Genomic DNA, 446,985 nt, shown 5'->3' with positions numbered 1-446,985 from the left:
GCCGGGTCGGTGCGCGGGTAGTGCTCGGCGCCGCAGCCGGGGCAGCGGCGGATGTGCCCGGCGGCCGCGACCACCGTGCGCTCGCCGCAGCGGGAGCAGAAGCGGTGCATGCGCTGCCAGTTCTCCAGCGCGACCGCGTGCACCATCAGCCCGGCGTCGCGCGGGGACAGCAGCAGGCCGGCCTCGCGGAGCCCGGCGGGGCGGGCCGACTGGTCCATGCGGCCCGGCAGCGAGTCCTTCTGCAGGGCGAAGTACCGTACGCCGTCCTCGTCGGTGCCCAGGAAGTAGCGGTGGGTCTCGGTGGCCGGGGCCTCGAAGGCCGCGGTCATCACGATGCCGGTGCCGCCGTCGGGGGTGTCGTCGATCAGCACCTGGCCGCCGGAGACGACGAAGACGCGGGTCGTCGGGTGGCTCCAGGCGGCGGCGAGCCAGGCCTCGTCGAGGCGGTGGTGCGCGGCGCGGTCTATGTCGCTGGGCGCGGTGAGCGACAGTGGGCGCTCGGTGTGCGTGCTCACGGGTACTTCCAACTCCCCCGGTGGATGGGACAAGGCAGGCGTACGGACGCGGGTGCGTGCGGTCAGGGCGTGCGGTCAGGCGGTGGCGGCCCCCGCCGCGACGGGCGCGGGCGGGGCCCAGTTCTCGGCGAGGTCGCCCCACAGGTGGGCGGCGGTCTCGACGCCCTTGAGGAGCAGGTCCAGCTCGACCTTCTCGTTCGGGGAGTGCCATCCGTCGGAGGGGACGGAGATCCCGAGGAAGAGGACGGGCGCCCCCAGGACGTCCTGGAGGTCGGCCGCCGGTCCCGAGCCGCCCTCACGGGTGAAGCGGACCGGCTGCCCGAAGGCGCGGCCCATGGCGCGCACGACGGACTGGAGCGCGGGGTGGTCCAGCGGGGTGAGGCAGGGGCGGGTGGGCGCGCCGAAGGTGATCGAGTGCCGGATGCCGGCGGGCACGCGGGCCGCGACCCACTCCCGTACGGCGGCCTCGACCTCGTACGGGTCCTGCCCCGAGACCAGGCGGAACGAAAGCTTCAGGTGGGCGGAGGCGGGGACGATGGTCTTGCCGCCGGGGCCCTGGTAGCCGCCGCCGATGCCGTTGACCTCGGCGGTGGGGCGGGCCCAGACGCGCTCCAGGGTGGAGTAGCCGGCCTCGCCGGCGGCGGCGTGGGACTTGGCCGTGCGCAGCCACTCGGCCTCGTCGAAGGGCAGCTCGGAGATCAGCCGGCGCTCGGCGTCGGTGAGCTCGGTGATGCCGTCGTAGAAGCCGGGGACCGTGACCCGCTCGTCCTCGTCGTGCAGGGCGGCGACGAGGCGGGCGGCGACGGTGGCCGGGTTGGGCACGGCTCCGCCGAAGGCGCCCGAGTGGATGTCCTGGTCGGGGCCGTGGAAGTCGATCTCGCAGTCGGCGACGCCGCGCATGCCGGTGCAGACGGTGGGGGTGGTCTCGGACCACATGCCGGTGTCGGAGACGATCACGACGTCGGCGGCGAGCTCGGCGGCGCGGGCCTCGACGAGCGCGCGGAAGTTCGGGGAGCCGGACTCCTCCTCGCCCTCGATGAGGAGCTTGAGGTGCACGGCGGGGGCCCCGGCGCCGGTGGCGGCGAGGTGGGCGCGGACGCCGAGGGTGTGGAAGAAGACCTGTCCCTTGTCGTCGGCCGCGCCGCGCCCGTACATCCGGCCGTCCTTGACGACGGGCTCGAAGGGCTCGGTGTGCCAGCCGTCGGCGAGGGCGGCGGGCTGGACGTCGTGGTGGCCGTAGACGAGGACGGTGGGGGCGGCCGGGTCGGCGGCCGGCCAGTGGGCGAAGACGGCGGGGGCGCCGGCCGTCTCCCAGACGTCGGCGACCGGGAAGCCGGTCTCCTTCAGCTTCGCGGCGAGCCATTCGGCGCTGCGGCGTACGTCGCCCGCGTGTTCGGGCTGCGCCGACACGGACGGGATGCGCAGCCACTCGGCCAGGTCGTCGAGGAAGGCCGTGCGGTGCGTGTCGATGTACGTGCGGACGACGTTGTCCGGGGTTTCGCTCATGGCCACGAGCCTAGCCGTCCGCCTGGTGGGCACCGTCCGTGCCCGATGTGCCTTGGAGGATCCGCTCAAGACGCTCCCGGCCGGGGAGGTCGCGGGGGCGGATGACACGGCCGCTGCGGACGTGGAGGAAGGCGGCGGCGACCCGGTCGAGGGGGGTGCCGGTGGCTTCCGCCCAGGCGAGGCGGTAGACGGCGAGCTGGAGGGGGTCGGCCTGGGTGGTGCGGCCGGTCTTCCAGTCGACGACCTCGTACGAGCCGTCGGGGTTGCGGTAGACGGCGTCGATCCGGCCGCGGATCACCCGGCCGGCGAGGGTGAGCTGGACGGGGGCCTCCATCCGGTACGGGGTGCGCTCGGCGTACTCGCTGCGCTCGAAGGCGGCCTTGAGGGCCTCGAGGTCGGCGGCGTCGGCGATCTCCTGGTCGGCGCCGGGGAGGTCGGCGGCGGGGTCGAGGACGTCGAGGTGGGGCAGGGGCAGCGCGTCGAAGCGGGACTCGACCCAGGCGTGGAAGCGGGTGCCCTGGCGGGCCGCGGGCTGCGGGGGCTTGGGCATGGGGCGGGCCAGGTCGCGGACGAACGCCTGCTCGTCGGCGGCGAGGCGCAGGAGCTGGCTGGCGGAGAGGGCGGCGGGCAGCTCCACGTCGCGCACGGCGGCGCGGGCGCGCAGCAGCTCGCCCTCCAGGGCGTCGAGGTCCCGGTCCCAGGAGGCCACGGCCCGCGCCTCCTCGGCGGTCAGCCCGGCGCCCTGCGGCGCGGGGGCGTGCGGGTGCTCCGGCGCGCGGCCGTCCGGGCCGTCGGGCCCCGCCCCGTCCCCGGGCAGCACGGCCTCACCGGCCCACAGGTCGTCGTCGGGACCACCGCCGGGCGCGCCCGGGCCGGTCTCCGCCGGGACCGGGCCCGCGGGCGGCGCCTCGCCCGCCCAGAGGTCGTCGGCGGCCGCGGGTTCGGGCCGGAGGCCGGATTCCCCCACCCCGCCCCTTCCCGAAACCGGGGCTCCGCCCCGGACCCCGGCCCCGGCCGCCCGCGGGGCGGGCACGGCCTCACCGGCCCACAGGTCGTCGTCCGGACCACCGCCGGGCGCGCCCGGGCCGGTCTCGGCCGGGGGCGGCCCCGCGGGCACGGCTTCGCCGGGCCGCGGGTCGTCCGGGGCCCCGGGCAGGGAGGGAACGCCGTGCGGCGGGGTCGGGCCTTCGTCCCACGGGTCCGCGGGCATGGCTTCGTCTGCCCAGAGGTCGTCGGGGGGTTCGTTCCCGTAGGACGGGTCCTCGCAGTCGGGGGGCCAGAGGTAGGGGGCTTCCGCGGGGGCCGGTGCCGGGGCGGCCAGGTGGGATTCGACCAGGGTGGCGGCCCGGCGGCGGAGGGCGAGGGAGTCGGGGTCCAGGGGGAGCGGCCAGGAGTGGTCCGCGGCGGCGTCCTCGGCCAGGGCCGGGTTCTCGGCGTCGGGGTCGGGGGCGTCCGCCCAGGCCTCGATCTCGCCGTGGCCCCGGGCGCAGTGGTCGTGGAGGGCCTGGAGGAAGGCCGACGGGCCCCGGCGGCGCTTCTGGGTGGGGCCCCACCAGTGGCCCGAGGCCAGCAGGAGGGAGCGGGGGCGGGTGAAGGTGACGTAGCCCAGGCGGAGCTCCTCCGTCTCCTTGTGGGACTTCAGGGCCGCCTTGAAGGACTTCAGGCCCGCCGAGGTCCACGCCGGGTCGGCCGGGAGGGTGTCGGCGTCGCCGCGCAGGGCGTACGGGAGCACCTTCGGGTACGCCGTCCAGGCCTCCGGGGCCTTCTCCTTCGGGAAGGAGCCCGCGCACAGGTCGGGGACGACCACCACGTCCCACTCCAGGCCCTTGGACTTGTGGGCCGTGAGGACCTTCACCGTGTTCTCGCCGCCGGGCAGGGCGTGGTCCAGGCCCTTCTCGTACTGGGCGGCCGTGCGCAGGAAGCCCAGGAAGGCCAGCAGGGTGGCCTCGCCGTCCAGCGCCGCGAAGCCGGCCGCGACGTCCAGGAAGTTCGAGAGGGTCTCGCGCCGGCGGGCCGCCAGCGCGTGGGGGGAGGCCGCGAGTTCCACGTCCAGGCCGGTGGTGGTCAGGACCCGGTGCAGGACGTCCATCAGCGGGTCGGAGAGGGAGCGGCGCAGGTCGCGGAGTTCCTGCGCGAGGTGCGCGAAGCGGACCCGGGCGGCCGCGGAGAAGGGGAGGTCCTGGGCGGCCGAGCCGTCCAGGAAGGTCTCCAGGGCGTCGGCGAGGGAGACGACCTCGGCCGGGTCGACGCCCTCGACCGCCGCCGCCAGGCGGCCGTCGGGGCCGGCGGAGGCGTCGGGGCGGGCCACCAGCTGCCGGGCCAGGCGGCCGAGCAGCGCCAGGTCGCGGGCGCCGATGCGCCAGCGCGGGCCGATGAGGAGGCGGACCAGGGCGGCGTTGGCGCCGGGGTCCTGGAGCACCTCGCAGACCGAGACCAGGTCGGCCACCTCGGGCAGGTGCAGGAGGCCGGACAGGCCGACGACCTCCACCGGGACGTCGCGGGCGACCAGTACCGCCTGGATGCGGGCGAAGTCGGCGGCCGAGCGGCACAGGACGGCGATCTCGCCCGGTTCCGTGCCCGTCCACACCAGGTGCGCGACGGAGTCGCCGACCCACTCCAGCTCCTCGGCGTGGGTGGGCAGCAGCGCGCAGCGGACCAGGCCGTCGTGTTCGGCCCCCGGGGCGGGGCGCAGCGCCTCGACGCCCTCGTGCAGGGCGCGCAGCGGGGCGGCCAGCCCGTTGGCGAGGTCCAGCAGGCGGCCGCCGCTGCGGCGGTTCTCGCTGAGCGAGAGCCGGGTCGCGGGGCTGCCGTCGGCGTGCGGGAAGTGCTCGGGGAAGTCGTCGAGGTTGGCGACGGACGCGCCGCGCCAGCCGTAGATGGCCTGGCAGGGGTCGCCGACGGCGGTGACGGCGTGTCCCGTGCCCCCGCCGAAGAGGCCGGACAGCAGCAGCCGCTGGGCGACGGAGGTGTCCTGGTACTCGTCGAGGAGGACGACGCGGAACTCCTCCCGCAGCAGGGAGCCGACCTCGGGGCGGGTGGTGGCGAGCCGCGCGGAAAGGGCTATCTGGTCGCCGAAGTCGAACAGGTCGCGGGAGCGCCTGGCCTCGCGGTAGCGGACGACGAGCTCCAGCAGCTCCAGGCGGCCGCGGACGGCCGCGGGGGCCTTGCGCAGGTCCTCGTTGGTGAGCCGGGTGTCCGCGAGGACGCCGAGGAGCTCCGTGTCGTACGCGCGCAGCTCCGCCGGCTCGACCAGGTGCTCGGAGAGCTCCGCGTCGAGCGCGAGGAGGTCGCCGACCAGGTCGGGGAGGGACTTGGTGAGGGCGGGGTAGGGGCCGGGGGCCTCGCGGAGCACCTTGGCGGCGAGCTGGAAGCGGGTGGCGTCGGCGAGGAGGCGGGCGCTGGGTTCGAGGCCGATGCGCAGGCCGTGGTCCTTGAGGAGCTGGCCGGCGAAGGCGTGGTAGGTGGAGATGCGGGGCTCGCCGCCGGCCGCGTCGGGGTCGGCCGGGGAGGGTTCCGGGTCGGTGATGCCGGCCCGTGCGAGGGCTTTGCGTACGCGTTCGGCGAGTTCGCCGGCGGCCTTGTTGGTGAAGGTGAGGCCGAGGACCTGTTCGGGGGCGACCGCGCCGGTGCCGACGAGCCAGACGACGCGGGCGGCCATGACCGTGGTCTTGCCGGAGCCGGCTCCGGCGACGATGACCTGGGGGGCGGGCGGGGCGGTGACGCAGGCCAGCTGTTCGGGCGTGAAGGGGATCCCGAGGAGCTCCTTGAGCTGCTCGGGATCGTCGAGGACGGGGGCGCGCCCGGAGTCGTACGCGGTCACCTCAAAAGGCTAGCCGCCCGCGCCGACACTCCCGGCCGCCGTCTCACTCCACGGTCTGGCGGCCCTCGGGGAGGGCGCTGCAGGAGCTGCGGAAGGAGCAGCGCTTGCAGTGTTCGCCGGTGGCGGGTGCGAAGCGTTCGTCCAGGACCCGGCCCGCGGCGGTGGCCAGCAGGTCGCCGACCCACTCGCCGGAACTGCCCGCGGACAGCCCCTCCTGCGCCTGGATCTTCGGGACCCCGTCGCCGCCGTCGCGCTGCGCGGCGCCCTGGCGCAGCTGGACGAGCTCGGCGCCGCCGGGTTCGGGGCGCCGGCCGTCGAAGACCTCGTCGACGGCCCCCTCGCGGACGGCGAGCTGGTAGACGGCGAGCTGGGGGTGGCGGGCGACCTCGTCGCGGGTGGGGGCGCGCTTGCCGGTCTTGAAGTCGACGACGTAGGCGCGGCCCTGCGGGTCGGCCTCGACGCGGTCCATGGAGCCGCGGATGCGGACGGCGTACTCGCCGGCGTCGAGGGTGACGTCGAAGTCGTGCTCGGTGGCCACGGCGGTGCGGCCGCCGCGGTCGGTGGTGTGCCAGCGCAGGAAGCGTTCCAGGGCGGCGCGGGCGTTGTCCTTCTCCTGGCGGGACTTCCAGGGGGCGTCGAAGGCGAGGGCGTCCCAGACGGAGTCCAGGCGCTCCATGAGGACGGCGAGGTCGGCGGGGGTGCGGCCGGAGGCGACCTCGTCGGCGAGGACGTGGACGACGTTGCCGAAGCCCTGGGCCGCGGTGGAGGGGGCGTCGGCCTTGACCTCGCGGCCCAGGAACCACTGGAGGGAGCAGGTGCCGGCGAGCTGCTCCAGGGAGCTGGGCGAGAGGTTCAGCGCCCGGTCGCGGTCGCGGAGGGGGGCGGGGGCCCGGGTGGGCTCGTACAGGCCCCACCAGCGCTGCGGGTGCGCGGCGGGGACCAGGGGGCGGTCCTCGTCGTCGGTGAGCGCGGCGAGCCGGGCGAGGCGCCGGGCCGCGGCGTCGCGCAGGGCGGGCGAGGCGTCGGGGTCGACGGTGGTGGCGCGCAGCTCGGCGACGAGGGCGGCGACGGCCAGGGGGCGGCGGGGGCGGCCGGTGACGTCCTTGGGGGTGACGCCGAGCTCGGTGAGGAAGCGGGAGGGCTGGTCGCCGTCCTCGGCGGGGGCCTTGACGGCGGTGACGACGAGGCGGTGGCGGGCGCGGGTGGCGGCGACGTAGAAGAGCCGCCGTTCCTCGGCGAGGAGGGCGCCGGGGGTGAGGGGCTCGGCGAGGCCGTCGCGTCCGATGCGGTCGGCCTCCAGGAGGGAGCCGCGGCGGCGCAGGTCGGGCCAGAGCCCTTCCTGGACCCCGGCGACGACGACGAGGCCCCACTCCAGGCCCTTGGAGCGGTGGGCGGTCATCAGGCGCACGGCGTCGGAGCGCACGGCGCGGGTGGTGAGGGTGTCGGCGGCGATGTCCTCGGCCTCGAGCTGCTCCAGGAAGTTGAGCGCGCCGCGGCCGCCGGTGCGCTCCTCGGCGCGGGCGGCGTTGTCGAAGAGGGCGCAGACGGCGTCGAGGTCGCGGTCGGCGTTGCGGCCGGCGGGCCCGCCGCGGCGGGCCTGGCGTTCGAGGCGCTGCGGCCAGGGGGTGCCGTCCCAGAGGGTCCACAGGGCCTCTTCGGCGGTGCCGCCGCCCTGGAGGAGCTCGCGGGTCTTGCGCAGGAGCAGGCCGAGGCGCTGCGCGCCGCGGGCGTACGCGGGGTCGTGCGCGGTGAGGCGCTCGGGCTCGGCGAGGGCTCGGGCGAGCAGGACGTCGGAGGGCGCGGGCACGGCGGCCCCGGCGGCCCGCTCCTCGTCCCGCAGGGCCCGCCCGAGCCGGCGCAGGTCGGCGGCGTCCATCCCGCCGAGCGGCGACCCGAGCAGCTCGACGGCGTCCTCGACCCCGACCCACCCGTCGCCTCCGGCGGTCACGGGGGCACCCCCGGGCTCCACGGCGGGGACGGGACCGACCGGCGCCGCGGCGGCTGCGGGCGCGGCGCCCGGCACGGAACCGTCCGGGTCCGCATCCGGCCCGGCGGTGGGCGCGGGGGCGGCCGACCCGTCGGCCGGCGCGGCGCCCGGCGCCGAACCGTCCCGGTCCGCATCCGGCCCGGCGGTGGGCGCGGGGGCGGCCGACCCGTCGGCCGGCGCGGCGCCCGGCGCCGAACCGTCCGGGTCCGCATCCGGCCCGGCGGTGGCCGACGCGGTGGTGGCTGCGGGCGGGGCGCCCGGCACGGAACCGTCCGGCACGGAAGCGTCCAGCCCGGTGGCGGCCGACGCGGAAGCGTCCAACCCGGTGGCGTCCAGCCCGGTGGCGGCCGACTCGGAAGCGTCCAACCCGGTGGCGTCCAGCCCGGTGGCGGCCGACGCGGAAGCGGCCGGGCCGGTGGCGGTCGGGGCTGCGGCCGGGCCGGCGGCGGGTGGTGGTGTGGTGGCTGCGGCCGTGGCGGTGAGGCGGAGAGCCGTCAGGAGGGGGGACAGGGCCGGTTCGTGGCGTAGGGGGGTGGTGGTGGCGTCCGTCTCCGCCGGGACGCCCGCCGCGATCAGGGCGCGGCGCATCGCCGGGAGGGTGCGGCCGCCCGAGCGGACCAGGACGGCCATGTCCTGCCAGGGCACCCCGTCCTCCAGGTGGGCCCGGCGGAGGATGTCGGCGATGTTGTCCAGCTCGGCCCCGGCCGTCGGGTACGTGTACACCTCCGCGCTGCCGCCCTCGCGGGCGGGCGCGAGGTCGCGGTGCGCCCGTACGGCGGCGGCGGGCAGGCGCGGGACCGGCATCCGGGCGGTGAGCAGGCGGGTGGCGGCCAGGAGGTTCGCGCCCGAGCGGCGGCCCACGGTCAGGGCCCGGACCTCCGCGCCCGGGAAGGAGGACCCGAAGTCGAGGACGTTGTTGATGTCGGCGCCCCGGAAGGCGTAGATCGACTGGTCCGGGTCGCCGAAGGCGACCAGCGTCCCGGCCGGGCCGTTCAGCGCGCGCAGCAGCCTCAGCTGGGAGGCGTCCGTGTCCTGGTACTCGTCCACGTAGATCACGTCGTACGCGGAGGAGACCGACGGGGTCTCCTCGGCGAGGAGGACGGCGCGGTGGACCAGTTCGGCGTAGTCGAGGGAGCCCTGGAGGTCCAGGACGTCGAGGTACTCGGAGAGGAAGGCGGCCGCCGCCTTCCAGTCGGGGCGGCCGATGCGGTCGGCGAAGCCGGCGAGGGCGCGCGGGCCCAGGCCCAGCTCGCGGGCGCGGGCCAGGACGGCGCGCACCTCGTCCGCGAAGCCGCGGGTGGTCAGCGCGGCCCGCAGGTCCTCGGGCCAGCGGATGGAGCGCAGCCGGCGCTGGCCCTCCAGCAGGGTGCGGACCATCACGTCCTGCTCGGGTCCGGACAGCAGCCGCAGCGGGTCGGCGAAGAGCTCGTGGTCCTGGTGGGCACGGACCAGGCCGTAGCAGAAGGAGTGGAAGGTGGTGGCCTGCGGTGCGCGGGCGCCGCCGAGCCGCAGGGCGGCGCGGTCGCGCAGCTCGACGGCCGCCTTGCGGCCGAAGGTGAGGACGAGGATGCGGGCCGGGTCGGTCCCGGCCTCGACGCGGGCGGCGGCCGCCTCCACGAGGGTGGTGGTCTTGCCGGTGCCCGGGCCGGCCAGGACGAGCAGCGGTCCGCCGGTGTGATCAACCACCGCCCGCTGGGCCGCGTCCAGAACAGGGGGGGCCACCTGCCGCGGGCCGGTGCGCACCAGCCGGTACGCGTCGGGCGTACGCGTACGCCGCTCCGAGCGGCCGGGAGAAGAGGTGATCACGTGGGGTGCCGGTCCTGGTGGGTCTGCGGGTGCTGTCAGCCGGGCGGCCGGCGCGGGCGCCGGAGCCGAAGAGGCAACGCTACGGCAACCGGGAGGGGCGCCGCAGTCCCTCCCGGCGGGCCCGGGCGTCGCCACGGCGGGCCCGCGGGCCGTCCCCCGTACGGGCCCCCGGGTGCCCGTCCGGATTCCGGATGGCCGCAGCCGTCAGGTGTGAGTCTCGTCGCCTCCGGCGGAGGTCCCGCTCCCGTCCCAGCGTGCCCGCCGCATCGCCAGGCGCGGCTCGCCGGAGGGGGTCTCGCGCAGCGGGGTGCCCTCGGTGCGGTAGTGCTCCAGGGCGCGCCGCTCGTGTCCGGGCAGGGGGACGCCGTCCGCGCGCACCACCCGCCACCAGGGCACGGCTCCTCCGTACAGGGCCATGACGCGCCCGACTTGGCGGGGTCCGCCCTCGCCGAGCCACTCGGCGACGTCGCCGTAGGTCATCACCCGGCCGGGCGGAATCCGCTCGGCCACCTCCAGTACCCGCTCCGCGTACGCGGGCAGCTCTCCGCTCATTCGGCCCATGGTGCCGGATGCCGGGGGCGCCTCGGCGGAAGCTTCGGTTCCATACCGGCGCGCACCCTGATGCCCCGCGAGGGTGCCGGTCCGTGCCACCATCTTCCGGGCGGTGACTGGTGATACGTGATCAAGAAGAGACGGAAGTGACGGCGAAGGAGCGGGGTGTGAGCCCTCCGGACGGCGCGGGATCGGGCGGGGACGCCCGCCCGCACGACGACGCGCCCGACGGGGCCGGCGCACGCCCCGTCGAGCCCGCGGCGGACGCCCGCGGGGGGGCCGCCGGGGACTCCGGCGCGGACGGGAACGCCCGGCCGGCGCCGCACGACCCGCACCCCGACGACCCGCCCGGCCACACCCCGACGGCGGCGGACCGCGTCGAGGTGGACGAGCCGCTGCTCGCCGCCCGCGTGCACCGCCCCTCCGACCTGGTGCGCCTGCTCGTCGGCGTCCTCGGGATCGCCGTCGTGCTCGGCATCGCCGCCTTCGCCCACGGCACGACCGTGGGCCTGGAGGCCGACATCAGCAAGGGCACCGGCCAGGCGCCGGACGTGCTGATCAAGGTCGCGGGCCTGGTGTCCAGCATCGCGGTGCTGCTCGTGCCGGTCGCCTTCGCCATCGAGCGGCTGATCAAACGCGACGGGCTGCGCATCGCCGACGGCGTCCTGGCCGCCGTCCTCGCGCACGGGGTCACCCTCGCCACCGACCTGTGGGTCTCCCAGGCCGCCCCGGAGACCATCCAGGACGCCCTGACCCGCTCCGCCGGCGGCGGGGCGCTCACCGACCCGGTGCACGGGTACCTCGCGCCCGTGATCGCGTACATGACCGCCGTCGGGATGACGCGGCGGCCGCGCTGGCGGGTGGCCCTGTGGGTGGTGCTGCTGCTGGACGCCTTCGCGATGCTGGTCAGCGGGTACACCACGCCCTTCTCGATCATCCTGACGGTGCTCATCGGCTGGAGCGTCGCGTACGGGACCCTGTACGCGGTCGGCTCGCCGAACGTCCGCCCCACCGGGCAGCACCTCCTCGCCGGACTGCGCCGCGTCGGCTTCCAGCCGGTCAGCGCGATGCGTGCGGAGGCGTCCGACGGGGACACCGCCGAGACCGGAGACCGGGGCCGGCGCTACCACGTCACCCTGGAGGACGGCCCGCCGCTGGACGTCACCGTCGTGGACCGCGAGCAGCAGGCGCAGGGGTTCTTCTACCGGGTGTGGCGGCGGATGACCCTGCGCGGGATCACCACCCGGCGCAGCATCCAGTCGCTGCGCCAGGCCCTGGAGCAGGAGGCCCTCCTCGCGTACGCGGCGATCGCGGCCGGGGCGAACGCGCAGAGGCTGATCGCCACCTCCGAACTGGGCCCGGACGCCGTGATGCTGGTCTACGAGCACCTCGGCGGCCGCACCCTCGACGCCCTCCCCGACGAGGAGATCACCGACGAGCTGATCCGCAACGCGTGGGAGCAGGTACGGGCCCTCCAGTCGCGCCGGATCGCCCACCGCCGCCTCACCGGGGACGCGTTGGTGGTGGATCGTTCCGGCAAGGTCGTCCTCACCGACCTGCGGGGCGGCGAGATCGCCGCCGGCGACCTCGTCCTGCGGATGGACGTCGCACAGCTGCTGACCACCCTCGGCCTGCGGGTCGGCGCGGAGCGGTCGGTGGCCTCGGCGGTGTCGGTACTGGGCCCGGACACGGTCGCGGACTGCCTGCCGCTGCTCCAGCCGATCGCGCTGAGCCGCTCCACGCGGGCGACGCTGCGCCGACTGGCCCGGGAGCGGGCCGACCGGCAGCGGGAGGCCGTGCTGGAGTCCTCCCGCCAGGCGAAGGCGGCCCGGGAGGCGGCGTCGGGGACGTCCGGGACCTCGGCGGCCGCGGAGCGCAAGGCGGAGAAGAGGGCGCTGGACGACGCGCTGGAAGGGGCGCGGGAGGAGGACCTGCTGAGCCAGATCCGCAAGCAGGTGCTGCTGATCCGCCCGCAGGCCCCGGTGGAGCCGGCCCGGCTGGAGCGGATCCGGCCGCGGACGCTGGTGTCGTTCATCGCGGGCGCCTTCGGCGCGTACTTCCTGCTCACCCAGCTGGCCCACGTCGACTTCGCGACCATCGTCGGCGAGGCGCAGTGGGGCTGGGTGGGGGCCGCGCTGGCCTTCTCGGCGCTCACGTACGTGGCGGCGGCGATGAGCCTGCTGGGGTTCGTACCCGAGCGGGTGTCGTTCCTGCGGTCGGTGGTCACGCAGGTGGCGGGGTCCTTCGTGAAGCTGGTGGCCCCGGCCGCGGTCGGCGGGTACGCGCTGAACACCCGGTTCCTCCAGCGGGCGGGGGTGCGGCCGGGGCTGGCGGTGGCGAGCGTCGGCGCCTCGCAGCTGTTCTCGCTGGCCTGCCACATCCTGCTGCTGCTGTCCTTCGGCTACCTGACGGGGACGGAGAAGACCCCGGAGATGACCCCGTCGAGGACGGTCATCGCGGGTCTGCTGACGGTGGCGGTGCTGGTGCTGGTCGTCACGGCGGTGCCGTTCCTGCGGAAGTTCGTGGTGACGCGGGTGCGGGCGCTGTTCGCGGGCGTCGTGCCGCGCATGCTGGACGTGCTCCAGCGGCCGCAGAAGCTGATGACGGGCATCGGCGGCACGCTGCTGCTGACCGGCTGCTTCGTGATGTGCCTGGACGCGTCCATCCGCGCCTTCGGGGGCGGGAACACCCTGAGCTACGCGAGCATCGCGGTGGTCTTCCTCGCGGGCAACGCGCTCGGCTCGGCGGCGCCCACGCCCGGTGGCATCGGCGCGGTGGAGACCACGCTGACGCTGGGGCTGATCGCGGCCGGGCTGGAGAAGGAGGTGGCGATCTCCGCGGTGCTGCTGTTCCGGTTGATGACGTTCTGGCTGCCGGTGCTGCCGGGGTGGGTGTCGTTCAACTACCTGACGCGGAAGGAAGCCATCTAGCTCCGCGGGATCCCGGGGTACCACCGCTCCGCGGGGGCTCCGCCCCCGGCCTCCCGCCCGCGTCGCCACGGCCGGGCGGCGGCCGACCGCGTCCGGGCCCGGACGTACGGCCGGACGGGCGGGTCACCCGGCTGGACCGTCAGCGGGCGGAGCGCGGGGCGGACGCCCACGATGGGGGTATGCCGACGATCGCCCTCCGGACCGCCGCAGCCGCCGCCGTCGCCGCCGCGCTGCTCACCACCTGCGCCTGTTCGGGTGGGGAAGCCGGGCTGCGCAAGGCCCCGTCGGGGGGCGCCATGGACACGCCGCCCCTGAAGTGGGGGGAGTGCGAGGCACCGGACGCCGCCCAGGGCGGCGGACAGGCGCCGCCCGCGGACTGGCAGTGCGCCACCCTCCAGGTTCCGCTCGACTACTCCAAGCCGGAGGGGGAGACCATCCCCATCGCCCTGATCCGGGCGAAGGCCAGGAAGCCCAAGGAGCGGCTCGGGTCGCTCGTCTTCAACTTCGGCGGGCCCGGCGGCTCCGGGATCACCACCCTGCCCGGCGCCGCCAAGGACTACGCCGCCCTGCGCGACCGGTACGACCTGGTGAGCTTCGACCCGCGCGGGGTCGGCCGCAGCGCCCCGGTGCTCTGCGAGGACGACAAGCAGCTGGACGCGTACTACGGACAGGACTCCTCCCCCGCCACCCCGGCGCAGGAGAAGGCCTTCACCGACGGGCTCGGCAAGTACCAGGAGGCCTGCAAGACCCGCTCCGGCAAGGTGCTCCCGTACGTCGGCACCGAGAACGCGGCCCGCGACCTCGACCGCATCCGCCAGGCCCTCGGCGACGAGAAGCTGAACTACTTCGGCATCTCCTACGGCACCGAGCTGGGCGGGGTCTACGCCCACCTCTTCCCCAAGAACGTCGGCCGGGCCGTCTTCGACGCGGTCGTGGACCCGACCAAGGACTCCGCCCAGGGCGCCCTCGGCCAGGCGAAGGGCTTCCAGCTGGCCCTCGACAACTGGGCCCAGGACTGCGTGGACCGGGGCGAGCAGTGCCGGATCCAGGGCACCACCGCCAAGGAGATCGAGGCGAACATCGTCAAGCTGCAGAAGGCCCTGGCGGCCAAGCCCATCCCCGGCATCGGCGACCGGATGCTCACCGAGACGATGGCCACGAACGGCATCGCGCAGGCCCTGTACTCGAAGGAGCTGTGGCCGCTGCTGGAACAGGGCCTGGACGAGGCCGAAGGCGGGCAGGGGCAGCTGCTGATGGCCCTGTCCGACGCCCTCAACGGGCGGGACCAGCAGGGCCGTTACAGCAACATCGGCGCCGCCAACACCGCCATCAGCTGCGCGGACTCCAAGGACCGCTACAGCCTGGAGGAGACCAAGGCGAAGCTGCCGGAGTTCCGCAAGGCCTCCGCGGTCTTCGGGGACTTCCTGGGCTGGGCGCTGCTGAGCTGCACGGGCTGGCCGGTGCCCGGGGTCTGGCAGACCCCGGACGTCTCCGCCCCCGGGTCCGCCCCGATCCTGGTCGTCGGCAACACCGGCGACCCCGCCACCCCGTACGAGGGCGCGCGCAACATGGTGGAGCGGCTGGGCAAGGGCGTGGGCGTGGAGCTGACGTACAAGGGCCAGGGGCACGGTGCGTACAACAGCGGCGACCCGTGCGTGCAGCAGGCGGTGAACTCCTACCTGCTGGACGGGAAGGTGCCGGGCGCGAACGCCGTGTGCACCCCCGGGACGGCGAACGACGAAGGGGTCGTACCGTCGAGCGGTACGACCCCTCCGGGACAGGTCTAGTAGACCGGCTTCTCGGGCTCGATCTGGTGGACCCAGCCGATCACGCCGCCGCCGACGTGGACGGCGTCCGCGAAGCCCGCGCTCTTGAGGACCGCGAGGACTTCCGCACTGCGGACACCCGTCTTGCAGTGCAAGACGATCCGCTTGTCCTGCGGGAGGTCCTGGAGGGCGGTGCCCATCAGGAACTCGCCCTTGGGGATCAGCTTCGCGCCGGGGATCGAGACGATCTCGTACTCGTTCTTCTCGCGGACGTCGATGATCTCGATCGCCTCGCCCTCGTCGATCCACTCCTTGAGCTGCTTGGGAGTGATCGTCGAGCCGGCGGCGGCCTCCTGGGCCTCCTCCGAGACGACGCCGCAGAAGGCCTCGTAGTCGATGAGCTCGGTGACGGTCGCGTTCGGACCGCAGACCGCGCAGTCGGGGTCCTTGCGGACCTTGACCTGGCGGTACTGCATCTCCAGGGCGTCGTAGATCATCAGGCGGCCGACGAGCGGGTCGCCGACGCCGGTGAGGACCTTGATGGCCTCGGTGACCTGGATGGAGCCGATGGACGCGCAGAGCACGCCGAGGACGCCGCCCTCGGCGCAGCTCGGGACCATGCCCGGCGGCGGGGGCTCCGGGTAGAGGCAGCGGTAGCAGGGGCCGTGCTCGGACCAGAACACGGAGGCCTGGCCGTCGAAGCGGTAGATCGAGCCCCACACGTACGGCTTGTTCAGCAGCACGCAGGCGTCGTTGACCAGGTAGCGCGTGGCGAAGTTGTCCGTGCCGTCGACGATGAGGTCGTACTGGCTGAAGATCTCCATCACGTTCTCGGCCTCGAGCCGCTCTTCGTGAAGGACCACGTTCACGTACGGGTTGATGCCCAGCACACTGTCGCGGGCGGACTCGGCCTTGGAGCGGCCGATGTCCGACTGGCTGTGGATGATCTGGCGCTGCAGGTTCGACTCGTCGACCTCGTCGAACTCCACGATGCCCAGCGTGCCGACGCCGGCCGCGGCGAGGTACATGAGGGCGGGCGAGCCGAGGCCGCCCGCGCCCACGGCCAGCACCTTGGCGTTCTTCAGGCGCTTCTGGCCGTCCATCCCGACGTCCGGGATGATCAGGTGGCGGGAGTACCGACGGACCTCGTCAACGGTGAGCTCAGCAGCTGGCTCGACCAGGGGTGGCAGCGACACGGGGACTCCGTAGATGGGTATGTCTGAACGGTGGTTCTTCCCGTAACACTGCCACGCCCTTCTTCATTCCGAGACACCCGGTCCGATGCGTGAGACGAATTCGTCCCAGTACGCGGGCATCGACTCCCACGGGTCCCGGTCGGGGGTCGCGCGCCGGTCGGTGAACCAGATGGTTCCGGCTCCCTGCCAGCGGGCGATGCGGACCGCCTCCTCCAGATGGGTGCGCGGCACCCCGTGGACGAGGTGGCAGAACCGCTCCGGCGCGTGGTCGGCGGTCCACTCCGCCACCTGCGACCAGCGGTAGTCGGCCCAGGACCCGGAGAAGGTCACCAGCTGGTCGGCGGCCTCCAGGTAGCCCTCGCACGGGTGCGTGCCGTGCCCGAGCACGATCCGCAGGTCCTCCCCGAGCCCCCGCAGGGCGTCGGTGAGCCGGTGGGTCCCGGCGAGCTCCGGCCGGTCCGAGGGGGCTTCGGCCAGGTAGAAGCCGCCGACGCCGTACCAGTCCCGGAAGCGGTGGGCGTCGGAGACCAGCTCCCCGAAGGGCCGGGTGCCGCCGCGCAGGGCGAGGTGGCCCAGGACGGTGCCGCCCGCGCACCGGAGCTTCGCGGCCGCCTCGGTGCAGTGCGGGTCGGGGCGGCCGCCGGGGCCGTCGGCGACGTTGAGCACGGCCCAGTGCAGCGGGGTGCCGGGGCGGGTCAGCTCGGCCCATTCCACGGGGGCGAGCAGCGGGTGCGCGTAGCCGGGGATGCCCAGGCCGAGCCGGCCGGACTCGGTGGCGGCCGTCGCCGTGGCCCCGGGCGGGGTGGTCAGATACGGCACGCCGCCTCCATCCAGATGTCGGCGAGGGACTCCTCGAGGTTGATCCGGGGCCGCCAGCCGAGCCGGTCCCGGGCGGTGCGGACGTCGGCCTGCTGCCAGGCGCCGCAGCCGTCGGGGTACGGGTAGGGCTGCGGGGCCGCGGTGGCGAGCTGCTCGGCGGTGGCCTCGGAGCGGGGCGAACCGATGCCGGGCAGGCCCTGCGGGCGGCCGGGGTGGCCGTGCGGGGCGTTGTGCGGTCCGCCGTGCGGGACGTCCAGCTCGTTGAGGGCGCCGCCGTAGCCGGCGACCCGGGCGAGGACGGCCGCCGCGTCGCGCAGCCGGACCGCGCGCCCGGTGCCGATGTTGACCACGCCCTGGGCGGCGGACAGGGAGGCGGCGTGCACGGCCCGGGCCACGTCCCGTACGTCGACGAAGTCGCGCTGCACGCCGAGCCCGCTGAGCTTGAGCTCCCCGTCGCCGGACTGCATGGCGCGCCGCATGGCCTCGGCGAGCCGGCCGAGCGGGGACCCGGCCGGGGTGCCGGGGCCGACGGGCGAGAAGACCCGCAGGACGACGGCGTCCAGTCCGGAGCCGAGCACCAGCTCGGTGGCGGCGAGCTTGCTGACCCCGTACGGTCCGCCGGGTCTCGGGACGGCGTCCTCGGCCGTGGACGAGCCGGGCTGGCTGGGCCCGTACTCGGCGGCGCAGCCGAGCTGGACGAGGCGGGCCCCGCAGCCGCTGCGGCGCAGGGACTCGCAGATGGTGGCGACGGCGACGGTGTTGTGCCGGGTGAGTTCGCGGGCTCCGCCGCGGGTGGCGCCCGCGCAGTTGATGACGACGCCGGGGTGGACGGCGTCCAGGAAGCGGGTGAGGGCGCCGGGACTGCCGGTGGCGAGGTCGAAGCGGACGTCGGCGTCGTCGCCGCGGCCGAGCGCGGTGAGCTGGACGGCGGGGTCGGCGAGCAGCCGGTCCGCGACGTAGCGGCCGAGGTAACCGTTGGCTCCGATCAGCAGCACCCTCATCGCGCGGCCCCTCGGTTGGTTGGCTGGCCGGTCATCCTGTTTCTCCTTGGGTGGGTGGGTCGGTGGTGGGGGTACGGCGCTCAGGGACGCGCGTGTGCGGAGGCACGGGAGAGCGCGGTGAGGGCGTGTACGAGGAGTCCCGCGACGGCCGCGTACACCGCGACCGGGCCGGGGACCAGGGCGAGCGCCAGGGCCGCGGCCACCGGTGCGCGGTGGGCGCCGTGGCCGAGGAGGAGCCGGACCAGGAACAGCAGCACCGCGAGCGGTACGGCCGTCGCCGGGGCGGCTCCGGCGAGCGCGGCGGCCCCCGTGGCGGCCGCGGTGAACAGCAGGAGCGCTCCGGCCGCCAGGGGCCGGACCCCGGCGGCGAACTCGTCCAGGGCCCGGCTCCCGGCGAGCCGGCGCCGGACCCGGGCGGAGTAGAGGACGGCGGTGAGGTGGCCGGGGGCCACGGCCAGCGCGAGGGCCGGGCCGAGGGCGGGGCCGTGCCGGTGGACGGCGGCGCCGGCGGCGGCCGCCGCGAGCAGGTGGGCGGTCCAGGGAAAGCGGCCCCCGGCGGGCCGCCCGGGCCACACCAGCGCGGCGGCGGCGAGCAGCCCCGCGAGGAGCCCCGCCCACGGCAGCCCGGCGGCGGCCGCCGCGCACCCGAGGGCGCCGGGCAGCAGGGCGCACCCGAAGCGGCGCATCCCCGCCCGGGCCCCGGCCGGGGCGGGGGCGGGCCGGTCCGCGGGCTCCTCGCCGCGCGGGGTCCGCGCGTACAGCTCCTCGGCGAGCGAGAAGACGTCCCGGTGCCGGAACCGCGCGGCGGTCCGGTCGGTGATCCCGCGCGCCTCCAGCCCGGCGGCGATCTCCAACGGGTCGACGGCCCGCGCGCAGAGCTCCCGGTGCCGGTGCAGCAGCGCCTTGACGGGATCCCCGCCCCGCCGCCCGGGGTGCGCCGCACCCCCCTCCCGGCCGCGCGCCGCCGCGCCGGCGCCGGCGGTGGCCGGTCCGGCCTCCGCGGCGTTCGCGGCGCCGGGCGCACCCCCCGCGGTGGCCGGGGGAAGGCCCGGCGGCGGCGCGTCCGCGATGTCCGACGTCGTCATACCGCCGCCCCCTCGACCCCGGCGGGCTCGACCGGCCCGTCCGGCCCGGCGGCGATCCAGGTCGGGGTCGTCCAGTGCCCCGGGAGCCGCGCCTCCGCCGGCAGGCCGAACGGGACCTCCCCCTCCCCCCGCGAGGAGCCCTTGGCCAGGAGCCTCAGGTAGCTCTCGCGGAAGGCCTCCACGTTCTGTTCGACGGTGAACAGCTCCAGCGCCCGGGCCCGGGCCGCCGCGCCGAGCCGCTGGGCCCGTTCGGTGTCGCCGAGCAGGGCGAGGCAGGCGTCGGCCAGGGCGCGGGGGTTGCGCGGGGGGACGACGAGCCCGGTGCCGCCGATGACCTCGCAGACGGCCCCGACGTCCGTGGACACGGTGGCCCGGCCGCACAGCATCGCCTCGGCCAGGGTGAGGGGGAAGCCCTCGATCACCGAGGAGAGCAGCACGATCCGGCCGGCCGCGTAGGCGTCGGCGGCCGAGGGCGCCTCGGGTCCGCCGACCTCCTCGAAGGCGACGGGGTTCTCCCCGACCGTCCGCGCGTCGGCGGCCTCGTCCGGGAAGAGCTGTGCGGCCAGCGAGCGGCAGTCGGCCAGGTATCCCGGCGCGGCGGCCGTGGCGAAGATCCGCAGCCGGGTCCGCGGCGCGGCCCGGCGGATCTCCGCGAAGGCGTGCAGCAGGGCGATCAGGTCCTTGGCCGGCTCCACCCGCCCGACCCACACCAGGGTGTCCGGGTCCCCGCAGCCGGGGTCCTCGCCGACGGCGGCGAATCGGTCCGCCTCCATCCCCGGGTACACGGTCCGCACCCGTTCCCGGGGCGCGCCGCAGCGCTCCTGCCAGCGGCGGGCGTGGGCGTTGCCGGGAGTCAGCAGGTCGGCGCGGGCGTAGATCTCCCCGGCCAGCCGGACGTGGAAGGCGGCGAGCAGGGCGCGGACGGCCGGCCTGGCGCCCCCGCCGGTCCCGGACGGCCCGTCGGAGCCCTGGTCCAGGTAGTGGGCGCGCAGCTGGACCCCGTACTCGGTGACCAGCAGCGGGACCCCGCAGAAGCGTTTGGCCAGGAGTCCGGGGAGGGCGGCCACCCCGCCGGCGGCGGCATGGCAGACGTCGACGGCTCCGAGTCCGGGGTCCCCGTACCAGTCGAGGGACAGCGGCCGCAGCAGGCGCTCCAGTCCGTCGGCGAACTCCAGCAGGTCGGGGACGCGTGCCGCCCGTACGGCCCGGCCCGCGCCGGGGGCCCGGCAGCCGGCCTCCAGGGCCCGTACGGCGGTCTCCGAGCGCAGGGCCGCGTACATCCCGCCGTGCGCGCGGGCGAGGTCGGCGAGCCCGTAGAGCCCGGCCGCGAAGGCCTCTGCGGACTCGGGGCCGGCGGTGGCGGCGCCCCCGCCGCAGATGCCGCGCACCAGCTCCCGGAAGCCGTCGGCGAAGTGCCGCCGCTCGCGGCGCGCGTGGGTCCGGCCGTCGTCGGCGGGGGCCCACAGGGGGGCGGTGCGCACGCGGGTGACGTGCCGTGGGAGCGGTACCCGGCCGCGCTCCTCCTGTTCGGCACTGCGGCTCAGCGCGTAGAGCTCGAACTCGTGCTGCGGAAGTCCGCGCACGAGCCGGTCGCACCAGAGCCCCGCCTCCGCGGCCGCATACGGATAACCACCTTCGATGAGCAGTCCGATCCGCACGCGTGGCACCCCCGTTCTCCCGATTCCTGGCGGTCGCCGCAGGTCCGGTGACCCGCCGCGGGAGAACTCAAGCGGATGCGCCGGTGGCACGGCGGACGGTTGTCCGTCGCGCCACCGGAAGGGGTGAAGAGTCGTAACTTTCCCGTACGGTTCGCGTTCGAGCGCGCTAGGAAAGACGCGTTCGGGGCGTTACGCGTACACCTCCTGCCGGGCCGCGCGGCGGCGGGCGGCGAGCTCCGGGTCCAGTGCGGGCACGGCGTCGAGGAGCTGCCGGGTGTAGGGGTGGGAGGGCCGCCCGTAGACCTCGTCCACCGGCCCCTCCTCGACGACCCGGCCGGCGCGCATGACGGCGACGCGGTCGCTGACCTGCCGGACCACCGCCAGGTCGTGGGCGATGAAGACGAGGGCGATGCCCAGTTCCCGCTGGAGTTGGGCCAGTAGGGCCGTGACCTGGGCCTGGGTGGTGACGTCGAGGGCGGAGACGGGCTCGTCGCAGACGATCAGCCGGGGCCGGGGGGCCAGGGCGCGGGCGATGCCGACGCGCTGGCGCTGGCCGCCGCTGAACTCGTGCGGGTAGCGGTCGTAGTGGCCGGGCTCCAGGCCGACCCGGGTGAGCAGCTCCCCGACCCGTTCGCGGAGGGCGGCCGCGTCGCGTTCCCCGGCCGCGCGCAGCGGGTCGGCGATGGACTCGCCGATGCTGCGGCGGGGGTTGAGGGAGGAGACGGGGTCCTGGAAGACCATCTGGGCGCCGGGGGCGATGCCGGTCGTGGGGGTGCCGGCGTGGCGGAGCTCGCCGCCGGTGGGGGGCAGGAGGCCGACGAGCATGCGGCCGAGGGTGCTCTTGCCGCTGCCGCTCTCGCCGACGATGCCGAGGGTCTCGCCGGGGCGCAGGGAGAGCGTGACCCCGTCCACGGCCGTGACCTTGCGCTCGCCGCGGCCGAACTCCTTGCGGAGGGCGGTGGCTTCGACGGCCGGGGGTGCGCCGCCGCCCTGCGGGGCCGGTCCCCCGCCCGCCCTTCCTCCGCTCCCCGGGGCCGCGCCCCGGACCCCCGCGGGGGCTCCGCCCCCGGACCCCCGCGCCTCGAACGGCGCCGGGGCCGGGATGCGCGGCACCGCCGCCAGCAGGGCGCGGGTGTACGGGGCCGTCGGGGAGGCGAGGACCCGGCCGACCGGGCCGTGCTCCACCGCGCGGCCGCCCCGCATGACCAGGAGTTCGTCCACGGTCTCCGCCGCCACGCCCACGTCGTGGGTGACGAGGAGCAGGCCGAGGCCGCGTTCCTCGCGCAGGCCCTGCAGGAGGTCCAGGATCTGGGCCTGGACCGTGACGTCGAGGGCGGTGGTCGGCTCGTCGGCGATCAGGAGGCGGGGTTCGCAGGCCAGGGCCATCGCGATGAGGGCGCGCTGGCGCATGCCGCCGCTGAACTCGTGCGGCCGGGCGCGGGAGCGGCGGGCCGCGTCGGGGATGCCGACGCGGTCGAGGACCTCCACGGCCCGGGCGCGGGCGGCCCGGCGGGTGGCGGCGGTGTGGACGCGGTACACCTCGGCGATCTGGTCGCCGACGGCGTGGTAGGGGTCGAGGGAGCTCAGCGGGTCCTGGAAGACCATGGCGGCGGTCGCGCCCCGCAGGGCGCGCAGTTCGGCCGGGGAGGCGGCGGCCACGTCGGTGCCGCCGACCCGGACGGTGCCGGCGAGCCGGGCGCCGGTGCCCCGGTGCAGTCCGAGGAGGGCGGCCGCCACGGTGGACTTGCCGCTGCCGGACTCCCCGACGATGCCGAGGGCCCGGCCGGGCTCCAGGGTGAAGGAGATCCCGTCGACGGCGCGGACGTGGGAGCCGGGGGCTCCGACGGGGAAGTCGACCGCGAGGCCGGTCACGTCCACCAGGTGCTCGGTCATGTGAGGGCCACCCTTCGGTCGGCGAGGGCGTAGAGGAGGTCGGCGACGACGCCGGCGAGGACGACGGCCGTGCCCATGGCGAGGACGACGCCGACGACGACGGGCAGGTCCACGACCCGGACCCCGTCGATGAGGGTCTTGCCGAGGCCGGGGATGCCGAAGAGGGACTCGGTGAGCACCGCGCCGCCGATCATCGTGCCGAAGTCCACGGCGCTGAGGGCGATCACGGGGGCCACGGCCCCGCGCACCGCGTGCCGGGTGACGATCCTGCGCTCCCCCACCCCGTAGGCGCGGAAGGTGCGGATGTGGTCCTCGGCGAGGGTCTCCAGGGTGGCGCTGCGGGTCAGCCGGGCGTATTTGGCGCTTTCGAAGAAGCCGAGGGTCACCCAGGGCAGCAGCAGGTTCCAGGCCCACTGCTCGGGGTCCTCGCCGAAGGGCACGTACGTCGGGAAGGGCAGCCACCGCAGCTGGGCGCAGACGGCCATGAGCAGCAGCAGCCCGAGGATGAAGACGGGCGTGCCGGTGGCGGCGAGGGTCAGGACGGTCAGCACCCGCTCGGTGGCCCGGCCCCGGCGGACCGCCGAGAGGAGTCCGGTGCCGACGCCGACGACGAGCCAGATGACGAGGGCGCCCAGCGCCAGGGAGAAGGTGGCGGGCAGCCGCTCCAGGAGGAGTCCGGTGACCTGCCGGTCGTTCTGGTACGAGAAGCCGAGGCAGGGCGCGTCGCAGTGCAGCACCCGTCCGGCGCCGCCGGAGTAGTCACGTCCGGCCACCAGCCCCTGGAGGAAGTGCAGGTACTGGGAGACGGTGGGGTCGTTCAGCCCGAGCTGCTCGCGGACCTGGGCGATCTGCTGCGGGTCGCAGCGTTCCCCGCAGGCCAGGCGGGCGGGGTCGCCGGGGGCGACGTAGAAGAGGGCGTAGACGAGGGCGGAGAGGGCGAGCAGGACCACCAGGGCCCCGCCGAGGCGGGTGAGGAGGAAGCGGGTCACGCCGTGCGCTCCTTTCCGGTGCCGACCCGCAGGCGCGAGCCCTCGCGCGGGTCGAGGGCCGTGCGGACGGCGTCGCCGAGGACGGTGAAGGCCAGCACGGTGACGAAGAGCAGCCCGGCGGGGAGCAGCACGTAGGCGGGGTCGGCGCGGAACCAGGTCTGCGCGCTGGAGAGCATCTGCCCCCAGGACGGGGTGGGCGGCTTCACGCCGACCCCGAGGAAGGACAGCGAGGCCTCGATCACCATGTTGGTCGGGACCTTGAGGGCGGCGAGGGTGATGACGGGGGCGGCCAGCGAGGGCAGCAGTTCGCGGCGGGCGATCCGCAGGGGGCCGTTGCCCGCCAGCCGGGCGGCCTCCACGAAGTCCAGGCCGCGCAGGGAAAGGGTCTGGGCGCGTACCAGGCGGGCGGTGCCGCCCCAGTCGAGGACGCCGATGACGAGGACCAGCAGCAGCGGGCGCGGGAAGTCGGGCGGGACGACGGCGGTCAGCGCGATGGCCAGGACCAGCATGGGCAGGGCGATCATCACGTCGGTGACCCCGCCGATGAGCCGGCCCAGGTGGCGGTTGCCGAGGGCCGCGGCGAGTCCGGCGGCGACGCCGATGGACACCTGGACGACGGTGGCGCCGAGGGAGACCAGGAGGGAGATCCGCGCCCCGTGGAGGAGTCGGGTGAACAGGTCGCGGCCGGTGCCGGGTTCGACGCCGAGCCAGTGGTCGGCGGAGATCCCGCCGAAGGGGCCGAGGGGGACGCCGCCGCGGGCCGAGTCCACGAGGTCGTCGTGGTAGGCGTTCGGGTCCTGTCCGGTGAGGTGGGCGACCAGGGGTGCGGCGAGGGCGAGGAGGACGAGGAGGGCCAGGACGGCGGCGGCCGCGAGGGCGGACGGACGCCCGCGCAGCCACCGCCGGACCCGGCGGCCGGCGCCCGCGGCCGGGGCGGGGGCCCCGTTCGCCGGCGCCGGCCGGTCGAGGAAGGTGCTCACTTGACGGCGACCTGCGAGATGTCGAGGACGCCGGTCCAGTCGCTGATGACGACGTTCTTGACGTTCTTGCCGACGAGGCGCTTGTAGACCGGGTGGAAGAGCGGCACGGCGAGGGCCTGCTCGCCGATCCTCTTGTCGAGGGCGCCCCAGCGCTTGCCGGCGGCCGCGAGGTCGGTGAGCTTGGCGATCTCGTCGATCTCGGTGTTCACGGCAGGGTCGTTCAGCTGGGCGTGGTTGTAGTTGGAGCCGTTGGTGACGATCTGCCGGCCGTCGAAGATCGGGGCGAGGAAGGGGCCGCCGGAGGGCCAGTCGGCGCCCCAGCGGGAGAGGAAGAGGCCGGGGGTGTTCTTCGCGTCCCAGCGGCGTTCGTTGAAGGCGTTGTTCTCCAGGCCTTCGAGCTTGACGGTGATGCCGGCGGCGGCGAGGGCCTGCTGGACGGCGGTGGCGATCTCGGGGCCGGTCTGGCGGTTCTGGGCGTTGGAGTGGGTGAGGGTGACGGTCAGGCCGTCGGGGTGGCCGGCCTCCTTCAGCAGTTCCCTGGCCTTGGCCGGGTTGCCGGTCTTGCCCGCCGGGAAGTGGTCGTACGCCGTGTACCCGAAGGCCTCGCGTTCGGGGAGGAAGGTGGTCGCGGGCTCGGCGAGGGCGGAGCCGCCGGCGGCGTTGACCACGCTGGTGCGGTTGATCGCGTAGGCGACGGCCTGGCGGACCCTGGGGTCGTCGAAGGGGGCGACCTTCGGGTTGAAGGCCAGGTAGTTGACGTAGCCGAAGTGGCCGGTGCCGACGCGGGAGGCCAGCTCCTTGTCGTCGCCGATCTGGGCGAGTTCGGCGGGGCCGAGGTTGGTGTCGGTGGTGATGGCGGCGGCGTCGGGGCCGGAGCCGGTGGTCAGCCGCTGGTTGATGACGGCCGCGTCCAGGCCGGAGCGGACCTCGATCCGGTCGGGGTAGGCCTTGCGCTCCCCGTCCGTCTTCGGGTCCCAGTGGTCGTTGCGCTCCAGCAGCAGGGTCTCGCCGTCGCCGGTGTTCTTGACGACCTTGTACGGGCCGGAGGAGACGGGGTGCTCCTCGTAGGTGACTCCGGTGTCCTTGGCCCTGGGGACGGGGGCGAACTGGGTCTGGGTGGCCAGGAAGGGGAACTCGCCCTCGGGCTTGCGGAGTTTGAAGACGATGGTCTTGGCGTCGGGGACCGTGATGGAGTCGAGGCCCTTGCCTCCGTCCTTGTAGGGGCCCTCGTAGGTCTCCCCGCCGACGAGCCAGTCGCGCAGGTAGGGGGCGCCGCCGGAGAGTTCGGCGGCGAAGGAGCGCTCGATGCCGTACTTGATGTCGGCGGTGGTGATCGGGCTGCCGTCCTCGTAGGCGAGGCCGTCCTTGAGGGTGTACGTCCACTCGGTGGCGTCGGCGTTGGGCCGGCCGAGGTCGGTGGCCAGGTCGGGGACGACCTTGGCCCCGGCCGGGCCGTCCTCGCGGTTGCGGGTGGTCAGCGTGCGGAAGACCAGCGAGGGGACGTTCCCGCCGCCCGAGGTGTAGAGGCGGGCCGGGTCGAAGTCGTTCTGGGGTTCGGCGTTGAGGACGGTCAGGGTGCCGCCCTTCTGCGGGGCGCCCGCGGCGCCGGGCTTGCCGGAGGACTCGCCGCCGGAGCCGCCCGCCGCGTCCTCGGGCCCGCACGCGGCGGCGCCCCCGGCCAGTACGAGGCTGACGGCGAGCGCGGCGACGCGGCGCGATGTGTGGGACTGACGGGACATGGCGAAAGGGACCTCTCGGCGTGAAGGGGGTACGGGAGGGCCACGCGAGGGGCGACGTCGGGCATCACCGGCGGTCAGGGCCGGGAAAGGGGAAGCCGCGCCTGCGGGCGAAGGGAATGCCCGGGCGCGGCGGAGCCAGGAGGAGAAAAGAGGGGGGTCGCGCGCTCAGGCCGGGGGGACCTCCCGGGCCGCTGGGCCCAGGGGGAGCGTCAGCGACAGAAGATGTCGGCCACGCTGTGCGCGGCCACACCGAGGAGCGCCAGCTCGATGGCGGCGCTCGCGGCGGAGGTGTGGCGGTGCGACATGCGGAGAACAATTACCGATCACCGAACGCCCTGTCAACGGACGAACCGGCCACTCCCCCGCCCCGTCCGGTCAATTCCCGGGAAATACCCAGGGGTTGGGAAGGCAGTGAATATCGTCGATGTCGAGGGATTTCGTCTGCTGCTGCATGATCGGCGCGAGTGAGCCCGGTTTCCGGCAGCTCTCGTGCCCGTGTCCGAGCCGGTGGCCGACCTCGTGGTTGATGAGCATCTGCCGGTAGGCGAGCATCTGGTCGGCGCCGTAGGTCTGCGATCCCTGTCCCCAGCGGAAGGCGTTGATCATCACGCGTTCGGTGCTGGCCGAGTCGCAGGAGACGTTGTCGATGGTGGTGTCCAGGTCGGACTTCGCGCACCACGCGCCGGTGGTGCCGGGACTGGCCAGGGTGATGACGAAGTCGGCCTTGCCGTCCGGCACCCGCTCGAAGGTCATCGCACCGTCGTGGCCCCAGCTGCGCGGGTCGTTGAGGGTGCGCTGGACGGCCTCCGCGAAGAGCTGCGGGTCCATCCCGAGGCCCTGCTCCACGTCCACGCGGTAGCGCACGACCTTGCCCTTGCCGGGGGCCTTGGCGATGCCGGGGACGGTGTCGAAGGCCCCCGTGCCGGTGAGTTTCGCGTCGATGGGCAGCTGCCGCGCCATCTGCTGCTCGTACGTCAGCGGCTGCGCGGGCGGCGGGGAGGCGGGGGTGGGGCGGCCGTCGGAGCGGGAGGCGGCCTTGTCGCCGGGGGGCCGCTGGGGTGCGTCGTCCCCGGCGGCGCGCGCGCCGGAGGCGGCCGTGTCGCCCTCGGTGGCGACCTGGCCCGCGACGACGACGGCGAGCACGGCGGTGACGGCCAGCGCGGCGATCCCGGTGTAGGTGCGGACCCTGGTGGCGCGGCCGTTCGCGGGCCGGTCGGCGCCGGGGGCCTCGGGCGTGCGGGGGCCGGGTACGCGGCGGTGGGAGCCGGTGGAGATGAGGGGGTCGGGCGCGGCCCCGGGCGCGGGGGCCTGGGGCTGTCCGGTGATCCGGGGGAAGCCGGCCGCCGGGGTGCCGAAGGCGGGGGTGCCGGTGTCCCGGGCGGGCGGTGCGGCGGGCGCGGCGGCGCGGGGGGCGCCGCGCCGGTCGTCGTACGGGGAGGCGGGGGCCGCCGCGCCCCAGGCACCGCCCTCCTCGCGCTGTTCGGGGTGGCCGCCGGGGCGGGCCGGGGACGGGGCGAGGCCCTGGTGCACGGCGGCGGGCTCGGGGGACCGGCGGCGTCCGCCCGGCCCCCCGTGCCGGGCGGGGGCCTGCGGAGCGGGCTCGTGCGGCCGCGCCTGCGGTCGCGCCTGCGGCGGGTAGGGGTCGGCCGCGTAGGCCTCGGTTGCGTAGGCCTCGGTTGCGTACGGTCCGTCCGGCCCGGGCCCGTGCGGCGACGGCGCGGGCGCCGGCTGCGGACGGGCGGGGGCGGAGGCCTTGCGACTATGTCGTCCCACGTCCTCAGCCCTTGCCGTCTGCGGTGTCCCGGTCGGTGTCCCGGGCGCCGGTGTCGCGCTGCAGCTCCCGGAAGGCGGCGGCCACCACCTCCGGGTACTCCATCATCGCCACGTGTCCGGCCTCGGGCAGGCTCAGCAGCCGCGAACCCCGGAAGGCCGCGGCGGCCTTGCGCGCCATACGGTACGAGACCAGCTGGTCCCGGCCACCGTAGACCAGCAGCGTCGGCGCGAGCACGCGCTGCGCCTGGCGCCACAGCCCGTGTTGCCCGCCGAGCGTGTAGGCGTCGACGATTCCGCGCGAGGAACGGCTCATCGCCTCCCAGAAGTACGGGAGGGCCATGCGCCGTTCCATCTCCTCGACGGCGCCGCGGAGGCCTTCCGGTGTCACCCGTGAGGGGTCTCCGTAACAGAGGGCCGTCACTCCCAGGGTGCGCTGTTCGGCCGTCAGGTGCCGGGCGAGGCGACCGAGCAGGGCGGGCGCGCCGGGCAGGGCCAGCAGGGCGGTGGGCACGGCCGAGCTCTGCACCCGCAGCTCGGGCAGCGCGGGCGAGACCAGCGTCAGCGTGCGCACGAGGTCGGGGCGGACCGCCGCGACGCGGGTGGAGACGGCGCCGCCGAGGGAGTTGCCGAACAGGTGGACCGGGCCGCGCCCTGCGGCGTCGAGGTGACGGATGACGGCGCGGGCCATCGCCGTGATCGAGTAGTCGCGGTCGGCGGGCGGCGCGGACCAGCCGAAGCCGGGCAGGTCGAGCGCCTCGCCGTCGACGGCGTCGGCCAGCTGCTCCATGAGCGCCGACCAGTTCTGGGAGGAACCGCCGAGTCCGTGCACGAACAGCGCGGGCGGCAGACCCTCCCGCTGCGGTGGCCGGAAACGTACGTTCATCTCCAGGCCCGGCAGCGCGACGGTGCGCAGCCCCTCTCCCTCGCCCACCCGGACGGCTCCCACCTGGGAGGTCGGCTCGGCGGTGGACCGTACGCCCGGCAGCTCGGTCGAAGACATGCGCCAATGTTACGAGACGATCACGCTCGCCCCCTTGAGATCCCTTGTGTCCGCGGTCACAGGACCGCCTGGCGTCGGGCTCCTCATCCTCCTAGGCTCGTAAGTGAACGAGCGAAGGCGAGGGGAGTGGAATGACTGTCGACCCTGCGGAACCGGACACCTTCCGGGACCGGTTCGCGGACCCGCTCGACGCCGAGGCTCCGGAGGCGGACGCCGCCGAACAGCTCGCCGACATCCAGCAGCAGGAGGACGACCCGCTCACCGGAGCGGACCGGGGGGAGGCCCCCGAGGCGGACGCCGCCGAGCAGGCCCGGGTGGTACCCCTGGACGAGGAGGACTACCGCTGACAGCATCTGACAGGCGCTGACCAGCGTGTCCGGGGTGTGTCCAGGCCGTCCGCACAGCGAGAAAACTAGGCTTGAACCCACCAGATTCGGTTACCGAAAAGTACGATGGCGGCGCGGCGCAGAGCGCACTGTGTTCTTAGAGAAAGTGGGAGGCGGCGTGACAGCCATCGAGCAGACCGAGGCAGCGCGTCCGCGGGGTACGCGACTGCCGCGCCGTGCCCGGCGCAACCAGCTGCTGGGCGCTGCCCAGGAGGTGTTCGTCGCGCAGGGCTACCACGCTGCGGCCATGGACGACATCGCGGAGCGGGCGGGCGTCAGCAAGCCGGTGCTCTACCAGCACTTCCCCGGCAAGCTCGACCTGTACCTGGCGCTGCTGGACCAGCACTGCGAGAACCTCCTGCAGGCGGTGCGCGGGGCGCTGGAGTCCACCAGCGACAACAAGCTGCGCGTGGCGGCGACGATGGACGCCTACTTCGCCTACGTCGAGGACGAGGGCGGCGCGTTCCGGCTGGTGTTCGAGTCGGACCTGACCAACGAGCCGGCGGTGCGCGAACGCGTCGACCGCGTCTCGCTCCAGTGCGCGGAGGCGATCTCCGACGTGATCGCCGAGGACACCGGACTGTCCAAGGACGAGTCGATGCTCCTTGCCGTGGGCCTGGGCGGGGTCTCGCAGGTCGTGGCCCGGTACTGGCTGTCGAGCGAGAGCCCGGTCGCCCGCGACACGGCGGTGGGCCTGCTGACCTCCCTCGCCTGGCGCGGCATCGCGGGCTTCCCGCTGCACGGCACGGAGGCCGCGGAGGCCTGACCGGCCGCTGTTCGCTGCGAGCGTGTCCGCCGCGAGCCGATCGTGTCCCCTCTCCGGGCTAATGTGGACCGGGTACGGCGCGGCTGATCGCGCGAAACGGACCGTCGGAGGGACAAAGCCGTGGAGGTCAAGATCGGCGTGCAGCACGCACCCCGGGAGATCGTGCTGGAGAGCGGCCTGAGCGCCGAGGAGCTGGAGAGCATCGTCGCCGACGCGCTGACCGGCACCGCGCCGCTGCTGAGCCTGACCGACACCAAGGGCCGCAAGGTCCTGGTGCCGTCCGACCGTCTGGCGTACGTCGACCTGGGCGAGCCGGCGCAGCGCAAGGTCGGTTTCGGAGCGCTCTGAGGCACCGGAGTACGACTGGAGCGGCCCGGCGGATGGATCCGCCGGGCCGTTTCCGTTTCTTCCGCTTCGGGTAGGACCGCAGTGACCCGGTTTGCCCTGACGTAGGGGAGTGACCAGATGATGCTGATGGAGGCCGTCGGCTCCGGTCTGCTGGGCCTCGCCCTCGCGGGCGTGGCCGTGCGAGTGCTCTCGAAGCGACTTCCCTCCACCAGAACGGTGCTGGTCAGCGGGGTGACGGGCGCCCTTTTCGGGGCCTATCTGACGCACATGTCGCTGGGGCCGGGACACAACACCCTGTTCGCGACCCTGCTGGGCGGACTCGGGGTGTCGGCCGTCGTGCTGTCCCTGCTGCTGCGCCCGGCCGCCGGGGGCGGCCGGGGTCCGCGCCGCCCTCCGTTTTCGCTCCCGTCGCGGAGCTGAGGGCGGGCGCGGACGACCGTGACCGGGGGAACCCTAGGCGGCGAGGCCGAGGGCGGCCATGCGCTTGGTGTGGGCCTTGGTGATCCGGGTGAACATCTCGCCGACGGCCGCCAGGTCGAAGCCGGCCGCCATCCCGTCCACGCCGCCGACCAGCATGGTGGACAGCGCGTCGCGCTCGGCCACCACGCGCTGGGCCTGCGAGAGGGCCTCGCCCATCAGGCGGCGCGCCCACAGCGCGAGCCGGCCGCCGACGCGCGGGTCCGCCTCGATGGCGGCGCGCACCTTCTCGACGGCGAAGCCGCCGTGGCCCGTGTCGTCGAGGACGCCGACGACCAGGGCGCGGGTGTCGGTGTCGAGGTGGGTGGCGACCTCGCGGTAGAAGTCGCTGGCGATCGAGTCGCCGACATAGGCCTTGACCAGGCCCTCCAGCCAGTCGGAGGGGGCGGTCTGGCGGTGGAAGTCGTCCACGCCCTTCGCGAAGGGCTCCATCGCGGCGGTGGGCTCGGCGTCGATCGCCGCGAGCCGGTCGCGCAGCCGCTCGAAGTGGTGGAATTCGGCGGAGGCCATCTTCGCCAGCTCGGCCTTGTCGGCCAGGGTGGGCGCGAGCTTCGCGTCCTCCGCCAGGCGCTCGAAGGCCGCGAGCTCTCCGTACGCCAGCGCGCCGAGGAGGTCCACGACGGCGGCCCGGTACTGCGGGGAGGCGGAAGCGGTCGCCCAGTCCTGTGCGGCGATGCCCTGCGCCCCGCCCTGGGCGTCGTCGTCGGCGGGAGATGCGTTTTCAACGGTCGACATGCTCCGCACAATAGCCCGCCGAAAGGCGGGACCAGGCACCACTCCTCCGTGCTCTCGGTCCGTGTAAACCCGCCTACCTGGTGAATTCACCCGACACACCTGCGCGATTCCGGGGTACAGTGGTAATGCGCCTGCCGAATACTCGGCGGGCCATCCGAATGAGGATGCCCGGTCGGTGGCCCGATCGGCTCCACCCGACCGCCCTCGTAGCGGGGAGTACGCCCATGCGTACCGCCTCCACGAGGGGCCCCCTCAGCGGCACGAGCGCCTGAGCGATGGCAGTGGTCCCGCGCAGCTTCGTACGACCCGCCCCACCCCGGGCGGGCGCAGTACCGCAAGCCCGGCACGGTAGGACCCCCCTCGCCGCCTCGCGCCGCGTCTCACAGAAGAGGCAGCACCCTGACTACGTTCCGAGAACTCGGGATCTTCCCCGAGACGGCCGAGGCCCTGGAAGCCGTCGGCATCGTGTCCCCCTTCCCGATCCAGGAGATGACCCTCCCCGTCGCCCTCTCCGGCACGGACGTCATCGGCCAGGCGAAGACCGGCACCGGCAAGACGCTCGGTTTCGGCCTCCCCCTGCTGGAGCGGGTCGTCGTCCCCGCGGACGTCGAGGCCGGCCGGGCCACGCCCGCGCAGCTCACCGACTCCCCGCAGGCCCTCGTGGTGGTTCCGACCCGCGAGCTGTGCACCCAGGTCACCAACGACCTGCTCACCGCGGGCAAGGTCCGCAACGTCCGCGTCCTCGCCATATACGGCGGCCGCGCGTACGAGCCCCAGGTCGAGGCGCTCCAGAAGGGCGTCGACGTGATCGTCGGCACCCCGGGCCGCCTGCTGGACCTGGCCGGGCAGAAGAAGCTCGACCTGTCCCGCGTCAAGGCCCTCGTCCTCGACGAGGCCGACGAGATGCTCGACCTGGGCTTCCTGCCCGACGTCGAGAAGATCATGAACCTGCTGCCGGCCAAGCGGCAGACGATGCTGTTCTCGGCGACCATGCCGGGCGCGGTCATCGGTCTGGCCCGCCGCTACATGTCGCAGCCGACGCACATCCGCGCCGTCTCCGAAGACGGCGAGGGCGCGACCGTCGCCAACATCAAGCAGCACGTCTTCCGCGCGCACAACATGGACAAGCCGGAGCTCGTCTCCCGCATCCTCCAGGCCGACGGCCGCGGGCTCGCGATGATCTTCTGCCGTACCAAGCGCACGGCCGCCGACATCGCCGAGCAGCTGGAGCGGCGCGGCTTCGCCTCCGGCGCCGTCCACGGCGACCTGGGCCAGGGCGCCCGCGAGCAGGCGCTGCGCGCGTTCCGCAACGGCAAGGTCGACGTGCTGGTGTGCACCGACGTCGCCGCGCGCGGCATCGACGTCGAGGGCGTGACCCACGTCATCAACTACCAGACGCCGGAGGACGAGAAGACCTTCCTGCACCGCGTGGGCCGCACCGGCCGAGCGGGCGCGAAGGGCACCGCCGTCACCCTGGTCGACTGGGACGACATCCCGCGCTGGCAGCTGATCAACAAGGCGCTGGAGCTGGACTTCCACGACCCGGTCGAGACGTACTCCACCTCCCCGCACCTGTACGAGGAGCTGGGCATCCCGGCCGGCACCAAGGGCATCCTGCCGCGCGCCGAGCGCACGCGGGCCGGCCTGAAGGCCGAGGAGCTGGAGGACCTGGGCGAGACCGGCGGGCGCGGTGGCCGTGGCGGCCGCGGCGCCGCCGCTCCGGCCGAGGAGCGTCCCGCCCGGACCCGTACGCCGCGCCAGCGCCGCCGCACCCGCGGCGGTTCGGAGGTCGGCGCCGAGGTCGAGGCCGCGGCCACCGAGGTGACCCCGGCCGTCGAGGCCCCCGCCGACGACGAGCCGCGCCGCCCGCGACGCCGCCGCACCCGGCTGACGGCCGCGGCCGTGGCCGCGGTCGACGGGGCCGAGGCTCCCGTCGCCGAGGCGCCGGCGGTCGAGGCCCCGGCTCCGGCCGTGGTCGCGGTCGAGGAGGCGGCGGTGGTCAAGCCGCGCCGCGCCCGGACCCGCAAGACGGCCGTCGCGGCCGTGGAGGCCCCGGTCGCCGAGGCCCCCGTGGTCGAGGCCCCGGTGGTCGAGGCCCCGGTGGTGGCCGAGGAGGCTCCGGCGAAGCCGAAGCGCACCCGGACCCGCAAGGCCGCCGTGGCCGAGGCGTCGGTGGCCGAGGCCCCCGTGGCCGCCGCCCCGGTCGCCGAGGCGTCGGCTCCGGTCCGGCCGCGCCGGGTCCCGACCCGCAAGGCCGTGGCCACCCCGATCCCGGCCGTGGTCATCGACGAGGCGCCCGTGGCGCCCCGCCGCCGGACCCGCAAGGCGGCCGCCGCGGACTCCGAGCCGCAGTTCCAGATCGCCCCGCCGAGCGAGCCGGTCCGCACGACCCGCCGCTTCCGGTAGGCACGGGCGCACGACGGTACGGCCCCGGTTCCCTTTCGAGGGGGCCGGGGCCGTCCTCGTACCCGGGGCCTACGGGCCGGTAACCTCGGGCCATGAGCAAGCCGCCGCGCCTCACCCTGCCCCCCGCCGCCCGCGCGTACCGCCTGGCCACCTCCCGCGGCGAGTTCGCCGTGCACGAGGCGGGCCGGCCGGTGCGCGGCACCGCCCTGCTGGTCCCCGGGTTCACGGGCAGCAAGGAGGACTTCATCGCCCTGCTGGAACCGCTCGCCGCCGCCGGGTACCGGGTGGTCGCCGTCGACGGGCGCGGGCAGCACGAGAGCCCCGGTCCGCGCGAGGAGTCCGCCTACGAGCTCCACGAGCTGGCCCTCGACGTCCTGGCCCAGGCCGGCGCCCTGGGGGGCGCGGGGCCGCTGCACCTGGTCGGCCACTCCCTGGGCGGGCTGGTCTCGCGCGCCGCGGTCCTGCGCGACCCCTCCCCCTTCGCCTCCCTCACCCTGATGAGCAGCGGCCCCGCCGCGATCGCGGAGGAGCAGCAGGCCCGGACGAAGCTGCTGGTCGCGGCGTTGGAGGCGATGCGGGAGGACATGCCGGCCGTCTGGGAGGCCATGCGGGCCCACGACCCCGCCGACGCGGTCCCGGACGCGCCGGAACTGGCCGCGTTCCTGCGCGGGCGCTGGCTGGCCACCGTCCCGGAGCAACTGATCACCACCGGCCGGATCCTGGTCTCGGAGCCGGACCGGGTGGAGGAGCTGGCGGCGGTGGCGCTGCCGAAGCTGGTGCTGTCGGGGGTGGTCGACTACGCCTGGCCGGTGCCGCTGATGGACGAGATGGCCGTCCGCCTGGACGCTTCCCGGGTGGTGGTCGAGGGCGCCGAACACTCCCCGAACGCGGAGAACCCGCAGGTCACGGCTGGTTCTCTAGTGAGCTTCTGGCAGTCCTTGAGCACCCGGTAGTTAGCTAAGGAAAAAATTTCCTTAGCGTAGGGAATGTTTCTGAGGGGCGTCTGGTTGAACCCTGTGCAAGGAGAACACCGACGAAGGGAGAAGCCGTGCGCTTCGAGATTCTGCGCCTGGACGACGTCGACGGAACCGCCGTGGACAGCACCGTCGTGGACGCGGCCTCCGTCAACCGGATCGTGCAGCAGGCGGCCGCGATCGGCCAGCGCATCCTGATCCGACCGGCCGAGAGTGCGTCCTCCTGATGCTTCCCGAAACGCCCCCGTACCGATCCGGTACGGGGGCGTTCGCCTGCGCGGGGCGGGGCGGGGTCAGGCGCCGTGGACGACCTGGAGCACGCCGTTGATGATCTGCTGGACGGCGATGGCCGACAGCATCATGCCCGCGAGGCGGGTGACCAGGACGACGCCGCCGTCCTTGATGATCCGGATGATCACCAGCGAGTAGCGCATGGTCAGCCAGAGGACCACGTGCATCGCGGCGATGGCGGTCCAGACCGAGAGCTGCCCGCCGAACCCGTCGGCCTTCTGCACGGCCAGGATGACGGAGACGATCGCACCGGGGCCGGCCAGCAGCGGCATGCCCAGCGGGACGAGGGCGACGTTGACGTCCTTGGTCTGCTTGGGCTCGTCGGTCTTGCCGGTGAGCAGGTCGAGCGCGATCAGCAGGAGCAGCAGACCGCCGGCGATCATCAGCGCCGGGACGGAGACGTGCAGGTAGTCCAGGATCTGCTGGCCGCAGATGCCGAAGGTCGCGATCACGCCGAAGGCGACGCAGACGGCCTGCCAGGCCATGCGGCGCTGGACCTTGGCGGGGCGGCCCGAAGTCAGGGCGAGGAAGATCGGCGTGATGCCCGGCGGGTCCATAATCACAAAAAGCGTGAGAAAAAGGGATCCGAAGACGGCGAAGTCGAACACAGTGATGCCTTGCATAGAGGGGTGTTACGAAAAAGGGCGGGGGGGAAGGGCGCGCGTGAGCCCGGTGACCGCGTCACAGCGGCCGGCGGCGCTCAGGCGCGGGCGTCTCCGCCGGCGCCCGGAACGGGGAAGGCCCCCGTCGCACGGCGCGTGATCTCGCCGTAGATCTCGGGGTCGGTGGTGTACTCCCCGAGACGGCAGGTCTTGCGGCTGCCGTGGTAGTCGCTGGAACCGGTCGTCAGCAGACCGAGGTCCCCGGCCAGTCCGCGCAGGCGCGCGCGGGTGTCGGCGTCGTGGTCCATGTGGTCCACCTCGATGCCGTCCAGGCCCGCGGCCGCGAGGGCGCCGATCGCGTCCTCGGGCACGCACGCGCCGCGCTTGACGGCGGCGGGGTGCGCGAAGACGGTGACCCCGCCGGCCGCCTTGACCAGGCGGATGGCGTCGAAGGGGTCGAGCTCGTGCTTCTCGGCGTAGGCGCGGCCGCCGTCGGCGAGCCAGTCCGCGGTGAACGCGTCGGAGACCGTGGGAACGACCCCCAGCTCGACCATGGCGGTCGCGATGTGCGGGCGTCCGACGGAGCCGTCCCCCGCGATCCGGGCGACCTGCTCCCAGGTCACGCCGACTCCGAGGTCCTGCAGCTTGCCGATCATGGCCTGGGCGCGCGGGGTGCGGTCGTCGCGGACGAGCTCCCGCTCGCGGGCGAGCTCGGGCTCCTGCGGGTCGAAGAGGTAGGCGAGCATGTGCAGCCCCACCCCGTCGAGCCGGCAGGACAGCTCGGCCCCGGTCACCAGCGTGAGGCCCCGCGGCACGGCCGCGATCGCCTCGGCGTATCCCCCGACGGTGTCGTGGTCGGTCAGCGCGACCACGTCCAGTCCCGCCGCGGCGGCGTTGCGCACCAGCTCGGCGGGGGTGTCGGTGCCGTCGGAAGCCGTGGAGTGGGCGTGCAGGTCGATGCGCACAGCCGGGCTCCAGGGTTCGGGCGGACGAGGGGGACACTCCAGGGTACCCGTGCCCCGAAGCGCCGCAGGCCCCGGGCGGCGGGGCGGGGGTGCGGAGCCCGTGGCGGGGGCGCGCCCCCGCCGCCGCCACCGCCCCTCAGGGCCCCAGGATCCGGGGGCTCAGCGCTCCGCACGGCACCAGTTCGACCTCCGCGCCCGCGTCGCGCAGGTCGGCCAGGACGAGTTCGTCGTACATCAGGAGGCCCGACTGCTCCGGCCAGACGATGGCCCACAGCCACAGGCCGCGGGCCTCGCCCGCGAACACGGCCCGGTCCTCCGGGGCCCCCTTCACGTGCCACAGCGGGGTCGGGCGGCCGTCGGTGACGACCTTGGCGTGGGGCGGGCCCGAGACGTCGAGGCCCGGGCCGGGGTCGGGGCCGTCGATGCCCGCGAAGCGGGCGCCGAGGCCCACCCCCAGCTCCTCGGCGACCAGCAGCATCTCGCCCAGACCGCCCAGCGGGCCGGGGCCGGTGCAGGCCACGACCGTGGCCCGGCCGCCGGTCCGGTCGTCACCGGCGGACGCCACGCCGGTGAACAGCCATCCCACCGGCAGCGGCCACGGCATCCACACCGGCACCTTGGACCGGTTCGCCACCACGCCGAGGCCCTCCACGCTGGGCGGGAGGACCGGCTGCAGCGGATGGACGGGGCCGTGCACGGCGCACTGCCAGGAGTCGGAGAAAAGACCGGGCGCGCGGACCCGGCCACCACACTTCGGGCAACTCGGTTCGCCCCTCATAGGAAGCACGCTCCTCCCCGCCCGGCGCCCCGTCAAGACACGATCACCCGTCCGGATGGCGTCCGTACCCGCGGACCCCGCGCTCAGTCCAGTGCGACGGCCGTACGCAGAGGGTCCCGCAGATCCGTGCCGCGCGCGAGCCAGCGCTCCTGGAGGGCGGCCGCACCGTGCACCCGCTTCCAGGCGGCCTCGTTCGCCGTCATCGGCAGCAGGGGGAGGAAGCGGACGGGGTCCATCGGCTCGTCCAGTTCGAGGTCCTCGACCAGTCCGCCCGGCTCGGCGACCAGGACCGAGGTGAACGGCGCCCCCTCCCACAGCGGTTCGCCCACGTCCAGGGAGGCGCCGGGGGCCACGACGAGCCCCTCGACCACCGGGGAGGCGGCCAGCACCGCGAGCGGCCGCAGCACCCCGTCGGTGGGTGCGAGCCCCGCCCGTACGGACAGCACGAGCTCGGCGCGCGGGCCGCGCACCGGGTCGGCGACCACGGCGGTCGGGTCGGTCATGGGATGCGCGGACATGCCGAGGGTCGCGTACCGGACGAGGTCGCCCTCGGCGAAGCGGAGGACCTCGATGCGGTCGGTGCCCAGGAAGGTGACGGCGGCGCGGGCGTCGGGCTCGCCGAACGCGCTGCGGAGCCGGGCTTCGACGAGGGCCGGAATTTCTGCCATGGAGCGAGCATAGAACTCCTATCCGCCGGGTAAAGACAGGGCTTTGACCATCCGTCGGCTGATAGTGTTGACAGCTGGTCGGGGCCGCTGCGCAGAAGCGTTGTTTCCAGGCTCCGGCGACAGGACGTCCCCCACGGGGGACCGGCCGGAGGAGGTGGGGCTGCGATGGACCGAAGTCGATCGTGCAGTACCAATCGCTCTTCGGCGACCTTCCAGGGCGGCTCCAGCCCCCTTTGATCTTCTGATCAGCAGAAGAGCGACGGCAGAACTTTGTCCTCCCGTCCTGTTTCCCTCCATCCGCACGGGCCTGCCCGCCCACTGCCGGAGGGCCTCCCACCCGTGCGGTCCGCAGCCGCGCGCGAGAAGGAGCCTGCCATGTCGATGCTGCCCTACCTCCGTGCCGCCGTCCGTCCGGCACTGCGCAAGTCCACCCCCGTCCAGCCCGGTTACGACACCACCCGCGACCCCTCCGCGAGCAGCGCGGTGGTCGACTGCGCCGTCTACCGCGACGGCCGCCGCGCGCAGGGCGACTGCCTGACGCCCCGTGAGGCGCTGCGCCGGGTCCGGGAGGACGGCGGGTTCGCCTGGATCGGGCTGCACGAGCCCACCGAGGCCGAGTTCGCCGGGATCGCCGCCACGTTCGGCCTGCACCCGCTCGCCGTGGAGGACGCGGTGCACGCGCACCAGCGGCCGAAGCTGGAACGCTACGACGAGACCCTCTTCACCGTCTTCAAGACGATCCACTACGTGGAGCACGCCGAACTCACCGCCACCAGCGAGGTCGTGGAGACGGGCGAGGTGATGTGCTTCACCGGCCCCGACTTCGTCATCACCGTCCGGCACGGCGGCCAGGGCTCCCTGCGGACGCTGCGCCACCGCCTCCAGGACGACCCGGAGCTCCTGGTGCGGGGCCCCTCGGCGGTGCTGCACTCGATCGCCGACCACGTGGTGGACGGCTACATCGCGGTGGCGGCGGCCGTGCAGGACGACATCGACGAGGTGGAGAGCGCGGTCTTCGCCGCGCCCGCCAAGGGCGTCGCCCGGGGCGGCGACGCGGGCCGCATCTACCAGCTGAAGCGGGAGGTGCTGGAGTTCAAGCGGGCGGTCTCGCCGCTGCTGCGGCCGATGGAGCTGCTGAGCGAGCGGCCCATGAGGCTGGTGGACCCTGACATCCAGAAGTACTTCCGCGACGTCGCGGACCACCTCGCCCGGGTGCACGAGCAGGTGATCGGCTTCGACGAGCTGCTGAACTCCATCCTCCAGGCGAACCTGGCCCAGGCCTCCGTCGCCCAGAACGAGGACATGCGCAAGATCACCTCCTGGGCGGCGATCGTCGCCGTCCCCACGATGATCTGCGGCGTGTACGGGATGAACTTCGACCACATGCCGGAGCTGCACTGGCGCTACGGCTATCCGATGGTGATGGCCGCGATCGTGGGCAGCTGTTTCGCCATCCACCGGACGCTGCGGCGCAACGGCTGGCTGTAGCGGGCGGGAGCCCAGCGCCTACGCTGTGCGCATGACTCTCAGCGCACTCGACCTGGCCCTCGTCGAGGAGGCCTCCAAGAAGTCCGGCCTGATCTGGGTCCGCGGTGCGGGCGCCGACCGGGCCCTGTGGCACGCCTGGGTGGACGGCGCCGCGCACGTGCTCGGCGACGGTCCCGGCGAGCAGCCCTTCCCCGGGCTCGCCGACGGCGCGGCCGCCGAGGTGACCGTACGCAGCAAGGACAAGGGCGGCCGGCTCGTGGCCTGGACCGCGGCGGTACGGGAGCTCGCGCCGCGCACCGGGCCGTGGGAGGCCGCCGTCGCCGAGCTCAAGGGCAAGCGGCTGAACGCGCCCGACTCGGAGGCGATGACGGAGCGCTGGGCCCGCGAGTGCCGGCTGCTGCGCCTGGAGCCGGTGTCGGTGGCCGACCGGATGCCCGAGGGCTCGCTGGCCGCGGCGCCGCTGGGCTCCCCGGCGACGACCCGCAGGCCGATCCCGGCGGGGCTGCCGAAGCTGCTGCTGAAGCGGAAGCGGAAGTAGCGGCCGGGCGCTCAGCCGCCGGTCGGGTCGGAGCCCTGGCCGGAGGAGCCGGCACCCGTGCCGCCCGTCCCGCCCGTCCCGCCCGTGCTTCCCGAGCCCCCCGTGCCTCCCGTGGTGGCGCCCTTCGACGGGGCCGGGGAGGCCTTTCCGGTACCCGTACCCGTACCCGTGCCCGTACCCGTGCCGTCCTTGGTGGTCGGCAGCTGGGAGCCGTAGTCCACGGTCTGGTCCTGCGCCGGGGCCTCCAGAGGGAAGGTTTTGCCCCACTCGGACAGCTCCACCCGGCCCGCGCCGCCCGCCCGCTCCATCAGCAGCGGGTACGGGGTCCCCTCCAGGGACACCGTCAGCTTGCCGCCCTTGCCCGCGTCGGCCGAGACCGGCACCGCCTTGGTGTGGCCGACGCTGGTGTAGCCGCCCTTGGTGAGCTTGCCCTGGAGGCCGAGGAGCCCGTCGAGCAGCACGTGCATGTCGGTGAACCCGCGGAACTGCTTGTAGGTGGGGTCGCTCTCGGGGACCTTCACGTACTTGTCGCCGAGCTTGCCGGCCGAGTCCGACTTCCCCCAGAAGGCCGCGCTCGCCTTCAGGTACAGCTGCTCGCCGACCCGCAGCACCTGGAAGGTGTCCGCCTGCGACTTCACCTGGCCGGAGCCGCCGTCCGCCTTGAGCCGCAGGTCGAGGGTGAAGGTCTTGCCCCCGCTGACCAGGGTGCCGGAGAGGCGGACCGAGCCGGCGGCGGTGGCCGCGGCCTTCGCCTGGCTCTCGATCTTCTCCGGGGTCTGCTTGCCGACCCCGTTCGTCCCCTTGTCGGGGTCCGTCTTCTCCGCGCAGCCCGTCCCGGTGACGGCGATGCCCGCGCACAGGGCACCGATGAGGGCGGCCCGGCGCAGCCGTACGGCGGAGGGGTAGGCGGTCACGTCGGTTGCCTCTCGTCGTTGGTCGGCCGGGACACCTCCCGTGAGGGCCGGGGGAGCAGCAGGCAGCGTACCCGCCTGCGGAACCGGGCCCGCCGGACCCCCGGCCGGACTGCCCCACCAGGACGCTTTCCCCCGGCAGGGGCTAGCCTGAGGCACGGCATGACTGGTGATCGACGCTCTAGGAGGCGCTCGGATGGGTGCAGGCGCCCCGCGGATCTTCGTCTCGCATCTGTCGGGTGTGCCCGTCTTCGACCCCAACGGCGACCAGGTCGGCCGGGTCCGCGACCTCGTCGCGATGCTGCGCGTCGGCGGGCGCCCGCCCCGGCTGCTGGGCCTGGTGGTCGAGGTGGTCAGCCGGCGGCGGATCTTCCTGCCGATGACCCGGGTGACGGGCGTGGAGTCCGGTCAGGTCATCACCACCGGCGTCGTCAACATGCGGCGCTTCGAGCAGCGCCCGACCGAGCGGCTGATCATCGGCGAGCTGCTGGACCGCCGGGTCACGCTGGTGGCCAGCGGCGAGGAGGTCACCGTCCTGGACGTGGCCATCCAGCAGCTGCCGGCCCGCCGTGACTGGGAGATCGACCGGATCTTCGTCCGCAAGGGCAAGGGGGGCGCGCTGCGCCGCCGCGGCGAGACGCTGACCGTGGAGTGGTCGGCGGTGACCGGCTTCTCCCTGGAGGAGGAGGGCCAGGGCGCCGAGAACCTGGTCGCCACCTTCGAGCAGATGCGCCCGGCCGACGTGGCGAACGTCCTGCACCACCTGACGCCGAAGCGGCGCGCCGAGGTGGCCAACGCCCTGGACGACGACCGGCTGGCGGACGTCCTGGAGGAGCTGCCCGAGGACGAGCAGGTGGAGATCCTCGGCAAGCTGAAGGAGGAGCGCGCCGCCGACGTCCTGGAGGCGATGGACCCGGACGACGCGGCGGACCTGCTCTCGGAGCTGCCCGAGGACGACAAGGAGCGGCTGCTGACGCTGATGCAGCCGGACGACGCGGCCGACGTGCGCCGCCTGCTGTCCTACGAGGAGAACACCGCGGGCGGTCTGATGACCACGGAGCCGATCGTGCTGCGGCCCGACGCGACCGTCGCCGACGCGCTGGCCCGCGTGCGCCAGTCGGACCTGTCGCCGGCGCTGGCGGCGCAGGTGTACGTGTGCCGGCCGCCGGACGAGACGCCGACCGGCAAGTACCTGGGGACGGTGCACTTCCAGCGGCTGCTGCGGGACCCTCCGTTCACGCTCGTGAGCTCGATCGTGGACACGGACCTGCCGCCGCTGCCCCCGGACGCCTCGCTGCCCGTCGTGACGAGCTACCTGGCCGCGTACAACATGGTCGCGGCGCCCGTCGTCGACGAGAGCGGCTCGCTGCTGGGCGCGGTGACGGTCGACGACGTCCTGGACCACCTGCTGCCCGACGACTGGCGGGAGACGGACTTCCATTCCGAGGAGGCCGTCGGTGGCCACTGAACGCGGACGCGGCGAGGCGGCGCGCGAGCGTCGGCGGGAGCGGCGCGAGCAGGCCCGCGAGGGACTGTCGGAGCGGCTGGAGGAGGCGGCGCGGCTGCGCGGCGAGCGGGCGGCGGAACGTTCCTCCGAGCGGGCGCGCGGCGGCGCGCCCTCGGGGGCCAGCGCGCTGACGCGGTCCCGGGTGCGGCTGGACCAGCCGCGCCAGGACCGGCGCAAGCTGCTGCCCGAGTACGACCCGGAGGCCTTCGGGCGGCTGTCGGAGCGGGTCGCGCGGTTCCTCGGCACGGGCCGGTTCATCGTCTGGATGACCCTGGTCATCGTGCTGTGGGTGCTGTGGAACGTCTTCGCGCCGGACCACCTGCGCTTCGACCAGTACCCGTTCATCTTCCTGACGCTGATGCTGTCCCTCCAGGCCTCGTACGCGGCCCCGCTGATCCTGCTCGCGCAGAACCGGCAGGACGACCGGGACCGGGTCACGCACGAGCAGGACCGCAAGCAGAACGAGCGGTCGATCGCGGACACCGAGTACCTGACGCGGGAGATCGCGGCACTGCGGATGGGCCTGGGCGAGGTCGCCACGCGCGACTGGATCCGCTCGGAGTTCCAGGACCTGATCAAGGAGATGGACGAGCGGCGGCTGTTCACCGGCGAAAGTGACGAAGGCGACCGCTGATCGGCTTACCGGAGCCCTGCTACCGAGCCGTACCATCGGGGGCATGGCTACCGAGACACCCTCCGCCGCCGTGCCGGAGCAGGACGCGATCCTGGACGCGCTGGCGACGGTCAACGACCCCGAGATCCACCGGCCGATCACCGAGCTCGGCATGGTCAAATCGGTGGAGATCGGCGACGGCGGCGCGGTCGCCGTCACGGTCTACCTGACGGTGTCGGGCTGCCCCATGCGGGAGACCATCACCAAGAACGTCACCGACGCGGTCGCGAAGGTCGCCGGCGTGACCTCCGTGTCCGTCTCCCTGGACGTGATGAGCGACGCGCAGCGCAAGGAGCTCGCGGCCACCCTGCGCGGCGGCACCGCCGAGCGCGAGGTGCCCTTCGCCAAGCCGGGCTCGCTGACCCGCGTGTACGCGGTCGCCTCCGGCAAGGGCGGTGTCGGCAAGTCGTCCGTCACCGTCAACCTGGCGGCGGCGATGGCGGCCGACGGCCTGAAGGTCGGCGTGGTCGACGCGGACATCTACGGCCACAGCGTGCCGCGGATGCTGGGTGTGGAGGGCAAGCCCACCCAGGTCGAGAACATGATCATGCCGCCCTCGGCGAACGGCGTGAAGGTCATCTCCATCGGCATGTTCACCCCGGGCAACGCGCCCGTGGTGTGGCGCGGTCCGATGCTGCACCGGGCGCTCCAGCAGTTCCTCGCCGACGTGTTCTGGGGCGACCTGGACGTGCTGCTGCTGGACCTCCCGCCGGGCACGGGCGACATCGCCATCTCGGTGGCCCAGCTGGTCCCGAACGCCGAGATCCTGGTCGTCACCACCCCGCAGCAGGCCGCGGCCGAGGTCGCGGAGCGGGCCGGCTCGATCGCCGTGCAGACCCACCAGAAGATCGTGGGCGTCGTCGAGAACATGTCGGGCCTGCCGTGCCCGCACTGCGACGAGATGGTGGACGTCTTCGGCACCGGCGGCGGCCAGCTCGTCGCGGACGGCCTGACGAAGACCACGGGCGCCACGGTCCCGGTGCTGGGCCAGATCCCGATCGACGTGCGCCTGCGCGAGGGCGGCGACAACGGCAAGCCGGTCGTCCTGGCGGACCCGGACTCCCCGGCGGGCGCGGCCCTGCGCACGATCGCCGGCAAGCTGGGCGGGCGCGCCCGCGGCCTCTCGGGCATGTCCCTGGGCATCACGCCGCGCAACAAGTTCTGACGCGATAGGTGTGGGCGCTCGTGCCGCAGGGCGGCACGGGTGGGCACACCGGCACCGCGGGCCGCCCGCACGGGCCGCGCAGCGTGAAGGGCACCGCCGTCCGGCGGTGCCCTTTCCCGTACCCCCTACTCGTACGACCCCAGGTCGACGATGGCCGAGAACCCCAGCCCGTACGCGCTCATCCCCCGCCCGTACGCGCCCAGGTGCACCCCGCTCCCGGTGGACCCGGCGAGGACCCACCCGAACTCCGACTCGCGGTAGTGGAACGTCGTCGGCTCCCCGTCCACGGGCAGCGACAGCGTCGACCAGTCCGGCCCCTCCAGGTCGTCGGCGAGTTCCCAGGCCGCCTCCGTCTGCTGGTCCAGCCAGTCGTCGCGCAGGGTGTGGTCCATCTGGGGCGGCCAGCTGTAGGCCAGCAGGCCCGAGCCGGCCAGCCAGGCGGCCGAGGAGACCGAGGTGGCCTCCAGCACGCCGGTGCCGTCCCCGCTGCGGCGCAGGGGGTTGCTGGCGACGGTGACCACCACCGCGAACCGCTCCTTCTCGCCGGTGGCGATCTCCCCCCGGACCGAGGGCTCGTCGCCGTGGCCGGTGGAGCCGTGCTCCACGGTGCCGTCGGCGCCGGTGCCGACCTGCATGAGCCAGCGGGGGCCGGTGAAGGCCCCGTCCAGCCCGTACCAGGGGAACTCGGCCCTCAGGTACCCCTCGGCCGTCCTGCGGGCCGCAGGGACGGGCGCGGTGGCATCAGCGGGCGGCGCCGCCTGCTCGGCCGGCTCGGGCTGCGGGGCCGTCGCGCCGGGGGCTTCGGCGGGCTGTACGCCCACCCGGCTGCTGCTCGTGCTCGTCGTCTCCATGGGCGGCCTCTCGTTCCGTGGGATCCGGAACGGCCCTCCCCCTCGCTTCGCTGGGGGGGACCCCCACCCTCGGGCGTCCAGGCTCCGGACAGATGGAGGATAGCCAGCCCGCCCGGGATCGAGGGGCAGGCTGCGGCTCAGGTGGCGTCGGCGTCGAAGGGCGTACGCGGCTCCTGGGCGGGTGCGGCGGGCTTCTTCAGCAGATCGGGACCGGTGCCGGCGGCGGGCGTGGCGGACGCCGGGGAGGCGGCGGGCGCCGAGCCCGTCTCGCGGCTGTTGACCGCGTCGGTGACCTCGTTCAGCTCCTTGCGGAGGTCGAAGCTGCTGCGCAGCTCCTGGAGGTCCTCGTTCTCGGTGAGCTGCTTGCGGATGAAGGTCTTCGGGTTCAGGTCCTCGAACTCGAAGTCCTTGAACTCGGGTCCCAGTTCGGAGCGGATGTCCTGCTTGGCGCTGTCCGAGAACGCGCGGATCTTGCGGATGAAGCCCGAGACGTCCTGGATCACCTTCGGGAGCTTGTCCGGCCCGAAGATGAGGATGGCGAGCACCACGATGGTGACCAGCTCGAGTGCGCCTATGTCGTTGAACACCTTGCCGCTCCTCGGCTCTCTCCACGTCCGGCCCGGTCAACGGTACCCGGCGTTCCCGGCCCGGCCCTACGCCGGTGCGGGCCCTTCGCCGGATTCACCCGGCCGTCGGGCCGCCCTGTCCCTGCGGCCGCCCGGCCTCAGGAGCCGCTCGCCGAGCCGAGGACGACGTCGAGCGTGGTGTCGCGGCCGTCGCGCAGCACGGTCAGGGAGAGGTGGTCGCCGGGCCGGTGGGCCCGGATCTTGATGATCAGCTCGTCGCCTCCGTGGACGCGGACCCCGTCCACCTTGGTGATCACGTCGCCGGGGCGGATCCCGGCGCGGGCACCGGGGCCGCCGGCGACCACGGCGGGCTTGCCGTCCCCGCCCTTGGCGTCGACCCGGGCTCCGTCGCCCTTGTACTCCATGTCCAAGGTGACCCCGATGACGGGGTGGGTGGCGTGGCCGGTGCGGATGAGCTCCTCCGCGACGCGCTTGCCCTGGTTGACGGGGATGGCGAAGCCGAGGCCGATGCTGCCGCTCTGGCGGGTGCGGTCGGCGTCGTCGTCGCCCTTGTCGGCGCCCCGGATGGCGCTGTTGATGCCGATGACGTGGGCGCGGGAGTCGAGGAGCGGGCCGCCGGAGTTGCCGGGGTTGATGGGGGCGTCGGTCTGGAGGGCGTCGACGTAGCTGATGTCGCTGCCGTTGCCCTTGTCGCCGCCCGCCGTGATGGGCCGGCCGGTGGCGCTGATGATGCCGGCGGTGACGGTGTTGGAGAGGTTGAAGGGCGCGCCGATGGCCACGACGGGGTCGCCGACGCGGACGTTCTCGGAGTTCCCGAGGGCCAGCGGGCGCAGGCCCCGGACGCCGGCGACCTTCACGACGGCCAGGTCGTAGCCGCTGTCGCGGCCGACCAGCTCGGCGGTGACGCTGTCGCCGGTGCTGAAGGTGACCGTTATGTCCTTGGCGTCGGCCACGACGTGGTTGTTGGTCAGGATGTGGCCCTGCTCGTCCAGGACGAAGCCGGTTCCGGTGCCGCTGCCCTCGCCCCCGCTGACGTGCAGGGTGACGACGCCGGGCAGGGCGGTGGCGGCGATGCCGGCCACGCTGTCCGGGGCCCGGCCCTTGTGGTCGGCGGCGGCCTGCGGGAGCTCCAGCCGGGTGCCGGTGCGGCGCTCGGCGAGGATGCCCAGCCAGCCGCCGACGCCGCCGGCGAGGAGGGCGATCACCAGGGCGAAGACCGCCAGCTGCCACACCGACGGCGCGGCCCGCCGCGGCGCGCCCTCGGCGTCCGCCAACTGGAGCGGCCGCGCGGCCCAGGGGTCGTACTGCGGCGCGGGGGCGGGGTCGGTCTCGCCACCGGCCCCGACGGCGTCCGGGGCGGCATCCGCGGTGGCGGCCCCGTCGGCGGCCGAGGCGGCCCCGGCGGCATCCGGGGCGGCGTCCCTGGCGACGTCCGAGGCGGCATCCCCTGCGACGTCCCCGGCGGCGGCCGAGGCGGCATCCCCTGCGACGTCCCCGGCGGCGGCCGAGGCGGCATCCCCGGTGGCATCCGGGGTGGCGTACCCGGCGGCGGGGGACGCCGGCTCCGCCGGGTCGTCCGCGGGCTGCCCCTGCGGTACGGCCGCAGCGGCTCCGCTCGGGGCGGGGGCGTCGGCGGGGGCCTCCGGGTGCGGGCGTGCCGGGTCGGCGGGCCGGCTCCACCAGGACGGGGCCGGGTCGCTCTTGGGACTGTCGGACATGTGCGCTCCCCCGCGGGCCTGGCGCGCCGCGGGGCGGCACGTGTGCCGCAGATTCAACCAGGTGCCGCACGCCCGCGCTGGCCCGGGGCGGACCCGTCGGCCCGGCCGCGGGCCGGGGCCGTCAGCGGGTGAGGGAGGCCGGCTGGGCCGATGTCGGAGGTGACGGGGAGACCGTCGGCAGCGGGGCGGACGGGCTCGGGGTGCGCACCCCGTCGCGCAGGGGCAGGCGGTCGCGGACGGCGGCGTCGGTCAGCGGCACCGAGGGTCCGGGCCGGGAGGCGGGCGCCTCGCCGCGGGCGTTCGGCTCGATCGCGTCCAGCGGGAGCGCCCCGCCCAGCGCGATCGCGGCCAGCGACACGGCCCCGGCCGCGACGAAGGCGAACCGGCGTCTGGGCCGCCCCACCTCATGGATGCGGAACCCCTCGCGCGGGGCGGCCGGCGCGGCGTACCCGAACGTGGCGAAGGGGTCGGCGCCGGGCGCGGCGGGGGTGCGCGCCGCTCCGGGACCGCCCGGGCCGCCCGGCGGCCCGGCGGGGCCCTCGGGACCGGCGCCCGGCAGCCCCTGCAGCCGGGCCAGGAGGCCGGCGGACAGCGGCGGCGGAGCGCTCTCCACGAACAGGGTCTTGAGCCGGCGCTGCGCGTCGGCCTCGGCCTTGCACTTGGCGCAGGTCGCCAGGTGCGCCAGTACCCGCTCGCGGGCGTCGTGCTTCAGCTCCCCGTCCACCAGGGCGGCGAGGCGGTCGCCCAGGTGCTGTTCGGCGGGAGACGGAACGGCTCCGCTCACTCGGTTCCGCCCTCTCCCCCGGCGCCCGGGACACCCACCGCCACACCCGCCAGGGCGCGCTGCTCCGCGCGGGCCTCGGGCGAGCGGTGCTTGAGCGCCTTGCGCAGGTGCGATCGGCCGCGGTGGATGCGGCTGCGGACGGTGCCGAGCTTCACGCCAAGGGTCGCGGCGATCTCCTCGTAGGACAGGCCCTCGATGTCGCAGAGGACCACGGCGGCGCGGAACTCGGGCGCGAGGGTGTCCAGCGCCTGCTGCACGTCGGCGTCGAAGTGGGTGTCGTGGAGCACCTGCTGGGGGGAGGGCTCACGGCTCGGCAGCCGCTCGGCGGCGTCGTCGGCGAGCGCGTCGAAGCGGATGCGCTGCTTGCGGCGGACCATGTCCAGGAACAGGTTCGTGGTGATGCGGTGCAGCCAGCCCTCGAAGGTGCCGGGCGTGTACGTGGACAGCGAGCGGAAGACGCGGACGAAGACCTCCTGCGTGAGGTCCTCGGCGTCGTGCTGGTTGCCCGTCAGGCGGTAGGCGAGGCGGTAGACCCGCGCGCTGTGCGTGCTGACGATCTCCTCCCATGAGGGAGGGGTCCACGCCTGGGAGCCCGCATCGGCGGCAAAGGTCGCGGTGGTCGCGGTGTGGGCGGAGTGGAAACGGTCAGCGGTGTAGGTCACGGATTTCGGCTCACCCGCCGACCAGAAGAGGCGTCTGAGTACGCCTCCACGATCCACAGGCGCAGCCGCACCTCCCCTGTCGGCTCTGGTGGTGTCCAGTGGAGCCCCTACCATAGCCACCCCTCCCGTCAGCTCCGGATAAGCATTTTTGCAGTAACTTTGCCCGGGACTCGGGTTCCGCGCCGCCGATCTGCCCGCCGGCGTCCCCTCTATCCCGCCTCTCACCCTCCCAACGCCCGGTCCCATCTGCGGGTTCCCGACGTCAGCGGATACAGTCACCGTTGCGCCAACTATGGGGACAGGAGAGGGTCATTACCGGCAACCGGCAGACGAGCTGGGCGTTCGCCGACGCGTTTGTCGCCGAGGACGACGCTCTGCGATGGGCCCGCGACCGGTCCAGGGAAGCGGGCCTGCGCTCCGTCTCCCCCGGCACCGGGGCCGCGCTGCGTCTGCTCGCCGCCACCGCGGACGCGAAGGCCGTCGCCGAGATCGGCACGGGCACCGGGGTCTCGGGCATCCACCTGCTGCACGGGATGCGTCCCGACGGCGTGCTGACCACGGTGGACCCGGAACCGGACCGGCAGGCCTTCGCCCGGCAGGCGTTCCGCGCGGCGGGCTTCGCGGGCAACCGGGCGCGGTTCATCCCCGGGCGGGCCCTGGACGTCCTGCCGCGGCTCGCCGACGGCGGCTACGACCTCGTGTTCTGCGACGGGGACCCGACCGAGTCCCTCGACTACCTCGCGGAATCGTTGCGCCTGCTGCGGCCCGGCGGGCTGGTGTGCTTCGAGGGGGTATTCGCCGACGGGCGCACCGTAGACTCCGCCGCGCAGCCGGTGGAGGTGCTGCGGGTGCGGGAGCTGCTGCGCAGCGTGCGGGAGAGCCCGGCACTGGAGTCCGCACTGCTGCCCGTGGGCGACGGCCTGCTCTGCGCCGTCCGGCGGTAGGCCCGGCCCGGCGGCGCCGGCAGCGGGTCCGGCCCGGCGGCGCCGGGGGGCCGCCGGGCAAACAACACCGCCCCCGCCGCAGGTGCGGCAGGGGCGGTGCAGAGATCAGTGGCCGAGGCTCAGCCGACGACCTTCTTCAGGGCGTCACCCAGGGCGTCCGCCTCGTCCGGCGTCAGCTCGACGACAAGCCGACCGCCGCCTTCGAGCGGTACGCGCATGACGATGCCTCGCCCCTCCTTGGTGACCTCGAGCGGGCCGTCGCCCGTCCGCGGCTTCATGGCCGCCATGCTCGTTCCCCTTCCTGAAACCAGCTCATCGTCAGCCGACGGCCCCGTTCAGGCGCCTAATACCCGGCATCGAACACATTGCTTCCCAGCCATTATCCCGCATGTCAGGACCCGATGACCAACATCGGCAGGGAACGCTTGCGCAACGCGCTCTCTCAAAACCACTCATTTCGGGGATCCGCCTGCGATACTTCGCCGCCGCTCCCCGGGGATGGCCTCCGCCGCGTTTGACGCACATCACATGCCCGGCGGTGGTCGCGTCCGCCATGCTGACCCTTGGACCGGCCGGTACCGGCCGGTAGCCACACCCGCGACGAAGGGGGACCCCCACCATGGCCGACAGCGTGCTCTACGAAGTGACCGACGGACTCGCGAAGGTCACGATCAACCGGCCCGACGCGATGAACGCCATGAACACGGAGGCCAAGGTCGCCCTGCGCGACGCGGTGCGGGCGGCGGCCGGGGACCCGGCCGTGCGGGCGGTCCTGCTGACCGCCTCCGGCACCCGGGCCTTCTGCGTGGGCCAGGACCTCAAGGAGCACATCGGGAACCTGGCGGCCGACCGCGAGACCGGCTCGAAGCTCACCATGAACACCGTCTCCGAGCACTACAACCCGATCGTGCGGGCCCTCACGGAGATGCCCAAGCCCGTGGTGGCCGGGGTCAACGGCGTCGCGGCCGGGGCGGGCTTCGGCTTCGCGCTGGCGGCGGACTTCCGCGTGGTCTCCGAGACCGCCTCGTTCAACACCTCGTTCGCCGGGGTGGCGCTGACCGCCGACTCCGGCGTCTCCTGGACGCTCCCCCGCCTGATCGGCGCCTCGCGCGCCTCCGACCTGCTGCTGTTCCCCCGCTCCATCACGGCGCAGGAGGCCCGTGACCTGGGCATCGTGAACCGCCTGGTGCCGGCGGAGGAGCTGCACGCCGAGGCCGAGGCGGTGGCCCGGACCCTCGCCGCCGGTCCGACGGTGGCCTACGCCGCGATCAAGGAGTCCCTGGCGTACGGGGCCTCCCGCTCCCTCTCCGAGGCCCTGGAGCGCGAGGACGTCCTCCAGACCCGGGCCGGCGCCTCGGAGGACCACTCCATCGCCGTCCAGGCCTTCCTCGCCAAGCAGCCGCCGAAGTACCTGGGCCGCTGAACGTTCACGGAAGGTTCACGTCCCGCGGGACACGCAGCCCGCGAGGTGGTCGTCAACCAGGCCGCACGCCTGCATCAGGGCGTAGGCCGTGGTGGGCCCGACGAAGCGGATGTCCCGCTTCTTGAGGGCCTTGGCCAGGGCCGTGGACTCGGGGGTGACCGCCGGCACGTCGCCGGTGCTCCTCGGGGCCCGGCCCTTGCGCTTCGGGGCGTGGGACCAGATCAGGGCGTCCAGCTCCCCGGGCTCCCACCCGGCCAGCACCTTCGCGTTGGCCAGGGTGGCCTCGATCTTGGCCCGGTTGCGGATGATCCCCTCGTCCGCGAGGAGCCGCTCGGCGTCGGCCGGGCCGAACTCCGCGACCGACGCGATCCTGAAGCCGGAGAAGGCCTTCCGGAACCCCTCGCGCCGGCGCAGGATCGTCAGCCAGGACAGCCCCGACTGGAAGGCCTCCAGGCACAGCCGCTCGTACAGCGCGTCGTCGCCGTGGACCGGCTTGCCCCATTCGGTGTCGTGGTAGGCGACGTAGTCCTCGGTGGCCAGCCCCCACGGACAGCGCAGGGCGCCGTCCGGTCCGGCCAGCGGCCCGCCGCCGCTCACCGCTCGTCCTTCGTGAGGTCGACGGCGGGGGCGGGCCGGTCGGCCGGAGCCCCGGACCGGCCCTCGGAGCGGTCCCGGGGCTGCGCCGGCCCGGCGGCCGGGGCCGCCGCGGCGGCGTGCGCCGCCGTCAGCTCCGCGATCCGCGCGTCCCGCTCGGCGAGCTCCGCCGCGAGCCGGTCCAGTACGTCGTCCACCTCGGCCATCCGGTAGCCGCGCGGTCCGACCGGCAGCCGCAGCGCCTCGACGTCCTCCCGTACCACCGGACGGGTCTCGGGCAGGGCGTCGGCCACCCGGTCGGGCTCGGCCTCGGGCAGGACGGCCTCCGCGCCTCCGCCGACCACCGCGAGGGTGACCGCGGCCACGACCACGACCAGCGCGATCAGCAAGAACCAGAACACGATCAACTCCCCTGAGAGACTCCGGCCACCAGGTTAAGGTCGCAGGCGAGGCGCGAGGGTCGCCGAAGGAGGAAAGAGCGGGATGCTGCGACTGGGCAGGCGCGAGTTCGACACCCACGAGCCGGTGATCATGGCCATCGTGAACCGGACCCCTGACTCCTTCTACGACCAGGGCGCCACCTTCCGCGACCAGCCCGCGCTGGACCGGGTGGAGCGGGCCGTGGCCGAGGGCGCGGCGATCATCGACATCGGCGGGGTGAAGGCGGGGCCCGGCGAGCACGTGGACGCTGCGGAGGAGGCCCGGCGGACGGTCGGCTTCGTGGCGGAGGTGCGCCGCCGCCACCCGGACGTCGTGATCAGCGTGGACACCTGGCGGCACGAGGTCGGCGAGGCCGTCTGCGAGGCCGGGGCGGACCTGCTGAACGACGCCTGGGGCGGGGTGGACCCGAAGCTGGCGGAGGTCGCGGCCCGCTACGGGGCGGGCATCGTCTGCACCCACGCGGGCGGGGTCGAGCCGCGGACCCGGCCGCACCGGACCGCGTACGAGGACGTGATGGAGGACATCCTGCGCGTCACGGTCGGGCTCGCGGAGCGGGCGGAGGCCCTGGGCGTGCCGCGGGAGTCGATCATGATCGACCCGGGCCACGACTTCGGGAAGAACACCCGGCACTCACTGGAAGCCACCCGCCGCCTGGCGGAGATGACCGGAACCGGTTGGCCGGTACTGGTCTCGCTGTCCAACAAGGACTTCGTCGGCGAGACCCTCGACAAGCCGGTCAAGGAGCGGCTGCTCGGCACCCTGGCGACCACCGCCGTCTCGGCCTGGCTCGGCGCGCAGGTCTACCGGGTCCACGAGGTCGCGGAGACCAGGCAGGTCCTGGACATGGTCCGCTCGATCCAGGGCCACCGCCCGCCGGCCGTCGCCCGCCGCGGCCTGGCCTGAGCCGCCGCCCCCGCGCCGGGGGCGGGCCACCCCGTCCCCGGCGGTCGGCCGCCGGGCGGCGGTGTGGTCCCTGCGCGCCGGGGCGCCTACCCCGCGGCTACTTGCCGACTTCCTTCGTCACCAGGGCGATCGCCTCGTCCACGTCGTCCGTGAGGTGGAAGAGGTAGAGGTCCTTCTCCGAGGCCTTGCCCTGGGCGATGACCGTGTTGCGCAGCCAGTCGACGAGCCCGCCCCAGTACTCCGTGCCGAAGAGCACGATGGGGAACCGGGTGATCTTCTGCGTCTGCACCAGGGTCAGCGCCTCGAACATCTCGTCCAGGGTGCCGAACCCGCCCGGCAGCACCACGAACCCCTGGCTGTACTTCACGAACATCGTCTTGCGGACGAAGAAGTACCGGAAGTTCAGCCCGAGGTCCACGTGCTGGTTGAGCCCCTGTTCGAAGGGGAGCTCGATGCCGAGGCCGACCGAGACGCCGTTCGCCTCGCGGGCGCCCTTGTTGGCCGCCTCCATCGCACCCGGTCCGCCGCCGGTGATGACGGCGAAGCCGGCCTCGACGAGCGCGCTGCCGATCCGTACGCCGGCCTCGTACTCCGGCGAGTCCACCGCGGTGCGCGCCGAGCCGAACACGCTGATCGCCGGCGGCAGCTCGGCGAGCGTGCCGAAGCCCTCGATGAACTCCGACTGGATGCGCAGGACCCGCCAGGGGTCGGTGTGCACCCACTCGGAGGGGCCGGCCGAGTCCAGCAGCCGCTGGTCCGTCGTGCTGCCCGCCTGCACCTGGCCCCGCCTGCGCAGCACCGGCCCGAGCTGCTGCTCCTCGGGGCGCCGCCGTCCGTTTCCTTCGGAGTTGCCCATGATGTGCTCCCTCCTGCTGATCGTTGGATCAGGTTAGGCGCACAAAAGTGACGGGAGGGGGAATTTACGAGGTCAGCCAGGCGCGGAGTCGCTCCTCGCAGTGCAGGATCGCCTTGGTCTCGACCCGCTCGTCGACCTTGTGCGCGAGCAGCGCGTCGCCCGGACCGTAGTTGACGGCCGGGACGCCGAGCGCGCTGAAGCGGGAGACGTCCGTCCAGCCGAACTTGGGCATGGCCTGGCCGCCGACCGCTTCCATGAACGCCGCGGCCGCCGGGTGGGACAGGCCGGGGAGGGCGCCGGGCGAGGAGTCGTCGACCACGAACTCGTCGACGCCGCAGTCGGCGAAGACCTCCCGGACGTGGGCGAGCGCGTCGGCCTCGCTGCGGTCGGGGGCGTAGCGGAAGTTGACCGTGACCGTGCAGGCGTCCGGGATCACGTTGTTGGCGACGCCGCCCTCGACGCGGACGGCGTTGAGGCCCTCGTGGTACTCCAGGCCGTCGATGACCGGCTTGCGGGGCTCGTAGGCCGCCAGCTTCGCGAGGATCGGGCTCGCGGCGTGGATGGCGTTGGAGCCCATCCAGCTGCGGGCCGAGTGGGCGCGCTCGCCTCGGGTGCGCAGCAGGACGCGCAGGGTGCCCTGGCAGCCGCCCTCGACCTCGGCGTTGGAGGGCTCCAGCAGCACGGCGAAGTCGCCGGCCAGCCAGTCGGGGTGGGCCGCGGCGACCTTGCCGAGTCCGTTCAGGTCGGCGGCGACCTCCTCCTGGTCGTAGAAGACGAAGGTGAGGTCGCGGTTCGGCTCGGGCACGGTCGCGGCGATCCGCAGCTGTACGGCGACCCCGGACTTCATGTCCGTCGTGCCGCAGCCCCACAGGACGTCGTTCTCGTCCAGGCGGGACGGGACGTTGTCGGCGATCGGCACGGTGTCGAGGTGGCCGGCGAGTACGACGCGCTCGGCGCGGCCGAGGTCCGTACGGGCGACGACGTTGTTGCCGTGGCGGTCGACGGTGAGGTGCGGAAGGCGGCGCAGGGCGTCTTCCACGAGGTCGGCGAGCACCTTCTCGTCGCCGCTCTCGGAGGGGATGTCGACGAGGCGGGCGGTCAGCCCGGCAGCGTCGAGGGTGAGGTCGAGCTCGGATTCGGACATGAACCGACCCTAACGCCCCGGGATGGGCGGGTACCGGGAGCGTCCGGTCGGTGGACGCGTTATCGGCCTCAAGTACGGTGGGCCGCGTGTCCGAGACCGATCGCCCCCGTCCCCGCCGCCGCGGGCCGCTCCGCGCGGCCGTGGGTCTGGCCGTCCTGCTCGCGGTGATCGGGTACGTCTTGGTGCACCACTATTCCAACGGCGGGGCCGGCGCCCCGCACTGCACGGTCACGGCGAAGGGCGCGGGCGGCGGCTCCGGAGGGGCCGTGCAGACGTACGAGATGAGCCCCGAGCAGGCGTCGAACGCCGCGACCATAGCCGCCGTCGGCATCTCCAAGGGCCTCCCGGACCGGGCCCTGACGATCGCTCTGGCGACGGCGATGCAGGAGTCGGGGCTGCGCAACCTCGACCACGGCGACCGGGATTCGCTGGGCCTGTTCCAGCAGCGGCCCTCGCAGGGCTGGGGCACCCCGGAGCAGATCATGGACCCGGTGTACTCGGCGGGGATCTTCTACGACCGGCTCGTCGAGGTGAAGGGCTACACCCGGCTGCCGCTGACGGTGGCCGCGCAGCGGGTGCAGCTCAGCGGGTTCCCGCAGGCGTACGCCAAGCACGAGCCGGACGCGACGGTGGTGACGGCCGCCTTCGGCGAGGGCGAGACCCAGGCCACCCTGGCCTGCGTGGGACCGGCGCCGCTGAAGGGCGACCCGGAGAAGGTGCGCACGGAGCTGGGGCGGGCGTTCGGCAAGGAGGCCCTGTCCACCGGCCGGCCGGCGGTGCACGCCGTCCCGAAGGCCGGCGGGAAGACCGGCTCGGGGGCCGCGCCGAGCGCCGGCCCCGCGCCGAGCGCCGCGGCCGCCCCGGCGGCGAGCCCCGCCGCGGACGCCCCGGCCGCCGTCCCGGAGGCCGAGGTGGACCTGTGGCTGAAGGACGGCGGCGGCGGTCCGGGCGAGGCCCGGCGCGGCCGGGCGATGGCCCACTGGGCGGTGGCCCGCTCGAAGGAGCTGGGCATCTCCCGGGTCTCGTACGACGGTTCCGCCTGGGTGGCGGGCCAGAACCGGGGCGAGTGGAAGCGCGGGGCGGCCGGCGGCACGAAGGGCGGCTCGGCCCCCGACCCGTACGACGCCCCCCCGGGCCAGCTGCGGATCTTCCTGGCCCGCAGCGCCCGCTGAGCCGTCCCCGCGGGCCCCACCGCCCCGGCGAGGGGGCGCGCGGGTGTGCCGGGCGCCGTCCCGCCGACGGGACGGGGACCGCTCGCGCGTGCGGACCGTCACCCGGGAGGGGATGGCCCGGCGTCCGGGCGGGCGGGGCCCGGGAGGACAGAAGCCCTGGTGGGCACCGGTCCGATGGGCTTGTCACGGAAGCCGATTAAACGATGCGTTACCGATCCTTTACCCGGCGGGTCCGCAACTCGGCGCACCCCGGGAGCGGTTGTACACGGCGTACTCAGCCGCTACCGCTTAGGAGCATCATGTCCCTCCCCCTGACCCGCCGGATCGCCCGCGCCGCGCTTCTCCTCGCAGCCGGTACCGCTCCCGTGGTCGGTGCGGCCGGCGCGGCCAGCGCCGCGGGCCTGGAGTCCGTGCCGCAGCTGGGCACGCTCGCCGCCCCGGACAGTGCCGACGCCACCGCCGCCACCGGGGCCGCCACCGGCGCGGCCGCCGACGTCGCGGGCACCGCCACCAAGGCCGTCCCGGCCGCCGCCCCCGCCGCCGACGTGGCCGGCGGCGCGGGCCGGATGCTGGGCGGCCTGCCGGTGTCGCAGCTGCCGGTGGGCCACGACCTGCCGGTCGGCGCGCTGCCGCTGGGCTCCCTGCCGCTGCAGGGCTGAGCCCGCCGCGGACGCAGCGCCGAGGGGCCGGGAGCGCACAGCTCCCGGCCCCTCGGGGCGTTCACCGGCCGGGCGGCCCCCCGGACCGCTCAGCCCAGGCGCTTGACCGCGGCCGCGACCCGCTCGTCGGTGGCGGTGAAGGCGACGCGGACGAACGTCGCGCCGGCCTCGCCGTAGAAGTCGCCCGGCGCGACCAGGATGCCGAGGGAGGCGAGGTGGGCGACGGTGTCCCAGCAGGGCTCGTCGCGGGTCACCCACAGGTAGAGGCTGGCCTCGCTGTGCTCGACGCGGAAGCCGTGCGCCTCCAGGGCCGTGCGCAGCGCCTCGCGGCGGGCGGCGTAGCGGTCGCGCTGCTCGGCGACGTGCGCGTCGTCACCGAGGGCGGCGACGACGGCGGCCTGGACGGGGGCCGGGGTCATCATGCCGCCGTGCTTGCGGATCTCCAGCAGCTCCGCGAGGACGGCCTCGTCGCCGGCGATGAAGGCGGCGCGGTAGCCGGCGAGGTTGGAGCGCTTGGAGAGGGAGTGGACGGCGACCAGGCCCTCGTAGGAGCCGCCGCAGACGTCGTCGTGCAGGACGGAGACCGGCTCGGCCTCCCAGCCGAGCTCCAGGTAGCACTCGTCGCTGAAGACGAGGATCCCGTGCTCGCGCGCCCAGGCGACGATCCGGACCAGCTCCTCCTTGCCGAGCACCTTTCCGGTGGGGTTCGACGGGGAGTTGAGCCACAGCAGCTTCAGGCCGGCCGGGTCGAGCTCGGTAGGGTCGTCGTAGACGACGGCCTCGGCGCCGCACAGGCGCGCGCCGACCTCGTAGGTCGGGTAGGCGAGGCGGGGGTAGGCGACCTTGTCGCCGGCGCCCAGGCCGAGCTGGGTCGGCAGCCAGGCGACGAGCTCCTTGGAGCCGACCACGGGCAGCACGTTGCGGTGTCCGGCGGCGCTCGCGCCGAGGCGGCCGCGCAGCCAGCCGGTGATCGCGTCGCGCAGCGCGGGCGTGCCCCACACCGTCGGGTAGCCCGGGGAGTCGGCGGCGGCGATCAGGGCGTCCTGGATCAGCCGGGGCACCGGGTCGACGGGCGTGCCGACGGACAGGTCGACGATGCCGTCCTCGTGGGCCGCCGCCGTCTTCTTGTACGGCTCCAGCTTGTCCCAGGGGAACGTGGGAAGACGGTCGGAAACTGCGGCCACGGTGCTCTGCTCTCTCTCAGGGACGGAAAGGTGCGGGAAAACGGCTCGGTCCCGCGCGGCAGGAGTGCCGTACGGGACCGAGAGGCGCGTCTGCCGTGAACGGTCAGTGCTCGCCGTTGATGCCGGCGGGCAGCGCGGCGATGAAGGGGTGGTCGCGCTCGATCAGACCGAGCTTGGAGGCACCACCGGGCGAGCCGAGCTCGTCGAAGAACTCGACGTTCGCCTTGTAGTAGTCCTTCCACTCCTCCGGGGTGTCATCCTCGTAGAAGATGGCCTCGACCGGGCACACCGGCTCACACGCGCCGCAGTCGACGCACTCGTCCGGGTGGATGTACAAGGACCGCTGGCCCTCGTAGATGCAGTCGACGGGGCACTCTTCGATGCATGCCTTGTCCTTGACGTCGACACAAGGCTCCGCGATGACGTAGGTCACGCTCTCGTTCCTCCTCGGTAGGGCTGTCCATTCGCGCGGGAGCGCGGCGTCGTCGATGCCCGCACCTAGTATCTCCGTTCCCGGGCACGATCCGAACAGGAGGGGCGGACAGAGCTGTGGAAATCACTGCCGGTGGACTGCTGGAAATCCGTATTACCCCGGCTGACGTGGGTAAACGAGTCTCTGTGCGACGGGTGCAGGACCCGGTGGGCGGCTCCCCCGCCTTCACCGACGCGGTCGGCGTTCTCACATCATGGACCGGTGGTGTGCTGACGATCACACGCAAGGACGGGGTGTCCGTCCACATCCCGGAATCCGCGCTGGTGGCGGGCAAGGTGGTGCCGGCCGCGCCGGCCCGCCGCAGGGGTCCCGCGGCCTCCTTCGAGGAGCTGGCCCGGGTCACCGCGCGGGCCTGGCAGCCGCTGGAGAGCGAAGCGCTGGGCGGGTGGACGCTGCGGGCGGCCGCGGGGTTCACCCGGCGGGCCAACTCGGTGCTGCCGCTCGGCGATCCCGGGATACCCCTGGACGAAGCACTCGCGCGGGTGACGGCCTGGTACGCGCGCCGGGACCTGCCGGCCTACGTGCAGGCCGCGACCGGCGCCGCCGGCACCCAGGAGCTGCTCTGCGCGGAGCTGGAGCGGCGCGGCTGGGTCAACGAGGTCTCGGCGGAGGTCCGGACCGGGGGTCTGGCCCCCTTGGCCGACCAGGACGCGGACGTGTCGGGGGTCCGGCTGACCCGCGAGCCGGACGCGGAGTGGCTCGGCCGCTACGGCAAGGTCCGGGATCCCGGGCTGGCGCGGCGGATGCTGGTGGAGGGCCCGTCGGTGTGGTTCGCCTCGCTGGACGGCGGCCGGGCGATCGGGCGGTGCGTGGCCGACGGCCGCTGGGCCGGCTTCGGTGCGGTGGCGGTCGACCCGGAGCACCGGCGGCGGGGGCTCGCGACGGCGGTGATGACGGCGCTGGCCCGGCGGGCGCTGGAGGAGGGCGCGTCGGCGGCCTGGCTCCAGGTGGAGACGGACAATCCGGCCGCGCGCGCCCTGTACGACGGCATGGGCTTCGCCACGCACCACGCCTACCACCACTTCCGTGCCGGAGCCGGGGCGTGAGCGCGGCCTCGCGGGAGCTGTTCGCGGCGGAGGCCCGCGCCGAGCGGCCGGACCTGGCGCAGCTGTGCCTGCTGCTGGCGGCGGAGGCGGACCCGGAGCTCGACGAACGGGTCATGGACTGGGCACAGATCGAGCTGGACCGGCTGGCGGGGATGCTGCCGTACGGGCTGCGCGGGGCGAAGGCCTGGGCGGCGGCGGTGACGGACCTGCTGGGCGGCCGGCTGGGCTTCCACGGCACCCCGAAGGACTACGACCGGCTGGAGTCCTCGCTCCTGCACGAGGTGCTGCGGCGCCGGCGCGGGCTGCCGATCCTGCTGTCGGTGGTCTGGCTGGAGGTCGCGCGGCGGGCCGGGGCGCCGGTGTACGGGCTGGGGCTGCCGGGGCACTTCACGGTGGGCTTCGGGGACCCGGAGGAGGGGGTGGTGGTCGACCCGTTCGCGGGCGGCGCCTCGCTGGGCGCGGGCCCGGCGGAGCTCGCGCGGGGTCCGCGGACGCCCGCGCGCACCCTGGACATCGTCCTGCGCGTCCTGGGCAACATCCGGGCCTGGGCGTCGGCCCGGCCGGAGCACTCGGCGGTCGCCCTGTGGTCGCTGGACCTGTCCCTGCTGCTGCCGTCGCACCCGGCGGCGCTGCGCTACGAGCGGGCGCGGCTGCTGGTGGAGCGGGGCTCCTTCCAGGAGGGCGCGGCGGAGATGGACGCGTACGCGGTGGTCATGGACGCGGTCGACCCGGAGGCGGCGGTCCGCATCCGCACGGAGGCCTCCTCGGCCCGCGCCCTGCTCAACTGACGGGGGCCGCGTCGGCGGGTGCGGCGGCGGCCTCCGCCCGCCGGCGCACCTCGGCCAGGCGCGCGTTGTTCAGGACGGGCAGCACCAGGAGGGCGGCGAGGGCGATGGCCGCCCCGCCGGCGTAGAAGGAGGCAGGGACGCCGAACGCGGCGGCCACCGCGCCGCCCGCGATGCCCCCGAGGGCGAAGGAGCCCACCGCGACGACCCGGTAGACGGAGGTGACCCGGCCCATCAGGTCGCCCGGAACGATCTGCTGGCGCAGGGTGACCATGTGGACGGAGAGCACCAGGACCGCGAACCCGTCCAGGGCCATGAGGGCGACGGTCACCGCCGGGCTGACGGCCAGGCCCAGCCCCGCCGTGGCGGCGGCCGAGACCAGGCTGGCCAGCAGGATCAGGGTGCCGGGGGCGAACCACCGTCCGACCCGCCCGGCCGCCGTGCCGCCGAGGACCGCGCCGATCGCGCCGGCGGCGAGCAGCACGCCGTACCCCTGGTCGGAGACCCCGAGCTCGTCCTGTGCGAGCAGGACGAGCAGGCCGTAGCTCGCCGCCGTGGCCGCGTTGCCGACGGCGGCGACCAGGCTCAGGGCGCGCAGCACGGGCGAGGACCAGTACCAGCGCGCGCCGACGGCGATGTCCTGGCCGACGCTCCTCGCGGTGAGCCGCCCGGGGGCCGGCCCGTCCTGGCGCCGCGGCACCGGGGGGACGAGGGCCAGCAGGCCCACGGCGGCGAGGTATCCGGCCGTTCCCACGGCGAACGGCGCGGCGGCCGCCGCCGCGAAGAGGAAGCCTCCGATCGGCGGGCCGGCGAACTCGTTGCAGACCACGTAGGTCGTCTGCAGGCGGCTGTTGGCCCGGGTCAGGTCCTCGGGGCCGACCAGCATCGGGACCCATGCGGCGCAGACGCTGTCGTAGAGGGTCTCCGCGGTGCCGATCGCGAAGAAGACCGCGTACAGCAGGGGCATGGACAGGGTGTCGGTGAGGACGGCCGCCGCCAGGGTGGCGAAGGCCGCCGCCCGGATCCAGTTCGCGCTCTGGGCCACCTTCCGGCGGTCGAGGCGGTCGGCCAGCGCGCCGGAGACGAAGGCCAGCACCAGCCAGGGGGCGCGCTGGGCCACGCTGATGCCGGCGATCAGGGCCGGGTCGCGGGTGATCGTGGCCGCCAGCAGGGGCGCCGCGGCGAGGCTCACGCCGTCGGACAGGTTGGACGCGGCGGTCGCGGCCCACAGTTTTCTGAACATCGGAGCAGTCTCGTGAACCGCGCGCCGTCAGAGCCAGCCCTTTTCGCGGGCCACGCGGACGGCTTCCGCGCGGTTGCGGGCCGCGAGTTTCTGGATCGCCGTCGAGAGGTAGTTGCGGACCGTGCCCTGGGAGAGGGACAGGGCGGCCGCGAGTTCGGCGTTGGTCGCGCCGTGCTCCGCGGCGCGCAGGACCTCGCGCTCCCGCTCCGTGAGCGGGTTCGCGCCCTCCGCCAGGGCGGCCGCCGCGAGGGTGGGGTCGATGACGCGCTCGCCCGCGAGGACCTTGCGCACGGCCTGCGCGAGCTGCGCGGCCGGAGCGTCCTTGACCAGGAAGGCCGAGGCGCCCGCCTCCATCGCCCCGCGGAGGTAGCCGGGGCGGCCGAACGTGGTCAGGACGACGATCTTGAGGTCGGGAAGGGCGCGGCGCAGGGCCGCCGCCGCCTCGATGCCCGTCATGCCCGGCATCTCGATGTCCAGGAGGGCCACGTCCACGTCGTGGGCCAGGGCCGCCGCCACGACCTCGTCGCCGCGCGCCACCTGGACCGGCACCTCGATGTCCGGCTCCAGTCCCAGGAGGGCCGCGAGGGCCTCCCTGACCATGGACTGGTCCTCCGCCAGGAGGATGCGGATGGGGGGCCGGGCGGTGTCGGTGGCTTCCGTCATGACGCGGATCCTAGGGGGACCCTCGCCAACAAGCGGAAGCCGGCCTTCCCTGCCGGGCCCGCCCACAGGGTGCCGCCGACGGCCTCCAGACGTTCCGTCAGTCCCGTCAGGCCGTTGCCGGGGACCGCGGTGCCCCCCGTGCCGTCGTCGGTCACCGAGAGCTCCAGCACCGGTCCGGCGAGGGTCTGGCGGGGCGTCAGGGTGACCGTGCAGCGCTTGGCGCCGCTGTGCCGGACCACGTTGGTCACCGCCTCGCGCAGCGACCAGGCCAGCGCGCACTCCGGCTCCTCGGGGACCGGGTCGGTGAAGTCCGGGGGGAGGTCGGCCTTGACCCCCGCGGCCGCCAGTGCCGTACGGGCACCGGCGAGCTCGCCGGGCAGGGTGGGCCGCCGGTAGCCGCTGACGGCCTCACGCACGTCGACGAGCGCCTGGCGGCAGACCTTCTCGATGTCCGCCACCTGCTGGGCGGCCCGGTCGGGGTGGTCGGGCAGCATCCGGCCGGCGAGCTCGCTCTTGAGCGTGATCAGCGACAGCGAGTGGCCCAGCAGGTCGTGCAGGTCGCGGGCCATCCTCAGGCGCTCCTCGTTGGCCGCGAGCTGGGCCACCGTGGCCCGGGCCTGCCGCAGCTGCACGGTCGTGCGGATCATCTCGCGGACCCCGACCATCGCGAACCCGCCCATCAGGGACGGGATCAGCAGGCCGAACAGGTAGTCCCCGCCGTCCGGCACCGTGAGGGCCAGCGCCGCCAGCAGCGCCGTCGCGCCGGGCACCGTCAGGCGGGACACCCGGGCCGGCAGGGCGGCGCCGGAGGAGATGGAGACGTAGACGAACAGCACCAGCCACTCGCGGCCCAGGGACAGCGACAGCACCGCGGCCTCGGTGCTGAGCAGCGCCAACGACAGCAGGACCGACCGCACCGGCCGCGGCCGGTCGGGCCGGAACACCAGCCTGAGGTACCAGCAGACGAAGGCCAGCAGGCCCAGCCCGCCGAGCACCCGGGCCCCGGCGCTGTGCCCGCCCCGCACCAGGTCGGTGACCGGGGCGCTGAGGTAGAAGAGCCAGATGCCGTTCCAGAGGGTCTTGACGACCCGGTGCACGGCGGTGTCGGATGCCGGGCCCAGCGGGCTCGCGTCCGCGTCCTCCTGCGTCAGCGCCACGGTCCTACGCCTTCAGTGAGTCCTTGCGGTACAGCCAGGCGGCCGCACCGGTGAACAGTACGAAGTACCCGGCGAGGATCGCCACGTCCTTGACGTGCGGGGCCCCGCCCAGCTCGATGGCCTGGCCCAGGCCCGCGTAGGCGTGGGTCGGCAGCCACTCGCAGATGTCCTGGAGCCACTGCGGGAAGGCGGCGGTGGGCATCCACAGGCCGCCGAGGATCGACAGGCCGAAGTAGAAGAGCATGCTCAGGGGCCGGACGTTGTCCGCGCTGGCCAGGTAGCCGATGGCCACGCCCAGGGCGGCGAAGACGAGGCTGCCGGCCCAGATGGAGCCGGTCAGGGCGAGCCACTGCCAGGCCTCGAAGCGGACGCCCTTGGCCAGGGCGGCGACCGCGAAGACCACCAGGATCGCCGGCAGCGAGAGCACGCCCGCGCTGGCGGTCTTGCCGAGCACGTAGCCGTGGCCGGGCAGGGCCGTCAGGCGCAGCTGGCGCACCCAGCCGCTCTCGCGCTCCTTGGCGATGCGCTCGGCGTTGCCGACCAGGACCGCGGTCAGGGCGCCGAAGGAGGCCATGGCGACCATGTAGAAGGCGGGCATGGTCAGTTGGGTGCCCATGACCTTGGTGGTGCCGTCCAGGGTGCCGCCGAGCATCAGGAAGAGGGCGGCCGGGTAGAGCAGCGTGAAGAAGATGTACTTCTTGTTCCGCAGGGCGCGGGAGATCTCCAGCTTGACCAGGTTCAGCGTTCCGGTGTTCACGATGCGTCGGCCTCCTCGGCCTCGGTGAGGGCGATGAAGGCCTGCTCCAGGCCGAGGCCCGCGACCTCCAGGTTGCGGGGGTAGAGGCCGAGCGCGTACACGGCGTGGACGGTGGCGTCGGCGTCGCGCGACTGGAGCCGCACGGTGGAGCCGTTGACCTCGAAGGAGGTCAGGCCGGGCAGGGCGCGCAGGGCCTGGCGGTCGATCTCGCCGTCGAGGTCGAAGGCGACCTTCCGGGCGCCGGCCTTGGCCTTGATCTCGGCGGCGGTGCCGTCGGCGAGCAGCCGGCCCTTGTTCAGGACCAGTACCCGGTCGGCGATCGCGTCCGCCTCCTCCAGGTAGTGGGTGGCGAACAGGACCGTGCGGCCCTGGGCGGCCTGCTCCCGCATGGTGGCCCAGAAGGCCTGGCGGGCGGTGACGTCCATGCCGGTGGTCGGCTCGTCCAGGATGATCAGGTCGTTGTGGCCGGCGGTGGCGAGCGCGAAGCGCACGCGCTGCTCCTGGCCGCCGGAGAGCTTGTTGACCATCCGTCCGGCGATCTCCTCGATGCCGGCGCGGGAGAGCACCTCCTCGACCGGGTACGGGCGGGGGTGCAGGGCGCAGCCGAGGGTGACGAGCTCGCGCACGGTCACCTCCTCCATCAGGCCGCCGCTCTGGAGCATGGCGCCGACCCGGCCGGCCGTGACGGCCTCGCGGGGGGTGGTGCCGAAGAGGCGGACGGTGCCGGAGTCGGCGGGGCGCAGGCCCAGGAGGAGGTCGAGGGTGGAGGACTTGCCGGCGCCGTTGGGGCCCAGCAGCGCCACGGTCTCGCCCGGGTGCAGTTCGAGGGACAGCCCGTCGACGGCCCGGACCTGTCCGTAGCTCTTGGTCACGTTCTGGAAGCTCACCACGGTGCCGCTGCCGGCACCGCGTGCGGGTCCGGGGGCTCCGGACTGCGTCGCGGTCGTCGTCGTCATGTACCGAGCTTCTCCCGGACCGGGGTGGGGGCGGCAGTGTCGTCAGTCGTGACAGCTGCATGACAGATGTCATACGGCCGGGGTGACACGCACGGTCGGGGCGGGTGCGGGAAACGCGGGAGCCCCTTCCCGGGATCCGGGAAGGGGCTCCTCGCGGCGGCTGCCGGGACCTCAGTTGGCGTTCGTGTCGATGGACACGACGCGCTCGGCCGCGGTCTTGCCGACGAGGCCCCTGCCGAGGGCGCCCGCGACGTCCTGCGGGGTGACGGGGGTCTTCTGGCCCGTGCCCCGGGTGATCAGGACCCCGTCGAAGGCGTTGCCGTAGGTGGCCTTGAGGGCCTCCAGGTCGTACTTCTCGACGAGCTTGCCCTGCACCGGCTGCATGCTGAGGATCTTGGGCAGGGACTTGGCGCCGAAGGCCAGCGACTTGGTGCCCGCCTTGACGGTCACGGGGGCGGACATGGCGGGCTCGGCGAACTCCTTCATGGCCCGGTTCAGTTCCGCCTGGCTGACGGTCGGTTCCTTGGTGGCGGTGGGGAGTTCGACGGGGGCCGCCTTGCCGTTCGCGACGAGCTCGCGGAAGGCCTTGGTGACCCGGTCCACGGAGCTGTCGACGTCCAGGCTGGTGCCGGCCTTGCCGGGGACGGCGACGGCCTTGCCGGTGTCGAAGGTGATGGTGCCCTCGGACGCGGTGCCGGCGGTGCCGGCGAGCTCCTGGAGGGAGTCCTTCAGCTTCTCCTCGTCGACCGGCATGACGGCGGACGCCGTGCGCTCGACGCCGAACAGCGAGCCGATGACCGTGATCGGGTTGTAGTCGCTGCCGGTGGCGTTGCGGACGGTGGTCTGGCTGTCGAGGGTCAGGCCGGCCTTCTCGGGCTTCAGCTCGACGGTCTTGCCGCCGACGCTGAGCTGGAGCGGGGTGGAGGACCGCTTGCCGAAGGCCGTCTGGAGCTTGGCGACGGCGTCGTCGCGGCTGCCGCTGATGTCCACGCCGAGGACGGTGGTGCCCTTGGGGATGTCGGAGTGGTTCATGAGCAGCCCGGCGCCGTAGGCCACGCCGACGAGGGCGACGAGGCCCCCGCCGAGCAGGACCAGTTTGGAGCGGCCCTTCTTCTTGGCGGGCTTGCCGGCCGGGGCCGCCTTGCCGGGCTTGCCGGACTTCCCGGCGGGGGCCGGGGCGGGCATCGGCAGGGGCGGCTGCGGGCCGGGGGGCGGGACGGCCGGGCCGGTCCGGGGGCCGGGGGCGGGGGTGTCCAGGGCCTCGGGGCCGGGCCAGCGCGGGGTCTCCTCGGCGCCCACGGGCACGGTGCCCAGGGCGGGCCCGCCGGTCGGCCCGGCGGGCTCGGTGAAGGCGGGGAAGGCCTCGGTGGAGGGGCCGTTGTCGTACGCCGCGTACCCCTGGGCCGAGCCCGCGCCGGGGCCGCCGATGCCGGGGCCGGGGGCGGGGGCGAACCCGGCGCCGGAGCCGGTGCCGGGGGCCGGAGCGGGCGGCTGCGGGCGGCCGGGGGCCGCCGGGGGCGCGAAGCCCGCCCCGGTGCCGGGGCCGTCGAACGGGGCGGCACCCGGGCCGGTGCCGGAGCCGGCGCGCGGGGCGGCGTCGAAGCCGTTGCCGGAGCCGCCGCGCGGGCCGCCGCCCGGGGCGGCGTCGAAGCCGCTGCCGGGGCCGGTGGCGGGACCGCCGCCGGGGGCGTTGCCGGGGCCGGGCGCGGAGGAGCCGTAGCTCGCGGCGGGCGCCGGGGCGGCGGGGGCCGCGGGCGGGGGCGGCGCCGCCTTGCGCGGGGCGAACCAGCCGCCGTCCGACGCCGGCTCGGCGGGGGCCTTGGCGGCCGGGGCCGGCGCGGGCGTCTGGGCGGTGGGCCGCGCCGGCAGGGCGGCGCGCACGGGGGGCTGGGCCTGGCCGCGCGGGGCGGGAGCCTGGCCGCGGGGGGCCTGGGCCTGGCCGCGGGGGGCCGGAGCCTGGCCGCGGGGGGACTGCTCGGGCTCCGCGGAGCCGGGCGCCGCCTCCGCGGAGGCGTCCTTCACGGGCTTGCGGACGACCACGGGCGGGATGGGCCGCGAACCCGGGATGTTGATCCGGATCCGGGTCGTCAGGGTGGTCTCGGTCTTCGGCCCGTCGGTGTCGGGCGTGGACGGGTTCGAAGTCACAGGATTCTCCTCCGGGGCGGTCGCCGCGCCAGGCCGAGGCGGCGGGGACGTGGGCGCGGACTGGCCGGTTCCATACGGCGGCGTACCCGAGGGGTAGGCGGCCCCGCCGAGCCCTTGGGGCCCGGGGGACGAACTGTCAGTTTCACGACTCAAGGCAGGTTCTCCCGGTTGGCTCCGCCGCCCGCGTGCCGTGCGCGGGCAGCTCGGCGGCCCGTCCACCATACTGGCCGCCGCCCGCACGCAACTGTCCCAGGGGAATGAAAGGTTCCTCTTACCCCTCCCGGAACCCCTCTCCGAGGGTCCGTCAAACCCCCGCAAGCCGTCCCCGATCAGGGGGAGCGGGAGTTCGGCGGCCGGTCAGCCGCCCGATTTCGAGGCCGAAACCGGCGGTTCCACGGGCCCGCGCATCGTGGCGCAGATCACAGCGACCGCACTTCCCCCCAAAAGGTATGCGTACATGCCCATTCCGGAGGAACCGAGCAGGAAGTCCCCTTCGGCGCGCGGGACACCGAGCAGGACGTACGAGAGGAACCAGCCGGCCGCCGCGACGCCCACGCCGAGCCCCCCGCCGAGGGCGATCCGGGCCCCGAGGAACAGCCCGAGCAGGGCCAGCACGGCGAGCAGCAGCCCGGCCGGGAACCACAGGTCCACCACGAGCCAGCCTGCCAGGCCGGTGGCCGTCCCGGCGACCAGCAGGCCCAGCAGGGCGGCGATCCGCCCCGCGGTCATCGCCGTGGTCACTCCCCCACCCCCGCGAAGAGGTCCCGCTCGCGCTCGCCGTCCGGGGCCCCGGACTCGCCCACGGCCAACTCGTAGTACTCGCGCGCGAACAGCGGCTGGGCCAGGTCGTTCGAGAGGGCGAAGAACGGGCCGTCGACGGCGATCTGGGTGGCGTGGGCCCGCATGGCGGCCGCCTTGGCCTCCACCAGCCCCCGCTCGCCCTCGGCGTCGCCGATCTCGGCGGTGATCCGCCCGTCGGGGACCACGCCCGGCACGTCGGCCGGGGTCGCGAGGCCGGGGAAGGGCAGTGCGGCGCCCCGTGCGCGCAGCCGCGCGAAGCCCTCCTCGACGGCGGAGAGCGGGACCCGGTTCCAGTAGACCTTCGCGATGGCGTGCGGGGCGCCCAGTTCGGGGCGGTACGCCGGGTCGGCGGCCAGCTCCGCGCCCCGCATGGCGACGCGGTGGGCCTGGATGTGGTCGGGGTGGCCGTAGCCGCCGTCCGGGTCGTAGGTGACGAGGACCTGCGGGCGCAGCTCGCGGATGACCTCGACGAGGTGGCCGGCGGCCTCGTCCACGCCGGTGGACCAGAAGGCGCCGGGGCGGGCGTTCTGCGGGGCGCCCATCATCCCGGAGTCCCGGAAGCGGCCGGTGCCGCCGAGGAAGCGGTGGTCGGCGACCCCCAGCTCCTTCATGGCGGCGGCGAGCTCGCCGACCCGGAACGGGCCCAGGGTGTCGTCGCGGTCCGGCGCGAGGTGGGCCAGCTCGGGCGGGATGACCTCGCCCTCCTCGCCGAGGGTGCAGGTCACCAGCGCGACATGGGCGCCCTCGGCCGCGTACTTGGCCATGGTGACGCCGTTGTTGATCGACTCGTCGTCCGGGTGCGCGTGCACGAGGAGCAGACGACGGGCGGGAAGACCGTTCATGGGGCCAGCCTACGAGCAGGACCTACAGCTTGAGGCCACTGATCATGTTCGCCACGTTCGACGTGAGCTGGCTGAGGGTGGGAGCCACGGTCGAACTCGCCAGGTAGAACCCGAGCAGTACGCAGACGAACGCGTGCCCCGCCTTCAGTCCCGACCTCCGGACCAGAAGGAAGACGACGATCGCCAGCAGCACCACGGCCGAGATCGATAGCGCCACGGCGTTTCACCTCCACGTCGAGCGGACATCGGTACGCGTACTCGTGCTCGGCGATTCATACCCACCGTGCGCTACGGATCATAACTATCCGTACCAGTGCATCGGTCGAATTCCGGCAGCACGAGGGGCGCATACCGCGCACGCCCGGGGGCGCGCGGGAGCGGGACCGGAGGCCCTCGCGCCCGCCCGCCGGGCCGCCCGCGCCCGTGCGGCCGTATCCCGCCCGGTCGGGCGGGGCCGGAACTCGGGGCAGAATCGGTCAAGTCGCCCTCACGGCCCCCCGGTTGGGCCGGAAACGGAGCGACGCGGACCGGCTACCCGGCGTGGCTGGAAATGATCGGTCCAGGGGGCCCGGTCCCCCGTCCTGAAACGTTCGAACGGCCCCGGGTACGGGCCCCTCACCGGCGCGCCCCGCACCCTACTCCCCCTCCGGCGGGGCATCCGGCGGCCCGGGTTCACCGGGGGCGGGGACCACCTGCCGCTCCGCCGCGAAGTGGCAGGCCGACGGGTGCGCCGCCGGACCCGGGGGGAAGGCCGGCGGGACGGCCAGCGGCGGCACCTCCGTGGCGCAGCGGGATTCGGCCTTCCAGCAGCGGGTGCGGAAGCGGCAGCCCGAGGGCGGGTTGGCCGGGGACGGTACGTCGCCGGAGAGCAGGATCCGGTCCCGGTGGGCGCGGGCCCGGGGGTCGGGCACCGGCACCGCGGAGAGCAGCGCCTGGGTGTACGGGTGGGTGGGGTGGTCGTAGATCTGGGCGTCGGTGCCGGTCTCGGCGAGCCGGCCCAGGTACATGACCCCGACCCGGTCGGAGATGTGCCGGACGATCGACAGGTCGTGCGCGATGAAGACGTAGGACAGGCCGAGGTCCGCCTGGAGCCGTTCGAGGAGGTTGACGACCTGGGCCTGGACGGAGACGTCGAGGGCGGAGACGGGCTCGTCCGCGACGATGATCTCGGGCCGGAGCGCGAGCCCGCGGGCGATGCCGATGCGCTGGCGCTGGCCGCCGGAGAACTGGTGCGGGTACCGGTTGATGTACTCCGGGTTCAGGCCCACCACGTCCAGCAGTTCCCGGACCCGGCGCCGCCGGTCGCCCTTCGGGGCCACCTCGGGGTGGATCTCGTACGGCTCGCCGATGATGTCGCCGACCGTCATGCGCGGGTTCAGCGAGGTGTACGGGTCCTGGAACACCATCTGGATGTTGCGGCGCACGGCCTTGAGGGCCTTGCCCGACAGCTTCGTGACGTCCTCGCCCTTGTACGAGATCACCCCGGCGGTCGGGCGCTCCAGGTGGACCAGCATCCTGGCGACGGTGGACTTACCGCAGCCGGACTCGCCGACGATGCCGAGGGTCTCGCCGGCCGCGAGGTCGAAGGAGACCCCGTCGACGGCCTTGACCGCGCCGATCTGCTTCTTGAAGAGGATGCCCTGGGTGAGGGGGTAGTGCTTGACGAGGTCGCGCACCTCCAGGATGGGCTCAGGCACCGAGGCACTCCTTCCAGAAGAAGCAGGCGCTGGCCCGGTCGGGGGCGACCGCGGCGAGCGGCGGGACCTCGGCCCGGCAGGCGGCGCGGGCCATCGGGCAGCGCGGGTTGAAGGCGCAGCCGGGCGGGATGGCCAGCAGGTTCGGGGGCAGGCCCTTGATGGCGTAGAGCTCCTGGCCCTTCTGGTCCAGGCGCGGGATCGAGTCGAGCAGGCCCCGGGTGTACGGGTGGGCGGGCGCCCGGTAGACGGCGTCGACGGGGGCGGTCTCGACGATCCGGCCCGCGTACATGACGGCGATCCTGTCGGCCACGTCGGCGACGACGCCGAGGTCGTGCGTGATCAGGATCAGCCCCATGTTGAGTTCGCGCCGCAGGTCCGCCAGCAGGTCCATGACCTGGGCCTGGACGGTGACGTCGAGGGCGGTGGTGGGTTCGTCGGCGATGATCAGGGAGGGTTCCAGGGCCAGCGCCATGGCGATCATGATGCGCTGGCGCATCCCGCCGGAGAACTGGTGCGGGTAGTCCCCCACGCGCTGCCGGGCCGCCGGGATCTTCACCCGGTCCATCAGCTCGACGGCCCGGGCGCGGGAGTCCTTGCGGGACATCCCGCGGTGGACCTCGAACATCTCGCCGAGCTGGGCGCCGACGGTGAGCACGGGGTTGAGGGAGGAGAGGGCGTCCTGGAAGATCATCGCCATCTCGGCGCCGCGGATCCTCCTGCGCTCCTCCTCCTTCATCTTCAGCAGGTCCCTGCCCTTGAAGAGGATCTGGCCGCCCGCGATCCGGCCGGGCGGTGTTTCGAGGATCCCCATCACGGCCTGCGCCGTCACCGACTTGCCCGAGCCGGACTCGCCGAGCACGGCGAGGGTCTCGCCCTCGTCCACCGCGTAGTCGACCCCGTTGACGGCCTTGGCGACCCCGTCGCGGGTGGTGAACTCCACGTGCAGGTCGCGGACTTCGAGCAGCATCTGGCGGCTCACTCCTCAGCGCAGCTTGGGGTCGAGGGCGTCGCGCACCGCGTCGCCGAGCATGATGAAGGCGAGCACGGTCAGGCTCAGGGCCAGGGCGGGCCAGAGCAGCATGTGCGGGGCGTTGCGGATCTGGGAGGCGGCGTTGGAGATGTCGATGCCCCAGGAGACGGTGGGCGGGCGCAGGCCCACGCCGAGGAAGGACAGGGTGGCCTCCAGGGCGATGTAGGTGCCCAGCGCGATGGTGGCGACGACGATGACCGGGGCGACGGCGTTGGGCGCGACGTGCCGCAGCAGGATGCGGGCGTTGCCGGCGCCGAGGGCCCGGGCGGCCTGGACGTAGTCGTTCTGTTTGGCGGTGATCACCGAGCCGCGGGCGATGCGGGCCAGCTGCGGCCAGCCGAGGAGCACGATGAAGCCGACGACGGGCCAGACGGTGGTGCTGGTGACCACGGACAGGAAGACGAGCCCGCCGAGGATGACGGGGATCCCGAAGAAGATGTCCGCCACCCGGGAGAGCAGGGAGTCGCCCCAGCCGCCGAAGAACCCGGCGAGCCCGCCGAGGGCGGAGCCCAGCAGGGCGGCGCCGAGGGTGGCGCAGATGCCGACGGTGATGGAGGCGCGGGCCCCGTACACGGTGCGGGTGTAGACGTCGCAGCCCTGGGTGTCGTAGCCGAAGGGGTGTCCGGGCGAGGAGCCCTGCTGGGACTTGGACAGCTCGCAGTGGAGCGGGTCGCCGCTCGCGATGAGCTGGGGCCAGAGGGAGATGACCACCAGGAAGAGGATGAAGAGGGAGGAGACGATGAAGACGGGGTTGCGGCGCAGCTGGTGCCAGGCGTCGGACCACAGGGAGCGGGCCCGCTCCCGGGGTGCGGAGGGGTCGGGGTCGAGGGGCTTCTCCAGGCTCTCGGCCTCGTCCAGCGCGAGGTCCATGACACCTCCCTGCCCGGTCGGGGCGACGGCCTCGTTCTCGCCCGGTCCCACCGGGTCGTAGGGCTGTGGTTCGGGTTCAGGCATAGCGGATCCTCGGGTCCAGGACCGCGTAGAGCAGGTCGACGAGCAGGTTCGCCACGAGGAAGACGATGACGAGGATGGTCACGAAGCCCACCACGGTGGGCGAGTTGCCGCGCAGGATGCCCTGGTAGAGCTGGTAGCCGACGCCGTGGATGTTGAAGATCCGCTCGGTGACGATGGCCCCGCCCATGAGGGCGCCGATGTCGGTGCCGATGAAGGTGACCACCGGGATGAGGGAGTTGCGCAGCAGGTGGCGGCCGACGACCCGGCGGCGCGGCAGTCCCTTGGCGACGGCGGTGCGGACGTAGTCGGCCTTGGCGTTCTCGGCGATGGAGGTCCGCGAGAGCCGGGTGACGTAGGCGAGGGAGACCAGGGCGAGGACGATGCCGGGCAGGATCAGCTCGCCGAAGGGGGCGTCCGGGGAGACGGTGGGGCGCACCCAGCCCCATTTGACGCCGAAGAGGTACTGGAGCAGGTAGCCGGTGACGAAGGTGGGCACCGAGATGACGACGAGGGTGGCCACCAGCAGCGTGGTGTCGATCGTCTTGCCCCGGCGCAGTCCGCTGACCACGCCGAGGGTGATGCCGACGACGATCTCGATGAGGATCGCGACGCAGGTCAGGCGGAGGGTGACGGGGAAGGCGGTGGCCATCAGGTCGGTCACCGACTGCCCGTTGAAGGCCGTGCCGAAGTCGCCCTTGAAGATCTGCCCCATGTAGTGGACGTACTGCTGCCACAGGGGGCGGTCGAGGTAGAGGTCCTTGCGGATGCGCGCGGCGGTGGCGGGGTCGGGGGCCTTGTCGCCGAAGAGGGCGGCCACGGGGTCGCCGAGGGCGTAGACCATGAAGAAGATCAGGAAGGTGCTGCCGATGAACACGGGGATCATCTGGAGCAGCCGCCGGATCACGTAACGTCCCATGGATGCTCCAGGGTGTCGGTGTGCCGGCGGGGGTCAGCTGACCTTGATCTCGTTGTAGACGGGGACGCTGAACTGGTTCAGGGCGACGTCGGTGATCCGCTCGGAGTGCCCGGCACTGCCGTTCTGGTACCAGAGGGGGATGGCCGGCATCTGCTCGGCGAGGATCTTCTCGGCGTCCTGGAACTTCGCGACGGCCTTGGCGGTGTCGCTCTCCTGGTTGGCCTCGTCGACGAGCTTGTCGAAGTCGGGGCTGCTGAACTTGCCGTAGTTGGAGGAGGCGCCGGTGTAGTACAGCGGCTGGAGGAAGTTCTGGATCAGCGGGTAGTCGGCCTGCCAGCCGGAGCGGAAGGGGCCGGTCAGCTTGTAGGCGCTCTGCTGGTTGCGGAAGTCCGCGAAGGTGCCGACGGGGTTGACCGTGCAGACGGGGCCCTCGCCCAGGGCGTTGTTGACGCTGTTGCAGACGGCCTCCATCCAGTCCCGGTGCGAGCCGGTGTCCACGTTCGAGGTGAGGGTCATCTTGCCGCCGGGCAGGCCGCCGCCCTCCTGGATGAGCTTCTTGGCCTCGGCCGGGTTGAACTTGCAGGCGTCGCCGCAGAGCGTGGCGTTGAAGCCGCCCTTGGCGCCGAGGGCGGGCGAGGTCCAGTCCTTGGCCGGGGTGCGGGTCTCGCGGAAGATCTGCTCCGTGATCTCGTCCCGGTTGATCGCCATGGAGATGCCGCGGCGGACCTTGTCCGACCCCTCCTTGCTCCACTGCGGGTCGTACAGGGGGAAGGTGAGGGTCTGGATGATGAGGGCCGGCTGGTTGATGTACCGGTCGCCGAGGTCGTTCTTGACGTTCTTCAGCTGCTGGGCCGGGATGTCGTCGACGAGGTCGAGGTTGCCCGAGATCAGGTCGGTGTAGGCGGTGTTGTTGTCGGTGTAGACCTTGAGGTCCACGCCGCCGTTCTGCGCCGGGTCGGGGCCGGTGTAGCCGTCCCACTTGCGCAGCTTCATGCCGGTGCCCTTGGTGTACGAGTCCACCGTGTAGGGGCCGTTGCCGACCGGCTTGTCGAGCCAGCCCGAGTGGTCGGTGAAGAAGGCCTTGGGCAGCGGGGAGAAGGCCTGGTAGCCGAGGGTCTCGGGCCAGGTGGAGAACTTCGACTTCAGGGCGACGGTGAAGGTCTTGGGGTCCTTGACCACCAGCCCGGACATGGTCTTGGCCTTGGGTTCCCCGGAGGCGGGGTGGAGGTCGGCGTAGCCCACGATGTCGGCGAAGAAGGGTGCGTTGTTCTGCTTGTTGCGCACGTCGGCGGCGTAGTTCCAGGCGTCGACGAAGGACTGCGCGGTGACCGGTTCGTCGTTGCTGAACTTCCAGCCGTCCTTCAGGGTGATGGTGAAGTTCTGGCTGTCGGTGGTCTCGATCTTCTCGGCGACCATGTTGTGGGCCTCGCCGGTCTTGGCGTCGTAGCGCTTGAGCCCGCGGAAGAGCATGTCGAGGACCTTGCCGCCCTGCACCTCGTTGGTGTTGGCGGGCTCCAGGGGGTTCTGCGGGTCACCCCAGGAGGAGCTGACGATCCCTGCCGCACCGCCACCGCCGCTGTCGCTCCCGCCGCCGCAGGCCGTCGCCGCGAGGGCGACGGCCACCGCACATGCGGCCCACTGGGCGTGGGTGGCTCCGCGCATGGACTGCCTCCTAGGGGTCCCAAGACTCACTTAGGGGCAATGTCACCCCATACGGGACTCCTTTCGGTGGTGGTTGGCCCGATTGCACCCTCGCGTCCCCCGCCTGTCACCCCTGGGGGTGCAAAGGCAGGTCCCAGGTGTCGACGGCGTAGTGGAGGGCCATGCCGTGCGCCTCGTAGAGGGCCAGCGCGCCGGTCGCGTTGAGGGTGTCCACGCCCAGGCCCACGGTGGTCCGGCCGCGGGCGGCGTAGGCGGCGAAGGCGTGGCGCAGCAGGAAGCCGCCGACGCCGCGGCCGCGCAGGTCCTCGCGCACGCCGATGTGGCTGAGCCAGGCCATGCTGGTGCGGTCGTCGCGGGAGACGAGGACGGCCACGTCGCCCTGCCCGGGCAGGCTCGCGATCCACACCAGCGACCAGTCGAGGCGGCGGCCGTCGACGTGGTCGAGCCAGGCCTCGTAGCCGCGGCCGGCGTGTCCGAAGTGGGCGGAGAAGGTCTCCTCGACCAGGGCGTGGGCGCGGCGGCGGTCCGCCTCGTCGGCGGCGCAGTCGCGCAGGACGAGCCCGGCGGGCGGCTCGGGGGGCAGATCGGATGCCGGGTGCAGGGTGCGGGTCATCACCTGGTGGCGGCGCACGCTGCGGTAGCCGCGCCCGGTGAGGAGGGAGAGGTCGAGGGTGGGCCTGGTGTGGAGCTGGATCCGCAGCCGGGCGGCGGGCGCCGCGCCGGCCATGGCGCGGGCGCGGGCCTCCATCCGTTCCAGCAGCCGCAGGGCAGCCGGGTTCCGGCCGGGCAGGACGTAGTGGTCGCCGTCGACCAGGCCCGGTCCGGAGTCGGCCCACACCAGGGCGTAGCCGACGAGTGCGCCGCCCTGGAAGGCGAGCCAGGAGTCGGCGGCCAGGTCCACGTCGGGGTGGTTGAGGTCGGCCTCGACGGCGCCGAGGTCGGTCTCGGGTCTGCCGATCTCCAGGACGTCGACGGCGTTGAGCAGTGCGCAGATGTCCGGGGCGTCTCCGGGACCGGCGGGGCGGACGGTCAGCGTGTCGGTGGCCATCCGGCCACTCTCGGCCCCCGCCGCGCGCGGCCGCAACCGGGTTTGCCCGCCCCCGCGGCCGCGGGGACGGGCGGGGGCTCAGCTGAGCTGGACGTTCGCGAGGTCCATGCGGCCCTGGGCGTCGACCTCGACGTGGGTGACGCTCTTGGCGTAGGCGGCGGCGGACATGTACGTGAAGACCGGGATGTACGGGAGGTCCCGGATGACGATGTCGTCGGCCTTCTGGTAGAGCTTGAGGCTGTCGGCCGGGTCGGTGGACCGGTCGGCCGCGGCGAGGGCCGCCTCGAACTCCTCGCTCTTGTAGTGCCCGAAGTTGGAGCCGTTGGCGATGGCCTCCTTGGAGAACACGGGGCGCAGGTAGTCCTCCGCCGCCGGGTAGTCCATGGCCCAGCCCGTGCGGAAGGCGCCCTCGAAGTTCTGGGCCTTCAGCTCGTTGAGCATGTCGCCGATCTTCGGGAAGGGCTTGGGGGTGACCTCCAGGCCGAGGTTCGTCTTCAGCTGGGCGGCGACGGCCTCGATCCACTCCTTGTTGTCGCTGTCGGCGTCGTAGCCCAGTTCCATCCTGTTGCCGGGGATGCCGCCGGCCCGCTGGAACAGCTCCCTGGCCTTGACCGGGTTGAACAGCCCGGCCTCGCCCAGGGCGCCCTTGCGGTAGCCGGGCACGATCGGGCTGATGAAGTCGTCGGCCGGCTTGCGGGTGCCGTTGAAGATGCTCTTGGCGATGGCGTCCCGGTCGATCGCCATCGAGATCGCCCTGCGGACGTCGGCCTTGCCGAAGGACTCGCGGTTGGCCTCCAGCGGGAGGCCGATGTAGCCGACGGACGCCTCCGGCTTGTAGATGTAGCGCTCGCCGAACTCCTGGGAGACGGTGGGCAGCGCGGTGACCGGCAGCTTGTCCACGATCTGGAGCTTGCCCGCCTGGAGGTCGCTGTAGGCGGCGTCGAGGTTGTCGTAGATCTTGAACGTGACGCCGTCGAGCTTCGCCCGGCCGTCGACCGGGTACTTGTCGTACTTCTTGACCTTGATCTGCTTGTTGTGCTCCCACCGGCCGTCCATCTGGAACGGGCCGTTGCCGATCGGCGCCTCGCCGAACTTCTGCGGGTCCGCCTCGAAGGCCTTGGGCAGCGGGTAGAAGGCGTTGTAGCCCAGCATGGTCTTGAACTGGGAGAACGGCGCCTTCAGCGTCACGACGAAGGTCTTGCTGTCGACGATCTTGAGGCCCTTGAGCTCCTTGGCCGTGGGGGTCTTCCCCTTGCCCGGGGCCAGCTCGTCGGAGCCCTCGATCTTCGAGAAGAAGCCCATCGCCTCCGCGTTGTTCTCCTGGTTGGCCCCCCAGTTCCAGGCGCGTACGAAGGACTGCGCGTCGACCTTCTCGCCGTTGTGGAAGGTGTACCCGTCCTTGAGCTTGACCGTCCAGGTCCTGGAGTCGGTCGTCTCGATGGACTCGGCGACCGCGAGCTTCGGCTCGCTGGTCTTGTTGTCGTACGCGACCAGGCCCGTGAAGAGCGCGTGGAGCACCTCGGACCCCTCGGACTCGCCGGTGTTCTGCCCCACCAGGCCGTGCTGCGGCTCGCTCAGCCGCACGCTGATGTGTCCGCCGGTCTTCACGCCGGCGGTGGGGTCCTCCGCACTGCTGCCGCAGGCCGTCGCCGCCATCGCCAGCACCACGGTGCCGGCGGCCCATTTGGCGCGCGTTGCTCCACGCATGGGAAATTGCCTCCTCAGGAGTCACTGTCGATGTGCTCGTGAGCCGACGCTCCCCACAGCGCTTGACCCGAGACGCGAGCTCGATGGGGCCATCCTCGAGGACGCCCGGACCACTAGAACATACCTGAGCGGTCACGTTACCGAGCCGGTACGGGTACACCTGCGGAACCCCCGACTCCGGTCGGGCGGGGCCGGGCGGGGCCGCAAACGCCGACCGGGCACGGCCGCTGAGCGGCCGTGCCCGGTGGGGTGCGCGGAGGGGATCAGACGGCCAGGACCGTCTTCTCCTCGGCGAAGTGGCACGCGGACTCGTGCGCGGCCGGGGTGTCCTCACCCTGGAAGCGCTCCGGGACGGCCAGCAGCGGCACCTCGGTGGAGCAGATGTCCTGCGCCTTCCAGCAGCGGGTGCGGAAGCGGCAGCCCGACGGCGGGTTGGCCGGCGACGGGACGTCACCGGTCAGGATGATCCGCTCGCGGCCCTCGCGGGCCGCCGGGTCCGGCACCGGCACCGCGGAGAGCAGCGCCTGGGTGTACGGGTGGGTGGGGTGGTCGTAGATCTGGGCGTCGGTGCCGATCTCGGCCATCTTGCCCAGGTACATGACGCCCACGCGGTCCGAGATGTGCCGGACGATCGAGAGGTCGTGCGCGATGAAGATGTAGGACAGGTTGAACTCGTCCTGCAGCTTCGCCATCAGGTTGATGACCTGCGCCTGCACCGACACGTCGAGCGCGGAGACCGGCTCGTCGCAGATGATGATCTCGGGCTGGAGCGCGAGGCCGCGGGCGATGCCGATGCGCTGGCGCTGGCCGCCGGAGAACTGGTGCGGGTACCGGTTGATGTACTCCGGGTTCAGGCCCACCACGTCCAGGAGCTCCTGGACCCGGCGCCGCCGGTCGCCCTTGGGAGCCACCTCGGGGTGGATCTCGAAGGGCTCGCCGATGATGTCGCCGACCGTCATGCGCGGGTTCAGCGAGGTGTACGGGTCCTGGAACACCATCTGGATGTTGCGGCGCACGGCCTTGAGGGCCTTGCCCGACAGCTTCGTGATGTCCTGGCCCTTGTAGAAGACCTCGCCGGACGTGGCCGTCTCCAGCAGCATCAGCAGCTTGGCGACGGTGGACTTGCCACAGCCGGACTCGCCGACGATGCCGAGGGTCTCGCCCTGGTGCAGGTCGAAGGAGATCCCGTCGACCGCGCGGACGGCGCCGATCTGCTTCTTGAACAGGATGCCCTGGGTCAGCGGGAAGTGCTTGACCAGGTTGCGCACCTGCAGGATCGGCTCACCGCGCTCGACGGGCGCCTCGATGGCGGCCACGGCCGCCGTCTCGGTCGCCGCCTCGACGACCTCGACCTCGCTGATACCGGGGGTGGCGTCCACGGCGTCGTCCTTCTTGTCGGTCTCAGCCATGGAGCTGCTCCTCGCGGAAGTGGCAGGCGCTGGCACGGCCGGCCAGCTCGGTGCCGTCCTGCTCGGTCACCTGCAGCAGGGGCGGCATCTCGGTGCGGCAGATGTCCTGCGCCTTGGGGCAGCGCGGGTTGAAGGCGCAGCCCGAGGGGGCCTTCAGCAGGTTGGGCGGCAGACCCTTGATCGCGTAGAGCTCCTGGCCCTTCTGGTCCAGGCGCGGGATCGAGTCCAGCAGACCACGGGTGTACGGGTGCGCGGGGCGCGAGTACAGCTCGTGGACCGGGGCCTGCTCGACGATGCGGCCCGCGTACATCACGGCGATCTTGTCCGCGACGTCGGCGACGACGCCGAGGTCGTGGGTGATCAGGATCAGACCCATGTTGTACTCGCGCTGCAGGTCCGCCAGCAGGTCCATGACCTGGGCCTGGACCGTCACGTCGAGCGCCGTGGTGGGCTCGTCCGCGATGATCAGGTCCGGCTCCAGGGCGAGCGCCATCGCGATCATGATGCGCTGGCGCATACCGCCCGAGAACTGGTGCGGGTAGTCGTCGACCCTGCTCTTGGCCGCGGGGATCTTCACCCGGTCCATGAGCTCGATGGCCTTGACCTTGGCGTCCTTCTTCGACATGCCCTGGTGGACGCGGAACATCTCGCCCAGCTGGTTGCCGACGGAGAACACCGGGTTCAGCGCGGACAGCGCGTCCTGGAAGATCATCGCCATCTTCGGACCGCGCAGCTTGCGCCGCTCGTTCTCCGGAAGCTTGAGGATGTCCTCGCCGCGGAAGAGGATCTCTCCCTTGGCGACCCGCCCGGGGGGCGAGTCGAGGATGCCCATGATCGCCTGCGCGGTCACGGACTTGCCGGAGCCGGACTCGCCGAGCACGGCCAGGGTCTCGCCGGACGAGACGCTGTAGTTCACGCCGTTGACGGCCTTGACGACACCTTCGCGGGTCGCGAACTCGACGTGCAGGTCGCGCACTTCGAGAACGGGCACCTCGGAGTCGCCGCCCCTCTGGCGGGGCACGTCTGCGGTGATGCTTGAAGCAGTCATTTCGGTGGTGCCGCCCTTCTAGCGCAGCTTCGGGTCGAGGGCGTCGCGGAGCCCGTCACCGACGAATACGAAGCCAAGGACCGTCAGCACGATCGCGATGCTGGGGTAGGTCCACAGGAAGTCCTTGACCCCCATGAAGTCCTTGGCGGCGGCGAGCATGTTGCCCCACTCCGGGACCTCCGGGCTGACGCCCACGCCCAGGAAGGACAGCGAGGCCTCGGCCACGATGGCGCCGCCGACGCTGAACGCGGCGTAGGCCATCACGGCGGCGATGGAGTTGGGGATGATGTGCCGCAGGATGATCCGGCGGGTGTCCGCGCCCAGGGCGCGGGCGGCCAGCACGTAGTCGGCCTCGCGGACCGACAGGATCGAGCTGCGCAGCAGACGGGAGACCGTCGGCCAGGAGAAGACGGCCAGCGAGATGATCACCGGCATCACGCCACGGCCCATCGCGATGATGATGACGATGGCGCCGATCAGCAGCGGGAAGGCGAAGAAGACGTCGGCGATGCGCATCAGCACCGAGTCGGTGGCGCGGCCGAAGTAGCCGGCCAGCGCGCCGATGACGATGCCGATGAGGCACGCCAGGAAGATCGACGCGAGGCCGATCTCCACGGCGATGCGGGTGCCGTAGATGATGCGGGAGAACTGGTCGCGGCCGAGCGCGTCGGTGCCCAGCAGGTGGCCGTTGCCCGGCTCCTGCAGGGTGTTGTTCAGGTCCTGCGCCAGCGGGTCCTGCGGGGCGATCAGCGGGGCGAAGATCGCGGTCAGGAACAGCAGCAGGACGAGGCCGAGGCCGACCACGGCCAGCTTGTTCGCGAGGAAGCGGGAACGGATCTCGCCCCACTGGGTCACGCGGGCGACGGCCGGTTCGGCCTCCGCGTTCGCGGCCTGCGCCGGTGCGGTCGCGTCCCCCGCCACCGATGTGCTCTTGGTGAGCTCGGTCATGGGTAACTCCTAGAACGGGCTGCCTGGATCAGGCGAGGCGGATGCGCGGGTCGAGGACCGCGTACAAGAGGTCGACGAGGAGGTTCAGCAGAACGAACACGGCGACGCCGAAGCTCACCACGCCGATGATGATCGGGTTGTTCTGCTGCTGGACCGCCTGCACCAGGGCGAGCCCGATGCCGTCCCAGTTGAAGATCGCCTCGGTGATCAGGGCGCCACCGAGCAGCGAGCCGAAGGAGATACCCAGGTACGTGACGACCGGGATGATCGAGTTGCGCATGACGTGCTTGACGAGCACGGTCCGCCGGGGCAGACCCTTGGCGACGGCCGTCTTGACGTAGTCGGCCCGCAGCACCTCCAGCATGGTGCCGCGCATGAGCCGCGCCACGAGGGCGGCGTCGAGGATCGCCAGCGTGAAGGCGGGCAGGATCAGCGACGTCATGGTGCCGTCGGAGATCAGCGGGAACCACTTGAACTGGACCACGAAGACCTTCTGGAGCACCATGCCGATCACGAAGGACGGGAAGCCGACGGCCATGGTGGTCAAGAGCGTGATCAGCACGTCCCAGAACGAGTATCTGAACAGCGCGGCGATCAGACCCGCCAGCAGGCCGATCAGGATGTCCAGGACGATGGCCGCCAGGGCGAGCTCAGCGGTGTTCACGAGCTTCGGCCCGAGGACCTCCGTCACCGGCCGGCGCTGGGTGTAGTCCTCACCGAGGTCACCCTGCGCGAGGTTCTTGACGAAGTTCCCGTACTGCACGGGCAGCGGGTCGTTGAGGCCGTAGCGCTCGCGGAGCGCCTCGACCACGGCCGGGTCACGGGCCTTGTCACCACCGAGCGAACCCACAGGGTCGCCGGGGAGCACGAAAAGACAGCAGAAGAGGATAACCGTCGCACCGAAGAGAACGACAACCATCTGTCCGAGCCGCCGGATCACATATCTTCCCACGATGCCTCCTTCACATACCGGGCGTGGGGGTTGGCGGCATCATCCGATCGGGAGATTGGCCGCATCCGGGCGCGGATCGACGAGACAGAGGGGTGCGCCCGGGACTGGGCGAAGGCCGTGGGGGCCGGAGACGTGACTCCGGACTCCCCACGACCTTCGCCTACCTGTTGATGAGGAGGCTCTTACTTGGCCGAGATCTCAGCGAGGTTCGGGTCCTCGAAGAAGTCGAGCTGGACGTTGTTGAACTTGTCCGTGGCCGCGAGGCGGAACTGGGTGCGCTTCCACAGCGGGATGAGACCCTGCTCCTCGTCGACCGCGAGCTTCTCGGCCTCCTTGTAGACCGCGGCGCGGGCCGCCGGGTCCTTGGTGCCGCGGGCCTTGGTGATCAGCTCGTCGAACTTCGGGTTGTTGTAACGGCCGCGGTTGTCACCGGCCGCCTTGCCCGTCGCCGGGTCCTCGTTGATCGAACCGGAGTCGAGCAGCGGGTACAGGAAGTTGTCCGGGGTCGGGTAGTCCGCGCCCCACGCCGAGCGCCACAGACCGCCGGTGCCCTTGTCCTGCTGCTGGGCCAGGGCCTCCTTGAACGGCTTGCCGTTCAGCTTGACGTCGAGGCCGAGGACGTCCTTCAGCTGCTGCGCGACGGCCTGGACCCACTCTTCGTGGCCGGCGCCGGTGTTGTAGCCGAAGTCGAGGACGGTGCCCGGCTTCAGGCCGCCCTTCTCCGCGAACTGCTTGGCCTTCTCCTTGTCCTGCTTGACGCAGGAGGAGCAGACGCCGTCCTGGTAGGTGTCGGCGAAGGACGGCGGCAGGACCGAGGTGGCCGGCTTCTGCATGCCCTGGAAGACACCCTTGGCGATGGCCTCGCGGTCGATCGCGTAGGAGATCGCCTTGCGCGCGTCGGGGTTGTTCAGCGGCGCGACCTGGTTGAAGGCGACGAGGTAGTTGACACCGCTGGTGTCGGCCTCGATCCACTGCTTCTTCGGCGCGTACTTGGCCTTCGCGACCGGCTGCTGCGGCGTGGGCATACGGGCCCAGTCGAACTGGCCCGACTGGAAGCCCTGGTACTCCAGGGTGGAGCCGTTGGCCGCGTTCAGGATCGAGATCTCGACCTTGCCGAGCTTGGCCTTCTCGAAGCCGTAGTCGTCGTTACGGACGAGCGTGATCGACTTGTTGTGCTGCCACGAACCCTCCATCTTGAAGGGGCCGTTGCCGATCGGCGCGTCGTTGAACGCCTTGTTGCTGGCGGCGCCGGCGACCTTCGGGACCGGGCTGAAGGCCTGGTGCACGGTCTTCTTGTCGAACTCGAAGTCGGCCTCGGAGAGCTCGACCTTCAGGGTGCCGGCGTCCGGGGCCGTCACACCCGCGAAGGTGGTGGCGCCGCCGGTGTTGAGCTCCTTGTAGCCGTTGATGCCCGCGAACGGGTAGGCCACGTCGGAGGCGGAGTCCTTGGCGACCACACGGGTCCAGCCGCGGACGAAGGACTCGGCGTCGACGGGCTCGCCGTTCGAGAACTTCGTGCCCTGCTTGATCTTGAAGGTCCAGGTCTTGCCGTCGTCGCTGGTCTGGACCGACTCGGCGAGTTCGGGCTTCAGCTTGCCGTCGACCGTGGCGCTGTAGAGGCCCGTGAAGAGGTTGTGCGTGATGAGCGCACCCTCGGACTCCTGGGAGTTGAACGGGTCGATCGCGGTGGGCTCGGTGATACCGAGGCGGAACGTGCCGCCCTTGGGACCCGCGCCGCTGCTGTCCTTGTCGCCACCGCTGCATGCCGTGGCAGCCATCGCCACGATGACGGCACCCACGACCCACTTGGCGCTCGTTGCTCCGCGCATGGGTAATAGCCTCCTCAGGAGTCACTGTCGATGATGAGGGCCCGTCATCCGCTGACACCCCTGACAGCGAAATCCGGTCCCGTCGTGTGTGCTCGTGAGTCGACGCTCCCCACAGCGTGTGACCCATTGACCCGAGCTCAATGGAGCCATCCTCAGGGACGCCCAGACCGTAAACCACACTTAAGTGGTCTCGTTTTCACAACATCACCGTATGGCGAAAACCCGAAATCCGGACAAACGGATAGGAGACAGACACGTGCGAAACGGACGGTTAGTTCATCTTCCGGAGTGTCACGGTCGGTATGCGGACACTTGAGCGACACAATCCGTTTGACAAATGACAGCGGCCCCTCCCCGCACCGAACCGGTGCAGGGAGGGGCCGCCGCCGAAGGTATGCGTTTCGGCCAGAAGCCTACTCGCGTACTACTTGGCCGACTTGGCGCGGGAAGCGGTGCGCGAACGCTCCTTCTGGTCCAGGACGACCTTGCGGATGCGCACGGCCTCCGGGGTGACCTCGACGCACTCGTCGTCGCGGCAGAACTCCAGGGACTGCTCCAGGGAGAGCTTGCGCGGCGGGACGATCGCCTCGAAGGAGTCGGCGGAGGAGGAGCGCATGTTCGTGAGCTTCTTCTCCTTGGTGATGTTCACGTCCATGTCGTCGGCGCGCGAGTTCTCGCCGACGATCATGCCCTCGTACACCTCGGTGCCGGGGTCGGTGAACAGGACGCCGCGCTCCTGGAGGTTGGTCATGGCGAACGCGGTGACCGCGCCGGCGCGGTCGGCGACCAGCGAACCGTTGTTGCGGGTCTGCAGGTTGCCGAACCACGGCTCGTGGCCCTCGTGGATCGAGTGGCCGATGCCGGTGCCGCGGGTCTGGGTCAGGAACTCGGTACGGAAGCCGATCAGACCGCGCGACGGGACGACGAACTCCATGCGGACCCAGCCGGAGCCGTGGTTCGACATGTTGTCCATGCGGCCCTTGCGGACGCCCATGAGCTGGGTGACGGCGCCCATGTGCTCCTCGGGCACGTCGATCGTCATGCGCTCGACGGGCTCGTGGACCTTGCCGTCGATCTCGCGGGTGACGACCTGCGGCTTGCCGATGGTGAGCTCGAAGCCCTCGCGGCGCATCTGCTCGACCAGGATGGCGAGCGCGAGCTCACCGCGGCCCTGGACCTCCCAGGCGTCCGGGCGCTCGGTGTCGAGGACGCGGAGCGAGACGTTGCCGATCAGCTCGCGGTCCAGACGGTCCTTGACCTGGCGGGCGGTGACCTTGCGGTCCTTGACCGCGGACTTGGCGTCCGCGCCCTTGCCCGTGCCGCCGCGGCCGACCAGCGGGGAGGTGTTGGTGCCGATGACCATGGAGATGGCCGGCTCGTCCACCGTGATCAGCGGCAGCGCGATCGGGTTCTCCGGGTCGGCCAGGGTCTCGCCGATCATGATGTCGGGGATACCGGCGACGGCGCAGATGTCACCGGGGCCGGCGACCTCGGCCGGCTTGCGGGTGAGCGCCTCGGTCATCATCAGCTCGGTGATGCGGACGTTCGAGACCGTGCCGTCACGCTTGATCCACGCAACCGTCTGGCCCTTGCGCAGCTCGCCCTGCTCGACGCGGAGCAGCGCGATGCGGCCGAGGAAGTTGTCGGCGTCCAGGTTGGTGACGTGGGCCTGGAGGGGGGCCTCCTCGTCGTACACCGGGGCCGGGACGTGCTCCAGGATGGCGGAGAAGAACGGCTCCAGGTTGTCGCTGTCCGCCGGGACGGTGCCGTCCTCCGGCTTGGTCAGCGAGGCGACGCCGTCACGGCCGCAGGCGTAGACGATCGGGAACTCGATCTGGTCCTCGTCGGCGTCCAGGTCCAGGAACAGGTCGTAGGTCTCGTTGACGACCTCGTCGATCCGGGAGTCCGGGCGGTCCGTCTTGTTGATGCAGAGGATGACCGGCTTGCGCTGCTGGAGGGCCTTGCGGAGCACGAAGCGGGTCTGGGGCAGCGGACCCTCGGAGGCGTCCACCAGGAGGACGACGGCGTCCACCATCGACAGACCGCGCTCGACCTCGCCACCGAAGTCGGCGTGGCCGGGGGTGTCGATGATGTTGATCGTGATCGGGGCCCCGCCGTCCTTGGGGTGGTACTTCACCGCCGTGTTCTTGGCGAGGATCGTGATGCCCTTCTCACGCTCCAGGTCGTTCGAGTCCATCATGCGGTCGTCGAGCTGCTGGTGGGCGGCGAAGGCACCGGCCTGCTTGAGCATGGCATCGACGATGGTCGTCTTGCCATGGTCGACGTGGGCGACGATGGCGACGTTACGGATGTCGTGGCGCGTGGGCACTTCGGCGCTTCTCCCGGGATCGTGGATGGCGTCGCGTACGGCCTGGCACGCGCGCCTCGACCGGGCGGAAAACCTGCCACGGCCTTACACCATCGTACGTCGATCGGCGGGAACCGCCTGCCGGGGGGTCTGTCAAGGGGCCGGACGACTGAGGACGGCCGGGTCGTGGGTGGGGGTTCCCGGCTGTCCGTACGGCCCGTGTTTCTGCGGGTCAACGGGTACGGACGACCTTGCCCGCCGGGAATCCGGCGGGCAAGGAACTTGAGTCACTTCTGAGCTTGCTACCCGCCGGTCAACCCGACAGGCCCCGTTTTTTCACCACTTCTTCGCCGCGTCGCCTTCCGGCCACCGGGGCCCGCGGCCGGCGGCCTCCGGCCGCTCCTACTTCTTCTTCGCGTCCTTGGCGGCGGTCGGCTTCTTCCAGCCGATGTCCTGGAAGCGGGGCGCCCCGAGGCCGAAGGCGCCGGCGTTGGCCAGGCCCGGCTTGGCCGCGACCAGCTCCGGGCGCTGGTAGAGCGGGATGGAGCCGGCCGCCGCCCAGATCCGGGCGTCCGCCTTGCGCATCAGGTCGCGGGCCTTGGCCTCGTCCAGCTCGCCGGCCGCCTGGTCGAAGAGCTGGTCGATGTGGTCGGTGCCGACCCGCGTGTAGTTCTGCTCGACGAGCAGCGAGCCGTCGGCGGCCGGTTCCGGCTTGGCGAAGATGGGCCGGTCGTCGGTGGCCGGGAAGGCCGTCGCGGGCCAGGAGTAGAGGGCCAGGTCGTACTGGCCCGAGGCGACGTGGTCCTTGAAGAAGCTCTCGTCCGGGACCTTGGTGATCCGGGTGCTGATGCCGATCTTCCGGAGCGTCTGGGAGATCCGCTCGCCGACCGCGCGCAGGGCCTCCGAGCCGGGGCCGGCCGGCAGGACGAAGCGCAGGTCGAGCTGCTTGCCGTCCTTGGCGAGCATGGCGCCCGAGGTGCGGGGGGCGACCTGCTTGGCCGGGGCCGGGGCCGGGGTGGCCTTCGCGGGCTCCTTGGCGTCCTCCCCGTCGGCCTCGGCCTCCGCCTTCGCCTTCGCGGCCGCCGCGGCGGCCGCGCGCTTGCCGTCCTCGATGGCGCCCGCCTGGGCCAGCAGCGCCTCCCCCTGCTGGGCGGCCAGGGAGGACGGGGCCAGCACGGGCGAGGGGCGTCCGTGCAGGGATCCCGGGACGAAGGCCATCCCCTCGTCGACGAGGTCCCCCTCGAAGGCCGCGGGTCCCTCCTGGAGGATCCGCGGGCCGGAGGCCGGGGCGCTCGGCCGTCCCGGCCGGCCCTGGCGGTCCGGGCGGTCCCGGCGCGCGGCGCCGTTGCGGCCGTCGTCCTGGCCCACGATGTAGAGGCCGTCGTTGCCGGTGCCGTCGCCCGGTCCCGGCTTGGCGCCCGACGGGGTCTTCGAGTCGTCCGTCGCCCCCTCGCCCTCCGGGCCCGCCTTCGCCTCGGGCGGCTCGGTCAGCTTGCCGTCCTTGCGCCAGCCCGCGTCCGCGAGGAGGGCCTGGGCGGCATGGGTGTCCTGGCCGCCGAGGGCGTCGCTGTTGTCGGCGTACGCCTGCTGCCCGGCCAGCGCCAGGTGGCTGCCCAGGGGCTTCGCCGGCAGGCCGAGCGGCTTGAGGACGATCTCCGCGAGCTCCTTGCGGTCCAGGGCCCGGGCGATCGCCCGGCGGACCCGCTCGTCGGAGAGCGGGCCGGAGGCCCCGTTCATGGCCAGCTGGGTGTAGGAGGGCTCCAGCGACCTGCGGACCTCGAAGCCGCGCAGGGCCGACTGCTCGTCCGCGTACTTCTGCACCGCCTCGGCGTTCTTCTGCCGGTTCTCCTGCTCCTCCTTGGCCTTGGCCTCGTCGGCGCCGTGGGCCAGCGCCCAGGAGAGGGTCGCCTGCGCGGGGGTGAGGGAGGCGCCGGGGCCGTGCGTGCCGTCCACGCGGCCGGCGTCGCGGTGGGCGAGGGCGATGCGGTCGGCGCCCGCCCGGTCGATCTCCGCCAGGTCCACCTTCCCGGCGGCCAGCGCGGCCGGCCGGCCCGCCCGCGGGACGGCCGTCAGGACGAGGGTGTCCAGCTTGGCGCCCCGGCCCCACCAGCGGGGGTTGCGGGTCAGGGCCGCGGTGCCGGTCTTCTTGTCGATCGCCCCGAGGTTGAAGGGTCCGGCAGTGACCTTGAGGGCGCCCCGGGCCCCCTCGTTGAAGGCCTCCGGGGTGCCCATGACCTGCTTCGGGTAGAGCGGGCTGAACAGGGAGCGCCAGTCCGCGTACGGGCGCACGAAGGTGACCTTGACCTCCAGGTCGGACTTGCCCCGCTCGATCTTCTCGATCCGCTCGTAGCCGGAGTTGCGGGCCGTCCAGTAGGCCGAGTCCTTGCCGTTCAGGGCCCGCCACTGGGCCACGAAGTCGGCGGCACCGATCTCGCGCCCGTCGCTCCACACCGCCTTCTGGTTCAGCTTGTACAGCACGACCTGCTTGGGCTCGCGCTCGACGACCTCGGCCTTCTCCAGGTAGTCGGGATTGGCCACCGGCCGCCCCTTGGCGTCCAGCGTGAACAGCTGCGGCAGGACCGCCCCCGCGATCCGGTTGGTGGTGGCGTCCGCGTCGGCCTGGAAGGCGTTCAGGGTCTCGGGCAGGGAGTCCACCGCCCAGCGCAGGACCCCGCCGTCGGCGACCTGCTCGCGGGCCGTCAGCCCGATGTCCGGACCGGCGGCGGCCGGCCCGCCGTCGTCCTCGCCCGCCCCGCAGCCCGCGAGGAGCGGCAGTGCAAGGACTCCCGAGGTGAGGAGCGCCAAGGACCTGCGCCTTCTCTGGGTCATGGGTGGTACCTCCGGGACGGGGCGTGGAGCCGTGAAAGAGGGGGTTCTTGATCACGTTCGGCGGTATATGGAGCTGATCACACTGGTGTCGAAACCCACTGAAATAGACAGCCCGCCGGGTCCTCCGGAGCGGACCCGCGCCACGCCGCGAACCCCACCCGTGCGGACCAATCCCGGTTGCGGCCCGGACGGGCGGTCCCTCGTTCGAGGGATGAAAATGGGGGCAGGGAGGGGCGCACGGTTTGCGCCTGCGCGCCCGGAATCGCTGCACGTCCCTTCACAACCGGGGACGGGAGGCGCGACACTCGCAGGCGCCCGTGAGCGTTGCCACCGCACCCCCGCGGAAGTGAGGTCACGTCATGTCCCTGCAAGACGATCTGACGGCCGTACGACGCAACCTGAACGAGCTGGTCCGCTCGGTGGAACGGCTGGAGCAGGACGTCGCCCGGCAGTCGCCGGCCGCCGCCCCCAGACCAGCCGCCCCGACGGGGATGGTCCCCGTCCCGGACACCCCGTACGACCAGTCCAAGTGGACGGACACCGACGACGAGGGCCTCGGCGTCCGCGACCGCCGCGCCCCCTGACGTCCGCCACGGCCGTCCCGAGCAACCCGCACCCCCATCTGGCCCGGCCGCCCGCGCGGCCGGGCCTCCTGGGCCACCCCTCATCGCACTCCACCCGGAGTTCTCCTTGGCCACAGGCACGGAACCACACCGGCAACGGCCCGGCGGGGTCCACTCCCCCTCCCGGGCCGCGATCGCGTCCGGGCACCTGCGCACCGACCGGTGGTGGCTGGCCCCCGCCGGCACCGCGGCCGGGCTGCTCGCCTTCGTCGTCTACTCGACCTGGCGGGCGTTCGCTAACGCCCACTACTACGCCGCCCCGTACGTCTCCCCGTTCTACTCCCCCTGTCTGGCGGAGAACTGCGAGACGATGCGCGGCGGCCCCAACCTCGACCTGTTCGGCAGCTGGTGGGGCCTGTCCCCCGCCCTGCTGATCCTGGTCTTCCCCCTCGGCTTCCGGCTGACCTGCTACTACTACCGCAAGGCCTACTACCGGGGCTTCTGGGCCTCGCCGCCCGCCTGCGCGGTCCCCGAACCGCACGCCGGCTACACGGGCGAGACCCGCTTCCCGCTGGTCCTCCAGAACGCGCACCGGTACTTCTTCTACCTGGCGGTCCCGGTCGCCGGGATCCTGACGTACGACACCGTGCTGACCTTCCGCGACCGGCACTACGCATGGGGGCACATGGGCCTGGGCACCCTGCTGTTCCTCCTCAACATCGTGCTGATCTGGGCCTACACCCTGTCCTGCCACTCCTGCCGGCACGTCATGGGCGGCCGCCTGAAGCACTTCTCGGCACACCCGGTGCGCTACCGCCTGTGGAGCTGGGTCGGCCGGCTCAACACCCGCCACATGCAGCTCGCCTGGGCCTCCCTGATCAGCGTGGCCCTGTGCGACTTCTACGTGTACCTGCTGGCCACCGGCACCTTCACCGACCCGAGGATCTTTTGATGACCCAAGTCGACCGGCAGCAGTGGGACGTGGTCGTGGTCGGCGCGGGCGGCGCCGGGCTGCGGGCCGCGATCGAGGCCCGGGAGCGGGGCGCCCGTACGGCCGTGATCTGCAAGTCCCTCTTCGGCAAGGCCCACACGGTCATGGCGGAGGGCGGGATCGCCGCCTCCATGGGCAACGCCAACGAGCACGACAACTGGCGGGTCCACTTCCGCGACACCATGCGCGGCGGGAAGTTCCTCAACCAGTGGCGGATGGCGGAGCTGCACGCCAAGGAGGCCCCGGACCGGGTGTGGGAGCTGGAGACCTGGGGCGCGCTCTTCGACCGCACGCCCGACGGCAGGATCTCGCAGCGCAACTTCGGCGGCCACGAGTACCCGCGGCTGGCGCACGTCGGCGACCGGACGGGCCTGGAGCTGATCCGCACCCTCCAGCAGAAGGTCGTCCAGCTCCAGCAGGAGGACTTCCGGGAGCACGGGGACCACGAGGCCCGGCTCAAGGTCTTCCAGGAGTGCACGGTGACCCGCGTCCTGAAGGACGGGGACCGGGTCTCGGGCACGTTCTGCTACGAGCGCGAGTCCGGCCGCTTCTTCGTCCTGGAGGCCCCGGCGGTGGTGCTCGCCACGGGCGGGATCGGCAAGTCCTTCAAGACCACCTCCAACTCCTGGGAGTACACGGGCGACGGCCACGCGCTGGCCCTGCTCGCGGGGGCCCCGCTCCTCAACATGGAGTTCGTGCAGTTCCACCCCACGGGCATGGTCTGGCCCCCTTCCGTGAAGGGCATCCTCGTCACGGAATCGGTCCGCGGCGACGGCGGGGTGCTGCGCAACTCCGAGGGCAGGCGGTTCATGTTCGACTACGTCCCGGACGTCTTCAAGGAGAAGTACGCCGAGACGGAGGAGGAGGGCGACCGCTGGTACGAGGACCCCGACGGCAACCGGCGCCCGCCCGAGCTGCTGCCCCGCGACGAAGTCGCCCGGGCCATCAACTCCGAGGTGAAGGCGGGCCGCGGCTCCCCGCACGGCGGGGTGTTCCTGGACGTGTCCACCCGGATGCCGGCCGAGAAGATCAAACGGCGGCTCCCGTCCATGTACCACCAGTTCAAGGAGCTGGCGGACGTGGACATCACCGCCGAGCCGATGGAGGTCGGGCCGACCTGCCACTACGTGATGGGCGGCATCGCGGTCGACTCCGACACCGCCGCCACCGCCGGGGTGCCGGGGCTGTTCGCGGCCGGCGAGGTCGCGGGCGGGATGCACGGCTCGAACCGGCTCGGCGGCAACTCCCTCTCCGACCTGCTGGTCTTCGGCCGGCGGGCCGGTCTGCACGCGGCGGAGCACGCGGCGGGCGGCGGGGAGCGGCCGGCGGTCTCCCAGGAGCAGATCGACGCCGCGGCCGCCGAGGCGCTGGCCCCCTTCCACGCCGACGAGGGCGCGGAGAACCCGTACACCCTCCACCAGGAGCTCCAGACGACCATGAACGACCTCGTCGGCATCATCCGCCGCGAGGCGGAGATGGCGGAGGCCCTGGAGCGGCTGGCGTCCCTGCGCGTACGGGCCGCCCGCGCCGGGGTCGAGGGGCACCGGCAGTTCAACCCGGGCTGGCACCTGGCCCTGGACCTGCGCAACATGCTGCTGGTCAGCGAGTGCGTGGCCCGCGCGGCACTGGAGCGCACCGAGAGCCGGGGCGGCCACACCCGCGAGGACCGTCCGGCGATGGAGCGGGAGTGGCGGCCGGTGAACCTGCTGTGCCGTCCCGTGGTCCCGGCCCCCGCCGATCCGGCGGCCGACCGGATCGTCCTCGAACGCACCCGGACCGATCCCATCCGCCCCGACCTGCTCGCCCTGTTCGAGAAGGACGAGCTGGCCAAGTACCTCGCCGAAGAGGAGCTCACCGGATGACCACCTACGACGCCCGCTTCCGGGTCTGGCGGGGCGACGCGGAGGGCGGCGGCCTGCGGGACTTCACCGTCGAGGTGCACGACGGGGAGGTGGTCCTGGACATCGTCCACCGGCTCCAGGCGACGCAGGCCCCGGACCTGGCGGTGCGCTGGAACTGCAAGGCGGGCAAGTGCGGCTCGTGCAGCGCCGAGGTCAACGGGCGTCCGCGGCTGATGTGCATGACCCGCATGTCCGTCTTCGAGCGGGACGAGACGGTCACGATCACTCCGCTGCGGGCCTTCCCGGTGGTCCGGGACCTGGTGACGGACGTGTCCTTCAACTACGAGAAGGCGCGCTCGGTCCCGGCGTTCGTGCCGCCGGCCGGGCTGGCGCCGGGCGAGTACCGGATGCAGCAGGTGGACGTGGAACGCTCGCAGGAGTTCCGCAAGTGCATCGAGTGCTTCCTGTGCCAGGACACCTGCCATGTGGTGCGCGACCACGAGGAGAACAAGGGCGCCTTCGCCGGCCCCCGCTTCCTGATGCGGGTCGCCGAGCTGGACATGCACCCGCTGGACGCCGCCGAGGAGGCGGGCCTGGACCGCAAGCGCACGGCCCAGGAGGAGCACGGGCTGGGCTACTGCAACATCACCAAATGCTGCACGGAGGTCTGCCCGGAGGGGATCAGGATCACCGACAACGCCCTGATCCCGCTGAAGGAGCGGGCCGTGGACCGCAAGTACGACCCCCTGGTGTGGCTGGGCAGCCGGATCCGCCGCCGTTCTCCGTCCGACCCCCGGTAGTTCACTTCGCGATGGACAATGCCCCCTGGACGACCGTCGGATGACGTGGTGTCAGGGGGCTGCGCGGTGCGGGTGGGGGAACTGCTGGCGGACCGGTACCGGCTGGAGCGCCGGCTCGGCGCGGGCGGCATGGGCGAGGTGTGGGCGGGCCACGACCTGGCCCTGGACCGGCCGGTGGCGGTCAAGGTGCTGCTGGAGGCGGCGACCGACGAGGAGCTGATCGCCCGCTTCCGGCGGGAGGCGACGATCGGGGCGCGGCTCCAGCACCCGGGGATCACCGTCGTGCACGACGTGGGGCAGCACGAGGGACGGCTCTTCATCGTCATGGAGCTGCTGTCCGGCGAGGACCTGGGGGCGGTGCTCGCCCGGGAGCGGGGCGGGCTGCCGCCCGCGGAGGCGGTGGAGCTGGCCGCGCAGGCGGCGGAGGCGCTGGCCGCCGCGCACGAACGGGCGGTGGTCCACCGGGACCTCAAGCCCCAGAACCTCTTCCTGCTGCCCGGCGGGCGGCTGAAGATCTGCGACTTCGGCATCGCGCACTCGGCGGACGCGACGGCGGGCTGGACGGTCACGGGCCGCATGTTCGGCACCCCGCCGTACATGGCGCCGGAGCAGTGGCGGGGCGAGCACGTGGACGCCCGGTGCGACCTGTACGCGCTGGGGTGCGTGCTGTACGCCCTCCTGACCGGGGAGCCGCCGTTCGGGCAGGGCGAGGGCCCGTACGTCCTGATGCTCCGCCACATCGAGGAGCCGCCGCGTCCGCTGCGGGAGGCCGGGGCGGCGGTGTCCGCGGAGCTGGAGGCCCTGGTGGGCGCCCTGCTGGCGAAGGCCCCGGCGGACCGGCCGGAGTCGGCGCAGTCGGTGGGCCGATCACTGCGGGACCTGCCGGCGGGCGGGGGCCCGCGCGGGGTGCCTCCGGCCGGGGCGGGCGGTTCGGAGACGGGAGCCCCTGCCGGGACGCCCGATTCAGGCACGGACACCCCTGCCGGGGCGGCCACCGGCGGCGGGGGCGGGGAGCCTGACGGGGGTCGGGCTGCGGACGGCGGCCGGAAGCCGAGCGGGGACCGGGCTGCGGACCGGAACCCGGGCAGGGGCCAGGACCCGGAGCGCAACGCGGGCGACGGCCCGGGCTCACGCAGCGGCCCGGGCCCGGACGACAGCCAGGAGCCGGACGGCGGCCGGGGCCCGGGCGGCGGCCCGAACCCGGTCGGCGGCCAGGAGCGGGTCGGCGGCCCGGAGACGGGCGGCGGGCGGGGCCCGGTCGGTGGCCTGGAAACGGACGGCGGCCCGGAGCGGGGCGGCGGCCCGGAGACGGGCGGCGGCCTGGAGACGGACGGCGGCCCGGAGACGGACGGCGGCCCGGAGACGGGCGGCGGGCGGGGCCCGGTCGGTGGTCTGGAGACGGGTGGTCCGGATGGTGTGGGGCGGCTCGGCGGTGAGGCTGTGGTGGGGTTCGTGCGGGAGTTGCTGGCGGAGGCCGAGGAGGCGCTGGGCGGGCTGCCCGTCGGGGCCGGGGACGTGCGGGTCGAGGGGCTGGCGCTGGCGGCCGAGGCGGCGGCGCGGTTCGACGCGGGGCTGGCGGGTCGGCTGCTGGCGGACGCCGAGCGGTGGGCGTGGGCCGACGGCGCCGGGGACGGCGCCCGGGTCGCCGGGCTGCTGACCGGGCTGGCCCGGCGGATCTCGCGGGACGCCCCCGCGCGCACCGAGCGGATCCTGACCGACGCGCAGCAGGCCCTGTTCCCGGTGTTCGGGCCGCGCCGCGCGAGCCGGCTGCGGAAGGTCGCGGAGGAGCTCGCGGCGGTGGCGCCCGAGCGCGGGGTGCGGCTGGCCGGGCGGCACTTCCCCGGCAGCGCGGCGGAGGAGGCGGTGCTGGCCCGGGCGGTCCTGGCCGGCGCCCCCACCGACCCGGCGCGGGCCGAGCGCTGGCTGGCCCGGATCCCGAGCGCGGCGGTCCGTGCGGCCACCGAGTCCAAGGCCGTCACCGCCGTCGCCCGGCAGGACCTGCCCGCCGCCCTGCGGCTGGCCGCGCGGATCCCCGTCGGCGGGGCGAGGGTGCGGGCGCTGTGCCGGGTGGCGGGCGAGCGCGCGGCCGTCGGGGACGGGCCCGGCGCGGACGAGGCCCTCGAACGGGCCGAGGAGGCCCTGGCCGAGCTGGTGGCGGCGGCCGGGACGCGGGAGGAGGAGGCGGACGCGGCCCGCGCCGCCCTCAAGGCCGCCCGGGAGCTGGGCGCCGAGGGCCGGCGCTCCGTACTGGAGCCGGCCACCGCGCGGGAGCGGGCGGCCGCGGCGCGGGAGCTCGCCGAGCCGGCCGAGCGGGGCCGCGAGCTGGCCTGGATCGCCCGGGACTGCACCGCGGGCGCGCCCTGGCTGGAGCGGGCCGCGGCCGATCCCGGCACCCGCCCGCCGCGTTCCGTCACCTCGGCTCCGGGCCGGGAGGGCGGCTTCCCGGCCGGGCCGGGTCCCTCGCGCGCGGAACGCTGGCGGACCGGTACGTCCCGGCCGGACGCCCTGTACGCGGCCGGGCGGCGGGTGGTGTGGACGGCGGACTCCGAGGTGGGCTGCCTGGACGCCGATTCGGGGACCACGCGGTGGACGGCGTACGCCGACGAGGGGGTGCGGGCGCGACCGCTGCCCGAGCCGGAGCGGGTGTGGTGCGCGGCCGACGCGGACACCCTGTGCGTGGTGGTGGAGTCCGACGGCGGGCCGGTCGGGCGGCTGGTGGTCCGGGAGCCGGGGGACGGGCGGGTGCGGTGGTGGCGGGAGCTGCCGAAGGCGGCTTCGCTGACGCCCGCGCCGGGTCTGCTGCTCGTGGCGGTGGAGGGCGGGCTCACCGCCCTGCGCAAGGACACCGGCGAGCCGGTCTGGCGGCAGCCGGTGCCGGAGGCGGCCCTGCGGACGGTGACGGTGTCGGACGGGTGCCTGGTCCTCGGCGACGGCCGGCGGCTGCGGGCGCTGCACCTGCCGACGGGTGCGCCGCTGTGGTCGTGGCCGCGCGGGTACGGCGGCGGGGCGCGGGAGGTCCCGGACCTGCCGGCGGGGACGGTGCACGTGCTGGACGGGGGCGTCGTGCGCGCCCTGGACCGGCGCCGGGGCTACGAGTTGTGGCGCTTCGAGCCGGGTGTGGCGGCGGAGCGGCTGCTGGTCGAGGACGGCGTGGTGTACGTGGCCGCGTACCGGCCGGAGCAGGGCTGGGACACCGTGTTCGCCCTGGACGGGGGCAGCGGTGCGGTGCGCTGGCAGCAGCCGGTGACGCGGCGCGAGGGCACGGAGTGCGTACTCGAACTGCTGGGCGTCAGGCGGGGGGTGCTGTACGTCCGGTCGGCCCACGGGGGCCGGCGCGGGCTGCTGGGCCGGGGGGCGCCGCCGTTCGTGACGGGTCTGGAGGTGGCCTCGGGCCGCGCCCGGCGCCTGTGGGAGCAGGAGCCGCCGAACGGCCCGGCCCCCGCCCTGGCGGGCGACACCCTGGTGACGGCCGACCCGACCCTGACGGGCGTGGCCCTCCCGGGGTGAGGGCGCGGCGGGGCGTCGCGGTACGGTGCCCGCCCCCGCCTCCGCAGCGGCTCCGGGTGCGGCGCGCCATGGCCACCCATACCCTCCCAAATGTGCACCCGCCGAGATGCTGGACGCGACGACGCGCGGCGCTGCGCCTCGCCGCCGTGCTGCTGGCGCTCGCCGGATGGTGGGGGGTGGCGGCGGCGCCGGAGGCGCGGGCGGAGGATCCCGTCACCCTCGACCGGGGGCAGATCACCGACCGCGTGGGCGCCCTCGGCAGCCGTCGGCCGGAGGTCACCGCCGCCCTGGAGCGGCTGTACTCGAACCGGCGGATCCAGCTCTTCGTCACCTACGTCCACGACTTCTCCGGCCGCTCCCCCCAGAGCTGGGCCGACGCCACCGCCCAGAAGAACGGCTTCGGCCAGGACGACCTGCTGCTCGCGGTGGCCACCGGCACCCGCCAGTACGCCTATTCGGCCGATGTGGAGTCCGGATTCACCGAGGCGCAGCTCGCGGACGTCGCCCGGACCGCCATCGAGCCGGCCCTGCGGCAGAACGACTGGGCGGGCGCCGCGATCGGCGCGGCGAACGGCTACGACGCGGTGCTCGGCGGCAAGCCCGTCCCCACGCCCTCCATCACCCCGGGCCCGGCCGACCCCGGCGGTGGGGCGGCGGGCGGGCGGGGCGGGATCGGGGACTACGTGCTGCCGGTGGCCGTCGTCGGCGGGGCCGGGGCGCTCGGGGTGTACGCGTACCGCCGCCGCGGGCGCGGGGCGACCGGGGGCGGCGGCCGCGGGACGGCGACCCGCCACCCGGGCTGGGACGGCCGGCGGGCGGAGCCCGCCCCGCTCCCCGAGCTCGATGCCCGGGTCAGGACCCTCCTGGTGGAGACCGACGACGCGGTCCGCACCAGCAGTGAGGAACTCGGCTTCGCCACCGCCCAGTTCGGCGAGGAGGCCGTCGCCGCCTTCACCGCGGCGGTGGCGTACGCCCAAGGTGAGCTGACGCAGGCCTTCCGGCTGCGCCAGCGGCTGGACGACGCCCACCCCGAGGACGACGCCACCCGCCGCCGGATGCTCGACGAGGTCCTGGCCCGCTGCGGGGAGGCCAACCGGCGGCTGGACGCCGAATCGGCGGCCTTCGACCGGCTGCGGGACCTGGAGCGGAACGCCCCGGCGGCACTGGCCGCCGTGGAGGCCCGCTTCCGGGAGCTGAGCGGCCGGACGACGACGGCCGGGGCCACGCTGACGGCCCTGGCCGGCCGGTACGCGGACTCCGCGTCCGCCCCGGTCGCCTCCAACGCCGGGCAGGCCGAGGACCGGCTGCTGTTCGCGACGACCAGCCTCGGCGAGGCGCGGGCGGCGCTCGACGGCGGGGACAGCGGCCGGGCCGCCGTGCACGTCCGGGCCGCCGAGGGGGCGGTGGACCAGGCGGCGACCCTGGTGGACGCGGTCGAACGGCGGGCGCAGGAGCTGGCGGAGGCCGCCGGGAAGCTGCCGGGCGCCCTCACCGAGACGGACGCCGACCTCGCCGACGCGCACGGACTGCTCACCGGGACCGCCGCGGGCTCCTCCACGGCGGACCTGCGGGGCCGGATCGCCCGGGCGGAGGCCGTACGGGACGAGGTGCGGCGGGAGCAGGCGGCCGGCCGGTACGACCCGATCGACGCGCTGCGCCGGGTGGAGGAGGCCGACGCGGCCCTGGACCAGGCCCTGGCGGGGGCGCGCGAGCAGGAGTCGGGGCGGCGGCGGGCGGCGGCGCTGCTGGACCAGGCCCAGTTGTCGGCCCGCAGTGCGATCGGCGCGGCGGCGGACTACGTCACCACCAGCCGGGGCGCCGTGGGCAGCGAGGCCCGCACCCGGCTGGCGGAGGCGCAGCGGCGCCTGGAGCGGTCGGTGTCCCTGGCGGGGCCGGATCCGGCGGAAGCGCTGGCGCAGGCGCAGCGGGCGGACTCGCTGGCCCGGCAGGCGCAGCGGCTGGCGGAGCAGGACGTACGGGAGTTCCGCAACCCGTACGCCGGGCAGCAGGCGGGCGGCGGCCGGGGCGGGGCCGTGCTCGGCGGGATCATCCTCGGCGAACTCCTGCGCGGCGGCGGCCGCGGCGGCTTCGGCGGCGGGGGCCGGGGCGGCGGCGGTTTCGGCGGCGGGGGCGGCCCGGGCTCCTTCGGCGGTGAGGGCACCCGGGGCCGCATGGGCGGCGGCGGCCGCTTCTGAGACGCCCCCGGCCCCGGGCCCCTCCCCCCACCCCGCTCGACCCCACCCCGCTCCACCCGACCGCGGCGACCCCCAGGAGAGGCCCACCATGAGCAAGCAGACCGTCCTCGGCCGCGTCACCCAGCTGGCGAAGGCGAACATCAACGCGCTGCTGGACCAGGCGGAGGATCCGCAGAAGATGCTCGACCAGCTGATCCGCGACTACTCGAACAACATCTCGGAGGCCGAGCAGGCGGTGGCCACCACCATCGGCAACCTGAGGCTGCTGGAGGCCGACCACCAGGAGGACGTGGACGCGGCCGCCGAGTGGGGCGTCAAGGCCCTCGCCGCGAGCCGGAAGGCGGACGGGCTGCGGGCGTCGGGCGCGGCGGCGGACGCGGACCGGTTCGACAACCTGGCGAAGGTGGCCCTGGGCCGGCAGATGCAGTCGGAGAAGGAGGCGGCGGTGGCGGAGCCGGTGATCGCCGCCCAGACGGAGGTGGTGGGGAAGCTGAAGGCGGGTCTGGCCTCCATGAAGGAGAAGCTGACGGGGCTCCAGGCCAAGCGGGACGAACTGGTGGCCCGCGCGCGGACCGCGCAGGCGCAGAACACGATGCTGGACGCGGTCGAGAGCATCGACGTCCTGGACCCGGCCAGTGACCTGAACCGCTTCGAGGAGAAGGTCCGGCGCGAGGAGGCGCTGGCCCAGGGACGGCAGGAGCTGGCCGCCTCCTCGCTGGACGCGCAGTTCGAGTCGCTGGAGGAGCTGGGCAGGGCCTCGGAGATCGAGGCCCGCCTGGCCGCCCTCAAGGCCGGGGCGGCCTGAGGCGGGCGCCCCGTGCCGGGGGCGTCCGCCCCTCCTCACCCGTACATGCTCAGCAGCTGCTCCGCGGAGAGTTCGGCGGCCGCCTCGCCCGGGGTGCCGCCGGGCATCGGGAGCGGGAGTTCGAACCAGACGGTCTTGCCGCGGTGGGTGCGCCGGGTGCCCCAGCCGGCCGAGAGCAGGCCGACCAGCTGGAGGCCGCGGCCGCCCTCGTCGGTGTCCCGGGCGCGGCGGCGGCGCGGCTGGGCGAGGTTGGCGTCCCAGACCTCGCAGACCAGGGTCCGATCCAGCAGCAGCCTCAGCCGGATCTCGCCCTCCCCGTACCGCAGGGCGTTGGTGACGAGTTCGCTGACGAGGAGTTCGGTGGTGTCGAGGAGTCCCTCCAGGCCCCACGCGGGCAGCTTGGCCCGGGCGAGTTCGCGGGCCCGGCCCACCGAGCGGGCCTCGCGGGGCAGTTGCCAGTCGCCGACGGCGTCCACGGACAGCCCCTGGACCCGGGCCATCAGCAGGGCGATGTCGTCCTCGCCGTGGCGGGTGTGCAGGGTGTTCAGGACCTGGTCGCAGACCTCCTCCAGCGGGCGGGCCGGGTCCGCGACCGCGCGGCGCAGGCCGCGCAGGCCCTCCTCCAGGGGGTGGTCGCGGGATTCGACGAGTCCGTCGGTGTAGAGGGCGAGCAGGGCGCCTTCGGGGAGTTCCACCTCGACCTCCTCGAAGGGTTCGCCGCCGACCCCGAGGGGCATCCCGGTCGGGATCTCCAGCAGCAGGCCGGGGCGCGGGTCGGCGCCGTCCTCGGTGGGTTCGACGAGGACGGGCGGCATGTGGCCGGCGTTGGCGATGGTGCAGCGCCGGGTCACCGGGTCGTAGACGGCGTAGACGCAGGTGGCGAGGTAGACCTCCGAGCGGTCGGCGTCGCGGGAGTGCAGGGCCGAGCGGGAGGCCTGTTGGGCGCCGCCGGGGGCGCCGAGGCCGCGGGCGACCTCGTCGAGGGCGGTGAGCACTTCGGCGGGTTCCAGGTCCAGGAGTGCGAGGGTGCGCACGGCGGTCCGCAGCTCGCCCATGGCGACGGCGGCGCGCAGTCCGCGTCCCATGACGTCGCCGACGACCAGGGCGGTGCGGTGGCCGGGCAGTTCGATGACGTCGAACCAGTCGCCGCCGACCTCGGTGGCGGCGTTGCCCGGCAGGTAGCGGCAGGCGATGTCCAGGCCGGCCGCCTCCGGGTCGCCGGGCGGCAGCAGGCTGCGCTGGAGGATCAGGGCCCGCTCGTGTTCGCGCCGGTAGAGGCGGGCGTTGTCGATGCAGACGGCGGCGCGGGCGGCCAGTTCGACGGCGACGGCCCGGTCGCGCTCGCCGAAGGGCTCGCTTCCCTTCGTGCGGGAGAACTGGGCGACGCCGACGACCGTGTCGTGGGCGACCATCGGCACGATCAGCGTGGACTGGACGAGGTCGTCGGTTCCGCCGCCCTCGATGAGCCGGGTCCGCGCGGTGCGCAGGGCGACGGCCCCGGGGGAGGCGGCCGGGTAGCGGTGGGTCTCCCCGACGGAGACCAGGGCGCCCGGTCCCGACAGCGGGGCGTCCGAGACGGCGGAGGCGAAGGCCACGCGGCGCAGCGGTGCCGAGGGGGCGCGGCGGGCGCCCTGTCCGGGGAGGGAGGGGAGTCCGGGGCCCTGGGGGCGGGCGGGGCGGTCGTCGTCGCCGAGCAGGAGCCCCTCGTAGAGGTCGACGGCGGCCAGGTCGCAGAAGCCGGGGACGGTGACGTCGAGGAGTTCGCGGGCGGTGGTCTCCAGGTCGAGGGAGTTGCCGATGCGGTGCCCGGCCTCGTTGAGGAGGGCGAGGTTGCGGCGCACTCCGGCGGCCTCGCGGGCGGCCAGGTGGCGCCGGGTGACGTCGGTGCCGAGGCCGGCGATGCCGATGGGGCGGCCGGTGCCGTCGTGCACCCGGTAGAGGTTGATGGACCAGTGCCGGTCGTCGCGGCTGCCGGGAGCCGCTCCGGTGATCCGCAGGTCGGTGACGGACTCGCCGGTCTCCAGGACCCGGCGCAGGGCCGCCGCCATCCGGTCGGCCTCGTGCGCGGGCAGGTAGTCGTGCACGGTGCGGCCGCGGTGCTCCTCGACGGCGCCGCCGAACACGGTCGCGAAACGCCGGTTGGCGCGCTGAACGGTGAGGTCCGTGCCGAAGAGCAGGAAGCCGAAGGGAGATTGGCCGAATATGGCCTGCGAGGCGGCCAGGTCGGATTCGATGCGGCGCAGTGCCCGGACGTCGACCACGACGCAGAGCGCGGCCCGCTCGCCCGTCTCGGTCTGGGTGGGCATCACGTAGATCTCGGCCACGCCGTGCGCCCCGTCGCCGCCCGGGATGCGGAACGGGATCAGGCCGGTCCATTCCTTGCCGTCGAGGATCTCGGCGACCTTGCGGTGCCCGCCGTCGCGCAGCTCGGGCGGCATGAAGGCGTCGACCGGGTCGCGCCCGACGGCCTGGGCTGCGGGAAGTCCGAACAGTTCCTCGGCGCGCAGGCTCCACTGGTCGACGAGCCCGTCCGGGCCGATCGAGAACGACGCGACCTTTATGTAGTCATATATCGAGCCAGGCGGACTGCTGTGCCACAAGGAGTCGTGCCACGACTCCCCGGGCACGCTGGTCTGATGTGCCTGCGCAGGTATCTCGCTCACGCGACCGTCCCCTCCAGCTCACCGCAACCGGACCGGCCATGACCGAAGTATTCAGCACCACGGCCCCGTACGGCACGGCGTTCACGATCACAAAAGGGTCCCGTTGTTTTCCGGCCACGTCCGGTGGTCATCCCTGACGCGCTCCGGGAGACCCCCTGCCGCCCTTCTCCTTGTTACTCACCAGGAAGAGCCAACTCGAACCACACGGTTTTCCCCGACTTCCCGTGCCGGGTGCCCCAGCGGCGCGCGGAGACGGCGACGAGGTGCAGTCCGCGCCCTCCCTCGTCGTCGGCGTCGGCGACCCGCTCGCGGGGCGGATCCGGAAGCGGATCGGAGACTTCCACGAGCAGCGCCGGGCCGTCGGAGAGGCCCGGCGCGGCGGGATTGCGACGTTCCAGCCGGACGCCGATGGGGCCGGAGGCGTAGCGCAGGGAGTTGGTGACCAGTTCGCTGACCAGCAGGACGGTCACGTCACCGACGGCGTCCAGGCCCCAGGAGCGGAGGGCGCCGCGCACGGCGTGGCGGGCGGTGCGGACGGCACCGGGCTCGGCGGGGAAGGCCCACTCGGCGCATTCACCGTCTGTGTCGATCACGCCGATCACTTCCCGGGCCACCAGCGACCCCAGTCAGGTTCGTCGGGACGAATGGGGGACGAGATTGGGACTAATAGCGACATACCCGATATTCGGGGCGTCGTACCACCCGATCCCCCGCCCACCGGCGCACTGTGGCGCGGACGGCCTAGAACGGCGGGGTCATGCGCCCCGGTGCGCCCCGCCTGCTCCCTGGCCGGCGAGCCTGCGGCCCGCTTCGGCGACGAAGGGCCGGTCCTGGTCGAGCCAGTCGACGGAGTCCAGTTCGTGGGGGGCGAGCCAGCGCAGCTCGTCGTGGTCCTCCAGTGGCGCGGGCTCGCCGGAGAGCAGCCGCGCGGTCCACACGTGCAGCACGAGGCCGGGCTTCAGCGGCCACTCCCCCGGGATCCGCTCCAGCGCCTCGGTCTCGACGCCGAGCTCCTCGCGCAGCTCGCGCACCAGCGCCTCGGGCACGGTCTCGCCCGGCTCGGCCTTGCCTCCGGGGAGCTCCCAGCGGCCGGCGAGCTCCGGGGGCGCGCTGCGACGGGCCGCCAGCAGGCGCCCGTCACGACAGAGGGCTCCGCCCACGACCACGCGTACAGTCATGGACGGAGCCTATGCCAGGCCCTCCGCGGGCCTTCAATTCCTGCTCGTGGCGGCCGGGCTGCTGTCCGCCTGCTCGATCCGCTCGACCCAGTAGAGCTGCTCGTGCCCCCGGTCCTCGAGGCTGTCGACGACCTTCTGTGCCTCGGCCCGGGTGGGGTACCGGCCCACCCGGTAGCGGTTGCCGTTGTCGTCCTGACGTATGACCAGCCATGGAAGCAGGGCACCGCTGTCGTTCATCGCGCTCCACCCTCCGCCGATGTTCCTGCCCAGGAAACCGCATTGCGCATATGCCCGAGCTTACGCCCGACCTTCACTGAGCGGATACGGGTTTTCACCAAGAGGTACCTGGGGGGCGTACGCATCCGGCCAGGCGTGCGAAAGCGCCGCCGGGGCTCGTTCGAGACCCCGTCGGCGCTCCGGGCGCGGAGCCCGCGGCTAACGGACCGGCAGGTGGTACGACAGCCGGTACCGGTCCGCCGGGACGACCACGTCCGCCGTCTCCACCGCCCGCCCGGACGCGTAGTACGTCCGCGTCACCACCAGCACCACGTGCCCCGGCACCCCGCCGAGGACCGTGTTCTCCTCCGCCAGGCCCGGCCGGGCCCCGACCTCCTCGACCACGTTGTCCACGACCACGTCGATCGCGGCCATCCGGTCGACCACCCCCGAGCCCCCCAGCGGCCCCTCCTCCGGCAGCATCACCGGGGTCCGGCCGGTCAACGACAGCGGCTCCCAGGACGTGGACAGCATCATCGCCTCGCCCCCGTCGCGGAAGACGTACCGGGTGCGCATGACCCGGTCCCCGGGCTCGATGCCCAGCCGCTTCGCGATGTCCGCCGGCGCCGCCGCCTGCTCGCTGTTCGACTCCCACGTGCCGTGCGCGCCCGACTCCGCCTGCTCCTGGCGGAACGGCGTCGACGCCCCGCCCGTGCGGTAGCCGGAGCGCGCGACCCGGCGCGGGACCGGCTGCTCGCGCACGTACGTACCGGACCCCGAACGGCCCTCGACCAGGCCCTCCGCCATGAGGACCTTGCGCGCCTCCAGCGCGACGGTGTCCGAGACGCCGTACTCCTCGCGGATCCGGGCCTGCGAAGGGAGCCGGGTGTGCGGGGGCAGGGACCCGTCGACGATCTTCCGCCGCAGATCCCCGGCGACGCGAAGATAGGCCGGCTGCTCACCGAAAGTCACGGGCCACTCCCATCAGGTTGACAGACAGCTACACCCTGGCAACCGACGGTTGAGCTGTGCAAGTGCGGGCCAGAGTTTCACCCGATGTGATGAAGCCTGGTCACTCAAACCCGTTACCGCGCGTTACCTCCAGCGCCCTCAAGCCGCGCCGGACGAGGGCCCGCCCCCCGCTCCCGCCCGGTCCTCCTCGCGCCACTCCGGAACCCGCGTCGCCAGTCCGTACGCGCCCCGCAGCGCCTTCTCGCAGCCGACCGTCAGCGCGCCCTCCGCCGCGTCCCACGCCTGCCGGAAGTCCGCCGGCCGGACCGCCCGCGCCGCCCGCTGCCACTCCGCGCGCGCCGCCGCCAGCTCCTTCAGCCGGGCCCCCGCCTCCGGGTGCGCGGAGACGGCGTCCCGCAGCACGCGCTCCTGCGCGGCCAGCGCCTCGTCGACCTCCCGCGCCCAGGACCGGTACTCCGGCAGCGCCTCGTCGAGCTCCCGCTCGGGGGCGCCCCCCAGCGCCCCGTCCGCCGCGTTGAGGGCGGTCAGCAGCGAGACCTGTTCGGGCGTCAGCATCCCCGCGTCGTTGCGCAGGCTCCCCGTGTGGTCGTGCCCCGCCGTGCCGATCACGCACAACAGCCGCCGGTCGCCCGCGCGCCAGGAGTCCCGCGTGGGGGCGAAGTAGTACATCTCCGCATAGTCGGGCAGCGCCCACGCGTCCATCGCGTACGCGTCCTGCGCCTTCCAGCACGCCTCCGTGGCGGTGTCCTTGAGCTTCGAGGCGCCCGGGAAGCCGCCGGGGCCGAGCGCGGTCGCGGACGTCACCTCGGCGTCGTGCACCCGGGCGCAGTCGATCCGGTAGGTGAAGGGGGTCTCGTCGAGGAGGTCCCCGCCGGGGACGTTGAAGCAGTCGCCCGCCCGCAGCCGGTCCATGCCGGTCAGCTGGCCCTCGACCGCCTCCGGGGCCGGGCGCGTGCCCAGCCGCTCCAGGAAGGGCCGGGCGTAGCTCGTGAGCCCGTACAGCAGCACCGACGTCGTCGCCAGGGAGACCGCCAGGCCGGCGACCGCCAGCACCCTGCCCCGCTCCCGCCTGCGCCGGATCTGCACCAGCGCCACCAGGCCGAAGACCACCCCGAGCGGCGGGAAGCAGAGCAGCCCGACCAGCAGGGAGGCGAGGGCGAAGCCGTTGAGCGCGGGCGGTCCCGCCGGGCCGGGCGGCGGCCCCCACCCCGGCTGCGGCGACGGCGGCGGCCAGGAGTGGCCGGGGCCGGCGGGGCGGGGCGGTTGCGGGGTGCTCACAGCGTGAGGTGCTCCATCACAGGGGGGCTCGAAACGGCTGCGCGCGCACGACCTGACGCGAACGGCTGCCCGAAATAGTACGCAGCGGGGGCGGCCCGGTGATCGGTCGCCCCCGCCTTCACCGGGCCCTGCCGCCCGGTGTCGCGCCCCTTCGGTCCGGGCGGGTCAGAACTGCAGCGCCCAGGAGTCGATCTTGCCGGTGTCGGCTGCCGCGTTGTCGCTCACGCGCAGCTTCCAGACCCCGTTGGCCACCTCGGAGGAGGCGTTGACCGTCACCGTCCTGGTGATGTCGTCCGCGCTGCCGCCGGTGCGGTCGTGCAGGTTGTAGAGGGTGCCGTCGGGGGCGACGAGGTCGACCTTCAGGTCGCCGATGTAGGTGTGCTTGATGTCCACGGAGACGCCCAGCGCGGCCGGCGCGTTGCCGGAGACCCCGCTGACGGTGATCGGGGACTCGACCGTGGCGTTGTCGCCCACCGCGTAGTCGGCGGTGTTCTCGAAGCGCGGTCCGGTGGGCGGGGTGGTGCCGGCGCCCACGTTCAGCAGGCGGTTGGGGGATCCGGTGCCGGGGCCCGTCACCACGTTCGGGGTGGCCGCCGCGACCAGGCCGTCACGGACCTGCGCCGGGGTGCTCGACGGGTTCTGCGCGAGGTAGAGGGCGGCCGCGCCGACGACGTGCGGGGTGGCCATCGACGTGCCCGAGATGGTGTTCGTCGCCGTGTCGCCGGTGCCCCACGAGGAGGTGATGGAGGAGCCCGGCGCGAAGAGGTCCAGGATCGAGCCGTAGTTGGAGTAGCTGGCCTTCGCGTCGGTGCTGGTGGTCGCACCGACGGTGATGGCCTCGGCCACGCGCGCCGGGGACTTGGTGGAGGCGTCGGTGGACTCGTTGCCGGCCGCCACGCCGTAGGTGATGCCGGACGCGATGGAGTTGCGCACCGCGGTGTCGAGCGCGGAGTCGGCCCCGCCGCCGAGCGACATGTTGGCCACGGCGGGCTTGACGGCGTTGCGGGTCACCCAGTCGATGCCCGCGACCACCTGGGCCGTCGTGCCGGAGCCGTTGTTGTCGAGCACGCGGACGCCGACGATCTTCGCCTTCTTGGCGACGCCGTAGGTGCTGCCCGCGACGGTGCCGGCGACGTGGGTGCCGTGGCCGTGGCCGTCCTGGGCGGTGTTGTCGTTGTCGATGGCGTCGTAGCCGTAGGATGCGCGGCCGGCCAGGTCCTGGTGGGTGATGCGGACGCCGGTGTCGATGATGTACGCGGTGACGCCCTCGCCGGCCTTGTCCGGGTAGGTGTAGCTCTGGTCGAGGGGGAGCGCCCGCTGGTCGATGCGGTCCAGGCCCCAGGACGGCGGACCGGGCTGGGTGGCGTCGACGGTGAAGGTGCGGTTCTGCACGACCGACGCGACGGCCGGGTCGGCCGCGAGCTTCCTCGCCTGCGCCTCGGAGACCTCGACGGAGTAGCCGTTGAGGGCGGCGCTGTAGGTCCGGTCGATCCTCGCGCCGTACCGCCGGGCGACGGCCCTGCCGCTGTCGGCGGTGGAGCGGGCCGCGGAGTCCTTCAGGGTGACGATGTAGCTGCCGGGGACGGACCCGGCGGCTCCCGCGTTCTCGATGACTCCCTGCGCGCCGCCGGCGGACGCGGCCGAGGCGGGTAACGCGGCGGCCGCGCCGAGCGCGAGGGCCACGACGGCGGTCGCGCTGGCGCCGGCGATCTTCCGGCGGGTGTGACGCATCACGGACATGTGAGGGGTCCTCCTCGTAGGCGGTGCGCTGCGTGGGGGTACGGGCCGGCGGCGGAGGGCGCACGGAATCACGGATTTGCCATGCCCATGTCAATCGAGAACGCCCAACGGGCCGTCGCCGCAAAAAGGTTGGCCCACCCGTGCGCCATCCCACAAGAGCCCCACGGACGCGTAACATCCGTGCCATACGACGGCCATGAACGAGCAAAGGTGCTCCGCACATGACGCACGCACTTCCTGGATATGTCTGCCCCGAGGACGGCACGCGCGCGGACGTGCGGACCGCCCCCTGGTGCTGTCCGGTCTGCGGCGGCCCGTGGGACCTCGACTTCACCCCGGATCCGGCCATCGCCCTGGAGCCGGCGGCCGGCCCGCCCTCCCTGTGGCGGTACGCGCCGGCGCTGCCGCTGCCGGGGGCGTTCTCGGTGACCCTGTCCGAGGGGCACACGCCGATGCTGCCGCTCGGGGACCGGATTCACGCCAAGCTCGACTTCCTGATGCCGACGCTGTCGTTCAAGGACCGGGGCGCGGTGATGCTCGCGGAGCTGGCCCGGCGGCTGGGTCCGGAGCGGGTCGTCGCGGACAGCAGCGGGAACGCGGGGACCTCCGTGGCGGCGTACTGCGCGCGGGCCGGGCTGGGTTGTGAAGTTTTCGTGCCCGAGGGCACCTCGGAGAAGAAGACCGGTCAGATGCGGGCGCACGGGGCGGCCGTACGGGTCGTGCCGGGCGGCCGCGAGGCCGCCGCGAAGGCCGCGCGGGCGGCGGCGGACGAGCCGGGCGCCTTCTACGCGAGCCACGTCTTCAACCCCTACTTCCTGCACGGCACGAAGACGTACGTGTACGAGGTCTGGGAGGCCCTCGACGGGCGGCTCCCCGAGGTGCTCGTCGTTCCCGTCGGCAACGGCACCCTGCTGCTGGGGGCGGCGCTGGCCGTGGCGGAGCTGGGCCGGCGCGGGGTACGGGCACCGGCGCTGGTCGGGGTGCAGGCGGAGGCGGTGGCGCCGCTGGCCGCCGCGTTCGCGGAGGGCGCGGAGGAGGCCGGGCCGGTGGAGCAGCGGCCCACCCTCGCGGAGGGCATCGCGATCCCGGCGCCGCCGCGGGGCCGCCAGATCCTGTCGGCGGTGCGGAAGTCGGGCGGCACGATCCTGACGGTGCCCGACGCCCGGATCCGCGAGGCCCAGCGGGACCTGGCCCGCCGCGGGCTGTTCGTGGAGCCGACGGCCGCGGCCTGCTGGGCGGCGGTGCGGCCCGGGGCGCCCTCCGACCCCCTGGAGGGCCGCACGGCGGTCATCCCCCTGTGCGGTGCGGGCGCCAAGTCCGGCCTGGCCCCCTGAGACCGGCGCACCAGCCCCGGCCGGGGCCGCGTCCACGTCGGAAATCCGCCAGCCGGAACCGCCGGGTTCTGCTGGACTACCCCCATGACCTCCGCACGTGAGAAGGCCGCCGCCTTCACCGCCCTGCACACCCCCGCCGCGCCCCTCGCCCTCGCCAACGCCTGGGACGTGGCCGGCGCCCGCATCGTCGAGGCGGCCGGCGCCCCGGCCGTGGCCACCACCAGCGCCGGCGTCGCCTGGTCCCTCGGGGCGCCCGACGGCGACGCCCTCGCGCGGGACCGGGCCCTGGACCTCATCGCCCGCGTCGCCGGCGCCGTCTGCGTCCCCGTCACCGCCGACATCGAGGGGGGCTTCGCCGCCGACGCCGCCGGGGTCGGGGAGACCGTCGCCGGCGTCCTGGCCGCCGGCGCGGTCGGCATCAACATCGAGGACGGCACCCGCGCCCCCGCCGAGCACGCGGAGCGCGTGGCCGCCGCCCGGGCCGCCGCCGACGCGGCCGGGATCCCGCTGTACATCAACGCCCGCGTGGACACCTACCTCTTCGGCCTCGGCGAGGACGCGACCCGCCTGGACGAGACCCTCGCGCGCGCCTCCGCCTACCTCGCCGCCGGCGCCACCGGCGTCTTCGTGCCCGGCGTCACCGACCCCGCCGTCGTCGCGGAGCTCGCCCGGGGCATCGACGCGCCGCTCAACGTCCTCGTCGGCCCCGGCGCCCCCTCCGTCGCCGAACTCGGCGCCCTCGGCGTGGCCCGCGTCAGCCTGGGCTCGTGGGTGGCGGAGGCCGCGTACGCCGCCGTCCGCCGCGCCACCGAGGAGCTGCTCGCCGACGGCACCTACGGCTCGCTCGCCGGAGCGCTCCCGTACGGCGAGCTGAACGCCCTGCTCAAGGGCTGAGATACCGGGAAGCGTGCATGCGCCACCGACCGTAGGATCCGGCCATGAGCACCTCGATACCGGCTCGTCCGCAGACAACGGGGCGGGACGCCTCCCCGCGCGGGACCGGCGGCGCCGTCTGGGCGGCCCTCGGCACCGTGTACGTCGTCTGGGGCTCGACCTACCTCGGCATCCGGATCGTCGTCCAGACCATGCCGCCGTTCCTCTCCGCCGGCGCCCGCTTCATCACGGCGGGCCTGGTGCTGGCCGGCGTCGTCGCCTGGCGGTTCGGCCCGTCCGCGCTCCGCGTCACCCGCGCGCAGCTCGGCTCGACGCTGCTGGTCGGCCTGCTGCTGGTGCTCGGCGGCAACGGCCTGGTCGTGCTGGCCGAGACCTCGGTGCCGTCCGGGCTGGCCGCGCTGCTGGTGGCGGCGGTGCCGATGTGGGTGGTGGTGCTGCGGGCCGCCACCGGGGACCGGCCGCCCGCGCGCACCCTGGCCGGGGTGCTGGTGGGGCTCGCGGGGCTGGCGGTGCTGACCAGTCCCGGGCTCAGCGGGGCGGTCCGGCTGTCGGGGGTGCTGCTCGTCCTGTCGGGCTCGATCGCCTGGTCCCTGGGCTCCTTCTCCGCGGGGCGGCTGCCGCTGCCGGGCAACCCGTTCACCGGGAGCGCGTACCAGATGGTGTGGGGCGGGCTCGGCGGGGTGCTCGTCGGGCTGGCGCGCGGCGAGCAGCGCGGTCTGGACCCGGCTTCCTTCTCCACCGCCTCGTGGCTGGCCCTGGGCTACCTGGTGCTGATCGGTTCGGTCGTCGGGTTCACCGCGTACGCGTGGCTGCTCCAGTCGGCCCCGCTGTCGCTGACGGCCACGTACGCGTACGTCAACCCGGTGGTGGCCGTCGCGCTCGGCGCGCTGGTCCTGGACGAGCCGCTGACCCTTCCGATCGTGCTCGGCGGCGCGATCGTGGTGGCGGCGGTGGGCGTGATCGTCAGCACCGAGCGCCGGAAGTAGGCCGCGGGACGAGGACGGGGGCCGCCTCGGCCCCGGTCCGCCTCAGCCCCGGGCCGCCGCCTCGTAGAGGGCCTTGGCCTTCCCGTCGTACAGCGCCGCCGTGGAGTCCACGTCGGTGTCCCCGCCGCTGAGCACCCCGATGAGCCGGCCCGGCTGGCCCGTGCCGCCGCGGTCGGCGATCCAGGGGCTGCCGCTGGTGCCCGTCCAGAAGCCCGCGCAGCTGATGTACAGCATGTCGGGGTCGTCGGTGTCGTGGCGGGTCTGGGTGGTGCAGGAGACCGGCTTGTTCTGCGGGTTGTGGTCGGACTCCGGGTAGCCGATGACGGTGACCTCGCGCTCGTAGCCGGAGGTCCAGTCCGGCTTGGGCGCCTCGCCCCGGCCGACCCGCTGCTGGAGGCTGCGCCCGTCCCCGTCCGGCTCGATGGTGAGGAAGGCGAAGTCGGCGGTCTCGTCGCCCCACTTCGTCCAGCGCTCGTCCACGTGGACCGAGCGGACCTTCCACACCCCGAGGGGCTGGGTGCCCGAGCCCTCGCCGGAGAAGGCGGGGGCGAAGGAGAGCTCGCCGATGGCGAGCCCGTCGTGCGCCACCTCGCCCGGACGGCCGTCCTCCCCGGCGGGGGCCACGCAGTGCGCGGCGGTCGCGACGACGTTGCCCCGGGGGCTGTCGACCACGCTCGCCGTGCACCAGTGCTCCCCGTTCGCCATGAGCACGCCGACGGTGGGGAAGGGGTGGACCGGCTGCTCGCCGGACGCCCCGAGGAGGACGACGGCGGCTGCCGCCACGATCCCCGCGGCGGCGGCCGCGGCCGTCGCCCCCTTCACCACCGGGCTCATCGCACGCCGGGGTCGGGTGTCGGTGCCTGCATCACCTTGCTGATCCACTCCAGGGAGCCCTCCCTCATACCACGTACGTACGATTTTCCGTTGTGCTCACCATCCTGGATCACCTGGAGCCGGGTGTGCACGGGTCCCTTCCCGTACTCCCTCATGAACTTCTCGGCCAGGTCCCGGCCGCTCTCCTTGGTGCCGATCTGGAAGCTGATGTAGACGTCGGGTCCACCCTCCCTGATCAGCTTCTCGGCGAGCTTCTCGGGGTTGTTCTCGTCCATCGCCTCCCGGTTCCCCCGCCACAGGGGGGAGTCGGGGACGAAGTCGACGCCGCTCGCGATGACCGCCTTGAAGCGGTCGGGGTACTTCAGGACGTCCTTGAAGGCGCCGAACCCGCCCGAGGAGGAGCCCATGAAGGCCCAGCCGTCGCGGGAGGTGAAGGTCCGGAAATTGGCCTTCGTGAAATCCGGGACGTCATCGGCCATCCAGGTGCCCATCTTGGGCTCTCCGGGGATGTCGGACCCGTCGTAGTGGTGCTTGGTGTCGGCGTTGATCACGGGCATGACCAGGATGAACGGGAGGCTGGTGCCCTTCTTGGCCCCGTCGATCACGGCCTGCTGGAGGCCGAGGCCCGGGCCCGTGCCCCAGTAGTTCTTGGGGTAGCCGCGGCCGCCGGGCAGGGAGATCAGGACCGGGAAGCCGCTCTTGGCGTACCTCGGGTCGTCGTACTCCTTGGGGACCCACACCCACACGTCGCCCGTGAATCCGGACTTCCTGCCGGTCAGGGTGGTCATCGCGATCTGCGTGCCGTCCGGCAGCCGGCTGGTGCGCACGAAGGAGGACTTGGGGCCGGTGGGCATCAGCACCCCCGGAGTGCCGATGTCCTCGGCGGCCGCCGACTCCTGGATCTTCCCGAAGGAGACGGGGTCCCCCATGTCGGAGAAGAGGCCGAACGCGTACGCCGCGCCGCCCCCGGCGGCGAGGGCGAGGGCGAGGACGGCGCCGATCAGGATCCGGCGCTTCCGCGGGCGGCGCCCGGGGCGGGGGCCGCCCCCGGTCGCGGGGTCGCCGTCGCCGCCTTGGTGGTCATACTGCACGGATTTGTTCCCGTTCCCTCTCCGGCGCCCCGGTTGGGCGCGGGTCGGACCGATAGGTCCCCCTTATCGCTTCTACAGAGGTGTCAACGACCGTAGGGGTTGCCTGGGACCGGGGCGACGTGGCGAGGGCCACGTGGCGGACGCCTGTACGGGCGCCCCGCGCCTCGACGCCCGGGGCGCGGGAACGGGGGCGGGGCCGGGGGCGGGGCGGAGCGGGGGCGGGGCGGCGACGGGGGCCGGGGCGGGGCGGGGGCGGCTCAGCCGGCCTCGGGCTTCGGGCCCTTCAGCACCTTGCTGACCCACTCCAGGGAGCCCTCCTTCATGCCGCGCACGTAGTGCCAGCCGTTGTGCTCGCCGTTCTGGATGTCGCGGATGGTCGTCTTGACGGGACCCTTGCCGTACTGCTGGACGAACTTCACCATCCGGTCCTTGCCGGACTCCTTGGTGCCGACCTGGAAGTTGATGTAGACGTCCGGGCCGCCGCTCGCGATCAGCTTCTCGGCGAGCTTCTCGGGGTTGTTCGCGTCCATCTCCGCCTGGTGGCCCTTCCAGAGCGGGGAGTCCGGGACGATCTCGCCGCCGCTGGCGATCACGGCCTTGAAGCGGTCCGGGTACTGCAGGAGCGTCTTCATGCCGACGAAGGCGCCCGAGGACGAGCCCATGAAGGCCCAGCCGTCGCGGGACTTGTAGGTGCGGAAGTTGGCGCGGACGAAGTCCGGGACGTCCTCGGCGATCCAGGTGCCCATCCTGGGCTGGCCGGGTATGTCGGCACCGTCGTAGTAGTACTTGTTGTCCGGGTTGAGCACCGGCATGATCACGACGAAGGGCAGGCTGGTCCCGGCCTGGACGCCCTCGCTGACGGCCTTCTGGAGGCCCAGGCTGCGGTCGGCCCAGTAGTTCGTCGGGAAGCCGTTGCCGCCCGGCAGGGCGATGAGGACCGGGAAGGCGCTCTTGGCGTACTTCGGGTCGTCGTACTCCTTGGGGGCCCAGACCCAGACGTCCCCCTCGAAGCCGGACTTGGCGCCGGCGAGGCGGGTCTTGGCGATGACCGTGCCGTCGTCGAGCTTGGTGGTCTGCTTGAAGTCCGACTTCGGGCCGGCGGGCAGCTGCACGTCGGGGTCGCCGGTGGGCGTGGGCGAGGCGGAGGGGCTCGCACCCTTCTTCGCCGGGCCGCCGTCCGTACCGGCGGCGGCGGGCTGGTGGTTCTTGCCGAAGCTGACGGCCTGGCCGTTCCCGTCGAACCACTCGTTCTTGTACGCGGCGAAACCCCCGCCGCCCAGGACCAGCGCGCCGACGACGCCGGCGCTGATCCATATCGTCCGCCGCGACTTCCTGCGGCCCCCCGCCCCCTCGGGCTCGCGGCCGGACGACTGCTGAGGGTACTGATCCACGAACTTCGCTCCGAACGGTCTCGGCTGCCCCTGCGACGGGGCAGCACACGGACATCCCCTTGACTGGTCTTGATGAGCGAATTCTGCGGATAGTTCCAAATCTCTGCAAAAACCTGCCGGGAACTTCAGGTGGCGACCCGCTCACTTCAGCGCGTCGAGCACCTCCGCGCACCGCCCCAGCAGGGCGATGAGCTGGTCGCGTTCCTGCGGGGTCAGGGCCGCGGCGAGCGTCCGCTCCACGCGCACGGCCCCCGCGTCCGCGACCTCCATCGCGGCGCGCCCCTCCGGCGTGAGCCGGGTCTCCAGCACGTTGCGGTGCCACTCGTGCGGGGTCCGCTCGACGAGGCCGCGCTCGTGGAGGTTCTTCAGCACGGTGTTCATCGTCGGCGCGGTGACCCCGCAGAGGCGGGCGAGGGCCGCGGCGGAGATCCCCGGCTTCTCGGCGAGCCAGAGCAGGGCCGCGTACTGCGGCACCGTCACCGCGGCCGGCTTGCAGGCGGTGGTCTTCGCCGCGACGAGCGCCTGCTCGGCGCGCTTGATGTGCGAGCCGATGCGCTCCTCGGCGGGCATGGAGGTCATGACGGCATCTTATGACCCTTGCCAAGCATTAGAACTCTAACTACTCTTCGAACTCACTCGCTCAGAAGGATGCACCCATGCGCAAGCTGTCATACGTCCTGCCCGTCACCGCCGCCCTGGCCCTCACCACGGCGCTCACCACCGGCGCCGCCCCCGGCCCGGCCCGCGTGTCGACCGCGTTCACCCTGCCCGGCGCGAAGGCCTACCCCGAGGGCATCGCCGCCGACGCCCGCACCGGCGCGGTCTACGTCGGCTCGTACGCCGACGGCACCGTCTACCGCGCCCGCCCCGGCGCCCGTGCGGCCGAGGTGTTCCTGCCCTCCGGCACGGACGGCCGGCACACGGCCAACGGCCTGCGCGTCGACGCCCGCGGCCGGCTGTGGGTCACCGACTCCACCGCCGGCGTCACGGTGTACGACACGGCGACCGGCGCCCGCCTGGCCCGCTTCGACGTCGACGCCGCCACCCCGCACTTCATCAACGACCTGACCATCACCCCGGACGGCACCGCCTACCTGACGGACAGCGTCCGCGCGGTGATCTACCGCGTCACCCCGGCCCAGCTGCGCGCCGGCTCGGGCGCCCTGACGGCGGCCTACGACCTGAGCCGGCAGGTCACCCCGCCGCCGCCGGGCAAGTTCACCCTGAACGGCATCACCTCCGACGCGGCGGGCCGCTACCTGCTGGCGGTGGACATGACCGCCGGAGAGCTCCACCGGGTCGACCTGGCCACCGGCGCCCTCAGCCGGGTCGCGCTCACGGGCGGGGACCTGAAGGCCGCGGACGGCCTCGACCTCTCCCCCGGCGGCACCCTGCGGGCGGCCCACAACATCACCAACACCCTGACCCGCTGGCAGCTCACGCCGGACGGCACCCGCGCCCGCCTGGTGCACAGCGTCACGGACCCGGCCCTCCAGATCCCCACCACCCTGGCCCACACCCCGACGCGCACCCTGGTGGTCCGCTCCCAGTTCGACAAGGGCGGCCCGATGACCCCGTCGACGGGCACCCCGACCACCTTCTCGGTCGCCTCGGTCCGGGGGCTGTAGCCGCCCCCTCCACCCCTCCACCGACCGGCGCGGCGACCCGCGGCGACCTAAAATGGCATCAAGAGTCAGCAAGGCACGTCCGGCGGCTCCACGGCGCCCCCGCGGGCCGCCCGGCCGGCCCGGGAGGCGTGATGACCGTATCCCCCGACGCGTCACCGCAGTACGCGCACACCGACCCCGAGGACACCCTCAAGGTGCTCGGGGGCTCATGGCACTGGGCGCTGGGCCTCGCCCTCGCGACCCTGATCCCAGGCATCCTGATCCTCGTCTGGCCCGACGAGACCCTGCACGTCCTGGCCGTGATCCTGGGACTGCAGCTCCTGGTGGTGGGAGGCTTCCGCTTCGTGACGGCCTTCTCGCACGGCAAGGAGTCGGGCGGCAGCAGACTGGCGGGCGTCCTGATCGCCCTGCTGGCCCTGCTGGCGGGCGTCCTGGTGCTGCGGCACCCGATGCAGACGGTCGGCCTGCTGGCCCTGGTCGTCGGGGTCTCCTGGCTGCTGACGGGAGTCCTCGCGGCCTACGTCGCGATCGCCGACCGCACCCTCGCCCACCGCGGCCTGCGCTTCGGCCTGGGCGCCCTCGGCGCCGTCGCCGGAATCGTCGTCCTCTGCTTCCCGGTGGACTCCGCCGTCGCCCTGACCCGTCTGCTCGGCCTCTGGCTGGTCCTGATCGGCGCGTTCGAACTGGTCATGGCCTTCGCCCTCCGCTCCACCACCCGCAGACTCACGACCCCGCCGCCCGGCTGACCGGTCCCCTCGTCGGAGGGGACCGGAAGGGCGGGGGGAATCCGCAACCATGCCACCCAGGAGGTGCGGCGATGGCTCACGACGACCAATTCACGGCGACCGGGCCCTCCTTCACCGGCGCCGGGTTCCCCCGCGCCGGGTTCTCCACGAAGTCGACGGACACCGTCCACGGAGTCAACGTCGTCGGAACCTCGTGCGGCGTGTACGGGGAGAGCCTGGCGGCCGGCCAGGAGTCGGACCGACAGCCCGAAGTGGACCGGACCGGGGTGTTCGGCGACGGCGACGCCTACGGCGTGCACGGCATCGGCCGGAGCTTCGCCGGAGTGCTCGGCTTCGTACGGCGTCCCGAGAACTCGGGAGGCGTCTTCGGCGTCGGGCTGCGCGGTGCGCCCGGGGTCGTGGGCCAGAGCCGCATCGAGTTCCTGCCGACCCTCCCCACGGGAGACCTGGCGCAACACGGCGGGGACGGCACCGGAGTCCTGGGCGAGAGCGGACACGGGGCCGGGGTGTCGGGGACCAGCGGTGACGGACGCGGCGGGGAGTTCTCGTCGGCCGGCGCCGCGCAGGTCCGGCTGGTCCCGTCACTGGACGCCCCGCCGGCGACCGGCCGCCCCGGCGACCTGCTCGCCGTCCGGCGGGGCGGGTTCGCCACCCTCTGGTTCTGCGTCCTCGCCGAGGCGGCGGACCGCCCGGCGGTCTGGGGCCGCGTGCAGCTGGGCCAGGCGTCCGTCCCGAACCCGACGCTCGAACAGGGCGCCCAGGGCCAGGACGTCAAGAACGCCCAGGGCCTGCTGCTGGCCCACGGCGACGACCCCGGCCCCGTCGACGGCGTCTTCGGACCGCTGACGCTGGCCGCCACCCGGGCCTTCCAGCAGGAGGCCCGCATCGTCGCCGACGGCCAGATCGGCCCACAGACGTGGGGCGCCCTGCTGAACCACTTCCCCACCGCGTAACGAAAGGCCGCCCGCCCCGCTCCACCGAAGAAGCGGGAGGCGTTGGCGCGCGGTGAGTGAGTACCGGACCGTCTTCCGACCCGAGGCACAGGCCGAGCTTCGGAAGATCCCCCGCGACATGGCACTGCGCATCCTCGCCAAGCTGACCGAGCTGGAGAGCGACCCCCCTCGGCTTCAACACGACCGCGCTCGTATCGCAGCCGGAACGCCGTCGACTGCGAGTCGGGGACTACCGGGTCGTCTACACGATCGACGACAACGGGGAGCTCGTGGTCTGGGTGGTACACGTCGTGCATCGCTCCACCGCCTGCGACACCTGACGCCGGCTGATCCGTCCGACGGCTGAATATCCGGCACCCATCCAGCACGGTGACGACGAAGGGGTCGACTCCCGCAGGAGTCGACCCCTTCTGGCCTGCCCGCTCGACGGATTACCCAGCGTGCGGCAACAGGTGGATCAGACGTTGAAGCGGAACTCGACCACGTCGCCGTCCTGCATGACGTAGTCCTTGCCCTCCATGCGGGCCTTGCCCTTCGCGCGGGCTTCGGCGACCGAGCCGCAGTCGACCAGGTCCGCGAAGGAGATGACCTCGGCCTTGATGAAGCCGCGCTGGAAGTCGGTGTGGATGACGCCGGCCGCCTCGGGGGCCGTGGCGCCCTGCTTGATCGTCCAGGCGCGGGTTTCCTTCGGGCCGGCCGTCAGGTACGTCTGGAGGCCCAGGGTGGCGAAGCCGACGCGGCCGAGGGTGGCCAGGCCCGGCTCGTCCTGGCCGACCGACTGGAGGAGCTCCAGGGCTTCCTCGTCGTCCAGCTCGGCGAGGTCCGCCTCCAGCTTGGCGTTGAGGAAGATGGCCTCCGCCGGGGCGACCAGCGCGGACTGCGCGGCCTTGAAGGCGTCGTCCGTCAGCTCGTCCTCGTCGACGTTGAAGACGTAGAGGAACGGCTTGGTGGTGAGCAGGTGCAGCTCGTGCAGGAGGTCGCCCTGCTCGGTGCCCTTGGTGATGCCCTGGGAGAAGAGGGTGTCTCCGTTCTCCAGGATCTTCTGGGCCTTCTCGGTCGCCGCCAGGACCGCGACCTTGTCCTTCTGGAGGCGCGACTCCTTCGTCAGGCGGGGGATCGCCTTCTCGATGGACTGGAGGTCGGCGAGGATCAGCTCGGTGTTGATCGTCTCGATGTCGTCCTTGGGCGAGACCTTGCCGTCGACGTGGACGACGTTCTCGTCCTTGAAGGCGCGGATGACCTGGCAGATCGCGTCCGACTCGCGGATGTTCGCGAGGAACTTGTTGCCCAGGCCCTCGCCCTCCGAGGCGCCGCGCACGATGCCGGCGATGTCGACGAAGTCGACCGTGGCCGGGAGGACGCGCTGCGAGCCGAAGATCCCGGCCAGGACGGCGAGGCGCTGGTCCGGGACGCCGACGACGCCGATGTTCGGCTCGATGGTGGCGAACGGGTAGTTGGCCGCCAGTACGTCGTTCTTGGTCAGGGCGTTGAACAGGGTCGACTTGCCGACATTCGGCAGGCCGACGATTCCGATCGTGAGCGACACGTTGGCGACTTCCCGTAGCTGAGTGGGGGCGGCGGCCCGGAGTGGGCCGTCGGACAGTTTACTTTCCTATGAGCGCGCACGTGGTTGTACGCGTGTCCGGGCGGGCTGGGCGCGGGGTCGCGCCTAGGTTGGTGGGGTGGAGCGATACAGGACGCGTTCGGTACGTCACCCCCAGGTGCCCGCACAGGCGGCGCGGCGCCCCCGGCCCCCCGTCCCGGCCCCCGCCCGGCGGATGCCGCGGCCGCGGCTGACCGGGCTCGGCGGCGGGCTGTTCGCCTGCGTGGCGATGCTGCTGGTCGCCGGGATCGCCTGGCTGCTGTTCGACTCCTCGCTGTTCGTGTACGGGCTGCTGTTCCTGCCCGTGGCCGCCGCGACCGCCCTGTGGGTGCGCCCGGCTGACCTGATCACCGCGCCGGTGTGCGTGCCGATCGCCTTCGCCGCCGGAGTGTGGCCCGTGTCGGGCGGCTCCGGCGGCTTCGGCGGGGAGCTCATGGGGGTGGTGTCGGCGTTGTCCCTGCACGCCGGGTGGCTGTACGCGGGGACGCTGGTCGCGGGCCTGATCGCGCTGGCGCGCCGCGCCGCGCTGAGCGGGCGGCGCCGGGCCGCCGCGGCCCGGCGCGGGAGCAGCAGCGCCGCCTGCTGACCCCGACCGGTACCCCCTACCGCGTGAGCCCGTCCCGCGCCGCCATCGCCGCTCCCACGATGCCGGCGTTGTTCTGGAGCTTCGCGGGGACGATCTCGGCGCGGACGTTCTCGATGAGGGGGAGGAACTTCTCCGGTTTGCGGCTGACGCCGCCGCCGAGGATGAACAGGTCCGGGGAGAAGAGCATCTCCAGGTGCGCCAGGTACTTCTCCAGCCGGCGGGCCCAGCGCTCCCAGCTGAGGTCCCCGTCCTCCTTGGCCTTGACCGAGGCCCGGGTCTCGGCGTCGTGGCCCTTGAGCTCCAGGTGGCCCAGCTCGGTGTTGGGCACGAGCCGGCCGTCGCGGAAGAGGGCGCTGCCGATGCCCGTGCCCAGGGTGAGGAGGAGGACCGTGCCCGCCGCCCCGCGCCCGGCCCCGTACGTCATCTCCGCGACGCCCGCCGCGTCGGCGTCGTTGAGGACGGTGACCGGGCGGCCGCCGAGCCGTTCGGAGAGCAGGGACGCCGCGTCCAGGCCGATCCAGGCCTTGTCGACGTTGGCGGCCGTCCGGGTCACGCCGTGGGTGACCACTCCGGGGAAGGTGACGCCGACCGGCCCGTCCCAGGAGAAGTTCCGGACGACCTCGACGACGCCTCCGGCCACCCCCTCGGGGGTGGCCGGATGTGGTGTCAGTACCTTGTGGCGCTCCTGCGCCGGCTCGCCGCGGTCCAGGTCCACGGGAGCGCCCTTGATCCCCGTACCGCCGATGTCCACTCCGAAGATCTGCATGGACTCACGGTACGAACGCGCCGCCGCGCGGGCTACTCGTCGGAGCCCGCGGCCATCAGTTCGGCCGCCTCGGTGCGCAGGTCGCGGCGCAGTTCCTTGGGCAGCGAGAAGGTGATCGACTCCTCGGCGGTCTTGACGATCTCCACGTCGGCGAAGCCGCGCTCCGCCAGCCACTCCAGGACCTCCTCGACCAGGACCTCCGGCACCGAGGCGCCCGAGGTCAGGCCGACCGTGGTGACGCCCTCCAGCCAGGCCTCGTCGATCTCGGCGGCGAAGTCGACCAGGTGCGCGGCGCGGGCGCCGGCGTCGAGGGCGACCTCGACGAGGCGGATGGAGTTCGAGGAGTTCTTCGAGCCGACGACGACGACCAGGTCGGCCGCGGAGCCCATCGCCTTGACGGCGGCCTGGCGGTTCGAGGTGGCGTAGCAGATGTCGTCGCTGGGCGGGGAGACGAGCAGCGGGAACTTCGTCTTCAGCGCGTCGACCGTCTCCATCGTCTCGTCGACGGAGAGGGTGGTCTGGGAGAGCCAGACGACCTTGGACTCGTCGCGGACCTCGACCTTGGCCACGTCGTCGGGGCCGTCGACGATCGTGATGTGGTCCGGGGCCTCGCCGGAGGTGCCGATGACCTCCTCGTGGCCCTCGTGGCCGATGAGGAGGATGTCGAAGTCCTCGTTGGCGTACCGGATCGCTTCCTTGTGGACCTTGGTGACCAGCGGGCAGGTCGCGTCGATCGTCGCGAGCCGGCCGCGCGCCGCCTCCTCGTGCACCACGGGCGCCACGCCGTGCGCGGAGAACATCACGATGTTGCCCGGCGGGACCTCCTCCGTCTTCTCGACGAAGATGGCGCCCTTCTTCTGCAGCGTCTGGACGACGTACTTGTTGTGCACGATCTCGTGCCGGACGTAGACCGGGGCGCCGTACTGCTCGAGGGCCTTCTCGACGGCGATCACGGCGCGGTCCACGCCCGCGCAGTAGCCGCGCGGGGCGGCGAGCAGGACGCGGCGGGAAGCGGGTGCGGGGGCAGTCATACGCTCCATCGTACGGGGGGCTCCAGGAGGCCGGACGTCCCCCGTCCGGCAGAGACTGGGTCGAACGTCCGTCCCCACGGCCCCCCGGAGGAACGATGGCAGCCGCTGTGGATCCCGGTACGGCCGCGCCCCCGGCGCTGCGCCGGAGCCTGGGCTTCCGCGACCTGGTGGTGTACGGGCTGCTCTTCATCGCGCCCATGGCCCCGGTCGGGGTGTTCGGCACCCTGGACGCGAAGTCGCACGGGGCCGTCGCGCTCGTCTACCTCGCCGCGACCGTCGCGATGGGCCTGACGGCGTTCTCGTACGCGCAGATGGTGCGGGTGGCCCCGCAGGCGGGGTCGGTCTTCACCTACGCCCGCAAGGGGCTGGGCGAGGGGGCGGGGATGGTCGCGGGGTGGATGGCGCTGCTCGACTACCTGCTGATCCCGGCGGTGGCGTACCTGTTCTCGGGGATCGCGATGAACGCGCTGGTGCCGCAGGTCTCGCGGTGGGCGTGGACGGCGCTGGCGGTGGCCGTGACGACCCTGCTGAACCTGTGGGGGGTGCGGGCGGCGGCGCGGGTGGGCTTCGCGGTGCTGGCGATGGAGCTCGTGGTGCTGCTGGTCTTCCTGGTGTCGGCGGTGGCGGTACTGGTGCGGGACGGGGCGCGGCGCGGCTGGCTCTCGCCGCTGGCCGGCGACGGCTCGCTGGACTTCTCGGCGGCGGCCGTGGTGGGGGCGGTGTCGGTGGCGGTGCTGTCGTACCTGGGCTTCGACGCCATCGTCTCGTTCGCGGAGGAGGTGACGGGGGGCGGTGCGCGGGTGGCCCGGGCGGTGCTGTTCTGCCTGGCGCTGACCGGGGTGCTGTTCGTCGCGCAGACCTATCTGGCGGCGCTGCTGGCCCCGTTCTCGGCGGCGGAGCTGGCGGCGGACCCGGCGTTGCAGGGGCCGGCCTTCTACACGGCGGTGGAGGCCTCGGTCGGGGGCTGGCTGCACGACCTGGTGGCGGTGAGCAAGGCGGTGGGGGCGGCGTTCGCGGCGCTGGCCGGGCAGGCGGCGGCCGGGCGGCTGCTGTTCGCGATGGCCCGGGAGCGGCGGCTGCCGGGGGTGCTCGCCCGCACCTGGGGGGGTACGCCGAGGGCGGCGCTGCTGGTGGCGGCGGGAGTGACGCTGGTGGCGGCGGTGTGGGCGGCGCGGCGCGACGACGGGCTCGACCACCTGGTCTCCGTGGTGGACGTCGGGGCGCTGGTGGCGTTCACCCTGCTGCACGCCTCGGTGGTGGGCTGGTTCGTGGTGCGGCGGGCGGAGGGTGCGCCGCGCTGGGGCAGGCACCTGGTGGTTCCGGTGCTGGGCGCGGCCGTGACGGTGGCGGTGATCGTGGAGGCCTCTCCGGCGGCGCAGGCCGTGGGGGCGGTGTGGCTGGCGGTGGGGCTGGGGGTGCTGTTCTTCCAGCGGGGGCGCGCGGGCTCCGACACCCTGCCCGGCGCCTGAGACGCTGTCAGCGTCGGCGGTTAGCCTGCCTGCATGGGTCTGAATACGTCGGCGGAGGCGCCGCTGCCGGTCGGTCAGGTGTCCCGGCTCATCGGGGGCTGGATCGACCGGCTGGGCCAGGTGTGGGTGGAGGGGCAGATCACGCAGCTGTCCCGGCGGCCGGGGGCGGGGGTGGTGTTCCTGACGCTGCGCGACCCGTCGCACGACATCTCGGTCGGCGTCACCTGCTTCCGGCAGGTCTTCGACGAGGTCGCGGACGTGGTCGCGGAGGGTGCGCGGGTCGTCGTCCTGGCGAAGCCGGAGTGGTACGCCCCGCGCGGCCAGCTGTCGCTGCGGGTCACGGAGATCCGGCCCGTCGGCATCGGGGAGCTGCTGGCGCGCCTGGAGCGGCTCAAGCGGTCGCTGGCCTCGGAGGGGCTGTTCGCGCTGGAGCGCAAGAAGCCGCTGCCGTTCCTGCCGCAGCTGATCGGCCTGGTGGTGGGGCGGGCCTCGGCGGCCGAGCGGGACGTGCTGGAGAACGCCCGGCGGCGCTGGCCGGCGGTGCGCTTCGAGGTGCGCAACGTGGCCGTGCAGGGGGTGCACGCGGTGCCCCAGGTGGTGCGGGCGGTCAAGGAGCTGGACGCCCTGGACGAGGTCGACGTGATCATCGTGGCGCGGGGCGGGGGCAGCGTGGAGGACCTGCTGCCGTTCTCCGACGAGGAGGTCGTGCGGACGGTCGCGGCGGCCCGTACGCCGGTGGTCTCGGCGATCGGGCACGAGCCGGACTCCCCGCTGCTGGACCTGGTGGCGGACCTGCGGGCCTCGACGCCGACGGACGCGGCGAAGAAGGTCGTCCCGGACGTCGGCGAGGAACTGGAGCGGGTGCGCCAGCTCCAGGGGCGGGGGCTGCGGGCGCTGCGGGGGCTGCTGGAGCGGGAGGAGCGGGGGCTGGCGCACGCGCTCGCGCGTCCGGTGTTCGTGCATCCGCAGCGGATGGTGGAGACCCGGGAGGACGAGCTGGAGGCCCTGCTGGCCCGCAGCCGGCGCACGCTGGGGCACCTGCTGGACCGGGCGGAGTCGGAGCTGGAGCACACGCGCGCCCGGGTGGTGGCGCTGTCGCCGGCGGCCACGATGGAGCGCGGGTACGCGGTGCTCCAGAGGTCGGACGGGCACGTGGTGCGGGCTCCGGGGGAGGTCGCGCCGGGCGAGGAGCTGCGCGCGCGGGTGGCGGAGGGCGAGTTCGCGGTGACCGTGCTGGAGGCCCGCTCGGGAACCGGTGCAGAGCGTACGGACTGACACGTTCCGGCAACGAAATCGCTGTAACACACATCTACGATGGGACACGGGAATGTCTGAGACCGATACCGCGCTGGGCTACGAGCAGGCCCGCGACGAACTCGTCGAGGTGGTGCGCAGGCTGGAGGCCGGCGGCACCTCGCTGGAGGAGTCGCTCGCGCTCTGGGAGCGCGGCGAGGAGCTGGCCCGGGTCTGCCGCCACTGGCTGGAGGGCGCCCGCGCCCGGCTGGACTCGGCGCTGGCCGCCCGGGAGGCGGCGGACGCGGCCGGCGGGGACGGCCGCGAGGAGTGATCCGGATCACCGCCACGGGCAAGTAGTTGAAATTTCATCTACTTCTGTCCTAAGGTCGGGGTACCGCTTCACCTCCGTACAGAAGAAGGCTTACCGATGTCTCTCGTGCTCGACGCCGCTGCTCAGGACCTGCTGTTCCGCGAGGCCCGCACCGCCAACTCGTTCTCCGACGAGCCGGTGACCGACGAGCAGGTCCAGGCCATCTACGACCTGGTGAAGTACGGCCCGACCGCCTTCAACGCGACCCCGCTGCGCGTGACCCTGGTCCGCTCGGCCGAGGCCCGCGAGCGCCTGGTGAACCTGATGTCGGACGGCAACAAGGCCAAGACCGCCGCCGCCCCGCTGGTCGCGATCCTCTCCGCGGACAACGAGTTCCACGAGGAGTTCGACACCCTCCTGCCGCACTACCCGCAGGTCAAGGGCTTCTTCACCGAGCGTCCGAACCGCGAGCGCTTCGCCGGCATGAACGCCGCGCTGCAGGCCGCGTACTTCATCGTGGGCGTGCGCGCCGCCGGCCTGGCCGCCGGCCCGATGACCGGTGCCGACTTCGAGGGCATCAACAAGGAGTTCCTCGACGGCGACCACTCCGCCCTGATGGTCGTCAACATCGGCAAGCCGGGCGAGGACGCCTTCCACCCCCGCTCGCCGCGCCTGTCCTACGACGAGGTCATCACCACCGTCTGAGCCCCGGCCCGACGGAAACGCGCAGAAGGCCGCCCTCCCCGGTTCCCCCGGGGAGGGCGGCCTTCTCGCGTCGTCCGCCGCGGCAGGCGCGCGGGGGCCTCCCGGCCCCGTCGCGGCCCTGGCGGCCCTGCCGCACGCAGGACCCAGCGGGCCCCTGCCGGCCTACTGGCCCTGCTTGAACTCCAGCGCCGCCGCCATCGCGCCCAGCCGCTCGAAGGAGGCCGTCCCGGTGACCACCGTGACGTAGCCCTGCTCCTGGCGCACCAGCGCGTCGTACTTCTCGCCGTCCCAGCGCTCCCACGCCCGGTCGCCGACCTGCTGGGTCTGCCCGGTGGGCGCGGCCTTCTGGGTGAGCCGGTCCAGGTTCTTCTTCGAGGCGTCCGTGGACTGCTCGACCGCCACGTACTGCTGCTCCGGGTCCAGGAAGCCCAGGTGCCAGGCGTTGGCGTTCTTGCGCTCGAACGTCACCGACGTGGCCCGCCACTGCTCCGGGAGGCCCACGGGGGCCGCCACCGGGTACGGGGCCGCGCGCCGGGCCGTGAGGGTCTCCACCCGGTAGTCGACCGTGCGCGTCGGGTCGGCTTTGTCGTCGTGCGGGATGAAGATGTAGATCCCCGCCACCACGACACCGATCACCGCCAGCGACCGGACCATGTCCCAGACCGTCTGCTTGCCTTTCATACCTGCCACCCCACCATCGTCCCGCATGGCCGACGGCGATCACCGCCGGGGTGGGCGTGGCGGCCCGGGCGGGCGGCCGGCGAGGGGCGCGGCGCGTCCGCTCAGCCGGACGGGATGACCGATAATCCGCTCATACGTGACCCGCTCTGCTCAATATGTCGACGAACCGATAGAGTTTCAGCACCCTCACACTCCCGGCCGTCGTCGTACAGAAAGGTGCGCTCCGATGACCGAGCACAACCTGCCGCCCCAGCTCGAAGTAGCCCCCGACTCGCCCGACCGCAACCTCGCCCTGGAACTCGTACGGGTCACCGAGGCTGCGGCACTCGCCGCGGGCCGGTGGGTCGGCCGTGGCGACAAGATCGGCGCCGACGGCGCCGCGGTCAACGCGATGCGGACCCTGATCTCCACCGTCTCGATGAACGGCGTCGTCGTCATCGGCGAGGGGGAGAAGGACGAAGCCCCGATGCTCTTCAACGGCGAGCACGTCGGTGACGGCACCGGCGCCGAGGTCGACATCGCCGTGGACCCGATCGACGGGACCACCCTGAACGCCAAGGGCATGCCGAACGCCATCGCCGTCCTGGCCGCCGCCGACCGCGGCACGATGTTCGACCCGTCCGCCGTGTTCTACATGGACAAGCTCGTCACCGGTCCCGAGGCCGCCGACTTCGTCGACATCAACGCCCCGGTCTCGGTCAACATCCGCCGGGTCGCCAAGGCCAAGAGCATCGCCCCCGAGGACGTCACGGTCGTCATCCTGGACCGCCCCCGCCACGAGGGCATCGTCAAGGAGATCCGCGAGACCGGCGCCCGGATCAAGTTCATCTCCGACGGCGATGTCGCCGGCTCGGTCATGGCGGTGCGCGAGGGCACCGGCGTGGACCTGCTCATGGGCATCGGCGGCACCCCCGAGGGCATCATCTCGGCCTGCGCCATAAAGTGCCTCGGCGGCACCATCCAGGGCAAGCTCTGGCCGAAGGACGAGGCCGAGCGCCAGAAGGCCATCGACGCGGGCCACGACCTCGACCGCGTCCTGACCACCAACGACCTGGTCTCCGGCGAGAACGTCTTCTTCGTCGCGACCGGCATCACGGACGGCGAGCTGCTGCGCGGCGTCCACTACCGCTCGGAGACCGCGACCACGTCCTCGCTGGTCATGCGCTCCAAGTCGGGCACGATCCGGCAGATCGACTCCACGCACCGCCTGTCGAAGCTGCGCGCCTACAGCGGCATCTCCCTGGGCCGCGCCCAGTAGCGGGACCCGCTGCCGGCGACGGCACGCCCGAGGGGCGGCCCCTGTGCGGGGGGCCGCCCCTCAGTCGTCTCCGGTACGGGCCGGCCCGGTGCGGGTCAGCCCGCCGCGGCGACCGGCCCGGGCGCGCCGGGCAGCAGCTCGGCGGCGCGGCGCCTCCTGCGACCCAGCACCACCCGCCGCTCGGCGGCGGTCAGACCGCCCCAGACGCCGTACGGCTCGGGCTGGAGCAGGGCGTGCTCCCGGCAGGCGACCATCACGGGACAGCGGGCGCAGACCCGCTTGGCGGCCTCCTCGCGGGCCAGCCGGGCCGCGGTCGGCTCCTTGGACGGCGCGAAGAAGAGCCCCGCCTCGTCCCTGCGGCACACCGCCTCCGTGTGCCAGGGCCCGTCCTCCTCTTCCCTCGCCGGCACCCGCGGCCTCGGCACGGCGACCGGGCGCGTCTGAAGACTCTGGAGGGCTGCCTGCAGGGACTGATGCGGCGGATGCGGCACGGTCTACTCCTGACGACGTGTACGCGAGCGAGAGACGATGCACCTGTCCCTACCCGCTGCGCGTGCCCGTATGCACCGGGCGCGGCGTGCCCGCCGAGGATCGTCCGAAACCCAACCACCCGCGGGCGGGCCCGGCGGACGGCTCAGCCGAGCCGCTTGCGCATCTTCTCCGCGAGGTCGACCAGGCGGGCTCCGAGCTTGGCGCGCGCCTCGATGTTGCCGAGCAGGGCGAAGCCGCGGACGATCACGATCGGTGCCCGGGGGTCGGCGGTCGCGCCCTCGCCGTGCACCTCGAAGTTGCCGAGGACCCCGCTGCCGTAGCCGCGCAGGGTGACGTTCTCCGGGACCAGGACCTCGACGTTGCCGAGGACCGAGACCACGTTGAACTCGGTGACCTGCTGCTCGAAGACGGCCTCGGTGAGGTCGATGGTGATGTCGCCCATGACGGAGACGGCGCGGGTGTGCGCGCCGGGACGCCAGCGGCCCTTGCGGGCGGAGCTGCTGCACACGGCCACCACCGACTCGACCGGGCCGACGCCCGGCGCGGAGGGGACCGGAGCGGCGGACCGGTGCGCGGCGGCAGCGGCGGCGGCTCCGGCCGGCAGGTCCTGTACGAGCACCTCCAGCTCCCCCACCGTCTTGACCGCGTAGAGGGTGTCCAGGCGCTCGGAGTGCTCCTCGGCGGTCAGCCGGCCCTCCGCGAGGGCGTCGGAGAGGATCTGCGCGGTCCGGTCACGGTCGGCGTCGGAGGCGCGCAGCCCGCCGGCGGCCGGGGCGGCGGGCGCCCCTGGAGCGGGCGCGGGGGCAGGGGCGGCGGGGTGCTTTTCCAGGTCCACGACGGCCAGCATAGCGAGACACGATAGATCGCGATACTGGTCGGTGAGCCTTACCTCACAGACGAGGCCGCGCCGGGAGGTTCTACGCTGGATAGCCGCGCTGCCAAATCGGGCGTCAGCGCTGTCTGCCGAGTGAGGATTGGCCACCATGCCGGAGTTCGCGTACACCGACCTGCTGCCCTTGGGCGAGGACACCACCCCCTACCGGCTGGTGACCTCCGAGGGCGTCTCGACCTTCGAGGCCGACGGGCGTACGTTCCTCAAGGTCGAGCCGGAGGCGCTGCGCAAGCTCGCCGAGGAGGCCGTCCACGACATCCAGCACTTCCTGCGCCCCGCGCACCTGGCCCAGCTGCGCCGCATCATCGACGACCCGGAGGCGAGCGCGAACGACAAGTTCGTCGCCCTCGACCTGCTCAAGAACGCCAACATCGCGGCGGCCGGCGTGCTGCCGATGTGCCAGGACACGGGCACGGCGATCGTCATGGGCAAGCGCGGCCAGAACGTCCTCACCGAGGGCGGCGACGAGGCGGCCCTCTCCCGCGGCATCTACGACGCCTACACCCGGCTGAACCTGCGCTACTCGCAGATGGCCCCGCTGACCATGTGGGAGGAGAAGAACACCGGATCGAACCTGCCCGCGCAGATCGAGCTCTACGCGACCGACGGCGGCGCGTACAAGTTCCTCTTCATGGCCAAGGGCGGCGGCTCGGCCAACAAGTCCTTCCTCTACCAGGAGACCAAGGCGGTCCTCAACGAGGCCTCCATGATGAAGTTCCTGGAGGAGAAGATCCGCTCGCTCGGCACGGCCGCCTGCCCGCCGTACCACCTGGCGATCGTCGTCGGCGGCACCTCCGCCGAGCACGCGCTCAAGACCGCCAAGTACGCCTCCGCCCACTACCTGGACGAGCTCCCCCGCGAGGGCTCCGCGCTCGGCCACGGCTTCCGCGACGAGGCCCTGGAGCAGCAGGTCTTCGAGCTGACCCAGAAGATCGGCATCGGCGCCCAGTTCGGCGGCAAGTACTTCTGCCACGACGTCCGCGTCGTCCGCCTCCCGCGCCACGGCGCCTCCCTCCCGGTCGCCATCGCGGTGTCCTGCTCCGCCGACCGCCAGGCCGTCGCGAAGATCACCGCCGAGGGCGTCTTCCTGGAGCAGCTGGAGACCGACCCGGCGCGCTTCCTGCCGGAGACCACGGACGAGCACCTGGACGAGACGGCCGACGTGGTCCGCATCGACCTGAACCAGCCGATGGACGACATCCTGGCGACGCTCACCGAGCACCCGGTCAAGACCCGCCTGAGCCTGACCGGACCCCTGGTCGTGGCCCGCGACATCGCGCACGCCAAGATCAAGGAGCGGCTGGACGCGGGCGAGGGCATGCCGCAGTACCTCAAGGACCACCCGGTGTACTACGCCGGCCCGGCCAAGACCCCCGAGGGCTACGCCTCCGGCTCCTTCGGCCCGACCACGGCCGGCCGCATGGACTCCTACGTCGAGCAGTTCCAGGCGGCGGGCGGCTCCAAGGTCATGCTGGCCAAGGGCAACCGCTCGCAGCAGGTGACCGACGCGTGCGGCGCGCACGGCGGCTTCTACCTGGGCTCCATCGGCGGCCCGGCGGCCCGCCTGGCGCAGGACTGCATCAAGAAGGTCGAGGTCCTGGAGTACGAGGAGCTCGGCATGGAGGCGGTCTGGAAGATCGAGGTCGAGGACTTCCCGGCGTTCATCGTCGTGGACGACAAGGGCAACGACTTCTTCCAGAACCCGGCCCCGGAGCCCACGTTCACCCACATCCCGGTCCGCGGCCCGGGCCTGTAGCAACGAGAAGGGCCCGCACCGGGCGGTGCGGGCCCTTCGCCGTCACGTGCCGTAGACCGGTGTGCCGAGGCCCCCTCCCCCGTGTGGGGGAGGGGGCCTCTCGGATGTCGGTCCGGCGGTAGACGTCCTGGCCAGGGGGTTCCGGCGAGGCTGTTCGCGTCAGCGGGACAGCCTCTTCGAAACGGGAGTCCACCATGAAGAACCGTACGCGCGCCCTCGCCCTGGCCGGCTCCGCCGCCCTCGTCGCGACGCTGGTCGCCGCCGCTCCGGCGCCCGCGAACCCCACCGCGCACAAGCCCGCCTCGGTGCACGGAGGCGGGAAGGTCGCCTTCCCGTACGTGCCCGAGGAGCACGACATCCGCTTCACGGTCGACGCGGAACAGGTCCCCTGGAGCCGGCCTTTCCAGGGCGAGGGCGGGGAGCAGGGCATGCCGGTGGACGCGCGCGGCAAGGTGACGGTCTACCACGCCATGCCCGACCGGAACTTCACCGGCGTCGCCGAGGCGGAAGTGGACTGCCTGGTCACCGCCGGGAAGACGGCGACGATCACCGCGGTGGTGACCTCCTCGAACGTCGGCTGGGAGGGCAAGCGGATCGGCATCAGCGTCCAGGACGGCGAGCACGGCGCCCCGGACCGCGTCGGCTTCTCGTGGGGCATCGCCAACGTGGACGTGAAGCCCGACGGCTCGGCGTCCGAACCGCGCGTGGGCACCTGCATGGCCCCGGCCCCCTTCACGGAGGTGGTCGAGGGCGGCTTCAAGGTCACCCCGGCGCCCCTGGCCCCGCGCCCCGCGAAGCCGTGACGGCGTGCCGGGCGTGACCGGGCGTGACCGGGCCCGCGCCGGGTTAACGTCGGGGTCACAGGCCCGCACCTGGCCGTTCATCCCGGTTCGCAAGGATTCCCGCATGGCACCGACGACGTCGTCCCCCCGTACCACCCGCACCGCCCGCGCCGTCCGCGTGGTCGCGCACCGGGGGGCCTCACACGAGCACCCGGAGCACACCATCGAGGCCTACCGGCAGGCCATCGCCGACGGGGCCGACGCCCTGGAGTGCGACGTACGGCTCAGCGCCGACGGGCGGCTGGTGTGCGTGCACGACCGGACGGTGGAGCGGACCTCCGACGGGCGCGGGGTGGTCTCGGAGCTGACGTACGAGGAGCTGGCCGCGTTCGACTTCGGCGGCTGGAAGGGCGAGGCGCACCGGGGTGCGCGGGTGCTGCTCTTCGAGGACCTGCTCAAGGAGGCCCTGGCGGCGGACCGGCCGGTCGGGCTGGCCGTGGAGACCAAGCACCCCACCCGGGCCGGGGGCCGCCTGGAGGCCGAGCTCGTGCGGGTGCTGAGGGAGCACGGGCTCGTGGACGGGTCCGACGGCCGGGTCGAGGTGATGAGCTTCTCCCGCACGGCGCTGGCCCGGCTGCACCGGCTGGCGCCCGGGCTGCCCGCCGTCCACCTGATCGAGCGGCGGCTGCGCGCCCCGCGGCCGCCCTTCGCGGGGCACGCCGGTCCGGGGATCGACCTGGTGCGCAAGGACCCGGGGCTGGTGGGGCGGCTGAAGGCCAAGGGGCTGCGGGTGCGGGTGTGGACCGTGGACGAGCCCGCGGACGTGGAGCTGTGCGTCCGGCTCGGGGTGGAGACGATCATCACCAACCGGCCCCGCGAGGTGCGCGAGCAGCTCGCGGCGCTCTGAGCGGGGCCGCGGACCACCGGGGGCGACCACCGGGGCCGCGGACGTGCGTTCGGTACCTGCCGTTGCGGACAGGGAACACCCGGCCGGGAAGGTCCGGCCGGGTGTGGGGGGTCCGGTGGCGGTGAGGGGTCGGGGCCGGGGCTACGCGAAGCGCTGGCTCGCCGATCCGTTGCAGGGCTGCAGGCGCAGCTGCTCGTGGGCGGCGGCGACGGTCAGGCACATGCCGGGGGCGGCGGCGGGGCGCAGGGTGGCTCCGTCGCGGACGAACTGCTGGTTGGCGCCGCCGTGGCAGTTCCAGAGGATCAGGCCGGTGCCGGCCCGGTAGTCGGCGCCGGTGACGTCGAGGCAGCGGTCCTGGCTGAGTTCGACGTGGACGGACTTGTTCGCGGCGTCGTACCACCAGCCCTGGTTGCGTCCGCCGTGGCAGTCCCAGCCGACCACCTTGGTGTCGTTCGCGCTGGAGCCGCCGAAGGAGTCGAGGCAGTTGCCGGTGGCCTCGTTCTTGAGGGGCTTGTAGAGGTCGTCCCAGGCTCCGGCCTGGAGGACCGGGGTGCCGGTGCCGGCGGGGTCGGCGCAGGAGGCCTCGCGCAGCCCGGAGGCGTAGAGCTGGGTGAGGCAGGACGCGAAGGCGCCGTGGCCGCGGTAGTTGGGGTGGAAGGACTGGCGGGCGGTGTTCTCGTCCCAGGGGAAGTGGTCCCCGAGGTCGAGGTAGAGGCCGCGGGCCCAGGTGTCCTCCATGCAGACCTCGTGGCCGTGGAAGAGCCGCGAGTTGTCCAGGTAGGTGGCGCCGGCGGCGAGGGCGGCGGCGCGCATGCCCTTCTCGAAGGCGGGGACGGCGTAGTTGCGGCCCCAGGCGGCGTCGGAGTCGTAGCCGGCGCAGCCTCCGGGGAGCTTGCCGGGGAAGTTCGGGTTGTCGTTGAAGTCGGGGCCGATGGGGCTCGGGTAGCCCATCACGACGAGCTTGTAGTCGGAGTCGGCGTAGCCGGCGTCGCGCATGACGGTCTTGAGGTCGCCGATGGTGGCCTCGACCTTGGGGCGCAGCCCGTCGACGCGGGCCTGCCAGCCGGGCCCGTACTTGGGTTCGCAGGTGCCCTGGCTGAGCACCCAGCGGGTGACGCAGTCGGTCATGACGGGACCGAACTGGAGGTCGTCGTTGGCGCCGGCGACCAGCAGCACCATCTTGATCTTCGTGTTGCGGGCCTTGACGGCCAGGTTGTCGCTCTGCACCAGCTCGTCGGCGTACTGCTTGCTGCCGCCGATGCGGATGTTTCCGGTGTAGCCGCCGGAGCAGGCGACGTTGAAGGTCAGGTCGGCCGGGATGCCGGTGCGGTGGATCGCGGAGTCCGGCGAGCGGTGGCACTGGTTGGCGGGGGTGTTGGTGGCGGGGTCGTAGTTGCCGACGCCCTCGCCGGAGATCTCGCTGTCGCCGAGGGAGATGAGCCCGGTCTTGCGCTCGGCGACGGGGCGGATCGCCGGGTCCCCGTAGATCTTGGTGGCCTCGGCGGCGCGGATGGCTTCGAGTTCCGGTGGGAGGGGCGTGATCGAGCCGGATGCGGCGGGTGCCGCTTCGGCCACGGGGGTGACGGCGGAGACGCCCCCGAGGGCGGCCGCGATCGCCGCGACCGCGGCGAATGTACATCTGAGCCTGGGTTTCGCTTGAGAACGAGCCATGTACTGCCTCCCCGATAGCGGTGTTACCCCCGGTATTTACTGGCCGGTAGGGGAGATGGGAACAGTCTGAACAAGACAATTGCTCAACTTTCTGAGGAGGATGTGGAGATGACCGACGATCAGCAGTCAGCGGAGTTCCGGACCGAGCACGACTCCATGGGCGAGGTACGGGTGCCCGCGCACGCCAGATGGCGCGCCCAGACCCAGCGCGCCGTGGAGAACTTCCCGCTCTCCGGGCAGCGCCTCGAACGCGCCCACATCGAGGCCCTGGCCCGGATCAAGGCGGCCGCCGCCCTGGTCAACGCGGAGCTCGGGGTGCTGGACGAGGAGACCTCGGACGCCATCCGGTCCGCCGCGGCCGAGGTCGCCGAGGGCCGCTGGGACGAGCACTTCCCGGTCGACGTCTTCCAGACCGGCTCCGGGACCTCGTCCAACATGAACGCCAACGAGGTGATCGCCACCCTGGCCACCGAGCGGCTCGGGCGCGAGGTCCACCCCAACGACCACGTCAACGCCTCGCAGAGCTCCAACGACGTCTTCCCCTCGTCCATCCACATCGCCGCCACCGCCGCCGTCTCCCACGACCTGGTCCCGGCCCTGCGCCACCTGGAGCTGGCCCTGGAGCGCAAGGCCGCCGAGTTCGCCGAGGTGGTCAAGTCCGGGCGCACGCACCTGATGGACGCCACCCCGGTCACCCTGGGCCAGGAGTTCGGCGGGTACGCCGCCCAGGTCCGCTACGGCATCGAGCGCCTGCACGCCGCCCTGCCGAGGCTGGCCGAGCTGCCGCTGGGCGGTACCGCCGTCGGCACCGGGATCAACACCCCGCCCGGGTTCTCGGCGGCCGTGATCGCCGAGGTGGCGCGGGCCACCGGGCTGCCGCTGACCGAGGCCCGCGACCACTTCGAGGCCCAGGGCGCGCGGGACGCGCTGGTGGAGACCTCGGGGATGCTGCGCACGATCGCCGTCTCGCTCACCAAGATCTGCAACGACCTGCGCTGGATGGCCTCCGGGCCGCGCACCGGATTGGCCGAAATCAATCTGCCGGATCTCCAGCCGGGGTCCTCGATCATGCCCGGGAAGGTCAATCCGGTCGTCCCCGAGGCCCTCCTGATGATCGCCGCGCAGGTGACGGGCAACGACACGGCGGTCGCCGTGGCGGGCGCGGCCGGCAACTTCGAGCTCAACGTGATGCTCCCGGTCATGGCCCGCAACCTCCTGGAGTCGATCCGCCTGCTGGCCAACGGGAGCCGCCTGCTGGCCGACCGCACCGTGGACGGGATCACCGCCAACGCCGAGCGGGCCAGGGAGTACGCCGAGTCCTCGCCCTCCGTGGTGACCCCGCTGAACCGCTACATCGGCTACGAGGAGGCCGCCAAGGTCGCCAAGCGCTCGCTCGCCGAGCGCAAGACCATCCGGGAGGTCGTCCTGGAGTCCGGCTACGTCGACCGGGGCGCGCTGACGCTCCGGCAGCTGGACGAGGCGCTGGACGTCCTGCGCATGACCCGCCCCTGACCCGCCCCTGACCCGCGCCGGACCCGCGCCCGGCCTTCCCGGCAGGGGCCGGATCCGGTCGTTCGCATCCCCCGGGCCCCTCCGTGACCTGCACCGCAGCGTCCCGGAGGGGTGCCGCCCTAAGATCTGCGCATGACAGGTGATTTCAGGCCCGGGAGCGACGCGGCGCACCCCGCGGCGGCGGGCGCGGCGGACGGCGTGCGCTGGGCGCCCGGCGACCGGATCCTCTGGCGCTACCTCGGCCAGGAGCCCGGACTGGAGGGCCGGGTGCACATCGCCCGCCCGGTGACCGTGGTCCAGGACACCGACGAGCTGCTCGCGGCCTGGATGGCGCCGGGCACCGAATGCGTCAAGCCGGTGCTCGCCGACGGCACCTCCGTGCACGAGGAGCCCCTCGCCACCCGCTACACCGCCGTGCGCACCACCCAGCGGGCACGCTGGTTCGGCACCGGGGTGCTCAAGCTGGTCCGGCCCGGGGAGCCCTGGTCCGTATGGCTGTTCTGGGACCACGGCTGGGTGTTCAGGAACTGGTACGTGAACCTGGAGGAGCCGCAGACCCGCTGGGCGGGCGGGGTGGACTCGGTGGACCACTTCCTGGACATCGCCGTCCACCCGGACCGCGGCTGGAAGTGGCTGGACGAGGACGAGTTCGCACAGGCGCGGCGGATCGGGCTGGTCGGCCCGGAACGGGCGCGGCGCGTGGAGGAGGCGGGCCGTGCGGCACTGGAGGTCGTCAAGGCCTGGGGGCCTCCGTTCTGCGACGGCTGGGAGGACTGGAGGCCCGATCCGGCCTGGGAAGTTCCGGTTCTGCCCGAGGACTGGGACCGCACCCCGGCGCATATGACGTCATGAGACCCTTGATGCGCCCCCGGGGTTCAAACGTAGGATCGTCCTCCGCCGGTCGTACGCGGGGGGCCATCCCGGTCCCGCTCCCGTAAATGACCTGCGGCGACCGGGACTTGACCGGAGGTCGACGCGGCGGAAAGGTAACGAGCGGGACGCGGAACCCGGGGGTGGTGGTGCCCCCGCCGCTGAGCGGGTATACCGCGACTGACCGAGTTGAGTGCAGCGCACATCGAGCGCAAACGGACGGAATTCCACGCGTGACGGAGTACCCCACCTCCCAGGAGGGCCCGCAGCCCACCGTCGCCCCCGGCGGAGGTACGGACGAGCTCGGCCACGGCAAGGCCCCCATCGCGGCCGCCGAGGCCGTACGCACGCATGCCGACTTCCCGCGCCCGCGCGGCACCGCCGGCGAGGGCTCCTCCGGCCACGGCCCCGCGGACTCGGACCCCGAGGGCGCGCGGTCGCGGGACGGCGGGGCCGCCCGCAACGCGGGCCGGGCCGACGAGGCCGCCGCCGCGGCCGGGACGCAGGCGCCGCCGGGACCGGGCGCGGGCGGCCCGGGCCACGGCCCCGCCGAGGCGGGCGCGGCCCGGCGCGAGGGCGACCGGCTGCGGTTCGTCGGCGCGGCCACGCGCCGGATCGCCCGCGGCATCGACCTCGACGAGATCGTGCTCGGCCTGTGCCGGGCGACCGTTCCCACCTTCTCCGACGCGATCCTCGTCTACCTGCGCGACCCGCTGCCCGTCGGCGACGAGCGGCCCGTCGGCCCGGTCGTTTTAAGGCTGCGCCGCACCGACCGGCTCCGCCCGATCGACGATCTGGGCCTGGCCGACGGCGGCGAGGCCGCCGGAGCCGCGGGGGGCGCCGGCGAACTCGACTTCAGCCAGCTGCCGCTGGTGGGCCCGCAGGGCGACCTGCCCGCGGCGGAGCTGTGCGAGATCCGGCCCGGAGGGGCCCTCGCCGAGGTGCTGCGCGGCGTACGGCCCGTGTTCGGGTCGGCCCGCGGCGCCCGCGACGCGCTGCCCGAGCTGCTGGGCGCCGAGCATCCGGTGCCGCGCGGCCAGCGGGCCATCCTCGCCCCGCTGAGGGGCCGCCGGCGCGTGATCGGCGCGGCGGTGTTCCTGCGCACCCCGGACCGGGACGCCTTCGAACAGAACGACCTGCTCGTCGCCGCCCAGCTGGCCACGCACACCGCGCTCGGGATCGACAAGGCCGTCCTCTACGGCCGCGAGGCCTACATCGCCGACGAGCTCCAGCGCACGATGCTGCCCGACGGCCTGCCCCAGCCCACCGGCGTGCGGCTGGCCTCGCGCTACCTGCCCGCCGCCGAGACGGCCCGGGTGGGCGGCGACTGGTACGACGCCATACCGCTGCCCGGCAGCCGGGTCGCGCTGGTCGTCGGCGACGTCATGGGCCACTCCATGACCTCCGCCGCGATCATGGGCCAGCTGCGCACCACCGCGCAGACCCTGGCCCAGCTGGACCTGCCCCCGGCCGAGGTGCTGCACCACCTGGACGAGCAGGCCCAGCGGCTCGGCTCCGACCGGATGGCCACCTGCCTGTACGCGGTCTACGACCCGGTCTCGCACCGGATCACCATCGCCAACGCCGGCCACCCGCCGCCGGTCCTGCTGCACCTGGGCGGCCGCGCCGAGGTGCTGCGCGTCCCGCCGGGCGCCCCCATCGGGGTCGGCGGGGTGGACTTCGAGGCCGTGGAGCTGGACGCCCCGGCCGGGGCCACGCTGCTGCTGTACACCGACGGGCTGGTGGAGTCCCGGCTGCGGGACGTGTGGACGGGCATCGACCAGCTGCGCGAACGGCTCGCCACCACCGCGCAGCTGACCGGGCTGGACCACTCGCCGCCGCTGGAGGCCCTCTGCGACGACGTGCTGGACATGCTCGGCCCGGGCGACCGGGACGACGACATCGCCCTGCTCGCGGCCCGCTTCGAGGGGATCGCGCCCAGCGACGTGGCGTACTGGTTCCTGGACCCGGAGGAGACCGCTCCGGGCCGGGCCCGCCGGTTCGCCCGGCGCGCCCTGGCCCGCTGGGGGCTGGAGGAGCTGAGCGACTCGCTGGAGCTGCTGGTCAGCGAGGTGGTCACGAACGCCGTCCGGTACGCCGAACGGCCCGTGACCCTGCGTCTGCTGCGTACGGACGTGCTGCGCTGCGAGGTCGGCGACGACTCCCCGCAGCTGCCGCGCCAGCGCCGGGCGCGGGAGACCGACGAGGGCGGGCGCGGCCTGTTCCTGGTCAACCGCATGGCGCGGCGCTGGGGCGCGACCCGGCTGAGCAGCGGCAAGGTGGTCTGGTTCGAGCTGTCCCTGCCGGGGGCGCACGACCGGCGCTGAGCCCGAGGGCGTACAGAACACCGCCGCCCCGCAGCGTTCTCGCTGCGGGGCGGCGGTGTTCTCGTGCCTACTGCAACAGGTCCGGGCCGGGCGCCGGCGGCGACGGCTTCTTCGTCGGCGGCTGCGGGTCGCCCGTCGGCGGCGTCGGGCCCTTCGTCGGCGGCGTCGGGTTCTTCGACGACGAGGACGGGTCCGGCTTGCCGGTGCCACTGCCCGAGGGGTCCGGGGTGCCCGTCGGGCGGGTGCCGGAGCTGGACGGCGTCGGGCTGACGGAGCCGGAGGGGCCGCTGGAGGGGACGGCGGTGCGGGTCGGGCCGACCGGGGTGCCCATCTTCGCGTCCGACAGGTCGAACTCGCCCGTGTTGACGCCCTTGAGCACGGCCGTGGTGTACGCCTGCCAGATCTGCGCGGGGAAGCTGGAACCGCCCGCACGGCCCTTGCCGGCCGTACCGGTCAGGGTGACCTGGCCGTGCGAGTTCGGGTCCTCGCCGAACATCGCGACGACGGTGACGAGCTCCGGGGTGTAGCCGGTGAACCAGGCGGCCACGTTGGACTCGGTGGTACCGGTCTTGCCCGCGGCCTGGTAGGCGTCGCTGCGGACGGCCTTGCCGGAGCCGTCCTGGACCACGCCGGTCAGGACCTTGGTGACGGTGTCGGCGGTCTCGCGCTTGAGGACCTGGGCACCGATGGGGCTGACCGGCTTGTACTGGGCGTCGACGTGGTCGGCGCTCTTGACGATGGTCGGGGTGACCCTCTTGCCGTGGTTGCCGAAGGTGGCGTAGACGCCGGCCATCTCGACGGTGTTGGCGCTCATGGTGCCGAGCGACATGGCGGGCTTGTCGGCCGGCCAGCCCTCGCGGTCGCGCATGCCGAGGGAGATGGCGGTCTTCTTCACCTCCTGCGGCTTGGCGTCCACGATCATCTGCGCGTACACCGAGTTCACGGAGGAGTTGGTGGCCTCCTGGACCGTGAGCATCGGGTCGCCGTAGTTGATGTCGTCCTGGTTCTGCGGGGCGAAGGGCGTGTCACTGCCGACCACGGGGCGCTTGCTGGTGCCGTCGTAGAGGGCGTTCGGGGTGATCGGACGGCCGTCCTGGGTCTTCGCCCCGGTCTCCAGGGCGGTGGCCAGCACGATCGGCTTGAAGGTGGAGCCCGGCTGGTAGTCGGTGCGCAGGGCGTTGCTCTCGGCCTTCTCGGTCAGGCCCACGCCTCCGTACATGGCGACGATGTTGCCCGTCTTGGCGTCCACGGAGGTGGCACCGGCCTGGACGCTCTGGTCCTGGGGGCGGTCCTTGACGTTCTTGCGGTCGAGCTTGGACTCCAGCTCCTCGTCGACGGCCTTCTCCAGCGCGGCCTGCTTCTTCTTGTCGATGTTGAGGGTGATCGTCCAGCCGCCGGCCGCGATGTCGGCCTCCTTGATGCCCTGGCGGCTCATCTCCGCCCTGGCGGCCTGCATCAGGTAGCCCTTCTGGCCGTCCATGCCGGGCTGCGGCTTGGGCTTGATGGGCTCCTGGAACTTCAGGGTGTCGCGCTTGGCCTTGTCGAGCTTGCCCATCTCGACCATGTTGTCGAGGACGGCGTTGAAGCGGATCAGGGCCAGCTTCTTGCCGTTGGGGCCCGCGGTGGCCCAGTCGTACTGGCTGGGCGCCTGGATGACGGCGGCCAGGTAGGCGCCCTGCTCCAGGGTGAGCTTGTTGGAGTCCACGCCGTAGTAGGCCTGGGCTGCGGCCTGGATGCCGTAGGCGTTGCGTCCGTAGAAGTTGGTGTTCAGGTAGCCGGCGAGGATGTCGTCCTTCTCCATGCGCTGGTCGACCTTGAGCGAGATCACCATTTCGCGGAGCTTGCGGGTCGCCGACTGGTCCTGGGTCAGGTAGTAGTTCTTGACGTACTGCTGGGTGATCGTCGAACCGCCGGCCGTGCCCTTGCCGCGGAGGGTGTTGAAGACACCGCGGGCCACACCCACGAAGTCGACGCCCCGGTCCTTGTAGAAGGTCTTGTTCTCGATCGCGATGAAGGCCGTCCGGACGTCCTCCGGGATCTTGTCGATCGAGACGATCTCGCGGTTCATCTTGCCCGTACGGGCCATGACCGAGCCGTCGGCCCACTTGTAGGTGTTGCTCTGGAGGACCGCCGTCTTGTTCGGGTCGGTCGGCTCGTCCACGGAGAAGTAGAGGGCGACCGCGCCGGCTATGAGGAGCAGGATCCCGCCGAGGAAGGTCCCGAGGATCGTCTTCCAGGTGAAGAAGCGACGTATGCCGCTGCGCTTCTTCCCGGTCGGCTTGCCCGCGCGCCCGGCGGCACGCCCGGTCGGCGCCTTCCGCCCACCGCGCTGCTGCTGCGCCCGTCGCGCATCTGCTCGGCCCATCGCTCCCGCTCCGCTCGATTACCCCCCCGACGTCAGCTCAGAAAACTAACACCGCAGGCTGTGACAAAGGTTGACTAACCCTGATCAATACCGGTCAATTCGGACGTGAGAATCAGCACCCACTCCAATGGAACCGACGCCCACGATGCCGGAAGGGTTGCGGTCACCGCAAAAAGTGATATCACTTTGCTAGACGTTCCGGCCGACCACGACCGGACGCGACGGACCAAACGGGGGTAATCCATGACAGCCGCGGTGACGGACGAACGACCGGTCGGTGTACGGGAGTTCGCGGCGAACAGCGTCGGCGGCGGGCTCGCGCTGCTGTCGGGGCTGGTGGGTGCGGTGGTCGGCGCCGGCGTGATCGCCCTCGGCGCTTCGGCGGCCGCGACGGCGACGAAGGCGGCCCTGATCCCGCTCGGCATCCTGCTCGTGCTGGCCGCCGTGATGGCCATGAGCGGGCTGAACACGGTGGCCCCGGGCGAGGCCCGCGTGGTCCAGCTGTTCGGCCGCTACCGGGGCACCATCCGCACGGACGGACTGCGCTGGGTCAACCCCCTGACCTCGCGCGAGAAGATCTCCACCCGCGTCCGCAACCACGAGACGGCGGTCCTGAAGGTCAACGACGCCTACGGCAACCCGATCGAGCTGGCGGCCGTCGTGGTGTGGCGGGTCGCCGACACCGCGCGGGCGGTCTTCGAGGTCGAGGACTTCACGGAGTTCGTCGAGACGCAGACCGAGGCCGCCGTCCGGCACATCGCGATCGAGTACCCCTACGACGCCCACGACGAAGGCGGCCTGTCGCTGCGCGGCAACGCCGAGGAGATCACCGAGAAGCTCGCGGCCGAGCTGGCCCTCCGGGTCGAGGCGGCGGGCGTGGAGATCATAGAGTCGCGGTTCACCCACCTCGCGTACGCTCCGGAGATCGCCTCCGCGATGCTCCAGCGCCAGCAGGCCGGTGCGGTCGTGGCGGCCCGCAAGCAGATCGTCGAGGGCGCGGTGGGCATGGTGGAGCTCGCCCTGACCCGGCTGGCCGAGGAGGAGATCGTGGACCTGGACCCGGAGCGCAAGGCCGCCATGGTCTCCAACCTGATGGTGGTCCTCTGCGGCGACCGCGCGGCCCAGCCGGTCGTCAACACGGGCACCCTCTACCAGTGACCCCCGTCGGCGGCCCCCGGCCCGAGGACGCGGACCCGGCGGACGAGCCCAGGCCCGCCCGCGCCGGGCGGCAGGCGCGCAAGCAGGTGCTGCTGCGGCTCGACCCGCAGGTGTACGACGCCCTCGCGCGCTGGGCCGGGGAGGAGCTGCGCAGCGCGAACGCGCAGATCGAGTTCCTGCTCCGCCGGGCCCTGTCCGAGTCGGGCCGCCTCCCGGGCGGCGCCGCCCCGATCCCGCCCCGCGGCCGCCCCCGCACCAACCGGGACGCCTGACCGCACCACCCCGGCCCAGGGCCCGGGCGCGACCCCGCGCCCGGGCCCCTTTGCGTCCGCCCCCGCCCCCACCTGCGAAAACAAATCGACAGCGGATCTATACACCATGCGTATACACCCCGTGTATAGTCGCGGTCATGTCCATCGGCCACACCCTGCTCGGCCTCCTGGAGGCCGGCCCGCGCCACGGCTACGACCTCAAGCGCGCCTTCGACGAAACCTTCGGCCACGACCGGCCCCTCGCCTACGGGCAGGTCTACTCGACCATGTCCCGCCTCCTGAAGAACGGCCTCGTGGAGGTCGACGGGATCGAGAGCGGCGGCGGTCCCGACCGCAAGCGGTACGCCATCACCGACGCCGGGATCACCGACGTCGAGCACTGGCTCGCCGAACCCGAGAAGCCCGAGCCCTACCTCCAGTCCACCCTCTACACGAAGGTGGTCCTCGCCCTGCTCACCGGCCGCAGCGCGAGCGGCCTGCTGGACACCCAGCGCGCCGAACACCTGCGCCTGATGCGCATCCTGACGCAGCGCAAGCGCAAGGGCGACCTCGCCGACCAGCTGGTCTGCGACCACGCCCTGTTCCACCTGGAGGCCGACCTGCGCTGGCTCGAACTCACCTCCGCCCGCCTGGACCAGCTCGCCCGGGAGGTGCGCCGATGACCCCGGCGGGATCCCTCCTGATAGGCGCCGGCCTGCGCAAGGCGTACGGCACCGCCAAGGCCCTCGACGGCGCCGACTTCTCCATCCACCCGGGCGAGGTGGTCGCCGTCATGGGCCCCTCCGGCTCCGGCAAGTCCACGCTCCTGCACTGCCTCGCAGGGATCGTCGCGCCCGATTCCGGCACCGTCACCTACGACGGCCGCGACCTCACCGCCATGGGCGACGCCGAGCGCAGCGCCCTGCGCCGCAGCCAGTTCGGCTTCGTCTTCCAGTTCGGGCAGCTCGTCCCGGAACTGACCTGCGTGGAGAACGTCGCCCTGCCCCTGCGCCTGGCCGGCGTCCGGCGCAGGGAGGCCGAGGCGACCGCCCTGGGCTGGATGGAGCGGCTCCAGGTCGAGGACATCGGCGCCCAGCGACCCGGCGAGGTCAGCGGCGGCCAGGGCCAGCGCGTGGCCGTGGCCCGCGCCCTGGTCACCCGGCCCCGGGTGGTGTTCGCGGACGAGCCCACCGGCGCCCTGGACTCCCTCAACGGCGAACTGGTCATGCAGCTGCTCACCGAGGCCGCCCGGGCCGCGAGCGCAGCCGTCGTCCTGGTCACCCACGAGACCCGGGTGGCCGCCTACTCCGACCGGGAGATCGTCGTGCGCGACGGACGGTCGCGGGACATGGAGCACGCCCTGTGAGCGCCCTCCGGACCTGGGCCCGGGACCTCGCGCTCGGGGCCCGCTTCGCCTTCGGCGGCGGACGCCGGGGCTGGACCCGCACCCTGCTCACCGGCGTGGGCGTGGGCCTCGGCGTCGCGCTGCTGCTGATCGGCACCGCGGTGCCGGGGGCGCTGACCGCCCGCCAGGAACGCGAGGACGCCCGCTCCCTCCTGGGCGCCGCCACGGCCGACGCCCCCGGCCGGGACACCCTGCTCGTCGCCCGCGTCGACCAGACGTACCGCCACCAGGACATCGGCGGCAGGGTGCTGCGTGCGGAGGGCCCGGACGCGCCCGTCCCGCCGGGGCTGCAGTCCCTCCCGAAGGCCGGCGAGATGGCGGTCTCCCCCGCCCTGAAACGGCTGCTGGCCTCCCCCGAGGGGGCGGAGCTGCGCGAGCGCCTCGGCGCCCGGATCACCGCGACCGTCGCCGACCGGGGCCTGACCGGTCCGGCCGAACTCCTCTTCTACCTGGGCAGCGACACCCTCCAGAGGGGTGGGCCGGGCGAACACCGGATCCAGCGGATCACCGCCTTCGCGGGGGACCCGGAGCCCCGGGACCTCGACCCGGTGCTGATGCTGCTGGTCGTCCTGGCCTTCGTGGCGCTGCTGGCGCCCGTCGCCGTCTTCATCGCCACCGCCGTCCGCTTCGGCGGGGAGCGGCGTGACCAGCGGCTCGCCGCACTGCGCCTGGTGGGCGCCGACGGCCGCACGGTACGCCGGATCGCGGCCGGCGAGGCCCTGTCCGGGGCGCTGGTCGGGCTGGTGCTCGGCGCGGGCTTCTTCCTGGCCGGCCGCAGCCTCGTCGGAGCCCTCTCCTTCCGGCAGCGCAGCGTCTTCCCGCAGGACCTGGACCCCTCCGCGTGGCTCCTCCTGCTCGTGGTGCTGGCGGTCCCGGTGGCCGCCGTGGCCGTCACCGTCCCCGCCCTGCGGCGGGTCGTCATCGAGCCGCTGGGCGTCGCGCGGACGGCGGTGCCGCGCCGGCGCCGCGTCTGGTGGCGCCTGCTGCTGCCCGCCGCCGGGCTGGCCCTGCTCGTCCCGCTGGCCAGGAGGAGCGAGGCGCACCGCGGCTTCGACCGGTGGCAGGCCGGCGGCGGCGTACTGCTGCTGCTGGTCGCCGTCACCGTCCTGCTGCCGTGGCTGCTGGAACGGGTCGTCGGGCGGCTCTCCGGCGGACCGGTCTCCTGGCAGCTGGCCGTCCGCCGGCTCCAGGTCGACAGCGGCGGCGCCGCGCGCATGGCCAACGGGATCGCGGTGGCGGTGGCCGGGGCCATCGCCCTCCAGATGGTCTTCACGGGCGTCGAGGAGGACTACGAGCGGCCCACCGGCCAGGACCCCGCCCGCGCGGCCGTGTCCGTCGTGATGCACATGGGCACCGAATCCCGCCTCGAAGCCCTCGCCGGGGAGCTCGCCTCGGCGCCGGGCGTCGTCCGCGCCGTCCCGCTGACCGACTTCCAGGCGGCGCGCGGCACACCGGCCGACGGCGAGACCGTCCGCGGGACCATCGGCACCTGCGACGCGCTGCGGGAGGTCGCCGACATCGGGGCCTGCGCCGACGGCGACGCCTTCGTCCTGTCGGGCGGCGGCCTGTCCCCCACCGGTGAACCGCTGGCCCCCGTACCCGGTGAGCGCCTCTACGCGGGCAACATCACCTCGTACGGCGCCCGGGAGCTGCCCGCGCAGAAGCCCGTCGAGTGGACCGTCCCCGCGGGCGCCCGCACGGTGCGGCCCGTCCCGGACCCGGCGGGCAACCTCCGGGAGGGAGTGCTCGTCACCCCCTCGGCCGCCCCCCGGAACATGGGCAGCTGGCCGACCGCCCAGGTCTACCTCCAGACCGACGGGTCCCGGCCCGACGCCCTCGACCGGATCCGCACGGTGGTGTTCAGGGCGGAACCCCTCGCGACGGCCACCACCCTCAGCGCGAGTGCCGAGGACACCTCGTACGGGGCGATCCGGACCGGGCTCTCCTTCGGCGCCGCGGGCCTGCTGGTGCTCATCGGCACGAGCCTGCTGGTGGCTCAGCTGGAGCAGCTGCGCGAACGGCGGCGCCTGCTGGCCGCGCTGGCGGCCTTCGGCACCCCGCGCGGCACGCTGGGGCTGTCCGTGCTGTGGCAGACGGCCCTGCCGGTCGTCCTCGGGCTGGCGCTGGCGACCGGCACGGGACTCGCCCTCGGATCGGCCCTGCTGTGGGTCACGGGCCGGCCGGTGCAGGTCGACTGGGTCTCCGTCCTGTCCCTGGCGGGGGCCGGCGCGGGCGTGGTCGCCCTCGTCACCCTGCTGGGCCTGCCGCCCCTGCTGCGCCTGATGCGCCCGGACGGCCTGCGCACGGAATGACCCCCGCGCCCGTACGGAGGCAGCCGCGCCCGCTCCCCCCGGGGCCCGCCGCTCAGTCGGTGGGCCACACCGGGAGCGGGCGCACCGCCTCGCGCAGGGCGCCCGCGATGGCCCGGAACTCCTCCTGGCGGGCGGTCCCGGTCCGCATGGCCAGGGCGATCCGCCGCGAGGGGGCCGGCTCGGCGAAGTAGCCGGTGGCCAAGGCCTCGTTGCGGGCCGTCTCCAGCCGCAGCGCGGTGCGCGGCAGCAGGGTCACCCCGAGGCCGCCGGCGACCAGCTGGACCAGTGTCGAGAGCCCGGCGGCGGTGGTGGTGACGTCCGCACCGGCGGTGCGCCCGGCCTCCCGGCAGATGTCCAGGGCCTGATCGCGCAGGCAGTGGCCCTCGTCCAGCAACAGCAGCTGGAGCCCCCGCAGTTCCTCGCGCGGGATGTCCCTGCGGCCGGCCAGCGGGTGCTCGCGGGGGGCCAGCAGTACGAAGTCCTCGTCGAAGAGCGGCAGTTCGCTCACACCGGGGACGCCCAGCGGCACCGCGAGCAGCAGCAGGTCCAGGCGTCCGGCGGCCAGCCCCTCCAGCAGGGAGGCCGTCTGCTCCTCGTGGACCTGGAGGTCCATGCGCGGGAAGCGGCGGTGGAAGAGCCCGAGCACGGTCGGCAGCAGGTACGGGGCCACGGTCGGGATGACCCCGAGGCGCAGCACGCCGGTGAAGGGGGCCCGGACCGCCTCGGCCTCCTCCAGCAGTCCGCCCAGCGCGTCGAGCACGCCCCGCGCCCGGACCGCGATCCGCTCGCCCGCCGGGGAGAGCAGCACCTTGCGGGTGGTGCGCTCCAGCAGCTGCACCCCGAGGGCCTCCTCCAGCGCGGAGACGGCCCCGGAGAGCGCGGGCTGGCTCATCCCGATCGCCGCGGCGGCGTCCCGGAAGTGCAGGTGTTCCGCGACCGCCGCGAAGGCGCGCAGCTGCGCCAGCGTCGGCTGCTTCTGTCCTCTACTACTCACAGCCACTGATAGGTACCTCCGATCACCCACCACAAGACTAGCTATTTCCCTAATCAATGCAGCTGTGCCAGCATGTGAGATCAGTCCAACCCCCTCGGAAAGCCCCCAAAAGGGTCACTTTCCATTCCGCAAGGAGAGTTCGTGCTCACTGTCGGTGACAAGTTCCCCAGCTACGACCTGACCGCCTGCGTCTCGCTCGAAGCCGGCAAGGAGTTCGCGCAGATCGACCAGAAGACCTACGAGGGCAAGTGGCGCGTCGTCTTCTTCTGGCCCGCTGACTTCACCTTCGTGTGCCCCACCGAGATCGCCGCGTTCGGCAAGCTGAACGACGAGTTCCTCGACCGCGACGCCCAGATCCTCGGCGTCTCCGGCGACTCCGAGTACGTCCACCACGCCTGGCGCAAGGACCACGCCGACCTGCGCGACCTGCCTTTCCCGATGCTGGCCGACTCCAAGCACGAGCTGATGCAGGCCTGCGGCATCCAGGGCGAGGACGGCTTCGCGCAGCGCGCCGTGTTCATCGTGGACCCGAACAACGAGATCCAGTTCTCGATGGTGACCGCCGGTTCCGTGGGCCGTAACCCCAAGGAGGTCCTGCGGGTCCTCGACGCCCTGCAGACCGACGAGCTGTGCCCCTGCAACTGGAACAAGGGCGAGGACACCCTGAACGCCGGCGCCCTGCTGGCCGGTGAGTGACGGATGTCCCTCGACACCCTCAAGTCCGCCATACCGGACTTCGCCAAGGACCTGAAGCTGAACCTCGGCTCGGTCATCGGCAACCAGGACACCCTCACCCAGCAGCAGCTGTGGGGCACCGTCCTGTCCTGCGCGATCGCCGCCCGCTCCCCGCGCGTCCTGCGTGAGCTGGAGCCCGAGGCGAAGGCCGCGCTGTCCCCGGAGGCGTACAACGCCGCCAAGTCCGCGGCCGCGGTCATGGCGATGAACAACGTCTTCTACCGGACCCGGCACCTGCTCTCCGACCCGGAGTACGGCACGCTGCGCGCGGGCCTGCGGATGAACGTCATCGGCAACCCGGGCGTGGAGAAGGTGGACTTCGAGCTCTGGTCGCTCGCGGTCTCCGCCATCAACGGCTGCGGCCAGTGCCTGGACTCGCACGAGCAGGTCCTGCGCAAGGCGGGCGTGGACCGCGAGACGGTCCAGGAGGCCTTCAAGATCGCCTCGGTGATCCAGGCCGTCGCCGTCACCCTCGACGCCGAAGCGGCCCTGGCCGCCGAGTAGTCGCCCGTACGGGTGGACCCGTACGCCCCTCCGCGCCCCCGCGGCCCTCCCGGCCGCGGGGGCGCGGTGCGTGCGGGGGCTACGTGCGGAGCCGGGCCATCAGGGCCCGCGCGTCCTCGACCATCGCCGCCTTGACGGCGTCCCCGTCGACGTCGCTGCCGCCGTCCTTCCGGTCCCACCAGCGGACGGTGACGGTGAAGACCGCGCCGCCGTCGAGCACCTGGAGCCGGGGCGCATGCAGCGCGCCCGAGAACAGCGCCCGCTCGCCCAGCCCGGACACCTCTTCGACCCGGGTGGACAGCGGGCTCCCGAACGGGTCCGGCAACGGGTCCGTGCCGAACTCCGGCGCCGGATCGGCCTTCTTGTGCAGCTCGACCAGTACCGCGGCCTGATGGCTGAACTCCTGCTCGTCGCGGGACCCGGCGGCGAAGCAGTACGACCAGTCCAGCGCGGGCCCCTCCCCATGGCTGGGCATGCCCACGCCCAGGTTGCCCAGGGCGGCGCCGACCGCCTTCAGCGGGGTCTCCGTGCACAGCTGCTCGCTGTGCCGGTGGCGGATCGGGGGCCCGGCCGCGGCGTAACGTTCCTGCGCGACCAGGACGCCGGCGAACACCGCGCAGGCCGCGACCGCCCCGCCCAGCGCCCAGCGCCAGGGCGCCGCCCGTAAGGACCCACCGGGCCCACCCGGCTCGGCGGTGTCGGGGGTGCCGGCGGGCGCGCCCGGGGCCCACTCCCCTTCGAGCTCGGGCTCGCCGATCACTCCCCGCTCTCCCACGGGGACGACAGCGCCGCGGTGGAACCGTGCGGTCCGGGACCGGCCGAGCCGGGGGCGAGGCGGCGTTCGCGGGAGTACGCGCGCAGGTAGACGACCACGGTGTTGGTGACGGCGACCAGCGGCACGGCGACCACCGCGCCCCCGATGCCGGCGATCATCCCGCCGGCCGCGACCGACAGCACGACGGCGAGCGGGTGGACCCGTACCGCCCGGCCCAGGATGAAGGGCTGGAGCACGTGCCCCTCGATCTGCTGCACGGCCAGGACCACGAGCAGCACCATCAGCGCGGTGAAGGGTCCCTGGGTCACCAGGGCCACGACCACCGCGAGGGCGCCGGAGACCACCGCGCCCACGAGCGGGATGAAGGCGAACAGGAAGATGAACACGGCGAGCGGAACCGCCATCGGCACCTTGAGGAAGTACAGGCCGAGGCCGATGAAGACGGCGTCGATCAGCGCGACGAGGACCGTGCCGCGCACGTACGCGGTCAGCGTGCGCCAGGCGCGCGGACCGGCTCCGGCGACGCCGGGACGGGCGGGGGACGGGACCAGGCCGAGCACCCAGTTCCAGATCTTCTGGCCGTCGTAGAGCAGGAACAGCGTCGAGAACATCGCGAGGAGCATGCCCGTGAGCACCTCGACGAGCACCGTCACGCCCTGGAGGCCGGCGGAGGTGATCTCCTCGGTGTTGGTGCCGATGGTCTCGCTGAGGTTCTTCGCGATGTCGTTGATCTGCTTCTCGGTCACGTGGAACGGACTGTCCAGTGCCCAGCTCTTGAGCTCGTTGATGCCCTCGCGCAGCCGGTTGGAGAGGTCGTCGAGGTTCTCCATGACCTGCCAGACCACGAACCAGCCGACGAGCCCGATCACGACGAAGCCGAGGATCGCGGTGACGGCCGTGGCCAGCCCGCGCGGCAGCCCGATCCGGCGCAGCCGGACCACGAACGGCTGGAGCAGGGCGGTGACGAGCAGGGCGGCGGCGAAGGCGAGGACGACCAGCCGGACCTCGCTGATCACCTTCATCAGCACCCAGACCATCCCGGCGAGCAGGAGCAGCCGCCAGCTGGCCTCGGCGGCGACGCGCACCCCCCACGGGATGACGGCCGCGGGGTCGGGCCGCACGGGCGGCGGGAGCTCCTCGAAGGCGGCCGCGGCGGGGGCCTGCGCCTCGGAGGCCGGGTCCGCCGGCGGCTCCACGTCGACCGAGGCCTCCGCCTCGACCTCCGCCCGCCGCTCGTCCAGGCGCGCCTCCATCCGGCTCAGCCCTCTGCCGAGCCGGCCGAGCCAGCCCGTCCTCTTCACCATGTCGTTCCCTTCCCCCCGCCCTGCGGTCTGACCTCGCACGACCGTACACGCGCGGAACCCCACACCGTAGGACGGTGTGGGGTTCCCCGAGGTTGTGCGCGGGCGTCGTCCGCCCGGCCTCTAGTACCAGCCGTTGGCCTGGTGGAAGCTCCAGGCGCTGCAGGGGCTGCCGTAGCGCTCGTTCATGTAGCCCAGGCCCCACTTGATCTGCGTGGCCGGGTTGGTGCGCCAGTCCGAGCCGGCCGAGGCCATCTTCGAACCGGGGAGCGCCTGGACCAGGCCGTAGGCGCCCGAAGAGGAGTTCACGGCCTGGTAGTTCCAGGTCGATTCCTCGTTGATGATGTTGGAGAAGCACTGGAACTGGCCCGAGGGGACCAGCTGCCGGGCGATGTCCTTGACCTGGGCGATCGTGTAGGAGCCCTGGACCGGGAAGTCGCCGGCGTCACGCGTGGCCGAGCGGCTGGCGATGCCCTCCGCGGCGTCGCGCTCGTCCTTGAGCTTCTTGGCGTCCGCGTCCTTCTTTTCCTGCTCCGCCTTCTCGGCGTCGGCCTTCTTGGACTTGGCGTCCTCGGCGGCCTGGATGCGGGCGGCCTCCTCCGCCGAGCGCTTGGCGTCGGCGTCGGCGGCGTGGGCGATGGCGTCGGCCTGCTGGGTCAGGGACCCGCTCTGGACCTGCGCCTGCTCGCCGACCGGAATGTCCTGGAGGAGCGTCGCTCCGGACGCGGTCGTCTCGAGGTCGTTCGAGGTGGCGGCATCGCCAGTGGCGACGCCGACGACTGCGCCGACGGTGGTGACCGCGGTGGCCGAAGCCACTGCGAACCCCCGGACCGAGATCCGGCTCACACGGTGTCCTTCCAGCAGCGTCCGCAGTGACCGCGCGGGCGCAAGAGTGCCCCTTCGACACTGGACTCCGTGGTGTTCTGGTCACTGGAGACACGGGCCCGTGGACAACTCCCTTGCGGGGGCTGCCGCGTGAAACCGGGCGGCATACGGTCAACGGCTGTGGAGTTGTGGTGCTGCGCGTATCCCCAACTGGAGATACAGATGTGCCGTATGCGGGGCCTGACGGAAAACAGACTCTGCCGGACCTCGACGCCGCAAGGCAATTCCACGTTGCGTGGGAAACGTCACACCAGGCATGACCCAACTGATTTCGACAAAGACCTGTGCGGAAGGGCGCCGTCCGGCTAGGCTCCTGCGCCTTTGCCGGACGGCGCCAACTCACCGTCCCGTTCTGGGGGATTTGACCCTTACGGGCCCTCCTCGCACTCCCTGGGCGATCAGAGCGATTCGAGCATCTCCGTGACGAGCGCGGCGATCGGGGAGCGCTCGGAGCGGGTGAGCGTGACGTGGGCGAAGAGCGGATGCCCCTTCAGCTTCTCAACGACGGCGACCACTCCGTCGTACCGGCCGACCCGGAGATTGTCCCGCTGGGCCACGTCATGGGTCAGGACGACCCGCGAATTGGCCCCGATGCGGGACAGGACGGTCAACAGGACGTTGCGCTCCAGCGACTGCGCCTCGTCCACGATGACGAAGGCGTCGTGGAGGGAGCGGCCGCGGATGTGCGTGAGCGGCAGGACCTCCAGCATCCCGCGGTTCAGCACCTCCTCGATGACCTCGCGCCCGGCCACCGAGGAGAGGGTGTCGAACACCGCCTGCGCCCAGGGGCTCATCTTCTCGGAGGCGTCCCCGGGCAGGTAGCCGAGGTCCTGGCCGCCCACCGCGTACAGCGGCCGGAAGACCATCACCTTCTGGTGCTGGCGGCGTTCCAGGACCGCCTCCAGGCCCGCGCACAGCGCCAGCGCCGACTTGCCGGTGCCGGCCCGGCCGCCCATCGAGATGATGCCGATCTCCGGGTCGAGCAGGAGGTCCAGGGCGATGCGCTGTTCGGCGCTGCGGCCGTGCAGCCCGAAGGCGTCCCGGTCGCCCCGTACGAGCCTGACGTTGCCGTCGGCGGTGACCCGGCCCAGGGCCTTGCCGCGCTCGGACTGGAGGATCAGCCCGGTGTGCACCGGCAGTTCGGCCGCCTCCGGCACGTGGAGGCGCTCCTCGGAGTAGAGGAGGTCCACCTGCTCCCCGGAGAGGGCCAGCTCGCTCATGCCGGTCCAGCCGGCGTCGGTGATGGCGAGCTCCGCCCGGTACTCCTCGGCGAGCAGACCCACGGACGAGGCCTTGATGCGCAGCGGGAGGTCCTTGGAGACGACCGTGACGTCGTAGCCCTCGGCCTGGAGGTTGCGGGCGACCGCCAGGATGCGGGAGTCGTTGTCCCCCTGCCTGAATCCCGCCGGCAGGACGCCGGGGTCGGAGTGGTTGAGCTCGACGCGCAGGGTTCCGCCCAGATCGCCCAGCGGGATGGGGGCGTCGAGGCGGCCGTGGCGAACCCGGAAGTCGTCGAGCAGGCGCAGGGCCTGGCGGGCGAAGTAGCCGAGCTCGGGATGGTGCCTCTTCGCCTCCAGCTCGGTGATCACCACGATCGGGAGCACGACCTCGTGCTCGTCGAAGCGGGAGATCGCGTTGGGGTCTGCCAGCAGGACGCTGGTGTCGAGGACGTAGGTCCGCCTGTCGGACAGGCGGCGCTTTGTGCTGGTCACCACGGAAGGACGTACCCCCTCGGAAGAGGTCGGGCCATGAAGACCGGACCGGTCAACGGCGCCTGTGCCAGGGCCGCTTTCCGGCCCTCCATTCCGTCCGTGCGAACCGCACGCTCGTCCTGGTGCAAAGGGCCTCCCGGGCGGACGGCCCTGTGCCGTCCGCTGAGACTCGACACCCGTGGATCGGGCGTCGACCTGCAAGGCTTATGCCCTTGAACGGGGGCGCCCATGCCATGGCATATGACGGACGCTCGGTGAACCCCAGGTGAAGGCCTGACGAGGGGGAGAGGTGGGACCGGAGGGGTTCCGAGGGGGTTTCGGCCGCCGGGGTCAGGTGCCGTAGCGGCGGTGCCGGGCCGCGTAGTCGCGCAGGGCGCGCAGGAAGTCGACCTTGCGGAAGGCCGGCCAGAACACCTCGCAGAAGTAGTACTCCGAGTGCGCGCTCTGCCAGAGCATGAACCCGGACAGCCGCTGCTCGCCGCTGGTGCGGATCACCAGGTCCGGGTCGGGCTGGCCGCGCGTGTAGAGGTGCTCGGCGATGTGGTCGATGTCCAGGACCTCGGCGAGCTCCTCGAAGGAGGTGCCCTTCTCGGCGTGCTCCAGCAGCAGCGAGCGGACCGCGTCGGCGATCTCCTGGCGGCCGCCGTAGCCCACGGCGACGTTGACCAGTATCCCGCCGATGTCGTGCGTGGCCTGCTCGGCCTCCTTCAGCACGGTCTGCGTCCGGGACGGCAGGATGTCCAGGTTGCCGACGTGGTGGACGCGCCAGCGGCCGTCCGCGGCCAGGCCCCGGACGGTGTTCTCGATGATGTTGAGCAGCGGGCGGAGCTCGGCCTCGGGCCGGTCCAGGTTGTCCGTGGAGAGCATCCACAGCGTGACGACCTCGACGTCCGTCTCGGTGCACCAGCCCAGCAGCTCGGAGATCTTGTCGGCGCCGGCCTGGTGGCCCTGCTCCGTCGTACCTCCGGACGCCTTGGCCCAGCGCCTGTTCCCGTCCAGGATGACGCCGATGTGCTTGGGCGACGCGTCATGGTCGAGGCGACCTTCCACCCGGCGTGCGTAGAGCTTGTACACCAGGTCGCGCAGCTTCACGATCTTCCAGCCCCTCCGTGCAATGCCCCCGTACGAATTGCGGTCTCCCCCGAGTCCCCGCCACATTACTGCGCGGCGGGATCGGGTACCCAACTCGGTAGGTCACAAGTCCGTGATAGCAAGGACAACGTGACTGATACCAATCCCTATCGGGCAGACCACTCCCGCTACGACTCCATGCCCTACCGGCGCACGGGCCGCAGCGGCCTCAAGCTCCCCGCCATCTCCCTCGGCCTCTGGCACAACTTCGGTGACGACAAGTCCCTGGAGTCCCAGCGGTCGATCCTGCGCCGCGCCTTCGACCTCGGCGTGACCCACTTCGACCTGGCCAACAACTACGGCCCGCCGCCCGGCTCCGCCGAGCTGAACTTCGGCAAGATCTTCGCCCAGGACTTCGCGCCGTACCGCGAGGAGCTGGTCCTCTCCACCAAGGCCGGCTACCTGATGCACCCCGGCCCGTACGGCGAGTGGGGCAGCCGCAAGTACCTCCTCGGGTCGCTGGACGCCTCGCTGAAGCGGATGGGCGTCGACTACGTCGACATCTTCTACTCGCACCGCTTCGACCCGGAGACCCCGCTGGAGGAGACCATGGGCGCCCTGGCGTCCGCGGTCCAGCAGGGCAAGGCGCTGTACGTCGGCGTCTCCTCGTACACGGCGGAGCAGACCGCCGAGGCCGTCCGGATCCTGCGCGACATGGGCGTCCGCCCGCTGATCCACCAGCCCTCGTACTCCATGATCAACCGCTGGACGGAGGAGGACGGGCTGCTGGACACCCTGGAGGAGGCCGGCATGGGCTGCATCGCCTTCGCGCCGCTCGCGCAGGGCCTGCTGACCGGCAAGTACCTCCAGGGCATCCCGGAGGACTCCCGGGCCGCCGCCGGCAAGTCGCTGAACCCGGCGCTGCTCTCGCAGGACGTGGTGCGCCGCCTCGGCGGACTCAACGACATCGCGGCCGGTCGCGGCCAGTCGCTGGCCCAGCTCGCGCTGAACTGGGTGCTGCGGGACGAGCGCATGACCTCGGCCCTGATCGGCGCGTCGAGCGTCCGGCAGCTGGAGGAGAACGTGGCCGCGCTGACCGGGGCGCCCCTGTCGGAGCAGGAGCTGAAGGACATCGACTCCTTCGCCGTCTCCACCCCCGGCACCAACATCTGGGCCCAGCGCGGCTGACCTGCGCTTTTGTCCGTGAGGGAGGGGAAAAGAAAAACGGGCCGGTCCGTGGGGGGGATACGGACCGGCCCGAGGGGGGGGTTCCACCATAACCCTTCGTAAAGCGTCCTGCGTGCATTGGCGCAGAATGATTACGCTCCGAATCCGCCCAGGAGCACTCCGCTGAGGGTTCCGGCGGCCATGAAGGGCCCGAAGGCGAAGCCGGTCTTGCGGGTCGCGCGGCTGGTCAGCAGCGCGCCGAGACCATACACGGCCCCGTAGAGCAGCCCGAGGAACGCCCCGGCGGCCCATACCCCCCACCCGTACCACCCAAGAGCGACCCCGAGGGGAAGCGCGAGCTTGACGTCGCCGAGGCCCATGCCGGCGGGGTTGATCAGGAACAGCACGAGGTACGCCGCCCCGAGCGCGGCCCCGCCGAGCAGGGCCCCCCGCCAGCTGCCCGCGGCGCAGGGCAGCAGGGCGGCCACGCCGAGCAGGGCGGCGGTGGCTCCGGCCAGCGGCAGGGTGAGCACGTCGGGCAGCCGGTGCACGGCGAGGTCGACCATCCCGAGCAGCACGCACACGGGCGCCGCCCCGACGAACACCGCCGTCTCGGGCCGCACCCCGCCCGCGGCCCCGAGGACCCCGCACACGGCCGCGCAGACGGCGGCGGGGGGCCACCGGGAGCCGCCGTACGCCGCCGGCCGCCCGCCGGGGCCCTCCCGGCCCCCGCAGCGGGCGGCTCCGAACCAGCCGGCGACCGGGTGACCGGCGGGACAGAGCCCCCGCCAGGGCTCGCCCGGCTCCACCGAGAGGCGGTAGGCGGCGCGCGGCAGCCCGGACCCGACGGCCGCGCCGTACACGGCGGCGAGGATGATCACGACTGCGCCCATCCGCCGACGGTAGCCCGCGCGCCGCCCGCCGGCACGGGCCCGTGGACCCCCTGTGGACACGGCCCGGCGGAGCCTAGGGTGGGCCCATGGCCTACCAGGACGGCACCGGGATCCTCCGCATCGGGCACGGCACCGCCGTCCCCCTGGAGGTCGCCGCCTCCTACCGCGCCCGCACCCGCGGCCTCCTCGGGCGGGACGGGATCGAGGGGGCGCTGCTCCTCACCCCCGCGGCGAGCGTGCACACGTTCCGCATGCGCTTCCCCATCGACGTCGCCTACCTCGACCGCCGCCTGCGCGTCGTCGCCGTCACCACCATGCCCCCGAACCGCCTGGGCCTTCCCCGACCCCGCGCCCGGCACGTCCTGGAGGCCCGGGCCGGGGCGATGGCGGGCTGGGGACTGCGCCCCGGCGCCACAGTCGCGCTGGAGCGTCTCGACGGGCCCTAGGTCACGGCGCGCCCGGGCGGTAGGTTGGGGCGGTTGACGTGGGGTGTCAGGGGAGCGGCGGGCATGACGGAGAACGCGCGGATCAAGGCGCTGGAGCAGATCATGCCGGCGACGCACGGCGCCGACGAGGACGTCGACTGGCAGACGGCCGAGGCCGTCTGGGGCACCCGTTTCCCCTCGGACTTCGTCGCCTTCATGGGCCGTTTCGGCGCCGGCTCGATCAACGGCGAGGCCGGCATCCTGCTGCCCCTGCCCAAGCCCGGGCTCCAGTGGGACCCGGCCGAGATGGCCGAGGAGACCGCCAACGCCCGGCAGGCCTGGGAGGCGGAGGGCGGCCGGGCCGCCTTCGACGTGGACCCGGAGTCGATCATCGCCTGGGGGGTCACCGGCGGGTCCGACATCCTGTGCTGGCTCACCGCCGACCCCGACCCGGACCGCTGGCCGGTCCTCGTCGTCGGGCGGCACACGGCCGAGGCCTTCGCGGTGTACCCGTACGGCATGGCCGAGTTCCTGCTGCGGATGTGCTCCGACGAGTTCGACGTGAGCCCCGTCGGCATCACGTTCTGGGACGCCGGCCACCTCAGCTTCGTGCACTGGCGCAAGGCCCAGCGCCGCTGGCAGGAGGGCCGCAACCCCGAGACGGGCGAGCCCGACCCGTACGCCGGCGAGTTCGCCGACTAGCCCGGCCGACGCCCCCGCCCCCTCAGCCCGTTTTCCGGAAGGAAACGGGCTTTTCGGTATGTCTACGCGCGTCCCATTAGGGAGGCACATATTCGAAAACACAAACAGGGAAAAGTGTTTTTGGAGCATTGGACACAAGTGCCGACCCAATGGAAACAACTCCGCCGCCCTCGGGAGAGAATTCCGGCCATGACGGGCCGCGGCGGGACACCCCAGCCCGGAGCAACTCATAAGTAATAACGGGACTCGAAAGAAAATCAGGGGTATCCACCCGTGCGACGAAAAATGTTCGGCGCGGCCGCCACGGCGACCGTGTTCGGCCTGCTCATAGCGCTGTCCGGCTGCGGTTCTTCCGACAGCAGTGCAGGTGACAGCGGTACGCTGCGCCTGGTGGCCGCCGAATACGGCGATACCGCGGCCAACAGCTCCAAGGCTTTCTGGGACAAGGTGACGAAGGATTTCACCGCCACCAACCCCGGAATCAAGGTCCAGGTGCAGCTCCTGCCCTGGGCCGACATCGACCGCGAGGTCTCCCGTATGGTCAAGGCCGGCAATGCGCCGGACATGGCCCTCATGGGCTCCTACTCGGACTTCGCGGCACAGGGAAAGCTGTATTCCGCGGAAGAGCTGCTCTCGATCAGCGCCGAGGCGAACTTCCTCCAGCCGCTCGCCGAGGCCGGCTCCGTCGGCAACACCCTCTACGGCCTGCCGTTCGTGGCCTCCAGCCGCCTGCTCTTCTACAACGACACCCTGTTCCGGCAGGCGGGCATCACCTCCGCGCCGAAGACCTGGTCCGACCTGAAGGCCGACGCCAAGGCGCTCAAGGACAAGGGCGTGAAGTACCCGGTCGCCCTGCCGCTGGGACCCGAGGAGGCGCATGCCGAGGCGATGATCTGGGAGCTCAGCAACGGCGGCGGGTACGCCGACAGCAGCGGCAACTACAGCCTGGCCTCCGACCAGAACATCGCGACCTTCCGCTGGCTCAAGGACTCTCTGGTCACCCCGGGCCTCACCGGTCCGACCCCGCCGTCGCAGTTCAACCGCGCCGACGCCTTCGCGGCGTTCCTGCGCGGTGAGGTCGGCATGGTCAACGGCTACCCCTCGCTGCTGCACGAGGCCCGCGCCAAGGGCATCACCGTCAACGCGGTCCCCATGCCCATCTCGGACAGCATCGGCTCGGGCGAGACCCCGCCCACCGTCGGCGTGGCCGACTGGATGATGGCGTTCAAGCAGAACGGGAAGGGCGAGGAGATCGGCAAGTTCCTGGACTTCGTCTACCAGGACAAGAACCTCTCGGACTTCGCCGGCCGCTACCACCTGTTGCCCTCGACGGTCTCGGCCTCCCGCACCCCCTCGGGCGGCGGCCTCGACCGCAACGACGAGCAGTTCCTGACCGCCCTGCGCGGCGCGCAGCTCTACCCGGTCAACGACCCGTCCTGGGTGACCGTCAGCGACACCATCAAGCGCAGCATCGGCCACGCCGTCGACCCGAACGGCGACGCCAAGGCCGTGCTGGAGGGCATCGCCGCGAAGGCGGGCGAGGCCGGCCGGAAGAACGGCTGACATTCGGCCGAGACGGGACCTCCGCTTCCCGTCCCGCCCCTTTCCGTACGGCAGAATGGCTTACGGCACTTGATCCAGGAGCCGTGGCCCGGTCGCCCGACGAGCGCCCACAAGGTGCGCAGGGCGGCAAGGCCTTCTCCCCCCCCTTCCCCGCGGCTACTTGCCGCCGTTCTCCGCGGAGAACGCCTTCCGGTACTGCTCGCAGCCGGAGTCCCAGCGCAGCGTGCCGCCGACCTTCGCGTATCCGGGACGCTCCAGCGTCCACTCCACCGTGTACTCCCCGGTGTCGCACGCGATCCGCTTGTCCCCCGCGACCTTCTGACTGCCCGTCGCGGCCTGCCCGGACAGCTTCTTGTCCACCTCCCCGACCACGGTGCGGCGCGCGTCGCGCAGCACGGCGTGCAGGCTGAGGGCGTGCTTGCCGTTCTTCGTGGTCAGGCCCTTGTTCACCAGGACGTCGGAGACCGTCCAGGCGAACTCGTACGAGGGCATCCAGGCCAGCGTGTCCGGGTCCCCGACCTTGCGCTCCCACTCCGGGGCGGCCTCGGGGCCGGGGCGGGTGACGGTCTTGTACTGCACGCCCGGGTGGAAGCGGACCTGTCCTTCCACCTTGTGCTTCTGGTCCTTGCTCCACGCCTTCCCGCTCCCGACCGGGTCCTGCGGGAGGTTCCCCTTGCCGTCGGCGGCGGTGGCGGCCGCCTGGCCGAGGGCGGGGGTGAGGGCCGCGAAGGCGGCGGCGGCGGTGAGAGCGGCGGTACGGGTGCGCTTCATGCGCGGTCCAACGGGCCCTTGCGGCGCGCTGGAACGTCGTCGCGCGCGCGTTCACCCGTACGTGGGCGGGGCGCGCGGCCACAGGTGACAGATTCCGGCCACGGCGGGCATATGAGCCGACCGGCTCTGGTTGTCTGAGCGCGAACGACGAAATGATCTACGCATGGTTACGGGGGATGTCATGACAGTGACGGTGAACGGCACGGTGGAAGCGGGCTGGGAGCCGGTCCGGGAGGAGTTCGAGGCCTTCGTGGCCGCGGAGCCCCACTCCCCGGAGGCGCAGCTGGCGGTCCGTCACCACGGCCGGACCGTGGTGGACCTGTGGGGCGGCGAGGAGACCGACGGGGACACTCTGAGCGGGGTCTTCTCGATCACCAAGGGAGCCGCCCACCTGGTGGTGGCCCTGCTGGCGCAGGAGGGCGTACTGGACCTGGACGCGCCGGTGGTGGAGTACTGGCCGGAATTCACGGGCGACGGCAAGGAGCGGCTGACGGTGCGGCAGCTGGTCGCGCACGGCTCCGGGCTGATCGCCGTGGACACGTTCTCGTACGAGCTGATCGCGGACGACGCGCTGGTGGCGGCCGCGCTGGCCGGGCAGAAGCCGCGCTGGGAGCCGGGGACGGCGTACGGCTACCACGCCTTCGTGATCGGCGCGCTGACCGGTGAGGTGGTGCGCCGGGTGACGGGCCGCTCGATCCAGGAGCTGTACGAGGAGCGGGTGCGGGCGCCGTACGGGGTGGACCTGTACATGGGGCTGCCGGACGCTCTGGAGGGCCGCTGGAAGCCGGTCCTGGAGATGCTGCCGACGCCGGCGCAGCTGGAGCTGCTGACCTCGGGCGGGCCGATGCCGGAGCTGATGCGGGTGGCCTTCAACATGCACCACGAACCGCCGATGGACGCGGTCGCGTACGCCAACCACCCGAAGGTGAAGGCGCTCGGGCCGGCCTCGGCGGGCGGCATCGGCACGGCGCGCGGTGTGGCGGCCCTGTACGCGGCCGCGATCAGCGGGCTGGAAGGGCTGCCCGCGCTGCTGAAGCCGGAGACGGCGGCCGAGGTGGCGCGGCTGCACACGCCGGGCCAGGACGCGGTCGTCGCGGAGGCGGACCACTTCGGGCTGGGCTTCGAGAAGCAGCCCGCGGTGGGCCAGGAGGCGTTCGGGCACTGCGGTGCGGCGGGCGCCAACGGCTTCGCCGACCCGGTGACGGGGATCGCGTACGGGTACACGCGCCGCCGCTTCGGCTTCCCGGGCGGGCTGGCCCCGGAGAACGGGCCCCTGACGGCGGCGGTGCTGAAGGTGGCGCGGGGGCTGTAGGGCTCCCGCCGCGCCTGACGGTCCCGACCGGCGGTCCCGGGCCTGGCGGCGGGCAGGCCGGGCTGGAAGTCAGGCCTGGCGGAAGTCGGGCCTGAGCCGTCAGGCCTGGCGGCGGGCAGGCCGGGCCGGGGGGCGGGGCCGGGGCGCCGGCCTTCACCCGTTCGCCGTGCGGCGGCGTGTCAGGGGGCGGTGCGGACCGGGAAGCCGGTCGGCCGCCCCTGCTCCCCCAGCCAGGCCAGGACCTGGTCGAGGGCGGCGACGGTCTGGCGGCGGTCGCCGCCCCCGTCGTGGAAGAGGACCGTGGGGCCGTTGCCGATCTCGCGCTTGACGTTGGCGACGATGGCGGCGGTGCCGGGCCTGCCGAAGTCCTTGGTGTCGACGTTCCAGCCGAGCGGGCGCATCCCGGCGGCCGCGGCGATGCGCCGGCTGTCGGGCGTGAAGGCCCCGCCGGGGGCGCGGTAGTACTCGACCTTCGCGCCGCCGCCCGCGGCCTCCTCGATCAGCCTCTTCGCGTCGAGGATCTGTGCCTCCTGGTAGGCGACGGACTTCCCGGCCATGGTCGTGTCGTGGTCCATGGTGTGGTCGCAGAGCCGGTGGCCGGCGGCGACGACCTTCCTGACGAGGTCGGGGTGGGCCCTGGCCTGCGGTCCGATCATGCAGAAGACGGCCTTCACGTCGTACTTGGCCAGGACGTCGAGGACCTGCGGGGTCCAGCGGGGGTCGGGGCCGTCGTCGATGGTGATGTCGACGGCGTTCCCGCCGGCCTCCGAGGCGTGGGCGATGCCGTCGGGCACGGCGGTGGAGGGCGCCCCGCCCGGGCCGCCCGGCTTCCCGTCGGCCGGTGCGGAGCCGTGGTCCGACGCGTTCTCGTGGCGGGGGGCGTGGTGGTCCTCGCCCGTGGGGAGCAGGGTCGTGACCCCCCAGACGGTGGCGGCGACGGCAGCGGCGGAGGCCGCGACGGCTGTCCGGGCTCGGAGGCTGTGCTTCTGCGTGCGCGTCATGTGGATCAGGACGCCTTCGAACCTGAGAAGGTTCCCCGCAATTGCCCTATAAATTCCAGGTAATGAGGACTTTAGTCCTTTATGGCCACGGTCGGCACGGCCACCCCTCCAGCCCCCGCAGACACGCGGAGAGGCGGGTGGGGCCCGGGAAAACCCGGGCCCCACCCGCCTCTTGGGCCGTGCGCGGTCAGTGGGCGAACGAATCCGCCGGGGAGGCCGCGGCCTTGGCGTTGCCGCCGCCGGCCTGGGCCGGGCCCGCGCCCCGCAACGGGACCTCCTTGACGAACCAGGCGAGCGCGAAGCCCAGGACGGCGATCGCCGCGCCGAGCAGGAACGCCGAGTGCGTACCGGCGGCCACCGCGTGCTGGTAGGCGTCGCGGACGGCCTCGGGCAGCTTGGCCAGGCTGGCCGCGTCGAGCTGGGCGGAGCCGGAGGCCTTGGCGGCCTGCGGACCGAGGCGCTCGGACATGGTGTCCGTGACCCGGGTGGTGAACAGGGAGCCCATCAGGGCCACGCCGAAGGAGCCGCCGAGGGTGCGGAAGAGCGTGGCGGAGGAGGAGGCGACGCCCATGTCCTTCATCTCCACGCTGTTCTGGGCGACCAGCATGGTGATCTGCATCAGGAAGCCGAGGCCGGCGCCGAGGACGGCCATGTAGAGGCCGGAGACCAGGCGGGTGGTGCCGGTGTCCATGGTCGCGAGCAGGAACAGGCCGACGACCATGAGGGCGCCGCCGACGATCGGGAACACCTTGTACTTGCCGCTGCTGGTGGTGATGCGGCCGACGACGAGCGAGACGACCATCATCGAGAGCAGCATCGGCAGGAGCAGCAGGCCCGAGTTGGTGGCCGAGGCACCCTGGACCGCCTGCTGGAAGAGCGGGAGGTAGAGCACGCCGCCGAACATGGCGAAGCCGACGAGGAAGCCGATGACGGACATCAGGGTGAAGTTGCGGCTGCGGAAGATGTGCAGCGGCATGACCGGCTCGGCGGCCTTGGTCTCGGCGTAGACGAAGGCGGCGATCGCCAGGACGCCGGCCACGATCAGGCCGATGATCTCCCCGGAGCCCCAGGCGTACTCGGTGCCGCCCCAGGTCGTCACGAGGACGGTCGAGGTGATGGCCACGGTCAGCAGGGCGGCGCCCAGGTAGTCGATCTTCCCCTTGGCCTTCTTCTTGGGCAGGTGCAGGACCGCGCTGACCATCGCGAGGGCGACGGCGCCGAGGGGGAGGTTGATGTAGAAGGACCAGCGCCAGCCCATGTGGTCGGTGATGGTGCCGCCGACCAGCGGGCCGCCGATCATGGCGAGGGCCATCACGCCGGCCATCATGCCCTGGTACTTGCCGCGCTCACGGGGCGGGATCAGGTCGCCGATGATCGCCATGACGCCGACCATCAGACCGCCGGCGCCCAGGCCCTGGATGGCGCGGAAGCCGATGAGCTGGCCCATGTCCTGGGCCATGCCGCTGAGGGCGGAGCCGATGAGGAAGATGACGATCGACGTGAGGAAGGAGCCCTTGCGCCCGTACATGTCGCCGACCTTGCCCCAGATCGGGGTGGAGGCGGCGGTGGCCAGGGTGTAGGCGGTGACCACCCAGGAGAGGTGTTCGAGGCCGCCGAGCTCGCCGACGATGGTCGGCATCGCGGTGCCGATGATCATGTTGTCGAGCATCGCGAGCAGCATCGCGATCATGAGGGCCATCAGGACGACCCGTACGCTGCGCGGCTTCACCTCCTCCGCCTGTCCGGCCTGCTTCACTGCGTCGCCCATGTCCACTCCCCGTGACACCGATTCTTCTCTGCCCTGCGCGGACACTTACTTGCCGCCCGGCTAGTTCATTACACTGGGGAAGGTAGACCCGTCACTAGCCGGGCGTCAAGTAAGTTCGTGGGGAGACACATGTCCAGCAGCTCCAGCGGCACGGGACCGCAGGCCAAGCGCGGGAACACGCGCCAGCGCATCCAGGAGGTCGCGCTGGAGCTGTTCGCCGAGCAGGGGTACGAGAAGACCTCGCTGCGCGAGATCGCGGAGCGGCTGGAGGTCACGAAGGCGGCCCTCTACTACCACTTCAAGACCAAGGAAGACATCATCATCAGCGTCTTCGAGGACCGCACGCGGCCCGTCGACGAGCTGATCGAGTGGGCGCAGGAACAGCCGAGGACGCTGGAGACCAAGCGCGAGATGCTGCGCCGCTACAGCGAGGCGATGGTCGCGGGCACGCAGCTGTACCGGTTCATGCACGAGAACCAGGCGACGATGCGCGAGCTGAGCATCGGGGAGACCGTCAAGAAGCGCATCTTCACCCTGGTCGAGCTGCTGCGCACGGAGGACGGCCCGCTGGCGGACCAGGTGCGCTGCGTGAGCGCCCTGTTCACCCTGCACGCGGGGATGATGTTCCTCCAGCACGTGGACGAGGCCGACCCGGAGGCGACCCGGCTGGCGGCCCTGGAGGTCGCGACGGACCTCATCACCCGCGCCCACGGCGGGGAGTAGCCCCGGGCCCTCCGCACTCCATGGAGACCACCCTCAGGGGTGGTTTACCCCCAGATCCACTACTCTCCGTAATCAAACGCGCTACGTTACGTCATATCCGCCGGTCGAGAGGGTCGCCCGGCGCCTGACCGAAGGACGTAGCCGTGAACGCCACCCCGCGGATCGCACTCGCCGCCGCCACCGCCCTCGCCGCGGCGGCCGCGGCGCTCGCCCCGGCCTCGGCCGCCCCCGCGGCGGCCGCCCCGGCCCGCACGCTGAACTACGTGGCGCTCGGGGACTCCTACAGCGCGGGCGCCTTCGTCCGACCCTGGGCCGAGGACGACGGCTGCGGCCGCTCGGCGCTGAACTACCCCCGACAGGCGGCCGGCCGGCTGAGGGTGCGCCTCACCGACGTCACCTGCTCGGCCGCCGAGGTCAGAGCCGGCGCGCTGGAGCCGCAGAGCGAGCTGGCGGGTCCGCCGTCCGTCCCGCCCAAGGGCGGCTGGGCGCCCCGGCCGGCCCAGGTCCGGGCCGTGTCCGCCGCCACCGACCTCGTCACCGTCGGCCTCGGGGGCAACTCCGTGGGCTTCGCCGAGATCGTCCGGAAGTGCGTCGAGCGCGGGCTCGCCTCCCTCGGTCTGGGCCACCCCTGCTCCTCCGCCTACTCCGGCGGCGCGGCCGCCACCGCCCTGGAGGGGCGGTTCACCGCGCTGCGGGCCGACTTCGCCACCCTGCTGGGGGAGATCCGCAGGCGCGCCCCGCACGCCAAGGTGGCGGTGGTCGGCTACCCGGCCGTCGTCGACGAGGCGGCCGGCTGCCGCTGGGGCAGTTGGCCCCAGCTGGGCACGGTCGCCAAGGGCGACATGCCCTGGCTGGACTCCCTGGAGCGGCGGGTCAACACCCTTCTGCGCGAACAGGCCGAACGGGCCGGCGCCCTCTACGTGGACACGTACACCGGCAGCACCGGGCACGGGGTGTGCGCCGCCGGCGGACGGCGCTGGATGTACGGGATCAAGGACGACCTGACCGGCGAGGGCCGCCAGAAGGACACCCCCTCCGACCTGTGCCGGCTGATCCCCGCCCGGGGCGAGGCCTGCACGGTCCTGCACCCGAACCTCGCCGGGGTCGGCCACCAGGCCACCCGGGTCACCCGCGCCCTGACGGCGATGGGGGCGACCATGCGGTGACCCGCGCCGACCCCGTCGCCCTCAGTCCCGCAGGCGGCGTTCGGACTCCTCGATCGGGACGTCGTTGATGCTGGCCTCGCGGCGACGCATCAGGCCGTCGTCGTCGAACTCCCACTGCTCGTTGCCGTGGCTGCGCCACCACTGGCCGTCGGCGTCGTGCCACTCGTACTCGAAGCGGACGGAGATGCGGTTGCCGGTGTAGGCCCAGAGTTCCTTGCGGAGGCGGTAGTCGAGCTCGCGCTGCCACTTCTCGGTGAGGAAGGCGCGGATCTCGGCGCGGCCGGTGAGGAAGCGGTCGCGGTTGCGCCAGACGGAGGCCTCGCTGTAGGCGAGCGCGATCCGCTCGGGGTCGCGGGTGTTCCAGGCGTCCTCGGCGGCCTGCACCTTGGCGCGGGCGGTCTCTTCGGTGAACGGCGGGACCAGCATGGGAGGTTCCTCTCGCGTCGACGATTCGGAGAACGATCGTTCTCAAAGTAGAGAACGAGCGTTCTCAAAGCAAGCGGATCTGGACTACCCTTCACGCCATGGACGACGACGAAGCCCGCACCCGCCTCCTCGACGCGGCCGAGGCACTGTTCTACGCCGAGGGCGTCCAGGCCGTCGGCATGGACCGCATCCGTGCGGAGTCGGGCGTGCCGCTCAAGCGGCTCTACCGGCTCTTCCCCGCGAAGGACGCCCTGGTCGCCGCCTACCTGGAGCGCCGGGACCGCCGCTGGATCGGCGGCCTGCGGGAGGCGGTGGCCGCCGCACCCGAACCCGTGCCGGCGGTGTTCGACTGGCTGGCGGCCTGGTTCTCCGAGCCGGACTTCCGCGGCTGCGCCTTCCTGAACGCGTACGGGGAGCTGGGCACGGGCCCCGCCGCCGTCCTGGACGTCGTACGCCGCCACAAGGCGGAGCTGCACGCCCTGCTGGCGGACCTCACCCCCACGCCGGAGCTCGCGGAACAGCTCCTCATCCTGGTCGAGGGCGCGACCGTGGTGGCCGCCCTCGACCCCGGCCCGGCCCCGGCCCTGCACGCCCGCGCGGCGGCGGAACAACTCCTGGGGGCCGCCGCGAACCCGGCCGGGTGAGCGTCCGCGCGGCCGGCGGCCCGCTCGGGCCCGAGGGTCCGGCTCGGGCCAGGGGGTCCGGCTCAGGCCAGGGGGGCCGCCGTCAGCTCCAGGACCCGGGCCGGGCCCGCGCGGAAGGCGGGGGTGGCGGCGTCGGCCTCGATCATGTGCGGGGTGGCGTCGTGGGCGGCCAGCGCGGACTGCGAGGCCCACTCCTCGATCAGGACGAAGCGGTCCGGGTCGCCCGCCACGCCGTGGAGGTCGTACCGCAGGCACCCCTCCTCCGCTCGGACCAGCGGCGCGAGGCGCGCGTACGCGGCCTCCTGCTCCCGGCCGCGACCGGGGAGGGCGGTGATCAGGACGACCAGCTTCACGGACGGCTGCGGCTGGTGCGGCTGCTGCGACATGCGGTGCAGCCTAGACGTCCAAGATCGGCCGCGGCAGGCGGATTTCGCCCTGTGAGATGGTGGACGGCGTGAACCTGGAGGACCTCGTCCGGCTGCGCCGGGCCCGTGACGCGATGGACCGCGACTACGCGCAGCCGCTGGACGTCCCCGCCCTGGCGCGCATCGCGCTGATGTCGGTGGGCCACTTCCAGCGCAGCTTCCGCGCCGCCTACGGCGAGACCCCGTACGGCTACCTCATGACCCGCCGCATCGAACGGGCCAAGGCCCTGCTGCGGCGCGGCGACCTGTCGGTGACGGAGGTCTGCTTCGAGGTCGGCTGTACCTCGCTCGGGTCGTTCAGCTCCCGCTTCACCGAGCTGGTCGGCGAGACGCCGAGCGCCTACCGGGCCCGCGACCACGGCGACAGCGCCGCCATCCCCGCCTGCATCGTCAAGATCCACACGCGACCGGTCAGGAACGGAGAAGCCAAACCCGACGCCCCCGCGTAGCGTCGGAGCCATGGGAATCAAGCTTTCGCAGTGCTTCATCGCCGTCGACGACCACGACAAGGCCATCCCCTTCTACCGGGACGTCCTGGGCCTGGAGGTCCGCAACGACGTCGGGTACGAGAACATGCGCTGGGTGACCGTCGGCTCGCCCGCGCAGCCGGACGTGGAGATCGTCCTGGAGCCCCCGCTCGCCGACCCGAACGCCACCCCCGCCGACCGCCAGGCCGTCGCGGAGCTGATGGCCAAGGGGATGCTGCGCGGGGTCATCTTCACCACGGACGACGTCGACGCCACTTTCGAACGGATCCGCGCGGCCGGCGCCGACGTGCTCCAGGAGCCGATGGACCAGCCGTACGGGGTCCGGGACTGCGCCTTCCGCGACCCGGCCGGCAACATGCTCCGCTTCAACCAGCCCCGCAAGGCCTGACGCCCCCGTACCGCCCTGAACCTCAGGGCCGGCAGAGCCGGCCCTCCAGGGCGGCGGGCAGCGGGTAGACCCGTTCAGCGGGCAGCAGCCGCCGCGCCCTGGCGGCCTGCCCGCCCTGGATGAGCGCGGCGGCCTTGCGGACCTGCGGGGTGAGGTCCGTGATGCCGGTGGTCCACTCGTCGGCGAAGGTCCGGGCGAGCCGGCGGCCGACGCCGACCTGGATGCTGTAGTGGTTCAGCGCGGCCCCGCGCGCGGAGCGCTCGGGGTCCCACTGGACGTGCACCGCCGCGTCGGCGAGCGCGGCCGGGCCGGAGGTGGTGAGCACGGCCCGGGACAGGGCCTCCTCCCACCCGGCCCGGCTGATCCGCACGGCCAGCACCCGTTCCTGGCCGGGCTTGCGGGCCCAGTTGCTGCGGTGCATCAGCCAGAGGAAGGACGGCTTGATCCACGTCATCCGCCCGAACGAGAACGGCGCGACGAACCGGCCCGCGCGGAGGGCGGCGTCCGCGATGGCGGGGGCGTAGGCCTGGTAGACGACGATGCCGTGGGCGTCGTAGTCGGCCCGGATCTCGTACTGCGGTGCCATGCACCGCACCCTGTCAGCCTCCCGGCCGGCGGCGCGAGCGGGTTTCGCCCCGGCTGCGCCGATCCGGGGCGGCCGATCCGCGAGGCCACGTGTGGGCGACCCCCTCGGCTGGTCGGGCGCGGCCCGTTCGAGGGGAGCGCGCCGGGCGACGCGTGTCGGGCGGCTCGCCCCCGCTCCCTCCCACTGTGATGGCTCCGACCGGTTCGACCCCGCTGGAAGTGGAGCATCCGCATGCCCCAGTCCGTTTCGTCCCGCCGCCCCCGCCCCCTGCGCACGCGCCTGCTGGCGGCCGCGCTGACCCTCGGCACCGTCGGCGCCCTCGCCGCCGCCGCGCCACCCCTGCCGGGTGATCCGCACCCCGGGAAGGACCACGGCTTCCGGGAGGTCGACCTCGTGTCCGACATCCCGGGAAGGGCGCAGGCGACCGATCCGCGTCTCTCCAACCCGTGGGGCCTGGTGACCAACCGCGCCGGACAACTCCTGGTCTCGGACAACCACAGCGACTCGGCCACGACCTACTCGGGCGCCGTGAAGGGACGGCCCGTCGAGATCCTGCCCCGCGTGGTGTCCTTCCCCGCGGACGGCGCCCCCACCGGAGTCGTGCGCAACGACGGGGACGACTTCGAGTTCGGCGACTCCGGGAGGTCCGGTCCCGCCCGCTTCCTCTTCGCCGGGGAGCACGGCGACCTGTTCGCGTACAACCCCGCGGTGAACCGGACACAGGCGGTCCGAGTCGCCCACGAGGACAGCGGCGGCGAAACCGCCATCTTCAAGGGGCTGGAGCTGGTCCGCGGGAAGGAGGACGACCACGGCCGCGAGCACGGGGAGCCGAGGCTGCTCGTCGCCAACTTCCGCGACGCGCGCGTCGACGTGTTCGACGAGGACTTCCGCCTCCTGCCGCCCGGCGGGGCGTTCCGGGATCCCTCCCTTCCGGCCGGCTACGCGCCGTTCAACATCAAGGAGATCGGCTCCAGGGTGTTCGTCACCTACGCCTTGCAGGACGACGAGAAGGAGGACGACGTCCCCGGCGCGGGCCACGGCTTCATCGACGTGTACAGCAAGAAGGGGAAGCTGCTGGAGCGCTTCGCGAGCCGGGGCGTCCTCAACTCGCCCTGGGGCCTGGAAGTGGCGCCCAAGGGCTTCGGGAAGTTCTCCGGCGACCTCCTCGTCGGCAACTTCGGAGACGGCCGCATCAACGCCTTCGACCTGCGCACCGGCGAGTTCGAGGGGACCATCGAGGACCGGAAGGGACGCCCGATCTCGATCCCCGGCCTGTGGGGGCTCAAGCGCGGCACCGACAAGTCCGGCGGCCGTGAGGCCGTCTGGTTCGCCGCGGGGATCAACGACGAGGAGAACGGCCTCCTCGGAGTCCTGCGCGCCGAACACTGACCCGTCCCCGCCGCCCTGACCACGGCCCCGCCTCCCCGGCGGGGCCTTCCGGCGTCCGCTACAGGGGCAGGGTGGCCCAGGTACGGGTGCCACCGCCGGGTTCGCGGGAGGGCCCGACCCCCCATTCCCCGCCGTGGTCGCGGACGAGGGCGGCGAAGACCCGCAGCGTGGCCCGGCGGCGCGCCTCGCAGAGGGCGGCGAGCCGGGGGTGGGTGTGGGCGGGGTGGCCGTCGTACACGATGAGGCGGAGGGCGTCGTCGCGGTGGCGGAGGGAGAGGTACAGCTCCCCGTTCGGGTCCATCCGCCAGGCGGAGCCCATGAGTTCGGAGGCGGCCTGGACGGCGGTGGGTTCGAGGGGGTCGAGCGCGTAGGCGTGCAGGGCGGCCCGCACGGCCTGCCGGGCGATCGCCGCCGAGCGGGCGGAGGCGGGCAGGGTCATGCTGCACGACAGCCCGTCCGGCGGGGCCGGCCGCGCGGGGTGGTCGGGCGCGACGGGGCAGGCGGAGGGGGCGCCGTAGAAGGGCGCGCTGAAGGGGGTGAGCGGGGTGAGCATCTTCGGCTCCCAAGTCGTCTGGTTGGACGTCGGTTCGGCGAGGGAAGCTCGACGCGCACGGATGGCTCACGCAGGGCGGGGAGGTGGCTCGTCACCGAGGCCGAGGCGTGCTGCGGCGATGCACTTCGACTCCCCTGGGTGAGCGGTGCGCTACCTAAAGTAGCGTGCAGAGTGGGCTATTGGCCACCTGATCGCCGGGATCCGGCGACAGGATGGATCCGACGTGCCGTCACACGGCACACTGCACACATGCCGCCACGCACCTCGCCGACAGAACGGCAGAAGCGACTGGGCGCCGAGCTGCGCAGGATGAGGGTGGCGGCCGACGTGTCGGCGGAATCCGCCGCCGGGTTGCTCGGGCTCGACCGGTCCAAGGTCTCCGCGATCGAGCAGGGAATCCGCGCCATCAGCGAGGCACGGCTCCGTGCGCTGGCCTGCCACTGCGACTGCGCGGACGAGGAGTACATCAGCGCCCTCGTCGCGATGGCGCAGACCCGCAAGCGCGGGTGGTGGGAGCGCTACCGGGGCTCCCTGTCGGCCGGGATACTGGACATCGCCGAGCTGGAATCCCACGCGACGCGCATGCGCTGCGCGCATTCGGTCCACATCCCCGGCCTGTTGCAGACCAGCGAGCACGCCATGGCCCTCTTCCGGTTCGCCGTGCCCGCACTCCCGGAAGAGCAGGTGGCCGTGCGGCTCGCGCACCGACTGGAGCGCCAACGGGTGCTCGAAGGCGACTCGGCGCCCCAGTACGTCGCGGTCGTGCACGAAGCCGCGCTGCGCATGCGGTTCGGCGGGCGCAAAGCCGCGCGGGCGCAGCTGGAGTACCTGGGGCACATGTCCGAGCGGGAGAACATCGTCCTGCGCGTGCTCACCTTCGACGCAGGCGGCTTCCCCGGCGCGGGCCAAACGGTCAACTACCTTGAAGGGACGGTCCCGCAGCTCGACACCGTGCAGGTCGACAGCACGCACGGCCCGGACTTCCTGCACACCGAGGCCCAACTGTCCAAGTACCGCTGCCAACTGGACTGGATGGAGCGGCTCAGCCTGTCACCGGCCGCATCACGGGACTTCATCCACGACCTGGCCCGCCAACTCTGAGAGGACCTGATGGCCGACATCGCCTGGGAAGACGCCTACTGCGCCGAGGGAGCCAGCTGCTACCGGATCGGCGTGGACGCGGACGGGAACAGCTACATCGCCGTTGCCGGGCGGGAAGACGCCCCCCTCAGCGACAGCCGCGAGGCGCTGTCCGCCCTCATCCGGGACATCAAGGCCGGCAAGGCCGACCACCTGCTGGACGGTGTGTAGCAGGGCCGGTCGGGAGGCGGCTCACGCGGGCGTCGGCGGCGTCGGGCCGAGCGCGGGTGGGCGGGTCGCGTCGGCGGCGGCCGAGCCGCGCAGGAGTTCGGCCAGGTCGTGGGGCTGGGACGGCTCGCCGGTCGGGGTCGCCTCCGTGATCCGGTCCAGGCGGAAGCCGCGGCCGGCCCGTCGCGTACGGCACCAGCCGATCAGGTACCAGCGCCCCTCGGCGGTGAGCAGACCGGCCGGTTCCACGACGCGGTCGCTCGCCCGGCCCGCCGCGTCGACGTACGCGAGCCGCAGCACGGTGCCGTCGGTCAGGGCCCGCTCCACCGCGTCGCGGACCGTCCGCCCGGTCCGGGACGGCAGCGCGACGATCCGGGCGGCCAGCCCCTCGGCCACCGCCGCGGCGGGGCCGGTCATCGACGCCACCAGCTTCTGGTAGGCCGTGCGGGCCGCGCCCGCGAAGGGGGTCTCGGCGGCGGCGAGGGCGGCGGCCAGGGCCGCGGCCTCGTCGGCGGTGAAGTGGACCGGGGGCAGGGTCATGGCCGGGTCCACGGTCCAGCCCCCGCCCCGCCCGAGGGCGGCGCGGACGGGGACGCCGGAGTCCATCAGCGCCTGGAGGTCGCGCTGCACCGTCCGCGTGCTGACCTCGAACCGCTCGGCGAGCGCCGCGACCGGGCGCGGCCGCGGCGCCGCGGCGCGCAGTTCCTCCACGAGGGCGTAGAGCCTGGTCGTACGGTCCATGGGCCCGACGCTACCGGCCCGCGGCGGCCAGGAACTCCCGCTCCCGCGCGTGCGTACGCTCGGTGACGGTGAGGGGGAAGAGGGTGAACCCGTGCATCGCGCCGGCGACGACCCCGAGTTCCGCGGGCGCGCCCGCCGCCCGCCAGCGCTGCGCGAGGAAGAGCGAGTCGTCCAGCAGCGGGTCCTCCGTGCCGACGACGATCCGGGCGGGCGGCAGGCCGGTCAGGTCGGCGTAGAGCGGCGAGAGCTCCGGGGAGCGCCGCTCCTCCGGTCCGGTGCCGGGCGAGAAGGACTCGTAACTGCCCAGCAGCGCATCGGTGTTGCTGAGCAGCGGGCGGGAGCCGAACGCGCGCTGGCTCGGGGTCATGGACAGGTCGTACGGGCCGAAGAGGAGGTGGGCCCCCTGGAACGCCCCGCCGATGCCGTGGCGGTCGCGCAGGCGCAGCAGGGTGAGGACGCTGAGGTGGGCGCCCGCCGATTCGCCGCCGATCAGCAGCCGGTCGGTGCCGAACTCGGCCGCTGCGTGCTCGACGAGCCACCGGGCGGCGGCCGCGCAGTCGTCGGGGCCGGCGGGGAAGGGGTGTTCCGGCGCGAGGCGGTAGTCCACGCTCACGACGGCCAGCCGCACCTCCTCGGCGATCCGCCACAGCCGCTCGTCCTGGCCGTCGGCGGAGCCGAACGACCAGCCGCCGCCGTGGATGTGCAGGTACACCCCGTCGACCGGGCCCGCCGGGACGAAGGTCCGCACCCGCACCCCGCCGGCGACGACCCGGTCCCGGCCCTGCGGCAGCCGCACGGGCGGCGCGTCCCCGGCGAGCCGGTTGCGCCGCAGCCGCGCGACGAGGTCCGCGTCCAGGGCGCGTCCGCGGGCGGGGCGGCTCGCGGCGGCGGCCTCGAACTGCCGGTTGAAGGCGAGGGTCTCGGCGAGGCAGTCCTGGTCGGTGAGCGGCATCGGGGCCACCGGGGTCTTCGGGGTCTTCGTCGTCGTCATGGGAAGAGGTTCGCAACGGCTCGCGACAACCCCGTGTCACCCTTTTCCGGTGACCCGCGTCACATCCGCGCCGACCGGGGGACGCCGGTCACCGGGTCGAGCCGCGGCCGGGTGCGGGCGGCGATGGTCCGGGCGCAGGCCAGGGATTCGGTGCGGGTCGTGTCGACCTCCAGGTCGTAGTCGACGCCCCGGTGGACCGTCTCGGCCTGGGCTGCGGCCATCCCCCGCGGGCGGTCGCCCCGGGCGATCTCGCGGGCCGCGGCGACCTCGCCGTCGCACCGGACGCCGACCCAGAGCACGCTCAGCCCGTGCAGGGCCTTCCGCCACCGCTGCTGGGACTCCGGGCCGCCGAGGAACACGTCGTCGACGACGATCCGGGCCCCGGCGCGGGCCATGGCGGCGATCCCCTCGGCCCAGGCGACGTCGAGGGTGCGGAAGGCCTCGCCGACCACGACCTCGCCGCCGGGCTCGAACCCGATCCCGGTGTCGGAGGCCCGCAGGGAGGGCGGCATGGCGTCGACCAGCACGTCCACCCCGAACGCCAGCCAGGGCTCCGGCAGGACGGCCTGCAGACACCGCACGATCCCGGACTTCCCGGAACTGGAACCACCGTTGAGGACGATCACCTGGGTCTCGGACACCACATCGGACCCCGCGACCGTCTGGCGGCGGTCCGCGTCGCGGGGAGGTGTCGTGAGGAAGCGCAGTTCGGGGCGCTCCCAGGTCACCTTCGGCGGTACAGGGGGGACCGTGCCCACGCGCACGGCGCCCAGGCGCCGGTAGAACGGCTCGGCCGGCGGGTGCGACACGACCCGCACCTGGGCCAGGCCCGCTTGCCGGGCCCGGTCGAGCATGTCCTCCACGAGGCGTCGGCCGACCCCCGCCCCCTGCGTCGCGTCCGACACGAAGGCCAGGTCGAGTTCGGCCTGTTCCAGCAGGAGGGAGTAGAACCCCAGGATCCTGCCGTCGGTGTCGTCGACGGCGGTGAAGACCTGGTGCCGGTCGATGTAGTCGGCCGTCACGCGGTAGCCGGCGATGATCGTGGCGTACGGCCCTGAGTAGGCGCCCGATCCCTGCACCAGCGCGGTGAGGGCGTCGGCGTCGGCTGCGGTGGCCCGTCTGATCGCTATGGACTGCATAACGCCGGAGTATAGGAGTCCTCCCCCATTGCGGCCATTACTCGACGGGGGTGCCGTCTGATGCGCGCGCTAGCTGCGGCGGGGCTCGGTGAGGAGGTCCGCCAGGCGGTCGAGGAAGGCGGTCAGCCAGTCCAGCCGGGGGCCGCCGCGGGCCGTGCGGAAGCCGTGGCGGCGGCCCCACAGGGCCGCCTGGACGGCATGGAACTGGGCCCAGCGCCGCACGCGTTCGCGGTCGAGTTCGGCGGTCTCGGCGAACACGTCCAGGACACGGCGGGCCGCCCGGCTCGGGTCGTCCGCCTCGATGAGCGTCAGCCCGCGGGACTTCAGCAGCGTGCCGCCGTCGTACGCGGGGTCCCCCGCGTAGCCCTTGGGGTCGACGGCCAGCCAGGGCTCGCGGGCGGCGCGCAGGATGTTCCGGGCGTGGAGGTCGCCGTGGACGAGGGTGTCGGGCTGGCTGGGGCCCAGCTCCCGGGCGGTCGCCACGGCGGCGTCCACGGCCCGGCGCGACAGGCCGTGCGGCAGCTCGGCGGCGTCCTTGCGCAGCTCCTCCTCCCAGGCGCCGGCCCGCTCGCTCAGCCGGGGCAGGCCGGGCGGCGCGGGGACGGCCAGGCGGCGGTTGAGCCGGCCGGCGACGGCGACGACCTCGTCGCCGTCCTCGACCTCGGCGAGGGTCGACGGCTCGACCCGTTCCAGCAGCATCGCGAACCGCTCGTCGTCGCGCTCCAGCAGGAGGACGGCGCCGCGGCCGCGCCAGGCGGTGAACGCGTCGGGCTCGTGGACGTTGCCGGGGTGCGGGAACGACACCTTCAGGACCGCGGGCTGCTGCCTGCCCCGCACGGGGACGACGAGGCCGACGCCGCCGTGCAGGACGTCGCCGTCGGGGACGCAGCCCCAGCGCCCGAGCAGCTCCTCCACGATCCCGGGCAGCTCGCCGAGCCACCGCGCCCCGGGCTCCCCCTCGCGCTCGACGGTGCTCCGTACGAATGCCTCCGGCGTCACGATCATCCCGGCACTGTACGCGCGCCGACGCCGGCGGAGTCTGGTGGCGGGCGGGGGCGGTGGCGGACGCGCTCGGGACGGCCCGGGTCAGACCACGCTGGTGATGAGGCCCCAGGCGGGGCTGAGCTGCCCTTCGGCCAGTTCGGTGAAGATGCCGTTGGTGTCGATCCGGGCGGTGGCGATCACACCGGTGTCGGAACGGTAGAACTGGAGCTCACGGCCCAGGGCGTTGATGTGGGTCCACTCGGGACTCAGCTGCCCCTCGGCGAGCTCCGTGAAGATCCCGTTCGTGTCGATCCGACCCGTGGCGATCACACCGGTGTCCGACCGGTAGAACAGCAGCTCACGCCCCAGACTGGTGATGCGGGTCCAGCCGTCGCTGAGCCGGCCTTCGGCGAGGCCGGTGAAGATGCCGTTGGTGTCGATCCGGCCGGTGGCAATGTCGCCCTGGTCCGAACGGTAGAACTGGAGCTCACGGCCGAGCGCGTTGATGTGGGTCCAGCCGGGACTCAGCTGCCCTTCGGCGAGCTCCGTGAAGATCCCGTTCGTATCGATCCGACCCGTGGCGATCACACCGGTGTCCGACCGGTAGAACAGCAGCTCACGCCCCAGGCTCGTGATGTGGGTCCAGCTGTCGCTGAGCTTTCCCTCGGCGAGGCCGGTGAAGATGCCGTTGGTGTCGATCCGGCCGGTGGCGATCACGCCGCTGTCGGAACGGTAGAAGAGCAGCTCACGGCCGAGGGCGTTGGTGTGGGTCCACTCGGGACTCAGCTGCCCTTCGGCGAGCTCCGTGAAGATGCCGTTGGTGTCGATCCGGGCGGTGGCGATCACGCCGTCGTCCGCTCGGTAGAAGAGGAGTTCCCCGGACACTGTGACTCCTTGGTCGTCGGGAAGGTGTCACTCTCCCGCACCCCCGGGATCCGCAGGTTCCTGCGTGGCCACGGGAGAAGGAGGCGCGTCGGCCTCATCTACGACGGTACTCTCCGGTGCCTGCGGCAGCATGGCGGAACCCCTCTGTTCACCTGCGGCGGAAGGAAGTTGAGCCGTCAAAGGGAGACGCTTCAACCGCGGCGACCGCCCGGCCCTAGCCGGCCGCTCCGCGGGGGAAGGTGATCTCGACGCGGCGGTTCTTCTTGCGGCCCTCCTCGGTGCCGTTGTCGGCAATCGGGTAGTCCTCGCTGTAGCCGCGGACGTCGTAGGTGACGCCGGGGTTGGTGACGGTCTTGGCGAGTTCCGCCTGGACGGCGTCGGCGCGCTGCTTGGAGAGTTCCTTGCCGTGTTCGTAGCTGCCCTGGTCGTCGGTGAAGCCGAAGACGCGGATGCGGGTGGCCTTCTGGGTGTTGATCTCCTGCGCGATGGCCTGGATGCGGGCGGCGGCCTGGGCGTTGAAGACGGCACTGTTCTCGGGGAAGAGGACCTCGGACTGGAGGGCCATCATGACGTTCTGGTTGGTCTCCTGACGGCGCTGCTCACCGCCGAGGTCTTCGACGACCTCGGCGATGTCGAGGACCTTGACGGGGGCGAGGGTGCCGCCCTGGGGGATCTTGAGGCCGGGGGCGTTGGAGTCGATGGGCACGGGTGCGGCGGGGGCGGGCTCGGTGCCGGGGGGCACGGAGGGCTTGGGCTCGTCGGCGTGGGCGCTCGTCGCGCCGAGGAGATGAACCCCGGCGATGACGAGACCGGCGACGGCTGTCGCGGCGGCGGCGCGGTGGCGTTTGGTCATGGGGTCACCCGGAGATCTTGACGGTGGCCGTGGCGAAGGTGGGGAGGCTCATCTCGACCTCCGTTGCGGATGTTGGCGGCGCCGGGAACTGCGCGAAGAAGGGCACCGACTGTCCGGCTTCGATGATGGCGAGCCCTGTGGTGCACAGGCACCTCCCGTCGGTGTCACGAAGGACGTAGTAGCGCTTCTTCCCTGCCTTGTCGACCAAAGTGACGCCGGCAACGGACACACCGCTGGCGTTGAGCTCGTTCCCTCTCCATGGCGCCGTGTTGACATAGGGGGCGGTGCCCGTGTTCTTCAGCTGGCCTTCCACGGTGAGGAATCCGCCTGCATCGCGAGCCGCCCGGTTGATCGTCAGCGTCATGCCCGCCTCACCATTGACGGTGGCGAGCACCTCCGTGGGGGTGGGCTTGGGTGTGCCACTCGGGGCCTGCGACTTGGATGCATCCCCTTGGGACTTCGCCGACGACGCATCCTGGGCCGCTTTGGGCTTGTCGTCGCCCCCCGTGCCGCAACCCGCCACCGTGATCGCCAGAACGGCCGCAGCAACGGCAGCCACTCCCCCGCGAACCTTCGCCGCGTGCCGAGTGCTCATCTATGCAGCTTCCTTAATCTCTCGTGCTTGTCAGTCGACCAGTCGAACCGTGAAGAGCGCCTTCGCCAGCTTGCGCAGCGGTCCCGGCTTCCCCAGATCCAGAGTCAGCGGGTCACCGTCACAGACGAACGTGACGCTTCCCGGCCCCGGTGTGGGGCTCGGGGTTGGAGTCGACGTCGGGCCGGGCGTCTGGGCGGACGCGGTGGGGACCGGACTCGGGGCCGAGCGCAAAGAACACCTGGGCTTGATGGCCGCCTTGGCCGTGGCCTTGCCATGGACGCCCTCAGTTCCCGGCACGACCGACTCCCCGACCGTCCTGTTGGTGGTCACCGTGACGGTTACCTCCGGGATGACCGCCTCGCATTCCGCAGTGGCATCGTTCAGCACGGCGAACTCAGCGGCCTTCGCGCACGCTCCTCGTCCGCTCAGAAGGTCGCCGTCGACGAGCTTCTCCCAGTCGGCGGGTTTGAGGCTCAGCAAGTCGAGCCCCAGAAGGGTGTTGTCCCTGGCTTCACCGGCCGCCGCGAGGGCCGCCGCGTCAGCGGCGCCCTGCGCGTTGCTGCGTGTTACGCCCGCCTGGCCGATGACAAAGAACGCCAGAGCGGCGAAGAGCAGTCCGACCACCATGACGATGTAGATCGGAAAGGCCTGCCCCCGGTCGTCACCCAGTCCCCGCCGCCTCACTTCCCTGCGGTGATGCTGGTGACGGCGGTTGTGATCTTGGTGGTGATGGCCTGCCCGATGCCCGTGCCCACGATCGCTCCGATGATCACCACGACCACCAGGATGATCCCCAGGTACTCGAACGCCGTCTGGCCGCGGTCGCGGCCGGGTCGGGTCGCGTAGCGCTTCCGCAGCCGAGCCAGGGTGCTCTGCTTCATCAGGGGTACCTCCGCGTCCGGTGCCGCTGTCGATTTGCGGACCGTACGGGGAGTGAGCTCTCGTCACCAAGGGTCCCGGGGCCCAATTACGGACCCACTGCGCACCGCGTCTATCCATGTCCACTCACCCCCGGGCGGGCGGTTCCCAGCCAGTGGGCTATCGCTTCGCTTCGGGTCGTGCTCTGGAGTTTGGCGAAGATGCGGTTGATGTGGTTCTTCACCGTCTTCTCGCTGATGAAGCACGCCGCCGCGATCCGCTGGTTGCTCATCCCGGACGCGATCAGGTCCATGATCTCCACCTCCCTCGAACTCAGCCCGAAGAGCACGGAGTTGTGCAGCCGCTCCGGTGAGCTTGCCACAGTTCGTTGCGGTTGCGAAGAGGTGCGCAGTTCCGCGAGGAGGGTGCCGGCCGCGGTCGGCGTGAAGTGGGGGCGGCCCTCGCGGACGTCGTGGACCGCTCTCACCAGGTCGTCCGGCGTGAACTCGCCGTGGACCAGGTAGCCGCCCGCGCCCAGCAGGAGCGATTCCCGGACGATTTCCGACTCCCGGCTGTACGTGAGCATCAGGACCGGCGCCAGGCGGACGAGGTGCGGGAGGGCCGAGATGCCGTCCACGCCCGGCATGCGGACGTCCAGCAGGACCACGTCCGGGGTGTGCCGGCGGGTCAGGCCGAGGGCCTCGCGGCCGTCGGAGGCCTGGGCGGTCACCGTGATGTCGCCCGCCGCCTCCAGCAGGGCGGCCAGGCCGGCCCGTACGACCGGGTTGTCGTCGGCGATCAGGACGCGGAGGCCGGGCATCAGGGGCTCCCTTCCAGGGGGAGGGTCAGGTGGATCCGGGTGCCCGGGTGGCCGTCCGGGTGGGGGCCCATGCGCAGGAGGGCCCCGAGCGTCGTGGCGCGTTCCCGCATGCCGAGCAGGCCGTAGCGGCCCGGGGAGGAGGCGGCCCCGGGCGGCAGGCCCCGGCCGTCGTCGGTGACCTCCAGGGACAGGTGCGTGGGGGTGGCCGTCGCCGTGAGGGTCACCCGGGTCGCGGACGCGTGCCGGCGGGCGTTCTCCAGGGCTTCCGAGGCGATGGAGAGGACGTGGTGGGCCGCCTCGTACGGGAGTGCGGGGAGCGGGCCCGGGGCGTGGACGGTCGTGCCGGGGCCGGCCAGGCGGTGCAGGGCCGGCAGGAGGGGGACGTCCGAGGGGGGTTCGCGCAGGTCGGTGAGCAGGGCCCGGGACTCCTCCACCGCGCGGCGGGCCGCCACCGCCAGGAGGGCGGAGCGGGTGCGGATCGCCGCAGGGTCGTCGGTGAGGGCCAGGGCGTCCGCCGTCAGGGCCAGGCCGTGCAGGGTCTTGGAAACCGAATCGTGCATCTCCCGCGCCAGGCGGTCGCGTTCGGCGCGGACCGCCTCCGCCACCGCCAGCTGCGCGCGGGCCTCGGTCAGCCGGACCAGGAAGTCGCGGACGGAGGAGCCGGCCGCGCCCGACAGCACGCAGAGCAGGGACAGCACCAGGCCGCCGCCCAGCGCCGCCACCACCGCGGTCTGCACCGCCGCGTACACCGCCGAGCCGCGCCAGCCGTGGACGAGACCCGCCAGCAGCGGGGTGCCGAGGGCCACCAGGCCCAGCGGGGAGGACGGGGTGGCGGTGATCAGCAGCAGGGTGCCCAGGGCCATGTCGGCGGCCAGCAGCCAGGGGTGGCGCAGGAGCAGCGGGCCGAAGCGCTCCCAGTCGCGGAAGAGGCCGTACGAGAGCATGAAGGTGACGAGGACCGCCCCCGCCACCAGGTACGTCGGGCCGCCGGGCGCCGTGCGGGAGAGGGCCGGCGGGGCGCCCAGGGGGATCATCACCAGGCGCAGGGCGAAGACCTGGCGGCAGAGGGACTGGAGGGCGTTCGCCCGCAGGCGCAGCGGCGAGCCGCCGGCGGGCACCGGTGCGGGGAGGGGCGGGGCGGCCATCGTCAGTCACCGCCCAGCAGGGCGCCGAAGTCCACGTTCGCGCCGTAGACGAAGCCGCAGACCAGCAGGATCAGGGTCCCGGGCAGCATGAACATGGTCACCGCGAAGGTGGCCTTGGGGACGGCGCGGGCGGCGCGGCGCCGGGCGTTCTGGGCGTCCGTGCGGCGCATGTCCTCGGCGATGGCGATCAGGGTGTCGACGATGGGCGATCCGAGTTCCTCGCCCTGCTGGAGGGCCGTGACGAACTGGGCGACCTGTTCGCTGTCGTTGCGGCGGCGCAGTTCGTCGAAGGCCTGGCGGCGGCTGACGCCCATGTCCATCTGCTGGAGGGTGATGCGGACCTCGTCCGCCCAGGGGCCCTCGTACTTGGCCGCCACCCGTTCCAGCGCCTGCCGGAAGCCGAGTCCCGCGCTGACGACGACCGCGAGGACGTCGAGGAAGTCGGGGAGGGTGCGCTCGATGTCGTCGCGGCGGACCCGGATCGCCGACCACAGGCCCGCCTCGATCCAGAACAGCCCGAACGCGACCATGAGGAGGGCGACGACCAGCTGACCGTTGAGGAGCATCGCGAAGGCGCCGAGCCCGCCGAGGAAGCCGTAGACCGCGCGCCGGGCCGCGTACCGGTCGATGGTCAGGCCGGCCGGGTTGCCGGCGCGGTCGATCTGGGCGCGTTTGCGCGCCACCCGCCGGGGGCCCATCAGCCGCAGCACCAGCGGCGCCCAGCGGATGCCGAGCCGGTCGACGAGCGAGCCGACGGCCGTCGTGCGGGAGGAGCCGACCTCCAGGGCGAGGGCGAGGTCGGTCGGGAGGGCCGCGTCGGCGCGGTAGAGGCGGATGCCGTGGAGGATGCCGAAGACCGAGAGGGCCGTCACGGCGGCCAGCAGGATCGGGAGGTAGGGGCTCATGGGTCTCGTCGTCCTCCCGTCAGACGTCGATCTTCGACAGGCGGCGGATGAGGACGAAGCCGAGCGTGAACAGGCCCAGGGCGATCAGGACCGCCGTCTGGCCGATCAGGGCGCCGGTCATCCGGTCCAGCGCGCCCGGCATCATCGTGTCGACCAGCAGCAGCGAGCCGAGCCCGATCGCCGGGACCAGGTAGGCGGTGACGGTGACCTGCGAGAGCTGCGTACGGATCTCCCGGCGCGTCTCCTTGCGCTGCTCCAGGGTGACGACGAGGTTGCGCAGGCTCCCGACGATGGCGCCGCCCGCCCGCGCCGACAGCACGAGGGTGGAGACGAGGACGACCAGCTCCCGCGACGGCAGCCGGTCCACGATCTCCCCGAGCGACTCCTCGACGGAGTGCCCCACCGCGAGCCGGTCCGCGACCCGGGCCAGCTCCTCCCCCGCCGGGGCCTCCAGTTCCTCGGCCGCGATCCCGATGGCCGTGCGCAGGGCGAGTCCGGCCTGGGTGGCGTTCGCGAGGATCCGGGCCAGCTCCGGCAGCTGGTTGACGAAGCGCTCGGTGCGCCGGGCCCGCTGCCAGGCGAGGAAGGCGTTCGCGGCCCACAGGCCGATCAGGCCGGCGACCGGGCCGAAGAAGGGCGCGAGGAGGGCGGCCGAGAGCAGCCAGACCCCGGCGACCGCCATCAGCACGTAGACGAGGAACTCGCCCGGGGTGAGGTCCAGGCCGGTGGTCGCCAGCTTCAGCTCGATGCGCCGGCCGAGCCGCGTCCTGCGCAGGCGCCGGTCGACACCGGGGAAGCGGCGCCGGCGGCCGGCGGGTTCCGGGGCGCCCTCGGCGGCGAGGCGTTCGACGAGGGCGGCGCGCTGGGCGAGGCCGGCGGAGTAGGCGTGCACCCCGAGGGAGACGAACAGGCCGGCCAGCAGGGTGGCGCCGAGGGTGAGGAGGACGAGGTGGGTCACAGGACGGTCCGTGAGGTCAGCGGGTCGAGGTGGTCCTCGGGCGGGGCGACCCCGAAGGCCTGGGGGATCGGCTGGTTGTTCATGTAGAGGCGCTCCGCGGTCCGGCGCGGCAGGGGGGCGTAGGCGAAGTAGCCGTGGACGCGTCCGTCGGCGGCCATGGGCTGGGCGACGTAGCGGCAGACGGTGGTGATCCGGAACGGCTCGCGGCCGTGCGAGTCGAGGACGGAGATCTCGGTGACGCGGCGCGAGCCGTCCCCGAAGCGGGTGAGCTGCACGATGACGTTGACGGCGCTGTTGATCTGGTCCTGGAGCGCCTCGAAGGGGATCTCGACCTCCGACATGGAGGCGAGGGTCTGGAGGCGCATCAGCGCGTCCTGGGAGCTGTTGGCGTGGACGGTGGCGAGGGAGCCGTCGTGGCCGGTGGACATCGCCTGGAGCATGTCGAGGGTCTCGCCGCCGCGCACCTCGCCGACGATGATGCGGTCGGGGCGCATGCGCAGGGAGTTGCGCACGAGGTCGCGGATGGTGATCTGGCCCTTGCCCTCGACGTTGGGCGGGCGGGATTCGAGCCGGATGACGTGCGCCTGCTGGAGCTGGAGCTCGGCGGAGTCCTCGATGGTGATGACGCGCTCGCCCTCCGGGATCAGGCCGGAGAGGGCGTTGAGGAGGGTGGTCTTCCCGGTGCCGGTGGCGCCGGAGACGATCACGTTCATGCGCGCCTGGACCATCCCCGAGAGCAGGAGCAGCATCTGCTCGTCGAGCGACCCGAGGGCGATCATCTCGTGCAGGGTGAAGGCGCGCGGGAAGCGGCGGATGGTGAGGGTCGCGCCGGTGAGGGACAGCGGCGGGATGATGACGTTGACGCGCTCGCCGCTGGGCAGGCGCGCGTCGACCATCGGATTGGACTCGTCCACGCGGCGGTTGACGGTGGAGACGATGCGCTCGATGGTCTGCATCAGCTGCTCGTGCGAGGCGAAGCGCAGGGGCAGCTGTTCGACCCGGCCGGCGCGCTCGACGAAGATCTGGTCGGGGCCGTTGACCATGATCTCGGAGATGGAGGCGTCCTCCAGGAGCGGTTCGAGCACGCCGAGGCCGAGGGCCTCGTCCACGACGCGGCGGATCAGCTGGGCGCGTTCGGCGGTGGAGAGGACGGGGCCCTCGCGGCTGATGATGTGGCCGAGCACCCGCTCCAGGCGGGCCCGGCGCTCGGCGGGCGCGAGCGCGGACATCTCGGCGAGGTCGATCTCCTCCAGCAGCTTGGCGCGGTAGGAGGGGACGAGCCGGCCGTCCTCGCGGGGACCGTGGCGGTCGTCCGGGGTGTTGACCCGGGAACGCAGGCTCATGGGCGGGCTCCGGTCGGATCGTCGTTGGGCATCACGGCGGTGGCCTTCGCCGGGTCCACGGAGAGGCCGGGGACGATCGAGGCGATGGGGATGGTCACGGTGGCGGTGACCGCGTCGGCGGTCTTGGTCAGGCTCACGTCGGCGGTGAGGCCGCCCCGGACGGCGGCCTGTCCGGCCGCCGCCCCGCCCGATCCCTTGCGGGCCTCGACGCGGGCGGCGGTGCGGGCGGCGGTGCCCGCCTGTTCGTGGACGTACGCGATCCAGCCCAGCTGGATCCCGCAGAGGGCGACGAAGAGGAGGATCGGGACGAAGCCGATGTACTCCAGGGCCACCTGGCCCCGGTCCCGGTCCCCTGACCGCGTCCGCGGCCGGGGCCCGGTGCCGGGGCGGGTGTGTCGCGTACGACCCATGTCACTCCGCCTCCTTCTCCATCGCCGCGCCCCCGGTTCCGGTGATCTCGCCGAAGTTCAGGCCGGGGTAGAGGACGGGGACCCTGAGCCTGACCGTGGCCTTGTAGACGTCGCCGGACCCGCCGCAGTCCGCCGTCATGCCCCACGCGCCCCCGATGTGCTCGGCGGCAGCCGCCTGGCAGGCCCCGTCGCCGTGCACGGCGCCCGCCCGCGCCCCCTCGTCGGCGGCGTTCCCGGCCAGGGAGAACGCGTACCCGATCAGTACGCACTCCCACACGGCCGCCACGAGCAGCAGGATCAGCGGCACCATGCCCACGAACTCCAGGGCCGCCTGCCCCCGGTCACGGTCCCGCTCCCCCGGCCACCGGCGCATCCGTCAGCCCTCCCGGCCGCACCGCAACCGCGCCACCGGCCCGACGGCCCGGACCGCCAGGGCCGAACCCGCGGGGGCCTGCCCCGCAGCCGCCGGCCCCGGCTGCGGGGCCGACAGCAGCCCCAGCTCCCCCGCCAGGGCCCACAGGGCCTGCTTGACCGTCGAGCGGTTGTCGAGGTCCTGCACCCGGCCCGCGTCCACCACCCCCTGGAGCTCCTTGAAGGCGGCGGGGACCGGCGTGCGGGTCGGACGGGTCTTGGTGATCTTCTCGATCAGCGAGGGCTGGATCTCGGTGTGCCTGCTCCAGCGGTTGACCACCAGCGCGGTGTCCTCCGCCTTGCGCACCTGGAGCCGCTCCCACATCCGGACCATCCGCTTCGCCGCCCGTACCGCGACCACGTCGGGGGTGGTGACCAGGACCGCCACGTCCGCCTGTTCGACGGCGGTGGCGTTGGCGCCCGTCACCTGGGTGCCGCAGTCGACCACGACCAGTTCGTAGCGGGCGCGCAGGGCGCTGAGCACCTGCCGGGTGGCGCGTTCGTCGAGGTCCTCGCCGCGCTCCCCGTCCGCCGGCGCCAGCAGCAGGGCGAGGCCGCTGCGGTCCTCGTAGACGGCGTCCTGGAGGACCCGGGGCGAGATGTCCTGGATGCCGGCGAGGTCGGCGATCGAGCGGCGGAACTGGACGTCGAGGTACGAGCCGACGTCGCCGGCCTGGAGGTCGAGGTCCACGAGGGCCGTGCGCCGTCCCGAGGCGGCCGCGGCCAGGGCGAACTGGACGGCGGTGAAGGTGGTGCCCACGCCCCCCTTGGCCCCGCTGACGGTGACCACCCGGCCGCCCGGGCCGGAGGCGGCCTCCGCACCCCGGCCCAGGTGGCGGCGCACGCCCGCGGACCACTGCGCGGCCGCGCCGACGCGGGCGGCGAGCTCCTCGTAGTGCAGGGGCAGGCCGACCAGGCCGCGCGCGCCGGAGTCCATGGCGGCGGAGAACACCCCGGGCCCGGTGTCCGAGGAGAGCAGGACCACGCCGACGGCCGGGAAGCGCAGGGCGACCTCGCGGACGAGCTCCAGCGCGGGGACGGGCCCGATCCGCTCGTGGACGAGGACGACCTCGGGGAGTTCGTCGACGGAGTCGGCGGCGAGGCGGCCCAGGGCGTCGAGGAGGGAGGTGGAGTCGGGGACGGGCGGCGCGGGCTCGGCGTCCGGGAGCTGGCTGAGCAGGGCGACGACGGAGCGGGCGGCGTCGGGGTCGCCGGCCGCGGGGAGGATCCGAGTGGTCATCCGCGCCTCACCTGTCCCCGTCGAGGGTGTACGTGCGGTCGGTCGGGCCGGGCGTGGAGTCGGTGCCGGGGGCGACGAGGGCCAGGCGGACGTGCTCCGCGAAGGATTCGGCGTAGGCGACGCGCTGGGTGTCCTTGGTGTTCAGGGCGAAGGTGATCGGGACGGCCTCGGCCGGTCCCTTCTTGTCGCTGTCCTTGTCGAGGGCGGTGAGCTTGCCGACGCCCAGGACCCGGGCGTTGGCGACGATGATCACCGAGCGGGAGGGCTCGGACTCCTTGGCGCCCTTGAAGGTGGCGATGATGTTGACCTTGGCGCCGGAGGTGATCTTGCCGGCCACGCCGGTGGCCGCGTCGATCATGATGGCGATCTCCTGCTCTCCGGGCTGGAGCTGGGGTTTGTCGACGAACATGTCGCTCTGCAGCAGGGATCCCTTCTTCAGGGTGGTGAGCGCGATCTTGCCCTGGAGGCTCCCGAGGTCGCTGACGGCGGTGTCGGACAGCCACCGCTTGGGGACCTTGACCTCCTCGAACTGACCCGCGGACAGGGCGCTGTACGGCGCGATGTCGCCCTTGACGCGGTACGCGACGACCTCGGCGCCGACCTTGGAGTTGACGTCGCCGATGACCACGAGCACCCCGGCGAACGCCGCGAGGGCGCACAGGGCCGACAGGAGCAGCAGGATGACGCCGCGGCGCTGGCGTGAGTTCATGAGCCGACTTACCTCGCCGTTCTTCGTTCGTTCGGGCGGTCAGGATCCGGATCTGGTGCGGGTGGCGGAGCGGGCGGCGGGGACCTCGGGCGGTGGTGCGGCGAGCGGGGCGGAGCAGAAGCCGCAGCGGTCGCCGATGAGCTCGAAGCCGCACCAGCGGCACTGCTCGCGGCGGACCGAGGCGACGAGCTGGTAGAGGACGGAGACGTCCGGGATGGCGGCGGCGAACTCGACCAGCTTGGGGGTGGCCCACCAGCGGGGCGAGTCGGCCGGGAGCGGGTTCTCCATCACGCCCTGCACCTTCCAGGCGGGGGCCAGTTCGGCCGCGACCCAGTCGGAGGAGAGCTGTCCGCGGGCGAAGGTGAGGTGGGTGGCGAAGGCGGGGCCGGGGGGCAGCACCCCCGAGTGGGCCGCCGCCGCGGAGCCGCCGAGCCTGGCCAGGTGCGGCTGCGGGTGGGCCAGTACGGCGAACTGGGCGCTCGGCGACCAGGAGCGGGCGTGGGCCTTGAGCCCGACGGGGACCCGGTCCAGTTTGGCGACGCTGCCCAGCAGGGCGCCCGCGTAGACGTAGTGGGACAGCAGCCGGGCGGCGGAGGCGAGCACGCCGGGGCTGAAGTCGCTGACGGTGAGCTGGCGCAGCTGACGGGCCAGCACGGCCGTGCCCAGCGGCGGGAGGTCGACGTCGAGCAGGGCGATCCGGTCGGTCTCCAGGATGGCCCGGACGGTGTGCAGCCGGCGGACGGTGGCCGGGGGCAGCCAGGGCGGCACGAGGGCCACGAGGTGGCCGTGCCGCTCCAGCAGGGCGGTGGTCTCGGCGAGCGCGGTCTCCAGGTCGGCCTCACCGGGCGGACTCAGGACGGCGGCTCCGGGGGTGTGCCGGTCGGGGGCCGGCAGCACCAGATCGGCACTGGTGACAGCGATGGCGGTCGGCACGCGAATCCCCCCGTTCACCCGGTGCGCGACGGCCGTTCCCCGGGCCGTCACGCACGCGCACGCGCACGCGGCCGCGCGCATGACCCTGCGCGACCGCAAACGTCCGACGCGCCTTCCCCCTTGCCCCAGCACCATATCCGCGTCACCCCTGGCTGGTCAGGGGCTTGGGAATTCCCGTACCGGAAGCACCGCTCGCAGGTGACGAAAAACCCGGACAACAGGGATCCGGATCCCATTCATTTCAAGCCACTTCGCAAACACCCTTGACACCAGGATTGGTCTGGACCAACTTGGCTGCGCCGGCACTTCCCCACGGGGGACCCCACTCCCCCGCCCCTTCGATCCCCACGCGAACCCCCTTCCGCCCCACCCCTCCACTCCCCCCACGGAGTCCACGTGAACCGCATGCGCTCCCTCGCCCTGCTGGGCGCCGCCACCCTTGCCGCGGGCGGGCTCTCCGCCCTCGCGACGGGCACCGCCCAGGCCGCCGACGTCGACGTCGCCCGCAACGGGGGCTTCGAGTCCGGCCTCACCGGCTGGTCCTGCTCCGGCGGCTCGGGCGCCGTCGTCGCCTCGCCCGTCTACGCCGGCTCGGGCGCCCTGCGCGCCGCCCCGGCGGGGCAGGACAACGCCCAGTGCAGCCAGACCGTCACGGTCAAGCCGAATTCCACGTACACCCTCAGCACCCAGGTGCAGGGCTCGTACGTCTACCTGGGCGCGACCGGCACCGGCACCCAGGACGTCTCCACCTGGACCCCCGGCTCGGGCGGCGGCTGGCAGAAGCTGTCGACCACCTTCACCACCGGCCCGAACACCACCCGGGTCACCGTCTGGACCCACGGCTGGTACGGCCAGCCGGCCTACCTCGTGGACGAGTTCAGCGTCTTCGGCCCCGACGGGGGCGGCGGCACCGACCCCGGCCCGAGCCTCCCGGGCGCCCCCGCCGCGCCCTCGGTCTCCGGCCAGGGCGACACGTCGCTCACCCTCGCGTGGAACGCGGTCGGCGGGGCGGGGGGCTACCACGTCTACCAGGACGGCGTCCGCGTCCGGTCGGTGACCGGCACCTCGGCGCAGATCACCGGGCTCACCGCCGCCACCTCGTACTCCTTCCAGGTGAGCGCCTACAACGCGGCCGGCGAGGGGCCGAAGTCCGCTCCGGTGACGGGCACCACGACCGGCGGCGGGGGCAACCCGAACCCCAACCCGTCGGTTCCCCGGCACGCCCTGACGGGCTACTGGCAGAACTTCGACAACGGGGCGACGGTCCAGAGGCTCTCCGACGTCTCGGCCCAGTACGACATCATCGCCGTCTCCTTCGCCGACGCCACGGCGACGCCCGGGGGCATCTCCTTCACCCTCGACTCGGCCGGCCTCGGCGGCTACACCGTCGCGCAGTTCAAGGCGGACGTCGCGGCGAAGAAGGCGGCCGGCAAGTCCGTCGTGCTCTCCATCGGCGGCGAGAAGGGCACGATCTCGGTCAATGACTCCGCCTCCGCGACGAACCTGGCGAACTCGGCCTGGGCGCTGATGCAGGAGTACGGCTTCAGCGGGATCGACATCGACCTGGAGAACGGCCTCGACCCGACGTACATGACCCAGGCGCTGCGCGCCCTGTCGGCGAAGGCGGGCCCCTCGCTGGTCCTGACGATGGCCCCGCAGACCATCGACATGCAGTCCGCGCAGGGCGGGTACTTCAAGACCGCGCTGGCCGTGAAGGACATCCTCACCGTCGTGAACATGCAGTACTACAACAGCGGCGCGATGAACGGCTGCGACGGCAAGGTGTACTCCCAGGGCTCGGTGGACTTCCTGACCGCCCTGGCCTGCATCCAGCTGGAGGGCGGGCTCGACCCCTCCCAGGTGGGCATCGGCGTCCCGGCCTCCCCGAGCGGCGCCGGCAGCGGGTACGTGTCGCCGACGGTCGTGAACAACGCCCTGGACTGCCTGGCGCGGGGGACGAACTGCGGGTCCTTCAAGCCGTCGAAGACCTGGCCGGGACTGCGCGGGGCGATGACCTGGTCGACCAACTGGGACGCCAAGGCGGGTAGTACCTGGTCGAACGCGGTGGGTCCGAAGGTGCACGGGCTGCCGTAGGCGGTAGGTGTGTGGGGGTGGCTGATTCGGTCCGGTGCGCAGCACCGGGTACGCCTGAGGCTATTGACCGGGACATGCCACAAGAGCACGCTGTGCGCGTCCGCACGGCTACCCCCACACTCCACCCAGGAGAACGCATGCGGCTCCACACCCGCCGGAGGGCCGCCGTCACGGCCGCCCTGCTGGCGCTCGCGCTCGGCGCACCCGCCTACGGCATGAGCGCGACGGCAGCCCCGCCGCCCACCCCCTCGACGGCCACCCAGGACGAGGCGGTCGTCCAGTACGAGGTCAAGGGCCCGTCCACGGCCGCCGAGCGCACCGCCCTGCTGAGCAGCGGCGTCTCCATCGACGAGGTCGACGCCCGCTCGGTCGTGGTCAGCGCCGACCCGGCACAGGCCAAGGCCCTGCGCGCCCGCGGCTACCAGCTGACCGCCCTGGCCGGCCCGCCGGACCGCTCCGAGCGCGGCGTCGCGACCCGCCCGATGGACTTCCCCTCGGCGGACTCCAAGTACCACAACTACGCCGAGGCGAGCGCGGAGATCGACCAGCGCATCGCCCAGTACCCCGGGATCATGAGCAAGCGGGTCATCGGGAAGTCGTACCAGGGCCGGGACATCGTCGCGATCAAGATCAGCGACAACGTGGGCACGGACGAGGACGAGCCCGAGGTGCTCTTCACCGCCCACCAGCACGCCCGCGAGCACCTGACCGTCGAGATGGCCCTGTACCTGCTCCAGGAGTTCGGCTCCAAGTACGGCAGCGACTCCCGGATCACCAACATGGTGAACAGCCGCGAGATCTGGGTCGTCCCGGACCTCAACCCGGACGGCGGCGAGTACGACATCGCCACCGGCTCGTACCGCTCCTGGCGCAAGAACCGGCAGCCCAACTCCGGCTCCTCGGCCGTGGGCACCGACCTCAACCGCAACTGGGACTACAAGTGGGGCTGCTGCGGCGGCTCCAGCAGCAGCAAGAGCTCCGAGACCTACCGCGGACCGGCCGCCGCGTCGGCGCCCGAGGTGAAGGTGGTCTCCGACTTCGTGCGCAGCCGCATCGTCGGGGGCAAGCAGCAGATCAAGGCCGCCATCGACTTCCACACCTACAGCGAACTCGTGCTGTGGCCCTTCGGGTGGACGTACAACGACACCGCGCCGGGGCTGACCGCGGACGACCTCGCGGTCTACAAGAAGATCGGCACCAGCATGGCCGCCAGCAACGGCTACACGCCGGAGCAGTCCAGCGACCTGTACATCACCGACGGCACGATCGACGACTGGCTGTGGGGCGACCAGAAGGTCTTCGCCTACACCTTCGAGATGTACCCGTCCGACACCGGCGGTGGCGGCGGCTTCTACCCGCCCGACGAGGTCATCGACCGCGAGACGGCGCGCAACAAGGACGCGGTGCTCCAGCTGCTGGAGAACGCGGACTGCATGTACCGCTCGATCGGCAAGGAAGCCCAGTACTGCGCCTAGCCGCAGCCGGGGCCGAAGGTCCGGGGCGCCCCGCCGCCAGGGGGGCGCCCCTCCCCCGTGCTCAGCCGAGGACGGCGAGGGCGTCGATCTCGATCAGCAGACCGGCGGGCAGGCCGACGTACACCGTGGTGCGGGCGGCGGGGACCTTGACGCCCTGCTCCTCGAAGTAGGCGTCGTAGATCTCGTTCATCTCGGCGAAGTGGGCCGTGTCGGTCAGGTAGACGCGGATCATCACCGCGTCGTCCCAGCCCGCGTCGCCCGCCTCCAGGACGGAGCGGACGTTCTCCAGCGTCTGCAGGGTCTGCTCGCGCAGGGTCGGGCCGGCGACGGCCGGCGGCCGGCCGTCGGCGGCGGGCAGGTAGCCGACCTGGCCGGCTACCTGGAGGATGTTGCCCTTGCGCACGCCGTGCGAGAACTTCGCGGGGGCTGCGGGGTGGGACTCGGGGGTGACGGCGGTCTTCTCGCTCACGGGATCCTCCGGCGGGTTCGTGGTGTCCGGTGCGGAGCGGTGCTCCGCACCGATGGTGTCAGCGGCACGGGGTGCGGGTGGCCGCGGTTCGAGCAGTTCGCTAGGGCGGGCGCCCTCCGCCCCGCCCCGCCGCCGGAACCGCACGGCATTGACCCCTCGTCGTCACCGGTGTTACACCACAGGCACCACCCGCACCACCAGGAGGCCCCATGCCCAGCGACGCCGTCCGACGCCTCGCCGCCGAACCCGTCGACCACCGCTTCAAGGGCCTCCCCCCGGACGCCGAGGCCGCCGGCCTCACCGTCGGCGAGCTGGCCGCGCAGGCCAGGGACCTCCACACCGGCGGGTTCACCACCCCCGTGCTGACCCTGGACGCCGACGCGCTCGACCACAACCTCACCGTCCTCGGCGCGTACGCGCAACGCCACCACCTCGCCTTCGCCCCGCACGGCAAGACCTGCATGGCCCCGCAGCTCTTCGAACGCCAGCTGGAGCACGGCGCCTGGGGCATCACCGCCGCCGTACCCCACCAGGCCCGCGTCTACCGGGCCTTCGGGATCCAGCGGATCTTCCTCGCCAACGAGCTCGTCGACCCGGCCGCCCTGCGCTGGGTCGCCGCCGAACTCGCGGCCGACCCCGGCTTCCGGTTCGTCTGCTACGTCGACTCCGTGCGCGGGGTCGAGCTCATGGACGGCGCCCTGCGGGGGCAGCCCGCCCGGGTCGACGTCGTCGTCGAACTCGGCGCCGGCGAAGGGGCCCGCACCGGGGCCCGCAGCGACGAGGACTGCCGGGCCGTCGCCGACGCCGTCGCCGCGGCCCCCTCCCTGCGCCTCGTCGGCATCGCCGGGTACGAGGCCGAGGTCCCCGACGCGGACCCGGAGAAGGTGCACGCCTGGCTGCGCCGGCTCACCGCCCTCGCCGTCGAGTTCGACAAGGCCGGGCGGTTCGCGGCCGACGTCGAGGAGATCGTCGTCAGCGCCGGCGGCTCCGCCTGGTTCGACGCCGTCGCCGACGTGTTCGGGGAACTGCCCGAGCTGTCCCGGCCCGTGCTCAAGCTGCTGCGCTCCGGCGCCTACGTCTCCCACGACCACGGGTGGTACACCCGCCTGACCCCCTTCAACCGGGTCCCGCAGGAGGGCGGGCTGCGCCCGGCGTTCCGGCTCTGGACGCAGGTCGTCTCGCGCCCGTCCCCGACCCAAGCCTTCGTCAACGCCGGCAAGCGCGACATCGCCTACGACCTCGGGCTGCCCGAGGCCGAGCTCGTCCGGGACGCGCTCACCGGCGAGGAGCGGGCCGCCGCGGGCGTGCGCGTCGTCAAGCTGTCCGACCAGCACGCCTGGCTGGAGACCGACGCCGCCGACGCCGTGCAGGTCGGCGACTGGGTGGCGCTCGGGATGTCGCACCCCTGCACCATCTTCGAGAAGTGGCCGCTCATCCCGGTCGTCGGCGCGGACGGCGCCGTCCGCGAGTACGTGCGGACCTTCTTCTAGGAGACGGGCCTCCAGGAGGTGGACCTCGTCATCCGGGGAGCCCGGGTCGCCGACGGGACCGGCGGGGCGTCCTACCCCGCCGACGTCGGCGTCCACGAGGGGCGGATCGCCGCCATCGGACGGCTCCCCGGCGGCGGGCGGCGGACCGTCGACGCGCACGGGCTCGTCCTCGCGCCCGGGTTCGTCGACATGCACGCCCACAGCGACCTCGCGCTGCTCCGCGACCCGGACCACAGCGCGAAGGCCGCCCAGGGCGTGACCCTGGAGGTCCTCGGCCAGGACGGGCTGTCGTACGCCCCCGTGGACGAGCCGACCCTGGCGCAGGTGCGGACCGCGATCGCCGGGTGGAACGGGAGCGGGGACGACGTCGACTTCGACTGGAGGACCGTCGGCGGGTACCTCGACCGGCTGGACCGGGCCCACGGCGGACGGGGCAGCGCCGTGAACGCCGCCTACCTCGTGCCCCAGGGGACCGTCCGGGCCTGCGTCCTCGGCTGGGAGGACCGGCCGGCCACCCGCGCCGAGACGGACCGGATGCGGCGGCTGGTCGCCGAGGGGATGGAGGACGGCGCCGTCGGGATGTCCTCCGGGCTCACCTACACCCCCGGCATGTACGCCTCGGGAGCCGAACTCGCCGAGCTGTGCGCGGTCGTGGCCCGCTACGGCGGCTACTACTGCCCGCACCACCGCTCGTACGGGCGCGGCGCCCTCGCCGCCTACGCCGAGATGCTCGGCCTGGCCCGGGAGACCGGATGCGCCCTGCACCTCGCGCACGCCACCATGAACTTCGCGGAGAACGAGGGCCGCGCCCCCGAGCTGCTGGCCCTGCTGGACGGGGCGCTCGCCGACGGGGCCGACGTCACCCTCGACAGCTACCCGTACACCCCCGGCTGCACCACCCTCGCCGCCCTGCTGCCGAGCTGGGCGCACGAGGGCGGGCCCGAGGCCCTGCTGGCCCGGCTGGCCGACGGCGCCACCGCCGCGCGGATCCGGTACGCGCTGGAGGTCGAGGGTGCCGACGGCTGCCACGGCGTGCCGGTGGACTGGGCGACGGTCGAGGTGGCCGGGACCGGGGACCCCGCCCACGCCCACCACGTCGGCACCCGCCTGCGCGGCTGGGAGCAGGCGCGCCGGCTCCTGCTGGACGACCGGCTGGGGACGACCGTCCTCCAGCACGTCGGGCACGAGGGGAACGTCCGGGCGATCATGCGCCACCGCGTCCACACCGGCGGCTCGGACGGCATCCTGCACGGCGCGAAGCCGCACCCGCGGGCGTACGGCACCTTCCCGCACTACCTCGGCCGCTACGTGCGCGAGCTGGGCGTGCTCTCGCTGGAGGAGTGCGTCGCCCACCTGTCGGGCCGGCCGGCGGCGCGGCTGCGGCTGCCGGACCGGGGGCTGGTGCGCGAGGGGTACCGGGCGGACCTGGTGCTCTTCGATCCGCGGACGGTCGCGGCCGGCTCCACGTACGAGAACCCGCGCGCACTGCCGACCGGCATCCCGCACGTGCTGATCGACGGACGGTTCGTCATGCGGGACGGGCGCCGGACCGACGTCCTGGCCGGACGGTCCGTCCGCAGAACGGCCGTTGGGGCGTAGGACCCCCTGCGCCGGCCCGGGCGTTCGCCCCCGCCGGCACCGGTCGGGCGGCACATACGATGAACGCCATGGCCGCCTTCGTCCTCCCCGCCCTCCTCTTCCTCGCCCTGTGCGTCAGCGCGTTCAAGGACCGCCGCCGCTTCCGCAACGCGGTGCTGTTCGGGCTGACCCTCATCACGTTCTCGGCCGCCCTGCTCTTCCAGGTGACGGCGCTGCCGGGGTGGGCGGCCCTGACGATCATCGCGCTCGCCTTCGCCGCGCCCACGCTCGGCACGATGGCGATCGGCGCCTTCCTGATAGCCAACGGCGTGACGATGATCCGCAAGGAGGGACGCCGTCCGGCCAACCTGCTGTCGATGCTCGCGGGGCTCGGGATCTTCGGGATGATCGCGCTGCTGATCGTCGTCCCGATGTTCCGCTCCACCCTCCTCAACGGCATGGCGGCGACCCTCACCCTGGTCGTCGCCTATGTCGCGTTCCTCTTCCTCTGCTTCCTCGGCTACGCCTTCCTCTACGGCCGGATCAGGGTGCGCGGCGACGTCGACCACGTGGTGATGCTGGGCTCCGGGCTGGTCGGCGGGGACCGCGTGCCGCCGCTGCTGGCCTCGCGGCTGCGCAAGGGCAAGCAGGTCTACGAGGCCCAGCTGGCCCGCGGCTCGCGCCCGCCGGTGCTGCTGACCTCGGGCGGCAAGGGGTCGGACGAGCGGGTCGCGGAGGCCCGGGCGATGGCGGACTGGCTGATCGCCGAGGGGGTTCCGGCGGAGCACGTCACGCTGGAGGACCGGTCCCGGACGACCGAGGAGAACATGCTGTTCTCGAAGGAGATCATGCTGGCGCACGACCCGGGCTACCGGTGCGTGGTGGTCACCAACAACTTCCACGCCTTCCGGGCCGCGATGCTGGCCCGCAAGACCGGGGTCAACGGGCAGGTCGTGGGCTCGCCGACCGCCCGCTACTTCCTGCCGAGCGCCATGCTGCGCGAGTTCGTCGCGGTGTTCTGGGAGCACCGGAAGGTCAACCTGTCGATCTGCGGGCTGCTGATCGCGGTCGGCGCGGCCGCGACCCTCGCCGCCGTCTGAGCCGGGCGGCGCGCCGGGTCGCGCGGCGGCCCGCGGTTCCCGAGGTGCGTTCTTGGTGCCGGGGCCGGAGGATGGGGGCCTGGGGCACCGTAGGAGGTATCCGATGGACAGTGAAACCAACGAGCAGCCCACCCGGTCGGACCGGCTCTTCACCGGCGGTGAGCGGCCGTACGACCCCGAGGACCTGGTGATGGCGACCGGCCACGACCCGACTCCGGAGCGGGTCGAGAAGGCCCGGAAGCTGATCGAGGAGAAGGGCCCGTCCGTCATCGAGCGCTACCTGCCGTAGCCGGCGGCCGGCCGGACGCACTGCCGTGGCCACGGCCCGGGGTCGCACCCCGGGCCGTGGCCCGTCCGTGACCCTCTGCGAAGCTGAGGCGCACGTTTCAGCACCGGAAGGGACCGGACCGACATGCCCCAGGTGAAGCTGACCACCAGCCTCGGCGCCATCGTCATCGACCTCGACGCGGAGCGGGCGCCGGCGACGGTGGCCAATTTCCTCGCGTACGTGGAGAGCGGCCACTACGACGGGACGGTCTTCCACCGGGTGGTCCCCGGGTTCATGAACCAGGGCGGCGGGTTCACCGCGGACATGCGGCAGAAGCCGGTGCGGGAGCCGGTGCGCAACGAGGCGGACAACGGGCTGAAGAACACCCGGTTCGCGGTGGCGATGGCCCGGACCAGCGTCCCGCACTCGGCGACCTCCCAGTTCTTCATCAACACCGCCGACAATCCGGCGCTGGACCACAGCGCGCCCACCGCGACCGGCTACGGCTACGCGGTCTTCGGCGTGGTCGGCGAGGGCCGGGACGTCGTGGACTCCATCGCCGCCGTCCGCACGGGCCGGGCGGGCGGGCACGGGCACGTGCCGCTCGTACCGGTGGTGATCGAGCGCGCGGCCCTGCTGGACTGAGCGCCGGGGGTGCGCCGCGGGCGCGCCGCATCCAGAATCGGTGAAGACTCGTTAGCCGTAGGGGGGACGCCCTACGGAGGTCAGATGAACAGCGTCGCCGTCGCCGTCGACTGGGAGCACCCCACGGACCCGCGTCCGGGGCCGCGCCTCGCACACGTGCGGACGTACGTGTCGAGCGGGGGCACCGACGGGCACCTGTGGCACGGGGTCCCCACCCTGCTGCTGACCACCCTCGACCGGGCCTCCGGCCGGGCGGTGCGCACCCCGCTGATCTACGGGCGGGACGCGGGCCGGCTGCTGGTGGTGGCCGCCGGCACGGGCGGCCCGCACCATCCCTCCTGGTACGGCAACCTCGCCGCGCATCCGGAGGTCCGCGTCCAGGTGGGCACGGCGGTCTTCCCGGCCTGGGCGCGGACGGCGGACCCGCAGGAGCGGGAGACCTACTGGGAGGCGATGACGGCGCTGTGGCCGCTCTTCGACGACCACCAGGCGGCGGCGCGGCCCCGGGAGCTCCCGCTGGTGATCATCGAGGGCTGACCGGGCCGGGGGCCGCCTGCGCCCCGGCGGGGGCGGCCACCGCGTGGTAGGTGCGGCCGGAGACCGTGTACGTGCCGAGCGGGGTCATGCCGAAGGCGTCGACGTGCACCCGCCAGGAGGGGGCGTTGCCCTCCTCGATGAAGGCCACCAGGGCCTCGGCGCGGCCCGCCGACGCCTCGACGGCCCGCGTGAACAGGCCCCGGGCCACGCCGCGCCCCCGGAAGCCGGCGTCGACCACCACCGGCCCGTACAGCAGCCACGGCACCTCGCCCAGCGGGCGGCCCCGCCATACGAGGTCGGCCTGGGCCCGCAGCAGCCCGGTCACCGCCGCCGGCGGGCCGGCCATGTCCGCGGCGACCGACAGCGCGAGCAGCCCGGCGATCCGGCCCTCCCCGTCGTCGGCCACCAGCAGCTCCCCGGCCGCGGCCATGTCCCGCAGGGCGGCGGCGTCGAAGGAGCCCTGGACGAAGCCCTGCGCGGCGCGCTGCTCCTCGGTCAGGGCGTCGTGGTGGTTGGCGGCGAACATCCGGGCCAGGGCGGGCGCGTCGGCCTCGGTGGCGTATCGGTAGCGCATGGCGCCGATGCTGCCACGGCCCCCCGGCCGGGGGCCCGCGCCGGGGGCCCGGGATGTCACCTCGCCGTCAGCCGTTGGTGTTGAGGAAGCCGATGACGACCGCGCCCCACCAGCAGGCCTGGGAGACCAGGGCGGTCACGCCGCCCCAGAGCAGCAGCCCGCGCCCGGCCTCGCCCTCGACGGATCCGAGGCGCCGGCCCAGCAGGCCCGCCTGGAGGCCGTTCACGGTGAGGGCGGCGACCAGGCCCAGCTTGGTGAGGGTCAGCGGGGAGTGGACGTCGGGGTGCAGCATCAGCCCGCTGACCACGAGCCCGCCGAGGCCGGCCCAGATCGGCACGTGCAGGCGGGCGGTCGCGGCGACCACCTCGTCCAGGGTGCAGCGGCCGGTGGCCCACAGGACGCCGTAGTAGTCGGCGGAGAGCACCGCGCCGAAGCCGAGGACCAGCGAGGCCAGGTGCGCGAAGAGCGCGGCGGAGTGCATGGCCGCGTCGGCCTGCAGGTGGAGGGAGCACCACAGCCCCGCCGCCAGGACGACCAGCGCGCACAGCGCGCCCGCCGCCACGGTCCACCAGGAGTCGTACAGGCGGACGGGGCGGGGCGAGGGTCTGGCTGCGGAGGAGGACATGGCGGTGGGCTCCGGGGGGAAACGAGCGGGCGGACGGGCGGGCACGGCGCCGTACGCCGCGCCAAAGCAAGGTAAGGCTCACCTAAACAAACCCGCCCGTCAATCCTGGTCCAGGGGACGGGACCGCGGGTCCGCGACCCGTCCGCCGGCCCCGGCGGAGGGCCGGGCGCCGGGGGCCCGGGAGTTGGGGCCCACCCGTTCGGCCCAGAAGGGCGCACCGGTGGCCCGACGGGGGTGACGAGCGCAACACTGGAGTGAGCGCCGCCCTCATTCCCCCATCCGATCCGCAGGCCGGAGCGGTCGGACGGCCGCCGTTTCAAAGGGTGGACGGGGAAGCCACCCGCCCATCAGTTGAAACGGGACATTTCACTCCCTGGTGTCCGGCCGGAATGCCCCAGCGGACGAACGGAGAGGCCCGTAAGCTCCCGTCATGCAGGTGATCCAGTCAACGAAACTCGCCAATGTCTGCTACGAGATCCGCGGACCCGTCCTCGAAGAGGCGATGCGGCTCGAAGCGGCAGGTCATCGCATCCTCAAGCTCAACACCGGCAACCCCGCGGCCTTCGGTTTCGAGTGCCCGCCGGAGATCCTCGAGGACATGCTCCGCAACCTGGGCAACGCCCACGGCTACGGGGACGCGAAGGGCCTGCTGTCGGCCCGGCGCGCGGTCATGCAGCACTACCAGACCAAGGGCATCGACCTGGACGTCGAGGACATCTACCTCGGCAACGGCGTCTCCGAGCTGATCCAGATGTCGATGCAGGCGCTGCTCGACGACGGCGACGAGGTGCTGGTCCCCGCCCCCGACTACCCGCTGTGGACGGCTTCCGTCAGCCTGGCGGGCGGCACGGCGGTGCACTACCGGTGCGACGAGCAGTCCGACTGGATGCCCGACCTGGCGGACATCGAGCGCAAGATCACCGACCGCACCAAGGCGCTCGTGATCATCAACCCGAACAACCCGACCGGCGCCGTCTACGACGACGAGATGCTGCGGGGCCTGACGGACATCGCGCGCCGCCACAACCTGATCGTCTGCTCGGACGAGATCTACGACCGGATCCTCTACGACGGCGCCACGCACACGAACACCGCCGCCATCGCCCCGGACCTGATGGTCCTCACCTTCAACGGCCTCTCCAAGAACTACCGCGTCGCCGGCTACCGGGCCGGCTGGATGGCGGTCTGCGGCCCCAAGAAGCACGCCTCCTCGTACATCGAGGGCCTGACGATCCTCGCGAACATGCGCCTGTGCGCGAACATGCCCTCGCAGCACGCGGTGGCCACCGCGCTCGGCGGCCGGCAGTCGATCGTGGACCTGGTGCTCCCCGGCGGGCGGCTGCTGGAACAGCGCGACACGGCGTACGACCTGCTCACGCAGATCCCGGGCGTGACGTGCGTGAAGCCGAAGGGCGCGCTGTACCTGTTCCCGAAGCTGGACCCGGCGGTCTACAAGATCAAGGACGACCGGCAGATGGTCCTGGACCTGCTGCGGGCCGAAAAGATCATGGTCGTGCACGGCACGGGCTTCAACTGGCCCGAACCCGACCACTTCCGCATCGTGACGCTGCCCAACGCCACGGACCTCGCGGACGCCGTGACCCGCATCGGCCGCTTCCTGGACGGCTACGGCCAGCACTGACGGTCGGGACGCGGGGGTACCGTCCCAGACTCCGGATGCAGCTCAACTTTAGAACGGATCCAAGGTAGGATGGTCTCCTGACCCCGCAGGAGGCCTCCTCATGTACGAGCCGATCCGCTCCAAGTCGGCCGTCCACGTCGTGGACGGCAACCGCAGCGAACCCCAGTACCCGCACAGCAGCCGGGGCGAAGCCCTCGACATCCAGCTCGCCGGGCACCTCGCGGCCCTGCTGGCCGTCACCGACGAACTCGGCCTGGAGGACGGCGGCGCCGCCCGCATCGCGGAGCAGGTGGCCCGCCTGCGCGGGTCCCAGCCGGCCCGGGTCTCCCACCCGGCCCCGCCCGACGGCGCCGACACCGCCGCCCTGCACCGCCGCGCCCACGACCTCGCCGCCCGCGCCCTCCTCGTCGCCGCCTCCCGCGCCGACACCGCCGTGGCCATCCTCGCCGCCCAGCGCATGGACACCCACGCCGCCGCCGCCAACCTGGCCGGCGCCCACTGACGGCCCCGGTCCGGCGCCGCGGAGGCCCCGGACCGGGCGCCACACACCCGCGGCCACGGCCCCCATCCCCGCGTCCGGCGGCCGCCCGGGGCTGGCATGGACCGTCGGTTGCTGGTCCGCTCGACCTGCTGAACTCACCGCCGGCGCACCATCTCGGCGATCCAGACCGGTGCGTACGGGGACGTGCAGCCCGGGGACGCGGGGTAGTCCTTCAGGACTCCCAGCCGCTCCCCGATCGCGATCGCCCGCGCCCGGTACCCGGCGTGCTCGATTCCGATCTGGGCCAGGCAGTGGTTCATCGCCCACTGCAGGCGCTCCGGGGCGTCCTGCATCCGCGACTCGATGGCGTCGAGGAGCCCCGGGAGGTCGAGGCCTTCCGGCTTCTTCGCCACCCGCTCGACGGTCAGCGCCCAGCCCGCACTCGCCACCACCGGGTCCGGGTCGGCGAACCAGGCCACCCTCAGCTCCTCGGCGTGCGGGCTCTTCTTCACGACGTAGTCGACGAGCCAGTCCTGCACCTTGGGCGTCCGCGCCCCGCGCAGCATCCCGTCCAGCTCGTCGCGTCCGAAGGCCTTCGGACGGCAGACGAGGAGGGAGAGCAGTCTCGCTGCCGAGTCCTGCGTTTCCCATAGCTGCCGCGCCAGCTCCTGTTGGGTTTTCAGGCGCTTCGCGATCGCGCGCAGTCTGCCGAGGTTCACCCCGTGGTCATCACCGTGCCGCTCGTTCACCGCCCGCGTCTTCGCGTCCTCCAGCCCGGCCAGCTCGGCCATCACCCCGGCCACCGTCGTCTCGCCCACCGCCGCCTCCCGTCCCTCGCCCGGACAACCCAACGTACGACGGCCGGTCGCGTGAGCGTGGGAAGCAGCCGTCGTGCGGGAGACGCACGACGGCGGTGTGAAGGCCATCGGAGCCCTTGAGGTCCTGGCCGCGGTGGGCCTGGTCCTGCCCGCCGCACTCGGCGTCGCCCCGGTAGTCCTTCATCGGGTGACGGGGCGGCCGGCAGCGCGGACGCGGCGCGTGGTGAGCCGGTCGCCCCTCACCCGACCGCCACCCCCGCCACCCCGCACCACGGGACCGTCGACGGGGGCCAGACCGGGCCGACGGCCTCCGTGCGGGCCGGTGGGGTGTCCGGGGTGAGGCCCGGGAGGCGGACCAGGGCGCGGGACGTGCGGGCGTCCGGGAGGGACGGCCGGCGGTCGCGGAACTCGACCGTGACCACGTACGAGCCCTGTCCGCCCCGGGCCTCCACCACCGCCAGGACGCGCCGGCTCGCCGGGTCGACGCGGCAGTCGGCGACCCGGACCTCCGGGGGCAGGGCGGACGCGGCCGGCGGGCCGGCCGGGCTGCTGGCCCACACGTACAGGCCCAGCGGGGCGAACACCAGGAGACCGGCCAGGCCCACGAGGCCCACGACCCACCCCTGCCATTTCAGTGCCATGCCACGATCCTCCCGGCACGCCCGCCGCCCCGCCAGCAGCCACCCGCCCACACAGCATTTCGAAGCGGGACCGCCTGGACACCGGCCGTTCACCCGACGCCTCGCGGAATGTGGGTTTCCGTGAGCAGGCTGCACCCGTGAGACGCATCCTAGGAATCGCTCTGGCGGTCCTCCTGATAGGCGGCGTGATCGCCGTCGTCGTTCTCGGGGGGAACGGAACAGAGGGCACGGCAACGAAGACCGTGCGCGGCGTCATCGGATCGGAGAAGTCCGAGTTCTTCCGTGACCCCGACGTCGTCAAGGCCCTTGCAGCCAAGGGCTACACCGTGAAGACGGAGACCTCGGGCTCCTGGGCCATGGACCAACTGGCCCTCAAGGAGTTCGACTTCGCCTTCCCCAGCAGCAGTGAGCCCGCGCAGGAGATCGAGGCCGCCGCCGGGGTGAAGGGGGCGCAGACCGCCAAGCCGTTCTTCTCCCCCCTCGTCGTCATCGCCCGCGCCAACGCGGCCAAGGTCCTCGCGGACAACGGCCTGGTCAGGATGGTCGGCAAGAACTCGGGCAGCCTCCTCATGGAGCCCTACCTCAAGGCGGCCTCCGAGGACCGGAACTGGCAGCAGCTCACGGGCTCCGCCGGCTACCCGGAGCTGGCCGGGCGGGTCTTCGTCAAGACCACCGACCCCGCCACCTCCAACTCCGGCGCCCTGTTCATCGCCGCCACCTCCAACGTGGCCAATGGCGGCACGGTCGTCTCCGACGACGCCGGGATCGCGCGCACCGCGCCGCTCCTGCGCAAGCTGATCCAGGTCCAGGGCGCCCTGGAGCCCTCCACCGACGACCCGTTCCGCGCCTTCATCAGCGGCAGCGGCGAGCCCCTGATCCTGGCCTACGAGTCCCAGGTGGCATCCCTGCTCATGCAGAAGCAGACGAACGCCGAGGTGGGCAGCATGGTCGTGCTCTACCCGGACACCACCGTCAACTCCCCGCACACCTTCGTCCCCCTCAACGAGAAGACGAAGGAGCTCGGCGCCCTCCTCGCCACCGACCCGGAGCTCCGCCGGCTCGCCCTGCGCCACGGGTTCCGCCCCCAGGAGGGCGTCGCCGAGTTCACCGCCGCCACCGCGCCCCACGCCGGGTACCTCAACCCGGGTCTGACCGGGATCCGGCAGGTGGGCGCTCCGACCGTCAAGGTGCTGATGGCGCTGGCCGCCCGCGCCAAGGGCCAGGGGGACAACTGATGACCGCCGATCCGCTGACGCCGCCCGGGGACGGGGCCGAGAGCCCGCTCGTGCTCACCGCGCCCGAGCCCGTGCCAGCCGTGAAGCGGGAGCAGGCCTCCGGCCTCGTCCCGCTGGACGAGGGCGTGCACGACGAGATGTCCCGCCGGGCGGGCGAGTACGTCGGCCGGCTCGCCGGGATCGACACGCGCTCCCCCGAGTTCGCCACCCACATCCACGACATCACCGCGCTCGGCTCCTCCGACATGCGCACGGCCGCCGACCAGTCCAACCGGATGCTGGAGCGGGCCGTGCGCTCGATCGGCGCGGACGGCGGCGGTGACGCCCAGGCCCGGGTCGCCGGGTCGCTCGTCGAGCTGCGCCGGACCGTCGAGGACCTGGACCCGCAGGCCGCGGCCCCCGCCAAGGGGGCCCGCAGGCTGCTGGCGAAGCTGCCCGGCGGCAACCGGCTGCGGGACCACGTCGCCCGGTACGCCTCCTCCCAGGAGACCCTGAACCGGATCGTCCAGGCCCTGCGCGGCGGCCAGGACGAGCTGCGCCGCGACAACGCGGCCCTGCACACCGAGCGGGCCCGGCTGTGGGAGACCATGGGCAAGCTCCAGGAGTACGCGGTCCTCACCGAGGCCCTGGACGCGGCCGTCGGGGAGCGGATCGCCGAGGCCGGCCGCACCGACCCGGCCCGGGCCGACGCGCTCCGTTCCGACGTGCTGTTCCCGGTGCGCCAGAAGCACCAGGACCTGCTGACCCAGCTGGCCGTCTGCGCCCAGGGCTACCTGGCGATGGACGTGGTCCGGCGCAACAACGACGAGCTGATCAAGGGCGTCGACCGGGCCGCGACCACCACGGTCTCGGCACTGCGCATCGCCGTGATGCTGGCGTCGGCCCTCGACAGCCAGCGCAAGGTGGTCGAGCAGGTCAACGCCCTGCGCGGGACCACCGAGGAGCTGATCCGGGGGAACGCCGAGATGCTGGCCACCCAGAGCGGGGAGATCCAGCGGATCGCCGCCGACCCCGCCGTCGGGGCGGAGACCCTGCGCGAGGCCTTCGGCCGGATCTACCAGACCCTCGACGCGATCGACGGCTTCAAGGCCCAGGCCACGGAGAACATGGCGGCGACGGTCGAGTCCCTGACGGGCGAGCTGCGGGCGGCCTCGGCGTACCTGGCCCGCACCCGCACGCCGAACGCCCTGGAAGGCGGTGAGCGGTGAAACGGTACGGACCCGTGCGCGGGCGCCTGCGCAGGCGTCTCGCGGCGGCCGTGGCCCTGACGGCGACCCTGCTCGGGGCCTCGGCCTGCACGGACGGGAAGCCGGACGGCGGAAACTCCGCCGGCTCGCGGAAGCCGGCGGCGGAGTACAAGGAGGGCAGGCTGCGCGTCCTGGCCTCCAGCGAGCTCGCCGACATGGAGCCGATCCTCAGGGACGCGAAGGCCGCCACCGGCGTCTCCGTCGACTTCACCTGGTCGGGAACGCTCGACGCGGCCGAGCAGGTGTCCTCGGGCAAGGCGGACGGGAAGTACGACGCGATCTGGCTCTCCTCCGACGACTACCTCCGCCTGCGCCCCGAGGCGGCCGCCAAGCTCGCGAACGAGACCCCGGTGATGTCCTCGCCGGTCGCCCTCGGCGTCCGCCCGGAGGCGCTGGCCCGGCTCGGCTGGAAGCCGCAGGAGGTGACCTGGGCGGCGGTCGAGGAGGCCGTGGCGGCCGGGAGGCTGACGTACGGGATGACGGACCCGGTGCGCTCCAACTCCGGCTTCTCGGCGCTGGTCTCGGTGGCGTCGGGGCTGTCGGGGGCGCAGGCGGCCCTCACCGACGAGGACGTGCAGAAGGCCCGGCCCCGCCTGAAGGCCTTCTTCAACGGGCAGAAGCTGACCTCCGGCTCCTCCGGCTGGCTCGCGACGGCCTACGCCCAGCGCGGCGACGTCGACGCCCTGGTGAACTACGAGTCGGTGCTGCTCTCGATGAACAAGGACGCCAAGGCGCCGCTGACGGTCATCCGCCCCAAGGACGGGGTGGTCACCGCCCACTACCCGCTGGCCCTGCTGACCTCCTCCCCCGCCGGGGCCCGCGAGTCGGGCCGGCGGCTGACGGAGTACCTGCGGGGCGACGCGGCGCAGAAGGCGATCACCGAGAAGACCTTCCGCCGTCCCGTGGCGGCCGGAGTGGCCCCGGCCGCCGGTCTGGACGCCGAGAAGCGGCGCGAACTGCCGTTCCCCGGCTCGCGCTCCGTCGCCGACGGGCTGCTGGCCTCGTACGAGAACGAGCTGCGCCGGCCCTCCCGCACGGTGTACGTGCTCGACACCTCCGGTTCGATGGCCGGCGACAACCGCATCGGGCGGCTGCGCGACGCGCTCACGGATCTGACCGGGACGGGGAGTTCGGGTCCCGGGCAGCGGTTCAGGGACCGCGAGGAGGTGACCCTGCTGCCCTTCGGCGACGAGGTGAAGAAGGTGCTGACGCACGTCGTGGAGCCCGGGAACCCGGGTCCGGCCCTGGACGCGATCCGCGGGGACGTGGAGTCCCTGCGGCCCGAGGGGGGCACGGCGGTGTACGGCAGCCTGAAGGCCGCCTACCGGCACCTGGGGCAGGGGAAGGCCGACGCGTTCACGTCGATCGTCCTGATGACGGACGGGGAGAGCGGGGACAGGGTGCAGGACTTCGACTCCTTCTACGCCGGACTGCCCGAGGGGCAGAAGCACACTCCGGTCTTCGCCGTCCTGTTCGGGGACTCGGACCGCAAGGAGCTCGGCCACATCACCGAGCTGACGGGTGGCCGGCTCTTCGACGCCACCAACGGGAACGGGTCGCTGGACGGGGCCTTCGAGGAGATCCGTGGCTACCAATAGGCCCCTGGCGCGGGCGCTGGGATATCTGGAGTCGAAGAAGAACCTGGCCGGCAGCGCCTGCGGTCTCGCCGGCCTGGCCCTGACCCTGGCCGGGGCGGCGGGGGCGTACTGGCCGGTGGTGATCGCGGGCCTGTACGGGGCGGGGGCGCTGATCGCCCCGCCGGAGCGGGCCCCGGTACCGCTGTTCCCGGGCAGCGCCGAGCGGTTGGGGGCCGTACGGGAGGACCTGGGCCGGCTGCGGGACTACGTGGCGGAGGTCGAGCTCCCGCCGGCCGCCGACGGGAAGCTGGGCGAGCTGCTGGACCTGTACGCGGCGCTGCTGGAGCCGGGCTGGGTCACGGAGGCCCTCGCGGCCGATCCGGACGCGGTGCACGCGCTGTCCCGGGCGGTCCGGCTGGACGTGCCGGAATGCGTGGACACGTACAACCGGACCCGCTGGTGGACCCGGCTGACGCCGGGCGGGGAGTCGCCGGAGCGGCACCTGGAGCGGCAGCTGTCGGTGCTGTTCGACGAGGCGGAACGCCTGACGGCGGGCCTCCAGGACAGGGAGGCCCGCCGTCAGCAGACGCACACGACCTACCTCGAGGAGCGCGGGCGCTCCTGAGGGGCGGGACCGACGGCGGCCGGGACAGTGGCTTCCGTCGGCCGGTCAGGCGTGTGCTGCGATGGGAAAGCCTTGGTCGGGGATTCCCACAGCGGTGGGAGAACCTTGGTCGGGGACTCCCACGTTCATGTGGCCTGCGGCACCGGGCAGGCGGTCCGGGCTCAGCCCAGGCGCTCGACCAGCGCGTGGTACTGCTCCCACAGCTCCTTCGGCGTGTGGTCGCCGTAGGTGTTGAGGTGCTCGGGGACCAGGGCGGCCTCCTCGCGCCACACGTCCTTGTCGACGGTGAGGAGGAAGTCGAGGTCCTCGTCGGAGATGTCGAGGCCGTCGAGGTCCAGGGCGGCCTTGGTGGGCAGGACGCCGATCGCGGTCTCGACGCCCTCGGCGTTGCCGTCGAGGCGGCCGACGATCCACTTCAGGACGCGGCTGTTCTCGCCGAAGCCGGGCCACACGAACTTGCCCGCGTCGTTCTTGCGGAACCAGTTCACGTAGTAGATCTTCGGGAGCTTGGTCTGGTCCTTGTCGGCCGCGACCTTGACCCAGTGGGCCATGTAGTCGCCCATGTTGTAGCCGCAGAACGGCAGCATGGCGAACGGGTCGCGGCGCAGCTCGCCGACCTTGCCCTCGGCGGCGGCGGTCTTCTCGGAGGCGATGTTCGAGCCGATGAAGACGCCGTGGTTCCAGTCGAAGGACTCGGTGACCAGCGGCACGGCGGAGGCGCGGCGGCCGCCGAAGAGGATCGCGGAGATCGGGACGCCCTTGGGGTCCTCCCACTCGGGGGCGATCGTCGGGCACTGCGACGCCGGAACGGCGAAGCGGGCGTTGGGGTGGGCGGCCGGGCTGTACCCATTGGCGGTCTGGGCGGACTCCGGGGTCCACGGGTTGCCGCGCCAGTCGATCAGCTCGGCCGGGGGCTCCTCGGTCATGCCCTCCCACCACACGTCGCCACCGTCGGGGGTGAGCGCGACGTTGGTGAAGACGGTGTTGGCGTACATCGTCTTCATGGCGTTGGCGTTGGTGTGCTCGCCGGTGCCCGGGGCGACGCCGAAGAAGCCGGCCTCGGGGTTGATCGCGTAGAGGCGGCCGTCCTCCCCGAAGCGCATCCAGGCGATGTCGTCGCCGATGGTCTCGACCGTCCAGCCGGGGATGGTCGGCTCCAGCATGGCGAGGTTGGTCTTGCCACAGGCGGAGGGGAAGGCGGCGGCCACGTACTTGGTCTCGCCCTCGCCGGCCGGCGGGGTGAGCTTGAGGATCAGCATGTGCTCGGCGAGCCAGCCCTCGTCGCGCGCCATGACGGAGGCGATGCGCAGCGCGTAGCACTTCTTGCCGAGCAGGGCGTTGCCGCCGTAGCCGGAGCCGAAGGACCAGATCTCGCGGGTCTCGGGGAAGTGCGAGATGTACTTGGTGGTGTTGCAGGGCCAGGCGACATCGGCCTCGCCCTCGGCGAGCGGGGCGCCGAGGGTGTGGACGGCCTTGACGAAGAAGCCGTCGGTGCCGAGCTCGTCGAGGACGGCCTTGCCCATGCGGGTCATGGTGCGCATGGCGACCGCGACGTAGGCGGAGTCGGTGATCTCGACGCCGATCGCGGAGAGCTCGGAGCCGAGGGGGCCCATGCAGAAGGGCACGACGTACATCGTGCGGCCCTTCATGGAGCCGCGGAAGATGCCTTCCTGCCCCGCGAAGAGCTCCTTCATCTCGGAAGGGGCCTTCCAGTGGTTGGTCGGGCCCGCGTCCTCCTCCTTCTCGGAGCAGATGAAGGTCCGGTCCTCGACGCGCGCGACGTCGGAGGGGTCGGAGGCGGCGTAGTACGAGTTCGGGCGCTTGGTCTCGTCGAGCTTCTTGAACGTGCCCTTGGCGACGAGCTCCTCGCACAGGCGCTCGTACTCGGCTTCGGAGCCGTCGCACCAGACGACGCGGTCCGGCTGCGTGAGGGCCGCGATCTCGTCGACCCAGGAGATCAGCTCCTGGTGCGTCGTCGGGAGGGAAGGGGTGGGAGCCGCGTTGTCGCGCGCCACGATTGCTCCTTGTTGAGGGGTTTGTTTGGTGTATGCCCCGTGGGGGCCGCGACCCGGACGCTTCGCGCTCCGCTCATCCGGTGTCGACCGCACTCATCTGATCATCCGGTGGATGTGCGCATATGTCCAGGGGGCCTCTCACGTGAGCATCGCCACGTCAGTCAATCTTCCGTAAAGAGGACTAACGGAAACCTACGCACCCGTAGGTAGCATGATGACCATGACTTCTGACGCCGCTGCCGTACCGGCCGCCCCGGCCGAACGCGCAGCTCCGGAGGCCAAGCCGCTCATGCGCGGCTGGCTGCACACCGGAATGTTCCCGGCCGTGGTGGTCGCCGGCCTGGTGCTGATGGCCTTCACCGACTCGACGCGGGCGCGGGTCGCGTGCGGGGTGTACATCCTCACCGCCTGCCTGCTCTTCGGTGTCAGCGCCGTCTACCACCGCGGGACCTGGGGCCCGCGCGGCGAGGCCGTCCTGCGCCGGCTCGACCACGCCAACATCTTCCTGATCATCGCGGGCACCTACACCCCGCTCACCGTCCTGCTGCTGCCGGACTCCACCGGGCGCACCCTGCTGTGGGCGGTGTGGCTCGCCGCGGCGGCCGGCATCGCCTTCCGCGTCTTCTGGGTCGGCGCCCCCCGCTGGCTCTACACCCCCTGCTACATAGCGATGGGCTGGGCCGCGGTCTTCTTCCTGCCGGACTTCCTGCGCACCGGCGGCATCGCGGTCCTGGTACTGGTGGTCGTCGGCGGCCTCCTCTACAGCGCGGGCGGGGTCATCTACGGGATCAAGCGCCCCAACCCCTCACCCCGCGTCTTCGGCTTCCACGAGGTCTTCCACTCCCTGACGCTGGCGGCCTTCGTCGCCCACTACGTCGGCATCTCGCTGGCCGCCTACTCGCACTGAGCGCACCGGCCCGCGCTGAGCACACCGGCCCGCACGGGCCCGGCCGTCCGCCGGGCCCGTCGGGCGGCGCTCCCGCCCGACGGCCCGGCCCGTCAGCCCGGCAGGCTCCGGGCGAGGGCCGCGAGCACGGCCCGGGTCTTGGTCTCGCCCGTCGACGGCGGGACCAGGCCCCGCTCCTTGAGCCCGGCCGCGAGCAGGTCCTGGGCCGCGGCCGCCCCGCCGAGGTCGGCGCGCACCGACACCTCCAGGAACCGCAGCCCGCCGTCGGTGGTCCACTCCTCGATCGCGACGGACCCGGGCAGCCCGTCCCAGTCCTGCTTCCACTTGACGGCGTGCACCGGGCCCAGCGCCGTCAGCGCCCCGAGGTCCTCGTCGTCCGCGCCGGCCGCCTCCAGGAGTTCGCGCTGCGCCTTGGCCAGCAGGTCCTCCAGGTCACCGCCCTCGGCGTCGAGGGCGTCCCCGAACTTCCGCTCGGCCTCCAGCGAGGCGGACAGGACCGGGGTGAACGCGGGCCCCGCGCGGTCCTCCTCGACCCTGAACTCCCAGTGCTCCTCCTCCCGGTCCTCCTGCCACTCCCCGGGCAGCGGCGGGCACGGGCGCAGTTTCACGGTCAGGTCCGCCTTCCGCTTGGAGTCCGGACCCTCGTCCGCGTCCCGGCGCAGGCGCAGGATCAGCCCCCGGTCCAGCAGGGGCAGGGCGACCTCTCCGCCGGCGGGGCGGACCGGCCGGTCCCAGAAGTGGATGACCCGGGGCCGCCCCTCCTCCCGGCGCAGTCCCAGGGCTTCGGACGCGGTCCCGGCCTCCGCCCCGGCGAAGCTGATCTTGAGTTCCGCGGCCGCTGCCGCGGGGGTCTCCTTCATGCTGCCGTTATCGCACGGCGGGCCGGGGCCCGCATTCCGGGCGCGTCCCGCGGGAGGGGCCCCGCCGCGGGTGTGCGGCGGGGCCCCGGCCCGTGCGCGGGCGGAATGCGGGCGGCGGTCAGCAGGTGTGGCCGTCCCCGTCGGGGTCCAGTTGCTGCGGGTCGCTGCCGTTGACCTTCATCCGCTTCGGGAACCGATGCGCGGCCAGCCAGTCGCAGCGGGCCGCGGTGGTCTGCGCCACCTCCGCCGGGAAGGCCGTCGGGACGCACACGTTGACCGTCCCGTAGTGCCGGTCGCAGCCGGCCACGGTGGGCGCGACCGGGACGGAGGCCCGCTGCCGCGGGTTCTCCTTCGGCGCGGCCAGGGCGTCCGCGAAGGTGTGCTCGTGCGGGGCGGGCCCCTGCCGCGCGGCCGCCGTCGAGGGCGCCCCGCCCAGGTGGACCCAGGTCGCGACCGAGGGGACGCCGGCCGCGTCGACGCCGAAGAGCATGTACCAGCCGGGCGGCGCCAGGTTGGGGTTGCCGGTGACGTTGAGGTCGATGGTGGTGGTGTTGACCACGGTCATCGGCAGGTCGACGAACCGCTGGTTGGGGTCGGAGGAGTGGGTGACCGCCGCCGGGCGGATCAGTTCCGCCTTGGCGATGGGCCGGTCGACGGTGATCCGCTGGGTGTCCCCGTACACCCACTCGGTGTCGACCACCGAAGTGAGCTGCGGGCGCGGCCCCTTGAACAGGTAGGGCGGCGCGTAGACCGACACCGCGTGGTTGTAGGTGCCGTTGCCCGGGTTGTCGCCGACCGACATGACCCGGCCGTCGGGCAGCAGGAACGCGCCCGAGTGGTAGGTGCGCGGGATCGGGTCGGCGGCCAGGCCCGCCTGGTAGGTGTCGGTCCCGGGGTCGAAGAGGGAGGCCTCGAAGACCGGGTCGGCCCGGTCGTGCAGGCCGCCGCCCGTCTCCAGCACCCTGCCGTCGGGCAGCAGTACGGCGGAGACGTACATCTTGCCCTCGGCCCCGGTCTGCGGGCGCTTGCCCGCCCCGGTGTCGACGAGTCCCTGGGGCAGGTCGGGGCCGGCGGTGTAGGCGGGGCTCGGCTTCTTCAGGTCGATGACGTCGGTGGTCCGGTGGGCGGCCGGGTTGGTCTCGTTGTTGCCGCCGCCGATGGTCAGGACCCGCTGGTCCTGGGCCGGGGGCAGCAGGACGCTCGCGGACTCGTCGCGCTCGTCCTTCCTGCGCAGCCCGGGCACGTCGGTGATCGTGTTGGCGTCGTAGTCGTAGACGGAGGAGCCCGAGCCGGCGGTGCCGTTGCCGAAGGTGTGGCTGCCGGAGTAGAAGAGCCGGCCGTCCTGCATGAGGATCATCGAGGGGTACAGGCCCCAGTACGACCAGGTCTGGTTGACCTGGCTCAACGGCAGCCACCTGTGCTGCGCCGCCGAGAACCGCTCCGCGGTGACGTTGCCGGTGGAGTCCTCCTTCAGTCCGCCGAAGGAGATCACGTCACCGTTGCCGAGGAGGGTCGCGGACGGGTACCAGTGCCCGCCGTTCATGTCGTTCGTCCTCGTGTACGTCTCGGTGGCCGGGTCGAACACGTACGAGTCCTTCAGCCCCTGGTAGCCGATCCTGCCGTCGGCGGACGGGTAGCCCTTGTTGCCGCTCATCACCAGCACCCGGCCGTCGGCCAGCTGCACGTGCCCGGAGCAGAACATGTCCACCGGCGTCGGAACGGTCCTGACGGTGCCGGCGACGGGGTCGTAGACGGCGGAGGTGAAGGTCCCGGCGTTGAACTGGGAGATGTCGTTGCCGGATCCGGCGATCAGCAGCACCTTGCCGTTCCTGAGGACCACGGCGTGCATCGAGCGCACCGGGTTCTGCGTCGCCATCACCTCCCACCTGCCCTTGGCGCACTCCTCGGCGGTGCCCGTGCACCCGGGCCGGGGCGGGACGGCGCCCACCTCCTCCAGCGCGTAGTCGTCGGTGGTGAGGGTGCCCACCCCGTAGACGGACAGCCCCCAGGCGATCTTGTCGGTGTTCGGGGGGACGGCGGGCGTACGGACCCGGGTCTGCGACCAGGCGGCGCTGACCGGCGGGTTCTGCAGGTCGGTCCAGTACTGCCAGCCGGCGGCGGTGTCGTGGCGGAAGACGGTGACCGCCACGTCCGGGGTGTTCGACTTGTACCAGGCGGACAGGTCGTACTGCCGGCCCGGGACGACGGTGGGGGCGCAGGTGGTGTTCTCGGTGACCAGGGCCTTGCGGTCGCCGCTGACCCTGCGGGTGAGCGAGACCTTCACGGCCAGGGTGCCGCTGTGGGCGTCGGGGACGGTGGCGAAGGTGAAGTCGTTGTCGCCCCAGCCCGACTTGGACCAGCACGACGGCATGTCGGAGCCGGGCGCGCCGGCGGTCTCGAAGCCGGGATTGGTGAGCAGGTTGGGCGCTCCGGCCGTGGCCTGCTGCGGGGCGGTGAGCAGCAGGCCTGCGGTCATCGCCCCGACGGCGGCCAGCGCGGCCCTGCGGCCCGCCCTCCGTCGGATCGTCCTTCGCATGAAGTGGTCCTTTCGGTGCGGCTCAACTCCTGGTCGTGGGACGGGTGCGGCCCGCCGCGCGCGGCCCGCGCGGCAGGTAGACGAGGGCTTCGGTGGCGGCGAAGCGCAGGACGAAGGTGGTGACCAGCGCCAGGGCCGTCGCGGGCAGGACGTCGAGGCCGAGCCGGGCGACGAACAGCGCGATCAGCGGGATGCGCAGCAGCAGGTCGGCGTTGGCGAGGAGGGCGAAGCGCCCGACGCGGTCCGCCCAGTGGCGGTGGCGGCGGCGGTCGCGGAAGAGGAGGGTCTCGATGAGGAGGAAGTTCCACAGCACCCCGGCCTGGTTGGCCAGCACCTCGGCGGCCAGGTACTGCATCCCGGCGTGCGTGAGCAGCCACAGCGCGAGGAGGTTGGGGACGAAGCCGGAGAGCCCGACGAGGCCGAAGCCGATCATCCGGGCGAGCGGGCTCGCCGAGCGGAGGGCGGCCAGGTGGGTCAGGAAGCGCAGCCCTTCGCGGGCGGTGCACTTGGACTCGCCCGCGAACCGGTCCTGGAAGACGAAGGGCACCTCGGCGGTCTTCTTCGGCCGGCAGCGGACGGCCAGCTCCAGCAGGATCTTGTAGCCGAGGGGTTTGAGCGCCTCGGCGGTGACGGCCCGTCGGCGCACGGCGAAGAAGCCGCTCATGGGGTCGCTGATGCCGCGCAGGGCGCGCGGGAAGAGCCCCTTGGCCAGCCAGGTCGCGCCGCGCGAGACGGCGACGCGGTAGCCGCCGGCGAGTCCGGCGCGGCTGCCGTCGGGCAGGTAGCGGGAGGCGACGACGAGGTCGGCCCCGGTGCGGTCGCCCTCGCCGACCAGCTCGGGGACCAGGTGCGGCGGGTGCTGGAGGTCGGCGTCCATGACGACGATCCAGTCGGAGTCGGCCCGGGCGATGCCCTCGGCGACGGCTCCGCCCAGCCCGCCCGAGGGGTTCTCGCGGTGCAGGACGGCCACCGGGAACGGGCAGTCGGCCGCGGCCTTCTCGATGACGGCCGGGGTGTCGTCGGTGGAGTCGTCGACGAAGAGGACCCCGCAGGGCGGGCCGGCGGGCAGGGCGGAGCGGAGCTGCCGGAGCAGCTCGGCGACGTTGGCGGACTCGTTGAAGGTCGGGATGATCAGGGTGACGCCGCCGGACCCGGAGGACGCCGGCGCAGTGTCGACCTCCGGATCATCCAGGGCGTGCGGGGGCCACAGGTCCTCGCTCATGCTGGTTCAGCTCCCACTCTCGCGGTCGGTGCGGCGGATCTCGATACGGTCCTCGCCCGTACCGAAGACGGCGACCGCGGTCGAATGCTCCAGAGCAGCCTTCACGGTGGGCAGGTCCACCGCGTCGCGACGCACGGTGGGCGAGGAGACTACGTAGTCGATGTCCCGCCAGCCGCGCGGCAGGGTCTGGGAGACGGCCGGGTCGAGGTCCGCCTTGTAGAACCAGATGGCGCCCGGTCCGGGTGCAAATCCGTGGTGAACAGCATCGAGCCAGAGCGCGTCGTCGACGAGGACCCGGGTGTTCGCCGGGTCGGACACCTCGCGGCCCAGCCAGGCGGCGGCCTGCCGGTAGGGGGCGTTGGCGTCGGCGGTCAGGGCGGTGCGGTCGCCCTCGTACCAGCGGGGCAGCACGTACGCGGCCGCCGCGAGGGCGAGGACGCCGACCAGCGCCCGGCGCGCGTACACCAGGGGCCTTTGCTCGCCGGGGCCGCGGCGCCGGCGCAGGACGGCGTGGGTGACGCTGGCCGCGGCGGCGGCGAGGACCAGGGCGAGGAAGGGCAGGGCCTGGATCACGTACATCGCCGGGAGGTAGCCGGAGGGCCGCATCGCGACCGCGGCCAGGATCACGGCGGCCAGCGCCGGGCCCGCGAGCGCCCGGGCGGTGACCGACCACCGGTGGGTGGCCAGCAGCAGGACGGCGCCGGCGAGGCCGCCCAGCGGCAGCACGGTGTCGTAGTACAGCCAGGACCGCAGGACGCCGTGGGAGCCGGAGCCGGGGTCGAGGAGGAAGCCGGAGCCGGGGCGGCTCATCTGGTAGGTGATGCCGTCGATGAGCGAGACGTGCCCGGCGCCCGGCAGCAGCTCGTTGTTGAGCAGGGCGTAGAGCGGGTACGAGAGGCCGATCAGCGTGCAGGCGGTGATGGCACCGGTGACGGCGAACTTGCGGGTGTCGCGGTGGCTGTGGCGCCACATCGTCACCAGCAGCGCCGGGAGCACCACCAGCATCGTCTCCTTGGTCAGGACGGCGGTGGCGGCCGCCAGCCCCGAGCCGAAGTGGTGCCACAGGTGCCGGCTGGGGGACGCGGCGAGGCAGAAGGCCAGCAGCATCCACACGACGGCGAGGTTGTCGAGGAAGATCTCCCGCTGGAGCACCACGGAGAGCGGGGACAGCCCGAACAGCCCCATCGCCAGCCCGGCCGCCCAGCGCGGCAGCAACAGCCGGCGCGCCAGCACGTAGATCAGTACGGAACCGGCCGCCGAGACGGCGAGCATCGAGAACCGCATCGGCGCGACCGTCATCCCGTCGGGCACGAGGAGGGACGGCAGCCAGGTCAGGCCGGCGACCTGTATCCAGCCGAGCGGCGGATGGTCGTACCAGTACGTGTAGTGCGCCAGGCCGTCGCCCTGCTGGACCGCCCACGCCTGGGCGAGGTAGGTGCCCTCGTCGTCGCTCAGGGTCGGGAAGTTCGTGATGTTCCAGCCCTGGACGAGGACGATCGCCAGCAGCAGGACCCCGCAGAGGACCAGGTCGGGGCGCGAGGAGCGGAAGCGGACCAGCGGGCGGGCGGGGGCGGCCGGACGGCTGCCGGGGCCGCCGCCGGTGCGGCCGCCGCTGCCGCTGCCGCCGTCGGGCCCGTCCGGCCCTGCGGGACCGCGGGAGCCGGGGAGCCGGCGTACGGGCAGGAGCTGGGCGTCGGCGTTCGCGGCGGCCGGGTCCGCGGGCTGGGGATCAGTGGCCGTGGGCACGGTGGCGGTCACCGGTGGGCGTCCTCTCGGATCGGGGCGGAGGAGTGCGCGGCGCCGGCGGAGGCGGCGTTCTCCAGGTGGGCGCCCGTGTGGCTGGTCAACTCCCACTCGTTGCGGCCGCGCTGCTCGCGCCAGACCGCCCGGATCGCGGCGCCCGCCAGCATCACCTGGTAGAAGGGCCCGCCGACGATCAGCTTGAGGTAGTGCACGAAGCGCACGCGCAGCCCGTACTGGCGGCCGAAGTCGTGCAGGCCGACGATCTCGAAGACGAAGGTCACCATCGCCGTGATCAGGGGCAGGAAGGTGATGATCGCGACCCCGACGGGCACGTCGAGGAAGAGGGCCACGGCGAAGTTGACCGGGATGATCACCCCGGAGGCCGCCTGCATGAACGGGGTCATCAGCGTGTAGCGGGCGAGCCAGCGCTGCCCCCGGCCCGGCAGCTGCCGCCAGTCCTTCTTCCGGTAGACCTGGAGGAAGCCCTGGTTCCAGCGGGTGCGCTGCTTGAGCAGGCTCATCAGCGAGCCCGGGGTCTCCTCACGGGTGACCATGTCGGAGTCGTACGCGACGACCACCTTCTTGCCGACCGAGGAGAGCCGTACGCCCAGGTCGCAGTCCTCGGCCAGGCAGTTCTGGTCCCAACCGCCGGCCTCGCGCAGCACCCCGGTGCGGACGAAGACGGTGTTCCCGCCGAGCGGGATGAACCCCTTCTCGGCGTGCAGGTGGAGGCGGGAGCGGAACCAGAAGAAGTACTCCAGGCAGTTGCGCAGGCTGTACCAGCTGGAGTGGAAGTTGATGAGCTGGACGCCGCCCTGGACCACGTCGGCGCCGGTGGCGCGGAAGGCGTGGTCGACGTGGGAGAGCAGCTCGGGGTGGACCTGGTCCTCGGCGTCGAAGACCCCGACGATGTCGCCCCGGCAGTGCGGGAGGGCGGTGTTGAGGGCCTTCGGCTTGTTCTTGGTCGCGTTGTGGTCGACCACGACCCGCACCCGCTCGGGCGCGCGGGCCGCCGCCCGGTCGGCGACGGCGGCGGTCTCCGGGTCGTCGTGGCCGACGATCACGATGATCTCGTAGGCGGTGTGGCTCGACTCCAGGAGCCGGTCGATGGTGTGCTCCAGCACCGCCTGCTCGTGGCGGGCCGGCAGCAGGAGCGAGAAGGCCAGCCGGTCCCCGCCGTCGGGGCGGTCGAAGCGCGTCGAGGCCAGCGTCTCCGGTGTGCGCCAGGCGTGCATCTGCCACCACAAGGTGAAGGCGGCCATCCAGAAGAGCGCGAAAGAAATGGTGGAAATGACAACAGAGGCGAACAAACCGTCCCCCCACAGACATGCCGCAACCCCAGGCGGCGACCGGCAAACCCCCCGGAGACCCGAGGCGGGCCCCCCGGCCCGCCGTCTCCGCGTTCCCCCCTCGTGCGCACCCCCCAGCGCGCGTCTCGGTGACTCCCGATGACACGAGACTAGGCAGCGCATGTGAAGCCGAGGCACCGTCTGGTTAAAAACCACATTTCCGAGTTGTCATGCACCAAGTGGAATTGACGCTACTCCACCCGTTTCAGGGATGAACCGCACCCAGCTGATCAGCCAACTCGACCAGTTCGGTCGTAGGCCGCGCGCAGACGAAGTGCCGGCACACGTACGCCGTCGGACGGTCGCGCACCAGCGCGCGCTCGGCCAGGAGGGGGAACTCCCCTCCGCTCCCGTCCACCGCGCGCGGCAGCCCGACCGCCACGACCGCCCCGGGGGCCGTACCCAGCAGCGCCGTGCGGTGCAGGGCCGCCGTCGCCGGGTCGTCGGGGTGCCCGACCACTGCCACCTCGCGGGGCCCGTCGACGAGCGCCTCCGCCACCGCCAGCCCGTGCCCGATGAACCGCGGCGCCCGCGGCCCGAGGGCCTGCACCACGGCGAGCGCCCGCTCGGCCGCCTCGCGGTGCGGCTGCGAGCCGGTGTGCGCGGCGTACGAGAGCAGCGCGCCGGCCGCGGCCGTCCAGCCGGACGGGGCGGCGGTGTCGGTGGGGTCCTGGGGACGGCGGATCAGCTGCTCGGCGTCGTGCGCGGTGTCGTACAGCGAGCCGTCCTCGGCGGTGAAGCGGGCCAGCACGAGGTCGACCAGGAACCCGGCGAACTCCAGCCAGACCCCCTCCCCGGTGACGGAGGCCAGGGTCAGGAACCCCTCGGCGACGTCGCCGTAGTCCTCCAGCACCCCCGCGTTCGCCCCGACCCGCCCGTCCTTGCTGGTCCGCGCCAGCCGGGCCGTCCCGTCCATGTGCACCCGCACCAGCAGGTCGGCCGCCTCGACGGCCCGCTCGACCAGGTCCGGCCGCTCGAAGAAGGCCCCGCACTCGGCGAGGGCCGCGATGGCCAGGCCGTTCCAGGCGGCGACCACCTTGTCGTCCCGCCCGGGCGCGGGCCGCAGCCCGCGCGCCGCGAGCAGCCGCTCCCTGATGGACGCCAGCCGGCCGGCCTCCACCACGGGCCCGTCCTGCGGGAGTTGCAGCACCGACTTGCCGTGCTCGAAGGTCCCCTCCCCGGTGACCCCGAAGTACGCGGCGGCCAGCTCCCCGTCGGCCTCCCCGAGCACCTGCGCCAACTCCTGCGGCGTCCAGGCGTAGTACGCCCCCTCGACGTGGCGCCCGCTCCCCGCCTCCTCGCTGTCGGCGTCGAGCGCGGAGGCGAACCCGCCCTCCCGCGTCCGCAGTTCGCGCACCATGAAGTCGGCGGTCTCCAGCGCGACCCGCCGCGCGAGGTCCGACCCGGTGGCCCGCCACAGGTGCGCGTAGACCCGGCAGAGCAGCGCGTTGTCGTAGAGCATCTTCTCGAAGTGGGGCACGACCCACTCCCGGTCCACGGAGTACCGCGCGAACCCGCCGCCGAGCTGGTCGTAGATCCCGCCCCGGGCCATGGCCTCACAGGTGTCGGCGGCCATCTGCAGGGCCCCCTCGGACCCGGTCCGGGCGTGGTGGCGCAGCAGGAACTCCAGCGCCATGGACGGCGGGAACTTCGGCGCCCCGCCGAACCCCCCGCGCACGGCGTCGTACTCGCGCGTCAGCCCGAGCAGCGCCCGCCCCAGCTCCTCGGGCCCGGGCGCCCCGGCCTTCCCGTAGTCCAGCTGCCGCCCGGCGAGGTCCCGCACGATCCGCTGCGCGACCTCGGCCACCTCCTCGGGCCGCCCCACCCAGGCACCCCGAACGCCTTCGAGCACCTGCGTGAAGGAGGGCATGCCGTGGCGGGGCTCGGGCGGGAAGTAGGTCCCGAAGTAGAAGGGCTCGGCCCCGGGCGTGAGGAACACGGTCATGGGCCACCCGCCCTGCCCGGTCGCCGCCTGCACGGCCTCCATGTACACGGCGTCGATGTCGGGCCGCTCCTCGCGGTCGACCTTGATGTTGACGAAGTGCTCGTTCATGTAGGCGGCGGTCAGTTCGTCTTCGAACGACTCGTGCGCCATGACGTGGCACCAGTGGCACGCCGAGTAGCCGACCGACAACAGAACGGGAACGTTACGCCGCCGCGCCTCCTCGAAGGCCTCCGGCTCCCAGGGCCACCAGTCCACCGGATTCTCAGCATGCTGCAGCAGATAAGGCGAGGTCACACCAGCCAGCCGGTTCATGGAGCCAGCCTCTCACAGCGCCCGTCCCCACCGCCGAAACGCACGGGCGGCCCCTCACCCGCCCGGACCGTGCCGAAACGAAGATCACCCCTTCCCGAAGGCGAGCACCTCGACGGCGCCGGGCAGTAGGCTGAGGCCAGCAGCGCCGGACCCGTGGAAGCTCCTCGAAGGAGGCACACCATGACCGCCGAGATGGTGGCACCCGAGTGGATGCACTCCCAGATCAGCGCGGAGCAGTACGACTCCTGGACCGAGGAGCAGTGCGCCGGCATCGAGATCGTGGACGGGATGGTCGTCGTGAGCCCGAGCGCCTCGAAGCGGCACAACCGGCTGGCGCGAATCCTGGCCAACGCCCTGGACGCTGCCGCGGGCCCCGACTGGAACGCGGACACGGACTTCGACGTCCGCCTTCAGGACGTCCCGCTCACCAACCGCCGTCCGGACGTCACCGTCTACCGGGCGGAGACCATCGACCTCACGCCCACTCGCCCCGAACACGTGCTCCTGGTCGTCGAGGTCGTGTCGCCCGGCTCGGAGACCACGGACCGGATCGCGAAGGTGGACCAGTACGCCAAGGCCGGCATCCCCTTCTACTGGCGGGTCGAACAGGCCGCAACCGGTGTCCCGATCGTCTACACCTACGTCCTCGACCCCGCCACCAAGGCTTACAGGGACGGCGAAATGTTCACCGGCACGGTGAAGGCCACCGCGCCTTTCTCCGCCACGGTCGATCTCGGGGTCCTGTAAGGGCGGAGAAGCCGCGCCGCGGGATCGGCGACACGCACTGGGTGCATCCACCGTTTGGCGCGGCAGGTCGCGGTAGGCACCAACAGCCGCCCGTCACCTGGTACGGGCGATTAGTGCGTGACGTGCTTGGCGAACTCCTCGAACGTCTCCTTGTTGTGCCTACGTGCCGCGTTCACCTGAGCCCGGAAGTTGCTCACGGCCTTGTCGACCGCACCGCGGTTCCGCAGAGGACTGGACGTGACCAAGGGCTCGCGCAGTTGGTCCGGCGCGAAGGCCAACAGCGACTCGACTACTGGCTGCCACGCCTCGGAGGCCCTAAGGGCTGTCCTGCAATGAATGACGTGTTGCTCGCCAGGCCCCCCGGACCATGCCGTGCGCTCATCGGCCTGCGCCGCGGTGCCGGAGCCCGCCGGCTGGGTGTAGGCGCGACCGGGGGTGCGCCGGACGCCGTCGCACGAGGCAGGCCAGGCGCCCAGTTGGTCTTCGCCCAGGCGTCCGCACCTCACCCATTCTTCATCGCACGCGTCCGAGCCGACACGCTCCGGACACGCCCCGGGTCAAAACCGCCTGGTTGAGTTCACTGGCACCAGGGGTAGCTCGAACAGCCGACGCTGAGCAGCACGGGTACGCCTCGTTCCCGCGCCTCCGCAAAGGCCTCGGGGGGCCAGGGCCCCAGTCGACCGGGTAGTCCGCGTGCTGGAACAGGTACGGCGAGGTCCGCGCGGGCGGGGGCCTGCGGGGCGGCACCGGGTTCCCGCGCCCCGGGCTCGGCATGCATATATGCGCGGCGTTGGCCGTTCTGGGGTCAACTCCCTCTGATCTAGCTCAGATTGCCTCGCGCCGCAGGGCTTCCCGCAGGACACTTGGCGGACGTTTGCGGGGCTCTGCGAGGAGGATGCCGATGCGGGACAGCCATCGTGTCGAGGCCGAGCGCGTGCTGGACCGGGCCGTCGGGGAGGAGGTCCGGCGGGCGGGGGGCGGGGTGGATGCGGAGGTGCTGCTCGCACGGGGGCGGGAGGCGCTCGACGGGCTGGCCGGGGTGGCGCAGGAGGAGTACGCCGCGTACGTGGCCGCCCTGGACGAGGCCGCCGCCGGGGAGCAGTCGCTCGGGGAGGCCTTCCGGCGGACCGGCAGCGGGACCGCCCTGCTGGTGACGGCCGTCGCCGCGGCGGCCGCCGCCGGGGCGGACATGGCCTTCGGGGTGGACGCCGGTACGGCGCTCAGCGCGGGCATCGTCGTGGGCGCGGCGGGGGCCGCGACGGCGGTGGCCCGGGCGGCGGCGGTGCACGTGCCGGCCGCGAACCGGCGGGCCGGGGCCGCGGGGCGTCCGGGCGGGCCTGAGCAGTTGAGGCTGAAGTGGCTGACGGCGCTGGAGGTGCGCGGGATCCGGCCCTTCCTGGAGCAGGAACGGGCCGTGGCGGCGGCGACCGCCGCGAGCGCCGCCACCGCCGCCGTGGTGCGGGGTCCCGTGCGCGGCGAGGGCCAGCCGGCCGTGCCGCCGCAGCTGCGCGGGACGGACCGGAGCGCGGAGGCGCGGCAACGGCGCGTGCTGGAGCAGTCGTTCGGGCAGCTGCCGGACGCCGACGCCCTGTTCACCGGGCGGCGGGCGGAGCTGGAGCGGATCGCGCAGTGGGTGCGGACGGCGCGGGCCAGTACCGAGACCCGGCCGGTGGTGGTCGTGCTGCACGGCGAGCCGGGAGTGGGGCGCACGGCGCTGGCGCTGCGGGCGGCGCACGGTCTGCGGGACCAGTTCCGGGGGGCGTGCGTGGTGGACCTGCGGGGCGGGGCCCCGGCGGCGGGCGAGGCGCCGCTGTCGACGCGGGAGGCGCTGCTGCACCTGCTGAACCGGCTCGGGGCCCCGCGCGAGCAGCTGCTGTTCCGGGAGGGGGCCTCGGCCGAGCAGCAGGTGCGCCGGCTCGGGGAGCTGTACCACCAGCACCTCCAGGGCCTTCCGGTGACGGTGGTGCTGGACGACGCGGTGGATCCGGAGCAGGTGCGGGCGCTGGTGCCGGAGCGCTCCGAGAGCCTGGTGCTGGTCACGGCGCGGGAGCCGCTGGAGCTGCCCGCGGACCTGGGGGCGTGGGTGCACCAGCTGCCGGTGGTGCGGCTGGCGGAGCCGGAGGCGGCCGAGGTGCTGCGGGCCGGGGCGCGGGCGGCGGGCGAGGCGGTGCCGGGGCCGGCGGCGGAGGCGGGGCTGCTGGAGCTGGCGGCGGGGCTGCCGCTGGCGCTGCGGGTGCTGGCGCCGCTGGGGTCGGCGCGGGCCTCGGACGGGGGCGGGGGCGGCGCGCTGGAGCAGGCGCTGGAGCTGGCCTACGTACGCCTGCCCGAGGAGCGGCGGCGGCTGCTGCGCCGGCTGACGCTGGCCGGGCGGGCCTCGCTGGGCGCGGCCGCGGCCGCGGCGCTGGCGGACGCGGAGCGGGTGGAGGCCGGGCGGCTGCTGGGCGAGCTGGCGCGGGCGGGTCTGCTGGACCTCGTCCGCGGGGAGCGGTACCGGATGCACGACGCGGTGCGCGCGTACGCGGCGGCGCGGCTGGCGGCGGACGAGGACCGGGTGGAGGCGGCGGCCGCGCACGAGCGGCTGATCCGGGACTACGCGCGGCTGGCGGACTCGGTGATCCGGATGGTCGACGGGAAGATGTCGACCCGGGCGAACCGGTTCGGGGGGCACGGGTTCGCCTCGCTGGACGCGGCGCTGCGCTGGCTGGACGAGGAGTCGAGCTTCATCACGGCGGCGCTGCGGCAGTCCGAGGGGGTGGACCAGCAGGCGGTGCTGGACCTGCTGGGGGCGCTGTGCGACTTCTGCCTGCTGCGCGGGGACCTGTACCGGCTGGGTGAGATCAACGAGCTGGCGCGGGCGGTGGACCAGGGGCGGCTGAACCGTTCGGTGCAGTGGCGTACGGGCATCGCGGCGCGCCAGCTGGGCGAGCTGGACAAGTCGCGCACGACGCTGACCTCGCTGGTGGACCAGTACAAGGAGGCCCGGCAGGAGGAGGGCGCGGCGATGGCGCTGCTGTCGCTGGGCATCACCCTGCACCACCAGGGCAATCTGCCGGAGGCGGCGGCGCGGATCCGGGAGGCGCTGGTGCTCCAGGAGCCGGAGGAGCTGGCCGGCGACCGGGCGTGGTCGCTGCACGCGCTGGGGGCGGTCGAGCGGGACCGGGGGCACCTGGCGGAGGCGGTGGCGCTCCTGGAGCGGTCGCTGGCGCTGCACCGGGAGAGCGAGAGCGTGCACGGGGAGGCCTGGGCGCACTTCCAGCTGGGGCAGGTGCACCTGCGGGTGGGTGACGTGGGGCGGGCGGAGGAGGAGCTGCTGCTGGCGCTCGGCCTGTACGGGCGGACGCGCGACGACCGGGGCGAGGCGTGGGCGCTGACCCAGCTGGGCCGGGCGCGGGTGATCGCCGGGGATCCGGGGGCGGCGCTGGAGCGGCTGCGGGACGCGCTGGCCCGGCACCGGCTGGCGGAGGACGCGCGGGGCGAGGCGTGGACGCTGTACTACCTGGGGCAGGCGCTGGAGGAGGACGGCGGGCTGGACCGGGCGGTGCGGGAGCTGGAGCGGGCCCGGACGATGTTCTCGCGGATGCGGGACGTGTACGGGCTGGCGCACGCCCGCTACCACTCGGGGCGGGTGACGCGCGACCTGCGGGCGGCGCAGACGGGCAACCTGCGCAACTCCGGGTTCGCCCGGCAGCTGCTGGTGGACGCGCGGGCCGACTTCCGGCGGATCGGGCTGGCCCACGGGGAGGGCTGGACCTGCCTGGAGCTGGCGGTGGTGGACGCGGGGAACGGGCGGGTGCCGCAGGCGCTGGCCCTGTGCGAGGAGGCGGCGGGGCTGTTCGGCTCGTACGGGGACCGGCGCGGGGAGGACTGGGCGCGCTTCCTGCGCTGCACGCTGCTGCCGTACGCGGGGCCGGGTGCGGGTGCGGGTGCGGAGGGGGCCCGGGCGGAGCTGGCCCGGCTGGCGCAGGGCGGGCAGGGGCTGCGGGGGGAGCGGCTGGAGGAGTGCGTGGAGGCGTACGGGGCGGTCCTGGCGCGGGGCGTGGACCCGGCGGAGGGCTGGCAGGCCTGGCGTCTGGGCCTGGTCCCGGACCTGCGCACGCGGGAGGTCATGGGAGTGGCGCTGCCGACGCCGACGGCCTGATCCCCGGTCCCCGCGGTCGCGCCGCCCGCCGGACAGCCGACCGTGAGCACCGCTCGCCGGGACGAATGCCGCTCGCCGACGCCAGCAACGCTCACCGGGACGAACGCCGCTTGCCGGCCACCCCGCCCCGCCGGTGGTCCGGCGGGGCGGGGTGGCCGCACGGCGTGCGGGGTCAGGCCTTGGAGCCCTCGGCGCCGGGGGTCGCGGCGGCGGGCTCCGGGGCCTCCTCGAAGTCCACCCGGTTCATGTGCTTGCTCATCGACTTCATCAGGCCCCACACCCCGAGGGCGAGGGCGGCGAACACGATGAACCCGAGGAGGCCCGGGGTCACCTTGTTCTTGTCGAAGGTGTCGGCGGCCAGCGGAACGAGCTGGGTGACTGCTGCCTGCATAGCGCTCATAGCTAGGCATTCTCCCGGATGCCCGCGAAGAGGTCGGACTCGGGGAGGGAAGTGTCGACGTGCGACTTCGCCAGCTCGTACTCCTCCGTGGGCCAGACCTCCTTCTGGATCTCCATCGGGACACGGAACCAGCCGCCGTCCGGGTCGATCTGCGTGGCGTGCGCGATGAGGGCCTTGTCACGGATCTCGAAGAAGTCCGAGCAGGGGACGTGCGTGGTCAGGGTCCGCTCCTTGCGCTCGAACTCCTTCCACCGCTCCAGCCACTCGCCGTAGGGGGACTCCAGGCCGCGCGCGAGGAGCGCCTCGTGCAGGGCGATGGTGCGCGGCTTGTTGAAGCCCTGGTTGTAGTAGAGCTTCTGCGGCTGGTACGGGGCGCCGTACTCGGCCTCGGGGAACTTGTCGGTGTCGGCCGCGCCGTCGAAGGCCACCATCGTGATCTTGTGGGTCATGATGTGGTCGGGGTGCGGGTAGCCGCCGTTCTCGTCGTACGTGGTGATGACCTGCGGCTTGAACGCGCGGATCTTCTTCACCAGCTCGCCGGCGGCCTCCTCCACGTCCGCGAGGGCGAAGCAGCCCTCGGGCAGCGGGGGCAGCGGGTCGCCCTCGGGCAGGCCGGAGTCCACGTAGCCGAGCCACTCCTGCGCGACGCCGAGGATCTCGCGCGCCTCGTCCATCTCCTTGGCGCGGACCTCGTGGATGTTCTCCTCGATGTACTTGTCCCCCTGGAGCTTGGGGTTCAGTACGGAGCCGCGCTCACCGCCGGTGCAGGTCACCACCAGTACGGGCACGCCTTCGGATACGTACTTGGCCATCGTGGCCGCGCCCTTGCTCGACTCGTCGTCGGGGTGGGCGTGCACGGCCATCAGTCGAAGCTGCTCGGTCAAGACAGGATCCTCTGTGATTCGGCGCGACGGTCAACCTCTATATTGACCGAATCGGGGGACGGAAAATTCCTGGGTGCCTCACCCTCCCCAGCGAGAGGAATCGATCATGAGCACGGTGCGCGAAGGGCTCCCGGAAGGCCGTTACGGCCGGTCCGCGGACGAGCGTGCGGACCGGAAGCTCAAGATCGTCGGATCGGTGCTCGGGGTCGGCCTGCTGGCCCTCGTCGGGTGGATCGGCTGGGACTACGTCGGCGGGCAGAGCGTCAGCGCCGAGGTCATCAAGTTCCAGATCGTCTCCGACACCGAGGTGAAGGTGCACCTGGAGGTCCGCAAGGACGCCTCCGTCACCGGCGTCTGCACCCTCGACTCCCAGGACGCGGACCACAGCGAGGTCGGCCGCGCGGACTTCACCTTCCCGCAGAAGGAGAAGCGCATCGACGAGGTGGTCACCCTGAAGACCACGGCCCGCGCCACCATGGTCGAGCTGGTCGGCTGCCAGGCCGCGGGCACCGCCCGCTGAGGCCCGCCGCGGCGCCCGCCGGGCGGTGCTCCGCCCGAGGGGGCCCGACACGCCGCAGCGGACTCCGACTCCCCGCGACGGTCCGGACACGCGGAGCGACGGTCCGGGGGTGCGATGACACACTTCATACACATCGTGTCCTCCCCCTTTTCTTCCCGAATTGTTAGGCTCGTGGTTTCGCCCGCCGCTGGCGGCTTTGTAGTCCCCTGTACCGACGAGGAGCACCCGTGACCCAGACGAGCGAGAGCGTCACCTGGCTGACCCAGGCGGCGTACGACCAGCTGAAGGCCGAGCTGGACTACCTCTCTGGTCCCGCACGCACGGAGATCGCCATGAAGATCGCGGCTGCCCGCGAGGAGGGCGACCTGCGTGAGAACGGCGGCTACCACGCGGCCAAGGAGGAGCAGGGCAAGCAGGAGCTCCGCGTCCGCCAGCTCACCCAGCTCCTGGAGAACGCGAAGGTCGGCACCGCCCCCACCAGCGCCGAGGGCGAGGTGGCCCCGGGCATGCTCGTGACCATCGCGTTCGACGGCGACGAGGACGACACGCTGGAGTTCCTGCTGGCCTCCCGTGAGTACGCCTCCGACGACTTCGAGACCTACTCCCCCCAGTCCCCGCTGGGCGCGGGCGTGCTGGGCAAGCAGGTCGGCGAGGACGCCCAGTACGAGCTGCCGAACGGCAAGAAGGCCACGGTCAAGGTCATGGCGGTCAAGCCCTTCAACGGCTGACCGGCCCCTTCACCAGGACGTACCGCGGGACCCCGCCGGACCTGATCCGGCGGGGTCCCGCGCGTTCGGCCCTCACGTCCCCGCGCGTTCGGCCCTCACGTCCCCGCGCGTTCAGCCCATCACCCGGTAGCCCGCGGCGTGCAGGGTGCGGGCGACCTCCTTGCAGTGCTCGGGCCCCTTCGTCTCCAGGTGCAGCTCCACCTCCACCTCGGTGAGCCCGAGGCGCGGGTCGGTCCGCACGTGGCTGACGTCCAGCACGTTGGCGTCCACCGTCGACAGCACCCCCAGCAGCCCCGCCAGGGCCCCCGGGGCGTCCGCCACCCGCAGGCGCAGCGACAGGTAGCGGCCCGCCGCCGCCATCCCGTGCCGCAGGATCCGCTGGAGCAGCAGCGGGTCGACGTTGCCGCCGGACAACACGGCCACCACCGGCCCGCCCCCGTACAGCCCGGGCTCGCTCAGCAGCGCCGCCACCGGGGCGCAGCCGGCCGGCTCGACGACCAGCTTGGCCCGCTCCAGGCACAGCAGCAGGGCGCTGGACAGGGCGTCCTCGGACACGGTCCGCACGTCGTCCAGCAGTTCCCCGATGATCGCGAAGGGGACGTCGCCGGGGCGGCCGACCTTGATGCCGTCGGCCATGGTGGCCGGGCGGTCGACGGACACGGGGTGGCCGACCTTCAGGGAGGGCGGGTAGGCGGCCGCGCCGGCCGCCTGCACGCCGATCACCTGTACGTCCGGGCGCAGCGCCTTGATCGCCACCGCGATGCCCGCGGCGAGCCCACCGCCGCCGACCCCGACGAGGATCGTGCGCACCTCCGGGCACTGCTCCAGGACCTCCAGGCCGACGGTGCCCTGGCCGGCGATGATGTCGCGGTGGTCGAAGGGGTGGATGAACACCGCTCCGGTGCGGTCCGCGTGCTCCTGGGCGGCGGCCAGGGTCTCGTCGACGACCTGCCCCTCCAGGCGGACCTCGGCCCCGTACTCCCGGGTGGCGGCCACCTTGGGCAGCGGGGCGCCGACCGGCATGAACACGGTGGAGCGGACCCCGAGCAGGGAGGAGGCCAGGGCCACGCCCTGGGCGTGGTTGCCGGCGCTGGCGGCGACGACCCCGGCGGCGCGCTGTTCGGGGCGCAGGCCCGCGATGCGCACGTACGCGCCGCGCAGCTTGAAGGAGCCGGTGCGCTGGAGGTTCTCGCACTTGAGGTGGACGGGGGCGCCCACGAGGGCCGAGAGGTGCCGGCTGCCCTCCATCGGGGTCACCCGGGACACCCCGGACAGCATCTTCTGCGCCCCCCGGACGTCGTCGAGGATGACCTGGGGGACGGGCTGCACGCGGTAGTTCATGCGGCCAGTCTCGCAGCCCGCGGGGGCCCCGGCTCAGGGATGGACGGGGCGTCCGGGGGGTCTTGAGGGGGTCGTCGGGCGGGCCCGGGGCGGGGGGCGAAATCCCGCCACGCGCGCGGGGCGGGAGGCGGTCGCGCGGACGGCGCGTATCAGTTGTCAAACGCGGCGTACGAGCCGCCGCAGGGCCGCGTACTCTGTCCCCCATCCTTGTCGGCCCCACGCGAAGAGAGCCACGGCCATGCCCTCCATCCCGGCCAGTTCCGACCTGCCCACGGCGGCCGAAGCGCCCGCCGGATCCGGACTCCTGGACGCGCTCCAGCACCAGGTGGCCGTCTTCGCGCGCCGGGCCGAGCAGACCCGCCTCGGCGGGGTCGGCCAGGCCCGCAATTCCATGGACCGCGCCGCGTACCTGCTGCTGAACCGGCTCGACCTCGAAGGCCCGATGGGCGTCAAGGCGCTCGCGGGCGGTATGGGGATCGACTCCTCGACCGTGACCCGGCAGGTGGCGCCGCTGGTCGACGGCGGGCTGGTCAAGCGCACCTCGCACCCCGAGGACGGCCGGGCGGTGGTCCTCGCGCTGTCCCCGCGCGGGCTGGCGCGGCTGGAGGAGGTCCGCTCCTCGCGGCGCGAGCTGATGGCCCGGGTGACCGAGGGCTGGGCGGAGGAGGAGCGCGAGGTGTTCACGACGCTGCTGACCCGCTTCAACGGCTCGCTGTCGGAGCTGATGTCCGCCGCCTCCGAGGGCGGCCCCGCCTCCTGACGCGGCGCGCACCGGACGCCGGGATCCGGCCGCGTCCCACCCCTTGACCGGGGTGGTGCCGCAGGCCCCACCATGGGTGCTGTGGACCGGCGTTCGGGGCGCGACCCGGAATTCGAGGCCTTCGTCGCGGGCGCGGCGGGGCGGCTGCTGCACGTGGCGGTGCTGCTGACGGCCGAGCCCCCGGCCCGGGCGTTCGCCGCGCACCGCATCCTCGCCGGCGCGCTGGCCCGTACGTACGCGCACTGGGAGCGGCTGCGCGGGGACGACCCGTACGACCACACCCGCCAGGAGGTCTGCGCGGCGTACGCGCGCACCGCGCGGCGGCTGCCGGCCGGGAGCGGGGTCCTCGCGCCGCTGAGCCCGCCGCAGCGGCTGGTGCTGGTGATGCGGGTCTACGAGGGCGTCGCCGAGGAGGTCACGGCCGCGCAGCTGGGGCTGGCGCCGGAGCGGGTCGAGGCCCTGCGCAACCGGGCGGTGGCCGTCCTGCGCGAGGCGGCGCGGCCCGCGGCGGAGCCGGGGGCGGCATGAGCGCCTTCGACCGTAAGGAAGCGCAGGTCAGGCAACTGCTGGAGGGACCGCACCCGGTGGTGCCGGCCGGTCTGGCGGCGGCCGCCGCCACACGGGGCAGGCGGCTGCTGCGGCGGCGCCGCGCCCTGCGCCGGTTCGGCTGGGCGGTCCTGTGGGCGGCGGCGGTCGCCTTCGCGGTGTGGGCGGCGCTGGCGCACCCGTGGGTGACGCCGCCCAGCCACGTCTCGCCGCCCCTGGAGGGCTGGTAGGCCTTCCGGGGCGGCGGCGTGCGGACTAGCCCAGGGCCTGGGTGAGGTCCGCGATGAGGTCGTCGGCGTTCTCGATGCCGACGGACAGGCGGATCAGGTCCGCGGGGACCTCCAGGGCCGAGCCGGCCACCGAGGCGTGGGTCATGCGGCCCGGGTGCTCGATGAGGGACTCGACGCCGCCGAGGGACTCGGCGAGGGTGAAGATCCGGGTGCGGCCGCAGATCGCGACGGCCTCCTCCTCGCCGCCGGCGACCTGGAAGGAGACCATGCCGCCGAAGTTGCGCATCTGCTTGGCGGCGACCTCGTGGCCCGGGTGCTCGGGCAGGCCCGGGTAGAGGACCTTGGTGACCTTCGGGTGGCGCTGGAGCACCTCCACGATCTTCGCGGCGTTCTCGGCGTGCCGGTCCATGCGCACGGCCAGGGTCTTGATGCCGCGCAGCACCACCCAGGAGTCGAACGGCCCGGCGACCGCGCCCATGGCGTTCTGGTGGTAGGCGAGCTCCTCGCCGAGCGCCTCGTCCGCGGTGACCAGGGCGCCGCCGACGACGTCGGAGTGGCCGCCCATGTACTTGGTCAGCGAGTGCACGACGACGTCGGCGCCGAGCGCGAGGGGCTGCTGGAGGTAGGGGGAGGCGAAGGTGTTGTCGACGACGAGCTTGGCGCCGGCCGTGCGGGCGATGTCCGCGACCACGGCGATGTCGGTGATGCCCAGCAGCGGGTTCGAGGGGGTCTCGACCCAGATGACCTTCGTCTTCGGGGTGATGGCCGCGCGCACGGACTCGGCGTCGGAGGTGTCGGCGACCGACCACTCCACGCCCCAGCGGGAGACGACCTTGGCGAAGAGGCGGAAGGTGCCGCCGTAGGCGTCGTTGGGGATGACCACGTGGTCGCCCGGGGACAGCAGCGTGCGCAGCAGGCAGTCCTCGGCGGCGAGCCCGGACGCGAAGGCGAGGCCGCGCCGGCCGCCCTCGAGCGCGGCGAGGTTCTCCTCCAGCGCGGTGCGGGTGGGGTTGCCGCTGCGGCTGTACTCGTAGCCGCCGCGCAGACCGCCCACGCCGTCCTGCTTGTAGGTGGACACCTGGTAGATCGGGGGGACGACCGCACCGGTCTGCGGGTCCGCCGTGTTGCCCGCGTGGATCGCGCGGGTCTCGAAGCTCTGGTGCTCGTGGCTGTCGTCGCTCATGGGGCAGATGCTATGCCCCGCGCGCGCATCGGTCCTCTCCTGGCCTGACGCCGCCGTGACACACCGCTGACCTGGCCGGGGAGTCGGCGGGGGGCCGGGGACATTCGCGTTTGCCCGGCCGAGTCTGGTTCGCTTGGCGGCATGCAGATTATCTGGGTCCTGATGGGACTGGCCCTGGCCGGCGTCATGGTCTTCTCGTTCGTACGGGCCAGGCGCGGGGGCGGCCTCCGCCTGGTCGCGCCGGGCAGCCCCGACGCCGCCGACCCCGCGGACTACGGGTTCGCCCGCCAGGAGGAGCTGGACGTCCGGGTGCCCGGGCCCGACCAGGACCTGATGGACGCTCTGGGGAACGTCCAGCGCGGCGGCGGGTGGCAGGCGGCCTCCGCCCTCCTCGCCGGGACCCCGAAGGACGGCGAGCAGCGCTGGCAGCGGGTGCAGGCCTTCGGCGGGGCGGCGGCGCTGGAGCTCGTGGAGCGGCCCGGGGCCGGTGCGCCGTGGCTGAAGGCGTGGCGGCTGGAGGCGGAGAAGGACGCGGGCGGCGCCCAGGTGCACGCGGAGCTGCTGGTGCAGCAGGCGTGGCGGTCCTCGGGCGGCGTGGGCTCGCAGGACCACCGGATCATGCTGGAGGAGGCCCGGGAGGCCTGCCGCAAGGCGTCGCTGCTGGCGCCGGGCGACCCGGTGCCGTTCATCACGGAACTGGCCGTCGCGCGGGGGCTCGGCTACACGGAGGCCGAGTTCGACGCGCTGTGGGCGAAGGTGATCGACGTGGCGCCCGCGCACATGGGGGCCCACCTGGCGGCCCTGCACTACTGGTGCGAGAAGTGGCACGGCTCGCGGGAGAAGGCCGCCGCCTTCGCGGAGGCGGCCGCGGCCCGTGCCCCGCAGGGCTCGCTGCTGGCGGCGCTGCCGCTGTTCTCGGTGTACGAGAACCTGCCCGACCAGGTCCTGGTGAGCGACTTCGGGCGCACCGCGGTCGTCTCGCGGGCTGTGGAGGGCGCCCTGTACGCGGTGCACCAGGCGCGGGCGGACGACCCGATGCTGGCGCACGTGCGGCACCTGCTGCTCTGGTTCCTGGTGCGGATGGAGCGCTGGGCGGAGGCGATGGAGCAGGTGCGGCACGTGGACGGCTGCGTCGGCGCGCTGCCGTGGTCGGCCTGCGAGGATCCGGCGCACGCGTACGCGGTGGTCCGGGCGCTGGCGGTCGCGGGGTACGAGGCGAACGGCGGCTCCCCGGCGACGCTGCCGCACTGATCCGCGGGCGGGCGTAAGGGAGTTGGTGCGCGGGGCGGCGGACGGCGGGCCGGAGGGTCTGCCCGCCCCCGCCGGGCGGCCCGTACCCACCGGTACCCCCTGCTGCCGGCCGCCCGCCCCGGGACGTAAGGTGCGCGTAAACATCGCACCAAGCGCGCGTCAAAGACCGCGCCATCCCGTGGGGGGATCCCGTCCATATGGGCGCTTCGCTGCGCGCTCTGCGCGCCCTCGTCCTGCTCGCAGGCTTCTACCTGCTGAGCTTCGTCCTGCTCGCCGTCCTCGGACTCGCCGACTGGGCGGCCTTCGCCTGGCTGCACGGCCCGGTCGCCGGCAAGGTCGTCATCGCCACCGTCGTCCTCGCCGTCCCGATCGTGCGCGGCATGTTCATGCTCCGCACCCCCAAGGCCGAACCCCTCCCCGGCGTCCCCGTCACCGAGGCGCAGGAGCCCGCCCTGTGGCGTGCCGTCCGCGAGGTCGCCGACCAGGTCGGCACCCGCGCCCCCGACGAGATCCTGCTGGTCGACGAGGTCAACGCCGCCGTCTCCGAGGACGCCTCGTTCCTCGGCCTGCGCTCCGGCACCCGCCGCCTCTACCTCGGCCTGCCCCTGATGACCGGCCTGGACGAGATGCAGCTGCGCGCCGTCCTCGCCCACGAGATGGGCCACTACGCCAACTTCGACACCCGCCTCACCCCGCTCATCGCCCGCGGCCGCGCCCAGCTGGTGCGCACCATCGGCCACTTCCACGACCGCGCGGACACCACCGAGGCCAAGGAGCGCGCCCGGCAGGAGAAGCGCGCCGAGAAGCGGATCGCCAAGGGCAAGAAGGCCAAGGAGATCGACACCGACGGCGCCGGCATCTCGTACCGCGCCATGGCGAAGATCTACACCGGGTACGCCCGCTTCTACATGCGCGCGACCCTGTCCTCCTCGCGCCGCCAGGAACTCGCCGCCGACCTCGCCTCGGTCCGCGTCGCCGGCCGCGACTCCGCCGCCTCCGCGCTGCGCGAGCTGAACGCCCTCGACTCGGCGCACGGCTTCTACATGCGCTCGTACGCCACCCTCGGCGTCGGCGCCGGCCTGCTCCCGAGCCCCGGCCAGGTCTTCGGCGGGCTGCGCCACCTCCTCGACGCCCGCTCCGCCGAGCTGGAGGACATGCGCCGCGACCTGTCCACCGAGCCCGCGTCCCCCTACGACTCGCACCCCGCGCTCGCCGAGCGCGTGGCCCGCATCGAGGCCCTGCCCGACGACGGCCGCACCGGCCAGGCCGCCCGCCCCGCCCTGGAGCTGCTCTCCTCCCCGCAGGAGGCCCTCGCCGCGCTGGAGCAGGTCGTCCTCACCCCCGAGGCCCTCGCCCTCACCCGCGTGGACTGGGACGAGCTCGTCCACCGGTCCATGACCACCTACGCCGGGCGGGGCGCCGAGGAGATCCGCGAGGCCCTCGCCGCCGAGGGCGCCGGCCCCGGCCTCGGCGCCCTGCTGGACGCCGTCGACGCCGATCCGGCGGTGCGCTGGCGCATCGCCGACCGCTTCCCGAAGTCCGAGGAGGCGCGGGCCGCGACCGGCCGCACCGCCCGCGAGTTCGCCCGCCCGGTCGTCCGGCGCGCCCTCGACCGGCTGGTCACCGTCGAACTGCTCGCCCGCGGCGCCGCCCGCTGGGAGCTGTCCTGGTCGGACCCGGCCACCCTGTCCTACCCCGTTCCCGGTTTCGAGGACGAGCTCGGCCCCGCCCTGGACGCCGCCGTCGCCGACCAGCCCGACACCGGACTCCTGCGGAAGCTGGTGCTCGCCCCGTGACCGTCGTCCTCGCCGTCCTCGGCGTCCTGCTGCTCGCCGTCGCCTGCTGGGTGCTGCGCGGGGTGTACTTCATCCGCAAGGCCAAGCGGCTCGAAGCCGAGATCGGGGCCCTGGACGCGCGGACCGACGCCGCCCGCGCCGACGAAGGGGCCCGCAAGGCGGCCGCGGCCGTCGCGCTGGGCTTCGTCGCGGAGGCCGACCTCGACACCGACCACCCCGCGCCGGTCCCGGCCGAGCGCCGCACCGTCCTGGAGGCCGCCCGCTCGGGCGACTGGGAGGCCGCCGCCGCGTACGTCGAGGCCGCCGGGCAGGACTGGCAGGAGCGGCTGGAGCGGGTGCGCCCGCTGGCCGAGGCCGCCGCGGAGGACGACGCCTGGCTGCTGGCCTGGCGCGCCGCCCGGCCCGCGGACCCCACCGCGGCGCTGGTCAACGCCGACACCAGCGTGATGGTGGCCTGGAACGTGCGCGGCAGCCAGTCCGGCAGCCGCACCACCCAGGAGCAGTTCCGCCTCTTCCACCAGCTGCTCACCAAGGCGCGGGCCGACGCGCACGAGGCGCAGGAGCTCGCCGACCCCGCGGACCCCTCCCCGTACGTCGTCGAGCAGGCCGTCGCCATGGGCCTGGGCTACTCGCACGAGGACTACCGGCAGCTGTGGGAGCGGATCACCGCACGCGCCCCGCGCGTGCTGTGGTCGCACGTCGCGGGCCTGCAGTACTGGTGCGCGAAGTGGCAGGGCTCGCACGAGCTGGCCCGGGAGTACGCCCGCGCGTCGGCGGCCGCCGGGAAGCCGGGCGACCTGCTGACCCTGCTCCCGCTCATGGCGTACTTCGAGCAGGAGGAGTGGGAGGACGACCTCCTGCCGGAGACCTACTACAAGGAGCCGGAGATCGTCGCCGCGGTGGACGCGGCGCTCGCGGACCTGGCCGCGGCCGGCAACGCGCACCCCGGCGCCCCCCGGATGCGGCACTTCCTGGCCTACCTGCTGTTCTGGCAGGACCGCGACGCGGAGGCGGTCGAGCAGTTCCGCCACGTCGACGGGTACATCGGCGCCGCGCCGTGGACCTACGCCGGGGAGCCGAAGCGGCGCTACCTCTACGCCCGCGACTGGGCGGTCGACGTGACGGCGCCGGACGCCTGACGGACGGGGGCCGGGCGGGCGGGGATTCCCGCCGCGGGTATCCCCACCGCGGGAATCCCCGCCCGCCCCAGCCCGTTGTCCCTCCCACAAGGAGGAAATCCATGTTCTCGTACCGCCGCACCCCCGAACTGCCCACCCGCGAGGAGGCCCTCAAGGGCCGCGCCGAAGCGCAGTTCTCCCTGCCCGAGCGCCACACGGTCCTCGGCAACCCCCTGGCCGGCCCCTACCCCGCCCACCTGGAGGTCGCCGACTTCGGCCTGGGCTGCTTCTGGGGCGCGGAGCGCAAGTTCTGGCAGACCCCCGGGGTGTGGACCACCCTGGCCGGCTACCAGGGCGGCTACACGGAGAACCCGTCGTACGAGGAGGTCTGCTCGGGACAGACGGGCCACACGGAGGTCGTCCGCGTGGTCTTCGACCCGGCCGTGGTCTCCTACGAGACCCTCCTGAAGCTCTTCTGGGAGTCCCACGACCCCACCCAGGGCTTCCGCCAGGGCAACGACGTCGGCACCCAGTACCGCTCGGCGGTCTACACCCACTCCCCCGCCCACCAGAAGACCGCCGAGGCCTCCCGCGACGCCTACCAGCGGGTCCTCACGTCCTCGGGCTACGGCACGATCACCACGGCCGTCCTCCCGGCGGACCCCCGCCCCTTCTGGCCGGCGGAGCCGTACCACCAGCAGTACCTGGAGAAGAACCCCGGCGGCTACTGCGGCATCGGCGGCACGGGCGTCAGCTGCCCGATCGGCGTGGCCCCGGCCCCGGCCCCGGCCCCGGCCCCCGAGGCATAGGGCAACCCGCGCCCCGCCGCCGGTCGGGAGCGGGGGGGACGTCCTTTCGGGCGGGACGGCCCCCGCCCCCTGGGACCTCCGTCGCCGCGGGCCGGGGTTGACCTTGTCGTTGGTGGCAGGGTTGTTCCCTCGGGGCATGGACATCGACAAGCAGAGCAGCGGTCGGCGCGTCGTCCTCGTCACGGGGGCCGGGACCGGGATCGGGCGGGCCGTCGCGCGGGCCTTCGCCGCCGGCGGGGACCTGGTGGTGGGCGTCGGGCGGCGGACGGGGCCGCTGGAGGAGACGGCCGGGGGACATCCCGGGATACGGGTGCTGGCCGGGGACGTCGGCGGGGCCGGTGAGCCGGAGCGGATCGTCGCCGAGGTGCTCGGGGCGTACGGGCGGCTGGACGTGCTCGTCAACAACGCCGGGATCGTGCGCGCCGGGGCCCTCGGCTCGGTGGACGCCGGCGAGGTCGCGGAGCAGGTCGGGGTCAACCTCGTGGCGCCGGTGCTGCTGACGCAGGCCGCGCTGCCCGCGCTGGAGGCGTCCGGGGCGGGGGTCGTCGTGAACGTGAGCACCGCCGTGGGGCTGCGGGGGTGGGCCGGGGCTTCCGTCTACGCCGCCACCAAGGCGGCCCTCGACACCCTCACCCGCAGCTGGGCGGTGGAGCTCGCCCCGCGGGGCGTCCGGGTCGCCGCGGTGGCGCCCGGCGCCGTGGACACGCCGATCGGGGTGCACCAGGGGCTGGGTCCCGAGCGGGCCGCCGAGGTGCGGGCGTGGCAGGTGGCGCGCACCCCGGCGGGGCGGGTCGGCAGGCCCGAGGAGATCGCCTGGGCGGTGTGCCGGCTCGCGGACCCGGCGGCGTCGTTCCTGACCGGGGTCGTGCTCCCGGTCGACGGGGGCGCGTCGGTGGCCTGACAGGATGGCCGGATGCTGATCGGGGAACTGGCCGGGGCGACCGCGACGAGCGCCCGCGCGCTGCGCCACTACGAGGGGGCGGGGCTGATCTCCTCCGAGCGGGCGCCGAACGGCTACCGGGTCTACGACGAGCGGGCCGTCGTCCGGGTCCGCAACATCCGGACCCTGCTCGACGCGGGGCTCACCCTGGACGACGTACGGGTGTTCCTGCCCTGCCTGGACGGGGACGTCGCCGCCGGGCCGCCCTCCCCGGAGGGGCTGGCGGTGGCCCGGCGGCGGCTGGCCGTCCTGGAGGCCCGGATCGCCGTGCAGGCGGCCGCGCGCGACCGGCTGCGGGAGGTCCTCGACGGAGCCGGGCCGGAGCCCGGCCGGGACGGTCAGATGGTCGAGGCGTCGATCACGAAGCGGTAGCGGACGTCGCTCGACAGGACGCGCTCGTACGCCTCGTTGATCCGGTCGGCGCCGATCACCTCGACCTCCGAGCCCAGCCCGTGCTCCGCGCAGAAGTCGAGCATCTCCTGGGTCTCGGCGATGCCGCCGATCATGGAGCCGGCCAGGGTCTTGTTGCCGCCGATCACCGAGAACAGGTTCAGCTCCACCGGCTCCTCCGGGGCGCCGACGTTCACCAGCGCGCCGCCGACCCGCAGCAGGGCCAGGTAGCGGTCGAGGCCGAGCGGCGCCGAGACGGTGGACAGGATCAGGTCGAAGCGGCCCCGCAGCTCCGTGAAGGTGGCCTCGTCGCCGGTCGCGTAGTAGTGGTCGGCGCCCAGCCGCAGGCCGTCCTCGCGCTTGCGCAGGGTCTGCGACAGGACGGTCACCTCGGCGCCCAGCGCGTGCGCGATCTTCACGCCCATGTGGCCGAGGCCGCCCAGGCCGATGACCGCGACCTTCTTGCCCGGGCCCGCCCCCCAGTGCTTCAGCGGCGAGTACAGGGTGATGCCGGCGCACAGCAGCGGCGCGGCGACGTCGAGGGCGAGGCCCTCGGGGATGCGGACGGCGTAGTTCTCGTCGACGACCAGGTGCGTGGAGTAGCCGCCGTAGGTGGGCTCGCCGTTGCCGTCGAGGGCGTTGTACGTGCCGGTCATCCCCTTGGCGCAGTGCTGCTCCTGCCCGGCGAGGCAGTACTCGCACTCCCGGCAGGAGTCGACCATGCAGCCGACGCCCACGTGGTCGCCGACCGCGAACTTCGTGACGCCCGCGCCGGCTTCGGTGACGACACCGGCGATCTCGTGGCCGGGGACCATGGGGAAGATGCCCTCGCCCCAGCCGTCGCGGGCCTGGTGGATGTCGGAGTGGCAGATGCCGGCGTACTTGATCTCCATGAGGACGTCGTGCTCGCCGACCGGGCGGCGCGGAACGGTGGTGCGCTCCAGCGGGGCCTTGGGGGCGGGGGCGGCGTAGGCGGCTACCTGGGTGACGGGCATGGGGTGTTCTCCTCGGACGAGGACGCCGGCCCGCCGGTCTTCTGCCGGCCGGGGCGTCCGTGCTGCGATGACCCCACCTTGCCCCGGCGCGGCCCGCCCACCCAGCCCCCTGCGGAGCCTAGGACTGCCGGACCTACCCCTGGCGGGGTCAGGCTGAGCCCCGCGCCGGGCCGCGTCGCCACGGATACTTGCGCCATGGACCACCACCTGGACCAACGAGCCGAACTGGGGGACTTCCTCCGCTCCTGCCGCGCCCGGCTGCGCCCCGAGGACGTGGGCCTGCCCGACCACGGGCGGCGCCGCCGGGTGCCGGGGCTGCGCCGGGAGGAGCTGGCGCAGCTGGCCGGGGTGTCGGTGGCGTACTACACGCGCCTCGAACAGGGCCACGGGCACAACGTGTCGGCGGAGGTCCTGGACGCCGTCGCGCGGGCGCTGCGCCTGAGCGGCACGGAGACGGCGCACCTGAACCACCTGGCGAGCCCGCGCACCCGCAGGCGCGGCCGCACCCGGCGCCCGCAGCAGGTCCGCCCGGAGCTGCGCACGCTGCTGGACGCGATGGAGGGCGTGCCGGCGTACCTGGTGGGGCGGCGCCAGGACGTGATCGGCTGGAACCGGCTGGCGGCGGCCGTCTTCGGGGACTTCGGGGCGCACCCGGCGGCGGAGCGGAACCTGGTGCGGCTGGTGTTCCTGGACCCGGCGACGGCGGAGCTGTACGCGGACTGGGAGTGCCGGGCCTGCGAGGTGGTCAGCAACCTGCGGCTGTACGCCGGCCAGCATCCGGACGACGAGCAGCTGACGGCGCTGGTCGGGGAGCTGTCGGTGAAGAACGAGGAGTTCCGCCGGCTGTGGGCGGCGCACACGGTGGCCGACAAGACGCACGGGGTGAAGCGGCTGCGGCACCCGCTGGTGGGAGAGCTGGACCTGGCCTTCGAGACGCTGACCCTGCCGGACGACCCGGCGCAGTTCCTGGTCACCTTCCACGCCGAGCCGGGCTCGCCGTCGGCGGACGCCCTGCGGCTGCTGTCGTCGTGGACCGCCCCCACGGCCCCGCCGACGGCCCCCGCCCCCACTTCCGCCCCGGGGCCGGCCGCCGCCCCGTAGGCCCGGCCGCACACCGCCGCCGGGCCGGCCGGGAGATTCCGGCCCGGCCCGGCGGCGGCGTGCGCGCGTGCATGCCTCAGGGGTTCTCGGTGACCTTCACCCGCCCGCGCTCGATCGTCGCGAGCCGCGGGGCCCGCTTGGCGAGGGCGCTGTCGTGGGTGACCATCACGAAGGTCAGCCCGTGGTCCTTCCAGAGGCCTTCGAGCAGGTCCATGACCTCGTCGCGGGTGGACTCGTCGAGGTTGCCGGTCGGTTCGTCGGCGAGGAGCACCTTCGGCTTCTTCACCAGGGCGCGGGCGATGGCGACGCGCTGCTGCTGGCCGCCGGACATCTCGGCGGGCAGGTGGCCCATGCGCTCGCCGAGTCCGACCGACTCCAGCGCCTCGGCGGCCCGGGTGCGCCGGTCGGCCGCCTTGAGGCCGAGGGGGACGAGGGCCGTCTCGACGTTCTCCTGGGCGGTGAGCGTGGGGATCAGGTTGAAGGACTGGAAGACGAATCCGATGCTCTCGGCGCGGACCTTGGTGAGCCGGGCCTCGGAGATCGTGGCCAGGTCGACCCCGTCGAGGACGACCTGGCCCGTGGTCGGCCGGTCGAGTCCGCCCAGCATCTGGAGCAGGGTGGACTTGCCGCCGCCGGTGGGGCCCTGGATGACGAGCCGGCCGCCGTCCTCGATGGTCAGGTCGACGCCGGCGAGCGCGTCGACGGTCTGCTTGCCGCGCTGGTAGCGCTTGGTGACTCCGGTGAGCTGGTACATCTTCTTCCCTCGGGTGGTGGTGTGTGCGTACGGGCGGACGTGCGCGGGCTACTCGACGCGGCGCAGGGCGTCCGCCGGCCGCAGCCGGGAGGCGCGCCAGCCGCCGAAGCCGCCCGCGACGAGGCCGCCCGCGACGGCCAGGGCCACGGCGAGGCCGATGGTGGAGAGGGAGACGGGCGCGGTGAGGGCGACGTACACGGCCTTGGCGGCCGCGTGGCGGGCGCCCTGCCCGAACATCCGGCCCCCGCCGCCGCCCGCGCCCCGGCCCCCGCCCCCGCCGCCGAGGTGCGCGGTGAGGCTGGGGCTGGCGGCGGTGATGGCGTACGCGGCGGCGAGTCCGAGCCCGATCCCGAGGGCGCCGCCGATCAGGCCGTTGACCAGGGCTTCTCCGGCGACCTGGCGGGTCACGCGGCTGCTCTTCCAGCCGAGGGCCTTGAGGGTGCCGAACTCGCGGACGCGGCGGGAGACGGCGGAGGAGGTGAGGAGGCCCGCGACGAGGAAGGCGGCGGCGAGGACGGTGTAGGAGAGCCAGGTGCCGACGGTGGAGGCGAGGGAGGAGGCCGTGGACAGCGATCCGGAGACGGTGTCGGCGAGGTCGGCGGAGGTGGTGACGGTGGTGTCGGGGACGTTCTTCTGGATGGCCTGCTTGACGGAGCCGATCGCCTGGGAGTCCTTCGCCTGGACGTAGACCGTGGTGATCTTGTCGGGGGTGCCGGCGAGGGCCTGGGCCTGCTTGAGGGGGACGTACAGGTTGGCGGCGGCGTCGCCGCTGTCGGCGGTGGCGATGCCGACGACCTTGAACTCGGTGTTCTTGACGGTGACTTCGGCGCCCACGTCGAGCTTGCTCTTCTGGGCGTAGGCGCTGTCGAGGACGGCGACGGCGGTGTCGGCCTCGCCGGTCTGGAAGCCGCGGCCCGAGGTGATCTTCGAGGTGGTCAGCGGGCCCATGGCGGGCTGGGCGACGTCCGTCCCGTACACGGAGAAGGAGTTGACGTCGAAGTCGGCTCCGCCGCCCTGCACGGTGTCGCCCCGGCCCCCGCCGGCTCCGCCGGAGCGGCCGCCGCCCTGGCCCTGGCCCTGGCCGCCTTCGGCGCGCCGGAGTTCGCCGCGCTTGAACTGGCCGTTGACCTTGACGACCTGGAGGCTGAGCCCGCCGACGGCCTTGGCCACCCCGTCCTGCCCGTCGACCTCGGCGACGGTGGCGGCGTCGAGGGTCTCGAAGCCCTGGGGGATGACCATGTCGCTGCTCTGCTGGCCGTCACCGCCCTCGCCCTCGCCCTTGGCGTCGAAGCGGAACCGCGGGCGGTTGCCGTTCGAGCCCTCCTCCGGGGGCTTCTGGGCCTTGGTGACGGTCATGTCCGTGCCCAGGCCGTAGAGCGATTGGAGGACCTTGTCCTGCGCCGCGCCCATACCGGCGGAGACGGAGGTGACGACGATGACGAGGGCGATGCCGAGGGCGAGCCCCGAGGCGACGACGAGCGCGGCCTTCCGGCGTCGGCGCAGCTCGCGCCGGAGGTACGTGAAGAACATGCGGGCGAAGCTAGGAACGACCCGTGATGGACGGATAAGCCTCGGGTGAGAGAAGCATAAGAAGACGCCGCAGCGGGCGGATCCACAGCTCGCGCACAGCTCCCACAGCGTGCGCACAGGATGCGCCGCCGCGGCAGGGCGCGGGGGAAAAACGGAACGGCGGGGAGTCCCAGGGACTCCCCGCCGTCGCCGTTCGGCGGTCCGGTGTCACATCACGCGGACGGACCGGCCTTCCACTCCGCCCAGTTCATGTTCCAGCCGTTGAGGCCGTTGTCCGGCTTGATGGTCTTGTCCGGGGAGTTCACCACGGTGACCACGTCGCCGATGAGCGAGTTCTCGAAGAACCACGCACCCGCGGTGTCCGGGTCGTTGGCACCCTTGGCGTCGTTCAGGCCGACACAGCCGTGGCTGGTGTTCACGCTGCCGAAGATCGAGTCGGCACCCCAGTAGTTGCCGTGGATGAACGTGCCCGACGTGGACAGCCGCATCGCGTGCGGGACGTCCTTGATGTCGTACTCGCCCTTGCCCTCGCTGTTCTTGAAGCCGACGGTGGAGCCGTCCATCCGGGTCTCCTTGAACTTCTCGGAGATCACCATCTGACCGTTGTAGGTCGGGTTGTCCGGGGAGCCCGCCGAGATCGGGATGGTCTTGAGGACCTGCCCGTCACGGGTGACCGTCATCTTCTTGGTCTTCGTGTCGACCGTGGAGACCTGGCTCCGGCCGATCTTGAAGGTGACGGTCTTGTTCTGCACGCCCTGGATGCCGGGGCCGCCCTGCACGCCCTGGAGCGCCAGCTTCAGGGTGACGGTGGAGTTGGCCTGCCAGTACTGCTCCGGACGGAAGTCCAGGCGCTGGTTGCCGAACCAGTGGCCGACGACCTCCTGGCCGCTGCTGGAGGAGACCGTGATGGCCGCCTGGACGGCCTTCATGTCCTTGATCGGCTTGTTGAAGTTGATCGAGACCGGCATGCCCACGCCGACCGTCTGACCCTCTTCCGGCGTGTAGTCGCCGATGAAGCTGTTCTCGGGCGAGAGCGTCGTGAAGGAGGCGTTCTCGTGCGCCTCGCGCCCGGCCTCGTCCTTCGCGGTCGCCGCCAGAGCGTACTTCGTGGAGCGCTTCAGAGCGGCGTCCGGCTTCCAGCTCTTGCCGTCGGCGGCGATCTTGCCCGCGACGGCCGCGCCGTCCGAGCTCTTCAGCTCGACCTTGGTGAGCGTTCCGTCACTGACCGCGACGCTCGCTCCGTCGGTCGTGGCTATGTTGGTGGCGCCGTCCTTGGGCGTGATCACTATCTTCGCCTTGGAGGCGTCCTTCGCCGCCGCCGCGTCGACATCGGCCTGCGACTTGGCCGCGTCCCCGCCCTGAGACTTGTCGGAACCCCCGTCATTGCAGGCCGAAAGCATCAGTACGCCACCGAGCACGGCGGACACGGCCACCAGGGACCTTCGCCGCCGCTTGCTGTACGTCCTCACACGTCACTCCATCGTTGCCGGAAACCCCGAGGCTGCATTCCCGGGATCGGGCCGGGCAGGGGGGATCACCCCCTGCACGTCCTGACAACGCGTTGACGATGCGATTCGGTTCCACACTCCGTTCGAATGTGTGCAACCCCACGGTCAGGCGTTGTCGGCCTCTTCTTCGAAGACCCCATCTTCCTCGCCCAGGTCCCACTCCAGGGACTCGGGGTCGTATTCGACGGGTTCGCTGCTCCAGGAGGCCTGGGCCAGCTCCACGCCGGCGAGCTCGACGACCAGGTCGGTCGGGTCGACGAGGTAGGCCAGGGCCTCCGACTCGTCTTCCCTCACGGCGGACTCGGCGTGGCCGCGTTCCTCGTCCGGCATGAACTCGTCGGCCTTGATGTGGTCGAGGGCGGCGCCGATGAGGGCATCGGAATCCGTCACCTCCAGCACCAAATCCACCCGAAGCCGTACGTATCGTGATGTCTCAGAAGGGTTCATACGACGGAGAGTAAGCCCCCGACAGCCTCGACTTTCCCGCGACCCGCCCCTTTCACTAGCATCTGCGCACACGGCCAATTCGCTGCTTCCGCAAGGGGGATCGCACCGTGTCCGCACCTCGACCGCTGCTCACCGCTCTCGGAGCGACCACCCTCCTCGCCGCCCTCTGGTTCGTCCCGTCGGCGAACGCCACCGCTCCGCAACCCGAGACCTCCTCCGGAGCCCCCGCCGCCGCCAACACCGGCACCGTCACGGGCGAGGGCACGGGCGACGGCACCATCGCCCCGGAGGCGCGCCCCGCGACGGTCACGGTCCTCTCCCTGGCCGACACGGGCAGCGTCGACACCACCCCGTACGTCATGGGCGGCACCCTCTGCCTGGGCCTGGGAGCGGGCTTCGTCGCCTTCTCCGTCCGCCGCTCCCGCGCGGAGTAGGCCGCCGCCGCTCGGGCGGGGGCGTCCGCCGGCCGGACGTCCACCCCGCCCCTCCCCTCCCCTCCCCGCAACAGCACGGAGGCCGCGCCCCCGGGGTTCCGGGGGCGCGGCCTCTGCCGTCGGGGCGGGTTACGCCAGCGGGCCCGTCACCGGCTCCACCGCCGCCACCAGGCCGCCCGCGCGGACGAAGGCGTCGGCCGCCGCGAGGTCCGGGGCCAGGAAGCGGTCCGGGCCGGGGCCCTCGACACCCGCCGCGCGGACCGCCGCGAGGGCGGCCTGGCTGGCCGGGGCCGGGGTGAGGCCGTGGCGCAGCTCCAGCGCGCGGGTGGCCGCGTACAGCTCGATCGCGATGATGCGGGTCAGGTTGTCGACCGCGGTGCGCAGCTTGCGCGCCGCCGACCAGCCCATGGAGACGTGGTCCTCCTGCATGGCGGAGGACGGGATGGAGTCGGCCGAGGCCGGCACCGCGAGCCGCTTCATCTCGCTGACCAGGGCGGCCTGCGTGTACTGGGCGATCATCAGGCCGGAGTCGACGCCGGCGTCGTCCGCGAGGAACGGCGGCAGGCCGTGCGAGCGGTTCTTGTCGAGGAGCCGGTCGGTGCGCCGTTCGGCGATGGAGCCCAGGTCCGCGGCGGCGATGGCCAGGAAGTCCAGGACGTAGGCGACGGGCGCGCCGTGGAAGTTGCCGTTGGACTCCACGCGGCCGTCGGGCAGGACCACCGGGTTGTCGACGGCGGAGGCCAGCTCGCGGGAGGCGACCAGGGCGGCGTGCGCCATGGTGTCGCGGCCGGCGCCGGCGACCTGGGGGGCGCAGCGCACGGAGTAGGCGTCCTGGACGCGCGGCGCGGACTCCTCCTGGAAGTGGCCGGTGAGCCCGGAGCCCTTGAGGACGGCGGCCATGTTGGCGGCGGCGGCGCCCTGGCCGGGGTGGGGGCGGATGGCGTGCAGTTCGGGCGCGAGGACCTTCTCGCTGCCGAGCAGCGCCTCGAGGGTGAGGGCGGCGGTGATGTCGGCGGAGGTGTAGAGGGTGCGCAGGTCGGCGAGGGCCATGACGAGCATGCCGAGCATGCCGTCGGTGCCGTTGAGGAGGGCGAGGCCCTCCTTCTCGCGGAGCTCCACGGGCTCGATGCCGTGCTCGGCGAGGAGTTCGCCGGCCGGGCGGACGGCGCCGTCGGGGCCCTCGGCGTCGCCTTCACCCATGAGGGCGAGGGCGCAGTGGGAGAGCGGCGCGAGGTCGCCGGAGCAGCCGAGGGAGCCGTACTCGTGGACGACGGGGGTGATGCCGGCGTTGAGCAGGTCGGCCATGGTCTGGGCGACGGAGGGCCGGACGCCGGTGTGCCCGGAGGCCACCGTCTTCAGGCGCAGGAACATCAGGGCGCGGACGACTTCGCGCTCGACGCGCGGACCCATGCCGGCGGCGTGCGAGCGGACGATGTTGCGCTGGAGCTGTGCGCGCAGCTCGGGGCTGATGTGCCGGGAGGCGAGGGCGCCGAAGCCGGTCGAGACGCCGTAGACGGGCTCGGGCTTGGCGGCGAGCGCGTCGACGATCTCGCGGGCGCGGCCGAGGGCTTCGAGCGCCTCGCCGGACAGCTCGACCCGCGCGTTGCCTCGGGCGACGGCGATGACGTCCTCGGCGGTGGTCCCGGAGGTCCCCACCACGACAGTGTGCATATCCATATTCAGCACCCTACGGACTGAATCCCTTCATGTCACTAGCCAAAAATGTCACGATCGGGTCCGCCGGTTACCCCTTACGGATCAACCCCACCGGCAGCGCCCGCCCCACCTGCCCCTACAGCTCCTGCTGCCGCCCCCGGAACCGCCGGCGCTCGCCCGGGGCCTCCCGCGCCGCTGCGTCCGCCAGCCGGACCACCGCCGTGTCCCGCCCCGCGACCACCGGACCCGCCGACCGGGCGGCCTTCGCCTTGTACTGCGCGGCGTCGGCCAGCCGGAACAGCCGCCGGGAGGACTTCACCGGCCCGATCGGGTCCCCGGTGGAGGCGACCCCGCAGGCCACGCCCTCCCCGAGCTCCAGCGAGGCGGCCCGCGCGCACACCTCCTCGGTGACCCGCACCACCTCGTCCGCCGACGGGCCCACGCTGACCAGGCAGAACTCGTCCCCGCCCAGCCGCGCGACCAGCGCGCCGGCGAGCATGGCCCCGCACAGGCTGAGCACCGAGCCGAAACGTTCCAGCAGCCGGTCGCCCGTCGCGTGCCCGAGGGTGTCGTTGACCTTCTTCAGGCCGTTCAGATCGCAGACGACCAGGCTCACCACCGCCCCCGTGCGCCGATGCTCCTCCAGGGCCCCGTCGAGCCGCATGTCCACGGCCCGCCGGTTGGCCAGGCCGGTCAGCGGGTCGGTGAAGGCCAGCCGCCGGGCCTCCTCCAGGCGCTCGTTCTGCGCGAGCCCGGCCGCCACGACGGCCGCCAGGACGGTCGCGAACTCCGCGTCGGTGTCGTCGAAGCCGGGCAGCCCGTCGTTCCGTGCGACGTACAGCTCACCCCAGGCGCGCCCGCTGAGCACGATCGGCGCCACCACGCACGTCCCGCGCCCGCGCGCCCTCAGGGCCGCGCTCCGGCGCCCCGGTCGGCCGCCGTCGGCGCTGTCGACCCAGGCGTGCGGGCCGCCGCCGCCGACCCAGCGCTCGTGGAGGAACTCGGTGATCTCCGGGAAGTCGTGCACCGGGTAGGACTCGTCCTCGGGGAACTCCTCCTCCCCGGCCCGCAGCTCCCCCTCGTTGACCAGGACCCGCAGCCGGCCCCGCTCCCGCTCCCAGGCCGAGATGGCGGCGAAGGACCCGTCCATCGCCAGCCGGGCCCCCCGGGCGGCGGCCCGGACACTGTCCCGCGGCGCGCAGGCCGCCGCCATGGCCTGCGCGAGGCCCACGACGGCCCGAAGCCGCCCGTCAACTCCCATCACCCCAGACTAGGGAGCTTTATCCGATTTAGTGATGAAAACCGCGACTTTGGGTGATCTCGAAACCCCACCGCACGGCCACCGCCGCGCCACGCGGCCCCCGCCGCACGACCGCCACCGCGCGGTCACCGCCGCCCGGGCCGCCCACCGCCGCCCGGGCCGCCCACCGCCGCCGGGGCCGCCCACCGGCGCCCGGCCGGCCCTACTGCCCGGGCCACTCCGGCTTGCGCTTCTCGTTGAACGCCGCCACGCCCTCCGCCCGGTCGCCCGAGAAGGCCACCGTCCGCCAGGCCGCGTCCTCGATCTCCAGCCCGGCCGCCAGGTCCATCCCGTGCCCCAGCCGCAGCGCCCGCTTGGCCGCGCGCAGCCCGACCGGGGAGTTCGCCGCCATCACCGCGGCCAGCTCCAGGGCCCGCGCACGGTCCCCGCCGGCCGGGGCCACCTCGTCGACCAGCCCCAGGGACAGCGCCTCGGCCGCCTCCACCCGGCGGGCCGTGAAGATCAGCTCGGCGGCCCGCGCCGCCCCGACCCGGCGCGGCAGCAGCTGCGTACCGCCGCCGCCCGGGATCACGCCCACCGACACCTCCGGCAGGCCCACGACCGCCGTCGCGTCGGCCACGATCACGTCGCAGGCCAGCGCCAGCTCGAAGCCGCCGCCCAGCGCGAAGCCGTGCACCGCCGCGACCGTCGGCATCGGCAGCTCCAGCACGCCCCCGTACGCACCCCGGGTGGTCGGCCGCTGGCGCACCAGCTCGGCGTCCGACAGCGCGTTGCGCTCCTTGAGGTCCGCGCCCACGCAGAAGGCCCGCTCGTGGGTCGAGGCCAGAACGACGACCCGCACGCCGGGATCGGCCGCGAGCGCGTCACAGGCGGCGGAGATCGAGCGCGCCATCTCCGTCGAGACGGCGTTCATCGCCTTGGGCCGGTCCAGCACCAGCTCGGCGACCACGTCGCCGTCACCGTGCCGCCGCACCGCCACGAACTCCCCGAACCGGACTTCGCTCCCGCCCACGGCACACTCTCCCCGGAAAAGTTAACGAACGTTACCCGGGGATCTTAGGCGTCCGCCGCGTCAACGACCAGGGCTCCACGACACCGAGTCCGCGCACCGGCCGCTGCCACATCGGCTGGAGCGCGAAGCGGTACGAGCCGCCGCCCTCCTCCTTCTCCGCCGACTTCTCCGACACCGGCGCCGCGCCCACCCGGCCCAGCTCCTCCGCCATCGCGCCGTCCACCAGCACCGCGTCCTTCGGCGCTATCGACGTCAGCCGGCTGGCCAGGTTCACCGTCGTCCCGAAGACGTCGCCCATGCGGGTCGTCACCGTCCCGAACGCGATGCCCACCCGCAGCTCCGGCATCTGCGCGTCCGCCTCCATCGTCTCGATCAGCCGCAGCGCGATCTCCGCCGCCGTCGCCGCGTCGTCGGCGGCGTACAGCACCTCGTCGCCGAGGGTCTTGATCAGCCGGCCGCCGTGCGCGGCGACCAGGTCCGCCGCCGTCGTCTCGAAGGACTCGACCAGCTCGCCGAGCTCCTCCTCCTCCAGCCGCCGGGTCAGCCGGGTGAAGCCCACCAGGTCGGCGAAGCCCACCGCGAGCCGCCGGTCGACCATCTCCTCGTCGTCCGCGACCTGCACCACCCGGCCCGTGGCCGCCGCCAGCTGGCGCCGCCACACGTAGACGAGGAACTCCTCCAGCTCCGGCAGCAGCAGCTCGACCAGCGGGTACGTGACCTCCGTACGGGTCATCCCGGGCTCCGGCGGCTCCGTGAGCCCCTCCAGGAAGGAGTCGATCTGCCATTCCGCCAGGCGGGCGGTGGTCTGCCCGGTGGAACGCGCCACCTGCACCGCCATCGGCTCGCTCAGCAGCCCCGCCTCCACCAGGCCGGCGAGGCGCCGCAGCGCCAGCACGTCGGCCTCCGTCAGCGCCTTGGCCTGCCCGATGTCCGCGAAGCCCATGGCCCGCCAGAAGCGGGAGGCCAGCTCCATCGAGACGCCGGCGCTGCGGGCCGCCTGGAAGGGCGTGTAGCGGCGCTCGGCGCCCAGGATGAGCTGCTCCAGCCGGATGGCGAGCGGGTCGGCCGTGGGCTGGGCCGCGTGGTCCACCTCGTGGAAGGGGGTGTGCCGGTCGCGCCCGATCGGGGTGCCCGGACCGCCCGCGGAGCCGGACGAGGACGCGCTGGACGTAGAGTCGTCGACGGTCAAGGGCCGCCTCCTGTCCATTCCGTGCGCACAGCCGAACCGGTTGATCACCGCGAGGACCGGGATCGCCTAAACCATACGGCAGGTGTGCCGTAGCTCACTCCCCCTCTTGTGGGAGGGCCTCCGCCTCCGCGGCGCCGGAGCCCGGCCCACGGGTCCGCGCGTGCTCGAAAACCGCTCGTTCCCCGCGGTTTCCTCCGCGCCCGGACCCGTTCCGCGGGCGCGACCCTCCGGTTCAGGGACTCGTGCCCGCTTCGGCCGGACAGGGCATCCGGTCGGCCACCCGGGGCCCCGCTACCGGACCGCCCTCAGGTGGACCACGTCGCCGGCCCCCACCGCCACCCGCTCGTCCTCGGCCGTCCGGATGACCAGGTGCCCGTCGGTGTCCAGGGCCTCGGCCGTACCGGTGAGCGTCCGGCCGCCCGGCAGGTCGGCCCGGACGTGCCGGCCGAGCGTGGCGCAGCCGGCCGCGTACGTCTCCTGGAGCCCGCTGTCCCCCGGGTCCCCGGCGGCGTCGCGCCAGCGCCCGTACCACTCCTCCAGCGACCGCAGCACGGCCTTCAGCAGAGGCTCCCGGTCCGTGACCGTCGCCTTCGCCAGGGCCAGGGAGCCCGCCCCGGGCACGGGGAGCTCGTCCTCGGTGAGGGTCACGTTCAGGCCGATCCCGATGACCACCCCGTCGCCCACCCGCTCGGCGAGGATCCCGGCGGCCTTGCGCTCCTCGCCGTCCACGGTCACCAGCAGGTCGTTGGGCCACTTGAGCAGGGTGTCCACGCCCGCCGCGCGCGAGAGCCCGGTCGCCGCGGCCACCCCGGCGAGCAGGGTCAGCCACGCCCACCGCTCCTCGGGCACGCCCGGGCCGGGCTTGAGCAGGACGGAGAAGAACAGCCCGGACCGGGCCGGCGCGACCCAGCTGCGGTCGAGCCGCCCCCGACCGGCGGTCTGTTCCTCGGCGACCAGCACGGCCCCCTCGGGCAGCCCGGCGGCCCGCGCCGCGAGATCGGTGTTGGTGGACCCGGTGGAGGCGACGACCTCCAGCGAGGTCCACAGGCCGTCGGGGGTGACGAGCGCCTTGGCCAGCGCGGAGGCGTTCAGTGGCGGGCGGTCCAGGCTCGACCAGCGGCCCGCGCCCGCTCCGGCTGAAGCATCTTGTGGAGTCATGCAAGCCAATGTAGGTGTGTCAAACGCCGCACTGCCGAGCGCCATGCCCGCCGATACGCTACGCACCAGTAGCCAGCAGCAGTCAATCAATTGACCAGGCAGTTGACACCACACAGGGAGCCGCGACCCCGATGTCCCAACCCTCAGAGCCGATCGACATGCACACGACCGCGGGCAAGCTCGCGGACCTGCGGCGCCGAGTCGAGGAAGCCACGCACGCCGGTTCCGGGCGTGCCGTCGAGAAGCAGCACGCCAAGGGCAAGCTGACGGCGCGTGAGCGGGTCGCGTTGCTGCTGGACGAGGGGTCGTTCGTCGAGCTGGACGAGTTCGCCCGGCACCGGTCGACCAACTTCGGGCTGGAGAAGACCCGCCCCTACGGCGACGGCGTCGTCACCGGCTACGGCACGGTGGACGGCCGTCCGGTGGCCGTGTTCTCGCAGGACTTCACCGTCTTCGGCGGGGCCCTCGGCGAGGTCTACGGCCAGAAGATCATCAAGGTGATGGACTTCGCCCTGAAGACCGGCTGCCCGGTCATCGGCATCAACGACTCCGGCGGCGCCCGCATCCAGGAGGGCGTCAGCGCACTGGGCATGTACGGCGAGATCTTCCGCCGCAACGTCCACGCCTCCGGCGTGATCCCGCAGATCAGCCTGGTCGTCGGCCCCTGCGCGGGCGGCGCGGTGTACTCCCCGGCCATCACCGACTTCACGGTCATGGTGGACCAGACCTCGCACATGTTCATCACCGGCCCGGACGTCATCAAGACGGTCACCGGCGAGGACGTCGGCTTCGAGGAGCTGGGCGGTGCGCGCACCCACAACTCCACCTCGGGCGTGGCGCACCACATGGCGGGCGACGAGAAGGACGCCATCGAGTACGTGAAGTCGCTGCTCGCGTACCTGCCGTCGAACAACCTGTCGGAGCCGCCGGCGTTCCCGGAGGAGGCGGACACCGAGGTCTCCGACGCCGACCTCGAACTCGACGTGCTGATCCCGGACAGCGCGAACCAGCCGTACGACATGCACACCGTGATCGAGCACGTGCTCGACGACGGGGAGTTCCTGGAGACCCAGTCCCTGTTCGCCCCGAACATCCTCACCGGCTTCGGCCGGGTCGAGGGGCACCCGGTGGGCGTGGTCGCCAACCAGCCGATGCAGTTCGCCGGCTGCCTGGACATCAACGCCTCGGAGAAGGCCGCGCGCTTCGTGCGGACCTGCGACGCCTTCAACATCCCGGTGCTGACCTTCGTCGACGTGCCGGGCTTCCTCCCGGGCACCGACCAGGAGTACAACGGAATCATCCGGCGCGGGGCGAAGCTCATCTACGCCTACGCCGAGGCCACCGTCCCCCTCATCACCGTCATCACCCGCAAGGCCTTCGGCGGCGCCTACGACGTCATGGGCTCCAAGCACCTCGGCGCGGACCTGAACCTGGCCTGGCCGACCGCCCAGATCGCCGTCATGGGCGCGCAGGGCGCGGTGAACATCCTGCACCGGCGCACGATCGCGGAAGCCGCACCGGAGGAGGTGGAGGAGACCCGGGCCCGGCTCATCACCGAGTACGAGGACACCCTGCTCAACCCGTACACGGCCGCCGAGCGCGGTTACATCGACGCGGTGGCCATGCCGTCCGAGACCCGCGCCCACGTGGTGAAGGGCCTGCGGCAGCTGCGCACCAAGCGGGAGTCCCTGCCCCCGAAGAAGCACGGCAACATCCCCCTCTAGGTTCCCGAGGAGCTCACAGTGATGATCAAGGTCGTCAAGGGCAACCCGACCCCCGAGGAGCTGGCCGCCGCACTGGCGGTGGTCCGACTGCGCGCGGCGGCGCTGGCCTCGGCCCCGTCGGGCGCGCCCCGGGTCCCGGACGAGTGGGCCGCGCCGGGCCGGGTGGCCCGCCGGCACGCGCTGCGGCCGGGGCCGCGGGCGTGGGGCCGTACGTACTGGCCCGGCCAGGGCTGAGCCGTCCCCCCGCCGGGGGAAAGATGGCGCGAACGGACGGTGGCGCCTGAGTACCCGTACTCAGGCGCCACCGTCGTGCCGGGGCAAGGATCGGAGCATGCTCTGGTCAGACCCGAAGGACGAGCCGCCGAAGGACATGCGCGACGCCCAGGCGATGCTGCGGCGGATGCTGGTGGTGCTGCTGCTGGCGGTGCTGGTCGGCGTGTACGTCCTCGGCGTGGCCCCGTTCTAGGTCCGCCCCGGGATGCGGTCCCCGGGCCGCCCTACGATGGCCCCCATGACCGTACGCACGCTCGTCCTCGCCTCCGCCTCCCCCGCCCGGCTGAACCTGCTGCGGCAGGCCGGCCTGGCCCCGCACGTGATCGTCAGCGGCTTCGACGAGGACACGCTGAACCACGACAACCCGGCCGACCTGGCGCTGGCCCTGGCGGAGGCCAAGGCGGGCGTGGTGGCGGAGCTCGCCGAGGCCGCCGGCGCGCTGGTGATCGGCTGCGACTCGGTGCTGGAGCTGGACGGCGAGGCGCTGGGCAAGCCGGCGGACGCGGCGGAGGCCACCGCCCGCTGGAAGTCGATGCGCGGGCGGGCCGGCGTGCTGCGCACGGGGCACTGCGTGATCGACACGGCGACGGGCCGCCAGGTATCGGCGACGGCCTCGACGACGGTCCGCTTCGGCGAGCCGACGGACGCGGAGGTGGCGGCGTACGTGGAGAGCGGCGAGCCGCTGCACGTGGCCGGTGCGTTCACCCTGGACGGGCTGTCGTCGGCGTTCATCGACGGCATCGACGGGGACCCCGGCAACGTCATCGGCCTGTCGATGCCGCTGCTGCGCTCCCTGCTGGGAGAACTGGACGTCTCCATCACGGAATTGTGGGTCTGAGCCCCTTCCCGGGTGCCGTCGGCGCCGCCCGGTCGGCGTAGAGGGTCAGGGTCAGCACGATCAGGCAGAAGACCGCCATCGTCGCCGTGAAGGCGCCCCAGCCGACGAGTCCGACGGCGAGGGCGCCGAGCACCCCGTGGGTGACGGCGGCGGCCACCAGGACGGGCCGGGCGACACGGCCGGGCGGGTGGTCGCGCAGGGCGGCCGCGGCGAGGAGCGCGGCGGCCAGCAGGAGGAACGCCCCGATGGCCGCGCCCAGGCCGTAGGTGGCCTTGGACATGACGTCCGGATCGCTGCCCGCGACCGACATCGACTGGTCGGCGGTCGTCCGGCCGAGCACCAGATGGACGAGCACGAGCACCGCCGCCTCCGCGGCGAGCGCGAGCGCGCCCAGCCCCGCCACGAGTCTGCGCAGCACGACGCCCCCATCCCTCCCACGCCACAAGCGTGTTCGACGCCACGGAGGCTACTAACGAGTAAACCTGTGGACAAGGGGTCGCGGCGGCTTCGTTACCGGAGGGGGGCCGTGACGGCTCTCACGCAAAGAATGCATAGGCCGTTCGTAGGGACTCCACAAAGAATCAGCAGGGGCCGCTGACCCGCCGAACAGAGACCTCAGGCGCGCCACGGGGTTACTGTGCAGTCGGGGATCTCCCTGACCTGGGGCGACACAAGGGTTTTCACACTCAAGGGGCACTCGCATCACGCTCTGTGTGGGCAAGCTCACCACCGGGGAAGGGTCGAAAGGCCGTGTCGGCAGTCCCTAAACTCAGCTTGTTTCAAGGAGGGAGCCATCGTGCGCAAGGTGCTCATCGCCAACCGTGGCGAAATCGCTGTCCGCGTTGCTCGGGCCTGCCGGGACGCCGGGATCGCGAGCGTAGCCGTCTACGCCGATCCGGACCGGGACGCTCTGCACGTCCGCGCGGCAGACGAAGCTTTCGCGTTGGGCGGTGACACCCCGGCGACCAGCTACCTCGACATCGGCAAGGTCCTGCAGGCCGCCGCAGACTCGGGTGCGGACGCCGTCCACCCCGGATACGGCTTCCTGTCCGAGAACGCCGAGTTCGCCCAGGCCGTCATCGACGCGGGCCTGACCTGGATCGGCCCGCCGCCGCACGCCATCCGCGACCTCGGCGACAAGGTGGCCGCCCGCCACATCGCCCAGCGCGCCGGCGCCCCGCTCGTCGCGGGTACCCCCGACCCCGTCTCCGGGGCCGACGAGGTCGTCGCCTTCGCCGAGCAGCACGGGCTGCCCATCGCCATCAAGGCCGCCTTCGGCGGCGGCGGCCGCGGCCTGAAGGTCGCCCGCACGCTCGAAGAGGTCCCCGAGCTGTACGAGTCCGCCGTGCGCGAGGCCGTGGCCGCCTTCGGCCGCGGCGAGTGCTTCGTCGAGCGCTACCTCGACAAGCCGCGCCACGTCGAGACCCAGTGCCTGGCCGACTCCCACGGCAACGTGGTGGTCGTCTCCACCCGCGACTGCTCGCTCCAGCGCCGCCACCAGAAGCTCGTGGAGGAGGCCCCGGCCCCCTTCCTGTCCGAGGCCCAGAACGCCGAGCTCTACGCCGCGTCCAAGGCCATCCTCAAGGAGGCCGGCTACGTCGGCGCGGGCACCGTCGAGTTCCTGGTCGGCACCGACGGCACCATCTCCTTCCTGGAGGTCAACACGCGCCTCCAGGTCGAGCACCCGGTGACCGAGGAGGTCGCCGGCATCGACCTGGTCCGCGAGATGTTCCGCATCGCCGACGGCGAGGAGCTCGGCTACGGGGACCCGGTCCTGCGCGGCCACTCCTTCGAGTTCCGCATCAACGGCGAGGACCCGGGCCGGGGCTTCCTGCCCGCCCCCGGCACCGTCACCAGGTTCGACGCCCCGACCGGCCCGGGCGTCCGCCTGGACGCCGGCGTGGAGTCCGGCTCGGTCATCGGCCCCGCCTGGGACTCGCTGCTCGCCAAGCTGATCGTCACCGGCGCCACCCGCGAGCAGGCCCTCCAGCGCGCCGCGCGCGCCCTGGCGGAGTTCAACGTGGAGGGCATGGCCACCGCCATCCCGTTCCACCGCGCGGTCGTCGCCGACCCGGCGTTCGCCCCGGCCGGCGGCAACCCGTTCACGGTCCACACCCGCTGGATCGAGACCGAGTTCGTCAACGAGATCAAGCCCTTCGCGGCCCCGGCCGCCGAGGACACCGAGGACGAGCCCGGCCGCGAGACGGTCGTCGTCGAGGTGGGCGGCAAGCGCCTGGAGGTCTCCCTCCCGTCCTCGCTGGGCATGACCCTGGCCCGTACGGCCGCCGCGGGCGGTGCCAAGCCGAAGCGCCGCGCCGCCAAGAAGTCCGGCCCGGCCGCCTCCGGCGACACCCTCGCGTCCCCGATGCAGGGCACGATCGTCAAGGTCGCGGTGGAGGAGGGCCAGCAGGTCAACGAGGGCGACCTGATCGTCGTCCTGGAGGCGATGAAGATGGAGCAGCCGCTCAACGCGCACCGCTCCGGCACCGTCGTCGGCCTGACCGCCGAGGTCGGCGCGTCCCTCACCTCGGGCGCCACGATCTGCGAGATCAAGGACTGACGCCCCCGCGCCCCACGAAGGCCCCCGCCCGGTCAACCCGGACGGGGGCCTTCGCACACACCGGGTCCCTGCGGGGCGGAGCCCCCTCATGAACAGCCCGCGCGACGTGTGAGCACGACGGGGTTCGAGCGCAACGGGGTCCGGGGCGCAGCCCCGGGGAACGGTGGAAGGGCGGGTAGGGGACCAGCCCCGCAGGGCAGGCACCCCGCAACGCCGCCGGCCGGTGTCCGACGGGCCGCCCTGGCGGGGACGGCCCGGCGGACACCGGCCGGGGGGAAGCGCGGCTAGCGGCGCCGCATGTCCGCGACCCGCGCCCGCTCCCCCGCCTGCTGCTCCAGCATCGACGCGGGAGCGCTCCGCAGCTGGGCGGTGGGCCCGCCGCGCCGCTGGACCGGCAGCGGTGACTCCCGGCGCTGCCTGCGCCCCGCCATGCCGTCCCCGGCGCCGCCGTGCCCGCCGGCGGCCGGGGCGGAGCCGGCCACGGTGATCTGCACGCCCTGGTCGGCCAGCGCCTGGAGCTCGGTGGCGGCCCGGTCGTCGTGCGGCGGGGGCTCGTCCGTCACGAGCCGGGTCATCACGTCCGTCGGCACCGTCTGGAACATCGTGTCGGTGCCGAGCTTCGTGTGGTCGGCGAGGACCACGACCTCCGCCGCCGCCTGTACCAGCGCCCGGTCCACGCTCGCGGAGAGCATGTTGGACGTGGACAGCCCGCGCTCGGCGGTCAGGCCGCTGCCGGACAGGAAGGCCCGCGAGACGCGCAGCCCCTGGAGGGACTGCTCGGCGCCGCTGCCGACGAGGGCGTAGTTCGACCCGCGCAGCGTGCCGCCGGTCATCACCACCTCCACCCGGTTGGCGTGCGCCAGCGCCTGGGCGACGAGCAGCGAGTTGGTGACGACGGTGAGTCCGGGCACCCGGGCGAGCCGGCGGGCCAGCTCCTGGGTCGTGGTGCCCGCGCCGACGACGACGGCCTCGCCTTCTTCGACGAGGCCGGCCGCCACATCGGCGATGGCGGTCTTCTCCGCCGTCGCGAGATGGGACTTTTGCGGAAAGCCGGACTCCCGCGTGAAACCACCCGGCAAGACCGCACCGCCGTGTCGGCGGTCAAGGAGTCCTTCTGCCTCCAGTGCCCGCACGTCCCGCCGTACGGTCACTTCGGAGGTCTGGACGACGCGGGCGAGCTCACGGAGGGATACCGCCCCGTTGGCCCGCACCATTTCGAGGATCAGTTGGCGACGTTCAGCAGCGAACACGAAACTGACAGTAACCCCAACGACCGTCTGGTTTCAGCTCCTTGCGCCGGAATACCGAAGTTGTCCATACGGTGGGGCGACAAGTGGTATACGCGTCCGAACCGACACCCCGCGTCCACCCGCGCGCCGCCGCCCGTATCCGAAACCCGCCCCAACCCCCGTGCGGGGAGGGGCGGTTGGCTCCGAGCGGCGCGGGCCCCTACGCCTCTCCGGCCGCCTTGCGCGTGTGCAGCTGACGGGCGACCTCGGCGATCGAACCCGACAGCGAGGGGTACACGGTGAACGCGTTTGCGATCTGCTCGACCGTCAGGTTGTTGTCGACGGCGATCGAGATGGGGTGGATCAGCTCGCTCGCGCGCGGCGAGACGACCACGCCGCCGACGACGATCCCGGTGCCCGGACGGCAGAACAGCTTCACGAAGCCGTCCCGGATGCCCTGCATCTTGGCGCGCGGGTTGCGCAGCAGGGGCAGCTTCACGACACGGGCGTCGATCTTCCCGGCGTCCACGTCGGCCTGGGTGTAACCGACAGTGGCGATCTCGGGGTCGGTGAAGACGTTCGACGAGACCGTCTTGAGGTTCAGCGGGGCCACCGCGTCACCGAGGAAGTGGTACATCGCGATGCGCCCCTGCATGGCGGCGACGGACGCCAGCGCGAAGACGCCCGTCACGTCGCCGGCCGCGTAGACGCCCGGCGAGGAGGTCCGCGACACCTTGTCGGTCCAGATGTGCCCGGACTCCTTGAGGCGGACCCCGGACTCCTCCAGGTTCATGTCCTTGGTGTTCGGGATCGCGCCGACCGCCATCAGGCAGTGGGTACCGCCGATGACGCGGCCGTCGGAGAGGGTGACCTCGACCCGGTCCCCGACCCGCTTGGCGGACTCGGCGCGCGAGCGGCCGATGACGTTCATGCCGCGGCGGCGGAAGACGTCCTCCAGGACGGCGGCCGCGTCCGGGTCCTCACCCGGCAGCACGCGGTCGCGCGAGGAGACCAGCGTCACCCGGGAGCCCAGCGCCTGGTACGCGCCGGCGAACTCGGCACCGGTCACACCGGAGCCGACCACGATGAGCTCCTCGGGGAGCTCCTCCAGGTCGTAGACCTGGGTCCAGTTCAGGATCCGCTCCCCGTCGGGCATCGCGTCGGGGATCTCGCGGGGGGTGCCGCCGGTGGCGATCAGCACGGCGTCGGCGGTGAGGATCGTCTCCGTGCCGTCGGCCGCGGTGACGATCACGTCGCGGGTGCCGTCGATGCCCTGCGGCCCGCCGAGCTTGCCGCGGCCGCGCAGGACGCGGGCGCCGGCACGGGTCACGGACGCGGTGATGTCGTGCGACTGGGCGAGCGCGAGGCGCTTCACGCGCCGGTTCACCTTGCCGAGGTCGACGCCGACGACGCGCGCGGCCTGCTCGATGGGCGGGGTGTCGTCGGCGACGACGATGCCGAGCTCCTCGTACGAGGAGTCGAAGGTGGTCATGACCTCGGCGGTCGCGATGAGGGTCTTCGAGGGCACGCAGTCGGTCAGCACCGACGCCCCGCCCAGGCCGTCGCAGTCGACGACGGTCACCTCCGCGCCGAGCTGGGCCCCCACGAGGGCCGCCTCATACCCGCCGGGTCCGCCGCCGATGATCACGATCCGGGTCACGAAAACTCCGCCTCACGTCTGCCCGGCCGGCTGCCGCCCCGGCCGGCGATCCGGGGGGTCTCCCCGGGGGATGCATTCCACGCCCATTGTCCCGCACGCTTCAAGGTGCTCCACTCCCGGTCCTTTCATCCGTGCGCCATCCGGGCACGCGTGCCGGGGCGCCCCTCCCGTACCCTCGACCTCATGTCGCTCTACGCCGCGTACGCCGGCAACCTCGACCCGCGGCTGATGACGCGCCGCGCTCCGCATTCGCCGCTGCGCGGCACGGGCTGGATCAACGACTGGCGGCTGACCTTCGGCGGCGAGCAGATGGGCTGGGAGGGCGCCCTCGCCACCATCGTGGAAGCCCCCCGCCAGCAGGTCTTCGTCGCCCTCTACGACATCGCGCCGCTGGACGAGGACTCCATGGACCGCTGGGAGGGCGTCGGTCTGGACATCTACCGCCGCATGCGGATCCGGGTCCACACGCTGGACGGCGAGGAGGCCGCCTGGTGCTACGTCCTCAACGGCTACGAGGGCGGCCTGCCCTCGGCGCGCTACCTCGGCGAGATCGCCGACGCCGCGGAATCGGCGGGCGCCCCGCACGACTACGTGATGGAGCTCCGCAAGCGACCGTGCTGAGGCCGGGCGGGGCCTGAGGCGCAGCCCCGTCCCCCTCCTCCGGGACGATTCGGCGGAAACGACAAGGCAACGATCCGAACACCGTGAGCTGTGCCATCTACGCGCGTAGGCCAACAGCGGCTACGCTCGTCTGCGTGAACGCATCTGTTACCGACCCCTTCGCCGCCGCCGACGCCGCCGCCGCCCGCCTCCGCGAGCTCACCGGCGTCGAATCCCACGATGTCGCCCTCGTCATGGGCTCCGGCTGGGCCCCCGCCGCAGAGGCGCTCGGGGCGCCCGAGGCCGAGTTCCCGGTCACCGAGCTGCCCGGCTTCCCGCCGCCCGCCGTCGAGGGCCACGGCGGCAAGATCCGCTCGTACAAGATCGGCGACAAGCGCGCGCTGCTCTTCCTCGGCCGGACCCACTTCTACGAGGGCCGCGGCGTCGCCGCCGTCGCGCACGGCGTCCGCACCGCCGTCGCCGCCGGCTGCAAGACCGTGGTCCTCACCAACGGCTGCGGCGGCCTGCGCGAGGGCATGAAGCCCGGCCAGCCCGTCCTGATCAGCGACCACCTCAACCTCACCGCGACCTCGCCGATCGTCGGCGCGAACTTCGTGGACCTCACCGACCTGTACTCCCCGCGCCTGCGCGCGATGTGCAAGGAGATCGACGAGACCCTCGAAGAGGGCGTCTACGTCCAGTTCCCCGGCCCGCACTACGAGACCCCGGCCGAGATCAACATGATCCGCGTCATGGGCGCCGACCTGGTCGGCATGTCCACCGTGCTGGAGGCCATCGCCGCCCGTGAGGCCGGCGCCGAGGTGCTCGGCATCTCCCTGGTCACCAACCTGGCCGCGGGCCTGTCCGGCGAGCCGCTCAACCACGAAGAGGTCCTCCAGGCCGGCCGCGACTCCGCCGCCCGCATGGGCACCCTGCTGACGCAGGTCCTCGCCCGCATCTGATCGACGAGTCGACGACGTACGAGAGGTAAGGCGGAACTAGTGGAACAGGCACAGGACGACCTGCTCACCCGGGCCCGGACCTGGCTGGCGGAGGACCCCGACGAGGAGACGGCGGCCGAGCTGCGCGCGCTCGTCGACGCGGGCGACACCGCCGAGCTCGCGGACCGCTTCTCCGGCACGCTCCAGTTCGGCACCGCCGGACTGCGCGGCGAGATCGGCGCGGGCCCGATGCGGATGAACCGCTCCGTGGTCATCCGCGCCGCGGCGGGCCTGGCGGCGTACCTGAAGGCGGAGGGCCACGAGGGCGGCCTGGTGGTCGTCGGCTACGACGCCCGCTACAAGTCCGCGGACTTCGCCCGCGACACGGCGGCCGTCATGACGGGCGCCGGGCTCCGCGCGGCCGTACTGCCCCGCCCCCTCCCCACGCCCGTCCTCGCGTACGCGATAAGGCACCTGGGAGCCGTCGCCGGCGTCGAGGTGACCGCGAGCCACAACCCTCCCCGGGACAACGGCTACAAGGTCTACCTCGGCGACGGCTCGCAGATCGTCTCCCCGGCGGACGCACGGATCGCGGCGGAGATCGACGCGATCACCACCCTCGCGTCCGTCCCCCGTCCCCCGGACGGCTGGCTGCAGCTCGACGAGGAGGTCCTGGAGGCCTACCTGGCGCGCACGGACGCCGTCCTGACCCCCGGGTCCCCCCGGGGCGTGCGGACCGTCTACACGGCCATGCACGGCGTCGGCAAGGACGTCGTGATGGCGGCCTTCGCCCGGCACGGCTTCCCGGAACCCGTCCTCGTCGAGGCCCAGGCGGAGCCGGACCCGGCCTTCCCGACGGTCGCCTTCCCCAACCCGGAGGAGCCCGGCGCGATGGACCTGTCCTTCGCGAAGGCCGCCGAGGTCCACCCCGACATCGTGATCGCCAACGACCCGGACGCCGACCGCTGCGCGGTGGCGGTCCCGGACAACGGCGGCTGGCGCATGCTGCGCGGCGACGAGGTCGGCGCCCTCCTGGCGGCCCACCTGGTCCACAAGGGCGCCGAGGGCGTCTTCGCCGAGTCGATCGTCTCCTCGTCCCTCCTGGGGCGCATCGCGGAGGCGGCGAACCTGGGCTACGAGGAGACCCTCACGGGCTTCAAGTGGATCTCCCGTGTGGAGGGCCTGCGCTACGGCTACGAGGAAGCCCTCGGCTACTGCGTGGACCCCGAGGGCGTCCGCGACAAGGACGGCATCACCGCCGCCCTCCTCGTCGCCGAACTGGCCTCGGTGCTCAAGGAGCAGGGCCGCACCCTGACCGACCTGCTGGACGACCTGGCGATGGCCCACGGCCTGCACCACACCGACCAGCTGTCGGTCCGCGTCGAGGACCTGTCGGTCATCGCCGACGCGATGGCGCGGCTGCGCGCGGAACCCCCGACGGCCCTGGCGGGCCTGCGGGTGGTCTCGGCGGAGGACCTGTCCCGGGGCACGGAGAAGCTCCCCCCGACGGACGGCCTGCGCTATTACCTGGAGGGCGACTACAAGGCCCGGGTGATCTGCCGCCCGTCCGGCACGGAGCCGAAGCTGAAGTGCTACCTGGAGGTGGTCGTCCCGGTGGCGGAAGCCTCGGACCTCGCCCCGGCCCGCGTCCGCGGCCAGGAGATCCTGGACACGGTGAAGAAGGACCTCTCGGCGGCGATGGGCCTCTAGCCCTCCCCACCACCCCGACGGCCCCCTCGGCTCCCCCCGAGGGGGCCGTCGGCGTTCCGACGTCCCCGGGGAGGCGGTGGGCCGCCACCGGCAGGTCCCGGGCCCCGCGGGGGCGGGGGCGGCCCTGCGGCGCGGGCCGCCCGCCGTTCCGGCCTCAGGACGCCGACGGGGACGGGGACGTCGTCGGGCGGACCAGTTCGCCCAGGGTCGGGGCGGATTCCGGCCGGGAGCGGACCGCGTCCGTGCACTCCCAGGCGCGGGGCGGGTCGGCGTCCGGGCCGCCCAGGACCACGGGGCCCGGGCCCGCCGAGACCGCGTCGCTCGCGGACAGGGTGCACACGATCTGCGCCAGGGCCACCGGCGGCAGGTCCTCGGGCTTGCGGCTGAGCCGTACCGTGCCCGCCGGGTCGCCGGGCCGCGCCGGGGCGGCCGCCAGCCCGTCCGGTACCCCGGTGGTGAAGCCGCCCTCCCGCTCCTGCTCGGACGGGGTGCGCTCCAGCTCCTCCAGCAGGGCCTGCGCGACCAGCGTCACGGGCTCGCGCCCGGCCCGCTTCTCGGGGACCGGGACGACCCGTTCCACCGCCACCAGCTGCGATCCGCAGACCAGCTCGATCCTGGCGCGGAACCCCTGCACCCCGCTCTGCCCGGACGGCAGGTCGGGGGTGTCGCAGGACACCCGCGACGGGGCGGGGCCCACGTCGACCGGAACGGTCGTGGCGCGGATCCCGCACCCGGACAGCGCCGCGGCAAGGGCTCCCGCGGCCCCCACGACCCACAGCGCCCTTCGGGTCCTGCGCGCCCCGCGCGTCGTACGCGCCCCGCTCGTCTCACGCGTTCCGCTCGTCATGAGCGTCCTGCTCGTCCTACGCGTCCCGCCCGCCCTACGCGTCCGTGCCGCCACCGGCGATCACCTTCCCCACGTCCACCGGAAGCCGCAGCGTGAAGACGGCCCCGCCCTCCGGGCCGTTCGCGGCCGTGATGTCGCCCCCGTGGATGTGCGCGTTCTCCATGGCGATCGACAGGCCCAGGCCGCTGCCGTCCGACTTCGGCCGGGACGCGCTCGCCTTGTAGAAGCGGTCGAAGACGTGCGGCAGCACTTCCTCCGGGATGCCGGGGCCGTTGTCCTTGACCGCGACGACCAGCCACTCCCCCTCGACCCGCACCGACACCCGCACCGGCGAGCCGCCGTGCTTGAGGGCGTTGCCGATCAGGTTGGCCAGGATCACGTCGAGCCGGCGCGGGTCGAGCCGCGCCACGATCCCGCGTCCGGCGTCGACCTCGACGGCGTCCAGCCAGGCCCGCGCGTCGATGCACGCCGTGACCTGGTCGGCGACGTTCACGTCGTCGAGCACCAGCCGCGCCGTCCCCGCGTCGAAGCGGGTGACCTCCATCAGGTTCTCCACCAGGTCGTTCAGCCGCCGGGTCTCGCTGACCACCAGGCCCACCGCCGGCGCGATCATCGGGTCGAGGTCGTCGACCTCCTCCTCCAGCACCTCGGCCACGGCCGTCAACGCCGTCAGCGGCGTGCGCAGTTCGTGGCTCATGTCGGCCACGAACCGCCGGCTCGCCTCCTCGCGGGCGCTCATGTCCGCGACCTTCTTCTCCAGCGCCTCCGCGGTCCGGTTGAACGTGCGCGAGAGGTCGGCGAGCTCGTCGGTCCCCGACACGTCGAGCCGGTGGTCGAACTCCCCCTCGCCCAGCCGCCGCGCGGCCTCGCCGAGCCGCTGGACGGGCTTGAGGACGGTCCGCGCCGCCGCCTGGGCGAGCAGCGCCGATCCGAGCAGCGCCAGGCCCGTCGCGATGGTCAGCGACCAGCCCAGCGCGTTGAGGTCGTCCCGCTCCGTGGCGAGGGACTTGTACATGTAGCCGGTGGGTCCGCCGCCCACGATCCGCGTGCCGCCGACCAGGTAGGGGTTGCCGCCGGGCTTCGTGCGCTGCCAGTACATGTGGTACTCGGCGTCGTTGGCGGTCGTGGTCTTCTGGCGGTCGTTCACCGCGTTCTGGAGGGACTTCGGTACGTCGTCCAGCCCGAACGGGGCCGCTCCGGCCGCGCCGAACACCAGCCGCTTGTCCTTGCGTTCGTGCACGAGCAGCACGCTGTACCCGGGGCTGCTGCCCGCCATCAGCTCGGCGGTGCGCTGCAGTTCCTCGGGGGTGGGCTCGGCGGGCAGGGCCGCGGCCCGGTTCTGCATCTCCTGGCGGAAGTCGCCCAGGGCCGCGTCCTGGGTACGGGTGAGCACCGCCTCGCGGTTGAGCCAGTAGGCGATTCCGGAGGCGGAGACGGCGGCCACGAGGGCGACCAGGGCGAACACCACGAGCAGCCGCAACCGCAGACTGGTCCAGCGCCGGCCCGCGAAGAGGGCCTTGATCACTGCGGGGAGTCCAACCTGTAGCCGACACCCCTGACGGTACGGATCAGCGTGGGTGACGAGGGGACTTCCTCGACCTTGGCGCGCAGCCTCTGCACGCAGGCGTCGACGAGCCGCGAGTCGCCCAGGTAGTCGTGCTCCCAGACCAGCCGCAGCAGTTGCTGGCGGGAGAGCGCCTGTCCGGGCCGACGGCTGAGTTCCAGCAGCAGCCGCAGCTCGGTGGGCGTCAGCTGGAGGTCCTCGCCGTTCTTGGTGACGGTCATGGCGGCCCGGTCGATGACGAGCGACCCGAAGACGGCGGAGTCGCTGGCCTCGCGCTCGCCGCGGCGCAGCACGGCCCGGATGCGGGCGTCGAGCACCCGCCCCTGGACGGGCTTGACGACGTAGTCGTCGGCTCCGGACTCCAGGCCGACGACGACATCGATGTCGTCACTGCGAGCGGTGAGCAGGATGATCGGCAGCTGGTCGGTGCGGCGGATCCTCCGGCACACCTCGAAGCCGTCGATCCCGGGCAGCATGACGTCGAGCACGATCAGGTCCGGCCGCTGCTCGCGCAGCAGTTTCAGGCCGTCCTCACCCGTCGCCGCGGTGGCCACTCGGTGGCCCTGGCGTGTCAGGGAGAGTTCGAGGGCCGTGCGGATGGCGTCGTCGTCCTCGATCAGCAACAGGAAAGGCACGGGCTCATTCTGTCCCATCGGCCGTCGGGACTTCGACCGTCGCGCGCGACGGATCCGGCGGCGGGGCGGTGGCGGGGGCGGACGAAGGCGGCTGTGACAGTGCTGTGACAGTCGACGGACACGCCGGTTAAGTCGGCCGGGCAGTCTTTTGTCATCGAAACACGGACCGAAGCAGACTCCACGACGGGGGGCGCGAGATGAACACGCTGCACAGCACCACCACCAGCGCGGTTGTCACGCGGCTGCACGACGCGAACCGCCGGGCGGGTGTCCGTACGGTGCCGGGCTCCCGGCGGCAGGCTCATGTCGTAGCCATTGACGCGAACCAGTACCAGGCGGTTCCCGCCCAGCGGACCCCGTCTTCTCCGACTTCCTCCTCGGAGGCGGAGTTCACGGCGTACGTCCAGGAGCGGCGCGCGGCGCTGTACGCGACGGCCTTCCACCTCACCGGCGACCGCCACGAGGCCGAGGACCTGTTGCAGAGCGCGCTGTTCTCCACGTACCGCGCCTGGGACCGGATCAGCGACAAGGCGGCGGTGGGCGGCTACCTGCGCCGGACGATGACGAACCTGCACATCAGCGCGTGGCGTCGGCGCAAGCTGAACGAGTACCCGACGGAGGAGCTGCCGGAGACGGCCTCCGACACGGACGCGATGCGCGGGACGGAGCTGCGCGCGGTGCTCTGGCAGGCGCTGGCCCGGATCCCGGAGCCGCAGCGCACGATGCTGGTGCTGCGCTACTACGAGGGCCGCACGGACCCGGAGATCGCGGAGATCCTGGGCATCAGCGTGGGCACCGTGAAGTCGAGCATCTGGCGCTCGCTGCGCCGGCTGCGCGAGGACGAGGCGCTGAGCTTCGGGCGTGACGAGGCGGAGTCCTTCGGGGAGCTCGTCGCGTAACGACGCGCGGCGCGCACGACCGCGCGCACACCACAGACCACCGGCCAGGGGGTCCGTCCTACGGGGGTGGGACGGAGGCCACGGGGGGATGGAGGCGGGATCAGGCGGACGGGGGTCCGCTTGGTCCCGCCTTCTCTTGTCCTGGGCCCCGCCGGATGCCGCGGGCCCCGCCGGACGTCGCCCCGTCGGACTACGCCGCCGCGGCGCTCGCCGAGCGGTGGCGGCCGGCCGCGGCGGCCGCGAGGCGGCCCAGGGCCTCGTCGCGGGCGCAGGCGTGGGCGCCGAGGGCCACGTGCCGGGCCACGATGCCGCGTTCGGCCCGCATCAGGCGCAGGCCCCGGCGGAGCAGGAACGGCAGGGACTTGCGGCCCTCGCGCAGGTCGCGGGCGAGCCTGCGGCGGAAGGTGGTGGAAGGCCGGCCGCGCAGGCAGATCGCGTCGGCGAGGAGGCCGAGCTCCTGGCAGCGGGCGGCGATGTCGGCGGCGAAGATGCCCTCCGCGATGAACAGCGGGGTGCGGGAGATGTCCAGGGTCTCCGCGCCGGTGCGGGAGCTGGTCGCGATGTCGTAGACCGGGACCTCGGTGCGGCCGGTCCGGCAGAGTTCGGCGACGGCGGCCACGGCGACGTCGGCGTCCCAGGACTGCGGGGAGTCCCAGTCGATGTCCGAGCTGCCCTCGACCAGGGGGAGGGACGGGTCCGTCGCCTCCTTGTAGAAGTCGTCCAGGCGCAGTACGGGCAGGCCCGAGCGGGCCGCCAGCGAGGACTTGCCGGAACCCGAGGGACCGGTCAGGAGCACGACGCGCGTCGGAAGGGGAGATGAACAGCTCACGGGAGACCAGTGTGAGGCATGACCGGGGGTATCGGCACACCGCCGACAGCCCCTGCGACCGGTCTCACACGGCGCGTTGGAATCCGGAAGGCCCGCTCGACTACGCTGTGTGCGCACGCGACTACGACCACAGGCGGGAACCAATGGCACGTCACGCAGCCTCCGACCCCTCTCCGCAGCGGCTCCGCTCCGCCGGACTGACCCTCTCCCTGGCCGGGGCCGCCCTGGCCATGGCGGCCGGAGGGGCGCAGGCCGGCGAGCTGGACCCGGCGGCGGCCGTCTCCGGGGTCGTCGACCCGATCGCGAACCTGAAGGTGAACCCGCTCGCCCACACCGGCGTCGACCCCCTCGACAACGGGGTGGGTACGAAGGTCGCGGACTTCCCGGCCGTGGGCACCACGATGGTGACGGGGGTCCTGACGCAGGGGCCGTCGGTCAAGGAGATCCCGCAGGCCGCGGTCTCCTCGCTGCTGGGCCCGGTCCTCCCGAAGCAGTAGGGCGGGAGCGGGAGCACGCAGCGGCCCCCGACGGCGATCGCCGTCGGGGGCCGTTCCACGGGGTCCTGCGGCCTCCGGAGGAGCAGCCGCGGGCGTTCTAGTAGGAGGAGCCGCCCGAGCCCAGCGACCCCGTCGGGTGCCAGACCGTCTTGGTCTCCAGGAACGCGGTCATGCGCGAGGTGCCCGGGTCGGCGGCCCAGTCGTCCACAGGCTGTGGACGCAGGACGCGCTTGAGGTTGTCCGCCGCCGCGATCTCCAGCTCCTTGGCCAGCGCGACGTCGGCGCCGGCCAGGTCGATCGCGTTGACGTCCTGGTGGGCCGCCAGGTGCGGGCCCATCTCGGCGGCCTTGCCGGAGAGGATGTTGACGACGCCGCCCGGCAGGTCGGAGGTGGCCAGCACCTCGCCCAGGGACAGGGCGGGCAGCGGGGACTTCTCGCTGGCGATGACGACGGCGGTGTTGCCCGTCGCGATCACCGGGGCGATCACCGAGACCAGGCCCAGGAAGGACGAGTCCTGCGGGGCCACGACCGTGACCACGCCGGTCGGCTCCGGGGTGGAGAGGTTGAAGAACGGGCCCGCGACCGGGTTGGCCCCGCCGACGACCTGGCCGATCTTGTCGGTCCAGCCCGCGTACCAGACCCAGCGGTCGACGGCCGCGTCCACGACCGCCGCCGCCTTGGACTTGGACAGCCCCTCGGCCTCGCCGACCTCGCGGACGAACTGGTCGCGGCGGCCCTCCAGCATCTCGGCGATGCGGTAGAGGATCTGGCCGCGGTTGTACGCGGTCGCGCCCGCCCAGCCGCCGAAGGCCTTGCGGGCCGCGACGACCGCGTCACGGGCGTCCTTGCGGGAGGACAGCGGGGCGTTGGCCAGCCACTTGCCCTTCGAGTCGCTCACCTCGTACACCCGGCCGCTCTCGGAGCGGGGGAACTTGCCCCCGACGTACAGCTTGTAGGTCTTGAAGACGCCCAGACGGGTCGCAGAAGACTCAGACATCGAGGTAGCCCTCCAGGCCGTGGCGGCCGCCCTCGCGGCCGAAGCCCGACTCCTTGTAACCGCCGAAGGGCGAGGTCGGGTCGAACTTGTTGAACGTGTTGGCCCACACCACGCCCGCGCGGAGCTTGCCCGCGACCGCGAGGATGCGGGAGCCCTTCTCCGTCCAGATGCCGGCGGACAGGCCGTACTGGCTGTTGTTGGCCTTGGCGACGGCCTCGTCCGGGGTGCGGAAGGTCAGCACGGACAGGACCGGGCCGAAGATCTCGTCACGGGCGACGGTGTGCGCCTGGGTGACGTTCGTGAAGAGCGTCGGGGCGAACCAGTAGCCGGAGGACGGCAGCTCGCAGGCCGGGGACCAGCGCTCGGCGCCCTCGGCCTCGCCCGTGTCGGCCAGGGCCGTGATCCGGGCGAGCTGCTCGGCGGAGTTGATCGCGCCGATGTCGGTGTTCTTGTCGAGCGGGTCGCCCAGGCGCAGCGTGGAGAGGCGGCGCTTGAGGGAGTCCAGCAGCTCGTCGTGGATCGACTCCTGGACCAGGAGTCGGGAGCCCGCGCAGCAGACCTGGCCCTGGTTGAAGAAGATGCCGTTGACGATGCCCTCGACGGCCTGGTCGATGGGGGCGTCGTCGAAGACGATGTTGGCGCCCTTGCCGCCCAGCTCCAGGGTGACCTTCTTGTCGGTGCCGGCGATCTGGCGGGCGATGGCCTTGCCGACCGCGGTGGAGCCGGTGAAGGCGACCTTGTTGACGTCCGGGTGGGCGACGAGCTCGGCGCCCGCGTCCCCGTAGCCGGGGATGATGTTGACGACGCCCTTGGGGAGACCGGCCTGGCGGCAGATGTCCGCGAAGAACAGCGCCGAGAGGGGGGTGGTCTCCGCCGGCTTGAGGACGACGGTGTTGCCGGTGGCGAGCGCCGGGGCGATCTTCCACGCGAGCATCAGCAGCGGGAAGTTCCACGGGATGACCTGGCCGGCCACGCCGAGCGGGCGCGGGTTCGCGCCGTAGCCGGCGTGGTCGAGCTTGTCGGCCCAGCCCGCGTAGTAGAAGAAGTGCGCGGCGACCAGGGGGAGGTCCGCGTCGCGGGTCTCCTTGATCGGCTTGCCGTTGTCCAGGGTCTCCAGGACGGCCAGCTCGCGGCTGCGCTCCTGGATGATCCGGGCGATGCGGAAGAGGTACTTGGCGCGCTCGGAGCCGGGCAGCGCGGACCACTTCTCGAAGGCGCGGCGGGCGGCCTTGACGGCGCGGTCGACATCGGCGGCACCGGCCTGGGCGACCTCCGACAGGACCTCCTCGCTGGAGGGGCTGACGGTCTTGAAGACCTTGCCGTCGGCGGCGTCGGTGAACTCGCCGTCGATGAAGAGGCCGTACGAGGGGGCGATGTCGACGACCGAGCGGGACTCGGGGGCCGGTGCGTACTCGAAGAGGGAAGTCTTGGTGTCCATGTTCATGGGGTCTCAGTCCACCGTCACGTAGTCGGGCCCGGAGTAACGCCCGGTGCTCAGCTTCTGGCGCTGCATGAGCAGGTCGTTCAGCAGGCTGGAGGCGCCGAAGCGGAACCACTCGTTGGTCAGCCAGTCCTCGCCCGCGGTCTCGTTGACCAGGACCAGGAACTTGATGGCGTCCTTGGTGGTCCGGATGCCGCCGGCCGGCTTCACGCCGATCTGGATTCCAGTCTGCGCCTTGAAGTCGCGGACGGCTTCGAGCATCAGCAGGGTGTTGGCGGGGGTGGCGTTGACGCCGACCTTGCCGGTGGACGTCTTGATGAAGTCGGCGCCCGCGAGCATGCCGATCCAGGAGGCGCGGCGGATGTTGTCGTACGTCGACAGCTCGCCGGTCTCGAAGATGACCTTCAGCCGGGCGGCGGTGCCGTCCTCGCGGACGCACGCCTCCTTGACGGCCTTGATCAGCTCGTAGGTCTCCAGGTAGCGGCCGGCGAGGAAGGCGCCACGGTCGATGACCATGTCGATCTCGTCGGCGCCGGCGGCGACGGCGTCGCGGGTGTCGGCCAGCTTGACCGGCAGGGCGGCGCGGCCCGCCGGGAAGGCGGTGGCGACGGAGGCGACCTTGACGTCGGCGCCGTTCAGGGCCGCCTTGGCGGTGGCCACCATGTCGGGGTAGACGCAGACCGCGGCGGTCATGGGCGTCGTCCGGTCGAGGGGGTCGGGGTTGACGGCCTTCGCGGCGAGGGACCGGACCTTGCCCGGGGTGTCCGCACCCTCGAGCGTCGTCAGGTCGATCATCGAGATGGCCAGGTCGATGGCGTACGCCTTCGACGTGGTCTTGATCGAGCGGGTGCCGAGGGAGGCCGCGCGGGCCTCCAGTCCGACTGCGTCGACGCCGGGCAGCCCGTGCAGGAAGCGGCGCAGCGCGCTGTCGGACGTCGTCACGTCAGCGAATGCGGTGAGGGTGGTGGGCATGGTCACCAGATGAGCATATCTACGCGCGTAGCGACCTGTCACCCCCCTCGTGCACATCTGCGCGTGACATCCGCCATCGGTGCACCGGGCCCCGTGCACCGGTGGCCGCCGGGCGGGCATGCGGCACAATCGGCGGCATGACCACACCCTCCCCCCATGAGCCCGCCTACGCCGACCGCGTCTACCGCTCCCCCATGGCCGTCGTGACCGGGGTGCTGATCCTGGCGATGATCGCGTGGCTGTGCGGGGACGCGGTCCTGCGGGGTGTGGGCAGCGGCCGGTGGATCGGGTTCGCCGCCGCGCTGTGCGCCGTGCCGCTGACGGTGGCGTTCACCATCCGGCCGGCCGTCTTCGCCAACGAGGACCGGATGCGGGTCCGCAACCCCTTCCGGATCATCACGCTGCCCTGGGGCGTCGTGGACGCGGTGCGCGCCGGGTACTCGGCGGAGGTGCTGGCGGACGGCGCGAAGTACCAGCTCTGGTCGGTGCCGGTGTCGCTGCGCGAGCGCAAGAAGGCGAACCGCTCCGTCGGCCGGCGCGAGGCGGCGGCCGGCGGGGGCGCGGGCGGCCCGGGGGGCGCGGCGGTCGCGCGGGCCTCGGCCGACAAGGCCGTCGACGAGCTGACCGAGCTCGCCGAGCGCGGGGCCTCCCGGCCGGGCGCGCAGGGGCCGGTCGCGGTGCGGTGGGCCTGGGAGATCATCGTCCCGGCGGTGGCGGGCGCGGTCCTGCTGGCCGTACTGCTGGTCGTCGTCTAGGACGTCGCTTCCCGGGCCGCCGGGCGCGGGGCTCGCGGTACGGGCCGGGCGGTGCGGGCCGTCGGCCGGGGTGTGCCGGGTCCGGGTCGGCCGTACGGGCGGTCCGTTCCGCAGCGGCCGCCGACGCGGGGCGGCGTACGGGACGAGACGGGGCGAGGTGACCGGAACCGCCGCCGCCGGGGCGGGCGTCCTCCGTGGTGTGCACCGTCATGAGGGCAGCGGCAGCGCCGCCACCGCCACACAGCTCCCGGTCCGTCCCCGGCTCCTGAGCGGGGCCCTGCTGGCCGCGCATCTGCTGATCGTCGGATGGCTCACCCTCAGTCCGCTGGACGTGCCCTGGGCCGCGGCGGCGAACCTGACCCCGCTGGAGGGGATTCGGGCGGACCTGGCGATGGGGCCGCTGGAGGCCGCGCGGCGGATCGGCGAGGGGCTGGCGCTGCTGGCCCCGCTGGGGGTGCTGCTGCCGCTGGCCGGGGGCCGGCTGGCGGCCGGGCCGCTGGCCGCGTGGGTCTCGCTGGTGCGGACGGCGGCCGCGGCCGTGCTGATCTCGCTGAGCATCGAGATGCTCCAGACGGCGGTCCCGGGACGGGTGCTGGACGTGGACGCCCTGCTGCTGAACACCGCCGGGGTGGTGATCGTGCACGCGGCGGTCGTACCGGTGCTCCGGGCCAGGCTCCGCAGGCCCCTGAACTCCCCCGACGCCGTTCCTCAGGGGAGCACCCCGAGAATTCCCAGGGTCGGGCTCGGCCCGTGGACCGACGTCCTGTCGGCGGTACCGCGCGAGTATTGATTCATCGCGCCGGACGAGGAAGAGAGCGCGCGAATCCCGATACGAAGGAGAACACCATGAGCGCGCTGACCCGCCCCCGTGACGGACGTCTGATCGGCGGCGTCTGCGCCGGACTGGCCAAGCGGTTCGGCATGAAGGCCCGCACGATGCGGATCATCTTCGTCCTGTCCTGCCTGCTGCCGGGCCCGCAGTTCCTGATCTACCTGGCGCTGTGGCTGCTGATCCCGAACGAGAAGTCCGGCGTCGGCTCGGCGAGCACCGCCTGGTGACCGCGGGCCCGGCCGTGCCGGGCCCCTCGGATTCCGTCCGGGAACGCGAGCGGCGCCCCGGCGGGGATCAACCGGCCTTCCTGACCTTTTCCAGCTGCTTGTCGGCGACTTCCTGCGGGACCGCGGCCTTCTGGCCGGCGGCCGCGACGTTGAGCGCCATCAGCCGCACGACGGAGGAGCCCTCGCGGACGACGACCAGGTGGACCTGCGCCGAGACGCCCTCGGCGGCGGCGGTCGTGGTCCAGCTGACGCTCTCGTCGCCGGCGGTCTTGAACGGGACCGCCTTCACGTCCCGGTAGGTGCCGGCCTGCTTCTGCACGGTGGCGGTGAAGCCGGAGCCGCAGGCCGCGAGGGCCTCGCGGATCCGGGAGACGACCTTCTTGGCGTCGCTCTCGTCGTAGGAGCTGACGGAGGCGGAGACGGCGAGGCCGACCTGCTTCTGGGAGCCGATGCCCCGGTTGACCGTCTCGTGCGCGGCCGGGTCGGGCTTGTCGCCCATGATGTCGGCGAGCGGCTGGCAGGCCTTCTTGTCGGCCTGCGGCTGGCCCACGGGGGCGCCCGGGTTCTTGCCCTGCGCGGAGACCTGGTAGCCGGGGAGGTCGCCCTGTTCGAGGGCGGAGCGCTCCAGGCGGGCGTCCTTGGCCTTGGGCGCCGGGGAGGCGGCCTCGGCGCCGGGCGCGCCGGAGGGCGTGGTGGCCGCGGAGCCCTTGGGGTCCGGGCTCCTGCCGGCGGCGGGGGCGTCTGTGCCGCTGCTGCAGCCGGCGGCTCCGAGGAGCAGGGCGGGGAGCAGCGCGAACGTCGTCGCGGGCGCCTTGAATCGTGCCGTGATGTGCATGACCGGACCTCATACCCCGTGCGTCGGCGGGCAGTTGGTGGTGATCGTGGCACACCGCGCGACGCGGCGCACACCACCTCGAAAGGGTGTGCGCCGCGCGAGCCGGTGTGCGAATCCGGGGTCCGGATCAGCCGCCGAGGCCGGGCAGCGGGGGCAGGCCGCCGAGCAGCTGGCTGACCGGGGCCGCGGGGTCGCTCTGGCCGCCCTGCTGGGCCTGGTCCGTCTGGTTGGTGACGGCGCTGGCGGTGCTGGTGACGGTCCCGAGGGCGTCCGTCAGGTTCGGGGTCGGGAGCGCCGAGGCGGAGGCGGTACCCGCGGCACCCGCGGCGAGGGCGGCACCAATGACAGCGACACCGAGGGACTTGGCAGCAGACTGCTTCATGAAAAATCGTCCTTGCGACGGGGAATCGAGCGGCTCCGCAAACTAGTCACTTGAAACCCGCTCCCGCAAACATCCTCAAATATGAGAAAGCACCCGGGGCTGAATGGCCCCGGGTGCTTTCCCTGTGTCAATCCGTGGCCTAGGCCGATACGGATCCGCTGGTGGAAGCGGTCTGGCGGAACAGCCACTCGGACTTCAGCTCGGCATAACCGGGCTTGATCACGTCGTTGATCATCGCCAGTCGTTCATCGAAAGGAATGAACGCGGACTTCATCGCATTGACGGTGAACCACTGCATGTCGTCGAGCGAGTAGGCGAAGGTGTCGACCAGGTGCTCGAACTCGCGGCTCATGCTGGTGCCGCTCATCAGCCGGTTGTCGGTGTTGACCGTCAGGCGGAAGTGCAGCTTGCGCAGCAGGCCGATCGGGTGCTCGGCGTACGAGGCGGCCGCGGCGGTCTGCAGGTTCGAGGTCGGGCACATCTCCAGGGGGATGCGCTTGTCCCGGACGTACGAGGCCAGTCGGCCCAGCTTCACGGAGCCGTCGGCGGCGACCTCGATGTCGTCGATGATCTTCACGCCGTGGCCCAGGCGGTCGGCGCCGCACCACTGGAGGGCCTGCCAGATCGACGGCAGGCCGAAGGCCTCGCCGGCGTGGATGGTGAAGTGGTTGTTCTCGCGCTTGAGGTACTCGAAGGCGTCGAGGTGGCGGGTGGGGGGGAACCCGGCCTCGGCGCCGGCGATGTCGAACCCGACGACGCCGTTGTCCCGGTAGCGGTTGGCCAGCTCGGCGATCTCCAGCGCGCGGGCGGCGTGGCGCATGGCGGTCAGCAGGGCGCCGATGCGGATGCGGTGGCCGTTGGCCTTGGCGCGGCGCTCGCCCTCGCGGAAGCCGTCGTTGACGGCCTCGACGACCTCTTCGAGGGTCAGGCCGGCTTCGAGGTGCTGCTCGGGGGCGTAGCGGATCTCGGCGTAGACGACGCCGTCCTCGGCCAGGTCCTCGGCGCACTCGGCGGCGACCCGGAAGAGGGCCTCCTTCGTCTGCATGACGGCGCAGGTGTGCGCGAACGTCTCCAGGTAGCGCGGGAGGGAGCCGGAGTCGGCGGCGTCGCGGAACCAGACGCCCAGCTTGTCGGCGTCGGTCTCGGGCAGCTTGTCGTAGCCGACCGCGGCCGCCAGTTCGATGATGGTGCCGGGGCGCAGGCCACCGTCGAGGTGGTCGTGCAGGAGCACCTTCGGGGCGCGGCGGATCTGGTCCGGGGTGGGCGTGTTCGGGGTCTCGCTCGTCATTCCGGCACTCTACTCCTACGCGCGTAGAGCAACCGGTTGGCGGCGGGCGTCGATATGTAACAGAGACCGTACGGACGGGTGGCGTACACCCGCCGGTCTGAGACTGTTCCGCCATGGCACAGCATGCGCCGCCGGCGCGCGGGGCCCGCCTGGGGCGGGCGGCCGGCGCGAACGGCTCGGAGTCGATGGTCAGTGGTGTGGTCCTCCTGCTCCCCGGGGCTTCCAGGATCGCCCCCGGTCCGGTGCGCCCGCTGGCGCGGGCGCTGGCCCGGGCGGGCGGGGCGGAGGGGCTGGTGGCGCACGCGGTGCTGCACGGCCCGGAGGACGGGGAGGCGGCCGCGCGGTGGGCGGCGGACGAGGCGGTGCGCAGGTACGGGGACGTGCCGGTCTGCCTGGCCGGCTACGCGGCGGGGGGCCGGGCGGCGCTGCGGGCGGCCGGGCACGGGGCCGTCAACTCGGTGGTGGCACTGGCCCCTTGTTTACCGGACGAGCTCCGCGGCGGCTCCCCTGAACCGGTGAAACAGCTGGCCGGGCGGCACGTGCTGATCGTGCACGGGACGAACGACGCCCGCAGCGACCCGGAGTGCTCCTTCCGGCTGGCGGCCCGGGCGAAGAAGGCGAATCGTTCTACTTGCCGGTTCGAGGTGCACTCCGACGGGCACGGGCTGCGCGAGCACCGGGCGGAAGTGGTGGCGCTCGCGGTGGACTTCGTGCTCGGTGCGGTGTTCTCGGGCAGGTACTCGCGGCCGGTGGCGGACGCGCTGGCGGCGCCGCCGCCGCTGGGTCTGCGGATGCCGCTGGCCTCGGGATTCGGGCGGTCGCTGCGCGGGTGAGGGGCACCCCGCCGCGAGCGGTGCGGCGGGATACCCGAGCGTAGAGTGAGGAGTGGACTCGGGGCCGTTTTCCTCCGGGAGGCGATGCGCCATGGCCGGAATGGTGCGCAGGGACTTCGACAGCGCCGACGAGACCCGGCCGTTCGAGGACGGCAAGGGCCGGCTGGACGTGATCCAGACCGACGGCGGATCCGTCGGGCGGGCCGTGTTCGAGCCGGGCTGGCGCTGGTCCGAGCACATCAAGCCGCTGGCCGGCACGGACAGCTGCCAGTCCGCGCACACGGGGTACGTGGTGAGCGGGCGGATGCACGTGGTCATGGACGACGGACAGGCCGAGGACTACGGCCCCGGGGACTTCATGCAGGTCGCACCCGGACACGACGCGTGGGTGCTCGGCGACGAGGCGTGCGTGGCGCTGGACTGGACGGGCTTCGGCGACTACGCCAAGCCCACGTAGCCGGCCGCCCGGGGGTGCGCGGGACGGGGGCGGGCGCGCGGCGTCCGTCCGTGCCTGCCGCTCCGCCCCCTCACGGTCGGACGGCACCGATGGATGCGGCGCGACCGCCCCCGGCACGCCGTGATACCCACTGTGCCGGTTCGTCATATGCCGGATGCCCGGATGCAGGCGTCGACTTGCCGCCTTGCGGGAACCCGAGGGGTTTATAAACGGTCACAGTCAGGGACGAATAGGCATATGCCAGTCGATGCCGACGGAGCCCACGGGCCCGATCTGAGCCCTGCGGCGCGGCGCCTGTACGCCTTCGCCGTGGAGCGGTACGCCTTCACCCCCGCCGAGGCCACCGCGGCCCTGGGCGCCCGCGCGGGTGCCGCGGTCACGGAGCTGTCCGCCGCCCACCTGCTCCAGCGGGCCCCCGGCGACGGCCCGGAGCGCTGGACCGCGGTCGCGCCGCGCGCGGCGGCGGCCCGGGCGCTGGCCCCGCTCGCGCTGCTCGTCCGGGAGACCCACGACGAGATGGACCGGCTGCGCGGGCGGCTGGAGGCGCTGGTGCCGGCGTACGAGGCGGGCGCCGCGCACCGGGAGGGGGCCGGGGCGGGCCGGTTGGAGCTGGTGACCGACCTCGGGGCGGTACGGGGCCTGATCTCCGAGCTGGCGGCGGGGTGCGAACGCGAGCTGCTGACCTCCCAGCCGGGCGGCGGGCGGCCCCTGGAGGCCCTGGAGGAAGCGGTCGGCCGGGACGAGTCGCTGCTGGCGCGCGGGGTCCGGATGCGGACCATCTACCAGCACACGGCACGCTACTCACGCCCGACGGCCGCGTACGTGGAGCGCGTGACCGCCCTCGGGGCGCAGGTGCGCACCCTGGGCGACGGCCTGATGCGCATGCTGATCTTCGACGCGCGCACCGGCCTGATGTCGGTCCCGGACCGCCAGGGCGCGGCACTGGTGGTCCGGGAGCCCAGCGTCGTCCACTTCATGACGGCCGCCTTCGAACGCTCCTGGCTGGGCGCCCGCCCCTTCCCGACGACGGTCGGCCCGGACGCCGCCAGGTCCCTCTCGGACGAACTCCGCCAGACCATCGTGCGCCTGCTGTCGGAGGGCCTGGAAGACAAGGTCATCGCCCGCCGCCTGGGCATGTCCGAACGCACCTGCCAGCGGCACATCGCCGAAATCATGCGCGCAGTCGGCGCCAAATCCCGCTTCCAGGCCGGCTACTTGCTGTCGGCGGCGGCCGCGTGCCGGGACGCGGAGGAGGGCGGCGGGGGCCTCGGGGATGCCGGGCGGGCCGCTTCGTCCCCGTCCCGCTGACCTGGCGAGGCCGGGGGTTCCAGTTCCGGGATCAGGCGGCCGCGGCGGGAGAGGAGGAAGCGCTTGAAGGCGGCCACCGGTGGGGTGTCCGGGTGGCCGTCCAGCCAGGCGACGCCGATCTCGCGGACCGCGCGCGGCGCCGTCACCGTCAGCTCGACCACGCCGGGGCGGGGGACGAGGGGCGGCGGGAGGAGGGCCACGCCCAGGCCGGCCGCGACCAGGCCGCGCAGGGTCTCGGCCTCCTCGCCCTCGAAGGCCACCTTCGGGGTGAACCCGGCCTCCGCGCACAGGTCGTCGGTGATGCGGCGCAGGCCGTAGCCGGCCTCCAGGGTGACGAAGGTTTCCTCGGCGGCCTCGGCGAGGCGGATGCGCTTGCGGACCGCGAGGCGGTGGTCGTCCGGGACCACCAGGCGCAGCCGCTGCTCGTCGAGGCGGCGGCCCACCAGGTCGGGGGCGTCGGGCACGGGCGAGGTCAGGCACAGGTCGAGCTCCCCGGCGCGCAGCTTCTCCAGCATGGCCTCGCCGTAGTTCTGGACCAGGGAGAAGCGGACGCGGGGGTGGTCGGCGCGGAAGGCGCGGATCAGGCCGGGTACGGTCTCGGGACCCAGGGTGTGCAGGAATCCGAACGCGACCTTCCCGAAGGCGGGGTCGGCGTCCTGCTGCACGGAGCCGGCGGCGCGGGCGATCCCGGCCAGGGCCTCCTCGGCCGAGGCGAGGAAGGTGCGGCCGGCGGTGGTGAGGGCGACGGTGCGGCCCTTGCGGGCGAACAGCGAGACGCCCAGGTCCTGTTCGAGGCGGACCATCGCCCGGGACAGCGTGGACTGGGGTACGCCCAGCTCCTGGGCGGCACGGGTGACGTGCTCATGCCGGGCGACCGCGACGAACTGGGCGAGGCGCGGGGCCAGCCCTTGTGTCACGGCCATGTCTTCTTCGTAACGGTTCATTGATATCCGAAGCCCTGACCTCTGCTGATGCACGGGTGGATCGATTATCGCGGATCTGTGCATTGGACGCATGAAAAGGAGGGGCCTACGGTCGACGTATGCCTCCCGTTCATACCGGGGCACCCGTCACCCTGGGTGCCTCTGCTCCGTCGTCCCCCGAGCCCCTCTCCCCCGGCCGCCCCGGCTACCGCCGGATGAGCCTCGCGCTCTTCGCCGCCGGACTGGCGACCTTCGCCCTCCTCTACTCCACCCAGGCCCTGCTGCCCGCGGTCTCCGCCGGTTTCGGCGTGACGGCCGGTCAGGCCAGCTGGACGGTGTCCGCGGCCACCGGTGCGCTCGCCCTGTTCGTGCTGCCGCTGAGCGCGCTGTCCGAGCGGTTCGGGCGGACCCGGATGATGACCTGTTCGATGGTGGTGGCCGTCGGCCTCGGCCTGCTGGTGCCGTTCGCGCCGAACCTGGAGTGGCTGGTGGCGCTGCGCGCGGTGCAGGGCGCGGCGATCGCCGGCATCCCCGCCTCCGCGATGGCGTACCTGGCGGAGGAGGTCCGGCCCAAGGCGCTGGTCGGGGCGATCGGGCTGTTCGTGGCCGGCAACTCCATCGGCGGCATGAGCGGCCGCATCGTCACCGGCTGGGGCGCCCAGCTGTGGGGCTGGCGGGGCGGTCTGCTGGCCGTCGGCGTGATGGCGCTGGTCTGCGCGGTGGCCTTCCTGGTGCTGCTGCCCCGGGCGCGGTTCTTCCGGCCGGCCTCGCTGAACCCGCGCGCGGTGGGCGGTACGGTCGCCGGGCACCTGCGGGATCCGCTGCTGCTGCGGCTGTACGGGATCGGCGCACTGTTCATGACGGTCTTCGGGGCCGTGTACACGGTCATCGGCTACCGGCTGGTGGAGGCGCCGTTCTCGCTCGGCCAGGGCGTGGTCGGGTCGGTCTTCCTGATCTACCTGGTGGGCACGGCCTCCTCGGCGGCGGCCGGGCAGCTGGTGGCGCGGGCGGGGCGGCGCGGCGCGCTGTACCTGGCGGTGACCACGACCGCGCTGGGGCTGCTGCTGTCGCTCGCCGACTCGCTGTGGCTGATCCTGCCGGGGCTGGTGCTGATCACGGCGGGCTTCTTCGCGGGCCACGCGGTGGCCTCCTCGGCGGTGAGCCGGACCGCGAGGACGGGCCGGGCGCAGGCCTCGGCGCTGTACCAGTCCGCCTACTACCTCGGCTCCAGCGCGGGCGGCACCCTGGGCGCCCTGGCGTACCACGCCTCGGGGTGGGCGGCCACGGTCGGGATCGCGCTGCTGGCGGTGCTGGGCGTCGTCTCGATCACCCTGTACGGGTCCCGCGCGGCCCGCGTCGAACGGCGGCTGCCGGCCGCGGCGGCGGCCGCGCGCTGAAGTCCCGTCCGAGGCCTATCCGGCGTGCCCGGCGCGCTCTAGCGTGGGGGGAATCGGCGCCCCCAGGGTGCGGGCGCCGCAGGGGAGGCACGGATGGCGGGGACACGCGTGCGCGCGCGGCGGCGGGCTGCGGTGGTGTTCGGCGGGGCGCTGGCGCTGGCGGCGCCGCTGGTGGTCGCGGGGGGCGGTGCGGCGCAGGCGGCCGAGGCCGCCGCCTCCTGCAACGTGACCACGGGGCCCTACCAGCGGGAGGTGGAGGGGTTCCTCGGGCGGCCGGTGGACGGGGTGCAGTCGGCGGCCGACTGCGCCGCGATCCAGTCCTTCCAGGCCACCCACGGGATCACCCCGACGATGGGGTACGCGGGGCCGCTGACCTGGCAGACCATGGGCATCATGCTGGCGCAGCGGGCGGCCGGGAAGAACCCGAACGCCGAGGGGAAGTGCCCCACCAACCTGGGGCGGATCGCCTGCGTCGACCTGACCCGGCAGCTGAGCTGGATCCAGGACGGCTCCGTGCTGAAGTACGGGCCGGTGGCGGTGCGCACGGGCAAGGCGGAGACCCCGACGCGGACCGGGCTGAAGAAGATCTACTACCGCAACATCAACCACTGGTCGACGCTCTACAACGTGGCGATGCCGTACGCGCAGTTCTTCGACGGCGGGATCGCCTTCCACTCGGTGACCAAGAGCATGTGGAACCCGCCCGGCTCGGGCGGCTGCGTCAACATGACGACGGCCGACGCCAAGGCGTACTGGAACATGCTGGCCAACGGCGAGGACGTGTTCGTGTACGGGCGCAAGCCCGGCACGTGACCTGACGGACCGCGCGGCGCCGCGGCTGCCGTTGTCAGACCCCTCGGGTAGTTTCCGAAGTGACGGACGACACCCTGGGGGACGGCAGCCATGAGCGACCTCGCGACCACCTCACCGGAGCTCGACCCGGAGCTCGGCGCGGCGATGGACCGCTACCGGGTCGAGCTGACCGGCTACTGCTACCGGATGCTCGGCTCGGCCTTCGACGCCGAGGACGCGGTGCAGGACACGTACGTGCGCGCCTGGCGGTCGTACGCGAAGTTCGAGGGCCGCTCCTCGCTGCGGTCGTGGCTGTACCGGATCGCCACCAACGTCTGCCTGGACCTGCTGAACGCCGGGAAGAAGCGGGCCCGGCCGATGGACCTCACCTCCCCGCAGCACCAGGCGTCCGCCGTGCTCAACGAGCGGCCCGAGGTGACCTGGCTGGAGCCGGTGCCGGACGGGCGGGTGCTGCCGCAGACCGCCGACCCGGCGGAGGCGGCCCTGGCGAAGGAGTCCGTGCGGCTGGCGTTCGTGGCGGCGCTCCAGCACCTGCCGGCGAAGCAGCGGGCCGTACTGATCCTGCGGGAGGTGCTGGCCTGGAAGGCGGACGAGGTCGCGCAGCTCCTGGAGACCACGGTGGCCTCGGTGAACAGCGCGCTCCAGCGGGCCCGGGCGACCCTGTCGGGGCAGGCGCTGCGGGCGGGCGATCCGGCGGACCCGCTGGACGCGGACCAGGCGAAGCTGCTGGAGCAGTACCTGTCCGCCTTCGAGGCCTACGACATCACGCGGCTGACCGCCTTGCTGCACGAGGACGCGGTGCTGTCGATGCCGCCGTTCGACCTGTGGCTGCGGGGGCCCGCGGACATCGCGGCGTGGCACCTCAACCAGGGCATCGGCTGCAAGGGCTCCCGGCTGGTGCCGACCACGGCGAACGGGATGCCGGCCTTCGGCCAGTACCGTCCGCGCGAGGACGGCCGGCCCGGGCACGTACCGTGGGCGCTTCAGGTGCTGGAGGTCTCAGGGGGGCGGATCGTCGGACTGAACGCCTTCCTGGACACCGCCCGGTGGTTCCCGCTGTTCGGGCTGCCCGAGGAGCTCGACGAGGCCTACGAGGTCGAGTAGGGCCCGTAGCGCGGGGTCCGCGCCGGTGACCTTGAAGGGGGTGCCGTGGCGGCGGGCGGTGAGCGCCATGCGGGCGAGGGCGTCGACGGTGGCGAGGGAGGGCGTACCGGCGGCCCGTGCGTCGCAGACGATCTCGCGGGGGCCGTCGCGGCAGGCCTCGCCGACGCGGGCGCAGAGCGCGGGGACGTCCGGCCGGGGGCCCTCGTCCAGGGCCAGGGTTGTGATCTCCACGGGGGGATGACCGTCCGCGGGCCCGGAACTCATCGGTGGGGCCGTGCGGCGAGGGGCGGGCTCCGCTCGGCGGCGCCCCGCCCCTCGCCCCTCGCCCGGGAGGCGGGCGCTACGCGATGCGGTCCAGGACGATCGGGTTCGCGGTGAACTCCGTGCCCGCCGGGGCGACGTCGTACGAGCCCTCCAGGGACGCCAGGGCGTAGTCGAACTTCTCCGGGGTGTCGGTGTGCAGGGTCATCAGCGGCTGGCCGGCGGTGACGGTGTCGCCGGGCTTGGCGTGCAGCTCGATGCCCGCGCCCGCCTGCACCGGGTCCTCCTTGCGGGCGCGGCCCGCGCCCAGGCGCCAGGCGCCGACGCCGACCGCGTACGCGTCGAGGCGGGTCAGGACGCCCGAGGCCGAGGCGGTGACCACGTGCTGCTCGCGGGCGACCGGCAGGGCCGCGTCCGGGTCGCCGCCCTGGGCGGAGATCATCCGGCGCCACACGTCCATCGCGGAGCCGTCGGCGAGGGCCTTCGCCGGGTCGGCGTCCTTGATGCCGGCCGCGGTCAGCATCTCCTGGGCGAGGGCGATGGTCAGCTCGACCACGTCGGCCGGGCCGCCGCCGGCCAGGACCTCGACGGACTCGCGGACCTCCAGGGCGTTGCCCGCGGTGAGGCCGAGGGGGGTGGACATGTCGGTGAGCAGGGCGATCGTCTTGACGCCGCTGTCGGTGCCCAGGGCCACCATGGTGGAGGCGAGCTCGCGGGCGTCCTCGATGTTCTTCATGAAGGCGCCGGAGCCGACCTTCACGTCGAGGACGAGGGAGCCGGTGCCCTCGGCGATCTTCTTCGACATGATGGAGGAGGCGATCAGCGGGATGGCCTCGACGGTGCCGGTGACGTCGCGCAGGGCGTAGAGCTTCTTGTCCGCGGGGGCCAGGCCGTCGCCGGCCGCGCAGATGACGGCGCCCGTGGTGTCGAGGACGTTCAGCATCTCCTCGTTGGAGAGCAGCGCGCGCCAGCCCGGGATGGACTCCAGCTTGTCGAGGGTGCCGCCGGTGTGGCCGAGGCCGCGGCCCGAGAGCTGCGGGACGGCCGCGCCGCAGGCGGCGACGAGCGGGGCGAGCGGCAAGGTGATCTTGTCGCCGACGCCGCCGGTGGAGTGCTTGTCGGCGGTGGGGCGGGAGAGGGAGTCGAAGTTCATCCGCTCGCCGGAGGCGATCATCGCGGCGGTCCAGCGGGCGATCTCGGTCCGGTTCATGCCGTTGAGCAGGATGGCCATGGCGAGCGCCGACATCTGCTCGTCGGCGACGACCCCGCGGGTGTACGCGTCGATGACCCAGTCGATCTGCTCGGGGCTCAGCTCGCCGCGGTCCCGCTTGGTCCGGATGACGGAGATGACGTCCATGAGGTGGCTTCCTTCTACGCGCATAGAGATGAGGGAGGGAGGTTCAAGGAGTTTCAGGTGGGGGTGGAGCCCGGCTCGAAGACGGCCGACGGCCCTCCGCCCCGGAGGGCGGAGGGCCGTCGTCACGGCTGTCTGAGGTGGTCGGGCCCGAAGGCCTGCGGCAGCATCGCGCTCAGCGGCAGGATCCCGGCCGGTGTGTCCACCAGCAGGTCCGGGCCGCCGAACTCGTAGAGCAGCTGGCGGCAGCGGCCGCACGGGACGAGGCTCTCGCCCTTGCCGTCCACGCACGTGAAGTGGGTGAGGCGGCCGCCGCCGGTGGCCTGGAGGGAGGAGACCAGGCCGCACTCGGCGCACAGGCCGAGTCCGTAGCTCGCGTTCTCGACGTTGCAGCCGGTGACCACGCGGCCGTCGTCGACCAGCGCGGCCACGCCGACCGGGAAGCCCGAGTACGGGGCGTACGCCCGGGTCATCGCGTCCCGGGCGGCCGCCCGCAGGGCCTCCCAGTCCACCGCGGGGTCCGGGGTCACTTGCCCTGGCCCTTGCGGTACGGCATGCCGTCCGCCTTCGGCATGCGCAGGCGCTGCGCCGACAGGGCGAGGACCAGCAGCGTCGTCACGTACGGCGCGGCGTCCACGAACTGGCTGGGCACCTGGTCGGTGAGCGCGTACCAGACGAAGAGCCCGGCGGCGCAGACGGCCGCGATGCCGGCCTGGAGGTACTTCCTCTTGTACAGCTGCCAGGCGACGACGAGGACCAGCAGGATCGCGATGAGCAGGAGCATCGCGTGCACGTTCTCGGCACCGCCGCGCAGGCGGAGGCTGTAGGTGAAGCCGAAGAGGCCCGAGCCGAGGGCCATGCCGCCCGGCATCCAGTTGCCGAAGATCATCGCGGCGAGACCGATGTAGCCGCGGCCGCCGGTCTGGCCCTCCTGGTAGATGCCGGTGGAGACGATCGCGAGGAACGCGCCGCCGAGGCCGGCCATCGCACCGGAGACGATCACGGCGATGTACTTGTACTTGTACACGTTGACGCCGAGGGACTCCGCGGCGACCGGGTTCTCACCGCAGGAGCGCAGGCGCAGACCGAAGGCCGTGCGCCACAGGACCCACCAGGTGGCGGGGATCAGCAGGACCGCGACGACGGTCAGCAGCGAGAGGTCGGTGACCAGGCCGCCGAGCACGCCGGCGGCGTCCGAGACCAGGAACCAGTGCTTGCCCTGGATCGTCGCCAGCCCGTCCGACAACCCCGGGATCGTGATCTCCGTGATGGGGTCGATGCGCGGGGACTGCTTGGAGGAGCCGCCCGGGGCCTTGTCGAAGGTGAAGTTCGACAGGTACTGGGTGAAGCCGACGGCCAGGATGTTGATCGCCACACCGGAGACGATGTGGTTCACGTTGAAGGTCACGGTGATGATCGCGTGCAGCAGGCCGCCGATGGCGCCGCCGACGATGCCGAGGACGACACCGGTCCACGGACCCCACTGGTAGCCGGCCCAGGCACCGAACCAGGTGCCGAGGATCATCATGCCTTCGAGGCCGATGTTGACCACGCCCGCGCGCTCGGCCCACAGGCCGCCGAGGCCCGCGAGGGCGATCGGCACCGCGAGCTGGAGGGCTCCGGAGACCTGGCCGACGGAGGTCAGGTCGTTGGCGCCGGAGATCAGGCGGACGACCGAGATCAGTGCCAGGCCCCCCGCGATCATCAGCAGGATCCAGGGGAGGGTGAGCTTGCGGCGTCCGCCGCCCTTCTTGGGCGCGGCGCTCGTCGCGGAAACGGTGCTGGTGCTCACGCCGCGACCTCCTTGTTGTCGGTCTTGAGGGCGTGGCCGGCGGCCAGCTCTTCGCCGACCTTCTGCTGCTGGCGGCGGATGCCGTAGCGGCGGACGAGCTCGTAGCTGACGACGACCGCGATCACGATCAGGCCCTGCATGATCGTGCCGATCTCCTTGGCGTAGCCCTCGGTGTCGAGGCCCGCGGACGCCTTGTCGATGAAGGCGATCAGGAAGGCCGAGAAGAGGATGCCGATCGGGTTGTTGCGGCCGAGCAGGGCGACGGTGATACCGGTGAAGCCGATGCCCAGCGGGAAGGACAGGTTGTACGTGTGCGACTCGCCCAGCAGCAGCGGCATGCCGGTCAGACCGGCGACGGCGCCCGAGATGAGCATCGCGGTCATGATCATCTTCTTGGGCTCGACACCGGAGGCCTGCGCGGCGGACTCGCTGGCGCCGGAGGCGCGCAGGTCGAAGCCGAAGCGGGTGCGGTTGAGCACGAACCAGTAGACGACGCCGAGCGCGAAGGCCACGAAGGTGAAGCCGTAGATGTCGCCGCCGGGCAGGGACAGCGCCGGGAACCAGCCGGACTCCGGGATGTCACCGGTGGTCAGGTCGTTCGAGCCGGGGGGCTGCACGCCGAGGTTCTTCGGCAGGAGCAGCCAGGCGATCAGCGAGGTCGCGATGGCGTTGAGCATGATCGTGGAGACGACCTCGCTCACGCCGCGCCGGGCCTTGAGGATGCCCGCGATGCCGGACCAGAAGGCGCCGGTCACCATCGCGACGGCCACGATCAGCAGGATGTGCAGCGGAGCCGGCAGCGAGACCGAGGCACCGACCACGGCGGAGATCATCGCCGCGAGGCGGTACTGGCCGTCGACGCCGATGTTGAAGAGGTTCATCCGGAAGCCGATGGCCACGGCCAGGGCCGCCAGGAAGTAGATGCCCGCCTGGTTGATGATCAGGACCTGGATGTCCTCGTAGCCCGCCTGCTCGATCATGATCCGCAGCGGGTCGATCGGGTCCACGCCCGAGAGGGCCAGCACGATCATGGTCAGCACGAGGGCGCTGACCAGTGCGAGCACCGGTCCGGCGGCCGCGAGGAGCAGCCGGTCCTTGTCGAATTTCTTCATCGGGCCTCGTCCTCCGTGGTGTCGCCGTCGACCCCGGCGGAGTGGTTGTCATGGGCTTCGAGGTGCCCGCTGGCGGCGCCGGTCATGGCGGTGCCGAGCTCCTCGGGCGTGATGGTCGCCGGGTCGGCGTCGGCGACCAGGCGGCCGCGGTAGATGACCCGCAGGGTGTCCGACAGGCCGATCAGCTCGTCCAGGTCGGCGGAGATCAGGAGCACGGCCAGGCCCTCGCGGCGGGCCTCGCGGATGGCGTCCCAGATCTGCGCCTGCGCGCCGACGTCCACGCCGCGGGTGGGGTGCGCGGCGATCAGGAACTTCGGGTTGTGGCTCATCTCGCGGCCGACGATCAGCTTCTGCTGGTTGCCGCCGGAGAGGGAGGCCGCGGTGACGTCGATGCCCGGGGTGCGGACGTCGTACTCGCGCACGATCCGCTCGGTGTCCTTGCGGGCGGCCTTCGGGTCGAGGATGCCGCCCTTGGAGTTCGGCCGCTCGGTGACGTGGCCGAGGATGCGGTTCTCCCACAGGGGGGACTCCAGCAGCAGGCCGTGCCGGTGGCGGTCCTCGGGGATGTAGCCGATGCCGCCCTCGCGGCGCTTGCGGACCGGCATCTTGGTGATGTCGGCGCCGTCGAGGGTGATGACGCCCGCGTCGGGGGTGATCATGCCCATCAGGGCCTCGATCAGCTCCGTCTGGCCGTTGCCCTCGACGCCGGCGATGCCGAGGATCTCGCCCTTGTGGATGGTGAAGCCGATCCCGTCGAGCAGGAGGCGGCCGGCGACCGGGGCCTCGCGCAGGTCGGTGTCGGAGTCGCCCAGGGCGGGCACCGAGGTCTCGGGGGTGGTGACCGTGCCGGACTCGGCGACGGTCAGGTCCTCGACCTTGAGCATCGGGGTGGTGGTCACCGTGGACTCGCGGGTCTCCGGCGAGGGCAGCTCGGTGCCGACCATCAGCTCGGCGAGCTGCTTGGTCGTGGCCGTCTTCGGGTCGGCGGTGCCGACCGTGGTGCCGCGGCGGATGACGGTGATGTCGTCGGCGACCTTCAGCACCTCGCCCAGCTTGTGCGAGATGAAGATGACGGTCAGGCCCTCGGCCTTGAGCTCGCGCAGGTTGTCGAAGAGCGCGTCCACTTCCTGCGGCACGAGCACGGCGGTGGGCTCGTCGAGGATGAGGGTCTTCGCACCGCGGTAGAGGACCTTGAGGATCTCCACGCGCTGGCGGTCGGCGACGCCGAGGTCCTCGACCAGGGCGTCGGGGCGCACGCCGAGGCCGTACGCGTCCGAGATCTCCATGATCTTCTTGCGGGCCTTGGAGCCGATGCCGAACAGCTTCTCGCCGCCGAGGACGACGTTCTCCAGGACGGTGAGGTTGTCGGCCAGCATGAAGTGCTGGTGCACCATGCCGATGCCGCGGGCGATGGCCTCGCCGGGGTTGTTGAAGGAGACCTGCTCCCCGTCGATGGCGATGGTGCCCTCGTCCGGCTTCTGCATGCCGTAGAGGATCTTCATCAGGGTCGACTTGCCGGCACCGTTCTCACCGATGAGGGCGTGGACCGTGCCCTTGCGGACGGAGATGGCGATGTCCTTGTTGGCGACGACGCCGGGGAAACGCTTGGTGATGCCGTGCAGTTCTACGGCGAGAGGGGGGCTGGACGCGTTGATGACGCACTCTCCTTGGCGCGGAAGGAGCCGGTAATGAGCCAAGTTGGCAGGAGGACAGGGCGGGGAGAGAAGGTATCGCGTCCACGATGCCTCTACGCGCGTAGCACTGTCGGAAGTGAAAACTTGCGGCCAACTGACCACAAGTTCTCACGGACTGGGCGGCAGACGAGGTGCGGGGTCCGGGAGCGGTAGAGACCGCTCCCGGACCCCGGAGACCACGACTACGTGTCAGACCAGGACCTTACGGCGTGGTCTTGACGGTGATCTGCTTCGCGATGATGGCGGCCTTGGCCTTCTCCACCGCGGCGATGAGGTCGGTCATCGACTTGTACTGCGGGTTGGAGTCGGCCAGGCCGACGCCGTTCTTGTCCAGGCCGTAGCGGACCTCGCCGCTCTCCGGCTTGCCGTCCTTGACCGACTTGATCAGGTTGTAGACCGAGTCGGAGACGTCCTTGGTGACCGAGGTCAGGATGTGGTCCTTGTACTTCGACAGACCGGCCTGGTTGTACTGGTCGGAGTCGACGCCGATGGCCCACTTGCCCGCGGTGGCGGCGGCCTCGATGGCGCCCGAGCCCGCGAGGCCGGCGGCGGAGTAGATCACGTCGGCGCCGCTGTCGAGCTGGCCCTTGGCGGCGGCCTTGCCGAGGTCGGGCTTGGCGAAGCCCGAGAAGTCCGGCGGCTGGGTCAGGTAGGTCGACAGCACCTTGGCGTTCGGGTTGGTGTCCTTGACGCCCTGCTCGAAGCCCGCCTGGAACTTCTTGATCAGCGGGACCTCGACACCGCCGATGAAGCCGACCGTGCCGGACTTCGACGCCTTGGCGGCGGCGACGCCGGCCAGGTAGGAGCCCTGCTCCTCGTTGAAGACCAGGTTGGCGATGTTCTTGTCGGTCACCGAGGTGTCGTCGATGATGCCGAACGTGGTGTTCGGGAACTTCGCGGCGACCTTCTTGATGGCCGGGGCGTAGGAGAAGCCGACGCCGATGACCGGGTTGTTGCCCTTGCGCGCCAGCTCGGTGAGGCGCTGGACCTTGTCGGCCTCGCTCTCGCCCTCGGTGGGCTCCGCCTCGGCGGTCTTGACCTTGAGGTCCTTCTGCGCCTTCTCCAGGCCGGCGTAGGCGGCGTCGTTGAACGACTGGTCGCCGCGGCCGCCGACGTCGTACGCGATGGCGGCGCCGGCGCTCTTCGCCTCGGAGGAGGAGGACGAGGAGGACGAGGCGTCCGAGGACTTCTTTCCGCCACAGGCGGTGGCCGAGAGGGCCAGCGCCGCGGACGCGATGCCCACGGTGGCGATCCTGGTGATCCGGCGCAAGGGGAGGCTCCTTCAAAACCTGACCGAAGCGCCACGACCGGCGCTGGTTTCGCGGCGATCGTAACGCGCGTAGATGTCAGTTAAAGGCCCGTTCATGAGTCGTTATCGGATCGTCGCGAACCGGACAGTGACCGATTGGTAACGGCAGACCCGTCCAACCCTTGTGTACCAAGGGCTGGACAGGTCCGGCAGGGGACCCGCGGATGTTGTACAGAGCTTTGCTTGATTTTTTACGCGGAGGGCCTTGATCGGAGCCCGTCGAGCAGGGCGGCGGCCGTGAAGAACTCCACGCCGACCGCGATCGCGGACTCGTCGACGTCGAAGTCGCCCCGGTGCAGGTCGCGCTTGGCGGTGTCGCCGGGCTTGCGGACGCCGAGGCGGGCCATGGCGCCCGGGACGTGCTCCAGGTACCAGGAGAAGTCCTCGCCGCCGAGGCTCTGCTCGGTGTCCTCGACGGACTCGGCGCCGCAACGGGCCGCCATGGACTCCCGGAGCAGTTCGGCCACCACCGGGTCGTTCACCACGGGCGGCACCCCGCGCACGTGGTTGATCTCGAACTTGGCGCCGTGCATGGTCGCGACCTCGTCGATCGCCGAGTGGATCGCGTCCGGGGCCTCGTACCAGGCGTTCAGATCCAGGCAGCGGACCGTGCCGGAGAGCTCGGCGTGCATCGGGATGACGTTGCAGGCGTGTCCGGACTCGATCCGGCCCCAGGTGACGGACATGCCCGAGCGGGCGTCCATCCGGCGGGCCAGCAGGGCCGGCACGTCGACCGCGACCCGGGCCGCGGCCGTGACCATGTCGGTGGTCAGGTGCGGGCGGGCGGTGTGGCCGCCGGGGCCCGTGAGGGTGACCTCCAACCGGTCGCAGGCCGAGGTGATCGGGCCGGCCCGCAGCCCGATCCGGCCGGCGTCCACGCGCGGGTCGCAGTGCACCGCGATCATCTGGCCGACGCCCTCCAGCACCCCGGAGTCGATCGCCTCGGTGGCCCCGCCCGGGAGCACCTCCTCGGCGGGCTGGAACAGCAGCCGCACGGGGCGCGGCAGCAGCCCCTGCCGGTCGAGCTCGGCCAGCACCAGGCCGGCGCCGAGGACGACGGAGGTGTGCACGTCGTGGCCGCAGGCGTGGGCGCGGTCCGGGACGGTCGAGCGGTAGGGGGCGTGGGTCTTGGCGTCGGGGATGGGCAGGGCGTCGATGTCCGCGCGCATGGCCAGCATCGGCCGTCCCCGGTCCCAGGTGCCGACGTCGCAGATCAGCCCCGTGCCGGACTTCAGTACGCGTGGTTTCAGCCCCGCCTGCTCCAGCCGCGCCTTGATCGCCGCCGTGGTGCGGAACTCCTGGTGTCCTAGTTCGGGGTGCATGTGCAAGTCGCGGCGGAAGGCGATCAGTTCGGCACGCAGGTGATCCGGAAGCTTGCCGGGCAGCTCGGGCCGGTCGGGCTTGCCGGGCAGGGCGGGCAGGGACTCGCGGGACATCAACTGGTTCACCCGTTTAAGGGTAGGCGCACGGATGGGTCAACTGTCGGGAGATCACCAGAAATTCATGCCGTTAGGGGAAAGAAAAGCGACCTCTGGACGCATGATCGGATGCGCCCGGGGGTAAACTCGCGCGCTCATCCGGCCGCGGGAGCCGCGCCGAGCGGGAGTCTGCGCACATCACGGGCGGTGTCGATGACGCCCGCGAGGAAGCCGCGGGCCCTGGGCGAGGCGGTGGCGGTGAGCCACGCGGGGTCGATGTCGCAGACGGCGACCGTCACGCCGGTGCCGGTGAGCGCGTACGGCAGCGTGTGGACGACCGTGGACGGAAAGCTGACGACCGTACGCCCGATGGGGCCCCTGCGGGCGATCAGCTCCAGCGGCAGGTCCGGGCGCACGATCTCCAGCCCCGTCGCCTCGCTCAGCGCGCGCAGCTTCTCGGGCGACTCCCGGCGGTGCGCGAAGTAGCGGGTCACCCCGTGCTCGCGGGCCAGGGCCCGCACCGCGTCCAGGTAGCGGAACGGGTCGACCACCCCCGTCTCCACCAGGGAGGTGCCGACCAGGTCGGTGCCCCTGGTCAGGCGGGGCGGGCCGAACCGGGCCCGGGTCCAGGCGAAGTCGTTGACCCGCAGCCGGGCACCGTCCGGCGGGACGACCGGCATCGAGGTGAACAGCTCGACGGCGTGCCCGGCGCGCGGGGTCAGCCGGCGCCGCGCGGCGCCCGACACCGGGGCGTACGCGAGCTCCCGCGCCCGGGACGCGGCCCCGCCACCGGTGCGGTGCCAGCGGCGCAGCCGCTCGCCCCGGCCGAGCTGCGCGACGAACTCCATGGTGGCGGTGCCGTCGTCCACGACGACCAGCTCGGCGGCCCGGGCCGGGACCAGCAGCAGCTGGAGGAAGCGGGAGAAGGGGTCGCCGACGACGATCCGCTCCGCCCGGCGCACGGCGGGCGCGAGGGCGGCCAGGGCGCCCGCCGGGGAGCCGGAGCCCCCGCGGGCCTCCTGCCAGTGGACGGCGTGGCCCTCGCCCCGGGCGATCCCGGCGACCCGGCGCAGCTGGCCCCGGGACATCGGATCGGTCGGGGGCAGGACGACGACGCGCAGCCGGTCGGCGGACGGGCGCGGGTGGGTCCGGCGCCGGTCGGCGACGCCGGGCTGGCGGGGGACGGCGGTCAGCAGCGGGCCGCCCCCGCGCCGGGCGTGGGCCCACTCCAGCACGTTGAGGAGCTGGACCGGGCTCTCCACGAGGGCGAGGGTGGGGGCTGAGGGGTTCACGACGTACTCCGCTCTGGGGAGGAGGGCCGGGGACGGTCAGGACGCCGCGGGGGCCGGGGCCGGGAGGGCGCCCTGGACGCGGCGGAGCTTCTTCATCGGGCCGAGCTCGGAGTCGTAGACCTTCTTGACGCCGTCGCCGAGGGCGGTCTCGATGGTGCGGATGTCGCGCACGAGGCGGGCGAGGCCGCCGGGCTCGACGGAGGCGGCCTGGTCGGAGCCCCACATGGCGCGGTCGAGGGTGATGTGCCGCTCGACGAACACGGCGCCGAGGGCGACGGCGGCCAGCGTGGTCTGCAGGCCCGTCTCGTGGCCGGAGTAGCCGACGGGGACGTTCGGGTACTCCTCCTGGAGGGTGTTGATCATCCGCAGGTTGAGCTCCTCGGCCTTGGCCGGGTAGGTCGAGGTGGCGTGGCAGAGCAGGATGTTCTCGCTGCCGAGCACCTCGACGGCGTGCCGGATCTGCTTCGGGGTGGACATGCCGGTGGAGAGGACGACCGTGCGGCCGGTGGCGCGCAGGGCGCGCAGCAGCTCGTCGTCGGTGAGGCAGGCGGAGGCCGCCTTGTGGGCGGGGAGGTCGAACTTCTCCAGGAAGGCGACGGCCTCGGTGTCCCAGGGGGAGGCGAACCAGTCGATGCCGCGCTTGGCGCAGTGCTCGTCGATGGCGAGGTAGTCGGCCTCGCCGAACTCGACGCGGTGGCGGTAGTCGATGTAGGTCATGCGGCCCCAGGGGGTGTCGCGTTCGACGTGCCACTGGTCGCGGGGGGTGCAGACCTCCGGGGTGCGCTTCTGGAACTTGACCGCGTCGCATCCGGCCTCGGCGGCGGCGTCGACGAGGGCGAAGGCGGTGCCGAGGTCGCCGTTGTGGTTGATGCCGATCTCGCCGACGACGTAGACCGGGCGGCCGGGGCCGGCGATGCGCCGGCCGAGGGTGCGCAGGCGGGGGTTGAGGGGGGCGACGGTCATGGCGTCGGGTGTCCTTCTCTGGGGTGGGCGGGGCGGGCGGGGTGCGGGAACCGGGTCGAGGAGGGGGGCCAGGAGGCGGGCGCGGGCGAGGTCGTGCGGGTCGTCGACCTCCAGGACCCGTGCCGGGTCGGCGGGGACGGGCAGGACGCGCCCGAAGAAGCGGTGCCGGGCGGTGCGCAGGCCGGCCGCGGCCATGGCGTAGGCGGCGCCGGTCTCCAGCAGTTCCTCGGGGCGGTCCTGGCGGCGGGGCCGGTACGCGGGGACGTGGTTGACCCCGCTCCCGGCGCCGTCGGGCCCGCGGCGCCAGAGGAAGCCGTGGAAGGGGGCGGCGGTGAGGGCCGAGTCGGCGGCGCCGGAGGCCACCGCGGCGGCGACGGCCTCGATGTCGGAGGGGGTCAGGAAGGGGCTGGTGCACTGGACCAGGAGGACCACGTCCACGGTGACGGGGTGCAGTTCCTCGAAGGTCTCCAGGGCGTGCAGCACGGCGGCCTCGCTGCTCGCGGTGTCCCCGGAGAGGGCCGCGGGGCGGCTGATCACCTGGGCGCCGGCGGCGCGGGCCGCGGCGGCGACGGCCTCGCAGTCGGTGGAGACGACCACGTCGGTGACGGTGGGCGCGGCCCGGCAGGCGCTTACGGCACGGGCGACCAGCGGGACGCCGCCGACGCGCGCGGTGTTCTTGCCCGGGACCCCCTTGGAGCCGCCGCGGGCCGGGATCACCGCGAGGACCCTGCGGGGCCGCTGCTCCGCGGTGGTGCGGGCCCGGGCGCTCACAGCTCGCCCAGGCGGCGGATCGCCGGGGCCACGCGCTGCACCCCGTGCCGGTAGGCCCCGCGCGCGGCCTCGCGCAGCCGTCCCCGTACCCACCGCCGCGCCGCCGACCGCCCGTCCGCGCTGCGCAGGGCGCCCGGCAGCGGGGTCCCGTCGGGGGCGAGGTGCTGGCGGGCGAGGATCCCGGGGAGGTAGCCGGGGGCGGTCCCGGCGGTGTAGTAGGGCGCCACGGGCGCGAGCCGCTCCTTCGCGAGCAGCCCGGCGACCCGCTCCCGGGCGCGGGCGTAGGGGTCGGGGCCGGGGTCCGCCGGCCCGGCGGCGGGGACGCCGTGGGCCGCGAGCCAGGCGGGGTCGCCCTGGGGCAGCAGGCCGGCGTCGAGCTGGTTCCAGGAGGCCAGGCAGCCCGAGCCGAGGAAGTGCTGGTTGCCGAGGGCCTCGCGGATGCCGAGGTCGGTCAGGACGGCGGTCGGGATGCCCCGGTGGAGGGACTCCAGGGCTGCCGTGGAGGAGACGGTGACCAGCAGGTCGGTGCCGTCGAGGACCTCGCCCATGTGCCCGTAGACCAGCCGGCAGTTGGGCGGGAGGCCGCCGGGGAGGCGTTCGGCCAGGCGCTGGTAGGGGTGTTCCTCCAGGTGGGTGGTGTGCTCCCCGGGCCGGCTGCGCAGTTTGACCAGGACCTCGCGGTCCGGGTGCAGCCGCGCGTGCCCGGCGGCCCGCTCCAGCAGGTAGGCCCGGTCGGCGCGGCTCTCGGGTACGGAGGGCTGCACCGCGAAGACCACCCGGTGGGTCCCGGTGCCGGCGGGCTCGTACGGGGCCCCTTCCAGGAAGGGCAGGGCGGTCTCGGTGACGGCGTCCGGGTCGGCGCCCACGCCCGCGTAGACGGCGCGGAAGCGCTCGGCGTCGTGGCGGGAGTTGGCGAGGACCAGGTCGGCGCCGTGCCGCAGCAGCAGCCCGTCGGCGAGCTTCTCGTAGACCACGCCCACGTACCCGGTGACGAACACGGGCCGGGCCGACGGCTCCGGCCACAGGGCGCGGGCCCCGTGCAGGACGGCCTGGACGGCTCCGCCGACGAGGGCGAGGACGACCACGTCGTGGCGTTCGCGCCCGAGCTCCGCGAGGAACTCCGCGCAGGTGACCTCCACCGGTACGGCGTCCGCGCCGACCCCCGCCTCGCCGAGCTGGCGGGCGGTGGGGGTGGCCCGGCCGCGCAGGAGGTAGCCGGTGATCCGGTGGCCGGCGGGGGTGTCGGAGGGGATGAGGCGGCGGGCCGTGTGGGCGCCCCATTTCCATCGCGTGTCGGAATCGGCGAGTACGGCGATCCGCTGATCGGCCGGGCTTCTTCTGAGTGGCACTGGCACCCGGCAGAAGCTATTCCGCATTTCCGGTGGTCGGCCCAACGAGCGCACAACGGTGGGTTAACAACCCGTCGACGAAATGCGAAAGCGCCCTGGTTAACGCGACCGCCCTTCGTCGTTCACATGGAATACGCGTCGGGGCCACGGTGAATGCCGGGCCGCGCCCTAGGGTCGCCCGGGTGCTCAAGCTCTCTGTGGTCGTGCCGTTCTACAACGTGCAGACATACGCACCGGATGCCCTGCGGAGCCTCGAACTCAACGCCCGCGAGGACTTCGAGTTCCTGCTCGTCGACGACCGTTCGACGGACGGGACGCCCGCGCTGCTGGAGCGCGCCGCGGCGGCCCTGCCGGGGGCGGTGCTCCTCAGACGGGAGCGCAACGGCGGGCTGGCGACCGCCCGCAACACCGGGCTGGACGCGGCACGCGGGGAGTACGTCGCCTTCCTGGACGGCGACGACTGGCTGGCGCCGGGCCACCTGTCCCGCACGCTGGCCGCCATCGAGGCTCTGAACTGCGATTTCGTCCGTACCGACCATGTGCAGGTGACAGGCCGGGAGCGGGCCGTGCAGCGGGTTCCGTACGGGCCGGAGTCGGTGGTGGCCGACTCCCGCGCCGGGATCCTGCCGGCCTCGCGCGCCACCGCGGTGGACTACCCGTACGCCTGGGCGGGGATGTACCACCGGCGGCTGCTGGACCGGGGGCTGCTGCACTTCACCGACGGGCTGCGGACGGCCGAGGACCGGCCGTGGATCTGGCGGCTGCACCGGGAGGCGGGATCGTTCGCGGCGGTCGGCCTGCCGGGGATCTTCTACCGGCGGGGCATTTCCACCTCGTTGACGCAGATCGGGGACGAGCGCCAGCTCGATTTCATTCGGGCATTCGACCAGGTGATCGCGGACACGGCCGCCGACCGGGAATCCGAACTCCTGATCCCCAAGGCCGTCCGAACGTATTGCGCGATTATCGCGCACCATATCGGCTCGATCGAAAGGTTCGAACCGGCCGTGGCGAAAGAACTCCGGTCGATGAGTGCGGACGCACTCGGCCGCCTGCCGCGCGCGGCGCTGGACGGGGCCCTGGACTCGATGGGCGCGGACCGCTCCGCCCTGCTGCGCAGGCTGCGCCGCAGGACCGGCTCCTCCTCCGCCGCCGTCCCGGCCCCGGGGGCCGCCGCGTGAACGTGACGCAGGTCTTCCTCGCCTCCACCCTCTACGGCACGGCCACCCTCGCCGCCGCCCTCGACGCCGGCTGCCTCCCGCCGGCCGACCGCCGGATCCTGCTGACCAGCAACCACTCCCCCGCCCCCGAGATCACGCCGGGCCTCGACGCCATGCCGGGCTTCGCCGCGCTGCGCACCCGCTTCGACGAGGTGCTCGACTGGAACGCGGTCGTCGCCCCGCAGCACCCCGGCGTCTGGGCGCCGCGCCCGGAGGACGTCCCGCTGTGGGAGCGCCAGCTGCGGCGGTCGTGGGGGCTGGGCGAGGACCGGGTCGAGCTGGTCGTGGAGTCCCTCCAGGTGCCGCCCGCGCAGAGCCTGTGCCGGCTGTTCCCGGGCGCCGCGATCGACGTCTACGCCGACGGGCTCATGTCGTACGGGCCCACCCGCTTCCGGCTCGACCCGCAGATCGGGATGCGGGTGCGGCGGGTGCTGCACCTGGACCTGGTCCCGGGGCTGGAGCCGCTGCTGCTGACCGAGTTCGGGGTGCGGGGGGAGCTGGTGCCGGCGCCCGCCGCCCTGAAGGTCTTCGCCGAGCTGGCCGAGCAGGGGGACCCGCCCGGAGCCGGCCTCCCGGCCGCGGGAGGGGCCGGGGCCGGGGAGGAGCCCCCCGCCCTGCTGCTGGGCCAGTACCTGTCCGCGCTGGAGCTGATGTCCCCGGACGACGAGGAGGAGCTGCACGCCTCGATGGTGCGCGGCGCCTACGAGTGGGGCCACCGAGACCTGGTCTTCAAACCGCACCCGGGCGCCCCGGCGGCCTACTGGCGGCGGGCCGAGGCGGAGGCCGCCCGGCTCGGGGCCCGGCTGACCGTGCTGGACGCGCCGGTGCTGGCCGAGACCCTCTACCAGCGGCTGCGCCCGGCGCTGGTGGTGGGCTGCTTCTCCACGGGGCTGCTGACGGCCCGGGCGCTGTACGGGATCCCGGTGGCGCGGACCGGCACCGCGGCCGTGCTGGGCCGGCTGGTCCCGTACCAGAACAGCAACCGGATCCCGCTGACGCTGGTGGACGCGCTGGTCCCGGACCTGGACGGGCCGCCGCAGGATCCCCCCGCCGATCTGCCCGGACTGGTCTCGGCGGTGGGCTTCACCATGCAGCCCCGGATCCTGCCGGAGCGCCGCCCCGGGGCCGAGGCGTACCTGGCGCGGCACCTGGACCCGTACACCCGGCGCTACTTCGGGCGCCGCCGGCTGACCGCCCTGGGGCTGCCGGGCGGGCTCCCGCGGCGGCTGGCCTTCCTGCCGCGCAGCCGCGCCGTGCGGCGGGCGGCGCACCGGCTGCGCAGGCGGCTGGGCCGGCTGGGCGCCGGCTTCTGACGCCCCCGGGCGCCGCCCGCCCGACGCCCGCCGGTCGGCCGCCGGTCGGCCGACGGGGGTCGGCCGACGGGGGTCGGCCGTCGTCCGGCCGACGGGGGTCGGTCGGCGTCCGTCAGCTGACGGCGAGCTTGGCGGCGAAGCCCAGGAAGACCACGCCCGCCGCCGAGGTCGCCCCGGCCGACAGCCGCTTGCGGCGGCGGAAGGCGGCCGACAGGCGGGTGCCCGTGAAGATCAGGGTGGACAGGTAGAGGAGGCTGACCAGCTGGGAGACGGTCCCGAGCAGCAGGAACGACAGCGCGGGGTAGGCGTACCCGGGGTCGACGAACTGCACGAAGAACGACAGCAGGAACAGGATGGCCTTCGGGTTGAGCAGGCTGACCAGCAGCGCCCGCCGGTACGGCCGCTCGGCCGCGCCCGCCGCCTCCGCGCCGTCCGGCTCCGGCTCCTCGTCGCGCGTCCGGCGCGCCTGCCACATGGTCCGCGCGGCCCGCATCATGCCGACGGCCAGCCAGCCCAGGTAGCCGGCGCCGAGCACCTTGACCACGGTGAACAGCACCGGACTGGCCTGGAGCAGCGCGCCCGCGCCGACGGCCGCGAGCACCATGAGCACGGTGTCGCCGGTGAACACGCCGCAGGCGGCCTTGTAGCCCTGCCTCACCCCGCGCCGCGAGGCGACGGAGAGGACGTAGAGGGAGTTCGGCCCCGGCAGCAGGACGATCAGCACCACGGCGGCGAAATAAGTAGGAAGATCTGTCACACCCAGCATGGGCAGGAGTGTCCCACAGGTACGCACCTGTCATGCCAGTGCGTTTCACGCACCGAGACCCGACGGCTCGTACGCCCCCCAGACCTCCCGCAGCACCCCGCACACCTCCCCGACCGTGGCCCGCGCCCGCAGCGCCTCCTTCATCGGGTACAGCACGTTCTCCTCCGCCCCGGCGGCCGCCTCCCGCAGCTCCTCCAGCGTGGACCGCACCGCCTCCGCGTCCCGCCCGGCCCGCAGCCGGGCCAGCGCCTCGCACTGCCGGACCTCGATCTCCGGGTCGACGCGCAGCGGGGCGTACGGCTCCTCCCGCTCCAGCGCGAAGCGGTTGACCCCGACCACGGTCCGCGCCCCGGCCTCCTGCTCCCGGGCGATCCGGTAGGCGTTGGCCTCGATCTCCCCCTTCTGGAACCCGGCCTCGATCGCCGCGACCGCCCCGCCGAGGTCCTCGACCCGCCGCATCAGGGCCAGGGCCGCCTCCTCCAGCTGGTCCGTCATCCGCTCCACGGCGTAGGACCCGGCGAAGGGGTCGGCGGTGTGCGGCACGTCCGTCTCGTACGCCAGCACCTGCTGGGTCCGCAGCGCCAGCCGGGCCGCCTTCTCCGTGGGCAGCGCGATGGCCTCGTCGAAGGAGTTGGTGTGCAGCGACTGGGTGCCGCCGAGGACCGCGGCCAGCGCCTGCACGCCCACCCGTACGAGGTTGAGCTCGGGCTGCTGCGCCGTCAGCTGGACCCCGGCGGTCTGGGTGTGGAAGCGCAGCATCAGCGACCTGGGGTCCTTCGCGCCGAACTGCTCGCGCATGACGCGGGCCCAGATCCGGCGGGCCGCCCGGAACTTGGCCACCTCCTCCAGGAGGGTGGTGCGGGCGACGAAGAAGAAGGACAGGCGGGGGGCGAACTCGTCGACGGCCATCCCGGCGTCGAGCGCGGTCCGGACGTAGGCGATCGCGTCGGCGAGGGTGAAGGCGACCTCCTGGACGGGCGAGGCGCCCGCCTCGGCCATGTGGTAGCCGGAGACGGAGATGGTGTTCCAGCGGGGGAGCTCGGCGCGGCAGTAGCGGAAGGTGTCGGCGGTCAGCCGCAGGGAGGGGCCGGGCGGGAAGACGTACGTCCCGCGCGCGATGTACTCCTTCAGGACGTCGTTCTGGATCGTGCCGGTCAGCCGGGCGCCCGCGATGCCCCGCTCCTCGGCGACGAGCTGGTACATCAGGAGCAGCAGGGCGGCCGGGGCGTTGATCGTCATCGAGGTGGAGACGCGGTCGAGGGGGATGTCCTCGAAGAGCACGCGCAGGTCCTCGACGGAGTCGACGGCGACGCCGACCTTGCCGACCTCCCCGGCGGCGAGGGGGGCGTCGGAGTCGTGGCCCATCTGGGTGGGCAGGTCGAAGGCCACGGACAGACCGGTGCCCCCGCCCTCGATGAGGCGGCGGAAGCGGGCGTTGGACTCGGCGGCCGTGCCGAAGCCGGCGTACTGGCGCATGGTCCAGGGCCGGGCCGCGTACATCGTGGGGTGGATGCCGCGGGTGAACGGGTACTCCCCCGGCGCCCCGAGGCTCCCCACCGGATCCCAGCCCGCCAGGACCTGCGGCCCGTAGACCGGTTCGATGGGGATCCCGCTCTCGGTGCGGGCCGTGGGACGGACCATGTCGTGCACCCTCCGTGTCCGTGGAGCCGACCGGCCCGGGGCCGGTACGGCCGCGCCCGCGACGGCCGCTGGTCACAATGGCGCAACATCGCGGGTTCGTCCGCAACTGTCCACGCCCGTGAGGCATCACCCAGATACACGACGACGAATTCGGGGGAACCGCGAATGCACCGACAGAGAGCCGCCATCCGCACGCTCGGCCTTGCCGCCGCCGTGGCGTTCGCCGCGACCGCCTGCGGTCCCCAGCATTCCGGTTCCGCTCCGGCGGCGCCGTCCGCGCCGGTCGCTCCGCCCTCGGCGTCCCCGTCCGGGCAGGACGACAAGCCGGGCGCCTCCTCCCCCGCTCCGTCCCCCTCGCAGTCCTCGTCCCCGTCGCCCTCCCCGTCTTCCGCGCCGCCCTCCTCGGCCCCGGCCTCGCCCCCGCCGTCGGAGTCCGCGGCCCCGGCCGTCAAGCCGGTCATGGCCAACGGCGACGAGAGCGACCAGGTCCGCGAGCTCCAGGCCCGCCTGCGCCAGCTGAAGCTGATGTCGGTGGCTCCCACCGGCTTCTACGGCTCGAAGACGACCGCCGCCGTGAAGGGCTTCCAGACGCAGCAGGGGCTCGGCGCCACCGGCGCGGTGGACGAGACCACCTGGCACAGGCTCCAGGGCCTCAGCAGGAAGCCGACGGAGGAGGAGCTGCGCCCGCCGACCACCAACGAGCCGGCCGCCCCGGACCCGCGCTGCCTCCAGGGCCGGGTGCTGTGCATCAGCAAGGAGAGCCGCACGCTCGCCTGGATGATCGACGGCAAGGTGGTCTCCACGATGGACGTGCGCTTCGGCTCGGAGAACACGCCGACCCGCGAGGGCCAGTTCCAGGTGGAGTGGAAGGCGAAGGACTGGACCTCGACGATCTACCACACGCCGATGCCGTACTCGATGTTCTTCAGTCAGGGCCAGGCCGTGCACTACTCGGCCGACTTCGCGGCCCGCGGCTACGCCGGCGCCTCGCACGGCTGCGTGAACGTCCGGGACAAGCAGAAGCTGGCGGCGCTGTTCGACCAGGTGAGGGTCGGCGACAAGGTCGTCGTCTACTGGTGACGGTGATTCGGTCGACCGACCGGCCTCAGCCGTGGGAGGAGAGAGGGCGCGGGCAGGGCCGGGGGAACGTGCCCCGCCCGCGCCGGGTGCGCAGAGCCCAGGGGTACGGGGGGAACCCCGGCTCTCGCGCGGCCGATGACCAGTCGGCTCGTTCTGTACTGCGCCGGCGGTTCGAAAAGTGTTACTGCCGTTCGTACGAGCTGGCGCGGAAACGTTTCACCTTTGCGTTTCCGGCTGTTCCGAGCCGCGTCCGCGGGCCGGTTCCCGGACCCCGTCAGCGGGTGCGGAAGCCCAGCGGGCCGCCCGGGTTCGCCGTCGTCGGCGAGGGGACGACGACGCTGCCCGGGTCGACGGAGCCGCCCTGCGGGGTGCCCGAGCGGGGCGCGTCCAGCAGGGTCGCGCAGAAGCGCGGCACCTTGGCGGGTCCGCCGGCGATCCGGGCGAGGTACTGCTTGCGGTCCTCGGCCAGCTTGTTCGCGAGGTGGTCCCGGCACAGGTTCTCGGGGCGGTCCCTGCCCGACTCCCCGCCGCCCTTGTCGGCGCCCCCGTTGTCGCCGGTGCCGCCGGTCTTGTCGGTGAACGTGTTGCGGGTGCCGCCGTCCGTGCCCGCCGCGCCGCCGCCTCCCGTGCCGGGCGTCGTCACCGCACCGGGCGGCAGCGACACGCTGGGGGCGGTGTCCAGGGGGATGCGGGTCTGCCCGCCCGGCGGCAGCGAGAAGCCGGGGCCGAGCGAGGCGAGCCCGCCGCCGCCCTCCGGGGTGGGCCGCAGCAGCGGGACCTCGGGGCTGGGGCCGGCCGTCTCCCCGGCGGGGGTGCGGTCCGAGTCGGCGCTGACCGAGACGGCGGGCGCGGGGCCGGCCGTGAGGTGCACGGCCCGGTCCAGCAGGCCGGTGCCGGCGACGGCGGCGATACCGCCGACCGCCACCCCGGCCAGCGCGGCCGCCAGCCCGAAGCGGGCGGGGGTGCCGTAGCGGCGCTGCGCGGGGATCCGTACGACGGGTATCGGGGCCAGGTCGATGACGGGCTCTTCGGGCGCTCCGGTGCCGCGCACTCCGGTCCCGGGCGCACCGGCCCCGGGCGCGCCGGGGCGGCCCGCCTCGGACGCCGCCGCCGCGGTGACCGCCGCCGTGGCCCGCGTCGCGTGCGCCGCGCGGAACGCGGCCAGGGCCGCGGCCTCGCCGGGCAGCTCGCCGCCCGCGGGCGGCGGGGTCAGGGCGTCGAGGGCGGCGCGCAGCCGCTCGGCCTCGGCGCGGGCACGGGGGTCGGCGCCGGGTCCGACCGGGCCGGCGGCCCGTCCGCGCAGCAGCTCCTCCGCCGTGGCTCCGTCCAGCCACGCCTTGTGCTCGTCGGCCATCACATGTCCTTCTGCGTCCGCCAACGTGAATGCGTCACACCGGTTTGTTCGACGAGGGCCTTGGCCCGAGCCCGCTGCGCCGGTACGGCGTCGAGGTCACGGTCCCGCGCCAGGTCTCCGGCATTATGGCCGACCCGCGCCCGGGCCTCGCCCCCGCCCGCGGTACCCGACTCGGCGCTCAGCAGTTCGGCGAGCTTCTTCAGCCCCCGGTGCGCCGCCGTGCGGACCGCGCCGGGCCGTTTGCCCAGGGTCTCGGCCGCGCTCTTCGCGTCGAGGCCGACGACCACCCGCAGGACGACGGCCTCGGCCTGGTCCTGCGGGAGCTGGGCTATCAGCGCCATGGTGCGGCCCGTGGAGAGGGCCTCCATGGCCTCGCCGTAGGTGTCCGAGTCCGCGGCCCGTCCGGTCAGCTCGGTCTCGTCGCCGCCGACGGCGGGCCGGCGGCCGCGCATGCGGATGTGGTCGAGGGCCCGGTTGCGGGCGATGCGTGCCGCCCAGCCGCGGAAGCGGTCGGCGTCTCCGGTGAAGGAGCCGAGGTCGCGGGCGATCTGCAGCCAGGCCTCGGAGGTCACGTCCTCGGCGTCGCCGTCCCCGACGAGCGTGCGTACGTATCCGAGCAGGCGCGGGTGCACGGCGCGGTACACAGTCCGGAACGCGCTCTCGTCGCCGTCCTGTGCCGCGAGCACCGCGGCGGTCAGCTCCGCGTCGTCCCCCAGCAAAGTCCCCAACCCGTTCGACGTCCTGTACGTGTGGCGCAAATCCGCACGTTACGGCTTTCACGTACCTCTCGTCCACGCGTTGTACAACCAGCAACCAAGCCTGCGCGGAGCGAGGTGTGACAGAAAACGCACTCCGGACGCTGACACAGATACGGGCTTGTCGCACGAGCCCGTGACGGATGGCGACCGGGGCCTCTCCTGTGGGGGGTGGCGGCCTCGGTCGCCCTCCCCTCTCTCCGGCCGGTTCACACCGGCCCGGGTGTCATCCTTTCGGCTCACTTCCGGGTGAAAACCCCTTATGCATACGCCACCCCCACTCCGGGATCGCTAGCGTGGCGGTACACCCGCGCCGCGCCCCGAGGAGACCTCCGCTGTCCAGCCCCCTTCCGGCACAGGTCCGCGGCCCGGTCCCCACTCCGGACGCCGGGCTGGCGCGGTTCAACGGCCTGCCGCCCGAGCACGCCCGGACGGCGCTGCTGCACTGCTGCGGCAGCGTCCGCTGGGGCCGGCGGGTGACCGACCACCGCCCCTACCCGGACACCGCCTCCCTGCTGGCGGCGGCCGACGAGGCCGCGTACGACATGTCCCAGGGCGACCTCTCGGAGGCGCTGGCCCGCGAGTCCTCGGCGGAGCTCGGCCACGGGGCGCCCTACGCCGCGCTGGTGGCGCTGGACGCGGCCCGGGCCGAGTACGAGCGCACCTTCGGGCACGCCTTCGTGATCTGCCTGGACGGCCATCCGCCGGAGGAGCAGATAAACCAGCTGCTGGCCTCGATCCGCCGCAGGATGGGTCACGAGATCGACGAGGAGCGCTCGATCGCGGCCGACGAACTGCGGATGGTCGCCCGCTCCCGGCTGCTGCGTCTGCTCGACCGGCTGGCCGGAACCGCCCGCCAGAACCCGGACGACGGTCTGTCGGCGGCTGATTTCGGCCTATTTGCCCCTGCGGGATAGGCCGTCCGTGCCTGTTTGATCACACCAGTGGACCCCGCGCGAGGGAACCGACGAAGCGTCGCTACGATGTCCGGGGCCGGTGGACCGTACCCGGCCGGGCCCGACCGACAAAGAAGCCGGCTGGCCCCCGCCCCGCTTCCGGAGGGTTTTCCGTGCCGGCTGGAACGTTGTACCGCGGCCGGGAAGGAATGTGGTCCTGGGTGGCTCATCGAGTCACCGGCGTCCTCATTTTCTTCTTCCTGTTCGTACACGTCCTCGACACCGCTCTCGTCCGCGTCTCCCCTGAGGCGTACGACGATGTCGTGGCTACCTACAAGACTCCGATCGTCGCGCTGCTGGAGTACGGCCTCGTCGCCGCCATCCTCTTCCACGCGCTCAACGGTCTCCGTGTCATCGCCGTGGACTTCTGGTCCAAGGGCCCCCGCTACCAGAAGCAGATGCTCTGGAGCGTCGTGGGTGTCTGGATCGTGCTGATGATCGGGGCCCTGTACCCCGTCCTCGGCCACGCCTACCGCGTTCTGTTCGGGGAGTGACACGCATGTCTTCTGACACTTCTTCCGCCCAGGCGATCGGCGACGTCGAGGGCGTGTCCCTCTACGACGCCGACAACCCGGCGCCCTACATCGAGGCCCCGCGCAAGCGGACCGGCAAGACCCCGCGCTCGACCCGCGGCAACTTCGAGATGGCCGCGTGGCTCTTCATGCGCCTCTCGGGCATCGTGCTGGTCGTCCTGGTCATCGGCCACCTCCTGATCCAGCTGGTGCTGGACGGCGGCGTCTCCAAGGTCGGCTTCGCCTTCGTCGCCGGCCGCTGGGCTTCCCCGTTCTGGCAGGTCTGGGACCTGCTGATGCTGTGGCTGGCCATGCTGCACGGCGCCAACGGCCTGCGTACCGTCATCAACGACTACGCGGAGCGCGCCAACACGCGGCTGTGGCTGAAGGGCCTGCTCTACACCGCCACGGTGTTCACCATCCTTCTGGGCACGCTGGTGATCTTCACCTTCGACCCGAACATCCGCTAGGCAACGGGGCTGAGGCGAAAAATCTCATGAAGATCCACAAGTACGACACCGTCATCGTCGGCGCCGGTGGCGCGGGCATGCGCGCCGCCATCGAGGCGACGAAGCGCAGCCGCACCGCCGTGCTGACGAAGCTCTACCCCACCCGCTCCCACACGGGCGCCGCGCAGGGCGGCATGGCCGCCGCGCTGGCCAACGTGGAGGACGACAACTGGGAGTGGCACACCTTCGACACGGTCAAGGGCGGTGACTACCTGGTCGACCAGGACGCCGCCGAGATCCTGGCGAAGGAGGCCATCGACGCGGTCCTCGACCTCGAGAAGATGGGCCTGCCGTTCAACCGCACCCCGGACGGCACCATCGACCAGCGCCGCTTCGGCGGCCACTCCCGCAACCACGGCGAGGCGCCGGTCCGCCGGTCCTGCTACGCCGCGGACCGCACCGGCCACATGATCCTCCAGACGCTGTACCAGAACTGCGTCAAGGAGGGCGTGGAGTTCTTCAACGAGTTCTACGTCCTGGACCAGCTGCTGGTCGAGGAGGACGGCGTCAAGAAGTCCGCGGGTGTGGTCGCGTACGAGCTCGCCACCGGCGAGATCCACGTCTTCCAGGCCAAGGCGGTCATCTACGCCTCCGGCGGCACCGGCAAGTTCTTCAAGGTGACCTCCAACGCGCACACCCTGACGGGTGACGGCCAGGCGGCCTGCTACCGCCGCGGCCTGCCGCTGGAGGACATGGAGTTCTTCCAGTTCCACCCGACGGGCATCTGGCGCATGGGCATCCTGCTGACGGAGGGCGCCCGCGGTGAGGGCGGCATCCTCCGCAACAAGGACGGCGAGCGCTTCATGGAGAAGTACGCGCCGGTCATGAAGGACCTCGCGTCCCGTGACGTCGTCTCGCGCTCCATCTACACCGAGATCCGCGAGGGCCGCGGCTGCGGTCCGGCCGGCGACCACGTGTACCTGGACCTGACGCACCTCCCGCCGGAGCAGCTCGACGCGAAGCTCCCGGACATCACGGAGTTCGCGCGCACCTACCTCGGCATCGAGCCCTACACGGACCCGATCCCGATCCAGCCCACCGCGCACTACGCCATGGGCGGCATCCCGACCAACGTCGAGGGTGAGGTCCTGGCGGACAACACCACCGTCGTCCCCGGCCTGTACGCGGCCGGCGAGGTCGCGTGCGTGTCGGTGCACGGCGCCAACCGCCTGGGCACCAACTCGCTTCTGGACATCAACGTCTTCGGCAAGCGCTCCGGCATCGCGGCGGCCGAGTACGCGGCGAAGCACGACTACGTCGAGCTGCCGGAGAACCCGGCGCAGCAGGTCGCCGACCTGGTCGAGCAGCTGCGCAACTCCACGGGCAAGGAGCGGGTCGCCGACCTGCGCCTGGAGCTCCAGGAGACGATGGACGCCTGCGTGATGGTGTTCCGCACGGAGCAGACCATCAAGACCGCGGTCGAGAAGATCGCGGAGCTGCGCGAGCGCTACAAGAACGTGTCCGTCCAGGACAAGGGCAAGCGCTTCAACACGGACCTGCTGGAGGCCATCGAGCTGGGCAACCTGCTCGACCTGGCCGAGGTCATGGCCGTGTCCGCCCTCGCGCGCAAGGAGTCCCGCGGGGGTCACTACCGCGAGGACTACCCGAACCGCGACGACGTCAACTTCATGCGCCACACCATGGCGTACCGCGAGGTCGGCGCCGACGGCAAGGACTCCGTCCGCCTGGACTACAAGCCCGTCGTCGTCACCCGCTACCAGCCGATGGAGCGTAAGTACTGATGGCTACCCCGACCCTCGACAAGGTGGAGTCCGAGGCCGCGGCCTCGCACAACATCACGGTCACCTTCCGGATCCGCCGCTACAACCCCGAGGTCTCGGCCGAGGCGGAGTGGCAGGACTTCCAGATCGAGATCGACCCGAAGGAGCGCGTGCTCGACGGTCTCCACAAGATCAAGTGGGACCTCGACGGCACGCTGACCTTCCGCCGCTCGTGCGCGCACGGCATCTGCGGCTCCGACGCGATGCGGATCAACGGCAAGAACAGGCTCGCCTGCAAGACGCTGATCAAGGACATCAACCCGGAGAAGCCCATCACGGTCGAGGCCATCAAGGGCCTCACGGTGATGAAGGACCTCGTGGTCGACATGGAGCCCTTCTTCCAGGCGTACCGGGACGTCATGCCGTTCCTGGTCACCAAGGGCAACGAGCCGACGCGCGAGCGCCTGCAGTCCGCCGAGGACCGCGAGCGCTTCGACGACACCACCAAGTGCATCCTGTGCGCCGCGTGCACGTCCTCGTGCCCGGTGTTCTGGAACGACGGCCAGTACTTCGGCCCGGCGGCGATCGTCAACGCCCACCGCTTCATCTTCGACTCGCGTGACGAGGCCGGCGAGCAGCGGCTGGAGATCCTGAACGACAAGGACGGCGTGTGGCGCTGCCGCACGACCTTCAACTGCACCGACGCGTGCCCGCGCGGCATCGAGGTCACGAAGGCGATCCAGGAAGTCAAGCGCGCCCTGATCACGCGCCGCTTCTGATCCGCGTCGTTCGACGCCGCGAGGCCCCGTACCCGGAGACAGACCGGTTACGGGGCCTCGCCCGTGCCCGGGCCCCGCCTCCTTGGGCTGTTCGCCGAACGGGCCGGACCCTATTCTTGCGCTTTGTGACTGACTCCTTACACGAGCACGGCACGGCGGGCGCGGGCGCGTTACGCCTGCGAGCTCTACTCGGCAGCGCGCTGGAGGAAGCAGGACGCCAGGCGCCCGGCGCGGCGGGACGGATCCTGGGCGAACTGCTCAACGCCGCGGAGGCCCTGCTCCGGCAGAACCGGGAACAGTGGAAGCTGGAAGACGTCTCCCACGACCCGGCGACCGGCATGGCGCAGCTGGCCCGGACCAAGCAGATGATCGACCGGTCGAACGCGATCCGCACGGGCCAGATCAACCGAATCGATCAGTTGGCCCAACAACTGCAGCGGGATCGGACTTCGTCGGGCGAGTCTCCGTCCCTCCACCTCTCCGAGACCGTCGGCGAACTCACCGACCGGATCTGCATCCTGCTCCTCAAAGAGGAGTACGCGGCCGACCACGAGGCCCGTGACTTCGCCGGCCGCAAATCCCGTCACCTCGCTCGTTCACTGGAGTTGACCGTGACGGCGATGGTCCGGGGCCGTGCCGCCCTCCCACCACGGGGAATCATGAAGTTCTACGGCCCCGCAGAGGAGCTGCCCACGTGAGCGAAGCCGAAAGCGTACGCCGTGTGCTGCTGGAGGCCGCGGACCGGTACCTGCGCAGCCCCGACCGGACCGCCGAGATCAAGGGCGTCCGGGACCTGGTGACCGAGACTGACCGGGCGCTGGGCCGCTTCCTGGCCGACCGTCTGACCACCGTGCGCGGTGACGCAGACGTGTACGCCGAAGACCTGCCCGGCGCCGCCCCCCACCGCGCCGCCTCGTCAGCCGTGTTCCCTGACAGCCCGCGATGGCGCTGGCGGCTCGACCCCGTCGACGGCACCGTCAACTTCGCGAGGGGGCTTCCCTGGTACTCCGTGTGCGTGACCCTCGAACAGGGGGACCGCACCGAACTCGCCGTCGTCCTCGATGTCGAACACGGTCGGCTGGTGACTGCGGTCGCCGGCAGGGGCACGGTCCGTCACACCATCACACCGGGCTGCTTCGGGGCGGAGGCCGGGTCCGCCGAACCGGTCCGCACCGTCGCGCGGCCGATCGACGCGTCGCTGATCTCGGTCATGCTGACCCCGAAAATGAGCAAGGGCGCCCGCGCCGCCACCCTGCGCCTGATCGACCACCTGCTGGACCACACCCAGGGCGTGCGGATCGTCGTCAGTCAGGCGCTGGAGGCGGTGCTGCTGGCGCAGGGCCAACTGGACGCCGTCGTCAGTCTGGAGAGCAGTGGCGGCTGGACCCGTTCGGCCGCCATGCTGTTCGCGTGCGAGGCGGGCGGCCGAGTGACGGAGCTCCACGACATCAGCGGCAGTCGGACCGGCTTCCTGTTGTCGGCCGGGGAGGAGTTCACCCGCTGGCTCGGCGAGTGGTGCGTCAGCCACGGAATCACGCCCGTGGCCCGAGTGGAGGGATGAACATGAGCGAGTACGCCGTCGCCGTGGACTTCGGCAAGACGCGGCTGCGTGTGGCCTTGGCCGACGGGCAGGGGAGGACCTCACACGTACAGGAGGTGGACTCCAGGGGCTTCACCTCGTCCTCGGACATCACCGAGGCTGTCGTGAAGGGTGTCGAGCACGTGCGGTCCGGCCTTGACGGGCCGGGTCTGGGCCCGATCACGGGGGTCGGGGTCGGCTCGACCGGGGCGGTGGACCCGGAAACGGGAACGGTACTGAGCAGCGGAAGCCTTCCCTACCTGCGGGATTACGACATGGCAGCGCAGCTCTCCGACCGGCTGGGGCTGCCTGTCAGCGTGGTCAACGACGTCAGTGCCCAGGGCCTCGGCGAAGCCGTATACGGGGGCCACGGCGAGGAGGACCGCGTCGCGTTCGTCAACTTCGGTACCGGTGTGGGTGTCGCCCTGGTCCAAGGCCGACGGCTGGACCTCGGGGCGCACGGTTCGCTCGGACTGATCTCGGCGCTGCCACTGCCGCCCGACGGCCGTACCGTCAACCAGCGAGCGGGGGGCAAGGCCCTCGCTCCCTTCGTCGGCGAGGATCGTGTGGAAGGCCCGGAGTGCGACGCGGCCTGTCAGGACGCGGTCGAGGCGGCTGCGCTGGTGATCGGCTTCGTCGCAGGGCTGTGTGATCCGCACTCCATTGCGGTCGGTGGCGGTGTGTGGCTGCACAACACGTGGTTCAGGGAGGGCGTCAAGGCCCGGCTGCACGAGGTGCTCAGCGGACAGACGACCGGGTTGTCCGTCCCGCACGTGGTGACCGCCCGGCTGGGTGACCGCGCCGGCCTGGTGGGTGCCGGTCACCTGGGCCTGGCCGCCGGGAAGTCGCCGGCGTCCGGTGCGCGGGCCATGACGGTGCGTCCGTGACGGGACTCGTGCGGGAAATCGTCGTCCACGACGTGTGCCTCGACGATGCCGCGGTGCTCCGCGGCACGGGCTGCGTGGCCGAGGTGGACGTCGCGTGCACGCAGGACGGGGTCGCCGTGGTCCTGCCGTGCGGGGCGCACCTCGCCAAGGAGACCGCGCTGCGGACCGTCACCGACGCATCGGCCGGGGCCCTGGACCCGGCTGCGTTCCCACCCGTCGAGGTGGCATTGGCCACGCTCGGAGCGCTCGGCCTGCCCGTCGTGTTGGACCTGAAGGCCGGGCCCGGCGAAGAAGCGCGCACTGCGGCCGCCATGCTCGCGCAGGTGCCCCGGCCGGGGAACACACGGGTCATCGGCTTCAACCACCGGGTGGTACGGCTGGTCTCGGCCCAGTGGGGAGCGGCCGCGTGCGGAGCGCTGTTCGCCGGTTTGCCGATGGACGTCGCGGCCATGGCCACCGCGGCCGGATCCGGCTGGGTGGTCATGCAGAGCCGGTTCCTGGAGCCGGGATTGTGCTCGGAACTGCGTGCCCGGGGCATCCGGACGATGACCTTCTCGGCATCCACACAGAAGCGGTGGGAGGAGGCGCTGGCCTCGGGTGCCGACAGTGCCATGGCCGAACTGGAGATCGCCACCGCCGCAGCAGGCGGCACATCGACCACAGGGGGAAGGGTTGAGCCAGGGAGTCCCGCAGAGCCGTCAGGCGAACACACCGACGCGTCCGGGTGCCACCGTCCACAGTGACGCCGAGCTGGAGCTCATCGGCGCCGCGCTGATAGCCGAGTACGAGGTGCTGCGCGAGGAAATAGGCCGCTACCAGGACCATCAGAAGCAGATCATGAACTTCGCCTTCATGGTGTCGGCGGCCATGGCCGCCCTGGCTCAGCCGCTGTTCAACGATTCCGGTCCGAAGGCGGAGAACATCCGCTCGGTACTGTTGTACTTCCCTCCGCTCTTCGCGATGCTCGCCGGCCTGTACTCGGACCGCACCATTCGCATCCTGCGACTGGCCGGATACATCAACAACCATCTGCGCCGCAAGCTCGCCTCGCTGGTGTCCATGCACGTGTGGCAGTGGGAGGTCTACAAGGGGAGCCGGGCCCGCGGTGGGCATCCCTTCGCCTACACGCTGGACAAGGTCCGCTGGCTCGTGTTCGTCCTGCCGGGTGTCGGGTCGGCCGGTCTCTACTTCTGGCTGGGCGGCAACCTGGCCGGCTGGCGCTCGCGGTTCGGTCTGGCGGTCTCCGTCCTCGGTGTCGCCGCAGCCGTCCTGATCATGTTCCTGGCCGAGGAGACCAAGGGCGTGGGCACGCTCGACGAACCCGATCTCGACGCCCTCGACCACAGTCTGGTGCGTACGTCCCCCTCTCCGGAGTGACGGAGCAGCAGCCGGTGCGGGCCCCGGGCGTTGCCGGAGCGGGTGGGTGGCGGCTGTGTCGACGTCACTCCCCCGATCGTTCCGGCGCGCCGCCCGCGGGACGCGGGGCTAGCCTGCGTAGCGGGAGCCGAACTCCTCCGTCCCGCAGGGAGGTCCCGTGCAACGTCGTTCCGCGAAGCCCGCTCTGCTGCTGCTCCCGCTGGCCCTCGGTGCCGCGCTGCTGTGCGGCTGCGGGGCTCCCGAGGCCGCGGGCGACGAGCCGGGGTGTCCGGCCGGGCAGGTCTCCCGGGGCGGTGTCTGCCTGCCGGGGGACGCCGCCGGCTTCGCCCGGCGGCAGGTCGACGCCTCGCTGGCGAAGTACCGTCTCACCGCCTCCATGGCCGAGGTGTGGAGCGGCGGCGAGCGGGTCGCCTCCGTCGCGGCCGGGGAGTCGATGACCGGGATCCCCGCCACCCCGGACATGCGCTTCCGCAACGGCGCCGTCGCGATCCCCTACCTGACGACCGCCCTGCTGAAGCTGGTCGACGAGGGCCGGGTCTCGCTGGACGACAGCGTCTCCCGCTGGCGCCCCGACCTGCCCCACGCGGACGCGATCACCCTGCGGATGCTGGCCTCCACCACCTCCGGGTACGCCGACTACGTCCGGGACCCGAGGTTCATCGCCGCCCTGTACGAGAACCCGTTCCGGCAGTGGGCGCCGCAGGAGCTCGTGGGCATGTCCGTGGACCGGCCGCTGGTGCGGGAGCCCGGCACGGGCTTCGCGTACTCGCACGCCAACTGGCAGATCCTGGGCGACGTCATCGCCCGGGTCCGGGACAGGCCCCTGGGCGAGGTGATGCGGGAGGAGATCGTCAAACCGCTGGGGCTGACCGGGACCGCCAACCCGACCACCGCCGAGATCCCCCCGCCGGTGCTGCACGCCTTCGACAACGAGCGGAAGGTCTTCGAGGACTCCACCTACTGGGACCCGTCGTGGACGCTGCCGCCGGGGGCGGTGATGACGTCCACGATGGCGGACGTGGCGAAGTCCTTCGCGGCGATCGGAGACGGGAAACTGCTGAGCCCGCGCTCCCACAAGGCTCAGCTCACGCCGGTCTCGACGATCGCGCCGGGGACCTCGTACGCCCTGGGGCTGGTCGTGCAGAACGGCTGGATCCTGCAGAACCCGTCCTTCGCCGGGTACGCGGCGACGGTGGCCTACCTGCCGGCGAAGAAGCTCGCGATCGTGACGGTGTCCACCCAGGGCCGGGGCAGCACGGTCCAGAACCCCAGCACGGACGTCCTGGTCGCCCTCGCGAACCACCTCGCCCCGGACCACCCCCTGAAACTCCGCTGATCCCGGCGCGCACCAAGGCTTGAACCTGTTCAAAACAAGGTCTACAGTCATGTCCGTCAGCAGTTGAACACGTTCAAAGGGGCTGGGGCAATGGACCTCACCGTGGTCGCCTACGTCATCTACCTGCTCATCAGCATCGGGCTCACGATCTGGGTGGCCCGGACCCTCAGCCGCAACGGGCGGATCTTCATCGCCGACGTGCTCCAGGGCAACGAGAAGCTCGCCGAGGCCGTCAACCACCTCCTGGTGGTCGGGTTCTACCTCGTGAACATCGGCTTCGTGACCCTCTACCTGCGCTCGACCGAGACCGTGCTCGAAGCCCGCGGGCTCTTCGAGGCCCTGTCGGTGAAGCTCGGCGTCGTCCTGCTGGTGCTCGGCGTCATGCACCTCGGCAACGTGTGGGTGCTGAACCGGATGCGCCGCCGCGGGGTCATGGAGCGGCAGGCCGCGCTGCACCCGCCGGTGCCGCCGGTCGCCCCGCAGGGGTGGACCGCTCCGGCCGGGGCCTGAACCGTGGCCGCGCAGGCCGGCGTCCGGTACCTGACCGTCCTCTACGACCGCGACTGCCCGGTGTGCGTGCACATCCGGAACTGGCTGGGCCGGCAGCGCCAGCTGGTCCCGCTGCGGCTGGTTCCTGCCGCGTCCGCCCAGGCCTGGCGGCGTTTCCCGAAGCTGGCGCACGCCCAGACGCTCCGGGAGATCACCGTGATCGGGGACGGGGGGCAGGTGTGGCGGGGGACGGACGCCTTCATCATGTGCCTCTGGGCGCTGGCCGACCACCGGGCGATGGCCGACCGGCTGGCCACCCCGGCCGGCCGGCCCTTCGCGAAGGCCGCCATGTACACGGCTGCCGCCGTCCGGCACGCGGTCCGCACCAAGTCCGCAGCGGATCCCGGGGAACCGGCCTGTGACGAACAGTGCTCCGCCTCCCGATAAGGTCGGACACCGTGACAGATCAGAAGGCTCCCAAGAGCGAGCAGACCCGCACGCTCATCCTCGAAACCGCGCTCCGGCTGTTCCAGGAGCGCGGGTTCGACAAGACGACCATGCGGGCCATCGCCAAGGAGGCGGGGGTCTCGGTCGGCAACGCCTACTACTACTACGAGTCGAAGGAACACCTGGTCCAGGGGTTCTACGACCGGATCAGCGCGGCCCACCAGGCGGCGGTCCGGCCGATCCTGGACCGGGAGCCCGATCTCCAGAAGCGGCTCGCCGGGGTGCTGACGAGCTGGCTCGACATCGCGGCGCCGTACCACGAGTTCGCCTCGCAGTTCTTCAAGAACGCGGCGGACCCGGAGAGTCCGCTCAGCCCCTTCTCCCCGGAGTCGGAGCCGGCGCGGCAGGCGGCCATCGACATCCACCGCGAGGTGCTCGCCGGGGCGAAGACCAAGGTCCCGGACGAACTGGCCGACGTCCTGCCGGAGCTGATGTGGCTCTCGCAGATGGGCCTGGTGCTGTACTGGGTCTTCGACCGTTCGCCGGAGAGCGAGAAGTCCCGCCGGCTCGCCGAGCGCGGCGCGCAGCTGACCACGCGGGGCATCGTCCTGGCCCGGTTCCGGGTGCTGCGGCCGCTGGTGCGCGAGGTGCACGAGCTGTTCGCGGACTTCCTGCCGGGCATGGCCCAGACGGCGGTTTCGCGAGGCGGGAAGCGGGCCTCCGACCCGAGGCCCGAGGAGGGCTGAGCGGAGCGGCGGAACGGCCGGGGGTCGCGGTCAGGAGCCGAGGACCAGGAGGGTGGCGACCGCCGGGCCGAAGGCGCCGCCGAGCTGGTAGCAGAGGGTGAACAGGCCGATGGCGCTCGGCCGGTGGGCCTCGTCGGGGGCGGAGGCCACGGCGTGGGTCGACAGGACGCCGTTGGCGGCGCTGGCGGTGAACACGCCCAACCCGGCGGCCACCACCAGCAGCGGGCCGGAGGAGGCGAGGATCCCGGTGAGCGCGGCTGCGGCCCCCGCCGCGACGAGCACCGTACGGACGGCCGCGCGGCCCAACCGGGTCGAGGCGGCGGCGAGCAGCCAGGACAGGGCGGACCCGGCGAGCAGGGCGACCAGCTGCCAGACCCCGGCGGAGGCGGCGTCCCACCCGGCGCGGTCGGCGAGCAGCCGGGGCACCGAGAAGAGCAGGGTGAAGTAGGAGGCCGACAGGGCCAGCGCGAGCAGCGCCGAGACCACGAACACGGGCCGGCGCAGCAGCGCCACGGGCACGAACCCGTCGGGGCGGCGGCGTACGTGCAGGGTGAGCAGGACGGCGGCGACGGCGGCGGCGCCCAGGGCGGCGAGCGGCTGGGTCGGCAGCAGTACGAGGGCGGTGGCGAGCCCGGTCAGCAGGGCGGCGCCGCGTGCGTCGAACCGGCCCGCGGGGGCGGGTGCCCCGCCGCCGGCGCGGCGCAGGACGACGGGCACGGCCAGCAGGGAGACCGCCTGGACGGCGAGCGCGAGCCGCCAGGAGGCGCCGTCCGCGAGGGTCCGGCCCAGCAGCGGCCCGGACGCGCCGAGCATGCCGAAGCCCGCGCTGATCACGCCCATCCGGCGGGCGGACCCGGCGAGGCTCATGGCCGCCGCCACGAGCCCGGCACCGCCGGCGGCCTGGGCGCAGCGGCCGATCAGGGTGAGCGGGAGCCAGGGGGAGGCGGCGACGAGCAGGGTGCCGGCCAGGACGAGGACGGTGGCCAGCCGCAGGACCGCGGCCAGGCCCCGGCGGCGCAGGAGCCCGGCGAGCAGCGGGGTGCCGACGGCCATGGCCCAGCCGAAGGCCGTGAGCAGCCAGGCGGCGGTGCCGTCGGCCACCCCGAGGGAGCGGGCCATGTCCGGGAGGATCAGCACCGGCGCGTTGGCCCCGGCGGCGATGGGGGTGGCCAGCAGGGCGAGCCAGAGGACCGGGACGGGCCCCGGTGACACGGCGGCCGGTACGGCGCTCCCGGTGCTCCTGCTGTTCCTGCTGTTGCTGCTGTTCCTGCTGCCGGTGGTGGCAGCGGTGGTGGTGACCGTCATGGATGACCCACTCCCCTTCACATCTCAACCTTGACAATCTCAACGTTGAGATAAAAACAGACAGAGTCCTTCAACGTCAAGTGTCTTAACGTTGAGGTATTCTCGGGGCATGGAGAAGGACCGGGAAGACCAGGACATGGTGGCCGCCGTCGTCGGCCAGTGGGAGAAGGAGCGCCCCGACCTCGCGGAGGCGCTGTGGCCCGTCGAGGTGCTGGCCCGGATCCAGCGCATGAACCGGACCATCGACAAGTACCTCAAGACCTTCACCGCCGACCACGGCCTGGAGGTGGGCGAGTTCGACGTACTGGCCAGCCTGCGCCGGTCGGGCCCGCCGTACGCGCTGACGGCGGGCGCGCTGATCCCGGCCGCCATGGTGACCTCGGGCGCGATCACCAACCGGATCGACCGCCTGGAGGCCAAGGGCCTGGTCGAGCGGGTCCGTGACGACGCCGACCGCCGCTCGGTGCGCATCCGCCTGACCGACAAGGGCCACACGCTGATCGACGCCGCCATGGAGGACCACCTGGCCCACTACGCCCGCCTGCTGGCCCCCCTGGACCGCGAGACCTGCGACACGGTGTCCGCCGCCCTGCGCACGCTGCTGGTGGCCCACGGGGACACCATCGGTCCGCCTACAGCCAGTTGAGCTCCCACAGGCGCCAGACGCCCGTGCCGTCGGAGAGGTACTGGAGGCCGGTGACGGCCTCGCGGGAGAGGACGTAGTCCTTCTTCTGCCAGATCGGCAGCATCGGGATCTGCTGCGAGACCACCCGCTGGAGCTCGCGGAAGTCGTTGGCGGCCTCGGCGCGGTTCTGGAAGGACTGGGTGCGGGCGATGAGGTCGTCGACGGTCTTGTCGGAGAAGCCGTTGTTCATGCTGGAGTCCTTGCCGACCAGCGGGGCGAGGAAGTTGTCCGCGTCCGGGAAGTCGGCGATCCAGCCGATCGTGTAGGCGTCGAACTCGCCCGCAGCGTAGGCCTTCTGGAAGTCCTCCCACGCCTCGACCGGCTTGACGTTCAGCTGGAACAGGCCGGTCGACTCCAGCTGCCGCTTGATCTCCTCGGCCTCGGCCAGGTTCGAGCCGCGCGTGTTGACCCCGAGGGTGATCGAGACCGGCGTGGCGACGCCCGCGTCCGCGAGGAGCTTGCGGGCCGCCGTCCCGTTGGGCGCGGGGTAGGTGTCGAAGAACGGCGTGCTGTGCCCGGCGATCCCGGCCGGGACGAGGGAGTACAGCGGGGTGACCGTGCCCTTGTGGACGTCGGTGGCGATCTTCGACCGGTCCAGAGCGGCGGCCACGGCCTGGCGGACGGCCGGCTTCTGGACCGTCGAGCCGGGGCGCACGTTGAAGACGATGTGGCGCGCCTCCGTGCCGCCGGAGGTCTGGTAGCGGGTGTCCTTCAAGCCGGGGTTGAGGCCCGCGAGCACCGCCGGGGGCATGTCCCGGTGGGCGACCTCGACCTGGTGGTCGCGCCAGGCCTGGTCCAGCTGGGCGGAGTCCTTGAAGTAGCGGACGGTGACCGGCGTGTTGGCGGGCTTGGCCTGGCCCCGGTACGCCGGGTTGGGCTTGAGCTCGGCGGTCGTACGGGCCTTGTAGCCGGTCAGCGTGAAGGGGCCCGTGCCGTCGGCCCCGCCGTCCTCGCGCAGCGCCTTGGCCGGGTACCGCTCCTTGTCCACGATCGAGGCGGCGCCCGTCGCGATCTTGAAGGGGAAGGTGGCGTCGGGGGCGGAGAGGGTGAAGGTGACCGTGCGGCCCTCGGCCTTGACCGACTGCAAGGTGTTGAAGAGCGGGGCCGGGCCCTGGTCGGAGTTGATCTGCTTGATGCGGTCGAAGGAGAACTTCACGTCCTCGGCGGTCACTTGGCGGCCGCCGCCGAAGGTGAGGTCGCTGCGCAGCTCGCACCGGTAGGCGGTCAGCTTCTGCCCGATGAACGCGCAGGAGGACGCGGCGTCCGGGACCGGTGTGTCGGAGCCGGGCTTGATGGTGAGCAGCGACTGGTAGACGTTGCTGTACAGGGCCCAGGAGCCGGCGTCGTAGGCGCCCGCCGGGTCCAGTGCGGAGACGACGTCCGTGGTGCCGACGCGGATCGCGCCGTGCTGCTCGCCGCCCACGGGCAGCAGCTGCCAGGCGGCCACGCCGCCCGCCACCGCGAGGACCAGACCCGCCCCGATCACCTTCGAGCGGACAGACCCCATCCCCATGCCCCCGACCCCCCGGAATGCGTATGACCTATCCGACTATCGGACGGCCGTCGGCCACCCAATCACGGAATTCCAGCCACGGGAAGAGTCGTGATGCCCCGGTCGGACAGGGTCAGGCCTGGTATGAGGCGAGTTCGACGATCGTGATGTCGGACGGCGCGCCGACCCGGACCGGCGGCCCCCAGGCGCCCGCGCCACGGGACACGTAGAGCTGGGTGTCCCCGTAGCGTTCCAGGCCCGCGACGGTCGGGTTGGCGAGTTCGGCGAGGTAGTTGCCGGGCCAGAGCTGGCCGCCGTGGGTGTGGCCGGAGAGCTGGAGGTCCACGCCGTGGCGGACGGCCTCGTCGATCACGATCGGCTGGTGGGCGAGGAGCACGGAGGTGCGGGAGCGGTCGCGGTCGCCGAGCGCGGCCCGGAAGTCGGGGCCCTTGCCCTCCTTCTCCCCCTGGACGTCGTTGACGCCGGCGAGGTCGAAGTGGGGCAGCTCGCGGCGGGCGTTCTCCAGGGGGGTCAGGCCGAGTTCGCGGACGTGGTCGACCCACTGCTGGGCGCCCGAGAAGTACTCGTGGTTGCCGGTGACGAAGAAGCTGCCGTGGCGGGCCCGCAGTTCGCGCAGGGGTTCGGCGGCGGGGCCGAGGTCGTGGACGTTGCCGTCGACGAGGTCCCCGACGACGGCGATGAGGTCGGGCTGGGTGCGGTTGACGGTGTCGACGACGCGCCGGGTGTGGGCGCGGCCGAGGATCGGGCCGAGGTGGACGTCGCTGACGACGGCGATCCTGAACCCGTGCGCGGCGCGGGGCAGCTTGGCGAGGGGCACCCGGACCCGCTTGACGCGCGGCCCGCGCAGGACCCCGTAGGTGCCCGTTCCGACCGTCAGTCCGGCGGCGGCGACGGCGGCCCCGCCGAGGGTCCGCGCGACGAACACCCGCCGGCTGACCCCGCTGTCGGAGGCCGACCCGGGCCACCGTCCGGGCACGGCGTCGGCGGCGGGCGCGGGCGCCACCTCGGGCTCGGCCGCGGGAGCGGCGTCGCGGGCGGGGGCGGGAGCGGCGGCGGGCGGGGAGACCGCCGGCGGCGCGTCGGCCCCGCGCACCGCGGGGGCGGCGGCGGGCGCGGGAGCGGCGGCGGGCGGGGCGGCCGCGGCGGCGGGCGGGGCGGCCGCGGCGGCGGGCGCGGGAGCGGCGGGGGCATCGGCCCCGCGCGCCGCGGGGGCGCGGGGGGCGGGGCCCGGGGCGCCTTCGGCCGCGGGCCCGCCCGTCGGGACGGCGCTCCCGGCCGCCCGGCGCAGCCACAGGCGGCGGAGCGGTTCCGCCACCAGCATCGCCAGCGTCAGGTACAGCAGGACCGCGAGCCACATGAAGCCGGGCCAGGCCACCAGCCGCTGGAGCCAGAACGGGGCGCCGGCCCGGCCCGCCGTCAGGGCGGCCAGCGACAGCACCGGCAGCGCGAACGCCAGGACCGTCCCGGTGCGCCGCGCGGGCCCGCCCGGGCGGGTGGTGTCGCGGACCAGTCGCACCCACAGCCACCGATGGACCAGCCCCAGCAGCGCGAGGACCGCGACGACGGCCACAATCACCACAAACACGGTCATCGTGATGCGCGCCGCAGTACGAGGACGCTGCGCAACCCGATCACGCCGACGGCCGTCCCCAGGAGGAAGGAGGTGACCGCGAGGAGGAGGTGGACCCAGAAGTAAGCCGTGGGCCGACCGTCATCGAAAGCCAGACCGCTGGCGTCATTGAAGAGGTTCTTGACGAACGTGGACCAGATCACCCAGGACCAAGCTCCGAACGCTGCGAGGAACCAGGACGCGGTGCGGCTGAGTTTCATGTCCCCAGTATCGGATTCGCCCCCGGGACGGACGCGGCGGGGTGGGCCGTACCGGCGGAGGTTCTCCCCGGTTGGCCGGTCCCGGACGCCGGGCAGTCCATCGGCATGTACGTTCACCTGCGTGTCTGCCAAGAAGACCGCGCTGACGGTCCTTTCCGCCGCGCTGCTGGTTCCGGCGGTGCTCGTCCCGCCCTCCACCGCGCACGCCGCGCCGACGCCGCCGGCGGACGGGAAGGGGAAGCCGCAGGCCCCGGTGGCGCCCGCGCCGCCCCCGTCGATGTCCACGGTCGGCGGTGCCCGGCTCGGCCAGCCCGGTACCCAGGTGAACCTGCTGCCCGGTGCGCCCGCGCTCCCGGCGAACCTCAGCGGCCGGTCCTGGATCGTGGCGGACGCCGAGACCGGCGAGGTGCTCGCGGCCCACAACGCGCACTGGCGGCTGCCCCCGGCCTCCACCATGAAGATGCTCTTCGCCGACACCGTGCTGCCCGCCCTCCCCAAGGACCAGGTGCACCACGTCACCGACCAGGACATGGACGGCGTCGGCCCGGGCAGCAGCCTGGTCGGCGTCAAGGAGGACCACGACTACTCCGTCCACGACCTGTGGCTGGGGGTGTTCCTGCGCTCCGGGAACGACGCGGTGCACGTACTTTCGGCCATGAACGGCGGCGTCGAGAAGACCGTCAAGGACATGCAGGCGCACGCCGAGGAACTCCAGGCCCTGGACACCCACGTGGTCTCGCCGGACGGGTACGACGCCCCGGAGCAGGTGTCGAGCGCGTACGACCTCACCCTCATCGCCCGCTCCGGGCTCCAGAAGCAGGACTTCCGCGAGTACTGCGGCACGGCCGAGGCCCGGTTCCCGGGCCGTCAGGAGCCGGGCAGGCCGCGCGAGTACTTCGAGATCCAGAACACCAACCGCCTGATGACCGGCGCCGGCGGCATCACCCCGTACAAGGGCATCGCCGGGGTGAAGAACGGCAACACGACCATGGCCGGCTCGACCTTCACCGGCGCGGCCCAGCGGGGGGACAAGAAGCTGCTGGTCACGGTGATGAACCCGGACCACGGCGGGCTCAACTCGGTCTACGAGGAGACCGCCGGCCTCTTCGACTGGGGCTTCGCCGCGCTCGGCAAGGTCAAGCCGGTCGGCGAGCTGGTGCCCCCGAAGAGCGCGGACACCCGGCCCTTCGGCTCCCCCGCCCAGACCCACGCGAACACCCCCGTGGCGGCCGGCCCGGCCGCGGGCGGGGGCGGGGGCGGGGGACTCGGTACGGCGCTCGGCATCGCGGGCGGGGCGCTGGCGGTGGTGGCGGGCGGGGCCTTCGTGGTCAACCGTCGCTGGCCGCGCGGCCGCCGGAGCCGGGGGTAGGCGGCCGGGAGCCCGTCCCGGGCCGGCCCTCCCCCTCCGGCGCCTGCCCTTCCGGCGCTGCGGCCTCCGGTGCCGCGGCCTCCTGCGGCCCCTCGCCGTCGTCCCGGGCCGCGGTCCAGGCGGCGCAGAACAGCAGCAGCTTCGCCGTGAAGTTGATCCACAGCAGCAGGGCGATCGGCACGCCGAAGGCCCCGTACATGCTCTTGCCGGCGACCCCCCGCATATAGCCGCTGAGCAGCAGCTTCAGGAGTTCGAAGCCGGCGGCGCCGATCAGCGCGGCCTGGAGGAGACGGCTCCGCGACGGCTCGACGCCGGGCAGCAGGGTCAGCAGGTAGAGCAGGAGCAGGAAGGCCGCCAGGACGCCGACGAGGAACGCCCCGGAGCGCAACAGCGCCCCGCCCGCGCCCTCGCGCGGGATGCCGAGGACGGCCGCGGACTTGCCGACCGCGCTGGCCCCGATGGTCGACGCGGCGGCCGAGGCCAGGGCCACCGCACCGAGCCCGAGCAGGACCAGGACGTCCTTGCCCCTGCGCACGATCGGGTTGCCCAGGTCCTCGTCGTCCTTCTCCCACACCGCGCGCAGGCAGTCGCGCATCGAGCCGACCCAGCTGATGCCGGTGAGGAGGAGGACCGCGCCGGCGACGAGGCCGACGGCCCCCGCGTTCGCGACGAGGCCGGGCAGGTCGAGCTGGTCGGAGATGCCGGGGACCTGCTCGGCGAGGCGCTTTTGGAGCTCGTCCAGCTGCTCCTGGCTGAGCAGTGCGGCGCCGACGGCGGCGGCGAGGGTGATCAGCGGGAAGAGCGCCAGGAAGCTGAGGAAGGTGATCGCGGCGGCGAGCCGGGACCAGTGCACGCGGTCGAGCCGCTCGTAGGAGCGCCAGGCGTGGGTGCGCAGGACGGCCGACACGAGCGGCCCGATCACCGGGAGTTTCTTCAGCCAGTCCATGGGGGCCACCGTAATTGAGCTGCCGGAAATAGCCGATATTGCCGCTTTAGGGCATTACGGTCGTCGATTGTGACTTTTCGCCCCGTGTCGTCCCGACCGTTCCACGCCCTGGCCCTGCGAAGGCTCCGCTTCCACACCTTCCGTGCGGTCCGGGGCCTGCGGCGGGCGCGTCAGGACCGTCGTATGGCGGTGTCCGCGGCGGCCGGGCCGGACTGTGCGGGGACGGCGGTCGCGGCGGTGCCGAAGGGGTGCTCGCGCAGCTTGCGCCAGACCCCGTCCGAGCCCTGCTCGTAGAGGGCGAAGCCCTCGCAGTGCCAGCCGGCGGCGTAGTCGGCGAGCTCGGTGAAGGCCCGGTCCATCGCCTCTTCGGAGATCCCGTGGGCGACCGTGACGTGCGGGTGGTACGGGAAGGCCAGCTCACGGCTGAGCGGCCCCTCGGGGTCGCGGATGCGGCCCTGGAGGCTGGTGCAGCCCTCGATCCCCTCGGCGAGCCGGACGAAGACGACCGGCGAGAGGGGTCGGAAGGTGCCCGTCCCCTCCAGGCGCATCGCGAAGGCGGGGAAGGACCGCGCGACCTCCGCGAGGTGCGCGCGGATCGCCGGCAGCCGGACGGCCTCCACCTCGGTGGGCGGTACGAGGGTGACGTGCGTGGGGATGCCGTGCGCGGCGGCGTCCCCGAAGCCGGCGCGCAGCTGCTGCAGCTGGCTGCCGTACGGCTCCGGGACCGCGATCGAAACGCCGAGCGTGACGGTCCCCACGTGATCTCCTCCGCGCGTGCTGGTGAGTGGTCGCGTCGATGTGGTCGCATCGACGGCGTCGCAGCGGGTGCTGCCGCCTCAGTGTGGCGGCAGCACCCCCTCGGCCGCCAGGGGCCTCGGTCCGTCAGTGCTTGGCGGGCACGAAACCGATCCGGTCGTAGGCCTGTGCCAGGGTCTCCGCGGCGACCGCCCGCGCCTTCTCCGCGCCCTTGGCCAGCACGGCGTCCAGGGTCTCCGGGTCGTCCAGGAACTCCTGCGTGCGCTGCCGGAAGGGTGTGACGAAATCGACCATCACCGCGGCGAGGTCGGTCTTGAGCGCGCCGTAGCCCTTGCCCTCGTACGCGGCCTCCAGGGCGGGGATCGACTCGCCCGTGAGGGTGGAGTAGATCGTGAGCAGGTTGCTGACGCCGGGCTTCTTCTCGGCGTCGAAGCGGATCTCGGCCTCGGTGTCGGTGACCGCGCTCTTGATCTTCTTCTCGGTGGCCTTGGGCTCGTCGAGGAGGCTGATCAGGCCCTTGGGGGACGAAGCCGACTTCGACATCTTGATCGCCGGGTCCTGGAGGTCGTAGATCTTCGCGACCTCCTTGACGATGTGCGCGGCGGGCAGGGTGAAGGTCCGGCCGTAGCGGTGGTTGAACCGCTCGGCGAGGTCGCGGGTCAGCTCCACGTGCTGGCGCTGGTCCTCGCCGACGGGGACGGCGTTCGCCTGGTAGAGCAGGATGTCGGCGACCTGGAGGATCGGGTACGTGAACAGGCCGACGCTGGCGCTGTTGACCCCGCCCTTGGCGGACTTGTCCTTGAACTGGGTCATCCGGCTGGCCTCGCCGAAGCCGGTGATGCAGTTCATGATCCAGGCGAGCTGGGCGTGCTCCGGGACGTGGCTCTGGATGAAGAGCGTGCAGCGCTCGGGGTCCAGGCCGGCGGCGAGGAGCTGCGCGGCGGAGAGGCGGGTGTTCGCGCGGAGGTCCTTGGGATCCTGCGGCATGGTGATCGCGTGCAGGTCGACGACCATGTAGAAGGCGTCGTGCGTCTCCTGGAGGGCGACGTACTGGCGGATCGCTCCGAGGTAGTTCCCGAGGTGGAACGAACCGGAGGTGGGCTGGATGCCGGAGAGCGCGCGAGGACGATCAGAAGCCATGGGGCCATTCTCTCAGGTAACGGCGCGGTCTCGGGCCATGCTCCCGGACCCGGGCCCGATCATCGGCGGGGGCCGGTCCCGGCCCCCGCCGATGATCGGGGTGGGGGCTAGGCCGACGGGAGGCCGGGGGCCGGGTGGGCGGACAGGAGCTCCGCCACCTCGGCGCGGATCTTCGCCAGGGCCGGCTCGTCGGACGCGGCCGCGGCGTCCACCGCGCGGGAGATCCAGTCGGCGACCGCCGGCATGTGCTCCGTCGTCAGCCCGCGGGAGGTCAGCGACGGCGTGCCGATGCGGATGCCCGACGGGTCGAACGGCTTGCGCGGGTCGAACGGGACCGTGTTGTAGTTGACCACGATGCCCGCGCGGTCCAGCGCCTTGGCCGCCACCTTGCCCGGCACGCCCCGCGAGGTGAGGTCCATGAGGATCAGGTGGTTGTCCGTGCCGCCCGAGACGAGGTCGAAGCCACGCTCCAGCAGCGCCGCGGCCAGCGCCTTGGCGTTGGCGACGACCGCGTGGGCGTAGGCGGTGAAGGAGGGCTGGGCCGCCTCGTGCAGGGCCACCGCGATGCCCGCCGTCGTCTGGTTGTGCGGGCCGCCCTGGAGGCCGGGGAAGACCGCCTTGTCGATGGCCTTCGCGTGCTCCTCCTTGCACATCAGCATCGCGCCGCGCGGTCCGCGCAGGGTCTTGTGGGTCGTCGTGGAGACCACGTCGGCGTACGGGACCGGCGAGGGGTGGGCGCCGCCCGCGATGAGGCCCGCGATGTGGGCGATGTCCGCGACCAGGATCGAGCCCGCCTCCTGCGCGATCGAGGCGAAGGCCTCGAAGTCGATCGTGCGGGGCAGGGCGGTGCCGCCGCAGAAGAGGATCTTCGGGCGCTCCGCCAGGGCCAGGTCGCGCACCGCGTCGTAGTCGATCAGGCCGTCCTCGGCGCGCACGCCGTACTGGACGCCGCGGAACCAGGAGCCCGTCGCCGAGACGCCCCAGCCGTGCGTGAGGTGCCCGCCCATGGGCAGGGCCATGCCCATCACGGTGTCGCCGGGCTTCGCGAAGGCCAGGTAGACGGCCAGGTTCGCCGGGGAGCCGGAGTACGGCTGGACGTTCGCGTGCTCCGCGCCGAAGAGGCCCTTGGCCCGCTCGACCGCCAGGGCCTCGATGCGGTCGATGTTCTGCTGGCCCTCGTAGTAGCGGCGGCCCGGGTAGCCCTCGCTGTACTTGTTCTGCAGGACCGTCCCGGAGGCCTCCAGGACCGCCGCGGAGACGTAGTTCTCGCTGGGGATCAGGCGCAGGGTCTCGGCCTGGAGGGTCTCCTCGGCGGAGACGAGCGAGGCGAGTTCGGGGTCGGTGGCGAGCAGGGCGGGCTGGCGGTGCGCGGTCATCGCGGCTCCTCCGGGGTCGATGTCGGTTCTCGTCCCCGCGAGGCCCAGGCGAGCGGCCCTGTCTGCGGTCGTGCGCGCACGACTCCCCCGGAGTTGGTTCTCCGTACGCCAGTCGCCGTGCGTACCGAACACCTTAGCGGGCGCGGCGGCCCGGAGGTTTCCGCGTCCACGATCCGAGCGACGATACAAAGGACGCCACCCATGTCACCCGCGTCACCAGCAGACGGACGATCGGAGACCCCGTGTCGAGAACAGCTGATGCCATCCGCTCCGCCGACGAGCACAGCGCGCACAACTACCATCCCCTCCCGGTCGTCGTGGCTTCGGCGGAGGGCGCGTGGATGACCGACGTGGAGGGCCGCCGCTACCTCGACATGCTCGCCGGGTACTCGGCGCTCAACTTCGGCCACGGCAACCGGCGTCTGATCGACGCGGCCAAGGCCCAGCTGGAGCGGGTCACCCTCACCTCCCGGGCCTTCCACCACGACCAATTCGCCGACTTCTGCACCGAACTCGCCGCGTTGTGCGGCAAGGAGGCGGTGCTGCCGATGAACACGGGCGCGGAGGCCGTGGAGACGGCGGTGAAGACGGCCCGCAAGTGGGGGTACGAGGTCAAGGGCGTCCCGGACGGACAGGCCAAGATCGTCGTCGCCGCGAACAACTTCCACGGCCGGACCACGACCATCGTGTCCTTCTCCACCGACCACGAGGCCCGCGACCACTACGGCCCCTACACCCCCGGCTTCGAGATCGTCCCGTACGGGGACCTCACCGCCCTCGACGCCGCCGTCACCGCCAACACCGTCGCCGTCCTGCTGGAGCCGATCCAGGGGGAGGCGGGCGTACTGGTCCCGCCGGCCGGCTACCTGGCGGGCGTACGGGAGCTGACGCGCGAGCGGAACGTGCTGTTCATGGCGGACGAGATCCAGTCCGGCCTGGGCCGCACCGGCCGGACCTTCGCGTGCGAGCACGAGGACGTCGTCCCGGACGTGTACGTCCTGGGGAAGGCGCTCGGCGGCGGTGTGGTGCCGGTGTCCGCCGTGGTCGCGGACCGGGACGTGCTCGGGGTGTTCCGGCCCGGGGAGCACGGCTCCACCTTCGGCGGGAACCCCCTCGCCTGCGCCGTCGCGCTGGAGGTGATCGCGATGCTGCGCACCGGCGAGTACCAGCAGCGGGCCGCCGAACTCGGCGACCACCTGCACCGCGAGCTGAACCTGCTGGCCGGCTCGGGCGCGGTGACCGCCGTCCGCGGGCGCGGGCTGTGGGCGGGCGTCGACATCGACCCGGCGCGCGGCACGGGCCGGGAGATCTCCGAGCGGCTGATGGAGCGCGGGGTCCTGGTGAAGGACACCCACGGGTCGACGATCCGGATCGCGCCGCCGCTGGTCATCGGCAAGGAGGACCTGGACTGGGGTCTGGAGCAGCTGCGGGCGGTCCTCGCCGGCTGAGGGGTCCCCGGGGTGCCCGGCCGGGCACCCCGGGATCGGCTAGAGGATGACGTGCGGCAGGAAGCGGGCGTACTCGTCGGTGACCGGGCCCGCCGACTCGCGGATGCCGAGGCCCGCCGCCTCCTCCTCGACCACCCACGCGCCGAGGACCACGCGGTTGCCGTCGAAGTCGGGCAGCGGGGCCAGCGCCTGGAAGACGTACGTCTCCCCGTCGGCCGGCACGAAGGGCTCGCCGCCCGGCTCGTGGAGGGTGACCCCCGCGCCCTCGCGGCCCAGCAGGGGCTTGGCGGCGTAGCCGCCGCTCCCGGCCAGCTCGCGCGGGCCGTCGAGGTAGGCGGGCAGCAGGTTCGGGTGCTCGGGGAAGAGCTCCCACAGGATCGCCAGCAGGGCCTTGTTGGCCAGCAGCATCTTCCACAGGGGCTCGATCCAGGCGGTGGTGCCGCTGCCGCCGCCGTGGTCGTAGGTGTCGAGGACGTGCGGGCCGAACTCGTCCTCGACCAGCCACTCCCACGGGTAGAGCTTGAAGCAGCCGCGGATGAAGCGGAGCTTCTCGTCCACGAACCGGCCCGCGAGGCCGTCCCAGCCGATGGTCTCCACGGACAGGGCGTGGGTCTCCAGCCCGGCCTGCTCGGCGGTCTCCTGGAGGTAGGCGACCGTCATCAGGTCCTCGCCGAGCTCGTCGGTCTCGGAGTGCGCGAAGTGCAGCGGGCCGGGCGGCAGCAGCTCGGCCTGCCGGCGCCAGGCGTCGACGAGCCGCTCGTGGAGGGAGTTCCACTGGTCGGCGCCGGGGAAGCGCTCCTCCATCCAGAACCACTGCGGGCTCGCGGCCTCCACCAGGGAGGTCGGGGTGTCGGCGTTGTACTCCAGCAGCTTGGCGGGGCTGCCGGAGCCGTCGTAGCGCAGGTCGAAGCGGCCGTAGAGGGAGGGCTGTTCGGCGCGGCGCCGCCAGGACTCGGCGATGAGCGCGGCGACCTTCGGGTCGGTGATGCCGAGGTCGGCGAAGCGGTCGTGCTCGACGATGTGGGCGGCCGCGGCCAGGCACATGGCGTGCAGTTCCTCGACGACGTTCTCCAGCGCCTCGACCTCGGGGAGGGAGAAGGAGTAGTAGGCGCTCTCGTCCCAGTACGGGCGCAGGGAGTCGTCGGGGAAGCGGGTGAGGGGGTAGATCAGGCCCTGCTCCTCGACGGTCTTCTGCCAGTCGGGGCGGGGTTCGATGGTGTTCCGCTGCATGGTGCCGTGCTCCGTCGTGTGCGCTCGTCGCCGGCCGCTCAGCCGCCGGAGGAGCCGGAGTGGCTGCCGCCGCCGATGCCGCCGCGGGTGACGGCCGACTTGTCGAAGCTGCCGCCGGTCACCTTGCCGTTGCTGACGCTGCCGCCGTAGTAGTACGCCCCGCGGCCGCCGGTCTTGCACTCCTTGGCGTTGAGGTGCTCCAGCGTGGACCGGGACGCGCAGCGCTTGTCGGGCTCGCTGCTGCTGCCGCAGGCCACGAGGGTGGCGGCGAGCAGGCCCATGCCGCCGAGGGCGACCGCGCCGGAGCGCATGCGTCGTCGGTTGGTGTCGCTGGTGTCCATGGTGTGTTCCGCTCCCCCTGGGTGGCGTGGGCTGCCGACAGACTAGAGCGGGGGTGTCGGGCGAGGGAATCCGGCCACCGTCACACCCTCGTCACGGTGGGGGCCCTAGAGTCGGTTTCGTGCTGATCGGAATGGTTTGCGCGCTGGGCGCGGCGGTGTGCTTCGGTACGGCCTCGGTCCTCCAGGCGGTGGCGGCCCGCGCGGCGGCCCGGCCGGGGGACGCCTCGGGAGTGGACACCGCGCTGTTCCTGCGCGCGGTGCGGCAGTGGCGGTACCTGGCGGGGCTGGCGCTGGACGCGGTCGGCTTCGTGCTCCAGATCGTCGCCCTGCGCCACATCCCCATCTACGTGGTGGGGGCCGCGATGGCCGCGAGCCTGGCGGTGACGGCGGTGGTCGCGGCGCGGCTGCTGCGGGTGCGGCTGTCGCGGCTGGAGTGGGGCGCGGTGGGGGTGGTGAGCGCGGGGCTGCTGATGCTGGGGCTGGCCTCCGGCGAGGAGGGGGACGGGGTCGGGACGCTCGCGCTGAAGCTGGGGCTGCTGGGGGTGGCGGGGCTGGTGCTGCTGGTGGGCGCGGTGGCGGGGCGGCTGCCGGACGGCTCGCGCGCGCTCGTGCTGGGCCTGGCGGCGGGGACGGGATTCGGGGTGGTGGAGGTGGCGGTGCGGCTCGTGGACTCCGTCTCGCTGCGGGAGCTGCTCAACCCTGCGCTGTACGCGCTGCTGCTGGGCGGGGCGGCGGGGTTCCTGCTGCTCACCTCCGCCCTGCAGCGCGGTTCGGTGACGGCGGCGACGGCGGGGCTGGTGCTGGGCGAGACCGTCGGTCCGGCGCTGGTGGGGGTGGTGTGGCTCGGCGACCGGACGCGGGAGGGGCTGGAGTGGCTGGCGGTCCTGGGGTTCCTGGTGGCGGTGGCCGGCTCCCTGGCCCTGGCCCGCTTCGGCGAACCGGAACCACAGCCGGAACCGTCCGGAACCGCCTGACCCGCGACCCCACCGGACGACGCCGCCCGAACCGCCGGACCGGCGGGGGCTCCGGGGCGGGGCTGAGGACCGCAGGGCACTGGCCCGCGAGGCGCAGGGAACCACGGGCCCGCAGGGCGGGGCCGCAGCCACCGGGCCGCAGGGCCCGCCCGCAAGGCCGGGAGCCCGCAAGGCCGCAAGGCCGCAAGGCCGCAAGGCCGCAAGGCCGCAAGGTCGGGGGCATGGGGCCGTGGGGTTACGGGAGGGTGGTCGTCAGGGCGGTCAGGGTGGGGGACCAGGCGCTGTCCGTCGGGGTGCCGTAGCCGAGGACCAGCGCCTCGCGCTGCGGCATCTCCGTCTCCGGATGCCGGTAGCGCGCCAGGCCCTCCACCGCCAGCCCCTGCCAGGCCGCGGCCTGGACGAGGGACCGTTCCGTCCCCGCCGGGAGGTCCAGCACCGCGTGCAGCCCCGCCGCGATCCCGGAGACCGGGCCGCCGCCGAGCGCGGCCACCAGCTCGTCGCGCCGGCGCCGGTAGCGCAGCCGCATCGCCCGCACGTGCCGGTCGTAGGCCCCGGAGGTCATGAACTCCGCCAGCGTCAGCTGCTCCAGCGCACTCGACATCCACTCCGCCCGGCCCTTCGCCTCCAGCAGCTCCTCCAGCAGGTCGGGCGGGACGACCATCCAGCCCATCCGCAGCGCGGGGGCGAGGGACTTGCTGGCGGTGCCGAGGTAGACCACCCGGTCGGGGTCCAGGCCCTGGAGCGCGCCGACCGGCTGGCGGTCGTAGCGGAACTCCCCGTCGTAGTCGTCCTCCAGGACCAGCCCGCCGGTGGTCCGCGCCCAGTCCACCGCCGCCGCCCGGCGCTCGGGGGTGAGGGCCACGCCGGTCGGGAACTGGTGCGCCGGCGTCAGCAGCACCGCGCCCACCCGGGGGCCGAGTCCGGCCAGGTCGGAGGTGCGGGCCCCGGCCCCGTCCACCCACAGCGGCCGGGTGCGCAGACCGGCCCGGGTGAGCAGGTCCCGGTGCAGGTCCAGGCTGTAGCCCTCCACCGCCATCTCCCGCACCCGGCGGCCCCGCAGCACCCGCCCGAGCAGCTGGAGCGCGTGGGCGAAACCGGCGCACAGCACGATCCGGTCCGGGTCCGCGTACACCCCGCGCGCCCGCGCCAGGTACCCGGCGAGCGCCTCGCGCAGCTCGATCCGGCCGCGCGCGTCGGCGGCGTAGCCGAAGGCCTCGTTCGGGGCGTCGGTCAGGGCCCGGCGGGCGGCCGCCAGCCAGGCGGTGCGCGGGAAGCCGCCCAGGTCCGGGGAGCCGGGCACCAGGCTGTAGGCCGGAGGGCGCCGCGCGGGACGGCGGACCTGCGCCGCCGGCCCCGGGGCCCGGCGCGGCCTGGCCCGTTCGGCGACCCGCGTGCCGGAGCCCTGGCGGGCCGTCAGCCAGCCCTCGGCGACGAGCTCCGCGTAGGCCTCCGCGACCGTGTTGCGGGCGATGCCCAGGTCGGCGGCGAAGGTCCGGGAGGAGGGCAGCCGGGTCCCCGGCGCCAGCCGCCCGCTGCGCGCGGCCTCCCGCAGCGACTCGGTCAGGGCGGCCCGCAGGCCGCGCTCGCCCGCCGACACCGCGGAGAGGTCCAGGTGCAGGTCGGCGCCGTAAGTGGCCCATGCATCGGTCATGGATGTGGACCATATCGGCGGGCCGCCCGCTCCGTACGGTGGAGCCATGAGCAACGACACGAAGACCACCGCCCTCGCCGCAGAGCACACCCCCCGCATGGAGCTGTTCAAGCTCGCCCCGGAGGCCTACAAGGCCGCCGTCGCCCTGGAGATCGCCTCGAAGAAGGGCCTGGACCCGGTCCTCGTCGAGCTCGTCAAGATCCGCGCCTCGCAGATCAACCACTGCGCGTTCTGCCTGGACATGCACACCAAGGACGCCCTCGCGGCGGGCGAGAGCGTCGAGCGGATCGTCCAGCTCGCCGCCTGGGAGGAGTCGCGGCACTTCTACACGGAGAAGGAGCTGGCGGCGATCGAGCTGACCGAGGCCGTCACCGTGCTGACGGACGGGTTCGTCCCGGACGAGGTGTACGCGAAGGCCGCCGCGCACTTCGAGGAGGCCGAGCTGGCCCAGCTGATCACGGTCATCGCCATGATCAACGTCTGGAACCGGATCGCCGTCACCACCCGGCTGTCCCCGGGGCACTACACCCCGGGCTCGCTCAAGCGCTGACCGGTCCGGGCGGACCCGTCCGCCGGAGCGCCTCCGCCGGATGCCTCCGCCCGCAAACGCCGAAGCGCCCCGGCCGTGTCCGGCCGGGGCGCCAGGGTGTCCGCTCTGATCGGGCCGCAGGGGCGGACGGTCAGAGCGGGTGGATCAGATCAGGCCGAGCTCGCGGACCGCGTCGCGCTCCTCGACGAGCTCCGCCACGGACGCGTCGATGCGCGCACGGGAGAACTCGTTGACGTCCAGGCCCTGGACGATCTCGTACTTGCCGTCCTTGCAGGTGACGGGGAAGGAGGAGATCAGGCCCTCCGGGACGCCGTAGGAGCCGTCCGAGGGGATGCCCATGGAGGTCCAGTCGCCGGCGGCGGTGCCGTTGACCCACGTGTGGACGTGGTCGATGGCGGCGTTGGCGGCGGAGGCGGCCGAGGACGCGCCACGGGCGTCGATGATGGCGGCGCCGCGCTTGGCGACGGTCGGGATGAACGTCTCGGCGAGCCACTGCTCGTCGTTGACGACCTCGGCGGCGTTCTTGCCGGCGATCTCCGCGTGGAAGATGTCCGGGTACTGGGTCGCCGAGTGGTTGCCCCAGATGGTGAGGCGCTTGATGTCGGTGAGGTCGGCACCGGTGCGCTGCGCGAGCTGCGACAGGGCGCGGTTGTGGTCCAGGCGGGTCATCGCGGTGAAGCGCTCGGCCGGGACGTCCGGGGCGGCGGCCTGCGCGATGAGCGCGTTGGTGTTGGCCGGGTTGCCCACGACCAGGACCTTGATGTCGTCCGCGGCGTGCGCGTTGATCGCGGCGCCCTGCGGCTTGAAGATGCCGCCGTTGGCGGAGAGCAGGTCGCCGCGCTCCATGCCCTTGGTGCGCGGGCGGGCGCCCACGAGGAGGGCGACGTTGGCGCCGTCGAAGCCCTGGTTCGGGTCGTCGAAGATGTCGATGCCCTTGAGCAGCGGGAAGGCGCAGTCGTCGAGCTCCATGGCGGTGCCCTCGGCGGCCTTCATGCCCTGCGGGATCTCCAGGAGGCGGAGCTTGACCGGCACGTCCGCGCCGAGCAGGTGGCCGGACGCGATGCGGAAGAGCAGGGCGTAGCCGATCTGGCCGGCGGCGCCGGTCACGGTGACATTCACGGGAGTGCGGGTCATGGCCTTCTCCGTTAGACAGCTGGCGGTGGGGCGTCCCCGCCCCATGTGCTGGGTCCCAAGTACTGGGGAGGACGCCGCTTCCCTGTCCTGTGAATCTTGACGTGAAGAGACATCCGCGGTCAGGCTATCCGACCCGAGGGGCCTCGAACCCCCCGGTGCCTGTGGTCCACGGCACATGACCCCCGGGTTCGAAGGTCCGAACGCACGCGCGACCTGTACTCCAGCCCGGAAATCCGTACTTTCCAGGCCCGTTCGAGGGCCCGGGCGCGCCGCGCCGCACGGGATCGCCCGGCGGCGCGGCGGCCGACGCCCGGTCAGCGGACGGTGAAGCGGACCGCGTCCTCCAGGAACGGGACCTTCAAACCGTGCGGCTGCACCACCAGCGCCAGCAGTGTGATCGCCACGCCCAGCAGCCCGTACGTGACCATGTCCGTGAAGCGGGAGCGCACCGCGAGCATGCCCACCGAGGGCAGGACGCGCCGCAGCACCGCGGCCGCGATCAGGGCGACGCCGATGACGAGGCAGCCGACGCGGGGGTGCCCGAACGCCGTGGTCAGCAGCCCGACGGCAGTGGCGCCGAGGACGCTGAGCATCGGCCACTGGCGGGCGGGCGTGGACACCGCGCCGGGGATGGCGCGGCCCGCGCCCTCCGGGCGGGCGGTGTCCTGGGTGACGGCGGGGAACCGCCGGGACCGCGCCGCCGGCCGGGCGGGGGTGGAGGCCCCGGCCGCCGCCGGGGACCGCCCCGTCCCGGGCCCGGACTTCGGGCGGGGTGCCGCCGGGTGCTCCGACGCCCCGGCGCCCTGCGCCGGCCCGCCGCCCCGGCCCGCGCCCGGGCCCGTGCCCGCGTCCTCGCCCTTACCGCTGCCGGTCCCGTCCGTACGGTTGCCGGTCTCGTCCGTACCGCCGGTCCCGTCCGTACCGCTGGTCCCGTCCGTGCCGCCGGTCCCGTCCGTACGGTTGCCGGTCCCGTCCGTGCCGCCGGTCCCGTCCGTACCGCTGGTCCCGCCGGCCCCGCCCGTGTCGTGCTCAGCCCGCACTGCCGGCCCGCTCCGCCGCCTCGACCACGTTCACCAGCAGCTGCGCCCGGGTCATCGGCCCGACGCCGCCCGGATTCGGGGAGATCCAGCCCGCCACCTCGGCGACGCCCGGGTGGACGTCCCCGACGATCTTCCCGTTCTCGTCGCGGCTGACGCCGACGTCGAGGACGGCCGCGCCCGGCTTGACGTCCTCCGGCTTCACCAGGTGCGGCACGCCCGCCGCCGCGACGACGATGTCCGCCTGGCGCAGCAGCCCGGCGAGGTCGCGCGTACCGGTGTGGCACAGGGTCACGGTGGCGTTCTCGGACTTGCGGGTGAGCAGCAGCCCGATGGAGCGGCCCACGGTGATGCCCCGTCCGAGGACGACCACGTGCGCGCCGTTGATCTCGACCCCGTGGTGGCGCAGCAGCTCGACGATGCCGTACGGGGTGCAGGGCAGCGGCCCCTGCACCCCGAGCACCAGCCGGCCGAGCGAGGTCGGGTGCAGGCCGTCGGCGTCCTTGGCCGGGTCCATCAGCTCCAGGACGCGGTTGGTGTCGATGCCCTTGGGGAGCGGCAGTTGGACGATGTACCCGGTGCACGCCGGGTCCTCGTTCAGCTCGCGCACGACCGCCTCGATCTCCTCCTGGGAGGCCGTGGCGGGCAGTTCGCGGCGGATGGAGGTGATGCCCACCTCCGCGCAGTCCTTGTGCTTGCCGTTGACGTACCAGCGGCTGCCCGGGTCGTCGCCGACGAGCAGCGTGCCGAGGCCGGGGGTGATGCCCCGCTCCTTCAGCGCCGCCACGCGGGCGGTCAGTTCGGATTTGATCGCGGCCGCGGTGGCCTTGCCATCGAGAATCTGGGCGGTCATGGGGGCATCCTCCCGGATGGGGCGGCCCGGCTTCCAGTCGGGCGGTGGCCGGAACATGCTCTTCATTGCACTTGCACAACAAGTCTGGCCCGGCTTTGCAACTGGCTGGACAAGCCCGGTGCGGGCCCACGACGATGACGGGCAGCAAGACGATCGGAACAGAGTGCCGCGGGCAGTGCCGGGGGGCGTACCGCAGAAGCAAGTGTCCTCCAGCGTGCCGTGCGTCCCCGCACTTCACGGAGGAAACACCCAGATGAGCTTCGGCGATCCCAACAACCCCTACGGGCAGCAGCAGCCGCCGCAGGGTCAGCCCGGCTACGGCTACCCGCAGCAGGCCCCGCAGGGCGTCCCGCCGCAGGCCGGCTACGGCTACCCGCAGCAGGGCCAGCAGCCCTACGGCGTCCCTCCCCAGGCGCCCGGCACGCTGCAGGCCAACAACGGCTACATCAACGTCGCGGGCCTGGGCACCGTCCAGGTCGCCACGATGGGCCGCCGCTTCGGCGCCCGCGTGATCGACGGCCTGATCATCGGTGTTCTGTACTTCATCCTGAGCTCCGTCGTGTTCGCGGGCGCCTTCAGCGCGGCCAAGAACGTCAAGGACTGCACGGGCATCGACCCGCTGTCCCCCGAGTACAGCACCTGCCTCAACGAGGCGTCGGCCCAGGCCGGCGAGGCCGCGGGCGGCATCTTCGCGGCCTTCTTCGGCGGTCTGCTCATCCTCGGCCTCGCCACCCTGCTCTACGAATGGCTGATGATCGCCTTCGTGGGCGCCACCGTCGGCAAGATGGCCCTCGGCCTGAAGGTCGTCAAGGAGAACACGGGCCAGAACCCGGGCATCGGCGGCGGCTTCATCCGCTGGATCATCCCGATGGTCGGCTCCGTCCTGTGCGGCATCGGCCAGCTCCTGGTCTACCTCTCCCCCTTCTTCGACAACTCGGGCAAGCTCCAGGGCTGGCACGACCGTGCCGCGGGCACCATCGTCGTCAAGAAGTAGGCACCGCTCACGGCGAAGGCCGCGCCCCGCAGTGCGGGGCGCGGCCTTCGCCGTATCCGCGGCTCAGTGGAAGAAGTGGCGCGTACCGGTGAAGTACATGGTCACGCCCGCCTTCTGCGCCGCCTCGACGACCTGCTCGTCACGGACCGAACCGCCCGGCTGGACGACGGCCTTGATGCCGGCGGCGGTCAGGATCTCCAGCCCGTCCGGGAACGGGAAGAAGGCGTCCGAGGCCGCGTACGAGCCCTGGGCGCGCTCGGCGCCCGCCCGCTCGACCGCCAGCTTGGCCGAGTCGACGCGGTTGACCTGGCCCATGCCGACGCCGACCGAGGCCCCGTCCTTGGCCAGCAGGATCGCGTTGGACTTGACGGCGCGGCAGGCCCTCCACGCGAAGGCGAGCTCGGCGAGCTCCTCGGCGGACAGGGCGTCACCGGTGGCCAGGGTCCAGTTCGCCGGGTCGTCGCCCTCGGCCTGGAAGACGTCGCTGTGCTGGAGCAGCACGCCGCCGCTGACCGGCTTGAGGTCGCCCGGCTGGTGCGGGGTGCCGTCCACCTTCAGGACGCGGATGTTCTTCTTCTTCGCGAGGATCTCGACCGCGCCGTCCTCGTACGCCGGGGCGGCGATGACCTCGGTGAAGATCTCCGCGACCTGCTCGGCGAGCTCGACGGTCACCGGGCGGTTGACGGCGATGACGCCGCCGAACGCCGACAGCGGGTCGCAGGCGTGTGCCTTGCGGTGCGCCTCGGCGACGTCCGCGCCGACCGCGATGCCGCACGGGTTGGCGTGCTTGATGATCGCGACGCAGGGTCCTTCGTGGTCGTAGGCGGCCCGGCGGGCGGCCTCGGTGTCCACGTAGTTGTTGAAGGACATCTCCTTGCCGTGCAGCTGCTCGGCGTTGGCGAGCCCGCCCGGCCGGCCGTCCGTGTAGAGCGCGGCGGCCTGGTGCGGGTTCTCGCCGTAGCGCAGGGTCGACTTGCGCTCCCACGCGCCGGCCAGGAACTCGGGCAGCGCGCCCTCCTCGCCCTCCGGGGCGTACGCGTTCGTGAACCAGGAGGCCACGGCCACGTCGTAGGCGGCGGTGTGCTGGAAGGCCTCGGCCGCGAGCCGCTTGCGGGCGGTGAGGTCGAAGCCGCCGCCCTGGGCCGCGGCGAGGACGTCGGCGTAGCGGGCCGGGCTGGTGACGACGGCGACCGACGGGTGGTTCTTGGCGGCGGCGCGGACCATCGACGGGCCGCCGATGTCGATCTGCTCGACGCACTCGTCGGGCGTGGCGCCGGAGGCGACGGTCTCCCGGAACGGGTACAGGTTGACGATCACCAGGTCGAAGGGCTCGACGCCCAGCTCGGCGAGCTGGCGCTGGTGGTCCTCCAGGCGCAGGTCGGCGAGGATGCCGGCGTGCACGCGCGGGTGGAGGGTCTTGACCCGGCCGTCGAGGCACTCGGGGAAGCCGGTGAGCTCCTCGACCTTGGTGACCGGCACGCCGGCCGCGGCGATCTTCGACGCGGTGGAGCCGGTCGAGACGAGCGCGACGCCCGCCTCGTGCAGGCCGCGGGCCAGGTCTTCCAGTCCCGTCTTGTCGTAGACACTGACGAGCGCACGGCGGATCGGCCGCTGGGTCGCAGCCGTCGTCGTTTCGTTGGCGGTCACTGGATTGTTACCTTTCGTCCCTCAATGCGGTAGCCGTGCCGGGCCAGGCGCCCCACGACGTCGACGAGCAGCTGGCGCTCGACTTCCTTGATGCGCTCATGGAGCGCGGCTTCGTCCTCCCCGTCGCGGACCTCGACGACACCCTGGGCGATGATCGGACCGGTGTCCACGCCGCTGTCCACGAAGTGGACCGTGCAGCCGGTGACCTTGGCCCCGTACGCGAGGGCGTCCCGCACCCCGTGCGCGCCGGGGAATGCCGGGAGGAGGGCGGGGTGGGTGTTGACGAACCGGCCGCCGAAGCGGTCGATGAAGCTCTTGCCGACGATCTTCATGAACCCTGCGGAGACCACGAGGTCCGGCGCGTACGCGTCGGTGGCCTCGGTGAGGGCGGCGTCCCACTCCTCACGGCTCCCGTAGGCCTTGACCGGGCACACGAAGGTCGGGATCCCCGCCTTCTCGGCCCGTTCCAGACCGGCGATGTTCTCGCGGTCGGCCCCGACGGCGACGACCTCCGCCCCGAAACCCTCGGCTCCGCCGGGGTGGGCGTCGATGGCGTCGAGCAGGGCCTGGAGGTTGGTGCCGGAGCCGGAAACCAGCACGACCAGGCGGGAGGCGGCCATGGGAGGCCCTTTCTCACAGGATTTGCGACGTTGGTCTTGTGTGGTCATACGAAACTTCGGGGTACCGATATACGGGGAACCATACGAAGCCACCGACCGCCTGCAACGATACCGGCACACGGGACCGCCCCCGAGGGACGGGGGGACGGGCGGGCGGTAGCGTCTGGTGTACAAGCCGTACGACCCGGCGCGCACCGGGTGCGCGACGTCCACGACACAGGGGAAGTAAGCCACTCGATGCCGGACCGCCGTCAGCCCGACCCCTCCACCGACGACAACCCGTTCGCGGCGCCCCCGGAGGGCCGGCCCGACCAGCCGTGGCAGCCCCGGCAGCCCCAGGGCCCGCGCGGCGGCGGCCCGTCCGGGCCCGGCCCCGACCCCGGCTCGGAGCCCGGGGGGCCGGCCCGCTGGGACCCGATGGACCCGGTCCAGCGGCGCGCGCGGTACGCGATGCTGGCGGGCATGTGGGGGTTCTTCTTCGGGATCTTCGGGATCCCGTCGGTGGGGCTGCTGCTCGGGGCGCTGGCGATGTACTGGGGGATCAGCGCGCTGCGCGGCCGCCCCGCGACTCCCGCCGACCCGGCGAAGGGCACCCCGGCCCAGCCGGGCGGCCTGTCCTCCCTCGGCCCGGCGGCCCGGCCGCAGCGGGCGGCGGCGATCAGCGGCCTGGTCTCGGCGACGCTGGCCCTGCTGCTGGCGGGCACCTCGTACGGGCTGCAGCTGGCGTACAAGGACTTCTACGTCTGCCGCGACGACGCGCTGACGCAGACGGCGGAACTCCAGTGCAACGACCTCCTCCCGGACAACATGATCGGCGACGTCCTCAAGGTCCAGCGCTAGCCGCCGCACGGGGCGGGCCGCCAAGCAGGGCCGGCCCCCTGCCCGCCCCGCGGCCTCCATCCCGTCCAGTGCTAGCCGCCGCACGGGGCCGACCGCAGAGCAGGGCCGGCCCCCGCCCGCCCCGCCGGCGTTCCTCCGTACGGGCGCTGCCCGGCCCGTCGGGGTACCCCCAGCGGCAAAGGGCGGGGCCGGGAGGCGGCTCCGCGCCGCGGCCCCCGGCCCCGCTCAGCCCTCCGGCCCCGCTCAGCCCTCCGGCCGCCGCCGCGCGAGCACCCGCGCCCCGACCACCGCCGGCACCAACGGCGCCGTCTCCAGCGCACCCTGACTCGCCGCCGCGTCCGTCCCCGGCGCAACCTCCGCGGCCTGCGCGGCAACCTCTCCGCCCGGGGCCTCCGCAGGCGGGGCTTCCGCGGGAGCCGGAGCCGCCGGCTCCTGCGCTGGCTCCGGAGTCGGCCGAAGCCCACCCGCGGGAGCGGCCGGCTCGGGAGCCGGCGGGGTCACGCCCGCGGGGGCGACCATCGGCGACGCCGCCTCCCGCAGCGCCGCCCACCTCAGCTCCCGCACCCCCGGGTCGTGCCACGCGTCCCCGCCCCCCGTACCCCCGGCGGAGCCCACCGGCCGGTTCCGGAACCCGTGCACCCCCACCGCCACCGGCACCGCCAGCAGCACCACCCACCCCGCCGCGGCCGCACCCGCCGCCCACCACACCGGCCCGAACGCCGCCAGCGCCCGCGTGCCCAGTGCCCCCGCCGACGCCGCCGCCAGCCCCGCCATCGCGAGCCCGCACACCACCGCCCCCAGCGCGGCCGTCAGCGCGGTCTCCCCGTACGAGACCTCCCGCGCCCGCCGCACCGCGAACCAGCCCACCACCAGCCCCGCCGCCACCGGCACCCCGGCCGCCGCCCACGTCAGCGGCGTCCCCGCACCCTCCGGAGGCAGCGCCGCCAGCAGCGGGAACCTCGGCAGCGCCGCCGCCCCCTCGAACCCGAGCGGTGTCGCCGTCGCCCCCGTGCCCACCGCGAACCCGGGCCCCAGCCCGTACGCCGCCCCCCACACCACCGCGTTCGGCACCAGCGTCACCGCCAGCAGCAGCACGGCAAACCGCCCCGACCACACCCCGGTCAGCGTCAGGAACGAGGACTGCACCTCCCCCGCGTGCCACACCAGCGACGCCCCGACCAGCACCGTCCCGCCGCCCAGCAGGACGAGCACCCCCGCCGCCCCCGACCGCAGCGCCAGCGCGTACCGCGGACGGGCCGCCGCCCGCCGCAGGGCCCCGGGGATCCAGCCCGGCAGCGGCCCCGCCGGCCGGCCCTTCACCGCCCACACCCCGACCGCCGCGGCGCACACGGCCACGAGCGGCAGGTGCCAGGCGGCACTGAGCGGGTCCGCCGGCATCGGCCCGCCGGCCGCGTAGACGGTGGCGAGCGCGCCCACCCCCAGGTAGCCGCAGAGCACGGCGGAGAACACCGCGCTCGCCGGCAGCACCTCCTCCGCCTCCGCCTCCGCCCCCACGCCGACTCCCACGCCGACCCCGGACGCGCTGCCCAGCCGGGCCGCCCTCCGCATCAGCAGCACGGGCAGCGCCACCAGCAGCAGCGGGGTCACGCCGACGGGGGCGGGAACCCCCGAAAGGGTGTCGTAGCGGACGAGTTCGGCCCCGTGGGCCATCAGCCACAGTCCGGCGGCGAGGTGCAGGGCCCCGCCGGGGCCGCTGTCCGGGTAGGGGGAGCTGATCCACAGCACGATCACGAGCACGGCCAGGAAGCCGAGCCCCAGTCCGGCGGCCACGGCGCCGCCCAGCACGCAGGCCGCGGCGGCCGGTGAACGGCGCGGCGCCCGGGCCTGCGGGGCCGCCGGCAACGGGGCCCCGCGTTCGATCACTTGGGTCACACCGTCATGGTGCCAACGACACGCGCTATGGGTGGGTAACAGGCGATTGTCCGTTGTGTCGCCCAATATACGTTTATGTACTTTATCGCCCAGTGCTGTGCTGCCAGGTCGCGGGGAGTGTGACATGACACCGGACGTCGATACGGGCTCCGGCTCGGAGCGGGGCCTGCCGCCCCCCAAGGAGCGCCGCCGGCTGCGCGAGTCGGGCGAACTGACGCACGAACAGGTCGCGACGGAGCTGGGGGTCACCGCCGGCACCGTCCGCTCGTGGGAGGCGGGCCGCACGGAGCCGGGCGCCCGTACGCGCGACGCGTACGCGGAACTCCTCGCCCGCCTCGCGCGCGCGGGCGCGGGCACCGGCCGGTCCACCAGCCCGAACACCCGCCCCGGACGGGCCTCGAAACGCGCCGCGAAACCCCCTTCCACCCCGCACCGCCCCGCGGCCCCCCACCCCACCCCCGCGCACCCGGCGCCCCTCCGGGCCGCCGCCGCGCCGGAGCCCGTTCCCCCGAAACCCACGGGGCCGCCTCCCACCGCACCGCCGGACGCCTGCGCACCCGACCCCGTCCCCCCGCGCATCCGGCCGGAGCCCCCCAGTCCGCCCCTCACCCCACCCGCCACCCCCGCGGCGGGCCGCGCCACGACGCGCGGCACAGCACCGGCCGCCGCACCGAACGCCGCACCGAACGCCGCGCCGGGGCCGTCCGCACCGAACGCCCGGCCCGAGCCGTCCGCACCGAACGCCCGGCCCGAGCCGTCCGCACCGGACGCCGGGTCGGAGCACAGCGCACCGGGCGCCGCTCCCCCGGCCGCCGCGCCTCCCGCACCCCCGCAGCCGCCCGCAGCCGCCCAACCCCCCGGCCCCGGCCCCGGGGCCGCGCCGGAACCCGCCGCGCCGGAACCCGCCGTGCCGGCACCCGCCCGGCCCGCGCGGCCGACGCGGCCCGCCGAGGCCTTCGACTCCCTCTACGCCTACTCCGCCCCCGCCCTGGTCCGCCAGGTCTACCTGCTGACGGGCCGTCGCGCCCTCGCGCAGGAGTCCGTGGAGCGGGCGTTCCGCCAGGCCTGGGCCCAGTGGCCCGAGGTGGCCACCGACCCCGATCCCGTCGGCTGGGTCCGCGCCGCCGCGTACGAGTACGCGCTCTCCCCCTGGCGCCGGCTCCGGCGCGCCCACCGGACCCTCGGCCGACCCGACAAGGCCCCGGCCGACCCCAACGACCGGATCCTGCTCGGGGCCCTGCTCGCCCTGCCGCCCGCGCACCGGCGGACCGTGCTGCTCTACGACGGCGTCGGCCTCGACCTGCCCGACACCGCCGCGGAGACCGAGGCCAGCACCCCCACCACCGGCAACCGCCTGCTGCGCGCCCACGCCGACCTCGCCGCCCGGCTCCCCGGGCTGGCCGGCGTGCCTGCGCAGGAGCAGTCGGCCGTGCTGCGCGCGTGGCTCGGCGCGGTGCGGCCCGCCGTGCCGCTGGAGCCCTCGCCGGCGGCCACCGTCCGCACCCTCAGCGAGCACCGCGCCCGCCGCTGGGCGCGGGCCGCACTCGTCCTGACCGCGGTGATCGCCGTCGCGACCGGGTACACCACCGTCACCGCGCCGGACCACTACGAGGCGCCGGTCGCACCCGGCACCAGCGTCTCCGGGGTCCCGCCGCTCGCCGGCCCGCCGCGGCTGACCGACACCGGCCGGGCCCTCCAGGACAAGCTCCGGGCCGAGCCGGCCGCCGGCCCCCACCGGCTCCACCCGACGCTGGAATGAGCGGGCGGGACGGAACGCGAAAAGGGCGTGGCCCGCACCCCGGAGGGTGCGGGCCACGCCCGTACAGCCGTACGACTGCCGCTACCGCTTACTTCGCTTCGAGGATCTCGCGCGCCAGCTTGGCGGTCTCGGTCGGGGTCTTGCCGACCTTGACGCCGGCGGCCTCGAGGGCCTCCTTCTTGGCCTGTGCGGTGCCGGAGGAGCCGGAGACGATGGCGCCGGCGTGGCCCATGGTCTTGCCCTCGGGGGCGGTGAAGCCCGCGACGTAACCGACGACCGGCTTGGTGACGTTCTTCGCGATGAAGTCCGCCGCACGCTCCTCGGCGTCGCCGCCGATCTCGCCGATCATGACGATGAGCTCGGTCTCCGGGTCGGCCTCGAAGGCCTCCAGGGCGTCGATGTGCGTGGTGCCGATGACCGGGTCGCCACCGATGCCGACGGCGGAGGTGAAGCCGATGTCGCGCAGCTCGTACATCATCTGGTAGGTCAGCGTGCCGGACTTGGACACGAGACCGATCTTGCCGGGCTTGGTGATGTCGCCCGGGATGATGCCGGCGTTGGACTGGCCGGGGGTGATCAGACCCGGGCAGTTCGGGCCGATGATGCGGGTCTTGTTGCCCTTGGCGGTCGCGTACGCCCAGAAGGCGGCGGAGTCGTGCACCGCGATGCCCTCGGTGATGACGACGGCCAGCGGGATCTCGGCGTCGATGGCCTCGACGACGGCGGCCTTGGCGAAGGCCGGCGGGACGAAGAGGACGGAGACGTTGGCGCCCGTCTTCTCCATCGCCTCGGCGACGGAACCGAAGACCGGGACCTCGGTGCCGTCGAAGTCGACGGACGTGCCGGCCTTGCGCGGGTTCACGCCACCGACGATGTTCGTGCCGTCAGCCAGCATCAGCTTGGTGTGCTTCATGCCCGTGGCACCGGTCATGCCCTGGACGATGACCTTGCTGTCCTTGTTGAGGAAGATAGCCATGTGAGTCTGTGACCTCTGCCCTTACTTCGCAGCCGCGAGCTCGGCGGCCTTGTCGGCCGCACCGTCCATGGTGTCCACGCGCTGCACCAGCGGGTGGTTGGCGTCCGAGAGGATCTTGCGACCCAGCTCGGCGTTGTTGCCGTCGAGGCGGACGACCAGCGGCTTGGTGACCGCCTCGCCCCGGTCCTCGAGCAGCTGCAGCGCCTGGACGATGCCGTTGGCGACCTCGTCACACGCGGTGATGCCACCGAAGACGTTGACGAACACGGACTTGACGTCCGGGTCGCCGAGGATGATCTCGAGGCCGTTGGCCATGACGGCGGCGGAGGCGCCACCGCCGATGTCGAGGAAGTTGGCGGGCTTCACGCCGCCGTGGTTCTCACCGGCGTACGCGACGACGTCGAGGGTGCTCATGACGAGACCCGCGCCGTTGCCGATGATGCCGACCTCACCGTCGAGCTTGACGTAGTTGAGGCCCTTCTCCTTGGCGGCGGCCTCGAGCGGGTTCGCGGCCGCGTGGTCCACGAACTCCTCGTGACCGGGCTGGCGGAACTCGGCGTTCTCGTCCAGGGAGACCTTGCCGTCGAGGGCGATGACCTCGCCGGAGGCGACCTTCGCGAGCGGGTTGACCTCGACGAGGAGCGCGTCCTCGGCGATGAAGGTCTGCCACAGGGTCACGAGGACCTCGGCGACCTTCTCGGCGACCTCGGCCGGGAACTTCGCCAGGGCGACGATCTCGCGGGCCTTCTCGATCGTGACGCCCTCGTTGGCGTTGACCGGGACCTTCGCGAGCTTCTCGGGGGTCTCCTCGGCGACCTGCTCGATGTCCATGCCGCCGGCGACCGAGGCCATGGCCAGGAAGGTGCGGTTGGTGCGGTCGAGCAGGTACGAGACGTAGTACTCCTCGAGGATCTCGGGAGCCGTCTCGGCGATCATCACCTTGTGGACCGTGTGGCCCTTGATGTCCATGCCCAGGATGTCCGTCGCGCGGGCGACGGCCTCGTCCGGGGTGGCGGCGAGCTTGACGCCGCCGGCCTTGCCGCGGCCGCCGACCTTCACCTGGGCCTTGACGACCGACTTGCCGCCCAGCTTCTCGGTGGCCTCGCGAGCCGCCTCAGGCGTGTCGATCACCTCACCGGCCAGCACCGGTACACCGTGCTTGGCGAAGAGGTCCCTCGCCTGGTACTCGAACAGGTCCACGCGCGTCCGTCCCTTGTCTTCAAAGATTCGCAGTGATTCGCGGTTTGTCTGCTATCTGCGTGGGCGTGCCGCGGAGGGCAACGTGACGGCGCTGTCACTGGGTAGGCGCACACGGTGACCGTGGACGCGGCATGTCCGTCTCGCAGGTTATCCCCGTGGGCCGTAGGACCCTAAATCACAGATCACACCTGAGCGGTGATACCTGTCACAGATCGCCTCACCGCGGAACTGCATGTTCGTGCGATCCGCCGATTCGCCGCCGGACCGCACGGGACCCGCCCGCGGCGGGCGCCGGCGGCTCACGGCACGGGCAGGGGGCGCTTCTCCAGCGCGGCCGCCATCACCTCCGGGAACAGGTCGGGCGTGCAGGCGAAGGCCGGGGCGCCGAGCGCGGCGAGGGCCGCGGCGTGCTCGCGGTCGTAGGCGGGGGCGCCCTCGTCGGACAGCGCGAGCAGGGCCACGAACTCCGCCCCGGACGCCTTCATCGAGGCGACCCGTTCGAGCATCTCGTCGCGTATCCCGCCCTCGTAGAGATCACTGATCAGGACGACGACCGTGTCGGCAGGACGGGTGATCCTGGTCTGGCAGTAGGCCAGGGCCCGGTTGATGTCGGTGCCGCCGCCGAGTTGGGTGCCGAAGAGGACGTCGACCGGATCGTCGAGCCGGTCGGTCAGGTCGACCACCGCCGTGTCGAACACGACCAGGCGGGTGGCGATCGCGCGCACGGAGGCCAGGACCGCCCCGAAGACGGAGGCGTAGACGACCGAGGCCGCCATCGATCCCGACTGGTCGATGCAGAGGACGACCTCCTTCCTGACCGCCCGGGCGGCCCGGCCGTGGCCGATGAGCCGTTCGGGTACGACGGTGCGGTACTCGGGGAGGTAGTTCTTGAGGTTGGCGCGGACGGTCCGGTCCCAGTCGATGTCCCGGTGGCGGGGGCGGGCGGTCCGGGCCGAGCGGTCGAGGGCGCCCGTGAGGGTGGCCCGGGTCCGGGTCGCGAGGCGCTCCTCCAGCTGCTCGACCACCTTGCGGACCACGGCCCGCGCCGTCTCCTTCGTCGTGTCGGGCATGGCCTTGTTCAGCGACAGCAGCGTGCCGACCAGGTGCACGTCCGGTTCGACGGCCTCCAGCATCTCCGGCTCCAGCAGGAGCGCGGACAGGCCGAGCCGCTCGATGGCGTCCCGCTGCATGACCTGGACCACCGGGCCGGGGAAGTAGGTACGGATGTCACCGAGCCAGCGCGCCACCCGCGGCGCGGACCCGCCGAGCCCGGCCGACCGCTCCGCCGTGCCCTTGCCGCCCCCTCCCCCGCCTCCGTAGAGCGCCGCCAGCGCCCCGTCCATCGCCGCGTCCCGGCCGCCGAGCGCCCGGCCGGTCCCGTCGGCCTCGCCTCCGAGCACCATCCGCCACCGCCGCAGCCGCTCGCCCCCGGCGGTCTCCGTGCCGCTCTCCGTCATCTGCCGTCCCCCTCCGACTCGTCGCCATGTCCGGGAGCCGGGCCCCCGCGTACCGCTGCGCGGGCCCCCTCCCCGCCCCGCCCTTCACCCTTCTCCGGGCCTCCGCCCCGAACCCCGCACCGGGCGCCGCCGCACCGTCCGGCCAGGGCAGGGGCCCTGAACCCGCACCGCCCGGCCAGGGTGACGCCGTTCCGCACCGCCCGGCCAGGGCGAGGTCACGCCGTCCCGAGGAGCAGTCGGGCCACCTCCGCCGCCGCGTCCGCGCGGGCCGGGTCCAGGTCCGGGGCGAAGCCCTCGGGAGCCGCCCCGGCGCCGACGGGCGTCCGCCGCGCGCCCGGACCGCGGCGGGCCAGTTCGCCCAGGGTCCGCTTCACCCCCGGTTCGTACGCCCCGAACGTCCGCCGCAGCAGCGGCAGTACGTCGACGAAGGCCCGCTCCGGGACCGCCACCAGCCAGGCGTCGACCAGGCCCAGCAGCCGCTCGTCGTGGACCAGCAGCGTGCCGCCGCCGGAGCCGCCGCCCGCGAACCCCTCGATCCAGCCCGCCGCGTCGGCCGGCGGGGCCGCCGGGGACAGGGCGAGGCCCATCAGCCGGGCCGTCTCCTCGGGCGGGAGCCGCCCGTCGTCCAGCAGCAGCCGCACGGCCCGGCCGCGTATCAGCCCGGGGACGGCGTCCCGTCCGGCCAGCTTCCGCAGTACGGCCGACCAGCGCTCCCTCAGCCCCTCCCCCGCACCGTCCAGCAGGGCGACCGCCCCGTGCACCCCGTCCAGGTGGCCCCGCAACTGCGCCGCCCCGTCGGCGTCGAGCCCGGCCGCGCAGGCCGGCGGCAGGGCCACGCAGATCCGCTCGGCCAGCCCGGCGGCGACCGTGGCGAGCGCCGCCGAGTCCGTACCGCGCACGTCCCCGTACCGCAGCGAGCGGGCCAGCGCGGGCAGCGCCCCGGCGAGCCGAGCCGCATCGGTGTCCAGCGCCGCCAGGTCGGCCAGCGCCCGCAGGACGGCGGGCAGTGCCTCCGACAGCCCGGCCAGCAGGCACCGCTCGGCCAGCGCCGTGACCTCCCCCAGGTCCCCGGCCCGCGCCGCCTCGGCCTCCGCCCTGGCGGTGGCCGCCCCCGGGACGGTGGTGCCCCAGATCCCGGCCTCGGCGACCCGCACCGACAGCTCCGGCTCCCAGCGCAGCCGCCAGGTCTCCCGGAAGGTGCCCGTCCCGCCCCGGGAGGCGGTGGGCACGCCCCAGTCGACCCCGAGCATCCGCAGCCGGTGCAGCAGCAGGGACTTGGCCGCGTCCGTGTCCTTGCGCAGGTCCAGCTCCAGCTCCCGCTCCCGGGCCTCCGCCCTGAGCCGCAGCGAGCGCTGCCGTCGCGTGAGGTCCCGCTGGAGCGGTACGGCGGGCGCCGCGTCCGGGACCTCCCCGAGCACGTCCCCGACGACGAGCCGGTCCTCGACCAGCGCGAGCGGTACGTCGGAGCCGTCGCACATCACGGCCCGCGCCGCCTCCAGGGTCTCGGCGAGCCCGGCCACCGGCCGGCCCCGCACGGCGGCCAGCGTCCCCGCCAGCCGCACCGCCTCGATGACGTGCGCGGAGGAGACCTGCCGGCCCTCCTCCCGGAGCAGCCCGGCCACCCGGGTCAGCCACCGCTCCACCGGCCGGTCGCGGGCCGCGAAGAGGTGCGCGTACCAGCCGGGCGAGGTGATGCCCGCGCCGTATCCGCCGGCCCGGGCGAGCCTGCGGTGGGTCCAGGGCACCCAGGTGGTCTCCACCCTGGTCCGGGGCAGTCCGGCGAGCAGCGCGCGGTCCGCCGCGACCGTCGTCCTCGCGCGCAGCGCCGGGACGTGCCAGGCGCCGCAGACCACCGCGTGGTCCTCGCCGAACTCCCGGCGGGCGGCGCGGATCCGCTGCCGCATGTGGGCCTCGCGGACCAGGTCGCGGGGCCGGCCGCCGTCCCCGTAGGTCTCGCGCAGGGCCCCCATGGCCTCCGCGAGGGCCTCGAAGGGGGCCAGCGGGTCCCGTACCGCTCCGCCGCCCCGGTGCTCGACCACGTCCTCCCACCAGAGCTCCGGGTCCTCGTACCCGGCGGTCTCCGCGAGCACGGCGAGCGGGTCCACCGGCAGCGCGCCGGCCGCAGGCGCGCCCGGCGCTCCGGTCCCGGGCCCCTCGGCGCCCGGCGCCTCCTCCTCGGGCGCGGCCAGCGCGTGGGCGGCGGGCAGGTCGATGAAGCGGACCGGAACGTCCCGCTCCTGGGCCCAGCGGAGGGCGACCCACTCCGGCGAGAACTCCGCCAGCGGCCAGAACGCGGCGCGGGCCGGATCGTCCGCCGCGTGGGCGAGGAGGGCGACGGGCGGGCGCATCCCCGGCTCGGCGGCCAGGGCGAGCAGCGCGTCCCCCTCGGGCGGCCCCTCGATCAGCACGGCCCGCGGCCGCGCCCGGTCCAGCGCGGCCCGCACCGCCCGGGCCGAGCCCGGGCCGTGGTGGCGGACGCCGAGCAGCAGCGGCCCGGCGGCTCCCGGGCTCACGCCGTCACCTCCCGGCAGGCGCGGTAGAAGTCCTTCCAGCCCTCGCGCTCGCGCACGACGGCTTCCAGGTACTCCTGCCAGACGACCCGGTCGGCGGCCGGGTCGCGGACGACGGCGCCCAGGATCCCCGCGGCCACGTCGGAGGGGCGCAGGACGCCGTCCCCGAAGTGGGCCGCGAGGGCGAGTCCTCCGGTGACCACGGAGATGGCCTCGGCGGTGGACAGGGTGCCGCTGGGCGACTTCACCTTGGTGCGGCCGTCGTCGGTGACCCCGTCGCGCAGCTCGCGGAAGACGGTGACGACCCGGCGGATCTCCTCCAGCCCCTCGGGCACGGCCGGCAGGTCCAGGGCGCGTCCCATCTGGTCCACGCGGCGGGCGACGATGTCGACCTCGGCGTCGGCGGTGGCCGGCAGCGGCAGGACGACCGTGTTGAAGCGGCGGCGCAGGGCGCTGGACAGCTCGTTGACCCCGCGGTCGCGGTCGTTGGCCGTGGCGATGAGGTTGAAGCCGCGCACGGCCTGGACCTCCTCGCCGAGCTCCGGTATCGGGAGGGTCTTCTCGGACAGGACGGTGATGAGGGTGTCCTGGACGTCGGCGGGGATGCGGGTGAGCTCCTCGACGCGGGCGGTCATGCCCTGCGCCATCGCCCGCATGACGGGGCTGGGCACGAGGGCCTCGCGGCTGGGGCCGTGGGCGAGGAGGCGGGCGTAGTTCCAGCCGTAGCGGATGGCCTCCTCGGGGGTGCCGGCCGTGCCCTGGACGAGCAGGGTGGAGTCGCCGCTGACGGCGGCGGCCAGGTGCTCGGAGACCCAGGTCTTGGCGGTGCCGGGGACGCCGAGCAGGAGGAGGGCGCGATCGGTCGCGAGGGTGGTGACGGCGACCTCGACGATCCGGCGCGGGCCGACGTACTTGGGCGTGACGACGGTGCCGTCGGCGAGCGTTCCGCCCTGGAGGTAGGTGGCCACGGCCCACGGGGAGAGTCTCCAGCGGGCGGGGCGGGGCCGGTCGTCGGCGGCTTCGAGGGCTTTCAGTTCGTGCGCGAAGGCGTCCTCGGCATGCGGTCGCAGTGCCTCGGTGCCGGTGCCGTTCCCGTGCGTGCTCATGGTCCCCCTCCGATGCTCCGCAGCCGCTCCCGACTGCTGGATCCACCGTGCACCATGCCACTGACAACACCCCTGCCCCGAGACGTCGTTGCAGGTCAGAGCGATTGTCAGTGGGGGTCTCTACGGTGGTTCCCATGACTGAGCAGGGGGTCCGCTGGACGGCGGAACAGGTACTGGCTCTGGCTCCTGACGACGCGTCGCGGAAGGCGGGGGGTGGGCTCGGCAGGGCGGGTTCGTGGTCCCGGACCGGAGGTTCCGCTTCCGGTGCGGTGTGGGGGTCGTGCAAGGGCAGCGGCAGTACGCCGTACCGGACGGTCGTCGACCCGGCCGGTCCCGCCTACAAGTGCTCCTGCCCGAGCCGGAAGTTCCCGTGCAAGCACGCGCTGGGGCTGCTGCTGCTCTGGTCCGCGCAGGGTCTGGGCGATCCGGCCGAGGCCCCGGACTGGGCGGCGGCCTGGCTGGCGGAGCGCGCGGCGAAGGCCGCGCGGCCGGCGGCCGGACCGGTCGACGCCGAGGCGGCCCGCAAGCGGGCCGAGCGGCGCGCCGAGCGGATCGGCGCGGGCGTCGCCGAGCTGGAGCGCCGGCTCGCGGACCTGCTGCGCGGCGGGATCGCCGGCCAGGCGCAGGCGGGGTACGCGCCCTGGGAGGACACGGCCGCCCGGATGGTCGACGCCCAGGCTCCCGGACTGGCCTCGCGGGTACGGGAGTTGGGGGCAATACCCGGTTGCGGCCCCGGCTGGCCCGCCCGGATGCTTGAGGAGTTCGCGCTGCTGCACCTGCTGGACCGGGCCTGGACGGGGGTGTCCGGACTGCCGGAGCCGCTGGCCGCGACCGTCCGGAACCGGGTGGGGCTGCCGTCCTCGGCGGAGGGGGAGACCGTCCGGGACCGCTGGCTCGTACTCGCCCAGTACGACTCGGTGTCCCCGGACGGCCGCCTCACCACCCGCCGGACATGGCTGCGCGGGCTGGGGAGCGGACGGCCGGCGCTGGTGCTGGACTTCGGACCGCCCGGGCGGGCGCCGGGGCTGGCGCTGCCCGTCGGACTGGTGCTGGAGGCGGAAGCCCGCTTCCGGCCCGGGACGGCGGGGCTGCGGGCGGACCTGGGGGACCGTGCCCCGGCCGTGGCGGCGCACGCCCGGGCTCCGGCCGGGGTGGGCACCGGTGAGGCCCTGGAGGCCTACGGGGCGGCGCTGCGGGAGGACCCGTGGCTGGAGTCCTGGCCGGTGGTCCTGGGCCCGGTGATCCCGATACCGGGTGAGGCGGGCGACGGGGTCTGGCAGGTCGCGGACGCGGAGGGGGCGTGCGCGCTGCCGGTGGCACCCGGCGGGGGCCGTTCGCGGTCCGCGCTGTGGCAGCTGGCCGCCCTCTCGGGCGGCGGCCCGGTCACGGTGTTCGGCGAGTGCGGCCACCGCGGCTTCACCCCGCTGACGGCCTGGCAGCCCGGCTCGCCCGAGCCGGTGCCGCTGATCTGAGGAAGGGCGCGACCAACCGAAAACGCAGGGGGCCTGGGGGGATCCATGCCGTCTCGCAGACCGACATGGAGGACGCGGAGGCGCGGGGGCGCCGATGCGCGGACGAGGAGCCGGGGGGCTTTCATGAACGACAACCACGCCAGCTGAGCACGGTCGTGCGGCAGGTCCGGGTCCGGTCCCGCGGAGGGGGCGGGACCGGACCCGGACCGCCGGCACGACGCACGACGCACGACGCACGACGGACCACCGACCACGACGACCGACGACCGACGACCGACGACCGACGGGGAACGACCAGGGAGGGGCCCGATGGGCAAGGCCGACGACGGATACGCGGACGGGGACTGGGAGGAGCTGGTCACCGCCGCGCTGCTGGGCACCGAGCGGCGGGGCGGCACACCGGAGGCACTGCTCGACGCGGCCGCCGTCCGGACGCTGCGCCGCCGCGCCGGGCTGCGGCCCGCACCGGCGGCCCGGCGGCCGGACCCCGCTCCGCGGGATCCGCGCCCCGCGCCGCCGGACGCCGCCGGGCGGCGGCTCGCGCTCCTCCTCGCGGGCCGCACCGCCGGGGCCGGCACCGGGCGGCGGGGGGCCGCCCCGGATCTGACGGAGCTGCTCCCGCAGTGGCTGGCCGCCGCCGGACGGCACGGCTACCGGGCGCCCTCGGCGCTGGTCCCGGCGCTGATGGACGCGGCCCGGGCCCGCACCGACCTGCGCCCGCAGGCCCTGGCCCTGGCCGGCGCGCGGGGGCTCTGGCTGGCCCGGCTGAACCCGGAGTGGCGGTTCGCGCTGCGCGGCACGGCGGGCGGCACCGGCGAACTGCCCGACCCCGCCGACGAAGAGGCGGTGGCCCGGCTCTGGGAGGAGGGCCTGTTCGCCGAACGGGTCGCCCTGCTCGGCGCCGTGCGGGCCCATGAGGCCACGGCCGCGACCCGGCTGCTGGCCACCACCTGGGACGACGAGCGGGCAGAGGACCGGCTGATGTTCCTCGACTCGCTGCGGACCGGGCTGTCGATGGCCGACGAGCCGTTCCTGGAGGCGGCGCTGGGCGACCGCGGCCGCAACGTCCGGGCGACGGCCGCGGAACTGCTGTCCGCCCTGCCCGGGTCGGCGCTGGCCGGGCGGATGGCGGAGCGGGCGCTGGCCTGCGTGGGCCCGGAGGGGGTGGAGCCGCCGGCCGAGTGCGACGCGGGGATGCTGCGCGACGGCGTGGTCAAGCGGCCGCCCGCGGGGCGCGGGGAGCGGGCGTGGTGGCTCGGCCAGCTGGTGGAGGCGGCTCCGCTGTCCTGCTGGCGGGACCGGTTCGGCGGGCTGGACCCGGCGGAGCTGGTGGCGCTGCCGGTGGCCGAGGGCTGGGCGGAGGAGATACACGCCGCCTGGTGCCGGGCGGCGGTGCGGCAGCGCGACGCGCAGTGGTCGAAGGCGCTGCTGGGCGCGGCGTCCGCGCCGCCCGCGGCGGGGCCGGGGACGGCGTCGCTCGCGGAGCGGGCCAAACTGCTGGAGACCCTGCCGGAGGGGGAACGGGCCGAGTGGGTCGCGGAGTTCGTCCGGGCGAACGGGCTGTCGGAGGCGTTCCAGCTGCTCGGGGTCTGCCGGGTGCCGTGGGCGGGCGCGCTGGGGCGGGCGGTCGTGGACGCGCTGGACGCGGCGCGGGCCGCGGGGGGCTATCCGTGGAGCTTCAGCGGGGTGATGGGGTTGGCGGAGCGCTGCCTCGATCCCGCGGAGGCGGGGCGGCTGGAGGCGCTCACCGCCACCGTCGAGGAGGTGCCGGAAGGGGGGTCCGGGGCCGCCGCCTACTGGGCCGAGGCCTTCCGGCGGCTGGTGGCGACCCTGCGCCTACGGGCCGCCATGCTCGCGGAGCTGGCGCCGGCGTCCTGACGCACGTGCGCCGAGGTCCTGCTGCCGCCGGGGGGGCAGCCGCGCGGGGGGCCGCCGCACGGGGTCGGCCGACACGCGGGGTTGGCCGACACCCGGGGGGGAGGGCGACCCGCGGGGGCCGACCCTACGGGGAGGGCGACGCGGGAGGGGCGCCGCGGGGGGGCGGCCGACACGCGGGGGGGCAACCCGCGGGGGCCGACCCTACGGGGGGGCGCCGCGCGGGGGGGGCGCCGCACGGGGGCGGCCGACACGCAGGGGGGCGCCGCAGGGGGGCCGCCGCACGGGGGGGGGCGGCCGACACACGGGGGGGCGACACGCGGGGGCCGACCCTACGGGGGGGGCGCCGCACGGGGGGGGCGGCCAACACACGGGGGGGGGCGACACGCGGGGGCCGACCCTACGGGGAGGCGCCGCGCGGGGGGCCGCCGCACGGGGGCGGCCGACACGCAGGGGGGCGCCGCGGGGGGGGACCCGCGGGGAGGACAACGCGGGGGGGGCGCCGCGCGGGGTGGGCTTGCTCGCCCCGCGCTCCACCCGTCCCTAGGGTGTCCGCCCCCGGCGCCGGTTCCGTAGGCTCCGCGCCCGGTCTCCCGGGCCACCGCCGCGAGGCGCCGTCGGCGCGGGCCTCAGGAGCGGGAGCCGCCGGACGGCTCCTAGGCCGAGCGGACGTTCGCGTTGACCCACTCGACGATCGCCGTCGTCGTCGCGCCCGGGGTGAAGATCGCGGCCACGCCCTTCTCCTTCAGGGGGGCGATGTCGTCCTCCGGGATGATCCCGCCGCCGAAGACCTTGATGTCCTCCGCGTCGCGCTCCTTCAGGAGTTCCAGCACCCGCACGAACAGCGTGTTGTGCGCCCCCGAGAGGATCGACAGGCCGATGGCGTCGGCGTCCTCCTGGATCGCGGTGTCCACGATCTGCTCGGGGGTCTGGTGCAGGCCCGTGTAGATGACCTCCATGCCCGCGTCCCGCAGCGCCCGCGCGATCACCTTGGCCCCGCGGTCGTGGCCGTCGAGACCCGGCTTGGCCACCACCACACGGATCGGACCGGTCACACCCATCGCACTGCCTCCCGAGTGAACGAACGTTAAGTACAGCATTGCGCACCGCACCGTTTCACGGTCAACGGGGAGGGGGAAATCACACGTGGGACGCCGTTGATTCACCTCGCCCAGTCGCCCCGCCACCGCGCCGCCAGCCGCACGGCACGGTGGCGGGGCCACGTCGGCAGCCGGCACGGCCCCGCACCCAAGAGGTCCAGGGGAGGCCGTCGATGGGGCTGACGATCGCACCGCTGCCCGTCCCGCTCTCGGGGGCCGCCCTCCGGGCCGCGGTCCTCGAGGCGGTGGTGCTCGCCGGGCACATGCTCCTCTACCCGAGTGGAGTCCGGGAGGAGCGCAGGGCGGGACACCGCGCCGGATCCGGGCAGCTGCCACCCGTGCTGCTGCTGCACGGCTTCACCGACAACCGGTCGGTGTTCGTCCTGCTGCGCCGCGCCCTCGGCGCGGGCGGCCGGCGGCGCGTGGAGACGTACAACTACTCCCCCTTCACCGTCGACCTGCGGGTCACCGCCCGTCATCTCGCCCGGCGCGTCGAGGAGCTGTGCGAGCGCAGCGGCCAGGACCGGGTGGACCTCGTGGGGCACAGCCTGGGCGGGCTGGTCGGGCGGTACTACGTCCAGTGCCTGGGCGGCGACGCCCGCGTGCGGACGCTGGTCACCCTCGGCACCCCGCACGGCGGGACCCGGGTCGCCCCCTTCATGGACGCCCACCCCCTGGTCCGCCAGATGCGCCCGGACTCCCCGGTGATGGCCGAGCTGCGCGCGCCCGCGCCCGGCTGCCGAACCCGGTGCGTGGCCTTCTGGAGCGCGTTCGACACGCTGATGGCCCCCACCGGCACGGCCCGGATCGAGCACCCGGACCTGGACGCGACGAACATCGAGGTCACCGGAATCGGACATCTCGCCCTTCCGGTGCATCCCGCCGTCATCACCGCCGTGCGACGCGCCCTGGACGGCCCGGTGCGCGACGCCGACGCCGATGCTGCGCGGGGGCCCGTGCGGAACCTCGGCTCCGCCGGAACCGAGGGGGAGGGAATGGTCGTCTGAGCCCCGGGCGTCGCCGCGCGGGTCCTCGTGTTCGCCTACAACACCGGACGACCTTCAGTCGAACGAATTTCGAACTCAAGGCCAAGGCTCGGTCTTTCGGCGACCGAAAGACGGCCGAATGCCCGGTTCCCCCGAGGACGAAACCCTCCGAAGATTGTCGAGGCGAGTAACCGCCGGGTACAGTCACGCCACTGCTCTCCTCCGGTGAACCTCGAGTTCCCCGGCCACCCAGGCCCCCACTGCCGAGGCGAAAGAGAACTGGTGAACGACCGCCCGACGTCGGGCCAGTACCCCGAAATGGGGCACGACGGCCTTTCCACCACCACTTTCGCTGGTGACCAGTCCTACGTTTCCTACGAAACGCAGGGCCAGGGCTATCAGTACGTCACCGACTACGCCGCTTCCGGCAGTTACGGGACCTACGACGCGTACGGCGCGTACGCCTCGTCCGCCGACACGGGCGCCTACGACACCACGGCCTGGACCACGCAGCAGTCCTACCTCTCCAGCGTCCCGGCCCAGACCGTCCCCGAGGACACGACGGGCTCCTGGGACGCGAGCGCCTGGAACGCCGCGCACTCCGGCGGCACCGACCACCCGGCGGCCTCCTTCGGGTACGACTCCGCCGGCGCCGAGCAGACCGGCCAGTGGGACTTCACCGGTTACGCGCACGGGCAGGACACCGGCGCCTACGACGCCACCGCCTGGAACAGCGCCGGCGGCACGCAGCAGGTCCTGGAGCAGGAGCCCGGGGCCGTCGCCGGCGGGTACGACGCCACGACCGTCGTCCCGGCCTACCCCGACACCGACGCGTACGCCGACGACGAGACCTCCGTCTTCGAGCCCCTGGGCCCCGCCCTCCCCACCGAGGACGACGGGCCGCAGTTCATCGACGCCGTGCACGACATGCCCACGCAGGCGGTACCCCTCACCTCCGCCGCCACCGAACCGCGCTCGGCGCGCCGGGCCGGCGGCCGGGCCGGGGCCAAGGCGAACGGCAAGGCGAACGGCAAGACGAACGGCAAGGCCGGCGCCAAGGACAAGGCGGGCAGCGCCCGGCGCCGTACGCCGGCCAAGCGGTCCGCCCTGCTGACCGTGGCCGTCCCCTCCGCCTGCGTGATGGGTGTCGCCGGCATCGCCGCCGCCTCCGTCGGCGGTCTCACCGGCGGTGACAAGCCGTCCGAGGACACCACCACGATGGCCGCCCCCGACCCGGCGTCGGTGAAGCCGGTCGCGGCGAACAACAAGCTCGACACCCAGCTGGCCGCCCTCAGCGCCGACGCCGGCGACTTCGCCGACCGCGCGAGCCGCACCCAGGAGCGGATCGACCTCAAGCAGCGCCAGGACGAGGAGAAGAAGAAGCGGGCCGAGGAGGCGGCGGCCAAGGAGGCGGCCCGCCCGAAGTTCGCGATCCCCGTCGCCCAGCACGGCCTGAGCGCCATGTTCGGCCAGGCCGGCGGCATGTGGATGTCCGTGCACACCGGCATCGACTTCCCGGTCTCCTACGGCACCCCGGTCATGGCCGCCACCGACGGCACCATGCGCACGCAGTGGAACAGCGCCTACGGGAACATGGCCATCCTGACCTCCCCCGACGGCACCGAGACCTGGTACTGCCACCTCAGCAGCACCAAGATCCGGTCCGGGCAGGTCAAGGCCGGCGACGTCATCGCGTACTCCGGCAACTCCGGCAACTCCACCGGTCCGCACCTCCACTTCGAGGTGCGGCCCGGCTCCGGCGCCGCCATCGACCCCCTGGCCTGGCTGCGCAGCCACGGCCTGGACCCGACGTAGCAGCCGGATCCCGCTAGAGCTTCTGCACCGGCGCGTAGCGCAGGAGCAGCCGCTTCGGCTTGTCGTCCCCGAAGTCGATGGTGGCCTGCGCGTCCGCGCCGGCGCCCCGGACCTCCATGACCGTGCCCAGGCCGAACTGGTCGTGCGTGACCCGGTCCCCGACGGCCAGCGCGATGACCGGCTTGTCGGTGGCGCGTCGCGTCGCGAACCCGGAGGGGCCGGACGACCGGGAGCGCGAGGAGGACAGGAAGGCCTCGGGCGAGGTCCCGAAGGAGGCCTTCCCCGAACCTGAGGACGACGAGCCGTAGCCGGAGCCGCGCATCGGGCCGGCCGGCTTCTGCGCGGCGCCCGTGCGCTTCCACTGGAGGTACTCGGCCGGGATCTCCTCCAGGAACCGCGAGGGCGGGTTGTACGAAGGCGTGCCCCACGCGCTGCGCATGCTGGAGCGGGTCAGGTACAGCCGCTCGCGGGCCCGGGTGATGCCGACGTAGGCGAGGCGGCGCTCCTCCTCCAGCTCCTTGGTCTGCCCCAGCGCGCGCATGTGCGGGAAGACCCCGTCCTCCATGCCGGTCACGAAGACCACCGGGAACTCCAGGCCCTTGGCGGTGTGCAGGGTCATCAGCGTGATGACGCCCGTGCCCTCGGTGTCCTCGTCGGGGATCTGGTCGGAGTCGGCGACCAGCGCGACCTGCTCCAGGAACTCGGCCAGGGTGCCCGGGCTCTCCTCGTCCCGCGCCTGCTCGAACTCCAGGGCGACGGCCGCGAGCTCCTGGAGGTTCTCGATCCGGGTCTCGTCCTGCGGGTCGGTCGAGGCCTGGAGCTCGGCGAGGTAGCCCGTGCGCTCCAGCACCGCCTCCAGCACCACGGCCGGACCGGCGCCGGAGTCGACGATCGTGCGCAGCTCCTCCATCAGGGTGTTGAACCGCTTGACGGCGTTGGTGGAGCGGGCGGCCATGCCGAAGGCCTCGTCGACGCGGCGCAGCGCCTGCGGGAACGTGATCTTCTCGCGGAGCGCGAGGGCGTCGATCATCGCCTCGGCGCGCTCGCCGATGCCGCGCTTGGGGACGTTCAGGATGCGGCGCAGCGGGACGTTGTCCTCGGGGTTGGCCATGACGCGCAGGTAGGCCAGGACGTCCCGGACCTCCTTGCGCTCGTAGAAGCGGACGCCGCCGACGACCTTGTAGGGCAGTCCGACGCGGATGAAGATCTCCTCGAACACGCGGGACTGGGCGTTGGTCCGGTAGAAGATCGCGACGTCGCCCGCCTTGGCGTCGCCCGCGTCCGTCAGCCGGTCGATCTCGTCGGCGACGAACTGGGCCTCGTCGTGCTCGGTGTCGGCGACGTAGCCGGTGATGACGGCGCCGGCTCCGGCCTGGGTCCACAGGTTCTTGGCGCGGCGGTTCTCGTTGCGCTCGATGACGGCGTTGGCGGCGGACAGGATCGTCTGCGTGGAGCGGTAGTTCTGCTCCAGCAGGATCGTCGTCGCGTCCTTGTAGTCCTCCTCGAACTGGAGGATGTTGCGGATGGTCGCGCCGCGGAAGGCGTAGATCGACTGGTCGGCGTCGCCCACCACGCACAGTTCGGCGGGCGGCAGGTCCGGGTAGCCGGTGCCGACCAGCTCGCGCACCAGCGTGTACTGGGCGTGGTTGGTGTCCTGGTACTCGTCGACCAGGACGTGGCGGAAGCGGCGCCGGTAGTGCTCGGCCACGTCCGGGAAGGCCTGGAGGAGGTGGACCGTGGTCATGATGATGTCGTCGAAGTCGAGGGCGTTGGCCTCGCGCAGCCGCCCCTGGTACATCGCGTACGCCTGGGCGAGCGTCTTCTCGAAGCCGTCGGCGGCCTGGGCGGCGAAGGCGTCCTCGTCGATCAGCTCGTTCTTGAGGTTCGAGATCTTGGCGTTGAAGGACTTGGGCGGGAACTTCTTCGGGTCCAGGTCCAGGTCGCGGCAGACGAGCGCCATGAGCCGCTTGGAGTCGGCGGCGTCGTAGATCGAGAACGAGGAGGTGAAGCCGAGCCGCTTGGACTCGCGGCGCAGGATGCGCACGCAGGCGCTGTGGAAGGTGGAGACCCACATGGCGTTGGCGCGCGGGCCGACGAGGTTCTCGACGCGCTCCTTCATCTCGGCGGCGGCCTTGTTGGTGAAGGTGATCGCCAGGATCTGGCCGGGGTGGACCTGCCGCGCGGACAGCAGGTGGCCGATGCGGTGGGTCAGCACCCGGGTCTTGCCGGAGCCGGCGCCGGCCACGATGAGCAGCGGGGAGCCCGCGTGCACCACGGCGGCGGCCTGCTGCTCGTTCAGCCCGTCCAGGAGGGCCGCGGGGTCGATGACCGGCCGGGGGGCGCCGTCGCGGTAGTACGCGTCCCCGCTCACGGGCAGGTCGAAGCGGCCCCCGAAGAGGTCGTCCGCGCCCTCCTCGGGGGCGTGGTGCTCCTCGGGCGGCGGGGGGACCTCGTCGGAGGGGGTGAGGTCGGCCAGGAAGCTGTCGTCAAAGAGGCTGCTCATCGCCATCCGAGTCTAGGGGTCGGGACCGACAGGCGGCCCCGCCCCGGGGAAATCCGCCGTCGGGAGCGGAAAGGGCACCCCGTAGGCTCGGCGCCATGACTGTCCTCACCAACGTCTTCGTCGGCCTGCACATCATCGGCATAGCCTCCCTCCTGGGCGGCTTCCTGACCCAGATGAAGGCGATGGGCGCCGGCACCGCCCGCTTCGTGCCCGCGATGCTGCACGGCGCGCTGACCATGCTCGTCACCGGCGTGCTGCTGGTCGGCTTCCACGAGATGGGCGACGGCGCGCCCCTGAACAACATCAAGATCGGTGTGAAGCTCGCGGTCCTCTTCGTGGTCCTGGCACTCGTCTACGTCAAGCGGGACGAGGAGCGGGTGGAGAAGGGCCTCTTCGGCGCGGTCGGCGCCCTGACCACCGCCAACATCTTCATCGCCCTCCTCTGGCACTGAGCCGCGCAACCGGCACCGAGCCGCGCAGCCGCGCACGGCACGGGGCGGCGTACGGCACCGGGCGGTGAAACGGCCCCGACCGGTCAGCCGCGGACAACACGGAGCCAGTTCCGATCATCCCGTCCTTTCCCCGTGACCTCCAGGTTTAGCGTCCTCCCCCGAGACCTGCGGGACCGACGGAAGGACGTGAGGCCCTCGTGGCCAGTCATCGAAAGCCCAGGCAGCGCCCGCTCTCCGGCGGCACCGTCCGGACCGCCGCCACCCTCGCCCTGGCGGGCGCTGCCACCGCCACCGCCTTCGAAGGCACCTCGCACGCCGAGCCCCGGCAGACCCCCGCCCAGATCAAGGCCGAGGTCGACCGGCTCTACGGGGAGGCCGAGGAGGCGACGGAGCGGTACAACGGGGCGAAGGCCGGGGCCGACGAGGCCGAGCGGGCCCTGACCGGCCTCCAGGAGGAGGCCGCCCGCCGCGCGGACCGGCTCGGGGCCGCCCGCGGCGCGCTCGGCTCGGTCGCCGCGGGCCAGTACCGCAGCGGCGGCCTGGGCCCCGCCCTCCAGCTGGCGCTCGCCTCCGACCCGCAGGACTACCTGGAACGGGCCTCCCTCCTCACCCGGGTCGGCGAGCGCACCGCCGCCGAGGTGGCCTCCGTACGCCGCGGGCTCGACGACGTCGGCCGGCTGCGCGCGCAGGCCGACGGGCGCCTGGCGGAGGTCCGCGCCCGGCGGGACGAGCTCGCCCGGCAGAAGGCCGTGGTCGAGGACCGGCTGGCCGCCGCCCGGCGGCTGCTGGCCGGGCTCGGGGCCGAGGAGCGGGCCGCGTACGAGGCACGGCACGGCGGGACCGAGGCCGCCGGAGGCCGGCCCGGGGCGGCGGGCGCCGCGGGGCAGGACCGCTCCTCCGCGCCGGCCCCCGCCGACGGTTCGCGCGCCGCCCGCGCGGTGGCCTTCGCGTACGGGGCGATCGGCAAGCCGTACGTCTGGGGCGCGACCGGGCCGGGCTCGTTCGACTGCTCGGGCCTGACCCAGGCGGCCTGGCGCGCGGCCGGGGTCGCCCTGCCCCGCACCACCTACACCCAGATCAACGCCGGCCGCCGGGTCTCCCGCGACCAGCTGGCCCCAGGCGACCTGGTGTTCTTCTACTCCGGGGTCACGCACGTGGGCCTGTACGTCGGCAACGGCCGGATGGTCCACGCCCCCCACCCCGGCTCCACGGTCCGGGTGGCCCCCATCGACTCGATGCCCTGGGCCGGCGCGTCCCGCCCGGCCTAGGACCGACCGGGCCGACCCGCAGCGCGGCCCTACGGCGCCTTGACGGTCTGGCTCAGCCAGCCGAAGGTCTGCGGCAGCTGCTTGGACCAGGAGTCGAGGTTGTGCCCGCCGGTGACCTTCTCCGCGTGCACCGTGGTCGGGTTCTGCGCGAGCCCCTTGAGGTCCATGCCGGACAGGTAGCCGTCCTGTTCGGCCCCCGACATCCACAGCGCGACCGCCGGCGGCGCGGGCTGGCCCTTGAGGAGTTCCTTCAGGTTGTGGGTGCGGCGCAGCTCCGGGTCCTTGGCGACCAGCGAGGTGGGCTCCTGGCCGGGGTCGTTGTACCCGGACAGCGAGACGGCCGCGCCGTAGCGGTCGGGGTGCAGGATGGCCAGCTTGGCGGCGCAGTAGGCGCCGGCCGAGTAGCCGGCCACGCCCCAGGTGCGGGGCTCGTCGGAGACGCGGAAGTTGTCGGTGACCATCTTGCGGACGTCGACGCTGAACCAGCTGTCGGCGTTGACCTTGCCGGGGATGTTGGCGCAGCCGGTGTCGGCGTTGCCCAGCAGCATGGCGCGCGGGGAGACCAGGATGAAGGGCTGGACCTTGCCCTCCTTCATGAGGGGCTCCAGCACCTCGTGGGCCTTGAGCCCCTGGAACCAGGACTTGCCCGTTCCGGGTATGCCCGGGATCAGCTCGACGACCGGGAACTTCTTGTCCTTGTAGGCCGGCTCGTCGTACTGCGGGGGCAGCCACACCATGACGTCGCCCTTGACCCCGGAGATCCTGCCGTCGAGCTCGGTCTTCCTGACCCGCCCGCCGAGCCCCTCGACCGGCTGGAAGTCCTGGCGGACCTTCGGCTCCTGCCGGACCTGCTCGGCCTTCTTGCCGCCCATGCCGTCGGGGCCGAGGTCGGGCGCCGCCTGGACGTAGGAGCCGGTGCCCATCAGGTCGCCCCAGGAGGCGTAGAAGTTCATGTCCCGGTTGATCGCGACGAAGACCAGGGCGACGGCGGTGACCTGCGCGAACACCACCATCAGCCCGCGGACGGCCACCCGTGCGACGGCGGGGCCGCGCACCTTGCTCCACACGGTCAGCGGCAGGGCGACGGCGATCACGGTCAGGCCGATCACCGTCGCGAAGAGGGGGGTCCCCGTCAGGCTCATCACGCCACCCAAGAGTCCGGCGCGGCGCCCTCCGGTTGCCCTCCCCGCCTGCGTCGTGGATCACACCCCGGGGCCGGGCCCCGGGGTGTCACTCCTGGTTCACCCGCAGGTCAGACCAGGCGGCGGGCGGTGGCCCAGCGGGTCAGCTCGTGCCGGTTGGAGAGCTGGAGCTTGCGCAGCACGGCCGAGACGTGCGACTCGACGGTCTTCACCGAGATGAACAGCTGCTTGGCGATCTCCTTGTACGCGTACCCGCGCGCGATCAGCCGCAGCACCTCGCGCTCGCGCTGGGTGAGCCGGTCCAGGTCCTCGTCCACCGGCGGCGCGTCCGTCGAGGCGAAGGCGTCGAGCACGAAGCCGGCCAGCCGCGGCGAGAACACCGCGTCCCCGTCCTGGACCCGGAAGACGGAGTCCACCAGGTCGGCGCCGGTGATGGTCTTGGTGACGTAGCCGCGGGCGCCGCCCCGGATGACGCCGATGACGTCCTCGGCGGCGTCCGACACCGACAGCGCCAGGAAGCGCACCGGGTTCTCGGCGGCCGCCATCAGCGGGGCGCAGCGCCGCAGCACCTCGACGCCGCCGCCGCCGGGCAGGTGCACGTCGAGGAGGACCACCTCGGGGCGGGTGGCGGTGATGACCGTGACGGCCTGGTCCACGTCGGCCGCCTCGCCGACGACCTCGACTCCGGTGCGGGCCGTCTCCCCGATCTCGGCCTGCACGCCCGTGCGGAACATGCGGTGGTCGTCGACGAGCACCACCCGGACCCTCCTGGCCCCGTCGTTCACAGCGCTGTCCCCGGTCGTCCCCGTCATGCCGCGTTCGCCACCCTCTCCATCTCCAGTTCCACTTCCGTGCCGCCGTCGGGCGCGGAGCGCAGCCGGGCGGTCCCGCCGTTGCGCTGCATCCGGCCGATGATCGATTCTCGTACGCCCATGCGGTCCCCCGGTACCGCGTCGATGTCGAATCCCGGCCCCCGGTCGCGTACGGACACGAACACCGTGCGCCCCTCGACCTCCGCGTACACCTGGACCGGCCCGCCCTCGCCACCGTACTTGGCGGCGTTGACCATCGCCTCGCGCGCGGCCTGCATCTGCGCGCCCAGCTTCTCGTCGAGCGGGCAGTCGCCGACGACGACCACCTCGATCGGGACGCCGTGGTGGTCCTCGACCTCGGCGGCGGCCTTCTTCACGGCTTCGGCGAGGGTGGCCGGCTCCTCGGCCTCGTCCTTGCCGGTGCCCTCGGGCTTGTACAGCCAGTTGCGCAGCTCCCGCTCCTGGGCGCGGGCGAGGCGGCGGACCTCGCCGACGTCCTCGGCGTTGCGCTGGATCAGGGTGAGGGTGTGCAGCACGGAGTCGTGGACGTGGGCGGCGACCTCGGCGCGCTCCTGGGCGCGGATGCGCATCAGGCGCTCCTCGGAGAGGTCCTGGGTCATCCGTATCAGCCAGGGCCCGGCGAGCAGGGCGATGCCGACGAGGACGGCGAGGACGGCGGTCAGGAGGTTGCCGAGCTGTGCGGCGGAGCCCCGTACGACGATGAAGACGGTCAGGCCCACGCCGACGAGGACCACCCCGGCGAGCGCGCGGGCGACCTGGAGCAGCCGCTTGCGGCGGTCCCCGGCGGGGTTCCAGTGGGCGCGGCGGGCGTTGTCGGCCTGGCGCCAGACGAGGACGACGCCGGCCCCGACGAGCAGGGTGGGCCAGATGTAGCGGCCGCCTGTGCCGCCGACGCGGAGCTGGGAGAAGAAGATGCCGGCGCCGACGGCCAGCGCGACCAGGCCGGAGACCGCGCCCTTGTCGGGCTTGCGCAGGCGCCGGCTGCCGTCGGCGAGGGTCTCGAAGAAGGAGTGGTGCCCGGTGCTGCCGCCGACGCCGAGCGGGACGAAGACCCAGAAGGCGGCGTAGAGCAGCACCCCCAGCCCGTCGCCCCACAGGAACATGGCGAGGAAGGCGAGCCGGATCCAGAGGACGGGCAGACCGAGGTGCCCGGCGAGACCGCGCGCGACTCCGCCGAGCATCCGCCCGTCGGCGCTGCGGTAGAGCCTGCGCGGCGGGGTGTCGTCGATGTCGGGGGCGTGCGGGGTACGGGCGGCGGCTGCTGCGGGCATGTCACCAAGGGTCACACGGACGGGCGCGGAGCGGCATCAGGGCATCCCCCCAGTTCCGTCGGGGGGATATCAGGGTTGCGCCAGGGTCGGGCCCGGTGCCGGGCGGCCGGGCGGGCCGTCACCATGGAGCCATGACCGACGTACACGACGCCCCGCCCGGGGGCACTCCGGGACGTGTTCCGGGGGACGATCCCGCGGCACCGGCCGCCGCCGAGCGGCCGCCCCTGCGCCGCAGCAGGCGCGACAAGGTCCTCGCGGGCGTCTGCGGCGGCCTGGGCCGGTATTTCGACCTGGACCCGGTGGTGTTCCGGATCGTGCTCGGGGTGCTCGCCGTCACCGGCGGCGTCGGCCTGGTCTTCTACGGCTTCGCCTGGCTGCTGCTGCCCCTGGAGGGCGAGGAGGACAGCGAGGGCCGCAAGCTCCTGACCGGCCGGGTCGAAGGGACCACCCTGGCCGCGGTGTTCAGCGCTCTGGTGGGGTGCGCGCTGTTCCTGTCGATGCTCGACAACGGGGTGATGGGCGGCTTCTCCGTCCTGGTCGTCCTGGCCCTGGGCGGGGCCGCGTACTGGTCCCGGCGCCACCGCCGGGCCGCCGCCCCCGAGGCGGAGGCGGCGGGCGCGCACCGTCCGGCGCCGCCGGAGACCCAGGCGCCCCCCGTGCCGAGCAGCCCTTCCTGGTGGCGCGACCCGCTGGTGAAGGACGGCACGACCGGCCCGGTCGGATCCTCCGGCTACCTGTGGGGTCCCGACGACGGGGTCGACGACCGGCCGGGCGCGGCGGCCGGCGGGGCCCCGGCGAAGCCGAAGCCCGCGGACGCGTACGGCCGGGGGCGCGGCGGGATCGGCGGCCGGGTGTTCGTCCTGGCCGTGCTGGCGGGCGGCCTCGGGACCGCCGCGGTGTGGCACGGCAGCCCGCTGGGGCACGCCCTCCAGGTCGGCCTGGCCTGCGCGCTGGCCGTCTTCGGGCTGGGCCTGGCCGTCAGCTCCCTCAAGGGGCGTACGGGTTTCGGCACCATCCTGCTGGGCCTGGTCACCGCCGGGCTGCTCGCGGCGGCGACCGCCCTGCCGCGCGAGGTGGGCACCGACTGGCACAACGTCGACTGGCGCCCGGCGGCGGTGGCCGACGTCGCACCCCTCTACTCCTCCGGGACGGGCCTGGCCACGCTCGACCTGAGCCGCCTGGACGTGCCGAAGGGCACCACCGTGTCCGTCCGGGCCTCCGTCGAGGCGGGCCGGCTGAAGGTGGTCGTCCCCCGGGAGGTCACCGCCGTGGCGGACGTCTCGGTCCGCCTCGGCGACATCCAGCTCCCCGGGGACCGCTCCGTGCGGATCAAGAGCGGTGGAGAGAACAGGCGGGCGACCCTGCCCCCCACCGCCGGCACCGAGGCCGGCGGGACGATCGAGCTGCACCTGGACGCGGGTGTGGGACAGGTGGAGGTGGCCCGTGCGGCGTCATGAGTTCCAGCCGGGAAGGCTGCTGGCCGGCCTGGTGCTGACCGCGGCGGGCGTGCTGTACCTGCTCGACGCGGCCGGGAAGACCGACCTGCCGTGGTTCCTGGTGGTGCCGATGGCGGTCGGCGGACTGGTCCTGGCCGCCCTGGTCGGGCTGGTGACCTACGCGGTGCGGCGCGACCGGCGCGACCGGATCAGCGCGTCGAGGGACCAGTAGGGCGCCCCGGCGAGCACCAGCGGGAGCCAGGCCATCAGGTACACCAGGTCGTTGCCGTAGTAGTACGGGGTCACGGCCCAGGAGACGGTGAGCCACAGGCTCAGCGAGATCAGCGCACCGCCCGCGGCCGCGATCCGGGTCAGCAGCCCGGCGAGGACGCCCAGGCCCACGAGGAGCTCCCCGAGGGCGATGAGGTAGCCGAAGCCGGCGGGGGCGTTCAGGGCGAGGTCCACCAGGGCGGGGACCGCGGCGGTGTCGCGCACGCCGCGCATCTGCTCGCCGATCGAGCCGGCGCCCCCGGCGGCGAAGAAGCCCGGGGTGGTCAGTTTGTCGAGGCCCGCGTAGACGAAGGTCACGCCGAGGAAGATCCGCAGCGGGAGGAGGGCATGGCGGGAGGCGAGTTCTCTCCACGGTGTGGACCGCACACCGGAGGGGACGTCAGTTCGGTTCACGCAGCCATGTCTACCCGCTTCATTCGGCCACGTCGATGACGCAGCGGTTGGATTCCACCCCTGCGGCGGTCACCACCTGGACGTCGACGCGGCCCGGCTCCACCTCGGCGGGCACCGGCACCGTCAGCACCGTGTCCGAGGGGTTCACGAACCCGCCGGCCACCGGGACCAGCGGCACGTGGACGTGGACCGCGCCGACCCGCACCACCAGCCGGGCGAGCATCTCCGGCGTCTGCGCCCCCGGCGGGACGAAGCCGACGCCCCGGATCTCGATGTCGTCCCCGGGGCGGACCGCCGCGTCGATGTCCCCCGGCTCGCGCCGGCGGACCACCGCCAGCACCAGCGGACGGCTCCCCTCGGCGTACTTGGCCGCCAGGTAGACCGCCGCGGACAGCGCCACCAGCAGGGCCAGCGCCCACGGCAGCTGCGGCAGCCGGTCGGGGAACCGGGCCAGGGACACCGCGGCGTAGGCCAGCACCACCGTCGAGACGAGGACGTACTGCGCGTCCGGGAAGCTCCCGCGGCCGTCGTCGCCCGTCAGCAGGTCCGCCCCGCGCGGCCGGTCCGCCGGCAGCTTCTGCAGCCGCTGCCCCATGATCCGTACGGAGACCACCCGGCGCACCAGCACCGCGACGCCCGACGTCAGCGCGACCACCGCCAGCAGCGGCAGCGCCCGCCCCAGCGCGAACCCCTGGTACAGGGCTTCGCGTTCCGGCCCCGGCGAGGAGGCGGCCAGCCGCAGCGCGGGCAGCAGCGCCGCGAACGCCGTCAGCACCACCCAGGCGCTCGGCACCGCCTTGGAAGTGGACAGCCGGTTGTCCTCGCCGACCAGCGGGGCCAGCAGCCCGCCCCGCAGCGACTGCGCGCGGGCCGCGGCGGTCAGCAGCCCGGCCAGCACCAGCGCGGCCAGCAGCCCGGCGGTGCGGGCGGTGGACCAGCCGGTGCCGAGCGCGGTGCCGACCTGCACCAGCAGCAGCGTCCCGGCGGCGATCCACAGCGCGAGGACGGCCCGGCGGGAGAACAGGTACAGCCAGGTGTTCCCGGCCTCCCGGCCCCGTTCGGCGGCCGTGCGCGCGGACAGGGTCAGTTCGTCGGAGACCCACTGGCGGGAGGCGCCGAGGGAGTGGGCCACGGCGGGCGGCACCCCCTGTCCGGCGGCGAACTCGTCGCGCTTCTCCAGGAACGCGGCGACCGCGCGCCGGTGCCCCTCCCGCGCGCAGTCGTCGCAGGCGCAGACGGCGGTATGGGTACTCCGGGACATCTCTTGGACAGCCACGTGCGTGCCGCCTCTCTGAACTACGGTGCAATGCCAGCGAATTGTGCACCACTGCGGCAGTGCTCCGGATTGCGCACGATGTCAGAGCAGGTGATTAACGGTTCATGATGTTGACGCCAGCGGCCCGCCACCGCCCGCGACCGTCTGCCACAGCGGCTGGTAGCTCGCCCAGGCGGCCAGGTCGCCCCCGAACCGCTCCCGCGTGGCGACCGCGCCGTGGTGGTCGATGAGCACCGGCTTCCCGGCCGCCCTCGCGATCAGCTGCACCTGCGCCGCCCGCTCCGCCGCGACGAACCACCACACCGCCGCGTCCACCGACCCGCCGACCGTCAGCAGCCCCCGGTTGCGCAGGACCAGCGCCTTGTGGGGGCCCAGCGCCCGCGCGACCCGCGCCGGGTCCTCCGCCCCCGCGTACTCGTCCATCAGGACGTGGTCCTCGTAGAAGCAGCAGGCCTCCTGGCTGATCGGGGCCAGCAGCTCCCCGAGGCAGGCCAGCGCCCGCCCGTACGGGCCCTGCGTCCGGACCACGGACACCACCCCGGGCCGCGCCCGGTGCACGGCCGCGTGCACGGCGAAGGCCAGCTGGTTCACCCGCCGCCCGCCCCGCACCACCCGCCCGTCGCCGTCGACCAGCAGCAGGTCCTCGGAGCCCAGGCCGGCGAAGGCACGCCCGAAGGGGTTGACCCAGTAGCAGTCCTCGAACTCCGGGTCCCGGGCGGTGACGTGCCCCGCGACCCCGTCCTCGTACCCCAGCCGGCCCAGCAGCCGCAGCGCCCCGGCGAGCCGCTCCCTGCGGTACGCGCGCTCCTCGGCCGGGTCCTCGTTTACGGGCGGCATCTCGAACGCCAGCCGGTCCACCGGCACGGGCGGGGGCTGCTCGGGCATGGGCGCGTCCCTCCTCCTGGTCGGGCCGGACGCCGCGCAAGGTACCGGTGCGGCCGCCAAGAGGCCAGAGCCGGGGAGCCGCGGAGGGGAAACGGCGAAGCCGCCGCTCCCCGGGAAGGGGAACGGCGGCTTCGCGTCGGGCTCGGGGGCGGGGTGGCCCTACTCCCACTCGATGGTGCCCGGGGGCTTGCTCGTGCAGTCCAGGACCACGCGGTTGACGTCCTTGACCTCGTTGGTGATGCGGGTCGAGATCCGGGCCAGCACCTCGTACGGCATGCGGGTCCAGTCGGCCGTCATGGCGTCCTCGGACGAGACCGGGCGCAGCACGATCGGGTGGCCGTAGGTGCGGCCGTCACCCTGGACGCCCACGCTGCGGACGTCGGCGAGCAGGACGACCGGGCACTGCCAGATCTCCCGGTCCAGACCGGCGGCGGTCAGCTCGTGGCGGGCGATGGCGTCGGCCTCGCGCAGCAGGTCCAGGCGCTCCTTGGTGACCTCGCCGACGATGCGGATGCCGAGGCCGGGGCCGGGGAACGGCTGGCGCTGGACGATCTCCTCGGGCAGGCCGAGCTCCTGGCCGACCATCCGGACCTCGTCCTTGAACAGCTGGCGCAGCGGCTCGACGAGCTCGAACTCGATGTCGTCGGGGAGGCCGCCCACGTTGTGGTGGGACTTGATGTTGGCGGTGCCGGTGCCGCCGCCGGACTCCACGACGTCCGGGTACAGGGTGCCCTGGACCAGGAAGGAGACCGCCGGGCCGTCCTCCTGGAGGATCTCCAGCTGGGCCTGCTCGAAGACGCGGATGAACTCGCGGCCGATGATCTTGCGCTTGGTCTCCGGGTCGGAGACGCCGGCCAGCGCGTTCAGGAAGCGCTCCTGCGCGTCGACGACCTTCAGCTGGACGCCGGTGGCCGCGACGAAGTCCTTCTCGACCTGCTCGGTCTCGCCCTTGCGCATCAGGCCGTGGTCGACGTACACGCAGGTCAGCTGGGAGCCGATGGCCTTCTGGACGAGGGCCGCGGCGACCGCGGAGTCCACGCCGCCGGACAGGCCGCAGATGGCGCGCTTGTCGCCGACCTGCTCGCGGATGGCCGCGATCTGCTCCTCGACGATGTTGCCGGTGGTCCAGGTGGGCTTCAGGCCCGCGCCCCGGTAGAGGAAGTGCTCCAGGACCTGCTGGCCGTGCGTGGAGTGCATCACCTCGGGGTGGTACTGCACGCCGTACAGCTTCTTCTCGTCGTTCTCGAAGGCCGCGACCGGGACGACGTTCGTCGACGCGGTGACGGTGAAGCCCTCGGGGGCGGCGGAGCAGGCGTCGCCGTGGGACATCCACACCGACTGGTGCTCGGGGGTGCCCTCGAACAGGGTCGAGCCGCTCTTGGAGACGGCCAGCGGGGTGCGGCCGTACTCGCGGGCACCGGTGTTGTCGACGGTGCCGCCCAGGGTGGTCGCCATCAGCTGGAAGCCGTAGCACATGCCGAAGACGGGGACGCCGGACTCGAACAGGGCGCGGCCGTCGTCCAGGCGCGGGGCGCCCTCCTCGTACACGGAGGACGGGCCGCCGGAGAGGATGATCGCCTTCGGGTCCTTGGCGAGCATCTCGGCCACGGGCATCGTGCTGGGCACGATCTCGCTGTAGACGCGGGCCTCACGGACACGGCGGGCGATGAGCTGGGCGTACTGCGCGCCGAAGTCGACGACGAGGACCGTGTCCGGGGCGCTGTCGTGGGCGGCGGAGGGTGCTTCTGGCACGGGACGGCCTTCCGGCGGAAGAGGTGGCTGTTTTGTCGATTCTACCGGTGGCGCCGGCCGCCTCTTTGTCGCACCATCCGAGGCCCACGTCACGACGGGGGCGCGTCTCAGCATCCGGGCCCGGTTGGCCGGGACGCGGGCGGGGGGACATAATCCACACCATGCGCAAGCAGCTGAGTTTCCTCTTTACCTATGGCACCGGCCGGTCCGGTCGCCATGGGTCATCGTGATGCTCGCTTGAGCCGCTGACTTCCCAGAGCGCCCCGGTCCGACAGGACCGGGGCGCTCCGCGTTTCCGCTCCTGTCGGCCACGACCACAGGAGAAACCCCATGAGCACCCTCACCACCACCGCCGCCACCCCCGAGCAGCTGATCGCCGACTCCCGCGAGCGCATCGACGCCCTCGACGACCGGATCATCGGGCTGATCCAGGAGCGGATGGCCGTCTCGTCCGTCATCCAGGAGGCCCGGATCGGGGCGGGCGGGCGGCGCGTGCACCTCTCACGGGAGATGGAGGTGCTGTCGCACTGGAGCGACGCCCTCGGCAAGCCCGGCACCGCGCTCGCGATGACCCTGCTGGAGCTGTGCCGGGGCCGCGTCTGACCGCGCGGGCGCCCGTTCGTCACCCGTCCGGACCGTGACCGGCCCCGGAAGCCTTCGTTGAGGGGGTGTCCGTGCCAGCCAGGTGCGGGCGCGCACCATCACGCAGGGCTCCGCGGGAGCGGTGAGACGTGACGCCCGACGGCGTACGTCGTGGGACCCCGCTCCTCCGCGTGACCGGACGGCAGGGGACAGCGGCCCGGTCACCCCAGAAGAACGGCCGGCCCGGGGGACGCCCCGGGCCGGCCGTTCCGCTGTGTGCGCGGGTGCGCCCTTACGCGCGCACGGGCTTGCGCCGGAAGGACAGGTACAGCGCGCCGCCGACGGCGAGCAGCCCGGCCGCGCCGAGGCCGATCAGGCCGGCCTGGCTGCCGGTGGAGGCCAGCGGGCCGCCGCTCTTGCCGCCGTTCGCGGTGGTGCCGCCGCCCGCCGAGGGGCTCGGGGAGGCCGAGGCGCTCGCGGAGGCGCTGGGCGAGGGGGTGCCGGAGGGGCTCGGGCTGGGGCCGGTGGCCGTCGGGTTCACCACGACGAGGGCGATGTTGTTGGCCAGGACCGGGTCGAAGGAGTGCCGCTGCGGCTCGCCCTTCGGGCCGGGCGCGCCGACGCGGATGGCGCCCTTGGCGTCCTTGACCGCCGTCTCGATCTTCAGCTCGAACGGGAACTCGACGTTCTCGCTCTCCAGCACGGTGGGTGCGGTGGCGCAGAGGTAGTGGGCGTCGCCCGCGGGCCGGCAGGCGGCGGGAGCGGTGACGGCCTTCAGGCCCTTGGGGAGCTCCACGTCGACGACGGCCGCGGGGGCGTCCTTGCCCTCGGCCGCGATCCAGGCCGGGCCGTTGTTGCGGATGGCGACGACGCCCTTGGCGGTGGTGCCGGGGGCGCCCCTGACCGTCAGGGGCTCGGCCTCGAAGTCCGCGGTGTTCCGGACGGTGAGGAGGGCTTCGCGCTTGTTGTCGGCCGGGTTGAGGTCCGGGCCGTGCTCGGCGAGCGGGGCGGGCGACGCCGCCTTGCGGGCGGTCAGCTTCCGCTTCGGTGCCTTGCCCGCCGCGTCACCGGTCTTCGAGGTGTCCGCGCCGGTCGTGCCGGAGTCGGCCTGGGCCTTCTGCGGGGCGACGGCCGGGTAGACGCCGTAGCCGAACCGCTCGTTGAGGGCGTTCGCACCGGCCTTGAGGTGGAGCGGGCTGTCGCCGGCCAGCTCGTAGGAGGCCTTGGGGTCGAAGTCGCCCTCGATGGTGCAGACGGCGGTGGTCGAGGTGCGGGTGGTGCGGTAGGTGCAGTTGTCGTACCGCTCCGGGAGCTCCAGGCCGTGGCTGGCCTCCAGCTCCAGGACGATGCCGTCGGCCGGCAGGGTGCCGCGGTTGCTGAAGGCGAGGGGGAGGGACTGGTCCTCGCCCGGCTTCAGCTCCTTCTTGAGCTTCATCTCCCCCATGACCAGGTCGGGTCCGCCGACCTGGAGCCCGGTGGCGGCGGGGACGACGGTGGCGCCGGCGGCCTTGCCGGTCACCTGGATCGCCCCGACCCGCCCGTTGGGGGCGTCCTTCGCGGCGGTGACCTCCAGGTCCACGCCGGCCGGGACGCCGGGGCGCAGGCCCTGCTGCTTGCAGACGAGCGTGCTGCCGGCGGGGACGCACTTCTTGGCGGCCGTGCCCGGGCTCTCCTGGACGGTCGCCGCCCCGTTGAGCCGGGAGAGGTCCACGGTGAGGGTGAACTCCCCGTCGAAGGCGCCGGTCCCGGCCGGGGCCTCCAGCCGGTAGTTCAGCGCCACCGGCTTCGGGGATCCCGTCGCGGGGTGGAGCGGGAGGAGGACACCGGGCGGTCCGGCCAGGCGGAATTCGGGTTCCGCGGCGTTGGCCGCGGCGGCCGGGAGGGTGACGAGTCCCGCGGCCACCAGGCCGCACGCGGCCAGCAGGGAGATGCGCTGTCTCATGCCCCGTGTGACCCCCGGACGCGCGGCTCGGTTGCACGAATGGCCGTGTGACCGACACCACAGCTTCACCCGAAGCATTCCGGTACAACCTTTTCCGGCGACCGCCTGTCACTTCTGTACTGCGGCGGGTACCGCGCTCGGAGGGGGAGCGCGGTACCCGCCGCGGTCGGTTCAGGAGCTCAGCCCTTCGCTTCCGGTTGTCTCGGAGGGATCTCCGGGACGGCGAGGAAGGGCAGCCGCAGTGCCCCGAAGGCCTCCTTCGGGACGGCCGGACGGACCGGTTCCACCGCCGCGAGGCGCTCGTAGGACTCCCCCTGCGCGGGCCGCGGGTCCGCCTCGCCCTTGTTCGGCCAGTACGACATCGCCCGCTCGGCCTGGGCCGTGATGGTCAGGGACGGGTTGACCCCGAGGTTGGCGGAGACCGCCGAGCCGTCGACCACCGAGATGCCCGGGTGCCCGTACAGCCGGTGGTAGGGGTCGACCACGCCCTCCTCGGGCGTGGCGCCGATCGGGCAGCCGCCGAGGAAGTGCGCGGTCAGCGGGGTGCCCATCAGCTCGCCGACGTTGCTGCCGGGGAAGCCGTTGATCTCCTCGGCCAGCAGGGTCGCGGCCTCGGTGGCCTCGGCGATCTGCACGGGGTTGGGGGCGCCGTGGCCCTGGCGGGCCGTCAGCAGTCCCTTCCCGAGGCCGCCGGGCTTGCGGTAGGTGGTCAGCGAGTTGTCCAGCGACTGCATGACCAGGCCGATGATGGTCCGCTCCGACCAGCGCCGGTTCGACAGGGAGCGCGCCAGCTGCACGGGGTGGCGGGCGGTGCGCGCGAGCCAGGCCCGGACCCGGTGGGCGCTGTGGGGCACCTGGAGGACGGTCAGGAAGCCCATGGCGTTCGAGCCCTTGCCGTAGCGGACGGGCTCGATGTGGGTGTCGGCGTTGGGGTGCACGGACGAGGTGATGGCCACGCCCCGGGTGAAGTCCGCCCGGGCGGCTCCGGGGTGGCGCCTGCGGTAGCGGCGGTCGTCGGTCTGGGCGCCGACCAGGCCCTCGGAGTTGGTGCGCGTCAGGTCGCCGAGCCGGTCGGAGAGGCGGGGCAGTTCGCCGCGGTCCTTCATGGTGTGCAGCAGGGTCTGGGTGCCGTACGTACCCGCCGCGACGACCACGTACCGGGCGCGCAGCACCTTGGCGCGGCCGGAGCGGCGGTGGTCGGTGGGGACGGTGCGGACCCGGTGGCCGCCGTCGGGGTGCTCGGCGAGCGCGGTGACGGTGGTCATGGGGTGGATGACGGCGCCCGCCCGTTCGGCCAGGTGCAGGTAGTTCTCGCCCAGGGTGTTCTTCGCGCCGTGCCGGCAGCCGGTCATGCACTCGCCGCACTCGGTGCAGGCCCTGCGGGAGGGGCCGGCGCCGCCGAAGTAGGGGTCGGGGACCTCCTGGCCGGGGCGGGCCTTCGGGCGGCCGTCGGCGTCCTCCCCGTCGCCGAAGAAGACGCCGACGGGCGCCATGTGGAAGGAGTCGCCGACGCCCATCCTCTCGGCGGCCGCCTTCAGGTGGACGTCGGAGGGCGTCATCGTCGGATTGAGCCGTACACCGAGCATCCGCTTGGCCTGCTCGTAGTACGGGGCGAGCTCGGCGCGCCAGTCGGTGATGGAGGCCCACTGCCGGTCCTCGAAGAAGGCGGCGGGCGGCACGTAGAGGGTGTTGGCGTAGTTGAGGGAGCCGCCGCCCACGCCGGCGCCCGCGAGCACCATCACGTTGCCGAGCAGGTGGATGCGCTGGATCCCGTACAGGCCGAGGGCGGGCGCCCACAGGTAGTTGCGCAGGTCCCAGCTGTTGCGGGGCAGGCTCTCGCGGGTGAAGCGGCGTCCTGCCTCCAGGACGCCGACCCGGTAGCCCTTCTCGGTGAGCCGCAGCGCCGCGACCGACCCTCCGAAGCCCGATCCGATGACGATGACGTCGTAGTCGTATGCGTGGTCGTACGACACTGAGCGGTGCCTCCCGGCGGTCGGTCGTGCCTGTTGCCCTGGGGGTGTTGGTGCGGCGGCCGTGGCGGCCCGGGCCCTCTAGGACCGGGACCTCTAGGGGCTGTCGTCAAAGTCCTGTCGTCGCCGCGGGGCAGACGGGAGTTCGACGACAGCGCCTAGCGGAAGCGGAGCGCCTTGAGGACCTTGAGGCTGCGGGTCATGAACTCGGCGTACTTCGCGTCGTCCATGCCCAGCGAGGGCGCCATCGGAAGCAGCCGCTGGTGGGCCACGGTCTGGGCCTCGGTGTACTTGAGGATGCCCTCGGAGCCGTGCCGGCGGCCGAGCCCGGAGTCCTTCATGCCGCCCATGGGGGCCTGGGCGCTGCCGTAGGCGGGGGCGTAGCCGTCGTTGATGTTGACGGTGCCGGTGCGCAGCCGGGCGGCGACGGCGTGGCCGCGGCGGGCGTCCTTGGTCCAGACGCTGGAGTTGAGGCCGTAGGCGGTGGCGTTGGCCTGCGCGACGGCCTCGTCCTCGTCGGTGAACCGGTAGACCGAGACGACCGGGCCGAAGGTCTCCTCGGCGCAGACGGCCATGGGGGCCTCGACGCCGTCGAGGATGGTGGGCTCGTAGAAGAGCGGGCCGATGTCGGGGCGGGCCGTGCCGCCGGCGACGAGGGTGGCGCCCTTGGCGACGGCCTCGTCCACGTGCCGCCGCACGTTCTCCAGCTGGCGTTCGCCGACGAGCGAGCCCATGTCGGCGCCGTAGGCGAGGGAGCTGCCGAGCCGCATGGCCTTGGTGCGGGCGGCGAAGCGCTCCAGGAAGGCGTCGGCGATGGAGGCGTGGACGTAGAGCCGCTCGATGGAGATGCACAGCTGTCCGGCGGAGGAGAAGCAGGCGCGGACGGCTCCGGCGGCGGCCTTCTCCACATCGGCGTCGTGCAGGACGAGCATGGCGTTCTTGCCGCCGAGTTCGAGGGAGACCCCGACGAGGCGGGCGGCGGCGCCCTGGGCGACCTCGCGGCCGGTGCGGGTGGAGCCGGTGAAGGAGACGTAGTCGGCGTGGCGGACCACCTCGGGGCCGACGACGGGGCCCTCGCCGAGGACCACCTGGAAGACCTCGGCGGGCAGCCCGGCCTCGATGAGCAGGTCGCGGGCCCACAGGGCGGTCAGCGCGGTCTCGGTGTCGGGCTTCATGACGACGGCGTTGCCCGAGACGAAGGCGGGCAGGGCGTCGCCGACGGAGAGTTCGAGGGGGTAGTTCCAGGGGGCGATCTGCCCGACGACCCCGCGCGGCTGACGCAGCTCGGTGACCTTGGTGAGGGTGGGCATGGCGCCCGTGTGGCCCTTGGGTCGCAGGTACGAGGGGGCCTTGCGGCCGTAGTGGCGGGCGGCGACGGCGACGGCCTGGACCTCTTCGTGGGCGTGCAGGCGGGCCTTGCCTGTCTCCAGCTGGATGAGGTCGAGGACCTCGGACTGGCGGGAGAGGACCAGGTCGTGGAAGCGCAGCAGGACGGCGGCGCGCTGCCGTACGGGGACGGCGGCCCAGGCGGGCTGGGCGGCGCGGGCCGCGGCGAAGGCGGCGGCCACGTCCTCGGGGCCGGCCTCGGGGAGGTCCGCCAGCTTCTCCCCGGTGAAGGGGGTGTGGTTGGCGGTGCTGCCGGAGCCCGTGACCCCGCGGGTCAGGCGGGTGATCAGGGCGGGCGTCACCACGTCGGCCGCGGTGCGGGCGCCCGCCGGGGCCGGGGCGACCGGGTTGGTGGGCCGGGGCGCGGAGCGGAGGGGGGCGGCAGCAGCCTTCGAGTCCGTCATGGCGGTGAGCGTATTCCGCCCCGGGGCCTTTGGGTACCCGTGGGTAACCGGATTTTGCCAAGTCTGCCAGCAATCGCTGGCACGATGGCCGGGGACGGTGCCCCCGGCCGCCCGCTCAGCCCTTCTTCGGCGCGGGCTCCCAGCCGCTGAGGACCACGTCGAACTGGGTGCGGGTGGTCTCCCAGTCGGCGGCCGGGCCCGACATGTACACCCCGTACTCGGTGCCGTCCGGGGCGATGTACATCTGGTCGATGGCCCGCCGCGGCCCGGCCTGGGCCCCCTTCTCGGTCCAGCTGAACTCCCACAGGGCGGCGCGGGTGCTGTCGTGGAAGGTGTTCTGGTTGAGCGACTGCCGCTTGTAGTCCGTCCGCTGCTTGAGCTGCTTCTCCAGGTCGATCAGGTGCATGTACGGCTCGTTGAAGTCGGGCGTCGTGTCGACGGCGATCCGGATGAAGTGCTTGCCCTCGTCCGGGGTGTAGTCGATCTGGTTGCCGAACATCCGCCGCTTCCAGCCCTTCGGCACGAACAGCGTGAAGCCCTCCGGGTCGGTGACCTCGGTGTAGCCCGCCGGCGGGGCGTCGCCCTCGGCCTGCCCGTCGGGGGCCGAGGCGTTCTTGTCCGAGCCGGTGGCGTCCTGCTCGTCCCCGCCGGTCAGCTTGAGCACGCCGAAGACCCCGCCGCCGCCGAGGAGCGCGGCCACCACGGCGACCGCGGCGACCTTCTTGACCCGCCCCGGCGGGCGCCCGGCGGTGGCCGCCGCCGGCTCGGCCAGGGCGGTGGTCGGCGAGGGCACGGGGTCGGGCCGCGGTTGCGGCTGCGGCTGCGGCTGCGGGGCGGCGTCCGACCGGGCCGGGGCGCACTCCTCGGCGCTCACCGCGCGCGTGGGCACGTACGCCTGCGCCGCCTTGGGCTCGCGGCCCTCCATGGCCTCGATCAGCATCCGCTCCGCCTCGGCCGCCGAGGGGCGCTCGGCCGGGTCCTTGCGCAGCAGCGCGGTGATGACCGGGCCGAGGGCGCCGGACTGGCGCGGTACGGGCGGCTCGTCGTTGACCACGGCCTGGAGGCTGGAGATGGGCGAGGTCCGGCGGAAGGGCGAGCGGGCCTCGACGGCCGTGTACAGGGTGGCGCCCAGGGACCACAGGTCCGAGGACGGGTCGGGGGCGCCGCCGGTGACCCGCTCCGGGGCCAGGTAGTCGATGGAGCCGACGAGTTCACCCGTCCTGGTGATGGAGGAGTCGCCCTCGATGGCCGCGATCCCGAAGTCGGTGAGCAGCACCCGGCCGTCCTTGGCCAGCAGCACGTTGCCCGGCTTCACGTCCCGGTGCATGACGCCGACCGCGTGCGCGGCGCGCAGCGCGCCCAGGACGTGCAGGCCGATCCGGGCCGCCTCGCGCGGTTCGATCCGCCCGGCGGCCTTGGCGGCCTCCGCGAGGGAGGGGCCGTCGATGTGCTCCATGACGATCCAGGGCCGGTCGTCGTGCTCCAGCACGTCGTGCACGGTGACGACCGCCGGGTGCTGGATCCTGGCCGCCGCCCGGGCCTCCTTCTGCGTACGGGCGTGCAGGACCTCCCGGTCGGCCTGGGACACGTACAGACCCGCCGTCAGTTCCTTGACCGCGACCGTCCTGTGCAGCAGCTCGTCATGGGCGCGCCACACCTTGCCCATGCCGCCGCTGCCGATGGGCTCCACGAGCCGGTACCGGCCCGCGAGCACCGCGCCCGCGCCTGTCTGCTGTTCCACGAATTCCCGCCGCTCTGTGCACTCCGGGCCAGATTACGGAGCCTGCGGGCGGTGCCGGAACCGGGCGGGGCCGATAAAACAGCACTGTGACGCAATCGCCGTACTGATCGGCCGTCAGCCTCCGGCCTGGTAACTGGCCGTGGCCTTGTCGAAGACGTCGGTGACCTTGTCCTGGTTGTCCTCCGGTCCCGTGACCATGACCACGTGGTAGCCGCCGCCGAGGGCGACGACGAAGTTGCGGGCGAACAGGGAGCGGCCGGCCGCGTCGATCCACGTGTAGCGGCCGGTCACCCGCAGCTGCTGGCCCACCCTGGTGGACTTCACGTCGCCGCCGGAGGCCCAGGTGGAATTGCGGTACGGGGCCAGTTCGGCCTCTTTGTCCTTCTGGTACCCCATCGGGTCCGGGGACCCGCCCTCCACCCGGTCCCGGCCCGGGACCACGATCAGGGTGAACTGGCCCTGGGTGTAGCGCACCTGGCCGGCCTCGTTGATCGACTGCCGCTCCCAGCCGTTGGGGACGGCGATGGTGAAGTGCGCCGGGTCCTGCTGGAGGGTGTAGCCCTCCGGGGCCTGCTGGGCGGGCGGCTGCGCGCCGGAGGACGCGGGGGCCGACGGCGACTGCTGCGGGGGCTTCTGGGACTTCGGCGCCGCCGAGGGCGGCGCCGGGCTCTGGGCGGCCGTGGGCTGTTGGGCCCGGCCGGCGTCCTGACCGCCGGATCCCGGCAGGAACAGCATCGCGTAGGCCACCCCGCCCGCGAGCAGCACCAGGACGGCGACGAGCAGGATCCGTCCCGGCGAGCGCGGCTTGCGGGGCGCGTCGGGGCTGCGGTGGCGGCCGTGCAGGTCCGCGCGCCGGCGCACCTCGGGCAGGCGGGCGGGGTCGGGCTCCGGCAGCGGGAACACGAAGTCGCCGTCGGGCTCGGGAGCGGAGCGGACCAGCGAGCGCAGCCAGCCGCGCAGCTCCTCGAAGTCGGGCCGCTCGGTGGGGTCCTGGCGCAGCAGGGACTCCACGACGGGGCGCAGCGGGCCGCACTCCTCGGCGAAGGCGGGGGGCTCGGCGCAGACCATGTCCACGAGCTCCGCGACGCTCTCCTCGGGGTACGGGGCGTGGCCCTGGACGGCCCGGTACAGCAGGGCGCCGAGGGCCCAGAGGTCGGTGGCGGGGCCGACGGGCGCGGCCAGCTGCCAGGGGCCGCCGTGGACGGGGCCGGCCTGTTCGGGGGCCCAGCGCTCGGTGACGGGGCCGACGACGGCCATCCGGGTCTGGCGGGCCCGCTCGGCGTCGAGGCCGGTCCGGGGCCCGCCGCCCCAGCCCCCGGCGGCCGGGCCGGGTACGGGACGGGCCACGGGCCCGGGGGGCCGGGGAGCGGGGGGCGCCGACGGGTGGGCCCCGGGGGCGCGGGAGGCGGGCGTACGGGCCTCGGGGGCGCGGGAGGCGGGTGTACGGGCCTCGGGGGCGCGGGTGGCCGGAACGCCCGGGGCGGCGGGTGCGGAGGCCACGAGGGGGCGGGTGACCGGAACGCCGGGCGCGGCCGACCCGCCGGAGCCGGGGGCGCCGGTTCCGAGGGCGCCGGAGCCGGGGGCGCCGAAGCCGGGGGCGCCGGTTCCGGGGGCGCCGGTTCCGAGGGCGCCGAAGCCGGGGGCGCCGGGGGTGCCGGTCCCAGGGGTGCCGGGGGTGCGGGCCTTCGGGAGTGCGGGCGGGGCGGCGGCCGGGGAGGGGAACTCCTCCCGGGTCCCGTCCCCGGGCTGCGGGCGGGGGGAGGGCGCCGGGGGGTCGGCCTGGCGGTACCCCTCGGGGAGGGCGAGCTGTGCGGGGAGCGCGGGGCGGGACGGGGCCGCGGGGGGCTCGGGCCGCTGCGGCTCCGGGTCCGGGTCCGGGAGCCGCTCCTGCCGCAGGTCCTCTGCCGGCCCCTGCCGCGGGTCCTCGGTCCACCCCTGCTGCAGGTCCTCTGCCGGCCCCTGCTGCGGGTCCTCGGTCCACCCCTGCCGCGGGTCCTCGGCCGGCCCCTGCTGCGGCTGCGGGTCGGGCTCCGGCCGGCGGCGGGGGGCGGCCCCGTGCCAGGGCGTGGGGGCGGCGGTGTCCGGACCGCCGTACGGGTACGCGTACTCCTGCGGCAGGTTGGCCCCGGTCGGCGGGAGCTGCGGGACGACCACCGGTCCCCGTGCCCCGCGCTCCTGCGCCACCTTCTCGGCGGCGGCCCGGGAGCCGGCCCGGTAGGCGGCGACGGTCCGGGCACGTGCCGCGGCCAGGGCGTCGTCGCGGGGCACGGCGGGCGGGGCGGGGGGGACGGGCGGCGCGGCCGGGACCGGGGGCTCCGGCGGGGCGGACTGGCCGGGTTCCGGATGCGGCCCGGACCCGTACGCGGGGTCAGGCCCGTACGCGGGCCCGGGCCCGTACGCGGAGTCGGGCCCGTACGCGGAGTCGGGCCCGTACGCGGGATCAGGCTCGGAGTCGGGCCCGTACCCGGAGTCGGGCCCGTACGCGGGGTCAGGCCCGTACTCGTACGCGGGCCCGTACCCGGAGCCGGGCCTGGGCCCGTACGCGGGCTCGGGGTCGGGGTCGGGCTCGGGAAGGATGTGGTCCGAGTAGCGCGGCCCGGTGTCGTATCCGGGCGCCACCAGCGGGGCGTACGCGGGCTCCCGTCCGCCGGGGGCGGGGGGCGGCGGCTCCCAGGGGGCGGACGGGGCGCCCGTGCCCCCGTCCCAGGGCTCCCCCGCGGGCACCGGGTCGTAGCCGCACAGGGCGTCCTCGGCGGCGCCGGCGGCGAGCCCGGTGAGGACGACGCGGCCGTCCTCGCATATCAGGACCGTGCGGACGGTGATGTTGCGGTGCGTCCAGCCGTGCGCGTGCAGCACCCGCAGCGCGGTCAGCACGTCCGAGGCCACTTCCGCCGCCCGGTAGGGGGTGAGCGGTTCGTCGGCGATCAGCGCGGCCAGCGGCCTGGCGGGGACGAGTTCGCTCACGATCCACAGCGAGCCGTCCTCGGCGAACACGTCGAAGACCTGGTCGAGGCGGGGATGGTCCGGTACGGACGCGGCGGCCTGGGCCGCGGCGATCGCCCGGCGCACCGCGGGGAGTTCCCCGGCCGCGGCCGGCACCGCGCGGGTCCCGTCGAGCAGCTCGGCGTCCACGACCTCGGGCAGCGGCACGTGCCGGACGAGGACCTCCTGCCCGCTGCGGGTGTCGAAGGCCCGGGTCTCCACCAGCTCGTACTCGTCGGTCGGCGGTAACGGCAGACGGTAGCGGTCGGCCAGGATCCGGCCGGCGTAGTCCTCCACGTCGCCTCCCCCGAGTGCGGTGGGTCCCCCATGGCCCCCGCTGACACGATACGTGGCCCGGGCCGCCCGCGTCCCGGGCTTGGGAGGGCCGTCAGCCCAACTGCTGGAAGGTGTCGAAGGCGGTGTTGCGCATCTGCGCGCATTCGGGGCCGTCCCACTGGTCGGCCGCGCAGGTGATCATGATGGCGTAGCCGTTCTTGGCGTCCGCCCTGAAGCCGCGGTCGAGGACGCGGACCTTCGTGCCCTGCTGTTCGCGCTCGAACTCCCAGTCGGCGACGGTCGGGTAGTTCCGGTAGCCGACGGATTCGAGGCGGATCAGGCGGTAGTTCTTGCTGCTGCCGGCCACGGCCGGGGCCAGTTCGGCCCAGGCGGCGCGGGCGTCGTTGCCCGGGCTGCCGGTGTGGTCGACCTGGATACGGGGGAAGCCGCCGGAGCGGCTGTATATCGCACCCGAGTCGCTGCCCGCGGTGTCGGTCTGGTGGAAGCCCTCGGGCATCGCCATGGCGAAATGGAAGCGCGGGTCGGTCACCGTGGCGAACCCGGCGGGCAGGCCCGCGCCGCCGCCGGGGCCGCCCGGGCTGGCGCCCTGGCCCTGGCTGCTCTGCCCCTGGCTCTGGGCGGGGTCCGTGCCGGGGCTCGCGCCGGGGGCGGCCGGGCTCGGGCTGCCGCTGGGGTTCGCACTCGGGCTCGCGCTCGGGCTCGGCGAGGTGGCCTGCGACGCGGCCGGGGCGTTGCCGCCCGGCGACTGGCCGGCGGAGGCCGCGGGGGTCGGGCCGCCCTTGCCCTCGTTCTTCCGGCCGCCCTTCTCGTCGTCGCCGCTGACCGCGTACGCGATGAGCGAGCCGATGACGGCCAGGACCACGAGGACGCCGGCTATCGCGAGGGCGATGGTGCGGCGCGGCATCACGTCGGTGAGCGACGCCGGGGCGGCCGTCTTGGGGCGCTGCGGCGGGGCGGCGGCGGGCGCGGCCGTGGCCGCGGCTTCGGCGGCCGCCGCCTTGCGGGCCGCCTTCAGCGCGGCGCGGGTACGGTCGCGCTGCTCGCGTTCGCGCTGCTCGCGCTCCTTCTTCGCCGCCTTCTCGGCGGCCTTCTCCGCTGGCTTCTGCGCCTCCACCTCGGCCTTGGTGAAGGAGATCGGGCGGGTCTCCTCGACCGGCGGGAGGGGCGCGGGGACCGGCCGGGACTCGGGGGCGTTGATCACGGCGGTGAGCATGGTCCGGGCGCGGTCCTCGTCGAGCCGCAGCGCCGGGTCCTTGACCAGCAGCCCGTAGATGACCTCGGTGAGCGCCGGACCGGCGTTCTTGGGCGGGTCCACGGCCTCGGTCATCACCGCGGTGAGGGTGGCGAGCGCGGAGCCCTTGTCGTAGGGGGGCACGCCCTCGACGGCGGCGTACAGCAGGCCGCCGAGGGACCACATGTCGGCGGGCGGGCCGGGCTTGTAGCCGCGGGCGCGCTCGGGGGAGATGTACGAGGGGGCGCCGACGAGCATGCCGGTGGAGGTGATGGAGGGGTCGCCCTCGACCTGGGCGATGCCGAAGTCGGTGAGGACGACGCGGCCGCTGCCGGCGATGAGCACGTTGGACGGCTTCACGTCGCGGTGCAGGATGCCCTGGCGGTGTGCCGCGCGCAGGACGTCGAGCACGGCGAGACCGACCTCGGCGGCGCGGTGCGGGGTCAGCGGGCCGTTCTCGCGGACGAACTCGGCGAGGGAGGGGCCCTCGATGAGCTCCATGACGATCCAGGGGCGGGCGTCCTCGTCGACGACGTCGTAGACGGTGACGGCGCCCTCGTTGCGGATCCGCGCGATGGCCTTGGCCTCGCGGAGGGTGCGGGTGATGAGGCGGCGCTTCTCGTCCTCGTCGACGCCGCTGCTGAAGCGGAGTTCCTTGACGGCGACGGTCCGGCCGAGGACCTCGTCCTCGGCACGCCACACCGTGCCCATGCCGCCCTTGCCGAGGACGGCCCCGAGCCGGTACCGGCCCGCCAGCAGCCGCCCCTTGCGCTTCGCGTCCCGGTCGGCCGGGACTTCCGCGTCCTCGGCGTCCGGCGCGGCCGCGGCGCCCTTCGCCTCGGCGCCGGTCCTGGCCTTCCCGGCGGACCTCTCGACGGGCGCGGGCGCCGCGTCAGACCCCTTGCCGGCCACGGGCTTCCCACCCTCGGCCCCGCTCCTCGAAGCCGCCTTCACGACCGGCTTCGCGTCCTGCGGCTCGGCCTCGGAGACAGCCTCGGCTACGGGCTTCCGCTCCGCAGGCGCGGACTTCGCACCCCGCGGCTCCACCTTCGGCGCCGCCTCAGCGGTCGGCTTCCGGTCCGCGGGCGCGGGCTCCGCGGACGGCTTGCCGTCGGCCGGCGCGGACTTCGCGTCCCGCCGGTCTGTCTTCGGCGCCGCCTCGGCGGACGGCTTCCGGTCCGCGGGCGTGGGCGCCGGGTCCTGCCGCTCGCCGTTCGGGGTCTTCTTCGTGGCCGGTATCCGGTCCTCGGGCGTGGACTTGGCGTCCTGCGGCCCGGTCTCGGGCCGGGCTTCCTCCGCCGCCGCGTCAGAACCCTTCCCGGCGGCCGGCGCCGCCTTCCCGGACCTCGGCCGGGGCACGCCCGCCGCGACGGGTCCGGCCTGCGCTGCGTCAGATCCGGGCTCGGCGGCCGACTTCACCACACCACCGCCCTCGGAGGCACCGGCACCTTCAAGCTTCGCCGCAGGCGCCTCGGCAGGCGACTCGGTGTGCTCCGGCTTCGACATGCGTCCCCTCTGCGATCGTGCAGCCTGCCCCGGCTGCCCCCGGCAGCCGCCGGGGGCAAGGTAACCCACCCCGGCAGAAACCTCATTGTTGCTCACTCCGCATCGGACGGGAGCCCCGGGTCCGGCGGTTCCCCCATCCGGACGGCGGAGTCACGACGGAACGATGTCGGGCGCCCCCAGCCGTGCCGCGTCGGCGGTCTGGTCGTCCGGCTGGCGCTGCGATTCGCGCTCCGCCTGGACCCGCTTCTCGTAGTGTTCCACTTCGTTCTCGATCTGCCGCTTGTCCCAACCCAGCACCGGAGCCATCAGTTCCGCACACTCGCGCGCCGACCGCGTCCCGCGGTCGAAGGTTTCGATCGAGATCCGGGTCCGCCGCGTCAGCACGTCGTCCAGATGCCGCGCCCCCTCGTGCGAGGCGGCGTACACGGCCTCGGCCCGGAGGTAGTCCTCCGCACCGGTCAGCGGCTCGCCCAGCGCCGGGTCGGCCGCGATCAGGTCGAGCAGTTCCTCCGTCAGCGCCCCGTAGCGGTTCAGCAGGTGCTCCACCCGCACCACATGGAGCCCCGTCCGCAGGGCGATGCGCGCCCGGCCGTTCCACAGGGCCCGGTAGCCCTCCGCTCCCACCAGCGGCACGTCCTCCGTGACGCACGGCGCCACCCGCTGGTCCAGTCCGTGCACCGCCTCGTCCACGGCGTCCTTCGCCATGACCCGGTACGTCGTGTACTTGCCGCCGGCCACCACCACCAGGCCCGGCACCGGATGGGCCACCGTGTGCTCGCGCGAGAGCTTGCTCGTCGCGTCCGACTCACCCGCCAGCAGCGGCCGCAGGCCCGCGTAGACCCCCTGGACGTCGTCCCGGGTCAGCGGCACCGCCAGCACCGAGTTCACGTGCTCCAGCAGGTAGTCGATGTCGGCGCTCGACGCCGCCGGGTGCGCCTTGTCCAGGTCCCAGTCGGTGTCCGTGGTGCCCACGATCCAGTGCCGCCCCCAGGGGATCACGAACAGCACCGACTTCTCGGTCCGCAGGATCAGCCCGCTGTTCGAGTGGATCCGGTCCTTCGGGACCACGAGGTGGATGCCCTTGGAGGCCCGTACGTGGAACTGTCCGCGCTCGCCGATCAGCGCCTGGGTGTCGTCCGTCCACACCCCGGTGGCGTTCACGACCTGCTTGGCGCGGATCTCGTACTCCCCGCCGCCTTCGACGTCCCGCACCCGGGCCCCGACCACCCGTTCGCCCTCGCGCAGGAAGCCGACCACCCTCGCCCGGTTGGCACAGTGCGCCCCGTACGCGGCGGCCGTGCGGACCAGCGTGGTCACGTAGCGCGCGTCGTCCATCTGGGCGTCGTAGTACTGCAGGGCCCCCACCAGGGCGTCCTTGCGCAGCGCCGGAGCGATGCGCAGGGCCCGCCGGCGCGAGAGGTGCCGGTGGGTGGGCAGGCCGCGGCCGTGCCCGCTGGAGACGGACATCGCGTCGTACAGGGCGACGCCCGATCCGGCGTAGAAGCGCTCCCACACCTTGTGCTGGAGCGGGTACAGGAACGGGACCGGCTTCACCAGGTGCGGCGCGAGGCGCTCCAGCAGCAGCCCCCGCTCCTTGAGCGCCTCGCGGACGAGGGCGAAGTCGAGCATCTCCAGATAGCGCAGGCCGCCGTGGATGAGCTTGCTGGAGCGGCTCGACGTCCCCGACGCCCAGTCGCGGGCCTCCACCAGGCCGGTGGACAGGCCTCTGGTCACCGCGTCGAGCGCGGTGCCCGCGCCGACCACGCCGGCGCCGACGACCAGCACGTCCAGTTCCCGCTCGGCCATCCGGGCGAGGGCCTCCGCGCGCTGCGCGGGTCCCAGTGTCGCTGTCCTCACGGCTGCCTCCCGTCACTACGGGCCGCACCCGCTCGGCGCGGGTGATCCCGATCACATCTCCCGTCTCCGATTCTGACCGGCCTCGCCGACATCAGCCACCGGCTGTGGACAACACAGGGCGACCATGAGCCCACAATGCGACATATCTGTCATATATAAGCCTAGTCTGACATTGCGCCAGCTCTCTTCTTCCACAGGACTTGCGCGCACCGCCCCCTCATGCATGCCAGGGAAGGGAAGGGACGGCCCCCCATGCCCGCAGATCTCGCCGTCATCGGACTCGGCCACCTCGGCCTCCCCCTCGCCCAGGCGGCCGTCGCCGCCGGGATCGAGACCGTCGGCTACGACAGCGGCCCCGCCACGGACAGCCCCCTCACCGCCGCCGAGATCCGCCGGATGTCGGCGGCGGGCTTCCGCGTCACCACCAACCCCGCCGAGCTAGGACGGGTCCGCACCGCCGTCATCTGCGCCCCCACCCAGCTCGGCGCCGACCGGGCGCTCGACCTGGGGGCCGTCGGCGCGGCCGGCCGCACCCTCGCCGCCCGGCTGCGCCCGCACACCACCGTGATCCTGGAGTCCGCCGCCCACCCCGGGGTCACCGAGGAGTACCTGAGGCCCATCCTCGAAGAGGGCTCCGGCCTGCGCGCCGGACGCGACTTCCACCTGGCCTACTCCCCCAGCCGCCTCGACCCCGGCAACCGGACCCACACCATCGCCAACACCCCCAAGGTCATCGGCGGCCTCACCCCCGCCTGCACCGAGTCCGCGCACGCCTTCTACGCCCGCCTCACCGAGAAGGTCGTCCGGGCCCGCGGCCTGCGCGAGGCCGAGACCGTGCAGCTCCTGGAGACCAACTACCGGCACGTCAACATCGCCCTCATGAACGAGATGGCGGTCCTCTGCCACGACCTCGGCGTCGACCTCTGGGACGTCATCCGGTGCGCCGAGACCAAGCCGTACGGGTTCCAGGCCTTCCGCCCCGGCCCCGGGGTCGGCGGCCACGGCGTCCCCCTGGACCCGAACTACCTCCCCCACACCACCCGCACCCCCGGCCACCCCCTGCGCATGGTCGGCCTGGCGCAGGAGATCAACAACCGGATGCCGCAGTACGTCATCCAGCGCTGCGCCACCCTGCTGAACGAGCACGGCAAATCCGCCCGCGGCGCCCGCGTCCTCCTCCTCGGCGTCACCTACAAGCCCGACCTCGCCGACCAGGAGGGCTCGCCCGCCGGCGAGATCGCCAGCCGCCTCCTCGACCTCGGCGCCCTGATCAGCTACCACGACCCGTACATCCCGGCCTGGCGGGTCCGCGACCGGCCCGTGCCCCGCGCCGACTCCCTCTACGAGGCCGCCGCCAACGCCGACCTGACGATCCTGCTCCAGCACCACCGCACGTACGACATGCAGGGCCTGGCGGTGAAGGCCCAGCTCCTCCTCGACACCCGCGGCGCCAGCCCGGCGGGCGCGGCCCACCGCCTCTGACCGGGGCACCGCCGCAGGTCACGGGCCGATTCCGGTTCGATCATCCGACCGAAATCCCCTCCAGGAATGTCGCAGTCCCCTGCTAGCCTGCGGCGTCACTTATCTCGCACTTATGCCCCCCGGGGCACACGTGCGCCCGAATCCCTGGGGGGGATTTCCATGAGCCAGAACTTCCAGCCGCCCGCGCCCTCGTCCTACACCCCGACCCCCGCCCCGGCGCCGGCCCGGAGCGGCAACGCGGTCCTGGGCGTCCTCGCCGCCGTCGTGGCCGGCCTCGTGGCCGCCGGTGTCTACGGAGCGATCGTCAAGGCCACCCACCACGAGATCGGCTACGCGGCGGTCGGCGTCGGGGCCCTGGTCGGTTTCGCCGCGGGCAAGGCCGGCGGGCGCAACGCCGTCCTGCCGGTCGTCGCCGCTCTGGTCTCGGTGGCCGCCGTACTCGCGGGCCAGCTGTTCGGCATCGCCCTGGACGGCGCCGAACAGCTCTCCGAGAGCGTCGTGGACGTGCTGACCAACCGCACCTCCGACGTGATCGAAAGCTGGAAGGAGAACCTGGACCCGCTGACGTTCCTCTTCCTCGCCATCGGCGGCTACGCGGCCTTCCAGGTCGGCCGCAAGACCGCCGCGTAACGACCGCAAGGCGCTGAGCAGGCATTTCGCCCCGAACCGGCGCCCCGGAACCCCTGTCGGAATCCGCGGCGCCGGCCCTATGATCCGCGGCGTGTCTGCTCTCACGCCGCCGCTCGGCCGGCCACTCACCGAACCCACTGAGCACTTCCGGGACCTGGCCGTCCTGCGCTCGGCAGTCCAGCTCCGCGACGCGAACGCCGTCGCCGCCGCCTTCGAGGCCCTCCCCGACGAGGACGACCGCGCCCTCGCCTCCTGGACCGTGGCGGAGACCCCCGACTGCGCGGACTTCCTCCGCGAGACCGCGGCGGGCCGCCCCGGCGACCCGCTCTTCCGCACCCTGTACGCCAACCACCTGATCCGGGCCGGCTGGAAGATCCGCAGCGGCGCGCGCGCCGAGCACGTGAGCCGGCAGCAGTTCGACTCCTTCCACGCGCACCTGCGGCGGGCGGAGGTCCTGCTGATCGACGTCTGCGCCGAGTACCCGGCGTACGCCCTCGCCTGGTACCTGCGCGTCACCACCGCGCGCGGGCTCGAACTGGGCCGGGGCGAGGCCCGGCGCCGCTACGAGCGCCTCGCCGAACACCACCCCCACCACTACTCCGGCCAGTCCCAGCTGCTCCAGCAGCTCTGCCCGAAGTGGAGCGGCAGCTGGGAGGAGGCCGAGGGCTTCGCCCGCGCCTGCGCCGAGGCCGCTCCCGAGGGCGGCCCTCAGGGAGCGCTGGTCGCCGTCGCCCAGCTGGAGCGGTACCTGGAGATCGCGGGGGATCAGGACACGCGCGCCGCCGAAACGTATCTGCGCGAGCCCGCCCAGCACACCGCGCTGCTGGAGGCCGCCGCCCGCTCCGTCCTGCACCCGGCCGCCCGCACCGACGCCTTCCAGTACGTCGGCGCCCACAACGCCTTCGCCGCCGCCCACAGCGCGGCGGGCCGCCACGCCGAAGCCGCCCCGCACTTCCGCACCCTCGGCGACCGCGCCACCGAGTTCCCCTGGGGCTACGTCGGCGCGGACCACTCGGCCACGTTCGCCCGCCACCGCAAGACCGCCCTGGCCAAGGGCTGAGGAAGACCACGATGACCACCGACACCCCGCCCGGGCACGTCACCGAAGACGGCATCACCCACACCACCGTCGCCGGTGTCCGCACCGTCCTGGCCCCCGGCTCCGGCCCCCTCACCGCAGGACTGCTCTTCCGGGTGGGCCGCGCCGACGAGACCCTCGCCACCAGCGGCGTCACCCACCTCGTCGAGCACCTCGCCCTGCACCACCACGGCCTGAGCGATCTCCACTACAACGGCGCCACCGCCGCCGCCTACACCCACTTCCTCGTCTCGGGCACGCCCGCCGAGGTCGTCGAGTACCTCAACGGCGTCTGCGCCGCCCTGCGCGACCTGCCCATGGACCGCCTGGAGACCGAGAAGGAGATCCTGCGCACCGAGGCCGCCGGCCGTGCGCAGGGTGCCGCCCACGGCCTGCCCCTGTGGCGCTACGGCTCCCGGAGCTACGGCCTCACCAGCTACGCCGAGACCGGCCTGCACCGGCTCACCGCCGACGACGTCCGCGACTGGGCCCGCACCCGCTTCACCGCCGAGAACGCGGTGCTGTGGCTCACCGGCGACACCGTCCCCGAGGGCCTCGACCTCACCCTGCCCTCCGGCTCCTGGCACCCCGCACCGCAGCCCACCTCCGCTCTGCCGAGCACACCCGCCTACTTCCAGGGCCCCGACGGCATCGCCGTACTCACCTCGGTCATCCCCCGCTCGACCGCGGGAAGCCTGTTCGCCGAGGTGCTCGGCAAGGAGCTCTTCCGCGAACTGCGCCAGAAGGGCGGCTACTCCTACACCGCGGCCGCCGACTACTGCCCGCGCGACACCGACTGGGCCACCGTCACCGCGTACGCCGACGCCCTGCCGCAGAAGCAGGACGCGATGATCGGCGCGTTCGTGGACGTACTCGCCAAACTCCGCGCCGGCCGCATCGAGCAGGCCGACCTGGCCGCCGTACGGACCTCCGCGCTCGGTCGGTTCGACCATCCGGAGCCGGCCGCGGCCTGGCTCCCCTCGGAGGCGATGAACCTGCTGCTGCGCCACCGCTCCCTCAGCTGCGCCGAGTCCCGCGCGGAGATCGAGGCGGTCACCGTCGCCGACCTCCAGCGGATCGCGCGCGAGGTGTGGGCGAACGCGCTGATGCAGGTCCCCGGGCGGGGCGTGGACTGGGCCGGGCTCACGGAAGCCCCCACCAGGTCGTCGGACCTGGTCACCGGACGGCGCTACACCGCGGTGGAGGACCGGCGAACCACCCTGCTGGTGGCGCGCGACGGACTCAGCCTGGTCCGCCCGGACGGCCACCTGACCATCCGGTACGCCGAGTGCTCCCTGATGCAGGCCCTCCCGGACGGCGCCCGCCACCTCGTCGGCCACGACGGCTTCAGCATCACCGTCGAGCCGACCCTGTTCGGGATCACGGCGGCCGAGCTGGCCCCCCTGGACGCCGGCGTCCCGCCCGCCGCGGTGGTCCGCATGCCGCCGCGCGACCCCGCCCGCATCCCGCAGCCCCGCCCGGTCCGGCCGGCGCCCGACGCGCCGCAGCCGCCCAAGGGCTGGTTCACCGTCGTCCTCTGGGTGCTGGGCATCCCGGCCCTGCTGTTCGGCGGCCTCTCGTCCGTGACCACGCTGGCACTGCTCAGCAACGGCACGGAAGACCCCGACGACTGGCTGGTCCTGGTCGCCCTGTGGGTGTTCTCGTCCTTCTTCCTCGTCCCCTGGGGGATCTGTCTGCGCCGCCGCAAGCAGGGCAAGGGCTGAGGAACGCCGGAGGGCCGGCACCCCGAGCGGGGTGCCGGCCCTCCGGCGTGCGTGCGTGACGGGGTCAGCGGCGGTGCTGGGAGTCCGCGACCGTGACCTCGACGCGCTGGAACTCCTTGAGCTCGCTGTAGCCGGTCGTGGCCATCGAGCGGCGCAGGGCGCCGAAGAGGTTCATCGAGCCGTCCGGCGTGTGCGACGGGCCGGTCAGGATCTCCTCGGTCGTGCCGACCGTGCCGAGGTTGACCTTCTTGCCGCGCGGCACGTCCTCGTGGACGGCCTCCATGCCCCAGTGGTGGCCCTTGCCGGGCGCGTCGGTGGCGCGGGCCAGCGGGGAGCCCATCATCACGGCGTCGGCACCGCAGGCGATGGCCTTGGGCAGGTCGCCGGACCAGCCCACGCCGCCGTCGGCGATGACGTGCACGTAGCGGCCGCCGGACTCGTCCATGTAGTCGCGGCGCGCCGCGGCCACGTCCGCGACGGCCGTGGCCATCGGAACCTGGATGCCGAGGACGTTGCGCGTGGTGTGCGCGGCGCCGCCGCCGAAGCCGACGAGGACGCCCGCGGCGCCGGTGCGCATCAGGTGCAGGGCCGCCGTGTAGGTGGCGCAGCCGCCGACGATGACCGGGACGTCGAGCTCGTAGATGAACTGCTTGAGGTTCAGCGGCTCGGCGGCGCCCGACACGTGCTCGGCGGAGACGGTGGTGCCGCGGATGACGAAGATGTCGACGCCCGCGTCCACGACGGCCTTGGAGAACTGCGCCGTGCGCTGCGGGGAGAGCGCGGCGGCGGTGACGACGCCCGAGTCGCGCACCTCCTTGATCCGCCGGCCGATGAGGTCGGCCTGGATCGGCGCGGCGTAGATCTCCTGGAGGCGGCGGGTGGCGGCCTCCTCGTCCAGCTCCGCGATCTCGTCGAGCAGCGGCTGCGGGTCCTCGTAGCGGGTCCACAGGCCCTCGAGGTTCAGCACGCCCAGGCCGCCGAGCTCGCCGATGCGGATGGCGGTCTGCGGGGAGACCACGGAGTCCATGGGGGCGGCCAGGAAGGGGAGCTCGAAGCGGTACGCGTCGATCTGCCAGGCGATCGAGACCTCCTTCGGGTCCCGCGTACGCCGGCTCGGGACGATGGCGATGTCGTCGAAGGCGTACGCCCGGCGGCCGCGCTTGCCGCGCCCGATCTCGATCTCAGTCACGTGTGGTGGCCTTTCCTCTGGGTCTGCCCGTCCAGTATCCCCGAACCCCGGGGACCCGCGTTCCGATGACCGCCGTACGGACGCGTCCGCGGACGCCAGCGGACGCCCGCGGACGCGCCGGAGGGGCGGGCCCGGGCGGGCCCGCCCCTCCGGGCGGTCATCCTGATCAGCCCTTGCGGCTGTAGTTCGGCGCTTCCACCGTCATCTGGATGTCGTGCGGGTGGCTCTCCTTGAGGCCCGCCGAGGTGATCCGGACGAACCGGCCGCGGTCCTGGAGCTCCGGCACCGTACGGCCGCCGACGTAGAACATCGACTGGCGCAGGCCGCCGACGAGCTGGTGGACCACCGCGGAGAGCGGGCCGCGGTACGGGACCTGGCCCTCGATGCCCTCGGGGATCAGCTTGTCGTCACCGCCGACGCCCTCCTGGAAGTAGCGGTCCTTGGAGAACGACTTGCGGTCGCCGCGGGACTGCATCGCGCCGAGCGAGCCCATGCCGCGGTACGACTTGAACTGCTTGCCGTTGATGAAGAGCAGCTCGCCGGGGGACTCCTCGCAGCCCGCGAGCAGCGAGCCGAGCATCACCGTGTCGGCACCCGCGACCAGGGCCTTGGCGATGTCGCCGGAGTACTGGAGGCCGCCGTCGCCGATGACGGGGACACCCGCGGCCTTGGCGGCCAGCGAGGCCTCGTAGATGGCGGTGACCTGCGGGACGCCGATGCCGGCGACGACGCGGGTGGTGCAGATGGAGCCGGGGCCGACGCCGACCTTGATGCCGTCGACGCCCGAGTCGATCAGCGCCTGGGCGCCGTCGCGGGTGGCGACGTTGCCGCCGATGACGTCGACGGAGGCGTTCGACTTGATCTTGGCCACCATGTCGCCGACCAGGCGGGAGTGGCCGTGGGCGGTGTCGACGACGATGAAGTCGGCGCCCGCCTCGATCAGGGCCTGGGCGCGCTCGTACGCGTCGCCGGCGACGCCGACGGCGGCGCCGACCAGCAGGCGGCCGTCCTTGTCCTTGGCGGCGTTCGGGTACTTCTCGGCCTTGACGAAGTCCTTGACCGTGATGAGGCCCTTGAGGACGCCCGCCTCGTCGACCAGCGGAAGCTTCTCGATCTTGTGGCGGCGCAGCAGCTCCATGGCGTCCACGCCGGAGATGCCGACCTTGCCCGTGACCAGCGGCATCGGGGTCATGACCTCGCGCACCTGGCGGCTGCGGTCCGACTCGAAGGCCATGTCGCGGTTGGTGACGATGCCCAGCAGCTTGCCGGCGGGGTCCGTGACCGGGACGCCGGAGATGCGGAACTTGGCGCAGAGCTCGTCGGCCTCGCGCAGCGTCGCGTCCGGGTGCACCGTGATCGGGTCGGTGACCATGCCGGACTCGGAGCGCTTGACCAGGTCGACCTGGTTGGCCTGGTCGGCGATGGAGAGGTTGCGGTGCAGGACGCCGACGCCGCCCTGGCGGGCCATCGCGATGGCCATGCGGGACTCGGTGACCTTGTCCATGGCCGCGGACAGCAGCGGCACGTTCACCCGGACGTTGCGCGAGATGAGGGAGGAAGTGTCGATCTCGTCGGGAGCCATGTCCGACGCGCCCGGCAGCAGCAGCACGTCGTCATAGGTCAGTCCGAGCGCGGCGAATTTGTCGGGTACTCCGTCGGCGGTCATGACACCTTCCCAAATGGTCTTGCTCAGCGCGGATGTCCATGCTAACGGGATCCCGACGCGTCTCATTCCACGACCAAGGTCAAGCACAAGATTCGTGGTTTCCTACGAGGCGCCCTCCGGGTGGGATCGCCTGCTCACTGCTCGGCGAGCGCCCGCAGCCGGCTCAGCGCGCGGTGCTGCGCGACCCGCACCGCGCCCGGGGACATGCCGAGCATCTGGCCGGTCTCCTCGGCGGTCAGCCCGACGGCCACCCGCAGCACGAGCAGCTCGCGCTGGTTCTCGGGCAGGTTGGCCAGCAGCTTCTTGGCCCAGGCGGCATCGCTGCTGAGCAGCGCCCGCTCCTCCGGACCGAGGGAGTCGTCCGGCCGCTCCGGCATCTCGTCGGACGGCACGGCGGTGCTCCCCGGGTGCCGCATGGCGGCCCGCTGGAGGTCGGCGACCTTGTGCGCGGCGATGGCGAAGACGAACGCCTCGAAGGGGCGCCCGGTGTCCCGGTAGCGCGGCAGCGCCATCAGGACGGCGACGCACACCTCCTGCGCGAGGTCCTCGACGAAGTGACGGGCGTCACCCGGGAGCCGCGACAGCCGGGTGCGGCAGTAGCGGAGGGCGAGGGGGTGCACGAAGGCCAGCAGGTCGTGCGTGGCCTGTTCGTCACCGTCGACCGCACGGCGCACGAGCGCGCCGACGGCCCCGGCGTTGCCGCCTTTGGCGGCGCCGGTGGGGCCTGTGGCCGGGGATGACCCCAGGGCCTCGTCGTCGCGCATCGATCCATGGTGCCTTGGCGCCGGAGCGTTCGCGGCATCGCGGTCCGTGTTGTGCATCGAAGCGTTATGAGCGGGTGCGCCGGAGCTCATCTTCTGCGCCCTCCCCTCCGCTCGGCCCGAATCGTCGTCCCCGAGGACTCGACCTCTCCAAGAATGCGGCACACCATCAAGGATGCGGCATCGCGCCCGAAGCGACACGTCCCCCGGATTGTGCCCCGTCAATCCCCGACGGGACACCGGTCGGGACGGGACTTTTCGCTCGCCGCCGCCGACCGGGGCCTGCCGCCCCGCCCGCCATCGGCGGACGGGACCGCTCCGGTCAGCCGGACGCCGCTGACCCGGTCAGCGGACGAGGCCCCAGCGGAAGCCGAGCGCCACGGCGTGCGCCCGGTCCGAGGCGCCGAGCTTCTTGAACAGCCTGCGGGCGTGGGTCTTGACCGTGTCCTCGGAGAGGAAGAGCTCGCGCCCGATCTCCGCGTTGGACCGGCCGTGGCTCATGCCCTCCAGCACCTGGATCTCGCGCGCGGTGAGGGTGGGCGCCGCGCCCATCTCCGCCGAGCGCAGCCGGCGCGGGGCCAGCCGCCAGGTCGGGTCGGCGAGGGCCTGGGTGACCGTGGCCCGCAGTTCGGCGCGCGAGGCGTCCTTGTGCAGGTAGCCGCGGGCGCCGGCGGCGACCGCGAGGGCCACGCCGTCCAGGTCCTCGGCGACCGTCAGCATGATGATGCGGGCGCCCGGGTCGGCCGACAGCAGCCGGCGGACGGTCTCGACACCGCCGAGGCCGGGCATCCGTACGTCCATCAGAATCAGGTCGGACCGGTCGGCACCCCAGCGGCGGAGGACTTCCTCGCCGTTGGCGGCCGTCGTCACACGCTCGACGCCGGGCACGGTGGCAACCGCGCGACGGAGCGCCTCTCGGGCAAGCGGGGAGTCGTCGCAGACGAGGACGGAAGTCATGACCGCCCTCCGCAGCTGCTGATGCGCGTCACCTTGAGCCTCCAGGCTGGTACGTATCGTCACCTGTGCGGTCGACGTCCTCGGACACCTGTCCGGGAACTTCTCGTTTCAACCGCACTCGCTCTCTCAACGATGGTCACTCGAAAGAGTTACGGGTCGGACGGACACCTTCGGCACTCTACGTGAGGAAGCGATCACGACGCTGGAGCCACCCTCCGCGCGTCCTCCATCTGGAGCTATGCCCTATTTGGCGGCTTTCCTTCCGTTTGCCATGTGTCTGAGGCTAGATTCCCAATGAGTCATATTTACATCTACTACGACAGTAGGTGTGGAGACATGGACCCTATCCGCCTCAGTACCGGCACCAAGAGGACTACCCATGGCAGATTTCTCCCGCCTCCCCGGACCGAACGCCGACCTCTGGGACTGGCAGCTGCTCGCGGCCTGCCGCGGAGTCGACAGCTCCCTGTTCTTCCATCCGGAAGGCGAGCGGGGCGCGGCCAGGAGTGCGCGCGAGGCCTCGGCTAAAGAGGTCTGCATGCGCTGCCCGGTGCGCTCGGAATGCGCCGCGCACGCACTCGCCGTCCGCGAGCCCTACGGGGTGTGGGGCGGCCTCACCGAGGACGAGCGCGAGGAGCTGATGGGCCGCGCGCGACACCGCCTGATCCCCGCCTCCAGCACGATCGGCCCCAGCGCGCCGAACTGACCGCACGCCGCACGGCGTACGGAAGGGCGCCCGGAGAAACGTACGAAGGAACGTTTCCCCGCCACCCCGTCGCACCGACCCCGACCCCCTCGAACCCTTCCGGATCCGCCCGCGCACCGGGCGTGTCGCACCGACGCGCACCCGCGGGGCGCGCGGCCGGTCAGCGGGCGGCGGCCCGCACCAGCTCCCCCAGGGTCGCCGCCACCGCCGGGACGCGCGCCAGGTCGGGCAGCGTCAGCGCCACGACCTCCCGCTCCACCGCCGGCTCCACGGCCAGGGTGCTCACGCCCTTCGCCCGTACGGACTCCACCGCCAGCTCCGGCAGCACCGCCACGCCCAGCCCGGCGCCGACCAGGCCGACCACGGCCGGGTAGTCGTCGGTGGCGAAGTCGATGCGCGGGGTGAATCCCGCGCCCTCGCACACCTCCACCAGGTGGCGGCGGCAGCGCGGACAGCCCGCGATCCAGGGCTCGTCGGCCAGCTCCGCCATGCCCACCCGGCCGGCGCCGGCCAGCGGGTGCGCCTCGGGCACCAGCCCGACGAGCCGGTCGGTGAGCAGCGGGGTGACCACGAGGTCCTCCCACTCGGCCACGGCCGAGGCCCCGGCGTAGCGGAAGGCCAGCGCGAGGTCGCAGTCCCCCTCGCGCAGCATCTCCACCGAACGCGGCGGCTCCGCCTCCACCAGGGAGATGCGGGTGCCCGGGTGCTCGGCGCGCATCGCCGCGAGCGCGGTCGGCACCAGCGTGGAGCTGCCGCTGGGGAAGGAGACGAGCCGTACCCGCCCCGCGCGCAGCCCGGCGATGGCCGCGACCTCCTCCTCGGCTGCGGTCAGCCCGGCCAGGATCCCGGCGGCGTGCCGCACGAGGGCCTCCCCCGCCTGGGTCAGCCGCATCTCGCGGCCCGTGCGGACCAGCAGCGGGGTGCCGGCCGACTGTTCCAGGGCCTTCATCTGCTGGGAGACGGCGGGCTGGGTGCACCCGAGTTCACGGGCGGCGGCGGAAAAGGAACCGGTCCCGGCGACAGCGCGCAGGATCCGCAGGTGGCGTGCCTCAATCACCCTTCGAGCATAAGCCCGCCTTTCGCCACGGCCGACATGTCCAGCCGGGCCTTTGGGAAGGGGCGCGCAGGGGGTACGGGAGTCGGCGCGGGCGGCTATTTTGCGCACATGACGACTGCGTTGATCACTGGATCCACGGCGGGCATCGGCGCCGCCTTCGCCCGGCGGCTCGCCGCCCAGGGCCACAACCTCGTACTGGTGGCCCGGGACACGAAGCGGCTGGCCGAGCAGGCCACCGAGCTGCACGACCGGCACGGCATCGAGGCCGAGGTACTGGCCGCCGACCTCTCCACGGACGAGGGCATCGCGGCGGTCGAGGCCCGCCTCGGGGACCGTACGCACCCGGTGGACCTGCTGGTCAACAACGCCGGCTTCGGCAACAAGGGCCGCTACCTGGAGGTCTCCATGGCCGACGAGCTGGCCATGCTCAAGGTGCACATCGAGGCGGTGCTGCGGCTGACCTCGGCGGCGACGGAGTCGATGCGCTCGCGCGGCCGCGGCGGGGTCGTCAACGTCGCCTCGGTCGCCGCCTTCGTCCCGCGCGGCACCTATGGCGCGAGCAAGGCCTGGGTCGTCCAGTTCACCCAGGGCGCGGCCCGGGACCTGGCCGGGTCCGGGGTGCGGATGATGGCACTGTGCCCGGGCTTCGTGCGGACCGAGTTCCACCAGCGGGCCGGCATGGGCACCGACAACATCCCGGGCTGGCTGTGGCTCGACGCCGACAAGCTGGTGGCCGCCGCGCTGGCCGACCTGGCGCGCGGGAAGACGGTGTCGATCCCGGACCCGCGGTACAAGGCGCTGATGGGCGTGGTGAAGCTGACGCCGCGCGGGCTGCTCGGCGGCGTGTCCTCCCGGACGGGGCGCAAGTACGGGCCGCAGTGACCCCTGCCTGACCGGCCGGTAAGCGCGGCAAAAGGGTGAAATCTCCCTAAAATGGACGTGTCTCATCCACTGCGGGAGGCGACGCGATGACGTTCGTACAGGTGATCGACTACGAAACCAGGCGGTTCGACGAGATGAACGCGCTCATCGACCGCTACGCGGAACAGACCAGCGGGAGGCGCACGGTCACGCACACGATGATCGGCAGGGACCGCGAGGCCCAGAACCACTACGTGGACCTCGTCGAATTCCCCTCCTACGAGGAGGCGATGAAGAACTCCCACCTCCCCGAGACCGACCGGATGTTCCAGGAGATGGTCGCCCTCTGTGAGGGAATGCCGAAGTTCATGAACCTCGACGTGGTGCGCGACGAGTACCTCAACAAGCTCGTCGTGAACCGGATGTTCGAGGAGTGCATCCTCAAGGGCGACTTCGCCGCCCTGGAGGAGTGCCTGGCCATGGACTACACCGACCACGACATCATGGAGGGCGAGGGCCAGAGCAACGGCCGCGACGGCATGCAGCAGACCATCAGCATGTGGAGGGAAGCCTTCGACTTCTCCTTCGACCAGACCCGCCAGATCGCCGAAGGCGACTGCGTCACGACGCTCTGGAACTGGAAGGGCACCCAGAAGGGCGCGTTCATGGGCGTCGCCCCCACGGGCAAGGAAGTGACGATGTCGGGGTGTACGACCTTCCGCCTCGACAACGGCCGGATCGCCGAGGGCTGGTGGTACTACGACGCACCCGGCCTGATGCGCCAGATGGGCATGATGCCCGAGTAGGCCGGCACGCCCGAGGCCGGTACGCACGAGGCCGGCACGCAAGAGGCCCTGGTCACCCCCGCGTTGCAGCGGTGACCAGGGCCTTCTCGGCTAGCGCTCAGGCATCAGCCTCAGTGGCTGTGACCGTGGCCGTGGCCGTGACCGGCCTCGGCCTCCTCCTCCGCCGGCTTCTCGACGACCAGGGTCTCGGTCGTGAGCAGCAGGGAGGCGATGGAAGCGGCGTTCTCCAGCGCGGAGCGGGTGACCTTGACCGGGTCGATGACGCCGGCCTTGACCAGGTCGCCGTACTCGCCGGAGGCGGCGTTGAAGCCGTTGCCCTTCTCCAGCTCCGCCACCTTCGAGGTGATGACGTAGCCCTCGAGGCCGGCGTTCTCGGCGATCCAGCGCAGCGGCTCGACGGCGGCGCGGCGGACGACCGCCACACCCGTGCCCTCGTCGCCGGTCAGGCCGAGGTTGCCCTCGAGCACCTTGACGGCGTGGACGAGCGCGGAGCCACCACCGGAGACGATGCCCTCCTCGACCGCGGCGCGGGTCGCGGAGATGGCGTCCTCGAGACGGTGCTTCTTCTCCTTGAGCTCCACCTCGGTGGCGGCGCCGACCTTGATGACGCAGACGCCGCCGGCGAGCTTCGCCAGGCGCTCCTGCAGCTTCTCGCGGTCCCAGTCGGAGTCCGTGGACTCGATCTCGGCCTTGATCTGGTTGACGCGGCCCGCGACGTCAGCGGCGTTGCCGCCACCGTCGACGATGGTCGTGTCGTCCTTGGAGATGGTCACGCGGCGCGCGGAACCGAGGACGTCCAGACCGGCCTGGTCGAGCTTGAGGCCGACCTCCTCGGCGATGACGGTGGCACCGGTGAGGGTGGCCATGTCCTGGAGCATCGCCTTGCGGCGGTCGCCGAAGCCCGGGGCCTTGACGGCGACCGCGTTGAAGGTGCCGCGGATCTTGTTGACGACGAGGGTGGAGAGCGCCTCGCCCTCGACGTCCTCGGCGATGATCAGCAGCGGCTTGGAGCCACCCGCCTGGATGACCTTCTCCAGAAGCGGCAGGAGGTCCTGGATGGAGGAGATCTTGCCCTGGTTGATCAGGATGTACGGGTCGTCGAGGACGGCCTCCATACGCTCCTGGTCGGTGACCATGTACGGCGAGAGGTAGCCCTTGTCGAAGGCCATGCCCTCGGTGAACTCCAGCTCCAGGCCGAAGGCGTTGGACTCCTCGACGGTGATGACACCGTCCTTGCCGACCTTGTCCATCGCCTCGGCGATGAGCTCGCCGACCTGCGAGTCCTGCGCGGAGAGCGCGGCCACGGCGGCGATGTCGGACTTGTCCTCGATCGGGCGGGCGGTCGCGAGGAGCTCCTCGGACACGGCCTTGACCGCGGCGTCGATGCCCTTCTTCAGGGCGGCCGGGGAGGCGCCGGCGGCGACGTTGCGCAGACCCTCGCGGACGAGCGCCTGGGCGAGCACGGTGGCGGTGGTGGTGCCGTCACCCGCGATGTCGTTGGTCTTGGTCGCCACCTCCTTCACGAGCTGGGCGCCGAGGTTCTCGTACGGGTCGTCCAGCTCGACCTCGCGGGCGATGGTGACACCGTCGTTGGTGATGGTGGGGGCGCCGAACTTCTTGTCGATGACGACGTTGCGGCCCTTGGGGCCGATCGTCACCTTGACCGTGTCGGCAAGCTTGTTGACGCCGCGCTCGAGGGCGCGACGGGCGTCCTCGTCGAACTTCAGGATCTTCGCCATGGGAGCGGTTCAGCCCTCTCGAAAACTCGGGTTTAACGAACCGCGCCCCTCGCCGCCCGGCAATCAGCGGGGTGACCAGGGGCGCAGTTCAAAGCAATGCTGAGAAGTGATTACTTCTCGACGATCGCGAGCACGTCGCGGGCCGAGAGGACGAGGTACTCCTCGCCGCTGTACTTCACTTCGGTGCCGCCGTACTTGCTGTACAGCACGATGTCGCCGACGGAGACGTCCAGCGGGAGACGCTGGCCGTCCTCGAAGCGGCCCGGGCCGACCGCGAGGACGACGCCCTCCTGGGGCTTCTCCTTCGCGGTGTCCGGGATGACCAGGCCGGAGGCCGTGGTCTGCTCGGCGTCGAGCGGCTGGACCACGATGCGGTCCTCAAGCGGCTTGATGGCAACCTTGGAGCTGGCGGTCGTCACGATCCGACCTCCCCCTTCGGAGATCCGGGGTTAACTGTCTGAGGTGGCGACCAGGTCGATCCGTCGTCGCGGGTGCCGGACCTGCCTGTCGCTGTGTTGGCACTCGCCGGGGGCGAGTGCCAGGTGTGACACTATTCCGGCGATTAGCACTCGGTCAAGCGGAGTGCCAACACGGTCCGCTGGATCCACGTATTCCGGCCGCCGAACCCCCCACTTGGCCCAAACCCGGCCCCCGCCGCCTCCGGCCCTCCGCCGAAATCCCGGCCCCGCCCGGGGACGGCTCGCCCCGACGGCCCCGCAGGGCCCGCCCCGGGCCGGTCCGGCGCCCGGTATGTGAGGCTTGGCGCGTGCGCATCCTGGTCGTCGAAGACGAAGAGAACCTGGCCGAGTCCCTCCGGCAGGGCCTGTCCGCCGAGGGCCACCGCGTCGAGGTCGCCCACGACGGGCACCGGGGCCTGGAACTGGCCCTCACCGGCGGGCCGTACGACGTCGTCCTGCTGGACCTCATGCTCCCCGGCCCCGGCGGCGCCGAGATCTGCGCCCGCATGCGCGCCCACGGCGACCCCACCCCCGTCCTGGTGCTCACCGCCAAGGACGGCGAGTACGACGAGGCCGAGGGCCTCGACGCCGGGGCCGACGACTACCTCACCAAGCCGTTCTCCTTCGTCGTGCTCGGCGCCCGCCTGCGCGCCCTCGCCCGCCGCGCCGCCGGCCCCGCCGCCGGACCCGCCGTCCTGCGGGCGGGCGACCTGGTCCTCGACCCGCACGACCGCCGCTGCCGCCGCGGCGCGCAGGACATCGAACTCACCGCCCGCGAGCTCGGCGTGCTCGCCTGCCTGATGGAGCGGCCCGGCCGGGCCGTCGCCAAGCAGGACATCCTCGACGAGGTCTGGGACTCCCCGCACGGCATCGACCCCAACATCGTCGAGGTCTACGTCTCCTCCCTGCGCAAGAAGATCGACGCACCCTTCGGCCGCCGCTCCATCCTCACCGTCCACGGCACCGGCTACCGCATGGCCCCCGACGGCGGCTGACGGTGGTGAGCAGCCTCCGCGCCCGGACCGCGCTCGCCGCCGCGCTCGCGATGGCCGCCGTACTGGCCACCGGCGGGCTGTGGCTGTACACCCTGATGCGCGGCAACCTCCTCGACAACACCACCGGCCGCACCGAGCTCGCCGCGCGGAAGGTCGCCGCGCAGGTCGACACCCGGACCCTCCCGCCCGGCGGCCGGCTGCCCGCGCCCGAGACGGGGGTCGACCTGGTCCTCGTACGCGACGCGCAGGGCCGGACCGTGGCGAGCACCGCCGCCGGCGGGGAGCCCCGGGACATCCCCCGCCTCGACGGGCTGCGCCCCGGGCCCGGGCAGGACTCCCGGTCGGCCGTACTCGCGCCCGCGCACCCCGGCGGTCAGCGGCGCGTGGTCGTCGCGGTCGCCGCCCCCGGCCCGCCCGCGGCGCACGACCCGGCCGCCCCGCACACCGTGTACGCGATGACCGTGCTCGGCGACGTCGACGACGCCACCCGCGCCGTCGCGGTCGCACTGCTCGCCGGCGCCCCGCCGCTCACCGCCTTCGCGGCGGCCCTGGCCTGGTGGGCCACCGGGCACGCGCTGCGCCCCGTCGCCGCCATCCGCTCCGGCCTGGCCGCCGTCACCGCGAGCGAGCTCGACCGCCGCGTCCCCGACCCGGGCGGCGCGGACGAGATCGCCCAGCTGGCCCGGACCGTCAACGACACCCTCGACCGGCTGGAGCGCTCCGACGCCCGGCAGCGGCAGTTCACCGCCGACGCCTCGCACGAGTTGCGCAACCCGCTGGCCGCCGTCCGCTCCCGACTGGAGGTGGCCCTCGCCATGGAGCGGCCCGACCGGGCGTCGGTGGCCGCCGCGCTGGCCGACACCGAGCGGCTCCAGCGGATCGCCGCCGACCTGCTGCTCCTGGCCCGCCTCGACGGCGGGCCCGCGCCGCGCCCCGAGCCGGTGGACCTGGCGCTGCTGGCGGCGGAGGACGCGGCGCGCCGGCCCGCGCCCCGGATGCCGCTGCGGCTGGAGGCACCGGCGCCGGTCCCGGCGTACGGGGACGCGGCGCGGCTGGAGCGGGCCCTGGCCAACCTGGTGGACAACGCCCTGCGGTACGCCCGGGGAGGGGTCGTGGTGCGGGCCCTCGCACGGGACGGGTGGGCGGTGCTGGAGGTCGCGGACGACGGCCCGGGAATCCCGGAGGCGGACCGGGCCCGGATCTTCGAGCGGTTCGTACGGCTGGACGCGGACCGGGGCCGGGCCAGCGGCGGCACCGGCCTGGGCCTGGCGATCGCCCACGAGATCGCACGGGCGCACGGGGGCGACGTGCGGGCCTTGGCAGCTCCCGGCGGGGGCGCCCTGCTGGAGCTGCGGATCCCGGCCGGGGGACGCCGGTAGGGGTCGCGGGGCGGGCCCGCTCTCAGGTTTCCTTCAGCGGGCCTGCGTCAGGATCGACCGGCATGAGCGCGCGACGGAGGAAACCCGGCACCGGCCACCGCAGGCACTCCCCCCGCCGGACCGGCCGCAGACTGCTGGTCGCCGCGTGCGCGCTGACCGTGCTGGCGGGCGGCACCGCCTGGTACGCCTACCGGGACCTGGCGGCCGGCATCGCCAGCTCGAAGGCGCTGGACGGGGCCGAGAAGTCGGCGCACGGCGATGTGAACGTCCTGCTCATCGGCCTGGACAGCCGCCGCGACCAGAACGGCGAGCCGCTGCCCGAGGAGGTCCTCGACCAGTTGCACGCGGGGAGCTCGGACATCGGCGGCTACAACGCGAACACCATGATCCTGCTGCACGTGCCCGGTGACGGCGGGCGGGCCAAGGCCTTCTCGATACCCCGGGACGACTTCGTCGAACTCGCGGGGGCGGAAGGGGCGGCCGGGACCGGACGCAAGGACAAGATCAAGAAGGCGTACGGGCTGGCGAAGGAGGCCAGGGAGGAGCAGCTCTCCGCGCAGGGGGTCAAGGACCGGCGGCAGCTGGAGCGGGAAGGGCGCGAGGCGGGGCGCAAGGCCCAGATCGCGACCGTGCGGAACTTCCTGGGCGTGCCGGTCGATCATTTCGCCGAGCTGAACCTGGCCGGCTTCTACCACCTGGCCGACGCGCTGGACGGCGTACCGGTGTGCCTGAAGAAGCCGGTGAAGGACCGCTACTCGGGGGCGGACTTCCCGGCGGGCCGGCAGACGCTGAACGGGAAGCAGTCCCTGGCGTTCGTACGGCAGCGGCACGGCCTGGACGGGGGCGACCTGGACCGGACGAAGCGGCAGCAGGCGTTCCTGGCGGGGGCCGCGCACAAGCTGAATTCGGCCGGGACCTTCACCGATCCGGCAAAGCTGATCAAGTTGATCGACACGGCGAAACAGGACGTCGTGACGGATGCGGGGTGGGATCTGCTGTCGTTCGTGAAGCAGGCGAAAAACCTGTCCGGCGGGAAAATGCAATTTTCGACACTCCCCGTCGAAGGCTTCGCAAGGAACCATGGGGAGGACGTCAACGTCGTAGATGATATGAAGATAAAGCGCCTCATTGCCGAGCAGATCGGTCCCCGGACCGCCACTGCGACGACCCCGAGTGCACCGGGCGCCGCATCTCCTTCCTCCTCCTCTTCCCCGCCGCCTCCCGCCTCATCTCCCTCGGCCGCGCCGCCGGGGCAGCAGCCGGAGCAGCCGGAAGAGGGCACCATCGACGGCGGCGGCGTTCCGTGCGTGGACTGAGGCCGCTGACGACGGCGGGCGCCCGCCGCCGCACCGAAGCGCTCCTGCTGGTCTTCGTCGTCGGCATCGCCGTCTTCGGGCACGTGAGCGCGGGCCTGGCCATGAACGGCGAGCTGCCGCAGCACCTCACCAGCTTCGTGATCAGCATGACCCTGCTCTCCCTGGTGGGGCACCTGGGCATCCGCCGGTTCGCGGCCTACGCCGACCCGCTGATCTTCCCCCTCGCCATGCTGCTGACCGGGCTGGGGCTCGTCCTGATCCACCGGCTCGACCAGGGGTACATCGAGCGCTACGGCTCCGACGCGAACGCGCCCGGCCAGCTGATGTGGACGGTGGTGGGGGTCGCCGCCTGCCTGCTGGTGGTGGCACTGCTGCGCGACCACCGGCTGCTCCAGCGGTTCATCTACATCACGATGGCCGTCGCCCTGGTGCTGCTGATCGCGCCGGCGTTCTTCGGCGCGGACACGTACGGCGCGAAGCGCTGGATCATCCTCTTCGGGTTCTCGCTCCAGCCCGGCGAGTTCGTGAAGATCATGATCGCGATCTTCTTCGCGGGATATCTGGTCATCCACCGCGACTCGCTGGCCCTGACCGGCCGGAAGTTCCTGGGCATGCGGCTGCCGCCGATGCGGCAGCTCGGACCGATCATCACGGTGTGGATCATTTCGCTGCTCGTGCTGGTCTTCGAGCGCGACCTCGGCACCTCGCTGATCTTCTTCGGGGTGTTCGTGGTGATGCTGTACGTCGCCACCGAGCGCACCAGCTGGATCGTCTGCGGCCTGGTCATGGCGGCGGGCGGCGCCTTCGTCGTCGGCTCGACCGAACCGCACGTCAAGGCGCGCGTGGCGGCCTGGCTCAACCCGCTGTCCTACTACTGGGAGAACCGCCCGCCGGGCGTCACCTCCGACCAGTCGGCGCAGGCGCTGTTCAGCTTCGGCACGGGCGGCGTCTCGGGCACGGGCCTGGGGCTGGGCCACCCCGAGCTGATCAAGTTCGCGGGGCGCAGCGACTTCATCCTGACGACGGTGGGCGAGGAACTCGGCCTGGCCGGGGTCATGGCCGTCCTGCTCCTGTACGCCCTCCTCGTGCAGCGCGGCCTGCGGATGGCCCTGGCCGCGCGGGACCCGTTCGGCAAGCTGCTCGCGGTGGGGCTCGCTGCGGCGCTGGCGCTCCAGGTCTTCGTGGTCGCGGGCGGCGTCACGGGCCTGATCCCCCTGACCGGCAAGGCCCTCCCCTTCCTGGCGAAGGGCGGCTCGTCACTCCTGGCCAACTGGATCATGATCGCCCTCCTCCTCCGCATCAGCGACAGCGCGGAACGACAGCGGGAGGCCGACGCACGGGGGCCGGTGGAAACGACGATCACCCCGGCGGTGGGGGCGGGGGCCGGGGGGCGGTAGGGGCTCGTGGCGCGGGGCGGCACCGAACGGCGGGGCGGGGTCGGGGGTCGCCTCACCGCCGGCTCCGTCCAGTGCTCAATGCCGGTCGACCCGGCAGGTCGGCAGCTCCACTGGACCGCCTCGCGGCAGTCCCGCCCCTGCGGAAACGGCACCGAACATGGCGGCTGAACTCGCCGATCAGGCCTTGAGGTCCTCCAAGCCGGCCGCGACCAGCAACGGGGTGAACTCCACGATGCCGTGCACGGCGACACCCGCGAGGACGTACGGATCGGTCGCGAGAAGCCGGTCGAGTTCCTCGACGGGCATGCCGGGGGCGAGGTACACGCCCCCGACCAGAGGCACCTGTCGGCCGGCCACCAGAAGCGCTCGCCGGGATATGAGCTGGTTCAACCAGTCGCCGTGGGCCGGTCTCCATCGGTCCACTTCATCCAGCGGTGCCGTGTAGGTCACTGTGACAACGAACATGCCCGGACCGTAGCGGAACACCGGGGACTGCCGCGATCGCATTCCATGAGGCCCCGGCTTCCGGGCTCGCCCCCGGCAACTCGACCGGATCCGGCCCTTGTTGGCTGCTTGGAAGCGGCGGCGCGTCTACTGCCCGAGCCGCTGCGCCCGCAGCCGGTGAACGGCTACGCCGTCGCGGGAACCGCCACCCTGGACTGCGTCCTGGTCATGCGCGACGTCCCTGCGACCTGGCACCCTCTCCCCACCATGACGTCTCTACAGGGTGCTGCTCGGCCGGCCAGTTGAAGCCCGGCCAACCTGGGACCCGACCACCCCGGCCCCCGGTCCGCTGTCCCGTTCCGCCTGGGGCGAGGCCGTGCCCCGCTCCTACAGGTAGTCCTCCAGGCGGGCGATCTTGTAGCCCTGTTCCTGTATGTGCTGGAGCATCCGCGTCGTCATGTGGATCTCCGTCGCGCCCTTGAGTTCCGACGGGCCGCGGAAGTGGGCCAGGATGATGTCACCCGGCTTGAGGGCCGATCCCTCGGCGTACTGGAAGTCGTTTATCTGCATCGACGCCCGCCACAGCACGACCGTGCTGATGCCGCACTCCGAGGCGGCCTTCAGGGTGTCGTCGTTGTAGTTGCCGAACGGCGGGCGGAAGAGGACCGGGCGCTTGCCGAAGCGCTTCTCCAGGCGCTCCTGCTGGCCGCATATCTCCTTCTTCTGCGCCGCGAACGCCAGCGTGCGCATGTTCGGGTGCGTCAGGGTGTGGTTGTTCACCGTGCTGTTGGAGCCGTTGTCGCGGATCTTCTCGAAGTAGCCGTAGTCCGACGAGGCCACGTTGTCCGTCAGGAACATGCTGATCGGCAGCTTCAGGTCGGCCGCCATCTTCAGGAACTCGGGGTCCTTCTCCGCGCCGTCGTCGAAGGTCAGGAAGACGACCTTGTCGTTCGGGGCCACGGGTATTCGGTCCACCACCACCGGCTTGCCCGGCCCCGCCGGCTTGGGGAGTTGGGGCTTCTGCGCGGGCTTCGGGGCGTACTGCAGCGGGGCGGTCAGCCCCCACTTGCGGTACGCCTCGTCCCCCGGGGTGCCCGCCTGGGCGGAGGCGGCCGCGGAGGCCGGGGCGGACGGGGAGGCCGACGGGGCCCCCGGCGTCTGCCCGGCCTTGCGGCCCAGCCTCTCGATCGGATCCACGCTGTTCCCGCATCCCGACAGGGACAGCGCGAGCGCGCCGGCCGTCAGCGTCCCGGCCATCAGCCGGCGCGCGTACTTCACAGGTAATCCTCCAGGCGGGCCACGGCGTACCCCTTGTCCGTGACGGTCTTCATGACATGACGGATCATGTCAGGCATCGTGCCCTTCCAGTCCTCTCGACCCCGGAAGTGCGTGAGGATGACGTCCCCGGGGTGCAGGTCCCTGTCCCACTCACGGTAGTCCATCCGGTTCGGGAAGGCCTCCGCGTTCCAGAGCGGAACCGCTTTGATGCCGCAGGACTTGGCCGCGCGCAGCGTGTCCTGGTTGTAGTTCCCGTACGGGGGCCGGAAGAGCTGGGGCCGCTTGCCGAACTGCTTCTGGATGGTGTCCTGCTGGCCGCAGATCTCCTCCCGCTGCTGCTCGTAGTTGAGTCCGGGCATGTAGCGGTGGTTGAGGGTGTGGTTGTTCAGGGTGACGCCGGCGGCCTGCATCTCCTTGAAGTACGGGTAGTTGTCGCGGACGAGGTAGTCGCTGAGGAACGCCGTGTACGGGATCTTCAGCTCCTGCATCATCCGGATGAACTCGGGGTCCTTCTCGGCCCCGTCGTCGACGGTCAGGAAGACGACCTTGTCCTCGGTCGGGACGGTGGTGAAGACCGGGGGCAGATCGTCCTGGCCCTCGACCTCGAAGCCCTCGCGGGTGGTGATCTCAGGCTTCGCCTTGGGTCCGGCCGGGGCCATGAGCGGGGTCTTGGCCAGGCCCCACTTCTTCGCCATGGCGACGCGGGCCTGCTGGGCGGCCTTGAGCTTCTCGGCGGAGTTGGCGAGGGCGCCGGCCGCGCCGGAGCCGGCCTCGGCGGCGGCCTGGCCCGGCTTGCCCTTGACCGGCGTACCCGGGTCCGCGGCGCCGCACCCCGTGCCCAGGGCGGCGACCAGCAGCGCGGCCGCGGCCACCCCGTACCGGCCGCGCGGGCGCGCCGCGGACCGGTGACCAAACTGCGTGGGATTTCCCTTTTGTCGTACTAGCTGCATAGCAGCGGATCCTTGCACCCGACAGCCCGGCTCCCCGGCCGACACCACGGCCGCGGTCCCCCCTTCCACCGACTGGCCGACAATGGAGCCGTGACTCCCGAAGACTTCGCCGCGCTCCTCACCCCCGAGGGCCGCGCGCTCCTCGACTCGCTCCGCGACTACGACCCGGCCCAGGAGCTGGCCGTCGCCACCCGGCTGCGCCGCGACCACCCGGCCGGGCTGGTGTCGGCCGCGCTGGGGCAGGCCCGGCTGCGGCAGCGGGCGGTGGCGAAGTTCGGGGCCGAGGACGCGTTCCGGATGTTCTTCACCCCCGGCGGCGGCGAGATGGCCACCCGCGCGTCGGTGGCCTCGTACCGGGCCGACCGGCTCGCCGAGCTGGGCGTGCGGAGCGTCGCGGACCTGTGCTGCGGGATCGGCGGGGACGCGCTGGCGCTGGCGCGGCGCGGGATCCGGGTGCTGGCCGTGGACCTCGACCCGCTGACGGTGGCGGTCGCGCGGGCCAACGCGGAGGCCCTGGGACTGGCGGACCTGATCGAGGTCCGGGAGGCGGACGTGACGACGGTGGACGTGTCCTCGTACGACGCCGTCTTCATCGACCCGGCGCGGCGCGGCGGACGGGGCCGGATCTTCGACCCGGAGTCGTACTCGCCGCCGCTGTCGTGGGCGGTCGGGGCGGCGCGGGCGGCGCGGTACGCCGCCGTCAAGATCGCACCCGGGATCCCGCACGAGGCGGTGCCGGCGGAGGCCGAGGCGGAGTGGATCTCGGACCACGGGGACGTGAAGGAGGCCGTGCTCTGGTTCGGCACCGCGCCCGGCACGGTACGGGCCACCCTGCTGCCGGGGCCGGTCGGGCTCCACACCGCCGAGCCGCTGCCGGACCCCGGGGCGGGGCCGGTGGGGCGCTGGCTGTACGAGCCGGACGGGGCGGTGATCCGGGCGCACCTGGTCGCGGAGGTGGCGGAGGAGCTGGACGGGCGGCTGATCGATCCGACGATCGCGTACATCACGGCCGACGAGCTGCGGGCCACGCCGTACGCGACGGCGTACGAGATCACGGACGTGCTGCCGTTCGGGCTGAAGAAGCTGAAGGCGCTGCTGCGGGAGCGGGAGGTGGGGGTGCTGACGGTGAAGAAGCGGGGGTCGGCGATCGAGCCGGAGGAGCTGCGGCGGAAGGTCAAGCCGTCGGGGCCGCACTCCGCGACGGTGTTCCTGACGCGGGTGGCGGGGGCGCCGGCGATGCTCATCGGCTCGCCGGTGGCCTAGGGTCTGTCGGGCTCCGCCCGGGCCCCCGCGCCTCGATCGCCGGCGGGGCCGGTTTCGGCCCGGTGCGGGGGCGTCGTGCGGGGCCGCGCCCGGGCCCCGCGCCCGGGCTTTCGGGGCTCCGCCCCGGGACCCCGCGCCTCGATCGCCGGCGGGGCCGGATCGTGGCCCGCCCCGGTGGCCGGGGCCGCGGCGTTGCGGCTCAGACGCCCGCGAGGCTGGAGTTCGCCGGCCTCGCCGTGCTGTGGCGGACCCGTCGGCCGGCGGCCCCGCCGGACGGCACGGGCGCCGCGCCGTGCCGGGTCCTGCGCGCCCGCAGGGACCAGCTGTAGTGGGTGGCGGCCTTGGCCAGGCCCAGGAGGGCGGTGATCCACAGGATCATGCCGAGGCCCATGACGTACGCGATCTGCCCGACGGTGTCCGTGCCCGGCCGGGCACCCGCGGCCGCGGCGAAGGCCGTCCAGAGGCCGAGGGCGCCCAGGGCCAGTGAGGCCACCAGCCACACCAGGCTGCGGCCCGGGGCGCGCAGGCCCGCGTCCGTCTCGGGGTCCCGGCCCGCGACGACCCAGGCGCACAGCAGCCGGTGCACCCGGCGCTCCTGCCGGGCGCCGCGCACGAAGCAGTACCCGGCCGGTCCCAGCACCCCCAGGCCCATCACCGCGAAGGCGGCGCCGAAGAGGTGGTCCAGCCCCGCACCGGACTCGAAGGTCATCACGGCCATGCCGACGAAGGTCCAGCCGAGCGCGAAGACCGCCGCCACCAGCCAGAGCAGCACCAGCCGTCCCAGGCCCAGGCTGCGGCGGCTCAGGTCGGCGAGGAAGCGCGCGCGGTCGGCCCGTACGACGCTCTCGTCCAGCCACTCGCGCAGGTGCGCGGGCGGCGGCGGGGGCGGCAGGTCTCGGCGGCTAGGCATGCGCACGACCCTAGCGGCGCCCCGTCGAGCTTCACCGCAGCGCTCCTCGACCCGCGGTCAGCCGCCGTGCGTGACCTCGACGGACTCGAACCGCCAGCGGTGCACGGCCCGGGTGATCAGGTCCGCCGCGGGCTCCGGCAGCTCGGGCAGTCCGGCCGCCGTGCCGCCTTCCGGGACCTCCCACCAGGTGATCACGAGGACCCGGTCCCCGGCGGCGCGCAGCACCTCGCGGCGCACCGGCTCCCGGGCCAGGACCTGGGCGCGGGCCCACTCCAGCAGCTCGTTGCCCCGGCCCTCGACGGCCCGGGCCTCCCACATCAGGGCGACGACGGTGTTCACGAGTACAGGTTGTCCTTGCTCAGCTCGTGCACGTGGTCGTGGTCGTGGGAGTGGGCGCCGCCTCCGTGGCCGTGCTCGTGGCCGTGCTCGTGGTCGTGCTCGTGGGCCGTGCCCGGGACGTGGGGGTCGGTCACCGGGAGGGAGGAGTCCGCCGACAGGTCCCAGTCCGAGGCCGGACGGTTCCGCTTGACCATCTCCGCGCCCAGGGCCGCGACCATCGCGCCGTTGTCGGTGCACAGCTTGGGCCGCGGGACGCGCAGGATGATGCCCGCGTCGTCGCACCGCTCCTGCGCGAGCGAGCGCAGCCGGGAGTTGGCCGCCACGCCGCCGCCGATCATCAGGTGGTCCACGCCCTCGTCCTTGCACGCGCGGATCGCCTTGCGCGTCAGCACGTCCACCACGGCCTCCTGGAAGGACGCCGCCACGTCGCGCACCGGCACCTCCTCGCCCGCGTTCCGCTTCGCCTCGATCCAGCGGGCCACGGCCGTCTTGAGGCCGGAGAAGGAGAAGTCGTACGCGGGGTCGCGCGACCCCGTCAGTCCGCGCGGGAAGTGGATGGCCTTCGGGTCGCCCTCCTTCGCCAGCCGGTCGATGACCGGGCCGCCGGGGAAGCCCAGCTGGAGGACGCGGGCGATCTTGTCGAAGGCCTCGCCGGCCGCGTCGTCGATGGTGGCGCCCAGCGGGCGTACGTCGCTGGTGATGTCCGGGGCGAGGAGCAGCGAGGAGTGGCCGCCGGAGACCAGCAGGGCCATGGTGGGCTCGGGCAGCGGGCCGTGCTCCAGCTGGTCGACGCAGATGTGCGAGGCGAGGTGGTTGACCCCGTAGAGGGGCTTGCCGAGCGCGTACGCGTACGCCTTCGCGGCCGAGACGCCGACGAGCAGGGCGCCCGCGAGGCCGGGGCCCGCGGTGACGGCGATGCCGTCGAGGTCCCGGGCGCTGACGCCGGCTTCCTTGAGGGCGCGCTCGATGGTCGGGACCATCGCCTCCAGGTGGGCCCGGGAGGCGACCTCGGGCACGACCCCGCCGAAGCGGGCGTGCTCGTCGACGCTGGAGGCGACCGCGTCGGCGAGCAGGGTGGTGCCGCGGACGATGCCGACGCCGGTCTCGTCGCAGGAGGTCTCGATGCCGAGGACGAGCGGTTCGTCAGCCATGGGTCTCACTGCTCTCAGGGTGTTCGTGGGTCTCAGTGGTCGAGGGGGCCGAGGGGGCCGGCGCGGCCGGGCCGGCGGGATCGGCGGGGTCGGCCGGGGCGGCCGTGCGGGCCGGGTCCGTCAGGCGCATCACCAGCGCGTCGACGTTCCCCGGCTGGTAGTAGCCCCGCCGGAAGCCGATCGGCTCGAAGCCGAAGCGCTCGTAGAGCCGCTGGGCGCGGGTGTTGTCGACCCGGACCTCCAGCAGCACCTCGGCGCATTCGAAGGCGGTCGCGGCGCGCAGCAGTTCGGTGAGGAGGCGGGCGCCGAGTCCGGTGCCCCACTGGTCCTTGGCCGCCGCGATGGTCTGTACGTCGCCCAGGTCGCCGGAGGCCGCGAGGCCCGCGTAGCCGACCAGGCGGCCGGAGGAAGGGTCCTCGGCGACGACGTAGCGGCGGCTGGCCCGCGGGCCGCGGGCGTGGGCGAGCTCGGACCAGAACATGCCGGCCGACCAGGCGTCCTCGGGGAAGAGCTCGTGCTCCAGTTCCAGCACCGGTGCGATGTCCCACCAGCGCATCTCGCGGAGCACTGCGGTCGGGGCCGTCACTGCGGGGTGACCACCTTGTAGTTCTTCGGCACCTGGGCGTCGGGGCGGCGCAGGTAGAGCGGGACCGGGGCGGCGCCGTCGGCGTTCTCGAACGGGATGCCCGCCGCGAGGCGCTCCGCGGCCAGGGCGGCCAGGGCCGCGGCGGACTGGTGCTCGGGGCCGCGGGCGTCGGTGAAGACCTCCGGGTACAGCCGGGCGCCCTGGCCGACCGCCGGGAGGCCGGCGACCTGCTCGGCGATGTCGGCGGGGCGGTCGACGGCGGGCTCGCCGACGCGGGTGCGCGGGTCCTCGTAGCGCGCCCAGTAGACCTCCTTGCGCCGCGCGTCGGTGGCGACCGTGAAGGGGCCCTCGATCCCGGCGGCGCCCGCGGCGTAGGCGAGGCCGTCGAGGGTGCACAGGCCGTGCACGGGGACGCCGAGGACGGCGGCGAAGGTGGAGGCGGTGACGAGGCCCACGCGCAGCCCGGTGTAGGGGCCGGGGCCGACGCCGACGACGATGCCGGTGAGGGCTTCGAGCTTCACCCCGGCCTCGGCGAGGACCCGGTCCACGGAGGGCAGCAGGAGCTCCCCGTGGCGGCGGGCGTCGACCTGGTGGGACTCGGCCAGGACGGACTCCCCGTCGTGCAGGGCGACGGTGACGGCGGGCGTGGCGGTATCTACGGCGAGCAAGAGCACGCGAACAGCCTACGACTCCCCGGGCCCCGGGCCTTGCGGCCGGTCGGGACGGGGCCCGGCTGCTACCTTTCGACCGGGAGTACGACGCGGCGGCGGGCAGCAACGGCCCGGCGGCGCCGCAGAACCGGTACGCGCAGGCGCGGAGAGGTGGAGCAAGGTGTCACGCAGCAGCTCGGGAATCGTGGCCGGGCTCACGGCCGCGGCGATCGCCGCGATCGGCTTCCTCGGCTTCCAGGCCCACGCGACTGCTCCCGCGCACCCCGCGAAGGCCGCCGAGAAGGCGCCGGCGGCCCCGCAGCAGCAGGCTCCGGCGCAGCAGGACGCGGCGAAGCCGGCGGTGCTGCCGGCCGAGTCGGGGGCCGGGCAGCGGGTCGTGTACTCGGTGTCGCAGAAGCGGGTGTGGCTGGTCGCCGAGGACGGCAAGGACCCGAAGACGTTCACGGTGGTGCCGAGCACGGTGCAGCCGGCGCCCGGCAGCTACCTGGTCAACTCGCGCGCGGGCACGGTCACGGGCTCGGACGGGGTGCCGATCGAGCACGTCGTGCGGTTCGCCAACAGCACCGAGGGGATCGCGATCGGTTTCAGCGCGCGTGTGGACGGTGCGCTGCCGCAGCCGGACCCGGCGAAGAAGACGGGCGGCATCCGGATGTCGCGTGCGGACGGCGACGCCATGTGGGCCTTCGCGCTCTACAACTCGAAGGTCGTCGTCGTCCAGTAGGACGCCCCCGCCTCCGCCCGGGCATTCACCCGTACGGGGCGCCGTGCGCGGGCCCTCGCGGGCTTCAGGCCGCTTCCGGTTCCGTGGAGGCGGCCTGTTCCGCGTCCGCGGCGCCCTCGGCCGCGGCACCCTCGGCTGCGGGGTCCCGGGGAGCGGGCTCCGAGCGTGCGGGCGGCGTGGACACCGCGGTCGCGGCCGCGCCCGCCGCGAGCAGGGCCCGCATGGACACGACGGGCGCTCGTTCTGCTCGTGCTGCCGACATGGCTGCCTCCTGGGGCCCCGGGACGCCGTACTTAGGTACACCTAACCAACGCTCGGTACCATGTCATCACGTGGGCCCGCACCGGCGCAATATTTTCCCGACGGGTTGTCGGTACGTCGCCGGCGGCCCGGCTACGCCGGCGACAGTGCCGCCAGCTGCGGCCCGGCCTGCGCCCAGCGGGCGCCGACGCCGCGCAGCGCGACCTCGCGCACGTCGTCCAGGACCTCCTCGTGGCCGACCGCGCGCCCGATGACCACGTGCAGCCGGTCGTCGGAGAGCTCCTCCACCTTGCCGTCGCCCCACTCCACGACGACCACGGACTCGGGCAGCGAGACGTCGAGGTCGAGGTCCTCCATCTCGTCCAGCCCGCCGCCCAGCCGGTACGCGTCCACGTGCACCAGCGGCGGCCCGTCGCCCAGGGACGGGTGCACCCGGGCGATCACGAAGGTCGGCGAGGTCACGGCCCCGCGCACGCCCAGGCCCTCCCCCAGCCCCCGGGTCAGGGTGGTCTTGCCCGCACCGAGCTCACCGGTCAGCAGGACCAGGTCGCCGGGGCGCAGCAGACCGGCGATCCTGCGGCCCAGCTCCTGCATGGAGGCGGGCGAGTCGACGGTGATCAGGGTTTCGGCGGCGGCCTCGGCCAGGGCCTCAGCGGCCGGGCTGCGCGGCGCTTCCCGCTGTACGTCTTCCATGCGCCCCAACGTTAGTCGCTGCGGGGACGGCTCCGGCGCGGGCCAGCAGGCCGGTGAGCAGCCCCGTCACGATCTCGGGGCGCTCCAGCATCATCAGGTGCCCGGTCTCCTCCAGGACCACCAGCTCGGCGGCCGGCAGCTCCTCCTTGATCACCACGCTGTGCCCGGCCGGGATGATCATGTCCCGGTCCCCGGCGACGACGGTGACGGGCACCTCGGCGAACCGCTGGAGGGCGGCGCTCTTGTCGTGGGTCTGGAAGGCCGGGTAGAACTCGGCGACCACGTCGATCGGGGTGGCCTCGATCAGCCGCTCGGCGAAGCGCGCGACGCCGGGGTCGACGTCGCGGGAGCCGAACGAGTAGAGCTTGATCATGCCGGCGAAGAGGTCGGCGGTGGCCCGGCGGCCCTTCTCCACGAGCTCCACCTGGGAGCCGAGGGCCTTGAGCACCCCCGGCAGCAGCCGGCGCACCGCGCCCTGTCCGATGGACGGCAGCCCGTAGGTGACCTCGTCGAGGCGCCCGCTGGACGTCCCGATCAGGGCCACGCCGAGGACGCGGTCGCGCACCAGCTCCGGGAACTGCTCGGCGAGGGCCATGACGGTCATCCCGCCCATGGAGTGGCCGACGAGGACGAGCGGGCCCTCGGGCGCGGCGGCGTCGATGAGGGCCTTGAGGTCGCGGCCGAGCTGGTCGATGGTGACGGGCTCGCCGTCGGCCTGGGCGAGGCCGCGGGCGCTGCGGCCGTGGCTGCGCTGGTCCCAGTAGACGGAGCGGACGACGCCGCGCAGGGCGGCGCGCTGGAAGTGCCAGGAGTCCTGGCTGAGGCAGTAGCCGTGGCAGAACACGACGGTGGCCGGGGCCGCGCCCTTGCGCCGCGGCCGGCGCTTGCCGCCGCCGCGGGCGGCCGCCGCGGCCGTTGCGGCCCCGTCGAGCTCGTCGACCTCGTAGTAGAGCTCGGTGCCGTCCTCGGTGCGGCAGGTGCCCTCGGTTCCGCGCAGGGAGCCGTAGTCCCCCGCGGCGTCGAGGGCGAGGCGTGCTTTCCTGCGGATGCCCCGGCCCACGGTGATCCTTTCGACGGCGACACCGGCTGCGGCGCCCGCCGCTATGACACCGATGGCGGCGCCGGCCCAGCCGGCCTTGCGCCAGTTCTCGCTCACGACACGTTCCCGCTCACGACGTCGCCGTCCTCACTCAGCCTCAGCCGCCGAGGTAGACCCGGGGCACCCGACCTCCGATACGGGTGACGATCTCATACGCGATCGTATGCGCCGCTTGAGCCCAGTCCTCGGCGGTCGGCTCGCCGCGCTCGGCGTCGCCCAGGATGACCACCTGGTCGCCCGCCTCGGCGGGGTCCTCGCCGAGGTCCACGACGAACTGGTCCATGGCGATCCGCCCGGCGGCCCGGCGGATCTTCCCGGAGACGAGGACGGGCCCGCGGCCGGAGGCGTTGCGCGGGATGCCGTCGGCGTAGCCAGCGGGGACGAGCGCGAGGTGGGTCTCGGACTCGGTGACGTAGTGGTGCCCGTAGCTCACGCCGTGGCCGGCGGGGACGGTCTTGACCAGCGCGAGGGAGGCCCTGAGCGTCATCGCGGGCCGCAGGCCGAGCTGGGCGGGGGTGCCGAGCTCGGGCGAGGGCGAGACGCCGTAGACGGCCAGGCCGGTGCGCACGAGGTCGAAGTGGCTCTCGGGGAGGGTGAGCGTCGCGGGCGAGTTGGCGATGTGCCGGACCTCGGGGTCGACGCCCTCCTTCTCCGCGTGGGCCAGCATGTCGCGGAAGGCGTCGAGCTGGAGCCGGATGGAGGGGTGGCCCGGCTCGTCGGCGCAGGCGAAGTGGGACCAGACCCCGGTGACCCGGACGGTGCCCTCGGCCTGGGCGGCCACGGCCGCGCCGACGAGGTCGGCCCAGTCGGCGGGCTGGCAGCCGTTGCGGCCGAGGCCGGTGTCGGCCTTGAGCTGGATCCGGGCGGTGCGGCCGGCCGCGCGGGCGGCCGCACGGACCTCGTCCAGGGCCCACATCCCGCTGACGGACACGTCGATGTCGGCCTCGACGGCCTCACGCCAGGGACCGCCGGGGGTCCACAGCCAGCACATGATCCGCCCCTGGATCCCGGCGGCGCGCAGCTCCAGCGCCTCCTCGGGGGTGGCGGTGCCGAGCCAGGTGGCCCCGGCCTCCTGGGCCGCCCGGGCGCACTGGAGGGCCCCGTGCCCATAGGCGTTCGACTTGACGACCGCCATCAGCTCGGCCCGGGGCGCCCGTGCGCGCAGTGCGCGCACGTTCGCCCGTACCGCGTCAAGATCGATCTCGGCGTACACGCGCATCGGTGTCTCGTTCATCGCCCACAGTCTCTCAGAACCCCCACCACTCGGTGATCGGGCATGGTTCGCCCCTCCTTGTCCGACTCGCCGGACGGCAACGGAAAGCCGGTGGCGGCACGGCCGTGGCCGGCCTAGGCCATGACGCTCCGCCACGCCCGCGGCAGCGCCGCGGCCACCTCCTGCGCCACCACCGGCGCGCCGTCCGCCGCGAACCGGCCCGCCAGGCCGTGCAGGTACGCCGCCACCGAGCCCGCGTCCACCGCTCCGAGGCCCCCCGCCAGCAACGCCCCCGCCAGCCCCGACAGCACGTCCCCGCTGCCGGCGGTGGCCAACCAGGGCGTCCCCGTCGGATTCACCCGCACGGCCCCGCCCCCGGCGGGGGCGACCAGCGTGGTCGACCCCTTCAGCAGCACGGCCGCTCCGTACCGCCCGGCCAACTGCCGCACGGCGGCCAGCCGGCCGGCCTCCACCGCCTCGCGCGCCGTCCCCAGCAGCGCCGCCGCCTCCCCCGCGTGCGGGGTCAGCAGGGTCGCGGCCCGCCGCCGGCGCACCACCGCGCCGTCCAGCCCGCGCAGCCCGTCCGCGTCGACCAGGACCGGCACGTCCGTGTCCGCCAGGGCCCGCTCGACCTCCTCCGCGCGCTCCGAGCCCAGTCCGGGCCCGACCACCCAGGACTGCACCCGCCCCCGCCCGACCAGCACCTCGGGGAAGCGGGCCAGCACGGCGTCCGCCGCCGGCCCCACGTACCGCACCGCGCCCGCGCCGCCGCGCAGGGCCCCCGCCACGGCGAGCACCGCCGCGCCCGGGTACTGCTGCGATCCGGCGACGACCCCGACCACGCCCCGCCGGTACTTGTCGCTCGACGCCGTCGGCACCGGCAGCAGCCGCGCCACGTCGGCGTGTTGCAGCGCCTCGGTCTCCACGGGGGCGCCCGCCAGGTCCAGTCCGATGTCGACCAGCCGCACCGCCCCCACCCGCGAGGCGCCGGGATCGGTCAGCAGCCCCGGCTTGTACGCCCCGAAGGCCACGGTGACGTCGGCCGTCACCGCGGGACCCGCCACCTCCCCGGTGTCCGCGTCCACCCCGCTCGGCAGGTCCACCGCGACCACGGGCGTCCCGGCCGGGATCCGCTCCACCAGCGCGGCCGCGGCCGGCCGCAGCCCGCCCCGCCCGCCGATCCCGAGCAGCCCGTCCACGACCAGGTCGACCCGCTCCGGCACGGACGTCCCGACCCTTCCCCCGGCGGCCCGCAGCGCTGCCAGCCCGCCCGGGTGCATCCGCTGCGGGTCCATCGGGACCGCCGTCACCGCGGCCCCGCGCCGCGCCAGCCGGGCGCCGGCGTACAGGGCGTCGCCGCCGTTGTCGCCGGGCCCGACCAGCAGGACCGCCCGGGCCCCGTGGACCCGGCCCCGGCGGCGGGCCAGCAGCTCCGCGCACACGACGGCCAGCCCGGCCGCGGCCCGCGCCATCAGGGCGCCCTCCGGCAGACGGGCCATCAACTGCCGCTCGGCGGCCCGTACGGTCTCCACGCTGTAAGCAGTACGCATGCCACCAGCGTGCCGCACGCGGGGCCTCAGCCCTCGGCGATCACCACCGCCGACGCGATCCCGGCGTCATGGCTCAGCGAGATGTGCCAGGACTTCACGCCGAGCGCCCGGGCCCGGGCCTCGACGGTGCCGGACACCCGCAGCCGGGGCTGCCCGGTCTCCTCGACGTAGACCTCGGCGTCCGTCCACAGCAGCCCGCCGGGCGCGCCCAGCGCCTTGGCCAGGGCCTCCTTGGCCGCGAACCGGGCGGCGAGCGAGGCGACTCCGCGCCGCTCGCCGCTCGGCAGCGTCAACTCGGTGTCGAGGAAGAGCCGCTCCGCCATCTGCGGCGTCCGCTCCAGCGCCGCGCCGAACCGCTCGATCTCGGCCACGTCAATCCCCACACCGACAATCACAACGACAACCCCAACTACTCCACCGTCACGGACTTCGCGAGATTACGCGGCTGGTCCACCTCGTTGCCGCGCGCGGTCGCCAGCTCGCAGGCGAACACCTGGAGCGGGACCGTCGCGACCAGCGGCTGGAGCAGCGTCGGCGTCGCCGGGATGCGGATCAGGTGGTCGGCGTACGGGACGACGGCGTCGTCGCCCTCCTCCGCGATCACGATGGTCCGCGCCCCGCGCGCCCGGATCTCCTGGATGTTGGAGACGATCTTGTCGTGCAGGACCGACCGGCCGCGCGGCGACGGGACCACGACCACCACCGGCAGGTCCTCCTCGATCAGCGCGATCGGCCCGTGCTTGAGCTCGCCCGCCGCGAAGCCCTCGGCGTGCATGTACGCCAGCTCCTTGAGCTTGAGCGCGCCCTCCAGGGCCACCGGGTAGCCGACGTGCCGGCCGAGGAACAGCACGGTGTCCTTGTCGGCCAGCGAGCGGGCGAGGGCCCGTACCGGCTCCATCGTCTCCAGGACCCGGTCCACGGCCGCGGCGATGTCAGACAGCTCCCGGATCACCGCCTCGATCTCGTCGCCCCACTTCGTCCCCCGCACCTGGCCGAGGTACAGGGCGACGAGGTAGCAGGCCACCAGCTGCGTCAGGAACGCCTTCGTCGAGGCGACGGCCACCTCCGGCCCGGCGTGCGTGTACAGCACGGCGTCCGACTCGCGCGGGATCGTCGACCCGTTCGTGTTGCAGACGGCCAGCACCCTGGCCCCCTGCTCGCGCGCGTGCCGCAGCGCCATCAGGGTGTCCATGGTCTCGCCGGACTGGGAGATCGCGATCACCAGCGTCCGCTGGTCCAGGATCGGGTCGCGGTAGCGGAACTCGCTGGCCAGCTCGGTCTCGCACGGGATGCGGGTCCAGTGCTCGATGGCCAGCTTCGCGATCATGCCCGCGTGGTACGCCGTACCGCACGCCACGATCACGACCTTGTCGACCTCGCGGAGCACCGAGGCGGGGATGCGCACCTCGTCGAGGGTGAGCAGGCCGCCCGCGTCGATCCGGCCCAGGAGGGTGTCGGCTACGGCCTTCGGCTGCTCGGCGATCTCCTTGAGCATGAAGTAGTCGTACCCCCCCTTCTCGGCCGCCGAGGCGTCCCAGTCCACGTGGTACGCCCGCACCTCGGCGGGCGCGCCGTCGAAGCCGGTCACCGTGACCCCCTCGCGGCGGAGCTCGACGACCTGGTCCTGCCCCAGCTCGATCGCGGACCGGGTGTGGGCGATGAACGCGGCCACGTCCGAGGCGAGGAAGTTCTCGTCCTCCCCGACGCCCACCACCAGCGGGGAGTTCCGGCGCGCCCCGACCACCACGTCCGGCTCGTCGGAGTGCACCGCGACCAGTGTGAAGGCGCCCTGGAGCCGCCGGCACACCTGCCGCATCGCCTCCGCGAGCCCGGCGGCCGTCGGGCCGCCGGCGGCCCGGACCGCGTCGAAGCGCTCGGCCAGCAGGTGCGCGACGACCTCCGTGTCCGTCTCGGACTCCAGCCGGTGCCCGCGCTCGGCCAGTTCGGCGCGCAGCTCGGCGAAGTTCTCGATGATGCCGTTGTGGACGACGGCCACCCGGCCGGAGTTGTCCAGATGGGGATGGGCGTTGGCGTCGGTGGGCCCGCCGTGGGTCGCCCACCGGGTGTGCCCCAGGCCCGTGGAGCCCGCCGGAAGCGGCTGTGCGACCAGCTCCTTCTCCAGGTTGACGAGTTTTCCGGCCTTCTTGGCGCTGGAGAGCTTCCCGTCGGCGAGGACGGCGACGCCGGCCGAGTCGTAGCCGCGGTACTCCAGCCGCTTCAGTCCGGCGATGACCACATCGAGCGCCGACTGCGCTCCCACGTATCCCACAATTCCGCACATAGGCCGCAGGGTACGCCTGAGTTGGGCGCCTGTCGGGTACCCGAACAGGACGAAAACCCGCCCGGCGGACCCACCGTCGGACCCACCCGGCGGATCCGCCCGGGCGCGGCCGCCCCGCGCGGCCGGACCGTCGCCCTGCCGGGGCGTCAGCCCAGCCGTCTGACCTGCGCCTCGATCGCGGGGGCCGCCAGCTGCGCCTCGCCGGACAGCCGGTCCGCGTGGAAGTTCACGAGCGTGCCGCCCTTGCGGACCACCATGAGCTCCGTCTGGTACGGCTCCCCGTCGCGCTCCGCCTCGACGGTGTACGCGAGGGCCTCGTCGCCGCCGGACGCGGCGTGCGGGACGACCCGGGTCACCGTGACGGTCTCCCCGCCCGCCGTCGCCGCGTACCCGCCCTCGCAGGCCCGGCCCGCCGTCTGCAGCTCGGCGAAGTGCCCGTGGGCGGCGTCCCCCTCGTACGAGCCGAGGGTCACCACCGTCACCGTCGAGCTGGCGGCGTCCAGCGCGGCCGCCCGCTTCTGCCCCTCCGGCGCGTCGTCCGGCAGCGCCGACGCCACCGCGACCACCGCGGCCCTGGCCCAGCCGGTCCGCCCCGCCGGCAGGTACCCGGACACGGCGTGGGCCAGCTCCAGGCACTCGGGCCGGTCCACGCTCCCCGGCACGCTGTCGTGGGCCTCGGGGGTCACCTTGTGGTCCGGCAGGTCCCCCTGCGCCACCAGCAGGCGCTCCGGTGCCGGCTGCGGCCTGCCCTTCTGCGGGGGGACGACCTGCTGCCCCTTGCGCGCGGGCCCGGCGTCCGCGTCGGAGGCCGGCACCTCGGCGGCCGGAACACCCTCCTCCACCACGATCACGGTGGGCCGGCCGGACCCGCACCCGGTGGCCAGCAGGGCCACCGCCAGCCCCGAGACGGTCAGTGCGGCCGCGCGCCGCACGCGCACCGCTCTCATACGGGCTTCTCGGCCCGCGCACCGAAGGCGGCCGGCAGACACAAGGACGCGCCGGACACGGCCCGCACGCCGCACCGCACGAACGTGGTACCCACGTAGAGCTCTCCCCCATGAAGCAGATCACCGCCAGGACGCCGGTCAACGCCGCGGTGACGAACAATGTACGACTTGCTCGATCACGCGACCGGTGTTAATGGCACATACGCGGGATCTTCCTGGTCACACGCGAGAATCGTGACCGGCACGAGACAGGACGGGCTTCCGATCGAGACCCGGTCGGGCGCCACCGCCCCACCTGGGCGTTTCCCCCTCCCCGGCCCGCCACGTGACCGACCCCACCACCCACGCGGGGCCCCGAGCCCCGACAATGGCGGTGTGATCACATCGCCGACGCGCTGTACGCCGGAGCACGCAACGGAGCGTCCCGGCCCCCGCCGGGTGCCGGAGCCCTCGCCCTACGTCGACCTCACGCGGGCCGAGTGGAGCGCCCTGCGCGAGCGCACCCCCCTGCCCCTGACGGCGGAGGAGGTCGAGCGGCTGCGCGGCCTCGGCGACGTCATCGACCTCGACGAGGTGCGGGACGTCTACCTTCCGCTCTCCCGCCTGCTCAACCTGTACGTCGGCGCCACCAGCAACCTCCGCGGCACCCTGAACACCTTCCTCGGCGACGCCGGCGGCAACGGCCACGGCGCCCAGCAGGGGACCCCGTTCGTCATAGGCGTCGCCGGCTCCGTCGCCGTCGGCAAGTCCACCGTGGCCCGCCTGCTCCAGGCCCTCCTCGCCCGCTGGCCCGAGCACCCGCGCGTCGAACGGATCACCACGGACGGGTTCCTCTACCCGATGGAGGAGCTCCGGCGCCGCGGCCTGACCTCCCGCAAGGGCTTCCCCGAGTCCTACGACCGCCGCGCCCTCACCAAGTTCGTCGCCGACATCAAGGCCGGCAAGGACGAGGTCACCGCCCCGGTCTACTCGCACCTGATCTACGACATCGTCCCGGACGAGCGGCTGGTCGTGCGCCGCCCGGACATCCTCATCGTCGAGGGCCTCAACGTCCTCCAGCCGGCCCTGCCGGGCAAGGACGGCCGGACCCGGGTCGGCCTCGCCGACTACTTCGACTTCAGCGTGTACGTGGACGCCCGCCCCGAGGACATCGAGCGCTGGTACCTCAACCGCTTCCGGAAGCTGCGCGAGACCGCCTTCCAGAACCCGTTCTCCTACTTCCGCAAGTACACCCAGGTCTCCGAGGAGGAGGCCCTGGAGTACGCGAAGACGATGTGGCGGACCATCAACAAGCCCAACCTGCTGGAGAACGTCGCCCCCACGCGCGGCCGCGCCACCCTCGTCGTCCGCAAGGGCCCCGACCACAAGGTCACGAAGCTGAGCCTGCGCAAGCTCTGAGCGCCCGCCGCGGGCGGCCCGGAAACGGCCGCGGCGCACCCGGTGGGGGCGGAAGCTCCGCCCCCACCGGGTGCGCCACACGGTCCTGCGGGGTGAGGTCCTAGCCGAGGGCCGACTTCACCACGTCCGCGAGCCGCCCGGCGACCGCGCGGGCCTGCTCGATGTCGGCGGCCTCGACCATCACGCGGACGAGGGGCTCGGTGCCCGAGGGGCGCAGCAGCACCCGTCCGGTGGAGCCGAGCTCGCGCTCCGCCTCGGTGACGGCGTTGGCCAGCTCGGCGGAGGTGGAGACGCGGGACTTGTCGACGTCCTTGACGTTGATCAGGACCTGCGGGAGCCGCGTCATGACCCCGGCGAGCTCGGCCAGCGAGCGGCCGGTGGCGGCGACCCGGGCGGCCAGCATGAGGCCGGTGAGGGTGCCGTCGCCGGTGGTGGCGTGGTCGAGGATGATCACGTGGCCGGACTGCTCGCCGCCCAGCGCGTAGCCGTGCTCCTTCATCGACTCCAGGACGTACCGGTCGCCGACCGCGGTCTGGACGAAGGCGATGCCCTCGCCCTCCATGGCCAGCTTGAAGCCCAGGTTCGACATGACGGTGGCGACGACGGTGTTCTCGCGCAGCTGGCCCGCCTCGCGCATGGCGAGGGCGAGCACGGCGAGGATCTGGTCGCCGTCGATCTCGTCACCCGCGGCGTCCACCGCCAGGCAGCGGTCGGCGTCGCCGTCGTGGGCGATGCCGAGGTCCGCCCCGTGCTCGACGACCGCCTGCTTGAGCAGGTCGAGGTGGGTGGAGCCGCAGCCGTCGTTGATGTTCAGGCCGTCGGGCTCGGCACCGATGGTGACGATCTCGGCGCCGGCCCGGGCGAAGGCCTCGGGCGAGACGCGGGCGGCCGCGCCGTGCGCCTCGTCCAGGACGATCTTCAGCCCGTCGAGACGGTTGGGCAGGACGCCGATCAGGTGGGCGACGTACTTGTCGAAGCCCTCGTCGTAGTCCGAGACGCGGCCGACGCCGGCGCCGGTGGGCCGGTCCCAGGGAGCGCCGGTGCGGTGCTCCTCGTAGACCGACTCGATGCGGTCCTCCAGCTCGTCGGCGAGCTTGTGGCCGCCGCGCGCGAAGAACTTGATGCCGTTGTCGGGCATGGCGTTGTGGCTCGCGGAGAGCATCACGCCGAGGTCGGCGCCCAGCGCACCGGTGAGATACGCCACCGCCGGGGTGGGCAGCACACCGACGCGCAGGACGTCCACGCCGGCGCTGGCGAGGCCCGCGACGACCGCGGCCTCCAGGAACTCGCCCGAAGCGCGGGGGTCACGGCCGACCACGGCCGTGGGGCGGTGGCCCGCGAAGGTGCCCGCCTCGGCCAGTACGTGCGCGGCCGCCACGGAGAGGCCGAGCGCGAGCTCAGCCGTCAGATCCGCGTTGGCGACGCCTCGTACACCGTCCGTCCCGAAGAGTCGTCCCACTGTTGTCCTCCCGAGTTCACGCTTCGCTAGGTGACCGCTAGTGACAGATGTTTGCCGCTTTTGGCGGTAAACGAACCGCCCCGACAGCACGGAGAGTGCTGCCGGGGCGGTTTCGTTGCTGAACAGCAGGCGCAGATTAACGCTTGCTGTACTGCGGAGCCTTACGGGCCTTCTTGAGACCGGCCTTCTTGCGCTCGACCGCACGGTCGTCGCGGGAGAGGAAGCCGGCCTTCTTCAGCGCCGGGCGGTTGTTGTCCACGTCCGCCTCGTTCAGCGCGCGGGCCACGCCGAGGCGCAGGGCGCCGGCCTGGCCGGAGACGCCGCCACCCGAGATGCGGGCGATGACGTCGTAGCGGCCGTCGAGCTCCAGGAGCTTGAAGGGCTCGTTGACTTCCTGCTGGTGCACCTTGTTGGGGAAGTAGTCCTCAAGGGTGCGACCGTTGATCTTCCACTTGCCGGTGCCCGGAACGATCCGGACGCGGGCGATGGCGTTCTTGCGACGGCCCAGGCCGGCGGCCGGCTGGGGGTCGCCGAAGCGACCGGCAAGGGACTCGGAGGTGTAGTCGCCCTCGACGACGACGTCCGACTCGGTGGTGTACTCCTCGACGCCCTCGAACTCGTCGACGGGGGTCTCGGCGGTGGTCTCGGCCACGATGCTCCTCAGAATTCTCTGTGTTTAGGGGGTGGCCGGAACTACTGCGCGACCTGGGTGATCTCGAACGGCACCGGCTGCTGCGCAGCGTGCGGGTGCTGGTCGCCCGAGTAGACCTTCAGCTTCGAGAGCATCTGACGGCCCAGGGAGTTCTTGGGGAGCATGCCCTTGACGGCCTTCTCGACGGCCTTCTCCGGGTTGTTCGCGAGGAGGTCGTCGTAGCGCACGGCACGCAGACCACCCGGGAAGCCGGAGTGGCGGTAGGCCATCTTCTGGGAGGCCTTGTTGCCGGACAGGTGAACCTTGTCGGCGTTGATGATGATGACGAAGTCGCCCATGTCCATGTGGGGGGCGTAAGTCGGCTTGTGCTTGCCCTTCAGGAGGGTAGCGGCCTGAGTCGCCAGACGGCCGAGGACGACGTCCTGGGCGTCAATGACGAGCCACTGGCGCGAGATGTCGCCGGGCTTGGGGCTGTACGTACGCACGCGTATGCCTTCGCTTCTTCAGTGGTGGGTCATCCCATAGGGCGCAAGCCCCGCGGGAAGGGTCCTGACAGGGTCACCACGGACGATCACGACAGCCCTCGTTCACAGCGGGGACGCACCCGCGTGAACTGCTGGTCATCGGTCCGGTGGACCGGCGTAAGGCCCTTTCACGTGAGAATGAGAAAGCCAATACGCATAACAAACCAGCAGGATACCCAAGCAGACCCGTACGGGTCAAAACGCGGTCCGCGATGCCGATACTGCCGGCATCACGGCGCACTCCGGTTCGGTCCTGGGTGGGGACCCCGCAGTTGTTACGGGTTCCAGAGTAACCCGGCCGGAGCGCAGCGCACGACGCACCAGCAGTCCCGCGAGCCCGCACAGGGTCAGGCAGTCCCGGAAGGCCCGCCTCTTGTGGGCGATCTCCGAGGGCCACGGGATCCCCGCCGCCTGGGGCACCAGAGCCGCCCAGAACCAGCCCGAACGGGGTGCGGAGCCCTCCCGGACCCCCGACGCCAGCAGCGGCGGCAGCACCAGCAGCAGGTAGTGGTCGAAGGACGGACGTGAGACGAGGAACACGGCGAGCATGACCGTGCAGGCCGTCTCCACCAGCCGCAGCTCACCCCCGTCACCCTGCGGGTCCGGCCGCCGCCACCGCCGCCACGCCGCCCACAGCCCGGCCGCCGCCCCCGCGCCCGCCACCACCACCGCCACCGGCTGCGGCACCCCCAGCCGCGGCAGCACCGCGATCGGCGAGGCGTCCCAGGGCAGCGCGTACGCGTCCTGCCCCTGGAGCAGGAACGGCAGCGTCTTGGTGAAGAACAGCGTCGGGCTCGGCATCAGCAGCGCCCCCGCCAGCGACAGCCCCACCGGCACCAGCACCGCCACGGCCAGCCCCCGCCACCGCCGGGCCAGGACGAAGACCAGCCCGACCGGCACCAGCATCGGCTTGCAGGCGATCGCCAGCCCCACCACCAGGCCCGCCGCCGCCCAGGACCTCCGGTGCGCCAGCAGCAGCGCCACCGGCAGCGCCGCCACCGAGATCGCCGTCCAGTTCCCGATCAGGACCAGGTTCAGGTACGGCTTGTACGCCAGCGCCAGCAGCCCCAGCCCGCCGACCGCGAACCGCGAGCACAGCGGCACCGAGAACAGCCGCAGCGACGCCCACCACCCGAGGGCCACCAGCCCCGAGATCCCCGCCGGCAGCAGCCAGCGCAGCACCTCCCGGGGCACCAGCGCCTCCGGCACCGCCATCAGCACGGCACTGGGCAGGTACAGGAAGCGCTTGTCCTCGTACGGGGAGACCCCCTCCAGCAGCGCGTCCGCCGCCTTGACCACGAAGGCGTTGTCCGAGCCCCAGTTCGCCCGCAGGCTCGTCGACACCGACACCGCCAGCAGCACCACCAGCGCCACCGCCCGCCAGGACCGCGGCGCCGGCCCGAGCAGCCAGGCCGTCCTCCGGCCGCCCGTGACCGGACGGCCACCGTCCGTCACCCAGATGCGCATGAGCCAGATGCTAGGCCGCAGCCCCACGACGCCTCCCCCTCGACCCGCTGGGGGGAGGTCCCGCCCCCTAGCGCTTCCGGTCGACCCTACGTTCGTCCCACACGGGCTCCTGAGTCTCCCGCACAACACCGTCTGAACCGAAGACCAAGTAACGGTCAAATGTGCGCGCGAACCAGCGGTCGTGCGTCACGCACAGCACCGTCCCCTCGTACGCCTCCAGGCCGTCCTGCAGGGCCTCCGCCGACTCCAGGTCGAGGTTGTCCGTCGGCTCGTCCAGCAGCAGCGCCGTGGTCCCGGCCAGCTCCAGCAGCAGGATCTGGAACCGCGCCTGCTGGCCGCCCGACAGCTTCTCGAACGGCTGCTCCGCCTGGCGCTCCAGCTCGTAGCGGCGCAGCGCCCCCATCGCCTGCCCCAGGGGCTTGGCCGCCTCCGTCCACAGGATGTCGACGAGGGTCCGGCCGAAAAGCTCCGGGTGGGCGTGGGTCTGCGCGAAATGGCCGGGAATCACCCGTGCGCCGAGCTTCCAGTCGCCGGTGTGCTTGACGTCCTCGCCCGCCAGCAGCCGCAGGAAGTGCGACTTGCCGGAGCCGTTCGAGCCGAGCACCGCGACGCGCTCCCCGTAGAACACCTCCAGGGAGAACGGCTTCATCAGCCCGGTCAGCTCCAGGTTCGCCACCGTCAGCGCGCGCACGCCCGTACGCCCGCCCTTGAGCCGCATCTTGATGTCCTGCTCCCGCGGCGGCTCCGGCGGCGGGCCGGCCTCCTCGAACTTCTGGAAGCGGGTCTGCATCGCCCGGTAGCGCGAGGCCATGTCGGGGCTGCTCGCGGCCTGGTTGCGCAGCCGCAGCACCAGGGCCTTCAGCCGGGCGTGCTCCTCGTCCCAGCGCCGCTTGAGCTCCTCGAACCGGGCGAAGCGCTCCTTGCGGGCCTCGTGGTAAGTGCCGAAGCCCGCACCGTGCACCCAGACGTCGGAGCCCATCGGGCTCGCCTCCAGGCTGATGATCTTCTGGGCGGCCTGGGTCAGCAGCTCCCGGTCGTGGGAGACGAACAGGACCGTCTTGCGCGTGGCCCGCAGCTGCTCCTCCAGCCAGCGCTTGCCCGGGACGTCGAGGTAGTTGTCCGGCTCGTCGAGCAGCAGCACCTCGTCCGGCCCGCGCAGCAGCGCCTCCAGCACGAGCCGCTTCTGCTCACCGCCGGAGAGGGTGCGCACCTCACGGAACTGCGCCTGGTCGTACGGGACGGCCAGCGCGGCCATCGTGCAGACGTCCCAGAGCGTCTCCGCCTCGTAGCCCTGGACGTCGGCCCAGTCGCTCAGCGCCTGGGCGTAGGCCATCTGGGCGGCCTCGTCGTCGACGGTGAGGATCAGCTCCTCGGCCCGGTCCACGGCCTTCGCCGCCTCCCGGATGCGCGGCTGGGACACCGAGACGAGCAGGTCCCGGACCGTCGTCTCATCGCGCACCGAGCCCACGAACTGGGACATCACGCCGAGGCCGCCGGTGTGGGTGACCGCGCCGCCGTGCGGCTGGAGCTCACCGGAGATCAGCTTGAGCAAGGTGGTCTTGCCGGCGCCGTTGGCCCCCACGAGGGCGACCACCGCCCCCTCCCCCACCCGGAAGGAGACGTCGGGGAGGAGCACCCGCCCGTCGGGAAGGTAGTACTCCAGGTGGCTGGCTTCGAGATGTCCCATGCCGGGCATTCTCCCGGTCCTGCGGGGCCGGACCCAAACGCAATACCCGCTAGCAGCAGCCCTTGCCCGGCAGGGTGCGCATGTTCCGCGCCTCCTTGCTGCGGGCGGCGAGCAGCTCGTCCGCCGGGTAGCCGACCTCCTCCAGGGTCAGCCCGTGCGGCTTGACCACGTGCACCGAGGAGTCCCGCACGGCCGCGGCCAGCACCCGGCCGGGCCACTCGACGGGCCGGTGCCCGTCGCCGACGTGCAGCAGCGCGCCGACCAGCGAGCGGACCATGTTGTGGCAGAAGGCGTCGGCCCGCACGGTCGCGGTGACGATCCCGTCCTCGCCCCGCTCCCAGCCGAGCTGCTGGAGGGTGCGGATGGTCGTGGCGCCCTCGCGCTTCTTGCAGTACGCGGCGAAGTCGTGCTCGCCGAGCAGGGCGCGCGAGGCCTCGTTCATGGCGTCCACGTCCAGCGGCCACTGGTGCCACAGCACGTGCCCGCGGCGCAGCGGGTCCACCCCGCCCTGGTGGTCGCCGACCCGGTAGGCGTAGCGGCGCCAGATCGCGGAGAACCGCGCGTTGAAGCCCTCGGGGGCCTCGGCGACCTTCCACACCCGGATGTCGTGCGGGAGGCGGCCCGCCAGCCTGCGCAGCAGCTTGTCGTGGTGCTCGGCCCAGACCTCCTCCGCGATGTCGAACTGCGCGACCTGCCCGCGGGCGTGCACGCCGGCGTCGGTGCGCCCGGCGACGGTCAGCTCGACCGGGTCGGGCAGCCGCATCACGGTCTTCAGGGCCGATTCCAGCTCGCCCTGGACGGTCCGCAGCGTGCGCTGCTTCGCCCAGCCGGAGAAGTCCTTGCCGTCGTAGGACAGGTCCAGCCGTACCCGGACGTGCCCGGGCTCCACCTCGTCACTCACGTGACAGATCCTCTCAGACGCACAGAAATGCAGAACGGGCCCGCCCCGGGAAGGGGCGGGCCCGTTCAGAGCCGATCAAGCAAGCTCGATCCCGGAGCGGGATCAGGCCTCCTTGGTCTCCTCGACAGCCTCGGTCTCGGCAGCCTCGGACTTGGCCTCGGCCTCCTTCACCGCACGCTTGGTGGCGGCCTCGGCCTCGCCGGTGGCCTGCTGGGCGACCGTGAGGGCCTCGACGAGCTCGATCACGGCCATCGGGGCGTTGTCGCCACGACGGTTGCCGATCTTGGTGATGCGCGTGTAACCACCGGGGCGGTTCTCGTAGCGCGGGGCGATCTCGGTGAACAGCGTGTGCACGATGCTCTTGTCCGTGATCGTCTGCAGCACCAGGCGACGGTTGTGGATGTCGCCCTTCTTGGCCTTGGTGACCAGACGCTCGGCGTAGGGACGCAGGCGGCGGGCCTTGGCCTCGGTGGTGGTGATGCGGCCGTGCTCGAAGAGCGCCTTCGCGAGGTTCGCGAGAAGGTGCTTCTCGTGCGCGGCGGAGCCGCCCAGACGGGCACCCTTAGCGGGACGCGGCATGGTGTTACTCCTTCATATCTGCACCGGCCGTGTCAGGTACCGGTGTCAGTTCCCCCGGGGCGGACGCCCCGGGAAAGTCATCTCTTAGTACTGCTCGGTCTCGACGAAACCGGCGTCCGCGTCGTCGTCGGCGCCGAAGGCGTCGGCGGCGGCGGTCGGGTCGAATCCGGGCGGGCTGTCCTTGAGGGCCAGGCCCATGCCGGCGAGCTTCGCCTTGACCTCGTCGATCGACTTCGCACCGAAGTTGCGGATGTCGAGCAGGTCGGCCTCGGAGCGGGCCACGAGCTCACCCACGGAGTGGATGCCCTCGCGCTTGAGGCAGTTGTACGAGCGGACCGTGAGCTCGAGCTCCTCGATCGGCAGCGCCAGGTCGGCGGCCAGGGCGGCGTCCGTGGGGGACGGGCCCATGTCGATGCCCTCGGCGTCGATGTTGAGCTCGCGGGCCAGACCGAACAGCTCGACCAGGGTCTTGCCGGCGGACGCCATGGCGTCGCGCGGGCGCATGGCCTGCTTGGTCTCGACGTCGACGATGAGCTTGTCGAAGTCGGTCCGCTGCTCGACTCGGGTCGCCTCGACCTTGTAGGTGACCTTCAGGACCGGCGAGTAGATGGAGTCGATCGGGATACGGCCGATCTCCTGGCCCACCTGCTTGTTCTGGACGGCGGAGACGTAGCCGCGACCGCGCTCGACGGTCAGCTCCATCTCCAGCTTGCCCTTGCCGTTGAGCGTGGCGAGGACCAGGTCCGGGTTGTGCACCTCGACACCGGCCGGGGGCGCGATGTCGGCAGCGGTGACCAGGCCGGGACCCTGCTTGCGCAGGTACATCACGACCGGCTCGTCGTGCTCCGAGGAGACGACCAGCTGCTTGATGTTGAGGATGATGTCCGTGACGTCTTCCTTGACGCCCGGCACGGTGGTGAACTCGTGCAGGACGCCGTCCACGCGGATGCTGGTGACAGCGGCACCCGGGATGGAGGACAGGAGGGTACGGCGCAGGGAGTTGCCGAGGGTGTAGCCGAAGCCCGGCTCCAGCGGCTCGATCACGAACCGCGAGCGGTACTCGTCGACGACCTCTTCGGTCAGCGAAGGACGCTGAGCGATAAGCATGTCTGTTCCTTCAAGTCGTGGACGCCCACTATTTGACGCCCGACGGGTGCGGCCCGGAGGCCGCGGTCTTACAAGGGTACGGGCGGCACGTCCCCCGAAGGGTTCGTGCCGCCCGGACACTCAAGAACGCACAGGTGCGTCCGCTGCGTCAGACGCGGCGGCGCTTCGGCGGGCGGCAGCCGTTGTGCGGGGTGGGGGTGACGTCCTGGATCGAACCCACCTCGAGGCCGGTGGCCTGGAGGGAGCGGATCGCGGTCTCACGGCCGGAGCCGGGACCCTTGACGAAGACGTCGACCTTGCGCATGCCGTGCTCCTGCGCGCGGCGGGCGGCCGACTCGGCGGCCATCTGCGCGGCGAAGGGGGTGGACTTGCGCGAGCCCTTGAAGCCGACGTGGCCGGCGGAGGCCCAGGAGATCACGTTGCCGGACGGGTCCGTGATCGAAACGATGGTGTTGTTGAACGTGCTCTTGATGTGGGCGTGCCCGTGAGCGACGTTCTTCTTTTCCTTGCGGCGCACCTTCTTGGCAGCGCCCTGACGACCCTTGGGGGGCATCTCTTACTCCTACGGGAGGTGGTCGGTCCTACAGCGCAAGACCGCTGAACAGGACTACTTCTTGCCCGGCTTCTTCTTACCGGCGATCGCGCGACGCGGGCCCTTGCGGGTACGCGCGTTCGTGCTGGTGCGCTGACCGTGCACGGGCAGGCCACGGCGGTGGCGGATGCCCTGGTAGCACTGGATCTCGATCTTGCGGCGAATGTCGCCCTGGATCTCGCGGCGGAGGTCACCCTCGGTACGGAGGTTGGCGTCCACGTACTCGCGGATCTTGACGAGGTCCTCTTCGGCCAGGTCACGAACGCGGGTGTTCGGGTTCACGCCGGTGGAGGCGAGGATCTCCTTGGACCGGGTGCGCCCGATACCGAAGACGTAGGTGAGTGCGATCTCCACACGCTTTTCGCGCGGGATGTCAACACCGGAAACGCGTGCCATTCAATGGCTCCTGTGTGTTCGGGGGTCTTCCGCAGAACCACTCCCGACCGCCGACCACCGCGAAACGGGTGGTGGTACGTCCGGGTCCCCGGCCCCCGCCGGAGGTGCCGCCGGCCCCTGTCAGGGCTGGGCGGGCTCTGCGTATGTACGTTTTGTTACGTCGCGCGAAGAACTGCGTAAGGCAGGTCGGTCGGCGTGCGTCAGCCCTGGCGCTGCTTGTGGCGCAGGTTGTCGCAGATGACCATGACCCGGCCGTGACGGCGGATCACCTTGCACTTGTCGCAGATCTTCTTGACGCTCGGCTTGACCTTCATGTGGGTGAGGTTCTCCGGGTCAGTGCCACCACCCGCGCCGGAGCGGGGTGCGGGGGCAAGATCTACTTGTATCGGTAGACGATCCGGCCACGCGTCAGGTCGTACGGAGACAGCTCCACAACGACCCGGTCATCGGGAAGGATGCGGATGTAGTGCATACGCATCTTGCCGCTGATGTGCGCGAGGACCTTGTGACCGTTCTGGAGTTCCACCTTGAACATGGCGTTCGGGAGGGACTCGATCACGGTGCCCTCGATCTCGATGGCACCTTGCTTCTTGGCCACGCTTCGCCTTTCGAATCGGCTACCTTGATCAGCCCACGGACATGCGAATGCACGTGAGCCGACGAGTCAGTCTACGTCAGGGCACCCAGAAAGACGAATCCGGAAAGTTTGCCCCAGAGTCTAGATCATTAACCGACGGCTACCCGAGGGGGTCCGGCGCCGTGGTGACGCCGTACTCCGCGAGCTTCGCCTTGCCGCAGTCCGGGCTGGTCAGGACGATCGGACCGGCCTCCGTGAGGGCGACCGAGTGCTCCCAGTGCGAGGACCAGGTGCCGTCCGTGGTGATGACCGTCCAGTCGTCGGCGAGTACCTCCGTCTGGGGGGTACCCAGGGACACCATCGGCTCGATCGCCAGGCACAGGCCCGGGACCAGCTTGATGCCCTTGCCCCGCTTGCGCGTGACGTAGTTCAGCAGGTGGGGGTCCATGTGCATCTCGGTGCCGATGCCGTGGCCGCCGTAGTCCTCGATGATCCCGAACTTGCCGAGGCTGTGCTCACCGGTGGAGGGACGGGGCTGGCGCTTGATGTAGCCCTCGATGGCCTTGGAGATGTCCACGAGGCGGTTGCCCGCCTTCATGGCCGCGATACCGGCCCACATCGACTCCTCGGTCACCCGGGAGAGCTCGACCAGCTCCGGAGCGTGACCGGTGCCCACGAAGGCCGTGTACGCCGCGTCCCCGTGCCAGCCGTCGACGATGGCGCCGGCGTCGATGGAGATGATGTCGCCGTCCTTGAGGACCGTCTTGTCGTCCGGGATGCCGTGGACGACGACCTCGTTCACCGACGTGCAGATGGTTGCGGGGAAGCCGCCGTAGCCGAGGAAGTTCGACTTCGCCCCGGCGTCGGCGATGACCTTGCGGGCCACCATGTCGAGGTCGCGCGTCGTGGCGCCGGGCACGGCCGCCTCACGGGTCGCCGCGTGGATCGCGGCGACGACCAGCCCTGCCTCGCGCATCTTCGCGATCTGCTCGGGGGTCTTCAGCTGAACCATGAAACGGCCTTCCACCTTCGAAAAACGGGGTCTTCCCAACAGTACGGCCGCGATGCCCGAAGGACACCGCGGCCGTACTGTCGGTCACGAACAGGAGTGACTACTTCTTCAGGGCGTCCATCGCCCGCTTGGTGATCTCGTGCACCTCGCCGAGGGCGGAGATGGTCACCAGCAGGCCCTGGGCCTTGTAGTAGTCGATGATCGGCTCGGTCTGCGTGTGGTAGACCTCCAGCCGGTTGCGGACCGTGGCCTCGGAGTCGTCGCCCCGCTGGTACAGCTCGCCGCCGCACTGGTCGCAGACGCCCTCGGCCTTCGGAGCCGCGTAGATCACGTGGAAGACGTGCGCGGAGTCCTGGCGGCAGATCCGCCGGCCGGCGATGCGCTTGACGACCTCGTCCTCCTCGACCTCCAGGTCGAGGACGGCGTCCAGCTTCATGCCGGCACCGGTCAGCATCTCGTCCAGGGCCTCGGCCTGGGCGACGTTGCGCGGGAAGCCGTCGAGCAGGAAGCCGCCCGCGGCGTCCGACTGCTCCATGCGGTCCTTGGCCATGCCGATGGTGATCTCGTCGGGAACGAGCTCACCGGCGTCCATGAACGCCTTCGCGCGCAGGCCGAGATCCGTGCCCTGGCTGATGTTGGCGCGGAAGAGGTCGCCCGTGGAGATGTGCGGGATCGACAGGTTCTTGGCGAGGAACGCGGCCTGCGTTCCCTTGCCCGCCCCGGGGGGTCCGACGAGGACGATTCGCATCAGCGGAGGAACCCTTCGTAGTTGCGCTGCTGGAGCTGGCTCTCGATCTGCTTCACGGTTTCCAGACCCACACCCACGATGATCAGGATGCTCGTCCCGCCGAACGGGAAGTTCTGGTTCGCTCCGAAGCCGGCCAACGCCATTGTCGGCACTAGAGCGATGAGACCCAGGTACAGCGACCCCGGCCAGGTGATCCGGTTGAGTACGTAGCTCAGGTACTCAGCGGTGGGCCGGCCGGCGCGGATGCCCGGGATGAACCCACCATACTTCTTCATGTTGTCGGCAACTTCCTCGGGGTTGAACGAGATCGCCACGTAGAAGAACGCGAAGAAGACGATCAGGAGGAAGTAGGCGGCGATGTAGTACGGGTGGTCGCCCTTGACGAAGTGCTTCTGGATCCAGGTCGCCCAGCCGGCGGTCGAGCCGCTGAACTGCACGATCAGGGCCGGGATGTACAGCAGCGACGAGGCGAAGATGACCGGGATGACACCGGCCTGGTTCACCTTGAGCGGGATGTAGGTGGACGTGCCCCCGTAGGCGCGGCGACCGATCATGCGCTTCGCGTACTGGACGGGGATCCTGCGCTGGGCCTGCTCGACGAAGACCACCAGGGCCACCATCGCGAGGCCGACGAGGATGACGACCCCGAACTCCACCCAGCCATCAGCGATCTTGCCCTGGAGCTTGATCGTCCAGAGGGCGGAGACGAAGCCGGCCGCGATCGAGATGAACATCAGGATCGACATGCCGTTGCCGATGCCGCGGTCGGTGATGAGCTCGCCGAGCCACATGACGATGCAGGTACCGGCGGTCATGGTGATCACCATGGTGACCGTGGTGAAGATCGAGCGGTCCGGGACGATCTCGCGAGCGACCGGGCAGGTGCCGAACAGGGCGCCGGTACGCGCGGTGGCGACCAGGCCGGTGCCCTGGAGGATCGCGAGCGCGACCGTCAGATAGCGCGTGTACTGAGTGATCTTCGCGGTGCCGGACTGACCCTCTTTCTTGAGGTTCTCCAGCTTCGGGATGACCACGGTCAGCAGCTGCAGGATGATGCTCGCCGTGATGTACGGCATGATGCCGAGCGCGAAGATCGTGATCTGCAGCAGCGCACCGCCGCTGAACATGTTGACCAGACCGAAGAGGCTGTTGCTGCTCCCCATCTGGTCCACACAGATCTGAACGTTCTTGTAGCTCACGCCGGGGACCGGGATGTGGGACCCGAGCCGGTACAGCATGATGATGCCGAGCGTGAAGAGCAGCTTCTTGCGCAGGTCGGGCGTCTTGAACGCCCGGGCGAACGCGGTGAGCACGGTGCCTCCTGCGACCCCCGCGCTACTGCGTCAGAGGTGACGGTCTGAGGATCGACGATTACGTACAAGCAAAGGTGCAGGCCACCTTACCGGCGACTGCGCCCCCCGTGGAACGACCAACCGGGGATGCCCCATATGTGAGGCATCCCCGGTCGGGTTTTAGCTATTTGTCACTGAGTTCGTCTTAGACGAGCTCGGTCACGGAACCGCCTGCGGCGGCAATCTTCTCCTTGGCGGAGGCGGAGACGGCGTCAACCGAAACCGTCAGCGCCACGGAGATCTCGCCCTGGCCCAGGACCTTGACGAGGCTGTTCTTGCGAACCGCGCCCTTGGCGACCAGGTCGGCCACCGTGACCTCTCCACCCTCGGGGTAGAGGGCACCGAGCTTGTCCAGGTTGACCACCTGGAACTCGGTGCGGAACGGGTTCTTGAAGCCCTTCAGCTTCGGCAGGCGCATGTGGAGGGGCATCTGCCCACCCTCGAAGCGCTGCGGAACCTGGTAGCGGGCCTTCGTACCCTTGGTACCACGACCAGCCGTCTTACCCTTCGACGCCTCACCACGACCGACACGGGTCTTCGCGGTCTTGGCGCCGGGGGCCGGACGGAGGTTGTGAGCCTTCAGCGGGCTGTTCTCAGCCATGATTAGTCAACCTCCTCAACCGTCACGAGGTGGCGGACGGTGTGCACCATGCCGCGGAACTCGGGGCGGTCCTCCTTGACGACGACGTCGTTCAGGCGCTTGAGCCCGAGCGAACGCAGCGTGTCGCGGTGGTTCTGCTTGCTGCCGATGTACGACTTCGTCTGCGTGATCTTGAGGCGAGCCATCACACACCCGCCCCTGCACGCGCACGAAGGAGAGCCGCGGGGGCGACGTCCTCGAGGGGCAGACCACGGCGAGCCGCGATCTCCTCGGGACGCTGCAGGCCCTTGAGGGCCTCCACGGTCGCGTGCACGATGTTGATCGCGTTGTCGGAGCCGAGCGACTTCGACAGGATGTCGTGAACGCCGGCGCACTCCAGAACGGCGCGCACCGGGCCACCGGCGATAACACCGGTACCGGGGGAAGCAGGCTTCAGCAGGACAACGCCGGCCGCCTTCTCGCCCTGGATCGGGTGCGGGATGGTGCCCTGGATGCGGGGAACCTTGAAGAAGTTCTTCTTGGCTTCCTCGACGCCCTTGGCGATGGCCGCGGGAACTTCCTTGGCCTTGCCGTAACCGACACCTACGGTGCCGTCACCGTCACCCACCACGACGAGCGCGGTGAAGCTGAAGCGACGACCACCCTTGACAACCTTGGCGACGCGGTTGATCGCGACAACGCGCTCAACGTAAGCGGTCTTCTCGGCGGCAGCGCCACCGTCGCGACCCTTCCGGTCCCGCCGCTCGCCGCCACCGGCACCGCTGCCGCGGCGCTGGGGTCCAGCCATTGGATTACCTCTCTCTGTTACGTCCGTGAGTCCCGGAACCGGGGCTTAGAACTTCAGCCCGGCTTCGCGGGCGGCGTCAGCCAGAGCGGCAATGCGCCCGGCGTATCGGTTGCCACCGCGGTCAAAGACGACGGTCTCGACGCCGGCAGCCTTCGCACGCTCGGCGACGAGCGCGCCGACGGCCTGGGCCTGGGCGCTCTTGTCGCCTTCGCCACCGCGGATCGAAGCGTCCAGGGTCGACGCGGACGCCAGGGTGTGGCCCTGGAGGTCGTCGATGACCTGAGCAACGATGTTGCGGTTCGAACGCGTCACGACGAGGCGCGGACGCTCCGCCGTACCCGAGACGTTCTTGCGGATGCGGATGTGGCGGCGAGCCTTGGCAGCGCGCTTGTACGCGTCGCCCTTGGCGATCTTCACACCGTATGCCATGGCTACTTACCAGCCTTTCCGACCTTGCGGCGGATGACCTCGCCGGCGTACTTGACACCCTTGGCCTTGTACGGGTCGGGCTTCCGCAGCTTGCGGATGTTGGCGGCGACCTCGCCGACCTTCTGCTTGTCGATGCCCTCGACCGAGAACTTGGTCGGCGACTCGACCTTGAACGAGATGCCCTCGGGCGCCTCGACCAGGATCGGGTGGCTGTAGCCGAGCTGGAACTCCAGGTCGGAGCCCTTCGCGGCAACGCGGTAACCGACACCGCTGATCTCGAGAGCCTTGACGTAACCCGCGGTCACGCCGGTGATCATGTTCGCCACCAGCGTGCGGGACAGGCCGTGCAGGGCCTTGTTCTGACGCTCGTCGTTCGGGCGGGTGACGTTCAGAACGCCGTCCTCACCCTTGACGATCCCGATGGGCGCCTTGACGACGTGCGTGAGGGAACCCTTGGGGCCCTTCACCGCGACCGTCTGGCCATCGATGGTGACGTCCACACCGGCGGGAACCTGGATGGGGAGCTTGCCGATTCGCGACATTGCTTTTCCTCCGTTCCCGACTACCAGACGTAGGCGAGGACTTCCCCACCTACGCCCTTCTTGCCTGCCTGCTGACCGGTCAGGAGACCGTGCGACGTGGAGATGATCGCCACGCCGAGGCCGCCGAGGACCTTCGGCAGGTTGGTGGACTTCGCGTACACGCGCAGACCGGGCTTCGAGATCCGCTTGATGCCCGCGATGGAGCGCTCACGGTTCGGCCCGAACTTCAGCTCGAGGACGAGGTTCTTGCCGACCTCGGCGTCCTCGACCTTCCAGCCGGTGATGAAACCCTCCTGCTTGAGGATCTCCGCGATGTGCGACTTGATCTTGCTGTGCGGCATCACGACGGTGTCGTGGTACGCCGAGTTAGCGTTACGCAGACGCGTGAGCATGTCTGCGATCGGGTCAGTCATGGTCATGAAAGTGGCCTTCGGCCTCTCTCGCCGGGGTTTCCTGTATGTGCCATCCCTCTCCCCACTCAGAGGCGGGACGGGTGCGGCACGGGGACCTACGGCGTAGTAAGTCGATAGGGCGGCGGACGCCCAACCCCACAAGCCTACGGCATGCGGGCAGGGCGGTCCGCCGACCTGATGCTTACCGAGAGCGTCTGGAAAACCTCAACACCCAGAGGGTGAAGGGGATTTACCAGGAGCTCTTGGTCACGCCCGGCAGCTCGCCACGGTGAGCCATCTCACGGAGGCACACGCGGCACAGGCCGAACTTGCGGTACACGGAGTGGGGGCGACCGCAGCGCTGGCAGCGGGTGTACGCACGCACACCGAACTTGGGCTTGCGGGCAGCCTTCGCGATGAGAGCCTTCTTCGCCATCTCGCTTACGCCTCCTTGAAGGGGAAGCCGAGGTGACGGAGGAGCGCGCGGCCCTCAGCGTCGTTGGTCGCCGTGGTGACCACGGTGATGTCCATACCCCGGGTACGGTCGATCTTGTCCTGGTCGATCTCGTGGAACATGACCTGCTCCGTGAGACCGAAGGTGTAGTTGCCACGGCCGTCGAACTGCTTCGGCGACAGACCACGGAAGTCGCGGATACGCGGCAGCGCGAGCGACAGCGTACGGTCCAGGAACTCCCACATGCGGTCACCACGGAGGGTGACGTGGCAGCCGATCGGCTGACCCTCGCGCAGCTTGAACTGCGCGATGGACTTGCGGGCCTTCGTGACGGCCGGCTTCTGACCGGTGATCGTCGTCAGGTCGCGGATGGCACCGTCGATCAGCTTCGAGTCACGGGCGGCGTCGCCGACACCCATGTTCACGACGATCTTGACGAGGCCGGGAATCTGCATGACGTTCTCGTAGGAGAACTCTTCACGCATCTTGCCCGCGATCTCCTCGCGGTACTTCGTCTTCAGACGCGGAGTGGTAGCCATCAGATGTCCTCACCCGTGCGCTTGGCAACGCGGATCTTGTTGCCCTCGTCGTCGAAGCGGAAACCGACGCGGGTGACGACCTTCTTGCCGTCCTTCTCCACGACCAGCTGGACGTTGGACACGTGGACGGGGGCCTCGGTGATCACGATGCCGCCAGCCTGGTTCTGCCCAGCCTTGGTGTGCTTCTTGACCCGGTTGACACCCTCGACCAGAACGCGGGACTCGGTCGGGAAGGCCGCGATGACCTTGCCCTGCTTGCCCTTGTCCTTACCGGTGATGACCTGGACCAGGTCGCCCTTCTTGATCTTCATGCTTACAGCACCTCCGGCGCGAGCGAGATGATCTTCATGAACTTCTTCTCGCGCAGCTCACGGCCGACGGGGCCGAAGATACGGGTGCCGCGAGGGTCGCCGTCGTTCTTCAGAATGACGGCGGCGTTCTCGTCGAAGCGGATGTACGAGCCGTCCTGGCGGCGGCGCTCCTTGACGGTGCGAACGATGACGGCCTTGACGACGTCACCCTTCTTCACGTTGCCGCCGGGGATCGCGTCCTTGACGGTGGCGACGATGACGTCACCGATGCCCGCGTAGCGGCGACCGGAGCCACCGAGAACACGGATGCAAAGGATCTCCTTGGCACCAGTGTTGTCGGCGACACGCAGTCGCGACTCCTGCTGGATCACGTCTATCTCCTGTTTGTCTGCCGGTTCCCGGCCGGGGCTCCTACGCGGAGCCCCGGCCGAGCCTGGCGGAACGAATCCGGGGGACCCCCAGCCTTATGTATGGGGCCCCGGAGTGATTACTTGGCCTTCTCGAGGATCTCGACGATGCGCCAGCGCTTGCTCGCCGACAGCGGACGCGTCTCCATGATGAGGACGCGGTCGCCGACGCCGGCAGCGTTCTGCTCGTCGTGAGCCTTGAGCTTGTTCGTACGGCGGATGACCTTGCCGTACAGCGCGTGCTTGACGCGGTCCTCGACGGCGACGACGACGGTCTTGTCCATCTTGTCGCTGACGACCAGACCCTCACGGGTCTTGCGGAAGCCGCGCTCGGTCTTCTCAGTCACGTTGTTCTCGCTCATCAGGCGTTCTCCACCGTCTCGATACCGAGCTCACGCTCGTGCATCAGGGTGTAGATGCGAGCGATGTCCTTACGGACGGACTTGAGCCGGCCGTTGTTCTCCAGCTGACCGGTGGCCGCCTGGAAACGGAGCTTGAACAGCTCTTCCTTGGCCTCGCGAAGCTTGGCAACGAGCTCCTCGTTGCCGAGCTCGCGGAGCTCGGACGCCTTGGTTCCCGTCGCCATCACGACTCACCTGCCTCGCGCTTGACGATGCGGCACTTCATCGGCAGCTTGTGGGCCGCACGAGTGAGAGCCTCACGCGCAATCTTTTCGTTCGGGTAGGACAGCTCGAACATGACCCGGCCCGGGTGCACGTTCGCGATCCACCACTCGGGGGAACCCTTACCGGAACCCATGCGGGTCTCGGCGGGCTTCTTCGTCAGCGGACGGTCCGGGTAGATGTTGATCCAGACCTTGCCGCCACGCTTGATGTGGCGGGTCATCGCGATACGAGCCGCCTCGATCTGGCGGTTCGTCACGTAGGCGGGGGTGAGCGCCTGGATGCCGTACTCGCCGAACGAGACCTCAGTACCGCCCTTGGCCATACCGCTGCGCTTCGGGTGGTGCTGCTTGCGGTGCTTGACCCTACGAGGGATCAGCATGTCGGTCAGGCCTCCGTTCCGGTGCTCTCGGCCGGAGCGGCGGCGGGGGCGTCGGCCTTGGGGGCCTCGGCACCAGCAGCCTGCTGCGGCTTGCGGCCACCACGGCCGCCGCGCTCGCCACCACGGCCACCACGGCCGGCGGGACGGTCGCCAGCGCCGGCACCACGGGCCGGGCGGTTACCCGCACGGGCCGCAGCGTTCTCGGCGCGAACCTCGGCGATGTTCTTGACGTCGCCCTTGTAGATCCAGACCTTCACGCCGATACGGCCGAAGGTGGTCTTGGCCTCGAAGAAGCCGTAGTCCACGTTCGCGCGCAGCGTGTGCAGCGGCACACGACCCTCGCGGTAGAACTCGGAGCGGGACATCTCGGCGCCGCCGAGACGGCCGCCGCACTGGATCTTGATGCCCTTGGCGCCGGCCTTCATGGTGCCCTGCATGCTCTTGCGCATGGCACGACGGAAGGAGACGCGGGAGGAGAGCTGCTCGGCGACGGCCTGAGCAACCAGCTGAGCGTCGAGCTCGGGGTTCTTGACCTCGAGGATGTTCAGCTGGACCTGCTTGCCCGTGAGCTTCTCGAGGTCACCGCGGATGCGGTCGGCCTCGGCGCCACGGCGGCCGATGACGATGCCGGGACGAGCGGTGTGGATGTCCACACGCACGCGGTCACGGGTGCGCTCGATCTCAACCTTCGAGATGCCGGCGCGCTCCATGCCGGACGTCATCATCCGACGGATGGCGACGTCTTCCTTGACGTAGTCCTTGTACAGCTTGTCGGCGTACCAGCGGGACTTGAAGTCCGTGGTGATGCCGAGTCGGAACCCGTGCGGGTTTACCTTCTGGCCCATTACCGGGAACCTTCCTTGCTGCTGACGACCACGGTGATGTGGCTGGTCCGCTTGCGGATCCGGTAGGCACGGCCCTGGGCACGCGGACGGAACCGCTTCAGGGTCGGGCCCTCGTCCACGTACGCCTCGCTGATGACCAGCGTGGAGGCGTCCGGGTGGTTGTAGTTGTGCGCGGCGTTGGCAATGGCGCTGTCCAGCACCTTGCCGACCGGCACGCTCGCGGCCTGCGGGGCGAAACGCAGGACCGCCTGAGCCTCCGTGGCATCCATGCCACGGATGAGGTCCACCACGCGGCGGGCCTTCATGGGCGTGACGCGGATGTACCGCGCCTGGGCCCTGGCTTCCATGGTTGTCCCTTCGGTGTTAGTCATAGTCGTAACCACCCCGCGATTAGCGGCGCTTCGACTTCCGGTCGTCCTTGACGTGGCCGCGGAAGGTGCGAGTCGGCGAGAACTCGCCGAGCTTGTGGCCGACCATCGACTCGGTGACGAACACCGGGACGTGGGTCTTGCCGTTGTGCACCGCGATGGTGTGACCCAGCATGCTGGGGATGATCATCGAGCGACGGGACCAGGTCTTGATGACGTTCTTGGTGCCGGCTTCGTTCTGGGCGTCCACCTTCTTTACGAGGTGGTCGTCGACGAAGGGCCCCTTCTTGAGACTGCGCGGCATCTAAACCCGCTCCTAGCGCTTCTTGTTCGTCTTGCGGCGGCGGACGATGTACTTGCTCGAAGCCTTCTTCGGCGAGCGAGTACGACCCTCCTTCTGACCCCACGGGGAGACCGGGTGGCGACCACCACTGGTCTTGCCCTCACCACCACCGTGCGGGTGGTCAACCGGGTTCATCGCGACACCGCGGACGGTCGGGCGGACGCCCTTCCAGCGCATGCGGCCGGCCTTGCCCCAGTTGATGTTCGACTGCTCGGCGTTGCCGACCTCGCCGACCGTGGCGCGGCAGCGCGCGTCGACGAGACGGATCTCACCGGACGGCATGCGGAGGTGGGCCATCACGCCCTCCTTCGCGAGCAGCTGCACGGAGGCACCAGCCGAACGCGCGAACTTGGCGCCGCCACCGGGGCGGAGCTCGATCGCGTGGATCGTGGTACCGACCGGGATGTTGCGGAGCGCGAGGTTGTTGCCCGGCTTGATGTCGGCCGTGGGGCCGTTCTCGATCCGGTCGCCCTGCTGCAGACCGCGCGGCGCGATGATGTAGCGCTTCTCGCCGTCGGCGTAGTGCAGCAGCGCGATGCGCGCGGTGCGGTTGGGGTCGTACTCGATGTGCGCGACCTTGGCCGGCACGCCGTCCTTGTCGTGACGACGGAAGTCGATCACGCGGTAGGCGCGCTTGTGGCCACCGCCCTGGTGGCGAACGGTCACACGACCGGTGTTGTTACGGCCGCCCTTGCTGTGCAGGGGGCGGACCAGCGACTTCTCCGGCGTGGACCGCGTGATCTCGACAAAGTCGGCGACGCTGGAGCCACGACGGCCCGGGGTCGTCGGCTTGTACTTGCGGATACCCATTTCTCAGTCCTCGTCCGATTCCGGACGACTAGACCTCCGTTAGGAGGCCTGGCCGCCGAAGATGTCGATACGGTTGCCCTCGGCAAGGGTCACGATGGCGCGCTTGGTGTTGGCGCGCTTGCCGAAACCGGTCTTGGTGCGCTTGCGCTTACCCTGACGGTTGATCGTGTTGACCCCGGTGACCTTGACCGAGAAGACCGCCTCGACGGCCTGCTTGATCTGGGTCTTGTTGGCGCCGGGCGCGACGATGAACGTGTACTTGTTCTCGTCCAGCAGCGCGTAGCTCTTCTCCGAGACGACCGGCTTGATCAGCAGGTCGCGCGGGTCGGTGAAGGTCTTGCTGGTAACGGTCGCCTCAGACATCAGGCCTCGTTCCCTTCGGTCTCATCGGCCTTGGGGCCAGACACGAAGGACTCGAGCGCGGCCTGGGTGAAGACCACGTCGTCAGAGACGATCACGTCGTACGTGTTCAGCTGGCCCGGCTCCAGGATGTGAACCTGGGGCAGGTTGCGGGCGGACAGCCACGCCAGCTCGTCAGAGCGCTCGGCGACCAGGAGCAGGTTCTTGCGCTCCGAGATCTTGCCGAACAGCGTCTTCGCGGCCTTGGTGGAGGCGGCACCCTCGACCACGCCGGTGACGACGTGGATGCGGGAGTGGCGCGCGCGGTCCGAGAGGGCACCGCGGAGGGCGGCGGCCTTCATCTTCTTCGGGGTGCGCTGCGAGTAGTCACGCGGCACGGGGCCGTGGACGACGCCACCGCCGGCGAACTGCGGAGCGCGGGTCGAACCCTGACGGGCGCGGCCGGTGCCCTTCTGGCGGTAAGGCTTCTTGCCACCACCACGGACTTCGCCACGGGTCTTGGTCTTGTGCGTGCCCTGACGGGCAGCGGCCAGCTGGGCGACGACGACCTGGTGGATCAGCGGAACGCTGGTCTTCGCGTCGAAGATCTCCGCGGGGAGCTCGACGGTACCGGCCTTGTCG

423 protein-coding genes, 4 pseudogenes and 1 riboswitch (2 of these 428 cut by a window edge) are annotated in these 446,985 nt (G+C 73.0%); of the genes and pseudogenes, 164 read left to right on the top strand and 263 right to left on the bottom strand.

Annotation, left to right across the window (positions count from 1 at the left end):
- The 5 genes from nudC to ACIRBY_RS08600 form a co-directional block, all read right to left on the bottom strand.
- Nucleotides 1–527: the 5' portion of an NAD(+) diphosphatase gene (gene nudC / locus ACIRBY_RS08620; protein ID WP_403897935.1), read on the bottom strand. 415 nt of this gene lie to the left of the window's left edge; only the first 527 of its 942 coding nucleotides appear in the window; it begins with the start codon at nucleotides 525–527; the stop codon falls past the left edge of the window.
- Between the two features lie 63 nt (nucleotides 528–590).
- Entirely contained in the window at nucleotides 591–2,021 is a 1,431-nt protein-coding gene (locus ACIRBY_RS08615) for a dipeptidase (RefSeq protein WP_403897933.1), read from the bottom strand.
- Between the two features lie 10 nt (nucleotides 2,022–2,031).
- A complete protein-coding gene (locus ACIRBY_RS08610; protein WP_403897930.1) occupies nucleotides 2,032–5,841 on the bottom strand; it encodes a UvrD-helicase domain-containing protein in 3,810 nt (1,269 codons plus the stop codon).
- 43 nt (nucleotides 5,842–5,884) lie between these two features.
- Nucleotides 5,885–9,631, bottom strand: a complete 3,747-nt coding sequence (locus ACIRBY_RS08605; RefSeq protein ID WP_403898259.1) for a UvrD-helicase domain-containing protein — start codon at nucleotides 9,629–9,631, stop codon at nucleotides 5,885–5,887.
- Between the two features lie 207 nt (nucleotides 9,632–9,838).
- Nucleotides 9,839–10,195, bottom strand: a complete 357-nt coding sequence (locus ACIRBY_RS08600) for an MGMT family protein (protein WP_403897928.1) — start codon at nucleotides 10,193–10,195, stop codon at nucleotides 9,839–9,841.
- A gap of 110 nt (nucleotides 10,196–10,305) precedes the next feature.
- Here ACIRBY_RS08600 and ACIRBY_RS08595 point away from each other — a divergent pair, with 110 nt between their 5' ends.
- Nucleotides 10,306–13,116, top strand: a complete 2,811-nt coding sequence (locus tag ACIRBY_RS08595) for a flippase-like domain-containing protein (RefSeq protein ID WP_403897926.1) — start codon at nucleotides 10,306–10,308, stop codon at nucleotides 13,114–13,116.
- A 179-nt stretch (nucleotides 13,117–13,295) separates the two neighbouring features.
- Complete coding sequence (locus tag ACIRBY_RS08590) at nucleotides 13,296–14,903, top strand: alpha/beta hydrolase (RefSeq protein WP_403897923.1); 1,608 nt, start codon at nucleotides 13,296–13,298, stop codon at nucleotides 14,901–14,903.
- On the opposite strand, the gene moeZ is transcribed toward ACIRBY_RS08590, so the two are convergent.
- The 12 genes from moeZ to ACIRBY_RS08530 all read right to left on the bottom strand — a co-directional run bounded on the left by moeZ (nucleotide 14,900) and on the right by ACIRBY_RS08530 (nucleotide 29,015).
- Entirely contained in the window at nucleotides 14,900–16,078 is a 1,179-nt protein-coding gene (gene moeZ / locus ACIRBY_RS08585; protein ID WP_403897921.1) for an adenylyltransferase/sulfurtransferase MoeZ, read from the bottom strand. The genes ACIRBY_RS08590 and moeZ overlap by 4 nt on opposite strands.
- A 63-nt stretch (nucleotides 16,079–16,141) precedes the next feature.
- Nucleotides 16,142–16,897 carry a spherulation-specific family 4 protein gene (locus tag ACIRBY_RS08580; RefSeq protein WP_403897919.1) on the bottom strand — a complete coding sequence of 252 codons (756 nt, stop codon included), beginning with the start codon at nucleotides 16,895–16,897 and terminating at the stop codon, nucleotides 16,142–16,144.
- Entirely contained in the window at nucleotides 16,885–17,898 is a 1,014-nt protein-coding gene (locus tag ACIRBY_RS08575; RefSeq protein ID WP_390685234.1) for an NAD-dependent epimerase/dehydratase, read from the bottom strand. Before ACIRBY_RS08575 ends, ACIRBY_RS08580 begins: the two co-directional genes overlap by 13 nt.
- Nucleotides 17,899–17,978: 80 nt before the next feature.
- Nucleotides 17,979–18,983 (bottom strand): hypothetical protein, encoded by a 1,005-nt coding sequence (locus tag ACIRBY_RS08570; protein WP_403897916.1) that lies wholly within the window; start codon nucleotides 18,981–18,983, stop codon nucleotides 17,979–17,981.
- Nucleotides 18,980–20,641 carry a DUF3492 domain-containing protein gene (locus tag ACIRBY_RS08565; RefSeq protein WP_403897913.1) on the bottom strand — a complete coding sequence of 554 codons (1,662 nt, stop codon included), beginning with the start codon at nucleotides 20,639–20,641 and terminating at the stop codon, nucleotides 18,980–18,982. The genes ACIRBY_RS08570 and ACIRBY_RS08565 overlap by 4 nt, the downstream gene beginning before the upstream one ends.
- 189 nt (nucleotides 20,642–20,830) lie before the next feature.
- Nucleotides 20,831–22,534, bottom strand: coding sequence for a dipeptide ABC transporter ATP-binding protein (locus ACIRBY_RS08560; RefSeq protein WP_403897911.1), 1,704 nt, complete (start codon nucleotides 22,532–22,534; stop codon nucleotides 20,831–20,833).
- Nucleotides 22,531–23,523 (bottom strand): ABC transporter permease, encoded by a 993-nt coding sequence (locus tag ACIRBY_RS08555; RefSeq protein WP_403897908.1) that lies wholly within the window; start codon nucleotides 23,521–23,523, stop codon nucleotides 22,531–22,533. The genes ACIRBY_RS08560 and ACIRBY_RS08555 overlap by 4 nt, the downstream gene beginning before the upstream one ends.
- On the bottom strand, nucleotides 23,520–24,503 hold the full coding sequence (locus ACIRBY_RS08550; RefSeq protein ID WP_403897905.1) for an ABC transporter permease: 984 nt from the start codon (nucleotides 24,501–24,503) through the stop codon (nucleotides 23,520–23,522). The genes ACIRBY_RS08555 and ACIRBY_RS08550 overlap by 4 nt, the downstream gene beginning before the upstream one ends.
- Nucleotides 24,500–26,242 carry an ABC transporter substrate-binding protein gene (locus ACIRBY_RS08545; protein ID WP_403897902.1) on the bottom strand — a complete coding sequence of 581 codons (1,743 nt, stop codon included), beginning with the start codon at nucleotides 26,240–26,242 and terminating at the stop codon, nucleotides 24,500–24,502. Before ACIRBY_RS08545 ends, ACIRBY_RS08550 begins: the two co-directional genes overlap by 4 nt.
- A gap of 209 nt (nucleotides 26,243–26,451) precedes the next feature.
- Entirely contained in the window at nucleotides 26,452–26,547 is a 96-nt protein-coding gene (locus ACIRBY_RS08540) for an Ms4533A family Cys-rich leader peptide (RefSeq protein ID WP_312847459.1), read from the bottom strand.
- 70 nt (nucleotides 26,548–26,617) lie between these two features.
- A complete protein-coding gene (locus tag ACIRBY_RS08535) occupies nucleotides 26,618–28,015 on the bottom strand; it encodes a DUF3152 domain-containing protein (RefSeq protein WP_403897899.1) in 1,398 nt (465 codons plus the stop codon).
- 4 nt (nucleotides 28,016–28,019) lie between these two features.
- Entirely contained in the window at nucleotides 28,020–29,015 is a 996-nt protein-coding gene (locus ACIRBY_RS08530) for an alpha/beta fold hydrolase (RefSeq protein ID WP_403897896.1), read from the bottom strand.
- A gap of 131 nt (nucleotides 29,016–29,146) precedes the next feature.
- On the opposite strand from ACIRBY_RS08530, the gene ACIRBY_RS08525 reads away from it, so the two are divergent.
- From ACIRBY_RS08525 to ACIRBY_RS08510, 4 genes are all read left to right on the top strand, one after another.
- The gene (locus ACIRBY_RS08525) at nucleotides 29,147–29,362 is read left to right on the top strand and encodes a hypothetical protein (RefSeq protein WP_403897893.1); all 216 of its coding nucleotides are present in this window, start codon (nucleotides 29,147–29,149) and stop codon (nucleotides 29,360–29,362) included.
- 157 nt (nucleotides 29,363–29,519) lie between these two features.
- On the top strand, nucleotides 29,520–30,167 hold the full coding sequence (locus ACIRBY_RS08520) for a TetR/AcrR family transcriptional regulator (protein ID WP_366452607.1): 648 nt from the start codon (nucleotides 29,520–29,522) through the stop codon (nucleotides 30,165–30,167).
- A gap of 120 nt (nucleotides 30,168–30,287) precedes the next feature.
- Nucleotides 30,288–30,515, top strand: a complete 228-nt coding sequence (locus ACIRBY_RS08515; protein ID WP_366452608.1) for a DUF3107 domain-containing protein — start codon at nucleotides 30,288–30,290, stop codon at nucleotides 30,513–30,515.
- 117 nt (nucleotides 30,516–30,632) lie between these two features.
- Nucleotides 30,633–30,935: a hypothetical protein gene (locus ACIRBY_RS08510; protein WP_403897889.1), complete on the top strand. Its 303-nt coding sequence runs from the start codon at nucleotides 30,633–30,635 to the stop codon at nucleotides 30,933–30,935.
- A gap of 33 nt (nucleotides 30,936–30,968) precedes the next feature.
- On the opposite strand, the gene ACIRBY_RS08505 is transcribed toward ACIRBY_RS08510, so the two are convergent.
- Complete coding sequence (locus tag ACIRBY_RS08505) at nucleotides 30,969–31,727, bottom strand: ferritin-like fold-containing protein (RefSeq protein WP_403897886.1); 759 nt, start codon at nucleotides 31,725–31,727, stop codon at nucleotides 30,969–30,971.
- Nucleotides 31,728–32,192: 465 nt separating this feature from the next.
- Here ACIRBY_RS08505 and ACIRBY_RS08500 point away from each other — a divergent pair, with 465 nt between their 5' ends.
- The 3 genes from ACIRBY_RS08500 to ACIRBY_RS08490 all read left to right on the top strand — a co-directional run bounded on the left by ACIRBY_RS08500 (nucleotide 32,193) and on the right by ACIRBY_RS08490 (nucleotide 35,334).
- Entirely contained in the window at nucleotides 32,193–34,133 is a 1,941-nt protein-coding gene (locus ACIRBY_RS08500; protein WP_403897883.1) for a DEAD/DEAH box helicase, read from the top strand.
- A 92-nt stretch (nucleotides 34,134–34,225) separates the two neighbouring features.
- Complete coding sequence (locus ACIRBY_RS08495) at nucleotides 34,226–35,086, top strand: alpha/beta fold hydrolase (protein WP_403897880.1); 861 nt, start codon at nucleotides 34,226–34,228, stop codon at nucleotides 35,084–35,086.
- Between the two features lie 95 nt (nucleotides 35,087–35,181).
- The gene (locus ACIRBY_RS08490; RefSeq protein WP_007266367.1) at nucleotides 35,182–35,334 is read left to right on the top strand and encodes a hypothetical protein; all 153 of its coding nucleotides are present in this window, start codon (nucleotides 35,182–35,184) and stop codon (nucleotides 35,332–35,334) included.
- 66 nt (nucleotides 35,335–35,400) lie between these two features.
- On the opposite strand, the gene ACIRBY_RS08485 is transcribed toward ACIRBY_RS08490, so the two are convergent.
- From ACIRBY_RS08485 to ACIRBY_RS08470, 4 genes are all read right to left on the bottom strand, one after another.
- On the bottom strand, nucleotides 35,401–36,006 hold the full coding sequence (locus ACIRBY_RS08485; RefSeq protein ID WP_079429653.1) for a MarC family protein: 606 nt from the start codon (nucleotides 36,004–36,006) through the stop codon (nucleotides 35,401–35,403).
- A 92-nt stretch (nucleotides 36,007–36,098) separates the two neighbouring features.
- A complete protein-coding gene (locus ACIRBY_RS08480) occupies nucleotides 36,099–36,965 on the bottom strand; it encodes a PHP domain-containing protein (protein WP_403897877.1) in 867 nt (288 codons plus the stop codon).
- Between the two features lie 136 nt (nucleotides 36,966–37,101).
- Nucleotides 37,102–37,743, bottom strand: a complete 642-nt coding sequence (locus tag ACIRBY_RS08475; protein WP_366452613.1) for a DUF6758 family protein — start codon at nucleotides 37,741–37,743, stop codon at nucleotides 37,102–37,104.
- An 83-nt stretch (nucleotides 37,744–37,826) separates the two neighbouring features.
- Entirely contained in the window at nucleotides 37,827–38,411 is a 585-nt protein-coding gene (locus tag ACIRBY_RS08470) for a suppressor of fused domain protein (protein ID WP_403897873.1), read from the bottom strand.
- A gap of 375 nt (nucleotides 38,412–38,786) precedes the next feature.
- Between ACIRBY_RS08470 and ACIRBY_RS08465 the strand changes: the two genes are divergently transcribed.
- Together ACIRBY_RS08465 and ACIRBY_RS08460 are read left to right on the top strand one after the other, a co-directional pair.
- A complete protein-coding gene (locus ACIRBY_RS08465; protein WP_366452615.1) occupies nucleotides 38,787–39,899 on the top strand; it encodes a magnesium and cobalt transport protein CorA in 1,113 nt (370 codons plus the stop codon).
- A gap of 31 nt (nucleotides 39,900–39,930) precedes the next feature.
- Nucleotides 39,931–40,437, top strand: a complete 507-nt coding sequence (locus ACIRBY_RS08460; protein WP_403897870.1) for a hypothetical protein — start codon at nucleotides 39,931–39,933, stop codon at nucleotides 40,435–40,437.
- Between the two features lie 11 nt (nucleotides 40,438–40,448).
- Here ACIRBY_RS08460 and ACIRBY_RS08455 read toward each other — a convergent pair whose 3' ends face one another.
- Nucleotides 40,449–41,351: a hypothetical protein gene (locus ACIRBY_RS08455; RefSeq protein ID WP_403897867.1), complete on the bottom strand. Its 903-nt coding sequence runs from the start codon at nucleotides 41,349–41,351 to the stop codon at nucleotides 40,449–40,451.
- 193 nt (nucleotides 41,352–41,544) lie between these two features.
- On the opposite strand from ACIRBY_RS08455, the gene ACIRBY_RS08450 reads away from it, so the two are divergent.
- From ACIRBY_RS08450 to ACIRBY_RS08440, 3 genes are all read left to right on the top strand, one after another.
- Nucleotides 41,545–42,816 (top strand): magnesium transporter MgtE N-terminal domain-containing protein, encoded by a 1,272-nt coding sequence (locus ACIRBY_RS08450; RefSeq protein WP_403897864.1) that lies wholly within the window; start codon nucleotides 41,545–41,547, stop codon nucleotides 42,814–42,816.
- Nucleotides 42,817–42,910: 94 nt separating this feature from the next.
- Nucleotides 42,911–43,489 (top strand): DUF1003 domain-containing protein, encoded by a 579-nt coding sequence (locus tag ACIRBY_RS08445; protein ID WP_403898255.1) that lies wholly within the window; start codon nucleotides 42,911–42,913, stop codon nucleotides 43,487–43,489.
- 43 nt (nucleotides 43,490–43,532) lie between these two features.
- A complete protein-coding gene (locus ACIRBY_RS08440; protein WP_403897861.1) occupies nucleotides 43,533–44,693 on the top strand; it encodes an Mrp/NBP35 family ATP-binding protein in 1,161 nt (386 codons plus the stop codon).
- A gap of 125 nt (nucleotides 44,694–44,818) precedes the next feature.
- On the opposite strand, the gene ACIRBY_RS08435 is transcribed toward ACIRBY_RS08440, so the two are convergent.
- The 5 genes from ACIRBY_RS08435 to sigE all read right to left on the bottom strand — a co-directional run bounded on the left by ACIRBY_RS08435 (nucleotide 44,819) and on the right by sigE (nucleotide 49,409).
- Nucleotides 44,819–45,544: a hypothetical protein gene (locus tag ACIRBY_RS08435; protein WP_403897858.1), complete on the bottom strand. Its 726-nt coding sequence runs from the start codon at nucleotides 45,542–45,544 to the stop codon at nucleotides 44,819–44,821.
- 137 nt (nucleotides 45,545–45,681) lie between these two features.
- On the bottom strand, nucleotides 45,682–46,131 hold the full coding sequence (locus ACIRBY_RS08430) for a sec-independent translocase (protein ID WP_403897855.1): 450 nt from the start codon (nucleotides 46,129–46,131) through the stop codon (nucleotides 45,682–45,684).
- A gap of 137 nt (nucleotides 46,132–46,268) precedes the next feature.
- Nucleotides 46,269–47,849 carry a S1C family serine protease gene (locus ACIRBY_RS08425; protein WP_403897853.1) on the bottom strand — a complete coding sequence of 527 codons (1,581 nt, stop codon included), beginning with the start codon at nucleotides 47,847–47,849 and terminating at the stop codon, nucleotides 46,269–46,271.
- Nucleotides 47,850–47,970: 121 nt separating this feature from the next.
- Nucleotides 47,971–48,633, bottom strand: a complete 663-nt coding sequence (locus ACIRBY_RS08420; RefSeq protein ID WP_403897850.1) for a zf-HC2 domain-containing protein — start codon at nucleotides 48,631–48,633, stop codon at nucleotides 47,971–47,973.
- On the bottom strand, nucleotides 48,630–49,409 hold the full coding sequence (gene sigE / locus ACIRBY_RS08415; RefSeq protein ID WP_366452620.1) for an RNA polymerase sigma factor SigE: 780 nt from the start codon (nucleotides 49,407–49,409) through the stop codon (nucleotides 48,630–48,632). Before sigE ends, ACIRBY_RS08420 begins: the two co-directional genes overlap by 4 nt.
- A gap of 167 nt (nucleotides 49,410–49,576) precedes the next feature.
- On the opposite strand from sigE, the gene ACIRBY_RS08410 reads away from it, so the two are divergent.
- Nucleotides 49,577–50,239, top strand: coding sequence for an O-methyltransferase (locus ACIRBY_RS08410; protein ID WP_042820075.1), 663 nt, complete (start codon nucleotides 49,577–49,579; stop codon nucleotides 50,237–50,239).
- Between the two features lie 119 nt (nucleotides 50,240–50,358).
- On the opposite strand, the gene ACIRBY_RS08405 is transcribed toward ACIRBY_RS08410, so the two are convergent.
- Entirely contained in the window at nucleotides 50,359–50,526 is a 168-nt protein-coding gene (locus tag ACIRBY_RS08405) for a DUF3117 domain-containing protein (RefSeq protein ID WP_003966491.1), read from the bottom strand.
- 332 nt (nucleotides 50,527–50,858) lie between these two features.
- Between ACIRBY_RS08405 and ACIRBY_RS08400 the strand changes: the two genes are divergently transcribed.
- A complete protein-coding gene (locus tag ACIRBY_RS08400) occupies nucleotides 50,859–51,662 on the top strand; it encodes an enoyl-CoA hydratase/isomerase family protein (protein WP_403897846.1) in 804 nt (267 codons plus the stop codon).
- 15 nt (nucleotides 51,663–51,677) lie between these two features.
- Here the strand turns inward: ACIRBY_RS08400 and ACIRBY_RS08395 are convergent, their stop codons facing one another.
- Complete coding sequence (locus ACIRBY_RS08395) at nucleotides 51,678–52,259, bottom strand: DNA-3-methyladenine glycosylase I (RefSeq protein WP_403897843.1); 582 nt, start codon at nucleotides 52,257–52,259, stop codon at nucleotides 51,678–51,680.
- Complete coding sequence (locus ACIRBY_RS08390) at nucleotides 52,256–52,657, bottom strand: DivIVA domain-containing protein (protein ID WP_403897840.1); 402 nt, start codon at nucleotides 52,655–52,657, stop codon at nucleotides 52,256–52,258. Before ACIRBY_RS08390 ends, ACIRBY_RS08395 begins: the two co-directional genes overlap by 4 nt.
- An 82-nt stretch (nucleotides 52,658–52,739) precedes the next feature.
- Between ACIRBY_RS08390 and folP the strand changes: the two genes are divergently transcribed.
- Nucleotides 52,740–53,600, top strand: a complete 861-nt coding sequence (gene folP, locus ACIRBY_RS08385) for a dihydropteroate synthase (RefSeq protein ID WP_403897837.1) — start codon at nucleotides 52,740–52,742, stop codon at nucleotides 53,598–53,600.
- A gap of 97 nt (nucleotides 53,601–53,697) precedes the next feature.
- Here folP and ACIRBY_RS08380 read toward each other — a convergent pair whose 3' ends face one another.
- Together ACIRBY_RS08380 and dapE are read right to left on the bottom strand one after the other, a co-directional pair.
- Complete coding sequence (locus tag ACIRBY_RS08380; RefSeq protein WP_403897834.1) at nucleotides 53,698–54,456, bottom strand: TIGR00730 family Rossman fold protein; 759 nt, start codon at nucleotides 54,454–54,456, stop codon at nucleotides 53,698–53,700.
- A 64-nt stretch (nucleotides 54,457–54,520) separates the two neighbouring features.
- Nucleotides 54,521–55,600: a succinyl-diaminopimelate desuccinylase gene (gene dapE / locus ACIRBY_RS08375; RefSeq protein ID WP_403897831.1), complete on the bottom strand. Its 1,080-nt coding sequence runs from the start codon at nucleotides 55,598–55,600 to the stop codon at nucleotides 54,521–54,523.
- Nucleotides 55,601–55,677: 77 nt separating this feature from the next.
- Between dapE and ACIRBY_RS08370 the strand changes: the two genes are divergently transcribed.
- A complete protein-coding gene (locus ACIRBY_RS08370) occupies nucleotides 55,678–56,772 on the top strand; it encodes a hypothetical protein (RefSeq protein WP_403898252.1) in 1,095 nt (364 codons plus the stop codon).
- Nucleotides 56,773–57,071: 299 nt separating this feature from the next.
- Nucleotides 57,072–57,431: an ATP-binding protein gene (locus ACIRBY_RS08365; protein WP_403897828.1), complete on the top strand. Its 360-nt coding sequence runs from the start codon at nucleotides 57,072–57,074 to the stop codon at nucleotides 57,429–57,431.
- 89 nt (nucleotides 57,432–57,520) lie between these two features.
- Here the strand turns inward: ACIRBY_RS08365 and dapC are convergent, their stop codons facing one another.
- Nucleotides 57,521–58,615 carry a succinyldiaminopimelate transaminase gene (gene dapC / locus ACIRBY_RS08360; RefSeq protein ID WP_403897825.1) on the bottom strand — a complete coding sequence of 365 codons (1,095 nt, stop codon included), beginning with the start codon at nucleotides 58,613–58,615 and terminating at the stop codon, nucleotides 57,521–57,523.
- 103 nt (nucleotides 58,616–58,718) lie between these two features.
- Entirely contained in the window at nucleotides 58,719–59,048 is a 330-nt protein-coding gene (gene fdxA, locus ACIRBY_RS08355) for a ferredoxin (protein ID WP_030713714.1), read from the bottom strand.
- A gap of 116 nt (nucleotides 59,049–59,164) precedes the next feature.
- On the opposite strand from fdxA, the gene ACIRBY_RS08350 reads away from it, so the two are divergent.
- Together ACIRBY_RS08350 and ACIRBY_RS08345 are read left to right on the top strand one after the other, a co-directional pair.
- Nucleotides 59,165–60,154: a GNAT family N-acetyltransferase gene (locus tag ACIRBY_RS08350; RefSeq protein ID WP_403897822.1), complete on the top strand. Its 990-nt coding sequence runs from the start codon at nucleotides 59,165–59,167 to the stop codon at nucleotides 60,152–60,154.
- Nucleotides 60,151–60,942: a transglutaminase-like domain-containing protein gene (locus ACIRBY_RS08345; RefSeq protein ID WP_403897819.1), complete on the top strand. Its 792-nt coding sequence runs from the start codon at nucleotides 60,151–60,153 to the stop codon at nucleotides 60,940–60,942. Before ACIRBY_RS08350 ends, ACIRBY_RS08345 begins: the two co-directional genes overlap by 4 nt.
- Here the strand turns inward: ACIRBY_RS08345 and ACIRBY_RS08340 are convergent.
- The 23 genes from ACIRBY_RS08340 to ACIRBY_RS08230 form a co-directional block, all read right to left on the bottom strand.
- Complete coding sequence (locus tag ACIRBY_RS08340; RefSeq protein ID WP_403897817.1) at nucleotides 60,935–62,182, bottom strand: MFS transporter; 1,248 nt, start codon at nucleotides 62,180–62,182, stop codon at nucleotides 60,935–60,937. The two genes, ACIRBY_RS08345 and ACIRBY_RS08340, sit on opposite strands and share 8 nt — an antisense overlap.
- Nucleotides 62,183–62,209: 27 nt before the next feature.
- Nucleotides 62,210–62,845: a response regulator gene (locus ACIRBY_RS08335; RefSeq protein ID WP_403897814.1), complete on the bottom strand. Its 636-nt coding sequence runs from the start codon at nucleotides 62,843–62,845 to the stop codon at nucleotides 62,210–62,212.
- The gene (locus ACIRBY_RS08330) at nucleotides 62,842–63,966 is read right to left on the bottom strand and encodes a sensor histidine kinase (protein ID WP_403898249.1); all 1,125 of its coding nucleotides are present in this window, start codon (nucleotides 63,964–63,966) and stop codon (nucleotides 62,842–62,844) included. The genes ACIRBY_RS08335 and ACIRBY_RS08330 overlap by 4 nt, the downstream gene beginning before the upstream one ends.
- Nucleotides 63,967–64,006: 40 nt before the next feature.
- Nucleotides 64,007–64,762: an ABC transporter permease gene (locus ACIRBY_RS08325; protein WP_403898248.1), complete on the bottom strand. Its 756-nt coding sequence runs from the start codon at nucleotides 64,760–64,762 to the stop codon at nucleotides 64,007–64,009.
- A complete protein-coding gene (locus tag ACIRBY_RS08320) occupies nucleotides 64,756–65,715 on the bottom strand; it encodes an ABC transporter ATP-binding protein (protein WP_366452633.1) in 960 nt (319 codons plus the stop codon). The genes ACIRBY_RS08325 and ACIRBY_RS08320 overlap by 7 nt, the downstream gene beginning before the upstream one ends.
- 171 nt (nucleotides 65,716–65,886) lie before the next feature.
- Complete coding sequence (locus tag ACIRBY_RS08315) at nucleotides 65,887–67,860, bottom strand: hypothetical protein (RefSeq protein WP_403897810.1); 1,974 nt, start codon at nucleotides 67,858–67,860, stop codon at nucleotides 65,887–65,889.
- 357 nt (nucleotides 67,861–68,217) lie between these two features.
- A complete protein-coding gene (locus ACIRBY_RS08310; protein WP_403897807.1) occupies nucleotides 68,218–68,601 on the bottom strand; it encodes a DUF6113 family protein in 384 nt (127 codons plus the stop codon).
- On the bottom strand, nucleotides 68,598–69,503 hold the full coding sequence (gene mshB / locus ACIRBY_RS08305) for an N-acetyl-1-D-myo-inositol-2-amino-2-deoxy-alpha-D-glucopyranoside deacetylase (RefSeq protein ID WP_403897804.1): 906 nt from the start codon (nucleotides 69,501–69,503) through the stop codon (nucleotides 68,598–68,600). Before mshB ends, ACIRBY_RS08310 begins: the two co-directional genes overlap by 4 nt.
- Before the next feature lie 22 nt (nucleotides 69,504–69,525).
- Entirely contained in the window at nucleotides 69,526–69,720 is a 195-nt protein-coding gene (locus ACIRBY_RS08300) for a hypothetical protein (RefSeq protein ID WP_042809907.1), read from the bottom strand.
- A 418-nt stretch (nucleotides 69,721–70,138) separates the two neighbouring features.
- Entirely contained in the window at nucleotides 70,139–71,200 is a 1,062-nt protein-coding gene (locus ACIRBY_RS08295) for an ABC transporter ATP-binding protein (RefSeq protein WP_403897800.1), read from the bottom strand.
- Nucleotides 71,193–72,167: an ABC transporter ATP-binding protein gene (locus tag ACIRBY_RS08290; protein WP_403897797.1), complete on the bottom strand. Its 975-nt coding sequence runs from the start codon at nucleotides 72,165–72,167 to the stop codon at nucleotides 71,193–71,195. The genes ACIRBY_RS08295 and ACIRBY_RS08290 overlap by 8 nt, the downstream gene beginning before the upstream one ends.
- 15 nt (nucleotides 72,168–72,182) lie before the next feature.
- Nucleotides 72,183–73,184, bottom strand: coding sequence for an ABC transporter permease (locus tag ACIRBY_RS08285; RefSeq protein WP_366452639.1), 1,002 nt, complete (start codon nucleotides 73,182–73,184; stop codon nucleotides 72,183–72,185).
- On the bottom strand, nucleotides 73,177–74,100 hold the full coding sequence (locus tag ACIRBY_RS08280) for an ABC transporter permease (RefSeq protein WP_366452640.1): 924 nt from the start codon (nucleotides 74,098–74,100) through the stop codon (nucleotides 73,177–73,179). Before ACIRBY_RS08280 ends, ACIRBY_RS08285 begins: the two co-directional genes overlap by 8 nt.
- Nucleotides 74,101–74,133: 33 nt before the next feature.
- Complete coding sequence (locus tag ACIRBY_RS08275; protein WP_403897793.1) at nucleotides 74,134–75,762, bottom strand: ABC transporter substrate-binding protein; 1,629 nt, start codon at nucleotides 75,760–75,762, stop codon at nucleotides 74,134–74,136.
- A 106-nt stretch (nucleotides 75,763–75,868) separates the two neighbouring features.
- Nucleotides 75,869–76,810, bottom strand: coding sequence for a GNAT family N-acetyltransferase (locus tag ACIRBY_RS08270; RefSeq protein WP_403897790.1), 942 nt, complete (start codon nucleotides 76,808–76,810; stop codon nucleotides 75,869–75,871).
- A gap of 78 nt (nucleotides 76,811–76,888) precedes the next feature.
- Complete coding sequence (locus tag ACIRBY_RS08265) at nucleotides 76,889–78,517, bottom strand: ABC transporter substrate-binding protein (protein ID WP_403897787.1); 1,629 nt, start codon at nucleotides 78,515–78,517, stop codon at nucleotides 76,889–76,891.
- Nucleotides 78,518–78,780: 263 nt separating this feature from the next.
- Complete coding sequence (locus ACIRBY_RS08260) at nucleotides 78,781–79,926, bottom strand: ABC transporter ATP-binding protein (RefSeq protein ID WP_403897784.1); 1,146 nt, start codon at nucleotides 79,924–79,926, stop codon at nucleotides 78,781–78,783.
- On the bottom strand, nucleotides 79,919–80,974 hold the full coding sequence (locus ACIRBY_RS08255) for an ABC transporter ATP-binding protein (RefSeq protein ID WP_403897782.1): 1,056 nt from the start codon (nucleotides 80,972–80,974) through the stop codon (nucleotides 79,919–79,921). Before ACIRBY_RS08255 ends, ACIRBY_RS08260 begins: the two co-directional genes overlap by 8 nt.
- A gap of 18 nt (nucleotides 80,975–80,992) precedes the next feature.
- On the bottom strand, nucleotides 80,993–81,922 hold the full coding sequence (locus ACIRBY_RS08250; protein WP_403897779.1) for an ABC transporter permease: 930 nt from the start codon (nucleotides 81,920–81,922) through the stop codon (nucleotides 80,993–80,995).
- A 28-nt stretch (nucleotides 81,923–81,950) separates the two neighbouring features.
- Nucleotides 81,951–82,862 (bottom strand): ABC transporter permease, encoded by a 912-nt coding sequence (locus ACIRBY_RS08245; protein WP_403898245.1) that lies wholly within the window; start codon nucleotides 82,860–82,862, stop codon nucleotides 81,951–81,953.
- A gap of 194 nt (nucleotides 82,863–83,056) precedes the next feature.
- Nucleotides 83,057–84,703, bottom strand: coding sequence for an ABC transporter substrate-binding protein (locus ACIRBY_RS08240; protein ID WP_403897776.1), 1,647 nt, complete (start codon nucleotides 84,701–84,703; stop codon nucleotides 83,057–83,059).
- 424 nt (nucleotides 84,704–85,127) lie between these two features.
- Complete coding sequence (gene typA / locus ACIRBY_RS08235; protein WP_403897774.1) at nucleotides 85,128–87,032, bottom strand: translational GTPase TypA; 1,905 nt, start codon at nucleotides 87,030–87,032, stop codon at nucleotides 85,128–85,130.
- Between the two features lie 381 nt (nucleotides 87,033–87,413).
- Nucleotides 87,414–89,840 carry an ABC transporter family substrate-binding protein gene (locus tag ACIRBY_RS08230; protein WP_403897771.1) on the bottom strand — a complete coding sequence of 809 codons (2,427 nt, stop codon included), beginning with the start codon at nucleotides 89,838–89,840 and terminating at the stop codon, nucleotides 87,414–87,416.
- 359 nt (nucleotides 89,841–90,199) lie between these two features.
- On the opposite strand from ACIRBY_RS08230, the gene ACIRBY_RS08225 reads away from it, so the two are divergent.
- From ACIRBY_RS08225 to ACIRBY_RS08195, 7 genes are all read left to right on the top strand, one after another.
- Nucleotides 90,200–90,424 carry a hypothetical protein gene (locus ACIRBY_RS08225; RefSeq protein ID WP_403897769.1) on the top strand — a complete coding sequence of 75 codons (225 nt, stop codon included), beginning with the start codon at nucleotides 90,200–90,202 and terminating at the stop codon, nucleotides 90,422–90,424.
- Nucleotides 90,425–90,530: 106 nt separating this feature from the next.
- A complete protein-coding gene (locus tag ACIRBY_RS08220; protein WP_403897766.1) occupies nucleotides 90,531–91,355 on the top strand; it encodes a hypothetical protein in 825 nt (274 codons plus the stop codon).
- Nucleotides 91,355–93,256, top strand: coding sequence for a fumarate reductase/succinate dehydrogenase flavoprotein subunit (locus ACIRBY_RS08215; protein WP_403897764.1), 1,902 nt, complete (start codon nucleotides 91,355–91,357; stop codon nucleotides 93,254–93,256). Before ACIRBY_RS08220 ends, ACIRBY_RS08215 begins: the two co-directional genes overlap by 1 nt.
- Nucleotides 93,253–94,035: a succinate dehydrogenase/fumarate reductase iron-sulfur subunit gene (locus tag ACIRBY_RS08210; RefSeq protein WP_403897762.1), complete on the top strand. Its 783-nt coding sequence runs from the start codon at nucleotides 93,253–93,255 to the stop codon at nucleotides 94,033–94,035. The genes ACIRBY_RS08215 and ACIRBY_RS08210 overlap by 4 nt, the downstream gene beginning before the upstream one ends.
- A 45-nt stretch (nucleotides 94,036–94,080) precedes the next feature.
- Nucleotides 94,081–97,542, top strand: a complete 3,462-nt coding sequence (locus ACIRBY_RS08205) for a protein kinase (protein ID WP_403897759.1) — start codon at nucleotides 94,081–94,083, stop codon at nucleotides 97,540–97,542.
- A gap of 92 nt (nucleotides 97,543–97,634) precedes the next feature.
- Entirely contained in the window at nucleotides 97,635–99,737 is a 2,103-nt protein-coding gene (locus ACIRBY_RS08200) for a TPM domain-containing protein (RefSeq protein WP_403897756.1), read from the top strand.
- Between the two features lie 88 nt (nucleotides 99,738–99,825).
- The gene (locus ACIRBY_RS08195; RefSeq protein WP_403897753.1) at nucleotides 99,826–100,542 is read left to right on the top strand and encodes a PspA/IM30 family protein; all 717 of its coding nucleotides are present in this window, start codon (nucleotides 99,826–99,828) and stop codon (nucleotides 100,540–100,542) included.
- A gap of 35 nt (nucleotides 100,543–100,577) precedes the next feature.
- Here ACIRBY_RS08195 and ACIRBY_RS08190 read toward each other — a convergent pair whose 3' ends face one another.
- The 7 genes from ACIRBY_RS08190 to ACIRBY_RS08160 form a co-directional block, all read right to left on the bottom strand.
- The gene (locus ACIRBY_RS08190; RefSeq protein WP_403898242.1) at nucleotides 100,578–103,142 is read right to left on the bottom strand and encodes a SpoIIE family protein phosphatase; all 2,565 of its coding nucleotides are present in this window, start codon (nucleotides 103,140–103,142) and stop codon (nucleotides 100,578–100,580) included.
- Between the two features lie 236 nt (nucleotides 103,143–103,378).
- Nucleotides 103,379–103,807, bottom strand: a complete 429-nt coding sequence (locus tag ACIRBY_RS08185; protein ID WP_403898239.1) for an ATP-binding protein — start codon at nucleotides 103,805–103,807, stop codon at nucleotides 103,379–103,381.
- A gap of 153 nt (nucleotides 103,808–103,960) precedes the next feature.
- On the bottom strand, nucleotides 103,961–104,383 hold the full coding sequence (locus ACIRBY_RS08180; RefSeq protein ID WP_403897750.1) for a (deoxy)nucleoside triphosphate pyrophosphohydrolase: 423 nt from the start codon (nucleotides 104,381–104,383) through the stop codon (nucleotides 103,961–103,963).
- 33 nt (nucleotides 104,384–104,416) lie between these two features.
- The gene (locus ACIRBY_RS08175) at nucleotides 104,417–104,620 is read right to left on the bottom strand and encodes an SPOR domain-containing protein (protein ID WP_403897747.1); all 204 of its coding nucleotides are present in this window, start codon (nucleotides 104,618–104,620) and stop codon (nucleotides 104,417–104,419) included.
- 198 nt (nucleotides 104,621–104,818) lie between these two features.
- Nucleotides 104,819–105,571, bottom strand: coding sequence for a GntR family transcriptional regulator (locus ACIRBY_RS08170; RefSeq protein WP_403897745.1), 753 nt, complete (start codon nucleotides 105,569–105,571; stop codon nucleotides 104,819–104,821).
- 138 nt (nucleotides 105,572–105,709) lie between these two features.
- Nucleotides 105,710–106,849: a DUF4190 domain-containing protein gene (locus ACIRBY_RS08165; protein WP_403897742.1), complete on the bottom strand. Its 1,140-nt coding sequence runs from the start codon at nucleotides 106,847–106,849 to the stop codon at nucleotides 105,710–105,712.
- Between the two features lie 165 nt (nucleotides 106,850–107,014).
- A complete protein-coding gene (locus ACIRBY_RS08160) occupies nucleotides 107,015–108,589 on the bottom strand; it encodes a S8 family peptidase (protein WP_403897739.1) in 1,575 nt (524 codons plus the stop codon).
- 221 nt (nucleotides 108,590–108,810) lie between these two features.
- Between ACIRBY_RS08160 and ACIRBY_RS08155 the strand changes: the two genes are divergently transcribed.
- From ACIRBY_RS08155 to ACIRBY_RS08145, 3 genes are all read left to right on the top strand, one after another.
- Nucleotides 108,811–109,923 (top strand): pyridoxal-phosphate dependent enzyme, encoded by a 1,113-nt coding sequence (locus ACIRBY_RS08155; RefSeq protein ID WP_403897736.1) that lies wholly within the window; start codon nucleotides 108,811–108,813, stop codon nucleotides 109,921–109,923.
- 84 nt (nucleotides 109,924–110,007) lie between these two features.
- Nucleotides 110,008–110,817 carry an isocitrate lyase/phosphoenolpyruvate mutase family protein gene (locus ACIRBY_RS08150; protein WP_403897733.1) on the top strand — a complete coding sequence of 270 codons (810 nt, stop codon included), beginning with the start codon at nucleotides 110,008–110,010 and terminating at the stop codon, nucleotides 110,815–110,817.
- A 44-nt stretch (nucleotides 110,818–110,861) separates the two neighbouring features.
- Nucleotides 110,862–111,803, top strand: coding sequence for an EamA family transporter (locus ACIRBY_RS08145; protein WP_403897730.1), 942 nt, complete (start codon nucleotides 110,862–110,864; stop codon nucleotides 111,801–111,803).
- A gap of 42 nt (nucleotides 111,804–111,845) precedes the next feature.
- On the opposite strand, the gene ACIRBY_RS08140 is transcribed toward ACIRBY_RS08145, so the two are convergent.
- The 4 genes from ACIRBY_RS08140 to ACIRBY_RS08125 form a co-directional block, all read right to left on the bottom strand.
- Nucleotides 111,846–112,637: a trypsin-like serine peptidase gene (locus ACIRBY_RS08140; RefSeq protein WP_403897727.1), complete on the bottom strand. Its 792-nt coding sequence runs from the start codon at nucleotides 112,635–112,637 to the stop codon at nucleotides 111,846–111,848.
- Nucleotides 112,634–113,728 (bottom strand): alpha/beta hydrolase, encoded by a 1,095-nt coding sequence (locus ACIRBY_RS08135; protein ID WP_403897725.1) that lies wholly within the window; start codon nucleotides 113,726–113,728, stop codon nucleotides 112,634–112,636. Before ACIRBY_RS08135 ends, ACIRBY_RS08140 begins: the two co-directional genes overlap by 4 nt.
- Nucleotides 113,729–113,985: 257 nt before the next feature.
- On the bottom strand, nucleotides 113,986–115,119 hold the full coding sequence (locus tag ACIRBY_RS08130) for an alpha/beta hydrolase (protein WP_403897722.1): 1,134 nt from the start codon (nucleotides 115,117–115,119) through the stop codon (nucleotides 113,986–113,988).
- 141 nt (nucleotides 115,120–115,260) lie between these two features.
- Nucleotides 115,261–115,698 carry a MarR family winged helix-turn-helix transcriptional regulator gene (locus ACIRBY_RS08125; RefSeq protein ID WP_403897719.1) on the bottom strand — a complete coding sequence of 146 codons (438 nt, stop codon included), beginning with the start codon at nucleotides 115,696–115,698 and terminating at the stop codon, nucleotides 115,261–115,263.
- Between the two features lie 77 nt (nucleotides 115,699–115,775).
- Between ACIRBY_RS08125 and ACIRBY_RS08120 the strand changes: the two genes are divergently transcribed.
- The 4 genes and pseudogenes from ACIRBY_RS08120 (at nucleotide 115,776) to ACIRBY_RS08105 (ending at nucleotide 118,766) form a co-directional block, all read left to right on the top strand.
- Nucleotides 115,776–116,747: an SMP-30/gluconolactonase/LRE family protein gene (locus ACIRBY_RS08120; protein WP_403897717.1), complete on the top strand. Its 972-nt coding sequence runs from the start codon at nucleotides 115,776–115,778 to the stop codon at nucleotides 116,745–116,747.
- Nucleotides 116,748–116,878: 131 nt separating this feature from the next.
- On the top strand, nucleotides 116,879–117,493 hold the full coding sequence (locus ACIRBY_RS08115) for an HdeD family acid-resistance protein (protein WP_403897714.1): 615 nt from the start codon (nucleotides 116,879–116,881) through the stop codon (nucleotides 117,491–117,493).
- Between the two features lie 71 nt (nucleotides 117,494–117,564).
- The gene (locus ACIRBY_RS08110) at nucleotides 117,565–118,446 is read left to right on the top strand and encodes a peptidoglycan-binding protein (protein ID WP_403897712.1); all 882 of its coding nucleotides are present in this window, start codon (nucleotides 117,565–117,567) and stop codon (nucleotides 118,444–118,446) included.
- A gap of 52 nt (nucleotides 118,447–118,498) precedes the next feature.
- Nucleotides 118,499–118,766: pseudogene (locus tag ACIRBY_RS08105) on the top strand (type II toxin-antitoxin system RelE/ParE family toxin).
- Between the two features lie 137 nt (nucleotides 118,767–118,903).
- Here the strand turns inward: ACIRBY_RS08105 and ychF are convergent.
- Nucleotides 118,904–119,992: a redox-regulated ATPase YchF gene (gene ychF / locus ACIRBY_RS08100; protein ID WP_403897709.1), complete on the bottom strand. Its 1,089-nt coding sequence runs from the start codon at nucleotides 119,990–119,992 to the stop codon at nucleotides 118,904–118,906.
- 136 nt (nucleotides 119,993–120,128) lie between these two features.
- On the opposite strand from ychF, the gene ACIRBY_RS08095 reads away from it, so the two are divergent.
- Nucleotides 120,129–120,635 (top strand): DUF6542 domain-containing protein, encoded by a 507-nt coding sequence (locus ACIRBY_RS08095; RefSeq protein WP_403897706.1) that lies wholly within the window; start codon nucleotides 120,129–120,131, stop codon nucleotides 120,633–120,635.
- 16 nt (nucleotides 120,636–120,651) lie between these two features.
- Here ACIRBY_RS08095 and ppgK read toward each other — a convergent pair whose 3' ends face one another.
- Together ppgK and ACIRBY_RS08085 are read right to left on the bottom strand one after the other, a co-directional pair.
- The gene (gene ppgK, locus ACIRBY_RS08090) at nucleotides 120,652–121,401 is read right to left on the bottom strand and encodes a polyphosphate--glucose phosphotransferase (RefSeq protein ID WP_403897702.1); all 750 of its coding nucleotides are present in this window, start codon (nucleotides 121,399–121,401) and stop codon (nucleotides 120,652–120,654) included.
- A 32-nt stretch (nucleotides 121,402–121,433) separates the two neighbouring features.
- Nucleotides 121,434–122,441, bottom strand: a complete 1,008-nt coding sequence (locus tag ACIRBY_RS08085) for a 4-hydroxy-3-methylbut-2-enyl diphosphate reductase (protein WP_403897700.1) — start codon at nucleotides 122,439–122,441, stop codon at nucleotides 121,434–121,436.
- Between the two features lie 86 nt (nucleotides 122,442–122,527).
- On the opposite strand from ACIRBY_RS08085, the gene ACIRBY_RS08080 reads away from it, so the two are divergent.
- From ACIRBY_RS08080 to ACIRBY_RS08065, 4 genes are all read left to right on the top strand, one after another.
- The gene (locus tag ACIRBY_RS08080) at nucleotides 122,528–123,901 is read left to right on the top strand and encodes an APC family permease (RefSeq protein WP_403897697.1); all 1,374 of its coding nucleotides are present in this window, start codon (nucleotides 122,528–122,530) and stop codon (nucleotides 123,899–123,901) included.
- Nucleotides 123,902–123,934: 33 nt separating this feature from the next.
- A complete protein-coding gene (gene xseA, locus ACIRBY_RS08075) occupies nucleotides 123,935–125,176 on the top strand; it encodes an exodeoxyribonuclease VII large subunit (protein ID WP_403897694.1) in 1,242 nt (413 codons plus the stop codon).
- 52 nt (nucleotides 125,177–125,228) lie between these two features.
- Nucleotides 125,229–125,468, top strand: coding sequence for an exodeoxyribonuclease VII small subunit (locus ACIRBY_RS08070; RefSeq protein WP_403897691.1), 240 nt, complete (start codon nucleotides 125,229–125,231; stop codon nucleotides 125,466–125,468).
- A 96-nt stretch (nucleotides 125,469–125,564) separates the two neighbouring features.
- Nucleotides 125,565–126,152, top strand: a complete 588-nt coding sequence (locus ACIRBY_RS08065) for a malonic semialdehyde reductase (protein WP_042815071.1) — start codon at nucleotides 125,565–125,567, stop codon at nucleotides 126,150–126,152.
- Nucleotides 126,153–126,314: 162 nt separating this feature from the next.
- Here ACIRBY_RS08065 and ACIRBY_RS08060 read toward each other — a convergent pair whose 3' ends face one another.
- The gene (locus ACIRBY_RS08060) at nucleotides 126,315–126,833 is read right to left on the bottom strand and encodes a DUF4245 domain-containing protein (protein ID WP_403898237.1); all 519 of its coding nucleotides are present in this window, start codon (nucleotides 126,831–126,833) and stop codon (nucleotides 126,315–126,317) included.
- 226 nt (nucleotides 126,834–127,059) lie between these two features.
- Here ACIRBY_RS08060 and glpX point away from each other — a divergent pair, with 226 nt between their 5' ends.
- On the top strand, nucleotides 127,060–128,091 hold the full coding sequence (gene glpX, locus ACIRBY_RS08055; RefSeq protein ID WP_079429574.1) for a class II fructose-bisphosphatase: 1,032 nt from the start codon (nucleotides 127,060–127,062) through the stop codon (nucleotides 128,089–128,091).
- Between the two features lie 95 nt (nucleotides 128,092–128,186).
- Here glpX and ACIRBY_RS08050 read toward each other — a convergent pair whose 3' ends face one another.
- Together ACIRBY_RS08050 and ACIRBY_RS08045 are read right to left on the bottom strand one after the other, a co-directional pair.
- Nucleotides 128,187–128,582 (bottom strand): WhiB family transcriptional regulator, encoded by a 396-nt coding sequence (locus ACIRBY_RS08050; RefSeq protein WP_403897686.1) that lies wholly within the window; start codon nucleotides 128,580–128,582, stop codon nucleotides 128,187–128,189.
- Between the two features lie 143 nt (nucleotides 128,583–128,725).
- Nucleotides 128,726–129,418: a DUF1707 domain-containing protein gene (locus ACIRBY_RS08045; RefSeq protein WP_403897683.1), complete on the bottom strand. Its 693-nt coding sequence runs from the start codon at nucleotides 129,416–129,418 to the stop codon at nucleotides 128,726–128,728.
- A gap of 148 nt (nucleotides 129,419–129,566) precedes the next feature.
- Here ACIRBY_RS08045 and ACIRBY_RS08040 point away from each other — a divergent pair, with 148 nt between their 5' ends.
- From ACIRBY_RS08040 to ACIRBY_RS08030, 3 genes are all read left to right on the top strand, one after another.
- Nucleotides 129,567–131,231: a fumarate hydratase gene (locus tag ACIRBY_RS08040; RefSeq protein ID WP_403897679.1), complete on the top strand. Its 1,665-nt coding sequence runs from the start codon at nucleotides 129,567–129,569 to the stop codon at nucleotides 131,229–131,231.
- Nucleotides 131,232–131,425: 194 nt separating this feature from the next.
- Nucleotides 131,426–132,034 carry a hypothetical protein gene (locus ACIRBY_RS08035; RefSeq protein ID WP_403897676.1) on the top strand — a complete coding sequence of 203 codons (609 nt, stop codon included), beginning with the start codon at nucleotides 131,426–131,428 and terminating at the stop codon, nucleotides 132,032–132,034.
- A gap of 103 nt (nucleotides 132,035–132,137) precedes the next feature.
- A complete protein-coding gene (locus ACIRBY_RS08030; protein ID WP_403897673.1) occupies nucleotides 132,138–132,920 on the top strand; it encodes a glycerophosphodiester phosphodiesterase in 783 nt (260 codons plus the stop codon).
- Nucleotides 132,921–133,061: 141 nt separating this feature from the next.
- Here the strand turns inward: ACIRBY_RS08030 and ACIRBY_RS08025 are convergent, their stop codons facing one another.
- Nucleotides 133,062–134,591 (bottom strand): ricin-type beta-trefoil lectin domain protein, encoded by a 1,530-nt coding sequence (locus ACIRBY_RS08025; RefSeq protein WP_403897670.1) that lies wholly within the window; start codon nucleotides 134,589–134,591, stop codon nucleotides 133,062–133,064.
- 108 nt (nucleotides 134,592–134,699) lie between these two features.
- On the opposite strand from ACIRBY_RS08025, the gene ACIRBY_RS08020 reads away from it, so the two are divergent.
- The 3 genes from ACIRBY_RS08020 (at nucleotide 134,700) to ACIRBY_RS08010 (ending at nucleotide 139,300) form a co-directional block, all read left to right on the top strand.
- Nucleotides 134,700–136,103, top strand: coding sequence for a class II fumarate hydratase (locus tag ACIRBY_RS08020; RefSeq protein WP_403897666.1), 1,404 nt, complete (start codon nucleotides 134,700–134,702; stop codon nucleotides 136,101–136,103).
- Nucleotides 136,104–136,235: 132 nt separating this feature from the next.
- Nucleotides 136,236–136,955, top strand: coding sequence for a DUF402 domain-containing protein (locus ACIRBY_RS08015; protein ID WP_403897663.1), 720 nt, complete (start codon nucleotides 136,236–136,238; stop codon nucleotides 136,953–136,955).
- 251 nt (nucleotides 136,956–137,206) lie between these two features.
- On the top strand, nucleotides 137,207–139,300 hold the full coding sequence (locus ACIRBY_RS08010) for a SpoIIE family protein phosphatase (protein ID WP_403897660.1): 2,094 nt from the start codon (nucleotides 137,207–137,209) through the stop codon (nucleotides 139,298–139,300).
- Between the two features lie 67 nt (nucleotides 139,301–139,367).
- Here the strand turns inward: ACIRBY_RS08010 and ACIRBY_RS08005 are convergent, their stop codons facing one another.
- A complete protein-coding gene (locus ACIRBY_RS08005; RefSeq protein ID WP_403897657.1) occupies nucleotides 139,368–141,665 on the bottom strand; it encodes a transglycosylase domain-containing protein in 2,298 nt (765 codons plus the stop codon).
- 243 nt (nucleotides 141,666–141,908) lie between these two features.
- On the opposite strand from ACIRBY_RS08005, the gene ACIRBY_RS08000 reads away from it, so the two are divergent.
- The 5 genes from ACIRBY_RS08000 (at nucleotide 141,909) to ACIRBY_RS07980 (ending at nucleotide 146,791) form a co-directional block, all read left to right on the top strand.
- Nucleotides 141,909–142,823 carry an SPFH domain-containing protein gene (locus ACIRBY_RS08000; RefSeq protein WP_403897655.1) on the top strand — a complete coding sequence of 305 codons (915 nt, stop codon included), beginning with the start codon at nucleotides 141,909–141,911 and terminating at the stop codon, nucleotides 142,821–142,823.
- Nucleotides 142,820–143,095, top strand: coding sequence for a hypothetical protein (locus ACIRBY_RS07995; RefSeq protein WP_403897653.1), 276 nt, complete (start codon nucleotides 142,820–142,822; stop codon nucleotides 143,093–143,095). Before ACIRBY_RS08000 ends, ACIRBY_RS07995 begins: the two co-directional genes overlap by 4 nt.
- Before the next feature lie 137 nt (nucleotides 143,096–143,232).
- Nucleotides 143,233–143,757: a PadR family transcriptional regulator gene (locus ACIRBY_RS07990; RefSeq protein WP_042810297.1), complete on the top strand. Its 525-nt coding sequence runs from the start codon at nucleotides 143,233–143,235 to the stop codon at nucleotides 143,755–143,757.
- Entirely contained in the window at nucleotides 143,754–144,440 is a 687-nt protein-coding gene (locus ACIRBY_RS07985; protein WP_403897650.1) for an ABC transporter ATP-binding protein, read from the top strand. The genes ACIRBY_RS07990 and ACIRBY_RS07985 overlap by 4 nt, the downstream gene beginning before the upstream one ends.
- Nucleotides 144,437–146,791, top strand: a complete 2,355-nt coding sequence (locus ACIRBY_RS07980) for an ABC transporter permease (RefSeq protein ID WP_403897647.1) — start codon at nucleotides 144,437–144,439, stop codon at nucleotides 146,789–146,791. The genes ACIRBY_RS07985 and ACIRBY_RS07980 overlap by 4 nt, the downstream gene beginning before the upstream one ends.
- Nucleotides 146,792–146,843: 52 nt before the next feature.
- Here ACIRBY_RS07980 and ACIRBY_RS07975 read toward each other — a convergent pair whose 3' ends face one another.
- On the bottom strand, nucleotides 146,844–147,791 hold the full coding sequence (locus ACIRBY_RS07975) for a hydrogen peroxide-inducible genes activator (protein ID WP_403897644.1): 948 nt from the start codon (nucleotides 147,789–147,791) through the stop codon (nucleotides 146,844–146,846).
- A 135-nt stretch (nucleotides 147,792–147,926) separates the two neighbouring features.
- On the opposite strand from ACIRBY_RS07975, the gene ACIRBY_RS07970 reads away from it, so the two are divergent.
- Nucleotides 147,927–148,481 (top strand): peroxiredoxin, encoded by a 555-nt coding sequence (locus ACIRBY_RS07970; RefSeq protein ID WP_079429557.1) that lies wholly within the window; start codon nucleotides 147,927–147,929, stop codon nucleotides 148,479–148,481.
- 3 nt (nucleotides 148,482–148,484) lie between these two features.
- On the top strand, nucleotides 148,485–149,024 hold the full coding sequence (locus ACIRBY_RS07965) for an alkyl hydroperoxide reductase (protein WP_125601103.1): 540 nt from the start codon (nucleotides 148,485–148,487) through the stop codon (nucleotides 149,022–149,024).
- A 79-nt stretch (nucleotides 149,025–149,103) separates the two neighbouring features.
- On the opposite strand, the gene ACIRBY_RS07960 is transcribed toward ACIRBY_RS07965, so the two are convergent.
- The 5 genes from ACIRBY_RS07960 to ACIRBY_RS07940 form a co-directional block, all read right to left on the bottom strand.
- The gene (locus ACIRBY_RS07960; protein ID WP_403897641.1) at nucleotides 149,104–149,784 is read right to left on the bottom strand and encodes a hypothetical protein; all 681 of its coding nucleotides are present in this window, start codon (nucleotides 149,782–149,784) and stop codon (nucleotides 149,104–149,106) included.
- Entirely contained in the window at nucleotides 149,781–151,103 is a 1,323-nt protein-coding gene (locus ACIRBY_RS07955; protein ID WP_403897638.1) for an AI-2E family transporter, read from the bottom strand. The genes ACIRBY_RS07960 and ACIRBY_RS07955 overlap by 4 nt, the downstream gene beginning before the upstream one ends.
- A 120-nt stretch (nucleotides 151,104–151,223) precedes the next feature.
- The gene (locus ACIRBY_RS07950) at nucleotides 151,224–151,946 is read right to left on the bottom strand and encodes a transglycosylase SLT domain-containing protein (RefSeq protein ID WP_366454559.1); all 723 of its coding nucleotides are present in this window, start codon (nucleotides 151,944–151,946) and stop codon (nucleotides 151,224–151,226) included.
- Between the two features lie 437 nt (nucleotides 151,947–152,383).
- Entirely contained in the window at nucleotides 152,384–153,700 is a 1,317-nt protein-coding gene (locus tag ACIRBY_RS07945) for a PhoH family protein (protein WP_403897634.1), read from the bottom strand.
- A 327-nt stretch (nucleotides 153,701–154,027) separates the two neighbouring features.
- The gene (locus tag ACIRBY_RS07940) at nucleotides 154,028–154,789 is read right to left on the bottom strand and encodes an isoprenyl transferase (RefSeq protein WP_390685130.1); all 762 of its coding nucleotides are present in this window, start codon (nucleotides 154,787–154,789) and stop codon (nucleotides 154,028–154,030) included.
- Nucleotides 154,790–154,918: 129 nt separating this feature from the next.
- On the opposite strand from ACIRBY_RS07940, the gene mgrA reads away from it, so the two are divergent.
- Entirely contained in the window at nucleotides 154,919–155,956 is a 1,038-nt protein-coding gene (mgrA, locus tag ACIRBY_RS07935) for an L-glyceraldehyde 3-phosphate reductase (protein WP_403897632.1), read from the top strand.
- Between the two features lie 131 nt (nucleotides 155,957–156,087).
- Here mgrA and ACIRBY_RS07930 read toward each other — a convergent pair whose 3' ends face one another.
- A complete protein-coding gene (locus tag ACIRBY_RS07930) occupies nucleotides 156,088–156,828 on the bottom strand; it encodes a prepilin peptidase (protein WP_403897629.1) in 741 nt (246 codons plus the stop codon).
- An 86-nt stretch (nucleotides 156,829–156,914) separates the two neighbouring features.
- On the opposite strand from ACIRBY_RS07930, the gene ACIRBY_RS07925 reads away from it, so the two are divergent.
- The 3 genes from ACIRBY_RS07925 (at nucleotide 156,915) to ACIRBY_RS07915 (ending at nucleotide 159,518) form a co-directional block, all read left to right on the top strand.
- Nucleotides 156,915–157,274, top strand: a complete 360-nt coding sequence (locus ACIRBY_RS07925; RefSeq protein WP_403897626.1) for a DUF192 domain-containing protein — start codon at nucleotides 156,915–156,917, stop codon at nucleotides 157,272–157,274.
- 63 nt (nucleotides 157,275–157,337) lie between these two features.
- Entirely contained in the window at nucleotides 157,338–157,955 is a 618-nt protein-coding gene (locus ACIRBY_RS07920) for an SMI1/KNR4 family protein (protein ID WP_403897623.1), read from the top strand.
- 285 nt (nucleotides 157,956–158,240) lie between these two features.
- Complete coding sequence (locus ACIRBY_RS07915; RefSeq protein WP_403898234.1) at nucleotides 158,241–159,518, top strand: extracellular solute-binding protein; 1,278 nt, start codon at nucleotides 158,241–158,243, stop codon at nucleotides 159,516–159,518.
- A gap of 156 nt (nucleotides 159,519–159,674) precedes the next feature.
- Here ACIRBY_RS07915 and ACIRBY_RS07910 read toward each other — a convergent pair whose 3' ends face one another.
- Nucleotides 159,675–160,289 carry a hypothetical protein gene (locus tag ACIRBY_RS07910; protein ID WP_403897620.1) on the bottom strand — a complete coding sequence of 205 codons (615 nt, stop codon included), beginning with the start codon at nucleotides 160,287–160,289 and terminating at the stop codon, nucleotides 159,675–159,677.
- A 181-nt stretch (nucleotides 160,290–160,470) separates the two neighbouring features.
- Here ACIRBY_RS07910 and ACIRBY_RS07905 point away from each other — a divergent pair, with 181 nt between their 5' ends.
- Nucleotides 160,471–161,601 (top strand): serine hydrolase domain-containing protein, encoded by a 1,131-nt coding sequence (locus ACIRBY_RS07905; protein WP_403897617.1) that lies wholly within the window; start codon nucleotides 160,471–160,473, stop codon nucleotides 161,599–161,601.
- A gap of 179 nt (nucleotides 161,602–161,780) precedes the next feature.
- Here ACIRBY_RS07905 and ACIRBY_RS07900 read toward each other — a convergent pair whose 3' ends face one another.
- On the bottom strand, nucleotides 161,781–162,602 hold the full coding sequence (locus tag ACIRBY_RS07900; protein ID WP_403897614.1) for a polysaccharide deacetylase family protein: 822 nt from the start codon (nucleotides 162,600–162,602) through the stop codon (nucleotides 161,781–161,783).
- A 187-nt stretch (nucleotides 162,603–162,789) separates the two neighbouring features.
- The gene (locus ACIRBY_RS07895) at nucleotides 162,790–164,370 is read right to left on the bottom strand and encodes an MDR family MFS transporter (RefSeq protein ID WP_403897612.1); all 1,581 of its coding nucleotides are present in this window, start codon (nucleotides 164,368–164,370) and stop codon (nucleotides 162,790–162,792) included.
- 129 nt (nucleotides 164,371–164,499) lie between these two features.
- On the opposite strand from ACIRBY_RS07895, the gene ACIRBY_RS07890 reads away from it, so the two are divergent.
- Nucleotides 164,500–165,093 carry a TetR/AcrR family transcriptional regulator gene (locus ACIRBY_RS07890; RefSeq protein ID WP_403897609.1) on the top strand — a complete coding sequence of 198 codons (594 nt, stop codon included), beginning with the start codon at nucleotides 164,500–164,502 and terminating at the stop codon, nucleotides 165,091–165,093.
- Between the two features lie 143 nt (nucleotides 165,094–165,236).
- Complete coding sequence (locus tag ACIRBY_RS07885) at nucleotides 165,237–166,259, top strand: SGNH/GDSL hydrolase family protein (protein WP_403897606.1); 1,023 nt, start codon at nucleotides 165,237–165,239, stop codon at nucleotides 166,257–166,259.
- A gap of 21 nt (nucleotides 166,260–166,280) precedes the next feature.
- Here the strand turns inward: ACIRBY_RS07885 and ACIRBY_RS07880 are convergent, their stop codons facing one another.
- Nucleotides 166,281–166,685, bottom strand: a complete 405-nt coding sequence (locus ACIRBY_RS07880; protein WP_403897604.1) for a nuclear transport factor 2 family protein — start codon at nucleotides 166,683–166,685, stop codon at nucleotides 166,281–166,283.
- Nucleotides 166,686–166,783: 98 nt separating this feature from the next.
- Here ACIRBY_RS07880 and ACIRBY_RS07875 point away from each other — a divergent pair, with 98 nt between their 5' ends.
- A complete protein-coding gene (locus tag ACIRBY_RS07875; RefSeq protein WP_403897601.1) occupies nucleotides 166,784–167,329 on the top strand; it encodes a TetR/AcrR family transcriptional regulator in 546 nt (181 codons plus the stop codon).
- Nucleotides 167,330–167,391: 62 nt separating this feature from the next.
- Here ACIRBY_RS07875 and ACIRBY_RS07870 read toward each other — a convergent pair whose 3' ends face one another.
- Nucleotides 167,392–167,715, bottom strand: coding sequence for a putative quinol monooxygenase (locus tag ACIRBY_RS07870; RefSeq protein WP_403897599.1), 324 nt, complete (start codon nucleotides 167,713–167,715; stop codon nucleotides 167,392–167,394).
- A 68-nt stretch (nucleotides 167,716–167,783) separates the two neighbouring features.
- On the opposite strand from ACIRBY_RS07870, the gene ACIRBY_RS07865 reads away from it, so the two are divergent.
- Nucleotides 167,784–168,203 carry a helix-turn-helix transcriptional regulator gene (locus ACIRBY_RS07865; RefSeq protein WP_366454577.1) on the top strand — a complete coding sequence of 140 codons (420 nt, stop codon included), beginning with the start codon at nucleotides 167,784–167,786 and terminating at the stop codon, nucleotides 168,201–168,203.
- 10 nt (nucleotides 168,204–168,213) lie between these two features.
- A complete protein-coding gene (locus tag ACIRBY_RS07860) occupies nucleotides 168,214–168,630 on the top strand; it encodes a VOC family protein (protein WP_042820205.1) in 417 nt (138 codons plus the stop codon).
- Between the two features lie 22 nt (nucleotides 168,631–168,652).
- Here ACIRBY_RS07860 and ACIRBY_RS07855 read toward each other — a convergent pair whose 3' ends face one another.
- Nucleotides 168,653–169,216, bottom strand: coding sequence for a DUF4291 domain-containing protein (locus tag ACIRBY_RS07855; protein ID WP_403897596.1), 564 nt, complete (start codon nucleotides 169,214–169,216; stop codon nucleotides 168,653–168,655).
- Between the two features lie 231 nt (nucleotides 169,217–169,447).
- On the opposite strand from ACIRBY_RS07855, the gene ACIRBY_RS07850 reads away from it, so the two are divergent.
- Nucleotides 169,448–170,605 carry a TIGR03118 family protein gene (locus ACIRBY_RS07850; protein ID WP_403897593.1) on the top strand — a complete coding sequence of 386 codons (1,158 nt, stop codon included), beginning with the start codon at nucleotides 169,448–169,450 and terminating at the stop codon, nucleotides 170,603–170,605.
- Nucleotides 170,606–170,663: 58 nt separating this feature from the next.
- Here the strand turns inward: ACIRBY_RS07850 and ACIRBY_RS07845 are convergent, their stop codons facing one another.
- A complete protein-coding gene (locus tag ACIRBY_RS07845; RefSeq protein ID WP_403897590.1) occupies nucleotides 170,664–171,158 on the bottom strand; it encodes an ATP-binding protein in 495 nt (164 codons plus the stop codon).
- Between the two features lie 249 nt (nucleotides 171,159–171,407).
- Between ACIRBY_RS07845 and ACIRBY_RS07840 the strand changes: the two genes are divergently transcribed.
- On the top strand, nucleotides 171,408–172,259 hold the full coding sequence (locus tag ACIRBY_RS07840; protein WP_403897588.1) for a helix-turn-helix domain-containing protein: 852 nt from the start codon (nucleotides 171,408–171,410) through the stop codon (nucleotides 172,257–172,259).
- 9 nt (nucleotides 172,260–172,268) lie between these two features.
- Complete coding sequence (locus ACIRBY_RS07835) at nucleotides 172,269–172,469, top strand: hypothetical protein (RefSeq protein WP_403897585.1); 201 nt, start codon at nucleotides 172,269–172,271, stop codon at nucleotides 172,467–172,469.
- 21 nt (nucleotides 172,470–172,490) lie between these two features.
- On the opposite strand, the gene ACIRBY_RS07830 is transcribed toward ACIRBY_RS07835, so the two are convergent.
- From ACIRBY_RS07830 to ACIRBY_RS07735, 20 genes and pseudogenes are all read right to left on the bottom strand, one after another.
- Nucleotides 172,491–173,207: a helix-turn-helix transcriptional regulator gene (locus tag ACIRBY_RS07830; protein WP_403897582.1), complete on the bottom strand. Its 717-nt coding sequence runs from the start codon at nucleotides 173,205–173,207 to the stop codon at nucleotides 172,491–172,493.
- Nucleotides 173,208–173,217: 10 nt separating this feature from the next.
- Nucleotides 173,218–174,198, bottom strand: coding sequence for an alpha/beta hydrolase (locus ACIRBY_RS07825; protein ID WP_403897580.1), 981 nt, complete (start codon nucleotides 174,196–174,198; stop codon nucleotides 173,218–173,220).
- A 59-nt stretch (nucleotides 174,199–174,257) separates the two neighbouring features.
- The gene (cpt, locus tag ACIRBY_RS07820) at nucleotides 174,258–174,824 is read right to left on the bottom strand and encodes a chloramphenicol phosphotransferase CPT (RefSeq protein ID WP_403898232.1); all 567 of its coding nucleotides are present in this window, start codon (nucleotides 174,822–174,824) and stop codon (nucleotides 174,258–174,260) included.
- A gap of 141 nt (nucleotides 174,825–174,965) precedes the next feature.
- Nucleotides 174,966–175,337, bottom strand: a pseudogene (locus tag ACIRBY_RS07815) (GNAT family N-acetyltransferase); the annotation flags it as partial.
- A 69-nt stretch (nucleotides 175,338–175,406) separates the two neighbouring features.
- On the bottom strand, nucleotides 175,407–176,342 hold the full coding sequence (locus ACIRBY_RS07810; protein WP_403897577.1) for an aminoglycoside phosphotransferase family protein: 936 nt from the start codon (nucleotides 176,340–176,342) through the stop codon (nucleotides 175,407–175,409).
- 81 nt (nucleotides 176,343–176,423) lie between these two features.
- Nucleotides 176,424–177,206, bottom strand: a complete 783-nt coding sequence (locus ACIRBY_RS07805; RefSeq protein WP_403897574.1) for a hypothetical protein — start codon at nucleotides 177,204–177,206, stop codon at nucleotides 176,424–176,426.
- A 214-nt stretch (nucleotides 177,207–177,420) separates the two neighbouring features.
- A complete protein-coding gene (locus ACIRBY_RS07800) occupies nucleotides 177,421–178,059 on the bottom strand; it encodes an OmpA family protein (protein ID WP_403897571.1) in 639 nt (212 codons plus the stop codon).
- 4 nt (nucleotides 178,060–178,063) lie between these two features.
- Nucleotides 178,064–178,654, bottom strand: a complete 591-nt coding sequence (locus tag ACIRBY_RS07795; RefSeq protein ID WP_403897568.1) for a hypothetical protein — start codon at nucleotides 178,652–178,654, stop codon at nucleotides 178,064–178,066.
- Nucleotides 178,655–178,684: 30 nt separating this feature from the next.
- Nucleotides 178,685–179,338: a pilus assembly protein TadG-related protein gene (locus ACIRBY_RS07790; RefSeq protein WP_403897565.1), complete on the bottom strand. Its 654-nt coding sequence runs from the start codon at nucleotides 179,336–179,338 to the stop codon at nucleotides 178,685–178,687.
- Nucleotides 179,335–179,535: a hypothetical protein gene (locus ACIRBY_RS07785; protein WP_403897562.1), complete on the bottom strand. Its 201-nt coding sequence runs from the start codon at nucleotides 179,533–179,535 to the stop codon at nucleotides 179,335–179,337. Before ACIRBY_RS07785 ends, ACIRBY_RS07790 begins: the two co-directional genes overlap by 4 nt.
- A 110-nt stretch (nucleotides 179,536–179,645) precedes the next feature.
- A complete protein-coding gene (locus ACIRBY_RS07780; RefSeq protein WP_403897559.1) occupies nucleotides 179,646–180,332 on the bottom strand; it encodes a response regulator in 687 nt (228 codons plus the stop codon).
- Nucleotides 180,332–181,477, bottom strand: a complete 1,146-nt coding sequence (locus ACIRBY_RS07775) for a sensor histidine kinase (RefSeq protein WP_403897557.1) — start codon at nucleotides 181,475–181,477, stop codon at nucleotides 180,332–180,334. Before ACIRBY_RS07775 ends, ACIRBY_RS07780 begins: the two co-directional genes overlap by 1 nt.
- A gap of 2 nt (nucleotides 181,478–181,479) precedes the next feature.
- Entirely contained in the window at nucleotides 181,480–182,382 is a 903-nt protein-coding gene (locus tag ACIRBY_RS07770) for a DUF5936 domain-containing protein (RefSeq protein ID WP_403897554.1), read from the bottom strand.
- A 19-nt stretch (nucleotides 182,383–182,401) separates the two neighbouring features.
- Nucleotides 182,402–183,340, bottom strand: a complete 939-nt coding sequence (locus tag ACIRBY_RS07765) for a type II secretion system F family protein (RefSeq protein WP_403897551.1) — start codon at nucleotides 183,338–183,340, stop codon at nucleotides 182,402–182,404.
- On the bottom strand, nucleotides 183,337–184,683 hold the full coding sequence (locus tag ACIRBY_RS07760) for a CpaF family protein (RefSeq protein ID WP_042816053.1): 1,347 nt from the start codon (nucleotides 184,681–184,683) through the stop codon (nucleotides 183,337–183,339). The genes ACIRBY_RS07765 and ACIRBY_RS07760 overlap by 4 nt, the downstream gene beginning before the upstream one ends.
- Nucleotides 184,680–185,093, bottom strand: a complete 414-nt coding sequence (locus tag ACIRBY_RS07755; RefSeq protein WP_403897548.1) for a TadE/TadG family type IV pilus assembly protein — start codon at nucleotides 185,091–185,093, stop codon at nucleotides 184,680–184,682. The genes ACIRBY_RS07760 and ACIRBY_RS07755 overlap by 4 nt, the downstream gene beginning before the upstream one ends.
- 1 nt (nucleotide 185,094) lies before the next feature.
- A complete protein-coding gene (locus tag ACIRBY_RS07750; protein ID WP_403897545.1) occupies nucleotides 185,095–185,466 on the bottom strand; it encodes a TadE/TadG family type IV pilus assembly protein in 372 nt (123 codons plus the stop codon).
- 3 nt (nucleotides 185,467–185,469) lie between these two features.
- Nucleotides 185,470–186,744 (bottom strand): CpaE family protein, encoded by a 1,275-nt coding sequence (locus tag ACIRBY_RS07745; RefSeq protein WP_403897543.1) that lies wholly within the window; start codon nucleotides 186,742–186,744, stop codon nucleotides 185,470–185,472.
- A gap of 7 nt (nucleotides 186,745–186,751) precedes the next feature.
- Nucleotides 186,752–187,453 carry a Flp pilus assembly protein CpaB gene (gene cpaB / locus ACIRBY_RS07740; RefSeq protein ID WP_403897540.1) on the bottom strand — a complete coding sequence of 234 codons (702 nt, stop codon included), beginning with the start codon at nucleotides 187,451–187,453 and terminating at the stop codon, nucleotides 186,752–186,754.
- Between the two features lie 39 nt (nucleotides 187,454–187,492).
- Complete coding sequence (locus ACIRBY_RS07735) at nucleotides 187,493–188,386, bottom strand: hypothetical protein (protein WP_403897537.1); 894 nt, start codon at nucleotides 188,384–188,386, stop codon at nucleotides 187,493–187,495.
- A gap of 405 nt (nucleotides 188,387–188,791) precedes the next feature.
- On the opposite strand from ACIRBY_RS07735, the gene ACIRBY_RS07730 reads away from it, so the two are divergent.
- Together ACIRBY_RS07730 and ACIRBY_RS07725 are read left to right on the top strand one after the other, a co-directional pair.
- Nucleotides 188,792–190,480, top strand: a complete 1,689-nt coding sequence (locus tag ACIRBY_RS07730) for a chitinase (protein ID WP_403898230.1) — start codon at nucleotides 188,792–188,794, stop codon at nucleotides 190,478–190,480.
- A 137-nt stretch (nucleotides 190,481–190,617) separates the two neighbouring features.
- Nucleotides 190,618–191,955, top strand: a complete 1,338-nt coding sequence (locus tag ACIRBY_RS07725) for a M14 family metallopeptidase (protein WP_403897534.1) — start codon at nucleotides 190,618–190,620, stop codon at nucleotides 191,953–191,955.
- 61 nt (nucleotides 191,956–192,016) lie between these two features.
- Here ACIRBY_RS07725 and ACIRBY_RS07720 read toward each other — a convergent pair whose 3' ends face one another.
- Nucleotides 192,017–192,424: a RidA family protein gene (locus tag ACIRBY_RS07720; RefSeq protein WP_403897532.1), complete on the bottom strand. Its 408-nt coding sequence runs from the start codon at nucleotides 192,422–192,424 to the stop codon at nucleotides 192,017–192,019.
- A gap of 209 nt (nucleotides 192,425–192,633) precedes the next feature.
- Here ACIRBY_RS07720 and ACIRBY_RS07715 point away from each other — a divergent pair, with 209 nt between their 5' ends.
- The 6 genes from ACIRBY_RS07715 to ACIRBY_RS07690 all read left to right on the top strand — a co-directional run bounded on the left by ACIRBY_RS07715 (nucleotide 192,634) and on the right by ACIRBY_RS07690 (nucleotide 198,042).
- Nucleotides 192,634–193,914 carry an amino acid deaminase gene (locus ACIRBY_RS07715; protein WP_403897530.1) on the top strand — a complete coding sequence of 427 codons (1,281 nt, stop codon included), beginning with the start codon at nucleotides 192,634–192,636 and terminating at the stop codon, nucleotides 193,912–193,914.
- An 18-nt stretch (nucleotides 193,915–193,932) separates the two neighbouring features.
- The gene (locus tag ACIRBY_RS07710; RefSeq protein WP_403897527.1) at nucleotides 193,933–195,513 is read left to right on the top strand and encodes an amidohydrolase family protein; all 1,581 of its coding nucleotides are present in this window, start codon (nucleotides 193,933–193,935) and stop codon (nucleotides 195,511–195,513) included.
- A 68-nt stretch (nucleotides 195,514–195,581) separates the two neighbouring features.
- Nucleotides 195,582–196,592: a YdcF family protein gene (locus ACIRBY_RS07705; protein ID WP_403897524.1), complete on the top strand. Its 1,011-nt coding sequence runs from the start codon at nucleotides 195,582–195,584 to the stop codon at nucleotides 196,590–196,592.
- 103 nt (nucleotides 196,593–196,695) lie between these two features.
- The gene (locus ACIRBY_RS07700; RefSeq protein WP_365153951.1) at nucleotides 196,696–196,881 is read left to right on the top strand and encodes a hypothetical protein; all 186 of its coding nucleotides are present in this window, start codon (nucleotides 196,696–196,698) and stop codon (nucleotides 196,879–196,881) included.
- A gap of 123 nt (nucleotides 196,882–197,004) precedes the next feature.
- On the top strand, nucleotides 197,005–197,505 hold the full coding sequence (locus ACIRBY_RS07695) for a peptidylprolyl isomerase (protein WP_403897521.1): 501 nt from the start codon (nucleotides 197,005–197,007) through the stop codon (nucleotides 197,503–197,505).
- An 84-nt stretch (nucleotides 197,506–197,589) separates the two neighbouring features.
- The gene (locus ACIRBY_RS07690; RefSeq protein WP_403897519.1) at nucleotides 197,590–198,042 is read left to right on the top strand and encodes a nitroreductase family deazaflavin-dependent oxidoreductase; all 453 of its coding nucleotides are present in this window, start codon (nucleotides 197,590–197,592) and stop codon (nucleotides 198,040–198,042) included.
- Here the strand turns inward: ACIRBY_RS07690 and ACIRBY_RS07685 are convergent.
- Together ACIRBY_RS07685 and ACIRBY_RS07680 are read right to left on the bottom strand one after the other, a co-directional pair.
- Nucleotides 198,029–198,616: a GNAT family N-acetyltransferase gene (locus ACIRBY_RS07685; protein WP_403897516.1), complete on the bottom strand. Its 588-nt coding sequence runs from the start codon at nucleotides 198,614–198,616 to the stop codon at nucleotides 198,029–198,031. The two genes, ACIRBY_RS07690 and ACIRBY_RS07685, sit on opposite strands and share 14 nt — an antisense overlap.
- A 67-nt stretch (nucleotides 198,617–198,683) precedes the next feature.
- Nucleotides 198,684–199,241, bottom strand: a complete 558-nt coding sequence (locus ACIRBY_RS07680) for a hypothetical protein (protein WP_403897513.1) — start codon at nucleotides 199,239–199,241, stop codon at nucleotides 198,684–198,686.
- A gap of 430 nt (nucleotides 199,242–199,671) precedes the next feature.
- On the opposite strand from ACIRBY_RS07680, the gene ACIRBY_RS07675 reads away from it, so the two are divergent.
- A complete protein-coding gene (locus tag ACIRBY_RS07675; RefSeq protein WP_366450253.1) occupies nucleotides 199,672–200,883 on the top strand; it encodes a pyridoxal phosphate-dependent aminotransferase in 1,212 nt (403 codons plus the stop codon).
- 100 nt (nucleotides 200,884–200,983) lie between these two features.
- A complete protein-coding gene (locus ACIRBY_RS07670) occupies nucleotides 200,984–201,385 on the top strand; it encodes a hypothetical protein (RefSeq protein WP_403897511.1) in 402 nt (133 codons plus the stop codon).
- A 134-nt stretch (nucleotides 201,386–201,519) separates the two neighbouring features.
- On the opposite strand, the gene ACIRBY_RS07665 is transcribed toward ACIRBY_RS07670, so the two are convergent.
- On the bottom strand, nucleotides 201,520–202,155 hold the full coding sequence (locus ACIRBY_RS07665) for a DNA alkylation repair protein (RefSeq protein WP_403898227.1): 636 nt from the start codon (nucleotides 202,153–202,155) through the stop codon (nucleotides 201,520–201,522).
- Nucleotides 202,156–202,421: 266 nt separating this feature from the next.
- Nucleotides 202,422–202,823, bottom strand: a complete 402-nt coding sequence (locus ACIRBY_RS07660; protein ID WP_403897508.1) for a hypothetical protein — start codon at nucleotides 202,821–202,823, stop codon at nucleotides 202,422–202,424.
- 137 nt (nucleotides 202,824–202,960) lie between these two features.
- Here ACIRBY_RS07660 and ACIRBY_RS07655 point away from each other — a divergent pair, with 137 nt between their 5' ends.
- From ACIRBY_RS07655 to ACIRBY_RS07640, 4 genes are read left to right on the top strand one after another with little or no spacing between them, the layout of a single operon-like run.
- Nucleotides 202,961–204,058: a hypothetical protein gene (locus ACIRBY_RS07655; protein WP_403897505.1), complete on the top strand. Its 1,098-nt coding sequence runs from the start codon at nucleotides 202,961–202,963 to the stop codon at nucleotides 204,056–204,058.
- On the top strand, nucleotides 204,058–205,266 hold the full coding sequence (locus ACIRBY_RS07650; protein WP_403897503.1) for a toxic anion resistance protein: 1,209 nt from the start codon (nucleotides 204,058–204,060) through the stop codon (nucleotides 205,264–205,266). Before ACIRBY_RS07655 ends, ACIRBY_RS07650 begins: the two co-directional genes overlap by 1 nt.
- The gene (locus ACIRBY_RS07645; protein ID WP_403897501.1) at nucleotides 205,263–206,903 is read left to right on the top strand and encodes a substrate-binding domain-containing protein; all 1,641 of its coding nucleotides are present in this window, start codon (nucleotides 205,263–205,265) and stop codon (nucleotides 206,901–206,903) included. Before ACIRBY_RS07650 ends, ACIRBY_RS07645 begins: the two co-directional genes overlap by 4 nt.
- Entirely contained in the window at nucleotides 206,890–207,507 is a 618-nt protein-coding gene (locus ACIRBY_RS07640) for a hypothetical protein (RefSeq protein WP_403897499.1), read from the top strand. The genes ACIRBY_RS07645 and ACIRBY_RS07640 overlap by 14 nt, the downstream gene beginning before the upstream one ends.
- Before the next feature lie 161 nt (nucleotides 207,508–207,668).
- Here ACIRBY_RS07640 and ACIRBY_RS07635 read toward each other — a convergent pair whose 3' ends face one another.
- Entirely contained in the window at nucleotides 207,669–209,522 is a 1,854-nt protein-coding gene (locus tag ACIRBY_RS07635; RefSeq protein ID WP_403897497.1) for a phosphoenolpyruvate carboxykinase (GTP), read from the bottom strand.
- A 220-nt stretch (nucleotides 209,523–209,742) separates the two neighbouring features.
- Here ACIRBY_RS07635 and ACIRBY_RS07630 point away from each other — a divergent pair, with 220 nt between their 5' ends.
- Nucleotides 209,743–210,429, top strand: coding sequence for a hemolysin III family protein (locus ACIRBY_RS07630; protein ID WP_403897494.1), 687 nt, complete (start codon nucleotides 209,743–209,745; stop codon nucleotides 210,427–210,429).
- Nucleotides 210,430–210,521: 92 nt separating this feature from the next.
- On the opposite strand, the gene ACIRBY_RS07625 is transcribed toward ACIRBY_RS07630, so the two are convergent.
- The 6 genes from ACIRBY_RS07625 to ACIRBY_RS07600 all read right to left on the bottom strand — a co-directional run bounded on the left by ACIRBY_RS07625 (nucleotide 210,522) and on the right by ACIRBY_RS07600 (nucleotide 220,396).
- Nucleotides 210,522–211,289 carry a hypothetical protein gene (locus ACIRBY_RS07625; protein ID WP_403897491.1) on the bottom strand — a complete coding sequence of 256 codons (768 nt, stop codon included), beginning with the start codon at nucleotides 211,287–211,289 and terminating at the stop codon, nucleotides 210,522–210,524.
- Between the two features lie 118 nt (nucleotides 211,290–211,407).
- Nucleotides 211,408–213,825 (bottom strand): galactose oxidase-like domain-containing protein, encoded by a 2,418-nt coding sequence (locus ACIRBY_RS07620; RefSeq protein WP_403897488.1) that lies wholly within the window; start codon nucleotides 213,823–213,825, stop codon nucleotides 211,408–211,410.
- A 22-nt stretch (nucleotides 213,826–213,847) separates the two neighbouring features.
- A complete protein-coding gene (locus ACIRBY_RS07615) occupies nucleotides 213,848–215,047 on the bottom strand; it encodes a glycosyltransferase (RefSeq protein ID WP_403897485.1) in 1,200 nt (399 codons plus the stop codon).
- Nucleotides 215,048–215,053: 6 nt separating this feature from the next.
- Complete coding sequence (locus tag ACIRBY_RS07610) at nucleotides 215,054–216,805, bottom strand: ArnT family glycosyltransferase (RefSeq protein ID WP_403897482.1); 1,752 nt, start codon at nucleotides 216,803–216,805, stop codon at nucleotides 215,054–215,056.
- Complete coding sequence (locus tag ACIRBY_RS07605; protein ID WP_403897479.1) at nucleotides 216,802–218,052, bottom strand: glycosyltransferase; 1,251 nt, start codon at nucleotides 218,050–218,052, stop codon at nucleotides 216,802–216,804. The genes ACIRBY_RS07610 and ACIRBY_RS07605 overlap by 4 nt, the downstream gene beginning before the upstream one ends.
- A gap of 292 nt (nucleotides 218,053–218,344) precedes the next feature.
- On the bottom strand, nucleotides 218,345–220,396 hold the full coding sequence (locus tag ACIRBY_RS07600; RefSeq protein ID WP_403897476.1) for a thioredoxin domain-containing protein: 2,052 nt from the start codon (nucleotides 220,394–220,396) through the stop codon (nucleotides 218,345–218,347).
- Between the two features lie 180 nt (nucleotides 220,397–220,576).
- Here ACIRBY_RS07600 and ACIRBY_RS07595 point away from each other — a divergent pair, with 180 nt between their 5' ends.
- Complete coding sequence (locus ACIRBY_RS07595) at nucleotides 220,577–221,143, top strand: Uma2 family endonuclease (RefSeq protein WP_403897473.1); 567 nt, start codon at nucleotides 220,577–220,579, stop codon at nucleotides 221,141–221,143.
- Nucleotides 221,144–221,726: 583 nt separating this feature from the next.
- On the opposite strand, the pseudogene ACIRBY_RS07590 reads toward ACIRBY_RS07595, so the two are convergent.
- Nucleotides 221,727–221,917: pseudogene (locus tag ACIRBY_RS07590) on the bottom strand (DUF255 domain-containing protein); the annotation flags it as partial.
- Between the two features lie 127 nt (nucleotides 221,918–222,044).
- On the opposite strand from ACIRBY_RS07590, the gene ACIRBY_RS07585 reads away from it, so the two are divergent.
- Nucleotides 222,045–225,281: a tetratricopeptide repeat protein gene (locus ACIRBY_RS07585; protein WP_403897470.1), complete on the top strand. Its 3,237-nt coding sequence runs from the start codon at nucleotides 222,045–222,047 to the stop codon at nucleotides 225,279–225,281.
- A 172-nt stretch (nucleotides 225,282–225,453) separates the two neighbouring features.
- Here ACIRBY_RS07585 and ACIRBY_RS07580 read toward each other — a convergent pair whose 3' ends face one another.
- Complete coding sequence (locus ACIRBY_RS07580) at nucleotides 225,454–225,681, bottom strand: hypothetical protein (protein WP_403897468.1); 228 nt, start codon at nucleotides 225,679–225,681, stop codon at nucleotides 225,454–225,456.
- A 2-nt stretch (nucleotides 225,682–225,683) separates the two neighbouring features.
- Nucleotides 225,684–226,565: a mycothiol conjugate amidase Mca gene (gene mca, locus ACIRBY_RS07575; protein ID WP_403897465.1), complete on the bottom strand. Its 882-nt coding sequence runs from the start codon at nucleotides 226,563–226,565 to the stop codon at nucleotides 225,684–225,686.
- 106 nt (nucleotides 226,566–226,671) lie between these two features.
- Between mca and ACIRBY_RS07570 the strand changes: the two genes are divergently transcribed.
- Nucleotides 226,672–227,085: a DUF4307 domain-containing protein gene (locus ACIRBY_RS07570; protein WP_403897462.1), complete on the top strand. Its 414-nt coding sequence runs from the start codon at nucleotides 226,672–226,674 to the stop codon at nucleotides 227,083–227,085.
- Nucleotides 227,086–227,312: 227 nt separating this feature from the next.
- Complete coding sequence (greA, locus tag ACIRBY_RS07565; protein ID WP_042818091.1) at nucleotides 227,313–227,813, top strand: transcription elongation factor GreA; 501 nt, start codon at nucleotides 227,313–227,315, stop codon at nucleotides 227,811–227,813.
- 111 nt (nucleotides 227,814–227,924) lie between these two features.
- Here greA and ilvA read toward each other — a convergent pair whose 3' ends face one another.
- Nucleotides 227,925–229,154 (bottom strand): threonine ammonia-lyase, encoded by a 1,230-nt coding sequence (ilvA, locus tag ACIRBY_RS07560; protein ID WP_403897459.1) that lies wholly within the window; start codon nucleotides 229,152–229,154, stop codon nucleotides 227,925–227,927.
- Between the two features lie 238 nt (nucleotides 229,155–229,392).
- Here ilvA and ACIRBY_RS07555 point away from each other — a divergent pair, with 238 nt between their 5' ends.
- The 3 genes from ACIRBY_RS07555 (at nucleotide 229,393) to ACIRBY_RS07545 (ending at nucleotide 230,690) form a co-directional block, all read left to right on the top strand.
- The gene (locus ACIRBY_RS07555) at nucleotides 229,393–229,914 is read left to right on the top strand and encodes a MarR family transcriptional regulator (RefSeq protein ID WP_366450277.1); all 522 of its coding nucleotides are present in this window, start codon (nucleotides 229,393–229,395) and stop codon (nucleotides 229,912–229,914) included.
- Nucleotides 229,915–229,986: 72 nt separating this feature from the next.
- Nucleotides 229,987–230,442 carry an RNA polymerase gene (locus tag ACIRBY_RS07550; protein WP_403897456.1) on the top strand — a complete coding sequence of 152 codons (456 nt, stop codon included), beginning with the start codon at nucleotides 229,987–229,989 and terminating at the stop codon, nucleotides 230,440–230,442.
- The gene (locus ACIRBY_RS07545; protein ID WP_403897453.1) at nucleotides 230,439–230,690 is read left to right on the top strand and encodes a hypothetical protein; all 252 of its coding nucleotides are present in this window, start codon (nucleotides 230,439–230,441) and stop codon (nucleotides 230,688–230,690) included. The genes ACIRBY_RS07550 and ACIRBY_RS07545 overlap by 4 nt, the downstream gene beginning before the upstream one ends.
- A 25-nt stretch (nucleotides 230,691–230,715) precedes the next feature.
- On the opposite strand, the gene ACIRBY_RS07540 is transcribed toward ACIRBY_RS07545, so the two are convergent.
- A complete protein-coding gene (locus ACIRBY_RS07540; protein WP_403897450.1) occupies nucleotides 230,716–231,873 on the bottom strand; it encodes a cystathionine gamma-synthase in 1,158 nt (385 codons plus the stop codon).
- 141 nt (nucleotides 231,874–232,014) lie between these two features.
- On the opposite strand from ACIRBY_RS07540, the gene ACIRBY_RS07535 reads away from it, so the two are divergent.
- The 6 genes from ACIRBY_RS07535 (at nucleotide 232,015) to ACIRBY_RS07510 (ending at nucleotide 238,159) form a co-directional block, all read left to right on the top strand.
- Nucleotides 232,015–233,124, top strand: a complete 1,110-nt coding sequence (locus ACIRBY_RS07535) for a hypothetical protein (protein WP_403897448.1) — start codon at nucleotides 232,015–232,017, stop codon at nucleotides 233,122–233,124.
- Between the two features lie 197 nt (nucleotides 233,125–233,321).
- Nucleotides 233,322–234,920 (top strand): M48 family metalloprotease, encoded by a 1,599-nt coding sequence (locus ACIRBY_RS07530; protein ID WP_403897445.1) that lies wholly within the window; start codon nucleotides 233,322–233,324, stop codon nucleotides 234,918–234,920.
- Nucleotides 234,917–236,059: a hypothetical protein gene (locus ACIRBY_RS07525; protein ID WP_403897442.1), complete on the top strand. Its 1,143-nt coding sequence runs from the start codon at nucleotides 234,917–234,919 to the stop codon at nucleotides 236,057–236,059. Before ACIRBY_RS07530 ends, ACIRBY_RS07525 begins: the two co-directional genes overlap by 4 nt.
- A 101-nt stretch (nucleotides 236,060–236,160) precedes the next feature.
- Nucleotides 236,161–236,847: a peptide-methionine (S)-S-oxide reductase MsrA gene (gene msrA, locus ACIRBY_RS07520; protein ID WP_403897439.1), complete on the top strand. Its 687-nt coding sequence runs from the start codon at nucleotides 236,161–236,163 to the stop codon at nucleotides 236,845–236,847.
- 136 nt (nucleotides 236,848–236,983) lie between these two features.
- Nucleotides 236,984–237,748: an SDR family NAD(P)-dependent oxidoreductase gene (locus tag ACIRBY_RS07515; protein WP_403897436.1), complete on the top strand. Its 765-nt coding sequence runs from the start codon at nucleotides 236,984–236,986 to the stop codon at nucleotides 237,746–237,748.
- Nucleotides 237,749–237,760: 12 nt separating this feature from the next.
- Nucleotides 237,761–238,159 (top strand): MerR family transcriptional regulator, encoded by a 399-nt coding sequence (locus ACIRBY_RS07510; protein ID WP_403897434.1) that lies wholly within the window; start codon nucleotides 237,761–237,763, stop codon nucleotides 238,157–238,159.
- On the opposite strand, the gene ACIRBY_RS07505 is transcribed toward ACIRBY_RS07510, so the two are convergent.
- Nucleotides 238,126–239,172 carry an NAD(P)-dependent alcohol dehydrogenase gene (locus ACIRBY_RS07505; protein ID WP_403897431.1) on the bottom strand — a complete coding sequence of 349 codons (1,047 nt, stop codon included), beginning with the start codon at nucleotides 239,170–239,172 and terminating at the stop codon, nucleotides 238,126–238,128. The two genes, ACIRBY_RS07510 and ACIRBY_RS07505, sit on opposite strands and share 34 nt — an antisense overlap.
- A gap of 195 nt (nucleotides 239,173–239,367) precedes the next feature.
- Between ACIRBY_RS07505 and ACIRBY_RS07500 the strand changes: the two genes are divergently transcribed.
- Entirely contained in the window at nucleotides 239,368–240,273 is a 906-nt protein-coding gene (locus tag ACIRBY_RS07500) for a helix-turn-helix domain-containing protein (RefSeq protein ID WP_403897429.1), read from the top strand.
- Between the two features lie 76 nt (nucleotides 240,274–240,349).
- Here the strand turns inward: ACIRBY_RS07500 and ACIRBY_RS07495 are convergent, their stop codons facing one another.
- From ACIRBY_RS07495 to ACIRBY_RS07480, 4 genes are all read right to left on the bottom strand, one after another.
- The gene (locus ACIRBY_RS07495; RefSeq protein ID WP_403897427.1) at nucleotides 240,350–241,027 is read right to left on the bottom strand and encodes an ABC transporter ATP-binding protein; all 678 of its coding nucleotides are present in this window, start codon (nucleotides 241,025–241,027) and stop codon (nucleotides 240,350–240,352) included.
- 48 nt (nucleotides 241,028–241,075) lie between these two features.
- Nucleotides 241,076–242,557 carry an ABC transporter permease gene (locus tag ACIRBY_RS07490; protein WP_403897424.1) on the bottom strand — a complete coding sequence of 494 codons (1,482 nt, stop codon included), beginning with the start codon at nucleotides 242,555–242,557 and terminating at the stop codon, nucleotides 241,076–241,078.
- Nucleotides 242,558–242,769: 212 nt separating this feature from the next.
- A complete protein-coding gene (locus tag ACIRBY_RS07485; protein WP_403897421.1) occupies nucleotides 242,770–244,026 on the bottom strand; it encodes an Ig-like domain-containing protein in 1,257 nt (418 codons plus the stop codon).
- A gap of 144 nt (nucleotides 244,027–244,170) precedes the next feature.
- Complete coding sequence (locus ACIRBY_RS07480; protein ID WP_366450290.1) at nucleotides 244,171–244,455, bottom strand: hypothetical protein; 285 nt, start codon at nucleotides 244,453–244,455, stop codon at nucleotides 244,171–244,173.
- A 164-nt stretch (nucleotides 244,456–244,619) separates the two neighbouring features.
- Here ACIRBY_RS07480 and ACIRBY_RS07475 point away from each other — a divergent pair, with 164 nt between their 5' ends.
- Nucleotides 244,620–244,946 (top strand): hypothetical protein, encoded by a 327-nt coding sequence (locus ACIRBY_RS07475; protein WP_403897418.1) that lies wholly within the window; start codon nucleotides 244,620–244,622, stop codon nucleotides 244,944–244,946.
- A gap of 129 nt (nucleotides 244,947–245,075) precedes the next feature.
- Here ACIRBY_RS07475 and hutH read toward each other — a convergent pair whose 3' ends face one another.
- The 5 genes from hutH to ACIRBY_RS07450 all read right to left on the bottom strand — a co-directional run bounded on the left by hutH (nucleotide 245,076) and on the right by ACIRBY_RS07450 (nucleotide 251,222).
- A complete protein-coding gene (hutH, locus tag ACIRBY_RS07470) occupies nucleotides 245,076–246,617 on the bottom strand; it encodes a histidine ammonia-lyase (RefSeq protein WP_403898225.1) in 1,542 nt (513 codons plus the stop codon).
- A 121-nt stretch (nucleotides 246,618–246,738) separates the two neighbouring features.
- Nucleotides 246,739–247,863 carry a diguanylate cyclase domain-containing protein gene (locus ACIRBY_RS07465; protein WP_403897416.1) on the bottom strand — a complete coding sequence of 375 codons (1,125 nt, stop codon included), beginning with the start codon at nucleotides 247,861–247,863 and terminating at the stop codon, nucleotides 246,739–246,741.
- Nucleotides 247,864–248,065: 202 nt separating this feature from the next.
- Nucleotides 248,066–248,875, bottom strand: coding sequence for an enoyl-CoA hydratase/isomerase family protein (locus tag ACIRBY_RS07460; protein WP_403897412.1), 810 nt, complete (start codon nucleotides 248,873–248,875; stop codon nucleotides 248,066–248,068).
- Between the two features lie 31 nt (nucleotides 248,876–248,906).
- Complete coding sequence (locus ACIRBY_RS07455; protein ID WP_366450294.1) at nucleotides 248,907–250,064, bottom strand: adenylate/guanylate cyclase domain-containing protein; 1,158 nt, start codon at nucleotides 250,062–250,064, stop codon at nucleotides 248,907–248,909.
- A gap of 291 nt (nucleotides 250,065–250,355) precedes the next feature.
- Nucleotides 250,356–251,222, bottom strand: a complete 867-nt coding sequence (locus ACIRBY_RS07450; RefSeq protein WP_403897409.1) for a biotin--[acetyl-CoA-carboxylase] ligase — start codon at nucleotides 251,220–251,222, stop codon at nucleotides 250,356–250,358.
- Between the two features lie 131 nt (nucleotides 251,223–251,353).
- On the opposite strand from ACIRBY_RS07450, the gene ACIRBY_RS07445 reads away from it, so the two are divergent.
- The 4 genes from ACIRBY_RS07445 (at nucleotide 251,354) to ACIRBY_RS07430 (ending at nucleotide 254,057) form a co-directional block, all read left to right on the top strand.
- Nucleotides 251,354–252,946, top strand: coding sequence for an acyl-CoA carboxylase subunit beta (locus ACIRBY_RS07445; RefSeq protein WP_403897407.1), 1,593 nt, complete (start codon nucleotides 251,354–251,356; stop codon nucleotides 252,944–252,946).
- 21 nt (nucleotides 252,947–252,967) lie between these two features.
- Nucleotides 252,968–253,180: an acyl-CoA carboxylase subunit epsilon gene (locus ACIRBY_RS07440; RefSeq protein ID WP_403897404.1), complete on the top strand. Its 213-nt coding sequence runs from the start codon at nucleotides 252,968–252,970 to the stop codon at nucleotides 253,178–253,180.
- 97 nt (nucleotides 253,181–253,277) lie between these two features.
- The gene (gene mmpB / locus ACIRBY_RS07435) at nucleotides 253,278–253,412 is read left to right on the top strand and encodes a morphogenic membrane protein MmpB (protein WP_403897401.1); all 135 of its coding nucleotides are present in this window, start codon (nucleotides 253,278–253,280) and stop codon (nucleotides 253,410–253,412) included.
- Between the two features lie 36 nt (nucleotides 253,413–253,448).
- A complete protein-coding gene (locus ACIRBY_RS07430) occupies nucleotides 253,449–254,057 on the top strand; it encodes a nucleoside triphosphate pyrophosphatase (RefSeq protein WP_403897398.1) in 609 nt (202 codons plus the stop codon).
- Here the strand turns inward: ACIRBY_RS07430 and ACIRBY_RS07425 are convergent.
- Nucleotides 254,038–254,475: a hypothetical protein gene (locus ACIRBY_RS07425; RefSeq protein ID WP_403897396.1), complete on the bottom strand. Its 438-nt coding sequence runs from the start codon at nucleotides 254,473–254,475 to the stop codon at nucleotides 254,038–254,040. The two genes, ACIRBY_RS07430 and ACIRBY_RS07425, sit on opposite strands and share 20 nt — an antisense overlap.
- Before the next feature lie 378 nt (nucleotides 254,476–254,853).
- On the opposite strand from ACIRBY_RS07425, the gene ACIRBY_RS07420 reads away from it, so the two are divergent.
- Entirely contained in the window at nucleotides 254,854–256,617 is a 1,764-nt protein-coding gene (locus ACIRBY_RS07420) for an acetyl/propionyl/methylcrotonyl-CoA carboxylase subunit alpha (protein WP_403897394.1), read from the top strand.
- A gap of 284 nt (nucleotides 256,618–256,901) precedes the next feature.
- Here the strand turns inward: ACIRBY_RS07420 and ACIRBY_RS07415 are convergent, their stop codons facing one another.
- Both ACIRBY_RS07415 and ACIRBY_RS07410 read right to left on the bottom strand, forming a co-directional pair.
- A complete protein-coding gene (locus tag ACIRBY_RS07415) occupies nucleotides 256,902–257,831 on the bottom strand; it encodes a DeoR/GlpR family DNA-binding transcription regulator (RefSeq protein ID WP_403898222.1) in 930 nt (309 codons plus the stop codon).
- 235 nt (nucleotides 257,832–258,066) lie between these two features.
- A complete protein-coding gene (locus tag ACIRBY_RS07410) occupies nucleotides 258,067–259,506 on the bottom strand; it encodes an NAD(P)H-quinone dehydrogenase (RefSeq protein WP_403897392.1) in 1,440 nt (479 codons plus the stop codon).
- A 183-nt stretch (nucleotides 259,507–259,689) separates the two neighbouring features.
- Between ACIRBY_RS07410 and ACIRBY_RS07405 the strand changes: the two genes are divergently transcribed.
- The 3 genes from ACIRBY_RS07405 (at nucleotide 259,690) to ACIRBY_RS07395 (ending at nucleotide 262,757) form a co-directional block, all read left to right on the top strand.
- Complete coding sequence (locus ACIRBY_RS07405) at nucleotides 259,690–260,127, top strand: gamma-glutamylcyclotransferase (RefSeq protein WP_007266087.1); 438 nt, start codon at nucleotides 259,690–259,692, stop codon at nucleotides 260,125–260,127.
- Between the two features lie 134 nt (nucleotides 260,128–260,261).
- Nucleotides 260,262–261,068: a purine-nucleoside phosphorylase gene (locus ACIRBY_RS07400; RefSeq protein ID WP_045949141.1), complete on the top strand. Its 807-nt coding sequence runs from the start codon at nucleotides 260,262–260,264 to the stop codon at nucleotides 261,066–261,068.
- Between the two features lie 39 nt (nucleotides 261,069–261,107).
- The gene (locus ACIRBY_RS07395; protein ID WP_403897388.1) at nucleotides 261,108–262,757 is read left to right on the top strand and encodes a phospho-sugar mutase; all 1,650 of its coding nucleotides are present in this window, start codon (nucleotides 261,108–261,110) and stop codon (nucleotides 262,755–262,757) included.
- A gap of 154 nt (nucleotides 262,758–262,911) precedes the next feature.
- Here the strand turns inward: ACIRBY_RS07395 and ACIRBY_RS07390 are convergent, their stop codons facing one another.
- From ACIRBY_RS07390 to afsQ1, 3 genes are read right to left on the bottom strand one after another with little or no spacing between them, the layout of a single operon-like run.
- Complete coding sequence (locus ACIRBY_RS07390; protein WP_403897386.1) at nucleotides 262,912–263,604, bottom strand: hypothetical protein; 693 nt, start codon at nucleotides 263,602–263,604, stop codon at nucleotides 262,912–262,914.
- 34 nt (nucleotides 263,605–263,638) lie between these two features.
- Entirely contained in the window at nucleotides 263,639–265,129 is a 1,491-nt protein-coding gene (locus ACIRBY_RS07385; protein WP_403897383.1) for a sensor histidine kinase, read from the bottom strand.
- Complete coding sequence (gene afsQ1 / locus ACIRBY_RS07380) at nucleotides 265,126–265,803, bottom strand: two-component system response regulator AfsQ1 (protein ID WP_185117195.1); 678 nt, start codon at nucleotides 265,801–265,803, stop codon at nucleotides 265,126–265,128. Before afsQ1 ends, ACIRBY_RS07385 begins: the two co-directional genes overlap by 4 nt.
- 197 nt (nucleotides 265,804–266,000) lie before the next feature.
- Here afsQ1 and ACIRBY_RS07375 point away from each other — a divergent pair, with 197 nt between their 5' ends.
- On the top strand, nucleotides 266,001–266,702 hold the full coding sequence (locus ACIRBY_RS07375) for a SigE family RNA polymerase sigma factor (protein ID WP_403897379.1): 702 nt from the start codon (nucleotides 266,001–266,003) through the stop codon (nucleotides 266,700–266,702).
- Between the two features lie 190 nt (nucleotides 266,703–266,892).
- On the opposite strand, the gene ACIRBY_RS07370 is transcribed toward ACIRBY_RS07375, so the two are convergent.
- Nucleotides 266,893–267,531, bottom strand: coding sequence for a uridine kinase (locus tag ACIRBY_RS07370; RefSeq protein ID WP_403897376.1), 639 nt, complete (start codon nucleotides 267,529–267,531; stop codon nucleotides 266,893–266,895).
- A gap of 143 nt (nucleotides 267,532–267,674) precedes the next feature.
- Here ACIRBY_RS07370 and ACIRBY_RS07365 point away from each other — a divergent pair, with 143 nt between their 5' ends.
- Nucleotides 267,675–268,028 (top strand): hypothetical protein, encoded by a 354-nt coding sequence (locus tag ACIRBY_RS07365; RefSeq protein ID WP_042811824.1) that lies wholly within the window; start codon nucleotides 267,675–267,677, stop codon nucleotides 268,026–268,028.
- A 97-nt stretch (nucleotides 268,029–268,125) separates the two neighbouring features.
- Here the strand turns inward: ACIRBY_RS07365 and ACIRBY_RS07360 are convergent, their stop codons facing one another.
- Genes ACIRBY_RS07360 through deoC form a run of 3 tightly spaced genes read right to left on the bottom strand, consistent with a single transcriptional unit; the run spans nucleotide 268,126 to nucleotide 271,438 of the window.
- Nucleotides 268,126–269,025: an aldehyde dehydrogenase family protein gene (locus ACIRBY_RS07360; protein ID WP_403897373.1), complete on the bottom strand. Its 900-nt coding sequence runs from the start codon at nucleotides 269,023–269,025 to the stop codon at nucleotides 268,126–268,128.
- Entirely contained in the window at nucleotides 269,018–270,469 is a 1,452-nt protein-coding gene (locus ACIRBY_RS07355; RefSeq protein WP_403897370.1) for an aldehyde dehydrogenase family protein, read from the bottom strand. Before ACIRBY_RS07355 ends, ACIRBY_RS07360 begins: the two co-directional genes overlap by 8 nt.
- 6 nt (nucleotides 270,470–270,475) lie before the next feature.
- Nucleotides 270,476–271,438, bottom strand: coding sequence for a deoxyribose-phosphate aldolase (gene deoC / locus ACIRBY_RS07350; RefSeq protein WP_403898219.1), 963 nt, complete (start codon nucleotides 271,436–271,438; stop codon nucleotides 270,476–270,478).
- A 137-nt stretch (nucleotides 271,439–271,575) separates the two neighbouring features.
- Between deoC and ACIRBY_RS07345 the strand changes: the two genes are divergently transcribed.
- From ACIRBY_RS07345 to ACIRBY_RS07335, 3 genes are all read left to right on the top strand, one after another.
- Nucleotides 271,576–272,193 carry a PH domain-containing protein gene (locus ACIRBY_RS07345; protein ID WP_403897366.1) on the top strand — a complete coding sequence of 206 codons (618 nt, stop codon included), beginning with the start codon at nucleotides 271,576–271,578 and terminating at the stop codon, nucleotides 272,191–272,193.
- Between the two features lie 199 nt (nucleotides 272,194–272,392).
- Complete coding sequence (locus ACIRBY_RS07340; protein ID WP_403897363.1) at nucleotides 272,393–272,983, top strand: VanZ family protein; 591 nt, start codon at nucleotides 272,393–272,395, stop codon at nucleotides 272,981–272,983.
- A 56-nt stretch (nucleotides 272,984–273,039) separates the two neighbouring features.
- Complete coding sequence (locus ACIRBY_RS07335; protein WP_042812285.1) at nucleotides 273,040–273,252, top strand: PspC domain-containing protein; 213 nt, start codon at nucleotides 273,040–273,042, stop codon at nucleotides 273,250–273,252.
- Nucleotides 273,253–273,319: 67 nt separating this feature from the next.
- Here ACIRBY_RS07335 and ACIRBY_RS07330 read toward each other — a convergent pair whose 3' ends face one another.
- The 3 genes from ACIRBY_RS07330 to ACIRBY_RS07320 form a co-directional block, all read right to left on the bottom strand.
- A complete protein-coding gene (locus tag ACIRBY_RS07330) occupies nucleotides 273,320–274,087 on the bottom strand; it encodes a hypothetical protein (protein WP_403897360.1) in 768 nt (255 codons plus the stop codon).
- A 127-nt stretch (nucleotides 274,088–274,214) separates the two neighbouring features.
- Nucleotides 274,215–274,469, bottom strand: a complete 255-nt coding sequence (locus tag ACIRBY_RS07325; RefSeq protein WP_344163910.1) for a hypothetical protein — start codon at nucleotides 274,467–274,469, stop codon at nucleotides 274,215–274,217.
- A gap of 139 nt (nucleotides 274,470–274,608) precedes the next feature.
- Nucleotides 274,609–275,757: an adenosine deaminase gene (locus ACIRBY_RS07320; RefSeq protein WP_403897355.1), complete on the bottom strand. Its 1,149-nt coding sequence runs from the start codon at nucleotides 275,755–275,757 to the stop codon at nucleotides 274,609–274,611.
- 113 nt (nucleotides 275,758–275,870) lie between these two features.
- Between ACIRBY_RS07320 and ACIRBY_RS07315 the strand changes: the two genes are divergently transcribed.
- From ACIRBY_RS07315 to ACIRBY_RS07305, 3 genes are all read left to right on the top strand, one after another.
- Entirely contained in the window at nucleotides 275,871–276,590 is a 720-nt protein-coding gene (locus tag ACIRBY_RS07315) for an alpha/beta hydrolase (protein WP_403897352.1), read from the top strand.
- A gap of 91 nt (nucleotides 276,591–276,681) precedes the next feature.
- The gene (locus ACIRBY_RS07310; protein ID WP_403897349.1) at nucleotides 276,682–277,047 is read left to right on the top strand and encodes a cupin domain-containing protein; all 366 of its coding nucleotides are present in this window, start codon (nucleotides 276,682–276,684) and stop codon (nucleotides 277,045–277,047) included.
- Nucleotides 277,048–277,284: 237 nt separating this feature from the next.
- Nucleotides 277,285–278,355: a LuxR C-terminal-related transcriptional regulator gene (locus tag ACIRBY_RS07305; protein WP_403897346.1), complete on the top strand. Its 1,071-nt coding sequence runs from the start codon at nucleotides 277,285–277,287 to the stop codon at nucleotides 278,353–278,355.
- On the opposite strand, the gene ACIRBY_RS07300 is transcribed toward ACIRBY_RS07305, so the two are convergent.
- A complete protein-coding gene (locus ACIRBY_RS07300) occupies nucleotides 278,259–279,299 on the bottom strand; it encodes a LysR family transcriptional regulator (RefSeq protein ID WP_403897344.1) in 1,041 nt (346 codons plus the stop codon). The two genes, ACIRBY_RS07305 and ACIRBY_RS07300, sit on opposite strands and share 97 nt — an antisense overlap.
- A 98-nt stretch (nucleotides 279,300–279,397) precedes the next feature.
- On the opposite strand from ACIRBY_RS07300, the gene ACIRBY_RS07295 reads away from it, so the two are divergent.
- The 3 genes from ACIRBY_RS07295 (at nucleotide 279,398) to ACIRBY_RS07285 (ending at nucleotide 282,592) form a co-directional block, all read left to right on the top strand.
- The gene (locus ACIRBY_RS07295; protein WP_403897341.1) at nucleotides 279,398–280,675 is read left to right on the top strand and encodes an MFS transporter; all 1,278 of its coding nucleotides are present in this window, start codon (nucleotides 279,398–279,400) and stop codon (nucleotides 280,673–280,675) included.
- A gap of 93 nt (nucleotides 280,676–280,768) precedes the next feature.
- Nucleotides 280,769–281,488: a L,D-transpeptidase family protein gene (locus ACIRBY_RS07290; RefSeq protein WP_403897339.1), complete on the top strand. Its 720-nt coding sequence runs from the start codon at nucleotides 280,769–280,771 to the stop codon at nucleotides 281,486–281,488.
- A gap of 90 nt (nucleotides 281,489–281,578) precedes the next feature.
- Entirely contained in the window at nucleotides 281,579–282,592 is a 1,014-nt protein-coding gene (locus ACIRBY_RS07285; protein WP_403897336.1) for a sigma-70 family RNA polymerase sigma factor, read from the top strand.
- Here the strand turns inward: ACIRBY_RS07285 and ACIRBY_RS07280 are convergent.
- The 12 genes and pseudogenes from ACIRBY_RS07280 to ACIRBY_RS07225 form a co-directional block, all read right to left on the bottom strand.
- The gene (locus ACIRBY_RS07280) at nucleotides 282,488–282,823 is read right to left on the bottom strand and encodes an STAS domain-containing protein (RefSeq protein ID WP_403897333.1); all 336 of its coding nucleotides are present in this window, start codon (nucleotides 282,821–282,823) and stop codon (nucleotides 282,488–282,490) included. The two genes, ACIRBY_RS07285 and ACIRBY_RS07280, sit on opposite strands and share 105 nt — an antisense overlap.
- Nucleotides 282,824–282,932: 109 nt before the next feature.
- Nucleotides 282,933–284,210 carry a thymidine phosphorylase gene (locus tag ACIRBY_RS07275; protein ID WP_403897330.1) on the bottom strand — a complete coding sequence of 426 codons (1,278 nt, stop codon included), beginning with the start codon at nucleotides 284,208–284,210 and terminating at the stop codon, nucleotides 282,933–282,935.
- Between the two features lie 122 nt (nucleotides 284,211–284,332).
- Nucleotides 284,333–284,737, bottom strand: a complete 405-nt coding sequence (locus tag ACIRBY_RS07270; RefSeq protein WP_403897327.1) for a cytidine deaminase — start codon at nucleotides 284,735–284,737, stop codon at nucleotides 284,333–284,335.
- Nucleotides 284,734–285,999 carry an ABC transporter permease gene (locus ACIRBY_RS07265; protein WP_403897325.1) on the bottom strand — a complete coding sequence of 422 codons (1,266 nt, stop codon included), beginning with the start codon at nucleotides 285,997–285,999 and terminating at the stop codon, nucleotides 284,734–284,736. Before ACIRBY_RS07265 ends, ACIRBY_RS07270 begins: the two co-directional genes overlap by 4 nt.
- Nucleotides 285,996–287,111, bottom strand: coding sequence for an ABC transporter permease (locus tag ACIRBY_RS07260; RefSeq protein ID WP_403897322.1), 1,116 nt, complete (start codon nucleotides 287,109–287,111; stop codon nucleotides 285,996–285,998). Before ACIRBY_RS07260 ends, ACIRBY_RS07265 begins: the two co-directional genes overlap by 4 nt.
- Nucleotides 287,108–288,808 carry an ABC transporter ATP-binding protein gene (locus ACIRBY_RS07255; protein ID WP_403897319.1) on the bottom strand — a complete coding sequence of 567 codons (1,701 nt, stop codon included), beginning with the start codon at nucleotides 288,806–288,808 and terminating at the stop codon, nucleotides 287,108–287,110. The genes ACIRBY_RS07260 and ACIRBY_RS07255 overlap by 4 nt, the downstream gene beginning before the upstream one ends.
- Nucleotides 288,809–289,007: 199 nt before the next feature.
- Nucleotides 289,008–290,075 (bottom strand): BMP family protein, encoded by a 1,068-nt coding sequence (locus tag ACIRBY_RS07250; protein WP_403897316.1) that lies wholly within the window; start codon nucleotides 290,073–290,075, stop codon nucleotides 289,008–289,010.
- Nucleotides 290,076–290,305: 230 nt separating this feature from the next.
- The gene (locus tag ACIRBY_RS07245) at nucleotides 290,306–291,550 is read right to left on the bottom strand and encodes an amidohydrolase (protein WP_403898216.1); all 1,245 of its coding nucleotides are present in this window, start codon (nucleotides 291,548–291,550) and stop codon (nucleotides 290,306–290,308) included.
- A 137-nt stretch (nucleotides 291,551–291,687) separates the two neighbouring features.
- Entirely contained in the window at nucleotides 291,688–292,824 is a 1,137-nt protein-coding gene (locus ACIRBY_RS07240) for a hypothetical protein (RefSeq protein WP_403897313.1), read from the bottom strand.
- Nucleotides 292,825–292,860: 36 nt separating this feature from the next.
- Nucleotides 292,861–293,787 (bottom strand): N-acetylneuraminate synthase family protein, encoded by a 927-nt coding sequence (locus ACIRBY_RS07235; protein WP_403898213.1) that lies wholly within the window; start codon nucleotides 293,785–293,787, stop codon nucleotides 292,861–292,863.
- Between the two features lie 360 nt (nucleotides 293,788–294,147).
- Nucleotides 294,148–294,504 (bottom strand): annotated as a pseudogene (locus tag ACIRBY_RS07230) (cytidylyltransferase domain-containing protein); the annotation flags it as partial.
- Between the two features lie 50 nt (nucleotides 294,505–294,554).
- Complete coding sequence (locus tag ACIRBY_RS07225) at nucleotides 294,555–295,934, bottom strand: DUF6716 putative glycosyltransferase (RefSeq protein ID WP_403897310.1); 1,380 nt, start codon at nucleotides 295,932–295,934, stop codon at nucleotides 294,555–294,557.
- 155 nt (nucleotides 295,935–296,089) lie between these two features.
- Here ACIRBY_RS07225 and ACIRBY_RS07220 point away from each other — a divergent pair, with 155 nt between their 5' ends.
- Together ACIRBY_RS07220 and ACIRBY_RS07215 are read left to right on the top strand one after the other, a co-directional pair.
- Nucleotides 296,090–297,088, top strand: coding sequence for a glycosyltransferase family 2 protein (locus tag ACIRBY_RS07220; protein WP_403897308.1), 999 nt, complete (start codon nucleotides 296,090–296,092; stop codon nucleotides 297,086–297,088).
- Nucleotides 297,085–298,440: a polysialyltransferase family glycosyltransferase gene (locus ACIRBY_RS07215; RefSeq protein WP_403897305.1), complete on the top strand. Its 1,356-nt coding sequence runs from the start codon at nucleotides 297,085–297,087 to the stop codon at nucleotides 298,438–298,440. Before ACIRBY_RS07220 ends, ACIRBY_RS07215 begins: the two co-directional genes overlap by 4 nt.
- Before the next feature lie 112 nt (nucleotides 298,441–298,552).
- Here ACIRBY_RS07215 and leuE read toward each other — a convergent pair whose 3' ends face one another.
- A complete protein-coding gene (gene leuE, locus ACIRBY_RS07210; RefSeq protein WP_403897303.1) occupies nucleotides 298,553–299,206 on the bottom strand; it encodes a leucine efflux protein LeuE in 654 nt (217 codons plus the stop codon).
- A gap of 45 nt (nucleotides 299,207–299,251) precedes the next feature.
- Nucleotides 299,252–300,847: a methylmalonyl-CoA mutase gene (locus ACIRBY_RS07205; protein WP_403897300.1), complete on the bottom strand. Its 1,596-nt coding sequence runs from the start codon at nucleotides 300,845–300,847 to the stop codon at nucleotides 299,252–299,254.
- Nucleotides 300,848–301,012: 165 nt separating this feature from the next.
- On the opposite strand from ACIRBY_RS07205, the gene ACIRBY_RS07200 reads away from it, so the two are divergent.
- The gene (locus tag ACIRBY_RS07200; RefSeq protein ID WP_403897297.1) at nucleotides 301,013–301,927 is read left to right on the top strand and encodes a L,D-transpeptidase family protein; all 915 of its coding nucleotides are present in this window, start codon (nucleotides 301,013–301,015) and stop codon (nucleotides 301,925–301,927) included.
- Nucleotides 301,928–302,201: 274 nt separating this feature from the next.
- Here the strand turns inward: ACIRBY_RS07200 and ACIRBY_RS07195 are convergent, their stop codons facing one another.
- Complete coding sequence (locus tag ACIRBY_RS07195; RefSeq protein ID WP_403897294.1) at nucleotides 302,202–303,281, bottom strand: hypothetical protein; 1,080 nt, start codon at nucleotides 303,279–303,281, stop codon at nucleotides 302,202–302,204.
- Nucleotides 303,281–304,000: an RNA polymerase sigma factor gene (locus ACIRBY_RS07190; RefSeq protein WP_403898210.1), complete on the bottom strand. Its 720-nt coding sequence runs from the start codon at nucleotides 303,998–304,000 to the stop codon at nucleotides 303,281–303,283. The genes ACIRBY_RS07195 and ACIRBY_RS07190 overlap by 1 nt, the downstream gene beginning before the upstream one ends.
- A 332-nt stretch (nucleotides 304,001–304,332) precedes the next feature.
- Here ACIRBY_RS07190 and ACIRBY_RS07185 point away from each other — a divergent pair, with 332 nt between their 5' ends.
- The 14 genes from ACIRBY_RS07185 (at nucleotide 304,333) to ACIRBY_RS07120 (ending at nucleotide 315,374) form a co-directional block, all read left to right on the top strand.
- Nucleotides 304,333–304,953 (top strand): 2-oxo-4-hydroxy-4-carboxy-5-ureidoimidazoline decarboxylase, encoded by a 621-nt coding sequence (locus ACIRBY_RS07185; protein ID WP_403897291.1) that lies wholly within the window; start codon nucleotides 304,333–304,335, stop codon nucleotides 304,951–304,953.
- Between the two features lie 152 nt (nucleotides 304,954–305,105).
- On the top strand, nucleotides 305,106–305,486 hold the full coding sequence (sdhC, locus tag ACIRBY_RS07180) for a succinate dehydrogenase, cytochrome b556 subunit (protein ID WP_403897289.1): 381 nt from the start codon (nucleotides 305,106–305,108) through the stop codon (nucleotides 305,484–305,486).
- A 5-nt stretch (nucleotides 305,487–305,491) separates the two neighbouring features.
- A complete protein-coding gene (locus tag ACIRBY_RS07175) occupies nucleotides 305,492–305,974 on the top strand; it encodes a succinate dehydrogenase hydrophobic membrane anchor subunit (RefSeq protein ID WP_042810664.1) in 483 nt (160 codons plus the stop codon).
- Between the two features lie 26 nt (nucleotides 305,975–306,000).
- A complete protein-coding gene (gene sdhA / locus ACIRBY_RS07170) occupies nucleotides 306,001–307,755 on the top strand; it encodes a succinate dehydrogenase flavoprotein subunit (RefSeq protein WP_403897285.1) in 1,755 nt (584 codons plus the stop codon).
- Entirely contained in the window at nucleotides 307,755–308,513 is a 759-nt protein-coding gene (locus ACIRBY_RS07165) for a succinate dehydrogenase iron-sulfur subunit (protein WP_366450339.1), read from the top strand. Before sdhA ends, ACIRBY_RS07165 begins: the two co-directional genes overlap by 1 nt.
- A gap of 125 nt (nucleotides 308,514–308,638) precedes the next feature.
- Nucleotides 308,639–309,211, top strand: coding sequence for a DUF4254 domain-containing protein (locus ACIRBY_RS07160; RefSeq protein ID WP_403897282.1), 573 nt, complete (start codon nucleotides 308,639–308,641; stop codon nucleotides 309,209–309,211).
- Entirely contained in the window at nucleotides 309,208–310,074 is an 867-nt protein-coding gene (locus tag ACIRBY_RS07155; RefSeq protein WP_403897279.1) for an inositol monophosphatase family protein, read from the top strand. Before ACIRBY_RS07160 ends, ACIRBY_RS07155 begins: the two co-directional genes overlap by 4 nt.
- Before the next feature lie 2 nt (nucleotides 310,075–310,076).
- Nucleotides 310,077–310,979, top strand: a complete 903-nt coding sequence (locus ACIRBY_RS07150; protein WP_403897276.1) for an ROK family protein — start codon at nucleotides 310,077–310,079, stop codon at nucleotides 310,977–310,979.
- Complete coding sequence (locus ACIRBY_RS07145) at nucleotides 310,976–311,722, top strand: glycerophosphodiester phosphodiesterase (protein ID WP_403897274.1); 747 nt, start codon at nucleotides 310,976–310,978, stop codon at nucleotides 311,720–311,722. Before ACIRBY_RS07150 ends, ACIRBY_RS07145 begins: the two co-directional genes overlap by 4 nt.
- The gene (locus tag ACIRBY_RS07140; protein WP_403897271.1) at nucleotides 311,652–312,356 is read left to right on the top strand and encodes a hypothetical protein; all 705 of its coding nucleotides are present in this window, start codon (nucleotides 311,652–311,654) and stop codon (nucleotides 312,354–312,356) included. Before ACIRBY_RS07145 ends, ACIRBY_RS07140 begins: the two co-directional genes overlap by 71 nt.
- A gap of 157 nt (nucleotides 312,357–312,513) precedes the next feature.
- Entirely contained in the window at nucleotides 312,514–313,692 is a 1,179-nt protein-coding gene (locus ACIRBY_RS07135) for a serine hydrolase domain-containing protein (RefSeq protein ID WP_403897268.1), read from the top strand.
- Nucleotides 313,693–313,782: 90 nt separating this feature from the next.
- Nucleotides 313,783–314,202: a hypothetical protein gene (locus ACIRBY_RS07130; RefSeq protein WP_403897265.1), complete on the top strand. Its 420-nt coding sequence runs from the start codon at nucleotides 313,783–313,785 to the stop codon at nucleotides 314,200–314,202.
- Between the two features lie 3 nt (nucleotides 314,203–314,205).
- Complete coding sequence (locus ACIRBY_RS07125; protein WP_403897264.1) at nucleotides 314,206–314,628, top strand: thiol-disulfide oxidoreductase DCC family protein; 423 nt, start codon at nucleotides 314,206–314,208, stop codon at nucleotides 314,626–314,628.
- Nucleotides 314,629–314,639: 11 nt separating this feature from the next.
- Nucleotides 314,640–315,374, top strand: coding sequence for a TetR family transcriptional regulator (locus ACIRBY_RS07120; RefSeq protein ID WP_403897261.1), 735 nt, complete (start codon nucleotides 314,640–314,642; stop codon nucleotides 315,372–315,374).
- A 30-nt stretch (nucleotides 315,375–315,404) separates the two neighbouring features.
- Here the strand turns inward: ACIRBY_RS07120 and ACIRBY_RS07115 are convergent, their stop codons facing one another.
- Nucleotides 315,405–316,679 (bottom strand): MFS transporter, encoded by a 1,275-nt coding sequence (locus tag ACIRBY_RS07115; protein WP_403897258.1) that lies wholly within the window; start codon nucleotides 316,677–316,679, stop codon nucleotides 315,405–315,407.
- Nucleotides 316,680–316,788: 109 nt separating this feature from the next.
- Between ACIRBY_RS07115 and ACIRBY_RS07110 the strand changes: the two genes are divergently transcribed.
- Nucleotides 316,789–317,325, top strand: coding sequence for a MarR family winged helix-turn-helix transcriptional regulator (locus tag ACIRBY_RS07110; RefSeq protein WP_403897256.1), 537 nt, complete (start codon nucleotides 316,789–316,791; stop codon nucleotides 317,323–317,325).
- On the opposite strand, the gene ACIRBY_RS07105 is transcribed toward ACIRBY_RS07110, so the two are convergent.
- The 3 genes from ACIRBY_RS07105 to ACIRBY_RS07095 all read right to left on the bottom strand — a co-directional run bounded on the left by ACIRBY_RS07105 (nucleotide 317,312) and on the right by ACIRBY_RS07095 (nucleotide 320,707).
- A complete protein-coding gene (locus ACIRBY_RS07105; protein ID WP_403898207.1) occupies nucleotides 317,312–318,871 on the bottom strand; it encodes an ABC transporter substrate-binding protein in 1,560 nt (519 codons plus the stop codon). The genes ACIRBY_RS07110 and ACIRBY_RS07105 overlap by 14 nt on opposite strands.
- A 118-nt stretch (nucleotides 318,872–318,989) precedes the next feature.
- On the bottom strand, nucleotides 318,990–320,468 hold the full coding sequence (locus tag ACIRBY_RS07100; RefSeq protein WP_403897254.1) for a metallophosphoesterase: 1,479 nt from the start codon (nucleotides 320,466–320,468) through the stop codon (nucleotides 318,990–318,992).
- Nucleotides 320,465–320,707 (bottom strand): SCO4848 family membrane protein, encoded by a 243-nt coding sequence (locus tag ACIRBY_RS07095; protein WP_403897251.1) that lies wholly within the window; start codon nucleotides 320,705–320,707, stop codon nucleotides 320,465–320,467. Before ACIRBY_RS07095 ends, ACIRBY_RS07100 begins: the two co-directional genes overlap by 4 nt.
- A 121-nt stretch (nucleotides 320,708–320,828) precedes the next feature.
- Here ACIRBY_RS07095 and ACIRBY_RS07090 point away from each other — a divergent pair, with 121 nt between their 5' ends.
- Nucleotides 320,829–322,076, top strand: coding sequence for a D-alanyl-D-alanine carboxypeptidase family protein (locus tag ACIRBY_RS07090; RefSeq protein WP_403897249.1), 1,248 nt, complete (start codon nucleotides 320,829–320,831; stop codon nucleotides 322,074–322,076).
- Here ACIRBY_RS07090 and ACIRBY_RS07085 read toward each other — a convergent pair.
- The 4 genes from ACIRBY_RS07085 to glyA all read right to left on the bottom strand — a co-directional run bounded on the left by ACIRBY_RS07085 (nucleotide 322,036) and on the right by glyA (nucleotide 326,294).
- The gene (locus ACIRBY_RS07085) at nucleotides 322,036–323,022 is read right to left on the bottom strand and encodes a YihY/virulence factor BrkB family protein (RefSeq protein WP_403897246.1); all 987 of its coding nucleotides are present in this window, start codon (nucleotides 323,020–323,022) and stop codon (nucleotides 322,036–322,038) included. The genes ACIRBY_RS07090 and ACIRBY_RS07085 overlap by 41 nt on opposite strands.
- A 170-nt stretch (nucleotides 323,023–323,192) precedes the next feature.
- A complete protein-coding gene (locus ACIRBY_RS07080; RefSeq protein WP_403897243.1) occupies nucleotides 323,193–323,780 on the bottom strand; it encodes a 2'-5' RNA ligase family protein in 588 nt (195 codons plus the stop codon).
- Nucleotides 323,781–323,904: 124 nt separating this feature from the next.
- Complete coding sequence (trpS, locus tag ACIRBY_RS07075; RefSeq protein WP_403897240.1) at nucleotides 323,905–324,918, bottom strand: tryptophan--tRNA ligase; 1,014 nt, start codon at nucleotides 324,916–324,918, stop codon at nucleotides 323,905–323,907.
- 107 nt (nucleotides 324,919–325,025) lie between these two features.
- The gene (glyA, locus tag ACIRBY_RS07070) at nucleotides 325,026–326,294 is read right to left on the bottom strand and encodes a serine hydroxymethyltransferase (RefSeq protein ID WP_403897237.1); all 1,269 of its coding nucleotides are present in this window, start codon (nucleotides 326,292–326,294) and stop codon (nucleotides 325,026–325,028) included.
- A 35-nt stretch (nucleotides 326,295–326,329) separates the two neighbouring features.
- Nucleotides 326,330–326,420, bottom strand: a riboswitch (ZMP/ZTP riboswitch).
- A gap of 116 nt (nucleotides 326,421–326,536) precedes the next feature.
- Here glyA and rocD point away from each other — a divergent pair.
- Nucleotides 326,537–327,742, top strand: a complete 1,206-nt coding sequence (rocD, locus tag ACIRBY_RS07065; RefSeq protein WP_403897235.1) for an ornithine--oxo-acid transaminase — start codon at nucleotides 326,537–326,539, stop codon at nucleotides 327,740–327,742.
- 39 nt (nucleotides 327,743–327,781) lie between these two features.
- Here the strand turns inward: rocD and ACIRBY_RS07060 are convergent, their stop codons facing one another.
- Complete coding sequence (locus tag ACIRBY_RS07060) at nucleotides 327,782–328,972, bottom strand: glutathionylspermidine synthase family protein (protein ID WP_403897232.1); 1,191 nt, start codon at nucleotides 328,970–328,972, stop codon at nucleotides 327,782–327,784.
- Between the two features lie 38 nt (nucleotides 328,973–329,010).
- Complete coding sequence (locus ACIRBY_RS07055; RefSeq protein WP_403897230.1) at nucleotides 329,011–329,313, bottom strand: hypothetical protein; 303 nt, start codon at nucleotides 329,311–329,313, stop codon at nucleotides 329,011–329,013.
- Nucleotides 329,314–329,432: 119 nt separating this feature from the next.
- Here ACIRBY_RS07055 and ACIRBY_RS07050 point away from each other — a divergent pair, with 119 nt between their 5' ends.
- Entirely contained in the window at nucleotides 329,433–330,287 is an 855-nt protein-coding gene (locus ACIRBY_RS07050; protein WP_403897227.1) for a hypothetical protein, read from the top strand.
- 235 nt (nucleotides 330,288–330,522) lie between these two features.
- Here the strand turns inward: ACIRBY_RS07050 and ACIRBY_RS07045 are convergent, their stop codons facing one another.
- Nucleotides 330,523–331,938 carry a PLP-dependent aminotransferase family protein gene (locus tag ACIRBY_RS07045; protein ID WP_403897225.1) on the bottom strand — a complete coding sequence of 472 codons (1,416 nt, stop codon included), beginning with the start codon at nucleotides 331,936–331,938 and terminating at the stop codon, nucleotides 330,523–330,525.
- 46 nt (nucleotides 331,939–331,984) lie between these two features.
- On the opposite strand from ACIRBY_RS07045, the gene ACIRBY_RS07040 reads away from it, so the two are divergent.
- Nucleotides 331,985–332,488, top strand: a complete 504-nt coding sequence (locus ACIRBY_RS07040) for a carboxymuconolactone decarboxylase family protein (RefSeq protein ID WP_403897222.1) — start codon at nucleotides 331,985–331,987, stop codon at nucleotides 332,486–332,488.
- 144 nt (nucleotides 332,489–332,632) lie between these two features.
- Here ACIRBY_RS07040 and ACIRBY_RS07035 read toward each other — a convergent pair whose 3' ends face one another.
- The 3 genes from ACIRBY_RS07035 to ACIRBY_RS07025 form a co-directional block, all read right to left on the bottom strand.
- Complete coding sequence (locus ACIRBY_RS07035) at nucleotides 332,633–333,622, bottom strand: malate dehydrogenase (RefSeq protein WP_403897220.1); 990 nt, start codon at nucleotides 333,620–333,622, stop codon at nucleotides 332,633–332,635.
- Nucleotides 333,623–333,936: 314 nt separating this feature from the next.
- A complete protein-coding gene (locus tag ACIRBY_RS07030) occupies nucleotides 333,937–334,662 on the bottom strand; it encodes a DUF3017 domain-containing protein (protein WP_403897218.1) in 726 nt (241 codons plus the stop codon).
- Complete coding sequence (locus ACIRBY_RS07025) at nucleotides 334,652–335,512, bottom strand: bifunctional methylenetetrahydrofolate dehydrogenase/methenyltetrahydrofolate cyclohydrolase (protein WP_403897215.1); 861 nt, start codon at nucleotides 335,510–335,512, stop codon at nucleotides 334,652–334,654. The genes ACIRBY_RS07030 and ACIRBY_RS07025 overlap by 11 nt, the downstream gene beginning before the upstream one ends.
- A 253-nt stretch (nucleotides 335,513–335,765) precedes the next feature.
- On the opposite strand from ACIRBY_RS07025, the gene ACIRBY_RS07020 reads away from it, so the two are divergent.
- The gene (locus ACIRBY_RS07020; protein WP_390687684.1) at nucleotides 335,766–336,506 is read left to right on the top strand and encodes an RDD family protein; all 741 of its coding nucleotides are present in this window, start codon (nucleotides 335,766–335,768) and stop codon (nucleotides 336,504–336,506) included.
- Nucleotides 336,507–336,569: 63 nt separating this feature from the next.
- Here the strand turns inward: ACIRBY_RS07020 and purH are convergent, their stop codons facing one another.
- On the bottom strand, nucleotides 336,570–338,153 hold the full coding sequence (gene purH, locus ACIRBY_RS07015) for a bifunctional phosphoribosylaminoimidazolecarboxamide formyltransferase/IMP cyclohydrolase (protein WP_403897211.1): 1,584 nt from the start codon (nucleotides 338,151–338,153) through the stop codon (nucleotides 336,570–336,572).
- Nucleotides 338,150–338,773, bottom strand: a complete 624-nt coding sequence (gene purN, locus ACIRBY_RS07010; protein ID WP_366450362.1) for a phosphoribosylglycinamide formyltransferase — start codon at nucleotides 338,771–338,773, stop codon at nucleotides 338,150–338,152. The genes purH and purN overlap by 4 nt, the downstream gene beginning before the upstream one ends.
- A 237-nt stretch (nucleotides 338,774–339,010) precedes the next feature.
- Between purN and ACIRBY_RS07005 the strand changes: the two genes are divergently transcribed.
- Nucleotides 339,011–339,613, top strand: a complete 603-nt coding sequence (locus ACIRBY_RS07005) for a hypothetical protein (protein WP_403897208.1) — start codon at nucleotides 339,011–339,013, stop codon at nucleotides 339,611–339,613.
- 243 nt (nucleotides 339,614–339,856) lie between these two features.
- On the opposite strand, the gene ACIRBY_RS07000 is transcribed toward ACIRBY_RS07005, so the two are convergent.
- A complete protein-coding gene (locus ACIRBY_RS07000) occupies nucleotides 339,857–341,506 on the bottom strand; it encodes a DUF6350 family protein (protein WP_403897205.1) in 1,650 nt (549 codons plus the stop codon).
- A gap of 124 nt (nucleotides 341,507–341,630) precedes the next feature.
- Between ACIRBY_RS07000 and ACIRBY_RS06995 the strand changes: the two genes are divergently transcribed.
- A complete protein-coding gene (locus ACIRBY_RS06995; RefSeq protein ID WP_403897202.1) occupies nucleotides 341,631–343,265 on the top strand; it encodes a helix-turn-helix domain-containing protein in 1,635 nt (544 codons plus the stop codon).
- Between the two features lie 88 nt (nucleotides 343,266–343,353).
- Here ACIRBY_RS06995 and sucD read toward each other — a convergent pair whose 3' ends face one another.
- The 5 genes from sucD to ACIRBY_RS06970 all read right to left on the bottom strand — a co-directional run bounded on the left by sucD (nucleotide 343,354) and on the right by ACIRBY_RS06970 (nucleotide 350,514).
- Nucleotides 343,354–344,241, bottom strand: coding sequence for a succinate--CoA ligase subunit alpha (gene sucD, locus ACIRBY_RS06990; RefSeq protein ID WP_042809390.1), 888 nt, complete (start codon nucleotides 344,239–344,241; stop codon nucleotides 343,354–343,356).
- Nucleotides 344,242–344,262: 21 nt separating this feature from the next.
- The gene (gene sucC / locus ACIRBY_RS06985; RefSeq protein ID WP_390687677.1) at nucleotides 344,263–345,441 is read right to left on the bottom strand and encodes an ADP-forming succinate--CoA ligase subunit beta; all 1,179 of its coding nucleotides are present in this window, start codon (nucleotides 345,439–345,441) and stop codon (nucleotides 344,263–344,265) included.
- A 299-nt stretch (nucleotides 345,442–345,740) separates the two neighbouring features.
- Nucleotides 345,741–346,898 (bottom strand): VWA domain-containing protein, encoded by a 1,158-nt coding sequence (locus tag ACIRBY_RS06980; protein WP_403897199.1) that lies wholly within the window; start codon nucleotides 346,896–346,898, stop codon nucleotides 345,741–345,743.
- A 215-nt stretch (nucleotides 346,899–347,113) separates the two neighbouring features.
- Entirely contained in the window at nucleotides 347,114–349,450 is a 2,337-nt protein-coding gene (locus ACIRBY_RS06975) for a DUF5682 family protein (RefSeq protein WP_403898204.1), read from the bottom strand.
- Entirely contained in the window at nucleotides 349,408–350,514 is a 1,107-nt protein-coding gene (locus ACIRBY_RS06970) for an AAA family ATPase (protein ID WP_403897196.1), read from the bottom strand. The genes ACIRBY_RS06975 and ACIRBY_RS06970 overlap by 43 nt, the downstream gene beginning before the upstream one ends.
- 134 nt (nucleotides 350,515–350,648) lie before the next feature.
- Between ACIRBY_RS06970 and ACIRBY_RS06965 the strand changes: the two genes are divergently transcribed.
- Both ACIRBY_RS06965 and ACIRBY_RS06960 read left to right on the top strand, forming a co-directional pair.
- Nucleotides 350,649–351,986 (top strand): SWIM zinc finger family protein, encoded by a 1,338-nt coding sequence (locus tag ACIRBY_RS06965; RefSeq protein WP_403897193.1) that lies wholly within the window; start codon nucleotides 350,649–350,651, stop codon nucleotides 351,984–351,986.
- A gap of 309 nt (nucleotides 351,987–352,295) precedes the next feature.
- A complete protein-coding gene (locus ACIRBY_RS06960; RefSeq protein WP_403897191.1) occupies nucleotides 352,296–353,864 on the top strand; it encodes a DUF5691 domain-containing protein in 1,569 nt (522 codons plus the stop codon).
- 653 nt (nucleotides 353,865–354,517) lie between these two features.
- Here ACIRBY_RS06960 and ACIRBY_RS06955 read toward each other — a convergent pair.
- Nucleotides 354,518–354,922, bottom strand: coding sequence for a cobalamin B12-binding domain-containing protein (locus tag ACIRBY_RS06955; protein WP_403897188.1), 405 nt, complete (start codon nucleotides 354,920–354,922; stop codon nucleotides 354,518–354,520).
- Nucleotides 354,923–355,134: 212 nt separating this feature from the next.
- On the opposite strand from ACIRBY_RS06955, the gene ACIRBY_RS06950 reads away from it, so the two are divergent.
- Complete coding sequence (locus ACIRBY_RS06950) at nucleotides 355,135–355,968, top strand: esterase/lipase family protein (RefSeq protein ID WP_403897186.1); 834 nt, start codon at nucleotides 355,135–355,137, stop codon at nucleotides 355,966–355,968.
- A gap of 297 nt (nucleotides 355,969–356,265) precedes the next feature.
- Nucleotides 356,266–357,762: a M23 family metallopeptidase gene (locus tag ACIRBY_RS06945; RefSeq protein WP_403898201.1), complete on the top strand. Its 1,497-nt coding sequence runs from the start codon at nucleotides 356,266–356,268 to the stop codon at nucleotides 357,760–357,762.
- Nucleotides 357,763–357,775: 13 nt separating this feature from the next.
- Here the strand turns inward: ACIRBY_RS06945 and pcrA are convergent, their stop codons facing one another.
- The gene (gene pcrA / locus ACIRBY_RS06940; protein WP_403897184.1) at nucleotides 357,776–360,265 is read right to left on the bottom strand and encodes a DNA helicase PcrA; all 2,490 of its coding nucleotides are present in this window, start codon (nucleotides 360,263–360,265) and stop codon (nucleotides 357,776–357,778) included.
- A gap of 95 nt (nucleotides 360,266–360,360) precedes the next feature.
- Between pcrA and ACIRBY_RS06935 the strand changes: the two genes are divergently transcribed.
- Together ACIRBY_RS06935 and ACIRBY_RS06930 are read left to right on the top strand one after the other, a co-directional pair.
- Nucleotides 360,361–360,717 carry a hypothetical protein gene (locus tag ACIRBY_RS06935; protein ID WP_403897182.1) on the top strand — a complete coding sequence of 119 codons (357 nt, stop codon included), beginning with the start codon at nucleotides 360,361–360,363 and terminating at the stop codon, nucleotides 360,715–360,717.
- Nucleotides 360,718–360,914: 197 nt separating this feature from the next.
- Complete coding sequence (locus tag ACIRBY_RS06930) at nucleotides 360,915–361,985, top strand: NlpC/P60 family protein (protein ID WP_403897179.1); 1,071 nt, start codon at nucleotides 360,915–360,917, stop codon at nucleotides 361,983–361,985.
- A gap of 29 nt (nucleotides 361,986–362,014) precedes the next feature.
- Here ACIRBY_RS06930 and ACIRBY_RS06925 read toward each other — a convergent pair whose 3' ends face one another.
- From ACIRBY_RS06925 to ACIRBY_RS06915, 3 genes are all read right to left on the bottom strand, one after another.
- On the bottom strand, nucleotides 362,015–363,127 hold the full coding sequence (locus ACIRBY_RS06925; protein WP_403897176.1) for an alpha/beta hydrolase: 1,113 nt from the start codon (nucleotides 363,125–363,127) through the stop codon (nucleotides 362,015–362,017).
- 110 nt (nucleotides 363,128–363,237) lie between these two features.
- Complete coding sequence (locus tag ACIRBY_RS06920) at nucleotides 363,238–363,939, bottom strand: LuxR C-terminal-related transcriptional regulator (protein ID WP_403897173.1); 702 nt, start codon at nucleotides 363,937–363,939, stop codon at nucleotides 363,238–363,240.
- On the bottom strand, nucleotides 363,936–365,231 hold the full coding sequence (locus ACIRBY_RS06915; RefSeq protein ID WP_403897170.1) for a PspC domain-containing protein: 1,296 nt from the start codon (nucleotides 365,229–365,231) through the stop codon (nucleotides 363,936–363,938). The genes ACIRBY_RS06920 and ACIRBY_RS06915 overlap by 4 nt, the downstream gene beginning before the upstream one ends.
- Nucleotides 365,232–365,362: 131 nt before the next feature.
- On the opposite strand from ACIRBY_RS06915, the gene ACIRBY_RS06910 reads away from it, so the two are divergent.
- Both ACIRBY_RS06910 and ACIRBY_RS06905 read left to right on the top strand, forming a co-directional pair.
- Nucleotides 365,363–366,688 (top strand): PspC domain-containing protein, encoded by a 1,326-nt coding sequence (locus tag ACIRBY_RS06910; protein ID WP_403897167.1) that lies wholly within the window; start codon nucleotides 365,363–365,365, stop codon nucleotides 366,686–366,688.
- A complete protein-coding gene (locus tag ACIRBY_RS06905; RefSeq protein ID WP_042813099.1) occupies nucleotides 366,675–366,899 on the top strand; it encodes a hypothetical protein in 225 nt (74 codons plus the stop codon). Before ACIRBY_RS06910 ends, ACIRBY_RS06905 begins: the two co-directional genes overlap by 14 nt.
- Here ACIRBY_RS06905 and ACIRBY_RS06900 read toward each other — a convergent pair.
- From ACIRBY_RS06900 to guaA, 4 genes are all read right to left on the bottom strand, one after another.
- Complete coding sequence (locus ACIRBY_RS06900) at nucleotides 366,845–367,351, bottom strand: DoxX family protein (protein ID WP_403897162.1); 507 nt, start codon at nucleotides 367,349–367,351, stop codon at nucleotides 366,845–366,847. The genes ACIRBY_RS06905 and ACIRBY_RS06900 overlap by 55 nt on opposite strands.
- A gap of 19 nt (nucleotides 367,352–367,370) precedes the next feature.
- Nucleotides 367,371–368,612, bottom strand: coding sequence for a hypothetical protein (locus ACIRBY_RS06895; RefSeq protein WP_403897160.1), 1,242 nt, complete (start codon nucleotides 368,610–368,612; stop codon nucleotides 367,371–367,373).
- Nucleotides 368,613–368,729: 117 nt separating this feature from the next.
- The gene (locus tag ACIRBY_RS06890; RefSeq protein WP_403897157.1) at nucleotides 368,730–369,572 is read right to left on the bottom strand and encodes a class II aldolase/adducin family protein; all 843 of its coding nucleotides are present in this window, start codon (nucleotides 369,570–369,572) and stop codon (nucleotides 368,730–368,732) included.
- Between the two features lie 99 nt (nucleotides 369,573–369,671).
- A complete protein-coding gene (gene guaA / locus ACIRBY_RS06885) occupies nucleotides 369,672–371,264 on the bottom strand; it encodes a glutamine-hydrolyzing GMP synthase (protein WP_403897154.1) in 1,593 nt (530 codons plus the stop codon).
- Nucleotides 371,265–371,594: 330 nt separating this feature from the next.
- Between guaA and ACIRBY_RS06880 the strand changes: the two genes are divergently transcribed.
- Nucleotides 371,595–371,867 carry a chorismate mutase gene (locus ACIRBY_RS06880; protein ID WP_403897151.1) on the top strand — a complete coding sequence of 91 codons (273 nt, stop codon included), beginning with the start codon at nucleotides 371,595–371,597 and terminating at the stop codon, nucleotides 371,865–371,867.
- A 271-nt stretch (nucleotides 371,868–372,138) separates the two neighbouring features.
- Here ACIRBY_RS06880 and ACIRBY_RS06875 read toward each other — a convergent pair whose 3' ends face one another.
- The 7 genes from ACIRBY_RS06875 to ACIRBY_RS06845 all read right to left on the bottom strand — a co-directional run bounded on the left by ACIRBY_RS06875 (nucleotide 372,139) and on the right by ACIRBY_RS06845 (nucleotide 387,162).
- Nucleotides 372,139–373,788 carry a hypothetical protein gene (locus ACIRBY_RS06875; RefSeq protein ID WP_403897148.1) on the bottom strand — a complete coding sequence of 550 codons (1,650 nt, stop codon included), beginning with the start codon at nucleotides 373,786–373,788 and terminating at the stop codon, nucleotides 372,139–372,141.
- Nucleotides 373,789–373,967: 179 nt separating this feature from the next.
- Nucleotides 373,968–375,761: a GMC oxidoreductase gene (locus ACIRBY_RS06870; RefSeq protein ID WP_403897145.1), complete on the bottom strand. Its 1,794-nt coding sequence runs from the start codon at nucleotides 375,759–375,761 to the stop codon at nucleotides 373,968–373,970.
- A gap of 155 nt (nucleotides 375,762–375,916) precedes the next feature.
- Complete coding sequence (locus ACIRBY_RS06865) at nucleotides 375,917–377,548, bottom strand: succinic semialdehyde dehydrogenase (RefSeq protein ID WP_403897143.1); 1,632 nt, start codon at nucleotides 377,546–377,548, stop codon at nucleotides 375,917–375,919.
- Between the two features lie 115 nt (nucleotides 377,549–377,663).
- Nucleotides 377,664–379,289, bottom strand: coding sequence for a serine/threonine-protein kinase (locus tag ACIRBY_RS06860; RefSeq protein ID WP_403897140.1), 1,626 nt, complete (start codon nucleotides 379,287–379,289; stop codon nucleotides 377,664–377,666).
- 114 nt (nucleotides 379,290–379,403) lie between these two features.
- Nucleotides 379,404–382,568 (bottom strand): serine/threonine protein kinase, encoded by a 3,165-nt coding sequence (locus ACIRBY_RS06855; RefSeq protein ID WP_403897138.1) that lies wholly within the window; start codon nucleotides 382,566–382,568, stop codon nucleotides 379,404–379,406.
- A gap of 91 nt (nucleotides 382,569–382,659) precedes the next feature.
- A complete protein-coding gene (locus tag ACIRBY_RS06850) occupies nucleotides 382,660–385,305 on the bottom strand; it encodes a protein kinase (protein ID WP_403897136.1) in 2,646 nt (881 codons plus the stop codon).
- 150 nt (nucleotides 385,306–385,455) lie between these two features.
- Nucleotides 385,456–387,162, bottom strand: coding sequence for a glycerol-3-phosphate dehydrogenase/oxidase (locus tag ACIRBY_RS06845; RefSeq protein ID WP_403897133.1), 1,707 nt, complete (start codon nucleotides 387,160–387,162; stop codon nucleotides 385,456–385,458).
- A 252-nt stretch (nucleotides 387,163–387,414) separates the two neighbouring features.
- Here ACIRBY_RS06845 and ACIRBY_RS06840 point away from each other — a divergent pair, with 252 nt between their 5' ends.
- The 4 genes from ACIRBY_RS06840 (at nucleotide 387,415) to ACIRBY_RS06825 (ending at nucleotide 392,076) form a co-directional block, all read left to right on the top strand.
- On the top strand, nucleotides 387,415–388,644 hold the full coding sequence (locus tag ACIRBY_RS06840; RefSeq protein WP_403897131.1) for a nucleotide sugar dehydrogenase: 1,230 nt from the start codon (nucleotides 387,415–387,417) through the stop codon (nucleotides 388,642–388,644).
- A 159-nt stretch (nucleotides 388,645–388,803) separates the two neighbouring features.
- Nucleotides 388,804–389,274: a hypothetical protein gene (locus tag ACIRBY_RS06835; protein ID WP_403897128.1), complete on the top strand. Its 471-nt coding sequence runs from the start codon at nucleotides 388,804–388,806 to the stop codon at nucleotides 389,272–389,274.
- Between the two features lie 91 nt (nucleotides 389,275–389,365).
- Complete coding sequence (locus tag ACIRBY_RS06830; RefSeq protein ID WP_403897126.1) at nucleotides 389,366–390,334, top strand: hypothetical protein; 969 nt, start codon at nucleotides 389,366–389,368, stop codon at nucleotides 390,332–390,334.
- 11 nt (nucleotides 390,335–390,345) lie between these two features.
- Nucleotides 390,346–392,076, top strand: coding sequence for a M16 family metallopeptidase (locus ACIRBY_RS06825; RefSeq protein ID WP_403897123.1), 1,731 nt, complete (start codon nucleotides 390,346–390,348; stop codon nucleotides 392,074–392,076).
- A gap of 64 nt (nucleotides 392,077–392,140) precedes the next feature.
- Here the strand turns inward: ACIRBY_RS06825 and ACIRBY_RS06820 are convergent, their stop codons facing one another.
- From ACIRBY_RS06820 to ACIRBY_RS06805, 4 genes are all read right to left on the bottom strand, one after another.
- Nucleotides 392,141–393,265: a GuaB3 family IMP dehydrogenase-related protein gene (locus tag ACIRBY_RS06820; RefSeq protein WP_366450400.1), complete on the bottom strand. Its 1,125-nt coding sequence runs from the start codon at nucleotides 393,263–393,265 to the stop codon at nucleotides 392,141–392,143.
- 166 nt (nucleotides 393,266–393,431) lie between these two features.
- Complete coding sequence (gene guaB / locus ACIRBY_RS06815; RefSeq protein ID WP_403897119.1) at nucleotides 393,432–394,931, bottom strand: IMP dehydrogenase; 1,500 nt, start codon at nucleotides 394,929–394,931, stop codon at nucleotides 393,432–393,434.
- A 134-nt stretch (nucleotides 394,932–395,065) separates the two neighbouring features.
- A complete protein-coding gene (locus ACIRBY_RS06810) occupies nucleotides 395,066–395,695 on the bottom strand; it encodes a sigma-70 family RNA polymerase sigma factor (protein ID WP_403897116.1) in 630 nt (209 codons plus the stop codon).
- A gap of 342 nt (nucleotides 395,696–396,037) precedes the next feature.
- Complete coding sequence (locus ACIRBY_RS06805) at nucleotides 396,038–396,649, bottom strand: response regulator transcription factor (protein ID WP_003948568.1); 612 nt, start codon at nucleotides 396,647–396,649, stop codon at nucleotides 396,038–396,040.
- 379 nt (nucleotides 396,650–397,028) lie between these two features.
- Between ACIRBY_RS06805 and ACIRBY_RS06800 the strand changes: the two genes are divergently transcribed.
- A complete protein-coding gene (locus ACIRBY_RS06800; protein ID WP_366450402.1) occupies nucleotides 397,029–397,355 on the top strand; it encodes a WhiB family transcriptional regulator in 327 nt (108 codons plus the stop codon).
- 160 nt (nucleotides 397,356–397,515) lie between these two features.
- Here the strand turns inward: ACIRBY_RS06800 and ACIRBY_RS06795 are convergent, their stop codons facing one another.
- Nucleotides 397,516–398,412 carry a LysR family transcriptional regulator gene (locus ACIRBY_RS06795; protein ID WP_042810577.1) on the bottom strand — a complete coding sequence of 299 codons (897 nt, stop codon included), beginning with the start codon at nucleotides 398,410–398,412 and terminating at the stop codon, nucleotides 397,516–397,518.
- 108 nt (nucleotides 398,413–398,520) lie between these two features.
- On the opposite strand from ACIRBY_RS06795, the gene ACIRBY_RS06790 reads away from it, so the two are divergent.
- Together ACIRBY_RS06790 and ACIRBY_RS06785 are read left to right on the top strand one after the other, a co-directional pair.
- Entirely contained in the window at nucleotides 398,521–399,294 is a 774-nt protein-coding gene (locus ACIRBY_RS06790; RefSeq protein ID WP_403897113.1) for an SDR family NAD(P)-dependent oxidoreductase, read from the top strand.
- 86 nt (nucleotides 399,295–399,380) lie between these two features.
- Nucleotides 399,381–400,079 carry an ester cyclase gene (locus ACIRBY_RS06785; protein WP_403897110.1) on the top strand — a complete coding sequence of 233 codons (699 nt, stop codon included), beginning with the start codon at nucleotides 399,381–399,383 and terminating at the stop codon, nucleotides 400,077–400,079.
- A 110-nt stretch (nucleotides 400,080–400,189) separates the two neighbouring features.
- Here the strand turns inward: ACIRBY_RS06785 and groL are convergent, their stop codons facing one another.
- Both groL and groES read right to left on the bottom strand, forming a co-directional pair.
- The gene (gene groL / locus ACIRBY_RS06780; RefSeq protein ID WP_366450406.1) at nucleotides 400,190–401,818 is read right to left on the bottom strand and encodes a chaperonin GroEL; all 1,629 of its coding nucleotides are present in this window, start codon (nucleotides 401,816–401,818) and stop codon (nucleotides 400,190–400,192) included.
- A gap of 110 nt (nucleotides 401,819–401,928) precedes the next feature.
- A complete protein-coding gene (groES, locus tag ACIRBY_RS06775; RefSeq protein WP_030230757.1) occupies nucleotides 401,929–402,237 on the bottom strand; it encodes a co-chaperone GroES in 309 nt (102 codons plus the stop codon).
- Nucleotides 402,238–402,584: 347 nt separating this feature from the next.
- Between groES and ACIRBY_RS06770 the strand changes: the two genes are divergently transcribed.
- The 4 genes from ACIRBY_RS06770 to ACIRBY_RS06755 all read left to right on the top strand — a co-directional run bounded on the left by ACIRBY_RS06770 (nucleotide 402,585) and on the right by ACIRBY_RS06755 (nucleotide 407,363).
- Complete coding sequence (locus tag ACIRBY_RS06770) at nucleotides 402,585–403,271, top strand: response regulator transcription factor (RefSeq protein WP_403897106.1); 687 nt, start codon at nucleotides 402,585–402,587, stop codon at nucleotides 403,269–403,271.
- Between the two features lie 5 nt (nucleotides 403,272–403,276).
- Nucleotides 403,277–404,650, top strand: a complete 1,374-nt coding sequence (locus tag ACIRBY_RS06765) for an ATP-binding protein (protein WP_403897103.1) — start codon at nucleotides 403,277–403,279, stop codon at nucleotides 404,648–404,650.
- 158 nt (nucleotides 404,651–404,808) lie between these two features.
- Entirely contained in the window at nucleotides 404,809–405,966 is a 1,158-nt protein-coding gene (locus ACIRBY_RS06760) for an LCP family protein (RefSeq protein WP_403897101.1), read from the top strand.
- Complete coding sequence (locus ACIRBY_RS06755; RefSeq protein ID WP_403897098.1) at nucleotides 405,954–407,363, top strand: FtsW/RodA/SpoVE family cell cycle protein; 1,410 nt, start codon at nucleotides 405,954–405,956, stop codon at nucleotides 407,361–407,363. The genes ACIRBY_RS06760 and ACIRBY_RS06755 overlap by 13 nt, the downstream gene beginning before the upstream one ends.
- 177 nt (nucleotides 407,364–407,540) lie before the next feature.
- On the opposite strand, the gene ACIRBY_RS06750 is transcribed toward ACIRBY_RS06755, so the two are convergent.
- The 3 genes from ACIRBY_RS06750 to ACIRBY_RS06740 all read right to left on the bottom strand — a co-directional run bounded on the left by ACIRBY_RS06750 (nucleotide 407,541) and on the right by ACIRBY_RS06740 (nucleotide 410,035).
- Complete coding sequence (locus ACIRBY_RS06750; RefSeq protein WP_403897095.1) at nucleotides 407,541–407,828, bottom strand: YciI family protein; 288 nt, start codon at nucleotides 407,826–407,828, stop codon at nucleotides 407,541–407,543.
- Nucleotides 407,829–408,194: 366 nt separating this feature from the next.
- A complete protein-coding gene (locus tag ACIRBY_RS06745) occupies nucleotides 408,195–409,067 on the bottom strand; it encodes a polysaccharide deacetylase family protein (protein ID WP_403898198.1) in 873 nt (290 codons plus the stop codon).
- A 14-nt stretch (nucleotides 409,068–409,081) separates the two neighbouring features.
- Entirely contained in the window at nucleotides 409,082–410,035 is a 954-nt protein-coding gene (locus ACIRBY_RS06740) for a polysaccharide deacetylase family protein (protein ID WP_403897093.1), read from the bottom strand.
- A gap of 72 nt (nucleotides 410,036–410,107) precedes the next feature.
- Here ACIRBY_RS06740 and ACIRBY_RS06735 point away from each other — a divergent pair, with 72 nt between their 5' ends.
- Nucleotides 410,108–411,298 carry a methyltransferase domain-containing protein gene (locus ACIRBY_RS06735; protein ID WP_403898195.1) on the top strand — a complete coding sequence of 397 codons (1,191 nt, stop codon included), beginning with the start codon at nucleotides 410,108–410,110 and terminating at the stop codon, nucleotides 411,296–411,298.
- Between the two features lie 199 nt (nucleotides 411,299–411,497).
- Here the strand turns inward: ACIRBY_RS06735 and ACIRBY_RS06730 are convergent, their stop codons facing one another.
- From ACIRBY_RS06730 to tsaB, 5 genes are read right to left on the bottom strand one after another with little or no spacing between them, the layout of a single operon-like run.
- On the bottom strand, nucleotides 411,498–412,208 hold the full coding sequence (locus tag ACIRBY_RS06730; protein ID WP_403897090.1) for a hypothetical protein: 711 nt from the start codon (nucleotides 412,206–412,208) through the stop codon (nucleotides 411,498–411,500).
- A 57-nt stretch (nucleotides 412,209–412,265) separates the two neighbouring features.
- Nucleotides 412,266–412,526 (bottom strand): hypothetical protein, encoded by a 261-nt coding sequence (locus tag ACIRBY_RS06725; protein ID WP_403898192.1) that lies wholly within the window; start codon nucleotides 412,524–412,526, stop codon nucleotides 412,266–412,268.
- 17 nt (nucleotides 412,527–412,543) lie between these two features.
- The gene (tsaD, locus tag ACIRBY_RS06720) at nucleotides 412,544–413,698 is read right to left on the bottom strand and encodes a tRNA (adenosine(37)-N6)-threonylcarbamoyltransferase complex transferase subunit TsaD (RefSeq protein ID WP_403897088.1); all 1,155 of its coding nucleotides are present in this window, start codon (nucleotides 413,696–413,698) and stop codon (nucleotides 412,544–412,546) included.
- Nucleotides 413,691–414,284: a ribosomal protein S18-alanine N-acetyltransferase gene (rimI, locus tag ACIRBY_RS06715; protein ID WP_403897084.1), complete on the bottom strand. Its 594-nt coding sequence runs from the start codon at nucleotides 414,282–414,284 to the stop codon at nucleotides 413,691–413,693. The genes tsaD and rimI overlap by 8 nt, the downstream gene beginning before the upstream one ends.
- Nucleotides 414,281–414,958 carry a tRNA (adenosine(37)-N6)-threonylcarbamoyltransferase complex dimerization subunit type 1 TsaB gene (gene tsaB, locus ACIRBY_RS06710; protein WP_403897081.1) on the bottom strand — a complete coding sequence of 226 codons (678 nt, stop codon included), beginning with the start codon at nucleotides 414,956–414,958 and terminating at the stop codon, nucleotides 414,281–414,283. Before tsaB ends, rimI begins: the two co-directional genes overlap by 4 nt.
- Before the next feature lie 157 nt (nucleotides 414,959–415,115).
- On the opposite strand from tsaB, the gene ACIRBY_RS06705 reads away from it, so the two are divergent.
- Nucleotides 415,116–415,676, top strand: a complete 561-nt coding sequence (locus tag ACIRBY_RS06705; protein WP_403897078.1) for a hypothetical protein — start codon at nucleotides 415,116–415,118, stop codon at nucleotides 415,674–415,676.
- A 64-nt stretch (nucleotides 415,677–415,740) separates the two neighbouring features.
- Here the strand turns inward: ACIRBY_RS06705 and ACIRBY_RS06700 are convergent, their stop codons facing one another.
- From ACIRBY_RS06700 to ACIRBY_RS06665, 8 genes are all read right to left on the bottom strand, one after another.
- On the bottom strand, nucleotides 415,741–415,938 hold the full coding sequence (locus ACIRBY_RS06700; RefSeq protein WP_403897075.1) for a hypothetical protein: 198 nt from the start codon (nucleotides 415,936–415,938) through the stop codon (nucleotides 415,741–415,743).
- A gap of 131 nt (nucleotides 415,939–416,069) precedes the next feature.
- Nucleotides 416,070–416,630, bottom strand: a complete 561-nt coding sequence (tsaE, locus tag ACIRBY_RS06695; RefSeq protein WP_403897073.1) for a tRNA (adenosine(37)-N6)-threonylcarbamoyltransferase complex ATPase subunit type 1 TsaE — start codon at nucleotides 416,628–416,630, stop codon at nucleotides 416,070–416,072.
- Nucleotides 416,587–417,786 (bottom strand): alpha/beta fold hydrolase, encoded by a 1,200-nt coding sequence (locus ACIRBY_RS06690; protein WP_403897070.1) that lies wholly within the window; start codon nucleotides 417,784–417,786, stop codon nucleotides 416,587–416,589. Before ACIRBY_RS06690 ends, tsaE begins: the two co-directional genes overlap by 44 nt.
- A 40-nt stretch (nucleotides 417,787–417,826) precedes the next feature.
- The gene (gene alr, locus ACIRBY_RS06685; RefSeq protein WP_403897065.1) at nucleotides 417,827–418,963 is read right to left on the bottom strand and encodes an alanine racemase; all 1,137 of its coding nucleotides are present in this window, start codon (nucleotides 418,961–418,963) and stop codon (nucleotides 417,827–417,829) included.
- A gap of 113 nt (nucleotides 418,964–419,076) precedes the next feature.
- Nucleotides 419,077–420,492 (bottom strand): NAD(P)H-hydrate dehydratase, encoded by a 1,416-nt coding sequence (locus ACIRBY_RS06680; RefSeq protein ID WP_403897062.1) that lies wholly within the window; start codon nucleotides 420,490–420,492, stop codon nucleotides 419,077–419,079.
- A 26-nt stretch (nucleotides 420,493–420,518) separates the two neighbouring features.
- Nucleotides 420,519–420,887 carry a holo-ACP synthase gene (locus ACIRBY_RS06675; protein ID WP_042814327.1) on the bottom strand — a complete coding sequence of 123 codons (369 nt, stop codon included), beginning with the start codon at nucleotides 420,885–420,887 and terminating at the stop codon, nucleotides 420,519–420,521.
- A 14-nt stretch (nucleotides 420,888–420,901) separates the two neighbouring features.
- Complete coding sequence (gene glmS / locus ACIRBY_RS06670; RefSeq protein ID WP_403897058.1) at nucleotides 420,902–422,773, bottom strand: glutamine--fructose-6-phosphate transaminase (isomerizing); 1,872 nt, start codon at nucleotides 422,771–422,773, stop codon at nucleotides 420,902–420,904.
- Nucleotides 422,774–422,919: 146 nt separating this feature from the next.
- Complete coding sequence (locus ACIRBY_RS06665) at nucleotides 422,920–423,720, bottom strand: hypothetical protein (protein WP_403897056.1); 801 nt, start codon at nucleotides 423,718–423,720, stop codon at nucleotides 422,920–422,922.
- Between the two features lie 375 nt (nucleotides 423,721–424,095).
- Here ACIRBY_RS06665 and coaA point away from each other — a divergent pair, with 375 nt between their 5' ends.
- Entirely contained in the window at nucleotides 424,096–425,118 is a 1,023-nt protein-coding gene (gene coaA, locus ACIRBY_RS06660) for a type I pantothenate kinase (protein ID WP_403897053.1), read from the top strand.
- 100 nt (nucleotides 425,119–425,218) lie between these two features.
- Here the strand turns inward: coaA and glmM are convergent, their stop codons facing one another.
- The 34 genes from glmM to rplD all read right to left on the bottom strand — a co-directional run.
- A complete protein-coding gene (gene glmM / locus ACIRBY_RS06655) occupies nucleotides 425,219–426,577 on the bottom strand; it encodes a phosphoglucosamine mutase (RefSeq protein ID WP_403897051.1) in 1,359 nt (452 codons plus the stop codon).
- Between the two features lie 136 nt (nucleotides 426,578–426,713).
- Entirely contained in the window at nucleotides 426,714–427,229 is a 516-nt protein-coding gene (gene rpsI / locus ACIRBY_RS06650; protein ID WP_045945298.1) for a 30S ribosomal protein S9, read from the bottom strand.
- Nucleotides 427,230–427,270: 41 nt separating this feature from the next.
- Nucleotides 427,271–427,714, bottom strand: coding sequence for a 50S ribosomal protein L13 (gene rplM / locus ACIRBY_RS06645; protein WP_403897048.1), 444 nt, complete (start codon nucleotides 427,712–427,714; stop codon nucleotides 427,271–427,273).
- 234 nt (nucleotides 427,715–427,948) lie between these two features.
- Nucleotides 427,949–429,220, bottom strand: a complete 1,272-nt coding sequence (locus ACIRBY_RS06640; RefSeq protein ID WP_403897046.1) for a glycosyltransferase family 87 protein — start codon at nucleotides 429,218–429,220, stop codon at nucleotides 427,949–427,951.
- 67 nt (nucleotides 429,221–429,287) lie between these two features.
- Nucleotides 429,288–430,916, bottom strand: a complete 1,629-nt coding sequence (locus tag ACIRBY_RS06635) for an ABC-F family ATP-binding cassette domain-containing protein (protein ID WP_403897043.1) — start codon at nucleotides 430,914–430,916, stop codon at nucleotides 429,288–429,290.
- Nucleotides 430,917–430,956: 40 nt separating this feature from the next.
- Nucleotides 430,957–431,808, bottom strand: coding sequence for a tRNA pseudouridine(38-40) synthase TruA (gene truA / locus ACIRBY_RS06630; protein ID WP_403897040.1), 852 nt, complete (start codon nucleotides 431,806–431,808; stop codon nucleotides 430,957–430,959).
- Nucleotides 431,809–431,910: 102 nt separating this feature from the next.
- On the bottom strand, nucleotides 431,911–432,387 hold the full coding sequence (gene rplQ / locus ACIRBY_RS06625; RefSeq protein WP_042812344.1) for a 50S ribosomal protein L17: 477 nt from the start codon (nucleotides 432,385–432,387) through the stop codon (nucleotides 431,911–431,913).
- Nucleotides 432,388–432,471: 84 nt separating this feature from the next.
- Nucleotides 432,472–433,494 (bottom strand): DNA-directed RNA polymerase subunit alpha, encoded by a 1,023-nt coding sequence (locus tag ACIRBY_RS06620; protein ID WP_215023456.1) that lies wholly within the window; start codon nucleotides 433,492–433,494, stop codon nucleotides 432,472–432,474.
- A 148-nt stretch (nucleotides 433,495–433,642) separates the two neighbouring features.
- Entirely contained in the window at nucleotides 433,643–434,047 is a 405-nt protein-coding gene (gene rpsK, locus ACIRBY_RS06615; protein ID WP_003956432.1) for a 30S ribosomal protein S11, read from the bottom strand.
- 54 nt (nucleotides 434,048–434,101) lie between these two features.
- Nucleotides 434,102–434,482, bottom strand: a complete 381-nt coding sequence (gene rpsM / locus ACIRBY_RS06610; RefSeq protein WP_007265919.1) for a 30S ribosomal protein S13 — start codon at nucleotides 434,480–434,482, stop codon at nucleotides 434,102–434,104.
- 200 nt (nucleotides 434,483–434,682) lie between these two features.
- The gene (gene rpmJ / locus ACIRBY_RS06605; RefSeq protein ID WP_003956441.1) at nucleotides 434,683–434,796 is read right to left on the bottom strand and encodes a 50S ribosomal protein L36; all 114 of its coding nucleotides are present in this window, start codon (nucleotides 434,794–434,796) and stop codon (nucleotides 434,683–434,685) included.
- 62 nt (nucleotides 434,797–434,858) lie between these two features.
- Nucleotides 434,859–435,080, bottom strand: a complete 222-nt coding sequence (gene infA / locus ACIRBY_RS06600) for a translation initiation factor IF-1 (RefSeq protein ID WP_003956442.1) — start codon at nucleotides 435,078–435,080, stop codon at nucleotides 434,859–434,861.
- Between the two features lie 139 nt (nucleotides 435,081–435,219).
- Nucleotides 435,220–436,071, bottom strand: coding sequence for a type I methionyl aminopeptidase (gene map / locus ACIRBY_RS06595; RefSeq protein ID WP_403897036.1), 852 nt, complete (start codon nucleotides 436,069–436,071; stop codon nucleotides 435,220–435,222).
- A gap of 100 nt (nucleotides 436,072–436,171) precedes the next feature.
- Nucleotides 436,172–436,819 (bottom strand): adenylate kinase, encoded by a 648-nt coding sequence (locus ACIRBY_RS06590; protein ID WP_403897034.1) that lies wholly within the window; start codon nucleotides 436,817–436,819, stop codon nucleotides 436,172–436,174.
- Nucleotides 436,819–438,132, bottom strand: a complete 1,314-nt coding sequence (gene secY, locus ACIRBY_RS06585; RefSeq protein ID WP_403897031.1) for a preprotein translocase subunit SecY — start codon at nucleotides 438,130–438,132, stop codon at nucleotides 436,819–436,821. Before secY ends, ACIRBY_RS06590 begins: the two co-directional genes overlap by 1 nt.
- Nucleotides 438,133–438,316: 184 nt before the next feature.
- A complete protein-coding gene (rplO, locus tag ACIRBY_RS06580) occupies nucleotides 438,317–438,772 on the bottom strand; it encodes a 50S ribosomal protein L15 (RefSeq protein ID WP_042812339.1) in 456 nt (151 codons plus the stop codon).
- Between the two features lie 2 nt (nucleotides 438,773–438,774).
- The gene (rpmD, locus tag ACIRBY_RS06575) at nucleotides 438,775–438,957 is read right to left on the bottom strand and encodes a 50S ribosomal protein L30 (RefSeq protein ID WP_005313525.1); all 183 of its coding nucleotides are present in this window, start codon (nucleotides 438,955–438,957) and stop codon (nucleotides 438,775–438,777) included.
- Nucleotides 438,957–439,559, bottom strand: a complete 603-nt coding sequence (gene rpsE / locus ACIRBY_RS06570; protein ID WP_007265914.1) for a 30S ribosomal protein S5 — start codon at nucleotides 439,557–439,559, stop codon at nucleotides 438,957–438,959. The genes rpmD and rpsE overlap by 1 nt, the downstream gene beginning before the upstream one ends.
- Before the next feature lie 45 nt (nucleotides 439,560–439,604).
- Nucleotides 439,605–439,988 (bottom strand): 50S ribosomal protein L18, encoded by a 384-nt coding sequence (gene rplR, locus ACIRBY_RS06565; RefSeq protein WP_030026334.1) that lies wholly within the window; start codon nucleotides 439,986–439,988, stop codon nucleotides 439,605–439,607.
- A gap of 2 nt (nucleotides 439,989–439,990) precedes the next feature.
- Nucleotides 439,991–440,530 carry a 50S ribosomal protein L6 gene (gene rplF / locus ACIRBY_RS06560; protein WP_403897027.1) on the bottom strand — a complete coding sequence of 180 codons (540 nt, stop codon included), beginning with the start codon at nucleotides 440,528–440,530 and terminating at the stop codon, nucleotides 439,991–439,993.
- Between the two features lie 20 nt (nucleotides 440,531–440,550).
- Nucleotides 440,551–440,949 (bottom strand): 30S ribosomal protein S8, encoded by a 399-nt coding sequence (gene rpsH / locus ACIRBY_RS06555; protein ID WP_007265911.1) that lies wholly within the window; start codon nucleotides 440,947–440,949, stop codon nucleotides 440,551–440,553.
- Nucleotides 440,950–441,172: 223 nt separating this feature from the next.
- Nucleotides 441,173–441,358 carry a type Z 30S ribosomal protein S14 gene (locus ACIRBY_RS06550; RefSeq protein WP_003956452.1) on the bottom strand — a complete coding sequence of 62 codons (186 nt, stop codon included), beginning with the start codon at nucleotides 441,356–441,358 and terminating at the stop codon, nucleotides 441,173–441,175.
- Nucleotides 441,359–441,363: 5 nt separating this feature from the next.
- Nucleotides 441,364–441,915: a 50S ribosomal protein L5 gene (rplE, locus tag ACIRBY_RS06545; RefSeq protein WP_358893649.1), complete on the bottom strand. Its 552-nt coding sequence runs from the start codon at nucleotides 441,913–441,915 to the stop codon at nucleotides 441,364–441,366.
- Nucleotides 441,915–442,226 carry a 50S ribosomal protein L24 gene (gene rplX / locus ACIRBY_RS06540; protein WP_007265909.1) on the bottom strand — a complete coding sequence of 104 codons (312 nt, stop codon included), beginning with the start codon at nucleotides 442,224–442,226 and terminating at the stop codon, nucleotides 441,915–441,917. Before rplX ends, rplE begins: the two co-directional genes overlap by 1 nt.
- Before the next feature lie 2 nt (nucleotides 442,227–442,228).
- A complete protein-coding gene (rplN, locus tag ACIRBY_RS06535; protein WP_003956455.1) occupies nucleotides 442,229–442,597 on the bottom strand; it encodes a 50S ribosomal protein L14 in 369 nt (122 codons plus the stop codon).
- A gap of 116 nt (nucleotides 442,598–442,713) precedes the next feature.
- On the bottom strand, nucleotides 442,714–442,995 hold the full coding sequence (rpsQ, locus tag ACIRBY_RS06530; RefSeq protein WP_030008467.1) for a 30S ribosomal protein S17: 282 nt from the start codon (nucleotides 442,993–442,995) through the stop codon (nucleotides 442,714–442,716).
- Complete coding sequence (rpmC, locus tag ACIRBY_RS06525) at nucleotides 442,995–443,219, bottom strand: 50S ribosomal protein L29 (RefSeq protein ID WP_007265907.1); 225 nt, start codon at nucleotides 443,217–443,219, stop codon at nucleotides 442,995–442,997. The genes rpsQ and rpmC overlap by 1 nt, the downstream gene beginning before the upstream one ends.
- On the bottom strand, nucleotides 443,219–443,638 hold the full coding sequence (rplP, locus tag ACIRBY_RS06520) for a 50S ribosomal protein L16 (protein WP_007265906.1): 420 nt from the start codon (nucleotides 443,636–443,638) through the stop codon (nucleotides 443,219–443,221). The genes rpmC and rplP overlap by 1 nt, the downstream gene beginning before the upstream one ends.
- A gap of 5 nt (nucleotides 443,639–443,643) precedes the next feature.
- Nucleotides 443,644–444,483: a 30S ribosomal protein S3 gene (gene rpsC / locus ACIRBY_RS06515; RefSeq protein WP_007265905.1), complete on the bottom strand. Its 840-nt coding sequence runs from the start codon at nucleotides 444,481–444,483 to the stop codon at nucleotides 443,644–443,646.
- On the bottom strand, nucleotides 444,483–444,830 hold the full coding sequence (gene rplV / locus ACIRBY_RS06510) for a 50S ribosomal protein L22 (RefSeq protein ID WP_007265904.1): 348 nt from the start codon (nucleotides 444,828–444,830) through the stop codon (nucleotides 444,483–444,485). The genes rpsC and rplV overlap by 1 nt, the downstream gene beginning before the upstream one ends.
- Nucleotides 444,831–444,873: 43 nt before the next feature.
- On the bottom strand, nucleotides 444,874–445,155 hold the full coding sequence (rpsS, locus tag ACIRBY_RS06505; RefSeq protein WP_007265903.1) for a 30S ribosomal protein S19: 282 nt from the start codon (nucleotides 445,153–445,155) through the stop codon (nucleotides 444,874–444,876).
- 12 nt (nucleotides 445,156–445,167) lie between these two features.
- Nucleotides 445,168–446,004, bottom strand: coding sequence for a 50S ribosomal protein L2 (gene rplB / locus ACIRBY_RS06500; RefSeq protein WP_007265902.1), 837 nt, complete (start codon nucleotides 446,002–446,004; stop codon nucleotides 445,168–445,170).
- A gap of 39 nt (nucleotides 446,005–446,043) precedes the next feature.
- Complete coding sequence (gene rplW, locus ACIRBY_RS06495) at nucleotides 446,044–446,367, bottom strand: 50S ribosomal protein L23 (protein ID WP_007265901.1); 324 nt, start codon at nucleotides 446,365–446,367, stop codon at nucleotides 446,044–446,046.
- On the bottom strand, nucleotides 446,367–446,985 hold the 3' portion of the coding sequence (gene rplD, locus ACIRBY_RS06490; protein ID WP_042812330.1) for a 50S ribosomal protein L4. The gene runs 32 nt beyond the window's last position; only the last 619 of its 651 coding nucleotides appear in the window; its start codon lies off the right edge, out of view — the gene reads right to left on this strand; the stop codon is at nucleotides 446,367–446,369. The genes rplW and rplD overlap by 1 nt, the downstream gene beginning before the upstream one ends.

The organism is Streptomyces sp. NPDC096136 (genome assembly GCF_044763325.1).
Lineage (GTDB): Bacteria > Actinomycetota > Actinomycetes > Streptomycetales > Streptomycetaceae > Streptomyces.
The sequence above is the reverse complement of the archived record's forward strand: the minus strand, read 5'-3'. Positions and strand labels throughout refer to the sequence as shown.

Bases quoted from the DNA above. Each gene is read 5' to 3' on its own strand.
- ACIRBY_RS07245 (WP_403898216.1), bottom strand. From the start codon at position 291,550: ATGTCCCGCGAGTCCCTGCCCGCCCTGCCCGGCAAGCCCGACCGGCCC.
- ACIRBY_RS06895 (WP_403897160.1), bottom strand. From the start codon at position 368,612: ATGTCCCGGAGTACCCATACCGCCGTCTGCGCCTGCGACGACTGCGCG.
- ACIRBY_RS07530 (WP_403897445.1), top strand. From the start codon at position 233,322: ATGGGCGCTTCGCTGCGCGCTCTGCGCGCCCTCGTCCTGCTCGCAGGC.
- ACIRBY_RS07335 (WP_042812285.1), top strand. From the start codon at position 273,040: ATGAGCGCGCTGACCCGCCCCCGTGACGGACGTCTGATCGGCGGCGTC.
- rplP (WP_007265906.1), bottom strand. From the start codon at position 443,638: ATGCTGATCCCTCGTAGGGTCAAGCACCGCAAGCAGCACCACCCGAAG.
- ACIRBY_RS07880 (WP_403897604.1), bottom strand. From the start codon at position 166,685: ATGCTGGTCCCGCCGTTCACCGAAGAGACCGCCCGCGCCAAGGTGCAG.
- trpS (WP_403897240.1), bottom strand. From the start codon at position 324,918: ATGGCTTCTGATCGTCCTCGCGCGCTCTCCGGCATCCAGCCCACCTCC.
- ACIRBY_RS06790 (WP_403897113.1), top strand. From the start codon at position 398,521: ATGACGACTGCGTTGATCACTGGATCCACGGCGGGCATCGGCGCCGCC.
- ACIRBY_RS07295 (WP_403897341.1), top strand. From the start codon at position 279,398: ATGCCTCCCGTTCATACCGGGGCACCCGTCACCCTGGGTGCCTCTGCT.
- ACIRBY_RS08530 (WP_403897896.1), bottom strand. From the start codon at position 29,015: ATGTCTTCGACCGAGCTGCCGGGCGTACGGTCCACCGCCGAGCCGACC.
- ACIRBY_RS07620 (WP_403897488.1), bottom strand. From the start codon at position 213,825: ATGCGAAGGACGATCCGACGGAGGGCGGGCCGCAGGGCCGCGCTGGCC.
- ACIRBY_RS07285 (WP_403897336.1), top strand. From the start codon at position 281,579: ATGAGCGACCTCGCGACCACCTCACCGGAGCTCGACCCGGAGCTCGGC.
- ACIRBY_RS07770 (WP_403897554.1), bottom strand. From the start codon at position 182,382: ATGAGCCCCTACCTCCCGATCCTGCTGGCCGCCGTGACGGCCCTCTCG.
- ilvA (WP_403897459.1), bottom strand. From the start codon at position 229,154: ATGAACTACCGCGTGCAGCCCGTCCCCCAGGTCATCCTCGACGACGTC.
- ACIRBY_RS08195 (WP_403897753.1), top strand. From the start codon at position 99,826: ATGAGCAAGCAGACCGTCCTCGGCCGCGTCACCCAGCTGGCGAAGGCG.
- mshB (WP_403897804.1), bottom strand. From the start codon at position 69,503: ATGAACGGTCTTCCCGCCCGTCGTCTGCTCCTCGTGCACGCGCACCCG.
- ACIRBY_RS06935 (WP_403897182.1), top strand. From the start codon at position 360,361: ATGACTGTCCTCACCAACGTCTTCGTCGGCCTGCACATCATCGGCATA.
- ACIRBY_RS08060 (WP_403898237.1), bottom strand. From the start codon at position 126,833: ATGAAAGGCAAGCAGACGGTCTGGGACATGGTCCGGTCGCTGGCGGTG.
- ACIRBY_RS06865 (WP_403897143.1), bottom strand. From the start codon at position 377,548: ATGACGGACTCGAAGGCTGCTGCCGCCCCCCTCCGCTCCGCGCCCCGG.
- folP (WP_403897837.1), top strand. From the start codon at position 52,740: ATGCTGCGACTGGGCAGGCGCGAGTTCGACACCCACGAGCCGGTGATC.
- ACIRBY_RS07275 (WP_403897330.1), bottom strand. From the start codon at position 284,210: ATGGACGTCATCTCCGTCATCCGGACCAAGCGGGACCGCGGCGAGCTG.
- ACIRBY_RS07130 (WP_403897265.1), top strand. From the start codon at position 313,783: ATGGACCTCACCGTGGTCGCCTACGTCATCTACCTGCTCATCAGCATC.
- ACIRBY_RS07085 (WP_403897246.1), bottom strand. From the start codon at position 323,022: ATGGACTGGCTGAAGAAACTCCCGGTGATCGGGCCGCTCGTGTCGGCC.
- rpsC (WP_007265905.1), bottom strand. From the start codon at position 444,483: ATGGGCCAGAAGGTAAACCCGCACGGGTTCCGACTCGGCATCACCACG.
- ACIRBY_RS08030 (WP_403897673.1), top strand. From the start codon at position 132,138: ATGGCACCGACGACGTCGTCCCCCCGTACCACCCGCACCGCCCGCGCC.
- ACIRBY_RS07630 (WP_403897494.1), top strand. From the start codon at position 209,743: ATGACTTCTGACGCCGCTGCCGTACCGGCCGCCCCGGCCGAACGCGCA.
- ACIRBY_RS06960 (WP_403897191.1), top strand. From the start codon at position 352,296: ATGGGCAAGGCCGACGACGGATACGCGGACGGGGACTGGGAGGAGCTG.
- ACIRBY_RS07750 (WP_403897545.1), bottom strand. From the start codon at position 185,466: ATGCGCCGGTGGCCGGGGGAGCGGGACCGTGACCGGGGGCAGGCGGCC.
- ACIRBY_RS06730 (WP_403897090.1), bottom strand. From the start codon at position 412,208: ATGCCTAGCCGCCGAGACCTGCCGCCCCCGCCGCCGCCCGCGCACCTG.
- ACIRBY_RS06840 (WP_403897131.1), top strand. From the start codon at position 387,415: ATGCCCGCAGATCTCGCCGTCATCGGACTCGGCCACCTCGGCCTCCCC.
- ACIRBY_RS08150 (WP_403897733.1), top strand. From the start codon at position 110,008: ATGACCTCCGCACGTGAGAAGGCCGCCGCCTTCACCGCCCTGCACACC.
- ACIRBY_RS07700 (WP_365153951.1), top strand. From the start codon at position 196,696: ATGGACAGTGAAACCAACGAGCAGCCCACCCGGTCGGACCGGCTCTTC.
- tsaE (WP_403897073.1), bottom strand. From the start codon at position 416,630: ATGGAAGACGTACAGCGGGAAGCGCCGCGCAGCCCGGCCGCTGAGGCC.
- ACIRBY_RS07670 (WP_403897511.1), top strand. From the start codon at position 200,984: ATGTACGAGCCGATCCGCTCCAAGTCGGCCGTCCACGTCGTGGACGGC.
- ACIRBY_RS06970 (WP_403897196.1), bottom strand. From the start codon at position 350,514: ATGAGCACGCACGGGAACGGCACCGGCACCGAGGCACTGCGACCGCAT.
- ACIRBY_RS07150 (WP_403897276.1), top strand. From the start codon at position 310,077: ATGAGCGAGTACGCCGTCGCCGTGGACTTCGGCAAGACGCGGCTGCGT.
- ACIRBY_RS07535 (WP_403897448.1), top strand. From the start codon at position 232,015: ATGCAGATTATCTGGGTCCTGATGGGACTGGCCCTGGCCGGCGTCATG.
- ACIRBY_RS07450 (WP_403897409.1), bottom strand. From the start codon at position 251,222: ATGACTCCACAAGATGCTTCAGCCGGAGCGGGCGCGGGCCGCTGGTCG.
- rplW (WP_007265901.1), bottom strand. From the start codon at position 446,367: ATGTCTGAGGCGACCGTTACCAGCAAGACCTTCACCGACCCGCGCGAC.
- ACIRBY_RS07685 (WP_403897516.1), bottom strand. From the start codon at position 198,616: ATGCGCTACCGATACGCCACCGAGGCCGACGCGCCCGCCCTGGCCCGG.
- ACIRBY_RS07375 (WP_403897379.1), top strand. From the start codon at position 266,001: ATGAACACGCTGCACAGCACCACCACCAGCGCGGTTGTCACGCGGCTG.
- ACIRBY_RS08155 (WP_403897736.1), top strand. From the start codon at position 108,811: ATGACGCACGCACTTCCTGGATATGTCTGCCCCGAGGACGGCACGCGC.
- ACIRBY_RS07895 (WP_403897612.1), bottom strand. From the start codon at position 164,370: ATGGGCGACGCAGTGAAGCAGGCCGGACAGGCGGAGGAGGTGAAGCCG.
- rplQ (WP_042812344.1), bottom strand. From the start codon at position 432,387: ATGCCGCGTCCCGCTAAGGGTGCCCGTCTGGGCGGCTCCGCCGCGCAC.
- ACIRBY_RS06725 (WP_403898192.1), bottom strand. From the start codon at position 412,526: ATGTGGGAGGCCCGGGCCGTCGAGGGCCGGGGCAACGAGCTGCTGGAG.
- ACIRBY_RS07060 (WP_403897232.1), bottom strand. From the start codon at position 328,972: ATGCAGCGGAACACCATCGAACCCCGCCCCGACTGGCAGAAGACCGTC.
- ACIRBY_RS07615 (WP_403897485.1), bottom strand. From the start codon at position 215,047: ATGAGCGAGGACCTGTGGCCCCCGCACGCCCTGGATGATCCGGAGGTC.
- xseA (WP_403897694.1), top strand. From the start codon at position 123,935: ATGGGTCTGAATACGTCGGCGGAGGCGCCGCTGCCGGTCGGTCAGGTG.
- ACIRBY_RS07500 (WP_403897429.1), top strand. From the start codon at position 239,368: ATGGACCACCACCTGGACCAACGAGCCGAACTGGGGGACTTCCTCCGC.
- ACIRBY_RS07795 (WP_403897568.1), bottom strand. From the start codon at position 178,654: ATGAGCACTCGGCACGCGGCGAAGGTTCGCGGGGGAGTGGCTGCCGTT.
- ACIRBY_RS07035 (WP_403897220.1), bottom strand. From the start codon at position 333,622: ATGACCCGCACTCCCGTGAATGTCACCGTGACCGGCGCCGCCGGCCAG.
- rplX (WP_007265909.1), bottom strand. From the start codon at position 442,226: ATGAAGATCAAGAAGGGCGACCTGGTCCAGGTCATCACCGGTAAGGAC.
- ACIRBY_RS07585 (WP_403897470.1), top strand. From the start codon at position 222,045: ATGCGGGACAGCCATCGTGTCGAGGCCGAGCGCGTGCTGGACCGGGCC.
- ACIRBY_RS08260 (WP_403897784.1), bottom strand. From the start codon at position 79,926: ATGGCTGAGACCGACAAGAAGGACGACGCCGTGGACGCCACCCCCGGT.
- mmpB (WP_403897401.1), top strand. From the start codon at position 253,278: ATGCTCTGGTCAGACCCGAAGGACGAGCCGCCGAAGGACATGCGCGAC.
- ACIRBY_RS08025 (WP_403897670.1), bottom strand. From the start codon at position 134,591: ATGGCTCGTTCTCAAGCGAAACCCAGGCTCAGATGTACATTCGCCGCG.
- ACIRBY_RS08180 (WP_403897750.1), bottom strand. From the start codon at position 104,383: ATGACTGTACGCGTGGTCGTGGGCGGAGCCCTCTGTCGTGACGGGCGC.
- ACIRBY_RS07165 (WP_366450339.1), top strand. From the start codon at position 307,755: ATGGCTACCCCGACCCTCGACAAGGTGGAGTCCGAGGCCGCGGCCTCG.
- glmS (WP_403897058.1), bottom strand. From the start codon at position 422,773: ATGTGCGGAATTGTGGGATACGTGGGAGCGCAGTCGGCGCTCGATGTG.
- ACIRBY_RS06965 (WP_403897193.1), top strand. From the start codon at position 350,649: ATGACTGAGCAGGGGGTCCGCTGGACGGCGGAACAGGTACTGGCTCTG.
- ACIRBY_RS08365 (WP_403897828.1), top strand. From the start codon at position 57,072: ATGTCCCTCCCCCTGACCCGCCGGATCGCCCGCGCCGCGCTTCTCCTC.
- ACIRBY_RS07660 (WP_403897508.1), bottom strand. From the start codon at position 202,823: ATGGCACTGAAATGGCAGGGGTGGGTCGTGGGCCTCGTGGGCCTGGCC.
- ACIRBY_RS08250 (WP_403897779.1), bottom strand. From the start codon at position 81,922: ATGACCGAGCTCACCAAGAGCACATCGGTGGCGGGGGACGCGACCGCA.
- ACIRBY_RS08265 (WP_403897787.1), bottom strand. From the start codon at position 78,517: ATGCGTGGAGCAACGCGCGCCAAATGGGCCGCCGGCACCGTGGTGCTG.
- ACIRBY_RS06955 (WP_403897188.1), bottom strand. From the start codon at position 354,922: ATGGGTGTGACCGGTCCGATCCGTGTGGTGGTGGCCAAGCCGGGTCTC.
- ACIRBY_RS07310 (WP_403897349.1), top strand. From the start codon at position 276,682: ATGGCCGGAATGGTGCGCAGGGACTTCGACAGCGCCGACGAGACCCGG.
- ACIRBY_RS07205 (WP_403897300.1), bottom strand. From the start codon at position 300,847: ATGGTCCGTCCCACGGCCCGCACCGAGAGCGGGATCCCCATCGAACCG.
- rpsQ (WP_030008467.1), bottom strand. From the start codon at position 442,995: ATGAGCGAGAACAACGTGACTGAGAAGACCGAGCGCGGCTTCCGCAAG.
- ACIRBY_RS07850 (WP_403897593.1), top strand. From the start codon at position 169,448: ATGCCCCAGTCCGTTTCGTCCCGCCGCCCCCGCCCCCTGCGCACGCGC.
- ACIRBY_RS07755 (WP_403897548.1), bottom strand. From the start codon at position 185,093: ATGGGTCGTACGCGACACACCCGCCCCGGCACCGGGCCCCGGCCGCGG.
- ACIRBY_RS08465 (WP_366452615.1), top strand. From the start codon at position 38,787: ATGTCGATGCTGCCCTACCTCCGTGCCGCCGTCCGTCCGGCACTGCGC.
- ACIRBY_RS08320 (WP_366452633.1), bottom strand. From the start codon at position 65,715: ATGACGACGACGACCGCGACGCAGTCCGGAGCCCCCGGACCCGCACGC.
- map (WP_403897036.1), bottom strand. From the start codon at position 436,071: ATGGTTCAGCTGAAGACCCCCGAGCAGATCGCGAAGATGCGCGAGGCA.
- rpmJ (WP_003956441.1), bottom strand. From the start codon at position 434,796: ATGAAGGTCAAGCCGAGCGTCAAGAAGATCTGCGACAAGTGCAAGGTG.
- ACIRBY_RS06910 (WP_403897167.1), top strand. From the start codon at position 365,363: ATGACCGACGTACACGACGCCCCGCCCGGGGGCACTCCGGGACGTGTT.
- ACIRBY_RS07555 (WP_366450277.1), top strand. From the start codon at position 229,393: ATGCCCTCCATCCCGGCCAGTTCCGACCTGCCCACGGCGGCCGAAGCG.
- ACIRBY_RS07195 (WP_403897294.1), bottom strand. From the start codon at position 303,281: ATGGCCGACGAGCACAAGGCGTGGCTGGACGGAGCCACGGCGGAGGAG.
- ACIRBY_RS07345 (WP_403897366.1), top strand. From the start codon at position 271,576: ATGACCACACCCTCCCCCCATGAGCCCGCCTACGCCGACCGCGTCTAC.
- msrA (WP_403897439.1), top strand. From the start codon at position 236,161: ATGTTCTCGTACCGCCGCACCCCCGAACTGCCCACCCGCGAGGAGGCC.
- ACIRBY_RS07910 (WP_403897620.1), bottom strand. From the start codon at position 160,289: ATGAAGCGCACCCGTACCGCCGCTCTCACCGCCGCCGCCGCCTTCGCG.
- ACIRBY_RS06590 (WP_403897034.1), bottom strand. From the start codon at position 436,819: ATGCGAATCGTCCTCGTCGGACCCCCCGGGGCGGGCAAGGGAACGCAG.
- ACIRBY_RS08115 (WP_403897714.1), top strand. From the start codon at position 116,879: ATGACCGTATCCCCCGACGCGTCACCGCAGTACGCGCACACCGACCCC.
- ppgK (WP_403897702.1), bottom strand. From the start codon at position 121,401: ATGCAGATCTTCGGAGTGGACATCGGCGGTACGGGGATCAAGGGCGCT.
- ACIRBY_RS08080 (WP_403897697.1), top strand. From the start codon at position 122,528: ATGGCAGCCGCTGTGGATCCCGGTACGGCCGCGCCCCCGGCGCTGCGC.
- ACIRBY_RS07510 (WP_403897434.1), top strand. From the start codon at position 237,761: ATGCTGATCGGGGAACTGGCCGGGGCGACCGCGACGAGCGCCCGCGCG.
- ACIRBY_RS06640 (WP_403897046.1), bottom strand. From the start codon at position 429,220: ATGCGCATCTGGGTGACGGACGGTGGCCGTCCGGTCACGGGCGGCCGG.
- ACIRBY_RS07105 (WP_403898207.1), bottom strand. From the start codon at position 318,871: ATGGGGTCTGTCCGCTCGAAGGTGATCGGGGCGGGTCTGGTCCTCGCG.
- ACIRBY_RS08035 (WP_403897676.1), top strand. From the start codon at position 131,426: ATGAAGAACCGTACGCGCGCCCTCGCCCTGGCCGGCTCCGCCGCCCTC.
- ACIRBY_RS07225 (WP_403897310.1), bottom strand. From the start codon at position 295,934: ATGCGGAATAGCTTCTGCCGGGTGCCAGTGCCACTCAGAAGAAGCCCG.
- ACIRBY_RS08525 (WP_403897893.1), top strand. From the start codon at position 29,147: ATGACTGTCGACCCTGCGGAACCGGACACCTTCCGGGACCGGTTCGCG.
- ACIRBY_RS07965 (WP_125601103.1), top strand. From the start codon at position 148,485: ATGTCCCTCGACACCCTCAAGTCCGCCATACCGGACTTCGCCAAGGAC.
- ACIRBY_RS07175 (WP_042810664.1), top strand. From the start codon at position 305,492: ATGTCTTCTGACACTTCTTCCGCCCAGGCGATCGGCGACGTCGAGGGC.
- ACIRBY_RS07690 (WP_403897519.1), top strand. From the start codon at position 197,590: ATGAACAGCGTCGCCGTCGCCGTCGACTGGGAGCACCCCACGGACCCG.
- ACIRBY_RS07325 (WP_344163910.1), bottom strand. From the start codon at position 274,469: ATGAAGCAGTCTGCTGCCAAGTCCCTCGGTGTCGCTGTCATTGGTGCC.
- ACIRBY_RS08275 (WP_403897793.1), bottom strand. From the start codon at position 75,762: ATGCGCGGAGCCACCCACGCCCAGTGGGCCGCATGTGCGGTGGCCGTC.
- ACIRBY_RS07290 (WP_403897339.1), top strand. From the start codon at position 280,769: ATGGCGGGGACACGCGTGCGCGCGCGGCGGCGGGCTGCGGTGGTGTTC.
- ACIRBY_RS07305 (WP_403897346.1), top strand. From the start codon at position 277,285: ATGCCAGTCGATGCCGACGGAGCCCACGGGCCCGATCTGAGCCCTGCG.
- ACIRBY_RS08140 (WP_403897727.1), bottom strand. From the start codon at position 112,637: ATGAGCCCGGTGGTGAAGGGGGCGACGGCCGCGGCCGCCGCCGCGGGG.
- ACIRBY_RS06740 (WP_403897093.1), bottom strand. From the start codon at position 410,035: ATGCAGCTAGTACGACAAAAGGGAAATCCCACGCAGTTTGGTCACCGG.
- ACIRBY_RS07320 (WP_403897355.1), bottom strand. From the start codon at position 275,757: ATGACGAGCGAGACCCCGAACACGCCCACCCCGGACCAGATCCGCCGC.
- ACIRBY_RS07110 (WP_403897256.1), top strand. From the start codon at position 316,789: ATGGAGAAGGACCGGGAAGACCAGGACATGGTGGCCGCCGTCGTCGGC.
- ACIRBY_RS07915 (WP_403898234.1), top strand. From the start codon at position 158,241: ATGTTCGGCGCGGCCGCCACGGCGACCGTGTTCGGCCTGCTCATAGCG.
- ACIRBY_RS07730 (WP_403898230.1), top strand. From the start codon at position 188,792: ATGCGCTCCCTCGCCCTGCTGGGCGCCGCCACCCTTGCCGCGGGCGGG.
- ACIRBY_RS08145 (WP_403897730.1), top strand. From the start codon at position 110,862: ATGAGCACCTCGATACCGGCTCGTCCGCAGACAACGGGGCGGGACGCC.
- ACIRBY_RS08510 (WP_403897889.1), top strand. From the start codon at position 30,633: ATGATGCTGATGGAGGCCGTCGGCTCCGGTCTGCTGGGCCTCGCCCTC.
- ACIRBY_RS08070 (WP_403897691.1), top strand. From the start codon at position 125,229: ATGTCTGAGACCGATACCGCGCTGGGCTACGAGCAGGCCCGCGACGAA.
- ACIRBY_RS07780 (WP_403897559.1), bottom strand. From the start codon at position 180,332: ATGCCCGGCCTCCGCGTCCTGATCGCCGACGACAACCCGGTCGTACGG.
- ACIRBY_RS07315 (WP_403897352.1), top strand. From the start codon at position 275,871: ATGGCACAGCATGCGCCGCCGGCGCGCGGGGCCCGCCTGGGGCGGGCG.
- ACIRBY_RS07600 (WP_403897476.1), bottom strand. From the start codon at position 220,396: ATGAACCGGCTGGCTGGTGTGACCTCGCCTTATCTGCTGCAGCATGCT.
- ACIRBY_RS07040 (WP_403897222.1), top strand. From the start codon at position 331,985: ATGAGCAACGACACGAAGACCACCGCCCTCGCCGCAGAGCACACCCCC.
- rplE (WP_358893649.1), bottom strand. From the start codon at position 441,915: ATGGCTACCACTCCGCGTCTGAAGACGAAGTACCGCGAGGAGATCGCG.
- ACIRBY_RS07580 (WP_403897468.1), bottom strand. From the start codon at position 225,681: ATGAGCGCTATGCAGGCAGCAGTCACCCAGCTCGTTCCGCTGGCCGCC.
- ACIRBY_RS07695 (WP_403897521.1), top strand. From the start codon at position 197,005: ATGCCCCAGGTGAAGCTGACCACCAGCCTCGGCGCCATCGTCATCGAC.
- ACIRBY_RS07680 (WP_403897513.1), bottom strand. From the start codon at position 199,241: ATGTCCTCCTCCGCAGCCAGACCCTCGCCCCGCCCCGTCCGCCTGTAC.
- ACIRBY_RS07760 (WP_042816053.1), bottom strand. From the start codon at position 184,683: ATGAGCCTGCGTTCCCGGGTCAACACCCCGGACGACCGCCACGGTCCC.
- cpaB (WP_403897540.1), bottom strand. From the start codon at position 187,453: ATGAACTCACGCCAGCGCCGCGGCGTCATCCTGCTGCTCCTGTCGGCC.
- ACIRBY_RS08575 (WP_390685234.1), bottom strand. From the start codon at position 17,898: ATGAGGGTGCTGCTGATCGGAGCCAACGGTTACCTCGGCCGCTACGTC.
- rplB (WP_007265902.1), bottom strand. From the start codon at position 446,004: ATGGGTATCCGCAAGTACAAGCCGACGACCCCGGGCCGTCGTGGCTCC.
- ACIRBY_RS08255 (WP_403897782.1), bottom strand. From the start codon at position 80,974: ATGACTGCTTCAAGCATCACCGCAGACGTGCCCCGCCAGAGGGGCGGC.
- ACIRBY_RS07235 (WP_403898213.1), bottom strand. From the start codon at position 293,787: ATGACCGTCGCCCCCCTCAACCCCCGCCTGCGCACCCTCGGCCGGCGC.
- ACIRBY_RS08335 (WP_403897814.1), bottom strand. From the start codon at position 62,845: ATGACGGAAGCCACCGACACCGCCCGGCCCCCCATCCGCATCCTCCTG.
- ACIRBY_RS07800 (WP_403897571.1), bottom strand. From the start codon at position 178,059: ATGACCAAACGCCACCGCGCCGCCGCCGCGACAGCCGTCGCCGGTCTC.
- ACIRBY_RS08270 (WP_403897790.1), bottom strand. From the start codon at position 76,810: ATGGCCACCGACACGCTGACCGTCCGCCCCGCCGGTCCCGGAGACGCC.
- ACIRBY_RS07875 (WP_403897601.1), top strand. From the start codon at position 166,784: ATGGACGACGACGAAGCCCGCACCCGCCTCCTCGACGCGGCCGAGGCA.
- ACIRBY_RS08125 (WP_403897719.1), bottom strand. From the start codon at position 115,698: ATGACCTCCATGCCCGCCGAGGAGCGCATCGGCTCGCACATCAAGCGC.
- ACIRBY_RS07505 (WP_403897431.1), bottom strand. From the start codon at position 239,172: ATGCCCGTCACCCAGGTAGCCGCCTACGCCGCCCCCGCCCCCAAGGCC.
- ACIRBY_RS07925 (WP_403897626.1), top strand. From the start codon at position 156,915: ATGGCCTACCAGGACGGCACCGGGATCCTCCGCATCGGGCACGGCACC.
- ACIRBY_RS07990 (WP_042810297.1), top strand. From the start codon at position 143,233: ATGTCCATCGGCCACACCCTGCTCGGCCTCCTGGAGGCCGGCCCGCGC.
- ACIRBY_RS06915 (WP_403897170.1), bottom strand. From the start codon at position 365,231: ATGCCCGCAGCAGCCGCCGCCCGTACCCCGCACGCCCCCGACATCGAC.
- ACIRBY_RS08590 (WP_403897923.1), top strand. From the start codon at position 13,296: ATGCCGACGATCGCCCTCCGGACCGCCGCAGCCGCCGCCGTCGCCGCC.
- pcrA (WP_403897184.1), bottom strand. From the start codon at position 360,265: ATGAGCAGCCTCTTTGACGACAGCTTCCTGGCCGACCTCACCCCCTCC.
- ACIRBY_RS08570 (WP_403897916.1), bottom strand. From the start codon at position 18,983: ATGACGACGTCGGACATCGCGGACGCGCCGCCGCCGGGCCTTCCCCCG.
- ACIRBY_RS06805 (WP_003948568.1), bottom strand. From the start codon at position 396,649: ATGACTTCCGTCCTCGTCTGCGACGACTCCCCGCTTGCCCGAGAGGCG.
- ACIRBY_RS06750 (WP_403897095.1), bottom strand. From the start codon at position 407,828: ATGTTCGTTGTCACAGTGACCTACACGGCACCGCTGGATGAAGTGGAC.
- ACIRBY_RS08475 (WP_366452613.1), bottom strand. From the start codon at position 37,743: ATGAGGGGCGAACCGAGTTGCCCGAAGTGTGGTGGCCGGGTCCGCGCG.
- purN (WP_366450362.1), bottom strand. From the start codon at position 338,773: ATGGCCGCCTCCCGCCTGGTCGTGCTGGTTTCCGGCTCCGGCACCAAC.
- glpX (WP_079429574.1), top strand. From the start codon at position 127,060: ATGACCGAGCACAACCTGCCGCCCCAGCTCGAAGTAGCCCCCGACTCG.
- ACIRBY_RS07020 (WP_390687684.1), top strand. From the start codon at position 335,766: ATGAGCTTCGGCGATCCCAACAACCCCTACGGGCAGCAGCAGCCGCCG.
- ACIRBY_RS07365 (WP_042811824.1), top strand. From the start codon at position 267,675: ATGGCACGTCACGCAGCCTCCGACCCCTCTCCGCAGCGGCTCCGCTCC.
- ACIRBY_RS07785 (WP_403897562.1), bottom strand. From the start codon at position 179,535: ATGAAGCAGAGCACCCTGGCTCGGCTGCGGAAGCGCTACGCGACCCGA.
- leuE (WP_403897303.1), bottom strand. From the start codon at position 299,206: ATGCTGGGTGTGACAGATCTTCCTACTTATTTCGCCGCCGTGGTGCTG.
- ACIRBY_RS08000 (WP_403897655.1), top strand. From the start codon at position 141,909: ATGACAGCCGCGGTGACGGACGAACGACCGGTCGGTGTACGGGAGTTC.
- ACIRBY_RS07025 (WP_403897215.1), bottom strand. From the start codon at position 335,512: ATGACCGCCCAGATTCTCGATGGCAAGGCCACCGCGGCCGCGATCAAA.
- ACIRBY_RS06700 (WP_403897075.1), bottom strand. From the start codon at position 415,938: ATGTCGGCAGCACGAGCAGAACGAGCGCCCGTCGTGTCCATGCGGGCC.
- ACIRBY_RS08230 (WP_403897771.1), bottom strand. From the start codon at position 89,840: ATGACCCAGAGAAGGCGCAGGTCCTTGGCGCTCCTCACCTCGGGAGTC.
- ACIRBY_RS08215 (WP_403897764.1), top strand. From the start codon at position 91,355: ATGACCCAAGTCGACCGGCAGCAGTGGGACGTGGTCGTGGTCGGCGCG.
- ACIRBY_RS07390 (WP_403897386.1), bottom strand. From the start codon at position 263,604: ATGACGAGCGGAACGCGTGAGACGAGCGGGGCGCGTACGACGCGCGGG.
- ACIRBY_RS08285 (WP_366452639.1), bottom strand. From the start codon at position 73,184: ATGCCTGAACCCGAACCACAGCCCTACGACCCGGTGGGACCGGGCGAG.
- ACIRBY_RS07605 (WP_403897479.1), bottom strand. From the start codon at position 218,052: ATGGCCGCCTTCACCTTGTGGTGGCAGATGCACGCCTGGCGCACACCG.
- ACIRBY_RS08015 (WP_403897663.1), top strand. From the start codon at position 136,236: ATGACAGGTGATTTCAGGCCCGGGAGCGACGCGGCGCACCCCGCGGCG.
- ACIRBY_RS07870 (WP_403897599.1), bottom strand. From the start codon at position 167,715: ATGTCGCAGCAGCCGCACCAGCCGCAGCCGTCCGTGAAGCTGGTCGTC.
- ACIRBY_RS06825 (WP_403897123.1), top strand. From the start codon at position 390,346: ATGACCACCGACACCCCGCCCGGGCACGTCACCGAAGACGGCATCACC.
- ACIRBY_RS07570 (WP_403897462.1), top strand. From the start codon at position 226,672: ATGAGCACGGTGCGCGAAGGGCTCCCGGAAGGCCGTTACGGCCGGTCC.
- ACIRBY_RS07330 (WP_403897360.1), bottom strand. From the start codon at position 274,087: ATGCACATCACGGCACGATTCAAGGCGCCCGCGACGACGTTCGCGCTG.
- ACIRBY_RS07545 (WP_403897453.1), top strand. From the start codon at position 230,439: ATGAGCGCCTTCGACCGTAAGGAAGCGCAGGTCAGGCAACTGCTGGAG.
- ACIRBY_RS08450 (WP_403897864.1), top strand. From the start codon at position 41,545: ATGGGTGCAGGCGCCCCGCGGATCTTCGTCTCGCATCTGTCGGGTGTG.
- ACIRBY_RS07005 (WP_403897208.1), top strand. From the start codon at position 339,011: ATGCCGGACCGCCGTCAGCCCGACCCCTCCACCGACGACAACCCGTTC.
- ACIRBY_RS07355 (WP_403897370.1), bottom strand. From the start codon at position 270,469: ATGAACATGGACACCAAGACTTCCCTCTTCGAGTACGCACCGGCCCCC.
- rpsS (WP_007265903.1), bottom strand. From the start codon at position 445,155: ATGCCGCGCAGTCTCAAGAAGGGGCCCTTCGTCGACGACCACCTCGTA.
- ACIRBY_RS07855 (WP_403897596.1), bottom strand. From the start codon at position 169,216: ATGGCACCGCAGTACGAGATCCGGGCCGACTACGACGCCCACGGCATC.
- rpsE (WP_007265914.1), bottom strand. From the start codon at position 439,559: ATGGCTGGACCCCAGCGCCGCGGCAGCGGTGCCGGTGGCGGCGAGCGG.
- ACIRBY_RS07665 (WP_403898227.1), bottom strand. From the start codon at position 202,155: ATGGCCGAGCTGGCCGGGCTGGAGGACGCGAAGACGCGGGCGGTGAAC.
- ACIRBY_RS07300 (WP_403897344.1), bottom strand. From the start codon at position 279,299: ATGAACCGTTACGAAGAAGACATGGCCGTGACACAAGGGCTGGCCCCG.
- ACIRBY_RS08460 (WP_403897870.1), top strand. From the start codon at position 39,931: ATGACTCTCAGCGCACTCGACCTGGCCCTCGTCGAGGAGGCCTCCAAG.
- rplF (WP_403897027.1), bottom strand. From the start codon at position 440,530: ATGTCGCGAATCGGCAAGCTCCCCATCCAGGTTCCCGCCGGTGTGGAC.
- ACIRBY_RS06980 (WP_403897199.1), bottom strand. From the start codon at position 346,898: ATGACGGAGAGCGGCACGGAGACCGCCGGGGGCGAGCGGCTGCGGCGG.
- ACIRBY_RS06785 (WP_403897110.1), top strand. From the start codon at position 399,381: ATGACGTTCGTACAGGTGATCGACTACGAAACCAGGCGGTTCGACGAG.
- ACIRBY_RS08280 (WP_366452640.1), bottom strand. From the start codon at position 74,100: ATGGGACGTTACGTGATCCGGCGGCTGCTCCAGATGATCCCCGTGTTC.
- ACIRBY_RS06880 (WP_403897151.1), top strand. From the start codon at position 371,595: ATGAGCACCCTCACCACCACCGCCGCCACCCCCGAGCAGCTGATCGCC.
- ACIRBY_RS06875 (WP_403897148.1), bottom strand. From the start codon at position 373,788: ATGAGACAGCGCATCTCCCTGCTGGCCGCGTGCGGCCTGGTGGCCGCG.
- ACIRBY_RS07890 (WP_403897609.1), top strand. From the start codon at position 164,500: ATGTCCAGCAGCTCCAGCGGCACGGGACCGCAGGCCAAGCGCGGGAAC.
- ACIRBY_RS07955 (WP_403897638.1), bottom strand. From the start codon at position 151,103: ATGGTGAAGAGGACGGGCTGGCTCGGCCGGCTCGGCAGAGGGCTGAGC.
- ACIRBY_RS07260 (WP_403897322.1), bottom strand. From the start codon at position 287,111: ATGAAGAAATTCGACAAGGACCGGCTGCTCCTCGCGGCCGCCGGACCG.
- ACIRBY_RS08435 (WP_403897858.1), bottom strand. From the start codon at position 45,544: ATGGAGACGACGAGCACGAGCAGCAGCCGGGTGGGCGTACAGCCCGCC.
- ACIRBY_RS07860 (WP_042820205.1), top strand. From the start codon at position 168,214: ATGGGAATCAAGCTTTCGCAGTGCTTCATCGCCGTCGACGACCACGAC.
- ACIRBY_RS07550 (WP_403897456.1), top strand. From the start codon at position 229,987: ATGGGTGCTGTGGACCGGCGTTCGGGGCGCGACCCGGAATTCGAGGCC.
- ACIRBY_RS07430 (WP_403897398.1), top strand. From the start codon at position 253,449: ATGGCCCCCATGACCGTACGCACGCTCGTCCTCGCCTCCGCCTCCCCC.
- ACIRBY_RS07810 (WP_403897577.1), bottom strand. From the start codon at position 176,342: ATGATCGTGACGCCGGAGGCATTCGTACGGAGCACCGTCGAGCGCGAG.
- rpmC (WP_007265907.1), bottom strand. From the start codon at position 443,219: ATGGCGACGGGAACCAAGGCGTCCGAGCTCCGCGAGCTCGGCAACGAG.
- ACIRBY_RS07100 (WP_403897254.1), bottom strand. From the start codon at position 320,468: ATGACCGTGTTTGTGGTGATTGTGGCCGTCGTCGCGGTCCTCGCGCTG.
- ACIRBY_RS07045 (WP_403897225.1), bottom strand. From the start codon at position 331,938: ATGACCGATGCATGGGCCACTTACGGCGCCGACCTGCACCTGGACCTC.
- ACIRBY_RS07905 (WP_403897617.1), top strand. From the start codon at position 160,471: ATGACAGTGACGGTGAACGGCACGGTGGAAGCGGGCTGGGAGCCGGTC.
- ACIRBY_RS07705 (WP_403897524.1), top strand. From the start codon at position 195,582: ATGGCCGCCTTCGTCCTCCCCGCCCTCCTCTTCCTCGCCCTGTGCGTC.
- ACIRBY_RS06920 (WP_403897173.1), bottom strand. From the start codon at position 363,939: ATGACGGGGACGACCGGGGACAGCGCTGTGAACGACGGGGCCAGGAGG.
- ACIRBY_RS07825 (WP_403897580.1), bottom strand. From the start codon at position 174,198: ATGACGACGACGAAGACCCCGAAGACCCCGGTGGCCCCGATGCCGCTC.
- ACIRBY_RS06925 (WP_403897176.1), bottom strand. From the start codon at position 363,127: ATGAGCCTGACGGGGACCCCCCTCTTCGCGACGGTGATCGGCCTGACC.
- ACIRBY_RS07405 (WP_007266087.1), top strand. From the start codon at position 259,690: ATGTCGCTCTACGCCGCGTACGCCGGCAACCTCGACCCGCGGCTGATG.
- ACIRBY_RS08160 (WP_403897739.1), bottom strand. From the start codon at position 108,589: ATGTCCGTGATGCGTCACACCCGCCGGAAGATCGCCGGCGCCAGCGCG.
- alr (WP_403897065.1), bottom strand. From the start codon at position 418,963: ATGAACGAGACACCGATGCGCGTGTACGCCGAGATCGATCTTGACGCG.
- ACIRBY_RS07900 (WP_403897614.1), bottom strand. From the start codon at position 162,602: ATGACGCGCACGCAGAAGCACAGCCTCCGAGCCCGGACAGCCGTCGCG.
- ACIRBY_RS07930 (WP_403897629.1), bottom strand. From the start codon at position 156,828: ATGGGCGCAGTCGTGATCATCCTCGCCGCCGTGTACGGCGCGGCCGTC.
- ACIRBY_RS07920 (WP_403897623.1), top strand. From the start codon at position 157,338: ATGACGGAGAACGCGCGGATCAAGGCGCTGGAGCAGATCATGCCGGCG.
- ACIRBY_RS06665 (WP_403897056.1), bottom strand. From the start codon at position 423,720: ATGAGAGCGGTGCGCGTGCGGCGCGCGGCCGCACTGACCGTCTCGGGG.
- ACIRBY_RS08380 (WP_403897834.1), bottom strand. From the start codon at position 54,456: ATGGGCAACTCCGAAGGAAACGGACGGCGGCGCCCCGAGGAGCAGCAG.
- rpmD (WP_005313525.1), bottom strand. From the start codon at position 438,957: ATGGCTCGCCTCAAGATCACGCAGACGAAGTCGTACATCGGCAGCAAG.
- ACIRBY_RS08495 (WP_403897880.1), top strand. From the start codon at position 34,226: ATGAGCAAGCCGCCGCGCCTCACCCTGCCCCCCGCCGCCCGCGCGTAC.
- ACIRBY_RS08210 (WP_403897762.1), top strand. From the start codon at position 93,253: ATGACCACCTACGACGCCCGCTTCCGGGTCTGGCGGGGCGACGCGGAG.
- tsaD (WP_403897088.1), bottom strand. From the start codon at position 413,698: ATGGCTGACGAACCGCTCGTCCTCGGCATCGAGACCTCCTGCGACGAG.
- deoC (WP_403898219.1), bottom strand. From the start codon at position 271,438: ATGCCCACCACCCTCACCGCATTCGCTGACGTGACGACGTCCGACAGC.
- ACIRBY_RS08175 (WP_403897747.1), bottom strand. From the start codon at position 104,620: ATGAACGACAGCGGTGCCCTGCTTCCATGGCTGGTCATACGTCAGGAC.
- ACIRBY_RS06800 (WP_366450402.1), top strand. From the start codon at position 397,029: ATGGCAGATTTCTCCCGCCTCCCCGGACCGAACGCCGACCTCTGGGAC.
- ACIRBY_RS08560 (WP_403897911.1), bottom strand. From the start codon at position 22,534: ATGACCGAGCACCTGGTGGACGTGACCGGCCTCGCGGTCGACTTCCCC.
- groL (WP_366450406.1), bottom strand. From the start codon at position 401,818: ATGGCGAAGATCCTGAAGTTCGACGAGGACGCCCGTCGCGCCCTCGAG.
- ACIRBY_RS08290 (WP_403897797.1), bottom strand. From the start codon at position 72,167: ATGCTGCTCGAAGTCCGCGACCTGCACGTGGAGTTCACCACCCGCGAC.
- ACIRBY_RS07715 (WP_403897530.1), top strand. From the start codon at position 192,634: ATGCCCAGCGACGCCGTCCGACGCCTCGCCGCCGAACCCGTCGACCAC.
- ACIRBY_RS06550 (WP_003956452.1), bottom strand. From the start codon at position 441,358: ATGGCGAAGAAGGCTCTCATCGCGAAGGCTGCCCGCAAGCCCAAGTTC.
- ACIRBY_RS06835 (WP_403897128.1), top strand. From the start codon at position 388,804: ATGAGCCAGAACTTCCAGCCGCCCGCGCCCTCGTCCTACACCCCGACC.
- ACIRBY_RS07440 (WP_403897404.1), top strand. From the start codon at position 252,968: ATGATCAAGGTCGTCAAGGGCAACCCGACCCCCGAGGAGCTGGCCGCC.
- ACIRBY_RS08085 (WP_403897700.1), bottom strand. From the start codon at position 122,441: ATGGAGCGTATGACTGCCCCCGCACCCGCTTCCCGCCGCGTCCTGCTC.
- glyA (WP_403897237.1), bottom strand. From the start codon at position 326,294: ATGACCGCGCACCGCCAGCCCGCCCTGCTCGCCACCGACCCCGAACTC.
- ACIRBY_RS07490 (WP_403897424.1), bottom strand. From the start codon at position 242,557: ATGTTCTTCACGTACCTCCGGCGCGAGCTGCGCCGACGCCGGAAGGCC.
- ACIRBY_RS08020 (WP_403897666.1), top strand. From the start codon at position 134,700: ATGACCGACGATCAGCAGTCAGCGGAGTTCCGGACCGAGCACGACTCC.
- ACIRBY_RS08400 (WP_403897846.1), top strand. From the start codon at position 50,859: ATGGCCGACAGCGTGCTCTACGAAGTGACCGACGGACTCGCGAAGGTC.
- rpsH (WP_007265911.1), bottom strand. From the start codon at position 440,949: ATGACCATGACTGACCCGATCGCAGACATGCTCACGCGTCTGCGTAAC.
- ACIRBY_RS07595 (WP_403897473.1), top strand. From the start codon at position 220,577: ATGACCGCCGAGATGGTGGCACCCGAGTGGATGCACTCCCAGATCAGC.
- ACIRBY_RS07840 (WP_403897588.1), top strand. From the start codon at position 171,408: ATGCCGCCACGCACCTCGCCGACAGAACGGCAGAAGCGACTGGGCGCC.
- guaB (WP_403897119.1), bottom strand. From the start codon at position 394,931: ATGACCGCCGACGGAGTACCCGACAAATTCGCCGCGCTCGGACTGACC.
- ACIRBY_RS08545 (WP_403897902.1), bottom strand. From the start codon at position 26,242: ATGTCCCGTCAGTCCCACACATCGCGCCGCGTCGCCGCGCTCGCCGTC.
- ACIRBY_RS07415 (WP_403898222.1), bottom strand. From the start codon at position 257,831: ATGGTGCGGGCCAACGGGGCGGTATCCCTCCGTGAGCTCGCCCGCGTC.
- ACIRBY_RS06635 (WP_403897043.1), bottom strand. From the start codon at position 430,916: ATGCCCGGCATGGGACATCTCGAAGCCAGCCACCTGGAGTACTACCTT.
- ACIRBY_RS08340 (WP_403897817.1), bottom strand. From the start codon at position 62,182: ATGTTCAGAAAACTGTGGGCCGCGACCGCCGCGTCCAACCTGTCCGAC.
- ACIRBY_RS08615 (WP_403897933.1), bottom strand. From the start codon at position 2,021: ATGAGCGAAACCCCGGACAACGTCGTCCGCACGTACATCGACACGCAC.
- ACIRBY_RS07200 (WP_403897297.1), top strand. From the start codon at position 301,013: ATGCACCGACAGAGAGCCGCCATCCGCACGCTCGGCCTTGCCGCCGCC.
- ACIRBY_RS07495 (WP_403897427.1), bottom strand. From the start codon at position 241,027: ATGTACCAGCTCACCGGAGTCACCAAGCGCTACCAGCGCGGCAAGCAG.
- ACIRBY_RS06810 (WP_403897116.1), bottom strand. From the start codon at position 395,695: ATGCGCGACGACGAGGCCCTGGGGTCATCCCCGGCCACAGGCCCCACC.
- ACIRBY_RS06680 (WP_403897062.1), bottom strand. From the start codon at position 420,492: ATGCGTACTGCTTACAGCGTGGAGACCGTACGGGCCGCCGAGCGGCAG.
- ACIRBY_RS07115 (WP_403897258.1), bottom strand. From the start codon at position 316,679: ATGACGGTCACCACCACCGCTGCCACCACCGGCAGCAGGAACAGCAGC.
- hutH (WP_403898225.1), bottom strand. From the start codon at position 246,617: ATGCACACTGTCGTGGTGGGGACCTCCGGGACCACCGCCGAGGACGTC.
- ACIRBY_RS07845 (WP_403897590.1), bottom strand. From the start codon at position 171,158: ATGCTCACCCCGCTCACCCCCTTCAGCGCGCCCTTCTACGGCGCCCCC.
- ACIRBY_RS07650 (WP_403897503.1), top strand. From the start codon at position 204,058: ATGACCGCCGATCCGCTGACGCCGCCCGGGGACGGGGCCGAGAGCCCG.
- ACIRBY_RS07985 (WP_403897650.1), top strand. From the start codon at position 143,754: ATGACCCCGGCGGGATCCCTCCTGATAGGCGCCGGCCTGCGCAAGGCG.
- rplO (WP_042812339.1), bottom strand. From the start codon at position 438,772: ATGGCTGAGAACAGCCCGCTGAAGGCTCACAACCTCCGTCCGGCCCCC.
- ACIRBY_RS07830 (WP_403897582.1), bottom strand. From the start codon at position 173,207: ATGGACCGTACGACCAGGCTCTACGCCCTCGTGGAGGAACTGCGCGCC.
- ACIRBY_RS06995 (WP_403897202.1), top strand. From the start codon at position 341,631: ATGACACCGGACGTCGATACGGGCTCCGGCTCGGAGCGGGGCCTGCCG.
- ACIRBY_RS07835 (WP_403897585.1), top strand. From the start codon at position 172,269: ATGGCCGACATCGCCTGGGAAGACGCCTACTGCGCCGAGGGAGCCAGC.
- ACIRBY_RS07445 (WP_403897407.1), top strand. From the start codon at position 251,354: ATGTCCCAACCCTCAGAGCCGATCGACATGCACACGACCGCGGGCAAG.
- ACIRBY_RS07675 (WP_366450253.1), top strand. From the start codon at position 199,672: ATGCAGGTGATCCAGTCAACGAAACTCGCCAATGTCTGCTACGAGATC.
- ACIRBY_RS08440 (WP_403897861.1), top strand. From the start codon at position 43,533: ATGGCTACCGAGACACCCTCCGCCGCCGTGCCGGAGCAGGACGCGATC.
- rplV (WP_007265904.1), bottom strand. From the start codon at position 444,830: ATGGAAGCCAGGGCCCAGGCGCGGTACATCCGCGTCACGCCCATGAAG.
- ACIRBY_RS07095 (WP_403897251.1), bottom strand. From the start codon at position 320,707: ATGAAACTCAGCCGCACCGCGTCCTGGTTCCTCGCAGCGTTCGGAGCT.
- ACIRBY_RS07745 (WP_403897543.1), bottom strand. From the start codon at position 186,744: ATGACCACTCGGATCCTCCCCGCGGCCGGCGACCCCGACGCCGCCCGC.
- ACIRBY_RS08120 (WP_403897717.1), top strand. From the start codon at position 115,776: ATGCGCAAGCTGTCATACGTCCTGCCCGTCACCGCCGCCCTGGCCCTC.
- ACIRBY_RS08240 (WP_403897776.1), bottom strand. From the start codon at position 84,703: ATGCGCGGAGCAACGAGCGCCAAGTGGGTCGTGGGTGCCGTCATCGTG.
- ACIRBY_RS06950 (WP_403897186.1), top strand. From the start codon at position 355,135: ATGGGGCTGACGATCGCACCGCTGCCCGTCCCGCTCTCGGGGGCCGCC.
- rplR (WP_030026334.1), bottom strand. From the start codon at position 439,988: ATGGCATACGGTGTGAAGATCGCCAAGGGCGACGCGTACAAGCGCGCT.
- ACIRBY_RS08110 (WP_403897712.1), top strand. From the start codon at position 117,565: ATGGCTCACGACGACCAATTCACGGCGACCGGGCCCTCCTTCACCGGC.
- ACIRBY_RS07775 (WP_403897557.1), bottom strand. From the start codon at position 181,477: ATGGCCGCCCCGCCCCTCCCCGCACCGGTGCCCGCCGGCGGCTCGCCG.
- sdhA (WP_403897285.1), top strand. From the start codon at position 306,001: ATGAAGATCCACAAGTACGACACCGTCATCGTCGGCGCCGGTGGCGCG.
- ACIRBY_RS07055 (WP_403897230.1), bottom strand. From the start codon at position 329,313: ATGGACACCAGCGACACCAACCGACGACGCATGCGCTCCGGCGCGGTC.
- ACIRBY_RS08405 (WP_003966491.1), bottom strand. From the start codon at position 50,526: ATGGCGGCCATGAAGCCGCGGACGGGCGACGGCCCGCTCGAGGTCACC.
- ACIRBY_RS07360 (WP_403897373.1), bottom strand. From the start codon at position 269,025: ATGTCTGAGTCTTCTGCGACCCGTCTGGGCGTCTTCAAGACCTACAAG.
- ACIRBY_RS08540 (WP_312847459.1), bottom strand. From the start codon at position 26,547: ATGTCGCACCGCCACACCTCCGCCGCGAGCGCCGCCATCGAGCTGGCG.
- ACIRBY_RS08225 (WP_403897769.1), top strand. From the start codon at position 90,200: ATGTCCCTGCAAGACGATCTGACGGCCGTACGACGCAACCTGAACGAG.
- ACIRBY_RS08425 (WP_403897853.1), bottom strand. From the start codon at position 47,849: ATGTCCGACAGTCCCAAGAGCGACCCGGCCCCGTCCTGGTGGAGCCGG.
- ACIRBY_RS07515 (WP_403897436.1), top strand. From the start codon at position 236,984: ATGGACATCGACAAGCAGAGCAGCGGTCGGCGCGTCGTCCTCGTCACG.
- ACIRBY_RS08040 (WP_403897679.1), top strand. From the start codon at position 129,567: ATGCCGGAGTTCGCGTACACCGACCTGCTGCCCTTGGGCGAGGACACC.
- ACIRBY_RS07465 (WP_403897416.1), bottom strand. From the start codon at position 247,863: ATGGGAGTTGACGGGCGGCTTCGGGCCGTCGTGGGCCTCGCGCAGGCC.
- sigE (WP_366452620.1), bottom strand. From the start codon at position 49,409: ATGGTAGGGGCTCCACTGGACACCACCAGAGCCGACAGGGGAGGTGCG.
- rpsM (WP_007265919.1), bottom strand. From the start codon at position 434,482: ATGGCACGCGTTTCCGGTGTTGACATCCCGCGCGAAAAGCGTGTGGAG.
- ACIRBY_RS08005 (WP_403897657.1), bottom strand. From the start codon at position 141,665: ATGGGCCGAGCAGATGCGCGACGGGCGCAGCAGCAGCGCGGTGGGCGG.
- ACIRBY_RS06850 (WP_403897136.1), bottom strand. From the start codon at position 385,305: ATGTCGAAGCCGGAGCACACCGAGTCGCCTGCCGAGGCGCCTGCGGCG.
- ACIRBY_RS07725 (WP_403897534.1), top strand. From the start codon at position 190,618: ATGCGGCTCCACACCCGCCGGAGGGCCGCCGTCACGGCCGCCCTGCTG.
- sucD (WP_042809390.1), bottom strand. From the start codon at position 344,241: ATGGCTATCTTCCTCAACAAGGACAGCAAGGTCATCGTCCAGGGCATG.
- rpsK (WP_003956432.1), bottom strand. From the start codon at position 434,047: ATGCCCCCCAAGGGTCGTCAGGGCGCTGCCAAGAAGGTGCGCCGCAAG.
- ACIRBY_RS08505 (WP_403897886.1), bottom strand. From the start codon at position 31,727: ATGTCGACCGTTGAAAACGCATCTCCCGCCGACGACGACGCCCAGGGC.
- ACIRBY_RS07625 (WP_403897491.1), bottom strand. From the start codon at position 211,289: ATGAAGGAGACCCCCGCGGCAGCGGCCGCGGAACTCAAGATCAGCTTC.
- dapE (WP_403897831.1), bottom strand. From the start codon at position 55,600: ATGTCCGAATCCGAGCTCGACCTCACCCTCGACGCTGCCGGGCTGACC.
- ACIRBY_RS08065 (WP_042815071.1), top strand. From the start codon at position 125,565: ATGTCTCTCGTGCTCGACGCCGCTGCTCAGGACCTGCTGTTCCGCGAG.
- ACIRBY_RS08600 (WP_403897928.1), bottom strand. From the start codon at position 10,195: ATGGGCCGAATGAGCGGAGAGCTGCCCGCGTACGCGGAGCGGGTACTG.
- ACIRBY_RS06945 (WP_403898201.1), top strand. From the start codon at position 356,266: ATGGGGCACGACGGCCTTTCCACCACCACTTTCGCTGGTGACCAGTCC.
- ACIRBY_RS06620 (WP_215023456.1), bottom strand. From the start codon at position 433,494: ATGCTTATCGCTCAGCGTCCTTCGCTGACCGAAGAGGTCGTCGACGAG.
- ACIRBY_RS08470 (WP_403897873.1), bottom strand. From the start codon at position 38,411: ATGGCAGAAATTCCGGCCCTCGTCGAAGCCCGGCTCCGCAGCGCGTTC.
- ACIRBY_RS07540 (WP_403897450.1), bottom strand. From the start codon at position 231,873: ATGAGCGACGACAGCCACGAGCACCAGAGCTTCGAGACCCGCGCGATC.